Genomic DNA, 441317 nt, shown 5'->3' on the forward strand with positions numbered 1-441317 from the left:
CCGCCGGACTCACCCCGAACGACGGCCTCGGTTCGATCCTCGCGGGGCTCGACGCCCTGCCGAACGGCGCGGAGATCAAGCAGGCCTTCACCGACGGCATCGCCGCGGGCCCCGAGCTCGCGATGGTCGACTCGGACAAGGGCATCACGAACCTGCACGTCCCGAGCGACGTCATCGTGGACGCCTCGATGCCCGCGATGATCCGCACCTCCGGCCACATGTGGGGTCCGGACGGCGACGAGCACGACACCCTCGCCGTGATCCCGGACTCGAGCTACGCCGGCATCTACCAGACCGTGATCGACGACTGCCGCGTCAACGGTGCCTTCGACCCGGCGACGATGGGCTCCGTGCCCAACGTCGGGCTCATGGCGCTGAAGGCCGAGGAGTACGGCTCGCACGACAAGACCTTCGAGGTCCCCGGCGCGGGCGTCGTCCGTGTGACGAACGCCGCCGGCGACGTCGTCATCGAGCACGACGTCGAGCCCGGTGACATCTGGCGCGCCTGCCAGACCAAGGACGTCGCCATCCGCGACTGGGTCAAGCTCGCCGTCACCCGTGCCCGCGCCTCGGAGACCCCGGCCGTGTTCTGGCTCGACGAGGCCCGCGCGCACGACGCGAACCTGATCGGTCTGGTCCGCCAGTACCTGGGCGAGCTCGACACCGAGGGCCTGCAGATCGAGATCCTCTCGCCGGAAAGCGCCATGCGTTTCTCGCTCGAGCGCATCCGCCGCGGCGAGGACACCATCTCCGTCACGGGCAACGTCCTGCGCGACTACCTGACGGACCTGTTCCCGATCATGGAGCTCGGCACCTCGGCGAAGATGCTCTCCGTCGTCCCGCTGCTCGGTGGCGGCGGCCTGTTCGAGACCGGTGCCGGCGGCTCCGCCCCGAAGCACGTCCAGCAGCTCGTGCAGCAGAACTACCTGCGCTGGGACAGCCTCGGCGAGTTCCTCGCCCTGGCGGTCAGCCTCGAGCACCTCGCCGGTGTGACGGGCAACGAGCGGGCGAAGATCCTCGGTGAGACGCTCGACCGTGCCACCGGGACCTTCCTCGAGCAGGACAAGTCCCCGGGCCGCAAGCTCGGCTCGATCGACAACCGCGGCAGCCACTTCTACCTGGCCAAGTACTGGGCGGAAGAGCTCGCAGCGCAGACGACGGACACCGAGCTCGCAGCGTCGTTCGCCGAGATCGCGGGCAAGCTCGACGCGCAGGAGCAGCAGATCGTCGAGGAGCTGAACGGCGTGCAGGGCCACCCGGCCGACATCGGCGGCTACTACCGCCCGGACGACGCCAAGACGAGCGCGGTCATGCGCCCGTCCGCCACGTTGAACGCGACGCTCGCCGCGCTCTAGACGCACGCACCTGACGGACGGGAGGCCCGGTGCCAGCTGGCACCGGGCCTCCCGTCCGTCCGTGGTCGCGACCAGGGCCGCGCATCGTGAGCAGAAATGGTCGGGTCCGCATCACGAACCCGACCATTTCTGCTCACGAAGTCACGCGGGGCGGGCCCGCCGCCAGCAGCACCACGAAGACCAGAGCGACCGCCACGACCCCGATGACGACCGCGACTGCGGGGCGACGCACCACGAAGAACAGCAGACGGTCCCAGAAGCCCGAGCGCGCGTCGGGTGAGCGGCGCCACGGGCCCTCGAGCATGCCTCGGCGGGCGACCGCGACCTCGAACGGCACCGTGGCGTAGGGCACGACGGCACTCGCCCAGCCGAGCACGAGTGCCCCGAGGGTCCAGCGCTGGTTGACCGCGACGACGGTCGTCACGACGAGGTAGGCCAGGAACACGAAGCCGTGCACTCCGCCGCCGATCCGGACGCCCCAGTCGCCGGCGTCCAGGCCGTACTTGAGCCCCATCCCGGCGATGAGCATGGTCCAGGTCACGAGTTCGGCGACCGCGGCGGCACGGAACAGGGAGCGGGGAGTCATGCCCACATCGTCGCGGACGTGTCCCGGGAAACCCCCGACACTCCGGTGGTCGTATCGATTCGACGCCCGGGGCGGCTAGCGTTGGAGCCATGTCAGTGCCGACCGAGAACCGTCCCCTGAACATCGTCGTCTGGAACGAGAACGTGCACGAGACCCGCGGTGACGCGACGGTCATCGGGCACTACCCCGACGGCATGCACACCGTGATCGCGGCAGCGCTCCGCGAGCACCACCCCGACGCCACCGTGAGCACCGCCACGCTGCAGGAGCCCGACCACGGCATCACCGCCGAGCGCCTGGCCACGACCGACGTCCTGTTCTGGTGGGGCCACGCCGCCCACGACGAGGTCAGCGACACCGTGGTCGACCTGGTCGTCGACGCCGTGCACGCCGGCATGGGCCTGGTGGTGCTGCACTCCGGGCACTACTCGAAGCCGTTCAAGCGCCTGATGGGCACCACCTGCTCGCTGAAGTGGCGCAACGACGGTGAGCGCGAACTCGTCTGGACGATCGCGCCGGAGCACCCGATCGCCGCCGGGGTGCCGCACCCGATCGTGATCGACCGGCAGGAGATGTACGGCGAGTTCTTCGACATCCCGCGCCCCGACGAAGAGGTCTTCCTGTCGACCTTCGCCGGCGGCGAGGTCTTCCGGTCCGGGGTCGCCTACCGCCGCGGTCTGGGGAAGGTCTTCTACTTCTCCCCCGGCGACCAGGAGTACCCCGTCTACCACCACCCGGACATCCAGCGCGTGCTGTCGAACGCGGCGGCGTGGGCCGCTCCGGTGTCCGAGCGACGCGAGTTGACGGCCGACCAGCACCCGCGGGACTGGTTCCTGACGGAGGGTGCGGGTAGACAGGGCGCATGACCCAGCTGGACCCCGCCGCGCACCGGACCGCCGTCGTCGAGGCACTCGGTGTCCTCGGCAGTGGCCCGGAGGAGCGGTTCGACCGCATCACCCGCATGACCCAAGAGGCGTTCGGGGTCCCGCTGACGTTCCTGAACCTGGTGCACGGCAACGTCGTGACGGCGCAGTCGACGCAGGGCTGGCGGCAGGGCGGGAGCGCCCCGGCGGAGCAGGTCTTCTGCTCGACGACGGTGCTCACGAACGAGCCGATGGTGGTGCCGGACGCGCTGCTGGACCCCCGGTTCCGCGACCTGGCAGCGGTCACCGAGCAGGGCATCCGGTTCTACGCCGGAGCACCGTTGTCGATGCTCGACGGCACCCGTGTCGGCACGCTCTGCATCATGGACGCGACCCCGCGCGAGTTGTCGGCGGCCGACCTCGACCTGCTGCGTGACCTCGCACGGTGGGCGGAGCGCGAACTCGGTCACGCGATCGACCGCGATCGGGTGACCCGCGTGCTCGAGGGCCTGGTCCCCGGACCCGTCGAGGTCCCCGGACACGACCTCGACACCCTGGTGCTCCGGACCGAGGACGGCGGCGGGGACGTCGCCGACTGGCGACTCGCCAGCGACGGTGCGCTGCACGTCACCATGGGCAGCGTCGCGGCGGCCGGACGCGCGTCCGGCCTGCTGGCCTCCGCGGTCCGCGGTGCCGTCGTCGCACGCACCGAGACCGCCATGCAGGACGCGATCGGCGGACTGGAGGCCCAGATCACCGCCGACCTGTCCGCTGCGGACGCCGTTGGCTCGCTCTTCCACCTGCGGCTCGACCCGACGTCGGGGCACGTCGTCTTCGGGGACGCCGGCCACGGCCTCGCGGTGCTCGTCCGCGCCGACGGCACCAGCCGGGCGCTGCACTCGCTCGACCTGCCGCTCGGCCTGCAGCCGGAGTCCGTGCCGCGGTCCCCCGCCACGCTCGACCTGGCGGCGGGCGACCGGCTGGTGGTGTGCACCGAGGGCGTCCTGGCGCTCGAGGGGATCGGCCACCTCGACGACCTGGCCGCCCTGGTCGCTGCCGAGCCGACCGGTGCCGCGGTCGTCGAACGGGTCCGCGCCCTGGTGCCGGCCGGTGCAGCCCACGACGTGACGCTGGTCGTGCTCGGGCGGCGCTGAACACCGTCCGCTGACGACGTCGCTGCCGCAGTCGTGCGCCGCGGTCAGGAGCGGAAGCGGTCCTGCCGTGATCGCGGTGCGCCGGTGAGCGCGACGACGAGCAGCGTGGCCAGCAGTCCGAAGCCCGCGAGCTCGATGCCGAGGCCGGCGAGCTGCCAGTAGGCACTGCCGACCACCTGCGGCTGCGTGATCGACTCGGGCCACCACGCGTCGATCAGCGGGAACGATGCGGGGAACGGGTCGAGGCCGAACACCACGAGCCCGCCGAGCAGCAGGACGACACCGAGCAGCGCCATCACCCCGCGGGAGCGCCCGAGCATGTGCACGACGAGCGCGGCTGCCATCCCGGCGAGGCCGACGACGGCGATCAGGAACGCGAGCACGACGATGGTCTGCGGCGCGAGGGCCACCCAGTCGAGCACCGCGATCGGCAGCAGCAGCCACCGTCCGGTCCGCGCCCACCGCGCGGGGTTCCGCCATCCGTCCATGGCGGCCAACCGTAGGGCACCCGCCCGAACGCGGGCCGTGCGCAGCCCCGGAGCGGGACTACGATCGGGAGGTGATGGCGCAGGACGGACGCACTCGGCAGCAGCGGGCGCTCGAGACCCGCGCGGCGATCATCGGGGCCGCGGCCGCCGAGTTCGACGAGCGCGGGTACCTCGGCACGTCGATGGACGGCGTCGCCGAGCGGATCGGGCTGACCAAGGGCGCGCTGTACTTCCACTTCGCGTCGAAGGCCGACCTCGCCGGTGCCGTGATCGCGCAGCAGCACGAGGTCTCGCGGCGCTACGGCGAGGCCGCGGTCGCCCGGAGCCGGACGCCGCTCGAAGCCCTCATGTGGATGTCGCAGGGACTGGCGACCCAGATGGTCACCGAGGTCGTCGTGAGCGCCGGCATCCGTCTGTCGACCGAGGTCGCGACGCACGACGTCCCCCGTCAGGACCCGTACACCGACTGGATGGCGCTCATCGCACAGACCGTCCGCCAGGCGATCGACGCCGGCGAGGTCGAACCGCGGTGGGACCCGGACATGGTCGGACGTGTGGTCATCCCCGCGTACACGGGCGTGCAGACGGTGTCGGACGTGCTCGCTGACCGCACCGACCTGTACGAACGCCTGCGGGAACTCTGGACGGTGCTGCTCGCCGCGCTCGTCACCGAACGCCTCCGGCCAGAGATCCCGCGACTCGTCGCCATCATCGCGCCGGAATGACGCGGGTCCCCCCAGGGAAACACCCACGTCACCGTCCCTGCGAGCATACCCAGCGGTCGGTTTCCGCACCCGCCCCCGTTCGCGGGCATGTGTCCACCGGCCCACTAGCCTGAGCCGGTGCCCACACCACCGGCAGAGGTCGACGTCGACGTCCCGCTCGTCCGGGCCCTGCTGCGCGCCCAGCACCCCGACCTGGCGGACCTCCGGCTCGTGGTCGTCGCGAACGGCTGGGACAACGTCATCGTGCGGCTCGGCGACGAGTACGCCGTGCGGCTGCCGCGTCGGGAGCTCGCAGCACGCCTGGTCGAGCACGAGCAGCGGTGGCTGCCGGAGATCGCCGCCCGCGTCGCACCCGTCGTCCCGGTGCCGGCCCCGGTACGCGTGGGCCGTCCGGCGCTCGGGTACCCCTGGTCGTGGAGCATCGTCCCGTGGCTCCCGGGAGCACCCGTCGGTGAGCGTTCTGCCGGTGTCCGGGTCGCCGAGGCCCTCGCGGGGTTCGTGCGACTGCTGCACGTGCCGGCTCCGGCGGATGCTCCGGCGAACCCGTTCCGTGCGGTGCCGCTGGCGACGCGCAGCGACGCCGTCCTGACGCGACTCGCCACGCAGGACGTGCCCCGGGCCGTGGAGCTGGCAGCGGTCTGGCGGACCGCGGCGGCGCTGCCGACGCACACCGGGCCTCCCGTCTGGGTGCACGGCGACCTGCACCCGTTCAACCTGCTCGTGGACCGCACGCCGGACGGCGACGAACGCCTGTCGGCGGTCGTCGACTTCGGCGACGTGACCTCGGGGGACCCCGCCGTCGACCTCGCCACCGCCTGGCTGACGCTCGACCGGGAGGCCCGCCACGCGTTCCGGACGCTGGTCGCCGCTCCGGACGGCACCTGGGGACGCGCGCGCGGGTGGGCGATCGCGCTCGCCTCCGCGCTCGCGACGTCCGACGAACGCGCCTTCCGGAGCGTCGCGCGGCGCAGCATCGACGCGGTGCTGGACGGCTGAGACCCCGCGGGGCTATCGTGACCGCACCATCCGTGCACAGCCGATCGGAGGGGCCCTCATGACCCTCGAGTTCCGCGTCCAGCACGACGTCGCCACCGACGCCTCTCCCGCCCCCACCCGATCCGAGCGAACCGGCCTCCGCGGGTTCCTCGACCGCCTCGCCGAGCGCCGCGCCGCCGCACGCGTCCGACGGGTCGAAGCCCGGCTGCAGGAACTCGGCGAGCTCGAGCAACTGCTGTCCGACGCGCGTGGCGTCGTCGAACGCGGCTGGATCCAGCACGCCTGGTTCGCGTACCTCGACGAGCACGGCCGGATGCGGAAGGCCACGAGTGCCGCCGCGATGGACGTGCAGGGGCGACCGCTCGTCGCCGCCTGCCTGGTCGGCGCGGTCGTCTCGGCCGCTGGCGGGCCGCACGCCGTGCACTCGCCGCGGGTCCAGCACTCCCTCGACCTGGTCTGGCACGCGCTCGCCGTGGACGAGGGCGCGCCGGTGCTCTGGTGTCCTGCGCCCGACGTCCGCATGGGCCGCGTGCGTGACCTGACGAGCTGGAACGACGCCCCCGCGCGCACCTCGGCCGAGGTGGCCGGGCTGCTGCTCACCGCGGAGCGGGTGGCCGTGCAGGAATCGGCACGCCTGCAGGACGTCGTGGTGGCACGATCGAGGGCATGAGCAGCACCGACGCCGTCCCCGAGGTCCACCCCGCGACGACCACCGGCCTCGCGTCCAGCGGGAACTCGGCCCTGTCGGACGAGGGCGCGTCGTCGGACACCGATCCCCTGGCCTCGGCCGCTGCGGTGAAGCGGACGCTGCACCGGTACCTGCAGAAGCACCGCGCCGCGCTCCTCGGCAAGCTCGACGGCCTGGCCGAACGGCAGGCCCGCTGGCCGGTGACCCCGACCGGCACGAACGTGCTCGGGCTGGTGAAGCACGTCGCCGGTGTGCAGGCCGGGTACTTCGGCGAGGTGTTCGGTCGGCCGCTTCCGGACCCGCCCGCCTGGCTCGAGTCGGAGGACGGCGAGGACATGTACGCGACGCTCGACGAGACCCTGGACGACGTCGTGGCCTTCCACCACCGCAGTGCAGCGCACGCCGACGCCACCATCGAAGCGCTCGACCTCGACGCCCGCGGCACCGTCCCCTGGTGGCCGGAGGAGCTCCGCGAGGTCACGCTCCACCGCATCCTGGTGCACATGGCGTACGAGACGGCCCGGCACGCGGGGCACGCCGACATCGTGCGCGAGATGCTCGACGGACTGGCGGGCGACGGGGACGGCAACCTGGCCGACAAGAGCCCGGAAGAGTGGGTTCTCTGGCGCGAGCAGCTCGTCGACATCGCCGAGCGGTCCGGCCTGCGGGGCTTGGCCATGTAGCCGATGGCCCCTCACGATCGTTACCGTTCTCTCAGGCTCGACGGTCGAACTGGTCGCTGACCAGGGGTTCTCGTCCGGTCGTCCGCACAGGAAACGATCGCTTCCGCTGCACCTCGTCGTGCGACCGGTCCGTGCTCTGCGTAGCTTTGGCGCAGCTTGTGCCCCGACCCGTGGGCAGTTCGGCCGACCGGAAGGGGAGCGCCCACCCGTGTTCCAGTACGTCGTGGAGCGATGGAGCCAGATCTGGTTCTCGTCGTGGCAACACTTCTCACTGGTGGTCCAGTGCACGGTGCTCGCCACGGTCATCGCCGTGGTGCTCGCCACACTCGTCTACCGCAGTCCCCGCCTGACCTCCGTCGCGAACGGGGTGTCCGCCATCGGCCTCACCCTGCCGTCCTTCGCGGTCATCGGCCTGCTCATCGTCCCGCTCGGCTTCGGCGTGCTGCCGTCCGTCGTGACGGTCGTCTTCTTCGCCGCGCTCCCGATCCTGCGCAACGCGGTCGTCGGCCTCGCCGAGATCCCGCCGAGCGTGGTCGAGTCCGCGCGCGGCATCGGCATGAGCCGGTTCCGGACCCTCGTGCAGGTCGAACTGCCGATGGCCTGGCCGATCATCCTGAGCGGCGTCCGCGTGTCCGCCCAGATGGTGATGGGCATCGCGGCCATTGCCGCGTACGCCCTCGGCCCCGGGCTCGGCGGCTTCATCTTCTCCGGACTCTCGCGCCTCGGCGGCGCGAACGCCCTGTACTCCGTGGTCGTCGGGGTGGTCGGCGTCGTCCTGCTCGCCCTCGTCCTCGACCTGCTCCTCCTCGGCCTCGGCCGCCTGACCATCTCGAGAGGTATCCGTGTCCAGCACTGACTCCGCCACCACCACCGCGCCCGACGGGGACGTCACCGGCCGCAGCATCCTGCTCGACGAGGTCACCAAGCGGTACCCCGGGCAGTCGAAGCCCGCCGTCGACGGCATCACCCTCGAGATCCCGGCCGGCAAGATCGTCATGCTCGTCGGCCCGTCCGGCTGCGGCAAGACGACGACCCTCAAGATGATCAACCGCCTGATCGAGCCCACCGAGGGCCGCATCGTCGTCGGTGACGACGACGTGACCGGCATCGACGCCGACGAGCTCCGCCGCCGGATGGGCTACGTGATCCAGGCCGGCGGGCTCTTCCCGCACATGACCGTCGCGGCGAACATCGCGATCGTGCCGAAGATGCTCGGCTGGTCGAAGGAGAAGATCGCGGCGCGTGTCGACGAGCTGCTCGACCTCGTCTCGCTCGACCCCGCCACCTACCGCGACCGCTACCCCCGCGAACTCTCCGGCGGGCAGCAGCAGCGCGTCGGCGTGGCCCGGGCGCTCGCCGCGGACCCGCCCGTCCTGCTGATGGACGAGCCGTTCGGTGCGGTCGACCCGATCACCCGGCAGCGCCTGCAGGACGAGCTCCTGCGGATCCAGGAAGAGCTGCACAAGACGATCGTCATCGTCAGCCACGACTTCGACGAGGCCGTGAAGCTCGGTGACTGGATCGTCATCTTCACCGAGGGCGCCCACATCGTGCAGTACGACACCCCGGAGCGGATCCTGGCGGAGCCGGCGAACGAGTTCGTCGAGAACTTCATCGGCTCGGGCGCCGGGCTGAAGCAGCTCACCCTGAACCGCGTCCGCGACGTCGAGGTCGTCTCCGCGGTGACCTGCTCCCCCGGCGAAGAGGCGAAGGCCGTCCTGCAGCGCATGCAGGAGGCCGGGGGTCACGGGCACGCCGTCGTGGTCGACCGTCGGCAGCGGCCGATCGGCTGGCCGTCCCGCCGACAGCTCGAGCGCCTGGACCGGATCCCGGACGGCATCGAGGCGGACCTGCCCATCGTGGGCGAGGCCTCGACGCTCAACGACGCCCTCGACACCATGCTCGTCTCGAGCGCCGGGGCCGCACTGGTCACCGGTCGTGGCGAGGCGTTCCGCGGTGTCATCACGGTCGAGGTCGTCATGGAGGCCATCACCCGGTCGCGTGCGGCAGCCGCCGACGACCGCGCGTACACGCCGGTCGGCACGAACACCAACCAGATCGAGACGCTGCCGTCCTCGCCGGCCGCGCCCGTGATCGCGCCCTCCGGGGAAGACCTGTGAGTGCTGTCGCCGCCGGACCCGCCACCGGCGCCAGCACGTCCTGGAAGGGCCTGCTGTTCCAGCCGATCGCGATCCTCGTCGTGCTCGCCGGGTTCGCGATCTGGCTCGCCACGGCGGACCTGACCCCGACCGAGCGCACGACGCTCAACCCGTCGGACATCCTGGCGCTCACCGGGCAGCACCTGGTGCTCACGCTGCAGTCGACGGTGCTCGTGCTCGTGATCGGCATCCCGCTCGGCATCGTCCTCACGCGCGGACCGCTGCGTCGGGCGAGCCCGTACGTGCTCGCCGTCGCGAACTTCGGGCAGGCGGCCCCCGCCGTCGGCCTGATCGTGCTGCTCGCCGCGTGGCTCGGCCTGAACAGCTGGTCCGCCGTGGTCGCGCTCGTGCTCTACGCGATCCTGCCGGTCCTCCGGAACACCATGATCGGCGTGCAGAGCGTCGACTCGCGCCTCGTCGAGGCCGGCCGTGGCATGGGCATGAGCGCGTTCAGCGTCCTGATGCGCGTCGAGCTGCCCCTCGCGGTGCCGGTCATGCTGTCCGGCATCCGGACGGCGCTCGTGCTGCTCGTCGGCACCGCGAGCCTGGCCACCTTCGTCGGTGCCGGTGGCCTCGGTCTCCTCATCACCACGGGCGTGACGCTGTTCCTGCCGAAGGTGCTCGTCGCCGGTGCGCTGCTCGTGGCGCTCCTCGCCCTCTCCATCGACTGGCTCGGCCGTGTGGTCGAGACCGTCGCACGTCCGAAGGGACTCCGATGAACCGCCGTACCCGCCGCCTCCGCCGCGGGGCCGCTGTCGCCCTCGCCGGCACCACCGCGCTCGTCCTGGCCGGCTGCGGCCTGCAGCCCGCGACGTCCTTCGTCCCCGAGGCCGGTCCCGGCACCATCGAGCGCATCGACGACCTGCCGGACGGTGCCCACATCACCGTGACGTCGAAGAACTTCACCGAGCAGCTCGTGCTCGGCAAGATCGCCGTGCTCGCCGCGAAGGCCGCCGGGTTCGACGTCACCGACGAGACCAACGTTCCGGGCAGCGTCGCCGTCCGCGAGTTGATGACCTCGCACGGTGCGGACTTCACGTACGAGTACACCGGCACCGCCTGGCTGACCTTCATGGGCCACGCCGAGGGGATCCCGGACAAGACCGAGCAGTGGGAAGCGGTCAAGAAGGAGGACGCCGGCAACGGGCTCACGTGGCTGAACCCGGCGCCGATGAACAACACCTACGCGTTCGCGGTCCGGGACGAAGCGGTCAAGGAGCTCGGGGACATCAAGACCCTCTCCGACATCGCGAAGCTGCCCGTGGACGAGCGCACCTTCTGCGTGGAGTCGGAGTTCAACTCGCGTGCCGACGGGTTCAAGCCGATGCTCGAGAAGTACGGCTTGGAGCTCGGCGGCTCGGGGGAGAACGGGATCCCGAGCGACAACGTCAGCATCCTCGACACCGGCACGGTCTACACGGCCACCGACCGCGGCAAGTGCAACTTCGGCGAGGTCTTCACCACCGACGGCCGCATCAAGTCGCTCGGCCTGACCGTGCTCGAGGACGACAAGGGCTTCTTCCCGGCGTACAACGTCGCGCCGGTGCTCGACTCGGCCACGCTCAAGGAGTACCCGCAGCTCGCCGACGTCTACGACCAGATCTCGCCGAAGCTCACCGACGCCGTGCTGCAGGAGCTGAACCGTCAGGTCGACGTCGAGGGGCGCGAGCCGGCCGACGTCGCGTTCGACTGGATGGTGAAGGAGGGCTTCATCACGAAGCCGTGACGGCTCTCGACGCATCCACGTCACGGACGGGAGGCACGGTGCCAGCTGGCACCCGGCCTCCCGTCCGTCTGTCGTTGCGTCTCAAGCCGCAGCGATGCGCGCAGCCGTGTCGCGGATCGACGCGACGACGCGGGCGCGGACCTCTTCCGGGTCGGAACCCTCGTGCCGCGCCGAACTCCGCAGCCCGGTCATGCACATGCCGAGCAGCATCTCGGCGGCCTGCGGGGTCGCGGCGTCCGGCCCCCAGGCCGGATCACGCTCGAGGATCGTGCGCACCGCACCCGTCATCGCCTCGGCCACGGTCGTCATCCGGCTGACCTGACGGCGCATGAGCTGCGGGAAGCGCACGATGACCTCCTTCCGGGCGAGCCGCTCGTGCTCGTCGCCGAACGACGAGCCGAACACCAGGAACGCCAGGTCGACCACAGCCTGCGCAGCCGGCTCCCCCGCGACGGTCTCGAGGTGCGCTGCCAGGGTCTCGGCGTCCAGGTCGAGCTCGGTGTGCCCGAGGACCGCGTCCTCCTTGCTCTCGAAGTAGTTGAAGAACGTGCGCGGTGACACCTCGGCGCGTGCGGCGATCTGTTCGATCGTGGTGTGGTCGATGTCCTGCTCGAGCGCGAGGGACCGAGCCGCCTCCGCGATGCGGTGGCGTGTCTCGATGCGCTTGCGGTCGCGCAGACCCATCTCGGTGGCGGGCGCGGTGTCGGGCATGGCCCGACTGTAACCGGAACGTCACATGATCTACAGCAAACGCAAACTTGCAGTCGTGCAGCGGACACTACGGTGGGGCCATGACCACTCCCGTGCTCGAGGCCCGTGACCTCGCCAGGACCTACGGCCGAGGCCCGACGCGGTTCGACGCCCTCAAGGGGGTGTCACTCCAGGTGCACCAGGGCGAGAGCCTGGCGATCGTCGGCAAGTCCGGATCGGGCAAGTCGACGCTCATGCACCTGCTCGCACTGCTCGACAAGCCGTCGACCGGGCAGGTCCTGCTCGACGGGACCGATGCGGCGACCCTCGGCGCGCGGCAGGTGAACCGCACGCGCAACAGCACCTTCGGGTTCGTGTTCCAGCAGTTCTTCCTGACCCCCAAGACCTCGGTCCTCGACAACGTCGTGCTCCCGCTCAAGATCGCGGGCGTCTCCGGAGCCGAACGGAAGCGCCGCGGCATGGCGGCGCTCGACTCCCTCGGTCTGGCCGACAAGGCGAAGAACGACGCCAACGACCTGTCCGGCGGGCAGAAGCAGCGCGTGGTCATCGCACGCGCGCTGGTCGGTGAGCCGAGCGTCATCTTCGCCGACGAGCCGACCGGCAACCTCGACACGAACACCGGGCAGGTGGTCGAGGACATGCTCTTCGGCCTGCAGCGCGAACGCGGGATCACGCTCGTCGTGGTCACCCACGACGAAGAACTCGCCGCCCGCTGCGACCGCAGCGTCAACGTCCGCGACGGACTCATCGTCGGTGGATCGGACGGCACACCCACCGCCGGTGCCGCCATCGACCAGCAGGCCACGCACGGAAGGCACTCCGCATGAACTTCCTCGACCTGCTCCGCACCGCGGTCTCGAACACCTTCCGGTCGAAGCTGCGCACGACCCTGACCGTCATCGCGATCTTCATCGGCGCCTTCACGATCACGCTGACCTCGGCGATCGGTACGGGGGTCAGCAACTACATCGACACCCAGGTCTCGTCGATCGGCGACACCGGTTCCCTGACCATCACGAAGGCCGTCGACACCGCATCGACCGACAGCGGGCCGGCGAAGTACGACCCCGACGAGTCCGGCCAGAGCGTCGACCGCGGTCCGGCGTCGTTCTCGTACCTGTCGCAGTCCGACGTCGACGACATCCGCGCGATCGACGGCATCAAGAGCATCCGTCCAGCGGTCGCCCTGGCGCCGAAGTACGCCGAGCACGGCGACGACGGCAAGTACGTCGTCTCCCTGACCGCCAACGCGGGGGAGCTCGACGCCGACCTGGCGAGCGGGAAGCAGCTCGACGACGACACCGACGCGAACCAGGTGATCCTGCCGACGAACTACCTGGAGAACCTCGGACTCGGCAGCGCGAAGGCCGCCGTCGGCAAGGAGCTCACCTTCGCGGTGGACGACTACCAGGGCAAGGAGCACACCCTCACCGCGACGGTGGTCGGTGTGCAGAACGAGTCGCTGTTCGGGGGCGGTGCCGGGGCGAACGCCGCGCTCACCGACGCGATGCAGGCCGCGCAGGAGATCGGCAAGCCGGACTCGATCGCGACCTCGTACGCCAGCGCCACCGCGACGCTCGACTCCGGGGCCTCCGCGACCACGGTCAAGAAGGCGCTGTCGGACGACGGGTTCCTCGGGCAGACCATCCAGGACCAGCTCGGCCAGTTCCAGACCGTCATCAGCGGCATCGTCGGGGTCTTGAACGCCTTCGCCGTCATCGCCCTGGTGGCTGCGGGCTTCGGCATCATCAACACGCTGCTGATGAGCGTGCAGGAACGCACCCGCGAGATCGGCCTGATGAAGGCGATGGGCATGGGCGGCGGCAAGGTCTACACGCTGTTCTCGCTCGAGGCGGTCTTCATCGGGTTCCTCGGCAGTGCCATCGGAGCCGGTGTCGCGATCCTGCTCGGGACGGGCATCTCGAACGTGCTCGCGGGCACGGTGCTCAAGGACCTGCCGGGCCTGCAGATCATGCAGTTCGCGCCGAGTTCGGTGGCGACGATCATCCTCGTCGTGATGTTCATCGCGTTCCTCGCCGGCACCCTCCCCGCGCGCCGCGCCGCACGGCAGAACCCGATCGAGGCGCTCCGGTACGAGTAGCGCCCGGCGTGCATAGTCTCTGACGGGTGGCGGCATTCGGGCGGGACCTCGGGGACGGGTACACGCTCACGCTGCGCGACCTGACCACGGTCGACCCGGTGCTCGAACTCGTGCGCGCGAACCTCGACCGGCTCCGGGCCGCCGAACCATGGGCGTGGGATCCGCAGGACCGCGAGACCATCGGACTGCACACCGAACGGCTGCTCGGCCAGTTCGCGATGGACCGCGCGCTCCCCTGCGTCATCCGTTCCGACGACCGCATCGTCGGGGTGGCGTCGCTGACCTTCGACCCGTACCTGGGCCAGGCGTCACTCGGCTACTGGGTGGACGCCGGACACGAGGGCCGCGGTGTCGCGGGGCGGGCCGCCGGCGTGCTGGTCGAGGTCGCGCGGGCACGCGGCACCGCACGGCTCGAGATCCGGACCGGCGTCGACAACGTCCGCAGCCGCGCGCTCGCCGAACGGCTCGGGTTCGCCCTCGAGGGCACTCTGCGGGGCGCGCTGCCGCTCGGGCCCGTCCGCGCCGACGTCGCCGTCTACGGCCTGCTGCTCTAGGCGAGACTCCCCGCCGCCCCCCCTGCGCGTGCGCGTGCGTCAGGAGCCCTGCGTCGCGCCCTGCCAGACCGCGAACACACCGCCGACGACCGCCACCACGAGCAGCAGGATCCAGACGGCGAGCGCGATGAGGTTCAGGAAGATCCCCCAGCCCGCGCGACCACGGGCGAGCGGTTCCCGGCTGCGCGACGCGACGCCCAGGCACAGCCCGACGATCGGCGCGACGAACGTCCAACCGGCGAGCAGCGAGCAGATCCCGAGGACGAGGCTCGCGGTGCCGAGACCGGTGCGGGGGGACTCCGTGTACGTGACCATGCACCCGACGCTACGGAACCACTCGTGGCGTGTCGTCCCTCCAGGGCGTGATCCGGGTCCACCTGCCGACGGATGGTCACCGGACGCCGGTATCGTCGGAGCATGGCCTTGTTCGGACGACGCAACCACGACGTGCGCGATCGACCCATCAGCCAGGTCGAACTGAAGCGGGCCGTCGACGAGGGGTTCCTCATCGCGAAGGCCGCGGTCACGATCGCGGTCGGCAACCGGATCATCACGAACGCGCTGCGCGACCAGGGGTACTTCGACCACGCGCTGATCGCCGAGGCCGCGCGCGAGGAGCTCCACCGCATGGCCGAGGAGCAGCGGGGCGACGCCGCGCGCATGCGGGAGATCCGGTCGACGTCGAGCAAGTCGAAGGGCCGTTCACGGCACCAGCACGACTACCGCCGGGGTGACGACCTCAAGCTGCGCACGCGCGAGGCGACGTACGAGCAACTCGCGACGATGCTCGACAAGCGCCGCGACGACCAGCACTTCGTCGACGGCATCGTGCTCGCCGCCCGCGCCCGAGCCTGGGACGACATCGGCACCACGGTGGTCGGGCGCCTCGGCTGGGCCCAGCGTCCGGCCGACGACTACGAGATCGGGCGCGACGACCGTCTGCAGCAGATGCTCGACGAGGACTTCGCGACGTTGCTGGCCGAGCACCCCGTGGGCTCGACCCCGGTCGACGCCGACGAACCCGACGACGCCGACGGCGACGAGGACGGCTCCGACCCTGCTGACCCCGACGTCGCTCGCCCCTGAAGCGGTACTTGAGATATCACCCGGGCGTCGCTAGGCTGATCGGGTAACGCCCCAGGACCATTCGGCACCGCCGGACTCCTGGGGCGAACCGTCTCGCGCACCACGAGCCCGTCCACGCGGCTCCGCTCGAACGGATCCGCGATGACATCGTCGCGATCGCGGGGTACGTCGACCACGATGCTGCGGCCTTCATCGCCGGAGCGCAACGGATCGACGCCGTCATCGCCCGGAAGCGGATCGCTGTCTCATCCGGAGCCTCGGTCATCTGACCGGGACCACGCGCAGACACGAGTCCCTAGGCTCGGACCATGGTTGATGCGGTGGTCGTCGGGGCCGGACCGAACGGACTCGCGGCGGCGGTGACGCTCGCCCGTGCGGGCTTGTCCGTCGAGGTGGTCGAACGGAACGACACGATCGGCGGTGGTGCCCGCACCGCCGATCTCACCCTGCCGGGGTTCCTCCACGACGTCTGCTCGGCGGTGCACCCGATGGCGCTGCAGTCCGAGTTCTTCCGGCTGTTCCGGATGGAGGAGCGCATCGAGCTCCGTCTGCCCGAGGTGCAGTACGGGCACCCGCTCGACGGGGGTCGCGCGGGCATCGCGTACCAGGACCTCGAGCGGACGGCCGCCGAGCTCGGTGTGGACGGCCCGGCCTTCCGGAACCTGATGGGCCCGCTCGCCCGCGCTGCCGACCAGGTCGCCGACTTCGCCACCGACGCCCTCCTGCACGTGCCGCGGCACCCGCTCACGGTGCTGCGGTTCGGCCTGCGCGCACTCGAGCAGGGCAGCAGCGCCTGGAACGCCCGCTTCCGGCAGGACGTCGCACCGGCGATGGTCTCCGGCGTCGCCGCGCACTCCATCCAGCACATGCCCTCGCTGTCGACGGCCGCCGCGGCGCTGTCGCTCGGCGCCTACGCGCACGCGCGCGGCTGGCCCGTGCCGATCGGCGGCAGCCAGGCGATCGTCGACGCGCTCGCCGACGACCTCGTCGCGCACGGCGGACGGATCGTCACCGGGCACGAGGTCCGGTCGCTCGGTGACCTCACCCCGGCGAAGGCGGTGCTCTTCGACACGAGTGTCCCCGGCATGCTGCGGATCGCCGGCGCGCAGATCCCCACGCCGAAGCGCGGTGCGCTCCGCCGGTTCCGGTTCGGCAACGCGGCCGCGAAGGTCGACTTCGCGCTGTCCGATCCGGTGCCGTGGACGAACGAGGCGCTGCGCCGGGCCGGCACGGTGCACATCGGCGGGACACGAGCCGAGATCGCGGCGGCGGAGGGCTCGGTCGCGCACGGCCAGCACGCCGAACGGCCGTACGTGCTCGGTTCCGAGCCGACCGTCGTCGACCCGACCCGGGCGCCGAAGGGCAAGCACGTCTTCTGGGCCTACGCGCACGTGCCGGCGGGGTCCGACGTCGACCAGACCGAGGCGATCACGCGCCAGGTCGAACGGTTCGCACCGGGGTTCCGCGACACGATCCTGCACACGTCGAGCCGGACGGCCGCGCACATGTCGGACCACAACCCGAACTACGTCGGCGGCGACATCGCCGCCGGTGCTGCGAGCTTCTGGCAGCTCGTGAAGCGCCCGGTGCTGTCCAGCGACCCGTGGCGGATGGGCGGCGGCATGTACCTGTGCTCCGAGTCGTCGGCTCCTGGCCCCGGTGTGCACGGCATGGCCGGTTGGCGTGCCGCGAAGAGCGCACTCCGGCACACCTTCGGGCTGCCCGACGACGTCGACCTCACCCCGGAAGGCTGATCACCATGGCGAAGAACGTCCGCATCCTCCACTGCGCTCCCGAGGACGTCTTCGACGTGCTCGGCGACGGCTGGCTCTACACGACCTGGGTGGTCGGCGCCTCGCGCATGCGGAAGCAGGAGGCCGGTTGGCCGCAGGTCGGCACGCACCTGCACCACTCCTTCGGTGCCTGGCCGCTCGTCATCGACGACGTCACGACCTCGTTGGTGTGGGACCCGCCGCACCGCATGGTGATCCAGCCGAAGGGGTGGCCGATCGGCGAGGCCCGCGTGGAGCTGACCGTGGAGCCGCACCGCAAGGGCTGCAAGGTGACGATCGTCGAGAACGCGGTTGCCGGTCCGGGCGCCTGGGTCCCCGACTTCCTCATGCAGCCGCTCATCTGGGTCCGGAACCACGAGACGCTGCGCCGCCTCGGGTGGGTGGCCGTCGGACGCGCGACGAACGCCTGAGACGTTCCCACAAAGGCGGACGGGAGGCGCGGTGCCAGCTGGCCCCGTGCCTCCCGTCCGCCCTGTGGGCGCGTCGACTACTCGGCGCGCGAGAACTCGCTGGCGCGCGCCACCTGGTCTTCCGTCAGGGCGACACCCGTGTACCGCTCGAACTGGCGGGCCGCCTGCAGCGCGATGACCTCGGCGCCGGTGATGACGTGCTTGCCGGCATCCCGTCCCGCACGGACCAGCGGGGTCTCCGACGGGAACGCGACCACGTCGAAGACCGTGTGGGCCGCCTCGATCCGGTCCTGTGCGAAGGCGAGCGCGTCCTGCTGGTCGTCTCGCATGCCGAGGGGCGTGACGTTGACCACCAGGTCGGACTCCCCCGCCTCGCGCTCCTCGGCGATCCACTCGTACCCGTACTGCGACGCGAGCGCCGTACCGGTCTGCTCGTTGCGGGCGACGACCGTCAGGCGGTCGAAGCCGGCGCCGCGGAACGCCGCGGTCACGGCCTTCGCCATGCCGCCGGAGCCGCGGAGCAGCACTCGGGACGCGGTGTCGACGTCGTGCGACCCGAGCAGCGCGGCGATCGCCTCGTAGTCGGTGTTCGACGCGGTGAGCACGCCGTCGTCGTTCACGACCGTGTTCACCGACTGGATGGCGGCGGCGGACTCCTCGACGTGGTCGACGAGCGGGATGATCGCCTCCTTGAAGGGCATCGACACCGAGCAGCCGCGGATGCCGAGGGCGCGGATGCCGGCCACGGCGCCGGGCAGGTCGGTCGTGGTGAACGCCTTGTACAGGAAGTTGAGCCCGAGCTCGTCGTACAGGAAGTTGTGGAACCGGGTGCCGATGTTGCTCGGCCGGGCCGCGAGCGACATGCAGACCTGCATGTCCTTGTTGAGGATGGGCATGGGGCCAGTCTCCCACCGTCGTGCCGATGGAGCGGTCCACGCGGACCGTTCGTCGTGCTCGGGGTACCGTCGGACGCGATGACTGAGATCCCGGAGACCATGCGCGCCGTCCGCTTCGACGAGTGGGGTGACCGCTCCGTGCTGCACGTCGCCGAGGTCCCCGTCCCCGAGGCCACTGCCGGTCGGGTGCTCGTGCGCGTCCGCGCCGCCGGCATCAACCCGGGCGAGTCGGCGATCCGCCAGGGGCTGCTCGACGGCGGGTCCTCCGACGCGCTGCCGTCCGGTCAGGGCACCGACTTCGCCGGCATCGTCGTGGCCGTCGGCGAGGGCGTCGACGGCGTCGACGAGGGCGAAGAGGTCCTCGGGTGGTCGTGGGACCGCGCGAGCCAAGCCGAGTACGTCTCGGTGCCGGCCGAACAGGTCGTGCAGAAGCCCCGGCTGCTCGACTGGACCGTCGCTGGCGGGCTCGACATCGTCGCCACGACCGCTGCCGCAGCCGTCCGTGCCGTCGACCCCCGACCCGGCGAGACCGTCGTCGTGTCCGGTGCCGCCGGTGGTGTCGGCGGGTTCGTCACGCAGCTGCTGACGAACGAGGGCATCGACGTGATCGCGATCGCGTCCGAGGCGAACCACGAGTGGCTCCGGTCGAAGCGTGCACGGCCCGTCGCGTACGGCGAGGGCCTGCAGGAGCGGATCACCGAGCTCGCCACCAACGGCATCGACGCCGTCATCGACACGTACGGTCCTGAGTACGTGCACCTGGGGATCGCCCTGGGCGTGCCGGTCGACCGCATCGAGACGATCATCGCGTTCGAGGCTGCCGCCGAGGTCGGTGCGAAGGCCTCCGGCAGTGCGGACACCGCCGACCCGGAGATCCTCGGCGCCCTCGCGATGCAGGTGGCGAACGGCGAGGTCGAGGTGCCGATCGCGGCGACCTTCCCGCTCGACCGGGTGCAGGACGCCTACGAGCAGCTGGAGCAGCGGCACACCCGCGGGAAGATCGTGCTGATCCCCTGACGGGTGTCGGGCCTTCGGGGTCGTTCGGGGGTTGTCCCCACCGTTCTCCGGGGTACTGCCCGGATGCCCTTGCTCGTCGCCGGTGCGTAGCGTCGACCCCATGAGCACACTCTCCCGTCCCCGCAACGGCCGCATCCTCGCCGGTGTCTGCGCCGGCCTCGCCGATCGCTTCGGCCTGTCCCGCACCCTCGTCCGCATCGGCTGGGTGATCCTGAGCCTGTTCCCCGGGCCGCTGTGGATCGCCTACGTCGTCCTGTGGTTCGTGGTGCCGGCCGAGGGCAACACCCGCCGCTGAGCCCGGTCCGTCCGGACGGGGCTGAGCCCGGTCCGTCCGGACGGGGCTGAGCCCGGTCCGTCCGGACGGGGCTGAGCCCGGTCCGTCCGGACGGGTTAGTGTGGCGGCGTGCCGGTCTCCGTCTTCGATCTGTTCAGCGTGGGTGTCGGTCCCTCGAGCTCGCACACCGTCGGGCCGATGCGGGCCGGCGCCGAGTTCGCGTCCCTGGTCGCCGGGCTGCCCGTCGCCTCCGTCGCCGTCGACCTGTACGGCTCACTGGCGTCGACGGGACAGGGCCACGGCACCCTCGGCGCCGTGGTCGCCGGCCTGATGGGGTCCCACCCCGAGACCGTCGACCCGGACGCGATGTCCGCGGCGCTCGACACCCTCGAACGCGACGGCCTGCTCCGGCTCGACGGTGGGGCGACCGTGCCGTTCCGGCTCGCCGACATCGTGCTGCACCCGCTCACCATGCTGCCCCGGCACCCGAACGCCATGCGGCTGCGAGCCCGTGACGGAGCCGGTGCCGACCTGGCCGACGAGACGTACTACTCGATCGGCGGCGGCTTCATCGCTCGCGACAGCGACGGCGACGGCGAGGACGGCGGTGCCGTGGACGACGGTGCCGTGGTCGCGGGGGCGGCGATCCCGGTCGACGACCGTGTCCCGTACCCGTTCTCGAGCGGCGCCGAGCTGCTGGCCGCCTGCGCTGCCTCCGGTCTGCCGATCAGCGGAGTGGCGCTCGCCAACGAGTCGGTCACCCGGACCGACGCCGACGTCCGCTCCGGGCTGCTCGACATCCACGCCGTCATGGACTCGTGCGTCGACCGCTCCGTCCGCCGTGACGGATGCCTGCCCGGCGGGCTCGACGTCCGGCGTCGTGCAGCCACCTGGCACGAGCAGCTCACCCGCGAGGACCCCGACCACGACCCGCTGTTCGCCATGGAGTGGGTGAACCTCGTCGCCATGGCGGTGAACGAGGAGAACGCCACCGGCGGCCGGGTCGTCACCGCACCCACCAACGGCGCCGCCGGCATCATCCCCGCGGTGCTGTACTACGCGCTCACCTACGTCCCCGTGATCACCGCTGCCGACCGGGACGACGCCGTCGTGCGGTTCCTGCTCACAGCCGGCGCCGTCGGGTCGATCTACAAGGAGCGCGCATCGATCTCCGGCGCCGAGGTCGGGTGCCAGGGCGAGGTCGGCTCGGCCGCGTCGATGGCTGCCGCCGGACTCGCCGAGGTACTCGGGGGCACCCCGGAACAGGTCGAGAACGCCGCGGAGATCGCGATGGAGCACAACCTCGGGCTCACTTGCGACCCGATCGGTGGCCTGGTGCAGATCCCGTGCATCGAGCGGAACGCGATCGCGGCGAACAAGGCGATCAACGCCGCACGGATGGCCCTGCGTGGCGACGGCGTGCACCACGTGTCGCTCGACCAGGTCGTCGAGACGATGCGGCAGACCGGGGCGGACATGTCGACGAAGTACAAGGAGACCGCGATGGGTGGGCTCGCGGTGAACGTCCCGCTTTGCTGAGCACTGCGGCTGCTCGGGCCGCCACCGCTCAGCCGTGCAGGAGCGTCAGCAGCCGGGCGGTCTCGGTGGAGATCGCCTCGCGCCCCGCCGACACGTACTTGCGGGGGTCGACCAGGTCGGGCCGCTCGTCGAGCACGGTGCGCAGGGCACGCGTGAACAGGCCGTTCAGGTGCGTCGAGATGTTGATCTTCGTCATGCCGGCCTGCACCGCGCCGCGCAGCTCGTCGTCGGACAGCCCCGACGAACCGTGCAGGACCAGCGGGACCGGCACCGCGGACCGCAGACGTTCCACCAGGTCGCGGTCGACCGAGGCTTCGCGGGTCTGCATCGCGTGCGAGGTCCCGACGGCGACGGCCAGGGCGTCCACCCCGGTGTCGGCCACGAACGCGGCGGCATCGGTGGGGTCGGTGCGGACACCCGGAGCGTGCACGCCGTCCTTGCCGCCCACCTCGCCGAGCTCGGCCTCGATGGCGACGCCGGCGGCGTGACACCGGACCGCGAGGTCACGGGTGGCGGCGACGTTCGCCGCGAAGTCCAGGTGCGAGCCGTCGTACATGACGGAGTCGACGCCCAGGTCGATGCCGGCGGCGACGAGGTCCGGGTCCTCGATGTGGTCGAGGTGGACCAGGACGTCGACGTCGGCGGCCCGGGCGATCGCCTGGGTCGCGGTCGTGATCGGTGCGAGACCGCCGTGGTACCGGACGCAGTTCTCGCTGATCTGCAGGATGACGGGCAGTCCGGCCCGCTCGGCCCCGGTGACGATGGCCTCGGCGTGCTCGAGCAGCACGACGTTGAACGCGCCCACGCCACGGTGTGCCGTGCGGGCGGTGTCGAGCAGGCCCGTCAGGGCGAGGTCGGTGATCATGCTGGGGTCCTCGTTCGGTCGGGGTGGGTCAGGAAGCGGTGGACGTCGGCGGGGTCGACCTCGCCCGCCACCGGGCGCAGGACGGCGGCGGCGCCGTGGGCGGCGGCGGACCGGAGTGCTCGGCGCAGGGTGTCGTCGGCGAAGGGGGCGCCGGTGCCCTGCTGGTGACCCGAGCGGACCAGGGCACCGACCAGACCGGCGGTCGCTGCGTCGCCCGCCCCGGTCGGGTTGCCCGAGACGCCGGGCACCGCTGGGACCTCGAGCACGTGGTCCGTGGTGTGGGCGGCGATGCCGTGCGCACCGCGGGAGACCACGACGACGCCCGCACCGCGTTCCAGCAGCCGGAGGGCGGCGGTGCGTTCGTCCGCGGCGCCCGTGGCCTCGAGCAGCTCTTCGCGGTTGGGCTTGCAGACGATGGCACCGGCGCTCGCCGCCGCCAGCAGTGCGGCACCGGAGCAGTCCACGACGCTCAGGACGCCGTGCTCGTGGGCCGTGGCGACCCAGCGCGCGACGACGTCGGGTGCGGCACCGCCGGGCAGCGAACCGGACACCACGAGGCCGGTGGCGTCGGCGCGGCCGAGCAGTCCGTCGACCGCTGCGGCGACGGCGTCCCACTCGGTGCCGGTGAGCACCGGGCCGGGCTCACCGAACATCGTCGGGTGGGCGACGTCGTCGACCACGGTGACGGTCGTGCGGGTCGTGCCGGACACCACGACGTCGGTGTGGCCGAGGCCGAGGTCGTCGAGCGCGTCCGACACCCAGCGGCCGGGCGTCTCCCCGAGGGGCAGGACGGCGTGCGTCGCGACACCCGTCGCCGCCAGGACCCGACCGACGTTCAGGCCCTTGCCACCCGGGTGCCGTGCGACGTCGAGGACCCGCTGGGTCTCGCCGATGCGCTGTTCGGCGACCCGGTACGTGACGTCGACGGCCGGGTTCGGGGTGACGACGACGATCACGAGACCACCGCCGTCCGCAGGGGGTTCCGCACCGCACCGGTGTCGGGGTCGAGCACGAGGAGATCGGCGGGTGCGCCGACCGTGAGCGGCGCCGGCCGACCGAGCAGCCGAGCCGCACGTGTGGCAGAGGCGGCGACGACCTCGGGCACCGCGACCCCGCTCGTCAGCAGCCCACGGACCGCGTCGGCGACGGTGATCGTGCTGCCCGCCAACGACGACCCGTCGGCGAGCATCGCGACACCGCCGCGGACCGAGACCGCGGACCCGGCGATGGTGTGGTCGCCGTCGGGGCAGCCCGTCGCCGACATCGCATCGGACACGAGCACCAGGCGGCCCGGTGCACTCCGCTGGACGAGCCCGATCGTGGTCGGGTCGAGGTGGTGTCCGTCGACGATGCACTCGAGCAGGACGCGGTCGTCGGTCAGGGCGACCCCGACCGGCCCCGGCGTGCGGTGGTGCAGCGGTGGCATGCCGTTGAACAGGTGCGTGACGAGCGTGGCACCGGCGTCGATCGCGCGGCGGGTCTGCTCGGCGGTGGCGTCGGTGTGCCCGATCGCCACGACGACCCCGGCGGCGACGAACCGCGCCACGGTGTCGAGGGCGCCGGGGAGCTCGGGGGCGAGTGTCACGACCCGCAGCGCGCCGTCGGCGGCCGCCAGGTACGCGTCGACCTCGAGCGGGTCCGGCGCGTGGAGCAGGTCCACCCGGTGGGCTCCGCGGCGGGCCGGGGACAACCACGGCCCTTCGAGGTGCAGGCCCGCCAGCGTGCCGTCCGAGGTGAGCGGTCGCAGGCGCGTGAGGGCTGCGACGGTGTCGTCGGGACGCCCGGTCGCGATCGAGGCGACGAGGGTCGTGGTCCCCCGTGACCGGTGGTGCGCGGCCGCCGCTCGGGCGTCCGCTGCGGAACACGTCGCGAAGTCGTGGCCGAGTGCGCCGTGGGCGTGCAGGTCGACGAAGCCCGGCACGACGGTGCCCTCGACGGTGACCGCGGAGTCCGCGCGCGGCGGTGTGCCGGCACCGACCGCGAGCACGGTGGCGTCGTCGCCGAGGACGAGCCACCCGTCGTGCAGGTCGTGGGCGGCGGTCACGATGCGTGGTGCGCGGACGAGCGTGGTCACAGCAGCACCCCGCTCTCGAGCAGCCGCCGTGCGAGCAGACCTGCGCCGATGGCTCCGGCGGCGTCGCCGTGGGCGGCCGGCAGGATCTCCGGGGCGCGGACCCCGACGAGCCGCTCGGCCACCGCCGTGCGGAGCGGCCCGAACAGCAGCGGGCCGGACTCGGCGAGTCCCCCGCCGACGATGACGGTGTGGCAGCCGGCGACCGCGGTCGTCCAGGCGAGGGCGTCCGCGAGCACGGCGACGCAGTCGTCCCAGACGGCGGTCGCCACGGGGTCGCCGTCGCGCACCCGGAGCATGGCTGCGTGCGCCGATGCCGACCCGGAGCGGCGTGCGACTCCCCCGGCCGATGCGATCTCCTCGACCCGGAGCCCCTCGTGTGGTCCGGACGGGATCAGCACCTGGCCGATCTCCCCCGCCCATCCGCCCCCGGACACGACCTGGCCGTCGACGACCAGCGCGCTGGCCAGGCCGGTGCCGACGGGTACGAACGCGACCGATCCGCGGGACAGCGCCGTGTCACCGGTGTGGGTCTCGGCGAGGGCGCCGGCGCGGACGTCGTGGCCGAAGGCGATCGGGACGTCGACACCGCGTCGGACGAGCTCGGCCCGCACGAGGTCGCGGACCGGCACGTCCCGCCACCCGAGGTTCACCGCGAGGACGACGGTGCCGGCGGCTTCGTCGACGACACCCGGCGTGACGAGCCCGACGGCGTCGAGCCGACCGCGGTCGAGTGCCCGCACTGCCAGGTCGGCGACGGCCACCGCCAGTCGGAGCCCCGACGGATCGTCGCGGGGCGTCGGGACCCGGGTCTCGTCCAGGACGAGTCCGTCGGCGTCGGTCAGCCGGGCCTTGGTGCCCGTGCCGCCGACGTCGACCCCGAGCACCGCGCCTGCGCCCGCCATCAGGTGAGGATGACCGACCGCGTCAGCGAACGGGGGTTGTCCGGGTCCAGCCCACGACCCTCGGCCAGGGCGACGGCGAACCGGTGCACGACGACGAGGCCGGCGATCGGGTCGAGGTCGTGCTGCACGAAGCGCGCACCGGTGGCGGCGACCTCGTCGGCCAGCCCCTGCGGTGCGGCACCGAGCGACCAGACGAGCCGGCCGGGCTGCGCGATGGCGATCGGCCCGTGCCGGTAGTCCATCGCCGGGTAGGACTCGGCCCAGAACTGCGCGGCCTCCCGCGTCTTGAGTGCGGCCTCGAACGTCAGGCCGACGGCGGCACCGCGGCCCACGAAGGAGACCTGCTCGGCGTCGAGCAGGTCGTCGATCGGCAGGGTCAGCGCGATCTCGGCCTGGGCGGCGAGGGCCTCGACGTCGTCGCCGATCGACGCGCGCAGCAGGGCGAGCGCCGTGGTGGCGAACCGCGTCTGCACGACGGAGCGCTCGTCGGCGAAGGGCAGTGCGACCACGTCGTCGGCGACGGCCGCGGCGGGACTGTCCGCGACGGCCGTGATCAGGACGGTGCGCTGCGACGGCAGGGCCTGCAGCAGGTCGACGATCTCGGTCGTGGTGCCCGAGCGGCTGATGGTGAGCACGCGGTCGTACTCGCGCGATGCGGGGTACTCGGAGCCGGCGAAGGCGTCGGTGACCCCGAGGCCGGCCTGCTCACGGGCGACGGCGTAGCTCATCGCGATGAACCAGCTCGTGCCGCAGCCGATCACGGCGACGCGTTCACCGGGTTGGGGGAGCGCATCCGAGAAGGTCGGCAGGAGTGCTGCGGCGGCGCGCCAGGTCTCCGGCTGGGAGGCCAGTTCGGCGCTCACGAAGGTGTCGGTCATGGGAGCCTTCCGGTCCGGTTCGATCCGGGTGATCGATGATCAGGAAGCGTAGCGAGCGATCGTGCGCGATGGAAGACCAAAGCGTCAATTCCGATCACCGAGCAATCGCGATGGCACCGTAGGATGGCCGTCATGACCCCCCAACAGCGGCTGAACGCCCTGCTCGAACTGGTGAGCGAACGCGGCAACGTGTCGATCGCCGAGATCGGCGAGCTGCTGGGGATCTCGGCCGCCACGGCCCGACGCGACCTCACGACGCTCGCCGACCAGCGGCTCGTCACGCGCACGCACGGCGGAGCAGCGGCGCTCGGGGCCGGCTACGAACTGCCCCTGCAGTACAAGATCGCGCGCCAGGCCGAGGCGAAGACCGCCATCGCCCGTGCCGCCGCGCGACTGGTGCAGCCGGGCGAGACCGTCGGGCTGAACGGTGGGACCACCACGACCGAGGTCGCGCGAGAACTCGGCAAGAGCGAGCGGTTCATCCGTGCCGACGGTGAGTTCGGGATCACCATCGTGACGAACGCGCTCAACGTCGGGTACGAGCTGTCCGTCCGCGCCAACGTCAAGATCGTGGTCACCGGCGGGGTGGCGCGGCGGCAGTCGTACGAGCTCGTCGGCCCGCTCGTCCGCGACACCCTCGACGAGTTCGCGCTCGATCTCGTGGTCCTCGGGGTGGACGGGCTCACCGGGCAGTACGGCGCCACGACCATGCACGAGGGCGAGGCCGAGGTCAGCCGGCACTTCGCCTCGGTCGGCCGACGGGTCATCGTGGTCGCCGACTCGACCAAGATCGAGCGGTCGACGTTCGCCAGGATCTGCCCGTTGGACCGCATCGACGTCCTGGTCACCGACCAGCCCGTCCCGCCGGCCTTCGCAGCCGACCTCGCCAGCGCCGGCGTGGAGCTCGTCGTCGCCGACTGAGCCGACGGACGAGCGCCCGGATCCGGGGCGCGACGTTTCGATCGTGTAAAACCCTCCCGTCGTGGACCCATGAGCGATCCGTGAGCGCCTATTGTGCATTCATGATCGATTCGGCATCATGGGCGTCACAATCACGCAAGGGAGCGAGATGAGCATGGGCGTTGACAACGGGATCCTCCGCGTCGCGGTGATCGGGATGGGCCAGCGGTCCGCCATCGCACGGCACGTCGCCGAAGCGGTCGCCGCGGACCCGGCACTGCAGGCGCAGGTCGTCGCCGTGGCGGACATCACCGCAGCGGGCCGCGAGCGCGGGCGGGTCGAGTACCCCCATGCGCTGGTGGTCGAGCACCACCGGGACCTCACCGACCAGGTCGACGCTGCGATCGTGACCACCCCGGACTGGACACACGCCGAGATCGCGATCGACCTGCTCCGCGCGGGCATCGCCGTCTACCTCGAGAAGCCCCTCGCCATCACGGTCGAGGACGCCGACGCGGTCCTCAACACCGCCGCCGAGACGGGTACCTCGCTCTACGTCGGCCACAACTTCCGCCACGCGGCCGTCGTCCGCCTGATGCGCGAGATCGTCGACCGCGGCGAGATCGGCGAGGTCAAGGCCGTCTGGTGCCGCCACTTCGTCGGCAACGGCGGGGACTACTACTTCAAGGACTGGCACGCCGACCGCGCGAACGTCAACTCCCTGCTCCTGCAGAAGGCCAGCCACGACCTGGACGTCATCCACGCACTCGGCGGCGGGGACACCAGTCGCGTCGTGGGCATGGGGTCGCTGTCGGTCTACGGCGACGTCACCGACCGACGGGACCGCAGCGGCGAGCTGATGGGGGACTGGTTCTCCCACGACAACTGGCCTCCGCTCGCCCAGACGGGGCTGAACCCGGTCGTCGACGTCGAGGACGTCTCGATGGTGATGATGACGCTCGACAACGGCGTGCAGGCCAGCTACGAGCAGTGCCACTTCACCCCGGACTACTGGCGGAACTACACGGTCATCGGCACCGAGGGTCGCCTCGAGAACATCGGCGACACCGGCGGTGGCGTCGTGAAGGTCTGGACGCACCGTCGTGGCTGGGACACCGCGGGGGACCGCGAGTACCCGATCGACGGCGTCGAGGACGGTCACGCCGATGCCGATCTGATCACCATGACCGAGTTCCTGCGGTCCGTCGCCCTCGGCGAACCGACGGAGCTGTCCCCGATCGCGGCGCGCGCCGCGGTCGCCGCCGGTGCCCTGGCGACCCGTTCGCTGCGCACCGGTTCCGTCCCCATCGACGTCCCGCCGCTGCCGGCCGAGACGATCGCGCACTTCAGCCGGCCCGCCACACCCTCCACACGACCCGCTCCGCACCCCACCCACCCCGCCCAGACCGTCGGTTCCTGACGGCCGTGCGAAAGGACCTCCCGATGACCGCACACATCCCCGCCCGAGGAACCGGCGTCCGCCGGATCCTCGTCGGCGCCGTCGCCGCCCTCGGCGCGGCCGCACTCCTCGCCGGGTGCTCCACGTCCTCCGGGGCGTCGAGCTCCGGCGGCGACTACACCGCCGCCGCGAAGGACACCAAGGCGAACCTGACGTACGCCGTCTGGGACGAGAACCAGGTCAAGGCGATCAAGGCCAACCTCAAGGGCTTCAACGAGGAGTACCCGGACATCAAGGTCAGCGTCGACGTCACGCCGTTCGCCAACTACTGGACGAAGCTGCAGACCCAGGGCTCGAGCAACACGCTGCCCGACCTGTTCTGGATGAACGGCCCCAACTTCCAGCTGTACGCGGCCAACGGCAAGCTCGCGCCAATCACCGGCGAGGTCAAGGCCGGCGACATCGACCCCGCGAAGTACTCGAGCGCGCTGAACGACCTGTACACGTACGACGACACCCAGTACGGCGTGCCGAAGGACTTCGACACCATCGGCGTCTGGGTCAACAAGGCCCTGTTCGAGAAGGCCGGCATGGACCTGCCGTCGAAGGACTGGACCTGGGACGACTTCCAGAAGACCGGCGCCGAGCTCAGCAAGAAGCTCAAGGCCGACGGCGCGTACGGCGCGGCCGGCGGCATGGACGGCCAGACGACCTACTACGACACGATCTTCCAGGCCGGGGGATCGGTCGTGAACGCGGACGGCACGAAGTCCGAGTACGCCTCGAAGGCCTCGGAAGCGGGTCTGCAGTTCTGGACGGACCTGATCGAATCGGGCGCTTCGCCGTCGATGAAGCAGCTCACCGACACCACCGCCGACCAGTGGTTCACGTCGGGCAAGCTCGCGATGTACCAGGGCGGCAGCTGGTTCCGCTCGGCCCTGACCGGCACCGCGATGGAGAAGGACATCGTCGTGTACCCCCTGCCGAAGGGCAAGGAACAGGCGACCGTCATCCACGGTGTCTCGAACGTCGTGTCCGAGGCGAGCAAGAACAAGGCCGCGGCGCAGGCGCTCCAGGTCTACCTCGCCGGCAAGACCGCCCAGCAGCAGCAGGGCGACATGGGCGCCGTCATCCCGGCCTACGAGGGCACGCAGTCCGCCTTCACGAAGACGATGCCGGACGCCGACCTGCAGGTGTTCCTCGACGCCGTCGACTACGCCAAGCCCCTGCCGGTGTCGAAGAACACCGCCGCGTGGAACACCCTCGAGACCAACCTCCTGCCGAACGCCTTCGACGGTTCGACCCCGGTCGACGACGTCGCGAAGCAGCTCGCGCAGAAGATGGACGCCGCCCTCGCCAAGGAACAGTGAGTCCCGAGCCGATGACGATCAACACCGAGCGGCCGCAGGCCGCCTCCACCCCCGCCCGGACGACGCGTTCGTCCGGGTGGGGCGCCCCCGGCCCGACGGCCGGCGGCAAGCGCGCACCCCGACGGACCGACGGCTGGTGGCCGTGGCTGTTCGTCCTGCCGCTGCTCATCGGCGTCGGCACGTTCTACATCTGGCCGATCATCCAGACGTTCTGGTACTCGTTCACCAGCTGGGGCGTGTTCGGCGGTGCGACGTTCAGCGGCGTCGCGAACTACGTGCGGCTCGCCGGTGACCCGCAGCTGTACCAGTCGCTGCTCAACACGGTCGTCTACACGGTCATCGTGCTGGCCGGCATCCCGATCGCGGTGTGGCTCGCCAGCCTGCTGAACACCCCGGGCCTGCGGTTCGCGCAGTTCTACCGTGTGCTCTTCTTCCTGCCCTACGTCGCCATGCCGGCCGCGATCGCCCTCGTCTGGCGCATCATGTTCAACGGCGACTACGGCATCGTGAACTGGTTCATCGGACTGTTCGGCATCGACGGTCCGTACTGGATCTCGACGCCAGGGTTCGCGCTCGTCGCGGTGAGCTTCGTCGGCCTGTGGTCGTCCCTCGGGTTCTCGATGATCATCCTCGGCGCGGGCCTCAAGGACATCCCACCTGAGCTGTACGAGGCCGCCGAGCTCGACGGCGCGAGCCGCTGGCGGCAGTTCCGCTCCGTCACGGTCCCGCTGCTCAGCCCGAGCATCTTCTTCGTGGTCATCGTCACGACAATCTCGAGCTTCCAGCTGTTCGACCTGCTCTACGCCATCCTCGGCAGCACCAACCCGGTGATCCCGAAGACGATGTCGCTCGTCTTCTACTTCTACAGCGCCGGGTTCATCGACAACGACAAGGGCTTCGCGGCCGCGATCGCCATGGTGATCTTCCTGCTCATCGGCATCGTCACGCTCGTGCAGTTCCGTGTCCAACGGAAGTGGGTGCAGGCATGACCGCAACCGTCACACCGCCACGGGCAGCACGTCGGCCCGGTCGTCGCGGCGGCAGCCACTGGTGGATCCACGTCGTCCTCGGCGTCGGCGGCTTCGCGATGGCGTTCCCGTTCGTGTGGCAGATCATCATGTCGCTGTCCACGAACGCCCAGGTGCAGTCCGTCACCCCGACGTTCTGGCCGGGGGAGCTGCAGTGGCAGAACTACGCGCAGGTGTTCGAGCGTCTGCCGTTCCTCAGCCAGCTCGGCACGTCCGTGTACGTCACGATCATCCGCACCCTCGCGCAGATCGTGCTCTGCACGCTCGCCGGCTACGCCTTCGCCCGCATGCGGTTCCGCGGCCGGGCGATCCTGCTCGCGATCGTGCTGTCGATCCTGCTCGTGCCGTCGCAGGTCTACCTGATCTCGCAGTACCAGATCGTGCAGGGGCTCGGATGGCTCGACACCCTGATGGGGATCGTCGCGCCGGGCCTGTTCAGCGCGTTCGGCACCTTCCTGATGCGGACGGCGTTCCTGAACATGCCGCCCGAGCTCGAAGAGGCTGCGCGCATGGACGGCGCGAACCCGTTCCAGACGTTCTGGCGGATCATGCTGCCGCTCGCCCGTCCCTCGATCAGCGTGCTCGCGATCACGACGGTGCTGTGGTCGTGGAACGAGCTGCTCTGGCCGCTCGTCGTCTCGACCCGTGCCGAGGACATGCCCCTCGCTGCAGGACTCGCGACGCTGTCGAGCGACCGGACGATCGACTACCCGGTGCTCATGGCCGCGAGCCTGATGGCCATGGCCCCGGTGCTCATCATGTTCATCGTCCTGCAGCGGCGGGTGATGGACGGGCTCGCCTCGTCCGGTCTGAAGTGACCGTCGACACCCCCGGCCAGGAGGCCCGTCCCGCGTCCGTCGCGGTCCTCGCCGCCGCCGTGGGGTCGCCGGACGACTCCGCCACGGTGGCGGCCGCACTGGCCGCCACCGTGGCCGACGCGGAGCCCGCGCAGCGGGACGCCCTGCTGGTCGCCGCGCTCCGCGCGGCCGTGCCCGGCAACGCCGCGGGGCTCGAAGCGCGGGGACTCCCGCGCAGCCTGGCGGAGGCGTCCGTCGCCGACGTCGGCCGGAAACTCGACCGGTACGGTCTGCGTGGCACGGGGGTGGACTGGCTCGTCGCGGTGGCGACCGGTCGCGTGGTGGCCGTGGGGCGCCTCCAGTACGAACTCGGCGACCACCTGCCGGACGGCCAGCCGGCCTGGGGCGTCCACGTCCCGGAGACCGGGCCGCTCGATCCGGACGCCTGCGACCGGTCGTTCTCCCGCGCGCCGGAGGTCCTGCGCGCCCTCGCGCCGGCGCTCGTCGCCGATCGGTGGCAGTGCCGCTCGTGGATCCTCGATCCCGGTCTGGCCACGGTGCTCGATCCCGACGCGAACCTGGTGCGCTTCGCGCGACGGTTCCGGCTCGCGCCGCCCGGCCCGCACGATGCCGCCGAGGGTGACGAGAGCGTGGCGAAGTTCGTGTTCGGCGTGCCGCTGGCCACCGCGCGGGCCTCGAACGCGTCCGGTCGCCTGCCCCGTGCGGTGCTCGACCGGTGGGCGGCGGGCGCGCACTGGACCGAACGGACCGGCACCGCACCCGTCGTCTGATCGCGCGCAGCAGTCAGCGCGTACCGTGCAGCGCATGACGAAGCCCGACCACGACCACCTCGACGACGGCGTGGACATGACGTTCGAGGAACGACGCCAGGACACCTTCCGGCGCATGTCCGGGTCCGACGCGCACGACGCCGACCCCCGGGTCGAGGTGTCCCGCGCCGAGGACGGCGACGTCCGCATCGACGTGGCCGACACCGCAGCCGTGCGCCCCGGCGGTCCGAAGCGCGCCTGAACCGTCACCCCGTCAGCCGGTGACGGTGGGGCACGGCATGATCGTTCCGTGCACCTCGTCCTCCGCCGCGTCGACGGCGGCGTCCTCGCGACGCCCCTGACCGACTCGGGGACCGCTGACGGTGAGCCGATGCGCGTGGAGGAGTCGGGCCTCCCGGCCTTCGTCGCGGCGCACGACGCACCGAGCGTGCGCTGGGTGTGGGACGACACCGCACGGTGGTACCCGGCCGTGCTCACTGCCGGCGGACGCGTGGGGCGCTGCGTCGACCTGCGGTTGTGCCGACGGATCCTGCGCGCAGCGCTGGCCGCGCGCGGTTCCGCACTCGCTGCAGCGCCGTCGGATGCGCTCGACGCTCCGGTGGCGGAGGCCCGGGTCGTCCGGCCGACGCAGGCCCAGCTCTTCGACGACGCGCTGTTCACCGCGTCGGTGCCGGACGACGACGTCGACCCGGTCGCCGAGTTCCGGGCCCAGCTCGCGGCGGTCGCGGGGTCGACGTCGCCCGGTGCCCTCCGCCTGCTGACGACGGCGGAGTCCGCCGGAGCTCTCGTCGCGGCGGAGATGCTGCACGCGGGGCTGCCGTGGCGTGCCGACGTGCACGAACGCTTGCTCGAGGAGACGCTCGGACCGCGCGTCCCGTACGGCGTGCGGCCGCGCCGGCTCGAGGAGATCGCCACCGTCGTCCGCGAGCGCCTCGACGACCCGACGCTCAACCCGGACTCACCGGCCGACGTCCTGCGGTCGTTGCGCCGTGCGGGGCTCATGGTGACGAGCACCCGCAAGTGGGAGCTGCAGGAGATCGAGCACCCCGTCATCGAACCGCTGCTCGAGTACAAGCGACTCGCGCGGCTCCTGACGGCGAACGGCTGGACGTGGCTCGACGAGTGGGTGCGCGACGGCCGGTTCCACCCGAAGTACGTGGTCGGCGGCGTCGTGACCGGGCGCTGGGCGGCCGACGGCGGGGGAGCGATGCAGCTGCCGAAGGGCATCCGCGGGGCGGTCATCGCCGACCCGGGCTGGAAGCTCGTCGTGGCCGACGCTGCGCAGCTGGAGCCGCGCGTGCTCGCCGCGATGGCCGGTGACCGAGCGATGGCCGCCGCGGGCGACGGACGCGACCTGTACGACGGCGTCGTGGCCTCGGGCGCAGTCGAGACCCGGCAGCAGGCGAAGGTGGCCATGCTGGGCGCGATGTACGGCGCCACCCAGGGCGAGGGTGGTCGGCTCGTCCCACGACTGGTGCGGGCGTTCCCGCGCGCGCTCGACCTGGTCGAACGCGCCGCACGCGCGGGGGAACGGGGCGAAGCCGTCACGACGTTGCTCGGTCGGACGTCGCCCGTTCCGGAGTCGTCGTGGTTCGAGGCCAGGAACCAGGCCTACACGGTCGAGGGGACCCCGGCGATGCAGCGTGCCGTCGAGTCCCGGGCGCGGAGCTGGGGGCGGTTCACCCGGAACTTCGTGGTGCAGGGGACCGCGGCCGAGTGGGCGCTCGCGTGGATGGGGTCGTTGCGCTCCCGGCTCACCGCGCGGTTCCCCGGGGCCGTGACGGACGGCCCGCACCTGGTGTTCTTCGTGCACGACGAGATCGTGGTGCACGCGCCGGAGGAGCACGCCGAGTGGGTGGCGACGCAGATCCGTGAAGCCGCGGTCGACGCCGGTCGGCTGTTGTTCCAGGACTTCCCGGTGACGTTCCCGCTGTCGGTCGCGGTGGTGGGGGCGTACTCCGAGGCGAAGGACTGACCGGTACCTGGTTGCATGGTGTCGTGACGACTCCGTTCCGAAGGTCAGACCACCGGGGTGCCGCCGTACTGCTCATGGTGCTGGTGGTGGTCTCCTGGGTGGCCACGATCGCGTTGCCGATCGTCGCCCTGTCGTTGATGCTCCACGTCGAGGCGCCGGCGGAGCGGGCCGTCCCGATCGTCATCGCGTGGTTCATGACCCCCTTCATGACCGCGGTCGGTGTGACCGTGGGGCTGGTCATCCTTCAGCGGTCTCGCCGGGCGAGCAGGCAGTAGTCGCGGCCTCGGCGGTTCCCGGGCGCTTCGGGCAGGCTGGAGGGATGGACACCGAACGCGGGGACGCCGCCGACCGCACCGTCGGCGAGGTCGACCTCACGCGCTGGCGCACCCGCGCTGGCCGGGCGACCGCGCAGGGGTGGACCACGCTCGGCCACCGGTACGGCGCGATGCCGCTCCTGCTGCTCACGCTGGCCGTCGGGATCGGCATCGCCGTCTTCGCGACCTGGCTCGCCTCCGAGGTCTACGACGCCGTCCGCGAAGCCGACAACGTCGCCGTGCTCGACCGTCCGGTGCTCGACTGGGCACTCACCCTCCGGTCGCCCGTGGGGGATCGCCTGGTCACGTGGTGGACCGACATCGCGGGCACGATCGGCATGCCCATCGTCGCCCTCGGGTTCCTGGTCGGCTTCACCATCCAGCGGCGGGCGTGGACCCCGTTGGTGCTGCTCGTCGCGGCGAGTGGCGGCTCGCTGCTCATGACGATCGCGGGCAAGGACCTCATCGGTCGAGCGCGTCCGCCGCTGTCCGACGCGGTACCGCCGTACGAGCACTCGCCGTCGTTCCCGTCCGGCCACACCCTCAACGCGACGGTGATCGTGGGCACGATCGTGTACCTGTTGCTCCTGCGTCAGTCGCGGGTCGTCACGCGGGTGTGGACGATCGTCGTCGGGACCCTGTTCGTGCTGTCGGTCGGGGCCTCGCGGGTGTTCCTCGGGCACCACTGGCTCACCGATGTCCTCGCGGCGTGGGCGCTGGGGCTCGCCTGGCTCGCCCTCGTGATCACGGCGCACCGGCTGTACCTGACGGCGCTCCGCCACGGCGCCGAGCCCACCCCGGACGGCGACATCGTCAAGAAGACTTGAACCGACGCGTTCCCGGTTCCAGTTACTGCTCCAAAACTTGAACGACTCCCCTCTGAGCGGCGTGAGACGACCGGCAGTGAAGCCTCGCGCACATCTCGTGAGCAGAAGACGTCGAGTCAGTCGAATGGACTCGACACCTTCTGCTCACCAAACGCCGAGACCCGACGGATGAGCGGGCCCGTCAGCCGCTACCGGTAGGTTGCCCGTCATGGAAGAACGGGTCTTCGGCGGCAGGTACCGCGTCACGGGCACGCTCGGACACGGTGGCATGGCGTCCGTGTACCGGGCGGTCGACGAGCAGCTCGGCCGCGAGGTCGCCGTCAAGGTGTTCCGCATCGGACCGGTCGACCACGGTGAACGCGCCCGCGCCGAGTCGGAGATCCAGACGCTCGCGACACTGCGCAGCCCGGCCCTCGTCACCCTGTACGACGCTGCCCTCGACGACGAGGACGGGGACTCGTACCTCGTCATGGAGCTCGTGCCCGGCAGCGACCTGGCCACTCGGCTGCGCGAAGGACCGCTCGACCCCACGACCGCCGCCCGCGTCGGCGCACAGGTGGCCGACGGATTGAGCGCCGTGCACGCCCAGGGCATCGTCCACCGCGACGTGAAGCCCGCCAACGTGCTGCTCGAGCGTGACGGCAGCCACGTCAAGCTCGCCGACTTCGGCATCGCCCTGCTCCGTGACGCTTCCCGCGTGACGGGGACGGGCACCGTGATGGGGACGGCCGCGTACCTCGCGCCGGAGCAGGTCCTGGCGCAGGAGATCACCGGCAAGGCCGATGTCTACGCGCTCGGGCTGGTGCTGCTCGAGTGCCTGACCGGCAAGACACCGTTCCCGGGCAGCGCCATCGAGTCCGCGACCGCGCGACTCACCCGCAGCCCGGAGATCGACCAGCACCTGCCGACGGCCTGGCGCACGCTCCTGCACGTGATGACCGCGCAGGACCCGTCCGAGCGCCCGAGTGCGGCCGAGGCAGCCGAACGACTCCGCGCCCTGGGCCGCGACGAGCCCGGGCCCGCCACGCAGCTCCTGCCCGGCGGTCCCGGCACGTTGACGGCAGCCGGTGCCGGCGCGGCAGCCGGAGCAGCCGCGGCCGGTGCCGCCGCCGCAGCCACGGCTCCGATGGCCGCGCACGCGGACGACGCGACCCGCGTGATGCCGGCGAGTGGTGCCTCCCGTCCGGGTGGACAGCCGGGCGCGGACGACGCGACCCGTGTCATGGACGCCCAGCAGCCGAACGCCGCGGACGACGTGTCGACCACCGTCCTCGGTGCTCAGCGCGGCACCGGCGGTCCGACCGGCGGTGGCGGCGTGCCACCCGCGGCCCCGCCCGTCCGTCCGGGCTCCGGTGACGACCCGGCGAAGCGCGAGAAGCGACGCAAGGGACCGATCATCACGGCGATCGTCGTGGTCGTCCTGGTGCTGGTCGGCATCGGGGTCGCAGTGTTCGCACTGAACGGCGACGACGACGGCACACCGGCTCCGACGGACACGAACTCGACCGCGCCGACGGAGCAGCAGCCCAGCGAGGAGCAGCAGCCGAGCGAGGAACAGCAGCCGAGTCAGGAGCAGCAGCAGCCGAGCGAGCCGGCCGAGCAGCAGCCCTCCGAGCCGGCCGAGCAGCCGTCCGAGCCCGCTGAACAGCCGAGCGAGCCCGCCGAGCCCAGCCAGGAGCCTTCCGTCGGTCCGGAGCCGAGCGCGCCGGTCTCGAACCCGGTGCAGGAGCCGCAGGACGGCGCCGACCCAGCCGACGGCGCAGCCGACACGACGACCGACACCTCAGCGGACGCCGGTCCGGGCAACTCGGAGAACGCGCCCGGGCAGAACAAGGGCTGACACGCCGAGCGTTTTCGTCCAGACGCTGGACCAAATACGCTGGACCCGTGCGAGAACTGCAACGGAGCGGTGGGCCGACGACGGCCGTCGCGGCGCGGAACGGTGTCGGCTTCGGATCATCGGAGGGGTGGCTGGTCGAACGACCCGCGGGTGACGGCGCCGTCGTGGCGCTCGTCCCCGGGGCCGGTGGCCGGGTGGTCGCACCCGGCGACGAACTGTCGTGGGTCTGGTTCCCCGAACGCACGCTCCCGCAGGGCGCCGCCGAGCCCACCGAGGCGGACCTGCCGCACTTCTGGGACGCCACGGCCTTCACCGTGGACGTCGTCTTCACCGACGGCACACGACTGAGCGAGCACGCGGCCGCGCACGGCGGACACGCCCGCGACCAGTACGGCGACGCGCTCACGCCCGAGGCGCAGGACGCGGCCCGCAAGCAGTGGCTCGACCAGTGGAACCGTCGCGCGGTGGACCTCACGCCGTTCGCGGGGCTGGTCGTCGACCGACTGGAGGCCCGGCTCGGCTCCGACACACAGCCGTCGGACGCCGACGGGGAGCGTCCAGCCCTGCGCGGCTGGCTCGACGACGTCCGCATCGCCCCGGCACGCCCGGCACCGTTCACGCCGCTCGACCACGTCCGCACGACCCGCGGCACGCAGGCATCGTCACGGTTCTCCCGCGGCAACAACGCGCCGCTCGTCGGCATCCCGCACGGCGGGGTCTTCGGCCTGCCGATGACCGACGCGTCGAGCAACCGCTGGCCCTACGCGTACCAGGAGCACTCGCGCACCGACGCCGACGGGCGGGTCCGACCGGCGATCCAGGCGTTCGCGACGAGTCACATCCCGTCGCCGTGGATGGGGGACCGCGGCGTGTTCCAGGTCATGCCGTCGCCGCTCGACACCCCCGACGTCGACCGAGCCGCCCGCGCGCTCGGCTTCGACCACGACGACGAGATCGACGGTCCGCACCGGTACCGGGTCGCCCTCGACCAGGGTGTGACGGCCGAGATGACCGCGGGGGAGTTCGCCCTCGGCTTCCGGTTCACCGGTACCCGCAGCATCGTGCTCGACCACCACGGGTGGGTCTCCGGCGTCTCCGTGACCGTGACCGACGGCACCGCCGTGGTCGAGGCCCTGCTCGACGACCGTCCCGGCACCCCGCCGCACCACGTGCACGTCCGGATCCCGCACGTGACCGCGGACCACACCAGCACCGGCGAGCACGAGCTGCGCGGCTGGCTGGCCGTCGACGGTGACAGAGCGGTCGACGTCCTGCTCGGCATCTCCACCGTCTCGATCGAGGACGCCCGCGCGAACCTCGACGCCGCCGGCTCCTTCGACGCCATGTGCACCCGCGCCGAGGCGCTCTGGACGGAGAAGCTCGCGACCCTGTCGTTCGACGGAGCCACCCCGGACCAGCTGGTGAGCCTGTACTCCGGCCTGTACCGGCTGTTCCTCTACCCGAACCGTGCCGGCGAGACCGCCCTGACCGGCACCCCGCACCACCGCTCCCCGTACGGAGCCGTCCTCGCCGACCCGATCCGCGACGAGCCCGGGCCGGAGGTCGTCGAGGGGCCGTTCACCACCACGAACGGGTTCTGGGACACCTACCGCACCGCCTGGCCGCTCCTCGGACTCCTCACCCCGGAGACCGCCGGCGAGCTCGCGCAGGGCTTCGTCGAGCACCACCACGACGGCGGGTGGACGCCGCGCTGGAGCGCCCCCGGCGCCGAGGACTGCATGACGGGCACCACGAGCGACACCGTCTTCGCCGACCTCGCGGCGAAGGGCGTCACCGGGTTCGACCTCGCCGAGGCGTACCGGAGCGCGGTCCGCAACGCGACCGTCCCGCCGCGCGACGAGCGCGTCGGACGCAAGGGGAGCCTCCCGGGCGCCTTCCGCGGCCACGTCGACACCGCGACGTCCGAGGGGATGTCCTGGACCCTCGACGCCGCCATCAACGACTGGGGACTCGCGGTGATGGCGGGCTTGCTCGCGTCGCGGGCGGGCACGCCCGCCGACCTGTCCCGGTACGAGGCCGAGGCGGAGTGGTTCGCCCGTCGATCGCTGCAGTACCGGCACGTGTTCGACTCCGAGCGGGGCTTCTTCATCGGCCGCGACCCCGACGGCTCGTGGCGGGTCGGCACCGAGTTCGACCCGCGCGACTGGGGCGACGACTACACCGAGACGAACGCGTGGGGCACGGCCTTCACCGCACCCCACGACGGTGCCGGCATCGTGGACCTGCACGGCGGACCGGCCCGGTTCGACGCCACGATCGACGCCTTCTTCGCGACGCCTGAGACCGGCGCGACCGTCCGATCCGGCGCGTACGGCTTCCCCATCCACGAGATGACCGAGGCCCGCGACGTCCGGATGGGCATGCTCGGCCTGTCCAACCAGCCGGCGCACCACATCCCGTTCTTCCCGATGTTCACCGGTCGGCACGACGACGCCCACCGCATCGTCCGGGAGTCGCTCGAGCGGCTGTTCGTCGGCTCCGACCTCGGCCAGGGCTACCCCGGCGACGAGGACAACGGCGAGATGAGCGCCTGGTACGTCTTCGCGACGATCGGCCTCTACCCGCTGGCGCCGTCCACGGGCACCTACGTGCTCGTGCCGCCGTCGGTCCGCAGGACGGTGCTGCAGCAGCCGGGAGGAACGCCCACCGTCATCGAGATCGCCGACGGTTCCGCAGGTGCCTACGTGGCGTCGGTGACGGTCGACGGCTCGCCCTGGACGTCCGTCAGCATCCCGCACCACGTGGTGGTGTCGGCGTCGCACATCGTCTTCACGCTGTCGTCCGAACCGCAGGGCTGGGCATCGGACACCCGGCCGGTGTCGGCCTCCGAGGTCCACGGCTACCGGGACGCCCCGGTCGACCTGCTGCCCGTCGGGACGTCGTCGGAGGGCTCGTCGGCACTGGTCGACGACACCGGGCGGACCGTCACGGCGCTCGCCGCGGGGGAGTCGGTGGCGTTCGACGTGGACTGCCCCGCCGCGTCGCTGTACACCGTGACGGTGGCGACCCCGGGTTCGTACTCGTGGCAGGTGTCCCTCGGCGAGACCGTCACGGCCGTCGACGGCGCCGAGTTCACCTGGCCCGGGCAGACCCGGGTGTTCCGGATCATCGGCGGCGGCTCGTCGTTCACGTTCACCGCCGGCACCGACCTGACGCTGACGCAGCTCGAGCTGATCGCGGCGGACGGTGCCTGACCTCGACCGCTGATCGGGTCTTCTGCGGCGGTTCAGAGGCGGCACTCAAGGTCGCCCGGCATGCTCGTCGGCATGTCGATCGCGAACTCGTGGGACCCGTCTGGTGGCCGTGCAATCCCGGAGGACCAGGTCCGCGAGGACGGGCTGGAGCTCGACGAGGACCCGGCGATGCTCGGGATCTCCTTCGACGTCGTGGGTGGCGCCTCCGCCGACCCAGCCGCGGTGTCCCCGGTCGACGTGAACGTACCGTCCTCGGGGACCCCGGCGTCCTCCGACTGAGGCGTACCTGGTCGAATCGGGCGTACCTGGTCGGAAGTTTCGACCAGGTACGCCCGAAACCGTCTTGCATCGCGCGCGCTCTGGGAAAGAACGTCAGCGCGCGGAAGAGTCTGGGACGCGGTACTTGAAGCCGACGTGCGATCCCGCGAAGCCGAGGCGCTCGTAGAACCGGTGCGCATCCGTCCGGGCGGCGTCCGAGGTGAGCTGCACGAGCGGGGTCCCGAGGTCCGGCGCTGCGACGTCTGTCACCCAGTGCATCAGCGCGCTGCCGATGCCGCCGGAGCGGAGCGCACTGCTCACGCGGACGGCCTCGACGAGCAGCCGCGTCGAACCCCGGCGAGCCATGCCCGGGATCCGGGTGAGCTGCAAGGTGCCGACGAGCCGACCGGACTCGTCCTCGGCGACGAGCAGCGCGTTCGCCGGGTCGTCGGTGATCGATCGCAGGGCCGCGGCGTACTGCGGGCGGTCCTCCGGGGCGGCGACGTCCCCGCGGGCGGCACTGATCGGGTCGTCGGACAACAGCGCCATCAGGGCGTCGAGGTCGCCGTCGGCCGCGTTCCGCACCACCACCGAACCGGCGCGGGCGGACAGGCGGACGGGCAGGGTGAGGTCGTGGAGCACGACTCCACCCTGCCCGATGGGCTCACGGAACGGTGTGCCCCGCGGCGGTGAAGATCCGGTACCACTCCTCGCGCGACAGCTCGACGTCCGAGCCGGCCGCCGAGTCGCGGACGCGCTGCGGGTTCGTCGTGCCGAGGACGACCTGGAAGTGCGCGGGGTGCCGGGTGATCCAGGCGACGGCGATGCCGGTCGGGGTGACCCCGTGCGCGGCGGCGATCTCCTCGAGGACGTCGTTGAGGTCGGCGTACTGCTCGCGGTCGCCGAGGAAGACGCCGTCGAAGAACCCCTTCTGGAACGGCGACCAGGCCTGCAGCGTGATGTCGTTGATCCGCGAGTAGTTGAGGATGTCGTTGTCGCGGGAGATCGACTGGTCGAGGCCACCCATGTTCGCCGTGAGGCCCTGCGAGATGACGTTGGCGTGCGTGATGCTCAGCTGCACCTGGTTGAACGCGAGGGGCTGCTGGACGTGCTTCCTGAGCAGGTCGACCTGACCGGGGGTGTGGTTCGAGACCCCGAAGTGGTGCACCTTGCCGGCGGCGTCCAGCTCGTCGAAGGCCTTCGCGACCTCCTCCGGCTCGACCAGGGCGTCGGGACGGTGCAGCAGCAGGACGTCGACGTAGTCGGTCTGCAGCGCGGTGAGCGATTCGTCCACCGACTCGAGGATGTGCTCGTACGAGAAGTCGAAGTACGCGCCGTTCGGGGTCGGACGGATGCCGACCTTGGTCTGCAGCACGATCTCGGCACGCTCCGACGGTGACAGCGTCACGGCGGCACCGAACCGCTCCTCGCAGCCGTGCCACTCGCCGTACACCGCGGCGTGGTCGAACATGTTCACGCCCGCGTCACGCGAGGCGCTGTAGAGCGCGCGGATGTCCTCGTCGCTCATGTCGTTGATCCGCATCAGGCCGACGACGACGTCGGATGCGGTGAGGTCCGTCTGTGGCAACTCCAGTGTCTTCACGCCCACGATCCTGCCAGCCGGTCCCCGGTGCAGGCAGGCCCTGCCAGTACCTCAGGCGCGTTCGGGCAGTAGGACGGCGAGCACTCCGGAGCCGTCCGTCCACGTACCGGTCAGCGTCTCGCCCTCGGGCAGGGCGGTGCCGACGACCCGAGCGATGACGATCGTGCCGTGGTCGGTCGCGATCGACGTCACCGCGCCCGTCGTGGTCGCGTGCACCGAGGTGACATCGGGGGAGTCGGGTTCGGAGCCGCTTCCGTGGGCCCAGGCGTCCTTCGGCCGCCGTCCGGCATCGTTCGCCAGTTCGAGCTCCGCTTCGTGCCCGCCGGTGACGATCGCCCGGCGCAGGACGTCGGCGTGGACCGGATCGCCCACGGCGTCATACACCCAGCGTCGCCCGAGCACGGAGTGGTCCATCTCGGTGACCAGGAACGCGTCGGCGCCGGGCAGCGGTGCATCCCGGTAGGTCAGTGGCGCCTGCAGGACCCGGCCGTCCTCGGTGCGGGCGAGCAGCACTTCGACGCCGACCTCGCCGGCGGGGTCGTCGAACCGGAACTGCCCGACGACCTGCAGCGGCGCTCCCGCGACGACGCCGCTCCACGCCTGGTCGGGCAGCCAAGCGGCGAGCGCCTCGGCCTTGGAGGGGCGGAGCGTTGCCTGCTCGATGACTGCCATGTCCCGACCGTACTGCTGCGCAGCACCCTGTCGTCGGCGCACCTCGAGGTCAGTGGACGGAGAACCCGCCGTCGACCGCGATGGACTGCCCCGTGACGTACGCCGAACCAGGGCCGGCGAGGAACACGGCAGCGGCGGCGAAGTCCGACGCGAGTCCGTTCCGGCCGACCAGCGTCCGCGCCGCGAGCGCTGACACCGCGGCCGGGTCGGACCCGAGCCGCTCGTTGAGCGGGGTGCGCACGAAACCGGGGACGAGGACGTTGGAGGTGACCCCCTGCGCGGACCAGGCCTCCGCTTGGGACCGGGCCAGTGCCTCCAGGCCTGCCTTGGAGACCCCGTACGCGCCACTCGCGGCGAACGGACGGTGCGCCTGCTGCGAGCTGATGCTGATGATCCGGCCGCGGCCACGCGCTGCCATGCCGGGCGCGAGCCGCTGGCCGAGCACGAAGGGTGCGTCGAGGTTCACGGCCATCGTGGCGTCCCAGGTGTCCTCGTCGAGGTCGGCCATCGGCGGCCGGAGGTTGATCCCCGCGGAGTTCACGAGGACGTCGACGTCGCCCGCCGCATCGGCGAGTGCGTGTGCTCCGGCGCGCGAGGACAGGTCGGCGACGATGCCGTCGGCCGATCCTCCAGCGGCGCGGACGTCGTCGACCGTCGCGTCGATGGTTGACCGTGTCCGAGCAGCGACGAGCACGTGCGCACCCGCGTCGGCGAGTGCGGTGGCGATGGCGCGTCCGATGCCGGAACTGCCTCCCGTCACGAGGGCGGTGCGTCCGTCGAGACCGAAGAGCTGCTGCAGCGACATCCGGCCAGGCTAGCGAGGCCCCGTACGCTGGGCCGGTGCGTGACGACCTGCTGCCGATGCTCGCCTGCCCCGTGTGTGCCGAGCCGCTCGGTCGGGTCGACGGCGGCCAGGTCGGCTGTGCGACCGGGCACCGGTTCGACGAGGCCAAGCAGGGCCACCTGACGCTCCTGCCGGCGAAGCGTCGGTCGCTCACCGCGGACACCCCGGAGATGGTCGACGCCCGGCTGCGGTTCCTGGGACGGGGCCACTACGCGCCCGTCGAGCGGGCGCTCGCCGACGCCGTCGCCGAGGCGACGGCCCCCGGCATCGTGCTCGACGTCGGGTCCGGTCCGGGGACCTACCTGGCGCATGCGCTGGACGCAGCGCACGTTCCGGACGGTGCGGACGTTCCGGACGGTGCGGACGGGCGGCTCGGGGTCGCGCTGGACCTGTCGGCCATCGCGATCCGACGGGCGGCCCGCGTCCACGAACGTGCCGGAGCCGTCGTCGGGGACGTGACCGAGCGCCTCCCGGTCGTCGACCACGCTGCCGCCGTCGTCCTCGACGTCTTCGCACCGCGCAACCAGACCGAGTACGCCCGCGTCCTGCACCCCGATGGCGTGCTGGTCGTCGTGACCCCGCGCACCGGCCACCTGGCAGAGCTGGCCGAGGCGACGATCTCCGTCGACCCGGAGAAGGAGCGGCGGCTGCTCGACTCGCTCACGCCGTCGTTCGTCCTGCGGTCCTCCGAGGACCTGACCTGGACGATGGACCTCTCCGCCGAGGACGTCCACGACGTCGTGCACATGGGGCCGAGCCACCACCACGTCGCACCGGACGCGGTGTTCGCCCCAGCGACGGTGACGGCCGCGGTCACCGTGTCGACGTGGACGCCGACGCGCTGACCGCGGCCCTCGGAACGCGCTAGCGGTCGGCCGTGGCGACGTCGAGCTGCCAGACCACGCCGAACCGGTCGCGGAGCTGCCCGGCGAGCGGCGCCCAGGCCGAGGGAGCGAGGGGCTGCCGGATCTCGGCGCCGTCGGACAGCACGGCCCAGTACCGCTCGATCTCGGCGGAGTCGTCGCCGTGCACGAACACGTAGAACGCGTTCGATCCCTGGTCGTAGGGCTGCCCGGGCCAGACGTCGAAGGCCATGACCCGGAACCCGGCGTCGGTGGAGACCTGGCCGAAGACGATGCGGTCGGCCCAGGCCTGGTCGTCCAGGGCGCCCATCTGGCCGTAGGTGGCGGCGGTGACCTCGCCGCCGAAGACCGATGCGTAGAAGTCGAGGGCCTCGCGGGCGTTGCCGTCGAAGTTGAGGTGGGGTGTCGTTTCGATGCTCATGGAACGAGGATGACCGGCAATGCGGTCAGATCATGTCCGCTTCTCCGACGAGAATGATCGACATGGCCGGACCCTCCTCGCGCATGCTCGCGCTGCTGTCGCTGTTGCAGGTGCACCGCGACTGGCCAGGCGACGAGCTCGCCGGACGCCTCGAGGTCAGCCCCCGCACGGTCCGCCGCGACGTCGACCGGCTCCGCGAGCTCGGGTACCGGGTCGAGGCGCTCCGTGGACCGGCCGGCGGGTACCGGCTCGCAGCGGGCTCGGACCTGCCGCCGCTGCTGTTCGACGACGACCAGGCCGTGGCGATCGCGCTCGCCCTGACCGTCGCCCCCGCCTCGGGCGCGGACATCGCCGAGTCGGCCGCCCGGGCGCTCGCGACGATCCGGCAGGTCATGCCAGCGCGGCTCCGGTCGCGCATCGACGCGGTGCAAGCGGTCACGACGTCCGGGCGGACCCGCACCGACCCGGGCGTGCTCGTCGCGGTGAGCGAGGCCGTGCACCTGCACGAGGTCCTGCGGTTCACGTACGCGGGCGACGACGACCTCCGCCCACCCCGCCGTGTCGAACCCCACGCCGTCGTCGCCCGGAACGGCCGCTGGTACCTGCTCGACTGGGACCTCGACCGCGACGACTGGCGCACCCACCGCATCGACCGGATCACCCCGCGGATGCGCACGCGGGTGCCGTTCACGCCCCGGCCGGTGCCCGGTGGTGACCCGCTGGCCTTCGTGTCGGCGCGGTTCAAGGGATCGGCGCAGGTCGACGTGTGGCCGTGCGTCGGTTCGGTCACCGTGACGACTGCCGACGCGCGGACGATCACGCCCTACCTGCCCGAGGGCGCCGTCGTCGAACCCCTGTCCGACGAGCGGAGTCGGGTCACGCTCGGCTCGTGGTCCTGGCCGGGGCTGGCCGGAGCGTTCGCGGGGTTCGCGGTCGACTTCGTCGTCGAGGGTCCCGAGGACCTCGCCTGCTCGGTCCGCGCGCTGTCCGCACGACTCAGCGCCTCGACCGCGGACTGAAGACGGACCCGTTCGGGCCTCAGACCGACGTGTCGACGAGCGCGCTGCCCGGGCCGAACACCATCACGATCGGTCCAAGCAGGACGACCACGGCGCAGCAGACGGCCAGCACCGCGCGCTTCCTCCCGCGCCCGCGCGACCACCCCACCAGTGCGAGGACGAGCGCCGCGATCGCGGCCAGCCACGGCACGAACGCCAGCGGCACGGCCCAGAACCAGAGCAGGAGCTGCCGCTGCTCACCGAAGAGCCACAGCGGCCCGAAGACGACCGCCCACAGCGCACCGATCGACACCACGGCCGTGGTGAGCAGGCTCCCGGCCACGGCGGACGCCCTCGTTCCGGGGCGGGTCGGGGGAGCAGGGATCACGATGCTCCGATCGTAGGACGGCGAGCGCGCGTTAGCGGGGCGCATGCGTCCGCCAGGGCGGCGTGAGGAAACCGTTAGGAGCGCCCAGGAGGCCCGGCGCAGGACCCAGCATCGGTTCAGGCGCCACACGTGGTGCCGTCCGCGTCGCCCGACGCGGACACCGCAGACCTTCTGGAGTCCCTCGTGTTCGACGTGTTCGTCGTCGCCGGTGTCCTCGCCGTGTTCGGCGTGGTGGCACTGATCGCCAAGGGGGTGGAACGGCTGTGATCGGCATCACCATCGCGGCCGCCGTCCTCGGCATCGCCGCTGTCGTGTACCTCGTCTGGGCGCTCGTGCGTCCGGAGCGGTTCTAGTGGGCGCCGTGGGCGCGTCGGGCGCCGCGGACGTCTGGGCGGGGATCGTCCAGGTCGCCACGCTCGTCCTGCTGCTCGTCGTCGCCTACCGGCCGCTCGGCGACTGGATGGCCCGGGTCTTCACGCCTGTCCGGCACAACCGGGTCGAGCGGGGGGTCTACCGGCTGATCGGGGTCGACCCGGACGCCGAGCAGTCGTGGCCCGTGTACCTGCGCGGCGTGCTGCTCTTCAGCGTCGTCGGGCTCCTGCTCGTCTACCTGCTGCAGCGCATCCAGGTCGTGCTGCCCGGCGACCTCGGGCTCCCTGCCGTCGGCCCGTCGCTCGCGTTCAACACCGCGGCGTCGTTCGTCGCGAACACGAACTGGCAGTCCTACTCGCCCGAGGTCACCGTCGGGTACAGCGTGCAGATGGCCGGCCTCGCGGTGCAGAACTTCCTGTCCGCAGCCGTCGGCCTCGCCGTCGCCGTGGCACTGGTGCGCGGGTTCGCCCGCCGCAAGTCCGGCACGCTCGGCAACGTGTGGGTCGACGTCGTCCGCGGCGTCGGTCGGCTGCTGCTGCCCGGTGCGTTCGTCTTCGCGATCGTGCTCGTCGCCGGCGGTGTCATCCAGTCGTGGGGGAGTGGCACCGACGTCACCACGCTGGTCGGTGGCACGCAGCACCTGCCGGACGGGTTCGTGGCGTCGCAGGAAGCGATCAAGGAACTCGGCACGAACGGCGGTGGCTACTTCAACGCCAACTCGGCGCACCCGTTCGAGAACCCGCAGGCGTGGACGAACCTGGTCGAGGTCTTCCTGATGCTCGTCATCCCGTTCTCGCTGCCGCGCACCTTCGGCCGGATGGTCGGCGACGACCGCCAGGGCTACGCGATCCTCGCCGTGATGGGCGCGATCTTCCTCGTGTCCCTGTCGGTGATGTCGATCGCCGAGCTCAGCGGTGGGGGGCTCGCCACACACGCAGCCGGTGCCGCGATGGAGGGTAAGGAGACCCGGTTCGGGATCCTCGGCACCACCCTGTTCGGCACGACGTCGACCGCGACCTCGACCGGTGCGGTGAACGGCATGTTCGACAGCTTCACGCCGATCGGCGGGATGATGGCGATGCTCAACATGATGCTCGGCGAGGTCACCCCCGGCGGTGTCGGTTCCGGCCTGTACGGCATGCTCGTGCTCGCCGTCATCACGGTGTTCATCGGCGGGCTGCTCGTCGGCCGGACGCCGGAGTACCTCGGCAAGAAGATCCGCGCCAAGGAGATGACCTTCGCGGCGCTGTACATCCTGGTGACGCCGACCCTCGTGCTCCTCGCGACCGGACTCTCGCTCGTGATCCCCGGTGTCCGGGAACAGGTGCTCGGCACGTCGATCTTCAACCCCGGCAACCACGGTCTGTCCGAGCTGCTCTACGCCTTCACCTCGGGTGCGAACAACAACGGCTCGGCCTTCGGCGGGCTCACCGCGAACACCACGTGGATGAACTCCGCGCTCGGCGTCGTGATGCTGCTCGGGCGCTTCGTGCCGATGGTGTTCGTCCTGGCGCTCGCCGGGTCCCTCGCCGCCCAGGACCGCGTACCCGAGACCGCCGGCACGCTGCCCACCCACCGCCCGCTGTTCATCGGGCTGCTCGGCGGCGTCGCCGTCATCGTCACCGCACTCACCTACTTCCCGGTGCTCGCACTGGGCCCGCTCGCAGAAGGACTGTCATGACCGTGACCACCGAGCCGGAACCGCGCACCGCAGTGGAGCCGGCCACCCGCTCGTCCGCATTCGGACCCCGTCAACTGGTGGCGGGCCTCCCGGGCGCGCTGCGCAAGCTCGATCCGCGACTGATGTGGCGGAACCCCGTGATGTTCATCGTCGAGGTCGGCGCCGCGCTGACGACGGTCGCCGCCGTCGTCGAGCCGTCCGCGTTCACCATCGCGATCGCGGTGTGGCTGTGGCTCACCGTCGTCTTCGCGAACCTGGCGGAGTCCGTCGCCGAGGGCCGTGGGAAAGCGCAGGCCGACACGCTGCGGAAGACCCGCTCGACCACGAGCGCCCGACGGGTGCTCGGCTACGACCAGGCCGACGCTGCAGCCGTCGCCAACGAGACCGAGGAGGTCGCGTCGGTCGACCTGGCGAAGGGTGACGTGGTGGTCGTCGTCGCCGGCGAGGTGATCCCCGGTGACGGTGACGTCATCGACGGCATCGCGTCCGTCGACGAGTCGGCCGTCACGGGTGAGTCCGCACCGGTCATCCGCGAGTCCGGCGGCGACCGCAGTGCCGTCACCGGCGGCACCCGGGTGCTGTCCGACCGGATCATCGTGCGCATCACCTCGACCCCTGGTGAGACCTTCATCGACCGGATGATCCGCCTCGTCGAGGGTGCGGCCCGGCAGAAGACGCCCAACGAGATCGCGCTGAACATCCTGCTCGCCTCGCTGTCGATCGTCTTCGTGATCGTCTGCCTGACGATGCAGCCCATCGCGGGACTCATCGGAGCGACGGTCAGCGTCCCCGTCCTGATCGCCCTGCTCGTCTGCCTCATCCCGACCACCATCGGGGCCCTGCTCTCCGCGATCGGCATCGCCGGCATGGACCGGCTCGTGCAGCACAACGTGCTCGCGATGTCGGGCCGCGCGGTCGAGGCCGCCGGCGACATCACCACCCTGCTGCTCGACAAGACCGGCACGATCACGTACGGCAACCGTCGGGCGTCCCGCGTGGTGCCGGTGCCGGGCGTGAGCGAGGCCTCGCTGATGGCGGCAGCAGCCCTGTCGAGCGCGGCGGACTCGACGCCCGAAGGCCGCTCGATCGTGTCGCTCGCTGCCGAGGCCGGGGTCACGCCGGCTCTGCCGGACGGCGCCGTCGAGGTGCCGTTCACGGCGCAGACGCGCATGTCCGGTCTGGACCTGCCGGACGGGTCGCAGATCCGGAAGGGTGCCGCTGCGGCCGTACTGGCCTGGGCCGACACCCCCGACGCCGGTTTGGTTGCCGCGATCGACTCCACCGTCGCGGAGATCTCCGACCAGGGCGGCACCCCACTGGTCGTCGGCCGCCGCTCCTCGGACGGCGCGGTCGCCCTGCTCGGCGTCGTGCACCTGAAGGACGTCGTCAAGGACGGCATGGCGTCACGGTTCGCCGAGCTCCGGTCGATGGGCATCCGCACGGTGATGATCACCGGTGACAACCCCCGAACCGCGGCTGCGATCGCGCACGAGGCCGGCGTCGACGACTTCCTGGCCGAGGCCACCCCGGAGGACAAGCTCGCCTACATCAAGCGCGAGCAGGAGGGCGGCAACCTCGTCGCGATGACCGGGGACGGCACCAACGACGCCCCGGCCCTGGCGCAGGCGGACGTCGGCGTCGCGATGAACACCGGCACGACGGCGGCGAAGGAGGCGGGCAACATGGTCGACCTCGACTCCGACCCGACCAAGCTCATCGACGTCGTCCGGATCGGCAAGCAGCTGCTCATCACCCGCGGGGCCCTCACCACCTTCTCCATCGCCAACGACGTCGCGAAGTACTTCGCGATCATCCCGGCGATGTTCCAGGCGGCGTTCCCCGGGCTCGCGGCGCTCAACATCATGGGCCTGCACAGCCCGTCGTCCGCGATCCTGTCCGCCGTCGTCTTCAACGCGCTCGTCATCGTGGCGCTCATCCCGCTGTCCCTGCGCGGCGTCAAGTACCGCGCGGCCGCAGCGTCGTCGATCCTCGGCCGCAACCTGCTCGTCTACGGGCTCGGCGGCGTGGTCGTCCCCTTCATCGGCATCAAACTGATCGACCTCGTGGTCGGTCTCATCCCGGGGTTCTAGTCATGGCATCTGCACGTTCCACCGTCCGTTCCGCTGGTGTGGCCATCCGCCTCACCCTGCTCGCCACCGTCGTGCTCGGCGTCGGCTACCCGCTCGCCGTCTGGGGCGTCGGCCAGGGGGTGTTCCACGAGCAGGCCAACGGCTCGGAGGTCACCGACTCGTCCGGCGCCGTCGTCGGGTCCTCCCTCATCGGGCAGTCGTTCTCCGGCAAGCAGGCTGATCGCTGGTTCCAGTCGCGGCCCTCCGCAGCTGGCGAGGACGGCTACGACGCCGGGGCCTCGTCCGGCTCGAACCTCGGGCCGAACAACCCGGACCTGCTGAAGGCCGTCGAGGAGCGGCGTGCGGCACTGGCAGAGGCCGACGGGGTCTCGGAGGCGGACGTCCCCGCCGACGCGGTCACCGCCTCGGGTTCGGGTCTCGACCCGGACATCAGCCCCGCGTACGCGTCGCAGCAGGTCGCGCGGGTGGCGGCGGCGCGGGGCGTGTCCGAGGACACGGTGCGGCAGTTGGTCGCATCGCACACCGAGTCGCGTCAGCTCGGGTTCCTCGGCGAGCCCGTCGTGAACGTGCTGGCCCTGAACCTCGCGCTGGCGAAGCTGTCCTGACATGCGGTCACCTCGCCGCCCAGCTCGGCCGTCCGCCGATGCCGTCGATCAGGTCGTCGTGCTCGTCGATCAATCGTCGAACAGCATCGGCGTGACGGTCGCACGGGCCGACGGTCTCGGCGAGGTGTGCGAGCAGTTCGAGGGAATGCACCGGTGTGCGCTTCGGCAGCCCCTCGAGCCGAGCGATCAGGTCGGCGGGGGAGCGGAAGGTCGGCGGCGGGATCCGGAAGCTGCGGCCCCAGAGCCGCGTGTGGTGGGCGCAGCAGTTCCGGACGTGCGTGAGGTGGTGCAGGCACGGACGGAGCGTCCCCGCCGGCAGGCGGAACGCGAGGGCCACCGCATCGTGCAATCGGGGTTCCAGGGCGCCCGTCAGCCGCGAGAGTTCACCGAAGCTGAGCTCCTCGGCCAGCATCCCGAAGGGAACCTGATCGAGCGCTCGCTCTCGCCAGACCTTCTGCGTCACCGGGTCGTTTGCTCGGTCGAGTACTCCTGCTGCGCGCCGCAGCAACGAGTCGTGGTCGAACGTGTCCCGGAACGCCATCGGGTCAAGGTGCCAGAGCTTGCCGAAACGGTGCCGTGCCGCGCGGTCGACCCGCCCGCGCAAGGCGATCTCGATCCGTTCGGTCAGTGCAAGCGCGATCGATCGGAACTCGCTGTCGAAGTCGTGCGCCCGCAGGACAGATGCATCGGAGGTATCGAATGCACGGACAGCCAGCACATGGCGGAACTGGTCGGCACGGTACTGCGACATGGGGATGCTGGCGTGCGCCATGGTGCGGCTCCTGGATCCCGAGAGGAACGAGTGATCTCGGGCAAGCCGGCAGCAACTACAGCGTGGGGAACGAACGTGAGCAAGAACAGAGTTGCCTCGCGCCGACGAGCGACGCGAGGCGGTGCAGTCCCACCCGATTTGAGGAAGCCTGGGCTTGAGCCTTGGTGGGAACGGTTACGAGGAGTATATCAGTCGACCGGCAGCCCTGCAACAGCCGACGCGAGAGGATGAGCACGTGAAGCGCGGCAAGCTACGGGTCCTGCTCGGTGCCGCACCGGGCGTCGGCAAGACGTTCACCATGCTCGAGGAGGGCCGCCGGCTGCTCGACGAGGGACGGGACGTCGTCGTCGCCGTGGTCGAGACGCACGAACGTGCTGCCACCGCCGCGCTCGTCGACGGCCTCGAGGTCGTCCCGCGCCGCACCGTGGACCACCGCGGCGTGGAGCTCGACGACCTGGACCTCGACGCGGTGCTCCGGCGAGCGCCCGAGGTCGCCCTCGTCGACGAACTCGCGCACACGAACGCTCCCGGCAGTGCGAACGAGAAGCGCTGGCAGGATGTCGAAGCGCTGCGGGCCGCCGGCATCGACGTCATCTCGACGGTCAACGTGCAGCACATGCAGTCCCTCGGCGACGTGGTCCGCGAGATCACGGGCACCGTGCAGCGCGAGACCGTCCCCGACGCCGTGGTGCGAGCGGCCGACCAGATCGAGGTCGTCGACCTGGCACCGGCTGCCCTGCGCGAGCGGCTCTCCGACGGACTCGTGTACCCGGCTGCCCGGATCGATGCGGCCCTGTCCAACTACTTCCGGCTCGGGAACCTGACGGCGTTGCGCGAGATCGCGCTGCTCTGGCTGGCGGACGAGGTCGACGACGCGCTCAAGGCCTACCGCGCCGAGCACGGCATCGAGCACCGGTGGGAGACCCGGGAGCGCGTGCTGGTCGCCCTGACCGGCGGCCCCGAGGGTGAGACCCTGCTGCGCCGCGGTGCCCGCATCGCCGCCCGCAGCGCCGGCGGCGAACTCGCGGCCGTGCACGTGACGACGAACGACGGCCTGCGCGAGCGGCACCCGGGGGCGCTCGGTGCCCAACGCACCCTGCTCGAACAGCTCGGTGGGACGTACCACCAGGTGGTCGGCGACGACGTGCCGTCGACCCTCGTGCGGTTCGCGCGGTCGATCGACGCGACCCAGATCGTCATCGGCGTCAGCCGTCGCAGTCGGCTCGCCGCGGCCCTGACCGGCCCGGGCATCGGCAACACGGTGATCCGGGAGTCGGGCGACATCGACGTGCACGTCGTCACGCACGAGCGCGCCGGTGGTGGCTTCGCCCTGCCCAAGCTCGGCGGCAGTCTGTCCCGCGGACGGGTCCTCGCCGCGTTCGTGCTCTCGGTCCTGGTCGGGCCCCTGCTCACCTGGGTCCTGTCGATCGGCAGCGACCCCGACGCCATCACCGTGGACGTCCTGGCGTACCAGTTGCTGGTGCTCGTCGTGGCGCTCGTCGGCGGGATGTGGCCGGCGGTGTTCACGGCGGTGCTGTCCGGACTGAGCCTCGACTTCTTCTTCGTCCAACCCCTGCACATGGTCACGGTGCAGCAGCCGTGGCACCTCTTCGCCCTGGTCATGTACGTCATCAGTGCCGTGCTCGTCAGCTTCGTGGTCGACCGGTCCGCCAGACGTTCGCGTGCTGCCCGTCGCGCCGCGGCGGAGTCAGGTCTGCTGATGGGGATCGCCGGCAGCGTCCTCCGCGGCGACGACGCCCTGCAGGCCCTGCTCGACCGCACCCGCGAGGCCTTCGGGTTCGCCGGCGTCCGGATCCGGCAGGGGAACGAGGAACCGGCCACGTCGGGGACGTTCGGCGAATCGCCGGACGCCTCCACGAGCCTCCCGTCCGGTGCCGTGCTCGAGTTCGCTGGCGCTCCGGACGACCCGACCCAGCGCCGGTTGCTGCGCGTCGTCGAGCAGCAGCTCGACGCCGCGGTCGAACACCGCTCGTTGACGCGCACCGCGCTGGACGCAGAGCGGATCGCGGCGGCGGACCGCGTCCGCAGCGCGATCCTCGCGGCCGTCGGCCACGACGTGCGGCGGCCGATCGCGGCCGCCTCGGCCGCCGTCCAGTCGTTGCGTGCGTTGGACGTCGACCTGTCCAGGGCCGACCGGGAGGCACTGCTCGCGACCGCCGACGAGAGCCTCGGTCAGCTAGCGGTGCTGTTGGCAGACCTGCTGGACGTCAGTCGTGTGCAGGCGGGTGTGCTCGCGGTCGCGTCCGGGCCGCTGGCCCTCGACACGGTGGTCGCACCGGCGCTCGACGAGCTCGAGCTCGGGCCCGACGACGTCGACCTCGACTTGCCGGCGGACCTGCCGCCGGTGCTCGCCGACCCCGTCCTGCTGCAGCGGGTCGTCGTGAACCTGCTCGCGAACGCCGTCCGCTACGCACCCGACGGCACCCGCGTGCGCGTCGCGGCGAGCGCCTTCGGAGGCGGGGTCGAGCTCCGGATCGCCGACCACGGTCCGGGTATCCCGTCGGACCGGGTCGACGAGGTCTTCCAGCCGTTCCAACGGCTCGGCGACACCGACAACGAGACGGGCCTCGGACTCGGTCTCGCACTCGCGCGGGGCTTCACCGAGGGCATGGGCGGCACGATCGAGGTCGATGACACCCCGGGTGGTGGGCTCACCGTCGTGGTGCGGCTGCCGATCGCTGGGCACGTGGGAGTGGAGCTCCGGTGAAGGTCCTGATCGCGGACGACGACGCGCAACTCGTCCGAGCGCTCTCCGTCACGCTCGCCGCCCGCGGGTACGAGGTCGTGACGGCGAAGGACGGCCGCGCGGCGATCGACGCCGTCATCACCGAACGGCCCGACCTGGTGCTGCTCGACCTGGGCATGCCCCGGCTCGACGGCATCGGGGTGCTCGAGGGCATCCGGGGGTGGTCGCAGGTGCCGGTGCTCGTGCTGTCCGGACGGACCGACTCGTCCGACAAGGTCGACGCACTCGACGCCGGCGCGGACGACTACGTGACGAAGCCGTTCCAGATGGACGAGCTGCTGGCGCGGTTGCGGGCCCTCGGACGACGCCGTGCCCCGGCCGGCGTCGACAGCGCGCCGACGATCCGGATCGGCGACCTCGTCGTGGACCTCGTCGCGAAGCAGGTCACCCCGGCCAGCGGTCCCGCGATCCGGCTGACCCCGACGGAGTGGCGCCTGCTCGAGGTGCTCGTCACGAACCCCGACCGGCTGATGACCCGCGAGATGCTCCTGACCGAGGTGTGGGGGCCCTCCCACGGCAACGACTCCGGGTACCTGCGGCTGTACATGGCGCAGCTGCGGCGGAAGCTCGAGCCCGACTCGGCGACCCCGCGGTACCTGGTCACCGAGTCCGGCATGGGCTACCGCTTCGCGCCGGGAGGGCAGTGACGACGGCAGTCGGACCGTTGTCGGGTGACTGGCGGGTCGCTGTCGTGCAGGTGTCGGGTCCGTGTCGTGGTGCGTCGTTCCGGGGATCCCTAGTGTTCAGGGCATGAACGAGATGCGGATCGGGGAGCTGCGGCGACTGCGCGGGTGGACCCAGGAACGACTGGCCGAGGCGAGCGGCCTCGCGGTGCGGACGGTGCAGCGGATGGAGAGCGGCAACGACGCGAGCCTGGAGTCACTGTCGTCGGTCGCCGCGGCACTCGAGGTGCCCGTGCGGGACCTGTTCGTCACCGACGAGCGGGAGTCCCTCGAGCCCGAGGTGCGCGGACTCGACGAGCGTGCGGAGCAGCAGCAGGTGCAGCGCGACTCGGCGACCCGGGGGTGGCAGTACCTGTACTCGGGCGTGGGCATCGTCGTGACGCTCGGCACCATCGCCCTCATCGGCGCAGGGATCTGGACCGGGTTCGCGATCTTCGTTGTCCCCGTCTACTGGGCAGGGGGCAAGTTGCTCTCGCAGTTCTTGATGGCGACCGTCGTCGAACCCTCACTCGACCGCCGGTACCCACTGTCGCGGTCGCGGCGGGTCACGCCCGGGAACTGAAGGCGGCGAGCTCGGCACGGGTGCGGGCCCCGTGCTTCCGGAGCAGGTTCGCCACGTGGTACTTCACGGTGTTCACGCTGATGCCCAGGCCCTCGGCGATCTCGCGGTTGCCGACGCCCGTCGCGAGCAGCCGCAGCACGTCGCGCTCCCGCGGGGTGAGGTCGTCGTCCGCGACCGAGTCCACCTCGGTCGGCGACGGGTCGAGGGGCAGCGAGATGTCGAGCACCGAGCCCCAGTCCGGCGTGCTCGACACCTGGACGCGGCCGTCGAGGGTGACGACCCGTTCTGCGATCGGCCGCATGGCGTCGTCGTGCACGTCGAGGGTGCCGGACCCGTCGTCACGGAGCTGCATGAGCAGGTTCCGGCCGTCGCAGTCCCACTGGATGCGGACCCGCTTGGCCGCACCACCGTCGACCAGGGCGAGCACGGCGGTCCGGACGATGGCGCGGGCCGCGTGGGCGACGTCGCCCGGCAGTGCGCGGCCGGTGGTCGGCGGCTCGACGAACTGCACGTCGAGGTCGCCGAACCGGACGAGCGGGCGCAGGTCGGCTCGAAGGCGCGAGAACGCCCCGGTGACCGGCTCGAGCAGGGTGCTGCGCTGGTGGTCGGTCTCGGTGCGCAGGTCGACGAGTGCTGCCGACGCGATCTCGACGGCCTCGGCCCGCGCGGCGGCGTCCGACACCCGAGGTGACCGGAGCACGGCGAGCACGGACTCGAGGGTGAGCGCCTGACGGTCCGCCTGCTCGGCGACGGTCCGGGCGTGCTCCGAGGCGGCGAGCCGACTGGCGGGCTCGCCACGGGCCTCCCGGTCGGGTGCGATGGCGTCCATGGGAGCCGAACCTACCTGTCCCACCCGTGCGGACGGGGCCACCCGATCGGGTGGGATGCCTGCCGACGCGGGTAGCGGTGCGGCGGGCCGCGCGACGGCATGCTCGTGGACATGGCAGAACCCACCGTCCCCGCAGCGTTCGACGTGATCGTGCGCGAGGTCACCGACCTCGCCGCGAACGTCGACGACGCGTCGGCCGAGCGCGCCCTCGACCTGATCGACCGCTCCCACCGTGTCTTCGTGCACGGTGCCGGCCGTTCCGGACTCGCGCTGCGCATGACCGCGATGCGGCTCATGCACCTCGGTCGCGACGTCCACGTCGTCGGAGAGGTCACCACGCCCGCGATCCGGCCCGGGGACGTGCTCCTCGTCGCGAGCGGTTCCGGCACGACCACCGGCATCGTGCAGGCCGCCCGCATCGCGCACGACGTCGGCGCGTCCGTCGTCGCCCTGTCGACCACCGACGACTCCCCGTTGTCCGAGGTCGCGGACGTCACCCTCGTGCTGCCGGCAGCGACGAAGACCGACCGCTCCGGCACGGCCTCGGCGCAGTACGCCGGCAGTCTCTTCGAGCAGGCCGTCGCCCTGGTCGGCGACGCCCTGTTCCACACGCTCTGGTCCCGCGGCGGGCAGTCCGCCGACGACCTCTGGCCCCGACACGCAAACCTCGAATGAAAGGCATCCACATGCAGCTCCAGTTCGCCATGGACACCCTGACCACCGAAGCCGCCCTCGAACTCGCCGCCGCGGCCGCGCCGCACGTCGACGTCCTCGAGCTCGGCACGCCCCTGATCAAGAGCGCCGGCCTGTCCGCCGTCACCGCGATCAAGGAAGCCCACCCGGACAAGATCGTCTTCGCCGACCTCAAGACGATGGACGCCGGCGAGCTCGAGGCCGACATCGCGTTCTCGGCGGGAGCCGACCTGGTCACCGTCCTCGGTGTCGCCGGTGACTCGACCATCGTCGGTGCCGTCAAGGCCGCGAAGAAGCACGGCAAGGGCATCGTCGTCGACCTGATCGGCGTCTCCGACAAGGCCGCCCGTGCCCGCGAGGTCGTCGCCCTCGGCGCCGAGTTCGTCGAGGTGCACGCCGGGCTCGACGAGCAGGCGGAAGAGGGCTTCACCTTCTCGACACTGCTCGACGCCGGCAAGGAGTCGGGTGTGCCGTTCTCGATCGCCGGCGGCGTGAACGCGTCCTCCGTCGCCTCGGTGCAGGAGGCCGGTGCCCGGATCGCCGTCGCCGGCAGCGCGATCTACAGCGCGTCGGACGTCGGCGCAGCAGCCGCCGAGATCCGCGCCGCGATCACGGCGTAGCGCCCGCGGCGCCCGCGCCGCGTGCGTCCGCGTGTGGCTGCGCCGCGATGGTGAGCAGAAATGGTCGAGTGCGCATCACGCACCCGACCATTTCTGCTCACCGAGGGACCTCCGCCGGTACCGTCGAGGCGTGACGATCGAGCTGCGCCGGGTGACCGCGGACGATTGGTGCGTCTGGCGACCCGTCCGGCTGCGGGCGCTCGCCGACTCCCCGCACGCGTTCGGCTCGACGCTGCAGGACTGGGCGGACGCCCCCGAGCACCGCTGGCGGACACGCCTGTCGATCCCCGGTGCGCTCGATCTGCTGGCGGTCGCCGCCGAGGGTGACGTCGTCGGGATGGCCAGCGGCGTCCCGGGTACCGACGCCGGTGCGCCAGCCGAACTCATCTCGATGTGGGTCGACCCCGCCGCCCGGGGCCGAGGCGTCGCACGTGCCCTGATCGAGGCGATCGCGGAGTGGGCAGCAGCCTCCGGTGGCGGGGTGCTCGAACTCTCCGTGATGCCCGACAACACCGTCGCCCGGCACACCTACGAACGCGCCGGGTTCACCGCACTCGACGACCCGGGCGATCCCCTGCCCGACGGTCGGAACGAGGTGCTGATGCGTCGTACGGTGGTCGCATGAACCGAGTACTGCGGTGGACCGCGTGGATCGTCGCCGTGCTGCTGGTGGTCGTGGTGGTGTTCCTCGTCTGGGCACACATCGTCATGCAGGGCACCCGGAGCGCTGCGCTGCAGGTCTGGCGCGACGACCGTGTGTCGGTCCAGGACGCCGGTGACTCCGTGGTGATGACGCCCACGGGGCAGGCCGACGGCAAGGGCATCGTGTTCATCCCGGGTGCGAAGGTCGATCCGTACGCGTACATGGCGACCTTCCGGCAGGTGGTCGCGAACGGCACGACGGTCGTCATCACGAAGCCGACGCTCAACCTCGCGTTCTTCGACACCCGGCCGCTCTCCACTTTCGAGGCGCACGCGCCGGACGTCGCGACCTGGGCGGTCGGCGGGCACTCGCTGGGCGGGGTCCGCGCCTGCCAGCTCGCGCAGGACGCGGACGGCCTGCTGCTGCTCGGCAGCTACTGCGCGAACGACATCAGCAGCTCGTACATCGACGTGCTGAGCGTCTCGGGCTCGCGTGACGGGCTCTCGACCCCCGACAAGGTCGACGCGGCCCGGCACCTGTTGCCGTCGACCGCGACGATGACCGAGGTCCAGGGTTCGAACCACGCCGACTTCGGCGCCTACGGGGACCAGCCGGGCGACCGCACGGCGACCATCAGCCGCGAGTCCGCCCGCGAACAGATCTCCTCGGCGATCGAGGAGTGGGCGCGCGACCTGCCGCCGGCCCCTGGCCTGCGCTGACGGCGCGGTCTGAACACGCGTGCTGGAGCGGTCCTAGACTCGACGAGAGCAACGTCCACGAACCCCGTTCCCTGAAGGGCTGCAGATGACGACGCCGACCCGGCGCACACCCGCGCGACTCGCGGACACGCGAGCGCTCCTGTTCGACCTGGACGGTGTCCTCACCCCCACCGCCGACGTGCACATGCGCGCCTGGAGCCGGCTCTTCACGCCGTACCTCGAAGCGCACGGGGTCGCGCCGTACACACAGGCCGACTACTTCGCGTACATCGACGGCAAGCCGCGGTACGACGGCGTGCGGTCGCTCCTCGAGTCGCGGGGCATCGACCTACCGCAGGGCACCCCGGACGACGGCCCGGACGACGACACCGTGTGCGGTCTCGGCAACCGGAAGAACGCCGAGTTCACCGCCGAGCTGGACGAACACGGCGTCGAGCCGTACCCCGGCTCGCTCCGGTTCCTCACCGCCGCGATCGACGCCGGCTTCCACGTCGCGGTCGTCTCGAGCTCCGCGAACGCCGTCTCGGTGCTGCGGACCGCCGGCATCCTCGACCGGTTCACCGTCGTGGTCGACGGGCTCGTCGCCCGCCAGGACGGCCTGGCCGGCAAGCCCGCCCCCGACACCTACCTGGACGCCGCCGGGCGCTTCGGACTGACCGCCGCCGAGTGCGTCGTGGTCGAGGACGCCACCAGTGGTGTCGAAGCCGGCCGGAACGGGGCCTTCGGGCTCGTCGTCGGAGTCGACCGCGGAGCGGGCGCCGACGCGCTGCGTGAACACGGCGCTGACGTCGTCGTGACGGACCTCGCCGACCTGGTCGCGGAGCTTCCGCACGCGACCACCAGCACGACGTAGCCAGCGCGCCGGAGGCGAGCCGCGCCTCCCGGTCGAACCGACGTCCCCACGCCACCCTCCCTTCCCACGGAGCACCATGAACCCCATCACCTCGGACCCGCTCGACCGCGTCCGGTACCCGATCGACGAGTGGGCCCTCGTCGAGACCGAGTACACCCCCGACCAGCAGGGCGTCGCCGAGACGAACTTCGCCGTCGGCAACGGGTACCTCGGCCTGCGCGGCAACCTCGACGAGGGGCGCGGCGGTGTGCAGTACGGCACGTACATCAACGGGTTCCACGAGACCTGGCCGATCCGGCACGCCGAAGACGCCTTCGGGTTCGCCAAGACCGGCCAGACGATCATCAACGCGCCCGACGCCAAGGTGATCCGGCTGTACGTCGACGACGAACCCCTGGTGCTGGCCGAGGCGGACATCCTCCACCACACGCGGCGCCTCGAGTTCCGCGGCGGCTACCTGTTCCGCGAGACCGAGTGGTCGACGCCGTCCGGCAAGCGCGTGCTGATCCGGTCCCGCCGTCTGGTGTCGTTCACCGATCGGCACCTCGCCGTGATCGACTACGAGGTCACCGTGCTCGACGCGGACGCCTCGATCCTGCTGTCCAGCCAGATCCTGAACCGCCAGGACGTGCAGGACGAGTACCACGCCGGGATGCGGGCGGCCGCGAACGCCTTCGACCCGCGCAAGGCCGAGGCCTTCACCGACCGGGTGCTCGAACCGAAGCTCAAGCGCAGCACCGGCGCCCGTTCCCTGCTCGGGTACCAGGCGTCGAGCTCCGGCATGACCATCTGCGTCGGTGTGGAGCACCACCTCGAGACCGAGAACAGCTGGGACGAGTCGTCGTCGATCGACGACGACCTGGCGAAGCACGTCTACCGCGTCCAGGCGCGTGCCGGGCAGCCGATCCGACTCGTCAAGCACGTCGTGTACCACACCTCCCGCGGTGTCCCGGTGCGCGAACTCGCCGACCGCTGCGACCGCACGCTCGACCGGGCGCACGCCGAGAACATCGACGAGACGTTCGAGAAGCAGCGCGTCTGGCTCGACGACTACTGGGCACGCAGCGACGTCGAGATCGCCGGGCAGCCGGAGATCCAGCAGGCCGTCCGGTGGAACCTGTTCATGCTCGCGCAGGCCACGGCCCGCACCGACGGGCACGGCATCGCCGCCAAGGGCGTCACCGGCTCCGGCTACGGCGGGCACTACTTCTGGGACATGGAGATCTACGTCCTGCCGTTCCTGTCGTACACGGCGCCGATCGTCGCCCGGAACGCGCTGCGGTTCCGCTACAACATGCTCGACGCCGCACGCTCGCGGGCACGCGAGCTGAACCAGCGGGGTGCCCTGTTCCCCTGGCGCACGATCAACGGCGAGGAGTCGAGCGCGTACTACGCCGCCGGCACCGCGCAGTACCACATCGACGCCGACATCGCCCATGCCCTGATGCAGTACGTGCGGGCGTCCGGTGACACCGAGTTCCTGAAGCGCGGGGCGATCGACGTGCTCGTCGAGACCGCTCGGCTGTGGGCCGACCTCGGCTTCTGGCGCTCCAACGGCGACAAGAAGTTCCACATCGACGGCGTCACCGGGCCCGACGAGTACACGACCGTCGTCGACGACAACCTCTACACGAACGTCATGGCGCGAGCGAACCTGTGGTTCGCGGTGAACGCGTGCCGCGAACTCGCGGCCGACGACGTCGAAGAGTACGACCGGATGGTGCGCCGCACCGGTCTGCGCCCCGACGAGCTCGTCGAGTGGGAGCACGCCGCCGAGTCGATGGAGATCCCCTTCGACCCGCACCGTGGCATCCACCCGCAGGACGCCCAGTTCCTCGACAAGGAACTCTGGGACCTCGAGAACACCCCCGAGTCCAAGCGTCCGCTGCTGCTCCACTACCACCCGCTGGTCATCTACCGGTTCCAGGTGCTCAAGCAGGCAGACGTCGTGCTCGCGCTGTTCCTGCAAGGGCACGAGTTCACCGCGGCCGAGAAGCGCCGCGACTTCGACTACTACGACGCGCTCACCACGGGCGACTCGACGCTGTCGGCGGTCGTGCAGTCGATCATGGCGGCCGAGGTCGGGTACCACGACCTCGCCGATCAGTACTTCCAGACGGCGCTCTACGTCGACCTGGCCGACCTGCACGGCAACACTTCGGACGGCGTGCACATCGCGTCGACCGGTGGCATCTGGGGTGCGCTCGTCAACGGGTTCGGCGGCATGCGCGACCACGGCGGCCGGATGACGTTCAACCCGCGACTGCCGCGGCACTGGGACTCGTTGACCTACCGTCTGACCGTGCGCGGGTCGCGGGTCCGGGTCGACCTCGGGCAGGACGCCATGACCTTCACGGTCGAGACGGGTTCGGGCTTCACCGCCTGGGTGCACAACCAGCAGTGGGACATCGAGGCCGGCGAGCCGACCGTCGTGCCGTTGCCGCACCAGGGGCCACGCATGTCCGGGCACGCACCGACCACGAGCGACATCCAGGGCACGCTCCGGGCTGACGGCTCCGTGATCACGGCGTCGATCCCGACGATCTCGCTCCAGCGCGACTTCGACGTGGACGAGACGACCGCGTAGGGCGTCAGACCGGGCTCGCTCGGGTCACAGGAGCTTCCGGAGCGTGTTCGTGTTGCGCGTCGTGGTCGAGCGCTTGAAGCGTGCTGCTCCGGCCCGCTTCGCGAACACGGTGTCCGTGCTCGACCCCTTCGGGCAGGACCAGTACACGACCCCGTCACCCCGGGCGACCTGCTCGACCGTGGTGTCGAGCACGAGGTCGGCGAGCAGCGCGTCGAGGGCGTCGTCGTCGGAGCCGAACACCACGTAGTCGTGCCGATCGTCGGCCCGGTCGAACGGGAACCGCTCGACGATGCCTTCGAGGTCGTCGTGCGGGACGAGCACGATCCACGCGTCGTAGCCGAAGCGGTCGCGGAGTGCCTGTTCGATCGTGCCCTTCAGGGTCGGCGCGTCGGCGTCCGTCCCGAACACCACGTTGCCGGATGCGAGCACCGTGCGGACGTCGTCGAAGCCGATTCCACGGAGCAGTTCCGCGAGCTCGGCGTTCTTGATCGTGATGCCGTTGACGTTCACTCCGCGCAGCAGCGCGATCCACTTCGCCATGCCGGAACCGTAGCGCGGTGGCGGCCGTCTCAGCCGATCAACTACACAAGAAGCATTGCGCAAGAGTTCTTGTGCATCTATCGTCAGAGCATGACCGTGCGCAGACTCGACGACGCCGCCCACATGCGTGCCCTCGCCCACCCGACCCGACTGCGGATCGTCGGGCTCCTGCGTTCCGGTGGACCGCAGACCGCGGCGATGCTCGGCGACGAGATCGACGAGGCACCCGGCACGATCAGCTACCACTGCAAGCGCCTGGCCGACGCGGACTTCATCGAGCCGGCGCCGGAGCTCGGTTCGGACCGGCGGGAGCGGTGGTGGCGTGCGACTGCGGACCGCACGTCGTGGGACCTCGCCGATGCGCTCGACGACCCGGAACGGATGCTCGCCACGACGGCACTCGACCACACCGTCGCCGATGCGTACGCGGCCGAGTACGGGCGGTTCATCGACCAGGCGCCGGTGCTCGGCCGTGAGTGGGTCGCGGCGTCGACCAGTTCCGACGAGGTGCTGCGGCTGACCGCCGAGGAACTCACCGGCCTCGGCGCCGAACTGCGTGCCGTCGTCGAGCGATGGACGGCCGTGAGTGACGCGCACACGCCGGGTGACGGGTCGGAGCGCGTCATCGCCGTCACGCAGAGCTACCGGATGGGGCGACCGTGAACGCCCGGGCACGGTTGCGGGCGCTGCTCGCGGTCCAGGTCGTCTCGCGGACCGGCAACGTCGTCACGACCGTGGCCGTGCCCTTCGCCGTCCTGGCCCGGGGCGGCTCGGCGACGGACGTCGGGATCGCCGCCTTCGCCGCGACGGTGCCGATCGTCCTCGGCGGCCCCTTCGGCGGGGCGCTCGTCGAGCGGGTCGGGTTCGTCCGTTCGAGTGTGGCGTCGGACCTCGTCAGCGGTGTGACCCTCCTGGCGATGCCGGTCCTCGCCTGGACGGTGGGTCTGCCGTTCTGGGCACTCCTGGCGCTCGTGTTCGTGAGCGGCCTGTTCGACCTGCCCGGGGAGTCCGCACGCCGGGTCCTGCTCCCGGGGCTCGCACGATCGGCCGGCGTCCCGCTGGAGCGCGCGGTCGGTCACTTCGAGGCGTCCCAGCGACTCTCGGTGCTCATCGGCGCGCCACTCGGCGGGGTGCTCGTCGCGGCTGCCGGACCGATGGCCGCCCTCGTCTGCACCGCGGTGGCGTTCGGCACCGCCGCCCTGCTCGCTGCGGCGCTGGTCCGGCCGGCGGACGGCGACGCGGCGGCAGCGACCGCTGATGCGGCTCCGACCAGCGGGTACTGGCGGGACATCGCCGAGGGCTTCCGGTTCTGCGTCCGCGACCCGTTCTTCCGGCTCGTGATCGCCCTCGTGCTGATCACGAACCTGCTCGACGCGGCCCGGTCGACGACGTTGCTCCCGCTCTACGCCGCCGACACACTCGGCGGGGCGCAGGCGCTGGGTTTCGTGACCGGGACCTTCGGCGGTGCGGCGTTCCTCGGGTCGGTGGCCTTCGGGTACGTCGCACACCGCGTCCCCCGTCGGATCACGTTCGTCGTGTGCTTCGTGCTCGCCGGTGGGCCCTCGCTCCTGGTGCCGGCGCTCGGCCTCGGGCTGCCGTGGATGCTCGCTGCCTCGGCGCTGTCGGGCCTCGCCGCCGGCGCACTCAACCCGATCCTCGGTGCGGTCGAGCTCGAGCGCATCCCGGTGCACATGCGGGCCCGGGTGTTCGGGCTGCTCGGAGCCGGGTCCTGGGCGGGCATCCCGCTCGGCGGACTGCTCGCCGGGTTCGCGGCCGAGGGTGTCGGTGTGCAGGCGACGTTCGGAGCGGTCGTCGTGCTCTACACCGTCGTGACGCTCGCGCCGCTGACGGGTGGCGCCTGGCGTCTCATGGAACGACCGGCTCCGGAGCGGGCGCCGGTCGAGCGCGTGACGACGTAGTCCGCATCCGGGGTGGCGCTCACGTCCACGTCCGCGCGACGCCCCAGCCGCTGCCCTCGGGCACGATGTCGACCACCAGCGTTTCCCCGTCGTCGGCCGTGGCCTGGAAACGCCAGCCGACCGTGCGCTCGGGGGCGTGGGTGATGGCGGTCGGCAGCTCGGCCCGCGTCACGGTCAGACGGGTCGGGGTGTCGCTCACCCGCCAACGGCGCCCGCCCCAGACCAGCCGGCTCGGTGCGCCCTCGGCCCACCACACCGTGGCGGCCGTCTCCGTGATCATCATCGGGTCTCCTCGTTCGAACGTGTGTTCGAATGCTAGGTCGCAATCGGACGGCGAGCAACTGCGGGTTGTGTTCAGAACGCGTTCTGAATACGCTGGATCCATGACCCTGACCGCCCCTCCTCGCTCGCGTCGTGCCGTCCAGTCGTCTGACCTCTCCCGCCATTCGAGAGAAGTGTTCGCTGCAGCTGAAGAAGAGCCGCTCGAAGTCACGCGGCGCGATGGAAAAGCGCTCGTGCTCACCACGAAGGAACGCTCGGACGACGACGACGCGGTCCTCGAGATCGCTGCGCAGTTGATCGCTGCGGTGACCGTCAACGAGGGGCTGCCGCTCCACGATCGACTCGCCATCCCCTACCCGTGGATCAAGCTCCTGAGTCGAGACGACCAGCAGCGATTTGCCCGCGAGATCGTCGACGTGGCTCGTGGATCGTTCTCGCTCAGGCAGCCGCGGGCCTTGCTCGTCGAGATGCAGGCGTGGCGCAGCAGTGCCGAGGCGATCGCGGCGGGCTGGAGCACCGGCGACCCCGAACTCCTCGAGCACCCGATCGTCCTCGACGCGCCGTGAAGCCGTGGTCAGTCGCGGCGCGCTCGGCGTCGTCCGGCACTCGGGTCGCGAATGGACACGTCGGCAGCTCGAACTGAAGCGGGGCGCGCGGATCTGGTTCACGGTGGACGAGGCGGATCGAGTCGTCTGCATCACAGACGTCCACACGCGCCATCCCAACCAGACGAAGTGACTGCGCCTGACCTCGGATGCCCTCGTGTAGACGGGGAGCATGACGAACGACGATCAGGGCCCCGACGCACAGCACCAGGCCCCCGCGGGGGTCTCCGACGCCACGGTGGAGGCACTCGGCACACTGTCGGCTGCGGTCGAGGTCATCGAGCACGCCCGCGGCCTGCTCTACGGCTTCCACCGCCTGACGGGCACCGCCGACCTGAACCTCGGCGAAGCCGTCGAGCAGCTCCGGAAGGCCGGCCACACCGAACTCGCCGACCGCATCGACACCGAGCTCGTGGGCCGCAACGTCATCGCCGGCCGCTGGACGTTCCAGGTCGTCGAGGACTACGACGACGGGTACTACGCGCTCGCGAAGGAGCTGGAGCGCACTGCGCGGGACGAGCTCGTGCAGGGGCGCCGCCACCTGTTCGAGGCGGGCATGAAGGAGGACCGGCGGTCCGGCGGTCGACGCCACCACGAGGCGACGCCGGGCGACCTGCCGGACTGAGCACGGGCCTCTCGGCCGGCCCGATCGCGAAAGCGACAGTTCTCCGCGGATGTTTCGCGGACAACAGTCGCTTTCGTGGACCACCCTCGGACGGCCCCACAGGAACTGTCGCTCTTGCAGACCAGCCCCGGCCCGGCCCGGCCCGGCCAGCCCCTGCCCGGCCCCCCGGCCTCAGCCGACGCCGAGCAGCGCCTCCAGCGGCCCTCGTGCGAAGTACAGCAGGAAGCCCGCGGCGACGACGTAGAGCAGCCACGACACCTCGCGGCCCCGGCCGGACAGCAGCTTGATGAGGACCCAGCTGATGAAGCCGACGCCGATGCCGTTCGCGATCGAGTAGGTGAGCGGCATGACGACGATCGTCAGGAACGCGGGCAGGGCCGACCCGAAGTCCGTCCACGAGATGTCCGCCACCTGCGCCACCATCAGGGCGCCGACGACGACGAGTCCGGCGGCGGCGACCTCGAGCGGGACGACCTGCGTGAGCGGGGTGAGGAACATCGACGCCAGGAACAGCAGGCCGGTGACGACCGACGCCATGCCGGTGCGTGCGCCCTCGCCGATGCCGGCGGCGGAGTCGATGAAGACGGTGTTCGACGACACCGAGGCGCCACCGCCGGCGATCGCGCCGACGCCCTCGACGACGAGCGCCGACTTCAGGCGGGGGAACGTGCCGTCGGGCTTCGCGACGCCGGCGGCCTTCGCCAGGCCGGTCATGGTGCCCATCGCGTCGAAGAAGTTCGTGAACACGAGGGTGAAGACGAGCATCGACGCGGCCAACGGCCCGATGCGGCTGAATGCACCGAACAGGTCAGCGTGGCCGACGAGCGACAGGTCGGGGAACGCGAAGAGCGCACTCGGCAGGCCGGGGGCGTTGAGGTTCCAGCCGGTCTTCGAGTCGACCGAGGTCGGCACCTGGAAGATCGCCTGCAGGATGATCGCGATGATCGTCGTCGCGACGATCCCGATGAGCAGCGCGCCCTTGACCTTGCGGGCCATGAGCGTGCCGATGATGACGAGGCCGATCAGGAACACGATGGTCGGCAGGGCGCCGACGGAGCCGTCCTCACCGAGCTGCAGGGGCGGCGACGCGAGCCCGGACGAGCGCACGAAGCCCGAGTCGACGAGGCCGATGAAGGCGATGAACAGGCCGATGCCGACGGTGATCGCTGCCTTCAGCTGCGCCGGGACGGCGGTGAAGATCATCGTCCGGATCCCCGTCAACGCCAGGACCACGATGATCACGCCGTTGATGACGACGAGTCCCATCGCCTCGGCCCAGGTGACCTGCTGCACGACGCTGACGGCCAGGAACGAGTTGATCCCGAGGCCCGCGGCGATGCCGAACGGCAGGTTCGCGATGACGCCCATGGCGATGGTCATCAGGCCGGCGACGAGGCCGGTCGCGGCGGCGACCTGCGCGTTCTCGAGCCAGCCGCCGGAGACGTCCTTGGCGGCCTGGTCGGCGCTGAACCCACCGAGGATCAGCGGGTTGAGGATGACGATGTACGCCATCGTCACGAACGAGACGAGTCCGCCTCGCACCTCGCGCGGGATCGTGGATCCGCGCTTCGTGATGGAGAAGTATCGATCGAGGCCGGTCGCGAAGCGGTTCCGGGGTGGGGTGTCGGTCTTCGTGGCGCTCACCGAGCAAGTTTAAAGCCTGCTGGGTTTCCGGCATGTCACAGGATCCTCACAGGGCGCGCAGGGTGCGCCGATGTCCGACCGGGAGGCCCGACCCGCGTGATCGGGGGACGTCACGCCGTGCGCCGGCTCGCGTTCTCCGGCCATGGCTGGTGTTGGATGGAGCGGTGACGTCACGCATGGACCGTGCCCGCGTCGAGGCCGCGGTGCGCGAACTCCTGCTCGGCATCGGCGAGGATCCCGACCGCCCCGAACTCGAACGCACACCCGCTCGGGTCGCCGACTCGTACGCCGAGTTCTTCGCCGGCATCGGCACGGACGCCGTTGCCATCGCCCGCGACGGCACGGTGCACGCCGAGGACGGTGAACGCGGCCGACTCGTCATCGTCCGCGACGTGAAGTTCCGGTCCGTCTGCGAGCACCACCTGCTGCCGTTCCTCGGGGTCGCGCACCTGGCGTACGCGCCGGGTGACCGTCTGATTGGGCTCGGAACGCTCTCGCGTGTGCTCGACGCCGTGGCCTCGCGTCCGCAGCTGCAGGAACGACTGGGCGAGCAGGTCGCTGCCACGATCGCCGAGGGGCTCGGTGCCGAGGGGGTCCTCGTGGTCCTCGACGCGCAGCACCAGTGCGTGACGACCCGTGGGGAGCGCCAGACCGGCTCGACGACCGTCACGGTCGCGGCGAACGGCTCGCTGGCCGACGCCGCGGGCCGGGCGGAGGCGATCGCGCTCATCGGTGCGGGGCGTGTGCCCGACCCCGAGGCGGACGCGTGACGACCGAGGGGGCCGCCACGGGCCTCCAGACAGGATCGACCGCACCCGGCTGGGTCGTGCCGGACCTGCGGCAGCCGGTCCGCACGATCGGACGCAGAACGTTCGACTTCGACCACCGCATCGCCGTGATGGCGATCGTGAACCGCACGCCCGACTCGTTCCACGACCGCGGTGCCACCTTCGAGCTCGACCGCGCCGTCGCCGCCGCCGTCCGGGCTGCCGAACAGGGCGCCGACTGGGTCGACATCGGCGGCGTGAAGTTCGCTCCGGGGCCGGAACTGCCCGCTGCGGACGAGGTCGACCGCGTCGTGCCCGTCGTCGAGCAGCTCGCCCAGGAGTCCGACGTCACCATCAGCGTCGACACGTTCCGCCCCGAGGTCGCCGCAGCGGCGATCGCAGCTGGCGCGAGCGTGGTCAACGACACCACCGGCCTGTCCGATCCCCGGATGGCGGCCGTCGTCGCGGACTCCGAGGCGACGATCGTCATCACGCACTCGCTCGCCGAACCCCGACGGCCCCTCGCAGCGCCGCCGCAGTACGACGACGTCACCGCGTCCGTCGTCGGGTTCCTGCGGGAGCGCGTCGACCGGGCGCTCGCCGCGGGGATCCCGGAGTCGCGGATCGTCGTCGACCCGGGCCACGACCTCAACAAGAACACCGTGCACACGCTCGAGGTCACCCGGCGCCTGCCCGAGGTCGTGGCGCTCGGCTACCCGGTGCTCGCGGCGGTGTCGAACAAGGACTTCGTGGGGGAGTCGCTCGGACGCCCGCGCGGCGAACGCCTGGCGGGGTCGCTCGCCGTCGCGACCGTGAGCGCGATGCTCGGGGCGCGGATCGTCCGGATGCACGACGTCGCCGAGAGCGTCGACGCGATGCGCATGGTCGAGGCGACGCTCGGTTGGCGCGCCCCAGTGGAAGCGCGGCACAACACGTGAACCTCCTGCCCCCGTCGATCGCGGACCTGTCCGACGACGACCTCATCGACCTGTACACAGCAGGTGCCTCGGCGCCGTGGCTGCGGGTGAACTTCGTGGCGACGCTCGACGGGTCCGCCTCGGCCGCCGGGGTCTCGGGGTCGCTCGGCGGCCCGGACGACCTGCGCGTGTTCGACCTGCTCCGCCGGGTCGCCGACGTCGTGCTCGTCGCAGCCGGCACCGTGCGTGACGAGGGCTACGGGCCGATGGTCCTGCACGACGCCGACGTGGCCTGGCGCCGGGCGCACGGCCTGCCCGACCACCCGGTGTTCGCGATCGTGTCGCGGTCACTGTCACTGGACGCCGGATCCCGGGTGTTCACCGAGGCCCCGGTCCGGCCAGTCGTCCTGACCTCCGCGGCTGCGGCGGCGTCGGACGTCGGGGTCGCGCTGTCGTCCGTCGCCGACGTCGTGCCCTGCAGCACCGACACCGACCCCGACTCGGTCGACGTGTCGCTCGTCCGCGACGCACTGGTGGCGCGGGGGTTCGGCACGATCCACTGCGAGGGCGGGCCGTCGTTCCTCGGGTCGCTCATCGCCGCGGACGCCGTCGACGAGCTGACCCTGACGATCGACCCGTCGCTCGAGGGCGGCACCGGGCCCCGGATCGCCCGCGGCAGTTCACCGGAGCTGCGACGGATGCGCCCCGCGCACGTGCTCCGCGGTGCGGGTGACGTGCTGCTGACCCGGTACGTCCGGGCGGAGCCGCCTGCCCGAGTCTCGGGGACGGTCGACCGCGTCGGCTAGGGTCGGGCGCGTGATCGACATCGTGGCGTCCGGGGTCCTCTTCGACATGGACGGGACGCTCGTCGACTCGACCGCGGTGGTCGAGGCCACCTGGACCCGGTTCGGTCACGACCGCGGCATCGACCCGGCCGAGATCCTCGCCTTCTCGCACGGCCGTCAGGCGATCAGCACGATCGAGCACTTCCTGCCCGAACTGGACCGTGACGAACAGCTCCGCATCGCCGCCGCACTGGTCGCCGAGGAGAGCGCGAGCAGCGAGGGCATCTTCGAGATCCCCGGTGCCGCCGCCTTCGTCGACCGGCTCCTCGACGCGGGGGTCCCGGTGGCGCTCGTGACGAGTGCGCCGCGCGACCTGGCCGCCGGCCGGATGGCGGCAGCGGGCCTGACCATGCCGACGGCGTTCGTGCCGTCCGAGGACGTCGAGCACGGCAAGCCCCACCCCGACGGGTACCTGCGCGGTGCCGCGCTGCTCGGTGTCGAGGCCACCGACTGCGTGGCGTTCGAGGACGCCCCCGCCGGCCTCGAGTCGGCCATCGCCTCCGGAGCGACCACGGTCGTCGTCGGCCCGCACGAGTCGGACGTCACGGCCGGGCTCTACCGGGTGTCGGGGTACGAGGGCATCACCGTCGAGCCCGAAGGGTCCGCTTTCCGCATCCGCGGCTGAGGACCCGCTGCGTCCTGCGGGCACGCCCAGCGCTCCCCGACGACCCTCGGGTGTGCGGCCGGAACAACCGGGCCGCACGTGCGGCCGGAACCACCGGGCCGCGGAAGGAGCGACCATGGCAACCCTGGACGGCAAGAAGGTCCTCGTCATCGCGACGAACTACGGCGTGGAGCAGGACGAGATCGTCGTGCCCGTCGACCAGCTCCGCGAGCGCGGCGCGACGGTGACCGTGGCGGCGCAGGACTCCGGTTCGATCGCGACCCTCGTCGGCGACAAGGACCCCGGCAAGTCCCTCGACCCCGACACCACCATCGCCGGTGTCAACGTGACCGGGTACGACGCGCTCGTGGTCCCCGGTGGCACGATCAACGCCGACACCCTGCGACAGGACAACTCGGCGGTCTCCCTGGTGACGGCCTTCGTCGAGGCGAACAAGCCCGTCGCGGCGATCTGCCACGGCCCGTGGACCCTCATCGAGGCCGGTGTGCTGCGCGGACGGACGATCACCTCGTTCCCGTCGCTGCAGACCGACGTCCGGAACGCCGGCGCCGAGTGGGTCGACCAGGAGGTTCAGGTCGACGGCGGCATCATCACCTCGCGGAACCCCGACGACCTGCCGGCCTTCGTCGACGCGATCGAGAGCGCGCTGACCGCGTGAGCGCAGTGCGCTGCCGCTGACGGCGCTGCCGCTGACGGCGCTGCCGCTGACGGCGCTGCCGCTGACGGCGCCGCCGTCAGCCCAGCGCGACGGGGCGGGTCGTCCGGAGCACCGCGGGTCCGAGGGCGAGCACGCCGTCGGACTCGGGGTCGCACCGCACTCCGCCCCGTCCACGCATCGCCCGGAACGCCCCCGGCGCCACCTCGTGGTCCATCCAGGCGCACGGGTTCGCCGACCGGTACCCGCGGAACAGCACCGCATCGCTGCCGGGACTCTGCAACGAGAACGGCTCGCCTCGGAGCGCCTCGACGTCGGCGCCTCGCAGGAACACGTTCCGCCGGGTCGCCACGGGGTCGACCGGCACGCCGAGTGATCGTCCGACCTCCTCGAGGCCCTCGAGTCCGAGGACCGTCACCGAGGCGTGCACGTGCGCCCGCGCCGCGAAGTAGCGGTCGCCGACGATGCCGAGTCCCGCACGCAGTTGGATGCGGTCGCGCAGCTCGTCGGGGTCGTCCGACCGGACCGGCAGGGCACCGTCGGCCGGCCTGCCCTCGTAGCGGTGGCGGCGCGACACGAGCAGCAGCGCGACCTCGACGTCGGTCCGGAACGGCAGGTCGACGGAGTCGGCGAGCTCGGCGAGCTCGTCGGAGCCGACCCGGTGGTCAGACCCGGCTACGTCGTCTCCGGAGGTCACCCGCCCAACGCTAGCCGGGCCTCCCGGTCGACGCCGTGCCCTCGTCGCCACTGCGCCGAGGTTCCACAACACGCCGTCCGTGTGGCGCCGAGGTTCCACGGGCGAGCACATCGAGCGCCGACATGCCGAGATCTCGGAACCTCGGAACCTCGGGCCGCCCGCCACCCGCACCACGCGACGTGCCGCGGCGTCCGATTTCCGCCAGTCGCGGTCGGTGGTGCGTGTCAGGCTGGGCCCGTGACCATCCCCGGAACCGACCAGCTGCATGCCGAGCGCTACCGCGTCGTCGCCTCGCGCGACGCACGCTTCGACGGCCAGTTCGTCACCGCCGTGCACTCCACGGGCATCTACTGCCGACCGAGCTGCCCGGCACGCACGCCCCGCGAGACCGGCGTCACCTTCTACCGCACGAGTGCAGCAGCGCACCTGGCCGGCTTCCGTGCCTGCAAGCGCTGCCTGCCCGAAGCGACCCCCGGCAGCCCCGAGTGGGACCTGCGCGAGGACGTCGCCGGCCGCGCCATGCGCCTCGTCCTCGACGGCGTCGTCGAGCGCGACGGCGTCCCGGGGCTCGCCGCACGGGTCGGCTACTCCGAACGCCAGCTCAACCGCATCATGACGGCCGAGCTCGGTGCCGGCCCGAAGGCGCTCAGCCGCGCACACCGCGCCCAGACGGCACGCACGCTGCTGACGTCGTCGGACCTGCCCATCGCGGACGTCGCCTTCGCGGCCGGGTTCGCGAGCGTCCGCCAGTTCAACGAGACCGTCCGCGAGGTCTTCGCCGTCACCCCGTCCGAACTGCGCGCCCGCCGGACGCTCCGGCCCGCGTCCGACGGCGCACTGCACGTGCACCTGCCCGCGCGGCCGCCGTTCGACGCGCAGGGGCTCCTCGACTGGCACGCGCTGCACGCCCTGCCGGGCCTGGAGCAGGTGGACACCGACGATTCCGGGCGGGTCACCTCCTACGGACGGCTGCTCGACCTGCCGGGAGGCCCGGGCTGGTTCAGCGCATCGGCCGCGGTCGCGGGGGCGGCCGGTTCCACGGCCGCCGGTCGCGGTACCGGGATCGACCTGCGGGTGCGCGTCACCGACCTGTCCGACCTGCCGACGCTCGTCGCCCGCGTCCGGTCGTACTTCGACCTCGATGCCGACCCGGTCGCCGTCGACGCGGTGCTCGGCTCCGTGCCCGAGCTGGCCGCGGCGGTGCGGCGGGTCCCCGGCTTGCGGCTGCCCGGTGCCGTCGACGCGCACGAGATCGTGTTCCGCACCCTCATCGGGCAACAGGTCTCCGTCGCCGCGGCCAGGACGGCCCAGACGCGGCTCGTGGCGGCGCTCGGTGCCGCCGTGCCGTCGGCGATCCTGCCGGAGGGCCTGCTGTTCCCGTCCGCCGAGGTCATCGCCGCCCGCGGCCACGAGGTGCTGCGCGGTCCGGCCACCCGCGTCGACACGATCCTGCGGGTCGCCGCGGCGCTCGCCGACGGGTCGCTCGTCATCGACGGCGGACAGTCCCTCGACGAACTGCGCGAGCGGCTGCTGGCGGTGAAGGGCATCGGGCCGTGGACCGCCGACTACGTGGCGCTCCGGGTCCGGCACCACCCCGACGTGTTCCTCCACAGCGACCTCGCGGTGCGCAACGGTGCACAGGAACTCGGACTGCCCGGTACGGCGCGCGAGCTCTCCCTATGGTCGGAGCAGGTGGCGCCCTGGCGGAGCTACCTGACGATGCACTGCTGGCGACCGATCATCGACCGCGCGATCGCGACGGCCGCCGGTGCGCGGGTGCACGGCACCGGCCGTGCGCGGCACGCAGACAACGACCCTCGGAAGGACGAACGATGACCGACGCAACCATCCAGACCCTGGACACCCCGGACGGGGCCTTCACCGTGCTCGAGGACGCCGAGGGCCGTGTCCTCGCCTCGGGCTGGACCGACTCCGTCGACCGGATCCTCGGGCGGCTCGCCGACCGGTACCGGCCCAGTCGCATCGTCGACGGCACGGTCGCCTCCGCTGATGCCGTGGACGCCTTCTACTCGGGCGAGGTCGAGCACGCCATGCAGGTGCCGGTGCGGCAGTTCGGCACCGACCTGTTCACCGAGGGGTGGCGGCAGCTCCGCCGCATCCCCGCCGGCGGCACCCTGACCTACACCGAGTTCGCGGGGGCGATGGGTCGCCCGGACGCCGTGCGGGCCGCCGCCAGCGTGTGCGCACGGAACGCTCCAGCCCTGTTCGTGCCGTGCCACCGGGTACTGCGGTCCGACGGCACACTCGGGGGCTTCGCGTGGGGGCTCGACGTCAAGCGATCGTTGCTCGAACGGGAGTCGGTCGGCACCACGGCGCTCGTCTGAGTTGTACAAAACGCTCTAGAATGTACAGGTGAGCGAAGTGTCGATCTCCGAAGCACGTGGCCGCCTGGCGTCGATCATCGATGACGCCCGGCACGAACCCGTCTACCTGACCCGGCGCAACAAGCGCGTCGCGGCGGTGGTGGACGCGGATGTCCTGGACCGCCTGCTCGAGGCGGCCGAGGACCTCGACGACCTGGTCGCGTACGACGCTGCCATCGCGGAGAACAAGCGCATCGGCGGCGAGAACGTGCAGTGGGACGATCTCAAGCGCGAACTCGGACTCGGATGACCTGGTCGGTCGAGGTCATCCCGTCCGCGCAACGTGTCATCCGCAAGCTCCCGCCCGACGGTCGTCGGCGGATCGAGGGACTCCTCGCGATCCTCGCCGACCACCCGCGGCCCCCGGCAGCTCGGAAGCTCGTGAACCGACCCGGTTGGCGGGTGCGATCAGGTGACTACCGTCTGATCTACGAGATCGACGACGGCCGACTCATCGTGATCGTCGTCGATGCCGGCCACCGCCGAGCGATCTACCGCGACCGCTGAGCGGAGCCGGACCCGGACCCGGATCGGTCGTCTCCCCCTGGTTGCGGGTGGTGACGTGGGAGCGCTCCGATGCCATGCTTCGAGGACCGACCCGCCCGGTCCCTCCCGAGGACCCGACGCAGCGCCGTCGAACCACCCTCGGAAGGCCCCCAATGGACCAGCACGTCGACCGCACGGTCGTCTCCGCCGACGGCACGGTGATCGCCGTGTCCGACGCGGGGACCGGTCCGGCGCTCGTCGTGGTCGGTGGCGCCTTCGACCACCACGGCACCCCCACCGTCGAGCACCTGACCGGCGGCCTGCAGGACCGCTACCGGGTCATCACGTACGACCGGCGGGGCCGCGGTGCGAGCGGCGACACCACCCCGTGGACGATCGAACGCGAGGTCGAGGACCTCGCGGCCGTCGTCGCGAGTGTGGACGGACCCGTCGCCGCGCTCGGCCTCTGCGTCGGCGCGGGGGTGGTCCTCCGGGGCCTCGCCGCCGGCGTCCCGCTCGGGGCCGCCGTGCTGTGGGAGCCGCCGTACCGAGCGACGGTCGACCCGCACGCCGACGACGTCGTCTTCGCCGACCTGCTCGACGAACACGTCGCCGCCGGCCGTCGCGCCCAAGCGGTCCGGGCGTTCCTCGCGCACGTCCTGGGGGTGCCGATGGGGCAGATCTCGGCGCTGCGGCTGAAGGGTGCGCTCTGGCGGTCACTCGTCGTCGACGCCCACGTGCTCAGCCGCGACGTGCGGGTGCTCAACGGCCTGGCGATCCCGGAGCGGGTGGCAGCAGCGGTCGGTGTCCCGGTGCTCGTCGCCGCGGGCAGCGACGGCCACGAGTGGATGCGGCAGGCGGCCCGAGCGGTCGTCGAGGCCGTGCCGGGCTCGGGCTACGTCGAGGTCCCCGGGCAGGGTCACGTGCCCGACCCGGCTGCGATCGGCGCCGTGCTCGACGGGTTCCTGGTCCGGGTCGTCTCACCGAGCAGCTGACTGCGAGAGGATGGCGTGGTGAACGCACCTCGTCTCGGTCTCCTGCTCGACGTCGACGGGCCCATCGCCAGCCCCGTCTCCCGCACCATCGCGATCCCGAGCATCATCGAGGACCTCGTCGCCCTCGCCGCCGAGGGCATCCCCGTCGTCTTCAACACCGGCCGGAGCGACGCCTTCATCCGGAGCGAGGTGGTCGGTCCGCTGCTCGCCGGTGGTCTCGCCGAGGGTGGCCGCGTGCACGCCGTCTGCGAGAAGGGCGCCGTCTGGTGCTCGATCGGCCCGCAGTACGAGGGCGGGATGAGCGAGCTCACCGTCGCCGACGACCTGGCGCTCCCGCGCGACTACGCCGACGAGATGCGCGAGCTCGTCCGCACCGAGTACGCCGACCTGGTGTTCTTCGACGAGACGAAGCGCGCCATGGTGTCGATCGAGCAGCGGGTGGAGGTGCCGAACGCCACGTACCTGGCCCGGCAGCCCGAGTTCGACGCGAAGGCGATGGCGGCCCTCGAGCGTCGCGGCCTGGGCGTGCGCCGTCTCGACGACGTCCGACCCGACGCCGACGGCGCCGTGCAGTGGCGGATCGACCCGACGATCATCTCGACCGACGTCGAGTCCGACCGCAGCGGCAAGGACATGGGCGCCGAGCGGTCGCTCGAGCTCCTGGCGCAGGACGGCGAGCTGCCGACGGCCTGGCGCACGATGGGCGACTCGCGCAGCGACTACGCGATGGCGGACTGGCTGCACGCGAACGGTCACGAGGTCGCGCACGTCGACGTCCGTCCCTCGGACGGCGTGCCGGCGACGCCGTACCCGGTGCTCACCGCACCCGACGGGGTGATCCACGACGAGGCCGGAGCGCGGTTCCTGGCGGACTGGCGCCGATCCGCCTGAGCCGAGCCGGGCCTCCCGGTCGACCCGCCCTGCCCACGGAACCTGGTTCCGGACACCGCACCGCGCCGTTCCCTGGTTCCGCGTCCGGAACCTGTTTCCCATGCGCCCAGCGGCTCCGCTGTTTGCGTGTCGGGGTGGTACACCAGTAATGTCACGGGGTCCGCCGCCCAGCCGATGACGGGATCCACCCCATGGCAACGAAGCTCCGCATCAAGTCGATCGAGGCCTCACTGGCCGACTCCGAGGAGCAGGGCCGGTCCCTGAAACGCTCCCTGAAGACGTTCGACATCGCCGCGATGGGCATCGCGGTCGCCGTCGGCGCCGGCATCTTCTCGGTCGGCGCGAACGCCGCCGCGAACTTCGCCGGGCCCGGCGTCATCATCTCGTTCCTGCTCGCCGCGGTCACGTGTGGCCTGGCGATCATGTGCTACGCCGAGTTCGCCTCGACGATCCCCGTCGCCGGCTCCGCCTACACGTTCACCTACGCCACGATGGGCGAGCTCCTCGCCTGGATCGTCGGCTGGGACCTCATCCTCGAGACCCTCACCGCCAGCGCCGTCATCGCGAAGTACTGGGGCATCTACCTCAGCACCGCATTCGACGTGTTCGGTGTGACCCTGCCGAGCACGATCCAGCTCGGCCCGATCCCGTTCACCTGGGGCCCGGTCCTGATCGTCGGTATCTTCACGGTGCTGCTCGCCTTCGGCACCCGCCTGTCGTCGCGGGTCTCGGCGGTCATCACGATCATCAAGGTCGCCATCGTGGTGTTCGTCATCGTCGCCGGCGCGTTCTTCGTCAAGGCCGCGAACTTCACCCCGTTCATCCCGCCGTCGGAGCCCGCCAAGGGCGCGGAGGGCAGCGTCTGGACCCAGTCGCTCGTGTCGTGGTTCACCGGTTCCGAGCCCGCGCAGTACGGCGTCTTCGGGCTGCTCGCCGCGGCGTCGCTCGTGTTCTTCGCGTTCATCGGGTTCGACGTCGTCGCGACCAGCGCGGAGGAGACCGAGAACCCGCAGAAGACGCTGCCCCGCGGCATCTTCATCGGCCTGGGCATCGTGACGCTGCTCTACGTCGGCGTCAGCATCGTCATCACCGGCATGGTCTCCTACCAGCGCCTCGCGCAGGAGGACGCACCGTCCCTGGCCTCGGCCTTCGACATCGTCGGGCTGCCGTGGGCTGCCGGCATCATCGCCATCGGTTCCCTGATCGGTCTGACGACCGTCGTCATGGTGCTGCTGCTCGGTCTGTCCCGCATCGTCTTCGCGATGAGCCGCGACGGTCTGCTGCCGCGCTGGTTCTCGAAGACGAACCCGAAGACGCAGACGCCGGTGCGCGTGCAGGTCGTCGCGGGGGTCGTCGTCGCGCTGCTCGCCGGGTTCACGGCGGTGGACAAGCTCGAGGGCATGATCAACATCGGCACGCTGTCGGCCTTCGTGCTGGTGTCGATCGGCATCATCGTGCTCCGCAAGTCGCGCCCGGACGCCCCGCGCTCGTTCCGGGTGCCGTGGTCGCCGGTGATCCCGATCCTGTCGGCGGTGCTGTGCTTCTGGCTGATGCTGAACCTCGAGGTCGAGACCTGGCTGCGGTTCGTCGTCTGGCTCGTGATCGGCTTCGCGATCTACTTCGGCTACAGCCGCCGCAACAGCCGGGTCGGCAAGGGCCAGCAGTAGCGGGCTCCGGCCTCCTACGCGCCGACGACCAACAGGACGCCGAAGCCCAGCATCACGACGGCGACCAGACCGTCGAACACCCGCCACGTCAGCGGCTTCGCGAACAGCGGTCGGAGCAGTCGCCCGCCGAACCCGAGCGCGCCGAACCACAGGCAGCTCGCCGCAACCGCGCCGACGGTCCACAGCCAGCGGTCGTCCGGGCCCTGCTGGTTCGCGACGGATCCGAGGAACACCAGCGTGTCCAGGTACACGTGCGGGTTCGCCCACGTGAAGACGAGCATGGTCGCCACTGCCGTGCGCATGGTCACCGCCTGGCCGGGAGGCACGGTGCGCGTCCGCCCCGCCACCACCGTCCCCGGGCGCTCGGGTCCACTGCCCGCGGCCGGCTCCGGCACGCCGTCGTCCGACGCCTGGTCGGCGACGCGAGTCGCGATGGTCACGTCGTCCGCCGCGTCGTCGGCCACGCGCATGGCGTCGCGCGACGGCCGCTGTGCCCGTCGCGCGGCGAGCACGCCGTAGGTCACGAGGAACGCGGCCCCGACGAACCGCACGACGACGAGCGCCACCGGGAACCGCTCGACCACGGCCCCGACGCCGAGCACCCCGGCGACGATGAGCACGGCGTCCGACACCGCGCACACGACGACCGCCGCCGTCACCACCCGCAGGCCCGAGCTGACCGCCAACCGGAGCAGGTAGGTGTTCTGCACACCGATCGCGACGATCAGGGCGAGTCCGGTGCCGAGGCCGGTGAGCAGGGGGAGAAGCGTGGTCACGTCAACGACGCTAGGTGCACCCCCGTCTGTAGACCAGCTCACGTTCCTACAGCGCCGTAAGCTGCACTGCATGGTCCGGTTCCAGCGCGAGCACCTCGAGACCCTGTTGGCCGCCGTCGACCACGGCACCCTCGACGCGGCCGCCCGAGCCCTGGCGATCACCCCGTCGGCGGTCTCGCAGCGCATCAAGTCGATGGAGCAGCAGATCGGCCGGGTCCTGCTGCAGCGGACGACCCCGGTCACCCCGACGGCCGACGGCGCCGTCGTGCTCCGGCATGCACGCCAGGTGCGGCTGGTCGACGACGAGACCGCCCGCGCACTCGGCGAGACCGATGCCGACGGATCGGGGTCCGCGGTGCCGTCGATCCCGCTCGCCGTCAACGCCGACTCGCTCGGCACGTGGTTCCTCGACGCTCTCGCACTCGTCCGTGTCGACACCGAGGTGGTCTTCGACCTGCACCGCGAGGACCAGGACCGCACCGCCGAGCTGCTGCGCGCCGGCACGGTGATGGGTGCCGTGACGGCCGAGGCGGACCCCGTGCAGGGCTGCTCGTCGGTACCGCTCGGCATCGACCGGTACCGGGCGGTGGCATCGCCGGCGTTCGTCGACCGCTACCTGTCCGACGCCGACACCGAGCGGCGGATGCTGAGTCGCCTGGACTTGGTGCCGCTCGTCGACTACGACCGTGACGACGACCTGCAGCAGGGCTACCTCCGCCGGGTGCTCGGTCACGCGCCCTCCGGTCCACGCCACTTCGTCCCGACCTCGGCCGACTTCGCACGGGCGGTCTCGCTCGGCTTCGGGTGGGGGATGCTGCCCGAGGCGCAGTGCCTCGATGCCCTGGCGCGGGGCGAGCTGCTCGAGCTCACCCCGACCCGCCGCGCCGACGTCGCCCTGTGGTGGCAGCGGTGGAACCTGGCATCACCCTTGCTCGAGCGGGTCACGGACGCGGTGCGATCGACCGCCGCCGAGCGCCTGCACCCCGTCACCCGGTGAGCAGGCACGTGCCGGTGCTCGTCGCTGCGACCGCGGTTCAGGTCTGGCAGCGCGGGCACCAGTAGGTGTCCCGCAGGGTGAGCTCCGAGTCACCGAGGTCCCCTCGCCGGATCCGGGTGCCGCACCGCAGGCACGGCTTGCCCGCGCGTCCGTAGACCCAGAACCGACGCCCCGGGCGGTCGATCCCCGTCGTCACCCGGTGGCTGCGGTCGCGGTTCGCCAGGATGAGCCGGCTCGCCAGGGAGATCATCCGGCCGGCGTCGTGCACCTCGGCCACCGGGCGGGTCGGCAGGACTCCGCGCAGGAAGCAGAGCTCGTTGCGGTAGACGTTGCCGAGGCCGGCGAGCACGCGCTGGTCGAGCAGCGCCAGTCCGACCGGCCGTGCAGGATCCCGCGTCAGGTTCTCGAGCGCCTGGTCGGCGTCCCAGTCGGGCCCGAGCAGGTCCGGGCCGAGGTGCCCGACGACCTCGGACTCCTGGTCGCGGGGGACCACCTCGAGCACCCCGAGCGTGAACCCGACGGTCGAGACGTCCTCGGTGTCGAGGATCGCGCGTGCCTGGTGCGCCGGGCGTCGCCAGCGCTCACCTGGCGCGTAGACGTCCCACCGCCCCTCCATCTTCAGGTGGGAGTGCACGGTCAGGTCCCCGATCCGGTGCAGCAGGTGCTTGCCACGGGGCACGACCTCGTCGACGGTGCGGCCGACCAGGTCGACGGTCGCGAACGCGGGCACCCGGAAGTCGCTCCGGGTCAAGACCTTGCCCGCGAGCGCCGTGTGCAGCCGGTGCGCTGCCCGGTAGACGGTGTCGCCCTCAGGCACGGAGCCGGAGTCCCTGCGGGGTGGCGGTGAACCCGGCGTCGCCCAGCGCTGTGCCGAGCGGGGTACCGAGCACGAACTCGCCGTCGACGCGCTCGACCGCGAGCTTCCGCAGTCCGGTGCGCACGATGCCCGCGATCGACGCCGCTGCGACGGCCAGCTCGGCGGGGTCGTCGGTGAAGGTCAGCACCGACTTGCCGCCGCGCTCGACGTACACCGCGAGCCGGCCGTCGACGGTGGTGACGAGTGCTCCGGCCTTGCGCCCGGGCCGGTGGCCGCGCGCGCCGGTGGTGGCCGGTGCCGGGGCCATCTGCGCAACCGCAGCGACAGCAGCGACGTCGGCGCCCGTGTCGCCCGCCTCGGCTGCCGCACGGTCGTCGGACGGCCAGGGCAGCGCCGCCCCGTACGGGTTCGCGGGGTCGGTCGCGGCCAGGGTCAGTGCCTCGCGCTTCCGGTCCGGGTCGACGCGTTCGTCGTCGTCGAGGTCGCGGGCGTAGGTGCGGAGCCGGTCGATCGTCGGGCCGGTGGCGAACTGTGCCGCTCCGAGCCCCTCGATGAAGTACCCGCGACGCGCCCGCCCGGACTCCTCGAACCGCGACAGCACCCGGTACACGCCCGCGAACCCGCCTCGTACGCCCTCGACCTGCACGGCACCGCGTGTGACGACCCCGTACCGCTCGAGCAGCTGTTCGGCGGTCGCGGCGGCCCGTACAGTCGAGTCGGACTCGGCCAGGGGGAGCAGGGACCAGCGGCCACCGACGGACGGCGGACCGGACTGCGTCGGCATCGTCGGACGTCGGCGCCCGCGGTACGCACGAGCCCGCGGGGCGCTGCTGCTCTTCGCCTTGCCGCCGAGCATCGAGCGCAGCGGAGCGAACGTGTCGTTCGTGATCTGCCCGGCCCAGACGAGGTCCCACAGTGCCGTCGTCAGGGCCGGGTCGTCGGTGCTGCCGACGGCCTGCCCGAGCTGGCGGAAGAAGTACGCGCCGCCGCCGGCCAGGGCACCGAGCACGTCGCGCTGCAGCTCGGTGGTCTCGTCGCCGGAGGGCTCGGCGAGCGTCGTCGACGCCGTCTCGGCGAGGTGCAGGCGCACCCACCCGTCGTTGCCGGGCAGGGTCCCGCCGCCGGACCACAGGACCTCGCCGGTGGCGGTGAGCTCGTCGAGCATGTTCGTGGAGTAGTCGGTCACCCGCGCGGGCAGCACCAGGGTCTCCCAGGCGCTGGCGGGCAGGGCGACGCCGGCGAGCTGGTCGATCACCTGCAGGACCCCGTCGACCCCGCGCAGGCCGCCGCGGGTGCCGGGGGTCTGCACGTGCTGCCAGGCGGGCAGGAAGCGCGCGAGCGTGTCCGGCGACACCGGCTCGACCTCGTGGCGGAGCGCGGCGAGGGACTTCGTGCGGATCCGGCGCAGGACCTCGGCGTCGCACCACTCGGCGCCCTGCCGATCCGGGCGGAACTCGCCTTCGACCACACGTCGGTCGGCGACCAGACGGCGCAGGGTGTCCTGCACGACGGCGACCCCGAGGCCGAGGCGGCCCGCGGCCTCCTGCGCCGAGAACGGCCCGTGCGACCGGGCGTAGCGGCCGACCAGGTCACCGAGCGGGTCGGCGACGGGTTCGACGAACGCGGTCGGCACGCCGATCGGCAGCGGGACCCCGAGGGCGTCACGCAGGCGCGAGGCGTCCTCGATGACGGCCCAGCGGGTGGACCCGGCGTGTGAGAACGACAGGACACGGCGGTCGCGCTCGAGCGCGGTGAGCACGGTCTGCACCTCGGTCGCAGCGGCGGAGCGGTCGTCCGACGCCGCCAGCCAGCTCCGGTCGACGGCTTCGTCGAGGTCGAGCGCGCCGACGAGCCGCAGCACGTCGACCAGCCCCTCGGCGTCGCGCGCCCGGCGGTCCGGCGACAGCCGCTGCAGGTCCTCTTCCACCGAGGCGATGACCGCCGGGTCGAGCAGCTCCCGCAGTTCGGCGCGGCCGAGCAGTTCGCCGAGCAGGGTCGAGTCGAGCGACAGTGCCGCGGCCCGGCGCTCGGCGAGCGGGGAATCGCCCTCGTACATGAACGCGGCGACGTACCCGAACAGGATCGAACGGGCGAACGGGGACGGCGTCTCGGTCTCGGTCTCGACCAGGCGGATGCGGCGGCCGGCGATCTCGTCGGCGATGCCGAGCAGGGCGGGCACGTCGTAGACGTCCTGCAGCACTTCGCGCACGGTCTCGAGCACGATCGGGAACGACGGGTACTTCCGGGCCACCTCGAGCAGCTGCGAGGCGCGTTGCCGCTGCTGCCACAGGGGCGAACGCTGCCCGGGGTTCCGACGGGGCAGCAGCAGGGCGCGCGCCGCACACTCGCGGAACCGCGCGGCGAACAGCGCCGAGCCACCGACCTCGTCCGTGCTGAGTGCCTCGAGGTCGTCGCGCTCGAACACGAACAGGTCGGCGCCCGGCGGTTCGGCGTCGGTCTCGGGGATGCGCACCACGATGCCGTCGTCGGCGGCCATCGCGTCGCCGTCGATGCCGTGGCGTTCACGCAGCCGTGCCGCGACCGCCAGGGCCCACGGCGCGTGCACCTGCATGCCGTACGGCGAGTGCAGGATGAGCCGCCAGTCGCCGAGTTCGTCGCGGAAGCGCTCGACCACGAGCGTGGTGTCGTTGGGCACGTGCCCGGTGGCCGCGCGCTGGTCGCGCAGGAAGGTCAGCAGGTTCGTGACGGCACGCTCGTCGAGGCCGCCGGCGGCGACCCGGGCGCGGGCGTCGTCGTCCGAGGAGCCCTCGACCTCGCGCACGAACGCCCCCGTCGCGCGACCGAGTTCGGCGGGGCGGCCGATGCCGTCGCCCTTCCAGAACGGCACCCGACCGGGCTGTCCGAAGGCTGGGCTCACGATGACCCGGTCGTGGGTGATCTCCTCGATCCGCCAGCTCGTGGCTCCGAGGGCGAAGACGTCCCCGACGCGGGATTCGTAGACCATCTCCTCGTCGAGCTCGCCGACCCGGGACGCCTTCTCGCCGACCATGAACACGCCGAACATCCCGCGGTCCGGGATCGTCCCGCCGCTCGTCACCGCGAGCCGCTGGGCGCCGGGGCGTCCGGTCAGGGTGCCGTGCACGCGGTCCCACACCAGCCGCGGGCGGAGTTCGGCGAACTCGTCGCTCGGGTACCGCCCGGTCACCAGGTCGAGCGTGGCGTCGAACGCCGAGCGGGGAAGTCCGCTGAACGGAGCGCTGCGCCGGACCAGGTCGAACCACTGCTCGACGTCGACCGTGTCGATCGCTCCCGCGGCGACGGTGTGCTGCGCCAGCACGTCGAGGGGGTTCGCCGGCACCGAGATCGACTCGATCTGCCCGGAGACCATCCGCTCCACCGTGACCGCACTGTTGACGAGGTCCGCGCGGTGCTTCGGGAACAACACCCCGCGGGAGATCTCGCCCACCTGGTGCCCGGCGCGCCCGACGCGCTGCAGGCCGCTCGCGACCGAGGGTGGTGCCTCGACCTGCACGACGAGGTCGACCTCGCCCATGTCGATCCCGAGCTCGAGCGAACTCGTCGCGACGACGCACCGCAGCCGACCGGACTTCAGGTCGTCCTCGATGATGGCGCGCTGGTCCTTCGACACCGAGCCGTGGTGGGCGCGGGCGAGCACGGGCACTGCAGTGTCGGAGCCGCCGCCACCGGTCTGCCCGGACGCGCCGATCATCTGCGCCGGCGGCCGCTTCGTGCCCTGGGGTGCGACCGCGTGCGCCGAGGTCCGGGCGGGCGACTGTGGGCGAACCCGCGCCACCGGCAGTCCGTCGTCGGCTGGCGAGACACCCGCCGGCACCAGCGCATCGCCCTCCGCGGCCGAAGCCGGAGCCGCCGCAGCGAGGACGCGCTCTTCGTGGATCTCGTTCAGCCGCGCGGTGAGTCGCTCGGCCAGTCGCCGCGAGTTCGCGAACACGATCGTCGACCGGTGCTCCTCGATGAGGTCGACCACACGCTCTTCGACGTGCGGCCAGATCGAGCCGTTCGCGGGAGCGTCGGACGCGTCCGCACCGACCGGCGGAGCACCGAGCTCGGCCATGTCGTCGACCGGCACGACCACGCGCAGGTCGAAGGTCTTCTGCGCCGGCGGGGCGATGATCGTCACCGGCGCACGGCCGCCGAGGAACCGAGCGACCTCTTCCGGCGGCCGGACCGTGGCGGACAACCCGATGCGCTGCACCGGCTTGTCGAGCAGGTCGTCGAGCCGCTCGAGCGAGACGGCCAGGTGCGCCCCGCGCTTGGTCGAGGCGACCGCGTGCACCTCGTCCACGATGACGGTGTCGACGTTCACCAGGGTCTCGCGCGCCTGCGAGGTGAGCATGAGGTACAGGGACTCGGGCGTGGTGATGAGGATGTCGGGCGGCTGGCGGAGCAGCTTCTGCCGGTCCGACGACGGGGTGTCGCCACTGCGCACCCCGACGGTGACCTCGGGTGGTTCGGTGCCGAGCCGCCGGGCCGTCTGCGTGATGCCGACGAGCGGGCTGCGCAGGTTCCGCTCGACGTCGACGCCGAGGGCCTTGAGCGGCGAGACGTACAGGACCCGCGTGCGCTGCTTGGCCGGGGGCCGGTCGGTCGCGCTGATGAGCCGGTCGATCGACCACAGGAACGAGGCCAGGGTCTTGCCGGATCCGGTCGGCGCGATGACGAGAGCGTGCTGCCCCGTCGAGATGGCGTCCCAGGCGCCCGCCTGCGCCGGTGTCGGGGCGTCGAACGCACCTCGGAACCACTCCGCGGTCGCGGGGGAGAAGCGCTCGAAGACGTCCGTCATGGTCCGCCCATCCTGCCCGCCACCACCGACAGCAGGCCGAGCGGTGAGTACCCCTTGACAAGACGATCGTTAGCGATCTATCGTAAACACATCGCGATACGACGAAGACGAAACCAGTCAGACCGACCGCGAGCCGACTCAGCAACAAGGAAGGACGCACCATGCGCCCCATGCACAACGACAACGACAGCAACCACCACCCGCGCGGCCCCCGTTTCGGCGGCGCGCGGCAGCACCACGGCGCCGGCTTCCCCGGCCGCGACCGCGGTGACCACGAGCACGGCGGCCGAGGCGGCCGTGGCTTCGGCCCGGGCTTCGGGCCGGGCATGGGCTTCGGCCCCGGCTTCGGTGGCTTCGGCGGACCCGGCTTCGGTCGCGAACGCCGCCGCCGCGGTGACGTCCGCCTCGCGATCCTCGGCCTGCTGGCCGAGGGGCCGCAGAACGGCTACGCCGTGATCAAGACCATCGCCGAGCGCACCGGCGGCGCCTGGAAGCCGAGTCCCGGCTCGGTCTACCCGACGCTCCAGCAGCTCGTCGACGAAGACCTCGTGGTCTCGTCGGGCGACGGCCGCAAGACGCTCTTCGAGCTCACCGACGCGGGCAAGGCCGAGGCCGAGGCGAAGGCCGACGAGATCGCAGCGGCACTCGACGCGGCCCCCGGGATCCCGGACGCGCAGCGCGAGTTCTTCGAGGCGCTCCGGAAGACCATGGGCGTCCTGCAGATGTACCGGACGACCGCGACGGAGGACCAGGCCAAGGCCGCCACCGCCAAGGTCGACCAGCTCCGCAAGGACCTGCTGCAGATCCTCGCCGACTGACGTCGGAACCCACGAACGGGAGGCACGGTGCCAGCTGGCACCGTGCCTCCCGTCCGTCGTCGCCGGGGCTGACCCCCGCGCATCGTGAGCAGAAAAGGTCGAGTCCGCACGTCGGACCCGACCATTTCTGCTCACCAAGCGCGTCCCGCGCCCTCACCAAGCGCGCCCCGCGCCTACGCCCCGATGAACGCCGCGACGTCCGACAGCTCCGCTGCCGACACCGCGTGCGGCAGCCCCTCGTAGGCCCGGTCCGTCACGGTGGTGTTCGCCGCCGCCCACGCCTGCGTCCGCGCGGTGGCCTCCGCCGGGATCACCGGGTCGAGGTCGCCGTGCCCGAGAAACACCCGCGGCCGGACGGCGGCGACGGCCTCGTCGCGCGAGTCCGTCACCCCCGGCACGACGAACCCGGACAGCGACACCGCGAACGCGAACGCCGCGGGCCGTGCGCGCAGCAGCTGCAGCGCCATCGACCCGCCCTGCGAGAACCCGAGGAGTCCGATCCGCGGGTGGTCGGCGGCGACGGAGTCGACCCACGCGAGCACCTCGGCGACGGCGGCGTCGACGGGCTCGAGTGCGGGGGAGCCCGGCGTCCCGAGCGGGTACCAGCTGAACCCCTGGCCCCAAGCCATCGGCGCCCGCAGTGACGCCATCGTCCAGGCCGCCGGCAGCGCGGGGGCGAGTCCGAGCAGGTCGCGTTCGTTCGACCCCACCCCGTGCATGGTCACGAGCAGCGGTGTCCCTGCGCGTTCTTCCGCGGGACGGGTCCACTGCACCAGGTCTGCATCGATCATGTGGACAACGCTAACCATCCCCAAGTCCCGCGCCTTCCGCCGAACTCGACGCCGTCCCTGGTAGACACGGTGCATGGCCTCGTTGCAAACCCCCGACCCCGACTCCGGCTGGCTGTCCGACGAGGAACTCGCCAACGCGCGTCGTCGACTCCCCATCTGCTACGTCGAGGCGATCCCCGTCCGCACCGACGGCCTCGGCGTCGTGACCGAGGTCGGAGTGCTGCTGCGCGTGGCCCCGAGCGGCTCGATCGTCCGCACCCTGGTGTCCGGTCGCGTGATGTTCGGCGAGTCCATCCGCACGGCGCTCTTCCGTCACCTCGAGAAGGACCTCGGCCCGATGGCGTTCCCGCAGCTGCCGTCGAGCCCGACGCCGTTCACCGTGGCCGAGTACTTCCCGCTGCCCGGCGCCTCGGTGTACACCGACGAACGGCAGCACGCGATCTCGCTGGCCTACGTCGTCCCGGTCACCGGCACGTGCGAGCCCCGGCAGGACGCCCTCGAGCTCACCTGGATGACCCCGATGGAAGCCGCGTCCGACGGCGTCGCCGACGACATGGAGGGTGGCCGCGGCGCCCTGCTGCGCGCGGGCCTCGCGTCGGTCGGCGCGCTCATGTAGCGACCGGCTCGGTTCCCGAACACGACGGAGCACCCGCACACGACGAAGCCCCCGGATCCGATCGGATCCGGGGGCTTCGCAGCGCGGTAGTGAACCGGCTTGTTACTTCGTGTCGCGGTCGCTCTTGAGGCTGTCGGCGACGCCGGAAGCGGCGTCCTTGACGTTCGTACCCGCCTGCTTGGTGTCGGCCTTGACCTGATCGGTCTTGCCCTCAGCCTTGAGGTGGTCGTTGTCCGTCGCGTTCCCGACGGCCTCCTTGACCTTGCCTGCCGCCTTCTCAGCGGCGTTCTTGATGTCTTCGATCCCAGCCATAGGCACTCCTTCCAACAGCGGACGTTTCCCCGTCAGCCGCTTGCGCGGCATCCGGTGAAGGAGAACCTACGCCTTGGGGGCGTCCGCTTCGCAGGCGCCCCCAAGGTTGTCCCCCGCTGGTCAGCGCGGGCCGGGTCGACAGGTCAGTGGCGGTCGGCAGCACCGGCCGGACGGGAGGCACGGCGCGACGAGCCACGACGGCCCCCGCCCGACTCCTGGCCGGCTCCACGGCCCGCGGCGTAGCCACCGTCCGAGGACCAGACGGCAGAGGACCCACCGCGCACGGTGTCGCTGCCGGCGCGACGGCTGCCGCCGGTGCGGCGACCACCCGTCGAGCCCGCGCCCGCTGCGGCGGAGCGCCCGGTGCCCTCGGAACGTGCGCCGCGAGCCGGACGGCCCTGACGGCCCCCGGCCGAACCGGCGGACTCGGAAGCCGAGCCGGAGCGCGCGGGCTGACCCGAGCCTCCCGGACGGCCGCCGCGACCACGACGACCACGGTCACCGGCGGAATCGGCGGAGCGCTGCTTCGGCTGACGCTGCTGCTGCGCGGGCTGGTCCTCGGCGACGTGGCGGATCGGGGCGATCTCGCCGACGAGCGTGGTGACCGCCGGGGAGGTCGCGGTGACCTGCTGCGGGGTGACCTTGATCGCGGCGGCACGCATCATCTGCGCGACGTCGCGACGCTCGGCGGGCATCGTCACCGTGACGACGTCACCGGACGAACCGGCACGGGCGGTACGGCCCGAGCGGTGCAGGTACGCCTTGTGCTCGGTGGGCGGGTCGACGTGCACGACGAGCTCGACGTTGTCGACGTGCACACCACGGGCGGCGACGTCGGTGGCGACGAGGACGAGGGCCTCGCCGGACGAGAACTTCGCCAGGTTCCGCTCACGGGCGCCCTGCGACAGGTTGCCCTGCAGGTCGACGGCCGGGATCCCCTGGCTGCTGAGCTGCTTGGCGAGGCGCTTGGCGTGGTGCTTGGTGCGCATGAAGAGGATGCGGCGACCGTTGCCCGAGGCGAGGGTGCTCACGAGGTGCTTCTTCGCGTCGGCGTCGGCGACCTCGAACAGGTGGTGGGTCATCGCCTCGACGGGGCTGTTCGCCTCGTCGACGGAGTGCATCACCGGGTTGTGCAGGAACTTCTTGACGAGCTTGTCCACGCCGTTGTCGAGCGTGGCGGAGAACAGCAGACGCTGTCCCTGCTCGGGCGTCGCCTGCATGATCTTGGTCACGCCGGGCAGGAAGCCCATGTCGGCCATGTGGTCGGCCTCGTCGAGGACGGTCACCTCGATGTCACCGAGGTTGACGTGGCCCTGCTGCATGAGGTCGGCGAGACGGCCCGGGCAGGCCACGACGACGTCCACGCCGCCGCGCAGGGCGTCGACCTGACGGCCCTGTCCGACGCCACCGAAGATGGTCGTGGTGTTGAGGCCCATGGCCTTGGCGAGCGGGGCGAGGGCGACGTCGATCTGGGTCGCGAGCTCACGGGTGGGGGCGAGCACCAGGGCGCGGGGGCGGCCGGCGCGGCGCTTGCGGCCGCTGGCGGCGAGACGGGCGACGAGCGGGATCGCGAAGGCGATCGTCTTGCCGGAGCCGGTGCGGCCACGGCCGAGGACGTCCTTGCCCTGCAGGGAGTCGGGGAGCGTGTCCTCCTGGATCGGGAACGCGGTCTCCTTGCCCTGGTCGGCGAGGACGGCGACCATCGGCGCGGGGACGCCCAGGTCGGAGAAACGGAGGTCATTGGTGGTCATGGTGACCTTTCGAGCCGGATGAGACCGGCTGTGGGCGCGCTCTGAGGCAGCGCGCGGGCGGGATGCGCGCCAACAGAGGTGGCTGGCGCAGTCGCCGCAGCAGAGAAGCCTGGGCACCTTCGGGAGGTGCTCGATCATCGACCAGAGGATCAGTGGAACGTGGTCGGGAGTTCGGGGCGTCCGTACGACGCACGAGACGATCGGCGTCTCGAGTACCACCAGCATAGCGTGTGGACCCCGCAGAACCCAGGACCGGTCCGTTCGCCCTGCGCATGCGAGGATTCCCGGGTGCGTACGCGAACCGTCCTGATCACCACCGCGATGGCCCTGGTGGCCGTCCTCGGCACGGCCGGCTGCGCCGAGGCTGCTCCGACCAGCGCGGCGGCGAGCTACCGCAACCTGCCGACCTCGGGGCGCCCGGACTACCAGCTCGGCGGCTCCTACACGCCGCCGTCCGGCGTGACGATCGTCGAGCGGGACAGCACCGCCAAGCCCGCGAAGGGCAAGTACGACATCTGCTACGTCAACGGGTTCCAGACGCAGCCCGAGTCCGCCCGCACGTGGACGGGGTCGTACCCGTCGGCGATCCTGCGCGACCGGGCCGGCAAGCCGGTGTCCGACCCGGGTTGGCCGGACGAGATGCTCCTCGACACCCGGACGGCGGCGAAGCGCGCGCTCATCACGAAGGTGCTCGCGAAGTCCATCGCCCGCTGCGGCGACCGCGGGTTCGACGCGGTCGAGTTCGACAACCTCGACTCGTGGACCCGGAGCGGGAAGCGGCTCACGCGCGCCGGCAACCTCGCGCTGGCGAAGTCGCTCGTCGACACCGGGCACCGCCACGGCCTGGCCGTCGGGCAGAAGAACACGCCGCAGCTCGGGGCCTCCGGCCGGAAGCAGACCGGGTTCGACTTCGTCGTCGCCGAGGAGTGCGTGCAGTACCGGGAGTGCTCGGCGTACACGAAGGCCTACGGCAAGCGGGTCATCGACATCGAGTACGCGGACACCCTCGAGCGCTCGTGGGGCTCGGTCTGCAAGCTGAAGAGCCGCCCGGCGATGACGATCCTGCGCGACCGCGACCTGGTCACGCCGACCGACGACGCCTACGTCTTCGAGCACTGCTGAGCGCGGGTTCCTTCCCAGAACGCCCGCGATGGAACGTCGAATCGGGCGTACCGCGCCGGAACTTCCGACCAGGTACGCCCGAAAGCACCAGGTACGCCCCAGAGCCCCGGTGCCTACGCGGGCCAGGCGTCCTTGAGCGCGGTGGCCGCCTGGTCGGCCGACAGTCCCGCCGCGCGGGCAGCGGCTGCGAGCGCACGTGCCGCATCAGCCACGGCGTCGGGCACCTCGGCCGGCCGCACCACCCGGGTGCCGGCACCACGCGCGGTGTGCACGAGCCCGGCCTCCTCGAGCAGCTGGTAGGCCTTCGCGACCGTGCCGGCCGCCAGCCCGAGCTCGTCGGCCAGCCCCCGCACGCTCGGCAGCCGTTCGCCGTCGACGAGGTACCCCGCGCCGATCTGTGCCGCGATCTGCGAGCGGACCTGCTCGAAGGGCGGTACGCGTCCGCCGGCGTCGAGTGCGACCAGTCCTGCCATGCGTTCCACCCTAGAAGTCGTACTGCTCGCCGACCGGGATCGGCACCGGCACGGTGTTGCCGGGAGGCGCGAGCGGGCACGCCCACGCCGGGTCGTACGCGCACGACGGGTTGTACGCGAAGTTGAAGTCCAGCACGAGCGAGTCGGCGTCGTCGCCGCCCAGGTCCGAGCCCTTGATCGTGTCGAGCAGGTAGCGTCCGCCGCCGTACGTGCCGCGGGCCTTGCCGGCGCTGGAGTCCTTCACGGGGACGAACAGCCCGCCCGCGTAGCCGCCGTGCGACCAGACGTCGAGCGTGCCGACGCCCGGGACCGTCACGACGCCGAGGCGGTCGAAGTGCACGGTGCCGTCGGTGCCGGTCTCGTAGTCGAACTCGGCGGGCTCGGCGGGTTCGATGCGCACCTGGAACCGCCAGGCGGGGTCGTAGTCCGGCACGGGCAGCGACTCGAAGTCGCGGGCGTCCTCGTCCAGGAGCGGCGACGCGGGGTGCTCCGCGAACATCGCGTCGCGGGTCTCCCGCCACAGCGCGTGCGCCGTCTGGGGATCGGGCGTCGCGCGGACACGGCGGTACAGGTCGAACGTCATGCGCCGCCAGTCCACGGTCGCCAGCGTGCTGCGCACACGGTCGTCGGTCGTCGGCTCCTGGGGGCGCGTCTGGCTCACGTGGTCGAGGCTACGCCCGCTCCGCGGTGGACGGGAGGCCCGACTCGCCTCGCTCAGGCAGCATCCGTCCGCCAGGTGGGCGCGAGCGCACGCATCCGGTACGCCCGCCACTGCCAGATGACCCACATCCCCGGCCACAGCAGTGCGCCGAGGGGCCACGGCCGCATCCGGTAGGTCAGGCGGTCGATGAGCAGCGTCCGGTCGCCAGGAGCCGGCACGACCGCCATCCGGTGGCGCATCGTCATGCGGCCGAACAGCCCGCTCGTACCGCCGCCGTTGTCACGCTGCACGGGGACGCCGTCGATCTCGTACAGGTCGAGGTCGACGTGCGTGTCGCCGCTCGGCACGAGGCCGAACGCACTCGCGGTGATCGGGTGCGGGTGCCCCGGTTCCCACCGCTCCGGGAACCCCTCGGGGCTGCGCGAGCGGTACACCAGGAACGGCTTCGTCACCGCGACCATCACGGACGGGGACAGCAGGGCGTCGCGCACGGCGTCGACCGGCGCATCGAGGACGATCCGGATACCGACGTGCATGCCCAGGACCCTACGCTCGGGGCCGGCGACCACTCTCGGCAAATGTGAAATACGAGTATGTGAGTGTGTACAGCATGCGATCCACTCACCCCCGCCTCCCCCTGCTCGCCACCCCCGCCGTCCTCCTCGTCCTCGCCGGGTGCGCGGCCGGAACGCCTCCCGAGGCCGACGCGCACGACACCGGCACGTCGTGGTCGTACGAGGGAGCAGGCGCCCCGCAGCACTGGGGTGGTCTCACCGACGAGTACGGCACGTGCGGCACCGGCGACCAGCAGTCCCCGATCGACCTCCCGGCCGCCCGCGGTGGCGCCGACCTCGACCTCGTGGGCTCGGGCGCCGTCCGGGGTCTGACGGCGGACAACGGGCACACCGTGCAGTTCACCGCCGGCGACGGTGCCTCGACGACCATCGCCGGCGCGGACCTCGGCCTGGTGCAGATGCACTTCCACGCGGGCTCGGAGCACACCGTCGACGGCGATCCGGCCGACGCGGAGTTCCACTTCGTGCACGCCGACGACCGCGGGGCCCTGACCGTCGTCGGGGTCCTCGCCGAGCGGGGCGCGCACAACCCCGCCTACGAGAGCTACCTCGCCGGGGCGACGGCGGGTGCCGGCCGGGAGAGCACGGTGGACGTCGAGGCGATGCTGCCCGCGTCGCGCTCCTTCGCGACCTACGAGGGGTCGCTCACCACGCCGCCGTGCACCGAGGGGGTGCGGTGGATCGTGCTCGAGGACCCGATCGAGCTCGGCGCCGACCAGCTCGCCGACCTCGAGGCAGCGCACGTCGAGAACGCGCGTCCGATCCAGCCGCTCGGCGACCGGACGGTCCGTCACACGCTCTGACGGTCAGGCGTGCCGGGCGGACCGGCGGCGCGACCCCTCGGCGCGGTCGTGCCGCCGGAGCCGCTCGGCCAGGGACAGCCGGACCGCCGGCCACTCCGAGGCGATGATCGAGAACACCACGGTGTCGCGGAGCGTGCCGTCGCGACCGATCGAGTGGTTCCGCAGCACGCCGTCCTGCTTCGCGCCCAGACCGGCGATCGCGGCGCGGGACTGGTGGTTGTGCCAGTGCGTGCGGAACTCCACCGCGATGCACTGCCAGGCCTCGAACGCGTGGGACAGCATCAGCAGCTTCGCCTCGGTGTTGATGCCCGAACGCTGCGCCGACTTCGCCAGGAACGTGCTGCCGATCTCGACGTGCCGGTTGCCCGCGTCGATGTTCATGAAGGTCGTCGAGCCCACCACACGGCCGGTCGGACGGTCACGCACCGCGAAGGGCACCATGCGGCCGGCCTCGTGCTCGGCGAGGCGCCGGTCGATCTCGTCCTCGACCTGGGCCGCCGCGGGGACCGAGGTGTACCAGGTGCGCCACAGATCGCCGTCCGTCACCGCTGCCCGCAGGTCTTCCGCGTGCTCCTGCGCGAGGGGCTCGAGCGTCACACGGTCGCCGGTCAGGGTGGGCGCGGGGGCGATCTCCATGGAAGTGCATCCTACGGTCGTCGACCATGGTGGAGCCTGTCGGGACGGCCACCCTGTGGAGAGGGACAGCATCGCCCGGACGGCTATCGTGACGGACGTGGCAGAACGCACCCAGGAGCAGTACCAGGTCCGGTTCGCGTGGGGCACCGGTGGTGCGGCACGCATCGCCCACGGCGCACACCTCGTCGTCTGGGTGGACGTCCTGCCGAGCTCGCCGGATGCGGCGGCGCAGCGCCGCGCGTTGCGGAACGCGACCGCCCAGCTGCCGGACGGTCCGGAGGTCGTGCTCGGCCACCTCGGCAACGCGAGTGCGATCGCGGAACGGGTGACGGGCCTCCAGGCCGATCGTGGCGACCGGTGCGTCGTCGCGGTCGTCGCCGCCGGGCTGCACCATCCCGGAGCGCTGGACGACGCGGCCGAGGCCGCGGGCGAGACCGTCGACGTGCCCGACGCACCCGACTTCGCCGTCGAGGACCTGCTCGCCGCCGGCGCCGTCGTCGACGCGCTCGCCGCGGTCGGGATCGACCACACCTCACCGGAGGCCGCCGCGGCCTGCGCGGCGTACACCGGGCTCCGGCGTGCGGTGAAGCACCTGGTCACGGCCTCCGAGAGCGCGGCCGTCCTCGGTCGCGAGCCGGTGCACGCGGCGCTCGCCGTCGGACCGGAACTGGTCGTCCTGCGGGAATCGCGGGGCCGGGCGTAGCGTTCGAGCGGACAGGGACCGGAGCGCCGTCCAGGCCGTCCGGCACCAGCGAGCGAAGGAGCAACGCATGAAGGCAGTCGTCGGCGACACGGTGATCGCGGAGGCCCCGGAAGAGGACCTCATCAAGATCGAGGGCAACTGGTACTTCCCGCCGTCGAGCGTGAAGTCCGAGCTGTTCACCGAGAGCCCCACCCAGTACCACTGCCCGTGGAAGGGCGACACCCAGTACTTCACGGTGAACGTGGACGGACAGGCGCTGCAGGACCGCGCGTGGTCCTACCCGACGCCGATCCCGTCGTCGTTCGACCGCGTCGGCAAGGACTACTCGGGCTACGTCGCGTTCTGGAAGGACGTCACGGTCGTCGAGTGACGACCAGCGTCCCGGCGCTCACTGCGTCACCGTGAGCACGATCAGCGCGACGTTGAGCGCCACGATGACCGCCGCGATCACCCACGCCACCACGCGGGTGGTCGCGGCGTTCACGTCCGTGCCCATGATGCTGCGGCGCGACGTGTAGACGACCAGCGGGACGATCGCGAAGGCGATCCCGAAGCTCAGCACGACCTGGCTCACCACCAGCAGCATCGTCGCGTCGGCACCGATCGCGAGCAGCACGATCGCCGGCACCAGGGTGATCACACGCCGCGCCACGAGCGGGATCCGGACGTGCAGCAGCCCCTTCATGATCTCGGCGCCGGCCATGCAGCCGACCGAGGTCGATGCCAGCCCCGACGCCAGCAGCCCCACCGCGAACAGCACCCCGACGACGGGCCCGACGTGGTCGGCGATCGCCCGCTGGGCACCGGGGATCGAGTCGGTGCCGGCGACGCCGGGCAGGGTCGCCGCGGCCAGGACGAGCATGCAGATGTTCACGCCGCCGGCGACCACCAGCGCGAGGCCGACGTCCCACCGGGTGGCGACGAGCACGCGGCGACGCTCGGGGCCGGCGGGGACGTCGCCGTGCCGGTCGCGGGCGAGCGCCGAGTGCAGGTAGACCGCGTGCGGCATGACCGTCGCGCCGAGCATCGACGCCGCGAGCATCACCGACTCGGAGCCCTCGAACCGCGGCACCAGGCCGCTGACGAGCTCGGCGGGGGAGACCTGCGCGAAGAGCAGTCCGGCGCAGAAGCCGACGGTGAGGATCGCAAGCATCGCCGTGACGACGGCTTCGAAGGTGCGGGTCCCGCGGCGGCTGTGCAGGGTCAGCAGGAGCATCGAGACCACGCCCGTGATGAGCCCACCGGCGACGAGCGGCAGGCCGAAGAGCAGGTGCAGGGCGAGTGCGCCGCCGATCACCTCGGCGATGTCGGTCGCGGCCGCGACGATCTCGGCCTGCCCCCAGAACAGCAGCCTCGGGGTGCGACGCATGCGCAGGCCGAGGTGCTCCGGCAGGGACTTGCCCGTGACGACGCCGAGCTTGGCGGACAGGTACTGCACGACGACCGCGCTCGCGTTCGCGGCGACCAGGACCCAGAGGAGCAGGTAGCCGTACTTCGCCCCGGCGGTGAGGTTGGCCGCCACGTTGCCGGGGTCGACGTAGGCGATGGCCGCGACGAACGCCGGGCCGAGCAGGGTGAGGCCGGCGGCGCGGCGCCTCGGGGTACCCGTGGGTTCCTCGGTGGTCCTGGCTGCGGCGGTGTCGGTCACGGCACCAGCATGCCAGAGAATTCGGTGCGCCGAATCTTTTTCTTCGCGCTGCCTTGACGGCTGGTCGGAGGGTGGTCAGACCGCCGCGCGCCGAGCGCGGTGCGCACGGACCTTGGCGCGGTTCCCGCAGCGCTGCATCGAGCACCAGCGGCGTGTCCCGCCCCGCGAGGAGTCGTAGAAGACCAGCGCGCAGTCGTCCGCCGAGCAGCGGCTCAGACGCGTCGGACGGCCGTCGGCCTCGACGTCGTCGAAGCCGACCTCGGTGAACAGCGCGACGGCGTCGCGCGCGACGCTGGACAGTGCCTGGGCCAGGCGGACGCGGTTCGCTCCGGCACGTCGTCGGCCACCCGGGAGGCTCGGGGGCACGTCCGGCAGGGCGGCGAACAGGTTGACGGTGTCGATGTCGTCGGGCGCGGGGCGCGTGCGGCCGGTCCCGGCACGCAGGCCCGCCGCGACGGCGGTGCGCTCGGCCGCGGTGGTCGCCGGGCCGGGGGCCGCGGCGACGGCGAGTCGGGCGATCGCCGCGCGGAGCGCGCGTGCGTCCTGCAGCTCGCGCGCGCTCGCCCCGACGTCGATCGGTTCGGTGTGGTCGCTGAGCCACTCGTCCAGGTCCGCCGGGCTCGCGAGCAGCTCACCGAGCTGCGATCGGGGACGCCGGCCGTCCGGGTCGTCGGCGAACCCACCGGTGTGCGCGAAGTCCAGGGCGATCCGACCGGCGTCGAAGAACCAGGTGGATCCGGCGTCCGTGCGGATGTGCTGCCCCGTGTGCATCCGTCCAGGCTAACGGGTTACCGGCGCGCCTCCGCGCGCGGACGGACTCATGCGGTAGTCGAGGCCACCGTCGACGGGGTGTCAGCGTCGCTCCGGCGCCGCCAGACGATGGCGTTGCGGGGATCGAACCGGCGGGAGCACCGGGCACAGGCGAGCTGGCGGGTGGGCGTCCGGTAGCGGAAGTGCTCGTGTCCGGCGGGGCAGGTCCCGATCCACGGTGCGAGCTCGCTGGCGATCGGGCCGTCGTGCAGCCGCGAACCCGTGTACCCGATGGCGGACGCGGTCCGCTTCCACTTCGGGCCGTGGCCCGCACGTGCTCCGGCGAGGGCGTGCGCGACCTCGTGCAGCAGGACCTGCTCGACGTCGTCGTCCGAGAACCGTGTCGCCAGGTGCCGGCTGACGGTGATGCGCTTCCGGGCGAAGTCGCACTGTCCTGCGCGGGTCTTCGCGTGGTCGAACCCGAAGGCCCACGAGCCCGCGCCGAGGTGTTCGGTGATGAGCGCCTCGGCTCGGGAACGGACCGTCTCGAGTGCGGTCACTGGTCGGCGCGGGGGTCGGCCTGGCCCTTCTTGGCTGCCCGGGCGGCGATCCGTCCCCAGATGTCGTCGGCCTCGGTGCGCGCGGCGTCCGGCGCCCCGAGCACCCGGCGGCGGATCGGCGGCACCTGCTTGACCGGCTCGGCGACGCGCATGGTCGGTTCGTCGTCCTCGGCGCGGCGGGCGGCGACCTCGCGGGCCGTCCGCGGCTTGTCGGCGGGTTCGGCGGGGTGCGTGATCGAGGCACGCATCGCCGCCTCGACCGCGGTGCGCAGGGCGTCGGTGCGCTCGGACGGGGCACCGGCCTGGCGGAACGCCTGGTAGGCGCGGGACAGTGCGGCGCGGGCCTCTTCGAAGCGGTCGTTCTCGAACAGCGACCACCCCTCGATCTCGGCGGCGGCACCCTCGAGCTCCGGCCACTCCTCGGTCGCAGCGGTGTCGCGGGCCAGAGCGGCCTCGGTTGCGGCACGCTCGTGGCGACCCAGGTCGTGCAGGATGTGCGCGCGCCGGATCCGGGCGGCGACCTTGTCCTGGCGCTCGCCCGTGAACATCGCGAGGCGGAAGACCTCCTCCGCGACGACGAGTGACTCGTCGAGGCGGCCGAGCAGGCGGAGGAGTTCGGCGCGTTCCGCGAGCGCCTCGGTGCTGCGGCTCTGACCGAGGTCGCGCAGACGCTGGTGCACGGCGTCGACGTCGACCGCCGGTCGCAGGCTGATGGGCGCGAAGGTGCTGCCCGGGCTGACCCCGGCCGTCACGGGAGCCGCGTGGCGCGGTTCACGGGACGGGTCGGACGGGTCGGGCTGCTGACGGTCGTCGGGCGGGAGGGACATCGGTTCGAGGGTAGCCGCGCTCTGCCGGGAGCGGCCGGTGCGACGCGCTCAGGCTTCGCGCCGGTGGACGCAGAACGGCCCGCCGTGCCGGAGCACGACGGGCCGTTCCGGACGGGCTCAGCGGATCAGGACATCCCGCTCGCCGCGACCGCAGCGACGCCGACCGCCACGACGAAGACGATGAGCGCGACGACGGCGAGGACGATCGCGAAGACGCCCCAACCGCGGCCACGCTTGGTGACGGCAGCGATGATGCCCTGCACGATCGCCCACAGGCCGAGGGCCGTGCCCAGGTAGAACATGAGGGATCCGGTGATGACGTTCGACGAGGTCATCAGCTCGGTGATCTGCGCGTCGCTCGGCGTCGCTCCGCTGTTCTGCATCGAGTCGCGGAAGGCGTCGGAAGCGCCGAACGACTGCCCGAACAGGTACCCGCCGATGGCTCCCACGACCAGGGCGGCGAGGCCGACCACGAACGCGATCACGCCGACGGTCTTCTTCTTGGCCTTCGGTTCCTCGTAGCTCTGCCACGCGGGCGAACCGGAGCTCGCGGGCGCCGCGGCGTACGGCTGCTGGCCGTACTGCTGCTGCTGGCCGTACTGGTCCTGCTGCTGCCCGTACTGCTGCTGCTGCTGCCCGTACTGGTTCTGCTGCTCGCCGTACTGCGGGGCGGACTGCCCGTACTGCGGCGTCGGGTCGCTCCGCTCGCCGTACCGCGGTGCGTCGGCGGCGGGCTGCTGCTGCGGGGCTCCGCCCCAGCTCGGCGCCTGGCCGTCGCCCGTCCGGTCCTGGTTGCTCCGGTCGTCGTTCGTCATCAGGGGATCCCATCGCTCGGTCGCGCACCTGCGCGGTCGTTCAGACCATCCTGACAGCCGCACCCGCCGAGTGCCCGGGAACGGCCTGGCGCGCCGCCCCGTCGTCACCGCAGGGTCAGGCGCCGAACACGCTCCGGTTCGGCTCCGGTGACGCCACGGCCGTCGCGTCGGTGACGATCGGCGCCCCGGCGACGAACGCCCGCAACTCGGCCCCGTGCACGACCTTCGCCGGCATTGGGTCCGACGAGTACCGCCGCGGCATCTCGGCGATCGGCAGGTCGGTCGGCGAGCCGAGCAGCACGATGTTCCCGAACCGACGCCCCTTGAGCATGCCGGTGTCCGCCACCGCTGCGACCGACGGCAGCACGGCCTGCAGCGTCGACGCCTGCCCCCGTGCGAACGCGAGACCCGCGCCGTCGGCCACGTTCACGGCGACGATGCCGGTCGGCGACAGGAACGCGGCGACCTCGCGGTAGAACTCGATGCTCGTCACGTGCGCCGGGATCTGCGAGCCGCCGAAGACGTCCACCACCGCCAGGTCCACCGTGCCGCGCAGCCCGGAGGGGAGCTTGCCGAGCACCTCGCGCGCGTCGCCGTACCGCACCCGGATCGACGCGCCGCGGGGGAACGGCAGGACCTCGCGGACGTGGTCCACCAGGTCGCGCTCGAGCTCGATGACCTGCTGGCGGGAGCCCGGCCGGGTCACCGCGACGTACCGGGGGAGCGTCAGGGCACCGGCGCCGAGGTGCAGCGCCGTGACCGGGCCGGACGGCAGCAGGTCGATGGCGTGCCCGATCCGCCGGATGTACTCGAACGCCAGGTGGGTCGGGTCCTCGAGGTCGACGTGCGACTGCGGCGTGCCGTCCACCACGAGCGTGAACGACCCGGGGCGGTGCCGGTCCGGCTCGACCACCGAGTAGCCCGCACCGATCCGGAACCCGTCGAACGCATCAGCCATGCGGTCAATCGAACACCACCCGACCGGCTCCGCGATCACCACCCGGGCCCCCACCCCTGGTTGGTGTGCCCGCGGACGCACCGGAACGAGGCTGGATCCATCGGTCGGGGACGTCCCGCCGGGTCACCTCGAAAGGCACACCATGTCGGTCCAGCTCCTCGTCAACGTCCTGATCGGCGTCGCCCTCGTCGGCTTCCTCGGGTACCGCCAGGCCACCTGGCAGTACCTCGACCCGGCGCGCATCTGGCGCACGCCGATGATCATGGCGATCGTCGGTGTGGTGGTCCTGGCGCAGTCGGGGGCGACGATCACCACGACCGACGTCGTGTTCCTCGGCATCGAGGCCCTGATCACGATCGGTGTGGGCCTGACGATGGGCACCATCACCCGGTTCCGCACGGTCGCCACCCCGGACAGCAAGGGTCGGACGATCCAGTCCCGCACAGGGTGGCTCGGTGCGTCGCTCTGGATCGTGCTCATCGCCGTGCGCGTCGGCCTCGATGTGCTCGGCGGCCACCTCGGTGCGCACCTGCTCACCTCGACCGGCGCGATCCTGCTCGTGCTCGCCCTGAACCGCGCCGCCCGCGCCGTCGTCATCGACCAGCGCATCCCGCGCGGAGACCGCGGAGACCGCGGCGACCGGACCGCCAGTGGCCGCACCACCCGCGGCATGATGGTCCGGTGACCCTGCTGAGCGGACAGGACCCGACCGACCTCCCCGGGGGTCGGTCCCGTTCGGCAACCGCCTGGGGGCTCAACGCCCTCGGCATCGTGATCGTCGGGTTCTGGTTCGTGAAGAACGGACTCGAGCTGCAGCCGCCCGCGTGGGTGTGGGTGCTCGGTGCGGTGGCGCTCGCCGCGTGGGCGCTCCGTGAGTTCGGCCGGACGCCGCAGCTGCTCGTCGTCGCGGGCGTGGTGATGATCGTCGCCGGTTCCCTGACCGTGGTGGCGACCGACTCGCTCATGATCGTCCCGGTGATCGTCGGGATCGTCCTGCTCGGCGCGAACCTCCGGGTGCCGGTCTGGCTCGCGGCGGTGGCGGCGGTGGGGGCGATGGTGGTCATCGCCGTCTGCGCGACGATCGAGCACGCCTCGGTCCAGTTCGTCCTCGGCACGAGCGGCGGGCTGCTGCTCGGCGTGCTCATCGGGTTCAGCCGCCGGCAGTTCCGGGTCGCGGCGCAACGTGCGCGGCAGGCCGAGCGGGACCAGCAGCGGGCACAGCTCCTCGCCGATCGGTCCCGGGCCTCGCGGGACATCCACGACGTCCTCGCGCACTCGCTCGGCGGTCTCGTGCTGCAGCTCGACGCGGTCGAGGCCCTGCTCGAGGCCGGCCGGGTCGACGACGCGACGAAGCGTGCCGGCGAGGCCAGGACCCTGGCGGCGGACGGCCTCGCCGAGGCGCGCCGAGCCGTGCACGCCCTCCGCGACGACGCGGACGCCGAGCCCGACGCCACCCCGGACCGGGCCGCGACCCCGGACCGGGCCGCCACCCCGGACGGGGCCGCCGTCCCCGACCCGACCACGACCGCGGACCGCGCCACCACACCGGACCGCGCCACCACACCGGACCGCGCCACCACACCGGACCGGACCACGGCCCCGGACCAGGCCACGCGGACCACCGGAGCCGACGTGCCGGACGCGAGCCGCGCCTCCCGGCCGTCCACCGACCACGTGCCGGACCACACCGACCAGACCGACCGCACCGACCACGTGCCGGACCGCACCGACCTGACCGCCCTGGTCGCCGCTCACCGCTCGTTCGGCGGCACCATCGTGGTGCAGGGCGACGCGACCCTGGCCGCACTCGACGAGGCGCACCGCGCCGCCGTCGTCCAGGTCGTCCGCGAGGCCCTCAGCAACGCCCGTAGGCACGCCCCCGGCCGCCCCGTGTCACTGTCCGTCGTCCGCGACGGCGACGCCGTGGACATCGTCGTGGCCAACCCGCTCACCGGCGGCGGCCAGGGGCTGCTCGGGATGCGCGAGCGCGTCGAGGAGCTCGGCAGCGGTGCGACGGTCGAAGCGGAGCGGTCCGACGACGAGTTCGTCGTCGCGCTGCACCTGCCGGTGGACCGGGTGGCCGAGCACGAGGTGGACGCCTCGTGACCATCCGTGTCCTCGTCGTCGACGACCAGGCGATCGTCCGCGACGGCCTGGTGACGGTGCTGTCGCTCGTGCCGGACCTGCAGGTGACGGGTGAGGCCGCCGACGGTGCCGAGGCGATCGCAGCGGTGGACCGTGACGCTCCCGACGTCGTGCTGATGGACCTCCGCATGCCGGGCACCGACGGGCCGACGGCGACCGCGCGCATCGTGGCCGACCACCCGCAGGTGGCGGTGCTCGTGCTGACGACCTACGCGGACGACGAGTCGATCGTGACCGCGCTCCGGGCCGGTGCGCGCGGGTACCTGACGAAGGACGCCGGACGGACCGAGATCGCGACGGCGATCCGGGCGGTCGCGTCGGGGCAGTCGACGTTCGACGCGACGGTGGGGGCGCGGCTGGTGGCGCAGCTCGCCGGCGGCGGGGCGACGGGGCCCACACCCGCTGTGCCGGCGCTGCGTGACCGGTTCCCGGACCTGACCCCGCGCGAGGCCGACGTGCTCGAGCGCATCGCGGCCGGCCGGACGAACCCGCAGATCGCGGCGGAGTTGTTCCTGACGGTGCCGACGGTGAAGTCGTACGTGAACCAGGTGTTCGCGAAGCTCGGGGTCGCCACCCGCGCCGAGGCGGTCGCGCGCGTCCTGCGCTGACCGGTCCTGGCCGGTACGTGAATGCGTACACATGGACGGCCAGCGGACGCCAAGACTCGTTCCGTACTGTTCATCCGGTCGTCACGCGGGACCGCGTCGATGCGTGCAGTGCCCCACACCTCGCGCGTCCGCCCTCCCGACGTGACCACGACGTGCCGTCGAGCGCCCCCAGCGCTCGAGCGCGCGCGCCGTCGGCACGCGTCCGCGTGCCCCTTCCGGTCACCCGCGCGCGCTGGCCGTGATCACATCGCACCCGTCATGTAAAATACGGGATGCAACACTCCGCCGAGCCGCAGGAGACCCGACATGACCGCCGACACGATGAGCGTGCCCACCGCACGCCTGGCCGCACCGACGACCCGCGCCACCCCGCCCACGACCGCGAGCCGGACGACGCGGGTGCCCCGCGCCTCCCGTCCGGCCCACGCCGACCACGAGACGGCGCCCACCTGGATGCGTGTCGTCGGCGCGGTCCTGCTCCTCGGCGGCCTCGGCCTGGCCGCGGCGGTGACCGCCTGGCCCGGCGACGCGCCGGAGACCGCGCTCATCGTGCCGGCGCTGGTCGCCGTCGTGGCGGGCGTGCTGCTGCTGCTCGCACGAGCCGGGTTCGCCGTCACCGACACGCACGTCACGCTGCACTTCCGGCCGCTGCCGCCACGGCGCATCGCACGTCGGCGCATCGCCGACGTCCGACTCGTCGAGGCGGACGCCCGCACCTACGGCGGCGTCGGCCTGCGGATCGGTCGCGGTGTGCGCGCCCTGATCCTCACCCCCGGACTCGGGATCGAGCTCACCGACGACCGTGGTCGCGTCACCTTCGTGCGCACCCGTCGACCCGAGGACGCCTTCCGTGCGCTGGCCGGACTGCAGGGCCAGCCGGGAGGCGCGGGGCGCGTCGAACGCGAGCGCCTCGGCTGAGCGCACGGCCGGGTCCACTGCGCGGGCCGGGTGCGCAGGCCCGTTGCGGGCCGTCGCGGGCCGTTGCGGCCGGGCGCGGGCCGGGAATTCTGCGGGTGTGCAGCGGCTTATACACGCCACTGCCGAATCTGGTCAAGCCAGGACTGGACAGCACGACTCGGCGCGAACTATGATGGCAGTTCGCGCTCCCTGGCATCCGTGTCGTCATATTGCGGTCGACGCAGAGTTCTGAGTTGGACAAGCTCAACTCGCCCTGGTGCAGCCGGACCCGTATATGGCGGCGGGTCCCGCTCACGGAGATCATCCCACACGTGCACCGACGTTCCGCGTCAGGCACGCGTCGGCGTGGTCGCAGGGCAAGAACTCGCGGGGATCGCCGAGCGATCATCTACTCACCTACATGCTGCTCGTCAGTATCGGCCCGACGGGGCCTACGGAGGTCACACCCTTGGCTGCTGCGCCCAACGCATCCACCAACCCCAAGAACGGTCGCAACCACTCGCGACTCTCGTTCGCCAAGATCACGGACACCCTCACGGTTCCTGATCTGCTCGCACTCCAGACGGAGAGCTTCGACTGGCTCGTCGGCAACGACGTCTGGAAGGCCCGTCTCGCAGAGGGACAGGAGCAGGGTCGCACCGACCTCGCCCTGCACTCCGGGTTGGAGGAGATCTTCGAGGAGATCTCCCCGATCGAGGACCTCGGCGAGACCATGCAGCTCTCGTTCACGGCGCCCGAGCTCGAGGACCCCAAGTACTCGATCGACGACTGCAAGGAGCGCGGCAAGACCTACGCCGCTCCGCTGTACGTCAACGCCGAGTTCATGAACCACATGACGGGTGAGATCAAGACGCAGACGGTCTTCATGGGCGACTTCCCGCTCATGACCGAACGCGGCACGTTCATCATCAACGGCACCGAGCGCGTCGTCGTGTCGCAGCTCGTCCGTTCGCCCGGCGTGTACTTCGAGCGCCAGCAGGAGAAGACGTCCGACAAGGACATCTACTCCGCTCGCGTCATCCCCTCGCGTGGTGCGTGGCTCGAGTTCGAGATCGACAAGCGCGACCAGGTGGGCGTGCGCATCGACCGCAAGCGCAAGCAGTCCGTCACGGTCTTCCTCAAGGCGCTGGGTCTGACCAGCGAGGAGATCATGGAGGAGTTCCAGGGCTTCGCCTCGATCGAGTCGACCCTCGAGAAGGACGCCATCCTCACGAAGGAAGAGGCGCTCAAGGACATCTACCGCAAGCTGCGCCCGGGCGAGCAGGTCGCTGCCGAGGCCGCGCGTGCGCTGCTCGACAACTTCTACTTCAACTCGAAGCGCTACGACCTGGCGAAGGTGGGCCGCTACAAGGTCAACCGCAAGCTCGGGATCGACGCCCCGCTGTCCGACTCGGTGCTGACCGTCAAGGACATCGTCGCGACGATCAAGTACCTCGTGTCCCTGCACGCCGAGAAGGCCACGCTGAACGGCGTGCGTGACGGCGAGCCGGTGCAGCTGCGCCTCGACGTGGACGACATCGACCACTTCGGCAACCGTCGCATCCGCGCCGTCGGCGAGCTCATCCAGAACCAGGTCCGCACGGGTCTGTCCCGCATGGAGCGCGTCGTCCGCGAGCGCATGACCACGCAGGACATCGAGGCGATCACGCCCCAGACGCTCATCAACGTGCGTCCGGTCGTCGCCGCGATCAAGGAGTTCTTCGGAACGTCCCAGCTGTCGCAGTTCATGGACCAGAACAACCCGCTCGCGGGCCTGACGCACAAGCGTCGTCTCTCGGCCCTCGGCCCGGGTGGTCTGTCCCGTGAGCGTGCCGGCGTCGAGGTCCGTGACGTCCACCCGTCGCACTACGGCCGCATGTGCCCGATCGAGACCCCGGAAGGCCCGAACATCGGCCTGATCGGCTCGCTCGCGTCGTTCGGTCGGATCAACTCGTTCGGCTTCATCGAGACCCCGTACCGTCGCGTCGTCAACGGCGAGGTCACGAAGACCATCGACTACCTGACCGCCTCGGAAGAGGACGAGTTCGTCGTCGCGCAGGCCAACGCCCCGCTGACCGACTCGTTCCACTTCGCCGACGACAAGGTCCTCGTCCGCAAGAAGGGTGGCGAGGTCGAACTCGTCGCCAAGGGCGAGGTCGACTACATGGACGTCTCGCCGCGCCAGATGGTGTCGGTCGCGACCTCGCTCATCCCGTTCCTCGAGCACGACGACGCGAACCGCGCCCTCATGGGTGCGAACATGCAGCGTCAGGCCGTCCCGCTGCTCCGTTCCGAGTCGCCGCTCGTCGGCACCGGCATGGAGGGCTACACCGCGATCGACGCCGGTGACGTCGTCACCGCCGACAAGGCCGGTGTCGTCTCCGAGGTCTCGGCCGACGCCGTGACCCTGCAGCTCGACGAGGGTGGCACGCAGACCTTCTACCTGCGCAAGTTCGACCGCTCCAACCAGGGCACGAGCTACAACCACCGCGTGGTCGTCTCGGCCGGCGAGCGTGTGGAGCAGGGCGAGGTCATCGCCGACGGTCCCGCGACGGAGAACGGCGAGCTCGCGCTCGGCAAGAACCTCCTCGTCGCGTTCATGCCGTGGGAGGGCTACAACTACGAGGACGCGATGATCCTGTCGCAGAACCTCATCAAGGACGACACGCTCTCCTCGATCCACATCGAGGAGTACGAGGTCGACGCCCGCGACACGAAGCTCGGCAAGGAGGAGATCACCCGTGACCTCCCCAACGTCAGCCCGGACCTGCTGGCCGACCTCGACGAGCGCGGCATCATCCGCATCGGTGCCGAGGTCCGCCCCGGCGACATCCTGGTCGGCAAGGTCACGCCGAAGGGCGAGACCGAGCTCTCCGCTGAAGAGCGCCTCCTCCGCGCCATCTTCAACGAGAAGTCGCGCGAAGTGCGCGACACCTCGCTGAAGGTGCCCCACGGTGAAGAGGGCACGATCATCGGCGTCAAGGTGTTCGACTCGCAGGACGGCGACGACGAACTCGGCTCTGGTGTCAACCAGCGCGTGGTCGTCTACATCGCCCAGAAGCGCAAGATCACCGCGGGTGACAAGCTCGCCGGTCGTCACGGCAACAAGGGCGTCATCTCGACCATCCTCCCGGTCGAGGACATGCCCTTCCTCGCCGACGGCACCCCGGTCGACATCGTCCTGAACCCGCTCGGCGTCCCCGGCCGCATGAACTTCGGCCAGGTCCTCGAGATCCACCTCGGTTGGCTCGCCAAGCAGGGCTGGAACGTCGAGGGCATCCAGGAGTGGGCATCGGCCCTCCCCGAGGCAGCGCACAGCGCCGCTCCGGGCACGAAGGTCGCCACCCCGGTGTTCGACGGTGCGTACGAGCGCGAGATCGAGGGCCTCCTCGACTCGACCCTCCCGAACCGCGACGGCGAGCGCCTGATCGGCTCGTCCGGCAAGGCGCAGCTCTTCGACGGTCGCTCCGGCGAGCCGTTCCCCGAGCCCGTCTCGGTCGGCTACATGTACATCCTCAAGCTGCACCACCTGGTCGACGACAAGATCCACGCTCGTTCGACGGGTCCGTACTCGATGATCACGCAGCAGCCGCTGGGTGGTAAGGCGCAGTTCGGTGGCCAGCGATTCGGTGAGATGGAGGTGTGGGCGCTCGAGGCGTACGGCGCCGCCTACGCCCTCCAGGAGCTCCTGACGATCAAGTCCGACGACATCCTCGGCCGCGTGAAGGTCTACGAGGCGATCGTCAAGGGCGAGAACATCCAGGAACCCGGCATCCCCGAGTCCTTCAAGGTCCTCATGAAGGAGATGCAGTCGCTCTGCCTGAACGTCGAGGTCCTCTCGGCCGACGGCCAGGCGGTCAGCCTGCGCGACAACGATGACGAGGTCTTCCGCGCTGCGGAGGAGCTGGGCATCAACATCTCCTCGCGGTTCGAGTCGTCGTCCGTCGACGACATCTGATCCCGCCCGTACATCGAAGCCTGAATCAAGCAAGAGAGAAGAACATTGCTCGAAGCAACTTCCTTTGACGCCATTCGGATCGGCCTCGCGACCGCCGAGGACATCCGTCAGTGGTCGTACGGCGAGGTCAAGAAGCCGGAGACCATCAACTACCGCACCCTGAAGCCCGAGAAGGACGGTCTGTTCGGCGAGCAGATCTTCGGTCCTTCCCGCGACTGGGAGTGCGCCTGCGGCAAGTACAAGCGTGTCCGGTTCAAGGGCATCGTCTGCGAGCGCTGCGGCGTCGAGGTCACCAAGTCCTCGGTCCGTCGTGAGCGCATGGGCCACATCGAGCTCGCTGCCCCCGTCACGCACATCTGGTACTTCAAGGGCGTCCCGTCGCGCCTCGGGTACCTGCTCGACATGGCGCCGAAGGACCTCGAGAAGGTCATCTACTTCGCGGCGTACATGATCATCGACATCGATGAAGAGGGCCGTCACGCGGACATGCCCGGTCTCGAGAACGAGATGCGTCTCGAGATCAAGACCCTCGAGGGCCAGCGCGACTCGATCATCGCCGACCGCCTCAAGAAGCTCGAGGACGACCTCGCAGCCCTTGAGGAAGAGGGTGCGAAGGCCGACGTCAAGCGGCGCACCAAGGACACCGCCGAGAAGGAGATGTCCCAGGTCCGCAAGTCGTTCGACGAGGACATCACCCGTCTCGAGCGTGTGTGGGAGGACTTCCGCAACCTCAAGGTGGGCGACCTCAAGCCCGAGGACGCCGTCTTCCACGAGCTCCAGGACCGGTTCGGGATCTACTTCGACGCCTACATGGGCGCCGAGGCGATCAAGCTCCGGCTCGAGGCGTTCGACCTGGCCGCCGAGGCCGAGGCGCTGCGCTTGCAGATCGCCGAGGGCAAGGGCCAGAAGAAGATCCGCGCGATCAAGCGTCTGCGCGTCGTCAGCTCCTTCCTCGCCACCGGCAACTCGCCGGCAGCGATGGTGCTCGGCGTCGTTCCGGTCATCCCGCCGGAGCTGCGCCCGATGGTGCAGCTCGACGGTGGCCGTTTCGCCACGTCGGACCTCAACGACCTCTACCGTCGTGTGATCAACCGCAACAACCGTCTCCGCCGCCTGCTCGACCTCGGTGCCCCCGAGATCATCGTGAACAACGAGAAGCGCATGCTGCAGGAAGCCGTTGACGCGCTGTTCGACAACGGTCGTCGTGGACGTCCGGTCACGGGTACCGGCAACCGCGCCCTGAAGTCCCTGAGCGACATGCTCAAGGGCAAGCAGGGTCGTTTCCGCCAGAACCTGCTCGGCAAGCGCGTCGACTACTCGGGCCGTTCGGTCATCATCGTCGGCCCGCAGCTGAAGCTGCACCAGTGTGGTCTGCCCAAGCAGATGGCGCTCGAGCTCTTCAAGCCGTTCGTGATCAAGCGCCTGATCGACCTGTCGCACGCGCAGAACATCAAGTCGGCCAAGCGCATGGTCGAGCGTTCGCGTCCGCAGGTGTGGGACGTGCTCGAGGAGATCATCCGCGAGCGCCCCGTGCTGCTGAACCGTGCGCCGACGCTGCACCGTCTGGGCATCCAGGCGTTCGAACCGCAGCTCGTCGAGGGCAAGGCCATCCAACTCCACCCGCTCGTGTGTGCTGCGTTCAACGCGGACTTCGACGGTGACCAGATGGCCGTGCACCTGCCGCTGTCGGTGGAGGCCCAGGCCGAGGCCCGCATCCTGATGCTCGCCTCGAACAACATCCTGAAGCCGTCCGACGGCCGTCCGGTGACCCTGCCCGCACAGGACATGATCATCGGTCTGCACCACCTGACGACCGTCCGCGAGGGCGCCGTCGGTGAGGGCCGTGCGTTCTCCTCGGTCGCCGAGGCGATCCTGGCCAACGACCAGCACACGCTGCACCTCAACGCCATGGCGAAGATCCGCATGACGGGTGTCCACTTCGCCGAGGGTGAAGCTCCCGAGGGCTACGAGCAGGGCGACACCGTCCTCCTCGAGACGACCCTGGGCCGTGCGCTCTTCAACGAGACCCTCCCGGCGAACTACCCGTTCGTCCAGAAGGTCACCGACAAGGGCGTGCTGTCCGCGATCGTCAACGACCTCGCCGAGCGGTACTCCAAGACCGAGACGGCCGCTGCGCTGGACCGGATCAAGGACGCCGGCTTCTACTGGGGCACGCGCTCCGGTGTGACCGTGGCCCTGTCGGACGTCGTGACGCCTCCTCGCAAGAAGGAGATCATCGCGGGCTACGAGATCCAGGCCGCCAAGGTGCAGGGCGAGTTCGACAAGGGTCTGATCACCGACTCCGAGCGTCGCGCCGACCTGATCAAGATCTGGACCGAGGCCACCAACGAGATCGCGCAGGAGATGCGGGACAACTTCCCCGTCGACAACACGATCAACCGCATGGTGTCGTCGGGTGCTCGTGGTAACTGGCTGCAGGTCCGCAACATCGCGGGTATGCGTGGTCTGGTGAACAACCCGAAGGGCGAGATCATCGCCCGCCCGATCATCAACTCGTACCGCGAGGGCCTGACCGTGGCGGAGTACTTCATCGCCACCCACGGTGCTCGTAAGGGTCTTGCCGACACCGCGCTCCGTACCGCGGACTCCGGGTACCTCACCCGTCGTCTCGTGGACGTCTCGCAGGACGTCATCATCCGCGAGGACGACTGCGGTACGACGCGTGGCCTCGAGCTGCCGATCGCGACCGTGGACGCGGACGGCAAGCTGGTCCGCGACCCGCGCGTCGAGAACACCGTGTACTCGCGCACCCTGGCCACTGAGGCCGTGGACGCCAAGGGCACGGTCGTCGCTGAGGCTCGTGAGGACGTCGGTGACGTGCTCCTCGAGAAGCTGCTGGCAGCCGGTGTCGAGAGCATCAAGGTGCGCTCGGTCCTGACCTGCGAGTCGGCCGTCGGTGTCTGCGCGAAGTGCTACGGCCGTTCGCTCGCCACCGGCAACCTGGTCGACATCGGTGAGGCAGTCGGCATCATCGCCGCGCAGTCCATCGGTGAGCCCGGTACCCAGCTGACGATGCGTACCTTCCACACGGGTGGTTCGGCCTCGGCCGACGACATCACCCAGGGTCTGCCGCGTGTCACGGAGCTCTTCGAGGCCCGTACGCCCAAGGGCGCGTCCCCGATCGCCGAGGCCCCCGGCCGCGTCGTCGTCGAGGACACGGACAAGGGTCGTCGGATCATCCTCACGCCGGACAACGGTGACGAGCCGTTCATCTACCCGGTGCTCAAGCGTGCGACGCTCCTCATCGAGGACAACCAGCACGTCGAGCTCGGCGAGCAGTTCATCGCCGGCACCGTCGACCCGAAGGAAGTCCTCCGGGTCAAGGGTGTCCGAGAGGTCCAGAAGCACCTGGTCAACGGTGTGCAGGACGTCTACGGCTCGCAGGGTGTGCCGATCCACGACAAGCACATCGAGGTCATCGTCCGTCAGATGCTCCGCAAGGTCACCGTCGTCGACCACGGCGACACCGACCTGCTGCCGGGCGAGCTCGTCGACCGGTCGCGCTACAACATGCTGAACCGTGCGGCGCTGCAGGAGGGTCGCAAGACCGCCTCGGCTCGCCAGGAGGTCATGGGCATCACGAAGGCGTCCCTCGCGACCGAGTCGTGGCTGTCCGCCGCTTCCTTCCAGGAGACCACCCGCGTGCTCACGCAGGCGGCCATGGAGGGCAAGCAGGACCACCTCGTCGGCCTCAAGGAGAACGTCATCATCGGTAAGCTCATCCCCGCCGGGACGGGCCTCAGCCGGTACCGCGACGTGGACGTGAACGCGACGGAAGAAGCGAAGGCAGAGCGGTACCCCAACCGCATCTTCGCGGACGACTCGTCGTTCTCGGACGCCGACCTGAGCTTCGTCGACTTCGACAGCTTCTCGTCGGACGACTTCACGCCGGGCACGTACAACTGAGTCTGATGTGATCCCACGAAGGCCCCGTCTCCGCAAGGAGGCGGGGCCTTCGTCGTGTCGTCACCACGTGGCGGACAGGAGGCCCGGTGCCAGGCCGCCACGGGCCTCCCGGCCTGCGACCGGGTGCGTCTAGAGCGCGCGGTCCGCGCCGTTGTCGCGTCCCGATCCGCGACCGGTCTCGTCCACGAGCGAGAACAGGCTGAGGACGTTGCCGTCGGGGTCGCGGACGTCGAACCAGTTCACGGCTCCGTCGACGCACTCGACCGGTCCGATGTCGATGCCGAGCGAGCCGATGCGCGCGTGCTGGGCTCCGACGTCGTCGACGCCGAACCGGACGCTCACGGGGTTCTCCTCGGCGGAGTCGTCCTCGTAGAGCTGGATCCAGATCCCGCCGACCTCGTACTCGGCGACACCGTCCTCGGGTTCGAGGTCCGGTTCGGTGCGCTCGAAGACGGCGCCGTACCAGAGGCAGGACGCCTCGATGTCGGTGACGGGCAGCCCCACGGTCACGCTCGTGATGTCCATGACTCATCATGGTCCCGGTCGGGCCTGCTCGTCGAGGGGCTTTCGGTGGCGTCTCGCCGCGCGGCGGAACTGGCAGGCTGGAGGGATGGCGACCCTGCGCGAACGGATCACGGCCCCGGCACACCTCTCGTTCCCCACGCCGATCGGCGGGCTGACGTTCCGCGCGGGCGCGCACGACGACGTCGGGGCGATGCACGCCGTCGCGGTCGCGTCGGCCGCGGTCGACGACCCGCTCGCTCGTCCCTCCACAGCCGACCTCGAACGGTCGTTGTCCACCGAGGGGCTGGACGTCACCAGGGACACCGTGGTGGGCGTCGATGCTGGAGGGCATGTGCAGGCCTACGGCATCGTCATCGACGTCCCCTCCCGCGTCACCGCTGCGCGCGCCGTGCTCGACGGGGCGGTCCACCCCGACCTGCGCGGGCAGGGGATCGGACGGCGGGTGCTTGCATGGCAGGTGGGCCGCGCCCGGCAGCGCGTGGCGACGCTCGACGTCGACCTGCCGGCGACGCTCGACGTCGGTGGGCGGCAGGGGTCCTCGGCGCTGCGGCTGGCGGCGCACCACGACTTCGCGCCGGTGCGTACGTGGCTCGACATGCAGGTCGTGTTCGACGACCGCGGGCCGGGCGCCGACGCAGTACCCGTCCTGGGGGACGGGCTCGTCCTGCGGCCCGTCACGGCGGACGACATCGAACCGCTCCGGACGGCCAAGAACGACGCCTTCCGCGACCACTGGGGTTCCCAGCCGATGGTCGCGTCGGACTGGCGGGGGTTCCTCACCTCGGACAAGAGCCGGCTGGACCTGTCGCGGGTCGTCGTCGGTGCCGACGGCTCGGTCGTGGCGTTCACGATCGTCGAGGTGGAGCCCGACGGGTTCGCTGCCCGGGGCCGTTCGTACGGGTACGTGCACTGGGTCGGCGTCGTCCGTGCAGCTCGGGGGACGGGGCTCGCCCCGATCGTCCTCGACGCCACGCTGGAGGCGATCCGCGCCGACGGGTTGTCCGCGGCGGTGCTGCACGTCGACGCCGAGAACCCGAGCGGAGCCGGGCGCATCTACGAGCGACTCGGGTTCGTCGCCGGCGAGGTCCACGTCACCGCGTCGACGTCGCTCTGACCGTCGCGTCGGGGGTCCTGGACCCCAGTTCTGGGTGCATCCGGACCCCCTCCGCCCCCTCCTTCTGGGACTGCGGCCGACGACTGTCGCAGAAGTAGCGTGGTCGAGCGCCACATCCCTGGTGGTGCGCAACCCGACCACGTCTCGCCGCGCGCGAGTCCAAGGAGGCACAGGACTCATGGCGACCCTGTCCGAGATCCTCATCCTGAACGGCGCCCTGCCGATCGAGCACCTCGACTCGATGACGGGCGACGAGGACCTGGACGAGCGCGCCATCCGCGGCCTGGTCGACCAGGGCGTCGTGAGCGAGGCGCAGTTCATCACCGCCCGCGCGGCGTCGAACAACTCCCGCACCGTCCCGTTGACCGACTACCCGGTCGACGGCACCGCGGTCTCGATCCTCCCCGCTGCGCTCTGCCGGCGCCACGGCGTCCTCGGCGTCGGGTTCGAGGGCGAGCTGCTCATCCTCGCGATGGTCAACCCGACCAACGTGCTCGCGATCGACGACGCCCGCGCTGCGTCCGGCCGACCGATCAAGCCGCTCCAGGTGGACGAGCGCGACCTGCTCACCGCGCTCGACCGCTACCTGCGTGCCGACGACGAGCTCAACGACCTGACCTCGTCGCTCGAAGAAGAAGCCTCGATCAGCTCCTCGGCTCAGGTGGACCTGGCCGACGGTGCCCTCGACGACGTCCCGATCGTCCGCTTCGTGAACCTGCTCGTGTCGCAGGCGATCCAGGACCACGCCTCGGACATCCACATCGAGCCCGGTGAGCACGAGGTCCGGATCCGCTACCGCATCGACGGTGTGCTGCACGAGATGGCCCCGGCGCCGAAGAACATCCAGAACGGCGTCATCAGCCGCCTGAAGATCATGAGCGACATCGACATCGCCGAGCGTCGCAAGCCGCAGGACGGCCGCATGTCGGTCCGCCACGGTGGCCGCCAGATCGACCTCCGCGTGGCGACGCTGCCCACCGTGTGGGGCGAGAAGGTCGTCATGCGGATCCTCGACAACACGAACACGTCGCTGACCCTCAAGGACCTCAACCTCCTCGAGCAGAACTTCCAGGCGTACCAGCGGTCGTACTCGAAGCCGTACGGCATGATCCTGGTCACCGGGCCCACCGGCTCCGGCAAGTCCACGACGCTGTACACGACCCTGAACGCGGTCGCGAAGCCCGAGATCAACGTCATCACGGTCGAGGACCCGGTCGAGTACCGGATGGCCGGCATCAACCAGGTGCAGGTCAACCCGAAGGCCGGGCTGACCTTCGCCTCGGCGCTGCGCTCGATCCTGCGCTCCGACCCCGACGTCGTCCTGCTCGGTGAGATCCGCGACCACGAGACCGCCCAGATCGCCATCGAGGCGTCTCTCACCGGACACCTCGTGCTCTCCACCCTGCACACGAACGACGCCCCCTCCGCCGTGACCCGCCTGACCGAGATGGACATCGAGCCCTTCCTGGTCGGCTCCGCGTTGGACTCCGTCGTGGCCCAGCGTCTGGCGCGACGGCTGTGCGACCGGTGCAAGGCCCCCGCCGTGTACGAGGCCGAACAGCTCCGCACCCTCGGGTTCCTGCGCCCCGGCGACGAGGTCCCGGCGTTCTTCGCCCCCATCGGCTGCGCGGTCTGCTCGAACACCGGGTACCGCGGCCGCATCGCCCTGCACGAGGTCATGACCGTCACCGAGGAGATCGAACGCCTCGCCGTCTCGCGAGCCTCGAGCGCCGAGATCAGCCGCGTCGCCCAGGCGCAGGGGATGCTGACGCTCCGCCAGGACGGCTTCGAGAAGGTCAAGCTCGGTCTCACGAGCGTCGACGAGATCCTGCGCGTGGTCGCGTAGTCACGAGAGAGCGCAGCAGATGACCGACTCCGTGTACGACATCACGCACCCCGGCGACGAACCCGTCGCCGGCTGGCACCCGGGCAACCCCGGCACCGAAGTGGGCTCCCGCCGTGCAGCACGCCTGGCTGCCGCCGCAGCGTCGGCCCCTCCGGAGCAGGTCTACGACCTCGGGGACGACACCGCCGGATGGCCGGCACCGTCCGGGTCGCCCGTCGCCGTGCCCGTCGCGCAGCCGCTCGCCGCTCCGGCGACGCCGCCCGCCGGGGTGCCGTCGTCGATCGCGACCTACGGCTACGCCGAGGCTCCGACGCAGCAGCTCCCCACGGCGCCTGCGGCCCCGGCACCGGCCGCCACGATCGGCGGCGACATCGAGTTCTCGCGCCACGCACGCGAGGTCGCCGACCCCGACCTGATCACCGCACTCGCCCAGGTCGTGTACCAGGGCGCGTCCGATCTGCACGTCACCGCCGACGCCCCGCCCACCGTCCGCGTCGACGGCTCGCTCCGTCCCGCTGTCCCCGGAGGCGCGTGGTCGCGCGGCAAGGTCATCGCTGCACTCAAGACCATGCTGTCGGCCGAACAGGCCGGTCAGTTCGACCAAGAGCAGGAACTCGACTTCGCCTACTCGCTGTCGCCGGAGTACCGCTTCCGCGTGAACTTCTACCAGCAGCGCGGCAACTGGGGCGCAGCCTTCCGCATCATCCCCACCAAGATCAAGACGCTCAAGCAGCTCGGCATCCCCGAGCACGTCGGCGACTTCGCCGGCCTGCCTCGCGGACTCGTCCTGGTCACCGGCCCGACCGGCTCCGGCAAGTCCACGACCCTCGCCGCCCTGATCGACCTGGTGAACGAGAGCCGGGCCGACCACATCGTGACGGTCGAGGACCCGATCGAGTTCATGCACGAGCACAAGAAGGCGATCATCAACCAGCGCGAGGTCGGTGCCGACACGCACTCCTTCGCCGCCGCGCTGAAGCACGTGCTGCGTCAGGACCCCGACGTCATCCTGATCGGGGAGCTCCGCGACCTCGAGACCATCTCGGTCGCGCTCACCGCGGCCGAGACCGGTCACCTGGTGTTCGCCACCCTGCACACGCAGAGCGCCCCCGGCACGATCGACCGTGTCATCGACGTCTTCCCGCCACACCAGCAGGGCCAGATCCGCACGCAGCTCGCGGCGACCCTGCAGGGCGTCGTCTGCCAGACCCTGGTGCCGAAGGCCAACGGTGTCGGCCGGGTCGTCGCCACCGAGATCATGACGATCACCCCCGCCATCGGCAACCTGATCCGCGAGGGCAAGACCTACCAGATCACGTCCGCCATGCAGGCCGGCCGTGACCTGGGCATGCACACCATGGACCAGGACCTCGCCGAACTGGTCAACGTCGGCACGATCTCGCGCAAGGCCGCGATGGACAAGGTGCACGACGAAGAGGGCTTCGACCGGCTGGTGCAGCGCGTCGAGTCCCCGTCCGACTCCTCGGCAGCCGCGATCGCCGCCAGCGGGATCGACTTCGGCGACAAGTTCTCCGGAGGCTACTGATGTCCCTCGCATTCGACTACCGCGGGCGCGATGGTGCCGGCAAGCTCGTCAAGGGGCGCCTCGACGCCTCGTCCGAAGGAGCGGTCGTCCAGCGGCTCCGGGGCATGGGTGTCTCGCCGATCGCGATCACGGAGTCCAAGGCCGGCACCGGCCTGCAGACCGAGATCAAGATCCCCGGGTTCGAGAAGGGCGTCGGGCTCAAGGACCTCGCGATCATGTCGCGGCAGGCCTCGACGATGCTCACCTCGGGACTCTCGCTGCTGCGCGCGCTGTCGATCCTCGCCGACCAGACCGAGAACAAGAAGCTCAAGGACATCCTCGGCAAGGTCCGCGACGACGTCGAACGCGGTGTCTCGTTCTCCGACGCGGTGGCGAAGTTCCCGGTCGACTTCCCGCCGATCATGATCAACATGATCCGTGCGGGGGAGACCGGCGGGTTCCTCGACCAGGCCATGGACTCCATCGCCACGAACTTCGAGAAGGAGCACAAGCTCCGCTCGACCATCAAGTCGGCGATGACCTACCCCGTGGTCGTGCTGTGCATGTCGCTGGCCGCGGTCGTCATCATGCTCATCTTCATCGTGCCGATCTTCCAGAACATGTTCTCGTCGCTCGGTGGACAGCTCCCGATCCCGACCCAGATCCTCGTCTCGATGTCACACGCCATGCGTTGGCTGGCGCCGGTACTGGCCGTGATCGCGGTGGTCGGCTGGTTCTGGTACCGGGCCAACAAGAACACGGATCGGTTCCGGGCGTTCCGCGACCCGATCCTGCTGCGTCTCCCCGTGTTCGGCGCATTGGCGAAGAAGATCGTGATCGCGCGGTTCGCGCGCAATTTCTCGAACATGATCGGTTCCGGAGTTCCAATTCTGCAGGCCTTGCAGATCGTCGGAGAAGTGTCGAACAATTTCGTCGTGCAAAGCGCGCTCGTCCGCGTTGCCGAAGCCGTTCGGAAAGGTGAATCCATCGCAGCGCCGATGGCGGTGGAAAAAGTGTTCCCGAGCATGGTCTCGCAGATGATCGCCGTTGGTGAGGACGCCGGCTCGCTCGAGACGATGCTCGAGAAGATCGCTGTCTTCTACGACGCCGAGGTCGAATCCACCACCGAATCGTTGACGGCACTCATTGAGCCGCTGCTCATCGCGTTCCTCGGAGTCGTCGTCGGCGGGATGATCGTCGCGCTCTACCTGCCGATCTTCCAGATCACCTCGCTCGTCAAGTAACCACTCGGAGTCCATGCCCCTCGTGCGGGGGCATGGAAGCACGAAATGCCCCCGTTACTGGGGGCATTTTGGTACCCCCGGACCCCCCGTTCTCGGGATTACGCACGGAAACACCCCTGAATACTCTTGTGACCGGCGGCGGAGCACTCCCCGGCACAATCCCCATCGCATTCCCAGAAGAATGGAAACCACCATGTACTTCGCTCTCATGGGCAAGCTCGACGCTCGCCGCAAGGGTCTCCTCGAGGACAACGAAAAGGGCTTCACGCTCATCGAGCTCCTCGTCGTCGTCATCATCATCGGCATCCTCGCGGCCATCGCGATCCCGGTGTACCTCAACGTCCAGAACAACGCGAAGGACGCGACCGTCAAGTCGGACCTCGCGAACGCGAAGACTGCCGTCATCGCGTTCCAGACGGACAAGAACGGCGTTCTCCCGACCGCGACCGAGTTCGGCACTTCCGCGACGATGACCCCGTACGGCTACACCCAGAGTGATGGCACGACCTTCACCTACAAGCCGGCCGCGACGGGCTCGAGCTTCGCGATCTGCGCTGTCGGTGCGACGAAGACCAGCTTCAAGATCACTGACACGGCGGCTGCCGCGGCAGGCACTTGCTGACCTGACCACGTCGAAAAGGCGGCTCGTCGTGAGACGAGTCGCCTTTCGTGCAAGAGCCAACTGGAGGAGGTGACCATGTTCCGTCGAATGAACCGCGTCCTACAACGCGCGGAGTCCGGGGATGCCGAGGCCGGCTTCTCCATCATCGAGGTCATGGTCGCGATGATGGTGTTCGCCGTGATGTCGGTGGGGATCGCCTACGGCATCGCGAACACCCTGCAGCTCACCCAGACCAGCCGCGGACGTGAAACCGCCGTCGCACTCGCGTCACAGGACATCGACACGCTCCGCCAGACGGCAGCTGCTTCGACCGGCGGCATCTTCAAGGTCGTGAGCAAGGCCGGCGCTGACAACACGAAGACCATCGGCGGGGTGACCTACAAGATCGAGCGCGCCGTGACCTGGGTTCAGAGCGACGGAGCCAGCGGTGCCTGCGGCACGTCGAACGGCAAGCTCGCCTACAAGAGCGTCGTCGAGACCGTGAGCTGGCCGAACCCTCGTGGCGGCGGAGCAAGCTCGACGACTGTCACCTCCGCGATCGCCCCGAGCGACGCCGTCACCGACCCTGGGTACGGGACGATCATTATCTCGGCAGTGACGGCGTCGGGAAGCCCCTACCAGGGCGTCTCGATCACTGTCACGCCGCTCGCCGGGGGCGGCGGTTCGCCGCTCACCACCGCGGTGCAGTCGACGGACGCGCAGGGCTGTTCGTACGCGGTCAACGTGGCGCCGGGCGACTACACGGTGACGGCGACCACGACCGGAGGCATCGACACCAACCAGGCGCAGCCGTCCTCACAGACTCCGATCACGGTTTCTGCAGGCGCGAGCTCCCCGGTGCCGTTCGTCTACGACCGCGCGAGCCAGCTGACCCTCCAGTACGCGAAGACCTACAATGCCACCCTGCCGACGAACATGGTGACGGTGCTCTCGAGCTCGGTGGGGGGGCTCGACACCATCAAACCGTGGGACGTCGCGAGTACGTCCCTCGTGGTGACCTCGACGTCGAAGCCGTCAGTGCCGGTGTTTCCCTTCACCTCGGGCTACGCGGCATACGCCGGGCCCTACTCCAACAGTCCAAGCTCCACGGTGAGTTGTTTGAGCCCGAACCCCTCAGCGTGGTCGACACCGAACGCCGCCGGGGCCATCGGGGCCATCCCGCCCACGATCGAGGCGTCGCCGGGCGCTCCTGCGTCGGCGTCTGTCATGACCGGCGTCGCCACGGTGAGTGGAGTGAAGGGCCGGTTCATCACCGCGGTCTCCTCGGCGAGCCCGGCGGCGGGCGACCCCGGATGCTCAGCCGGGATGACGATGAAGTTCCCGGTCTCCTCGACAGACGCCGCCACGGTGGCGCTGCCGTTCGGGACCTGGACCATCTACTCGGGCACGAGCTTCGGATCCACGACGAAGAACGAGATCGCGTCGAACGCATCGAACGTGAGGCCGGTGACCAATGGCTCCATCAACCAGAAGACCGCACTGGTGGTCATCAGCTTCGACAACACGTTGACCCTCGACCCGCGAGGCCAGACGTCGTGATCCGCCTTCTCCGCCGTGTGCACCGTGATCAGGCCGGCATCAGCCTCTCCGAGCTGCTCGTCGCCGTGAGCGTCTCGATGGTCATCCTCGTCGCGGTGGGGGGTTTCTTCACCGCCACGTTGCGGGCGGGTGCGACCAACACCTCGTCCGACCAGAACGCGCGGTACGCATCGGTCGTGATGAACTCCGTCACTCGGTACGTCCACGCCGCCAGCCTGCTGCCCAAGTCCGACGGTAGCTACGCCGCAGCCGTCACCGAGGCGGCCCCGACGCGACTGACCTTCTACGCCTACATCAACCTCGACGGGAGCGGTACCGACAACCCGGTCCAGATCCGCTACTCCCTCAACGCGGCGAAGAAGGTCGTCCTCGACCAGTGGGACGGCACGGCGTCGAACGGCTTCTGGACCTTCCCGTCGACGGCGCAGGCGCCGACTCGTTCGATGGTGATCGGAGGCCCGGTGGCTTCTCCCACCGGTGGCGCTCCGATGTTCGAGTACCTCGGGGCGGACGGCAGCCCGCTGCCGGCGCAGAACGACGGCACCATCTCGACCACGCAACTCGGCAACGTCCGCGCCGTCCGGGTCAACCTGGAACTCGGGTCGACCGTGAGTGGGGCAGCAGGGAACACGACCATCCAGAACACGCTCTACCTCTTCAACGTCGTCTACGGGACCAGCAACGGAGGAACGCCATGACCCGGCTCCGGAGCGTGCTCGAGCGGGCGCGCGACGACGACCGAGGGATGATCCTCGGCAACGTCCTGATCTTCGGGACCGTAATGATGCTGCTTGTCGCAACGATGATCGCCGTGTCGACCTCCGGGGCGGTGAAGTCAGCGACGGACCGCAACTTCCAGAACGCGATGGCGGCCGCATACGCAGGACTGGCCGACTACCAGTCCAAGCTGTCCAATGACAACGGCTACGCGCTCTACGGAAACTCGAGCGCGCAGTTCAGCAAGGCGAGCGGTTCGAGCTTCAGCGGGCAGGCGGACAACATCGCCTTCACGAATGCCGGCTCCACCTGGGCCAAGGTGGTTGGTTCAACCGACCAGTGGTACCGGTACGAGGTGGACAACTCGAACTACTCCGCAAAGGGCGTCCTGAAGGTCCGTGTCACGGGGAAGTCGGGGGGTAGCGTCCGGTCGTTGGTCGCGAACCTCAAGGGTGACGGGTTCATCAACTACCTGTACTTCACCAACTACGAGTCGTCGAACCCGGCGATCACCGGAAGTACCTGCACGACCGTCTACCAGTGGCAGTCTGCAAGCAACAAGTGCGCGGCGGTCCAGTTCGCCGGTACCGATGTCCTCAACGGTCCGATCCGGACCAACGACGTCTTCACCGCGGCCTGCGCGACCGTGTTCAACGGGCCGGTCGAGCAGCACGACACCTCGGTCCGCCCTGCGAGTGGGACCTGCGCTGGCGCTTTCAACGGGGGTGCCGCGAGTGCGGTGCCCTACCTCGGGCTGCCTGCGCTGAACTCGAACCTCTCGCAGGAGACACGCGTCGACCTCCCGACCTCGGTACCTCGGCCGGGCTGCCTGTACACCGGCCCGACCCGGGTGTCGTTCCTGGGCAACGGCAAGATGACTGTCTGGTCGCCGTGGACGAAGGCAACGCAGGTGCAGGTGAACGGTTCGACCGGTGAGGTCAAGGCGGGTGCCGACATCGCGAAGGCCGCTGCGCTGTGCGGAGCCGTCGCTGACCTGCAGAGTTCGGCAGGCGCCACGATCCCGACGCTCCCGACGAACCTGATGTACGTCCAGGACATCCCTTCTGCCGCGAACGACGTGAACGCTTGGGCCGCCAACACCTTCCCTTCCCGGTACACGAACACCTACTGCACGACGACGGTGACCGTCCGGTCGAACGGGACAGCGACGACCACCAGCAACCAGGCCTTCAACAACGGTCAGGGTTTCCCGGCGTCGGGGGAGTGGGTCAACGGTGGGCAGTCTGGGTCCTACTACCAAACCGGATCGGCATCGGACACGTACAGCTGCTCAGCTGGCGATGTCTTCGTCAGCGGGGGCTTCAGCGGCGCCATGACGATCGCTGCATCGGGGACGGTCTGGGTCACCGACGACATCACCTACGCCAGCGCCACCAACGACGTCCTCGGACTCGTGGGCCAGAACGCGGTCGAGATCTACAACCCCGCGCGGTGCAGCTCGTACCCGACGACGTACCAGCCGCGGGTCGGCTACGTGACTGACACCACCCGTTGCAACCAGAGCGGCGTCGGCCTCCTGAACCGCAGCAGCGGCGCGGGCATAACGATCAGCGCTGCTATGGCGAGCAACGCCGGCACGTTCTGGAACCAGAACTACGACATCGGGCCCAAGCTCGGCGTGCTCAAGGTCGTCGGATCGATCGCGCAGAACTGGCGTGGTGCGGTCGCGACGACCGGCAGCACCGGGTTCTCGAAGAACTACGTGTACGACCAGCGGCTCCTCACGACGGCACCACCGAAGTTCCTGCAGCCCGTCTCGACGTCGTACGGCGTCACCACGCAGGTCGAGGTCCAGACGGCGTACAAGGTAGACGGATCGTGCGCGACCACCAGCAGCGGGGCATGCCGGTGACCGCGGTCCGTGAGCTCCTTCCGGTGACCCTGGCACTGGCAGGCGTCTTCGGTCTCGTCGTCGGGTCGTTCCTCAACGTCGTCGTGTACCGGGTACCCGCAGGATTCTCGGTGGTCGCACCGCCGAGTGCCTGCCCGCGTTGCGGTCACCAGATCCGGCGCCGCGACAACGTTCCGGTGCTCTCGTGGTTGGCCCTGCGCGGTCGGTGCCGGGACTGCGGCGCGCCCATCTCGGCGCGCTACCCGTCGGTCGAGCTGGCGACTGCCGCCCTGTTCGTGGGCGTGGCGTGGTCGTGGTCCTCGTCGGTAGCCGTGATGCCGCCCGGGGCGGCCGTGCTCGCTGAAGCCATCGACTTCGCAGCACTCCTCTTCCTGATGGCCGTCTCCGTGGCACTGGCACTGATCGATGTCGACACGCGCCGACTACCGAACGCCATCGTCTACCCGTCCGCAGGCGTCCTCGGGATCCTGCTCGTCACGGCTACCGTCCTCAGCGGTGATCTCGGTGCGTTCGTGCGAGCTGTGGCTGGTGCTGCTGTGCTCGGCGGCGCCTATCTCGTGCTCGCGCTCGCGGTCCCCGGGGGAATGGGGCTCGGGGACGTGAAACTCGCCGTGGTCCTCGGCTTCGTGCTCGCGTACCTCGGATGGGGACCCCTCGCAGTGGGTGCTTTCGGAGCCTTCGTCGTGGGCGGTACCGTCGCGATCGCACTGCTCGTGAGCGGGCGAACACGGTGGCGCGGCGGTCTGCCCTTCGGGCCGTCGATGCTCGCGGGCGCCTGGATCGGGATCTTCTTCGGCCAGGGCCTCTGGACCGCCTACCTCCGGCTGCTCGGGCTCGCCTGACTTCTCCGGCAACCAGACTCCAACCAAAGCGAAAGCAGCATCATGGGCAAGAGCATCGTCGGCATCGACATCGCGGGTACCGCGATCCGCGCGGTCGAGGTCGCGAACGCAGACCGCGCTCGGCCGACCGTGTTGCGTTTCGCCGAGGTCCCGACGCCGCCCGACGCCGTCAGTCGCGGTGAGGTGCTCGAACCGAACACCGTGGCTGCGGCGCTGCGCTCGCTGTGGACCACCGGCCGCTTCCGCTCTCGGGACGTCGTGCTGGGCATGGGGAACCAGCGTGTCCTGTCCCGCGACCTCATCGTCCCGGCAGCACCCCTGGAGCAGATTCGAGAGAGCCTGCCGTTCCAGGTGCAGGACATGCTCCCTGTGCCGGTCGGTGATGCGATCCTCGACTTCTATCCGACCTCAGAGGGCATGAGTGAGGACGGCCCGGTCGTGCACGGGCTCCTCATCGCGGCGATCAAGGACGCAGTCCTCGCCAACGTCCACGCGGCGCAGCTCGCCGGGCTGAACCCCGTCGGGGTCGACCTCATCCCGTTCGCGTTGACCCGGGTGCTCGTCGGCCGCCCTGGCCTGCCGGGCACCACAGTGCTGGTGCAGCTCGGCGCGGACACGACCACCGTCGTCCTGTCGACCGACGGCATTCCGCAGTTCGTCCGGATCATCCCCATCGGGGGCAACGACGTGACCCGCGCGCTCGCCGGCAACCTCGACATCGAGTTCGCGCAGGCGGAGGCCGTCAAACGTCACCTCGGGATCGGGCAGGGTGCGAGAACGCCTGATGACGGCCGGGCAGTGGCGATCATCAGCGATTCAGTACTCGAGCTGATCGCGAGCCTGCGGAACACCATCAACTACTACGTGAACACCCGACCCGGCGAGCGGGTCGAACGGATCGTCCTCGTCGGCGGCGGAGCCCGACTCGTCGGGTTCCGGAACGCGCTCGCTGAGCACACGCGGCTCCCGGTCGAGTTCCGGTCCGCATTCGCAGGAGCCGACGTCGCTCGGTCGATCCCGGCCGACGACATCGCAGTACACGAGGACGCGATCGCCGTCGCCTACGGGCTGGCAGTAGGGAGCCGGGCAGCATGACTGCAACCGAGATCAGACCGATCGTCGCCAGTTCGGACGCGACCGGCGAACAGCGTGGTCGAGGCCGTCGACCGAAGAAGGCTGCCTCGACGACGTCCATCGTCGGCCGTGAGCCGCGCGTCGACCTGCTCCCGGCCGAGGTGCACACGGGGCGCCGAGAGCGTGCGCTTGCCCGCCGGGCCTGGCTCGGAGTCGTGGTGGCGGCCGCCGTGGTGGTCGTCGGATCGGGGGTGGCGTACGTGCACCAGCTCGAGACCGCCGAAGCCCTCCGCAGTGCACAAGCGGAGACGACGTCGTTGCTCCAGCAGCAGCTGCGGTACTCGGACGTGCGACAGGCGGAGCGGGACGCAGCGCTCCTCGAGGCGGCGCAGGCAGTCGGCGGGTCGACGGAAGTCGACTGGAACGCGTCCCTCGCACAACTCGAAGCCGTCCTCCCTGCGGGGGTGTCGATCACAGCGATGTCCATCGACTCGGCAGATGTGACGAAGGCGTTCACACAATCGACAGTGCCGTTGGAGGGAACGCGGATCGCCACGATGCAACTGACCATCGAGAGCCCGAGCATCCCGTCCGTCCCCGACTGGACTGCCCGCTTGTCGACGATCAAGGGGTACGCGGATTCGACCATCACCTCGGTCTCGCTCGAGGCCGACACCGGTACGTACTCGGCGACGATCGAAGCGCACCTTGGCGACAAGGCTTACGACGACAAGTACACGAAGGACGATGCCAAGTGAACAAGAGCCGCCTCTCGCTGATCGTCGCTCTCGCCGCCGCGCTCGCCGTCCTCGCTGGCGGGTGGTTCCTCGGTGCGCAGCCGCAGATCGCACAGGCGTCCACCAACGCGTCGCAGCGAGCGGACATCGCAGCGACGAACTCGGGCAACCGCGCTGAACTGCGCCGCCTCGAGAAAGCGTCCGAGTCGCTCGACTCGACGAAGCGAGAGCTTGCAGCGCTGCGCGCGTCAGTTCCTGCAGCGCCCGAGACTGACTCCTTGTTGTCCCAGCTGAATCTCGCGGCCTCTTCGAGCGCCGTCACCGTGACCTCGGTCACCTTCGGCGAGCCGAAGGCCTACCTGCCGGAGGGCTCCGGATCAGCGGCGCCGAGCCCGTCAGCATCCCCGAGCGCTGCGAGCTCGAGTGCCACGCCGACGGCGGCAGCGACGCCGGCTGCGCCCACCCCGTACAGCGATGACCAGATCACCGCGTCGAACTTCGTGCTCATCCCCGTCACCGTTGCCGTCACGGGCTCATACGACCAAGCGCTGAGCTTCACGAAGGCCGTCCAGGGCGGCGAGCGGCTGTTCCTGGTGAACGGCATCGCTGCGACGAGTGCGGATGAGGGGGACTCGCCGATGGCGAGCCAAGCATGGTCGCTCTCCGGTTCGGTCTACGTGCTCTCGGACGCCGCAGCCGCGGCCTCCGCGAAGGGCTGATCCGACCCCCTCCCACTGGGGTGTGACGCGCCACGCCGACCCCTCTTCCGCGACACCCGTCGCTGTGCGTACGATGCTCACGACGCCGCGATCGCGGCTGCTCATCTCCCTCTCGAACGGTCGGCTCGAACCGGCCGTTCCCGTCGTGCCCGGAGTCGCGCGTGTTGGTCGGAATCGTGGAATTCCTTGGTTGGTTCGGCGCTGTAACCGTGCTGGCTGGTTACATTCTCTTCTCCACGGGGAAGCTCCCGAACGGGCCGGTCTACCAGCTCTTCAACCTCGTCGGCGGGCTGGCCGTCGCCGTCAACGTGGCCGCGCACCACGCGGTGCCGTCGACCATCGTCAACGGCATCTGGGCGATCGTGGCCGTGGTCGTCCTGGTGAAGATGGGACGCGCCCGTCGTGCGGCGAAGCGCGGCGAGCCGGCGGCCTCCGAGGCGACCGTCCTGCACGCCGAGCCGGCGTCCACCACCGGCGTCCTGCCGATCATCGGCCCGGCCCTGCGTGACCACGAGCCGGATGAGCCCTCCGGGGCGGACGCAGCCCCGGGCCTCCAGGCCGCACCGACCACCAGCACGACGCAGGTCGCTCCGATGACCGAGACCGTCCCGATCATCACCGCGACGATCGCACTGGCCCTGGTCGCCGCAGCCCAGGGGCACGTGGAGCGTGCGGACGGCGCGGACAGCGCAGGCGCCACCGAAGGTGCCGACCACGCGGAGCGGACCGAAGCCACCCGCTGACCGTCCCGTCGGCGATACGATCACCTCATGTCCCGGTGGTTGATCGCGACGATGACGTCCGTCCTCTTCATCGCGCTCGTCGTCGCCGTCGCGGGGTTCGAAGCGCTCCTCGCCGACGTCGAGGCGATCGCGCAGCCGGACGCGACCCCGTACCTCGGCCCGGCCATGGTGATCGGCGCCGCCGTGGTGGTGTTCCTCGCGACCGCGGTCGGCGCGCGAGAGGGCAACCCCGGTGTCACCGGCCTGGTCGCCGCCGCGACCGCCTACCTGGTGATGCTCGGCGTCGGCGCCGTCGGGTACGCGGCGATCCGCCGCGACGTGACCGAGCTCCTCGTCTTCCCGGCCGGCTACGCACTCGGGCCGTTCGTCGTCGGCTCCGTCGTGGTGGCGCTCCTGTCGGTGATCGGCGGGATCTCCATGGCCCGGCACCAGGCCCGGACGACGGGCTCGACATCCACGGCAGGGCAGCGGCAGGAGCCGACCGTCGCGGGTGACGACACCGTCGGGCGGTAGTCTGCCCGGGCACGACGCACACGCAACGGGGGAACGATGAGCGACCAGCACACGCCGGATCCGGACCAGCAGGACGGTTGGGGAGCCGTGCCGTCGGTGGCGTCGATCCGCGGGACGCAAGAGCCGCCAGCGGCCGCGCAGAACGCGCAGGCCGGGTCGACGGCGCAGGCCGGGACGACCGCGCACGGCGCGCAGTACGCCCCGACCGCGTCGCGTGCTCCGCGCCGGAAGCTCCGCCGCGGCCAGCTCATCGGGATCATCGCCGGCAGCACCGCCGTCGTGCTGTTGCTCGTCGCCGGTGTCGTCGGGTTCTCGGTCGGCTCGGCCACCCACTCGGCCGACCGCCCCGTGCGGGCGTTCCTCGACGACCTGACCGCGGGGAAGGTCACCGACGCCCTCGACGCAGCGGGCATCGACCGGACGAAGGCCGACGTGCTCCTGACCGACGCCGCGTACGCGAAGGCGACCGCGAAGGTCACCGGTTACCGGGTGGCCGCGACGCGCACGGACGGCGACACCGCCACCGTCCGCGCCTACCTGCGCCAGGCCGGCCGTGACGTCGCGGCGACCTTCACGCTCGACAAGACCGGCACCGACTGGGGCGTGTTCCCGGTGTGGGAGCTGCAGGCGCCGGAGCTCGGCAGCGTCGACGTCAGCGTCCGGGGTCCGGCCGGCGCCTCGGTGCAGGTCGCGGGCACGTCGACGAAGACCCCGAAGGACGGCACGGTCGGTCTCCGCGCCCTCCCCGGCACCTACGCGGTCACGTACGACGGCGGCAAGTGGACCAAGGCCACTGGAGGCAGCGCCGTCGTGGGCGGGTTCGGTGGCAGCACCTCGACGCCCGTGCAGATGACCGCGACGCTCACGAACGCGGGCGACCAGGCGGCGAAGCGGGCCGTGGACGCCTGGGTGGACGGCTGCATCGCCTCGAACGACGCAGCGCCGGCCGGGTGCAGCTTCTACGCGTACGGCGAGAACCCCGCGTACACCTACACGAACGAGAAGTGGACGCTCGAGTCGCGGCCGACCGTCGCCGTCGGCAGCTGGACCACGAACGGCTGGCTCGTCTCCACCACCACCTTCGGTCGGGCCACCTTCACGGCGGACATCGCCGGCGCGGGCGGCACCGGGACGGCCACGGCCGGACCTCTCAACGTCAACGCGAGCGGGTACATCACGGGGTTCTCGAGCTCGGGCGCGACGTTCCGGTCGGCGGTCGGCAACGGGTCCTCGGACACCGGCTCATGACGGTGTCCGGCGTGGTGCCGGCCCGGATTGATTTCGTCCCGTTACGCGGGTAGTCTCTTCTGGGTGTGCGCCCTCGGGCGCGCCCGAAAAGTCCGGCGAGCGAGATCGCCCAGTCGGACCACTCCGTCCCCCCGCAGGTTCCTCCGCCGTCAGGCGGTCATCAGCGTGGGACGAGGAAGCCGGCGGATCGCGCCGGCCAGAGAGCACGAGCGAAGAACCAGGAGAACAGTTGCCTACTATTCAGCAGCTGGTTCGCAAGGGTCGTACGCCGAAGGTCACCAAGACCAAGGCGCCCGCCCTGAAGGCGAACCCCCAGCAGCGTGGTGTGTGCACCCGCGTCTACACCACCACCCCGAAGAAGCCGAACTCCGCACTGCGCAAGGTCGCTCGTGTGAAGCTCTCGAACGGCACCGAGGTCACGGCGTACATCCCCGGTGAGGGCCACAACCTCCAGGAGCACTCGATGGTGCTCGTCCGTGGCGGTCGTGTGAAGGACCTCCCCGGTGTGCGGTACAAGATCATCCGTGGCGCCCTGGACACCCAGGCCGTGAAGAACCGTAAGCAGGCTCGTAGCCGCTACGGCGCGAAGAAGGGTTGAGTTAGATGCCTCGTAAGGGTCCCGCCCCCAAGCGTCCCGTCGTCGCCGACCCGGTCTACGGTGCGCCGATCGTCAGCCAGCTCGTCAACAAGATCCTGCTCGACGGCAAGAAGGGCCTCGCCGAGCGCATCGTCTACGGTGCACTCGAGGGCGTCACTGCCAAGAACCAGCAGGATGCTGTCGTCACGCTCAAGAAGGCGCTCGACAACGTCCGTCCGACCCTCGAGGTCCGCAGCCGCCGCGTCGGTGGCTCGACCTACCAGGTCCCGGTCGAGGTCAAGCCGCACCGCGCGAACACCCTCGCGCTCCGCTGGCTGACCTCGTACGCCAAGGCCCGTCGCGAGAAGACGATGACCGAGCGTCTCATGAACGAGATCCTCGACGCGTCGAACGGTCTCGGTGCCGCGGTCAAGCGCCGCGAGGACACGCACAAGATGGCCGAGTCGAACAAGGCCTTCGCCCACTACCGCTGGTAGTCCCGGCACCGTCCGGGCACCGGTGGTCAAGAACCCCGGCGCCCGGACGGCCGCCAACCTCTCCTACAACTCTTCCGGAGGAACCCTGTGGCACAGGACGTGCTCACCGACCTGAACAAGGTCCGCAACATCGGCATCATGGCGCACATCGATGCCGGCAAGACCACGACGACCGAGCGCATCCTGTTCTACACGGGCATCACGCACAAGATCGGTGAGGTCCACGACGGCGCTGCCACGATGGACTGGATGGCGCAGGAGCAGGAGCGCGGCATCACGATCACGTCGGCCGCGACGACCTGCTTCTGGGACAACAACCAGATCAACATCATCGACACCCCCGGTCACGTGGACTTCACGGTCGAGGTGGAGCGTTCGCTCCGCGTCCTCGACGGTGCGGTTGCCGTCTTCGACGGCAAGGAGGGCGTCGAGCCCCAGTCCGAGACCGTGTGGCGTCAGGCTGACAAGTACAACGTCCCGCGCATCTGCTTCGTCAACAAGATGGACAAGCTCGGCGCGGACTTCTACTACACCGTCGACACGATCATCAACCGCCTCGGTGCGGAGCCCCTCGTGCTCCAGCTGCCGATCGGTTCGGAGAGCTCGTTCGAAGGCGTCGTCGACCTCGTCCAGATGCGTGCACTCACCTGGCGCGGCGACGCCAAGGGTGACGTCGCGATGGGTGCGAAGTACGAGATCGAAGAGATCCCGGCCGACCTGCAGGACCGCGCCGCCGAGTACCGCGAGAAGCTCATCGAGCGCGTGGCCGAGGCGGACGACGTCCTCATGGAGCGTTACCTCGAGGGCGACACCGACTTCTCGGTCGACGAGATCAAGGCCGCGATCCGCGCCCTCACCGTGAGCAGCACGCTCTACCCGGTGCTGTGCGGTTCCGCGTTCAAGAACCGCGGTGTCCAGCCGATGCTCGACGCCGTCATCGACTACCTCCCGTCCCCGCTCGACGTGCCGCCGATGATCGGCCACGACGTCAAGGACGAGGAGAAGGAGATCATCCGCAAGCCCGACGCGTCGGAGCCGTTCTCGGCTCTCGCGTTCAAGGTCGCGGTGCACCCCTTCTTCGGTCGCCTCACCTACGTCCGCGTGTACTCCGGCTCGATCGAGTCCGGCGCACAGGTCATCAACTCGACCAAGGGCAAGAAGGAGCGCATCGGGAAGATCTTCCAGATGCACTCCAACAAGGAGAACCCGGTCGCCAACGTGACCGCTGGCCACATCTACGCGGTCATCGGCCTCAAGGACACCACCACCGGTGACACCCTGTGCGACCCGACCAACCAGGTCGTCCTCGAGTCGATGACGTTCCCGGAGCCGGTCATCGAGGTCGCGATCGAGCCGAACACGAAGGCTGACCAGGAGAAGCTCTCCACGGCCATCCAGAAGCTCGCCGAAGAGGACCCGACGTTCCGCGTCGAGCTCAACGCCGAGACCGGTCAGACGACGATCAAGGGCATGGGCGAGCTCCACCTCGACATCCTCGTCGACCGCATGAAGCGCGAGTTCCACGTCGAGGCGAGCGTCGGCAAGCCCCAGGTGGCCTACCGCGAGACGCTCACCAAGATCGTCGAGCGCTACGACTACACCCACAAGAAGCAGACCGGTGGTTCCGGCCAGTTCGCGAAGGTGCAGATCGCGCTCGAGCCGATGGAGGTCACGAGCGAGAAGGTCTACGAGTTCGTCAACGCGACCTCCGGTGGCCGTGTCCCGCGCGAGTACATCCCCTCGGTCGACGCCGGTATCCAGGACGCCATGCAGGTCGGCATCCTCGCGGGCTACCCGACCGTCGGCGTGAAGGCCATCCTCAAGGACGGCGCGGCGCACGACGTCGACTCGTCCGAGATGGCGTTCAAGATCGCCGGTTCCATCGCCTACAAGGAAGCGGCCCGCAAGGCCGGTCCCGCGATCCTCGAGCCGATCATGGCCGTCGAGGTCCGTACTCCCGAGGAGTACATGGGCGACGTCATCGGTGACCTGAACTCCCGTCGTGGCCAGATCGCCTCGATGGAGGACGCCTCGGGCGTCAAGGTGGTCCGCGCGAGCGTGCCGCTGTCCGAGATGTTCGGCTACGTCGGCGACCTGCGGTCGAAGACCTCTGGTCGTGCGGTCTACTCGATGACCTTCGAGACCTACAGCCAGGTCCCGGCCAAGGTCGCCGAGGAGATCATCGCGAAGAACGCGGGGGAGTAGCGCTCAGCGCTTCTCCACAGGCGGGGGTGCCCGGCGACGGGCCCTTCGCCACCAAGTAAAGTACAGACACACACCGCGCATCAACGGTCGCGAGCCCATCCAGGGCCGGCCGGGGATGACGCTTCCGAGTCCTGAGGAGGACCCACAGTGGCCAAGGCCAAGTTCGAGCGCACCAAGCCGCACGTCAACATCGGAACCATCGGTCACGTCGACCACGGCAAGACCACGCTCACGGCGGCGATCACCAAGGTTCTGCACGACCAGTACCCGGACCTCAACGAGGCCCGTGACTTCGCGCAGATCGACAACGCTCCCGAGGAGCGCCAGCGCGGCATCACGATCAACATCTCGCACGTCGAGTACCAGACCGAGAAGCGTCACTACGCGCACGTCGACGCCCCCGGTCACGCCGACTACGTGAAGAACATGATCACGGGTGCGGCGCAGATGGACGGCGCGATCCTCGTGGTCGCCGCCACCGACGGCCCGATGCCCCAGACGCGTGAGCACGTGCTGCTCGCCCGCCAGGTCGGCGTCCCCTACATCGTCGTCGCGCTGAACAAGTCCGACATGGTGGACGACGAGGAGATCCTGGAGCTCGTCGAGCTCGAGGTCCGCGAGCTCCTCGGCTCGCAGCAGTTCGACGAGGACGCCCCCGTCGTGCAGGTCTCGGCGCTCAAGGCGCTCGAGGGCGACGAGAAGTGGGTCAAGTCGGTCCAGGAGCTCATGGCCCAGGTCGACGAGCACGTGCCGGACCCGGTGCGCGCCACCGACCAGCCGTTCCTGATGCCGATCGAGGACGTCTTCACGATCACCGGTCGTGGCACGGTCGTCACCGGTCGCGTCGAGCGTGGAACGCTCAACCTGAACGCCGAGGTCGAGATCGTCGGCATCCGCGCGACGCAGAAGACCACGGTCACGGGCATCGAGATGTTCCGCAAGCTGCTCGACCAGGCGGTCGCCGGTGACAACACCGGTCTGCTCATCCGTGGCCTCAAGCGCGAGGACGTGGAGCGCGGCCAGGTCGTCGTGAAGCCGGGTTCGGTCACGCCGCACACCGAGTTCCAGGCGAACTCCTACATCCTGACCAAGGAAGAGGGCGGGCGTCACAACCCGTTCTACGCGAACTACCGTCCGCAGTTCTACTTCCGCACCACGGACGTCACCGGCGTCATCACGCTGCCCGAGGGCACCGAGATGGTCATGCCCGGTGACACCGTCGCCATGACCGTCGAGCTGATCCAGCCGATCGCCATGGAAGAGGGCCTCCGCTTCGCCATCCGTGAGGGTGGTCGTACGGTCGGCGCCGGTACGGTCGAGAAGATCCTCAAGTAACTCCGGTTACCTGCCTCAGCGGGGTCGAGCCTTCGGGCTCGGCCCCGCTGTGTCGTTGCCCCGGTCGTCGTGGCAGCGCTCGGAGCCACTGTCGGCCGCTCACGGCCCTGGCGGGCGGCGGACGGGAGGCCCGGGGTACGCCCGCTACGACGGCGTCCGTCCGCCCCGTACGGCGTCCCAGGCACCGGGGAGTTGGCTCGGCCGGGTGACTCGTCTGCGCCGTTCCACGACCTCCGGTCGTGGCTACCACCGTGTCCGGAGCGGCCGCGGCTTCTCGTACCGTGACCCCGACGGTGCGACCGTCACCGATGCCGCGGTGCGTCAGCGGCTCGAGGACCTCGTCATCCCGCCGGCCTGGGACGACGTCTGGATCTCGCCGTACGAGAACGGGCACGTCCTCGCGACCGGCATCGACGGAGCCGGACGCCGCCAGTACATGTACCACCCGTCGTGGCGCGAACGGATGGACCGGATCAAGTACGACCGGGCGCTCGCCCTCGCGGAGTCGCTGCCGGTCGCACGGCGCGGGGTCACGCAGGACCTCCGACGACCGGAACCCGATCGCCGCCGAGCGCTGGCCGCAGCGTTCCGGATGCTCGACCAGGGCTCGCTGCGGGTCGGATCGGAGCGGTACGCCAGCGAGCACGGCAGCCGCGGACTGTCGACCCTGCTGTGCGCGCACGCCCACGTCTCCGGTGACGACATCGAGCTCGACTTCCCCGGCAAGAGCGGGCAGGAGTGGTCGTCGTCGATCCACGACGCCGACCTCGCGACGGTGATCGCCGGCATGAAGCGCCGTGGGCCGAACGCCCGACTGCTGTCGTTCCGCGAACGCCGCGGTGACGAGTGGGAGCCGTTGTCCGCCGAGGACATCAACGCCTACGTCAAGGAGCGTGCTGGTGACGACTTCACGGCGAAGGACTTCCGCACCCTGCACGGCACGGTGGCCGCGGCCGTCGACCTTGCCCAGACCGGTCCGCTGTCGTCGCAGGCGAAGCGGAAGCGTGCGGTGTCCCATGCCGTGAAGGCCGCGAGCGACGAGCTCGGCAACACCCCGACGGTGTGCCGGCAGAGCTACATCGACCCGCGGCTGCTCGACGCCTACGAGCACGGCGAGACCATCGATCCGGCCCGGATCCACGCCGCCGAGTCCGAGGTCCGGGCACTGCTCTACCGACAATGACCCCGGGAGCGTCCGGATGACGTAGCGTTGGTCGACGTGCCGGACCACCCCACACGGCACGGAAGGACCCACAACAGTCGTGACTGACGAGTGCATCCACGGTTTCCCCACCGAGCTCTGCGACATCTGCGCGCCCCGGCAGCGTGAGGAGTCGGCGATCCCAGCCGCTCCGGCGCCACGGCGGACCCGCATCACCACCAACCTGCGCGTCGACCCGCCGGCCTCCGGCCCCGGGACGTCGCTGCGTTCACCGACGTCGCTCCGGTCGTCGTCGGCCGACCTGCCCGAGGCTCGGGTGTTCGCGTCGCTGCGTGCGCACCACGTGACCCACATCGACAACCTCGACGGCATCGTCGGGTCCGGCGCCATCCTGGCGGCCGACCAGGCGGAGCCCGCCGTCGACGTCAGCAGCCCCGAGACCCGGGCCGCACGCGCCGAGGCCGAAGCACCCGACGGCAGCACCATCGCGAGCCACGTGCCCTTCACCCTGTCGCCGGATGCCGTCCGGTGGGACGAACTCCGCACCGGCGCCGTCGGGGAGCGGTGGTCCGACGCCGCCCGACGCACGCGCGCGGTGGACTACGTCGTGCTCGTCGTCCCGGTCTCGGCGTTCGGTGACTCGGTGGTCGTCGCCGACCAGGACGCCGACGCCGACGACGTCCGGTTCGCCGTCGGCCCCGACGCCGGGACGAACCTGATCCGCCGCACCGACTTCTCCGACCCCGAGATGCTCGGACTCGAGCTCCTCGCGGGGCCGAGCGTGCCGTTCTCGTCCGTCGCGGTGATCGGTGTCCCGAACGACAAGGCCCGTCAGACGGTCCGTGCGGTGCTCGCCGACCACGGCGGCCACGCGCCGCGCGTGGCGGTCTTCCCGCCGTGGTTCGTCCCCCCGGTGACGGCCGAGTAACCGTCTCCACGAGCGCCCTCCGGACCATGTCCGGAGGGCGCTCCGCGTTGCGGCGGCGACCCGTGCCTCCAGGCCGTCCGATCCGCGTCGATCCGGGGAAGCGAGCCGGTGTCGACACGCCCGGCACATCGCGACACGCCCGGGTTGCACGTGGGCTCGGGACATGCGAGACTTGTCCGGTTCCGAATTCCCCGCGGGTGCGAGTCCGCAGGATCACTGCTCTGGCAGTGCACAACCCCCCTGTTCAGCAGGGCTGGGTTGGGCCGCAGGCAGCAGAACACGACTCCCCGAGGTCATGACGGACGCGACACTGTTGCGCCCGGAGTGCGAGGAAGTCGATTGCCCACGCTGGACGGCCAAGGTCGCCCGCGCGGTTGACAGGTGAACAGCGGTCATCCCCAGCGGATGCGGCCGGTTGGTTCAGGAAAACAGCACGGTCTGCAGCAATGCGGAGCCGAGCGGCGTCAGGCGGCCTGCGGGTGCGCGGCGCAGAGAGAGGACAAGAGACACATGGCGGGACAGAAGATCCGCATCCGGCTCAAGTCGTATGACCACGAGGTCATCGACACGTCGGCCCGGAAGATCGTCGACACGGTGACCCGTGCCGGTGCAACCGTGGTCGGCCCGGTGCCACTCCCCACCGAGAAGAACGTGATCGCAGTGATCCGTTCCCCTCACAAGTACAAGGACTCGCGCGAGCACTTCGAGAAGCGCACGCACAAGCGGGTCATCGACATCGTCGACCCGACGCCGAAGGCCGTTGACTCGCTCATGCGACTCGACCTGCCGGCAGACGTCAACATCGAGATCAAGCTGTAAGGGGGCTGACCAATGGCGAACTCAACCAAGACCGTCAAGGGCCTCCTCGGCAAGAAGCTCGGGATGACCCAGGTGTGGGACGAGAACAACAAGTTCATCCCCGTCACCGTGATCGAGGTCGGCCCGAACGTGGTCACCCAGATCCGCAACGCTGAGCGCGACGGCTACGAGGCGATCCAGATCGCCGCCGGTGCCATCGACCCGCGCAAGGTCAACAAGCCGGCCGCTGGCCACTTCGAGGCCGCTGGCGTGACCCCGCGTCGCACCCTCACCGAGATCCGGACCAACGACTCCGCTGAGTACACGCTCGGCCAGGAGCTCACCGTGGACGGCACGTTCACGGCGGGCCAGAAGGTCGACGTCGTCGGTACCTCCAAGGGCAAGGGCTTCGCCGGTGTCATGAAGCGCCACGGCTTCCACGGCGTCGGCGCCTCGCACGGTGCACACCGCAACCACCGCAAGCCCGGCTCGATCGGTGCTTCCTCGACCCCGTCGCGTGTCTTCAAGGGCATGCGCATGGCCGGTCGTATGGGTGGCGACCGCGTGACCGTCCTCAACCTCACGGTGCACGCCGTCGACGCCGAGAAGGGTCTGCTGCTCGTCAAGGGCGCCGTCCCCGGTGCTCGTGGCCGCTCCGTCTTCGTCCGCACCGCCGTGAAGGGTAAGTGATCATGGCCACCACGACCGCAACCACGATCGACGTCCTCGACGCATCGGGTGTCAAGTCCGGCACCGTCGAGCTGCCCGCAGCTCTCTTCGACGTCGAGACCAACGTCCCGCTGATCCACCAGGTCGTCACCGCGCAGCTCGCAGCCGCGCGTCAGGGCACCCACAAGACCAAGAACCGCGGCGAAGTCCGCGGTGCCGGTCGCAAGCCGTTCAAGCAGAAGGGCACCGGCCGCGCCCGTCAGGGTTCCGTCCGTGCTCCCGAGCACACCGGTGGTGGCGTCGTCCACGGACCGACCCCCCGCGACTACTCGCAGCGCACCCCCAAGAAGATGATCGCCGCAGCGCTGCTCGGCTCGCTCTCGGACCGCGCCCGCGGTGGCCGCATCTCGGCTGTCGACGGCTTCGTCGAGGCCGATGTGCCGTCGACCAAGGTCGCTCGCACGCTCCTCGAGAAGGTCGCGCCCGTCAAGCACGTGCTGATCGTGCTCGAGTCGAACGACGAGCTGACGCTCAAGTCGATCCGCAACCTGCCGAACGTCCACGCGCTCTCGTACGGCCAGCTGAACGCCTACGACGTCCTCAAGTCGGACGCCGTCGTCTTCAGCAAGAGCGCCCTCGACGCCTTCATCGCGTCGAAGACCGCGAAGGAGATCACCGCATGAGCGGCTTCAACAAGGACCCGCGCGACGTCATCATCTCGCCGGTCGTCTCGGAGAAGAGCTACGCGCTCATCGACCAGGGCAAGTACACGTTCATCGTGGACCCCCGCTCGAACAAGACCGAGATCAAGCTCGCCATCGAGAAGATCTTCGAAGTCAAGGTCGCGAGCATCAACACGCTGAACCGCCCGGGCAAGACCCGTCGCACCAAGTTCGGTCTCGGCAAGCGCAAGGACACCAAGCGCGCCATCGTGACGCTCAAGTCCGGTTCGATCGACATCTTCACGGCTGTCGGCTGAGGACCAGAGGGATAAATCATGGCTATTCGTAACTACAAGCCGACGACCCCCGGTCGTCGCGGCTCGTCGGTCGCCGACTTCGCTGAGATCACCCGTTCGACTCCGGAGAAGTCCCTGCTTCGTCCGCTGCCGAAGACCGGTGGTCGCAACAGCTCCGGCCGCATCACCACGCGTCACATCGGTGGTGGCCACAAGCGCCAGTACCGCGTGATCGACTTCCGTCGCTCCGACAAGGACGGCGTGGACGCCAAGGTCGCTCACATCGAGTACGACCCCAACCGCACTGCGCGCATCGCGCTCCTGCACTACGTGGACGGCACGAAGCGGTACATCATCGCGCCGAACAAGCTCAAGCAGGGCGACGTCATCGAGCAGGGCCCCGGCGCCGACATCAAGCCCGGCAACAACCTGCCGCTGCGCAACATCCCCGTGGGTACCGTCGTGCACGCGATCGAGCTCCGCCCCGGTGGCGGCGCGAAGATGGCCCGCTCGGCCGGCGCCTCGGTGCGTCTCGTCGCCAAGGACGGCCCCTACGCGCAGCTCCGTCTGCCGTCGGGCGAGGTCCGCAACGTCGACGCACGCTGCCGCGCCACGATCGGCGAGGTCGGCAACGCCGAGCAGTCGAACATCAACTGGGGCAAGGCCGGCCGCATGCGCTGGAAGGGCGTCCGCCCGACCGTGCGTGGTGTCGCGATGAACCCGGTCGACCACCCCCACGGTGGTGGCGAGGGCAAGACCTCCGGTGGTCGTCACCCGGTCAGCCCCTGGGGCCAGGCCGAGGGTCGCACGCGCAAGCCGAACAAGCCGAGCGACAAGCTCATCGTCCGTCGCCGTAACGCCGGCAAGAAGCGCAAGTAGGAGTTCAGAAGATGCCACGCAGTCTGAAGAAGGGCCCCTTCGTCGACGAGCACCTGCTCCGCAAGGTCGTCACGCAGAACGAGGCCAACACCAAGAACGTGATCCGTACCTGGTCGCGACGGTCGATGATCGTCCCGAACATGCTCGGTCACACCATCGCGGTGCACGACGGCCGCAAGCACATCCCGGTGTTCGTCACCGAGTCGATGGTCGGTCACAAGCTCGGCGAGTTCGCGCCGACCCGCACCTTCCGTGGTCACGTGAAGGACGACAAGAAGGGCCGTCGCCGCTAACGCGGGGACGCAGAGGAGGAACGAAATGGTGGAGTCGATCGCACGCGTGCGACACATCCGCGTCACGCCTCAGAAGGCCCGTCGCGTCATCGAGCTGATCCGCGGCAAGCAGGCCCACGAGGCGCTCGCCATCCTGAAGTTCGCCCCCCAGGGCGCTTCGGAGCCCGTGTACAAGCTGGTCGCCTCGGCGATCGCGAACGCCCGGGTGAAGGCTGACTCGACGAACAGCTTCCTCGACGAGCGCGACCTCTACGTGAGCCGCGTCTTCGTCGACGAGGGAACGACCCTGAAGCGGTTCCAGCCGCGCGCCCAGGGCCGGGCCTTCCGCATCAACAAGCGCACCAGCCACATCACGGTCGTCCTCGCGACGCCGGAAGAGGCCGAGGCTGCCGCGACGAGCAAGAAGGCGAGCAACTAATGGGCCAGAAGGTCAACCCGTACGGCTTCCGTCTCGGGATCACGACGGACCACGTCTCGCACTGGTTCACCGACAGCAAGAAGGCCGGTCAGCGCTACGCCGACTACGTGGCCGAGGACATCAAGGTGCGCGAGTACCTGAAGAAGACCCTCGACCGCGCCGGTGTCGCTCGCATCGAGCTCGAGCGCACCCGTGACCGTGTCCGCGTGGACATCCACACGGCGCGTCCGGGCATCGTCATCGGCCGCCGCGGCGCCGAGGCGGAGCGCGTTCGCGGTGAGCTCGAGAAGCTCACCAAGAAGCAGATCCAGCTGAACATCCTCGAGGTCAAGAACCCCGAGACCGAGGCCCAGCTCGTCGCGCAGGGCATCGCCGAGCAGCTCTCCGCTCGTGTCGCGTTCCGTCGCGCCATGCGCAAGGGCCTGCAGGGTGCACAGCGCGCCGGCGCCAAGGGTGTCCGCATCCAGGTGTCGGGCCGTCTCGGCGGCGCCGAGATGTCCCGTTCGGAGTTCTACCGCGAAGGCCGTGTGCCGCTGCACACCCTCCGCGCGAACATCGACTACGGCTTCTACGAGGCCCGGACCACGTTCGGCCGCATCGGCGTGAAGGTCTGGATCTACAAGGGCGACATCACGAACAAGGAGCTCGCTCGCGAGCAGGCGAACCAGCGTTCGTCGCGCCCCGAGCGTCGTGGCGGCCCGCGCGGTGAGCGTGGCGACCGTGGCGGCGACCGTCGTGGCGGCGACCGCGGTGACCGCCGCCCGCAGCAGGCCCCGCAGGACGCGCCGGCCGGCGCAGGAGTTGAGGCGTAACCATGCTTATTCCCCGTCGAGTCAAGCACCGTAAGCAGCACCACCCGAAGCGTTCGGGTCAGGCAACCGGTGGTACCAAGGTCAGCTTCGGCGACTACGGCATCCAGGCCCTCACCCCGGCGTACGTGACCAACCGTCAGATCGAGTCCGCTCGTATCGCCATGACGCGTCACATCAAGCGTGGCGGCAAGGTCTGGATCAACATCTACCCGGACCGCCCGCTCACGAAGAAGCCGGCTGAGACCCGCATGGGTTCCGGTAAGGGCTCGCCCGAGTGGTGGGTCGCCAACGTCAAGCCGGGTCGTGTGCTCTTCGAGCTCTCCGGCGTCACCGAGGACATCGCCCGTGAGGCGCTGACCCGTGCAATCCACAAGCTGCCCCTCAAGGCACGCATCATCAAGCGCGAGGAGGGCGACGCATAATGGCGATCGGTTCCAAGGAGCTCCGTCCGACGGAGCTCGACACGTTCGAGAACGAGCGTCTCGCTGACGAGCTGAAGAAGGCCAAGGAGGAACTCTTCAACCTCCGCTTCCAGTCGGCCACCGGCCAGCTGGAGAGCCACGGTCGTCTCCGTGCCGTCAAGCGCGACATCGCTCGCATCTACACCGTCCTCCGCGAGCGCGAGCTCGGCATCCGTGCCACTCCCGCGCCCGTCGAGACCGCCACCAAGGCCAAGAAGACGACGAAGAAGGCTGACAAGCCGGCTGAGTCGACCGAGGCCGAGACCGCCGAGGAGAAGTAATGGCGAACGAAGAGAAGACCTCCGCCGCCCTCACTCGCGGCTACCGCAAGACGCGTCGCGGCTACGTGACCAGCGACAAGATGGACAAGACCATCGTGGTCGAGGTCGAGGACCGCGTGAAGCACGCGCTCTACGGCAAGATCATCCGTCGCACGTCCAAGGTGAAGGCCCACGACGAACTCGGCACCGCTGGTGTCGGCGACCTCGTCGTGATCAGCGAGACCCGTCCCCTCAGCGCTTCCAAGCGCTGGCGCCTGGTCGAGATCCTCGAGAAGGCCAAGTAGGCCTCGGCCTGCTTCGGAATAGGAGACAGCAGTGATTCAGCAGGAATCCCGCCTGAAGATCGCCGACAACACGGGTGCCAAGGAGATCTTGACCATCCGCGTGCTCGGTGGTTCGGGTCGTCGCTACGCCGGTCTCGGTGACGTCATCGTCGCCACGGTGAAGGACGCCATCCCCGGCGGCAACGTGAAGAAGGGTGACGTCGTGAAGGCGGTCATCGTTCGCACCAAGAAGGAGACCCGTCGTCAGGACGGCTCCTACATCAAGTTCGACGAGAACGCGGCAGTGATCCTCAAGGCCGACGGCGACCCGCGCGGCACGCGCATCTTCGGTCCGGTCGGTCGCGAGCTCCGTGACAAGAAGTTCATGAAGATCATCTCGCTCGCGCCGGAGGTGCTGTAAGCCATGGCGAACATCAAGAAGGGTGACCTCGTCCAGGTCATCACGGGCGCGACGCAGGAGCGTGGCGGCGACCGTGGCAAGCAGGGCAAGGTCATCGAGGTCCTCAAGGACAAGCAGCGCGTCGTCGTCGAGGGCGTGAACTTCGTCACGAAGCACGTCCGCGTCGGCCAGACGCAGCGCGGCTCGAAGACGGGTGGCATCGAGAAGCACGAAGCCTCGATCCACGTGTCGAACGTCGCTCTCGTCGACCCGAAGACGAAGAAGCCGACCCGCGTCGGCTTCCGTACCGAAGAGGTGGAGAAGGGCGGGGTCAAGAAGACCGTCCGTGTCCGCTACGCCAAGAAGTCAGGTGAAACGCTCTGATGACTGACACGACTGCAACGACTGAGGCCCCCAAGGCCCAGCCGCGCCTCAAGCAGAAGTACAAGGACGAGATCAAGGCCACGCTCACCGAGCAGTTCGGCTACGCGAACGTCAACCAGGTCCCCGGCCTGGTCAAGGTCGTCGTGAACACCGGTGTCGGCGAGGCCGCTCGCGACTCGAAGATCATCGAGGGGGCCATCAAGGACCTCACGGCGATCACGGGTCAGAAGCCCCAGGTCAACATCGCTCGCAAGTCCATCGCACAGTTCAAGCTGCGCGAGGGTCAGGCGATCGGCGCGCACGTCACCCTCCGCGGTGACCGCGCCTGGGAGTTCCTCGACCGCCTGATCTCCCTCGCACTGCCCCGCATCCGCGACTTCCGCGGTCTCAGCGACAAGCAGTTCGACGGGAACGGCAACTACACGTTCGGTCTCTCGGAGCAGTCCGTGTTCCACGAGATCGACCAGGACCGCATCGACCGTGTCCGCGGCTTCGACATCACTGTCGTCACCACCGCGAAGACGGACGACGAGGGACGCGCGCTGCTCCGTCAGCTCGGCTTCCCGTTCCGCTCCAACGAGCAGACGGTCTAAACTACTTCGGGCGGTGCGGGCCGGAGGATTCACGTCCTCCGGCCCGCACGCACGAACACACCGATCCTGGGGAACCGCCCCGGGATCACTCGATCGCTCAGGTCGGCATTCGTGGAACGGGTGTCGAAACCAGGCGAGAAATGGACGAACATCATGACGATGACCGATCCGGTCGCAGACATGCTGACCAGATTGCGGAACGCGAACTCCGCGCACCACGACGCCGTCGCGCTCCCGAGCTCCAAGCTCAAGAAGAACATCGCCGACATCCTCAAGCGTGAGGGCTACATCAGCGAGTGGAAGGTGGAGGACGCCCGAGTCGGGCAGACCCTCACCATCGACCTGAAGTACGGCCCCGAGCGCGAGCGTTCGATCGCCGGCATCAAGCGCGTGTCGAAGCCGGGCCTCCGGGTCTACGCGAAGTCGACGGAGATCCCCCAGGTCCTCGGTGGCCTCGGCGTGGCGATCCTCTCGACCTCGTCCGGCCTGCTGACCGACCGCGAAGCCGAGCAGAAGGGCGTGGGTGGGGAAGTCCTCGCCTACGTGTGGTGATCGACAATGTCACGAATCGGACGTCTTCCCATCGACATCCCCGCCGGCGTGACCGTCTCCGTTGACGGTCAGAGCGTGGCGGTCAAGGGCCCGAAGGGCGAGCTCGCGCTCGTCATCGCGGAGCCCATCCAGGCCAAGGTCGAGGAGAACCAGGTTCTCGTCACCCGTCCGGACGACGAGCGCGAATCGCGTTCGCTCCACGGCCTGACCCGTACCCTCATCGCCAACAACATCATCGGCGTGACCCAGGGCTACACCAAGGGCCTCGAGGTCGTCGGTACCGGTTACCGCGTGCAGGCGAAGGGCTCGAACCTCGAGTTCGCGCTCGGGTACTCCCACTCGATCACGGTCGAGCCGCCCGCGGGCATCAGCTTCGCGGTCGAGGGCAACAACAAGGTCACGGTCGCCGGCATCGACAAGCAGGCAGTCGGCGAAGTGGCGGCGAACATCCGGAAGCTCCGGAAGCCCGAGCCGTACAAGGGCAAGGGTGTCCGTTACGCCGGCGAGAACGTGCGCCGCAAGGCCGGAAAGTCAGGTAAGTGATCATGGGACTCCTCAAGACACGAGGCAAGAGCAAGGCGGCCGCCAAGGCGCGTCGTCACAACCGTCTCCGCAAGAAGATCACCGGCACCGAGGCTCGTCCCCGTCTCGCCGTCACCCGCTCGTCGCGTCACGTGTTCGTGCAGGTCATCGACGACGCGAAGGGTCACACCCTCGCAAGCGCCTCGACGATGGAGGCAGACCTCCGCTCGTTCGACGGCGACAAGACCGCCAAGGCCCGTCGCGTCGGTGAGCTCCTCGCCGAGCGCGCGAAGTCGGCTGGCGTCGAGGCCGTGGTCTTCGACCGCGGTGGCAGCAAGTACGCCGGTCGCGTCGCCGCGATCGCCGATGGTGCCCGTGAAGGAGGGCTGAACCTGTGAGCGACAACGCGAACACCAACGAAGACGCCAAGACCGAGGCCGTCGAGGCCACGGACGCCGTCGAGACCACCGAGGCGAGCACGGAGGCCCCCGAGGCCACCGAGGCAGCCGCTGAGGGCACCGACACCGCCGCGAAGGGCAAGGAGGCGGAGGCACCTGCCGTCGCCGAGCGTCCCGTCGAGACCGCTGCCGGTTCCGCATCGAACAACCGCGACTCGGCTGACAACCGCGGCCGTCGTGGTGGCGGTCGTGACCGTCAGCAGGGCCGCGACCGCAACAACCGCGGTGGCGACAGCCAGTTCCTCGAGCGCGTGGTGACCATCAACCGCGTGTCGAAGGTCGTCAAGGGTGGTCGTCGCTTCAGCTTCACGGCGCTCGTCGTCGTGGGTGACGGCAACGGCCTCGTGGGCGTCGGCTACGGCAAGGCCAAGGAGGTCCCCACGGCGATCTCCAAGGGTGTCGAAGAGGCGAAGAAGAACTTCTTCCGCGTCCCCCGCGTCGGCAACACCATCCCGCACCCCGTGCAGGGTGAAGCCGCTGCTGGCGTCGTCCTCCTGCGTCCGGCCGGCCCGGGTACCGGTGTCATCGCCGGTGGTCCCGTCCGCGCCGTGCTCGAGTGCGCCGGCATCCACGACGTCCTGAGCAAGTCGCTCGGTTCGTCGAACACCATCAACATCGTGCACGCGACCGTCGAGGCTCTGAAGCAGCTCGAGGAGCCCCGCGCCGTCGCGAGCCGTCGTGGCCTCGACGTCGAGCGGGTCGTCCCGGCTCGTCTGCTCCAGGCCGAGGCCGCAGCACTGCGTGCCGCGACCGAGAAGGCAGGTGCGTGATGGCGACGCTGAAGATCACGCAGATCAAGTCCGTTATCAGCGAGAAGCAGTACCAGCGCGACACGCTCCGCAGCCTGGGTCTCAAGCGCATCGGCCGTACGGTCGAGCGTGAGGACAACGCCCAGAACCGCGGGTACATCGCAACGGTGGCGCACCTCGTGAAGGTCGAGGAGGTCGACGCATGAGCGACGAGAAGAACGAGCGCGTGCAGGTGCTGAAGCTGCACCACCTCCGCCCCGCAGAGGGCGCCAAGAAGGACCGCACCCGTGTGGGTCGCGGTGAGGGCTCGAAGGGCAAGACCGCTGGGCGTGGTACCAAGGGCACGAAGGCCCGTTACCAGGTCCGGGTCGGCTTCGAGGGTGGGCAGATGCCGCTGCACATGCGCACCCCGAAGCTCCGCGGGTTCAAGAACCCGTTCCGGGTCGAGTACCAGGTCGTGAACCTGGACAAGATCTCGGAGCTCTACCCCGATGGTGGCGACGTCACCGTTGCGGGCCTGGTCGCCAAGGGCGCCGTCCGCAAGAACGAGAAGGTCAAGGTTCTCGGTCAGGGTGACATCACCGTGAAGATCACGGTCACGGTCGACAAGGTCTCGGCGTCCGCCGCCGAGAAGATCGTGGCTGCTGGCGGCACCGTCTCCCAGTAACCCCCGTCGGCGGCCCGTGCGTTTGCGCACGGGCCGCCGTTACGGTTTCCTTGACAGTGGCCGGCATCCGCCAGCCTGGTCGGCCCTGCCGACCGACACCGGAACGGCCGCGATCGACGGCCCCGGTCCCAGAAGTTCGGAGTCCTCGTGTTCAGAGCGGTCGCGCGCATCATGCGCACCCCTGATCTTCGCAAGAAGATCGGCTTCACCCTCGCGATCATCGCGCTGTTCCGCCTCGGGTCGTACATCCCGGCACCGTTCGTCGACTACGCGGCCGTGCAGAGCTGTCTCGCCAGCGCCTCGTCGTCCGGCGGTCTCTACGACCTGATCAACCTGTTCTCCGGCGGCGCGCTGCTGAAGCTCTCGGTCTTCGCGCTCGGCATCATGCCGTACATCACGTCGTCGATCATCGTGCAGCTCCTGCGCGTGGTCATCCCGCACTTCGACTCCCTCTACAAGGAGGGCCAGTCCGGTCAGGCGAAGCTGACGCAGTACACGCGCTACCTCACGATCGCGCTGGGCGTGCTGCAGTCCACCACCCTGATCACGGTCGCCCGCTCGGGTGCCCTCTTCGGCACGAACGCGTCGTCCTCCTGCTCGTCGATCATCTCGAACGACAGCTGGTACGCGATCATGCTCATGGTCGTCACGCTGACCGCCGGTACCGGCCTCATCATGTGGATGGGCGAGCTCGTCACCGAGCGCGGCATCGGCAACGGCATGTCGCTCCTCATCTTCACGTCGATCGCGGCGCAGTTCCCGTCGGCGCTCTGGGCCATCGAGCAGTCGCAGTCGTTCGAGCTCTTCCTGTTCGTCATCCTGGTCGGACTGGTCATCATGATGGCCGTCGTGTTCGTCGAGCAGTCGCAGCGGCGGATCCCGGTCCAGTACGCCAAGCGCATGGTCGGCCGACGCACGTACGGCGGCAACAACACGTACATCCCGATCAAGGTGAACATGGCCGGCGTCGTGCCCGTCATCTTCGCGTCGTCGCTGCTGTACCTGCCGGCCCTGGTCGCGCAGTTCAACAAGCCCTCGGACGGCTCCGAGCCCGCGGCGTGGGTCACCTGGATCGAGAACAACCTCGTCTCCGGCGACAACCTGTTCTACATGGTGCTGTACTTCCTGCTCATCGTCGGGTTCACGTACTTCTACGTGGCGATCACCTTCAACCCCGAAGAGGTCGCCGACAACATGAAGAAGTACGGCGGGTTCATCCCCGGCATCCGTGCCGGTCGTCCGACCGCCGAGTACCTCGACTACGTCCTCACCCGGGTGACGCTGCCCGGCTCGCTCTACCTCGGTTTCATCGCGCTCATCCCGCTGGCAGCACTGGCGCTGTTCGGCGCGAACCAGAACTTCCCGTTCGGTGGCGCGAGCATCCTGATCATCGTGGGTGTTGGTCTCGAGACCGTGAAGCAGATCGACTCGCAGCTGCAGCAGCGTCACTACGAAGGGCTTCTCCGTTGAGCGCACGTCTCATCATCGTCGGACCCCCCGGAGCGGGGAAGGGCACCCAGGCCGGACGGATCGCCGAGTCCTTCGGGATCCCGGCGGTCTCGACGGGCGACATCTTCCGCAAGAACGTCGCAGAGGGCACGCCGCTCGGTGTGCAGGCCAAGGCGATCATGGACGCCGGCGACTACGTGCCGGACTCCTTGACGAACGAGCTCGTGAAGTCGCGCCTGAACGAGGCCGACGCAGCCGAGGGGTTCCTGCTCGACGGGTACCCCCGCACGGTCGGGCAGGTCGAGTACCTCGACGCGCTGCTCGCCGAGCAGGGCACCGGGATCGACGCGGTCGTGCAGCTCGTCGCCGACCAGGACGAGCTCGTCGGCCGGTTGCTCAAGCGTGCCGAGCAGCAGGGCCGCAGTGACGACAATGAGGAGACGATCCGTCGTCGCCAGCAGGTCTACACCGAGCAGACCGCTCCGATCGTCGGTGCCTACGGCGACCGCGGTCTCGTCCTCGACGTCGACGGCCTCGGCGCGATCGACGAGGTCGGCGACCGCATCCAGGCGGCGCTGTCGGCTCGCGGGCTCACCGCGGGCGTCTGACCCGGCGTGGTCCGCTTCCGCAAGCCCTCGATCTACAAGACGCCGGACGAGCTCCGCGCCATGGTGCGCCCCGGGCTGCTGACCGCCGAGGCGCTCGACGCCGTGCGTGCGGCGATCCGTCCCGGCATCACGACCGGTGAGCTCGACGCGATCGCCGAGCGGACGATCCGCGACGGCGGCGGGATCCCGAACTTCCAGCTCGTGCCGGGCTACCGGCACACGCTGTGCGTGTCCGTGAACGACGAGATCGTGCACGGCATCCCCGGTGACCGCGTGCTCGCTCCCGGTGACATCGTGTCGGTGGACGCCGGTGCCGAGGTCGACGGCTGGAACGGCGACAGCGCGTTCACCACGGTCGTCCCCGGTGGTGACGCCGAGGTGTCCGCAGCGCGCCAGACGCTCTGCGACACCACGGAGCGATCGCTCTGGCACGGCATCGCGGCGCTCGCCCACGCGAAGAACCTGCACGAGGTCGGTTCCGCGGTCGAGGACGCGATCGACGAGACCGGCGCCTGGGGCATCGTCGAGGACTACACGGGGCACGGCATCGGTCGCTCCATGCACGAGGACCCGCCGGTCTTCAACTACCGCGTCCGCGGTGCCGGTCCGGCGGTGAAGCCCGGCCTGGTGGTGGCCATCGAGCCGATGGTCACCGCGGGCACGATCGACAGCTCGACGGACGACGACGACTGGACCGTCCGCACGATGGACGGCAAGGACGCCGCGCACTGGGAACACAGTGTCGCGGTGCACGCCGACGGCGTGTGGGTCCTGACGGCCGCCGACGGCGGCGCTGCGGGCCTGGCCCCGCTGGGCGTGACGCCCGTCCCGATCCCGTAGGACGGGCCTCCAGGCTGCCTCGGTCGCGACGGCCAGGAGGCGCGGGTCGTCCCCGCCTCGTCGCCCGCCGCGCGCAGACGCGACTGCCCAGTGCCCGGAGGGCGCCGCGCCGTCAGCCCTGTCCGGCGGTCAGTTGCCGACGGAGCAGGTCTGCTCGGAGGCGCTCTGCCCGGTGATCGACGAGGGCAGCGGGGTCGACGTCGCCGTGCTCGTGGCGGACGAGCTCGGTGCGGACGACGTCCCCGACGATGCGCCGCTCGATGCGGGCGCCGACGCTGTGTCGGACGGCGTCGTGCCGGTCGACGGTGCGGTCGTCGCGGTGCCCCCGGCGGTCGGCGACTCCTCGGACGCGCGCCCGGTGCTCGAGTCGCTCAGCGAGGACTTCACGTCGTTCTGCAGCGCCACGTTGAGCGTGTGGGCGGTCTCCTGGTCGACGATCACCCGCGCGCTGTCGTCGGGGTCGTCGGCGACGGGGTACTGCACGAAGAGCATGTTGGCGGTGCTCATGCCGCGCAGTGCCGAAGCGAGGCCGACGAGGGTGCGGGTCTGGGCCAGGCCGTCGGACAGCGTCATGTTCGACAGGGCCGCGCCGGCGAGCTTGTAGAGCGTGATGGGGTTCGACAGGGTCCCGTCGGAGGTGACCTTGCGGAGCAGCGCCGACAGGAACACCTGCTGCGAGCTGATCCGGGCCAGGTCGCTGCCGTCGCCGACGCCGTGGCGGGTGCGCAGGAACGCGAGGGCGTCGGAGCCCTCGAGGTTGTGCGAGCCGGCCGTGAGGTGCAGCCCGGTGAAGGTGTCGTCGATGGGCTCCGCGACGCAGACGTCGACGCCGCCCAGGGCGTTCGACATCTCGATCACGCCGTCGAAGGTGATGAGCCCGGCGTAGGGGATGCTCAGGCCGGTGAGGTTCTCGACGGTGTCGACGACGCACGAGACGCCACCGTTGCCGAGCGCCGTGTTGAACATGGCGGAGGTCGAGGCCGGGTAGGTCGTCCCGCTCGCGGGGTTGGTGCAGGCCGGGATCGGGACCATCAGGTCGCGGGGGAAGCTGACCGCGGTGAGCTGCTGGTGGTCCTCGGAGATGTGGATGAGCATCGTGACGTCGTTGCGGGCGCCCTCGACGTCCTCGTCGGAGTCGAACTGTCCGACGCGGGTGTCGCTGCCGATGAGCAGGATGTTCGCCCCGCCCTTGATCGCCGTGATGTCGGCGGTCTTCGCGGTGCTCTGGTCGTCGGTGCTGAGCTGCACGGTCTGCGGTGCGGTCGCCAGCTGGGCGCCGGCGATGGCGGCGACGCTCGTCCCGCTCACGAGCACGACGGCCAGCGCCGAGGCCACGACGGTCACGAGCGTGGTCCAGCCGCGACGGCGGGCCTGCTTGCCGTGTGCGGCGAAGGGGCGTCGTGTGGCGTCGGGCACGTGGTCTCCGTTCGGTGGTCCGCGCAGGGTACGTGGGCGGCGGACGTGGCTGCGGAGCAACGCTACGGTCCGGGCACAAGCTCCGGCCCGGAGCACGCCGTCAAACCACTGTGGAACACTCAGGCGTGCCACCGGAAGCCCCAGGTGAGGGGGCGTGCCGCGCCTGCACTTGGCAATTGCGGGTTTACCACATAAGATCGATCTTTGGTGTGTCATGCCCTCTCGGGTGTGGCGACCGACCCGCAGACCGGTTCGGGGATCACACCTGTTCCACAACCAAGCGACAGTGAGGCTATGGCCAAGAAAGACGGCGTCATCGAGATCGAAGGCTCGGTGCTCGAAGCTCTGCCCAACGCGATGTTCCGCGTTGAGCTGACGAACGGACACAAGGTCCTCGCGCACATCTCCGGGAAGATGCGCCAGCACTACATCCGCATCCTCCCCGAGGACCGCGTGATCGTGGAGCTGAGCCCGTACGACCTGACCCGCGGCCGGATCGTCTACCGCTACAAGTGATCCGCGAGCTGGAAAGGAACGGCTCGGCAATCCTGCCGCGCACGAAGCCAGCGAGCACGAGGAAAGAACAATGAAGGTCAACCCCAGCGTCAAGCCCATGTGCGAGCACTGCCGAGTGATCCGCCGCAAGGGCCGCGTCATGGTGATCTGCAAGAGCAACCCGCGTCACAAGCAGCGCCAGGGCTAGTCCCGGGCGCGTGACCGGCGCCGACGCTGTCCCTCGGACAGCAGGCTGCTCGAGCACGACCCACAACTGAAGATCGACAACGCAGTACCAGAACCCGGTCGCACGACGACCGGGGGACACCTCGGGTCGGAGGCCCGGGCACCGGTACTGCTCCACACCTCCATCGACAACAGGAGCAGCCATCACATGGCACGTCTAGCAGGCGTCGACATCCCGCGCGAGAAGCGCGTGGAGATCGCACTCACGTACATCTACGGCGTCGGCCGTACCCGCGCGGTCCAGGCACTCGCCGAGACCGGTATCTCCGGTGACATCCGCGTCAAGGACCTGACCGACGACCAGCTCGTCGCCCTCCGTGACTTCATCGAGGGCAACTTCAAGGTGGAGGGTGACCTCCGCCGCGAGGTGGCAGCCGACATCCGTCGCAAGGTCGAGATCGGTAGCTACGAGGGTCTTCGCCACCGTCGTGGTCTCCCGGTGCGCGGTCAGCGCACCAAGACCAACGCGCGTACCCGCAAGGGACCGAAGCGCACCGTGGCAGGCAAGAAGAAGGCTCGATAGGAGACCCCGATGGCTACCCCCAAGACTGCCGCGCGCAAGCCGCGCCGCAAGGAGAAGAAGAACGTCGCAGTGGGCCAGGCCCACATCAAGAGCACGTTCAACAACACGATCGTCAGCATCACCGACCCGTCGGGTGCCGTCCTCAGCTGGGCGTCCTCGGGTGCCGTGGGCTTCAAGGGTTCGCGCAAGTCGACGCCGTTCGCGGCGCAGCTCGCCGCCGAGTCCGCTGCGCGTCAGGCGCAGGAGCACGGCGTCAAGAAGGTCGACGTCTTCGTGAAGGGTCCGGGTTCGGGCCGTGAGACCGCGATCCGTTCGCTCCAGGCCGCTGGCCTCGAGGTCGGTTCGATCAACGACGTCACTCCGCAGGCGCACAACGGTTGCCGCCCGCCGAAGCGTCGTCGCGTCTGACGCGAGGAGCAACCGGCCGCGCCCTGCTCGTCCCCTGACGGGGTCGGGCAGGGCCCGCGGCCATTCCTGGTCGTTCGATCGCGCACATCGGTGCGCGTGATCACAACTCAACAGACCCGTCGGGGCCCACGCGGCCCCGTCGTACCGCCAAGTGTCATATAGCGGACACTTCGCCGAAAGGAATCCCACAGTGCTCATTGCACAGCGCCCCACCCTGACCGAGGAGTCGATCTCCGAGCACCGCTCGCGCTTCGTCATCGAGCCGCTCGAGCCGGGCTTCGGTTACACCCTCGGCAACTCGCTGCGCCGCACGCTCCTCTCCTCGATCCCCGGCGCGGCTGTCACCAGCATCCGCATCGACGGTGTCCTCCACGAATTCAGCACCGTTCCCGGTGTGAAGGAAGACGTCACCGAGATCATCCTCAACATCAAGAGCCTCGTCGTCTCCAGCGAGCACGACGAGCCGATCACCGCGTACCTGCGCAAGCAGGGTGCCGGTCAGGTCACCGCAGCGGACATCTCCGCTCCGGCCGGCGTCGAGATCCACAACCCGGAACTCGTCATCGCGACCCTGAACGACACCGCGCGGTTCGAGCTCGAGCTCACGATCGAGCGCGGCCGCGGCTACGTCTCGGCCACGCAGAACCGTTCCGAGTTCTCCGAGGCCGGTCAGATCCCGATCGACTCGATCTACTCGCCGGTCCTCAAGGTCACCTACCGCGTCGAGGCGACGCGTGCCGGTGAGCGCACGGACTTCGACCGCCTGGTCGTCGACGTCGAGTCGAAGCCGGCGATCACGCCGCGCGACGCCATCGCGTCGGCCGGTCGCACGCTGGTCGAGCTGTTCGGGCTCGCTCGCGAGCTCAACACGGCCGCAGAGGGCATCGAGATCGGCCCCGCGCCGGTCGACGCTGTCCTGTCGAACGAGCTGCAGACCCCGATCGAGGACCTCGACCTGTCGGTCCGCAGCTACAACTGCCTGAAGCGCGAGGGCATCAACACGGTGTCCGAGCTCGTCGCCCTGTCGGAGACGCAGCTCATGAACATCCGCAACTTCGGTCAGAAGTCGGTGGACGAGGTCAAGGACAAGCTCACCGAGCTCGGCCTGTCCCTCAAGGACACCGTCCCCGGATTCGACGGCGCCCACTTCTACAGCGGGTACGACGAGGACGAGTCCAACAACTGATCTCGCGCTCACGCGCAAGCGCGCTGACACCGCGCGCACCACTTTCACCACTGGAGAACTGACATGCCGAAGCCCACCAAGGGCCCCCGCCTCGGTGGCGGTCCCGCTCACGAGCGCCTGCTCCTGAGCAACCTCGCCAACGCCCTCTTCACGCACGGTCGCATCACGACCACCGAGACGAAGGCCAAGCGCCTCCGTCCGGTCGCCGAGCGGCTCATCACGTTCGCGAAGCGCGGCGACCTGCACGCTCGTCGTCGGGTCATCGCGACCCTGCGCGACAAGTCCGTCGTGCACACGCTCTTCACGGAGATCGCCCCGCAGGTCGAGGACCGTCAGGGCGGTTACACCCGCATCACGAAGCTCGGCTTCCGCAAGGGCGACAACGCCCCGCTGGCGTCGATCGAGCTCGTCCTCGAGCCGGTGTCGGGCACGCCCGCCCCGGTGAAGCGCACCGCGGCTCCGGCCGCCGCCGCTCCGGTCGAGGAGCCGGCTGCCGACGAGACCACCGAGGAGGCCCCGGTCGAGGCGACCGAGACCACCGAGGAGTCCGCGCCGGTCGAGTCCGAGACCGAGACCGAGGCTGCCGCCGAGGTCGAGGCCGACGCCGCCGAGAAGAGCGACGACACCAAGTAGTACCCCGCGTCACCACGAAGCCCCCGCGACCCAGGTCGCGGGGGCTTCGTCGCGTTCGGGAGCGCTACCCCTGCTCCCCGACGTCCGGAGAACGCAGGACCGTCGCCTTCCCAGTGGGCGCCCCGTAGCGTGTCCGCCCGACAGGGAGAGTCACCACATGGAGTTCCAACACATCGCGGGCGTCGGTCGCCGCGCGTGGCGGTGGAGCCGCACGTCCGGCACACAGCCGCGACTGCTGCACGCAGCCAAGGCCGCCGGCGCCGCGGCACTGGCCTGGTTCATCGCCAGGCACGTGCCCGGGGTCGCGTCCGACTACCCGTACTACGCACCGCTCGGGGCGATCGTCGCGATGCAGACGACGGTCTACGCGGGGCTGCGCAACGGCATCCAGACGCTCGTCGGCATCCTGCTCGGCATCGCCGTCGCGGGCTTCACGATGATCGTGGGCGACCCGGGGATCCTCGCCGTGGCCCTGGCGGTCGGCATCGGCGTGCTCGTCGGCGGGTTCCGGGTGCTCGGCGAGGGCAGCACCTGGGTCTCGACGGCGGCGTTGTTCGTGCTGCTCGTCGGCGGGGCGAACGCCGAAGGCTACTCGTTCGGGTACCTGGTGCAGATGGGCGTCGGCGTCGTCGTCGGTCTGCTCGTGAACTTCCTGGTGTTCCCACCGCTGCACTTCTGGGACGCCGAACGTCGGATCGACGAGGTGAACGCCGTGTTGGCCGAGCACCTCGAGGGGCTCGCGCGCGTGCTGGAGACCGGCAAACGCGACGAGGACGCCTGGAACCGGCAGCAGGACAAGCTCGACCGTGCGATCGCCGACGTGCGCGCGCGGGTGTCCGTCGCGCACGAGAGCCGGAAGATCAACCCCCGCGGGGCGCTCCGCGGGTCACGGGCTCGGCTCCAGCAGGACGGGGCACGCTTCCGGGCGCTCGAACGGGTCGCCTGGTACACGACGGACCTCACCGAGCTCGTCGCCCGGTCGGGTCCGGTGTCGGCGAACATCGGGCGTCCGGATCCGGCGTTCACCGAGCCCCTCACGGAGGCGCTCCGTCAGCTCGCGTGCATGATCCGCGGGGAGTGCCCCGAGGACGAAGGCGACAAGGCGATCGAGCGACTCGAGCAGGCGCTCGACGCTTCGCGCGAGAACCCCTCGCACGTCGCGGTGACGGCGTCCGCGCTCGTGGCGCTCCGCGGCATCGTGGAGTCCGAGCGCCGTGCGACGGACAACCTCGACACCCGCACGGGGCCGTCGGCGTTCCACCGTCCGCGCGGCTGACGCGAGGACCCCGTGACACCGGCGCTCCGTAGACTCGCACCGTGACCGTCCCGCCCCGAATCAACGTCCTCGGACCGGTCACGGTGACGGGTGCGGACGGCCGGCAGTCGCCGGTGCCCGGTGCGCTCGCTCGGTCGTTCGTGACGGCGCTGGTGCTCGCGCGCGGCCACGCCCTGACCACCGAGTCCCTGATCGACGACCTCTGGCCGGACGTGCAGCCGCGGGGTGCCCGTGCGGCGCTGCAGACGCTCGTGTCCCGACTGCGCCGGAGCGTGGCGGACGGCCTCGTGGTGTCGACGAGCACCGGGTACGCGTTGGGCGGCGACCCCGAGGACGTCGACCTCGCCCGTGCCGAGCGTGCGGCGGGGGAGGCAGAGCCGGCAGCGGTCCGTGCGGCCCTCGACCTCTGGCGTGGTGACCCGGGCGCGGACGTCGACGGGGACCTGGGCGCGGCGCTCACGGACCGTGCGGCAGTGCTCCGGCGGACACTCCGGCGCGCGCTCGGCGGTGCACTGCTCGACGAGGGCGATGCCGACGAGGCCGCCGCACTCTGGGCGGCAGAGGCCGTCGCCAACCCCTACGACGAGGTCGCGGTCGCCGGTTCGATGCGTGCCCTCGCCGCGGCCGGCCGCACGAGCGAGGCCATCGCCGCCTTCGCGGCGCACCGTGACCGCCTCGCCGACGAACTCGGCGCTGACCCCTCGGCCGACCTGGTCCGCCTCAACGCCGAGTTGCTGCGCCGATCCGGCCCCGCCACGGGCAGTGTCCGCCGCGTCGGCCTGCGTGCTGCGCCGAACACCTTGGTCGGGAGGGAGGCCGACCTCGCCGCCGTCTCGGACCTGCTGTCCGCCGGACGGCTGGTCACGATCCTCGGTGCGGGTGGGCTGGGGAAGACCCGCCTCGCGCAGGCGGTCGCCGCCGGCCTGCCGCCGACACAGGGCGTCGTCGTGTTCGAGCTCGCGCCGCTCGCCACGGCCGACGACATCGTGCCGGCCCTCGGCGCGCTGCTCGGGATCGCCGAGTTCCGTTCCACCAGGTCGCTCCGGGACGCCGTCGCGGCCGACCTGCGCACCCGGGTCGTGCGGGCGCTCGCCGACGGGCCGACCGTGCTCGTCCTGGACAACTGCGAACACCTGGTTGCCGAGGTCGCCGCCTTCGCCGCGGACCTGCTCGCGACCGTGCCCGAGCTGCGGATCCTGACGACGTCACGCGCGCCGCTCGCCATCGCCGGCGAGGTCGTGGCTCCCCTCGCGCCCCTGCCCGTCGAGGCCGACGGGGCAGCCGTCCGGCTGTTCACCGAGCGGGCGCGGGCCGCACGACCCGGAGCCGTGCTGCCGGTGGACGCGGTGCGCCGGATCTGCACGCGGCTCGACGGGTCACCGCTGGCCATCGAGCTCGCGGCCGCACGCATCCGGGGGATGAGCGCCGACGAGATCGAGCGCCGGCTGGACGACCGGTTCGCGCTGCTGCGCGGCGGCGACCGGAGCGCCCCGGAGCGGCACCGCACCCTGCTCGCCGTGATCGAGTGGAGCTGGCGCCTGCTCGACGACGGGGCCCAGGACCTGTTGACCCGGCTGGCGCTCTTCCCGGACGGACTCGCGGTCGACGCCGTCGAGGCCGTCGCCGCCCCGGACCGCCGGGCCGACGCGCTCGACGACCTCGCCGAGCTCGTGGAGCAGTCGCTCGTGCAGCTCGTCGAGCACGAGGGTGAGCCCGTGCGGTACCGGCTGCTCGAGACCGTGCGGGAGTTCGGTGCCGCCCGGCTGGGGGACCGCGGCGCCACCGAGGCCGTCCGAGCGGCCATGATCGGCTGGGGCCGTGGGTTCGCGGCCGAGCGCAACCTCCTCACCATCACGGGTTCCGCCCAGCTCGAGCGGTTCCGCGAGGTCGCCCGCGAATCCGACAACCTCGTCACGCTGCTCCGCTGGAGCCTGGCGGCCGACGACACCGCGGCGGTCGCGCACCTGTTCGCGGCCCTCGGCGGCTACTGGTCGCTGCGCGGTGCCCACGGTGAGGTCGTCGCACTCGGCCCCGAGGTCGTCCCGGTCCTGCGCCGTACCGGACCGGCGACCGAGGACCGTGCCGCGACCGTGCTCGGACTCGTCGTCACCGGCGGGTCGTCCGCGTTCAGCGACAAGCGCACCGCAGCCCTCGCCGTGTCGACCCTGCGCCGCGTGATGCGCGACGGCACCACCGGGTTCGCGGTGCTCGACGCCCAGGCAGCGCTGCTCCTCACCCTGGGGCGACCGGCCGACGGGTACGCCCTGCTCGCCCGCTACCGCGACGACCCGGAGCCCGGGGTCGCCTGCCTGGCGAACATGCTCAGCGCGCCGCTCGCCGAGAACGACGGGGAGTCCGCCGTCGCCCTGCGGTACGCGACCCGCGCCGAGACGCTCTCGCGGTCGAGCGACGACGCCTGGACCACCGGGTCGATCGCCGTCACCATGACCCAGCTCCTGGCGCAGACCGGCCGGCACGCCGACGCACTGCGGTCCGCCGAGGTCGCCCGCGAGCAACTCGAACGGTTCGGGGCCGACGACGACCTGTACGAGATCGGCTGGACCGTCGGCCTCTGCGCCGCGAGCACCGGCGACGTCGTCCGTGCCCGGCAGGTCGCCGACGACCTGCAGCACCGTCCGGTCGAGGCCCGCGGCGGGTTCGACGAGGACCGGGTGCAGATCGGCGTGCTCGCGATGGCCATCGGTGCGGAGTGCTCGCGCTGGGAAGGAGCCCTCGACGACGCCGCGGCGGAGTACGCCCGCGCCTGGGACTCCGTGCTGCCCCTGCGGAAGCAGACGCCGCACTGGACGCTCATGGCGGGCTCGGCGCGGATCGCGGCGCGGGACGAGGCGGCGGTGCACCGGACCGACGGAGCCGCGCCGGGCCTCCCGGTCGACGACGTGGCGGTCGCGAGACGCCTGCGCGTCGGTGCGCTCGTGATGCTGCGCGTCCACCCGTGGTGGCTGGACCTGCCCGTGATCGGGACCGCCCTGCTCGGCCTGGCGCTCGCCGCCGCCCGTGACGGACAGCCGGAGCACGCCGCTCGCTGCTGGGGGCTGGCGACCCGACTCGGTTCGCGGCAGGACTTCGGCGTGCTCGCGCACCCACGGATGCGGTCGGTGCTGGCCGACGCCCTCGGCGACGCGGTGCTGGCGGACGCCGAGACGGCCTCGGCCGGATCGAACCGGACCGAGGCCGTCTCCGAGGCGCGGCTCCTGCTCGAGGAGCTGCGGTTCCGCGTGCGCTGATCGGCGCCCGTCAGGCCTTCCGCATGTACGCGCGGACCGTCAGCGGTGCGAACACCGCGACCACGACCGCTGCGCCGAGCAGGCTGATCCAGAGGTCGACGCCCACCGTGCCGTGGTTCACGAGCTCGCGGACCGCCGTGATGAGGTGCGAGATCGGGTTGACCTCGGAGAACCAGCGCAGCCAGTCCGGCAGGGTGTCCGCCGGCACGAACGCGTTCGACAGGAACGTCAGCGGGAACAGCACCATGTTGGAGATGCCGGAGACGCTCGACGCCGTCCGCGCGACGACGCCGAAGTAGGCGAAGATCCAGCTGATCGCCCACGCGACGACGATGACCAGCAACCCGGCCAGGACGACCGCACCGAAGCCGCCGGCCGGACGCAGACCCATGATGATGCCGACCGTGAAGGTGATCGTCGTGGCGATCGCGTACCGGACGGTGTCGGCGAGCAGCGCACCCGCGAGCGGGGCGATCCGGGCGATGGGCAGGGACTTGAAGCGGTCGAAGACGCCCTTGTCCATGTCCTCGCGCAGCTGCACGCCCGTGACGATCGACGACGTGATGTTCGTCTGCACCAGGATGCCGGGGATGATGATCGGCAGGTAGCTCGCGACGTCACCCGCGATCGCACCACCGAAGATGTACGTGAACATCACGGTGAAGATGATCGGCATCAGGGTGACGTCGAACAGCTGCTCCGGGGTGCGCCGGACCTTGATCAGCCCGCGGTACGCCATCGTGAGCGACTGCCGGACGGTGGCGCCGAGGCCGGTCGCACCGACGCCGGGGCGCGGGGTGATCCGGGGCGCAGCGGTGCCCGTGGTGGTGATGGTGGTCATGCGATGCTCCCTGCGAGTTCGCGGTCGGTGCTGTCGTTGTCGTCGTCGGTGCCGTCGTCGTCGGTGGTCGCCGGTGCGCCGGTGATCGTCAGGAAGACCTCGTCGAGGGTGGGCTTCTGCACGCTCATCTCGGCGAGGGTGATGCCGGCCTCGCGGAACGACACCAGCAGGTCCGTCACGCGGTCGGGGTCCGACATCGGTGCGGTGAGACGCGAGCCCTCGGGGCTGGCCACCGCGTCGACTCCGAGGGTGTTCCGGACGATCGTGCGCGCGGCGTCGAGCCGGAGCGCATCGGTCAGGCGGAGCTGCAGCGACGAACTGCCGATCGAGGCCTTCAGCTCGTCGCTCGTGCCCTCGGCGACGACCTTGCCGTGGTCGATGACCGCGATGCGGTCGGCGAGCTGGTCCGCCTCGTCCAGGTACTGCGTCGTCAGCAGCACCGTCGAACCCGTCGCCACGAGCTCGCGGATGGTGTCCCACATCTGCGCACGGGTCCGGGGGTCGAGCCCCGTGGTCGGCTCGTCGAGGAAGATCAGCGGCGGCTGCGCGATGAGGCTCGCAGCCAGGTCGAGCCGGCGACGCATGCCACCGGAGAAGCCCTTGAGCGGGCGTGACGCGGCCTCGGTCAGCCCGAAGCGTTCGAGCAGCTCGACGGCCTTCCGCTTCGCGTCCGCGCGGGACAACCCGAGCAGGCGCGCGAAGATCACCAGGTTCTCGGTCGCGCTGAGCGTCTCGTCGACGCTGGCGTACTGACCGGTCACCCCGATCAGGGTGCGGACCGTCTGCGCCTCGCGCCGGACGTCGTGCCCGAAGATCCGGGCCTCGCCGCCGTCCGCCTTGAGCAGGGTCGCGAGCATGGAGATGGTGGTGGTCTTGCCGGCGCCGTTGGGACCGAGCACGCCGTAGACCGTGCCGGCCTCCACACGGAGGTCGACACCGTCCACTGCGCGGTTCGTCCCGAAGGTCTTCACGAGGCCGGAGGCCTCCACCGCGAGCGGTGTCGTGGTCATCGAAATGTCCTTTCGTCGATGTCGAGGACGATGGTGCCGCGGGGCGCTCACGCGGCACTGACGTGGCGCTGACATGGCTACCGTGGGGACGTGAGCGAAACGGTGCGACTGCGGCTGGACATCGCGTACGACGGGGCCGCGTTCTCCGGGTGGGCCCGGCAGCCCGGGCTGCGGACCGTGCAGGGCGCGCTCGAGGCCGCCCTCGCCACCGTCTTCACCCGGTGGGGTGAACCGCCACTGCTCACCGTCGCCGGACGCACCGACGCCGGCGTGCACGCCACCGGCCAGGTCGCCCACCTCGACCTGTCCGCCGAGCAGTGGGACGCGCTCGGCGCCAAGCGCGGCACGGGGCGCTCGCCGCTGGACGGGCTCGTCAAACGCGTGAACGGCATCGCGGCACCCGAGGGCGACGTCGTCGTCACCCGGGCGTCGGTCGCACCCGACGGGTTCGACGCACGGTTCTCGCCGCTCTGGCGACGGTACGAGTACCGGATCGCGGACGCCGACGCCCCGCGCGATCCACGTCGGCGCGGGCACACGGTCTGGCACGGTGCGAGCCTCGACCCGGCAGCGATGGAGCGCGGTGCGCTGACGCTGTTGGGGCTGCACGACTTCGCGACGTTCTGCAAGCCGCGCGAGGGCGCGACGACCATCCGGACGTTGCAGGAGTTCCGCTGGGACCGCGAGCCGGACGGCGTGCTGGTGGCGCGCCTCCAGGCCGATGCGTTCTGCCACTCCATGGTGCGCGCGATGGTGGGGGCGACCATCGCCGTCGGCGAGGGACGGTTCGGGCCGGAACGACTCGAGGAGCTCCGCGTCGCCGAGACGCGGACGAGCGCGTTCAAGACCGCTCCGGCGAAGGGGCTGACGCTGACCGAGGTGGGGTACCCGGCCGACGCGGAGCTCGCGGGACGGGCGGAGCAGACGCGGGCGCGACGGGAGTGAACGCCCGGCCCTGATGTTGCCGAACGCAATCATTTACCTCGACGCAACCTGAGGGACTCCGCAGGTCGGTAGCGTGCGGGCATGCCCAACTCCCTCGGGCGCACTCTGCTGTGCGCCACGGCTGCCGCGACACTCCTCGCGGCCCCGCTCGTCACCGTCACCGCAGCGACCGCGAACCCCGAGGGGAGTGGCCTCGTCATCGAGGAGGCCTACCTGAAGGCGGGCAGCAACGGCGCCTTCTACAACCAGAAGTTCATCGAGATCGGCAACCCGACCGACGCCCCGGTGTCGCTCGACGGCTGGTCGCTGCAGTACCGCTCGGCGACGAGCTCCGGCGCCTTCTCGACGAGCGCGCTCGAGGGGACGGTGCCGGCCGAGGGCACGTTCCTGGTGTCGATGGCCGGCAACGGCGGCGCCACCCCGGTCGGAGCGGACCTGCCGACGGCGGACGACACCGCCTCGCTGAACCCCTCCGGAACCACGGGCACGCTCGTGCTGTCCGACGCCTCCACGCCGGTGGCGCTCGCCGCGGGTCCCGTGACGACCGGCACCGCGGGCGTCGTCGACCTGCTCGGCTACGGCGCCTCGAACACCTTCGAGGGCACCGTGCGCACCGTCGAGGGTGCGAACGCCGTGCCGAACGGCCTGGTCCGCCAGGGCACCACGGACACCGACGACAACGGCGCGGACTTCTCGGTGACGACGACCCTGACCCCGCGGAACGCCGCGGGTGAGACGGCTGCGCCGACCGACCCGACCGAGCCCACGGACCCGACCGACCCGACGGAGCCGACGGACCCCGGCGCCCCCGCCGAGGCCGTGACCATCGCCCAGCTGCAGGGCGCCACGGACACCTCGCCCTACGCCGGCAAGACCGTCACCACCGACGGTGTCGTCACCGCGGTGTACGCGTCCGGCGGCTTCAACGGCTACACGATCCAGACGCCGGGGACCGGCGGCGCGATCGACTTCGGCACCCACACCGCGTCCGACGCCGTCTTCGTCTTCTCGTCCGCGACAGCCGGGCTGGTGGCCGAGGGCGACCACGTGCGGGTCACCGGTGCGGTCTCCGAGTACTTCGGCCTGACCGAGCTGACGGTGTCGGGGGCATCCTCGCTCGAAAAGCTCAGCGACGCCGTCGCCGCCCCGCAGCCCGCCGCGGTCGCGTTCCCGTCGTCGGACGCGCAGCGCGAGTCGCTCGAGAGCATGCTCATCGCCCCGCAGGGCTCCTTCACGGTCGCCGACAACTACACGACGAACCAGTACGGCGAGGTCGTGCTCGCCAGCGGTGCCGGCCGCCTCGTCCAGCCGACCGAGGTCGGTCGTCCGGGCAGCGCCGAGGCGACGGCCGCCGCGGCGTCCAACGCCGCGCGCAAGGTCACGCTCGACGACGGTGCCAGCACCAACTTCCTGACGAAGGCCAACCAGGGCATCCCGGTGTCCTGGCTCACCCAGGGCCCGGTCACCGTCGGTGCGACCGCCACGTTCGAGGGTCCGGTCGTCCTCGACTACCGCAACAGCGGGTGGAAGTTCCAGCCGACCGCGCCGATCACCGGTGCGACCCCGGCGGCGGACCTGCCCGCGTCGTTCTCGAACGTGCGCCAGGCGAAGCCGCAGGACGTCGGCGGCGACCTCAAGCTCGCCGGGTTCAACGTGCTGAACTACTTCCCGACCACGGGTGACCAGCTCACCGGCTGCTCGTACTACACCGACCGTGCGGGCGACCCCGTCACGGTGAACTCCGGCTGCGACGCCCGCGGTGCTGCCGAGGAAGAGGACTTCCTGCGCCAGCAGGTCAAGATCGTCAAGGCGATCAACGGCCTCGGTGCCGACGTCGTCTCGCTCGAGGAGATCGAGAACTCGGCGCGCTTCGGCCAGGACCGCGACGCCGCGGTCGCCACGCTCGTCGACGCCCTGAACGCCGCCACCGGCGAGGACACATGGGCCTACGCGAAGTCGCCCGCGACCGTCCCGGCGAGCGAGGACGTCATCCGCCTCGCGCTCATCTACAAGCAGGACCGCGTCGAACCCGTCGGTGAGTCGACGATCCTGCTCGACGACGCCTTCACGAACGCCCGGCAGCCCGTCGCGGACGCGTTCCGCCCCGTCGGCGGCACCGCGGACGACGACTTCCTGGTGATCGCGAACCACTTCAAGTCGAAGGGCTCCGGCACCGGCGAGAACGCCGACCAGGGTGACGGCCAGGGCGCCTCGAACGCCGACCGGGTGCGGCAGGCGAAGGCCCTCGTGACCTTCTCCACCGACATGCAGGCGCAGTACGGCACCGACAAGGTGTTCATGCTCGGCGACTTCAACGCCTACAGCAAGGAGGACCCGGTGGTCGTCCTCGACGACGCCGGTTACACCGACCTCGGCCCGGCGCTCGACGCCACCGAGTACTCGTACGTGTTCTCCGGCCTGAGCGGGTCGCTCGACCACGTGTTCGCGTCCCCGGCCGCCACCGAGACGGTCACGGGGGTGGACATCTGGAACATCAACTCGGTCGAGTCGGTGGGTCTGGAGTACAGCCGCTACAACTACAACGCGTCGGACCTGTACACCGACGACGTGTTCCGCGCGAGCGACCACGACCCGATCCTGGTGGGCTTCGACCTCGATGCTGCGGGCACCGACCCGGGCACGGACCCGGGCACGGACCCCGGGACCGGCCCGACCCCGGTGCCGACCCCGACCCCGACGCCGGGTGACGGCGGCACGACCCCGACCCCGACGCCGACGCCCACGTCGAAGCCGACTCCCGCTCCGACCCCGTCGGCTCCGGGGGCGGTGCCGCCGGTGGCCCCGTCGGAGACCGGTCTGACGGACACGAACCGTGGGGGCGTCTCGGCGCCGTCGTCGGCTCGTGCGGGGGAGACCATCACGGTCACGGTGGGCACGCAGTACGCGGGTGACGTCGTGAACGTGTGGCTGTACTCGACGCCGACGCTGCTCGGCACCGTGACGGTCGGCGCTGACGGCACGGTGCGCGTCACGATCCCGTCGGACACTCCCGCTGGTGCACACCACCTCGCGGTGACGGCCGCGGACGGGAGCCTGATCGGGTGGACCCCGATCACGATCACCGCTGACGGGCAGCTCGCGTTCACGGGTGCCGAGGGCCTCGGTGCCGGAGCACTCATCGCGTTCCTGCTGCTCGCCGCGGGTGCCGGCGTCCTGATCGTCCGCCGTCGCCGCCGGGCGGCCGCGGAGTAGCCCCCACGCCCCACGGGGGTACTTCGTGAGCAGGAATGGTCGGGTTCGCCGTGCGCGACCCGACCATTCCTGCTCACCATGCGGGGTGGGCGCGACCCACGGACGGACGGGAGGCCCGTGGCGAGGCCGCCACGTGCCTCCCGTCCGGCAGTGGCTGCGTTTGACCGACGCGACCCGCGTCGGCTAGGCTCTCACCTTGGTCTGTGCGCCACGCGCGCCGGACAGTCAGATGAGCCCTCCATCCGGGCGTTCCGCCGGCTTCTGCCGTGGGGAACCCCGACCGGAGTGGGATTCACGGACTCCTCACCTCGACACGAAAGCAGCACTCCTGTGACTCGCACGTTCTCACCGAAGCCGGCAGACGTCCAGCACGACTGGATCGTCATCGACGCGACCGACGTCGTCCTCGGCCGTCTCGCCACCCACGCCGCGGCGCTCCTGCGCGGCAAGCACAAGGCCACCTTCGCCCAGCACATGGACATGGGTGACTACGTCATCATCGTGAACGCCGACAAGGTCGCCCTGACCGGTTCGAAGCTCGCGAAGAAGGTCTACTACCGCCACTCCGGGTACCCGGGCGGCCTGACGGCGACCTCCTACCCGGAGATGCTCGAGAAGCACCCCACCCGCGCCGTCGAGAAGGCGATCCGCGGCATGCTGCCGAAGAACACCCTCGGTCGCGAGCAGCTCAAGAAGCTGAAGGTCTACGCCGGCGCGGAGCACCCGCACTCCGCGCAGCAGCCCAAGGCGTACATCTTCGACCAGGTCGCACAGTAGTTCCGGCCACGACGACTTCAAGGACATAGAGAAACTCATGGCTCAGATCGCTGATTCCCTCGACCAGACCCCGGAGAGCTTCACCACGGAGAGCGCACCCGCCGCTGCCGAGGCTGCTCCCCGTCAGATCCTCAACGTCTCCGGCGGTGCCGTCGGGCGCCGCAAGGAGGCCATCGCGCGCGTTCGCCTCGTTCCGGGCTCCGGCACGTTCGTCGTGAACGGTCGCTCGCTCGAGGACTACTTCCCGAACAAGCTGCACCAGCAGCTCATCAACGACCCGTTCAAGGTCCTCGAGCTCCTCGGCTCGTACGACGTCGTCGCCCGCATCACCGGTGGCGGCCCCTCGGGTCAGGCCGGCGCACTCCGCCTCGCCATCGCCCGCACGCTGAACGAGATCGACCGCGAGAACAACCGCGCGACCCTCAAGAAGGCCGGCTTCCTCACCCGTGACGCCCGCGTCATCGAGCGCAAGAAGGCCGGTCTCAAGAAGGCCCGCAAGGCTTCGCAGTTCTCGAAGCGCTAGTCGTCACCGGCTGAAGATCGCAATGCCGCGTCTGTTCGGTACCGACGGGGTTCGTGGTCTCGCCAACGGCGAGCTGACGGCCGCGCTCGCACTGGGTCTTGCCCAGGCGAGCGCGGCCGTCCTCACACACGGACACCATGCCGACGCCCGCCGGGCGTCCGGTCGACCGCGCCCGCGCGCGGTCCTCGCGCGTGACCCGCGCGTCTCCGGCGAGTTCCTCGGTGCCGCCGTCGCGGCCGGGCTCGCTTCCGCCGGCGTCGACGTGCTCGACGCCGGGGTCATCCCCACCCCCGCTGCGGCGTTCCTCGTCGCGGACATCGACGCCGACTTCGGCGTGATGATCTCCGCGTCGCACAACCCTGCCCCGGACAACGGGATCAAGTTCTTCGCCACGGGTGGTCGCAAGCTGCCGGACGAGGTCGAGGACCGCATCGAAGCGGCCATGCACGACCACTCCGCGCCGACCCCCACCGGCATCGACGTCGGTCGGATCACCCGGTTCGCCGACGCCGAGGACCGCTACGTCGTCCACCTGCTCGGCACGTTGCCGCACCGGCTCGACGGCATCCACGTCGTGCTCGACTGCGCCAACGGTGCTGCCGCCGGCGTCTCGCCCGAGGTGTTCGTGAACGCCGGGGCCCGCGTGACGCTCATCGGCGCCGAGCCCGACGGCTGGAACATCAACGACGGCGTCGGCTCGACCCACATCGACAACCTGTCCCGCGCCGTCCTGGCTGCCGGCGCGGACATCGGCATCGCGCACGACGGCGACGCCGACCGCTGCCTGGCGGTGGACGCCGCGGGCAACGCCATCGATGGTGACCAGATCATGGCGATCCTGGCGCTGTCGTTGCAGGAGCGCGGCCGGCTGAAGGACGACACCCTCGTCGCGACGGTCATGTCCAACCTCGGGCTCAAGCGCGCCATGGCGGATGCGGGCATCACCGTGATCGAGGCCGGCGTCGGCGACCGCTACGTGCTCGAGAAGATGAACGAGGGCGACTACTCCATCGGTGGCGAGCAGTCCGGCCACATCATCTTCAACGAGTACGCCACCACGGGTGACGGCATCCTGACCGGGCTGCACCTGGTCGCCGAGATGGCGCGCACCGGGAAGTCGCTGCAGGAGCTCGCCTCGTGCATGACGGTGTTCCCGCAGGTGCTGCTCAACGTGCGCGGGGTCGACCGGCACGGTCTCGCCGACCAGGGTGTGCAGGACGCCATCGCCGCCGCCAGCGAGGCGCTCGGAGACAGCGGCCGTGTGCTGCTCCGTCCGTCGGGCACCGAGCCCGTCGTGCGCGTGATGGTCGAGGCCGCCTCGCAGGACGATGCCCAGCGCATCGCCGAGGAGCTCGCCGCCGTCGTGCAGGAGCGCCTGGCGCTCGACGCCGCGTAGGGCGGAGTGCCGACCGCACGCTGCACAACCAAAGTTCGTTCGAACCATGCAGATGCGCGGTTCGAACGCACTTTGGTTGTGCGGGCGGATCCGCACCGGCCGTGCAGGCAACGCTCCGACTAGATCTTGCGGAGCAGGACCGAGTTCACCTTGTGGTCGGCGGCCTTCTTGAGCACCAGGGTCGCGCGGGACCGGGTCGGTAGGACGTTCTCGAGCAGGTTCGGTTCGTTGATCGCCCGCCAGACCTCGGTCGCCGTCCGGACCGCGTCGTCGCGCGACAGCGAGGCGAACCGGTGGAAGAACGAGTCCGGGCTCGAGAACGCCTCTTCCTGCAGGGCCAGGAACCGGTCGACGTACCAGGCCTCGATGTCCTTGGTCTTGGCGTCGACGTAGATCGTGAAGTCGAACAGATCGGACAGCGCGAGCCGCCCGTGCACCGGCGGGGCGAGCACGTTCAGGCCCTCGACGATGAGGATGTCCGGCTGGCGGACGACGATCTCGGCGTCCGGCACGATGTCGTAGACCAGGTGCGAGTAGTACGGCGCCCGGACCTCGGTCGCGCCGCTCTTCACCTGGCTGACGAACCGCAGCAGGGAGCGACGGTCGTAGGACTCCGGGAAGCCCTTCCGGTCCATGATCCCGCGACGCTCGAGCTCGGCGTTCGGGTACAGGAAGCCGTCGGTGGTCACCAGCTCGACCCGCGGGGTGTCCGGCCAGCGCTTCGTCAGCTCGCGGAGCAGTCGGGCGACGGTCGACTTGCCGACGGCGACGGAGCCCGCGACGCCGATGACGAACGGCGTGCGACCGGCGCGGTCACCGAGGAACCGGCTCGTCTCGGCGTGCAGGTTCCGTGCACCGGCGGCGTAGAGCGTCAGCAGCCGTGACAGCGGCAGGTAGACCTCCTGCACCTCCTGCATGTCCAGCCGGTCGCCGAGCCCGCGCAGCTGCACGATCTCGGTCTCGGTGAGCGACAGGTGCTCCTTGGGTGCGAGCTGCGACCACTCGTGCCGCGGGATCTCCACGAACGGGGTCGGGTGCGCGACGGCGGTCTCCGGGATCGGCATGGGGACGAGCGTACAGACGGGAGGCCCGGTGCAGGTGAGCTGACCGGCTCACCTGCACCGGGCCTCCCGTCCAGTGCTCGGTGTGCGTCCGCAGGACGCGGTGCGTCAGGCGGGCAGGGCGGCCTCGATGGCCGCGATCACCTCGGGAGCGTCCGGCTTCGTGGTCGGACGGAAGCGCGAGACGGTGCCGTCGGGGGCGACGAGGAACTTCTCGAAGTTCCAGCTGACCCGTCCGGCCTTGCCGTCGGCGTCCGGGGTCTCCTTGAGCGCCTGGTAGAGCGGGTGCGCGCTCTTGCCGTTCACCTTGACCTTCTCGGACATCGGGAAGGTGACGCCCCACGTGGTGGAGCAGTACTCGTCGATGGCCTCGGACGAGCCGAGCTCCTGCAGGAACTGGTTGCTCGGGAACCCGAGGACCGTGAAGCCTCGCGGGCCGTACTGCTTCTGGAGGGCCTCGAGCTGCTCGTACTGCGGAGCGAGGCCACACCGCGACGCGACGTTCACGACCAGCACCGCCTTGTCCGCGAACGAGCCGAAGGTGGTGTCCTCGCCGTGCAGCGTGGTGATGGCGATGTCGTCGAAGCGTCCCATGGCCGAAACGTTATCCCCAGCCCTGCTGCTTCGCAGGGTCCGCGCTCAGGCAGACCGTAGGATCGCTTCCATGTGTGGAATCGTCGGCTACGTCGGCAGCAACAGCAGCCAGGACGTCCTCCTCGGTGGCCTCCGTCGCCTCGAGTACCGCGGCTACGACTCGGCGGGCATCGCCGTGGTCGATCCTGCGGGGGACCTCGTCTCCGCCAAGAAGGCGGGCAAGCTCCAGGCCCTCGTCGACGAGCTCGAGTCGTCGCCGATCCCGGACGGCACCACGGGCATCGGGCACACCCGCTGGGCGACCCACGGCGGCCCGACGGACGGCAACGCCCACCCGCACCTGGCCGACGGCGACAAGCTCGCCCTCATCCACAACGGCATCATCGAGAACTTCTCCGAGCTGCGCGCCGAGCTGCAGGCCGAAGGCATCGAGTTCCGCAGCGAGACCGACTCCGAGGTCGCCGCGCACCTGGTCGGTCGGGCGTTCCGCGAGACCGGTGACCTGACCGCCGCCATGCAGCAGGCCGTGCAGCGACTGGACGGGGCGTTCACGCTCCTCGTCGTGCACGCCGACCAGCCCGGCGTCGTCGTCGGCGCCCGTCGCAACTCCCCGCTCGTGGTGGGCCTGGGCGACGGCGAGAACTTCATGGGCTCGGACGTCGCCGCGTTCGTCGCCTACACGCAGCGCGCGCTCGCCATCGGGCAGGACGAGATCGCCACGATCCGCCCCGACCGCGTCGACGTCATCCACTTCGACGGCACCCCGGCCACCCCGAGCGAGTTCGAGGTGAACTGGGACGCCTCCGCGGCCGACAAGGGCGGCTGGTCCTCGTTCATGGCGAAGGAGATCAGCGAAGAGCCCGAGGCCGTCGCCAAGACGATCCTCGGCCGCGTGCACGACGGTGCCGTCACCCTGACCGACCTCGACCCGATCGCCGAGCGCCTGGCCGCGGTCGACCGCGTCATCGTGATCGCCTGCGGCACCGCTGCGTACGCCGGCATCCTCGGCAAGTACGCCATCGAGCAGTGGGCCCGCATCCCGGTCGAGGTCGAGCTCGCCCACGAGTTCCGCTACCGCGACCCGGTGCTGAACGACCGCACCCTCGTCGTCTCGATCAGCCAGTCCGGCGAGACCATGGACACGCTCATGGCCGTCAAGTACGCCCGCGAGCAGGGCGCGCAGGTTCTGTCGATCTGCAACACCCAGGGCGCGACGATCCCGCGCGAGTCCGACGCCGTGATCTACACGCACGCCGGGCCCGAGGTCGCCGTCGCGTCGACGAAGGCCTTCATCGCCCAGGGCGTCGCGCTGTACCTGCTGGGCCTGCACCTGGCCACCCTCCGCGGCACCATGACGGCGGAGCAGATCGCCGAGCAGGTCGCCGAGCTCGAGGGCCTGGCCCCGAAGCTGCAGCAGACCATCGAGGACGCCGCTGGCATCAAGGACCTGGCGCGCTGGATGGCGGACACCCGCAGCGTGCTGTTCCTCGGTCGCCACGTCGGCTACCCGATCGCGCTCGAGGGTGCACTCAAGCTCAAGGAGCTCGCGTACATCCACGCCGAGGGCTTCGCCGCCGGTGAGCTCAAGCACGGCCCGATCGCGCTCATCGAGCCCGGGCAGATCGTCTTCGTCATCGTGCCGTCGCCGCGTGACCCGCGGTCGCTGCACCCGAAGGTCGTGTCGAACATCCAGGAGATCCGCGCCCGTGGTGCTCGCGTGATCGCCATCGCGGAAGAGGGCGACGCCGCCGTGCTGCCCTTCGCCGACGAGGTGCTGCGCATCCCGCTCGCGACCCCGCTGTTCGAGCCGCTGCTCGCCGTGGCGCCGCTGCACATGTTCGGCATGGAGCTCGCCGCGGCCAAGGGCCTCGACGTCGACCAGCCGCGCAACCTCGCGAAGTCGGTCACCGTCGAGTAGTCGCACGATGATCATCGGCATCGGGGTCGACGTGGTGGACCTGGAGCGGTTCGAACGGGTGCTGTCGCGCACGCCGGCGATGCGTGCACGGTTGTTCACCCCGGCCGAGCAGGTCCGCGACGGCGAACAACGGCCGATCGCGTCGCTCGCTGCGCGGTTCGCGGCCAAGGAGGCCCTGATCAAGGCGTTCGGCTCCAGTGCCGGGCTCAGCTGGCAGGACCTCGAGGTCGTGTCGGACGACCAGCGCAACCCGTCGCTGACGCTGCACCAACAGGCGCGACAGGTGGCGGATGCGCGTGGCGTGACGAGCGTGCACCTGTCGCTCTCGCATGATGGAGGGATCGCGACCGCGTTCGTGGTCCTGGAGGGAACAACGAAGTGAGTGCGTTCACCGGCATCACGGTCGATCGTGAAGCGCTGATCGAGAACTACGCGACGATCGCCGAGCAGGTCGCACCGGCCGGTGTCATCGCGGTCGTCAAGGCCAACGCCTACGGCCACGGCGCGCTCGACGCCGCACGGGCCTTCGTCGACGCCGGTGCCGAGTGGCTCGGCGTCGCGGACATCGACGAGGCCGTCGCGCTCCGGCAGGGCGGCATCGACGAGGACGTCCGGATCCTCGCTTGGTTGCACGCCCCGGACGAGGACTTCCGCCGGGCAGCGCAGTACGGCATCACCCCGGCGGTGTCGAGCGTCGAGCAGTTGTCCGCCGCTGCCGACTCCGAAGTCGGCGCCGTGCACATCTGCGTCGACACCGGCCTGAGCCGCAACGGTGCGGTCGAGTCCGAGTGGACCGAACTCTTCGCGACCGCCGGGGCCCTCGCCCGCGGTGGCAACCGCACCCGTGTCGAGGGGCTGATGTCGCACCTGTCGAACGCGTCGCGCACGGACGACCTCGACCAGGACGCCGCACTGCAGCGCGCACTCGACGGCCTGGCCGCCAGCGGGATCGTGCCCGACCTGGTGCACCTCGCCGCGAGTGCCGCGAGCATCGCCGTGCCGGAGACGCGCCGCGACCTGTCCCGCGTCGGGCTTGCCCTGTACGGCCTGAGCCCGTTCACCGACCGCACGTCGGCCGACCTCGGCCTCCGCCCCGCGATGCGTGTGACCGCTGCCGTGCTCCGCACCGTCGACGTCTCCGCCGGCGAGGGCGTGTCCTACGGCTACACCTGGCGGGCGTCGACCGACACCCGCCTCGCTGTCATCGGCCTCGGGTACGCCGACGGCTTCGACCGCGACTTCGGCAACCGGGTCTCGGTCCGCATCGGCGACCGCACGTTCCCGGTGGTCGGCCGGGTCGCGATGAACGCCATGCACGTGGACATCGGCGACGCCGACGTCAGCATCGGCGACGAAGCCGTGCTCTGGGGTGACCCGGCGAACGGCGACCCCGCGGTCGAGGACTGGGCCGCCGCGATCGGCACCATCAACTACGAGGTGGTCGCCCGGGTCGGCCACAGCGTGCACCGGAGGACGACGTGAGCTCCGCACCCCTGCGCCAGGCACGGATCGACCTGGACGCCTACCGCGCGAACCTCGACCTGGTCCGCGAGTGGATGGACCCCGTCGCGGTCATGGCGATCATGAAGGCCGACGCCTACGGCCACGGTCTGGAGCCGATCGCGCTCGCCGCGGTGGACGCCGGCATCCGGTGGATCGGGGTGCTCACGGTCCCCGCGGCCCTGCGTCTGCGGTCGATCGGCGTCGGTGAGGACGTCCACCTCTTCACCTGGCAGCACGACCCCGCCCTGGACTTCCGCGACGCCATCGACTCCGCCGTCGACCTCGGTGTCTCGAACGTCCCGGAGCTGCAGCGCGTCATCGACGCCGTCGACCAGCGACCCGCGCGCGTGCACCTCGGCTTCGACTCCGGGCTGCACCGCGACGGAGCGACCCCGGCGGCCTGGCCAGTGCTCGTGTCGCTCGCGCTGGACGCCCAGCGCGCCGGCCGCATCGAGGTCGTCGCGGCGTACACGCACCTGGCGGAGTCCTCGGACCAGGACGACGCCGACGCCGTGGCGCTCTTCGACGCCGCCGTGGAGCAGGCCGACGACCTCGGGCTCGACCTCCCGATGGAGCACGTCGCCGCCTCGCTCGCCGGGTTGGAGCGCAAGGAGTTCCGCAAGGACATGGTCCGGATGGGCGCCAACCTGTTCGGCATCCCCGGGGCGGACGGTGTCTCGGCGGCCGACCTCGGGCTCGAACCCGTGATGACCCTGACGGCGTCGGTCGCGAAGACCAAGCGGGTGCCCGTCGACACCGGCGTCTCGTACGACTACACGTACCGCACCGCCTCGGAGACCACGCTCGCGCTCGTGCCCGTCGGGTACGCGGACGGCGTCCCCCGTCTGGCGCAGGGCCGCATCGAGGTCGCGATCGGCGGCAAGCGCTACCCGATCGCCGGCCGTGTGGCCATGGACCAGTTCCTGATCGACGTCGGCGACGACGACGTCCGCACCGGCGACACCGTGACCCTGTTCGGCACCGGCGAGCACGACGAGATGACCGTCCTCGACTGGGGCCGTTCGTTCGGCACCATCGGCGAGGAGATCGTCTGCCGCATCGGGCCCCGCGTGCCACGGTTCTACGAGGGCCACGACATCGAGGGACGCGTCGGGGAGTACCTGCGGGGCGACCAGTCGTGACCGGCACCCCTCGGGTCCTGCTGGACGCAGCCGTCGACGGCACCGATGCGATGGGCGAGCTCGGGGCGCGGTTGGCCGCGGTCCTGCGTGCCGGGGACCTGGTCGTGCTGACCGGGCCGCTCGGCGCCGGCAAGACGACGCTGACCCGTGGCCTCGGCGCTGCCCTCGGCGCGCGTGGCCAGGTGTCGAGCCCGACCTTCGTCCTCGCCCGGACGCACCCCACCACCGCCGGCCCGGACCTGGTGCACGTCGACGCGTACCGGCTGTCCGACCCCGTCGAGCTGGACGACCTCGACCTCGACTGGGATGCGTCGATCGTCGTGGTCGAGTGGGGCCGCGGCATGGTCGACGGCATCAGTGACAGCGTGCTCGACGTCGAGATCACCCGGGCCACCGGCGCCGTGGACGCAGCCGCCGACGACACGGACCCGGACGACGTCCCCGACGAGCCCCGTCGCGTCGTCGTCACCGCAACAGGCCCGCGCTGGGAAGGCGTGGCCTTCTGACCCTCCAGCCCGTCGACGCGGACGACGTCGAGGCGCTCCGTGCGTTCCTCGTCGGGGCGGACCTGACCTTGGCCGGGCTCGACGAGCCGACGGTGCGGCTCTGGATCGACCGCGACGACGACGGCAGGGTGGTCGGCAGCACCGGCTTCGAGGCGAGTGCCGACGGCGTGCACGTGCTGATCCGGAGCGTGGCCGTCGCTCCGCAGCACCGCGGATCCGGGGCCGGCACCCGTCTCGCGCGGTTCGCGATCGAACGGGCGACCGAGGTCGGTGCGGAGCGCGCGTGGCTGTTCTCGCGTCGCTCCGGTCCGTTCTGGCAGTCGCTCGGCTTCACATCCGCCGACCGGCAGGCCCTGGCCACCGCACTGCCGGACACCCACCAGGTCCGCCTGTTCCGTCGGACCGGGCAGTTGGAGCACGAGGTCGCGTGGTCCCGCGGGCTGCCGGTGCGCTGACCCCCGCCTACGATGGACGGGTGCTCCTCGCCATCGACACCTCCGCCGGAACGTCCGTGGCCGTCGTCGACCCGGCCACCGGCACGCCCCTCGCCACCCGCGACACCGAGGACAGCCGCCGGCACGCCGAGGTGATCGGCCCGTTCCTGGCCGAGGCGCTGGCCGAAGCGGGCATCACCGGCGCGGACGTCACCGGCGTCGTCGCCGGCATGGGCCCCGGCCCGTTCACCGGTCTGCGCGTCGGCATCGCCGCCGCCCGCACCTTCGCCGCCGCCGTCGGCGTGCCCGTTCTGCCGCTCGTCAGCCACGACGCGGTCGCGGCCGACGAGCGCGACGGCCGACGGGACGGACCGTTCGTCGTCCTGACGGACGCCCGACGACGCGAGGTCTACTGGAGCGCGTACGACCAGACCGGCACGCGCGTTGCGGGTCCGGGTCTCGCCAGGCCGGCCGATCTCGACGAGGCGATCCGTGCCTCCCGGCCCGAAGCGGTGGGCTGGGACCGCGTGACTGCCCTGTCCATCCCTGCCTGGAGGCTCGGATCACTCGCCGCGGACCGCCTGCGGTCCGGCGCGGGGTTCGACCAGGACACCCCCCTCTACCTGCGGGAACCCGACGTCACGGTGCCGGGTGCGCCGAAACGGGTGAAGCAGTGACGGTGCCGGACGGGCTCCGCCTGCGGCGGGCGCACCCGCAGGACCTCGACGACATCATGTGGCTCGAGCACGTCTCGTTCCCGACGGACGCCTGGTCGGCGTCGCAGATGTCGGGCGAGCTGTACTCGCCGCACGGGTACTACGTCGTCATCGAGACCGTCGACGACTCGGCCGCGCCGTCGGTCGTCGGGTACGCCGGACTGTCCTCGTTGGCGGGCAACCCGGTCGCCGACGTGCAGACCATCGCGGTCGCGGCCGAGCAGCGCGGCAAGGGACTCGGGCGGGTGCTCTTCACGGACCTGCTCGACGAGGCCCGTCGCCGCGGTGTGCGCGAGGTGTTCCTCGAGGTCCGCGCCGACAACCCCGTCGCGCAGTCGATGTACACGGCGTTCGGGTTCGAGCACATCGCGACCCGGCCCCGGTACTACCAGCCGGACGGCGTCGACGCGTGGGTGATGCGGGCGGAGCTGCCGGTCGCAGTAGACGCGGCGCCGGCGCCGACGCCGACGACGACGCCGACGCCGTCGACCGTCGGCCCGATCGGACAGGAGGCGCTCGATGAGCGTGGCTGAACCACTGGTGCTCGGCATCGAGACGAGCTGCGACGAGACGGGCGTGGGCATCGTGCGGGGGAGCACCCTGCTCGCGAACGTCATCGCGTCGAGCATGGACGAGCACGCCCGGTACGGCGGCGTCGTGCCCGAGGTCGCCGCGCGGGCCCACCTCGAGGCGATGACCCCGACGCTGCACGAGGCACTCGAGCGGGCCGGGGTCACCCTCGACGAACTCGACGCCGTCGCGGTCACCGCCGGGCCGGGGCTGGCGGGCGCGCTCATGGTCGGGGTCGGTGCCGCGAAGGCGCTCGCCGTCGCCACCGGCAAGCCCCTGTACGGCGTGAACCACCTGGTCGGGCACGTCGGCGCCGACGTCCTGCGCACGGACGGCAGCGACATCGAGCTGCCGACGATCGCGCTGCTGGTGTCCGGCGGGCACACCTCGCTGCTGCTCGTGAAGGACCTGGTCGGCGACGTCGAACTGCTCGGCGAGACCATCGACGACGCCGCGGGTGAAGCGTTCGACAAGGTCGCACGGCTGCTCGGCCTGCCGTACCCCGGCGGGCCGCAGATCGACCGCGCCGCGGCGGACGGCGACCCGAAGGCCATCCGGTTCCCCCGCGGCCTGACGTTGCCGAAGGACCTGGCCGCGCACCGGTACGACTTCTCGTTCTCCGGGCTGAAGACCGCCGTCGCCCGCTGGGTCGAGCGCCGCCGCGACGAAGGCCGCGAGGTGCCCGTGGCCGACGTCGCCGCGAGCTTCCGCGAAGCCGTCGTCGACGTCCTGCTGACCAAGGCCCTGAACGCGTGCCGCGACACCGGCGTGGACCGGCTCCTGCTCGGTGGCGGTGTGGTCGCGAACGCTCGGCTGCGGCAGGTCGCCGAGGAGCGGTGCGCCGCCGCGGGTGTGCAGCTGCGGATCCCGCCGTTCGACCTGTGCACGGACAACGGCGCCATGATCGCGGCCGTCGGCGCACGGCTGGTCGCCGAGGGGCACGCGCCGAGCGACCTCGGGATCGCGGCCGACTCGACGTTGCCGGTGACGACCGTCCAGGTCTGAACCGTCCGGGCTCCGACCGGTCGGCCCTCGGGTGCCTGTGGGAGGATTCACGTGGCGTCGGAGAGACCGGGCGCCGAGAGGGGTTGACGGTGTCCGATCAGAACGAGTGGCCGAAGCCGGGCGAGACGACGCCGGGCGGCACGACCGGCGGGCAGCCCGAGGGGACGCCCGCTCCGGATGCACCGCAGGCCCCCGACGCACCCCAGGCCCCGTCGGCTCCCGAGCAGCCGCAGCAGTCCAACCCGTACGGGCAGCAGCAGCCGTCGAACCCGTACGCGGCACCGCAGCAGCCGAACCCGTACGGTCAGCCGCAGCAGTCCAACCCGTACGGCCAGCCGCAGCCGTCGAACCCGTACGCGGCTCCGCAGCAGCCGCAGAACCCGTACTCGGCACCGCAGGCGGCGCAGGACCCGTACGGCGCCGCCCAGAACCCGTACGGCCAGCAGAACCCGTACGCGCAGCAGCAGGGCGGCCAGAACCCCTACGCGCAGCCGCAGCAGCAGCCGTACGCGCCCGCGGGTGCCTACGGTCCGACGGGGTACCAGCCCTACGCGCAGCGCCCGAAGACGAACACGCTGGCGATCCTGTCGATCGTGTTCGGACTCGCCGCGGTCCCGATGTGGTTCATCGCGATCCTGCTCGGCCCCGCCGGCGCGATCCTCGGCCACGTCGCGCTCGGCAAGATCAAGCAGAACGGTGAGGCCGGCCGAGGGCTCGCCCTGACCGGCATCATCGCCGGCTGGGTGATGACCGGCGTCTGGCTGATCTGGATCGCCTTCATCATCTTCCTCGGCGTGATCGGCCAGAGCTCGTACTCCGACTACGGCTACGACTCGGGGACCGGCGCGTTCCTCAGCTGAGCCGCTCGCACAGGATCGCGGTGTGCCGGCCCTCCAGCCGGGTGAGCACGAGGGTCACACGACCGGTCCCGCGCAGCCGCAGGCGCTTGCGGAACTGCGCCGGGTCGACGTCGACGCCGCGCTTCTTGATCTCGACGGTGCCGATGCCGTCGGCGGCGAGCCGCGCTGCCAGCCGCTTGACGTCGAGCGGCATGGTGTCGAGCACCCGGAAGCCCTGGGCGAAGGGCGTCGACGCGGCACGGTCCGAGGTGACGTACGCGATCCCGTCGGAGAGCATGTGGCCGTCCAGGGCGCGGGCGAGGTCGCCGATGAGCCGTGCGCGGATGACGGCGCCGTCCGGCTCGTACAGGTAGGCCCCGAGCGGCCCCACCTCGGCGTCCTCCGAGTCTGCCGGGCCGGTCATCTCGGCGATGCCGTGCGCACCGATCACCGTGGCGGCACGGCGGATCCCCGGCCGGGCGAGGGGTCCGAACCACAGCGCGAGCTCGACGACCTCGCGGTCGACGGACGTCCACTGCGCCTCGGCGGTGTCCGGGATCAGGTCGCGGTCGATCCCCGGCCCGAGCTTCACGCCGGTCGGCGTCGTCGTCGCGGTGGCGAACACGGTGTCCAACGAGGGTGACCAGTCGTCCGGGTCGGCCAGCCGGCGGGTGTCGGAGTGGCCGGAGGTCCGACGTGCGGGGTCCATCCAGATGCCGTCGACGCGGGAGACGTCGAACGAGGCCGCGTCGCCCAGTTCGACCCGGGCGTTCGGCCACACCGCGAGGTTGTGCGTGGCGACCGCCGCGGTGACCTCGTCACGGTCGACCGCCGTGACGTCGAGGTCGAGCGCCGCCATCGCCATCGCGTCGCCGCCGATCCCGCACCCGAGGTCGGCGACCCGGGTCAGTCCGGCTGCGGCGAAGCGTCCGGCGTGCTGCGCGGCGACCTGCAGGCGGGTGGCCTGCTCGAGTCCGGCCTCGGTGAAGAGCATGCGTCCGGCGAAGTCGCCGAACTTGCCACGGGCCTTCTGCCGGAGCTTGGCCTGGGTCAGGACCGCCGCGACGAGCTGCGGGTCGTGCCCCTCGGCACGGAGCCGCGACACCACCCGGACGATCTCGCCGCCGTCCGAGACGCCGGGGGTACGGTCGAGCAGGGCCATCCCGTCGGGAGTCAGCAGTGCGGCGAGTTCGGCGGCTTCCATGTCCCGATCCTCCCAGGTGCTGGATGTTCCCCTGATGTGCTGGCACTCGGATTGACCGAGTGCCAGTGTCCCCCTAGAGTTGGCGTTGGCACTCTCCTGTGCGTAGTGCCAACCCGGTTTTCATCTGTACCGAGTCCGTACCGAGAAAGAAGAGGTCACCGTGGCCGTCAGCATCAAGCCGCTCGAGGATCGCATCGTCATCCGCCAGGTCGAGGCGGAGCAGACCACTGCATCCGGTCTGGTCATCCCCGACACCGCGAAGGAGAAGCCCCAGGAGGGCGAGGTCGTCGCCGTGGGCCCCGGTCGCATCGACGACAACGGCAACCGCGTCCCGCTGGACGTCGCCGTGGGTGACAAGGTCATCTACTCCAAGTACGGCGGAACCGAGGTCAAGTACTCGGGCGAGGACCTGCTGGTCCTGTCGGCCCGCGACGTCCTCGCGGTCGTCGTCAACTGAGTCCAGTACTCCACGCGTACGCCCCGTTCGGCCTGTCGGCCGGCGGGGCGTTCGTGCGTCTGCGGGCTCCCGGCGGGTCCGTCGCGTGCACGGGCTCCGACCGGGAGGCCCGTGGCACGCCCGGCCCGTCGGTGGCCGTTCCTAGGATGGTTCCGTGAGTGAACCGAGTCCCGCGCGACCCGTCCGCAGCGAGGCATCCGTCGGCGTGGTGCAGGCGATCATCGCGTACGGGCTCTGGGGCCTCATGCCCCTGCTCTTCGCGGCGATGGCCCCGGCCGGCGCGTTCGAGATCGTCGCCTGGCGGATCGTCTTCGGGCTGGTGTTCTGCGCGGTCGCGATCGCCGTCACCCGCTCGTGGCTTCGGACCCGCACCCTGATGGCGCAGCGCCGGGTGATGGCCGTGATGGGGCTGGCCGCGGTCCTCATCCTGGTGAACTGGACCGTGTACGTCCTGGCGACCACGACCGGCCACACCGTCGAGGCCGCGCTCGGGTACTTCATCAACCCCCTCGTCACGATCGCGCTCGGTGTCGTCGTGCTCCGCGAACGCCTGCGGCCGGCGCAGTGGGCCGCGGTCGGCATCAGCGTCGTCGCGGTCGTCGTGATCGCCGTCGGCTACGGCCAGGTGCCGTGGATCTCGCTCGTGCTGGCGTGCTCGTTCGGCCTGTACGGCCTGGTGAAGAAGCGGGTCGGCGGCACGGTCGACGCGCTGAGTGGTCTGACGATCGAGACCGTGTGGCTGCTGCCGATCGCGGTCGTGGCGCTGGTCGTGCTCGGCGCGACGGGGCTCGGCGGCGGCGTGACGTTCACGAGCGAGGGCTGGGTGCACGTCCTCGTGACGGTGCTCACCGGTCCGGCGACGGCGGTCCCGCTCCTGCTCTTCGCGTCCTCGGCGCGTCGGGTGAGCCTGTCGACCCTCGGGTTGACGCAGTACCTCGCGCCCGTGATGCAGCTGCTCGTCGGTGTCGTGGTGCAGCACGAGGCGATGCCGCCCGCGCGCTGGTTCGGCTTCGGCATCGTGTGGTTGGCGCTCGTGGTGCTGACGGCGGACTCGTTCGCCGCCGCGCGGGCGTCCCGTCGCCGAGCGCTCGCACCTGCTCCGGCCGAGCCCGCCTGACGGACGCACCCCGGGCCTCCCGTCCGCCCGTCCCACACGCGAAAGCGACAGTTCCCTGCGGATGATCCGCAGGGAACTGTCGCTTTCGTGAGGTGGAGCCGGTGCCCTACTTCTTGACCGCGCCCTGGATGGCGCTCTGGTAGACGGGCTTGTTGTCGCCGTCGAACTTGTAGATGCCGATGTAGGCGCTCGACGGGTCGTTGTTGTCGTCGAACGGACCGATGCCGGACGGGCCGGTGTAGTGGATGTCCTTGCCGTCGTCGAGGAGCGCGACGCACTCCTTGAACGTGGCGCACTCGGTGCCGCCGTCCGCTCCGGAGACCGCGGCCATGTTGGCCTGGATCGTGCCCGAGTCGGTGCCCTTGCCCTTCACCGCGGCGAGGGCGGCGAGGACGGTGGCGTCGTAGGACTCCGCCGCGTACGAGTAGTCGGCGAGCGTCTTGTTCGACGAGTCCTTGTAGAAGGCGGACAGCTGCTTCTTGAAGTCGTCCTTCGGCGAGGCACCGGGGATGGTGCCCTGGGCGCCGGTCAGGGTGCCCTTGTCGAAGTCCTTCGAGTAGTCGGCCGTGTTGCCGTCGGACATGTAGATCTTCGCCGTGTTCCCCTGCGAAACGAGCTCCGGGATGATCGACTTCGTCTCGTCGAAGGCCAGGACGACGATCGCGTCCGGCTTGGCTGCGAGTGCGGCCGTCACCTCGGACGAGAACGTGGTCTGACCGGGCGGGAACTCCTGGCCCTCGCCCTTGCCGCCGTAGACGACCTGGCCACCAGAGGCCTCGACCGCGGACTGCACCGAGTTGCGGAGGCCCGTGCCGTAGGTGTCGTTGAAGACGAGGAACGCGACCTTGGCGTTGCCGTCACCGGTCACGAGCTGACCGAGTGCCGAACCCTGCACGGAGTCCGGCGGAGCGGTCCGGTAGTAGTACGACGAGTAGCCGGACAGGTCGCTCGCGGTGTTCGCGGGTGAGATCTCGACGATGCAGTTGCTGGTGAGCTGGTCGATGACGTTGAGCGTGACCGACGAGGACTCGGCGCCGATCGCGACCGGGACCTTCGCGTTCACGAGCTTCGTCGCCGCCGAGCTCGACACGGTCATGTCGTTGCTGTCGCCCGAGTCCGTCGCCGGGTCGATGGTGACGTCCTTGTCGAGGACGCCGCCCGCGGCGTTGATGTCCTTCACCGCGAGGCCGACACCGGACTCGGCCGGCGGGTTCAGGTACGCCAGCGAACCGGTGAGCGGCAGGATCGTGCCGATCTTCAGCGCATCGGTGCTGGGGGTGTCGGGGGCCTTGCAACTGGCGGCGGGGTCCTTCTTCGCACCGCTCGACGCCGAGCTGGACGGGGAGTCGCCGCTGCTGGTGGTGGAACACGCGGCGAGCAGGACGGCTACTGCGCCTGCCAACGCCAGTGCCGTGGTGGCACGGGTGGTTCTGATCATCCGTGGAGCCCTTTCTCTGCGCGGAGGCCGTGCCGCTTCGGGTCGAACGCGGCGCCTCCACTGGATGTCGAGAAACGTAGGGTCCCGGTGTTTCGCCCGTGTGACGGGGCGGTACGGAAAGTGTTTCGTTACCGAGCCGTGATCGTTTCTGTGCGGAGGATCAGGGATCGGCGAGCCGCGCAGCCCGCGCGTCAGCCGTCGAGTTCAGCCACGGAACGCAGCACGCAGAACTCGTTGCCCTCCGGATCGGCGAACACGACCCACCCACCGTCGTCGTGTCGGAGGTCCGCGAGTTCGGTCGCACCGATGCCCCGCAGCCGCTCGACCTCGGCATCGCGCGTGCGGTCGGTGGGACGCAGGTCGAAGTGGATCCGGTTCTTCACGGACTTCGCCTCGGGCACCTGGATGAACAGCACCTGGTGCGAGCCGTCGGGAGCGGTGATCATGCACTCCTCGTGCCCGGGGCCGTTCGGGTCGTCGGCGATGTCGACGTAGCCGAGGACCTGCTTCCACCACTCCGACAGAGCGAAGGCGTCACGGCAGTCGATCGTGGTGTGGGAGACGGCGCTGACCATGCCGTGACACTACTGCCGGCAGACGACGAACGCCCCGCTCCGGTGGGGAGCGGGGCGTTCGGGGTGCAGTCGGCTCAGCTGCGGTAGTTCGGCGCCTCGACGACCATCTGGACGTCGTGCGGGTGCGACTCCTTGAGCCCGGCAGCCGTGATGCGGACGAACTTGCCGCGGGCCTTGAGCTCCGGGATCGTGCGGCCGCCGACGTAGAACATCGACTGCCGGAGTCCACCGGTGAGCTGGTACACGACGTTGCCGACCGAGCCGCGGTAGGGCACCTGGCCCTCGATGCCCTCGGGGATCAGCTTGTCGTCGTTGGGGACGTCGGCCTGGAAGTAGCGGTCCTTCGAGTACGAGGTCTTCTTGCCGCGGGTCTGCAGTGCGCCCAGGGAGCCCATCCCGCGGTACGCCTTGAACTGCTTGCCGCCCACGAAGACCAGGTCGCCGGGGGACTCGTCCGTGCCGGCCAGCAGCGAACCGAGCATGACGGTGTCGGCACCGGCCACCAGGGCCTTCGCGATGTCGCCCGAGTACTGCAAGCCACCGTCGGCGATGATCGGCACGCCGGCCTCTCGCGCAGCGAGGGACGCCTCGTACACGGCGGTGACCTGCGGGACGCCGACGCCAGCGACGACGCGGGTGGTGCAGATCGAGCCGGGTCCGACGCCCACCTTGACGGCGTCGACACCGGCGTCGATGAGCGCCTGCGCACCGGCACGGGTCGCGACGTTGCCGCCGATGACGTCGATGTCCGCGAAGGACGGGTCGGCCTTGAGGCGGCGCACCATGTCGAGCACGCCTTCGCTCTCGCCGTTGGCGGTGTCGACCACGAGCACGTCGACCCCCGCGTCACGCAGGGCCTCGGCACGCTGCCAGGCGTCGCCGAAGAAGCCGATCGCGGCACCGACGCGCAGTCGGCCCTCGTCGTCCTTGGTGGCGTCCGGGTACTGCTCGCTCTTGTCGAAGTCCTTGACGGTGATGAGGCCGCGGAGCTTGCCCTCGGCGTCCACCAGCGGGAGCTTCTCGATCTTGTGCTGCGCGAAGATCGCGATGGCTTCTTCGGGGTCGATGCCCTCCATCGCGGTGATCAGCGGCGCCTTGGTCATGACGTCGCGCACGAAGGTGGTCGACTGCTCGAACGTCGCCACGAACCGCATGTCGCGGTTGGTGATGATGCCGACGAGGGTGCCGTCCGCTTCGACCACGGGCAGGCCGGAGACCCGGAACTGTCCGCAGATCGCGTCGACCTCGGCCACGGTGGCGTCCGGGGTGGTGGTCACCGGGTTGGTGATCATGCCCGACTCGGAGCGCTTGACCTTGTCGACGTAGGCGGCCTGGTCCTCGATGGAGAGGTTGCGGTGGAGGATCCCGATGCCACCCTGCCGCGCCATGGCGATGGCCATGCGGGCTTCGGTGACGGTGTCCATCGCTGCGGAGAGCAGCGGGACGTTGACGGAGATCCGCCTGGTGAGCCGGGACGCGGTGGACGCCTCGCTCGGGATGACGTCGGTGTGCCCCGGCAGGAGCATGACGTCGTCGTACGTGAGTCCGATGAATCCGAACGGATCCGGCTGGTCCATGGGTCCCCTTCGTGGGCGAGTGAAGTGGTCGAGACACCGAGAACGCAACGGCGGGTTCCGGATAGGACATGGTAACGCGCGTGGGCCGTCCCGCTATTCCGCGTTCCGCCTGGGAGAACGGATCGCGGCTCTCTTCCACACAGGTCACGGTTGCGCGACGACTCACAGCGGGAACGAGTTGGAAACACGGGTGTCACACAATCCCCATAGCGTCACTCGACATCCGAACGAGAGGCTCTTCCGTGGGATCCATCACTCCTCCGGGACGGGCGCAGCCGCGCCTGTTCCGCCTCCGCCAGGCCCGGCGACGACCGGTCCTGGCGGCCGTGCTCGTCGCCGCGTTCCTGGCGACCTTCCTGATCGACTGGGCGGTCACCCTGCCGGCCTTCAGTGCCACGTCGGCACCGGCGACCAGCCAGGCCTGCACCGTCAGCCCGACGAACGGGTGCATCCAGGGCACGATCACCGACTCCGAGCGGGAACCGGCCGACGACGTCGACGTCGACGTCGCCGGGCCCGGCGGCTTCGCCGAGACCGCCACCACGAACGCCGACGGCCGCTGGTCGGTCAGCGTCGACGAGGCCGGCGAGTACACCGTGAGCGTCGACCAGGACACCCTGCCGAAGGGCCAGTACCTGACGAACGCGGCAGACGCGGAGCGCAAGGTCCAGGCGACCCTGAACGCCAACGTCGGGCAGATCTTCCAGCTGTCCGACCAGAAGGGCGCCACCACCACGACGGACTCGTCGAGCGTCAGCCCGCAGCGGGCCTGGCAGCAGTTCGCCTCGGGGATCCGCCTCGGCCTGCTCATCGCGCTGGCGTCGATCGGCCTCTCGCTCATCTACGGCACGACGGGGCTGTCGAGCTTCTCGCACGGCGAGCAGGTCACCCTCGGCGGGCTGCTGGCCTACGTGTTCGCGAACCAGCTCGGCTGGAACATCTGGGTGACCGGCATCGTCGTCACGCTGCTGTGCGCGGCGACCGGGTACCTGCAGGACGCCGGGATCTGGCGGCCACTGCGGCGCAAGCGGATCAGCCTCACGCAGCTCATGATCGTGACGATCGGTCTGTCGATCGCCGCCCAGTACGCGTTCCAGTACTTCTTCGGCGCCGCGACCGTCCGGATCCAGCAGGGCAACCCCGAGACCGTCCGGTTCGCCGGCGTCACGCTCACGGTGCAGTCCTACGTGGCGATGGGCATCGCGCTGGTCGTCCTGATCGCCACCGGCCTGTTCCTGGCGAAGACCCGCTTCGGCCGGGCCACCCGCGCGGTGTCGGACAACCCGGCGCTCGCCGCGGCGTCCGGCATCGACGTCGACCGGGTCATCCGGTTCGTGTGGACGCTCGCCGCCGGTCTCGCCGGCCTGTCCGGCGTGATGCTCGGCCTGGTGCTGAACGGCGTGAACTGGCAGACCGGCCTGCAGCTGCTCCTGCTCATGTTCGCCTCGGTGACCCTCGGTGGTCTCGGGACGGCCTACGGCGCGCTGGTCGGATCGATGATCATCGGCGTCGTCGTCGAGCTCACGAACCTCGTGCTCCCCGGTGACTTCAAGTACGCCACCGCCCTCGTCATCCTCATCCTCATCCTGCTGTTCCGGCCGCAGGGCATCTTCGGCCGCGCCGAGCGGGTCGGCTAAGGGAGCACGCGCATGGACTACATCCTCAACCTGCTGTCCTCGCTCACCCAGGAGGCCCTCGCCCCGACCACGGCGGCGTTCGCCCTGGCGGCCATCGGACTGAACGTGCACTTCGGCCTGACCGGGCTCGTGAACATGGGCCAGGCGGCGTTCCTGCTGCTCGGCGCCTACGGCTTCGCGATCTCGATCACGAACGGGCTGCCGTTCGTGATGGCCGTGCTCATCGCCCTGCTCGTCGCCATCGTGTTCGCGATCATCCTCGGCGTCCCGACGTTGCGACTGCGCGGCGACTACCTGGCGATCGTGACGATCTCCGGCGCCGAGATCATCCGCATGGTCGGCCGCTCCAGCCTGCTGACCACGACGACGGGTGGCTCCAACGGCATCACCGGGTCGAGCTACCGCGACCCGTTCACCGCCCTGAGCCCGCTGCCGGACGGCACCACGACCATCCTCTGGTTCACCTACGCGAACAACGGCGTCAACGGCTGGTGGATCCGCATCGCCGCCTGGGCCCTCGTCGCGCTGTTCACCTTCGTGCTCTTCCTGCTCATGCGCAGCCCCTGGGGCCGTGTCCTGAAGGCGATCCGCGAGGACGAGGACGCCGTCCGCTCCCTCGGCAAGAACGTGTACTCGTACAAGATGCAGGCGCTCGTCTTCGGTGGTGCGCTCGGAGCGCTGGCGGGGATCATCTACGTCCTGCCGAGTTCGGTGCAACCGGACGCCATGGGCCGCTCGATGACGTTCTTCATCTGGACGGCGCTCATCCTCGGCGGTGCCGCGACGGTGTTCGGTCCGGTGCTCGGCGCAGTGCTGTTCTTCGTCGTCCGGCTCTTCATCCGCACCCTGGCCGGCGACTTCATCCCCGACTCGATCATGAACGCCCAGCAGGCCGAGCAGTTCTCGTACGTGCTCGTCGGCGTCGCGCTCATGCTCCTGATCGTGTTCCGACCACAGGGCCTGCTCGGCAACAAGAAGGAGCTGACGTTCAGTGTCTGAGACCTACGGCTACACGAAGGCCGACCCGATCCTCACGGTCGACGGCGTCACCCGGCACTTCGGCGGCATGACCGCCGTGGACGTCGACCACCTCGAGGTCCAGCGCGGCTCCATCACGGCCCTGATCGGCCCGAACGGCGCCGGCAAGACGACCTTCTTCAACCTGCTGACCGGCTTCGACAAGCCCAGCCCCGGCGCCAGGACGCAGTTCAACGGCGCCACGCTGCAGAAGACCAGCGCGACCCACATCGCCAACCGCGGCATGGTCCGCACCTTCCAGCTGACGAAGGCGTTGTCGCGGCTCACCGTGATGCAGAACATGCTGCTCGGCGCCCGCGACCAGCCAGGCGAGAACTTCTTCGCCGCGCTGATCAAGCCGGTGTGGGCGAAGCGCGAGCGGGAGATCACCGCGAAGGCCGAGGACCTCCTCGCCCGCTTCAAGCTCGACGACAAGGCGGACGACTACGCCGGTTCGCTGTCCGGCGGCCAGCGGAAGCTCCTCGAGATGGCCAGGGCGCTGATGTCCGACCCGACGATGATCATGCTCGACGAGCCGATGGCGGGCGTGAACCCCGCGCTGACGCAGTCGCTGCTCGGGCACATCCAGTCCCTGCGCGACGACGGCATGACCGTGCTGTTCGTCGAGCACGACATGCACATGGTCCGGCACATCTCGGACTGGGTGGTCGTGATGGCCGAGGGCAAGGTCGTCGCCGAGGGCCCGGCGGACACCGTGATGGACGACCAGGCGGTCATCGACGCGTACCTGGGTGCGCACCACGACACCGACCTGGGTGACGACTCGCTCCTCACCGAGGAGACCTTCGAGGAACTGGCGGAGGAAGTCGCGGAAGAAGACGCGGCGGACGCAGCAGCAGAGGAGAAGACCCGATGACGGACGCAGTCGACCCCACGAACGCGAGCAGCGCCTCCAGTCCGGAAGCGCCGAAGGCGAGCACCGCCACGCTGGAACGCGAGCCGGTGCTGAGCGCGAAGAACCTCGTCGCCGGCTACCTGCCGGGGGTGAACATCCTGAACGGCTGCGACCTGGACTGCTACCCCGGTGAGCTGATCGGGATCATCGGGCCGAACGGCGCGGGCAAGTCCACGCTGCTCAAGGCCCTGTTCGGTCTCGTGTCGATCCGCGAGGGGTCGGTCACGTTGCAGGGCGAGGACATCACGAACCTCAAGGCGAACAAGCTCGTGCAGGCCGGCGTCGGCTTCGTCCCGCAGACGAACAACGTGTTCCCGTCGCTGTCCATCGAGGAGAACCTGCAGATGGGGCTGTACCTGCGGCCCCGCAAGTTCGCCGAGCGCCTCGAGGTCATCTACGACCTGTTCCCGGTGCTCGCGCAGCGCCGCGGCCAGCGGGCGGGGTCCCTGTCCGGCGGTGAGCGGCAGTCGGTCGCCATGGCACGTGCGTTGATGATGGACCCGAAGGTGCTGCTGCTCGACGAGCCGAGTGCCGGGCTGTCCCCGGTGCGGCAGGACGAGACGTTCCTGCGGACCCGCCGGATCAACAAGGCCGGTGTGTCGATCGTCATGGTGGAGCAGAACGCGCGACGCTGTCTGCAGATCTGCGATCGTGGGTACGTGCTCGACCAGGGGAGGAACGCGTACTCGGGCACGGGGAAGGAACTCGCGGACGACCCGAAGGTCATCGAGCTGTACCTCGGGACGCTCGCCAAGGACGTCGACGCGGGGCGCTAGCGCACTGTGTCGACTGCGGGTACCGCTGTGGGGGTGGTATCCGCGACGGGTGGGGCCGTGCGTGGTCGCTTCGCGCCGCACGGCCCCGCTCCTGCATGCGGTCGTCTGTTGGCCCACCCCGGTGCGTGGCCGGCTCCGGTTCTGACGGGAGGCCCGCCCCGCGTCCGCCGGGTCGGTATCGTTCCGCAGGTGCAGAGACTGTCGGCGGGCGCGATGGACGCCCTGGTGTGGGTGGTCTTCATCGCGCTGTTCGTCGGTGCGGCGCTGCTCGTGAAGGTGGCGGCTGCGCTCCTGGTCGTGCTCGTGGTGCTCGCGCTCCTGCTCGGCTTCGTGCTGCGGGTGCTCCGCAAGCGACGCCGGGCCCCGCGCCGCCCCCGCTGACCGCACACCATGCGCGGCGCCCCTCGCACGGTGCGAGGCCGCCAGCCGCGGTCCGCACCGTCCGGTCCGTGCACGCCCCCGGACCTGCCCGGTAGGCTTGCCGGGTGAGCGAAGTCGAGATCGGTGCAGGCAAGCGCGGACGTCGGGCGTACGCGTTCGACGACATCGCGGTGGTCCCCTCCAGGCGCACGCGTGACCCGCGCGACGTCAGCGTGCAGTGGTCGATCGACGCGTTCACCTTCGCGTCGCCGATCCTCTCCGCGCCGATGGACTCCGTGTCCTCGCCGGCCACGGTCATCCAGATGGGCAAGCTCGGCATCCTGGGCGTCCTCGACCTCGAGGGGCTGTGGACCCGCTACGAGGACCCGACGCCCTACTACGACGAGATCAAGTCGCTCACCGACGGCAACGTCACGAAGCGCATGCAGGAGATCTACTCCGAGCCGATCAAGCCGGAGCTGATCACCGCGCGCCTGGCCGAGATCCGTGCCGCCGGGGTGCCGGTCGCCGGCTCGCTCAGCCCGCAGCGCACGCAGGAGTTCTCGAAGACGGTCGTCGACGCCGGTGTCGACCTGTTCGTCATCCGCGGTACGACGGTCTCGGCCGAGCACGTGTCGCAGAACGAAGAGCCCCTCAACCTCAAGAAGTTCATCTACGAGCTCGACGTCCCGGTGATCGTGGGCGGTGCCTCGACGTACACGTCGGCGCTGCACCTCATGCGCACCGGTGCCGCCGGTGTCCTCGTCGGCTTCGGCGGCGGTGCTGCGTCCACCACGCGTGCCGCGCTGGGCATCCACGCGCCGATGGCCACCGCGGTCGCCGACGTCGCGGGTGCGCGTCGTGACTACCTCGACGAGTCGGGTGGCCGCTACGTGCACGTCATCGCCGACGGCGGTCTCGACACCGCCGGCGACGTCGTCAAGGCGATCGCGGTCGGTGCGGACGCCGTCATGCTCGGTACCGCGCTCGCCCGTGCCACCGAGGCACCGGGCGGCGGCTTCCACTGGGGTGCCGAGGCGCACCACCCGGAGCTGCCCCGAGGCCGGCGGGTCGAGGTGGGCACGATCGCCCCGCTCGAGAACGTGCTGAACGGCCCGACCCCGACGTTCGACGGCCGCGCCAACCTCGTCGGTGCGCTGCGCCGCTCGATGGCGACGACCGGATACTCCGACGTCAAGGAGTTCCAGCGAGTAGAAGTGGTCGTGGCGCCGTACCACCAGTGATCCTGGTGGCACCCGCGCACCGACGCGGGTGACGCTTCGGCGCCGACCGTGACCCGGAGGCGACGATGGCGAAGTCCAGCACCACGAAGCAGACCAGTTCGGCCGGACGTCCTGGCGACGTCGTGCCGGGGGCGGGGTTCGACCCCGCGGCCAAGCTCGGCCCCGACGAACGCGCGGCGGCGATCGAGACCCTCAAGACGAAGGAACTCGACGTCCTGGTCGTGGGCGGCGGCATCGTCGGTGCGGGCAGTGCGCTCGACGCCGTCACCCGTGGCCTGACCGTCGGCATCGTCGAGGCCCGTGACTGGGGCTCCGGCACGTCGAGCCGTTCGTCGAAGCTCGTGCACGGTGGCATCCGCTACCTGGAGCAGTTGAACTTCGGGCTCGTGCGCGAGGCCCTCATCGAACGCGGCCTGCTGCTGCAGCGGATCGCCCCGCACCTGGTCAAGCCGGTGCGCTTCCTCTACCCGCTCAACCACCGCGTGTGGGAGCGGTTCTACATCGGCATCGGCATGGCGATGTACGACGCCTTCAGCTGGTCCGGCGGTCGTCCGCCCGGGGTCCCGCACCACCGGCACCTCAGCCGCACGCAGGTGCTCCGCTCGATGCCGTCGCTCAAGAAGGACGCCTTCGTCGGCGGCATGACCTACTACGACGCCCAGGTCGACGACGCCCGCTACGTGGCCTCGCTCGTCCGCACGGCGGCGTCCTACGGCGCGCACGCCGCGAGCCGGATCCGGATCGAGGGCTTCATCAAGGTGGGGGAGCGCGTGGTCGGCGCCCAGGCCCACGACATCCAGACCGGCGAGCGGTTCGAGATCCGCGCGAAGCAGGTCGTGAACGCCACGGGCGTCTGGACGGACGACACCCAGGCGATGATCGGCACCCGCGGGCAGTTCAAGGTGCGGGCGTCGAAGGGCGTGCACCTGGTCATCCCGCGCGACCGGTTCCAGTCGAACATGGGCATGATCCTGCGCACCGAGAAGAGCGTGCTGTTCGTGATCCCGTGGGGCCGGCACTGGCTGGTCGGCACGACCGACACCGACTGGTACCTCGACAAGGCGCACCCGGCGGCGACCGCAGCGGACATCGACTACATCCTCGAGCACGTCAACAAGGTGCTCCGCGTCCCGCTCACCCGCGAGGACGTCGAGGGCGTCTACGCCGGACTCCGTCCCCTGCTGGCGGGGGAGTCCGACCAGACCTCGAAGCTCAGCCGCGAGCACGTGGTTGCCCACACGGTGCCCGGGCTCGTGGTGGTCGCCGGCGGCAAGTGGACCACCTACCGGGTGATGGGCAAGGACGCCATCGACGAGGCCGTCGCCGCGATGGACGGCAAGATCCCGGCGTCGACGACCGAGGACATCCCACTGCTCGGGGCCGAGGGCTACCCGGCCGCGTGGAACCGTCGCGCACGGACCGCCCGCAGCTTCAACGTGCACAAGGTCCGCATCGAGCACCTGCTGAACCGCTACGGCACCCTGGCCACCGAGGTGCTGCAGCTCGTCGAGCAGGACCCTGCCCTGGCCGAGCCGCTGCCGGGAGCCGACGACTACATCGGCGCCGAGGTCGTGTACGCCGCCTCGCACGAGGGAGCCCTGCACCTGGAGGACGTCCTCGCCCGCCGCACCCGCATCTCGATCGAGGCCTGGGACCGTGGTGAGTCGGCGGCCCCGGTCGCCGCGAAGCTCATGGCCGACGTGCTCGGCTGGGACCAGGAGACCACCGAACACGAGGTGTCGAACTACCTGAAGCGTGTGGCCGCGGAACGCGAGTCGCAGCTGCAGCCCGACGACGAGAGCGCGGACCGAGTGCGGCTCGAGGCACCGGACATCGCGTTCGGCTTCGACGAGGACGACGTCGTCGTGGGCGGCGGCCGCAGCAGCGGCGCGGAGGGCGCGAAGGCGTCCGACGAGCAGGTGGTGGGGGAGAAGACGAGCGAGCCGGAGTAGCGACCCGCGTTGCGGACGCGGCCACCGGCCTCCGGACGGGAGGCCCGTGGTGCGTCCGTCAGGCGGCCAGCGTCTCCGACACGGCGCGGCCACGGCGTCGCTCGCCGACGACGAGCACGACCGGGATCGCGAGCAGCGCGACGAGGCTGGTGACGTAGAGGACACCGGCCCAGATGGTGTGGTCCTCGCCGCCGATGCCGTAGCCGTCGGCCACGTCCATCCCGAGCTGGAAACCGGAACCGAACACCTGGACGGCGCCGGCGGCCACGATCGCCAGTAGCCAGGCGGCGGCGACGTGCGCCGTCGTCCGCCGGACCAGCGTCACGATCAGGACCGTGACCGCCAACGCGATGCCGACCGCTGCGATGACGAGCACGGCCACGACGTCGGTCCGCACCTGGAAGCCCTGCGCGTCGAGGTGGCCGTAGATCGCACCGAGCGACTGCCCCGGCACCGCACTGAGCGGGTCGAGCACGAGCGCGTTGAGCGCCAGCAACCCCGCGTACAGTGCGACGACCAGCGTCCCGACGACCCCGACGACGATCCGAGTGTTCCCCATCCGCAGAACAGTAGCGACCGGAATGCGCGGGGCCGCGCGGTGGTTAGCATGGGCGTACTCGAAAAGGGAGCCATCATGGTCGACGTCCATCGCGTCAAACTCCCCGGAGTCGGCGTGCTGCACAGCTTCTACACCGACGACGGTGGCAAGTGCGGTGTCATCACGCACCGGTCGGGTCACTCCGACCTCATCTCGTTCGCCGACGTCTCCGACGGCGCGGACAAGTCCGAGAAGGTCTCGCTGCGCCTCAGCGAGGACGAGGCGCACACCCTCGCCGAACTCCTGGGCGGCACCCGGATCACCGAGGGCCTCGACAAGCTCGACGAGATCCCCGGGCTGTCCATCGACTGGTTCTCGGTCGACTACGACGACGCGATCGCCGGCAAGCCGCTCGGCGACCTGCACGACTCCGGCTTCATCGGCCTGACCGTCGTGGCCGTCGTCCGTGGCGACAGCGCCAACCCGGCACCCTCGCCGGACTTCGTCGTCTTCCCCGGTGACACCATCGTCGTCGCCGGTTCCCCCGAGAAGGTCGCCAAGGCCTTCTCCTTCTACCGCAGCGGAGAGCTTGCGGCCGCATCGGCCGAGGCCCCGCGGAAGAGCTAGCGCATGCACCTGGGCGGTGAACTGCTCACCATCGGTGTGCTGTTCGTCATCGCCTACGTGCTCGGGCGGCTCGGCAAGACCATCGGTCTGCCGGCGATCCCGATCTACATGATCGTCGGGCTCATCGCGAGCCCGCACACGCCGTGGATCGGCCTGAACGTCGAGTCGCACACGATCGAGCTCATCGCGACGTTCGGGCTCATCCTGCTGCTGTTCAACCTCGGGTTGGAGTTCGACCAAGAGGAGTTCTACGGCAACGCCGGCAAGCTCCTGGTGTCGGGCGGCACCTACGTCGTCATCAACATGGGCGTCGGGTTCGCGTTCGGGTTCTCGCTCGGCTGGGGCACCCGAGAAGCCCTGATCATCGCGGGCATGACGGCCACCTCGTCGAGCGCGATCGTCACGAAGCTCCTCATCGAGCTGCGACGACTCGCGAACGACGAGACCCCGATGATCCTGGGCGTCACGGTCATCGAGGACGTCTTCATCGCCATCTACCTGGCGATCGTGTCCGTCGTGCTGTCCGGCGACACCAACGCGTGGGCGGTCGTCGGCAAGCTCGCGCTCGCGTTCGGCTTCCTCATCGTGATGTTCACGCTCGCCCGGTTCGCCGGCAAGTGGGTCTCGAAGATCTTCGCGACGCGTGACGACGAACTGTTCACGGTGCTGTTCTTCGGGCTCGCCGTGATGTTCGGTGGCATCGGCGACCTGCTCGGCGTGACCGACGCCATCGGCGCGTTCGTCATCGGGCTGCTCTGCGGCGCCACCCGGTACCGCGACCGCATCGAACAGCTCGCCCTGCCGATGCGTGACGTCTTCGCCGCGTTCTTCTTCGTGAACTTCGGACTCGGCCTCGACCTGTCGACCTTCGGTGAGGTGCTCTGGCCGGTCCTCGGTGCGATCGGCATGACGGTCGTGCTCAACGCGGTCGCCGGGCAGATCGTCGCGCGCATGAACGGCTTCAACGTCCAACAGGGGATCAACACCGCCGTCATCCTGGTGAACCGTGGCGAGTTCGCGCTGATCCTCGCGACGCTCTCGGCTGCCGCCGGACTGGAGGCCCGGATCACCGCGTTCGCGGGCCTCTACGTCCTCGTCATGGCGATCCTCGGGCCGCTGCTCGCGGTGAACTCGGAGCGGATCGGCCGCCTCGTGGTGCGCCCCGCCCGCCTCGCCCGCCTGCGCGGACGACTCGGTGGCCGCCGAGCGGTCGCCGCGGCTGCCGCCGCCGAGGCGGCGGAGGCCGAGGAGGCCGAGGCAGCGTCCGCCGCCGCGGTCCGCCGTGCCGAGCGGGACCGCCAGTTCGCGGAGGAGTTCGCGCTCGTGGAGGCCGCTGGCAGGGACGAGCAGGAGAATGGGTCACCGGAGGCGACCGACGAACCCGTCACGTCGCCCGTCGAGATCCCCACCGAGCGCCCTGAGCGTCCGGTCCGACAGCGCGATCCGGAGTACTGATACAGATGTGGGCCGTTGCCCGACGACCGAGGTGGATCGCGCTGCTGTTGCTGGCGCTCGTGCTCGCGGCGGTGTTCGCCGGGCTGGGCAAGTGGCAGCTCGAGCGGAGCATCGCCAACGGCAAGCCGCTGCCGGAGACCACCGAGACCCGCAAGACGCTCGATGCGGTCACCGCCCCGGAAGAACCCGCGAGCGAGACCATCGCCGGCCAGAAGGTCACCGTCACCGGCACGTTCGTCGCCGGCGACACCACGATCCTGACCGGCCGCACCGGGGGTGGGACGTACCAGACCGTCGGGCACTTGGTGGACTCGGATGGTGGGGCGAGCCTCCCGGTCGTCATCGGGTGGTCCGACCAACGGTCGGCTGCGGTCGCCGGTGGTGACCGCCTGACGGACGGGCAGACGCTCACGGTGCAGGGCCGGTACTACCCCGCCGAGTCGCCCGACCAGGACACCTACAAGCAGGCGGAGTACTCCGCCGTGGCACCCGCGCGCTTCGTGAACACATGGAAGGCGTTCGACGACCGGATGTACCTCGGGTACGTCGTCGCCGACGGTGCCACCGCGCAGGCCGCCGACCTCGGCACCATCGCCGACCGGGCGCCGTCGCGCGAGGTCCAGTTCGACTGGCTGAACCTGTTCTACGCGATCGAGTGGGTCGTCTTCGCCGGCTTCGCGGTGTTCCTCTGGTACCGGTTCGTGAAGGACGCCTGGGAGCGCGAGGAAGAGGAGCGGCGTGAGGCTGCCCTCAGCGTCGACGGGGCCCTCGCGGACCGACGGTAGGCTGGTCGTCATGGCCTTGACCGTCCGAACCCGCGACATCCCGAAGATCCCGGGTGCGGTGAAGTGGTACCGCGTCTCCGCGTACATCACCGGTGTGCTGCTGCTGGCCCTCGTGATCGAGGTCATCATCAAGTACACGCCGCTCCAGCTCGAGATGCAGCTCGGCAACGGCCCGTTCTTCGTGCCGAACGGCACGGCCGGCGAAGCACCCGGCACGTTCAACCTGTCGATCGCGATCCTCATCGCGCACGGCTGGCTGTACGTCCTCTACCTCTTCACGGACTTCCGTCTGTGGAGCATCATGCGCTGGAAGCCCTCCCGCTTCCTGCTCATCGCCCTCGGTGGCATCATCCCGTTCATGTCCTTCGTGGTCGAACACCGCATGCAGCAGAAGGCCATGGACACCTACCACGAGCTGATCGCTGCCCAGCAGCGTGAGAAGGAGGCCGCTCGGTGAGCGAGACCGAACAGCGTCCCGTCCTCGTCGTCGACTTCGGGGCCCAGTACGCGCAGCTCATCGCGCGTCGGGTCCGTGAAGCGAACGTCTACAGCGAGATCGTCCCGCACTCCATCACGGCGGAGGAGATCCGCGCGAAGGACCCTGCAGCCATCGTGCTGTCCGGTGGTCCGTCGTCCGTGTACGAAGAAGGTGCACCGTCCCTCGACGGCGACATCCTCGACCTCGGCGTCCCCGTGCTCGGCATCTGCTACGGCTTCCAGGCCATGGCGACCGCCCTCGGTGGCGAGGTCGCGAACACCGGCCTGCGTGAGTACGGCGCGACGCCCGTCGACGTCAGCGGCACCGACAGCGTCCTGCTCGGCGGGCAGCCCGGGTCCCAGGTCACGTGGATGTCGCACGGCGACTCCGTGGCGAAGGCCCCCGAGGGCTTCGAGGTCCTCGCGTCGAGCGCGTCGACCCCCGTCGCGGCCTTCGCGTCCGACGAGCGCAAGCTCTACGGCGTGCAGTGGCACCCCGAGGTGAAGCACTCGGAGCACGGCCAGGCCGTCCTCGAGAACTTCCTGCACCGCGCCGCCGGTCTGCCCGGCGACTGGAACTCGAGCAACGTCATCGACGAGCAGGTCGCCCGGATCCAAGCCCAGGTCGGGTCGAACCGCGTGATCGCCGGCCTGTCCGGCGGTGTCGACTCCGCCGTCGCCGCAGCCATCGTGCACAAGGCCGTCGGTGACCAGCTCACCTGCGTCTTCGTCGACCACGGGCTCCTCCGCGCCGACGAGCGCAAGCAGGTCGAAGAGGACTACGTCGCCTCCACCGGTGTCCGGCTCATCACGATCGACGCCGAGCAGCAGTTCCTCGACGCCCTCGCCGGTGTGAGCGACCCCGAGCAGAAGCGCAAGATCATCGGGCGCGAGTTCATCCGCACGTTCGAGGCCGCGGCCGAGGCGCTCGTGCTCGAGGCGCGTGGGGACGGTGACGACGGCGAGGTCAAGTTCCTCGTGCAGGGCACCCTCTACCCCGACGTCGTCGAGTCCGGCGGCGGAGCGGGTACCGCGAACATCAAGTCGCACCACAACGTGGGCGGCCTGCCCGAGGACATGACCTTCGAGCTCGTCGAGCCGCTCCGTGCACTCTTCAAGGACGAGGTCCGTGCCGTCGGTCGCGAGCTCGGTCTGCCCGAGGTCATCGTCGGCCGCCAGCCGTTCCCCGGACCGGGGCTCGGCATCCGCATCGTGGGTTCGGTCGACAAGCAGCGGCTCGAGCTGCTCCGCGCCGCCGACAAGATCGCGCGCGAGGAACTCTCCGCAGCGGGTCTCGACGGGGAGATCTGGCAGTGCCCGGTCGTCCTGCTCGCCGACGTCCGCTCCGTGGGTGTCCAGGGTGACGGCCGCACGTACGGGCACCCGATCGTGCTCCGTCCGGTCTCGTCCGAGGACGCCATGACCGCGGACTGGACGCGCCTGCCGTACGACGTGCTCGCGAAGATCTCGAACCGCATCACGAACGAGGTGCCCGACGTCAACCGGGTCGTGCTCGACGTCACGTCGAAGCCGCCGGGGACGATCGAGTGGGAGTGACGCTCCCCTGAACGACCGGAGGCCCGGCACGCCCTGCGTGCCGGGCCTCCGCGCGTCCGGGGCGGGGCTGCCGGGGGAATGGGTGCTGCTGGGGTGGTCGAGTGGCGACAACACCCCGCGGGCCCGGTTCCGAGCGGTCACGAACTGTCGATTGGCCCCGGCCCGGGCGACACTTCGTGACCACTCGCCGGGCGACCGGCGGGGTGTTGCGACCACTGGCGCTGCCGCCGCTCCCGCCCACAGCACCCCGGGAACGACGAAGGGCCCCGGCAGCGCCGGGGCCCTTCGTGGACGCGGTGGTGCTAGTTGCGCGCGCTGCTCGCGACGATGGCGAGGATGCGCAGGATCTCGAGGTACAGCCACACGAGCGTCACGATGAGGCCGAACGCCGCGGTCCACGCGTAGATCTTCGGGGCGCCACGCTGGACACCGGTCTTGATCTGGTCGAAGTCGAGGATCAGCGAGTACGCCGCCATGACCACGACGAAGATGCCGATGAGGACGCCGAGCGGGATACCGAACAACGTCACACCCATGAGGCCGAAGGCGCTCTGGGTCACACCGGTCCACATCAGGACGAGGTTCACGAGCGAGAACGCCATGTACCCGACGATCGCGATGAGGAAGAAGCGGGTGGCCTTCGGGGTCGCACGGACCTTGCCCGACAGGAACAGGAGCAGCGTGACCGCGAACACCCCGAGGGTGCCGAACACGGCCTGGGCGACGATGCCGCCAGTCTGCGTGAAGTTGTACTCGAAGAAGTTCGAGATCCCGCCGACGAAGAGCCCCTCGAAGAACGCGTACGTCAGGATCAGACCCGGCGACGGCTTCTTCTTGAAGGTGTTCACGAGCGCCAGGACGAACCCGACGATCGCGCCGACGATCCACACGATCGGGGGCAGGTTCCAACCGGCCACCGCACCGACGAGCAGCACGCCGAAGGCGAGCAGCGTCTTGACGATGGTGTCCTCGTACGACATGCGGTCGGTGTCGACCGTCGATGCCGCCGGGCGGTCGTACATGTACTGCAGCTGCTCGGGGGTCATCCCGCCCTGTGCCTGCTGCGGGGTCTGTCCCCAGCCGGCCTGCTGCTGACCAGCGCCACGCCCGCCCCAGGTGTTGGGTCCCTGGGCGTTGAAGGCGGGGGACTGGTCGAAACCGGGCTTGAAGGCCATGGTGTCCTCTTCCTAGGAGATATGAGTCCTCTCAGCCTAGGTGCGCTCGGTCGCGGAAGGCTGAGGATTCGCGGCGAGCGGACGCGGGCCCGGAGGCCCTGACGATCGCAGCCTATGGGCACCCGCTGCGCGCGCGCCTCGAAGTCGTCGAGAGTCCGCCGTCCAACGCGCCGAGCCGGACGGCAGCGCCGGGTAGACCCAGGTGACGAGCGCGACCGAGATCGTCATGAGCAGGAACCACGCCACGATCTTCGTCGGGGCCACCGGGTGCCAGACGGCGAGCTGCGTGGGGTAGCTCCAGGCCCCGGCCCAGGTCGCGACGTTCTCGGCGAACCAGATGAACACGGCGACGAGTCCCATGGCGACGAGCACCGGCATGCGCATCGTCGATCGGTGGATCCGGACGTGCATGGTCGTGCGGGCGAAGAGCAGGACGACGAGTGCGAGCAGGACCCAGCGGGCGTCGGGCAGGAAGTGGTGCCCGAAGAAGTTCAGGTACACGCCGGCAGCGACGACGGCGAGCAGCCACTGCCGCGGGTACCGGTCGAACCGCAGGTCGAACAGGCGGTGCACACGGACCATGTACGACCCGACCGCGCCGTACATGAACCCGGAGAACAGCGGGACCCCGGCGATGACGAGCAGCCCGCCGGGTTCGTACGACCACGAGCCCATGTGCGTCTTGAAGACCTCCATGGCGGTGCCGACGACGTGGAAGAGCAGGACGACCCGGAGTTCCCGCACGGTCTCGAGCCCGAACACGAGCATGCCGAGCTGCAGCAGCACCGCCACGACGGTCAGCGCGTCGTTCCGGAACGCCGCCGGCACGGTCAGCGAGGCCACGGCCATCGAACCGAGCAGCAGCGCCCCGAACGCGCACGCCCACGCCTGCTTCGCGCCGAACACCAGGAACTCGGTGACGAACAGCCGGACGGGCCGGTGCGGCTGGTGCCCGGCGTCGAGCAGTCGGCGGGCGGCACGGTCGATCCTGGCCTCGACGGCGGTGGAGAGCGATCGGACGATCATGCAGCGATGGTCAGCGCCGATGCTGAGATGCACGGGCTCCGGCCGGGCGCGTGTGTCCCGCGACACAGGACGGTCCGCCGTCACCCTGGCCCAGTAGGGTCGCGCCATGACCCTCGTGATCGCCCACCGCGGTGCGTCCGGCTACCGCCCCGAGCACTCGCGGAGCGCGTACGAACTCGCCATCGAGCTCGGTGCCGACGCGATCGAGCCGGACCTGGTGCCCACGAAGGACGGCGTGCTCGTGCTCCGCCACGAGAACGAGGTGTCCGGCACCACCGACGTCGCGGACCACCCGGAGTTCCGGCACCTGCGCACGACGAAGACCGTCGACGGCCAGAGCCTGTCCGGCTGGTTCACCGAGGACTTCACCTGGGCCGAGCTGCAGACGCTCCGCACCCGGGAACGTCTGCCCGCCCTGCGGCCCGGGTCGGCCGAGCACGACGGCGAGGAGCCGATCCTGCGCCTCGAGGACCTGCTCGCGATCCTCGACGCCGCTCCTCGTCCGGTCGGGCTGGTCGCCGAGGTCAAGCACGCGGCGTTCTTCGACCGCGCGGGCTTCCCGATGGGCGAACTCGTCGACCGCACGCTCGGTGACGCCGGGTGGCGCCGTGACGAGCGGCTCACGGTCGAGAGCTTCGAGAAGGGCGTGCTCCGCGACCTGCGCGAGCGGCACACGGGTGGTCGGCTGGTGTACCTCCAGGAGGCCCGTGGCAGTGCCGCCGACGAGGTCGCGTCCCACGGATCGCTCGCCCCCACCTACGCCGCGGAGCGTTCCGAGGACGCGCTCGCGTCGTTCGCGACCGAGTTCCACGGCATCAGCGTCGACCTCGGCACGCTGATGGCCGGGGTGGACAGCGTCGCGCTCGAGGACCCGACGCCGGTCCGGAGCGCGATCGTCGACCGTGCGCACGCCGTGGGCCTCGCGGTGTACACGTGGACGCTCCGACCGGAGAACCGGTTCCTGCCCGGGCCGCTGCGCCGCGGTGGCGACGTCGCGGCCTTCGGCGACTGGGAGCGCTGGTACACCTCGGTGATCCGGACCGGCCTCGACGGGGTGTTCGCGGACCACACCGACCTGGCGGTCCTCGCCCGGTCGGCTGTCGGGGGTCCCGCTTAGACTGTCCCGAACATGACGATCGTGCTCGACCCCTTCGAATCGACGCCCGAGCCGGGCGCCGGTGCCCGTGCGTACGAAGACCCGTTCACCGCGGGTCTGAACCCCCAGCAGAAGGAAGCCGTCGAGTACCGCGGCGAGTCCCTGCTGATCGTGGCCGGTGCCGGATCCGGCAAGACGAGCGTCCTCACGCGCCGCATCGCGCTGCTGCTCGCCAACCGTGAAGCCTGGCCGTCGCAGATCCTCGCGATCACCTTCACGAACAAGGCCGCGGCCGAGATGCGTGAGCGCGTCCGGGCCCTGGTGGGTGGCGAGTCCGACGGCATGTGGATCTCGACGTTCCACTCGGCGTGCGTGCGCATCCTCCGGCGCGAGGCCGAGCGCTTCGGGTTCGCGCAGTCGTTCACGATCTACGACTCCGCCGACTCCAAGGCCCTGCTGAAGCGGATCATCAAGGACCTCGAGGCGGACACGCTCGGGCTCACGGTGGGCGCCGCGGCGTCGAAGATCTCGAAGCTCAAGAACGAGCTGCAGGACATCGACTCGTACGCGCGCAACATCAACGTGAACGACCCGCAGGAAGTCATGTTCACCGAGGTCTTCCGTCGGTACACGAACGACCTGCGCCGGGCGAACGCGTTCGACTTCGACGACCTCATCGGCCAGACCGTCTTCCTGTTCCGGGCGTTCCCCGAGGTCGCTGCGCTCTACCAGCGGCGCTTCCGCTTCATCCTGGTCGACGAGTACCAGGACACCAACCACGCGCAGTACTCCCTGATCCGCGAGCTCACGCGTCCGGTGCCGGTCGAGCAGGTCGACAAGCTCGAGGACTCCGGCCAGCACGTCGCCCGCATGCGCGAGCGCGACGGGTCGATCGCCGGAGCGTCCCTGACCGTGGTCGGCGACTCGGACCAGTCGATCTACGCGTTCCGCGGGGCCGACATCCGCAACATCGTCGAGTTCGAGCGCGACTTCCCGAACTCCAAGGTGATCCTGCTCGAGCAGAACTACCGCTCGACGCAGACCATCCTCGACGCCGCGAACGCCGTCATCGCGAACAACTTCGACCGTCAGGCGAAGAACCTGTTCACCGACGTCGGCGCGGGCGAGAAGATCGTCGGCTTCACCGGGTACACCGGTCACGACGAGGCCCAGTTCGTCGCCGACGAGATCCAGCGCCTGCGCGAGGACGGCATGGACTACCGCGACATGGCGGTGTTCTACCGGACGAACTCGCAGACCCGTGCGCTCGAGGAGATCTTCATCCGTGCCGCGATCCCGTACCGGGTGCTCGGCGGCACGAAGTTCTACGAGCGCGCCGAGATCAAGGACGCCATGGCGTACCTGATCACCGTGGCGAACCCCGCCGACCCGATGGCGCTCCGTCGTGTGCTCAACGTGCCGAAGCGCGGCATCGGCTCCGTCACCGAGACGACCCTGCAGCGCTACGCCGACGAGCACGAGACCACGATGCGCGATGCCCTGCGGCACGCGGGTGAGCTCGGCTTCGGGCCGAAGGTGCGGAACGCCATCACCGAGTTCGCGGCGCTGCTGGACTCCGTGTCCGAGAAGGCCCCGACGCAGCCGGTCGTCGACACCCTGACCCAGCTGCTCGACGGCTCCCACCTGCTCGAGAACCTGCGGAAGTCGCCCGACGCGCAGGACGCCGCCCGGGCCGACAACATCGACGAGCTCGTGGCGGTGACGCGCGAGTTCCAGAAGAACAACCCCGAGGGCACGCTGACGGACTTCCTGACCGAGGTCTCGTTGGTCGCAGCGGCGGACGAGCTCGACGACTCGTCCGGCACGGTGTCGCTCATGACGCTGCACACGGCCAAGGGGCTGGAGTACGAGGCCGTGTTCCTGACCGGCGTCGAGGAAGACCTGCTGCCGCACCGGATGTCCGCGAACGAGCCGGGCGGTCCCTCCGAGGAACGTCGGTTGTTCTACGTCGGCATCACCCGTGCGAAGAAGGTCCTGTTCCTGTCACTGGCGATGACCCGCGCCCAGTTCGGTGACGTCAACGTCGCCATGCCGTCGCGCTTCCTGCAGGAGATCCCCGAGGGGCTCATCGAGTGGAAGCAGTCGCCGGGCATGGCGAACAGCCGTGGTGGCACGCAGCCCCGGGCGCTCAACGCGAAGCGCGAGGGCGGCATCGGCGGCGGCGGTGGCGGTGGTTACCGCGGCGGTGGCGGCTGGGGCGGTGGCTCGTACGACCGCGCGGCCGCTGCGTCGAAGACCCGCCCGAAGACCGAGTGGGCGAACCGGGTGTCCGGCCAGGTGCGCGACAACGGCGACATGGAACTCGTCGCCGGCGACCGGATCAAGCACGTCGACTTCGGCGAGGGCACCGTCTCGGCGGTGACCGGCCAGGGCGCGAAGCGCATCGCCGAGATCGCGTTCGACTCCGCGGGCCGCAAGAAGCTGCTCATCAAGATCGCGCCGATCGAGAAGCTCTAGCCAGAGCTGGCTGAACGTCCGTACACCCCGCCGGTTCCCCGGCGGGGTGCGTTCGTCGTGGGTACGAGGACGTCGCGCCACGCCCGAGACCTGGGAGTCCACCCCTGTTCGGGTGACACCGAAAAGCAGGTGAGGTTAGCCTTACCTAACGTGACACCCATCGAACTGCTGACCACTGCCAACGCCGAGCGCTACCGGTCGACCGTCGGGTCGACGGTGGACCAGCTCGCCGACCGACTCGCCACCGTCGACCGCCCGACGACCGCGACCGCCCCGGACGCGCTGCACGACCGGGTGCGCGCGGTCGACCTGGACGCCGCTCCCGTCGGGACGGAACAGGCGCTCGCCGAACTCGACGACCTGTTCGTCCGCGAGGCCGTGTGGTTCCACGACCCCGGCTACCTCGCGCACCTGAACTGCCCGGTCGCACTGCCCGCGGTCGCCGCCGAGTCCGTCCTCGCCGCGGTGAACCCGTCGGTCGACACCTGGGACCAGTCCCGCATCGGCACGGACATCGAACGCCACGTGGTCGACTGGCTGGCCCGTCGTGCCGGGTTCGCTGCCGGCGACGGGGTGTTCACCTCGGGTGGCTCGCAGTCCAACCTGCAGGCGCTGCTGCTGGCACGCGAAGCCGTCGGAGTCGCCGGAACCGTGTTCACGACGGCGGAGACCCACTTCAGCATCGCGAAGTCGGCACGACTCCTCGGCCTCGAGGCCGTGGTCGACGTCGCCACCGACCACGCCGGTCGGATGCGGCCGGCAGCCCTCGCGGAGGCGATCGCCGTGACCCGGGCAGCGGGCCGTACCCCGATCGCGGTCGTCGCGACTGCCGGCACCACCGACCGCGGGGTCATCGACCCGATCGAGCCGATCGCCGACGTGTGCGACCTCGAGGACGTCTGGCTGCACGTCGACGCCGCGTACGGCTGCGGACTGCTCGTCTCCCCGACGCGTCGGCACCTGCTCGCCGGCATCGAGCGGGCGCGCAGCGTGACGACCGATCTGCACAAGTCCTTCTTCCAGCCGGTGTCCTCGAGCGCACTGCTCGTCCGTGACCCGGCCGACCTGCGCCGGACGGCCTGGTACGCCGACTACCTCAACCCCGAGGACGCCGCCGAGCCGAACCAGGTCGACAAGTCGCTGCAGACCACCCGCCGCTTCGACGCCCTGAAGCTCTGGGCCACCCTGCGCGCGACCGGGGCCGACGCGATCGGCACCGCGTTCGACGCCGTCATCGACCTCGCCGCCGCCACCCACCGGATCGTCGGGGAGCACCCCGACCTGGTGCTCGTCGCGCCGACGCAGCTCAGCACCGTGCTCTTCCGCTGGCAGCCCGCCGGGGTGAGCGACGAGCAATCCGACGCGCTCGTCGCCCCGATCCGTGCGGCGCTGCTCGCCGAGGGCCGGGTCCTCATCGCGAAGACCGTGATCGACGGCCGACCCTGCAACAAGCTGACGCTGCTCAACCCCGAGACCACCCCGGCGCAGATGCGCGCCTCGCTCGAGCACGTCGCCGCGACGGCAGCACGGGTCCGCGCGACCACCACCGCCCCGGAAGGAGCAACGCGATGACCACCGACCGCACCGTGCACGACCTGATCGGCATCGGCATCGGCCCGTTCAACCTCGGCCTCGCCTGCCTCACCGACCCGCTCGACGACCTCGACGCGGTGTTCCTCGACGCCGCCGACGGCTTCGCCTGGCACCACGGCATGATGCTCGACGACGCCACGATCCAGGTGCCCTTCATGGCGGACCTGGTGACGATGGCCGACCCGACCTCGCCGTTCTCGTTCCTCGCGTGGCTCAAGGAGACCGGCCGCCTGTACCCGTTCTACATCCGCGAGGACTTCCACCCTCTGCGCAGCGAGTACGACGCCTACTGCCGGTGGGCCGCCGACCGGCTCGACACGCTCCGGTGGGGCCGGTCCGTCACAGCGGTGGAGCACGACTCGGCGACGGACGTGTTCACGGTGCACGCCGAGACCGATCAGGGTCCCGAGACGTACCGCGCACGCCACGTCGTGGTCGGCATCGGTACGGAGCCGTCGGTCCCCGCCCCGCTGCGCGGGATCGCCGGACCGGTCATCCACTCCGCCGAGTTCCTGCCGAACCGCGACGCGCTCCGCGGTGCCGCCTCGATCGCGGTGGTCGGCAGCGGGCAGTCCGCTGCCGAGGTCTACCGCGAGCTGCTCGAGGACCTGCGCCAGGACGGCTACCGACTCGACTGGATCACCCGGTCGCCGCGGTTCTTCCCGATGGAGGACACGAAGCTCACGCTCGAGATGACGAGCCCGGAGTACACGGACCACTTCCACGGCCTGCCCGAGGATGCTCGCGACCGTCTCGGGCGCGAGCAGCGCGGGCTGTACAAGGGCATCAGTGCGGACCTGGTCGACGAGCTCTACGACCAGCTGTACCGCATCAGCGCTCGAGGCCCGATCCCGACGACCCTGCGCACCGAGACCAGCGTCGTCGACGCCGAGTGGCTCGCCGACCGGGGGACGTACCGGCTGACGCTCCGCCACGAGCAGCTCGGCGAGACCTACGAGCACGAGGTCGAGCGGCTCGTCCTGGCGACCGGGTACACGCCGCGCACGCCACGGTTCCTCGACCCCGTCGAGCACCTCGTCGCCCGCGACTCCCGTGGTCGCCTGGCCGTCGCGCGCGACCACCACGTCGACACGCTCGGCGGACGCATCTGGGTGCAGAACGCCGAGGAGCACACGCACGGCCTGACCGCGCCCGACCTCGGCATGGGTGCATGGCGGAACGCGTCGATCATCCGGTCCGTCACGGGTCGCCCCGTGTACGGCCTGGAGGCCCGGATCGCCTTCCAGGAGTTCGGCCTGCCCGCCACGGACCAGTCCACCGCTGCTCCCGCCGGTGCGCACCGCGCACCGGCCCGGCAGGCGACCGAGCGCACGGAGGTGCCCGCATGAGCGCGCACGTGACGGGCAGTGCACCGGCCGGTGCGCCCGAGGCGACGGTGTCTGCCGGAGCTGCTCCGGGCCTCCTGGCCGTCGAACCCGTGGACCCGGAACGCGACGCCGCCGTCGTCCAGTCGTGGCTCGCCCACCCGGCGTCGTCGTGGTGGGAGATGGGCGACCTCGACGTGGACGGCGTCCGGGACTACCTGACCGGCGTGCAGGCGGACCCGGCGCAGGCTGCGTGGCTCGGCCGACGCGACGGTGAGCCGTGCTTCCTGGTCGAGACCTACGACCCCGCCGCCGTCCTGCTCACCGACGTGTGGGCGGCGGAGCCCGGCGACGTCGGCATGCACCTGCTCGTCGCACCGGTGCCGGCCGCCGGCCGCGTGCACGGACTGACGAGCGCCGTGATGCGCGCCGTCGTCGAGCACTGCCGCGACGTCCTCGGCGCGCGGCGGGTCGTCGTCGAGCCGGACGTGCGGAACGCCGCGGTGCAGGCGAAGAACGCCGAGGTGGGGTTCCGCGCACTGCGCCAGGTGGACGTCGACGGCAAGCGGGCACTGTTGTCGGTGCTCGACACCGACCGGATCGGCGTGCCCGACGACGACGGGCCGGCCGCGCACCTGCGACCCGAGCACCTGGAACCCGCCGAACGACACCTGGTGGCGAAGGCCATCGCCGAGTTCACCCACGAGCGGCTGATCGAACCCGTGCCGGACGGGGAGGGCTGGCGGCTCGACGCGGGGGAGTCGACCTACCGGTTCCGGGCACGGCAGCACGTGCTCGAACACTGGTCGATCGACGAAGCCTCGCTGACGCGCACTCGCGCTGGCATGCCGGCGTCGCTCAGTGCGCAGGACCTCGTGCTCGAACTGTACGAGGTGCTCGGGATCCCCGACGAGCTGCTCGGTACCTACCTGGAGGAGATCGCCTCGACCCTGGCGAGCGCCGCCGCGAAGCACCGGCGGGGTGGGCCGTCGGCCGCGCAGCTCGCGCGTGGGCGGGCGGGCGGTTCCGTCGAGGCTGCCGTCGCCTCGTTCCAGGACGTCGAGGCGGCGATGACCGAGGGCCACCCGGCCTTCGTCGCCGCGAACGGGCGGATCGGGTTCGGGCTCGACGAGTACCGGGCCTTCGCACCCGAGGTCGGCGGCCGGTTCCGGTACCGGTGGCTCGCCGCCCGACGGGAGCACACGCACCTGGCGCTCGCCGCGGACCGGACCGAGCGCGACCACTGGGCGGCCGAGCTCGACCCGCAGACCATCGCCGGGTTCCGCGCCACGCTGGAACGTCGGGGCCTCGACCCCGACGACTACGTGTGGATCCCCGTGCACCCCTGGCAGTGGCAGCACCGGATCGCCGTGACGTTCGCACCCGACCTGGGGCAGCAGGACCTCGTCGACCTCGGCGAGGGGCCGGACGAGTACCAGCCGCAGCAGTCGATCCGTACCGCATTCGACCGCTCGGACCCGACGCGCTCGTACGTCAAGACGGCGCTCGCCGTGCAGAACATGGGGTTCCTGCGGGGGATGTCGCCCGCGTACATGCGGAACACTCCGGCGGTGAACGACTGGGTCGAGTCGATCGTCACCGCCGACCCGACACTCGCGTCGGTCGGGTTCTCGGTGCTCCGCGAGCACGCCGCCATCGGCTACACCGGCGACGCATACCACCAGGTCGACGTGTCGTCGCCGCAGCGCAAGATGCTCGCGGCCCTGTGGCGGGAGAGCCCGCTGCCGCGGGTGGCGGACGGCGAGCGACTGCTGACGATGGCGGCGCTGCTGCACCGGGACGCCTCGGGCGACGCCGTCGCCTCAGCGCTGATCGAGGCGTCGGGGCTGCCTGCCGACGAGTGGGTGCGGCGCTGGCTCGACGCCTACCTGTTGCCCGTCGTGCACTGTCTGACCGTGCACGACCTGGTGTTCATGCCGCACGGCGAGAACCTCGTGCTCGTCGTCCGCGACGGTGCCGTGGTCCGTGCCGTCATGAAGGACATCGGGGAAGAGGCAGCGGTGCTCGGGCGCCACGACGATCGTCCTGTGCCCGCCGACATTGACCGGATCGTGCACCCGGTGTCCGACGACGAAGCCGCGCTCGCCGTGTTCACCGACGTGTTCGACGGGGTGCTGCGGTTCGTCGCGGCGATCCTGGACGACGACGGGGTGCTGCCGGAAGGCCGGTTCTGGGAGGTCGTGGGGGAGTGCATCGACGCGCACGCCGCCGCGCACCCGGACCGCCGCCGGCCGTTGGACCTGCGGGTGCCGACGTTCGAGCACTCCTGCCTGAATCGGCTGCAGCTGCGGAACACCCTGTCGATGGTCGACCTGGCGGACCAGTCGTCGTCGCTCATCCGGGCGGGGGCGATGGCGAACCCGATCGGGCGGTAGGGCGGTTCCGCTCCGCGCTCGCTCTGCGTCGGCAGGTGCGTCGGCGTCACGTCGGCCGGTTCCGCTCCCACTCGCACAACCAAAGTGCGCTCGCGCCGCGGAATCCCGCGGTTCGAGTGCACTTTGGTTGTGCGGGGTGCGGGAGACTGGACGGGTGCAGACGGGCGGGGGCGGCGCGACGGGTGAGGTCACGGTCGACCTCGGGGACGTCCTCGACGCGGATCAGACCTGGCGCCGTGCATTCCGGCTAGTCAGGCGCATCCGAGGCGCCGGACTGTTGCTCGGCGGGGCGGTCCTCGTCGGGGGAGTCGTCGTCGCGGACCGGCCGAGAGACCGCGGTACGGCAGTGGTCCTGGTCGGCACGGTGCTGGTTGCCGCGGGGCTCATCGCCCTCGGGTACCTGGTCACGCGACGCCGGCTCCGGCTGGCCCGGGCTGCGCGGACGACGGCCGTCGATGCCGGTGTCGCTCGTGTCCTCACGCAGGCGCGGGCTGCTGGCGTCCCCGACCTCGACCCTGCCAGCGTTCGACGTGTGTTGGTCGAGACCGACAACGGACCGGGGCCCTGGTACGACCCGAAGCTCGGTCCGCACACATGGCCGGTGTGGCGCGTGCGGACCACCGACCCCACGGCGACGGTGTTCGTGGTGGCCAGGAAGTCCGACGACGCCCGGTCGCTGACGATCACCGTCGAGACCGCGAAGCCGTCGTGGTGGCAGCGGGACTGACCGGGAGCGGACTCGACTACGGCTGCAGGCGGGTGGCCGACCAGACGCCGTTGGCGAGCACGTACTGCAGGCGGCGGTGCATCCGGTCGCGGCTGCCGTGCCAGAACTCCACCACGTCGGGCTCCAGCCGCCACGCGACCCACCCAGCCGGCCGTGGGACGGCGTCGTCGGACTCGTCGAGCAGCACGTTGGCGTCGTCGATCAAGTCCTGCAGCGTCCGCGGTTCGAGCACGGCGGACTGGTCGGCGATGGCGGTGGCGGCGCGGGACTTCGGCGACCGGTCGGCGAACAGCGCGTCGGATTCGTCGTCGGACAGCTGCACGGCCCGGCCCTCGAACCGGAGCTGCTGCATGGTCTCGCGCCAGTAGACCTGGAGTGCCGCGTGCGGGTTGTCGGCGAGCTGACGACCCTTCGGGCTCAGCGTCGAGGTGCCGAACACGAGCCCGCGGTCGTCGAGCCGCTTCACGTCGACCGTGCGGGCGGACACTCGGCCGTCCACACCTGCCGTGGCGAGGGTCATCGACTTCGGCTCGGAGACGTCGCGTTCGTCCGCGGCATCCAGCCACTGCTGCGCGAGGTCGAGCGGCGACGCCGGGGGTGCGTCGAACTCGGGCAGGTGCAGGGAGTCGTCACCGGACAGGGAGGAGGACATGGGTCCACCCAACCGTGCTCAGTCCTGCCACGTCCAGGCTGCCGGGGGACGCCCGCCCCGGGGTCCCGCACTCGCTGGGAGGTCGACCCGGGCAAGCGCGGTGTTCGTACGGAGCGTCCGGTTGAGGTTGCCCGGGTCCGGTGTGGTCCCCGTCAGGGCGATCCGCAGCCGAGCGGCGTCCGCCGTGGTGAACGGATCGCCGAGCAGCGCTCGTGTGAACGGCAGGTCAGACCAGAGGAGGACCCGTGCGCGCTCGAGCGCCGAGTCGACGATCCGGTCGTGGTCGAACGGCAGTCCGAGCGGCAGCGCGCCGACCTCGTGCCACGTTGCGTCGGCGTGCGCTGCCGGGTCGATGACCGCGAGGAACGCGATGCTGATCGCGGAGCTCCGTGGATCGCGTTCGGGTCCGTCGAACGCGCCGACCTGCGCGAGGTTGCGCACCGCTGCCGGCCCGATGCCGGTCTTGGTCCGCAGGGCGCGCCGCGCACCGTCGGCGAGGATCTCAGTGCCGTCGAGGAGCACGCCGGGGAGCGCTTCCTTTCCGGCGTACGGTGCGTACGCCCGACGCGCGGTGGCGACCCGTAGACCGTCGGTCGTCACGAAGGACACCGGGACGACGTCGATCGCGATGAGCGGTTGGTCGCGGATCGCCGCTGCGGCATCGGTCACGCGGTGGCCGCCCGGCGGGTGGCGCGAGCCGAACGCTCGTCGCGGAGCGTCTGGCGGACGTCGGCGAAGGACTGGAGGCGCGTGAAACGGCCGTCGACCCACACCGGCTGGAGCAGGCTGCTCGCCTCGTCGTCGGCCGTGGCCTGGTCGGTCTGCCGGATCTCGCCGGTCTCGTCGCGGTGCAGGGCGATGCGGCCCTTCGCGCTCTTCTTGCCGCTGCCGGTCTTCGGGTCCTTCTGGATGTCGACGGGCTCGCCGTCGACGAGTGCCCACGTGGCCTTGACCGCGCTGCCGAGGTTGTCGCGGGTCATGTACTGGTACGTGTACGACCCGATGCCGAGCACGATGTTGTCGCTCGAGTACCCCTTGGCGGCCAGGCGCTCGTAGATGCGACGGGCACGGTCGAGCGTGATGCTGTCGCCGTAGATGACGCCGATGTGCTGGTCGAGGACCTTGAAGCCCTGCTCGTTCACGGTGTGCCCGAAGATCTCGTCGAGCAGTTCGACGACGCCCTTCTGCTCGTGGCTGCGGTCGGCGGCGAACAGTTCGGCCTGGTCGACACCGTGCACGGTGCCGGTGACGATGTCGACCGGGTCGCCCGAGTCGGGTCGGATCACGAGCTTGCCGTCACGACCGGTGATGCGGTCCTTGAGCTGCGGCAGGGTCTCGGTGATGACCTTGAACAGGTCGAAGCCGTCGCTGACCGCCGAGACGATGCCCGTCGGGTACACGTCGAGGATCTGCTCGAAGGTCGCCAGCTCGCCGTCGGCGCCGCGGACGCACATCACGCTGTGCTCGGTGGCGGGCACGCTCGCGGCCACCCAACCGTTGTCGCCCGGGTAGTAGCGGTCGATGAAGTCGAGCGACGGCATCGAGTCGGTGCCGAGGAACGACAGGAGGTGGCCCGCGCCACCCGCTGCGGCCGACTCGATGCTCGACTGCCCACGGAACGAGAAGTCGTGCGCGGCGAAGTCGATGCCGGCCGGGACCGCGCCGGTGCGGGCGGCCCAGTCCTCCATCAGGTCGCGGTACTCGAGCGCCTTCGTCGCGACCGTCGACGGGTGCCAGATCGACGCCGACAGGGCGGTCTCGATGTAGTTGGGCAGCCAGTAGAACTCGTCGATCGTGTTCTCGACGGTGAGGGTCGCGACACCGATCGGGGCGAGGGTGCCCTCGGGCAGCGCACGGATCTCGAGGGGCAGGGAGCCGAGGCGGTGCAGGGCCCGGACGTGGTCGGTGCCGATGTGGTTCGGGCCGAAGTAGCTCTGCAGTGCTTCGTCGAAGAGCCGGACGACCTCGTCTTCGTCCGCCGCGAAGAACGGTGCCCAGGCTTCGACGAGCGCGCGCTGGATGAACGCCTGCAGCCCGAAGACCACGGCGTGCGTCGACTCGGGCATGTGCGCGTTCGACCGGTTCGTCCAGTTGATCAGGATGCGGGTGGTGCCGGCCGGGTAGACCTGCCGGTGCGAGTGCTTGTAGCCGTCGACGGCCAGCAGCGGCGCGATCGGGCTCGCCGTGGTGATGCGCGGCTCGATCCCCGTGGTCGTTCCGGCGTTCGCGGTGGTCGTGGTGCTCGTGGTCTGCGTCATCGGATCTGCTCCGTCAGGTAGGGGGTGAGTGCGATCGTGCGCAGGCCGTCGATGGCGTTCTGCGCCGGGTACGAGTCGGTGGTGACGATCTCGCCGAAGTGGTCGGCGAGCTGTGCTGCCCGGCCGGAGAAGACGCCGTGCGAGACCCAGAGGCCGAGGCGTTCCTGGGGCAGGCCCGTCGAGCCCGCGAGCCCCATGAACGTGCCGCCGCCGTCGCAGATGTCGTCGACCACCAGGAACCGGCCGGTGTCGGGCAGGGGTTCGCAGGTGAAGCCGTCGAGCTTGCCGGTGTCGGGGTTGCGGTGCTTCTCGGCCCGGTAGAGCGGCAGCCCGCACGCCTCGGCGACCGCGGTTGCACGGGGGACCGCGCCCTTGTCCGGAGCGATGATGCCGGTGTACGGGGCGCCGCCGTCGTGCTCGGGTGCGCCGACCACGGCGTCACGGACGACCTGCTCGCTCGTGACGACGGTCAGGTTGTCGACCAGGCCGACGATGACCGGCGAGTGCGGGTCGAACGCGATGACCTGGTCGAGGTGGAAGCCGTTGAGGACGTCCGCGTAGACCTTCGCGCCGAACGGCAAGCCGCGGTCCTGCCGGGCACCGGGCAGGTAGGGGACGAGCGCGACGGACCTCGATCCGCGCTGCCGTACGGCGTCCGCCCACATGCCGAGCATGATCAGGTCGTCGCCGCTCGTGCCGCGCAGGGTCGCGATCTCGGTGAGTCTCCCCGGCTCGGCGGTGTCGTTCGCGACCTTGACGTGGGCTTCACCGGCGGGGAACCGCATGGTGGAGAACGTCGCTGTCGTCTGGTTGCCCTGGGCGTCCCAGGTGCTGAGTTCGACTGCCATGGCTCGACCGTACCACGGTATTTGTCAGGAGGACAAGAACGCGGCTTCGATTGCTGCCTGCGCTCCAGCCCGCCACGGCCGCGGCAGCCCTCCGGGACGTTCCACGACGAAGATCGCCGGGTGCGGGCGGTCGCCGAGGGCATGTCTGATCGCCGCAGCCGTCGCCCGGGGGTCTCGGGCCAGCACCACGGGGAGCGACCACCGACCCGAACGGAGCATGAGCGACCGCCCGGGCGAGACGGTGTCGGCGGTGATCGCGGCCCAGAGGCCGGCGGCCGTCCCGAGCGGCGTCGGCGTCACGGACCGGAGCGTGGCGAGCACCGGCGGCCGAGGAGGTGGGAGGAACTCCGTACCGGCGCGGGACGGGCCCGCCGGGTCGATGACGAACCGTACCGAGCCCGTGGCCTCGCGCTGGCGGAGCGTGTCGCTGGAGATGCACTGCGTCCCGGCACCGAAGTCGGTCGGACGGTCGGCCGGATCGCTGTAGGCCCAGTGCACCGCGGCACCGTGGTCGAGCTGCTCCCGTTCCGGTCGGCCGCGCGAGTCGACGACCACGTGCAGCTCTACCGGGACGCCGACCCGCTGGACCACGACCGCCGGGTGTCCACGGTGCATCGGGCTCAGTGCCGTTCGACGTGCGCGAGCGGCGGCTGCTGACGCACCCACGTGGCGTGCTCGACGGGGAGCTCGTCGATCCAGGCGGTGAGGACCGGCACCGGCACGTCGTGCGCGCGTGCGACCTCGAACACGATCTCGGAGAAGGCGAACGCGGCGTCACGGTCCGCCGTCGCGACCACGACCATGAGGTCCTCGGGCACGATGTCGACGCCGTGGCGGAACAGCCACACGCGGACCACGCCAGGCGTGAGCGGGGCTCGTTCGGCGAGCGCGTCGGAGAACCCCTGGGACGCGGACGGTGCCGGGCGGAGCGTGACCTCGGCTCCGTCGGGGAACGGACCGCCGGCGGCGATGACCGTCTGCTTCTCGTCGGGCTGCACGACCTGCGGGTAGGGCTGGTCGATGTCGAGCACGAGACCCCAGTCAGCGGGCAGGCCGGCGACCAGACGTGACATCGGCAGTGACAGCGGCGTCGCGGCGACCCCGGCCGGGATGCGGGCGACGGCCGCTGCGGGATCGGTGAAGGCCAGCGCGAGGGGGATGCCCTCGGGGCTGACGACGCCGAGTGGGATTCCCTGCTCGTCGTGTCGGAGCGCGACGACCTCGGCAGCTGCGAACGCGAACCGCGAGCGCACCATCAGGGCGCGTCGCTGTGCGGAGGTGAGGTTCGTGGTGGTGCTCATCAGGAGAAGATCCTCGCGAACAGGCTCGGTCGTGCCGCCGACGGGGGTGTGAACACGAGCGCGAACGTCGGGTGCAGCGGGTCGCCGGGATGGGGGATGTCGCGGATGATCGCGTACCCGTCGGAGAGTACCTCTGACTGGACGCCCTGCGGGAACACGAACCGGGCGAGCAGTTCGGTCCAGTCGTCGGCTCCGCGGATCTCGGTGCCCCACGTCGGGCGGACGACGCCGGACAGCGTCGCGTACGCGCCGAGGTCGGGACGCACGTCGTACCCGAGATCGCCGATCGTGCGGACGATCGGAGCGAGTCTGCCCCACCCCTGTTCGTACGGGCCGGTCGACGGCACGGTGTACGTTCCGCGGGCATCGGCCGGCAGGGGTTCCACGGTCTTCTCGATGCGGGACACCGTCGTCGGCACCACCCCGGGTTCGTGGCGGTCGATCGCTGCTCGGTCCGGGCTCAACGTCGTGCGGAAGCGGCGCGGTTCGTACTCGTTCCGCCAGCCGTCCTCGATGTTCGCGTCGGTCCGGCCGTCGACGGCGAACGATGCGACGTGGAACGAGTCCGGCAGGGCCACCGACTCGAGGACCGCGGGTGCGGAAGTCGTGTGGACGAGCGCCGCGCGCGGGACGACGACCTGTCGCCCGCGTTCGAACAGCGTGCCGTCGAGGTCCTCGACCTCGTGGCCATCGTCCGACAGGGCGTTGAGCAGTCGCAGGCTCGCGCCGTACTCCGGCCACAGTGGGTCGACGGTGTCGGTGATGGTCCACCGGCCGTCCGCGGCGCGCTCGGGCAGGGCGTTCCAGGACGGTGAACGGTCCAGGAGCTCGTGACCCGCCCGGGTGACGCCGCTGCGGGTCACCGCAGTCGGTCCTGGACGGACTGCGTCGCCTCGCTGATGTCCCACGGCGCCGTGACGATGCCCGCCGCGACGGCCGGCCCGCGCGAGCCGAGGTCGTGCAGCGCGTTCGCGTACTGGTTCGTCGTGAGGACCCCCGGCTGTGGGCTCCGCGTGGCCGGGTCCATCAGCACCTGGTTCATCCCGTCGGGGACGACGTTCCCCGCTTGGTCGACCGGGCTGAGCACGCCGGTGTTCACCAGGTCGCTCGTCGACTTGTCCGTGAAGAGCTGGTGCTGCCCGCCACCGCCGAACTGGGTGTTCGCCTGCGCGGTGCCCTCGGCGTGCGGCAGCGGTTGGTTCACCAGGTAGCTGTCGCCGGTGTTGCGGTAGTCGGGGTGCGTGGACGCTCCTGCCGGGACGCCGTCGTGACCGGCGTGGGACTGGACGCCCACCTGCACGGACTCGCTGTAGTTCGAGGCGCTGCCGCCGGCGTGCATGGTGCCGTCGGGGACGTAGAAGTTGCCGTGGCCCGGTCCGCTGATCTGGAGCGTCTGCCCGACGAGCGAGTCGGCGTCGCCGTTCGCCCAGCGGTCGACACCGAGGTAGCCGCTCTGGAAGCCGCCCTTGCCACCCTGCCAGTGCCGCGCGAGCTCGGCGAGGGAGGACCCGCCGCTGTCCCAGTACGCCTGCGTGGCCTTGTTCGCGATCTCCGGCATCGACCGGACCGAGGCGATGAAGCCGTCGCCCGGACGTCGGAGTGCACCGACCGCCGCGGAACCGCCGTGCACGGCGAGGGCGCGGAGCGACTCGACCGAGCGGAGGGCTGCACCGTGGCGCAGGTTGTTGACGAGGTGCAGACCCGGCGCGAACAGCTGTCGGCTCTCCGAGGCGACGTGTCGACCGGCCGAGCTGAACTTGGCAGCGAGTGAGGCGCCCTTCGCGAACTCCTCGCCGATCTTCGCCGCGGTGGTGATCCCCTTCATCCCCGGGATGCAGTCGAGCAGCGCGAAGGCGAGGTCCCACCCGTCGGCGGTGCCCTTCGACATCTTGTACAGGGTGTCGGCGAGCACGAGCAGGGCTGCGCCGAGCACGATCCAGGCGAGTGGCCCGCCGATGATCATGACGATGATCCCGCCCACGGCGACGACGACCTTCGCGATGGAGACGATGGTCTCCCACGCCTCGGACCCGAAGATCTTGTCCCACGTGGACTGCTTCCCCAGCCCCGCGTCAGCCGCTTCACCGATCTTCGTCGCGGTCCGCTGCTCCGCGTCCTGCCAGTCGCCCTTCGCATCGGCGACGAGTCGCTTCGCTGCGTCGATCCGGGACTGCGCCGCTGCGATGTCGCCCTGCGCGGACGACACGGACCCCTGCGCGACGGAGGCGTTGTCGGACGCCGCCCGCAACTGCGCCGGCGACGGCACGTCCACCCCGTCCGGCACCTCGGAGCCAGCCGGGTACTTGTCGGCGACGGTGCTCAAGCGAGACGACGCCGACTGGTAGTGCGACAGGGTCGACTGTGCGTCGGAGAGCCGGTCCTGCGCCGCGGCGAGGTCTCCGGAGGCGTCCTTCGCGTCCGCGAGCGCACCATCAGCCCGGTACTGGGTGTCATCGACCGTGTCCGCCCACCCCGACAACGCCGTCGCGGCGAGTTCGTACGAGTCGACGAGCTTGGTCAGGTCCGACGGGGTGTCCTCGATCGCGTCGACGAACACGTCGGCCGCTTCACCCTCCCAGTCGGTCAGCCACCCCGACCCCTTCACCGACTTCAGCCGGGTCGAGGCGTCATCCGCTGCGTCGGAGATGCGCTGGTACTCCCGCGACATCATCCGCAACGTCGACGGATCCCCCTTGACCGGATCATCACCCTGATCGACGACATCCCACCCCGACGGCCGCCCCATGACTACTCCGCCCTCGAGGCAGCGGGTCCGCCGCCGCCGTTCTCGTCGTTGACCTGCAGTGCCTGTGCGAGCTGCTCGTCGGTCTCGGTGTAGGTCTCGACGGACGCGCTGAGCATGTCCGCCAGCGCCTTCGTCGAGTCGCTGATCTTGTCGCGCTTGTCGCCCCATCGGTGGTCGAAGTCGTGCAGGGCGTCCTGCACGGTGCCCGAGCCGATCTCGTCGTCGGACGCGTCGACGCGCTTGTGCGCCTGTTCGAGCGTGCTGTGCACGGTCGACAGGTCGGTCTGGAGCTCCCCGAGCCCCATCAGGTCAACGAGCAGTCTCGAAGCCACGGAACAATCCCTCCCCGATCACGAACCGGCAGCCACCACCACCGGAACCGCGTCGACCCCGTGCCCCACGCGATCGCGGGACACGGGGTCGTCAGCGGTGTCAGCCCTTGAGGCCGGAAGCGAGCGACTCGTCCGTCTCGGACAGGGTCTGCGACGCCTTCGACAGGAACGTCGACAGGCCCTCGAGCCCCTGGACGGTCTGGGTCACGCCACGGTTGAACTCGTCGTAGGACTCGCCGAACGCGACGGACGACTTGTCGGTGACGTAGCCGTCGGAGATGAGCTGCTGGATCTTGCGCTGCAGGGCGGAGAGACGGTCTTCGATGTCCGCCTGACCCGCCTTGAGGTCGGAGGCTGCTGCCTCGAGGTCTGCGTACGAGACGTTGATGTTCGCCACGGTGTGACTCCCTTTCCCCGGAGTTTCGTCATGTCCCCCCAACGGGGCGTGTTGCAGGGGACATTACCATCGTCCTGCGACATGTAGTCAATGCTACGGGGGATGCCCATGACCTTCACGTTCACGATGGTCGACCGCGAGAGCGGTCAGACCGCCAACGTCTACGTCGACGGGGACGACACCCGTGCGGTCGGCGAGCTCGTCGCCGAGGCCGAACGCCTCATCGCGACGGACGTCGTGGCCTCCGGACGGACCCCGGCGTACTTCGTCGGGGAGCAACCGCTCGACCTGTCCGCGACGGTCGCGGAGTCCGGTGTGCGCGAGGGCGTGGTCGTGGCCCGCAGCCTCGAGCACGTGCCGCCGCAGCCGCTCCGTCCGCTGACCGACGCCGAGATCCGGATCGTCTCGGGCCTGCACGCCGGCACCATCGTGCGGGTGGGCACCGGCACGGTGACGATCGGTACGGCGACGAACGCGACGGTGCGCATCCCGGTGAGCACCACCGCCGAGGTCGAGGCCGAGGCCACCGGAGCCGAGACCGTACCGGAGGTCGCCCTGCTCGTGTCGGTCACGGCCGACGGCGCGAAGGTCCGTCCGGCGAACGGCTTCGCCGGGGCGGTGCTCGACGGTGCTGCCGTCACCGAGGAGACCGACTGGCCGGAGACCGCGCAGCTCGCGATCGGCGGGGTCCTGCTCGGCTTCGGTCGGGCGCCGGACCGTGGGGCCCACCTGTCCCTGGCCGACGACGGCATGTCGCTCGAGTACAACCGCCCGCCGCGCATCCTGCCGCCCGACGAGCACACCCGCTACCAGCTGCCGGCCCCGCCGACCGAGCCCCCGGCGCGGGCGCTGCCCATCCTGATGGCGCTGGCGCCGATGGGCATGGCCGTGATGTTCGTGTCGACCACCGGTCGCTGGATCTACCTGCTCATCGCCCTGCTGTCGCCGATCCTGATGATCATCACGGGCCTCCAGGGCCGCCGTCAGGGCAAGAAGACGTACCGCCAGCGGATCGTGGAGTACGAGGACACCAAGGCGCGCATCGAGGCGGACGCGACCGAGAGCCTCCAGTCCGAACGGGCGCGCTGGATCGCGAGCGCCCCCGACCCGGCTGCCGTCTACGAGACGGCGGTCACGCCGCTGCCGCGCCTGTGGGAGCGGCGCCGGACCGACCCCGACCACCTGCTCGTCCGCGTCGGCACGGCGACGCAGCGGTCCGAGGTGACCATCGAGGACCCGGAACAGCTGTCGCACAAGCGGACCGTCGCGTGGGACGCGACCGACGTGCCGGTCCGGATCCGCCTGGCGGAGCGCGGCGTGATCGGCATCGCCGGTCCGGACGACGACGCCCGCCGGCTGGCGAACTGGGTGGTCGCGCAGCTCGCGACGCTGCAGAGCCCGAAGGACGTCACCTTCACGCTGCTCACTGACACCACCCGGACCGCGCTGTGGGAGTGGATGTCCTGGTTGCCGCACGTCCGCCGCGACGGCGCCGACCAGCCGATGACGAGCATCGCCTCGAACGCGGCGACGACCGCGCGGGCCATCGCCGAGCTCGCGGCGGTCATCGACGCCCGGAAGGAGGCCGGCATCGGCAAGAAGACCCCGCCGGCAGACGAGATCGTCGTCGTGATGGACGGCGCCAGGCGCCTGCGAGCGATGCCGTCGCTCGTGCAGGTGCTCAAGGAGGGGCCGTCGGTCGGGGTGTTCAGCATCTGCCTCGACCTGGACGAGCGGCTCCTGCCCGAGGAGTGCGACGCCGTGGTCGTGGTCCGTGACGACCGGATCCGGGTCACGCAGCAGCGCAGCGAGCGGATCGACGATGCCCGACCCGACCTGGTCGACCAGGACTGGCTCGAGTGGGTCGCCCGGTCGCTGTCGCCGATCGTCGACGCCAGCCCGGACGTGCAGGACGGCGCCATCCCGTCGTCGGCGCGGCTGCTCGACGTCCTCCAGCTCGAACCGCCGACGTCCGAGGCCGTGCAGGCCCGGTGGCTGCTCGGCGGACGCAGCACGACCGCCGTCATCGGCGCCTCGATCGACGGGCCGTTCGCGATCGACCTGCGGAACGACGGTCCGCACGGACTCGTCGCCGGCACGACCGGTTCCGGCAAGTCCGAGTTGCTGCAGACGATCGTCGCGTCGCTCGCCGTCGCGAACCGGCCGGACGAGATGAACTTCGTGCTCGTCGACTACAAGGGCGGTGCGGCGTTCAAGGACTGCGTCGACCTGCCGCACACGGTCGGCATGGTCACCGACCTCGACACCCACCAGGTGGAGCGGGCGCTGGAGTCGCTCGGCGCGGAACTGCGCACCCGCGAGCACGCCCTGGCGGAGGTCGGCGCGAAGGACCTGGAGGACTACCAGGACCTGCAGGCGAAGCGCGCGGCGTCGGGCGACGCGATCCCGAGCCTGCCGCGGCTGCTCATCGTCATCGACGAGTTCGCCTCGCTCGCCCGCGAGCTCCCGGACTTCGTCAAGGGCCTGGTGAACATCGCCCAGCGCGGGCGCTCGCTCGGCATCCACCTCGTGCTCGCCACCCAGCGCCCCGGCGGTGTCGTGTCGCCCGAGATCCGCGCCAACACGAACCTGCGGATCGCGTTGCGCGTCACCGACCAGTCGGAGAGCCAGGACGTCATCGGCGCGAACGACGCCGCGCGGATCGCGAAGACGACGCCCGGTCGCGCGTACGTGCGGCTCGGCGCGGCCTCGCTCTTGCCCTTCCAGTCCGGTCGGGTGGGCGGGCGTCGGCCCGGCACGGACGACCAGGAGGCCCGGCCCGCCCTGGTCCGCGAACTCACCTTCGCCTCGTACAGCGAACCAGCCCCCCGCCCGGCAGCCGTCGAGGCCGCCGCCAGCGACGTGGAGGTCACCGACCTGAGCGTCCTCGTCGCGTCGATCGGCGACGCCACCCGCGCCCTCGGCACCCCCGAGCAGCGGAAGCCGTGGCTGCCGCCCCTCGGTGCGGTCGTCGGACTCGACGACGTCGAAGCCGCCGGTGCCGCAGGTGCCGCCGAGCTGCCGCCGCTCGCCGTGGCCTGGGGCATCGAGGACCACCCCGCCGACCAACAGCAGCGCCCCGCAGTGTTCGACCTCGACGCCGACGGCCACCTGTTCGTCATCGGGTCGCCGCGCTCCGGCCGCAGCCAGACGCTCCGCACCCTGGCCGGTGCGATGGCCCTGCGCCTCGGCGTCGGTGACGTGCACATGTACGGGATCGACTGCGGCAACGGCGCCCTGCTCGCGCTCGGGGCCCTGCCGCACTGCGGTGCCGTGGTGCAGCGGCACGAGCCTGACCGGGTCTCGCGGTTGCTCGGCATCCTGCTCCGCACCGTGCAGGAGCGCCAGGCGGCCTTCGCGAGCGGCGGGTACTCGTCCATCGCCGAGCAGCGGTCCGACGAGCACACCACCCCGCTGCCGCACGTCGTCGTGTTCCTGGACCAGTGGGAGAGCTTCATGGCGACCCTGGCCGACGCCGAGAACGGTGCGCTGCACGACGCCGTCCAGACGCTGCTGCGCGAGGGCGTCGGCGTCGGCGTGCACCTGATCGTCTCCGGCGACCGCACGCTGACCTCCGGCCGGATGTCGAGCCAGGTGGAGCGGAAGCTGCTGCTCGCCCTGGCCGACCGCGGCGACTACAACTACGAGGGCATCAACGGCAAGAAGCTGCCGGAGTCGATCCCGCCCGGTCGCGGCTTCCGGAACGCCACCGCGACGGAGACCCAGGTCGCCGTGCTGCCCGGCGGCCTCGGCGGACGCGACCAGGCGGCGGCGATCCGCGGCATCGGCGACGAGGTCCGCGCCCACGTCCCCGCGACCGTGCCGAAGCCGTTCCGGATCGACGTGCTGCCGCGGTCCATCACGTTCGAGGAGGCCGTGCGGTACCTGCCCTCGGCGGACGCCTCGGTCGGCCGGGTCGCGCTCGGCGTCGGCGGCGACGAGCTCCGGCTCTTCACCCACGACTTCGTGCAGGACACCCCGGTGTTCATCGTCGCCGGCAGCCCGCGCTCCGGCAAGAGCACCGCGCTCGTCGCGATGGCCCGGCACGTCCTGTCCGCGGGTGGGTCGGTCGTCGCGGTCACGCCGCGGGACTCCCCGCTCCGGGCACTCGAGGGCGCACCGCGCGCGACCGTGGTCACCGACGGCGGGATCGGGGCCGAGGGCCTCTCCGCCGCGATCGACACCGGCTCGGACGGCTTCACGCTCGTGCTCGTCGACGACGCCGAGGCGCTCAAGGAGACCCCGGCCGAACCGGTGTTCCGGGCGGTCATGGACTCCGACCGGGGCCGTTCGGTCGGGCTGGTCATCGCCGGCGACGTCGAGGGCGTCGCGAGCGGGTTCCGTGGCTGGCAAGTCGACGCGAAGAAGGCCCGTCGCGGGATGCTGCTCGCACCGCTCAGCACCGTCGACGGCGACCTGATCGGCACGAAGCTGTCGAAGAGCCTGGTGACGCAGGACCGGGTGCCGGGTCGGGCACTGCTCAACGACGCCGACCAGGCGCTGCGGCTGGTGCAGGTGCCCGCCGACTGACGGGGACGGCGCGACGTCGCGCGCCAGCGTCGCGCCGCCGCGCCGCTCGGCGTCAGCCGAGTGGGGCTTCGCCGACCAGCGCGGTCTGCGGCTCGGCGCGCAGCGTGTGGCCGCCGAACACGACCACGTCGCCCGGTTGCACCACGGTGCGCTGCGCCGGCGGCACCATCGTCGCCGGGAACCCCGGCCGCTGCAGCTCGACCCCGTTCGCCGACGCCGTGTCGAGCACCCAGAGCGAGCCCTCGGCACCGAAGCCGAACTCCAGGTGCGTGCGGCTGAGCAGCTTGTCCGGGTCCTCGAGCGCGATCATGTGCGCGTAGCCGCCGTCCGGGTGGGCGCTCGCCGGGTCACGGCCGATCAGCCCGCCACCGGACACGGTCACCCGCTGGTGGTCGTCGAGCACCAGGACGGCCGCCGCGGTCTGCCGGGCCGGAGCCGCGTCGCGGCGAGCCGTGCCACCGGCGGAGCCCAGGGGACGCCCGGGCAGCTGCGCGACGGTCGCCCGCACCCGGTCGGCGCTGGCGCGGGGAGCCGGCGGCGGCGTGACGACCGCGCGGGCGAGTTCGCCGCGCTGCGCCATCCGCGCGAGGTCGTCGACGGTGACCCGCTCGACGACGGGCTCGACGGGCTTCCGACGCTTCCGGAACGGCCAGATCCGCATCAGTCGACCCCGCCGCCGACCGTGGCCGAGTCGATGAGCTCGAAGGTGTCGGTCACGGTCTCGAACAGTTCGTACAGCGGCTCGGCCAGGTCGGTCGCGGGCGAGGACACGCTCACCAGCGCGACCTGGTCACCGGCCGGCACGAACGTCTGCATCAGCACGACGTCGAACGAGCCGCGGCCGTCCGGCGCCTGCACGGTCGAGACGCCCCAGACGCGCGGCACCCGACCGACGCGCGGGACCTCGTGCACGTCGACGTGCATGCCGTCGTCGTCACCGCCGAGCGCGGCGACGTGGTCGGTCAGGGCGGCGAGCGGGTCGCCGCCGGCCTCGGGAGCGGGCAGGACCGTGACGGTCAGGGCGCCGGAGACGATGCCGTCCTCGCTCGGCTCGGCGAAGGCCGCGCAGTACCGCGCACCGCTGTCCCACGCCGACCGCGCGAACCGACGGAGGGCGCGGACGATCTCGGTGCGGTGGTCCCAGAGCTCGCGCTGGTCCTCGATGCGCTCCTGCACGAGGGCGCTGATCCGGTCGTCGCGGCGCTCCGGCTCGACGGGCAGCTCGAACCAGGAGCGCGGGACCGTGATGGCGAAGTGGTCGACCGACATGCCCGCTACCGTACCGTGGCGTGTCGCCCGGCCGTCCGGCGCATCGCCCGCAGCAGCAGCGGACCCGGCAGCCGCAGCAGGGCCCCGGGCAGGACCGACCGCACCCCGCTGACCACGGCGACCGTCCGCTGGAACCGACGGTGCTCGCGCGGCCCCCACGCGAACCCGTACGCGGTCCGCAGCCGTTCCGGCAGCATCCCGACCGTGACGATCCGGACGAGCGGCATCGCGGCACGCACCCAGAGCGGCGCGAACCGCGGGTGGAGCAGGTCACGCACCACCCCGCGGGCGTCGTCGGTGACCTCGAGCCGCTCGAGGGCGTCGGCCCAGTACTCGTCGAAGGCCGCGACCGAGGTCGGCCAGCGCTCGGCGGGCACCCGCAGCGTCGTCGCGATCGGGGCGTACGCGGCGAGCACGGCCTCGGCGCGTTCCGCCGTGACGGGAGCGTCGAACAGGTCGTGCGCCCGACGAGCCGAGTCGAACAGGGTCGCGGCCACCCACAGCTGCCGGTCGACCTCGTCCGCGCCGGTCACGGGCGCGTGGGCCCGGTTCACGAAACCCGCGGCGATCGCGGCGTCATGCTCCGTGCCGGAGACGACGGCGTACACGAACATCAGGGTGTGGGCCAGCCGCTGCTGCGGTCGACGGGCGAAGTCCGAGTGCCGACGGACCCCCGCCGCGACGACCGGGTCGGCGATCTGCAGCAGGATGGCGCGGCCGCCCGCGGCCACGGGTGTGCTGTCACCGAGGAACCGACGCAGGCTGCGGTCGTGGACGCGACCGGACGACGGACGGGAGGTGGGCCCCACCAGCCGGTTCCGGCGCACCGCGCCAGCGGGGTGACGGCCGTGACTGGAGGGACGTGGCGGGCCCGGCACCGGGCCTCCAGGCCGTGGGGTGGTCACGGTCCACCCCGTCGGCGTCGCGCGCGCAGGACGGGGACGAGGTCAGCGGCGATCGCCGCGACGAGCGCAAGCGCGCCGGTCATGAGGGCGATCACCAGGTACGTGCCGTCCACCCGGACGTCGCCCGTCAGGGCGAGCAGGGTCGCGACGAGCCAGATCGCGGGGAGCGGCCAGAGGCGGCTCGGTGCTCCGGTGACGACGGCTCCGACCACCGCGACCGCGAGGAGCGGGACCCATCGACCCGCCGGCTCGGACTGCGCGGCGAGGTGTGCGGAGGCCGCGACGAGCAGCATCGCCGCGATGGCCACCAGGCGGGCGGCCGACGGCATGCTGCGGACGCTGGCTCGGACGCGACGGAACACGGCCCGATGCTACGGGCCGTGTTCCGCGGATCCCTGGGGTCGGAGCCCAGGGAAGTCGATCAGAGCGACTTGGTGCCGAGGTCGCCTCCGAGGTCCGGCCGGTCCTCGTCGGCGTCGTGCTCCCACAGGTCGGGCGACCCCTCGCGTGGGGAGCCGCCGGTCGGGCCGTCGTCGGTACCGTCACCGCGCTGGGGCTCGACGGTCTCGCCGGCGACCGCGTCGTTCGTCACGGTCTCGAGGGACTCCTCGGACTCGTCCACCTCGTACGGGCCGACGTGCTCGCGGTCGATGTCGTCGTCGCGGCGCTGCTGGGCCTCGAAGTCGTCGACGGGGCTGATGCCGGGATCGCTCATGGTGTCCTCCTGGGTGTGGGTGGTGCCGGGTGTCCGATGGTGTTCAGGCGCTGACGAAGTGGACGTCGCCGGAGCCGAGCGCGAGCTGCTCCGCCAGACCCTTCTCGTCGGTCGCGCCCCAGCGTTCGGCGATCTTGCCGTCACGGAACTTCGAGACCTGGATGCCGCGGACCTCGAAGGTGCGACCCGTCGGCGCGTGGCCCTGGAACGGACCGGTGTGGGTGCCGCGGATCGTGAACACCGCGGTGATGTAGTCGTCCGTGACGACGAGCGGGTCGGGCTCGAGCGTGAGGTCCGGGAACGCGGTGGTGAACTCGGTCCAGAAGTCGACGATCCCCGCGAGACCGGGCTGCTGGTCGGGCGCGGGGTCGTGGTCCACGACGTCCTCGGCCCACACCTCGGGGAAGCGGTCGAAGGCCCGCGCCTCCAGGATCTCGCCGAGTCGTTCCTGTGCCTGCTGGTTCTGTTCCGCGGTCATGCGCGCTCCTTCGTTCGGGCCATCCGGTGGTTCGGGCCATCCGGTGGTTCGGGCCTTCCGGTGTACGCCGGGTCGGTGAGAGCGGCGTCCAGGGTGCGCGAGTTCACCTCCGGGACACCTCCCCGTCACGACGGCCGTGCACACTGCCGGTGCTCGGGGGAGTGGAGCGCGGTCGCCGACGGGTGGTCGAGCGACCGCGCCTTCCCCTGCGTCCCGCGCCGCCCGTTGTCTCGACGTCCATGTCGCCGCGCTAGGCTGCGTGACGGCCGTTGTCTCGACATCGAGCGACCCTCGATGTGGAGTGCGCGACCGGGAAACCGATGCCGATCGCACGAACCGTGCGGGAAGAAGAACAGCGTGGATCTTTTCGAGTATCAGGCCAGGGACCTCTTCGAGTCCTACGGCGTCCCCGTCCTCCAGGGGATCATCGCCGACACCCCGGAAGAGGCGAGAGCGGCGGCCGAGAAGATCGGTGGCGTCGTGGTCGTCAAGGCCCAGGTGAAGGTCGGTGGGCGCGGCAAGGCCGGCGGCGTCAAGGTCGCGAAGACCCCCGACGAAGCGTTCGAGTACGCCCAGGCGATCCTCGGGCTCGACATCAAGGGCCACACCGTGCAGCGCGTCATGATCGCCCAGGGCGCCGACATCGCCGAGGAGTTCTACTTCTCCGTGCTGCTCGACCGGGCCAACCGCTCCTACCTGTCGCTCACCAGCGTCGAGGGCGGCATGGAGATCGAGCAGCTCGCGGTCGAGAAGCCCGAGGCGCTCGCCCGCGTCGAGGTCGACCCGCTCACCGGGATCGACGCGGCCGCCGGTCGCGCGATCGCCGAGCAGGCCGGGTTCCCGGCGGAGCTCGTCGACCAGGTGGCCGACGTCTTCTCGAAGCTCTACGACGTCTACAAGGGCGAGGACGCCACGCTCGTCGAGGTGAACCCCCTCGTCCGCACCGGCGACGGCCAGATCCTGGCGCTCGACGGCAAGGTCTCGCTCGACGAGAACGCCGACTTCCGCCACCCCGCGCACAAGGACCTCGAGGACTCCGCGAGCGAGGACCCGCTCGAGGCCAAGGCGAAGGCCCACGGCCTGAACTACGTCAAGCTCGACGGCCAGGTCGGTGTCATCGGCAACGGTGCGGGCCTCGTCATGTCGACGCTCGACGTCGTCGCCTACGCCGGTGAGCGCCACGGCGGCGTGAAGCCCGCGAACTTCCTCGACATCGGTGGCGGCGCCTCGGCCGAGGTCATGGCCAACGGCCTCGACGTCATCCTCGGCGACCCGCAGGTGAAGAGCGTCTTCGTGAACGTCTTCGGTGGCATCACCGCCTGCGACGCCGTCGCGAACGGCATCGTCGCCGCCCTCGGGATCCTCGGCGACGCGGCCACCAAGCCGCTCGTCGTGCGCTTGGACGGCAACAACGTGGAAGAGGGCCGACGGATCCTGGCGGAGGCAGCGCACCCGCTCGTCACCGTCGCCGCGACCATGGACGACGCGGCCGAGCAGGCCGCCGAACTCGCCGCTGCCGCGGCCTGAAGGGACTGACCATGTCGATCTTCCTCAACAAGGACTCCAAGGTCATCGTCCAGGGCATCACCGGCGGCGAGGGCACCAAGCACACCGCCCTCATGCTCAAGGCCGGCACCCAGGTCGTCGGTGGCGTCAACGCCCGCAAGGCCGGCACCACCGTCACCCACGGTGACGTGTCGCTGCCCGTCTTCGGCACCGTGCGCGAGGCCATCGACACCACCGGTGCCGACGTCTCCATCGTCTTCGTGCCGCCGGCGTTCGCCAAGGACGCCGTGCTCGAGGCCATCGACGCCGCGATCCCGCTCGTCGTCGTCATCACCGAGGGCATCCCCGTGCAGGACGCCGCCGAGTTCTGGGCGCACGCCAAGGCGCTCGGCGGGAAGACCCGCATCATCGGCCCGAACTGCCCCGGCATCATCACCCCGGGGGAGTCGCTCGTCGGCATCACCCCGGCGACGATCACCGGCAAGGGCCCGATCGGTCTCGTCTCGAAGTCGGGCACCCTGACCTACCAGATGATGTACGAGCTGCGGGACCTGGGCTTCTCGACCGCCATCGGCATCGGCGGCGACCCGGTCATCGGGACGACGCACATCGACGCGCTCGCCGCGTTCGAGGCCGACCCCGAGACCGAGGCCATCGTGATGATCGGTGAGATCGGTGGCGACGCCGAGGAGCGCGCAGCCGAGTTCATCAAGGCGCACGTCACGAAGCCGGTCGTCGGGTACGTCGCGGGCTTCACCGCCCCCGAGGGCAAGACGATGGGCCACGCCGGAGCGATCGTGTCCGGTTCCGCCGGCACCGCCGAGGCGAAGAAGCAGGCGCTCGAGGCCGCCGGCGTGAAGGTCGGCAAGACGCCGTCCGAGACCGCTGCGCTGCTGCGTGAGGTCGTCGCCGCCCGCTAGCGGCCATCGCCCGGCACACGGTCGGGACGAAGCCGGGAGGCTCGGTGCGGGTTCCGCGCCGAGCCTCCCGTCGTTCGGGGGTCGGCTCACGTATCCTCGCTGCGATGAACCGCCTGGGAACCGCTCTGCTCGCCGCGATCGAGGCGGTCGTGACGGTCGGCGTCGGCATCGGGATCGCACTGGTGCCGCTCACCCTGCTGTGGGGCTTCGAGTACGGCCTGCAGATCGACTGGGACGTGTTCTGGAAGGCCACCGGCAGTGTCTGGCTCGTCGGCCACGGCGTCGACGTCTCGTTCCTGCTCGGCTCCGCGCTGGCGAAGAGCTCCGGGGTCAGCGGTGCCGCCGATCCCATCCACGTGACGCTCGCGGCGCTCGGCTTCGCGGTCGTGACCGCCTGGCTCGGCGCCCGTGCGGGTCGACGCTTCGCGGAGACCGAGCACCGCACCACCGGCCTGCTGGTCGGGACGGCGGTCGTCGCGGCGCTCGGCCTGGGCGTCGCGCTGTCGTCGACCTCCGCCGCCACGCAGCCGACGATCTGGCAGGCCGTGGTCCTGCCCGCACTGTGGTTCGGGATCCCGGCGCTCATCAGCTCGGAGGTCTGCCGACGACGGCGCGACCTGCCGGCGGACCCCGCCACCCAGCGTGTGCTCGACCTGCTCGACCGCGTGCCCGTGCTCTGGCGTGCGATCGCTGGGTTCGGTCTCCGTGCCGGGACCGCCGCCACCGGAATCGTCGTCGCGTTCGCCGGGGTCGTCGTCGCGTTCCTGCTCTTCACCTCGTTCGCCGAGGTCATCACCCTGTACGAGCAGTCCCACGCCGGTGTGATCGGCGGCATCGCCCTCACCGTCGGGCAGCTCGCGTTCCTGCCGGACTTCGTCGGGTGGGCGACGTCGTGGCTGATCGGCCCCGGGTTCGCCATCGGCACCGGTTCGAGCGTGTCCCCGATCGCCACGACCCTCGGACCGATCCCCGGACTGCCGGTGTTCGGCGCACTGCCGACCTCGGGCCACACCTTCGGCCTGGTCTGGATCCTGGTGCCGGTGATCGCCGGCTTCGCGATCGGCGGCTCGATGCGCCCGCGACTCGTCCGTGCGCTGGGGAGCGCCGACTCCGCACTCCACCGAGCGCTCGCCGGTGTCGCGACGGGCATCGTCGCCGGTGTCCTGACCGGGCTGATCGCCTGGGTGTCGTCCGGATCGTTCGGCCCCGGACGACTGGCCGACGTCGGCCCGCACGCCCTGGTGGTGGGTGGGTTCGCCGCGCTCGAGATCGGCCTGCCGGCGGTCATCGCCCTCGCCGCGGGCAGCGACCTCGTCCGACTGCCGGACCGGGGCTGGACACGGGAGCGCTGGACCGAGGCGGACGACGACGACGCGGACCGCAGCGGAGCCGAGGCCGGGACGGGATCGCTCCTCGCCGCGCTCGACCAGGCCGGCGCGGGACGGACCACCGACGTGCACCGGTTCGTGGTCGAGGAGTCCCACGACGGGTCGACCGCTGCCCGCTCGCGCACCGCCGTGAACAGCCCGACGGAACCGATCGCCGACGAACCAGTCGCGCCGGCGCCCGTCGCAACGCCTCGGACGCCCCCGCGCGACCCGGACCACGACGTGGAACTGCCGGCCTGGGCGAAGACCGACACCGTCGCCTCGGAGCGTCTGACGGACGAGAGACCGACCGAGACCCGCTCGTCGGGACGTGCCGCGATGGGTGCCCTGCGCGATCGACTGCACGGTGCCGCCGACGGTGTGCGGGAGCGTGCCGGTGGACTCCGCGAGCGAGCCGGTGGACTCCGCGACCGCGTGACCGGTGCCGACGCCGTAGCGGAGCAGCAGCGCCCTGCGCCCGCTCCGGAACGGCCCGCCACGTCGACGCCCGTACCCGACCACACCGACGCGCAGCCGGCGTTCCCGTGGAGCACCGAGGAGTTCGTCGCCGGACGGGACGACGTCGACGACGAACCGGCCGCAGCCGAGGCCCCCGCAGCCGCTCCCACCCAGGCGGCCCGTCCGACGAACTGGGACGTCACCGACCAGATCCCCGACGAGGAGCTGCCCTGGTGGCGCCGCCCGAAGGACGATCGCTAGCGCCGACGTCACGTCGCGCGGGTCCCGGTAGGGTTGGTGCCGTGCTCGAACTGGTCGTCCTGATCTCCGGTACCGGGTCGAACCTCCGAGCCCTGCTCGAAGCGACCTTCGACGCCGAGTACCCCGCCCGTGTCGTCGCCATCGGTGCCGACCGCGATGCCGAGGGTCTCGGCCTGGGCGAGGAGTTCTCGATCCCGACCTTCACGGTGCCGTTCTCGCGCTACGAGACCCGTGCCGAGTGGGGGCAGGCACTCGCCGAGCAGATCCGCCCGTGGTCGCCCGACCTGCTCGTGCTCTCCGGCCTGATGCGCCTGCTGCCCCCGGCCGTGGTGTCCGAGTTCGCCCCGGGCATCATCAACACCCACCCGGCGTACCTGCCCGAGTTCCCCGGCGCCCACGGCGTGCGGGACGCCCTGGCAGCCGGCGTCACCGAGACCGGCGCGAGCGTCATCGCGGTCGACGACGGCGTGGACACCGGCCCGATCCTGGCCCAGGAGCGCGTTCCCGTGCTCCTGGGCGACTCCGAGTCGACGCTGCACGACCGCATCAAGCCGGTCGAGCGCCGCCTGCTCATCCAGACCATCCTCGACATCGCCAACGGCACCACCGACCTGAAGGGCACCCCGAGCGCATGAGCGTGCACGCAGCCGACCCCAGCCTCTACCGCGACCGTGACGTGGTGCCGGTCCGCCGCGCACTCATCTCGGTGAGCGACAAGTCCGGCCTGCTCGAGCTCGCCGGTGCCCTCGCCGAGTCGGGTGTCGAGATCGTGTCGACGGGGTCCACCGCCCAGACGATCCGTGACGCCGGGTACGCCGTCACCGACGTCGCGAGCGTCACCGGGTTCCCGGAGTCGCTCGACGGCCGGGTCAAGACGCTGCACCCCTCGGTGCACGCGGGCCTGCTCGCCGACCTGCGCCTCGAGTCGCACGAGCAGCAGCTCGCCGGCCTCGGGATCGCGGCGTTCGAGCTCGTCGTCGTGAACCTGTACCCGTTCGTCGAGACGGTGGCCTCGGGCGCCGACACCGCGACCGTGGTCGAGAACGTCGACATCGGCGGCCCCGCGATGGTCCGTGCGTCGGCGAAGAACCACCCGAACGTCGCGATCGTCGTCTCGCCGTCGTCCTACGCCGAGGTCGTCGAGGCCGTCCGCGCCGGCGGCACCTCGCTCGAGCTCCGCAAGCGTCTGGCGGCCCAGGCCTTCGCGCACACCGCGGCGTACGACACCGCGGTGGCGTCCTACTTCGCCAGCGACGTCGTCGCGGCCGCTGCGGCGCCGACGACCAGCGGCGACATCCAGACGCCCGGCGCGTTCGACGAGCACCTCGGCTTCACCGCCGACCTGTCGGCCACGCTCCGCTACGGCGAGAACGCGCACCAGGCAGCCGCGTTGTACACGAGCACCGACGGCGCCGGCATCGCGCAGGCGACGCAGCTGCACGGCAAGGAGATGTCGTACAATAACTACGTCGACGCCGACGCGGCCGTCCGTGCGGCGTTCGACTTCGACACCCCCGCGGTCGCGATCATCAAGCACGCCAACCCGTGCGGCATCGCGATCGCCCCGGCGGACGCCGCCGACCCGATCGCCTCGGCCCACGCCGCCGCGCACGCCTGCGACCCGCTGTCGGCGTTCGGTGGGGTCATCGCCGCGAACCGTCCGGTCACCGTGGCGATGGCCGAGACCGTGAAGGACATCTTCACCGAGGTCGTCGTCGCCCCGGGCTTCGACCCCGAGGCGCTCGAGATCCTGTCGCGCAAGAAGAACATCCGCCTGCTCACGCTGCCGGCCGACTTCGCCCTGGCACCGCGCGAGGTCAAGCAGATCTCCGGCGGCTTCCTGGTGCAGGACGCCGACCGCTTCACGGCGTTCGACCAGTCCACGTGGACCCTGGTCGCCGGCGCGCCCGCCGACGACCAGACCCTCGCCGACCTGGCCTTTGCGTGGAAGGCGAGCCGTTCGGTCAAGTCGAACGCCATCCTGCTGGCGAACCAGGGCGCGAGCGTCGGGGTCGGCATGGGCCAGGTCAACCGGGTGGACTCGTGCCACCTCGCGGTGAACCGTGCCGGTGACCGCGCGACCGGCAGCGTCGCGGCGTCGGATGCGTTCTTCCCGTTCGCCGACGGCCTGCAGGTGCTGCTCGACGCCGGTGTGCGCGCGGTGGCCCAGCCCGGTGGCAGCGTCCGCGACGACGAGGTCATCGCCGCGGCGACGGCCGCGGGCGTCACGATGTACTTCACGGGCGAGCGCCACTTCTTCCACTGAAGTGAACAAATCGCGGCACCCTATTGCGCGCTGAGAGTCACTGTGAATAGTCTGTAAGGCTCCGCGACAGGCAGCCGACGGTCCCCCGGGACCGGTGGCACCGCGGACACAACGGTGACGAAGACGACGACTGGAGTGACGATGGACAACATGACCGGAACCGTGGCGACGGCCGCCCGTGCAGGTCTCGTGTCCGTCGTGGGGACCACTCCCGCACGGCGATCCCTGATCGCACCGCGACCGCGCGTCGCGGCCGCCGTCTAGCCAGGCCGTTCCCACGGCCTCGCGGCGCCGCACGACCAGCGTCCGCGAACCACCCGCCTGAACCCGGGGGACGAGTATCTCCCGGTGCCCTCCGGCCCGACCGACGTCACGCGAGTGACGGCGGAGGCGCGACCACGCGCCCGGCCGATGATCACCACGCAACGCCACACCGAGCCTCCAGGTCGAGGCCGCGCACGCACCGCACGCAAGCAAGCAAGCAAGCAAGCAGCAGGCGGCCAGGGCGCAGCGCGACCCGGGGACCCGGCAGACGCATGAGGACGCAACGCATGTCCAAGTCGCCCACCACGGCGCGCCCGTCCACCTTCCGCGCGATCGCGCGGATCTACCCCTACGTGAAGCCCTACCAGGGGCGCCTCATCGGCGGCATGGCCGCAGCGATGGGAGCCTCCTTGGTGGCGCTCGCAATCCCCTACGTCCTGCAGTGGCTCGTCGACGGCCCGCTGTCATCGAAGGACGGCGCACAGATCTGGCCCGCCGGCCTCGGCGTGCTCGCCCTCGGTGTGCTCGAGGCGTTCTTCATCGCCTCGCGCCGCCGGATGGTGATGCGCCCCTCGACGCGGATCGAGGCCAGCATGCGGAACTCGCTGTACGCGAAGCTGCAGGACCTGCCCGTCGCGTTCCACGACCGGTGGGAGTCGGGGCAGCTGCTGTCCCGTTCCGTGTCGGACCTGTCGTTGATCCGCCGCTGGCTGGCCTTCGGTGTCGTCCTGCTCGTCGTGAACGTCGTGACGATCGTCGTCGGCTTCGTCGTGCTGTTCACCTTCGGGTGGCTGCTCGGGCTGATCTTCCTGATCGCGTCGATCCCGCTGTGGATCAACGGGCTGCTGTTCGAGCGTCGGTACTCCGTCGTCGCGCGCCGCAGCCAGGACCAGGTCGGTGACCTCGCGACGAGTGTCGAGCAGTCGGTGCACGGCATCCGCGTGCTCAAGGCGTTCGGTCGCGGCGGGTCGAAGCTCGAGGAGTTCAGCGAGCAGGCCGAAGCCCTGCGCGGCACGGAGATCAAGAAGGCGAAGGCCATCGCGAGCATCTGGCTGTGGCTGCTGCTCGTGCCGGACGTCGCGTTCGCGCTGTGCCTGCTCGCCGGCATCTGGCTGGCGTCGCAGGGCGAGATGACCGTCGGTCAGCTGTTCGCGTTCTTCGCGACGGCGACGGTGCTGCGGTTCCCGATCGAGTCGATCGGCTTCCTGCTCTCGATGACGTTCGACACCCGTACGGCGGTCGACCGCTTCTTCGAGGTCATGGACTCCGAGAACACCATCACGGACCCGCAGGACCCGAAGACGATCGCGGAGCCGCACGGTGCGCTGTCGTTCAACGGCGTGCACTTCCGGTACCAGGACTCCGCGCCGCAGTACCCGGACCTGATCAACGGCGTCGAGCTGCAGCTGCAGCCGGGCGAGACCATGGCGCTCGTCGGGCTCACGGGCTGCGGCAAGACGACGTTGCTCTCGCTGGTGCCGCGCCTGTACGACGTGACCGGCGGATCGGTGACGATCGACGGGGTCGACATCCGCGACCTCACCCGCGAAGAGCTGCGCCGGCACGTCGGCGTCGCCTTCGAGGACGCCACCCTGTTCTCCTCCACCGTGCGTGAGAACGTGCTGCTAGGTCGACCGGACGTGCAGGGTGCCGAGGCCGAGGCGCTCATGCGCGAGGCACTCGACATCGCGCAGGCGTCCTTCGTGGACGACCTGCCCGACGGCGTGGACACCCGGGTGGGCGAAGAGGGGCTGTCGCTGTCCGGTGGACAACGCCAGCGCCTGGCGCTCGCTCGCGCGATCGCCGCGCGGCCGTCGGTGCTGGTCCTCGACGACCCGCTGTCGGCGCTCGACGTCGACACCGAGGCACGGGTCGAGGCCGGCCTCCGCCGTGTCCTCGCCGAGACGACCTCGCTCATCGTGGCGCACCGTCCGTCGACGGTGACGTTGGCCGACCGGGTCGCTCTGATGGAGAACGGCGTCGTCACCGCCGTCGGGACCCACCACGACCTGATGGCCACCAACGAGCACTACCGCTACGTCATCTCGTCGCTCGACGACGACGACGCGACCGCACGACAGGAGGCGATGGCATGAGCCAGCAGACGGACCAGAACCTGCCGGGAGGCACGGCACCGGTCACCGACGACGCTGCGGACGCGCAGTCTGCCGCGCCCGTCACCGCCTCGATCACCACCCTGGGCGTGCGCGGCGAGGAGCGTGAGGACTTCACCAAGGCGGAGAGCAAGCGCCTGCGGCGTCGTTCCCTCGCCCTGCTCGGTTCCCTCGCGGCCCCGCTGAAGCTCCGCCTGGTGCTGCTCGGGATCGTCGTCGTGGTCTCCACGGCGGGCACCGTCGCGGGCCCGGCGCTCATCGCGTGGGGCATCGACAACGCCCTGCCCGCCGTGATGGACCAGAACGACTGGGTGCCGGCGTTCGGCGTCGTCGCGACGTACATCGTCGTGGCCGTCCTCGGCGCGGTGCTCACCGCCTGGTACACCGTGCTCGCCGCACGGATCAGCCAAGCGATCCTGTTCGACCTGCGCAAGCGGGTGTTCCTGCACACGCAGCGGCTGTCGCTCGAGTTCCACGAGACCTACACGTCCGGCCGGATCATCTCCCGCCAGACGAGTGACCTCGACTCGATCCGCGAGCTGCTCGACTCCGGCCTGAACCAGCTCATCCAGGGCGTGCTGTACATGGTGTTCACCGCCGTGGCCCTGGTTCTGCTCGACCCGACGTCCGGGCTCGTGCTCGCGGTGTCGCTCGTGCCGCTCTGGTTCCTGATCCGCTGGTTCCAGAAGAACTCGCAGACGCTGTTCCGCGCCACCCGCGTCACCTCGGCGCGCGTGATCGTGCACTTCGTCGAGACGATGACGGGCATCCGTGCCGTGCAGGCGTTCCGCAAGGAGTCCCGCAACAAGGACGAGTACGGCGGCTTCGTCGAGGACTACCGGCTGGCGAACACGAAGGTGTTCAACCTGTTCGGGACGTTCGACCCGGTGCTCGTGCTCATCGGCAACGCCACGCTCGCCGCGGTCGTCGTCGTCGGCGGCTTCCGGATCGTCGGCGGGACGCTCGAGGTCGGTGCGCTGCTCGCGGTCGCGCTGTACGCCAAGCGCTTCTTCGACCCGGCGCAGGAGCTCGCGATGTTCTACAACGGGTACCAGTCGGCCTCGGCGGCGATGGAGAAGATCTCCGGCGTCCTCGAGGAGCGGCCGAGCGTGCCGGACCCCGTGAAGCCGACCAAGCTGGCCGACGCCACGGGCAAGATGGACTTCGACGAGGTCGTGTTCGCCTACAACGCGGGCAAGGTCGTCCTGCCGGAGTTCGACCTGCACATCCCGTCCGGGCAGACCATCGCGCTCGTCGGATCCACCGGCGCCGGGAAGTCGACGCTCGCCAAGCTCATGGCGCGCTTCTACGACCCGTCGCACGGTTCCGTGCGGCTCGACGGCGTGGACCTGCGCGACCTCGACACGAAGGACATGCGCCGCGCGATCGTCATGGTCACGCAAGAGGCCTACTTGTTCTCCGGAACGGTCGCGGACAACATCGCGCTCGGCAAGCCGGGGGCCTCCCGCGCCGAGATCGAGGCGTCCGGCAAGGCGGTCGGCGCGCACGAGTTCATCATGGCGCTCCCCGACGGGTACGACACCGACGTGAACAAGCGCGGTGGTCGTGTCTCGGCGGGACAGCGGCAGCTGCTCTCGTTCGCGCGGGCGTTCATCGCGGACCCGAAGGTGCTCATCCTCGACGAGGCCACGGCGTCGCTCGACATCCCCTCGGAGCGGCTGGTGCAGGAAGGGCTCGAGACCCTGCTCGCCGACCGCACCGCGGTGATCATCGCGCACCGCCTGTCCACGGTCGCGATCGCCCACCGCGTGCTCGTGATGGAACACGGGAAGATCGTCGAGGACGGCACCCCCGCCGACCTCATCTCGGGTACCGGACGGTTCGCCCAGCTGCACGCGGCCTGGCGCGACTCGCTCGTGTAGGACGCAGCCGGGCTGCACCACGTGGTTGGCTTGCTCCATGAGCAACGACAGCGTGCAGCCCGGCGGCGTCGCCCTGCGCGACCCCTTCTACGGCGCACCCTTCACCGAGGCCGTCCGGCGGTTCTGGCGGAAGTACACCGTGTTCACCGGACGGGCCTCGCGTGCCGAGTTCTGGTGGTGGTGGATCACGTCGCTCGCGATCGGACTCGTGCTGCAGCTCGTCCCGCAGGCGTTCACGCCGGACACCGCGCTGTTCGAGAACCCCGTCGGGTCCTACCTGTTCGTCCTCTGGGGCCTCGCGACCCTGATCGGGTCGCTCGCCCTCGGCGCCCGGCGGCTGCACGACGCCGGCCTGTCCGGCTTCTGGCAGTTCCTGCACGTCGTGCCCGGCATCGGCTCGCTCGTCGTGTACGTGCTGTGCCTGATCCCGACGAGCCCGAAGGGCGAGCGCTTCGACCGCTGACCGCCGGCGGACGGACGGCCGACGTGCGCAGGCCGCACGTCAGAACGGGTCGTCCGCATCCGTGGACGGCGACCAGCGGGCACGACGCATGTCGAGCCTCCAGGCCGCCGTCCCCTGCACGAGCGGCGTGCCCTCCGCGCGGTAGTGCTGGAGCGCACGGGCCTCGTGGTGCAGCGGCGGGTGCCCACCCGCGCGCACCACGCGCCACCAAGGCAGGTCGGCGCCCTCGTGGGCCATCACCTTGCCGACCGCACGCGACGCGCGTGAGCCGAGCGCGGCGGCGACGTCGCCGTACGTCATGACGTGACCCGGCGGGATCATCCGGACCACCTCGGCCACCGCCGCCCCGAAGTCCTGCTCCGGCGCGGGGGCGTCGTCCTCGGGCACGTCGTTGATGAGTACGTCGTCGGAGACGTACTAGAGCGTCAGGACCGCGAAGTGGTCGCCGTACTGGGTCTCACGGACGACCTCGAAGCCCACGGCGCGGAAGAACGCCTCGGGGCTGTCGTCGCCACCGGGCTCGTACACGACCGTCAGGCGTTCCTGCCCGCGGCTGCGGGCCTCGTCCGCCAGGCCGTGCACGGCGAAGCGGCCGACGCCGCGACCCTGCGCCGTGCCGGCGACGTTGACCCGCCAGATGGCGCTGCGCAGCTCTTCCTGCGCGTTGTCCGCGTCGAACGAACCGATGATGAGGCCCAGGACCTCGTCGCCGTCCAGGACCACCCGGGTCCACGCGGAGCTCGGCTTGACGTCGGACTCGGCGACCCCGTAGGTGGTCGGCTGCACGAACTGTTCCTGACCCGGCTTGAGCGTCAGGGAGTTCGCCGCGGCAGCGGTCTTCGCGGAGAGTTCTTCGAGACGCAGGTCGGCCATGCGGCCAGGGTAACGGTGCGACCCGTGTGGGGGCCAGCGCGGACGGCAGACCGAGACCGCACCGTTGCCGCGGTATGGTCGCGGAATGGCAGAACATCGGCGTGGAGCGAACCTCCCGTCGATCGGCGGGTTCAACCGCACGGTCGTGCTCGATGCCGTCCGACGCTCGCCGGACGGCCTGAGCCGTGTCGAACTCGCCTCGCGAACCGGTCTCAGCGCGCAGACGGTGTCGAACGTCACCCGGTTCCTGATCGAGGCCGGCATGATCGTCGAGTCCGGCACCGTCGTCGCCGGTCGGGGCAAGCCGCGCACCATCCTGCGGCTCGAACCCGGCAGCCGCTACGCCGTCGGCGTGCACGTCGACCCGGCCGTCGTCACCTACGTGCTCCTCGACCTGGCCGGCACCGTCGTCGCCTCGTCCACCACCTCGACGCCGACCGCCGACGACCCGTCCGAGGTCGTCCGCACCATCGGCTCCGCCGTCGACGGCCTGATCGCCGACGCCGGCGTGGACGTCGACGGGGTGCTCGGTGTCGGGATCGCCAGCCCCGGCCCCATCGACGTCGACGCCGGCATCGTCGTCGACCCGCCGTTCCTGCCCCGGTGGCGGGACGTGCCCCTGCGCGACGCGCTCGCCGAGGCCACGGGCTACCCCGTCCTGCTCGAGAAGGACGTCACGGCCGCCGCGGTCGGCGAGATGTTCCTGGCGGGGGAGTCGTCGGCGCGGAACTTCGCGTTCGTGTACTTCGGCACCGGGTTCGGCGTCGGGCTCGTCGTCGACCACGAACCCGTGCGCGGGGTCGGGTCGAACGCCGGCGACGCCGGGCACATCATGGTCGACCAGCGATCGCTCGCCGGCACCCCCGACGGGTCCGGCACCCGGGGAGAGGTGGGTGCGGCCGTGGCGCCGGACCGGCTCGTGCGGATCGCACGGGAGCGGGGGGTGGCGTTGTCCGGCGGTGGCGACGCTGCGGGTGCGGTCTCGTCCGGTGGTGCGGCCGCGTCCGACGGGTCGGTCCCGTCCGACGGGTCGGTCGATGCGGTGAACCGTGCCTGGGACGAGCTCGCCGAGGCCATCGCTGCCGGCGACGAGGCCGCGATCACGCTCGCCGCCGAGGCCGGCACCGTCATGGGCGACGCCGCCGTCGTCATCGTGAACCTGCTCGACATCGACCGGGTCGTGTTCGGCGGACCGTTCTGGTCCCGCATCGCGAGTGCCGCACTGCCGGCCGCCCGCGCGGCGATCGTCGGGTCGCCGTTGCTCGTGCCGAAGCACGCGGTCGACGTGGTCGAGAGTGACCGCGGTGCCGACGTCGCCGCGGTGGGAGCCGCGTGCCTGGTGCTCGACGCCGCGTTGTCCCCGCGGGCGAGCGGGCTGCTCATCCGCCGCTGACGGCGGTCGGGGGTGGCTCGCACCGCCCGCTACGCTGCGAACCGACGGATCCGCCAGGTGGGCGGCGAACGACGGGGGACACATGACGGACAACGGCGCCGCGGGCACGATCGACCGACGCTGGGCGAAGGTCCGGCCACTGGTGTTCCGGACGATCATCGGCGCGGTCGTCGCAGCCGGGCTCGTCGGCATCGTGGCGGTGCTGGTCGGCGACTTCGGACGGGTCGCGGTACAGCTGCTCCTGACGATCGTCGTGGTGGTCGTCTTCGCCCTGCTGTCCTGGTACGACGCCGACGTCTCGTCACGCCGATCGGGCACGTTCGCGTTCGTCAGCATCGCCACGTCGATGTACCTGCTCGTCGCGGGGCTGTACAAGGTGTGGCTCGCCCCGACGGACTCCTCCGGCGAGGACGGCCTCTGGCTCGTCGGCGAGCGGTTCTGGCACTGGATCTGGCTCGTCGGGGTCGCCCGCGTGGCGCTCCTGCACGTGCACCTGCTGCTCGTCATCCACCGCCGCTACCCGACACCGGCACTCCAGGTCGTCGCGAAGGCCACCGTCGGGGTCATCGCCCTGCTCGCACTGCTGCTGTCGATCCCGCTGCTCGCGCCCGACGTGGACTACGCCCGCGGCTACTGGCGACTCGTCTGGGTGGTGGTCATCCTCGACCTGCTCGGAACGGTCGTCGTCCCGCTCAGCAACGCGCTCTTCCGCCCGCGGGGCGCCGTCCCGGCGGGGGCGGTCGGAGCGTGGCCGACGCCGGAAGCGCCGCCGGCAGCACCCCCGATGGCGCCCGCGGTACCGATCGCGACGTGGGCCGCCACTCCGGTGCCCGATGCCCCGACGGCTGCCACGGCTGCCACTGCTGCCACGGCCGCCGGCCCGGTCAGCGGGGACCGGTACCGGTACGAGCCGCGCCCGGAGGCGTCGCGTGCCCTGGCGTGGCCGCGGTACGTCGACGGCACGCCACTGCCGGCGCTGCCCGACGGGTCGCCCGACTTCTCCGGGGTCGCGCAGGGCTGAGGGATCTCGGGCACTGCGGGGTCGCGTCACTGAGGGATCCCGGCGCTCGGGCGCCGCGCGACACCTGTCGTTCACCGGGCGGCCACCGGTCGGATGCCCGGGTGCTGAACAGTCGTGCAGGTCTCCCCTCCCCTCCCGAGAAGGACCTGCATGCGCACTCCTGCCCTGCGCCCCCGCTCCGTGCGGATCGGTGCTGCCATCGTCTCCGCGCTGGCCCTCGGCGCCGGTGTCGTCACGGCCAGCCCGGCACTCGCCGCCGTCCGTGACGACGACCCGAGCGTCGGCGCCGCCGCCCCGAACGGCCTCGTCGTCAACGAGGTCGAGTCGAACGGCGACGACACCGACTGGGTCGAGCTCGCGAACACGTCGTCGGCGTCGATCGACCTGACCGGGTACGCGTTCCTCGACGACGACAGCACCCACGACGCCTACGTCCTGCCCGCCGGCTCGACGATCGCCCCCGGCGGGTACTTCGTCATCGACCAGCTCTCGGCGACCGCGCCCGGGTTCGACTTCGGACTCGGCGGCGCCGACACCGCGCGGGTGTACGACCCCGCCGGCGACCTGGTGCTCCGGTACTCGTGGACGAGCCACGCGGTCGTCACGTACGGCCGGTGCGCCGACGGGACCGGTGCGCTGGTCGACACCACCGCGTCGACGAAGGGGGCCGCCAACGACTGCTCCTCGCCCGTGCGCATCAACGAGGTCGAGTCGCAGGACGGCACCCCCGGCGACTGGGTGGAGCTGACCAACGTCGGCAGCACCACGGTCGACCTGGGCGGGTACGTCCTCAAGGACAGCGAGGACGACCACGCGTACACGATCCCTGCCGGCACGACGATCGTGGCCGGGGGCTTCACCGTCCTCGACGAGGCGGACTTCGGCTTCGGACTCGGCAAGGCCGACTCCGCCCGGGTCTTCGACCCGCGGGGTGCGCTGGTCGACTCGTACTCGTGGACGGCCCACGCTGCCGCCACGTACGGCCGCAACCCGGACGGCACCGGCGACTTCGCCGAGACCGCCGAGTCGACGAAGGGCACGGCGAACCGGTTCGCCGGAGTCGTCACCGCCGAGCCGTGGCCCGGCGGCCCGGACGAGACCGTGCTCGACGACGAGGACACCTTCACCGGTGACCTGAGCGGCATCGACTGGACCACGTCGAGCACGTCGAGCACGTCCGAGGACGGCCAGCTCTGGGCCGTGCAGAACGGCGACGGCCTGCTCTACCACCTGACCTCGGACGGCCAGGGCGGCTGGGCGCCGTCGAACGCCGCGGGCACGGATCTGCGGTACGCCGACGGCACGGGGACCCCGGACGCCGAGGGCGTCACCGTCACGAGCGACGACCCGGGCGCAGTGTACGTGTCGACCGAGCGGGACAACGACGTGTCGAAGACCAGCCGTCCGTCGGTCCTGCGGTACGCCACCACCGACGGGTCCGAGTCGACCCTGCGCGCCACCGACGAGTGGGACCTCGCAGCCGACTTCCCGGGGCTCGGTGCGAACGCCGGCCTCGAGGGCGTCACCTGGATCCCGGACTCGTGGCTCACCGAGCAGGGCTTCGCCGACGAGCACACCGGCGCGGCCTACGCACCGTCGACGTACGCCGGCCACGGCGAGGGGCTCTTCTTCGTCGGCGTTGAGGGCACCGCGAGCGTCTCCGCCTACGCCCTGATGGCGGACGGCTCGTTCCAGCGTGTGGCCACCATCGGATCGCCGTTCGCGGTCGTGGCCGACGTGCAGTTCGACCCGACCCTCGACGCGCTCTGGGTGGTGTGCGACGACGCCTGCGCCGGACGCACCGCGCTGTACGAGCTGACCGACGGTGCCTTCACCGCAGCGAAGGTGTTCGAGGCTCCGTCGAACGCGGACCGGACGCTCGCCAACGAGGGCTTCGCGATCTCCGGCGTCTGCGCCGACGGGGAGCGCGCAACGTTCTACGCCGACGACAACGACACGGACGGGTTCTCGCTCCGCACCGGGACGTACCCGTGCGAGGGCAGCGGCACCGATCCGGGCACGGACCCGGGCACCGACCCGACGCCCACGCCTGCTCCGGGTGACGGTGGATCGACGCCTGCGCCGACCCCCGGGACCGGTGGACCGACGCCGACCCCGTCGCCGACCGCTCCGGCCGCTCCGATCGCCCCGGTGGCTCCCTCGGAGACCGGTCTGACCGACACGAACCGTGGGGGCGTCTCGGCCCCGTCGTCCGCCCGCGCGGGGGAGACCATCACGGTCACGGTGGGCACGCGGTACGCCGGCGACCGGGTGAACGTGTGGCTGTACTCGACGCCGACGCTGCTCGGCACCGTGACGGTCGGCGCTGACGGCACGGTGCGCGTCACGATCCCGGCCGATGCTCCGGCTGGCGAGCACCGCATCGTCGTGACCGCGGAGGACGGCACGGTGCTGGGCTGGACCCCGATCACGATCACCGCTGACGGGCAGCTCGCGTTCACGGGTGCCGAGGGCCTCGGTGCCGGAGCACTCATCGCGTTCCTGCTGCTCGCCGCGGGTGCGGGTGTGCTGATCGTCCGCCGTCGCAAGGCGGCGGCCGCAGAGTAGCCCCCACGCCCCACGGGGGCAATTCGTGAGCAGGAATGGTCGGGTTCGCTCAGCGGACCCGACCATTCCTGCTCACCATGCGTGATCAGCAGTCCTCGCCGCCCCCGCAGTAGCGTCGCACCATGAGCATCGACGTCCTCCGGTACACCGCCTTCGCCGCCGAGCCCGGGGGTGGCAACCCCGCCGGACTGGTCCTCGACGCAGCGGCACTGACCGACGACGAGATGCTCGCCGTCGCCCGCGAGGTCGGCTACCCCGAGACCGCGTTCGTCGTCGGCGCCACGGCGACGGGCCCGCACGTCCGCTACTTCTCGCCCGCCGCCGAGGTGCCGTTCTGCGGGCACGCGACGGTCGCGCTCGCGGTGGCGCTCGCCGAACGGCAGGGGCTCGGCCGCCGAGTGTTCACGACGGCCGCCGGCGAGGTCGCCCTCGACGCCACCACCGGCCCGGACGGAGTGGTCCGGGTCGCGATGACGAGTGTCGAACCGGCGACGCGGGACATCGACTCGGCGCTCCTCGGGCGGTTGTTCGACCTGCTCGGGCTCACGGCCGACGACATCGCGCCGGGCTTCCCGGTGCTCGAGTCGTTCGCCGGCAACTGGCACCCGGTGCTCGTGCTGCACGACCGCGAGCTCTTCCACCAGTTCCGGTTCGCACCCGGCCCGCTCGCCGACCTCAAGCACGAGGCCGGCTGGCAGGGGACGGTCACGGTGCTGCTCCGGACCGGGGAGCGCGAGTACGAGGCGCGGAACCTGTTCCCCGCCGGCCGCATCACCGAGGACCCGGCGACGGGTTCGGCTGCGGCGTCGACCGGGGCGTACCTGCGCGAGGTCGGTGCCGTCGAGCCGGGGGACCGCGTCGTCATCCGGCAGGGGCGCCACGTCGGTCGTCCGAGCCTGCTGCTCGTCGACGTGCCGGAGTCCGGCGGGATCACCGTGACGGGGAGCGCGACCCCGATCGACTGACGGACGTTCCTTCCCAGATCGCGTGCGATGGGAAGCGGAATCGGGCGTACCTGGTCGAAAGTTCCGACCAGGTACGCCCGATTCGGCACGGTACGCCCGATTCGACCACCCGCCCCGACGCGCGCGGCGCGAAAAACTCCTTGACACGGATAAGTCCATACGCTGGACTAATCCTGCGCGCGGGCGATGGAGCCCGCGGATGTCACCCGTGCAAAGGAGCACCGATGAAACGCACCCGCATCATCGCCGGACTCGCAGCCGTGGCCGTCGCCGCGGTCGGCCTGGCAGGCTGCTCAGCCTCGGGGTCCGCCTCGAGCGACACGATCAAGATCGCGTACCAGAAGTTCGGAGCCTTCCAGCAGCTCGACGCCCAGATGAAGGTCGTCAAGAAGGAGTACGAGAAGGACAACCCGGGCAAGAAGGTCACGCTCGTCCCGATCCAGGCCCAGGGCAACGACTACTACACGAAGCTCGCGCTCATGAACAAGGCGCCCGCGACGGCTCCCGACGTCATGTACGAGGACACGTTCCTCGTCAAGGCCGACGCCGAGGCCGGCTACCTCCTGCCGCTCGACAAGTACACGGCGAAGTGGAAGGACTGGGACCAGTTCTTCGACAACGCCAAGCAGGCCGGCCAGGGTGACGACGGCAAGATCTACGGCGTCCCGATGGGCACCGACACCCGCGCGCTTTGGTACAACAAGGACATCTTCAAGTCCGTCGGCCTGCCCGTGCCGTGGCAGCCGAAGACCTGGGACGACGTGCTCGCCGCGGCGAAGACGATCAAGGACAAGAAGCCCGACCTCATCCCGTTCAACATCTACTCGGGCAAGGCGCAGGGCGAGGCGTCGACCATGCAGGGCTTCGAGATGCTCCTGTACGGGGCGGACGGCTCCGGCAACACGCTCTACAAGGACAAGAAGTGGGTCACGGGCTCGAAGCAGTTCGAGGACTCGCTGCAGTTCGTGAAGGACGTCTACCAGGGCGGCCTCGGCCCGACACCGCAGCAGGCGCTCGACACGAACGTCGGCACGACCATCGCGCAGACGTGGCTGCCGAAGGGCAAGCTCGCGATCGACCTCGACGGTTCGTGGCAGTCCGGCACGTGGCTCAAGTCCGGCACCGCGCCGTGGGCCGAGTGGAACGACGTGATGGGTCAGGCGCCGATGCCGACGCAGAACGGTCAGGACCCGGGCTACAACTCGATGTCCGGCGGCTGGACCCTGGCGGTCGGCGCGAAGTCGAAGAACCCGCAGGCGGCGTTCGACTTCATCACGAGCTTCCTCGACAAGGACGGCTCGCTGAAGTACGACACCGAGAACAGCCAGATCGCCGTCCGCAAGGACGTCGCGGACGACACCGCCTACACCGACGCCAACCCGACGTTCAAGTTCTTCTCCGGACTGGTTGAGAACACGAACTTCCGCCCGGCGACGAGTGACTACTCGCAGGTGTCGAACGCGATCCAGGTCGCGATGGAGTCGGTCATGACCGGACAGCAGACACCGAAGCAGGCGGCTGCCGTGTACGACAAGGCCGTCACGCAGGTGGTCGGCAAGGAGAACACCGTCTCGGCTGGTTGACGGACGTCACCCACTGACGGACGGGAGGCGCGGGGCGGCCCCGCACCGCGCCTCCCGGTCCGTCCTTCCCCACCTTCGGAACCCCTCCGCACCCGGAAGGCACCCATCGTGTCCAGCACCCCCCTCGCGCCGACGTTGTCGGCGCCCGGTGCGCCGAAGCGCACCGATCCACCCGTGCCGCGCAAGCGGCGACCACTGCGGAGCGTCGGCCGAGCGGTCCCGCTCCTGCCCGCCCTCGTCCTGCTCGTCATCTTCCTGCTCGGCCCCGTCATCTCGTCGTTCTACGGGTCGTTCACGAACTCGGCGCTCACCGGCGCCGGCGCTGCCGACCAGCAGTTCGTCGGCTTCCAGAACTACGTCGAACTGTTCCAGGACCCGGACTTCCCGAAGTCCGTCATCCTGACGGTCGTGTTCCTGCTCGCCTCGGCGGTCGTGGGACAGAACGTGCTGGGGCTCGGCCTCGCACTCCTGATGCGCTCGGCCAACAAGGCCGTCCGCGCGATCGTCGGCACCTTCGTCGTCGCCGCCTGGGTCCTGCCCGAGATCGTCGCCTCGTTCGCCGCGTACGCGTTCTTCAACGACGAGGGCACGCTCAACGAGTTCCTGAAGTCCATCGGCATCAGCGGACCGAACTGGCTCTACACGTTCCCGATGTTCGCCGTGATCCTGGCGAACATCTGGCGCGGTACGGCCTTCTCGATGCTCGTCTACTCCGCCGCCGTGCAGGAGGTCCCCGAGGAGATCACCGAGTCCGCCGAGGTCGACGGGGCCACCGGGTGGCAGCGCCTCGTCTACATCACGCTGCCGGTGATCCGACGGAGCATCTCGACGAACCTCATGCTGACGACGCTGCAGACGCTGTCGGTCTTCACCCTCATCTTCGTGATGACCGGGGGTGGGCCGGGCACGAACTCGTCGACCCTGCCGATCCTCGCCTACCAAGAGGCGTTCAAGTTCTCGCAGCTCGGCTTCGGGACCGCGATCGCGACCATCCTGCTCGTGGTGGGGGCGGTCTTCTCGATCATCTACATCCGAGCCCTCAAGCCGGAGGTGGACTGATGGCCATCACTGCCCCGTCCCTCGACCCGACCACCACCCGCTCGGTGACCGCTCCCGGTTCGCTGCACATGACGTCGCCCCGCGGCCGCACCATGCGGTGGGTGGCGAACACCGTGCTGCTCGTCATCGCGGTGTGCTTCGCGGTCCCGCTGCTCTGGCTCGTCCTCGCCTCGGTCGACACCCAGGCGTCGCTGTCCGTGAAGCTGCCGACGCAGTTCACGCTCGACAACTTCACCAAGGTGCTCACGCCCGAGCTGTCGTTCATCCCACTCGCGAACAGCCTGCTGCTCTCCGGCGGCACGGCAGTCGTCACCGTCGTCTTCGCACTGCTCGCCGCGTACCCGCTGTCCCGCTACAAGATGCGCGTCAACAAGCCGTTCCTGTACAGCATCCTGTTCGGGACCGGCCTGCCGATCACCGCCATGATGGTGCCGGTCTACGCGCTGTTCGTGTCGCTCAACCTGATCGACAACGTGTGGGGCTGCATCTTCTTCCTCGCCGCCACGTCGCTGCCGATGGCGATCTGGATGGCGAAGAACTTCATGGACTCCGTGCCGATCTCGCTCGAAGAAGCTGCGTGGACCGACGGGGCGTCGATGATGACCACCCTGACGCGCATCGTCGTCCCGCTCATGCGTCCGGGCATCGCCGTCGTGTTCATCTTCGTGTTCATCCAGGCGTGGGGGAACTTCTTCGTCCCGTTCGTCCTGCTGCTCTCGCCCGACAAGGTGCCCGCCGCGGTGAGCATCTTCAACTTCTTCGGGCAGAACGGGGCGGTCGCGTACGGACAGCTCGCCGCGTTCTCCATCGTCTACTCCGTGCCCGTCATCGCCCTCTACGTGATCGTGTCCCGAGGCCTCGGCGGCGGCAACGCCCTCGCCGGCGGCATCAAGGGCTGATCTGCTGGCCCCGGCCGGCTCTCTCGAAAGGAACCACATGCACCAGGACGAACCGCTCGTCGAGGCCCGGATCGCCCGCCTCGTCCGCGACCGTGTCGACCCCGCCGTCCACCGCCGCTCGGCGCCGGTGACGATCGAGGCGTGGGAGGTGCCGGACGAGCCGGTGCCGTTCGACTCCGCCGTCCAGCAGGCGTACACACCGTTCACCGTGGGCAGCGCCTGGGGTGGCCGGCCGTGGGGGACCACCTGGTTCCGGATCACCGGCACCGTCCCCGCCGACTTCGGCACGGCGCCGGGGACCACTGCGGAACTGCTCGTCGACCTCGGGTTCACGAAGCGGCACCCGGGGTTCCAGGCCGAGGGACTGGCGTACCGGCCCGACGGCTCCACGATCAAGGGCGTCGAGCCGCGGAACGACACCGTGCCGGTCGAGGTCGGCGCAGGGGAGTCGTTCGAGCTGTACGTCGAGGCCGGCGCGAACCCGGACATCGGCGGCGACTCGTTCCAGGGCGCGACGCCCCTCGGGTCGCGCTCCACCGCGGGTGACAAGCCGATCTACCGCGTGCGCGCCCTCGAACTCGTCGAGCGCGACGACGCCGTGTGGGAGCTGCAGCAGGACTTCTGGGTCCTGCGCGGCCTGATGGCGGAACTCCCCACGGACGGCACGCGCGGGGCCGACATCCTGCACGCCCTCGAGCTGGCAGCCGACGCCCTCGACCCCGACGACGTCGCTGGCACCGCAGCCGATGCTCGTCAGGTGCTCGCACCCGTGCTGGCCGTGCCCGCCAGTGCCGCCGCACACCGGGCGATCGCCGTCGGCCACGCGCACATCGACTCCGCCTGGCTCTGGCCGGTGCGCGAGACGATCCGCAAGTGCGCCCGCACCTTCTCGAACGTCCTCGACCTGATGGACCGCGACCCGGACTTCACCTTCGCGTGCTCATCCGCGCAGCAGTACGCGTGGATCCGCGACGGCTACCCGTCGATCTGGGCCCGCATCAAGCAGCGCGTCGCCGAGGGCCGGTGGATCCCGGTCGGTGGCATGTGGGTGGAGTCGGACACGAACCTGCCCGGTGGTGAAGCCCTCGCCCGACAGTTCGTCGCCGGCAAGCGGTTCTTCCTCGAGGAGTTCGGCATCGACACCCCCGAGGCCTGGCTGCCCGACTCGTTCGGCTACTCCGGGGCGCTGCCGCAGATCGTCCGCGCCGCCGGCTCGAAGTGGTTCGTCACCCAGAAGCCGTCGTGGAACGAGACGAACGTCATCCCGCACACCTCCTTCCACTGGGAGGGCATCGACGGCTCGCGCGTCCTGACGCACCTGCCGCCGGCCGACACCTACAACTCCGACGTCTCCGCCGCCGATCTGCACCGGGGCGAACGGAACAACAAGGAGCGTGGCGTCGCGAACACCTCGATGCTGCTCTACGGGTTCGGCGACGGCGGTGGTGGACCCACCCGCGAGATGGTCGCGGCCGCCCGACGCCAGCACGACCTGGACGGCTCGCCGCGCGTGCAGCTCGGTACCCCGGCCCAGGTCTTCGAGGAGCTCGAACGGGTGCTGCCGACCCCCGGTGTGTGGTCCGGCGAGATGTACCTCGAGTTCCACCGTGGCACCTACACGTCGCAGATCCGCACGAAGCAGGGCAACCGTCGCTCCGAGCACCTGCTCCGCGAAGCCGAGCTCTGGGCGTCGACCGCGGCCGTGCGCCTCGGGCTCGACTACCCCTACGAAGAGCTCGAGCGCGCCTGGCACACCGTCCTGCTGCAGCAGTTCCACGACATCCTGCCGGGGTCCTCGATCGCCTGGGTCTACGAGAACGCCGAGGAGAACTACGCGCAGATCGCCGAGGTGCTCGAAGGGCTGATCGGCAACGCGACGACCGCGCTCGCGAACGGGGGTGCTGCGGCGCTCGCCGGGGTCGGGGCCTCGTCGTCGGCCGCCGCCGGCGGCAGCAGCGCGCTGCTCGACGCGCCGTCCGGCGCCGACGCCGTCGGCGGGAGCGGCTCGTCCGGGAACGTCGTGCGCTTCAACGCCTCGCCGGTCGCGGCGGGAGACGCGGCCGCCCTGGGTGGTTCGCTCGGCTCGGAACCGCGACCCGTGCCTCCCGTCCGCTCCGGCGACCACTTCGTGTTCGACACCGGCGTCGTCACGGCGACCATCGACGGCGCCGGCCACGTCGTGTCACTCGTCGACCGCGTCAGCGGGCGCGACGCGATCGCACCGGGTGCGGCCGCTGCCGAGTACACCGTCTTCCGCGACACCCCGAACCAGTGGGAGGCGTGGGACATCGACCGCGCGTACCAGCGCAACGGCACCGTCCTGTCGGCGTCATCGGTCGCGATCGACGGCTCCTCGCTCGTGGTGGAACGGTCCTTCGGGTCGTCGACGCTCACGACCCGGTACTCGGCGGTCGCCGGGCTCGCAGAGCTGGTGATCGAGACCGAGGTCGACTGGCACGAGCACCAGAAGCTGCTGAAGCTCGCGTTCCCCGTCGACGTCCGTGCGTCGTCCGCCTCGAGCGAGATCCAGTTCGGGCACATCGACCGGCCGACCCACCAGAACACCTCGTGGGACCACGCCCGCTTCGAGACGTCGGCGCACCGCTGGGTCCACGTGGCGGAGCCCGGGTTCGGTGTCGCGGTGGCGAACGACTCCACGTACGGACACGACATCACGCGCTCCACGCGGGCCGACGGCGGCACCACGACGCTCGTGCGCGAGTCGCTGCTGCGCGGGCCGACGTTCCCGGACCCGAACGCCGACCAGGGGCACCACGTGTTCCGGACCGTGCTGCGGGTGGGGGCCTCGGTGCTCGACGCCGCCGACTCCGGCTACCGGTTGAACCTGCCGGTGCGCTCGGTCGCGGGGACGACCGGGGTTTCGCCGCTGGTCTCGGTGTCGTCGCCGCAGGTGCTGGTCGAGGCAGTGAAGCTCGCCGAGGACCGCTCCGGTGACGTGGTCGTGCGACTGTACGAGGCCTCCGGCGGTCGGGCGACCGACGTCGGGGTGTCGTTCGGGTTCGACGTCGCTTCGGTGGCGACGGTGGACCTGCTGGAACGCCCGCTGGGGGACTCGTGGGACTCGGGGGAGCCGGTCGTGCTCACGCTCCGGCCCTTCGAGATCGTGACCCTGCGGGTACGCCGGGCCTGAGGCAGCGGGGCCGGTCCCCCTCGGGGGAGAGACCGCGGCGCCGGACGGGACACGGGTGCGTTCCGTCCGGCGCCGCTCTGCGTGTGGTGCGTGGGGTGGGTGGGTACCTGGTCGAATCGGGCGTACCTGGTCGAAAGTTCCGACCAGGTACACCCGATTCCGCTTGGCATCGCGGCCGTTCTGGGAAGGAACGTCCTCCCTCCACAGGCGGGCAGGCCTGGAGGCCCGTCCACAGACCTCGACGTCAGCCCGCTGGGCGCATGGCGGGTCGGGCAACGTCTCCTCCATGAACGAACCGCTGCCCATCCTCCGAGCCTCGGCCACGCGTGAGGCCGGACTCGACGCCACCACCCTGCGCCGCCGGACCCGGCTCCAGGGTCCGGGCCGACTCGTCCGGGCAGGGCCGAACGCGTTCGTCGACGGGGCAGCGTGGGACGCGGCCGGGCCACGGCAGCGGTACGTCACCCGCGTGTACGCGCGGCTCGGCCGGCTCGGCCCGCGGGCGACGGCATCGCACGACTCAGCGGCCGCGGTGCACGGGCTGCCCGCGCTCGGCGGGTGGAGCGTCCCGGTGCACGCCACCGTGCCGGATTCGATGTACCGGGGCAGGACCCCCGATCTGGTCCTGCACACGAGACCGGTGTCCGGCGCCGAACGGGACCGGATCGGCGACCTCGCCGTGACCGCGGTCCCGCGGACGGTGATCGACATCGCGATGACCGGAGACCTGCGCACGGGGGTCGTCGTGGCAGACGCTGCGCTGCGCAACGGGACCGAGCGCGACGAGCTGTGGCGAGCGGTGCACCCGAGTGCTCGCGGGCGGGCCCGGGCCGCGCAGGTCCTCGACCTGGCCGACGGGCGTTCGGGGTCGCCGGCGGAGTCACTCGCGCGCGTGGTCTTCCGCGAGCTCGGGTTGCCCGCTCCCGTGCTGCAGCAGGAGTTCGTCGTCGATGGCCGCCGGTCCGCCGTCGACTTCTGGTTCCCCGCAGAAGGCGTCGTCGTCGAGATCGACGGACGCGCGAAGTACACGCAGGACCGGTACCTCGGCGGTCGCAGCCAGACCGAGGTGTTCCTGGACGAGAAACGTCGCCACGCCAGGCTGCTCACGGTGCCGGGCGTGCGGACGATCATCCGGCTCGAGTGGCGGGACCTGTTCGACCTCGATGCGCTGGCGCTCCGGTTCCGCGCCGCGGGGTTGCCGTGTGCGATCCGCCCGGTCCGGAGCGCCCGCCGCACCGCAGTCGGTGGGCGTCGGTGAGCCGGCTCAGCGCGGCGTGGTTAGCGTGGCGGCATGGCAGTGCAGGAGATCTGGCTCGTCCGCCACGGTGAATCGCTGGCGAACGTCGCCGCCGCCCGAGCAGAGGCCGCGGGCGAGGACGTCATCGACGTCGAGTACCGGGACGCCGACGTCCCGCTGAGCCCGCTCGGTGAGTCGCAGTCGCGGTCGCTCGGACAGGAACTCGCCGATCGTGGCATCGACGACGTCCCCGTGGCGCTGTGGGTCTCGCCGTACCTGCGTGCACAGCAGACCATCGAGATCGCGCTCGGGGCCGGCGGGCTGGCCGAGCCCGACAGGCGGGTGGACGAGCGGCTCCGCGACCGCGAGCTCGGTGTGCTCGACCTGCTCACCCTGCGGGGTGTCCGGAACCGGTACCCCGACGAGGAACGTCGCCGGCAGTGGCTCGGCAAGTACTACCACCGGCCAGCGGGCGGCGAGTCCTGGGCCGACGTGATGCTCCGGCTCCGATCGGCACTGGTCGACGTCGAACGGATCGAGGGCACCGAGCGGCTCGTCGTCGCGGCGCACGATGCCGTCGTGATGCTGGTCGTGGCGGTGTGCCTCGACCTCGACGAGCCGGCGCTCATGGAGTTCGCTCGGACGCACGCGGTCGCGAACGCCTCCCTCACCCGACTCCGGCGCGAGCGTGCGGGCGCACCGTGGGTGCTCGAGGAGTTCTCCTCCGTCGGGCACCTCGACGACGACGAGGTCACGGCACACACCGGCCGGAAGGACGACGAGCATGTCCGCTGAGACCGTCACCCCGAACTTCCTGCGGGACTGGCCGCTCCCCGAGCCCGGCGCCGGCAAGTACGGTCGCGGGCAGGTGCTCGTGGTCGGCGGCGCAGCGCGGACACCCGGAGCCGCGATGCTCTCGGCGCTCGCTGCACTCCGGGTGGGAGCGGGGCGGCTCACCCTCGCGGTGGGGCGGAGCATCGCGAACGAGGTCGCGGTCGCCGTGCCCGAGTCCGGTGTCGAACCGCTCGACGAGGACGCGGACGGTCACGTCGCCGTCGGCGCGATCGAGGGGATCGCGGATTCGGCTGCGAGTGCGGACGCGTTGCTGGTCGGCCCGGGACTCGACGAGCCGAACGGCACCCGTGACCTGGTGGCCGGACTCGCCGACGTCGTCGGACTCCAGACCACCGTCGTGCTCGATGCGTTCGCCCTCGGGGTGGCGGCCGACGTGCGGGACCGTCTGGAACCGCTCCGGGGTCGGCTGGTGATGACGCCCAACTCCGGCGAAGCCGAACGGCTCCTCGGTCGGGAGGGCAGCGACGACGACGTGGCCGACGCGATGGCGATCGCGCAGCGGTTCGGTGCGGTCGTTGCCCTGGGGGACGCCATCGCGACTCCCCAGGGGCGGAGCTGGATCAAGGGCACCGGCTCCGGAGGACTCGGCACCAGCGGCAGCGGCGACGTCCTGTCGGGTGCGGTCGCCGGCCTGCTCGCTCGTGGCGCGGAACCGGCACAGGCGGTGGCGTGGGCGTCCTACGTGCACGCGGCTGCCGGTGATCGGCTCGCGGTGCAGGTCGGGCCCCTCGGGTACCTGGCAAGCGAACTCGTGACCGAGATCCCGCGGGTGCTCGTCGAACTCGGCGCCTGAGCTCGCCCGTTCTCCCCCAGAGCGCGCGCGATACCTCATGGTTTCGGGCATACCTGCCAGGAACTTCTGACCAGGTACGCCCGAATCGACCAGGTACGCCGCCGCCCGCGCCGCGCCGCGCCGCGCCCCGCGCCGCTCAGCCCCGCAGCGCCTCCACGGCCTTCGCGATGCGCCGCGCTCGGGTCTCCGGCGCCTTCGCCTGCGACACCGGGTCGGCGAGCGCCCGCTGTCGCGAGTTCGACAGCGTGTCGAAGGCCGCACGGACCCCGGCCTCCTGCATCGCCTCCGCCAGGTCGTCGGGCAGGTCGATGACCCGGGGCTGCGTGTCGACGACGAGCGTGACCTCGACGGTGTCGCCGGCAGCGACGCCGGCGGACTCGCGGTGTGCTGCGGAGAGCGGCACCAGGAACTGCTCGTCCATGACCCCGACGGTGGACCGGTAGGTGTAGCCGCCGTTGATCGTGACCACCACCGGCGGGCGCTTCCCCGCACCCAACGCATCGATCACGGACGACGGGACCGGGAGCCCTGTCGCCGTCTTCCTCGCCAGCAGGACCGTCGTCGTGAACTGCATCCGTGCCTCCAGGCCGTGAACCGGAGCACGCACCGAGCGTGCCGCCAGGCGAGATCGTACAGCCGCACCCGCTGTTCCGCAGCCGTTCACCGGCGCAGCACGGGCCGGAAACCGGCCGCGTCCACGATCGTCCCGGGCCGAGAACCGCGGCCCCACACGCAGCACCCGAAGCACCCGAAGCACCCACCTGAAGCACCCGCAGCACCCACCCGAAAGGCACCTCCCGTGCAGCACAAGCGCACCATCGCCGGCATCGCCCTCGCCGCCGCAGCGATCGTCACCCTCGCCGGATGCTCGGCCACGAGCTCGGCCAGCACGACGAAGGACGACACGAACTGGAAGATCGCCACGAGCGCCGAGGCCTCCGGTGGCATGGACGCCCTCGTGAAGGCCGCGAAGGCCGAGGGACAGCTCAACGTCATCGCGCTGCCGCCGTCGTGGGCCAACTACGGCAAGATCATCGACGGCTTCACGAAGAAGTACGACATCACGGTCAACTCCGCGAACCCGAACGGCTCCAGCGCCGACGAGGTCGCCGCGGTGAAGTCGCAGAAGGGGCAGTCCACCGCTCCCGACGTGCTCGACCTCGGCAACGCCGTGCTGCAGGAGAACCTCGACCTGCTGACGGACTACAAGGTCGCGAACTGGAGCGACATCCCGGACACGCTCAAGGAGCAGGACGGCGCCTGGACCCGCGACTACACGGGCCTGATGTCGATCGGCTACGACTCGTCGAAGATCACGGACGCCCCGAAGGACCTGACGGACCTGCTCGGCTCCGAGTACAAGGGCAAGGTCTCGATCGCGGGCGACCCGACGCAGGCGAACCAGGCCGCATCGGCCGTGTACCTGGCCGCGCTCGAGAACGGCGGCTCGGCCGACGACATCACCAAGGGCGTCGACTACTTCGGCAAGCTCAAGCAGGCCGGCAACTTCCAGAACGTGCTGCCCACGCAGGCCACGGTCGCGTCGGGTGAGACCCCCGTGGTCATCCAGTGGTCGTACAACAACCTCGCCTGGGGCCCCGCCGCCGGTGCGAGTGGCAACAAGGACTGGAAGACCGTCGTGCCCGAGGGTCAGGCGCTCGGCTCGTACTACTCGCAGGCCATCAACAAGGACGCCCCGCACCCCGCCGCAGCGCGTCTGTGGCAGGAGTACATCGCCAGCCCCGAGGCGCAGAACCTGTACCTGCAGGCCGGTGCGTTCCCGTCGACCCTCGCCGCCCTCGAGGACTCCGGCAAGGTCGACCAGGACGCCCTCGACGCCGCCGGTGGTGCGCCGAAGGACTACGTCGAGCTGACCGACGCACAGGTGGCAGACGCCGCGAAGGTGCTGTCCGCCAAGTGGTCCTCGACCATGGGGTCCTGACCAGCATGACCACCGCATCGGCGGGCGCGCCCGCGCCAGCGGCGAGCGCACCGGCGACGAGCGCGACGAGCCCCGTGCTCCCGCCGTCCGCACGAGCGTCCGTCGATGCCACCCACGGCGCCGGACCCCGTGTCCGGCGCCGTGTCGGCCTGGCCTGGCTCGGCCTCACCCCGTTCGCCGCGTACGTCCTGCTCTTCCTCGCCGTCCCCGCGGTGATCGCGGTCGGCAGCGGGTTCTTCACCGACGACGGCGCGTTCACCCTCGCGAACCTCGCAGCGTTCGCCGAGCCCTCCGTCCTGCGGGCCTTCGGCGGCTCGTTCGGCCTCTCTGCGGTGTCCGCAGTGATCGGCGCCGTCATCGGAGCGCTCGTCTGCTGGGCGCTGTCGGCACTGCGGCCCGACGGGCTCGTCCGGTCGATGATCGACTCGGCCGCGAGCGTCCTCGCTCAGTTCGGCGGCGTCATGCTCGCGTTCGCGTTCATCGCCACGATCGGCGTGCAGGGCCTCGTCACGACGTGGCTGGTGTCCCTCGTCGGCGTGGACCGCAACGCGACCGGCGCCTTCCTCTACACGGTGCCCGGTCTCGTGATCCCCTACGTCTACTTCCAGGTGCCGCTGATGGTCCTCACGTTCATGCCCGCGCTCGAGGGCGTGAAGACGCAGTGGGGCGAGGCCGCCGCCACCCTCGGCGCCTCCCGCGCCACGTACTGGCGCCGGATCGCCCTGCCCGTGCTCGCACCGGCGTTCTGGGGCTCGTTGCTCCTGCTCTTCGCGAACGGCTTCTCGTCGTTCGCCACCGCCGCGGCACTCATCTCGCAGGGCGGCATCGTGCCGCTCACGATCCGCACGCAGCTCACCAGCGAAACGCTCATCGGTCTGCAGAACGTCGCCGGCGTGCTCGCCTTCGGCATGGTCGTCGTGATGGCGGTCGTGATGGGCGCGTACTCGTTGCTGCAGCGCCGGGCCGCAAGGTGGCAGCGATGAGCGCGGCAACGCCGGTGGGGCCGTCGCGTCCGACGTCGGTCGCGTCCGGTCGGACGGGAGGCCCGCCCCGCGTCGGCCGCTTCGGCACGGCCCCGTCACGGGGCACCGCCACGGCCGTGCTCACGGTCGTCGGGATCGTCTTCGCCGTCCCGCTGGCCGCGCTGGTGCAGTTCACCTTCCGCCAGGGCACCGACGACGGTCTGACCTTCGCGCACTGGGCGGCCATCGTCGACCCGGTCAACGCGTTCACCTACCAGCCGGTGTTCGACGGCCTCGGGGCATCGCTGCTCATCGCGGTCATCACGGTCGGCATCGTGCTGTTCGTCCTGCTGCCCGCCCAGATCATCACGGCGCTGCGCTACCCGAAGCTCCGCCGCGTGCTCGAGTTCGTCTGCATCGTCCCGATCACGGTCCCCGTCGTCGTGCTCGTCGTCGGCTTCATCCCCGTGTACCAGGTGGTCTCGCGGGTCTTCGGGTCCGGTGCCTGGACCCTCGCCTTCGCGATCGGCATCGTCACGCTGCCGTTCGCGTTCCGCCCGATCGCCGCCGCCATCACCGCGACGGACATGACGGTGCTGTCCGAGGCCGCCCGGTCGCTCGGCGCCTCGTGGTGGACGGTCACCTGGCGGGTGCTCCTGCCGAACCTCCGCCGGGGCATCACCGCCGCGTGCTTCCTCACCATCACGGTGGTCCTCGGCGAGTACACGCTCGCCGCGTTCCTGTCCCGCACCACCTTCCAGACCGCCCTCGTGCTCGTGCAGCAGACCGACCCGTACGTCGCCGCGATCTTCTCGGTCGCGGCCCTCGTGTTCGGCTTCGTCCTGCTCGTCGTCATCGGCCGCATCGGGACGGGCCGTCGTGCCGGCCGTACCCGCACCGTCCGCACCACCCGCGTCAAGGAGTCCGCATGACCGTCACCGCACCGGCAGCCCCGGCGTCCCTCGCCTCCACCGGCGCCGTCGTCGAGCTCGAAGCCGTCGAGAAGCACTACGGCACGCACCGGGCCCTGGCCGGACTCTCGCTCCGCGTCGAACCGGGCGAGTTCGTGTCCCTGCTCGGCCCGTCGGGCTGCGGCAAGACGACGGCGCTCCGAGCGCTCGCCGGCCTCGAGGCCATCGACGCCGGAGCCATCCGCATCGACGGCCAGGACGTCGCCGCCACCCCGGTGAACAAGCGCGACATCGGGATGGTGTTCCAGCAGTACTCGTTGTTCCCGCACATGACGGTGCGGCAGAACGTCGCATTCGGCCTCGAGATGCGCCGTGTCCCCGCCGCCGAGCGCAGGAGCCGCGTCGTCGAGGCACTCGACATGGTGCACCTGGGCGAGTTCGCCGAGCGCTACCCGCACCAGCTGTCGGGTGGCCAGCAGCAGCGCGTCGCCCTCGCCCGGGCCCTGGTCACGCGGCCCCGCGTCCTCCTGCTCGACGAGCCGCTGTCCGCCCTCGACGCCAAGGTGCGGGTCTCGCTCCGTGAGGAGATCCGCCGCATCCAGAGCGACCTCGGCATCACCACGGTGTTCGTCACCCACGACCAGGAAGAGGCGCTCGCCGTCTCCGACCGCATCGCCGTGATGAACGCCGGCGACATCGAGCAGATCGGCACGCCGGAGGAGCTCTACCGCTCCCCGTCGTCGGCGTTCACGGCGGACTTCGTCGGCCAGTCGAACCGGCTGCAGGGCGACCTGCGCGGCGGCGACGTGTTCGTGTACGGGTTCCGCGTGCCCGCGCTCGACGCCTCGGTCGCCGACGGGCCGGTGCTCGCCTACGTCCGACCGGAGGACGTCGCCTTCGCCCCGGAGGGCATCACCGGCACCGTCGTGTCGTCGAGCTTCCTCGGCTCGATCCGCCGCACCACGGTCCGGCTCGACGACGACACCGTCGTGATCGTGCAGCACGAGGTCGGCGACCGTCGCGCCGCCGGCGAGTCCGTCGCCGTCCGCCTGCTCGGCGCCCCCGTGGCGGTAGCCCCGCTCACCTGACCGCGACTGCTCGTTCGACGAAAGCGACAGTCCTCGCCGGGCCGGGCCCGTCCCCTCCGCGAAAGCGACAGTTCCCCGCGGAACGTCGGCGGCACACTGTCGCTTTCGCGGGGTGGGCGCGACCACGGGCGGACGGGAGGCGCGTGGCGGGGCCGCCCCGCGCCTCCAGGCCGGTGGGGTCAGCGCTGGAAGCGCGCCTCGCGCTCGTCGGCCAACGCCGCCGCGACACGGGCCCGCATGTTCGCGGGCATGTCGGGCAGGTCGTCGAGCCGGGCCCAGAACGCCTCGGTGTTCTCGCCGTCGGCGGGGTTCGGCGTGCCCGAGACGTACCGGCAGGCGAACACGAGGTCGAGGTACTGCGCCCGGTCGCCGTTCGGGTACGTCATCTCCGGCAGCACCTGCACCCACGCCAGCCGTTCGGCCACGGCGACGACGTCGGCCTCTTCCAGGACCTCGCGCTCGGCGGCGACGGCCGGTTCCTCGCCCGGGTCGACGATGCCGGTCACCGGGGTGAAGGCGCCGTTGTCCGCACGACGGACCACGAGCAGCTCCTGGTCGGCACCGGAACCCCGCGTGACCACGGCGGTGACGCCCGTCAGCCACAGCGGATCGGTGCCGATCCTCGAGCGGAGGGACAGGACGAAGTCGGGGGTGGGCATGTCCCCACGCTACCGATCCCGCCCTGTCGGAGACTGGTCATGACCAGTAGCATGGGCGTGTGGAGATCATCATCCTGCCCACGCCGGCTGAGGTCGGTCGCGTCGCCGCGGCCAAGATCGCGTCCGTCGTCGCCAAGAAGCCGTCCGCCGTCATCGGTCTCGCCACCGGATCCAGCCCGCAGGGCATCTACACCGACCTGCAGCGTCGGGTCGGTGCGGGCGAGATCTCGTTCGCCGAGGCTCGCGGGTTCGCCCTCGACGAGTACGTCGGCATCCCGCTCGAGCACCCGGAGTCGTACGCCAGCGTCATCGCGCGCGACGTCGTGGCGCCGCTCGGGTTCGACCCCTCGCGGGTGCGGGTGCCCGACGGTCGTGCCGACGACCTCGAGTTCGCGGCGAAGGAGTACGACGCCGCGATCCGTGCCGCCGGCGGGATCGACGTACAGATCCTGGGGATCGGCGCGAACGGGCACATCGGGTTCAACGAGCCGACGTCCTCGTTCGCCTCGCGCACCCGGATCAAGACCCTGGCACCCTCCACCCGTGACGCCAACGCGCGGTTCTTCGACTCGCCCGAGCAGGTCCCGACGCACTGCATGACGCAGGGGCTCGGCACCATCCTCGACGCCCAGCAGCTCGTCCTCGTCGCGCAGGGCTCCGCCAAGGCCGACGCGGTCGCCGCCGCGGTCGAGGGGCCGCTCAGCTCGTTCGTCCCCGGATCGGCGCTGCAGCTGCACGAGCACGCGACGATCGTCGTCGACGAGGAAGCCGCGGCCGGCCTGCAGCTCGCCGACTACTACCGCTACACGTACGCGAACAAGCCCGCGTGGCAGGTGTTCGAGTAGAACCGACGATCAGCCGTTTGCCCGCTGCCGGAACGCGGTGTGCAGGCGGCTGAGGCCGTCGTCCAGGGTCTCGGCCCAGCACCCGAAGTTCAGCCGCGCGAAGCCCTGACCCTGGCGTCCGAACGCCGGTCCGGAGGCGAGCGCCACCTTCGCCTCGTCGACCAGCAGCGCCGCGGGGTCGTCGCCCCACGGCAGGGCGCGCAGGTCCAGCCACGCCAGGTAGGACGCCTGCGGCTGCCGGTACTCCGCCCCGGGCAGGACGTCACCGATCCGCTCGGCCAGGGTGCGGCGGTTCGCGGCGAGTTCGGTGAGCAGGGATGCGAGCCACGGTCCGCCTTCGCTGAACGCGGCGACGCTCGCGGTGTACCCGAGGATCCCGGTGCGCTCGACGACCTCGGTCGGCAGGGCGTCGAACCAGGCACGGGCCCGCTCCGAGGCGCCGACGATCAACGCGCACTTCGTGCCCGCGAGGTTCCAGGCCTTGCTCGCGCTCGTCAACGAGACCCCGAGCGCGGCGGCCTCGGGGCAGGACTCCAGGAACGGCGTGAAGACCGCGTCGGCGTGCACGAGCGGCGCGTGGATCTCGTCCGAGACGACCACGGCGTCCCACTCGGCGGCGAGCTTCGCGAGTGCGACGAGCGACGAGCGGTCGTGCACCAGGCCGAGGGGGTTGTGCGGGTTGCAGAGCAGCACAGTGCGCGCGCCGTCGGCGAACGCCTGCGCGAGGCCGTCCAGGTCCATCCGCCAACCGGCCGTGGTGTCGAAGGGGTCCGCGGGGCCGTCGGGTGCGAGCAACGGGACCTCGGTCACGGTACCGCCGGCCTCGGACACGTACTCCCAGAACGGCGGGTACACGGGCGGCATGATGACGACCTGGTCGCCCGGCTCGATGATCCGGCGGAGCATCTCCACCGCAGCGACCGACACGTCGGTGGTGGTGCGGACGAGGTCGGGGTCGACGCGCCAGGCCCACCGGCTCTCGGCGAAGTCCGCGAACGCCTCGGGCAGCGCACGACCGTGGCCGACGTACCCGGTGTCACCGTTGGTGACCGCGGCGACGAGGGCGTCGCGCACCGGCTCCGCGAGCATCGAGTCCATCTCGGCGACGAACATCGGCAGGACGTCCGGCGGGTACGCGGTGTACTTCTCGCTCGTACGGCTGCGGTGCGCATCGAACACGGAGACCATGACGCTCATGCGCCCATCCTGACAGTGCCCGCCGCCGCCCGGCAGGATGAACCCGTGGAACACCGCTCGCGCACCGTGCTCCGGGCCGCCCGTGATGCGGTGCTCGTGGTGGCCGGCAGCGTCGCGATCGGCCTGGTGATCGTGATCGCCGGACTGGGATGGCTCGACGACATGCCCTACCGGGGGTCCTCGACCGAAGCGGCCTACATCGCGGTCGCGGTGGCGGCGGTGGCCGTCTGCGGGTTCGGGGCGCTCGTCGGCCTCGCCGCGATCAGGGCGTCGGTCAGCTCGTCGGACGGAGCCCGGCGAGCAGGATCTCGACGTAGCGCTCCGGATCGCTGACCCGGGTGCCGCCGGCGACGGCCGCCTCACGCAGCCCGCACAGCAGACGGCGGAGGTCGTCGGCGTCGACGTCGGACCGGACGATCCCCTCGGTGCGTCCGCGGACGAGCAGCGCGTCGACGGACACCACCAGGTCGCCGGCGAGGGCTGCGGTGTCCGCGCAGGAGAACCCGCCGTTGGTCAGCAGGTCACCGAGGGCTGCGTCGTCCACCATGCTCCGGAACGCGGCCGTGACGACCCCGCGCAGCGCATCGGCTGCGTTCGGCAGCACGACGGCGTCGCGGACCTGGTCGAGCATGTCCTCGAGCGCGTCGATCGCGAGCGCTTCGAGCAGGTGCTGCTGGCTCGGGAAGTGCCGGTAGGCCGTCCCGACCCCCACTCCGGCCTCGTGCGCGACGGCGTTGAGCAGGGCTGGTTCGCCCCGGTCGACGAAGGCGCGGGCGACGTCGAGCAGTGCCGTCCGGTTGCGCTGGGCGTCGGAGCGCAGCGCCTCGGGTCGGGCCATCGCGATCGTCATGTGGACACTCTATCCGGTTGTGCTAGCGTTCCGGATGAATCATCCGATTGGGTGCGCTGAACGAGCAGGAGACGACGATGGACAGCTTCGAGTGGGAACCGGCAGCGATGCCCGACCAGCACGGCAGGACCGTGGTGGTCACCGGCGCGACCGGTGGGCTCGGCCTCGTCGTCGCCACGACCCTCGCCTCCGCCGGCGCCCGCGTCGTCGCCGGGGTGCGCGACCTCGACAAGGCGGCTCGCGTCTTCCCCGTGGGTCTCGACCTGGAGGCGCGGCTCGTCGACACCGCGTCCGTCGGGTCCGTCACGGCGTTCGCCCGGCAGCTCGCCGAGGACGGCATCGTCGTGGATGCCCTCGTCAACAACGCCGGTGCGACGATCGGCACGTTCGGGCGCACCGACGAAGGGATCGAGCGCACCTGGGCGACGAACGTCGTCGGGCCGGCCGTGCTCGCCGAGGCGATGCTCCCGCTGCTCGGCGGGCCGTCGCCCCGCGTCGTGCTCGTCGGCTCGAACCTGTCGCAGCGCACCCGCCGCGTGCCTGGTCCGGGCGGGGTCGACGGTCCGGACGACTACTCGCAGTTCGGTGTGTACACCGACTCCAAGACCGCGGCCGCAGCGCTGAGCGTCGACCTCGGTGAACGACTCCGTGCTGCCGGTTCGGACATCCGGTCGGTGATCGCGCACCCCGGCATCGCGGCGACGGGGATGAACGACCAGGCGGAGACCCTGACACAGCGCCTCGGCGGCATGGTCGCACGCAGCTTGGCCCGGACTGCTGCGGACGGTGCTCGTTCGACCCTCTGGGCAGCCACCGCCCCGGACGTCACCGAGGGGGTGTTCGTCGGACCGGCGCTCCGTCGTGGTGACCGGCGGCTGCACGTCGTGCCGGTGAAGGGCCCGGCGGCGGACCCGGCGTTCCGCGCTCGAGTCCGGGCCTTCGTGGACCAGGTCGCGGTGCGCGACGGGTCCTGATCATCCGTTCACGTGGACAGCAGGTGCCGGAGTGCCGCTTCCGTGATGCGCGCCGGCATCGTGTGGCCGCCGTCGAACACCTCGGTCGTCGCGACACCCGGAGGGAACGCGTCGAGGACGCGCCGGACGCCGGCGAGGGGGAACAGTCCGTCGTCCCGTCTCGCCGCGACGAGGACCGGTTGATCAACGGCCGACGCGACCAGGGGGACGTCGCCAGCGGCGGTGAGTCCCGGGACGAACCAGGCCGGGTTGTGGCGGATCCGAGCGTCCTCGAACGAGGCCAGCGTCCCGAGTCCGCAGCTGACCACGCCCCGCGTGAGTCGGGCGTCCACGGCGAGTGCGAACAGCGCCACCTGTCCGCCGAGGGAGTGTCCGACGATGCCGAGTTCGGTGTCGGCAGTACTCGTCTCGATCATCCAGGACGTCACCGTGGCGATGTCACGCGAGTGCTTCGCCTGCAGGCTGCTGCCGTCCGCCACACGGAAGAGCGCGTCGAGGCGTTCGTCGGCCGCCGGGTCGTCAGTCCAGTCGCGTCGGCGTTCCTCGAAACCGATCAGATCGGGGATGACCACGCGGGCCCCACCGCGAGCGAGCACCACGCCGTAGGCGAGAGTCGGATCCCCCGCCCGCCCGGCGGCCTCGCTCTTCCCGGAGGTGAAGTCGCCCGCGTGCTGGTGGACGGCGATGACGTCCGTTCCCGTGCCGTGGTCCGGGGTCAGGAGGAAGCACGGGATGGTGTCGCCGTCGGCCGTGTCCAGCTCGACGCGTGCCCACCGCACCGACCCGTCGCGTCCGAGCGGCTCCAGGCGGACCGCCACCGGACGGAGCTCGTCAGGGGACGGCAGCCCGAGCAGGTCGCGGACGCGTCCTCGGGCCGGTTCGTCGGTCGTCGACACCATGCCCGGACGCTACCAGCGGCGGCGAACCCGCCTGTGGGCCCCGAACACGCCGACCGTGGTGAACAGCAGGAGAGGGCTCGGTGACGGATCGCGCGTCCCCCGTCCGAGGGGGCTAGCGTCGCCGACGTGAACCGTTCTCGCGTGCACCGTCGCCCGCTCGTCCGCCCGCTCCCGCTCGCCGCGGTGGCCACGATCGCCGCGCTGCTCGGGACGGGGGTCGTCGCCGCGCCGGCCGTCGCCTCGCCGTCAGGGCAGGCAGCGCTGACGGGGCGGACTGTCTCCGATCCCGCCCGGTACGTCGACCCGTTCATCGGCACGAGCGGCGACGGCAACACCTGGCCCGGCGCGACCGCACCGTTCGGCATGCTCCAGTGGAGCCCCTCCGGCACCGCGGGCGACCAGACCTCGACCCCGGTCGCGAACGGCTACTCGTACGACGTGAACCGGCTGCGCGGCTTCAGCCTGACGCACCTCAACGGTGCCGGCTGCGCGCCGGGGGCCGCCGGTGACGTGCCGATCATGCCGGTCACGACCCCGATCACGACGTCGCCGTCGGCCGACTCCACCGACGCGGTCTACGCCGCCGGCTACTCGCACGACGACGAGTCCGCGAGCCCCGGGCGCTACGGCGCCGAACTCGACAACGGTGTCCGCACCGACCTCGCCGTCACCACCCGGGCGGGCGTCGGCGAGTTCGCGTTCCCCGCCGGGAAGGCCGCGAACCTGCTCTTCCGCACCTCGAACTCGATCAACGGCAGCGAGGCCGCGACCACCCGCGTCGACGCCCGCACCCGCACAGTGAGCGGCAGCGTCCTCACCGGCGGCTTCTGCAGCCGCCGCGCGAACGGCGGCGGGGCCACCAACCCCGACCGGCGCAGCTACTACCGGCTGTTCTTCACGGCCACCTTCGACAAGGCGTTCACGAGCACCGGCACCTGGCAGGACGGCACGGTCCGACCGGGAGGCACGTCCTCCTCCGGTGGGGAGGGCTACCTGACCGGCGCCGACCGTGCCGGACGCGGCTCCGGCGCATGGGTCGGGTTCGACGCGCGTCGCGGTGCGACGGTGCACGCGAAGATCGGCATCTCGTACGTGAGCGCCGCAGGAGCGATCGCGAACCGCGACGGCGAGGTGACCCAGCGCTCGACCGTCGCGAGTGTGGCGGCCGGCACACGGGCCTCCTGGAACCGCGAACTGTCGCGTCTGCGCGTCGGAGGCGGCACCGCGGACCGCACAACCCAGCTGTACACGTCCGTGTACCACGCGCTCATGCAGCCGAACACGTTGAACGACCGCGACGGCCGCTACCTCGGGCCGGACCAGCGGGTGCACCGCATGGACCGAGGGCACCGGGCCGTCTACGGCACGTACTCCGGGTGGGACCAGTACCGGGCGCAGATCCAACTGCTCGCACTGCTGCGGCCGGACGTCGCCGGGGACATGGCGCAGTCGATGCTGCGGTTCGCCCAGCAGAACGGTGGGGTGTGGGACCGCTGGCTCCACCTCGGGGCGCCGACGCACGTGATGACGGGTGACCCCTCGGCCGCGACCCTCGCCACCTGGTACGCGATGGGGGTCCGGAACTTCGACGTGCGGGCCGCCTACGCCTCGCTGAAGCACCAGGCGACCGTCGAGAACGCCGACGCCGAGAGCGACATCGGGTGCCCGGGCCAGTGCCTGGCGCAACGCCCGGCGCTCGACGAGTACCTGCAGCGCCAGTACGCCGCGAACGACGACTGCTCGTGCTGGGGCGGCGCTGCCGAGACGCTCGAGGACTCGATCTCCGACAGTGCGCTCGGGTACTGGGCGGGTTCCCTCGGGCTGCGCTCGGACGCCCGGGTGTTCGCGGAGCGCGGGACCTACTGGAAGAACACCTTCAACGCGGCCGTCGGACACCAGGCCGCTCGCCAGGCCGACGGATCGTGGACGCCCGACTGGTCGCCCTCGACCGGCACCGGGTTCGCGCAGGGGACGAGTGCGCAGTACACCTGGCTCGTGCCGCAGGACGTACAGGGGCTGTCGACCGCACTCGGTGGCGACGACGCGGCGGTCGCGCGACTCGACGCGTTCTTCCACGACAGCACTGGTGCGTTCGCGGTGACCGGCGGCGACGCCACGAAGTTCGACCCGACCAACGAGCCCGACATCCACACGCCGTGGATGTACAACGCGCTCGGGAAGCCGTGGAAGACGCAGGAGACCGTGCGTCGGGTCGTCGACGACGCCTACACGACCGGGCCGAGCGGGCTGCCGGGCAACGACGACCTGGGCACGATGAGCGCCTGGTACGTCTTCGCGTCGATCGGGTTGTTCCCGCAGACGCCGGGGCGGGCGGAGATGCTCATCGGCAGCCCGACGTTCAGCACGGTCGACATCCGGCGGTCGAGCGGGGAGCGGATCGTCGTCCGGTCCTCCGGCACCGCGCCGTACGTGCACGGTGCGCGGTTGGACGGGCGGTCCCTCGAGAAGTCGTGGGTCCCGGCGTCCTTCGTCACCCGCGGCGGCACGCTGTCGCTCCGGGTCGGGGACACGGCGGACACGACGTGGGCGAGCGGTGCTCGGGGGCGCCCGATCGACCGGTGAACAGCGCTTGACACGTCGTACTCCAGTACTGATATGTTGACCCCGTCCGGAGGGCGGAAGGGGCAGCATGGGGGATCTGGTGGTCGACCTGTCGACGATGCAGGCGGTGTCACGAGGGGTCCTGCAGGCGGCTGGTGACTTCCGGTCGGAGCGTGCGCTGTCCGGGTCCGACAGCGGCACGTTCGGGTCGGCGACGGTCGAGTCGGCGTTCGTCCAGTCGGCCCGGGCCCTCGACGCGATGATCGGTTCGCTCGGTGACGACGCGGACACCCTGGGTGGGTACGTGACCACCGCTGCCGAAGCGGTCCTGCGTGCCGACGCCGACCTCGCCCGGCGGGTCCGGTGAGTGCCGACCCCACCGCCGGAGACCCGGACGGCATCCAACGCGTCGCCCGCCTGCACGACGAGCACGCGGATGCCGTCCGCGACGGAGCCCGTCACGTGCTCGTCGCGGCGGAGTCCGCGGCGGCCGGGTGGCAGGGCGCAGCGCAGCAGCAGCTCCTGACGGTCGCAGCGACGGTGCCGGCGAGTGCGCACCGCGTCGCCGCACGGTTGGACGCCGCGGCGACGGCGCTCGCCGACTACGCGCGCGAGGTCCAGCAGATCCAGGACGAAGCCGCTCGCCTGCAGACGGCGCTCCGGAACACGGCCGACGACATCGCGGTGAACGCGCGGGCGGTCCGCGCCGCGACCCGGACGGCGGCCGGACCCGATGCGGTCGAGGCGGACGAGGTCCTCCTGCAGCAGGTGCAGAACAGCGGCGTCTGGCTCGCGGGGCTCGAGGCGAGGTTGTCGGCGCAGTGGGACGAGCTCGTCGCCCGACGCGCTGCCGCGGACCGTGCGGCGGCGTCTGCGCTCGACGACCGAGCGGTGCTCGGCGGCCTGGTCTCGGCTGCGGCCGCCCGGGCGATGAGCGACGGGCAGTTCACCACCTGGCTCGGCACCCTCGACCGCGAGAGCATCGCGGCGCTGCGGGACGACCCGCGCATCGCCCGGCGTCTCGCAGGGCTCGACGCCACCGACGTCGCCGGGTGGTGGCAGGCGATGTCCGGCCCGGACGGAGCGCCGTCGGCAGCCCAGCGGGCGTTCGTCGTGGCGTTGCCCACGGTGATCGGGAACCTGAACGGCGTCGCGTACTGGGCACGGGTTCGGGCGAACACGACGGTGCTGGTCGACCGGCTCGCCCACGCGGAACGGCAGGTCGCGCACTGGCGGGAGCAGCTCGACGCCGCGAAGACCCCGGCCGGAGCTGCCGCCGCCCGAGCGGAGCTGTCCACGTGGTCGCGGCAGCGCGATGCCTACCGGAACATCCAGGACACCCTCGACACGACCCCGGTGTCGCTCGTGTCACTCGTCGACGACCGTCCACCACTCGCGCAGATCGTCGCTGGTGACCTCGACCGCGCCGCGCACGTCAGCGTCATCGTGCCGGGCATGAACACCGCGACGGACCAGCGCGGAACGGTGCAGAACTACAGCGCGATCGCACGGGGCATGCGCCGCGAGCAAGCTCGCGTGGGTGGTGTCCGACGCAGTGACATCGCCGTGGTGTCCTGGATCGGCTACCACCCGCCGATGGCCGACGACCCGTCGTTCGCGGCCGTGGTCGCGAACGGCCGGGCGCACGAGGGCGCTGACCGGCTCGTGGCCGACCTCGACGGGTTCCACGCGGCACGCGCCGCCGCCGGACGCGACGCCGACCTGACCGTGCTGGGGCACTCCTACGGCACGAACGTGGCGACGATCGCGTTGACGAGGACCCACGCCGACCACGTGGTGCTGCTCGGCTCGGCCGGGGTCACGGACGTCGCACCGAAGGCTTCGGCGCTGCACGTGCCGGCGGGCGAGGTCTTCGCCGGCCAGGGTGCCAAGGACGGCTGGGCCGTCACCGGCCAGAACCTGTCGGGTCGGCGGGATCCGACCGAGTCCTCGTGGGACGCACACGAGTTCAGCTCGGAGACGCAGCGGGGCAGCGACGGCACGCTGCACGGGGTCACGCAGCACGGCCCCTACGTCGGCGGGAACGGTGACGGCCGGTACTCGTACTTCGACGACGGCACCACGGCCCAGCACAACAGCGCGCGGGCCGCGATGGGACTCGGCAGCACGATCCCTGAACAGGGCGGGCCTTTCGACCGGATGCGACAGCAGACGACGGACGATTGGCTCATGTACGGCTGGCAGACAGGACTCACCGGTGACCCGAGGCTCTGAACGGTGGGGCGGAGCCGTCGTGGCATCGGTCGTCGTCACGATGCTGTTGGCCGGGTGCGCCGACGCCGCCCCGTACTCCCCGATGCAGAAGGACACGTCGATGAACGTCGAAGAATCCCACCAGGACGTCCTGGACGTCTTCGCTGCCGTCCGGTCGGTCGTCGGCGAGGACGGCTGGGGCGATGACGATCCCGCATGGTTCATCTGCGGTACCGGGAGCCACGAAGCGGCTCAGTACTCGTACTCGGCGACCCGTCGGCTGCCGCTGCCCGGTACGCCCGAGCAGGTCGCCCGGCGCGTCGTGACGGCGCTCGCCGCTGTCGGGTACGACGGCGCACGGGTGCAGCGCGACGCGACACTGACGCCGGAGCGGACGGTCATCGGCTACCCGAACGGCTACCTCGGCGGTACCGCGAGCGACGGGTTCGCCGTCATGTTCCAGGTGTACGAGTCCCACGCCGACGTGTCCATCTACGGGCACTGCGTGCCGGGGAAGGCTCCGAAGTTCGGTGAACCACTGAACCCACGCCCCACCGACCTGCCCTGACCGACGGACCGGCAGGCCCTACGATCGACCCGACAGAGGGGGACCACCATGACCGAACTCGCCGACTGGGAGACCGAGGGCGCCAAGGCCCGACCGACGACCCCGGACGATCGCAATCGAGTACCAGCACCGGCCGCCCTGCGCGCCACGACCTGGATCGGGGGGCTGCTGCTCATCGCGGCGGTGTTCGTGTTCGTGGGTGCGTCGTCCCTCGGCGTGCGCGAGGACGAGTCCGAGGTGCACTTCCTCACCCGATTCGTCATCGTGGTCGTCATCGGGGTCGCCGTCGCCGGGCTCGGTGCGGTCGCCCTGCTGCTCCGGCTGGTCGCGGGAGCACTCGTCCGGCGCTGACCGGTCTGGACGAAGTCGGTCGAGCCGATCAGCGCGTCAGCGCAGCTCGCGCCCGCCGCCCCACACCCGCTGCACCTCGAGCGCCGGGGACAGCGCCACGAGGTCGGCCGCGTACCCCGGCGCGAGCCGCCCCAGTCGGTCGCCGAGCCCCAGCGCCGCGGCCGGCACGCTCGTCAGGGCCGCGACGGCCTCGGGCAGCGTCCGTCCGGCGAGCGAGACCGCGTTCCGCAACGCCACGTCCTGCGTCAACGTCGACCCCGCGATGGTGTCGGTCCCGGCGACGTGCGCGACGCCGTCCGTCACGGTGACGTCGAGCGACCCCAGCCGGTACGAGCCGTCGGCTGCGCCCGCAGCACCCATGGCGTCGGTGATGAGCGCCACCCGGCCCGGAGCAGCGCGGAACAGGGTGTCCGCGACGACCGGGTGCACGTGCACGGCGTCCAGGATGAGCTCGAGTGTCACCCGGTCGTCGGCCACCGCGGCACCGATCGGCCCCGGGGCGCGGTGGTGCAGCCCCGGCATCGCGTTGAACGCGTGGGTCAGCAGCGTCGCACCGGCGTCGAACGCGGCACGGGCCTGGTCGTAGGTGCCGACGGTGTGGCCGACGGCGACGGTGACCCCGGCGGCGACGAACCGGCGGACGGCGTCGAGCGCGCCCGGCAGTTCCGGCGCGATGGTGACCTGGCGGATGACGCCCTCGCCGGCCTCGAGCAGTGCGTCGACCGCTGCGGGGGACGGGTCGATGAGGAACGACTCGTTGTGGGCGCCCTTGTTGTGCGGGGACAGGAACGGCCCCTCCAGGTGCACGCCGAGCACGAGTGGGTCGGTCGCCATCACGGCACGGATCCGTGCGAGCGAGTCCGCGAGGGCGGGGACCGGGTTCGCGACGAGCGACAGGACCGACCGGGTCGTGCCGTGGGCCCGGTGGACGGCCAGCGACTCGGCGAAGGAGTCGTCCTCGTACGACTCGGTCGCACCGCCGTGCCCGTGCAGGTCGATGAACCCGGGCGTCAGGACCGCGTCGCCCAGGTCGACGACCAGGTCCGCCGCGGGGGCTTCGGGGCCGGAGCCGACCGCGTGCACCACGTCACCGGCGAGCAGGACCCAGCCGTCCGCCGTGGACCCGGCCGCGTCGACGACGCGGGATGCGCGCACCAGGGTGCGCTGGGCCTCCCGACCGGCCTGGAGGCCCGTGGCGGTCATGCGGTCTCCCTGCGGAACGCGATCACGCCGCTCAGGGCGGCGATCACGATGAAGGCGAAGCCCACGACCGGGTGGCCGATGGAGATCCAGGTCGCGCCTGCGGCGATGACCAGGGCGACCTCGACGATCGTCTTGCCGACGATGTCGGTCTCGATCGGCGACGCCGGCGAGCGGAAGAAGTACCAGACGACGGCCGCGAACAGCGGGGCGCCGACCATGAACAGGTAGCCGGGCAGGGGGAGTTGCCACGACCAGTAGCCCCAGAACGCCAGGGAGAGCAGGCCGAACGTGCAGACCAGGACGCGGAGCACGCGCCAGACGTCGAACGGCCGTCGCTGCTTGCCGGCGGGTGCCGGGCCGGGGACTGCTTCCCCGTCGACGGGGGACTGCGGGGCGTTCGTCATGGTGCTGCCTACTTGAAGATGATGGTGCGGGCGCCGTCGAGCAGGACGCGGTCCTCGGCGATCCAGCGCACTGCCTGGGTGAGGGTGCGGGACTCTTCGTCCTGGCCGATGGAGACCAGCTCGGCGGGGTCCTTCGTGTGGTCCACGCGCACGACGTTCTGCTCGATGATCGGGCCCTCGTCGAGGTCGCTCGTGACGAAGTGGGCCGTCGCACCGATGAGCTTCACGCCGCGTGCGTGCGCCTGGCGGTAGGGGTTCGCGCCCTTGAAGCCGGGCAGGAACGAGTGGTGGATGTTGACCGCACGGCCCTCGAGCGCCGCGCAGAGCTCCGGCGACAGGATCTGCATGTAGCGGGCGAGCACGACGAGTTCGATGTCGTGCTCCTCGACCGCTTCGAGGACACGGCGCTCCATGGCCGCCTTGCTGTCCGCGTCGGTGACCGGACGGTGCTCGAACGGCACCGAGTAGAACGACGCGAGCTCGGACAGGTCCGGGTGGTTGGACAGCACGAGGGGGACCTCGATCGGCAGCTGCCCACCGCGCTGGCGGTAGAGCAGGTCGTTGAGGCAGTGCCCGGCCTTCGACACGAGGACGAGGCTGCGCAGCGGGCGACCGACGACGTCGAGCTGGACGCGGGCGTCGTACCGGGCGGCGACGGGGGCGAGGGCCGCCTCGAAGGTCGCACGGTCCACCGGCGCCATGACCTGCAGGCGCATGAAGAACGTGTTCGTGTCGACGCTCGAGAACTGCTGCGACTCGGTGATGTTGCCGTTGGCGGCGACGACCGCTCCGGAGACAGCGTGCACGATCCCGGGCTGGTCGTCACAGACGAGCGTCAGGGTCCAGTGCGTGGGGGTCGGGTCGGTCACCGGATCAGGGTACCGGGCGCGGCGAGCGCGGTGCTTCGTGCGCAGAAATGGTCGAGTGCCGTCACGCGACCCGACCATTTCTGCTCACGAAGCGGGCGTGGCGGCGGCGGCCGTGCGGAGGCGGCGGTCGGCCAGGGTCAGGACCGTCAGGAGCACCGCGACCCCGAGGATCACCGACGCCAGCACGTGCAGGTCCGGTGTGGTCGGGGCCTGGCCGAACACACCACCGATGAGCGACGAGGCCCCGATCGCCCCGATGTACACCGCCGTGCGGGACAGCCCGGCCGCGGTGCCGATGTACGCCGCGGGGACGAGCCGGTACAGCGCCGCCTGGTTCGACACCGACGCCAGGGCCTGCGGGACGCCGAACAGTGCCGGCGCCAGCGCGAGCAGCACGACCGGCGACCCGGTGTGCAGGAAGAGCAGGAGCGCCCCGCCGACGATCGGCACGACGGCCGCGACGATCAGGGGTCCGCGCACGGCGGTCTTCCGGGCGACGACGAACGACGCGATCCCGGCCACGATCGCGGCCGGCAGCTGGATGTACCCGGCGACGTCGCTCGAGTACCCGGCGACGTCCTGCACCCACTGCGAGAACCCGTAGGTCATCGTGTACGCGAGCAGGTAGGTCAGGAACAGTCGCACGTAGGTGCGGGACAGCGCGCCGTTCCGCGCGAGCATCCGGACGTCCACGAACGGCCGGACCGCGCGCAGCTCCCACAGCACGAGAGCGACGAGCAGCACGATCGCCACCGCGAGCAGCCACCACAGCCCGGCGGACAGGTCGAGCAGGAACACGAGCAGCGCCGAGACGGTGCCCGTCATGAGCAGCATGCCGAACGGGTCGAGCGCCTGCAGGACGGGCAGGGCCTCGTCGTCACGCGGACGGAGACGGTCGGACGGCAGCCACATCGACGCGACGACGATGCCGAACGCCGCCAGGGGCACGTTCACCAGGAAGATCGCGTGCCAGCCGAACGCGGCGATCAGCGCGCCGCCGAGCGGAGGCCCGGCCGCCGCGGACACGAGCGAGGTGATGGACAGCGCTCCGAGCACGAGCGGCGGGGTCGGCTTCCCGATCCGTGCCGAGTGCTGTCGGAGGGTGGTGAGGGCCGCCGGGTACGCCGACGAGGTGCCGATGCCGATGAGCACGCGGGCGAACACCGCGCCGCCGAAGCCGGTCAGGAACTCGGGCACGACCCCGGCGACACCGACGATCACGAGCCCGGTCAGGAACACCTTCTTCGGGCCGAAGCGGTCGGCGAGCTTGCCCATCGTCGGCTGTGCGATCGCACTCGCCAGGTACAGGGCGGCGACGAGCCAGATCGCCTGCGCCGCACCGATCCCCAGGTCGCGGGAGATCGGCGTGAGCGCGACGGACACCATCGTGGTGTTGATCGGGTTGAGCAGCGGCCCGACGAGCACCGGGATGAGGAGCTTCGGGCCGAAGCCACTGCCGGTGCTGCCCGGGGCGACGACGGGGGTGGGAGTGGTCGAGGTGGACGTGGGAGTGCTTCTTCCGGGGTCAGCGTTCGGTGAGCGGGGCGAGGATCGCGATCGCTCGGGCGACGGTGTCGCGGTCGGCGTCGGGCAGCGCGGCGAGCCGGTCGGTCAGGACGCGGGTGCGGGTGGTCCAGGCGTCCTCGCGGGCACGAGCGCCCTGGTCGGTCGCGCGGATGAGCGCACGGCGGCCGTCGGCGGGGTCTGGACGTCGTTCGACGAGGCCGAGGTCCTCGAGCGCCTGGACGGTCGCGCCCATCGACTGCGGCCGGACGCCCTCGGCGCGGGCGAGCTCGGCGACCGTGCTCTCGCCGTACCGCAGCAGGCGGCCGAGCGCGGCGGTCTGGGACGCCGTGACCTCGTCGGCCTTGCCGGTCAGCAGCGTGCGACGGATCCGACCGTAGAGCGTCAGCAGGTCGCCGGCGAGCGCGGTCGGATCGGGTGATTCCATACCGGCACGGTACTACTTCGACAGCACGACTTGCAAGGCAGCCTTGCGAGTTCCGGGCTCGCCCCTCCGGATCGGCTCAGCGCTCGAACACGATGCGGCGCTTCGTCACCACGAAGCCGGCCCGTTCGAACGCCCGGCGCATCGGGGTGTTCGCCGCGTCCGTCGTGCCGACCACCTTCGACTCCCCGGCCTCGGCGTGCACGCGCAGCCCCTCGGCGAGCAGCCCGTCGACCACACCGCGCCCACGGTGCTGCGGCAGCACGCCGATGAAGCTGATCGCCGCGTCGTACGCCGTCCGCGTCGCCAGGACGAACCCGACCACCAGGCCGTCGGCGTCGAGCGCGATCCGCCAGCCGTCGCGCGAGCCCGGCAGCGAGCGGTAGAACTCGAGGTCGTCGGCGGCGGCGCCCCGCGGGCCGAGTTCGTCCACCGACGCCACGGTGTGGGCGTCGAGGCTCCCCACCGCGACGCGGGCGAACAGGTCCACGAACTCGTCGTCGTCACCGGCGCGGAAGCGCAGCGAGGACGGCATCGGCAGCCCGCGGTCCGGCGTCCACGCCACACTCACCCGCTCCGTCGATCGTCCGAGCCCTGCCGCCCGGGCGGCCGCCGTGCGCCACGACACCGCGGCGACGGCGTCGGGGTCGTCGTGCCAGTCCACCGCGACGTCGACGATCCACTCCGGTCGCGCCCCGAACGCAGCGGTCGCCGCCGTGATCAGCCCGGCGGCGATCGCCACCCGCTCGTGCTCGGGAACGTCCGGAGCGACCAGCAGGTCGTCGAGGGTCGACGGCACCTCGGCGTCCGCGCCACCCCACCAGAGCGCCCGTGCCACCGGACGGCCGTCGCGCTCGGCCAGCCACGACCACCCCGGGCGGTAGTTGTGCGTGCCGGACTCGGCGCGGTACCGGTCCGGACCGATCCACGCGACCGGTTCCGACGTCGAGAACGCGAGCAGGGCCTCCCGGTCGTCCTCGGTGGTCGCGCGGAAGGTGACCGTCACCGCGGGTCGGTCATCGTCGTGATCAGGTGCTCCTGCACGTAGCCGAGCCAGTCGTAGACGTCGCGCAGGCCGACGCCCGCGTCGGCCTCGACCGAACGCTCCTCGTCGTCGGCGTCGACGATCCCGAGACGGTCGGCGATCGTCAGCCGCAGGTCGGTCAGGGTGCGGAGCCAGGCCTGCTCGTCCTCGGGGGCGAGGGCGCCGTCGCGGGTGCCCGTCAGCCACTCGTGCACGGTCGTCGCGTTCGTGGTCTTCTGCGCCAGCAGGTCGGACTGCGTGTACTTCCGGAACTCTGCGCTGGCATCGTCGTCGTCCGGGTAGGCGTCCGGGAACATCCGCTCGGTGACCGGGTCCGCCGACAGATCGCCGTCGAGCACCTGGCGCAGCTGCTCGGTCAGGGACGTGAGCAGCCCGCGCTCGCCGGAGGACATGCCGAGGTGGACGCCGTCGGCGCGGCGGACGAAGGGGATCACGCTTCGGGGGCCTTGTCGACGGTCGCCTGCAGGCCGTAGCCGTGCATCGACTGGACGTGGGCCTCCATCGCCTCGCGCGGCCCCGTCGCCACGATGGCCCGCCCCTCGGTGTCCACCTGGTGCATGAGCCGCTCCGCCTGCTCGCGTCCGAAGCCGAAGTGCCGCTGGAAGACGTAGGTGACGTAGGACATCAGGTTCACCGGGTCGTCCCACACGACGGTGACCCACGGGGTGTCCGCGCGGGCACTGGTGCGTTCGTCCGGGGTGGTCCGTTCGTCCACGTCGGGCGAGGTCAGCGTCATGCATCCAGGGTGACACAGGGCGGGCGGCTCGGTACGATCGTCACGTCGCGACTGGCGTTGGATGGGTCACCATCGGGGAGCGACACCTGACACGGTGCGCGGCCGTACGCCTGGGCTGCACCGACCGATCGTCCGTGCGCGACCCACCGGTCGTCGCCAACCCACGTAGGAGAACCGTGTCCATCACCGATCTGCCCGCCGTCGACGGCCCCGTCGACACCGACCGCGCAGCCTTCAACGCCCCGCTCACCGAGGTCGACCCTGAGATCGCCGCCGTCCTGCAGCAGGAGCTCGGCCGTCAGCGCGACACCCTCGAGATGATCGCGTCCGAGAACTTCGTGCCGCGTGCCGTGCTCGAGTCCCAGGGCTCCGTCCTCACCAACAAGTACGCCGAGGGCTACCCCGGCAAGCGCTACTACGGCGGCTGCGAGTACGTCGACGTCGCCGAGCAGCTCGCCATCGACCGTGCCAAGGCGCTCTTCGGTGCTGCCTACGCGAACGTCCAGCCGCACTCCGGTGCGACCGCGAACGCGGCCGTCCTGCACGCCATCGCCAGCGCCGGCGACACCATCCTCGGCCTCGAGCTCGCGCACGGCGGTCACCTGACCCACGGCATGAAGCTCAACTTCTCCGGCCGCATCTACAACGCCGTCGCGTACGGCGTCGACCCCGAGACGTTCGAGGTCGACTACGACGACATCCGCGCCAAGGCGATCGAGCACCAGCCGAAGGTCCTCATCGCCGGCTGGTCCGCGTACCCGCGCCAGCTCGACTTCGCGAAGTTCCGTGAGATCGCGGACGAGGTCGGCGCGAAGCTCTGGGTCGACATGGCGCACTTCGCCGGCCTCGTCGCCGCCGGTCTGCACCCGTCCCCGGTCCCGCACGCCCACGTCGTCTCGTCGACCGTGCACAAGACCCTCGGCGGCCCCCGCTCGGGCATCATCCTGTCCAACGACGAGACCCTGTTCAAGAAGCTGAACTCCGCGGTCTTCCCGGGCCAGCAGGGCGGCCCGCTCATGCACGTGATCGCCGCCAAGGCCACCGCGTTCCTGCTCGCCGGCACCCCCGAGTTCAAGGCCCGCCAGGAGCGCACCATCCGCGGTGCCCGCTTGCTCGCGGATCGGCTCACGCAGCCGGACGCCCGCGCGGCCGGCGTCGACGTCCTCACCGGCGGCACCGACGTGCACCTGGTGCTCGTCGACCTGCGCACCTCCGAGGTCGACGGCAAGCAGGCCGAAGACCTGCTGCACGAGGTCGGCATCACCGTGAACCGCAACTCCGTGCCGTTCGACCCGCGTCCGCCGATGGTCACCTCGGGTGTCCGCATCGGCACGTCGGCGCTCGCCACGCGTGGCTTCGGTGACGCCGAGTTCACCGAGGTCGCGGACATCATCGCGCTGACCCTCATGCCGAACCCGGACATCGCAGCGCTCTCGGCCCGGGTGAAGACCCTGACCGACGCGTTCCCCCTCTACGCGTGAGCGACGCCCTGAGCCCCCTGCCCGTCGAGCGATGGGCGGGGGAGGGCTCGGCGGTCCGCATCGACGGCACCGGCCTCGCTGCCCGGACCCTCGACGAACTGCGGGTCCGCATCGACCGCCTGCACGAGCACGGCAACCGTCCGGGGCTCGGCACGATCCTGGTCGGGGAGAACCCGGGTTCCCTGTCCTACGTCGCGGGCAAGCACCGCGACTCGGCGCAGATCGGGCTCGACTCGCACCGCATCGACCTGCCGGCGACGGCGTCCGCCGCAGACATCCGAGCGGCGATCCTGCAGATGAACGACGACCCCCGGGTCACCGCGTTCATCGTGCAGCTGCCGCTGCCGGAGGGCATCGACCCGACGCCGATGCTCGAGCTGATGGACCCGTCGAAGGACGCCGACGGCCTGCACCCGACGAACCTCGGTGAGCTCGTACTCGCCGTGCCCGGTGGTGCCGGCACCATCGACGCGCCCCTGCCCTGCACCCCGCGGGGCATCGTCGCGATGCTCGAGGCGTACGGCATCCCGATCCGGGGCGCGCACGTCACGATCATCGGGCAGGGCCTGACGGTCGGCCGGCCGCTCGGTCTGCTGCTCACCCGCCTCGAGGCCACTGCCACCCTGACCCACTCCCTGACGGCGGACGTCGCCGCGGAGTGCCGTCGCGCCGACATCGTCATCGCGGCGGCCGGGGTCGCCGGGCTCGTCAAGCCGGACTGGGTGCAGCCCGGTGCGGCCGTGATCGACGTGGGCATCACCCGCGTGGTGAACGAGGAGACGGGGAAGGCCAAGCTGCACGGGGACGTCGACCCCGCCGTCGCGTCCGTCGCTGGGTTCATGTCGCCGGTGCCCGGCGGCGTCGGCCCGATGACCCGCGCGATGCTCATGAAGAACGTGGTCGAGGCTGCGGAGCGCCACCTGAAGTAGGTGCGCGGCGGTCGGTGCCGCTGGCGCGCGTCCGTTCGTGCCGCGGTCCGTGCCGCGAAAGCGACAGATTCCCGCGAACAGTTCGCTGGAATCTGTCGCTTTGGCGGGGTGGTCGCGTCCACGGGCGGCCGGGAGGCGCGGCTCGCCCCCGCCCCGCGCGTTCGGGGGACGGGTGCGGAGCCGCCCCCAGTGCTACGGTCACCGCATGGGGGAGAACGTCCAGACCGCGCCCGTGATGGCGGCCACCGGCAGGAAGCTGCGTCCGCGTGCGTGGGGACTCGTACTCGTCGGGACCGTCGCACTGGTGCTGTCCCCGAACCTGGTGCTCTGGAGCACGTCGACGGGCTACGGCGGGGTCGACGCCGACGACAACTGGATCGACAACGGCGGCAAGGTCCTCGAGACCGCGCCCATCACGGTGCAGGTCGAAGCGCACGTCGCACCGGCCGCACTCGCACTGTTGCTGCTCGTGGTCGTCGTCGGGATCGTCCTGCCGCCGACGCTCGAACGGTACGGGCACCGCACTCTCGGCGACATCGTGCGGTACTCGGCGTACCTGGCGGTCCCGGTGTGCATCGTCGTCGGCGTGCTGGTCTACACGGTGTGGCAGGGCCACGTCGTGATGGACCAGCTCCAGCACGAGGTGCTGCACCCGCACGGGTTCCCGTGGGGCGGCGTCACCGTCACCACGGGTCACATGACCCACTGACGTCCGAGTCTCGCGCTGGATTGCGCCGAAGTTTCGCGGTCAGCGACACCTCACGGGCCGTGCGCCGCGTGACGTGTCGGTGAGCGCGAAACTCCGCCGGTCAGGCTCAGTCGCGGCGGGCGCCCTGCGCGGCGTGCACCGTGAAGACGTTCGGCTCGCGGTACCCGGCTGCGGCGAAGGCGGTGGTCACGGCCTCGGTGATCGCACCACGGGCCTCCCGGTCGACCAGCGCGATCGCCGCACCACCGAACCCACCGCCGGTCATCCGTGCACCGACCGCACCGTGCTCGACGGCGGTCGCGACGGCCAGGTCGAGTTCCGGAACGGAGATCTCGAAGTCGTCGCGCATCGACTCGTGCGACGCGACGAGCAGCGAACCGATCGCCCGCGGGCCCTGTTCGCGCAGCGTGCGGACGGTGTCGAGGACGCGCTGGTCCTCGGTCACCACGTGGCGCACGCGGCGGAAGGTCTCGTCGTCGAGCAACTCCTGCGCACGGGGCAGGTCGTCGACGCTCAGGTCACGCAGGGCCTCGACACCGAGCACCTGCGCACCCTTCTCGCACGAGGCCCGACGAGCCGCGTACCCACCGGTGGCGTGGGCGTGCTCGACCCGGGTGTCGATGACCAGGACCTCGAGCCCGTTCGCCTCGAGCGCCAGGTCGACCACGGCGGTGTCGAGCGTGCGGCAGTCCAGGAACACGACGGCGTCCTGCTCGCCGAGCAGTGACGCGGACTGATCCATGATCCCCGTGGGGGCACCGACGGCGTGGTTCTCGGAGTACTGGCCGACGCGCGCCAGGGTCTTGCGGTCGAGGCCGAGCTCCCACAGGTCGTTGAAGGCGAGCGCGACGCCGCACTCGATCGCGGCGCTGGACGACAGGCCGGCCCCGACGGGGACGTCGGACTCGATGAAGACGTCGAACCCGGTCTTGTCGGACAGGTCCGCGCTGGCCTGCTCGCGGAGCGCCCAGGCGATGCCGAGGACGTACGCCGACCAGCCGGTCATGTTCGACGGGTCGAGGTCGTCGAGCGACAGTTCGAGCACCGTGTCGGCGTCGAACGCGGACGAGACGCGCAGCAGACGGTCCGGCCGCGGGGCGATCGACGCGGTGGTGCGCCGGTCGATCGCGAACGGCAGGACGTACCCGTCGTTGTAGTCGGTGTGCTCACCGATCAGGTTGACCCGGCCGGGGGCGGAGTACCGCACCGCCGGCTCGTACCCGTAGACCTGCTGGAACGTCATGCTCGCTCGATTCCCTGTCGGATGAACTCGGCTGCCTTCTCGGGCACGAGGTCCCCGATCCAGGCACCCATGGCGGCTTCACTGCCGGCCAGGAACTTCAACTTGTCCGCCGCCCGACGTGGCGACGTGATCTGCAGCATGAGCCGCACGGTGTCCCGCCCGACGTGCACCGGCGCCTGGTGCCACGCGGCGATGTACGGGGTCGGGTCGCCGTAGAGTTCGTCGATACCCCGCGTCAAGCGCAGGTGCATGTGGGCCAGTTCGTCCTTCTCGGCTTCGGTCAGACCGGCGAAGTCGGGGACGTGGCGGTGCGGCAGCATGTGGATCTCGATGGGCCAGCGTGCGGCGAACGGCACGAACGCCGTGAAGTGCTCGCCCTGCAGCACGACCCGGTCCGAGGCCCGCTCGTTCGCCAGGTGCTGTTCGAACAGGTCCGGTCCGAAGCGCTCGATGGAGTCGAGCAGGCGCAGTGTGCGGGGCGTGACGTACGGGTACGAGTAGATCTGCCCGTGCGGGTGGTGCAGCGTGACGCCGATCGCTTCGCCGCGGTTCTCGAACGGGAACACCTGCTGGATGCCGGGCATGGCGGAGAGCGCGGCGGTGCGGTCCGCCCAGGCCTCGACCACGGTGCGGGCACGCGACTCGGAGATCGACGCGAAGGACCCCTCGGTCGCGGGCGAGAAGCACACGACCTCGCACCGGCCGACGCTGCGGAGCTGCCGGTTCAGGCCGACGTCGGACAAGGACTGGAGCGAGGACGGAGCGTCATCGGCCTCGAGCAGCGGACCGAACGACGGTGACCGGTTCTCGAACACGGCGACGTCGTAGGTGCTCGGGATCTCGGACGGGTTCTGCGGTGTCTGCGGCGCGAGCGGGTCCTGGTCGGCCGGCGGCAGGAACGCACGGTTCTGCCGGCTCGCGGCGATGGAGACCCACTCGCCGGTCAGGACGTCCTGGCGCATCCGCGCGGTCTCGGGCCGAGGGTCGAGCGCACGCTCGTCGATGGCACGCTCAGCGGGCAGGGTGCTGTCCGCATCGTCGAAGTAGAACAGGTCGCGGCCGTCCGCGAGCTTCGTCACGCGCTTGGTGATCACCGGAACAGCCTAGCGCCGATCCGAAGCGTTGCGAAAGACTTCGGAAGCAAGCGAAACTAGAGCCGTGACCGACGACGACCTCTCCTTCCTGGCCGGATCGCTGCCCGCGCCGCTGCGGCAGGACCGCATCGTCTCCATCGTCGAGGGCGCGCCCGGCATGGTCCGGACCGCCGCGCTGGCCGCGTCGCTCGGCACGAGTGAGGTGACGGTCCGGCAGGACCTCGCGGTCCTCGACCAGGAGGCCCGGATCCGCCGGGTGCACGGCGGAGCGGTCCGCCTCGGGGCCGGGTCCACCGAGCGCCCCTTCGAGGAGACCGCCGTCGAGCACCAGGTGGCCAAGGCCGCCATCGGCCGCGCGGCCGCAGCGCTCGTGCGGTCCGGCGAGTGCGTCGTGCTCGACGTCGGCACCACCCCGGCAGCGGTCGCCGAGGCGCTCGTCGCCCGCACGGAGCTGTCCGACCTCACCGTCGTCACGAACTCGCTGACGACCGCGCTGGCCCTCGAGCGCGCCGTGCCGCGGTTCACGGTGATCGTCACGGGCGGCACCCTCCGACCGCTCCAGCACTCGCTCGTCGCACCGTTCAACAACACCCTGTTGCCGGTGATCGCCGCTGACGTCGTGTTCCTCGGTGGCACCGGTGTCGACGTCGCGCACGGTCTGACCAACGTCAACCTGCCCGAGACCGAGGCGAAGCGGGTGCTCGCGGCCACGGCTCGGCGTACCGTCGTCGTCGCGGACGGGTCGAAGTTCGGCCGGGCCCACATCGGGGTCGTCCGCGCGCTCGAGGACATCGACGTCGTCGTCACCGCCGAGGCCGAAGCCGACGCGGTCGCCACGATCCGGGCGGCCGGCGTCGAGGTCGTCGTCGCGGACGGCGAGGACACAGCCGGAAGGAACCACACCCCATGACCGCAGCACCCACCGGTGGCCAGTACCGCCTGCACCACGCCGGACCGGACGGCGTCGTCGAGGCCGTCGTGACCGAGGTCGCCGCCGGCATCCGAGAACTCCGCGTCGCCGGCTTCGACCTGACCGAGCCGTTCCCCGTCACCGAGCAGCCGCCCGGCGCCAACGGCATCGTGCTCGTACCGTGGCCGAACCGCGTCGCCGGCGGGGTCTGGGAACTCGACGGCAAGCGGCAGCAGCTGGACGTCTCGGAGCCGAAGTACGGCAACGCGTCGCACGGCCTGCTCCGCTTCGCGCCGTACCGTGTGGTGTCGCAGACCGAGACGGGGATCGTGCAGGAAGCCACGATCCACCCGCAGCACGGCTGGCCGTTCACGCTCGAGACCCGAGTGCACCACGAGCTCGTCGACGACGGCATCCGGGTGACGCACGAGATCACGAACCGTTCCGGGGCCCGCGCACCCTTCGCGGTGGGGGCGCACCCGTACCTGCGCGCCGGTGACACCCCGGCCGACGACCTCGTCGTCACGCTCGACGCCGCCACCGCCTTCACCGTCGACGAGCAGAAGGTGCCGAACGGGTCCGTGTCGGTGGAGGGCACTTCGTTCGACCTGCGACGGGGACTGCGTGCCGGTGACGCGGATCTCGACACCGCGTACTCCGACATCACCCCGGATGCCGACGGGGTCCGTCACACGACGCTGCACGGCCCCGAGGGCGACGGCGTGCAGCTCTGGCAGGACGCGTCGTTCCCGTACGTGCAGGTGTTCACCTCTCGGGAGTACCCCCGCGGCGACGGGAAGAGTCTGGCCGTGGCGGTCGAGCCGATGACCGCTCCGGCCAACGCCCTGAACTCCGGCGAGGGCCTGCGGTGGCTCGAGCCCGACGAGACCTGGACGGGCACCTGGGGCATCCGCCGCGTCTGGTCCTGATCGTCGTCGTGCACTGAGAAGGCCCCGCCGGATGTCCGGCGGGGCCTTCTGTGTTCGTGGCGGGGAGCTGCTGGTCAGCCGCGGCGCATGCGGAGTGCCTCGACCGCGAGTGATTCGCTGGCGTAGCGCCCGACCTCGTGCGCCCAGGCCGGGTCGTCCCCGCGCAGGGCGATGAAGTCCTTGCGCTGTCGGCACACGTAGCCGAGCACCGCGGTGGCCGTCGCGACCTCGATGAAGTCCTTGCGGATGTGCCGGGTCGTGACCTGCGCGTTGCGACGGAGCGTGTCGAGCAGGAGCTCGTTGCTCATCGTCGTGTTGGTCGCTGCGGCGAGCTCGACGATGCGGCGCGCGTCCCCGGTGCTGCTGGTCTGCGTGGCTTCGATGGGCTCGGTCACGGTGTACCCCGTTCGTTCGTGGTGGTGCGGTGCTGCAGGATCCGGTGATCGGATCCGGGAACGACACTATCGGCGGCAGCCCAACAGTCGGCTGTGCGCAGGCTGTTGTGGGCAGGGGATCTGCCATGAGCCAGCTGGGGACGACTTGTACCCCGAACCCGAACCCGAGGTCAGGCGCAGCGTTCGTCGTCGGAGGCAGCGAGCGCGTCGAGGGAGTCCGAGACCCGGTCCGCCAGGTACTGGTAGCCGGCGTCGTTGAGGTGTCCGCCGTCGATCGCCGCGTAGCCCGGGCTGTTCGCCGCGGTGAACCACTGCCCGGCGAGCGCGTCGATGTACGGCACGCCCGCTGCCGCTGCCCCCGCGGAGACCGAGGCGGCGACCCCGACCGTCGACTTCGCCCACGGCAACGGCGCTGACGGCCCGAGCGCGACGATGACGGCGTCCGGCCAGGTCTGTTCGGCGTCGCGGAGGGTCTTCTCGACGCGGGCCTGCAGGACCGACGCGTCGACGAGCCAGTCGTTCTGGCTGCCCTGCACGATGACGAGCTCGGGATCGACGGTCGCGGCGTGCCGTTCGAGGCGGGGGCCGAACGTGTAGTGCGAGGACCCGGTGCGGCCGGTGTCGACGTAGCCCGTCCCCGGGTAGCCGTCGATCGTGGCCTTCCAGTCCCGGTCGGCCGCGAGGTCCTGCGCCCACCCGTCGATGCCGCTGGTCGAACCGCGGCCGGAGGTGTACGAGTCGCCGACGATCAACACGTGCGAGCCGGGGGCGATCGCGTCGGAGACCTCGGCGGAGGAGACGCTCGACGACAACGTGACGGGCTGGCAGGCACTCGACACGGTCGGCAGGATGACGAGCAGCCCGCTCACGCCGAGAGCCATAGCTCCGAGCGCGATGCCGGGGAGGAGTCGTCGTGCCATCCGCCACATCTTAGACAACGGACGCACGGACCAGGCTGATGGTGGGCCCCGTGGGGCTCGAACCCACGACCCTCGGATGAAAAGCCGGCGTTCAGGAGAGTGTGGGCCCCGTGGGGCTCGAACCCACGACCCTCGGATTAAAAGTCCGGTGCTCTACCAACTGAGCTAGAGGCCCTCACCCGCAAGGCTAGCGGGTGAGGGCCTCTGGGAAGAACCTGGTGTCGATGGTCAGCCGCGACGCCCGGTGAGCGTCCGCAGCAGCCACAGGACGACGGCCACGATGAGCAGCACGATGCCGACCCACAGCAGGAACTTGAGGCTCGCGGTGAAGCCACCGACGAACAGCAGGATGACCGCGATGACGGCCAGGATGATGAGCAACGGGTTCATGGGGGAGTCCTCTCCTTCACGTTCGGGAGGAGCGCCTCCCGACGAGACACCGTACCCGCGGCGCTGCCGTTGCGTTCTGGGCGAACGGAGGGCGGGCGTGTCACCGGCCGTGCCTACACTGACGCGGTGCCTCGCGATCACCACCGTCCTGTCCACTTCACCGATGCCGAGTTCGCTGCGATCCAGGGCGGCGAGGACCCCGCCGTCGTGAACCGTGTCGCGCACGAGACCGCGAACGCGCTGCTGCACCGGGTGCGTCAGGACCCGGACCCGGCGGTGGTGGAGCGGCTCGTCACCTACACGGACGTGCACGGCATCGACGCGATCGCCGAACTCTGGGCGCGGGTGGGTGCGCACACCCTGCCGGGCGCCCTGTGGCGGGTGTACCTCGTCCGCACGGTGATCCGGCAGAACCCGGAGGAGATCGCGTACTTCTTCCAGCGCGGCACCGAGCTCATCGGCACGATCGACCAGGCCGTCGCGGGGGCGGAGCAGCCGACCGGTCCTGCCGAGATCCTCACCCTGGCGGACCGCATCCTGCACGGGCTGTACACGGGCGACTTCGCCGTGGCGCTCGACCGTGGGGCGGCGTTCTGCCGGCTGACCGCGGCCGGTGCGACTGCGGTGGCGGACGAGTCCGACCTGACCTCGACCGGCCGCGCGAGCGAGCTGACGCGGCGGGCGCTCCGTCTCACGGAGCTGGCGGCCGACCTGACCGAGGCGGCGGCGCTCTGGCGTCGCGAGAGCCTGGACTAGCGAGCGAACGCGCCGGACCCGCACCGGGCCTCCCGGCTGGCTGCGCATGGTGAGCAGAAGATGTCGGGTCGCAACGATGCAAGCGACCATTTCTGCTCACGAAGCGAGACGGGACGAAGCAAGACGAGACGGAACGCCGCAGGGCAGAGAAAAACCGGGCCGCAGAAGCGCCTCTCGGCGCGAGGCCGCTCGAAGCGGCGAATTTTGGAGCCCGGGGCTTGCTGCGGCCCGGCGAGACCAACTCTACGACGCGTCGGCTGAGTCCGCTGGCCTGTTCACTCTCGGTGGACAGATCCGGACCCGGGCGTGCCCGGCAGACTGCCCGGACGCGGCGTCCCGACAACTTCTCGGCATCCGATCCAATCCACCACGGGCACCGCGCCGAATCATCAGCGTGACGGACTTGATGACCGTCACGAACGCGAGAGGCCCGGCGTGACCCGGACCGGTATCCGCCGGTCAATTCCCTGTGGGTCACGCTGGCCTCTCGTCTCGACCGCACGACGCGGCGGCTTCGTCCTACCCGGGGCGGGACCGCAGCACAGCACCAACCGCAGCACAGCACCACCAGCACCACCGCATCACGCAGCACCCCTGACAGAACGGCCACAACCGGTCGCCGACGCACCCGAGAGGAGCGAAACCTGCAATGCTTGCCCTCGTGGATAGCGACACCGAACGCTGGAGCTCGTCAGAGCCAGCCCAGGCATCGCCGGACGACCTCTTGGCGCGGGTTGCCTCCGGTGACCAAGCCGCCTTCGCGGACCTCTACGACGTCCTCTCCGGCCGGGTCCTCGGACTCGTGACGCGGCTCCTCCGGGACCGTGCCCAGTCCGAAGAGGTCACGCAAGAGGTGTTCCTCGAAGTCTGGCAACAGGCCACCCGGTTCGACCGGAAGCGCGGGACCGCCTCCAGCTGGGTCCTGACCATGGCGCACCGCCGAGCGGTGGACCGGGTCCGGGCATCGCAGGCCTCGCACGACCGGGACACGAAGATCGGTATCCGCGACCTCGAGTCCGGTTTCGACCAGGTCTCCGAGTCGGTCGAGATCCGCATCGAACACGAACGTGTCGGCAGGGCCCTGGCCAAGCTGACCGAGTTCCAGCGGCAGGCCGTGCAGCTCGCGTACTACGGAGGCTTCTCGCACAGCGAGATGGCCGAACAACTCGGTGTCCCCATCGGCACCGTCAAGACCCGTCTCCGTGACGGGATGATCCGACTCCGAGACGAGATGGGGGTGACCTCATGACCGAACGACACGACGACCCCGCCCTGCTGACGGGTTCCTACGCACTCGACGCGCTGTCCGACGATGAGCGCATGCTCCTCGACGACGTCCTCACGACGTCGCCCGAACTCCAGGCCGAGGCCGACTCGCTGCGCGAGACTGCGCTGCAGCTGGCCTTCGCCGCCGCTCCGATCGAGCCGCCGACGTCGCTCCGCGCGTCGCTGCTGGCCCAGATCGCGACGACCCCGCAGGCTGCACCACTGGCCGAGACGGCTCCTGCCGTCGACACGACCTCCGTCCAGGAGGCCCGTCCCGAGCCCGCCAGGCACGTCGCCTCGATCGCCGATGGCTCCACCACCGGTGGCCGGGCGACCTCCGAGGCCCGCCGCCGCTGGTTCCAGCGTCCGGCAGCCATGCTCACCAGTGCTGCTGCGGTCGCCGTGGTCTTCCTCGGTGTCGGCCTGGGGGTCGGCGTCGCGAACGGTCCGGCCGACGGACCGGGCACCGGCACCACGCAGGCATCGAGCGGCCTCGACCGCATCTACGCCGCGTCGGACTTCCAGCGCAGCACCACCAAGGTCGAGGGCGGCGGCACGGCCACGGTCGTGTGGTCGGGCGACCTCGGCAAGTCCGCGGTCATCCTCGACGGTGTCGCCCAGGCACCGAAGGGCAAGACGTACGAGCTCTGGTACATCGGCTCCGAGAACGAGGGCGGCACGATCAAGTCGGCTGGCTTGGTCGACGGTGTCGCCGACGGCGTGCACTCGGCCGTGCTGAAGGGCTCGATGTCCGACGGTGCGACGATCGGCATGACGGTCGAGCCGGCCGGTGGTTCGGAGCAGCCGACCACGACGCCGATCATGGCGGTCCCGACCACCTCGGCCTGACCCTCCCGGAAGGTGCTCACGCGATCGATGCGTGGGCACCTTTCGTCGTTCCACGAGGCGATCGACGCGTGGATTGTCGGAACATGCGCACGCACCGTGTGCGTGCGCATCGAGCGACGAACCACGAGACGATCGACGCGTGGATCGTCGGAACATGAGCACGCACGCACCCCGCACGGCCCCCGCGCCCAGCGCAACCACGAAGGCCCGGTGCGCGTCCGTGGCGGACGTGCACCGGGCCTCCCGGTCGTCCGTCAGCACGACGGACTGACAGCGATCAACCGAAGCGACCCGAGACGTAGTCCTCGGTGGCCTGGACGGACGGGTTCGAGAACATCGTGGCGGTGTCGTCGAACTCGATGAGCTTGCCCGGCGCACCGGTGCCGGCGATGTTGAAGAACGCCGTCTTGTCGCTGACGCGCGACGCCTGCTGCATGTTGTGCGTGACGATGACGATCGTGAACTCCTTCTTGAGCTCGCCGATCAGGTCCTCGATGGCCAGGGTGGAGATCGGGTCGAGCGCCGAGCAGGGCTCGTCCATCAGCAGCACGTCGGGCTGCACCGCGATGGCACGGGCGATGCAGAGACGCTGCTGCTGCCCACCGGACAGGCCCATGCCGGGCTTGTCGAGGCGGTCCTTGACCTCGTTCCACAGGTTCGCACCCTGCAGGGAGCGCTCGACGATGTCGTCGGCCTCGGACTTCGAGACGCGCTTGTTGTTGAGCTTCACGCCCGCGAGCACGTTGTCCTTGATGGACATCGTCGGGAACGGGTTCGGACGCTGGAAGACCATGCCGACCTGGCGACGCACGAGCACCGGGTCGACCCCGGGGCCGTACAGGTCGTCGCCGTCGATCTTGACCGAGCCCTCGACCCATGCGCCGGGGATGACCTCGTGCATGCGGTTCAGGGTGCGGAGGAAGGTGGACTTGCCGCAGCCGGACGGGCCGATGAAGGCGGTGACGGTGCGGGGCTCGATGGTGATGTCGACACCCTCGACCGCCTTGAACTTCGAGTAGTAGACGTTGAGGCCGTCGACCTCGATGCGCTTGGACACGTTGATCCTTCTGGTGGGTGGGGAATTGGGTTCGCTAGCGCGAGAGCTTGGGGGCGAAGAGTCGGGTGACGAACCGGGCGAGCAGGTTGAGCGCCATCACGATGAGGATGAGCACCAGCGCGGCGGTCCAGGCACGGTCGACGAACGGCTGCGGGTTGGCGCCCTGCTGCGAGTACTGCGTGTACGCGTACACCGGCAGGGTCATCATCGGGTCCTTGAACAGGTCGTAGTTCATGCTCGCGGTGAAGCCGGCGGTGACGAGCAGCGGAGCCGTCTCGCCGATGACGCGGGCGATGGAGAGCATGACGCCGGTGGTGATGCCGGCGAGCGACGTGGGCAGGACGACCTTGAGGATCGTGAGGTACTTCGGCACCCCGAGGGCGTAGGACGCTTCGCGGAGCTCCATCGGCACGATCTTCAGCACCTCTTCGGTGGAGCGCACGACGATCGGGATCATCAGCACCGACAGGGCGACGGAGCCGACCAAGCCGAAGCGGGCACCAGGGCCGAGGAACAGCGCGAACAGCGAGTACGCGAACAGACCGGCGACGATCGAGGGGATGCCCGTCATGACGTCGACGAAGAACGTGATGCCCTTCGCCAGTGCACCGCGGCCGTACTCGACCAGGTAGATCGAGGTGAGCAGCCCGATCGGCACCGAGATGAGCGCCGCGAACAGGGTGATCTCGAGCGTGCCGACCAACGCGTGGATCGCGCCGCCGCCCTCGGAGATCACGCCGCGCATCGAGTACGAGAAGAAGTTCGCGTCGAAGCGGGCCAGGCCGTCGGCGATCACGGTCCAGAGCAGCGACACCAGCGGCAGGACCGCGATGACGAAGGCGGTGATGACGAGCGACGTGACCAGTCGGTTGACGGCCTGACGACCGCCCTCGACGATGCGCGAGACGACCACGATCAGGACGTCGAACAGGACGGTGCCGAGGAACAGGGCGGCGACGACGTTGAAGTCCTTGACCGCACCGCCGGCGTTGAGCAGGGCGAACACGGCCACCAGGGCGACCCAGCTGCCGACCAGCAGCAGCCACGGCACCGAGCGGTGCAGCTTGCCGTTGGCGTAGACGTTGCCGGCGGTGCCGGTCTGACGGAGCGCGAGGGACATCGGGTGCGACCTCTCAGCTGACCCGCGTGCGGACGATGTACCGCGCGAGCATGTTGATGACCAGGGTGATGACGAACAGGATCAGGCCCGTCGCGATCAGGGCGTTCAGGGCGGTCCCCGATGCCTCGGCGAACTGCAGCGCGATGTTCGCGGCGATCGTCGAGGGGTTCTGCGAGGTCAGCATCTGGAAGGTGACGTTCGTCGAGACCGACAGCACCAGGGCGATCGCCATCGTCTCGCCCAGGGCACGTCCGAGCCCGAGCATGATCGCGGAGACGATGCCGGACTTCGCGAACGGCAGCACGGACAGGCGGATCATCTCCCAGCGCGTCGCACCGAGGGCCAGGGCGGCTTCCTCGTTGAGCGTGGGCGCCTGCAGGAAGATCTCGCGCATGACGGCCGTCATGATCGGGATCGCCATCACGGCGAGGACGATCGACGCGGTCAGGATGGTGCGGCCGGTGCCGGACACCTGGCCGGAGAAGAGCGGGAACCAGCCGAGGTACTCGTTCAGGAAGCCGTAGAACGGCTTCACGAACGGCGCCAGCACCACGATGCCCCAGAGGCCGTAGACGACCGACGGGACCGCGGCGAGCAGGTCGATGACGTAGCCGAGCACCGGCGCGAGGCGTCGCGGTGCGTAGTGCGAGATGAACAGGGCGATCCCGAGTGCGAGCGGGACCGCGATCACGAGCGCGATGAGCGCGGACCAGACGGTGCCGAAGACCAGGGGGCCGACGTAGTCCCAGAAGTTCGTGGCGTTGTTCGGCAGGTCGCCGACCTTGGCGGCGAACGCCGGGATGCTCTGCCAGACGAGGAACGCCGCGACGAGCACGAGCACGAAGAGGATGAGGCCGCCGGCGATCACCGAGGCAGCGGAGAACACCCGGTCACCGACGCGGACGACGGCCTTCGGCTTGGTCGGGGTGACGGTGGCCCCTGGCTGGGCCGGTGCGGTCGTCATGGGACTCCTGTCGGAGGAACGCCGGGGGAGGCGACGGGTTCGGGTGGTGGAGCGTGGAGCGTGGAACGGGGTGCTGGTCGGACGGGCGCTGGCGGTGGAGCCGGGCTGCTCGCGTCGCGACGAGCAAGGGCCCGGACGCCGGTCAGGTGGGTGGGACCGGCGTCCGGGCGCTTGAGGGTCTTACTTGATGGAGTCGACCGCGGCAGCGGCCTTGTCGGCCAGGTCGGACGACAGGGCGGCCGACTTGGCCTCCTTCGCCGCAGCGTCCTGGGCGTCGCCGGAGACGACGTAGTTCAGGAAGCCCTTGACCAGGTCGGCCTTGTCCGAGTCCTTGTACTCCTGGCACGCGATGGCGTAGGAGACGAGGACGAGCGGCCAGGCGCCGTCAGCGGTGTCCTTGCGGTCGATGTCGATCGCGAGGTCGTTGTCCTCGCGGCCGGTGGCGACCTTCGAGTCGGCGACGACCTGCGCGGCGCCGTCGGCCGAGATCTCGGTGGCCTTGTCGCCGACCATCAGCTTCGCCTTGTCGAGGTCACCCGCGCCGGAGTCGTCGATGTAGGTGATCGCGTTGGAGGCGCTGCCCATGGCGGAGGCGACACCGGAGGTGCCCTTCGCGCTGTCACCGACCGAGTACGGGAAGGTCTGGCTCGGCTCTTCGGTCCAGACGTCGCCGGCGTTCGCGGAGACGTACTCCGAGAAGTTCTGCGTGGTGCCCGAGTCGTCGGAGCGGTGCACGACCGTGATGTTCGCGTCCGGCAGGTCGACGCCGTCGTTCAGGTCGGCGATCTGCGAGTCGTTCCACTTGGTGATCTTGCCCGAGAAGATGCCCGCGATGGTCTTCGCGTCGAGGGTCAGGTCGCTGACGCCGTCGACCTTGTAGGCGATCGCGATCGGGGAGATGTAGACCGGGATGTCGATGGCCTTGGTGTCGGCCTTGCACAGGTCGAAGGAGCCCGAGAGCTCCTCGTCGTTCAGTGCTGCGTCGGAGCCGGCGAAGTCCGCGGCGCCCGAGATGAAGTTCTTGCGGCCGGCGCCCGAGCCGTCGGGCGAGTAGTTCACCGTGACGCCCTTGGCGACGTCCTGGAAACCGGCGGCCCAGGTGGCCTGCGCGGTCTGCTGGGCGGACGAGCCGGAGCCGGTCAGGGTGCCGGTGAGGCTCGAGGAGCCGGTGTTGCTCGAGGAGGACTCGGTGCTGCCCGCGTCCTCGTTCGCCGCGCACGAGGAGAGCACGACTGCGCCGGCGATCGCGATTGCTGCGATCGAACCGATTCGCTTGATGTTCACAGGGGTCCCTTCGGGGATGGGGTGCAGTGGGACCACTGCGGTCCCTGGGCCGGTGCCGACCCGGGAGCGACTGTAGGGACGCGAGGTGACGGGGATCACGCGCGTTGGTGAACGGAAGGTGAACGAGGGGTTGTGCCGACCGGGAGGCGCGGATCGCGTTCCGGGCGCGGCGGACGCCCGGCACGTGGCCGGGTGCAGGGCGTGCGGTCGCTACGCCGGGATCGTGTTGCGGTGCGTCTCGACGGCGACGAGGGTCTCGCCGGCGATGTGCATCACCGAGAAGTCGCCGACCGAGAGCATCGCGGCGCGGCGGAGGTCGAACCGGCCGGAGTCGTCGGCGGTCGCGGTGGCGATCCGGGCGATGATGTCCGGCAGCACCGGCCCGTGCGAGCACAGCACCGCGGTCTTGCCCTTGTCGAGCCGGCGGCGGACGATGCCCTTGACGTCGGCGGCGCCGCGGTCGTGGGCGTCCTGGCTGATGTCGGGGGTGCTCGAGACGCCGAGCTTCGTGGTGGCGGACAGCGGTTCGACGGTGGCGAGGCACCGGGCCGCCGTGCTGCTCACGATCTTCTTCGGGCCGAACGCGGCGACGGGCGACGCAGCGGCCTTGGCCTGGGAACGACCGACGGGCAGGAGCGGACGGGTGGCGTCCGGGCCGTTCCAATCGGAACCGGGCACGGTCTTCGCGTGTCGCAGCGCGATCAGGGCGAACGTGCGGTGGTGGCCCGCGGCGGCGCGCTCGGCGAACCGGTCGAGGATCGCCACGTCGCGCTCGTACGTCAGACGGTTGCGGGCGTCGTCGATCGTGACCCACTCGAGGGCCGCGACCTCGTGGTTCGGGGTGAAGTCACCCGCGCGGGCGTACTCCTTCGACGAGACGCGGGCGGCCCAGTAGTGCACGACCTTGTCGCGACCGTTCGGCAGCACGTACTCCGCAGTGCCGAGCGGGGCGCCGAGGTGCACGCGGTACCCGGTCTCCTCGTCGATCTCGCGCACGGCGGTCGTCGGGACGGCCTCGCCCGGGTCGACCTTGCCCTTGGGCAGGGAGACGTCCTTGTGGTGGTCGCGGTGGATGAGCAGCACGAGAGGCGTGCCGTCCTGTTCGCGCCAGACGACTGCGCCGGCGGCGAGGACGGGGCCCGAGGGACCGCCGCTCACCGAGTGGAGCGCTTCCGAGCCGAGATCTTCCGCATCGTCACATTCTGCACGTCTTCGAGCGGGCGACCGTCATCGTCGGTCGAGTGCCGCGTCCACTCACCGTCGGACTCGAGGTGCCACGAGCTCGCGGTGTCGGCCATCGCCAGGTCGAACATCGCGAGCACCTCGTCGATGTGGTCCGGAGCCGTCAGCCGGACGAGGGCCTCGACGCGGCGGTCGAGGTTGCGGTGCATCATGTCGGCGCTGCCGATGAACACCGCCGGGTCGCCGTCGTTGTGGAACGCGAACGCACGGGAGTGCTCGAGGTACCGCCCGACGATGCTCCGCACCCGGATGGTGTCGCTCACGCCCTCCATCCCCGGCTTGAGGGAGCAGATGCCGCGCACCCAGACGTCCACCGGCACGCCGGCCTGGCTGGCCAGGTACAGGGCGTCGATGATCTGCTCGTCGACCATCGAGTTGACCTTGATCCGGATGCCGGACGGCTTGCCGGCACGCGCGTTGTCGGACTCGGTCTGGATCCGCTTGAGCAGCCCCTTGCGCAGGTGCAACGGCGCGACCAGCAGCCGCTTGAACTTCTTCTCGATCGCGTAGCCGGACAGCTCGTTGAACAGGCGCGTCAGGTCCTTGCCCACGGTGTCGTCGGCGGTGAACAGGCCCATGTCCTCGTAGATGCGCGAGGTCTTCGGGTTGTAGTTGCCCGTGCCGATGTGGCTGTAGTGCTTGAGCGTGCCGCCCTCTTGCCGGATGACGAGCACGAGCTTCGAGTGCGTCTTCAGCCCGACCAGGCCGTAGACGACGTGCACGCCGGCCTTCTCGAGCTTGCGGGCCCACGTGATGTTGTTCTGCTCGTCGAAGCGCGCCTTGATCTCGACGAGCGCCAGGACCTGCTTGCCCGCGGCGGCCGCGTCGATCAGGGCCTCGACGATGGGGCTGTCACCCGAGGTGCGGTACAGCGTCTGCTTGATCGCGAGCACGTGCGGGTCGGCCGCGGCCTGCTCGAGGAACGCCTGCACGCTCGTCGCGAAGGACTCGTACGGGTGGTGCACGAGGACGTCGTTCGCCTTGATCGCACGGAACAGGTCGGGCTTCGTGTTCGGCTCACCGGGCTGGAACTGCACCGGGGTCGTCGGCACGTGCTTCGGGTAGTGCAGGTCCGGGCGGTTGATCTTCGAGAGCTCGAACAGGCCACCGAGGTCGAGCGGCGACGGCAGCCGGAAGACCTCCTGCTCGGTGATGTCGAGTTCGCGCACGAGCAGGTCGAGGGTCACCGGGTCCATGTCCTCGGTGATCTCGAGACGGATGGGCGGACCGAACCGGCGACGCAGCAGCTCGCGCTCGAGTGCCTGGATGAGGTTCTCGGCCTCGTCCTCCTCGATCTCGACGTCCTCGTTGCGGGTGACCCGGAACACGTGGTGCTCGAGCACCTCCATTCCCGGGAACAGGTCGTCGAGGTGGTTCGCGATGAGGTCTTCGAGGGGGATGAAGCGCATCCGGCCGGAGTTGTCGTCCGGCAGCTTGATGAAGCGGGAGAAGTTCTGCGGCACCTTGAGGCGCGCGAACTCCTGGCGCTGCGACTTCGGGTTGCGGACCCGGACCGCCAGGTTGAGCGAGAGCCCCGAGATGTAGGGGAACGGGTGCGCCGGGTCGACCGCCAGGGGCATGAGCACCGGGAAGATCTGCTCGTTGAAGTACTCGCGCATCCGGAGCCGGTCGGCCTCGTCCAGGTCGGACCAGTGCTCGACGTGGATGCCGGCGGCATCGAGGTCGGGCTTGAGCGACCCGATGAACGCCTGGGCGTGCCGGTCCTGCAGCTCGTGTGCCTTCTTCGCGATGTCGCGCAGGACGTCGCTCGGGGCGCGGCCGACGTTGGTGGGCACGGCGATGCCGGTGTCGATGCGGCGCTTCAGGCCCGCGACCCGGACCATGAAGAACTCGTCGAGGTTGGACGCGAAGATCGCCAGGAAGTTCGCCCGCTCGAGCAGGGGCTGCGTGCGGTCCTCGCCCAGCTCGAGCACGCGCTGGTTGAAGCGGAGCCAGCTCAGCTCGCGGTCGAAGTAGCGGTCCGACGGCAGCGACTCGTGCTCGATCTCGACGACCTCGTCGAAGTCGTCGAGGTCGGGTGCGACGGATTCGCCGTCGAGCTGCGGTTCGGTGTCCATGTCCACATCCTGCCACCCGGGCTCCGTGGCCGGAGGGCGTCCGGTGGACGCTGTGGAAACACGCGGTGAACGCGCTCAGCCGGACGTCGACGGTCGGCGCAGGAGCGGGACGTGGCCCCACCGCGTCACGACGCGCCACGAGCACTCGACCGGGCCGTACGTGAACCGGCGCAGCCAGAGCCGGCTCGCGATCGACTGCACCGTGATCGAGAGGACTCCGATCACGACGACCGGCCACGAATCGGCACTGTGCCGCAGGTCGAGGGCCGGTCCCGCGACCCAGGCGATCACGGCCGCGGCCACGAAGTTCGTCAGGGCCATCCGGCCGAGCGGCTCGAACACGGCTGCGAGCACGCGCTGCGCCGGAGTGTGCCAGAGCAGGGCGAACCCGGCCGTGTACGCGATCGCCATGACGACCCCGGCGATGCCGCCCGGTGTGGTGAAGCGCGGATCGCCGGGCGTGGTCGTCTGCCACAGCACTGCCGGGACCGCCGCGACGGCAGCGACGCCGAACACCACGCCGATCCACCTGGTGCCGCGCTCGGCGACCCACGGCAGCCCGAACGCGGCCGACCCGGCGCCGAGCAGCATGAGTCCGGGCAGGCTCAGCACACCGCCGCCGGTGGACACGTACGCGGCGACCGTCCCCACGGCCCCGAGCAGCAGCACGGGGAGCCGGGGCAGCAGCAGGACGAACGGCATCACCACGAGACCGACCACGCCGTACTCCGCCAGGATGTTCCCGGGGTAGATCAGCCAGAGCAGTGCACCGATGGCGAAGAGGGCGACCAACCGTCGGACGAGCACCGCCCAGACGGCCGCACCACGTCGGCGCGCGCCGTCCTGCACGAACCACAGGCCCATGCCGAACAGGAACGCGAACACCGGGACGAAGCGCGTCTGCAGGGTGAAGTCGAGCACGTCCCGCACGGGGTCGTCGTGCATCGGGTCGAGGGCTGCCCCGATCTCGGTGATGTCAGCGATGTTCACGGCGATGATGCCGGCGAGTGCGAACCCGCGGACGGCGTCGAGCAGGTGTGCGCGGTGGGGGAGCGGCGGCGAGGTGGTCATGCCTCCGATCCCAGCGGAGGGCGCACCGGTCTCGCGTCGTTCCGACGGATGATATTCCGTACATCACCAGAAGTACCGCGCTACGGCGAGGAGGAATGGTCACGATATACGAACGGTGACATCTGCGCCGGATTGTGGGTATGGTGGGTCCCGTCAGAGCCTCCGGGGGGATTCCACTGCGCGGGGGTGCAGCTACGAATGAAAGAGGTTCATCATGTCGCGTGTCCTTTCGACCGAGCAGGCCAAGACCGCCATCCGTCAGGTGCAGTCGATCATCAACGGTGGGTTCACCGACCAGATCTCGCAGCTCGACGCCCAGGGCCGGATCCTGTCCGACTCCAACGTCTGGGACGGCCCGCTCGCGGCGACGTTCCGTGGGTCGACCTGGCCGGAGACCAAGGCCGCCCTCGACAAGGCGAAGACCGAGCTGGAGCAGCTCCGCACGCAGCTCGACAAGATCTCGCAGGACATCTTCACCGCGGGTGGCGGCGCGTAAGCAGCCACTCGTTCCGCCCGGACCGTCGCGCTCGCGGCGGTCCGGGCGTTCGCGGTCGGTGGGGCCGCGTGACCAGCACGACCAGTACGACTTCGGGGGATGAACCATGGCTGACCTGCACGGCAACGATCCGGTCAAGTTCGACAACGGTACGGCCGACGCACTCAGCACGGCGCTGAACGGCGCGGCCGAGTCGATCGAGGGGCAGGCCGGCTCACGGCAGTCCTACGTCACCACCGCGGCACAGGAGTTCCGCGGGCACTTCTCCGAACTCTTCGCGCAGAACGCGTCGACGGCAGCGTCCGACGGTTCGACGATCGCCGCGAACCTCCGCACCGTCGCGGGGTGGGTCGACAAGATGACGGCCGCTGCCGAGCGGGAGAACGCTCGCCGTAAGGAAGCCCGCGACTGGGAAGCGGAGTACGGCGACCGGAACTTCTTCGAGTGGGTGCACGACAAGGTCGCCGGGGCTCCCGTGCCGCCCACCGTCCACCACGAGGACGCACCGACCTTCGACCAGGCGACCGGACCGAGCACTCCGCGCCAGACGCCGAACCCCGGCTCCGGTGGCGGGGGCGGCGGTGGGACGTCGTCCGCCAAGCCCGCCGACCTCCGCTCGTTCGCCACCGGGTCGTCGACACTGAACCAGTCGCTCGACGGCAAGCCGGCCGGTCTGCGCGGCAAGCTCACCGACTTCGCGTCGAAGTGCTCCTGGGGGCACATCGACGCGACGAGCCTGGTGAACGCCTTCGAGCAGTGGATCACCGCCAACGGCCAGGACGTCACGTGGGCGAACACCATCGCCGACGCGTTCGCTGCTGCCGGCGGTGAAGGCGCCGTCTCCACGGTCTCGGACGCCGCGCTCGCCGCAGCCCTGGCTGCCGCGGGGGTCTCGCAGTCCCGCACCGACCTGCAGTTCGATCCGCCGTCGGCCTACGGGGCCCAGCCGACGACCGGCTACTCGATGGACCCGGTCAACACCACGACGGGCAACTTCCTCGAACCGGAGCTCGACCTCGGGTTCACCGGTGCATCTGCAGCGCTGCAGGTCACCCGCATGTACAACTCCCTCGACCAGCACGTCGGGCTCTTCGGTCCGGGGTGGGCGTCGATCTTCGAGACCCGCCTGCTCCTCGACGACGAAGGCGCGTCGTTCGTCGGAGCCGACGGTCGCCAGGTGCGCTTCCCGCGCGACGGCGAGGGGTGGGCCCGCGGCGTCGGCGAGAACCGCTGGCTCGCGGCCGAGGGTGACCGGCTCGTCGTCCGCGACAACCAGGGCGGGCGCATCGACTTCTCGCCGTCCGGGCTGTGGCTCGGACAGCGCGGTGGGGCCGGCACCGCGGTCCGCGTCGAGCGGGACGGCGCCGACGTCGTCGTGCGCCTGGTGCACGAGCGCGGTCGCTCGATCGACATCGACCACGTCGACGGCCGGGTGGCGGTGCTCCGCGCCTCCGACGGCCGCCGGGTCGAGTACGGGTACGACGATCGCGGCCGACTCGTCTCGGCGACCGATGCCGTCGGCACCCGGACCTACGGCTGGAACGACGACGACCTGATCACGACGGTCACGAGCGCGGCCGGTGTCGTCGAGGTCGACAACACCTACGACGACCAGCGTCGCGTCGTCGAGCAGGCCAGCCCGCACGGCCGCACGGTGCGGTTCGCGTACCTGCCCGGTCGTGTCACGGTGGTGTCCGACCACGACGGCTCGCGGTCGAACTCCTACATCGCCGACGCCAAGGGGCGTCTCGTCGGGGTCATCGACTCCGACGACCGCCGCCAGTCGATGAGCTACGACCGGCACGGCAACCTCGTGTCGGCGACCGAGCGCGACGGCTCGGTGACCGTCCACGCCTACGACGACCGCGGCCGGAAGACCCGCACCGTCACGCCGTCCGGCGGTGACCTGACCTACGGGTACGACGAGCAGGACCGCGTCACGACCGTCGTCACCGAGGCCGGCGCCGTCGTCGCGTACGAGTACGTGGGCGACGACCGCGACCCGTCGGTGATCACCGACCCGGTCGGGGGCCGGACGGAGCTGACCTGGCAGGACGGCGCCCTCACCCGCGTCGTCGACCCGGCCGGCGTGGTCCTGACGCTTTCCCACGACGCGTTCGGCGAGCTCGCCGCGACCACGAACGCTGTCGGCGACACCGCGCGGATCGAGCGCGATCCGGCCGGTCGCCCGGTCGCCGCGGTCAGCCCCTCCGGCGCACGGAGCGAGTACCGCTACGACGCAGCGGGGCTCCTCGTCGAACGACGTGACGCCGACGGAGCCGTCTGGCGCTTCGAGTACGGCGCCGGCTCACGCATCGCAGCGGTCGTGGACCCGCTCGGAGCACGCACCACGTTCGACTACGCCCCGAACGGCGAGCTCGCGACGACCACCGACCCGCTGGGTCGGCGTGTCTCGCGGACGTTCGACGACCAGGGCAACCTGGCGGAGCTCGTGTTGCCGGGCGACGCGGTCTGGACGCTCGCGCACGACGCCTTGTCGCGCCTCCAGGCCATCACCGACCCCGCCGGCGCCACCTGGCGTCGTGAGTACGACGTCGTCGGCGAGCTGACGGCGACCGTCGACCCGACGGGCGTCCGCCAGGAGTTCTCGGACGACGTCGCGACCGGCGTCGCGACCCTGCGTGACGCCTTCGACACCGCGACCGTCCGGTTCGACGAGTACGGCCGACCGGTCGAGTCGACCTCCGACGAGACCGGTTCCGAACTCGTCACCTACGACGCTGCCGGCCGACCCGTCGAACTCGTCGACGGCGAAGGCGGTTTGACCCGACTCGAGCGCGACCTCGCCGGCCGTGTCGTCGCCTTGGTCGCCCCCTCGGGGGCGCGCTCGACCTACGAGTACGACGCCTGCGGTCGACCCACCGCGGCGACTGACGCCGCCGGGGCGCGGACGACGCTCGCCCACGACGCGGACTCCCGCGTCGTGGCCCGGACCCTGCCCACCGGCGAGGTCGAGGAGGTCACGTACGACGCCGTCGGACGTGTGGTCACGCAGACGACTCCGGGTTCCGGCACCGCGCGGTTCCGGTACGACGAAGCCGGGAGGCTCGTCTCCAGCCACGACGCACGCTTCGGCCGTCGTCGGTTCCGCTACGACCCCGCGGGGCAGCTGATCCAGGTCGTCAACGGTCTCGACGGGGGCACCTCGTTCGAGTACGACGACCGGGGAAGGCTGGTGACGATCACCGACCCTGCCGGCGGGACCACGCGACGCGAGTACGACGCCGCCGACCGTGTGGTCGCCGTCACCGACGCGCTCGGCCGCACCACCACCGCGGCCTACGACCCGGCCGGGCGCCAGATCCGCCAGACCGATCCCGACGGCCGCACGACGGAGTGGACCCACGACGCGGCTGGCCGACAGCGGGCCGTGCTCGTCGACGGTGCGGTGCAGTCGGAGATCTCCCGCGACGCCGTCCACCGCACGGTCGTCGTGGCGGACCACACCCGTGGTGCCGGTCGGACGATCGAGCACGAGCTCCAGCACGACCGCCGTGGCCTGCTCGTCCGCCGTGCCCGAGGCGACCAGTCCGTCGCGTGGGAGTACGACGCCGACGGCAACCGCACGGCTCGGGTCGACCCGAACGGCACCCGCACCACCTACCGTCGCGATGCCGTCGGCCGGGTCGTCGGGGTGGAACGGGACGGCGCCCCTGCCGGCACGTTCTCGTACGACGCCTCGGGCCGGATCGTCCAGGCAGCCACTGGTGAACTGGTGCAGTCGTGGTCGTACGAGGGTGGCGCACTCGTCGCGCACACCTCGACGACGCTCGACGGTGCCACCACCACGCGCATCGAGCGCGATGCCGACGCGCGGATCACCGCGATCGACGGACCGTCCGGAGCGGTGTCGTTCGAGTACGACGCCGCCGAGCAGCTCGTCCGCGCCGGGGACTCGACGTGGACCTACGACGACGGTGGGCGACTCGTCGCCGAGACCGTCGGCGGTGTCGAGACGCGCCACGAGTACGACGCCGCCGGACAGATCATCGCGACGATCACCGAGGCCGGCCGGACCGAGTACGTCCACGACGGTCTCGGCCGACGCATCCGGCGGACCACCGCCGACGGTTCGACCACCGAGTACGCGTGGTCCGACCTGGGGTACCTCGCTGCCGTCGTCGACCGCGACGCCGCGTACGCCGAGACCGGTCGGCTCGACGTCTGGGTCGATGCCCTGGGTGAACTCGCCGAGGTGGCCGGGGTCGCGGCGTGGTGGGACTCCGCCGCGGTCGTGCCGTCACTCATCAGCATCGCCGACACGTCGCTGCTCGACCTGCCGGGGGGTGTCACCGCGATCGGCGATGTCGTCACGCGGCCCGCGTGGCGCAGTGCTCGCGCCACCGATGCTGCGGATCCGTGGGCCGCGCTCGCTGCCGTCACCGACGTCGGACTGCCCGCGGGGGTGGCACTGACCGGTTCCGGCGGGGTGTCCATCGCCGGGCTGGAGTGGCTCGGCGCCCGTGTGTACGACCCGGCGGCGCGGGGCTTCCTGTCGGTCGACCCGCTCGCGCCGATCCTGGGTGCGGCGTGGTCGGGGAACCCCTACTCGTACGCCGGCAACGATCCGTTGCAGGCCGTCGACCCGCTCGGGCTCCGGCCGGCGACGGACAAAGACCTGCAGGCGTACCGGGATGCGAACCAGGGGGCGATCGCTGCTGTCGGGAGCTGGTGGGACGACAACTGGGAGTACGTGGTCGCGGGGGTTGCGATCGCTGGCGGCATCGCGCTCATGTGCACCGGGGTCGGCGGCCCTGCTGGAATCGCGCTCATGGCTGCGTCTGGGGCGTTGCTCAGCGGGGGCGTCTCGGTGGCGTCGCAGAAAGCACAGACCGGAAAAGTAGATTGGGGCAGAGTCGGAGTCGACACTGCTGTGGGCGGCGTGCTCGGTGCAGCCGGTGGCGGAGCAATGATGTTCGGCAAGGCTGCCATGGCAGGCGCACCTGCAGGCCAAGCGGCGCGAGCCGTCGCGGTCAACATGGGTGTCAACGGAGGGGTCGGTGCTGTGAGTGGTGGTGTGACCAACCTTCAGAAGAACGGCTGGCAGATCCGCAACGGGTGGGAGTTTGCGGGGGACGTCGTCGGCGGTGGTGTGTCCGGTGCTGCCGGAGGAATGGCTGGTCCGGCCGGGGGCACGATCGCTAAGGAAATCGGGTACTCAGCGTCCGGAGCGCTCGCTCAGGGGACGTCCCTGGTGCTGAGCGGCGCATCAACGGCGGCCGGGACGGCAGTTAGTCAGGTGATCAGCGGGGACGGAGTGGATCTCGGCACTGTGGCGCAGAACGGAGCCACGGGTATGGCGGGCACGTACGTCAGTGGGAGGATCCTCCCGGGTCAGCACGGAGTGGATACCCTTGCGCAGATGCCCTACTTCCACCCGCGAACCCCCTCCGGCGCGTTCAACTTCTTGCAGAAGAACACGAGCACCTTGTGGGGATCGGCCGTCGGCGGTTCGGTCGTGGGAGGTCTTTTCGGATGACGAGTCGATCAAGCCGTCGAATGCGACCTTGGTTCGTCGATGCCGTTGCAGCCCTCGCTTGCCTGGCAATCGCCTGGTGGCGCTTGCGGAGTGGTCCCGAGGACATCAACGTCCCCGCGGCGATCATTGTCGGTGCCGTTGCTCTCGGCTACGGGAGCGCCGTCGGATGCTGGTCGAAGCTGAACGATCGTCGCCCGGTGGTACTGGCCGCGCTGATGGTGGTTGTGATCTTGGTCTTCATCGGCCTCGTCGGCGCTGCTCGGCCGATTGCGGGTCTTCAATGGTTGTGGCTTCTCACCGCCTTTGCCGGTCTGATCAGTGGCGCAGCGGTCGGCGATCGCGTGAGCGTACGGCTCCGGGGAACTGCGCAACCGAGGATCCAGCGCTGACCAATCCTGTGTGAGCTGCTTGGTACAGACAAGCGGTGTCCGTTGCGGAGTCGACGGGGCAGTGGGTCAGCGCGCACATTCTCGTAGCCAAGAATGCAGTCGCTCAACTTCGACCGCCGTGAGCGTGTGCGCGACGGCCTCGACGTTCGGCGTGATGACGAGAGCGATTGCGTCGCCCGGCACGTTTTGTCGCGCCGCATCGATGGGTGCTCCCGTGTCCTGTTCTCCGCCGAAGAACAGGAATGCGGTCGGAGTCGAATCAGACTCGATCTGTTGCACCCGACGGTTGACAAGGCTCGAGAGCTCTTCGCCACGAAAGACGGCGACGACGCTCGCAATCTCCATTGTCACGATGAGCTGGAGGCGACGGGTCAAGCCGCGGGGTTCGGCGGAAGCTGTGATCCGAAGACCGCCGGAATCCCACGTCGACGGTGACGGCATCTGGATCGCTCCCGCCCTGGAGGCACGCTTTTCGAACATGCCGAAATGCTACTGACGTGTGCTGGTGGGCGGGCCGCCCGCGAGCAGGAAGGCCCTCGCAGACCCCGATGAAACCGGTCAGATCGACGTCCAACGGAGACGGCTCCATCACCCTCGGCGCCGACGGCCGTCCCCTTGAAGCCGACGACGGCGCGGGCGGACTGACCCGCCTCAGACCTGATCTCGCAGGCCATCCTGGGACGGTGGACTGCCTGCCGGCTGGCCAGATTGTCGGCACGACGGGCGTCGGAGTCACGGTTGACTGACACCGGCGCTGAACGGCGCGTGCGGCGGGACAGGGTCGCGGCATCGATCGTCCTCGCTGTCGTTGTCCTCGTGCCCCTGCTGGGCTTCTTCGTCGGGCCGATCACGTTGAAGGTGTACGACGCAGGACACCGGGTGCATGCAGTCTGTACCGTCACCTCTGCCCACAGCAGCGCCGGATCGTCCCACTCGCTGAAGGGGATCGGTTCGTCGACGGCGCAGATCGTGTTCGAGACTTCGGACTGCGGAACACTCGTTCTGCAGCGGGGCGTCACCCGCGACAACGAGGACGACCTCGCCGAGAGCATCGTCCCGGGCGAGCGCTATGAGTTCGACGTCGGCGCGGCCTCCTTCGCCATGCGGAGCTTCCTCAACACGATTCGACAAGCCGTCTACGTCAACAGCTTCGAGCTGGCCTGAGGGCGGCTGAGGCGCTCGTCAGTGCCCGAAGACCCGGACGAATTCGTTCCACTGCGTCGGCGCACGCTGCTCGAGCCATGCGCACAGTTCCGGGTAGGCCGCATCGATGGAGACGACGCTGATGACGCCGCGCTGCCCGTTCACCTTGATGTCGAGTCCACCGAACCGGTTGGTGGTGGGCCGGATGTGCTTGATCGCCGCCGGGTCGACGGTCCGCGGGGCGCGGAACATCGGGGTGACCACCAGCTGCGAGTCGTACGCCTCGACGCGACGGCGCTTCTGCCCGACGCCGAGGTAGACGAACAACAGCCCGAACAGCACCATGCCGACGCCGGCAATGAGCATCCCGATCGCGTCGGGGTCGTCGAGCATGCTGAGCGTGGCCAGGAAGAAGAACCCGCCGACGACGATGAACACGATCCCGATGATCCGGAGCAGCAGGTAGTTCCACCGGCGTGCGCGGACGGTGAAGAGCACGCCGTAGGCCTCGTCGCCGACGACGGTGGACGGTGGTCGCTTGCGATCGCTGCGGCGGACGAGCGCGCTGACGGCGGCCGGGATCGCGATCATCGCGAGCAGCGCGATGAGGACCGGCGAGAGGTTGAGTGTCACCGATCTGCCCCCGGTCGTGCGTGCGGACGTCGTCGTTCGATGGGCCCGAAGCCCTGGTCCCCCTGGATCATGCGTGCAGAGTATCAGCGCGGTTGTGGAAGGCGAACGCGCAACTCGCCGGATGCGATACGTTGTATTCCAGTCGGGGCGTGTGGCCCGAACGGGGGCGGCCAGGGCGGCCGATCGACGCGGACCCGACGCCATCGAGCAACTAGCATCGATGTGCTCGACGATTCTCTTGGGGGGAAGACCGTGATCAACCAGCGTGCCGGGAACACCGGAGCACGAAGCACCACTCGCCGGCTCGTGGGGGCGGTCGCCGTCACCGGCATCGCCGCTCTGGTGCTCGCCGGGTGCACGTCCGACGACAAGCCGGTGGCTGACCCGTCACGGATCTTGCAGACGGTCGACACGCGTCTGGCCGCGGACGGCTCGATCACGTCGATCTCCGACACCGCGATCTCCGTCGCGGGCAAGGACTCCTCGTCAGCGACGACCGACCACGACCCCGCGAAGGCGGCTGGTGACCTCCCGCTCCGCATCACGACGCAGTACTCGACGTCGAAGAAGACCGGTACCGACCTTGCCGACCTCGACGGGTACTCGGGTCGTATCGCGATCGACCTGACGATCGAGAACCTCACGGTCACGTCGAAGAACCTGACCTACGACGTCGCCGGGACCTCCCGCTCGACGCCGGCGCTCGTGGGTGCACCGTTCAGCGTCGCGGCCTCGACCGTCCTCACCGGCACCGCGGCCGACCGCATCGTCACCGATGCCGCTGACTCCGGTTCGTCCACGGACGGCGTCGTCAGCACGAACGAGGACGGGGACGCGGTCGTCCAGTGGGGTCGCCTGCTGGCACCGCCGACATCCGGCGCGAGCAGCACGCTGCACCTCGTCGCCGACGTCAAGGACTTCACGGCACCGACGTTCGACGTCGCCGCGCAGCCCGGGCTGTCCACGGACCTGTCCTCGACCGGCGTGGTGAACGCGGCGTTCGGGTCCGACAGTGACTCCGAACTCGCGCTCCAGCGCCGCACCATCGACCTCATCTCGCAGGTGAACGAGGTGCTCGCACGAGCGGGCGGCACGATCACCGAGGTCCGGTCCAACCTCGAGACCACGTCGAAGACCCTCGGCGTCAGCACGGCCGAGCGGCTCAAGGAGAGCAGCTCGTCCTTGGCGGGCACCATGCGGTCCCTGTCCGGCGAGCTCGGTTCCCTGAACGGCGACCTCGGCGCGACCGTGAAGGCGACACAGTCCACCGTGCTGCAGCAGCTCCAGCAGACCACGACGAGTCTCGACAGCCTGCTCGGCGACACCTCGGCGACGGCACCGGCCACGGTGCTCGACGGCAACGGGTGCGCGGCGACGCCGAAGACCTCGGCCGCGGGCGGCAGCGTCTACGGCAACCTGCTCCGCGTCTCGTCGCAGCTCGAGGGCTACGCCGACGCGAGCGAGGCGTGCAAGCAGCAGGTCAGTGCGCAGTTGGCGGGATCCGTCGGCCCGGCGTCACCGGACGCAGCGACGTGCGCCCCTCAGGAGGCCCGTGGATCGTTGACCTGCGCGCTCTGGGAATCGTCGCGTGCGGTGAGCACCTCGTTGATCGGTCTGGTCAGCACCGGGCAGCAGCTCGCCGACCAGCTCGACCCCAAGCTCGCGGACACGGCGATCGAGCAGTCGAACGCCCTGCGCGCCAAGCTCGGCGAGATCGACACCGCGGTCCAGGCCCTCGGAAGCGACGGCACCGGCGAGGTTGCTCGCACCCTGCAGGCTTTGCAGGACCTGCGTGACCAGACCGCCGACGACCTCGGCCCCGTGCGCGACGCCGTCACGACGGTGAACCGGCAGGCAATCGCAGCGAGCGGGCTCGTGGGCAACGCCGGCGATGGTCTGTTCAGCACCTCGATGCAGGCGCAGAACCGTGAGGTCGCCGACCAGCTCTGCGCCCTCGCGGCAACCGACCAGCTCGACGCGGAACAGGCGGATGCGCTGCGGGGCTACCTGACCGCGACCCCCTGCCCCGGCGCCGAAGAGGGCACGACGCTGAAGCCCGGTGGACGGTTCAGCACCCCGATGGATGAACGCCTCACGGACCAGGCGAAGCAGTGGGACGCGGTGATCGCGGCAACCGATCTCCGTTCCGCGACCGGCATCGGTGCCGCGATCACGACGCTGTCCGACGACGTCGATGCACTCGACGACGGCATCGAGGAGGTGCGTCGAGCGGTGCGCAATGACGGGGGTTCGGTCGACGGCGCAGCCCGCCAGCTCGAGGAACTCGTCGAGCAGGCAACGAAGTCGAGCGATGTGGTCGGCACCCAGCTGACCGCGATCAGCGCCCAGCAGACCGAGCTGCAGGACGCCGTCCGCAAGGCCTTCGCAGACGCGTCCACGCAGTCCGAGAAGGACGTCCAGGAGATCATCGACCAGCAGGTGCGGCAGGTCAGCGAGACGGCGAAGGGCAGTCGTGACGCCGTCATCTCGGCCTTCGACAAGTCGATCGCCGGCCTCCGGTCCACCTCGGGCGAGGTCACGAAGGACTCGAAGGGCACGATCGACGAGCAGAAGAGCACGCTCGAGCAAGAGGGTTCGGAGCTCTCCTCCGCGGTCGACCGGCAGACGGCGTCCAGCCTCGAGCGGATCGCGGCCAGCACGAGCGCCTCGACGCGTGACGTCCAGGGTGCCTCGACGCTGCTGACCGGCGACCTCAACCGGGTGATGCTCGACCTGGGCGACCGCAAGGTCAACGGCTCCGGCATCCTCGGCGCCATGGCCACGAGCGCGGCGAAGTCCGACTCCGCCGACTACCAGCTCGCCCTGGCGTCGCAGAACGCCGCGGGGTACGCGAACGTCCGGGCCGAGGACGTCGCCGGCATCCTGCTCCAGCAAGAGCAGTTCCGTGCATCGCTCGATGCGGCGACGACGCTGCCGGCGTTCCAGCTGAAGGTCCCGGCCAGCGCGACGTCGACCACGCTGTACACCTTCCGGATCGGGGCGGACCGATGAGCGACCAGACGACCGAAGCCACGGCGACCGAGAGCGCCGACGGAACGCGTCCGCGCAGCCGCCGTCCGCTGCTCTTCGTCGGCATCGCGGTGCTCCTGGTGGCCGCGGTGGTCGCCGCCGTCCTGACGTTCCGGGCGTTCGGCAGCAGCACCCCGGCCGAAGCGGTCTCGGCGACCGTGCCGGTGAAGATCACGGTGGCGCACGTCCCGGCGCAGACGACGATCGGCGTCATCGTCACCCTCGGCGACGGCGAGGGATCCGAGTGGAACGAAGCGGCGCAGGGTGCGCTGGTGGCGGAGCGTCGGCTCGCACTCGGTGGCACCGACGTCGCGCTCGTCACGAAGAACGACGGCGGAACCGCTGCCGGGGGCAAGGCCGCGGTCGAGTCCCTCGCGAAGAGCGGGGTCGCGGGCATCGTCGTCGCCTCGTCGGGCAGCCACGTGTCCGGCGCCCTCACTGCTGCTGCGGCGAAGGGCATGCCGGTCGTCCTGCCCTACGCTCCGGCGGAGAAGGACTCCTGGTCGACGGCGCCGGCCGCTGACTCGATCAGCAAGGCGATGACGACGGCACTCGGTGACGCCGACGCTCCACTGCTGGTCGACCTGGGCGGCGGTGCTCCGGCGGGCCTGCGGGTGGCGCACGTCCTGGACGGTGACGACACCGCGGACACCGCAGCGCTCGCCACGACCGTCGCCGAGCGCACCGGCGCAACGAGCAACGAGCAAGACGCGGACGCAGATGCCGACGCCGACGCGAAGACCCCGACGCCTGACTCCGACGCCGTCGTCGTCAGCGGCTCCGCAGAACGCCAGGGTGCCTTCGTCGCCGCGCTCCAGGCGGAGAACGTCACGGTGCCGGTCGTCCTCACGCCGGATGCGACGAGCCCGGCGTTCGGCACCGCACTCGTCGAGGCCGGCGGCAGCCTGAGCGGTTCCTTCCGGACCGTGGGCGTCGCCACCGACGACGCTCGAGCGCTCGCCTCCGACGCCGGGGGCCGCGCGATGTCCGCCTTCCTCGGTGGTGTCCGGGTGCTCGCCGGCGATCAGGACGCCGAGAACCTGACCGGTGACCAGCCGTTCTCGGCGGTCGCGGGCGCAGCGGACTCGCGTAGCCACGACGCCGTCCTCGCCCTGGTCCGCGCCGTCGGCAACGCGCGGAGCGTCGAGCCGGCGGACGTCACCGACGCCCTCGCTGCGCTCGACCTCGACGCCGATGCGGGCATCGCCGGTCCGGCGCTCGACTTCACGAAGCAGCAGGCACTCGGCGCACACGCGACGGTGCTCGCGGCGTCGGCACAGCAGCTCGGTCTCCGTCCGGCCAGCACCGCGTCCGGCGACGGCACCGGGAGCGGAACCGACGCTGCCCGGACCGCGTCGCTCGTCTGGTTCGACGACTCCAGCACGGACTGACCCACCCACGCACCGACCCGGAAGAGGAACGCGAGCATGCGCCTGTTGATCGAGCTCGACGACCGACGTGAAGCGGTCGAGGTCGACGGGTGGTCCGGCGCATCCTCGCTCGGGGAACTCGTGTCCGCGGCCGTCGGCCTCACACTCGAACCCGGCACCACGCTGGCGGTCGACGGGCACCGCACCAGCGTCGACACCCCGCTCCGTGACCTCGTGCTGCTCGAGGGCTCCCGTATCGGCCGCACCCCCGAGGACCGTCCGCTCGGCACCGACGGCTGGACCGTCACGCTCGCCGGCGGGCTCGAAGCCGGGCTCGTGGCGCCGGTCCCGCGCGGGCGGAAGCTCGTGGTCGGACGGGCGCCGCAGGCCGACGTCGTGCTCCCCACCGAGAGCGCGTCGTGGGAGCACTGCACCGTCGAGCGCGAGGACGACGGCGTCCGGGTGCGTGATGCGGGATCGACGAACGGCACCGTCATCGCCGGGGAGCGCATCGACGCCGAGGGCGTCCTGCTCAGCGGGACGACGAGCGTCATCGTGGGCGGGGCCGTGCTGCTCGTCCGGCCGGCGCTCGACGAGGTGCCCGTGCCGGCGGCCGGCTCGATGGCGAACCTGACCCCGGCGGCGACGGCGCCGTTCAACCGTCCACCGCGCGCCGGACGGACCTCCGACGCCGAGACGGTCGTGCCGCCCGGACGCAAGGACGTGCCACCGGCGTCGAAGTTCAGCTGGATCACCGTCGCCGCGCCCCTGGTGCTCGCCGGGGCGATGGTGCTCCTGCTCGGCGACGCACGGTTCGCGCTCTTCGCCCTGCTCTCCCCGGTCACCGCGATCGGCATGTGGTTCGAGCAGAAGCACCGCCGCGCGAAGAACCTGAAGGAGGAGGACACCCGCTTCGCCGAGGCCGTGCAGTCCTTCCGCGGTGAGATCTCCGAAGCCGCGGCCGTCGAGGCCGCCCGCCGCCAGGAGCTCGTGCCCGATCCGGCGACCGTGGTGCGGCGAGCCGAGCTGCCGACCACCCTGCTGTGGCAGCGCCGCTCGGATGACGAGGACTTCCTGAGCCTGCACGCCGGCACCGGGGACGCTCCTTGGCGGCCCGAGGTCGACCAGCGTGCAGCGTCCGCGAAGCTCGAGGACGAGGCGAAGGCCGCCATCGCCGACAGCCGTCTGACGGCCGCGCCGGTGGTTGCCGACCTGTCCGACGCCGGCGTCGTCGGGATCGTCGGCGACCGTCAGGGCGCCCTCGCCCTGGCGCGCAGCCTGCTCACGCAGGCCACCGTGCACTGCGGTCCAGCGGACCTGACGGTGGGCGTCTTCTGCGACGCGGGCCGCGCGGAGGACTGGGGGTGGGCCTCCTGGCTGCCGCACGCGCGTGTGGCGGGGAGCAGCACCGGCGCCCGCTGGATGTCGGCACAACGCGACCAGAGCGCGGCGATGCTCCGTGGCCTGCGGGAGTCGCTCGACGAGCTGCCGACGCCGAACCTGCTCGTCGTGGTCGACTCCGAGGTGCTCACCGAGGGACGGGATGCCCCGGCCCGCAACCTGCTCGGCCAGGGCCGCTCGGTGCCCGGGCAATCCCTGCGCCCAGGGGAACGACCACACCGGGTGAGCGGGATCGTCATCGCGACGAACGAGCAGCAGCTCCCCGCCGCCTGCACGTCGATCATCACGGTCGGTGCCGATGCCGCCGCCACGGTCTACCGACCAGAGGACCGGACCCGTGTCGAGGACGTCGTGCTCGCCGGCCTCAGCGTCGAGACCGCTGAGCGCAGCGCGCGCAGCGTGGCGCACTTCGACGATCCTGAACTGCTGGTGCCGGGGGCGTCCTTGCCCTCGCTCGTCCGCCTGCCCGAGCTGTTGTCGAGCGAGGGGATCCGCGCGGCGTGGGACGCCCGCACGGGCTTCTCGACCCCGATCGGCTCGTCCGAGAGCGGTGTGCTCGAGATCGACCTGGTGCGCGACGGTCCGCACGGCCTGGTCGGCGGCACGACGGGTTCCGGCAAGAGCGAGTTCCTCCGGTCCCTCGTGGCCGGGCTCGCCGCCCGGAACGACCCCACCCGACTCAACTTCCTGCTCGTCGACTTCAAGGGTGGTGCGGCCTTCGCGGCGTGTGAGCGCCTCCCGCACACCATCGGCACGATCAGCAACCTCGACGAACAGCTCGCCGACCGTGCGATCCGGGCACTCGAAGCCGAACTCGAACGACGTCAGCGGGTGTTCGCGGCAGCCGGAGCCGACATCGACAACCTCGATGCCTACCTGGCGACGAAGCCGGTCGAGCCGATGCCGCGGCTGCTGCTGGTCGTCGACGAGTTCGCGATGCTCGCGAAGGACTTCCCGGACGTCCTGACGTCGCTCGTCAGCATCGCGGCCGTCGGCCGAACGCTCGGCGTCCACATGATCCTGGCGACTCAGCGGCCGGCCGGTGTGGTGAGCGAGGACATCCTCGCGAACACGAACATGCGGGTCGCCCTGCGGGTGCAGAGCCGCGAGGACTCGACGAACGTCATCGGTGTCCCCGCCGCAGCCGGGATCGGTCGACAGCAGACCGGCCGCGCCTACGTGAAGCTCGGGCAGGACGACATCACCCCGGTGCAGACCGCTCTGGTCACCGGCCGGGCCCGTGACGAGCGTGCCGAGCAGCCGGTCTCGGTCCGTCCGACGGATGTGTTCGGTGTCCCCGCGCCGATGCCGGCACCGGCTCCGACCGCGTCGGACGTCACCGACCTCGACCAGCTGATCGAGGCGATCGGGCAGGCGAACGAGGCTGCCGGGTACCTCCCGCCGCGTCCGATCTGGCCCGAGGCGCTCGGCGACCGCGTCGAGCTCGCCGCCCTGACCGACGGGCGACCCACGACGGTGCCCGTCGCGCTCGCCGACGACCCGGACCACCAGCGCCAGATCACCACCGGATGGGACCTCGACGAGGGCAACCTCATGCTCATGGGCATCCCCGGCAGCGGGACGAGCACCGCCCTCGCGACGATCGCCTTGCAGCTCGCCGCCGCGTCGAGCCCCGACGAGCTCGACCTCCTCGTGCTCGACATGGGTCCGGGGGACCTCGCTCCGCTCGCACAGCTACCGCACACGACGGCCTACGTCGGCTCCGGTGCGGGTGCGGGGGAGCTGCAGACGCGGTTCCTGCGGCACCTCCGCGTCGAGCTCGAGCGTCGCCGTGCGGCACCCGGTGGCCGCCGTGCCGTGGTGCTCATCGACGGCCTCGCCGCCCTGCGCGACGAGTACCAGGACTTCGAGGGGCAGCAGCTGCTCGACGCGCTCTATCGGGTGTACGCCGAGGGTCCGGCGCTCGGCATCTCGTTCGCGGTCTCCACGACGCGCGCGAAGGCGGTGCCGTCGGCGATGGACGAGGTCACCACGCAGAAGTGGATGTTCCGCCTCGCGGATCCCTACGACTACGCGTCCATCGGGGTCCGCCCCAAGGACGTCCCGCCGCCGGTGCCCGGCCGCTTCATCGACTCGACCAGGCGGCTACAGTCGCACGTCGCGACGCCGGACGTCCCGCTCGCGCAGGCGGTCGCACGGATCGCGGAGATCCGGTCGGACGGTACGAAGAAGGCCAGTGCGGTCGGCCGGCTGCCCGACGCTGTGCTCGTGGACGAGCTCGGTGCCGGAGCGGTGTTCGCGGGTGAGCCCTGGCGGATCCCGATCGGCATCGCCGAGGACGACCTGCAGCCGGCGTCCGTCGAGGTCTACGACGGCGAACACGTGCTCGTCGCCGGCCCGGCGCGGTCCGGCAAGTCGAGCGTGCTCCTCGCCGTCGCCGAGCTCGCACGGACAGCCGAGGGTGTCCGTCCAGCGGTCTGGGCGATCTGCGACCGCCGGTCGCCGCTCGCCTCGGGTTCGTTCGACCGCATCGCCGTCGGCCCGGACGAGGTCCCGGCCCTGTTGGCCGGGCTGCGGCTCGAGCGTGGACCGGTGCTGCTGTTGATCGACGACGCGGAGCGGTTCGAGGACGGCGACCAGGCCATCGCGACGCTGCTCACGACCGAGCGCCCCGGACTGTGCGTCGTGGCGGCCGGCCGGTCCGCGGACCTCCGGTCGCTGTACAGCCACTGGACCCGAGCGGTCCGGAAGTCCCGGTGTGGCGTCCTGCTGCAGCCGGACGTCGACTACGACGGCGAGCTCCTCGGTGTCACGCTCCCGCGTCGTGCACCGGTCGCGCTGACCGTCGGCCGCGGCTACGCCGCTTCAGGCGGGACCGTCCGTCTCGTGCAGACCGCGTCTGCTGTCAGCTGACGGAGACGCCGAGACCGTCGACCTGGAGGCCCGTGGCTGCGTCCGCCACGGACGGCAGGATCGACCCGCAGTCACGACCAGAGCGCGCTCAGTCGCGCGTCGTGATCCCGAAGGGCGAGCTCTCGAGGTTCGTGAAGTTCCCCACCGTCGCCCGCACCGTGCACGACGGCGCGACCGACAGCGCCGTGACGACCAGCCCGTCGGACGACACCGCCAACGCCCCCGAGCAGCCGTCGGCGAACCGCACGCCGGACTCCCCGCCGGCCACGTCGACGAGCATCTGCGACGGGCGTCCCGTGGCGGGACTGCGGTAGAGCGGGTTGAGCTCGTCGGCACCGTTCGGCCACACCGGCACCAGGGTGACCGGCAGGGCCGTCTGACTGACCGTGCGGTCGGGCGTGCGGACCTCGACGCCCTGCAGCCGCTGGACCGGGTAGGCGGTCCCGCGCACCGAGTCGTCGCTCACGGCAGCAGTGGTCGCCTCGCCGACACTGTCGAGCCACGTCTGCAGCGCCGCGCCGTCCGTGACGGAAGCGAGCGGCACCGAGGCCTCGACCGTGACGTCGCCGCCGGCGGGAACCTCGACCCCGGACAGGGCCCAGGCGCACGCGGTGTCGACACCAGTCAGCGAGGGCTGGTTGCGCTTCGCCGAGATGCCCTCGCCGGACCAGGTGACCGCGGGGCAGGACGCCCCCGAGCGGGAGCCCGGCACGACTTCGAGGAACGGACCGGTGAGGGCCGACGCCTGCGCCGCGTACGTGACGCGCAGGTCGACGGTGCCCTTCGCGGGGTCGATGGTCGCGCGGCGGGTGGTGGCGAGGCCCGTGGGCAGTGGGCGGTCCTGCTGGTAGGCGTTGGCGGCCTGTGCGGTCGCGGTGCCGGCGCCCGGCGTCTTCCGCAGCGCACCGGGCAGCCACACGACGCCACCGACGACCAGTGCGGCCACGAGCACGACGCCGATGCCGCCGAACAGGAGCGCACGGTTCGTCAGCCACTCGGGACGGGCGAACCGACGCGCCGGTGGGGGCTCGGCAGCGGGGGCGGCCGGCAGCGGCTGTCGGGCCATCGGCCGGATGACGGTCTGCGATCCGGCCGGGCCCAGTTCCGGAGCCGGCCCTGCCAGGGCTTCGTCCTCTAGTACCCCGGTGTCATCCCGATCAGCATCGCGCTCGGGACGGACCCCGCGGAGCACGGTGGCGGGCCGCTCGACCTCGTCGAACGCGTCCGGGTCGCTCGTCGCGGCCAGCGCAGGGGCCGAGGCGAGGGACCGGGCGAGCCGCCGCAGGGTCGCCGCCGCGTCCGCTGCTGCCGGACGGCTGTTCGGGTCCTTCGTCAGCAGGGCGGACATCGCGGACCACAGCGCATCGGGCACGTCGAGCGGCGGTGGGTTCGAGGTGACGTGCCGGTACGCCACGGCGAAGTCCGTGCCGGGCCCGGCGAAGGGCGTGCGGCCGGACAGCAGCTCGTAGAGCATGACCCCGGCGCCGTAGACGTCCGCAGCGGGACCGGCGCGGCCGTGGCTGATCGACTCGGGCGCCATGTACTGCGGCGTGCCGAGGAGCCCGGTGGTGGTGCGCTCACGCTCGGCGACGACCGACGCGATGCCGAAGTCGGTGACCCGGACGTCGCCCGTCGCACCGGCGGCCCAGGGGGTCTGGAGCAGCACGTTGTCGGGCTTGACGTCGCGGTGGGTCACGTCGCGTTCGTGTGCCGCGGCGAGGGCATCGAGGGTCTCGGCGGTGATCGTCAGAGCGTCCCGCGGGGTCAGCGGACCGTTCGATGCGAGCAGATCGCGCGCGGACCCACCGGGCACCAGGTCCATGACGATCGCGAGCCGGTCGCCCTCGACGACCAGGTCCCGCACCCGCACGATCGAGGGGTGCTGCAGCGCGAGGAGCACCGAGCGCTCGCGGACGAAGCGTTCGACGATCTGCGGGTCGGCGGCGAGCTCAGCGCGGAGCAGCTTCGCAGCGACGTGCTCGCCGGTCGCGGTGTGTTCTGTCCGCCAGACCTCGCCGGTGGCACCGGTCCCGAGCAGCTCGACCAACCGGTACGACGCACCGAGTGGCTCACCCTGACCGTACTGCGCCACTGCGTCCCCGACTTCCCGATTCCCCCGCTGGCCGACCCCTCGCCGACCACGCAATGTTACCGGCCGGTCGGCGCCTCTGCCTGCTCCGGCGCGGCGTACTGCACGTCGATCGCGTGCTGCTCGAACCCGGATCGCCGGTACAGCGCCAGCGCGGGTTCGTTGTCCCCCTCGACGTACAGTGCAGCGGCGGTCAGCCCACGCCCGGTCAACCGAGCAGTCCCCGCACGCATGAGCACCCCGCCGAGCCGCTGCCCCTGCAGGTCGGGTCGGACGGCGACGGCGTAGAACTCGCCGATGCCGTCCTCGACCTTGAGCCAGCACGAGCCGGCGAGCTGCCCCGAGGCGTCGCGGAGCAGCAACAGGTCCTCGCCCGAGAACCAGGCGTCCGATTCGCGGGCGTGCAGGTCGTCGAGCGTCATCCGGCCCTGCTCGGGGTGGTGTGCGAAGGCCGCGGCGTTCAGGGCGAGCCAGTCGGCCTCGTCCTCGGTGCCGGGTCGGAACGCGGACAGGCTGTACCCGGCCGGCACGTCGGCAGAAGCCGCGTCCGGAGAGGGCCCGGCTCCGTCGACCGGCGCCCGGAGCTGCAGCAGTGTCCGAACCGCGCGCCAGCCGAACCGATCGGCCAGGGCCCGCGCTGCGGGGTGGTCCCCGTGCGCCCACGCGAGCACGGGAGCGGCCCCGCCGCCCAGCGCGAGCGCCTGCGTGACGAGGGCGGTGCCGGTGCCGCGACCACGGGCCTCCCGGTCGACCACGAGTTCCAGCTCGCCGTCACGGACCACGGCGACCCCGTCGTCGACGGCGAGGACGGTCGCGCGCCCGGCGCGGACGTCGACCAGGGTCTGGTCCGAGAACGGCGGTGCCTCACCGGGCACGACGAACCGTGCGAGGTCCGGCACTACTGGCCCATCAGGCGCTCGGCCTCGTCGTCGTAGACGTTGAAGCGGTACCCGACGTTGCGGACCGTGCCGATGAGCGACTCGAGGTCGCCGAGCTTGGCGCGGAGACGTCGGACGTGCACGTCGACCGTGCGGGTGCCACCGAAGTAGTCGTAGCCCCAGACCTCGCTGAGCAGCTGCTCGCGCGTGAAGACGCGGGACGGGTGTGTGGCGAAGAAGCGCAGGAGCTCGAACTCCTTGAACGTCAGGTCGAGCGGCCGGCCGCGGACCTTCGCCGAGTAGCTGGCTTCGTCGATGACGACACCCGACGCCTGGATCTTCGAGCTGGACTGCCCCTTGGCCGCACGGCCCGCGGACAGCCGGATGCGGGCGTCGATCTCGGCCGGGCCCGCGCTCTCGAGCACCACGTCGTCGACGTTCCACTCGCTGTTGACAGCGGTCAGGCCACCCTCGGTCACGACGAGCACGATGGGCGTCGTCGAGCCGGATGAGGCGAGGATCTTGCACAGGGCCTTCGCGCTGACCAGGTCGGTGCGGGCGTCCACGAACATCAGGTCGCTCTGCGGCGCGTTGACCAGCTGTGCGGCCTCGGCCGGCACGTGACGGATCCTGTGGCTCAGGAGACCGAGGCTCGGCAGGACGTCGCCGGGCGCGGTCGAGGTGAGTACCAGGAGCTGTGCCACAGGACCTCCGCAGGTGGATGACGTCGTGGACACATCCTAGTGATGCTCGGGAAGTCCTCATCCGGCCGGACGGTTTGCGCGGCAACCCGCAAGCGCGCGCCGGGCGCGGAGCCGCTGCGCCTGCGCGCCGGGCGTGACCCCTGTCATGATGGAACGCGTGACCCAGCCAGTGCAGCCCACCGACCAGCGGCGCCTCAAGCTGACGTCCGTCCTGCCGGTCTGGATCCTGGCCGTCGTCGGGGCGGTGCTCGTCCTGACGCTCGCCGAGCGCGACGCCTTCGCCTGGCTGCTGCTCGTGTTCGTCGCCTGCGTGATGGTGAGCTTCGTGCTCCAGCTCATCACCGCGACGAAGGACGGGCTGGTCGAACGGATCAGCATCGCATCGTCCGGTGCCTTCGTCGTGGTGCTCGTCACAGCGGTGGTGCTCCTGGCGCGTTGAGCCGAGCCGCGTAGACTCCGGGGCATGGATTCGCTGCTTGCGCTCGAGCTGTTCTACGTGGGCCTCCTCGGCCTGGCGTCGCTCGCGATCGCGTTCATCTCGGTCGTCGTCGTCGTGAAGCTGTTCAAGGGTCAGCGTTGATCGAGCTCCCCGAGGGCCTGGCGCCCGAACTGGTCCCGTTGTCGTGGCTCGTCGGCGTCTGGGAGGGCACCGGCGTCGTGGAGTACCCCGTCGGTGACGAAGAGGCACCACGCACCTACGAGTTCGGCCAGCGCGTGAGCTTCAGTCACGACGGCCTGCCGTACCTCAACTACTCGTCCACGACGTGGCTGCTCGACGACGACCACACCCCGCTCGCCGCCGAGATGGGCTACTGGCGGATCGACCGTCCGACCGAGCCCGGCGACCGCGGCCCCGCGATGCTCCTGGGTGAGGGACCGACGCCGTTCACCACCGTCGAGAGCGTCGAGGCGCTGCGCAACACCACCGACGGCTTCGACGTCGAGGCCGCGATCGTGCACCCGACGGGCGTCAACGAGCTCTACGTCGGCCGCGTCCTCAAGGGCCGGATCGACCTGGCCACCGACGCCGTGATGCGCTCGCCGAACGCGAAGGACTACTCCGCCGCGACCCGCCTGTACGGCCTGGTCGAGGGCAAGTTGTTCTGGGCGTGGGACATCGCCGCCCTCGGTCGCGAACTCACCTCGCACGCCTCGGGGCAGCTCGCGAAGGTCGACTGATGTCGGCGTTCGCGGTGCGCGACGGCTTCGTCGCGGCATCTGGTGCGCCCGGCGCGCCCGCAGCCCACTTCGGCAACCCCCTGGGCGAGCAACGGCTGCTGGCCCGTGGCCGCGCGGTCGTCGAGCTCGGTCTCGGCATGGTCACCGTCTCCGGCCCGGACCGCCTGTCGTGGCTCAACTCGATCACCTCGCAGCAGCTGACCGGCCTGCCGACCGACGTCAGCACCGAGACCCTCGTCCTCGACCAGTCCGGCCGGGTCGAGCACGCCGCCCGCGTGGTCGACGACGGTGCGGTCGCGTGGCTCCTCACCGAGCCCCAGGACGCCGCACCGCTCGCCGCCTGGCTCGACTCGATGCGCTTCATGCTCCGGGTCGAGGTCGCCGACCGTTCGGCCGACTTCGCGACCCTCGGCTGGTTCGGCGAGGCCGCCCCGTTCGCGTCGACCGTCCTGCCGGACCCGCCCGTCGTCGAGTGGGTCGACCCGTGGGCGGCCGTCACGCCCGGTGGGTGGAGCTACGCCGCCCAGGAGGCCCATCCTGGCTCCGACTGGACCCTCCGCATCGCCGTGGTCACGCCCGGCACCTCGGCCGCGATCGCTGCGTCGGACGAACCCGTCGCGGGGCTGCTCGCGTACGAGGCGCTGCGGATCGCCGCCTGGCGTCCGACGCTGTCCGATGCCGACGAGCGCACCATCCCGCACGAGCTCGACTGGCTCCGCTCCGCCGTGCACCTGACGAAGGGCTGCTACCGCGGGCAGGAGACCGTCGCGAAGGTGCACAACCTCGGGCACCCGCCGCGTCGGATCGTGCAGCTGCACCTCGACGGCTCCGACGCCGTACTGCCGGCCCCGGGCACGCCGGTCATGCTCGGCGACAAGCAGGTCGGGCGACTGTCGGCCTCGGCGGTCCACCACGAGCTCGGCCCGATCGGGCTGGCCGTGGTCAAGCGTTCCCTCGACCCCACCGCGACGCTGACGCTCATCGCCGACGACGTCGTGGTGACGGCGGCGCAGGAGACCATCGTCCCGCCGGAGGCCGGCGCCACGGCGAACGTCCCGCGGCTGCCCCGGCTCGGAGCCGTCAGGCGCTCGTAGGCTCCGTCCGCCGGTCGTCGGTCGCCTGGTGTGTGCGCAGGTTTCCGACAGTCCACGAGTTGATCGACTGGTGTTCCGTCGGGTGATGCGCACGCATCGTGTGCGTGTGCATCTTCCGACAGTGCACGCGGTGATCGACTCGTGGATCGTCGCCAATTCGCCGCCGCCGCCGTGGCGCAGTCCCGCCGCCGCGCCGCCGCCGAGCCCGTCAGGCGGGCTCGACCACGTCCCACGGCACGCTGAGCTCGCCGAGCCGCCACCTCGTCGGCCCGTGCAGCACCGGCCACCCGCGGTCGCGCATGCCCCGCACCGTGGCGATCCACCGCTGCCGGGGCCCGTACGTGCCGAGCGGCGCCGCGACCGCCCACGACAGGTCGAGGTCGCGCAGGAACTCGTGCACCCGCTCACCCGGCACGTTCCGGTGGATGAGCGCCTTCGGCAGCCGTTCGGCGACGATCGACGGCACGTCGAGTCCGGCGAGCCGCAGCGACACCGTGAACGACACCGGTGCGTGCTCGTCGAGCGTCACCCACGAGGCCACCCGCCCGACCTCGTTGCACGTCCCCTCGACCAGCGCGCCGCCGGGCTGCAGCCGGTCCTGCATGATCCGCCACGACCCCACCACGGCGGACTCGTCGTACTGCCGCAGCACGTTGAACGCCCGGATCACGGCCGGTCGGCGCTGCCCGGGCGTGGGTGTCTCGAAGCCGCCGAGCCGGAACGTCACACCGTCGCGGGTGCCCGCGTTCGCGAACGCCACGCGTGCCGGTTCGATCTCGATGCCGGTGACCTCGACGTCCGGACGCACCAGGGCGAGACGGTCGCGCAGCTCGAGCGTCGTCGTCGGCGAGGCCCCGTACCCGACGTCGGCGACCAGCGGGTCGTCGGCCTTGCGGAGCGCCGGCAGCGACGCGATCCACCGGTCGACACGGCGGAGCCGGTTGTACCCGGTCGTCCCGCGCGTCACGTTCCCGATGGGCATGACGTCAAGGGTACGGGCCTGCCGACGCTCGGTAGACTCGGGAGCATGACCTCCACGCTCGTCCTGCTCCGTCACGGAAACAGTGACTGGAACCAGAAGAACCTGTTCACCGGTTGGGTCGACGTCCGGCTCAGCGAGCTGGGCGAGAAGGAGGCGAAGCGCGCCGGCGACCTCATCGCCGAATCGGGCATCGTCCCCGACGTCCTGTACACCTCGCTCCTCACCCGCGCGATCCAGACGGCCGACATCGCGCTGCTCCAGGCCGACCTCGCCTGGCTGCCGGTCAAGCGCGACTGGCGCCTCAACGAACGCCACTACGGCGACCTGCAGGGCAAGGACAAGGCCCAGACGCTGGCCGAGTACGGCGAGCAGCAGTTCATGGAGTGGCGCCGGTCGTTCGACGTCCCGCCGCCCCCCATCGCCGACGGCGCCGAGTGGTCGCAGGCCGGTGACCGCCGCTACGCCGACCTCGGCGACCAGCTGCCGCGCACCGAGTCGCTCAAGCTCGTGATCGACCGGCTGCTGCCCTACTGGGAGTCGGACATCACGAAGGACCTGGGCGAGGGCAAGACCGTGCTGGTCACCGCGCACGGCAACTCGCTCCGCGCGCTCGTCAAGCACCTCGACGACATCTCCGACGACGACATCGCCGGCCTGAACATCCCGACGGGCATCCCGCTGGTGTACGAGCTCGACGACGACTTCCGTCCGACGAAGCCGGCGTACTACCTCGACCCCGAGGCCGCTGCCGCCGGCGCTGCCGCCGTGGCCGCCCAGGGCGCCAAGAAGTAGCACCGCACACACGAACGCCCCGTCCGGTCTCCGGGCGGGGCGTTCGTCGTTCTGCCTGGTGGGTTCGCGAAAGCGACAGGGTGCCGCGAACGTTCCGCCGACTCCTGTCGCTCTGCCGGGAGGAACGGATCACCGCGCCGACGACGTGTCGCTTCGGCGGGGCGGTCGGCTCCTCGAGCCTCGGCTGGTCAGACGAAGTGCGACGCGATCTCCTGCACGAGGGCACCGACGTCGTAGGGCTTCGTCGTGTCGACGCGGACCACCGGGACGCTCGGCAGCCCGAGCGGCTGCGCGTCGTCGCCGTGCTCGTCCCAGAAGGCCAGCACGTCGGCCAGGTCGCCGTGCACCTCGTGCCGCACCGGGACGGTGCCCGGGTCGTACCGGTCGTGCAGCCGGTCCTCGGCGGTGGCGCGGTCCGTGTCGCACCACACCTCGACGGCGCGCGGTGATCCGGCGGACGCGAGCCCGGCCTCCAGGAGGTCGCGGTCACGTGACGGGAGCCAGACGGCGTCGAGGACGACCCCGTTCTCGACCGCGCCGGCCATCGCCCACACGGTGTCCATCGCGATGCCACCGAGCGGACGCGACGCGATCATCGGCCCGACGATGTCGGCGAGGGGCTCCTTGATCCGGTCCTTCGACAGGAACGGGCAGCCGAGCACCTCGGCCAGTGCAGCGCCGATCGTGCTCTTGCCGGAACCGGGCATGCCGTTGACGATGATCGCGACCTGAGCCATGCGTCGATCCTCGCAGACCGCGCAGGTGTGCTCAGACCGCGGCGGTCGAACTCGAGGCGCCGGTCCAGTCGCCGGTCGCCAGGTACTCGACCTTCTTGGCGATCGACACCGCGTGGTCGGCGAAGCGCTCGTGGTAGCGGGAGGCCAGGGTGGCGTCGACGGTGTCGATCGGTCCGCCCTTCCACGCCTCGCCGAGCACGAAGTCGAACACGCTCGCGTGCAGTTCGTCGACGGCGTCGTCCTCGTCGCGGATCTCCGCGGCCAGGGCGATGTCCTCGGTCGCGAGCAGCCGCGTGAGCTTCTGCGACATCGCGACGTCGTGCTTGCCCATCTCCTTGAAGGTGCCGCGGAGTCCCTTCGGCACGACCTTCTCGGGGAAGCGCTGGCGGGCGAGCTGCGCGATGTGCTCGGCCATGTCGCCCATGCGCTCGAGCGAGGAGCTCACGCGCAAGGCGGTGACGACGACGCGCAGGTCGCGGGCGACCGGTGCCTGGCGGGCCAGGATGTCGATGGCGATCTCGTCGAGGCTGTTGGCGGCCTCGTCGATCTTCTGGTCGTCCGCGATCACCTCCTCGGCGAGGGCGACGTCGGAGTCGCTGAAGGCCTGGGTGGCCCGGGTGATGGCGGACTCGACGAGTCCTGCGATCTCGGTCAGTCGCTCCTGGACGTCCTGGAGTTCCTGCTGGAAGACTTCGCGCATGGGGGAGTACCTCTCTCTGCGTACCGGACGAGTGTCGTCAGCCCAGGTGAACGAACGGTGACGTGGGGCTGAACGCTTCGCGATCCGGCCTTCCGAGGCGGGTGAACGGTACCGGAACCCCGCATGACCATCCCTACACTGGCGGCATGGACAACGCGTGGCTCGTGCCACTGTCGATGCTCCTCGGCGGGGTCTTCGGCGCGGGCGTCGTGGTGCTGATCATCACCGCCGAGCGCACGGCTCGTGCAGCAGACGTGGCGGAACGCACCCTGCCGGACGGCGTCGCAGCGGTGATCGCGACGATGCACAACCCGGCGGTGGTCATCGACCCGTCGAACACGGTCGTGGCCGCATCGCCCCAGGCACTGACCGTCGGGCTCGTCGTGCGGCGCCGGCTCGTGCACCAGGAGCTCCTCGACCTGGTCGACCGGGTGCGCAAGAGCGGCGAGATGGGAGCGGAGGACCTCGAGCTCCCGCGCGGACGGCACGGGGAGCTCATCGGCTACCTCAGCTTCCGGGCCGCGCAGCTCGGCAACCGGTACGTGCTCATCACGGCCGACGACCTGACCGAGAGCCGGCGCATCGACGAGGTCCGCCGTGACTTCGTCGCCAACATCTCGCACGAGCTGAAGACCCCGATCGGCGCCATCGGCCTGCTGTCCGAGACCCTCGTGATCGCGGCCGACGACCCGGAGCACGTCAAGAAGTTCGCGGCGCAGCTCATCACCGAGTCCGAGCGGCTCGGCGCCCTGACGAAGGACATCATCGAGCTGTCCCGGCTGCAGTCGGTCGACGCGTTGGAGAACAGTGAGGAGACCGGTGTCGACAAGATCGTGCAGGCCGCGGTCGACGCGAACGAGGTCGTCGCGCGCGCCCGCTCGATCGAGATCATCCGGGCGAAGAAGTCGAAGCTCCGGGTGATGGGCGACCCGGGCCTGCTGCAGGTCGCCGTCTCGAACCTCATCGCCAACGCGGTGAAGTACTCGCCCGACGGCACCCGCGTCGGCGTGGGCGTCCGGTCCGCGAAGGGCTTCGTCGAGATCGCGATCACCGACCAGGGCGTCGGCATCCCCGAGGCCGACCTGGACCGCGTGTTCGAGCGGTTCTACCGTGTCGACCCGGCACGGTCACGGGCCACCGGCGGCACCGGCCTGGGGCTCGCCATCGTCAAGCACGTCGTCGGCAACCACGGCGGCGACGTCCGTGTCTGGTCGCAGCCCGGCAAGGGCTCGACCTTCACCATCCGCCTGCCCGAGGCGGACACCGAACTGACCACCGCACTCGAAGAGCAACTGGAAGAGCAGCCATCGTGACCAAGATCCTCATCGTCGACGACGAGCCGGCCCTGAGCGAGCCCCTGGAGTTCCTGCTGCAGCGTGAGGGGTACGAGACCTCCGTCGCGGCCGACGGCGTGACCGCGCTGTCGAAGTTCGACTCGGAGAACCCGGACCTGGTGCTCCTCGACCTCATGCTGCCGGGGCTCTCCGGCACCGAGGTCTGCCGTCAGATCCGGACCCGGTCGAACGCGCCGATCATCATGCTGACGGCGAAGGACTCCGAGGTCGACATCGTCGTCGGGCTCGAGCTCGGCGCGGACGACTACGTGACGAAGCCGTACTCGACGCGTGAGCTGCTGGCCCGCATCCGTGCGGTCCTGCGCCGCCGCACCGAGGACGACCCGGCGGACAGCGGGATCCTGCAGGTCGGGGGCATCCGGATGGACGTCGAGCGGCACACGGTGTCGGTGGACGGGTCGGAGACGGCGATGCCGCTCAAGGAGTTCGAGCTGCTCGAGTTGCTGCTCCGGAACGCCGGCCGGGTGCTCACCCGTGGGCAGCTCATCGACCGGGTGTGGGGCTCCGACTACTTCGGCGACACCAAGACGCTCGACGTGCACATCAAGCGCATCCGCTCGAAGATCGAGCGCGTGCCGTCCACCCCGGAGATCCTGGTGACGGTCCGCGGTCTCGGGTACCGCATCGAGGCCTGAGACGGACGGACAGGAGGCCCGGTGCGAGTCCCTGGGACTCGCACCGGGCCTCCTGTCTGACGCGGTGGCGCTTGCGCGGTGCGGCTACTCGCCGTCCGTCGGCGTGGCCGACGGGGTCTCGACCGGCAGCGTGATCTGGCCGGACGGCTCGGGGGTCGAGGTCGGCGCGAGGGTGGCGTACTCCTCTTGCGAGGTGGTCAGCACCGGCACGTTGGCCGAGACGCCCTCGGCGTCGGGGTACGAGAAGTACACCTTGACGAGCGAACCGGGCTTCGCGTCCGCGCTGTCGAAGTCGAGGGTGTCGTGCTGCGAGTCGTTCGCCAGGTCGACGTGCGAGTTCGCCGGCACCAGCACGGTCTCGGTGTCGCCACCGATCTCGACCGACACGGTGATGCCGTCGGTGTCGGAGTTGTTCACCAGCGTGCCGATGAACCGCGCGCCCTCGCCGTCGTCCGAGATGAGGATGGCGTTCCGCACGTCGACCTTGCCGGTCGAGACGTTGACGCCGTCGGTGATCTGCTTGATGTCGACGGTGTGCGCGGGCGACATGAACTCGCACCCGGTGGCGCCCAGCGCGATGGTTGCCGCAACGGCGACGGACACGAGTACCCGAGCTCGCAAGAGATTCCTCCGTAAGTCGATGAGGACCAGACGGTCCCGCTCCATCTTAGCGATCACCGGGAAGGCCCAGTGCTGAGGGTCCCCTTACCCGAACACCCCTTGTGGTAAACTGGAAGTCTGGGAACGGAGCCTGATACATGCAATTCGAGGTCGGCGAGACCGTCGTCTACCCCCACCACGGGGCGGCAACCATCTCTGAAGTCAAGACGCGCGTCATCAAGGGCGAGGAAAAGGTCTACCTGAAACTGCGGGTCACGCAGGGTGACCTGACGATCGAGGTACCGGCGGACAACGTCGACCTGGTCGGAGTCCGCGACGTGATCGGCAAGGAAGGGCTCGACAAGGTGTTCGAGGTCCTCCGGGCGCCGTTCACCGAAGAGCCCACCAACTGGTCGCGCCGGTACAAGGCGAACCTCGAGAAGCTCGCTTCCGGGGACGTCATCAAGGTCTCCGAGGTCGTCCGCGACCTCTGGCGACGCGATCAGGACCGCGGCTTGTCCGCGGGCGAGAAGCGGATGCTGGCCAAGGCGCGGCAGATCCTGATCTCCGAGTTGGCCCTGGCCGAGAAGACCGACGAGGACAAGGCATCGACCGTCCTCGACGAAGTCCTCGCGTCCTGAGCGCACTGCACACCACGACGACCGCACGGTTCCCCGAAGGGGTGGACCGGGCGGTCGTCGTCGTTGCAGCCGGGTCCGGAACCCGGCTCGGCATCGGCACCGCGAAGGCGTTCGTGCCCGTCGCGGGGCAGCTCATGCTCGCGCGGGCGCTCGAGCCGCTGTTCACGTTGTCGGCCCCGACGCTGGTCGTCGTGGTCGCGCCGTCGGCCCTGCTCAAGGAGTGCCGTCAGGTGGTCGCCTCGGTCGCGGGCGCTGCGGTCGCGTACACGGCGGTGGTTCCGGGAGGCACGGATCGCCACGGCTCGGTCCAGGCCGGCCTGGGCGTGCTGCCGGACTCCGTCACCGCGGTGCTGGTGCACGACGCGGCGCGGTGCCTCACGCCGGCCGCGCAGTTCGACCGCGTGTTCGACGCGGTCGAGGGTTCGGTCGCGACCGGCACCGGTGACGGCGTCGTCCCCGCGCTCCCCGTCACCGACACGGTCAAGCGGGTGTCCGGCGACGTGGTCGTCGAGACCGTCGACCGGTCCGCGCTCGTCGGGGTCCAGACGCCGCAGGGCTTCCCACTCGACGCACTCCGACGGGCGTACGCGGTGTCGACGCAGTCCGAGACCGACGACGCCGGCGTGTTCCAGGCGGCCGGTGGCACGGTACGCTTCGTGCCGGGTGACGCCGATGCCTTCAAGATCACGACGCCGTGGGACCTCGGACGAGCAGAGTCGATCGTCCGGTCGCGCGCCACGGCCCCGGGTGACCCCGGTGGCTCGGCGGTCCGGCTCGGGCTCGGGATCGACGTGCACGCGTTCGACGTCGAGTCGCCGTGCCGCGTCGGCCTGCTCGACTTCCCCGGCGAACCCGGCCTCTCCGGGCACAGCGACGGTGACGCCGTGGCGCACGCGGTGTGCGATGCCCTGCTCTCCGCGGGTGGCCTCGGTGACATCGGTGGGACGTTCGGCACCGCGGACCCCGCCTACGCCGGAGCCGCCGGGGACGTCTTCATCCGCGGTGCAGTCGGGCTGCTCGCCGACGCCGGCCTCGTACCCGTGTCGGTCACGGTGCAGGTCATCGGGAACCGGCCGCGCATCGGGGCCCGTCGTGCGGAGATGCAGGACGCCCTGTCCGCCGTCGTCGGTGCCCCCGTCGCGGTGTCCGGCACGACGACCGACGGCCTCGGGTTCACCGGCCGGGGCGAGGGGCTCGCCGCGATCGCCACGGCCGTCACCCGACCGGCCTGACGTCCTAGGCTTGGGATCGTGACCGTTCGCCTCTACGACTCCCGCGCCGCAGCCGTCGTCGACCTCGTCCCCCTGGTCGACGGACAGGTCAGCGTCTACGTCTGCGGTCCGACGGTGCAGTCGTCGCCGCACATCGGACACCTGCGCTCGGCCCTGGTCTACGACATCTGGCGCCGCTGGCTGACGTACCGCGGTCTGCGCGTCACTCTCGTGCGGAACGTCACCGACATCGACGACAAGGTGCTCGACCTGGCCGCCGGCACCGACGAAGCGTGGTTCGCCCGCGCCTACCGCGTCGAGCTCGAGTTCACCGCCGCGTACAACGCCCTCGGCATCCTGCCCCCGACCTACGAGCCGCGGGCAACAGCGAGCGTGCCGCAGATGCACGACATCATCACGAAGCTCATCGACCGCGGTCACGCCTACGTCGCCGCCGACGACTCGGGCGACGTCTACTTCGACACCGGCAGCTGGGAGTCCTACGGGGCGCTCACCCGGCAGCGTCGCGAGGACATGGTCGAGGCCGCCGACGCCGACCCCCGTGGCAAGCGCGACGCCCGCGACTTCGCGCTCTGGAAGGGTGCGAAGCCCGGCGAGCCGTCGACCGCGTCGTGGGACTCCCCGTGGGGCCCCGGTCGTCCGGGCTGGCACATCGAGTGCTCCGCCATGTCGCGGCGGTACCTCGGTCCGGCGTTCGACATCCACGGCGGCGGGCTCGACCTGCGGTTCCCGCACCACGAGAACGAGCTCGCGCAGTCCACCGCGGCGGGCGACCCGTTCGCGTCGTACTGGTTGCACAACGGGCTCGTCACGGTCGAGGGCCAGAAGATGTCGAAGTCGCTCGGCAACTCGATCTTCGCCGCCGACTTCCTCGCCAATGCCCGTCCGGCCGTGGTGCGGTACTTCCTCGGCGCTGCGCACTACCGCTCCTCGATCGACCACCACGACGGCTCCTTGGCCGAGGCCGAGGCCGCGTACGACCGCATCGACGGGTTCCTGCAGCGGGCCGAGGTGCGGCTCGAAGGCGTGCACCTCGCCGATGCCCCCGCCGTGCCGGACGCCTTCGCCGCCGCGATGGACGACGACCTCGCAGTGCCCCAGGCGCTGGCCGTCCTGCACGAGACCGTGCGCACCGGCAACGCTGCCCTGGACGCCGACGATGCGGAAACGCTCGGGGTCGCGTACCATCAGGTGGCCGCCATGGTAGAGGTCCTCGGCATCGACCCGCGAGCCGCCCACTGGTCGGGGGGCGGTCAGGACACCTCGGCAGGCCCGCTCGCCGCTCTCGTCGAACGCCTCGTGCAGGAGCGCGCGGACGCCAGGGCAGCACGGGACTTCGCTGCGGCCGACCGCGTGCGCGACGACCTCGCCGCCGCGGGCATCACGATCGAGGACACGCCGTCCGGAACACGCTGGAGCATCGCCTGAACACGGCAGTGCCGAACAGGAGCTACGCATGAAGAACGTCTCGGGAAGCAAGAAGGGTCGGCCCGGCGCCGTCCGCACCGGTCGCAAGGGCAACAAGCAGGTCGGCTCCGGTGGTCAGGGTGCCCAGGCGCTCGAGGGTCGCAAGCCGACCCCGAAGGCCGAGGACCGGCCGTACCACCCCGCCGGCAAGCGCAAGGCGGCGAAGGACCGCTTCGAGGCAGCCAAGGGCCGTCACGGTTCCTCGAGCACCCCGCAGGGCCGCACCGGTCGCCCGCCGGCCCGGAAGACCGATGACTCCGAGCTCGTGACCGGACGCAACTCCGTGCTCGAGGCGCTGCGCACGAAGACCCCGTCGACGACGCTCTACATCGCGTCACGCATCGAGGTCGACGACCGCGTCAAGGAGATCCTGACGCTCGCGAACCACCGCAGCGTGCCGATCATCGAGCTCATGCGCCCCGAGCTCGACCGCATCACGGGCCACGACAGCGTGCACCAGGGCGTCGCGCTCAAGGTTCCGGCGTACGAGTACGCCGTGTCCGAGGACATCGTCGAGCAGGCCTTCTCGCGCGACCAGGTCCCGCTGCTCGTCGCGCTCGACGGCATCACCGACCCGCGCAACCTCGGTGCGATCATCCGCTCGACGGCCGCGTTCGGCGGACACGGCGTCATCGTGCCGCAGCGTCGTTCGGTCGGCGTCACCGCGTCGGCGTGGAAGACCTCGGCCGGCGCCGCGGCCCGCACGCCCGTCGCGATGGCCCCGAACCTCACCCAGACGCTGAAGTCCCTCAAGTCGATGGGCCTGTTCGTCCTCGGTCTGGACGGCGACGGCGACGTGGAGCTCGACGGCCTCGCGCTCGCCGACCGCCCGATCGTGATCGTCGTCGGTTCCGAGGGCAAGGGCCTGTCGCGCCTGGTCACCGAGACCTGCGACGCGATCGTGTCGATCCCGATCTCGAGTGCGACCGAATCCCTCAACGCCGGCATCGCCGCGAGCGTCACCCTGTGGGAGGTCGCCCGGCGCCGTCGCGCCGAGTAAGCCCCGACGCTTCGTCCGCAGGAACGGTCGCCTCCCCTCGTGGGAGGCGGCCGTTCCTGCGTGCGGTGCCGACCGGGTCAGGCCGGACGGGTCAGGACACGTCGGATGATGCCCGCCGTGTGGTCACGAGTCGTCGCTGCGCGACGCCGCAGGCGACCGTCCGTGACCGGCCGACGTGCACCTGGCGGGGTGTCGGGCGACCGCTCGACGTCCAACGGCACCACCGGCGGTGCGGGCGTGACGGTCTGGAGGGCCGGCGCCGGTCTCCGGGACGCGCGCCGGGCCTCCAGGCGGTCGCGTTCACGGACCCCGAACGGTCACGACATGTCGGCCGGTGTCCTCCGGGTGGTCACGTGTCGTCGCTGCGCGACGCCGCAGGCGACGGTCTGTGACCAGTCGGCACCCACCCGGCGGAGTGTCGTGACCGACCGGGGACCGCGTCAGACGGTGGTGCGCCAGTCCTGGACGTCGGCGTCGTCGTCTGCGGGCTCGGCGTCGTCGACCACGGGGATCGGCAGCGTCATCGACGACGTCGGCGGGTTGATGAGCAGGCGCTCGTCGCGGCGGTGGCGCAGCACGTCGTTGATGTACGCCGTGGTGGCCTCGGGCAGCGAGACCGACCGCTCCTCTTCCTGCGACATGAACCAGCGGTGCTCGAGCAGTTCGTGGAAGACCTCCGCGGGTTCGAGGCGACCGCGCAGGTCACGGGGGATCGAGCGGACGACGGGCTCGAAGACCCGCGAGACCCACTCGTGCGCCACCATCTCCTCGTCGAGTTCGTCGCGGCCGTTGCGTGCCCGGTACGAGTCGAGGTCGTTGAGCAGGCGTCGGGCCTGGTTCTCGCCGGCGTCCAGGCCGGTCAGCCGCAGCAGGCGTCGCTGGTGGTGTCCGGCGTCGACGACCTTCGGCTGGATCCGCACCTGCGAACCGCCCTCGGTCGTGTGGATCGAGAGCTCCTCGATGTCGAAGCCGAGCTCGTTGAGCCGCTCGACGCGGTCGTTGATGCGCCAGCGTTCCTTGATGTCGAACTGCTCGGTGCCCGTGAGCTCGGTCCAGAGTGTCCGGTACTGCGCCACGATCCGGTTGGAGACGTCCACGGGGTCGGCGTTCTCGTCGAGCCGGCCGCCGGCCTCGAGGTCGAGGAGCTCGCCGGCGATGTTCACGCGCGCGACCTCGAGGTCGTTCTCGCGCTGCCCGTTCGACAGCCCGCCGGGGTAGAGCTTGCCGGTCTCGGCGTCGACCAGGTACGCGGCGAACGAGCCCGCGTCGCGACGGAACAGCGTGTTCGAGAGCGACACGTCGCCCCAGTAGAAGCCGATGACGTGCAGCCGCACGAGCAGCAGCGCGAGGGCGTCGACGAGACGGGTCGCGGTCTCCGGGCGCAGGGTCTGCGAGTACAGCGCGCGGTACGGCAGTGAGAAGCGCAGGTGCCGCGTCACGAGCACGGGGTGCAGCTGCTCGCCGTCCGCGTCGACCCGACCGGTGATGACGGCGACGGGGTCGACGCACGGCACGTCCATGCGCTGCAGCGTGCGGAGCATCTCGTACTCGGAGCGCGCGATCTCCTCGCCCGTCTCCTTCACGGCGGCGACGTACCCACTCAGGTGCACGAAGCGCACGAGGTGCCGTGAGATGCCCTTCGGCAGGGCCACGATGGTCTCGTCCGGCCAGTCCGCCAGCGGCAGGTCCCACGGCAGGTCGAGCAGGCCGGGGTCGACGGTGGCTGCGGTGATGGACATCGAGTCGGGCACGGTGGATCCTTCGGTGTCGTGGGGGACAGCCGAGAGCCCGCGACCCGCCCTTGTGAGGCGGCGCGGGCTCTCGGGGAGTGCGCTTCGGTTACGCGCTGACGACGGCCTTGTCGTCCAGGCGCTCGCCCGACTCGGTGTCGAAGGCGTGCACGTGGCCCGACTTCGGCGTCACCACGATGGTGTCACCGATCGACGGGTGCGAACGGCCGTCCACGCGGGCGACGATGTCGACGCGCGTGCCCTTGACGTCGGCGTGACCGTAGAGGTAGCCGTCGGCGCCGAGTTCCTCGACCACGTCGACCGTGACCGGCAGGCCCTCGCCCGACTGCGCCACGACGACGTCCTCGGGGCGGATGCCCACGGTGATCTGGGCGGAACGCGCGTTGGAGAGCGTGTCGCGGTCGATCGCGTGGTTGAGCGTGCCGAACTTGATGCCGCCCTCGACGACGTCAGCCGGCAGCAGGTTCATCGCCGGCGAGCCGATGAAGCCCGCGACGAAGACGTTGTTCGGCTTCTCGTACAGGTCGCGCGGCGTGCCGACCTGCTGCAGGATGCCGTCCTTGAGCACCGCGATGCGGTCACCCATGGTCAGTGCCTCGGTCTGGTCGTGCGTGACGTAGACCGTGGTGACGCCGAGACGGCGCTGGAGCGACGCGATCTGCGTACGGGTCTGGACGCGGAGCTTGGCGTCGAGGTTCGACAGCGGCTCGTCCATGAGGAACACCTGCGGCTGACGGACGATCGCACGGCCCATCGCGACGCGCTGACGCTGACCACCGGAGAGCGCCTTCGGCTTGCGGCCGAGGTAGTCCTCGAGGTCGAGGAGCTTCGCGGCTTCCTGCACGCGGGTGGCGCGCTCGTCCTTGCCGACACCGGCGATCTTGAGCGCGAAGCCCATGTTCTCGGCGACGGTCATGTGCGGGTACAGCGCGTAGTTCTGGAACACCATCGCGATGTCGCGGTCCTTCGGCGGGACGTCCGTGACGTCGCGGTCGCCGATGCGGATCTGACCGGAGTTGACCTCTTCGAGGCCGGCCAGCATGCGGAGCGAGGTGGACTTGCCACAACCCGAGGGGCCGACGAGGACGAGGAACTCGCCGTCGGCGACGTCCAGGTCGAGGGAGTCGACCGCGGGACGGTTGCCTCCGGGGTAGAGACGGGTTGCCTTGTCATAGGTGACGGACGCCATGAGCGTTCGGTCCTTTCTTCACCGGCAGGTACGTGCCGGACGATCCGAGTGAAGCGGTCAGCCCGCGAGGGCCCCGGATGGTCGTCGTCGACCATCGAGGTTCATACAACACGAGTTCTCGCGGGTGCGCCAGTGTTTTCCCCCTGGCCGGTCGGTTCCCAGAGCGTGGTTGGGTGGTTCCCAGAGCGGCCCACTACAATCGCCGGGTCCGTCCGCCGAGCGGGGGTAGGTCGTGCGGACGCCGATCAGGAGGACGACGCACCGATGACCAACCGCCCCGAGGGTGACGCCCGCGCCGCGCGGAACGAGCGCCGCGAAGCCGCCCGACAGCGAGCGCAGCGCCACAGGACACAGCAGAAGCGCCGCCAGCGCGGCACCCGGCTCGGACTCCAGATCGGACTCGGTGTCGTGCTGCTCGCAGCGGCCGCCGTCGTCACGCTCGTCCTGGTCGACTCCGTGAAGCCAGCAGGCCCCGGGCCCTCGACCATGTCGCAGGGCGGCATCACCCTCGGCGAGGGGCTCAAGCCCGTGACCGCGTCGCGCAGTGCGTCGCCGAGCGCCTCGGCGACCGCTGGTGCGGGCACGGTGCGCATCACGCTGTACGTCGACTACCTCTGCCCGACCTGCGGCGAGTTCGAACAGGCCAACGGCGACTACATCGAGAGCCTCGTCGACTCCGGCGCCGCCACCGTCGACATCCACCCGCTCGCGGTCCTGTCGAACCGGTCGCAGGGCACCAAGTACTCACTGCGCGCCGCGAACGCCGCGGCCTGCGTCGCCGAGCACTCGCCGGACCAGTTCTACGCGGTCAACAAGGCGCTCTACGCCGAGCAGCCGGAAGAAGGCACACCCGGGCTCACCGACGCGCAGCTCACCAAGGTCGTCACCGGGGTCTCCGGCCTGCAGGACCGCCGGGCCGTCACGAGCTGCATCGCCGACCAGGACTACAGCAAGTGGGTCGACGAGCAGACGACCGCGGTGTCCGGCGGCGACATCCCCGGGTCGACCCTGAGCGACTTCCCCGGCACGCCGCTGGTGCTCGTCAACGGGCAGCAGTACGAGCTCACGTCGCCGATCACGAACGACGACTTCCGCACCTTCGTGGTCACCGCGGCCGGTGCCACCGAGGCGACGCCAACCCCGACCCCCACGCCGAGCGCGACGCCGTCCCGCACGCGGAGCGCGACACCGACGCCCACGCCGACGAAGGGCTGATCGCTACAGCGACGAACCAGGGACGCTGAACGTGTCGCAGCTCGTCGCGCCCTGCTGGTAGCCGCGGACGAACCACTTCTGGCGCTGCTCACTCGAGCCGTGCGTGAACGAGTCCGGATCGACCCGGCCGCTCGAGCGCTCCTGGATGCTGTCGTCGCCCACGGCGCTCGCGGCGGACAGGGCATCGGCGATCTCGGACCGGCTGATCGGCTCGAAGAAGGTCTCGCCGTTCGCGTCCTCGGTGTTCGCCGCGTCGCCGACCCAGGCGCCGGCGTAGCAGTCGGCCTGCAGCTCGACGCGGACACTGCCGGACGACGCCCCGGTGCCCGATCGGTCCGTGCTCGCGAAGGCACCCTGCAGCTGCTGGATGTGGTGGCCCCACTCGTGCGCGACGACGTACATCTGCGCGAGCGGCCCGCCCGACGACCCGTACTTCGACTGCAGGTCGTCGTAGAACGCGGTGTCGAGGTAGATCGCGCGGTCCGGCGGGCAGTAGAAGGGCCCGGTTGCAGCGGACGCCTGACCGCACGACGTGTCGGTCGAGCCGTCGAACAGGAAGAAGTCCGGCGCCGTGTACGAGATCCCGAGCTTCCGGGCCTCGGCCGTCCAGTAGCCATCGAGTGACTCCGCGGCGCCCTCCATCCGGCACTCGACCTTGAGGTTGGCGTCACGCCCGGTGCGGCACTCCGGGGCGGCGTCGACCGGCTGGTCCTGCTGCTGGATCTGCGTCGTGCCGCTGCCGCCGCCGACGAACCCGCTGAGGTCGAAGCCCGTGAACTGCGCGATCAGGAAGACGACGATCGCCGTGACGCCGACGGCACCGCCGCCGACCGCGGCCGTCCGACCCCGGCGCTTCACCCTGCCGCCCTTGAGCTGCGAATCGTCGTTGAACGTCATGACCCCGAATGTACGGCCCACGGGACTCGCACGCCGCACGCATGCCCCGCGCGTACCGTCTGGGACGTCGGCGACCCCGACACGTGTCGTACAACCGGAAGGAACCGCAACCATGGCCACTCCCATCAGCACCGTGATGAGCCCCGCCCGCTACGTGCAGGGCAAGGACGCGATCACCCGCGTCGGCGAGTTCGTCGCCCCCATCGGCAAGCGCCCCCTGATCGTCGCCGACGACGTCGTGTGGGGCATCGTCGAGGCCGCGGTGACGACGAGCTTCCAGGCGGCCGACCTGCGGGTCGAGCGGGTCGGCTTCGGTCGCTTCGCGACGCCGAAGGCGGTCGACGACCTCGTCGAGCAGATCCGGTCGACCGACGCGGACGTCATCGTCGGGCTCGGCGGCGGTTCGGCGATCGACGCGGCCAAGGCCTCCGGGCACCTGGCCGGCATCCGCTGGGCGAGTGTCCCGACGGCGGCGAGCACCGACGCCCCGACCTCGGCGCTCGCGGTGATCTACTCCGAGGAGGGGGAGTTCATCGAGTACCGGTTCTTCCCGCACAACCCCGACCTCGTCCTCATCGACACGAAGCTCGTCGCGAACGCTCCCGTCCAGTTCCTGGTCGCGGGCATCGGCGACGCCCTGGCCACCTGGGTCGAGGCCCGTGCCGCCAAGCGTGCGAACGCCGACACCATGGCCGGCGGGCTGCAGACCGAGACCGGCGTCGCGCTCGCCGAGCTGTCCTGGAAGCTGCTGCACGAGAACGCCCTGCAGGCCATCGAGGCCGTGAAGGCCGGGGTCGTCACGCCCGCGCTCGAGAAGGTCGTCGAGGCGAACACCCTGCTGTCGGGCCTGGGGTTCGAGTCCGGCGGACTGGCGGCAGCGCACGCGATCCACAACGGACTGACCGCCGCTCCGCAGGCGCACGGCTTGGCGCACGGGCAGAAGGTCAACATCGGCACGATCGCGCAGCTCGTGCTCGAGGGTGCACCGGCCGAGGAGATCGAGGACTTCGTCGTCTTCACCACGAAGGTCGGCCTGCCGAACACCCTGACCGAGATCGGCCTGACCGTCGACGACACGACGGAGCTCCGCGCCGTGGCCGAGGCCGCGACCGTCGAGGGCGAGACCATCCACAACATGCCGTTCCCGGTCACGCCGGAGCTCGTGGTGGACGCGCTCATCGCCGTCGAGGGCATCGCGCGGAGCATCCGCGCCGAGCACGGACTGCCGGAGCCGGTCCTGTACCAGCACCACTGAGGGACGGCTGCGCTGACGGGTCGGGGTCAGGTGCGGACCAGCGGCTCCATCGTCGCCAGGTCCGCACCGATCCCGACGTCCACCAGCTCGATCCGTCCCGCGAGGGTCGCGGCCGGCCCCGTCAGCAACCCGGCCTTCACCCCGCCGAACGTGACCGTGACGTCGGCGTGCAGGACGTGGTCGTCCGCGATCCCACCGGTGTCGACGTCGATGCCGCTCGGCACGTCGACGGCGACGACGAACGGTGCGCGCTGGTCGCGGGCGAGTTCACGGATGGCGTCGACGACCTCGCGGGCGGGGGAGCGGAGGGCCGCAGGCCCCTGCACCCCGATCCCGAGGATCGCGTCGAGCGCCAGGTCGGCGTCGAGTGCCGCGTCCGTCACCGCAGCCTCCGGTCCGGCAGGATCATCGAGGAGGCGCGCCCCGGCGTCCAGCGCCGCTGCCAGGCCCGCCTCGTGCACGCGTGAGCCGACGCGCAAGACTGCCACGTGCCTCCCGGCCGCCGCCAGCCGCGCACCCGCGAACAGGGCGTCACCACCGTTGTCGCCGCTGCCCACCAGCAGTAGGACGGACCCCGGTCCGTCGCCCGGCCGGACGGCCGGATCGTCGAGCAGGTCGCCGACGATGCGGGCCAGCCCGTCGGCCGCTCGTTGCATGAGGGGCTCACCCGCATCGAGGTGCGGCCGCTCTGCCGCCCGGATCTGGTCACCGCCGTAGCCGTCCATGGCGACCACAGTGCCCCGGTACCCTGGAGGGGACATGTCACTCGTCCCCGAAGCGCCCCGTCCCCGCATCGTGATGTCGCCCGACGGCCTCCGGATCGCGACCTACGACTTCGGCGATCCCGACGCCCCTGCGGTCGTCGCGGTGCACGGGTTCGCCTCCGGTGCGGTGCTGAACTGGCACGCCTCCGGCTGGACCCGCGACCTCGTCCGCGCCGGGTACCGCGTGCTGGCGTTCGACCAGCGCGGGCACGGCGCGAGCGCGAAGCCGCGCGACCCCGGTGCGTACTCGATGGACCTGCTCGTGGCGGACGTCACCACCGTGATCGACACGTACCTGCTCGACGAGGTCGCGTTCCTCGGGTACTCGCTCGGTGCACGCGTCGGGTGGCACACCGCCGAACGGCTGCCGGACCGCATCACCCGCGCGGTGTTCGGCGGCATCCCCGACGCCGACCCGATGCGCCGCGTGCGGGTCGACCAGGCGAAGGCGTACCTGGCGGACGGCACCCCGATCGAGGACCGCGTGACCAACGGCTACCTGACCATGGCGGGGAACGTCGAGGGGAACGACCTCGCGGCGCTCGTGGCGATGGTCGAGGGGATGCGGAACAGCATCGAGCCGACGCCCGACAACGCCCCCGCGCAGCCGATCCTGATGGCCGCTGGCAGCGAGGACGGCATCCGCGACAGCGCCGTGCGGTTGGCGCAGGCGGCCCCGGACGCGTCGTTCTTCGAGATCCCGGGGCGCAACCACTTCAACGCACCGACGTCACGGGCGTTCCGCGAGGCGGCGCTGGCGTTCCTGCGTTCCTGACCGCGGCGCGTTGTCCGCCCCGCGCTGAGGGGTACTCGTAGGTCCTCGCTGTCGCCGGACACCGCGCGTACCGTCCCCGCCATGGACTACAGACTCCTCGGCAACAGCGGGACATCGGTGTCGACGCTGACCCTCGGCACCATGACGTTCGGCAGCGAAGCCGACGAACCCACCTCCCACACCATCATCGACACGTTCGTCGCGGCCGGCGGCACCCTGATCGACACGGCCGACGTCTACTCGGGCAACGAGTCCGAGCGGATCATCGGCCGCTGGCTGGCGGCGCACCCCACCGAGGCGCAGCAGGTCGTCCTCGCCACCAAGGGCCGCTTCCCGCAGGGTGACGGACCGAACGACGTCGGCCTGTCGCGCCGGCACCTTCGAGTCGCCCTCGACGCCTCGCTCGAGCGCCTGGGCGTCGAGCACATCGACCTGTACCAGATGCACGCCTGGGACGCCCTGACGCCGATCGAGGAGACGCTCCGGTTCCTCGACGACGCGGTCTCCGCCGGCAAGATCGGGTCCTACGGGTTCTCGAACTACCTCGGCTACCAGATCACGAAGGCCGTGTACGAGGCGAAGGCGCACGGTTGGGCGCCGCCGGTCACCCTGCAGCCGCAGTACAACCTGCTCGTCCGCGACATCGAGCACGAGATCGTGCCCGCCAGCCTCGACGCCGGGATCGGCCTGCTGCCCTGGTCGCCCCTGGCCGGAGGCTGGCTGTCCGGCAAGTACCAGCGCGACGAAGCCCCGACCGGCTCCACCCGCCTCGGCGAGAACCCGGCACGCGGCATGGAGGCCTGGGAAGCGCGGAACGGTGACGAGCGCACCTGGGCCGTCCTCGACGCGGTGTCCGCGGTCGCCGACGCGCACGGCGCCTCGCGGTCGCAGGTCGCCCTCGCCTGGCTGCTCGCCCGGCCGGCGGTGACGAGCGTGATCCTCGGCGCCCGGACCGTGTCCCAGCTCGAGGACAACCTCGGTGCGGCCGACCTCGTGCTGACCGACGCGGAGCTCACGCAGCTCACCGACGCCAGCGCACCGCGCATCGACGACTACCCGTACGGCACCGCCGGCGTCGCTCAGCGGGAGCGCAAGATCACCGGCGGACGCTGAAGATCCGTGCACGTTCGTGCGGATTCGCGCTGATGTGGGGTCCGGCTGTGGACGCACGGTTCGGTGAGGTGTCATCCTCTTCGCACGACCGGCTGGTTACCGCGTCCAGCGCCCGGAACACTCCCTGATCCGTGTTCCACACGCGCCGATGCCCCGGGTGAGTGATCACCCGGGGCATCGCTTCGTGCTCGGCAGTGCGTCGCGATCCCCGCCGCGCATCGTGTACGGCAGTATTCCAGCGTGCTGCTCTGTTTCGTCGACGAATCGTTCAAACCGGACCTCTACGGGTTCGCCGCCGTGATGGCGGATGCCTCGCAGACCCGTTGGCTCACGCAACGCATGCACGAGATCGTCGCCGCGCTCCAGGAGTACGGCGTCGAGCCGCAGACGGAGCTCCACGCCCATCCGATCTTCCACGGAAAGGGAGCATGGAGCGGGGTGCCTCCGCGCGTGCGCGTGAAGGTGTTCCTCGACGTCGTCGAAGCCGTTGTTGCCGCCGGCGCGACCGTGTTGCTCCGCGGCGCTCGGCCGGAGCAACTCCGCCGTTACCAGGACACGCGTGGGTTCCGCGATCGGCACACTCCGGAGCAGGTTGCGTTCCAGCACCTGCTGCAACGGGTGGACAGGAGGGCCGGCGACCTGGAGATGCACGCCCTGGTCATCGCGGACGAACGGTCGGATCGGGACCGTCATCGTGAGCGCTTCGCGGTGTACCAGGCCTACGGGACCCCGGGAACGTACATGCAAACCCGGCTTGAACGGCTTCTCGACACGGTGCACTTCGCGCCGAGCCACTAGTCCAGGATGCTGCAGGTCGCTGATCTCGTCGCGTTCGTCTGGGTGCGGTCCCAGACCGTCGACGAACGGGATCATCGTCAGGCGCGGGTCCTCTCTGCACTCGTCTCGGACATCGAGAGCTGCGCGTACAGCGCGGGGGTCTGGCCCTGACGAGTGCGGAGTGGGAGAAGCCCCGGACGCACGACAGCCCCGCTCGCGGCGGGGCTGAAGGCGGTGCGGGCGGCGAAGAGGTCGCGGCCTGCGAATCCAGTATATGGGGCCGGCAGCGGGACTTGAACCCGCAACCCCCGTATTACAAGTACGGTGCGCTACCAATTGCGCCATGCCGGCTGACGCCGCTCATCTTACCGGTGAGGGCGTCGGGGTCTCACTCGGCCGGCTTCTCCGCGAAGTTCAGCGAGATCGAGTTCATGCAGTACCGGTCGCCGGTGGGGGTGCCGAAGCCGTCGGGGAACACGTGGCCCAGGTGCGAACCGCAGTTCGCGCAACGGACCTCGGTGCGCACCATGCCCAGCGACTTGTCGTCGATCAGCTGCACGGCGTCGGGGTTCACCGACTCGTAGAACGACGGCCAGCCGCAGCCGGAGTCGAACTTCGTGCCGCTCTTGAACAGTTCTGCGTTGCAGGCCGCACAGGTGTAGACGCCGGCACGCTCCTCGTCGAGGAGTTCACCGGTCCACGGCCGTTCGGTCCCCGCCTGACGCAGGACGGCGTACTGGTCCGGGGAGAGGTCCTCGCGCCACTGGGCGTCGGACTTGTCGACGTTGTATGCCATTGTTTCCTCCTGCTTCCGGTCGGGTTCTTCCGGGCACTCCCGACCACTTCAGTAAACTCGCGACGATGTCCGAGCATTCCGTGCACCACGCCCGCTGGACCCGTCTGACGACGGACGAACTGTACGGCATCGTGGTGCTCCGGAACCGCGTCTTCGCACTCGAACAACGGGTGACGGCCGAGGACTTCGACGGCCGTGACCGCGAGCCCGAGACCGAGCACTGGTGGTTCGGTACGGACACCGAAGCGGTTGGGTACCTGCGCCTGATCCGACCGGCTGCGGACGAGGAGCACCCGGCGGACGCACCGCCGCCGTCCTGGGTGATCGGCCGGGTCGCGACGCACCCCGACCACCGTGGGCAGGGCATCGCTGGTCGGCTCGTCGCCGCCGTGCTCGCGGCCCACGGGCACGAACCCGTCGTCCTGCACGCCCAGGAGTACGTCGCTGCGCTCTACGAACGCCACGGCTTCGTCCGGTTCGGGACGCCCTACGACGAAGCCGGCATCCGGCACGTCGGCATGCACCGCCCGGGGCGCTGATGGACACCCTCGGCCGGTACGCCGCCTACGCCGACCGCATCGAGGCCGTGTCCCCGTCCTACGCCGCCTGGGCGCGGTCGCTCGACCCTGCGTTGGTCGCGCTCCTCGACGAGGTCGCCGAGCAGCAGCGGCAGCCGGAACTCTTCTTCGCGGTCGCGCGGCGGCTCGGCGCGGATCCGTCGGACCCCGGTGCGCTGCGCGCGATCGGTCGGGAGGCCCGCCCCGCCCTGGTCACGGCCCTCGCCTCCGCCACGGTGCAGGCCAACGACCCGCGGCGGCTCGGTCCCGTCGTCCCGCTGTTCGCGGCGCTCGCCGAGCGGGCCTCGCGGCCGCTCGGGTTGGTGGACGCAGGGGGCGCCGCCGGGCTCTGTTCGATCCCGGACCGGGTCACGCTCGACCACCGGACGTCGGAGTCCCGGGTGCCGGCGGATCGCGCCCCGGTGCTGTCGTCGCGCCCCGACTCCTCGGGGCGCGACGACCACGGCGGGGTGCGCACCGAGCTCGTCCGGATGCACACGGCGGTCGACGACCCGTCGATCCGGCTCGTCGTCGAGGCCTCGGGGACGGTGCCGGCTCCGGCCCGCGCGCCGATCCGCGTCGGTGCGCGGGTGCTGCTCGACCCGAACCCGATCGACCTCGCCGCACCGGGCGCGTTCGACCGTCTGGTCGAAGCGGTCCCACCAGAGGCCCTGGACCGGACCGCCCTGATGCGCGAGGCGGCGCGCGCGACGCTCGCCGTGCCTCCCGTGCGGATCCGGGGCACGCTGCCCGGCGACCTCGACCGTGCACTGGACGCCCTGCCGGACGACGTGGAGCCGGTCGTGCTGACCACCGGCACCCTGGTCTACGTGCCGGGTGCCGAGCGCCAGCGGTTCGTGGACCGCGTCCGCGAACGCGGCGTGCACTGGATCGCGCTCGAACGCACCGGGATCCTGCGCGGTGTGGCGGCGACGCTGCCCGACGACGTCGACGTGGCGGATCCGGACGCCTTCGCCACCGCCTCGATCGACGGCACCGCGGTCGCCGTCTCGGACCCGTTCGGCACGCGTGTGCGCTGGTTCCGCGACCTGAACCTGTGACCGGTGTTCGCGACAGTCCAGCGCCGTGCCAGGGTCCGGATGCTCTCCGCCCCTACGATGTGCGAGACCCGTTACCCGACCGTGATCGGAACCGCCGTGACCAGCTCCACCGACGAGCACCGTGCTGACGAGCACCGCGCTGACCAGCACCGCGCTGACCAGCTCAGTGAGCTCGCGCAGCGTGTGCTGTCGTTCGAGCACGACCGGGCACGGCACGACCGCACGAAGGAAGCGGAGATCCGGGTCGAGTTCGAGATGTCGGCGGCGCGCTACTACCAGGTGCTGAACCGCGTGATCGACTCGCCCGCGGCACTCGCGTACGACCCGCAGCTCGTCACCAGGCTGCAGCGGCTCCGGCACGCGCGCACCAGCGCCCGGGCGACGCGCAGCTTCGTCGCGCCCGGTGCTGCTCCCGAAGGACGTGAAGAGGAACGATGAGCACCAGATTCCCCCGTGACCGGTTCGACGACGTCGCCGACGGCCCTCGGGTCGGCGCACACCGCGGTGCCCAGCGCCGCGGCCGTGGCTGGATCGCGTTCGCCTGGGCGGCACTCGCCACCGGTGTGCTCGTCGGCATCGGCGTGCTCGTCCTCGCGCTCCTGAACGGCAGCTACTCGTTCAGCGGCTCGGACTCGCCCTCGGCGTCGACGAGCTCGTCGGCCACGTCGAAGCCGTCCGCGTCCGCCACCTCGAAGCCCTCGGCATCGTCGTCGGCCGGGTCGGGTGCCGACTCCGGAGCCGCTGCCGCGACGCCGGCACAGCAGGGCACGACCACCGTCGTCGTCCTGAACGGCACGACGACCACCGGTCTCGCCGCCCGCGCCAGCGCCACGCTGACCGGTGCCGGCTGGCAGGTCGCCTCGACCGGGGACGCCGGCACGACCGGGTCGACCTCGACCGTCGTGTACTACCAGCAGGCCGCACAGGCGGCGGTCGCGCAGGGCATCGCGAAGCAGCTCGGGGTCGCCGCCGTGCAGCAGTCGGCAGCGTTCCCGAACGCCGACGTGAGCGTCGTGCTCGGGGCCGACTACACCGGCTGATCCGCATTCCGCGGGCGCTCCCCACCCGCATTTGTGACGGTCGTGTTTCGGGCACGTTGATTTCTGACGGAATCGACGTGAAACAACGTCACACCTCTTGCCTGATCGGCGCGCTTCGAGCAGAGTCCCTTGCAGACGACGAACACGTCGTTCGCACAGCAGTACCAGGGAGCAAGAGATCATGGCCAACGGAACCGTGAAGTGGTTCAACGCTGAAAAGGGCTTCGGCTTCATCACCGTCGATGGAGGAGGCCAGGACGTGTTCGTGCACTACTCGGCCATCGACATGTCGGGTTACAAGGTCCTCGAGGAGGGCCAGGCAGTGGTGTTCGACGTCGGCACCGGGTCGAAGGGCCCGCAGGCGGAGGCAGTCCGACCGGCCTGAACGCACGACACTCATCGCGAACGCGCCGTCCCGTCAGGGGCGGCGCGTTCGTCGTGCGTGGCCCGCGCTGCATGACGTGCGTGGCGGGCGGTCCGCAGCAGTGGTCGGGGTGCGCTGTTGGCGGGGCGTGTCCTGGGAAGACGTGACGAGCCTCCCGATCGTGTTGCACTCGCACCGGGCGAGTGCCAGAATCGGCGTTGGCACTCGCTCGCGTTGAGTGCCAGCACGACCCCACGACGTCCGGGAGGGACGAGAACTCACATGGCTAAGATCATTGCTTTCGACGAGGAGGCCCGCCGTGGCCTCGAGCGCGGCCTGAACCAGCTGGCCGACGCCGTGAAGGTGACGCTCGGCCCGCGCGGCCGCAACGTCGTCCTCGAGAAGAAGTGGGGCGCCCCCACGATCACGAACGACGGTGTCTCCATCGCCAAGGAGATCGAGCTCGACGACCCGTACGAGAAGATCGGTGCGGAGCTCGTCAAGGAGGTCGCCAAGAAGACCGACGACGTCGCCGGTGACGGTACGACCACCGCGACCGTCCTCGCCCAGGCACTCGTCCGCGAGGGCCTGCGCAACGTCGCCGCCGGCGCCGACCCCGTGTCGCTCAAGCGCGGCATCGAGAAGGCCGTCTCCGCCGTCTCCGACCAGCTCCTCGCCAACGCGAAGGACATCGAGACCAAGGACCAGATCGCCGCGACCGCGTCGATCTCGGCTGCAGACCCGACCATCGGCGCGCTCATCGCCGAGGCCATCGACAAGGTCGGCAAGGAAGGTGTCGTCACCGTCGAGGAGTCGAACACCTTCGGCACCGAGCTCGAGCTGACCGAGGGCATGCGCTTCGACAAGGGCTACCTGTCGCAGTACTTCGTCACCGACCCCGAGCGTCAGGAAGCCGTCTTCGAGGACGCCTACATCCTGATCGTCAACTCGAAGATCTCGAACATCAAGGACCTCCTGCCGGTCGTCGACAAGGTGATCCAGGCGGGCAAGCAGCTCCTGATCATCGCCGAGGACGTCGACGGCGAGGCCCTGGCCACGCTCGTCGTGAACAAGATCCGCGGCATCTTCAAGTCCGTCGCCGTCAAGGCCCCGGGCTTCGGTGACCGCCGCAAGGCCATGCTGCAGGACATCGCGATCCTGACCGGTGGCCAGGTCATCTCCGAAGAGGTCGGCCTCAAGCTCGAGAACGCGACGCTCGACCTGCTCGGTCGTGCCCGCAAGGTCGTCATCACCAAGGACGAGACCACGATCGTCGAGGGTGCCGGCGACGCCGAGCAGATCGCCGGCCGTGTCCGTCAGATCCGCGCCGAGATCGACGCGACCGACTCCGACTACGACCGCGAGAAGCTCCAGGAGCGCCTCGCGAAGCTCGCCGGTGGCGTCGCCGTCATCAAGGCAGGTGCCGCGACCGAGGTCGAGCTCAAGGAGCGCAAGCACCGCATCGAGGACGCCGTCCGCAACGCGAAGGCTGCCGTCGAAGAGGGCATCGTCGCCGGTGGTGGCGTCGCCCTCATCCAGGCGGGCAAGGTCGCGCTCGACGCACTCACCCTCGAGGGTGACGAGGCGACCGGTGCGAACATCGTCCGCGTCGCCATCGACGCACCGCTCAAGCAGATCGCGCTGAACGCCGGTCTCGAGCCGGGTGTCGTGGCCGCCAAGGTCCGCGAGCTCGAAGCAGGTTGGGGCCTCAACGCCGCGACCGGCGAGTACGTCGACCTCATCGCCGCGGGCATCATCGACCCGGCCAAGGTCACGCGTTCGGCGCTGCAGAACGCTGCGTCGATCGCTGGTCTGTTCCTGACGACCGAGGTCGTCGTCGCCGACAAGCCCGAGCGTGCCGCGGCCGCTCCGGCCGGCGACCCGACGGGTGGCATGGACTTTTAAGCAGTCCTGTCCGAAGGGCCCCGTACGCTGCGCGTGCGGGGCCCTTCCGCGTGCGGGGGGGGGGGGGGGCGGGGTGGGTCGGGAGGTCACAACACCCCGCTCAGGTCCTCCGAGCGGTCACGAACCGTCGGTTGTGCCCGTCCCAGTCGACGCATCGTGACCGTTGGCCGGCGCAGGAGCGGGGAGTAGTGGCCGGCTCGTGTGTGCGGCTTGCGCGTGTCTGGGGTCTTCTCTCCCGCACAGGAGGCCCGGCTCACCTCGTTCTCCACAGGTCTCGAGCGCACATGGTCGGCTCCCGTGCCCCGCAACGACCATGACGGCATGCCAGCTGCCCGTCGCCTCCCTGCTCCGTTCGACCGATCCACCTTCCGTGTGGCCGATGCGGTGGGGCACGGCATCGATCCGGAACGACTCAGACGAGCCGACCTGGCAGCCCCGGTCCACGGTGTCCGTGCCCCGATCGGCTCGGTGGACTTCGTCGACGCCGTCGCCCTGGTCATGCGTCCCGATCAGTTCTTCAGCCACACGACCGCCGCCGCGATCTGGGGTGCGCCACTGCCGCTGTCGGTGCGCTCGGTCGGGCCGGTGCACGTCTCGACCACGAGGGACGGGAGCCGGATGCGTCGGCCCGGCGTGGTCGCACACCGCCTGGACCGGCCGAGGACGGTCGAACACCGCGGGTTCCTGGTCAGTGTCCCAGCGCAGATGTGGTTCGAGTGTGCCGGCGTGCTCGGACAAGACGCGCTGGTCGCGATCGGAGATCATCTCGTCGGATCAGCCGGGTTGGCGACGGCGGATGACCTCCGTGCGTCGATCCGCCCCGGCACACGCTTCGCGCTCGCTGCTCGGCGCGCGCAGGACCTCGTCCGCGCCGGGGCGGAGTCGCCGCAGGAGACCTGGCTCCGCCTGGCCGTGGTCGAAGCGGGGTTCCCTGAGCCGGAGCTGAACGTCGACGTGCACGACGGTGCGGGGCGGTTCCTCGGGCGCGTCGACATGGCGTGGTCGGAGTTCGGCATCGCGTTGGAGTACGACGGCGATCACCACCGGGAGCGCGACACCTTCCGACACGATCAACGACGGGACAACGGGTTCGTGGTGAACGACTGGCTCGTGATCCACGCGACGGCATCGGACGCACACCGACCCGCGGTGTTGTTCGAGCGACTCCGCCAGGCGTTCGAAGTCCGAGCGGTCGGAAGTCGTCGGCGGTCAGCGTGACCGCCGTGACCGCCACGCTGAAGATCTCTTCGCCGGGCGGTCACGACATGCCGTCGGTTGTGCGCCGACCGGTCACGAACTGTCGGTCAGCGGTGGCGCAGACGACGGCCCGTGACCACTCGGCTGCGTCGGACGGGGTGTTGCGACCGCACGGGCCGCGCCCGGGCCCGCGCGACCGCGTCAGGCGGCGTAGTCGCGGGGGAGCAAGGGCAGCCAGACGCGGAAGGTCGCGCCGCCGCCCTCGGTGTCGAAGACCTCGACCGAGCCGTGGTGCGCCGCGACGATGCCCGACACGATCGCGAGACCGAGGCCCGAACCACCGGTGTCCCGCGCACGCGAGGTGTCGGCACGCCAGAACCGCTGGAAGATCTTGTCGCGCAGCTGCGCCGGGATCCCCTCACCGTGGTCGATGACGTCGATGTGGGCCATGCCGCGGTCGTCGTCCACCCCGACGCCGATCTCGATCGGGTCGTCGTGCTCGGTGAACCGCATGGCGTTGCCCATCAGGTTCGTGACGATCTGGCGGATCTTGTTCTCCTCCGCCAGCACGATCGGGGGACGCTGGGGCATGACGACCGTCGGCAGCGGCGTCGTCTCGTCGGTGGGGGCGGCACCGGCTTCGATGTCCATCGCCCGGTTCCGCCGAGCACGCAGTCGCGCGATCGTCTGCCGCGAGAACGCGATGGGACCCGTGGTGTTCGCCGACGTGGGCGATGCCGGGGGGACCTCGCCCGTGTCGGACGAGGAGCCCGACGAGTCCGACGACCCTGACGAGAGCGAGGACGACGACGCGGGCGGTCGCACGGCCTGCGGCACGCTCTCGCCCGTCATGGCGTCCTCGACCAGGACCTGGATCTCGCGGTCCGGGTTGGACGCCATGGTGTCGAGCGCCGAGTCACGGGCGATCGCGACGAGGTCGACCGGGCCGAGCTCGAGCGGCTTGGACTCGTCGATGCGGGCGAGCTGGAGCAGGTCCTGCACGAGCAGGCCCATCCGCTTCGCCTCTTTCTCGATGCGTTCCATCGCCTGGGCGACGTCTTCTTCCTTGCGCAGGGCGCCCATCCGGTACAGCTCGGCGTACCCGCGCAGGGAAACCAGCGGGGTGCGGAGTTCGTGCGAGGCGTCGCCGACGAACCGGCGCATCTGGTCGATGGTGCGCTGGCGGTCCTCGAACGCGGTGTCGATGCGCTCGAGCATGACGTTCAGGGAACGGTTGAGGCGCCCGACCTCGGTGTTCGGGGTGTCGGCCTCGAGGCGCTGGTTGAAGTCTCCTGCGGCGAACCGTGCGGCGGTGTCCTCCACGTCACGCAGTGGGTCGAACGTGGCCGTGACGAGCAGCCGTGTGAGCATGGCACCGAGCAGGATCACCGAGATGCCGAAGCCCAGGAAGATGACGGTGAACCGGGCGATGGTCTGGTCGGTGTCGGCACTCGACACCGCGACGAGCACGAAGCCGGTCTCGGTGGAACCGCTCGTCTGGTTCTGCAGTGAGGCCGGGATGACCTGGGCACGCCACTCGTGGTTGTGCTGGCTGTCGTAGAGCGAGAAGCGCGCACCGTTCTGCGCCGCTGCGGAGAAGTCCAGTTCGCGGATGTCCGGGCGGCTCGATGCCTTCGTCTGGCAGATCTGGTCGCCGTCGGCGTCGTACGCGGCCACGTAGGCGCTCTGCGACAGCACGACCGACAGCTTGCAGTACTGCTCGCCGTCGCTGATGTTCTGGCCCTCGAGCTGCTCCGTGGTGCCCTTGACGTTGTTGTCGAGCTGCGCCATCAGGTACGTCGACAGGACGGTCATGGTGCCGAGCCCGGCGACGAGCAGGCCGAGCGCCACCAGGAGCACCGTGATCCCGGTGATCTTGGTGCGCAGGGAGATCCCGTCCCACCAGCGGCTCATTCGCGTGTGCATGCTGCCCCAACGATAGACAGCGGCCGCCCGGTGAAACCGGACGACCGCCGTGAAGAACGGAGGTGCTACGAGGCCTTGGACGCCTTGAGCATGTACCCGAAGCCGCGCTTGGTCTGGATGATCGGCTCGGCCGAGTACTGGTCGAGCTTGCGACGCAGGTACGAGATGTAGCTCTCCACGATGCCGGCGTCGCCGTTGAAGTCGTACTCCCAGACGTGGTCGAGGATCTGCGCCTTCGACAGCACGCGGTTCGGGTTGAGCATCAGGTAGCGGAGCAGCTTGAACTCGGTGGGGGAGAGCTCGATCTGCGCGTCGCCGATCGTGACCTCGTGCGTGTCCTGGTCCATGGTGAGCTCGCCAGCGCGGATGATCGCGTCTTCCTCGTCGTTCATGGTGCGACGGAGGATGGCCTTGATGCGGGCGACGATCTCGTCGAGGGAGAACGGCTTGGTGACGTAGTCGTCGCCGCCGACGGTGAGGCCGGTGATCTTGTCCTCGGTGTCGTCCTTCGCGGTGAGGAACAGGATCGGCGAGGTGTACCCGGACGACCGCAGGCGCTTGGTGACGCCGAAGCCGTTCATGTCGGGGAGCATCACGTCGAGGATGATCAGGTCGGGTTCTTCCTCGAGCACGGCCGAGATCGCCTGTGCGCCGTTGCCGACGGCACGCACGGCGAACCCGGCGAAGCGCAACGAGGTCGTCAGGAGGTCGCGGATGTTCGGCTCGTCGTCGACGATCAGGATCTTGGGGCCATCGCTCATGGTCCTATCTTCTGACCGTTCCCTAATGGTTTCCTGAGAGCGGTGCGTACGTCAGCCCACGGGCGCCTGGACCTGGTCGGCATCCAGGATCGTGTAGGAGTACCCCTGCTCGGCGAGGAACCGCTGCCGGTTCTGCGCGAAGTCCTGGTCGACGGTGTCCCGCGCCACGAGCGTGTAGAACGACGCGGGCAGGCCGTCCTTGTTCGGGCGGAGCAGTCGACCGAGGCGCTGCGCTTCTTCTTGCCGTGACCCGAACGACCCGGAGACCTGGATCGCGACGGTGGCGTCGGGCAGGTCGATGGAGAAGTTCGCGACCTTCGACACGACGAGCACGTCCACCTCGCCGGCTCGGAACGCGTCGTACAGCCGCTCGCGCTCGTCGACGGGCGTCGCACCCGTGATCTCGGCGGCGTCGAGGGACGAGGCCAGTGCGTCGAGCTGGTCGATGTACTGCCCGATCACCAGGATCTGCTCGCCCCGGTGCTTCTCGATGAGTTCGCGGACGACCGGGGTCTTCGCGGGTGAGGTGGCGGCGAGCCGGTAGCGTTCGTCGTCGCTGGAGGCCGCGTACTCCAGGCGTTCCTGGTGCGGCAGGTCGATGCGCACCTCGTAGCACTCGGCCGGGGAGATGTAGCCCTGGGCCTCGATCTCCTTCCACGGAGCGTCGTAGCGCTTCGGACCGATGAGCGAGAACACGTCGCCCTCCCGGCCGTCCTCGCGCACGAGCGTCGCGGTCAGGCCCAGGCGGCGGCGTGCCTGCAGGTCGGCGGTGAGCTTGAACACCGGCGCCGGCAACAGGTGCACCTCGTCGTACACGATGAGGCCCCAGTCGAGGGCGTCGAGCAGGGACAGGTGCGTGTACTCGCCCTTCCGTCGGGCGGTGAGGATCTGGTAGGTCGCGATTGTGACCGGCCGGATCTCCTTGACGCTGCCCGAGTACTCGCCGATGTCCTCGGCCTTCAGGGTCGTGCGCTTGAGGAGCTCGCTGCGCCACTGCCGTGCGGACACGGTGTTCGTCACGAGGATGAGCGTGGTCGCCTTGACGGTCGCCATCGCCCCGGCGCCGACCAGGGTCTTGCCGGCGCCACAGGGCAGCACCACGACACCGGACCCCTGCGCGAAGAAGGTGTCGACGGCCTGCTCCTGGTACGGGCGCATGTGCCACTCGGCCGTGTCGAGGTCGATCGGGTGCGGCTGCCCGGGGGTGTAGCCCGCCAGGTCCTCGGCCGGCCAGCCGAGCTTCACGAGTTCCTGCTTGATCTGGCCGCGTGCCCACGGCTGCAGCTCGACCTCCGAGGGGGTCCGCATGTCGCCGAGCAGTGGCTTGATCCGCTTCGACCGGATGACCTCGGCCAGTACGGACGGGTCCTCGGCGGTCAGGAGCAGGACGGGCAGGCGCTCCAGTTCTTCGGCGGGGGAGTTCGCGATGACCGGGGCGTCCTCGCGTTCCTCACGCCGGATGACGAGTCGGCCGTAGCGGGACACCGTGTCGCGGATGTCCACGGTGACGCTCTGCGGTACCGGGAACTTCGCGAAGCGCTCGAGGGTGGCGATCATCGCCTCGGCGTCGTGTCCGGCGGCCCGTGCGTTCCACAGGCCGAGGCGGGTGATGCGGTAGGTGTGCACGTGCTCGGGGGCGCGTTCGAGTTCGGCGAAGGCCGCGAGCTCGTGGCGTGCGTCCTCGGCGTCGGGGTGTGCGACCTCGAGGAGCACGGTGCGGTCGCTCTGCACGATCAGCGGTCCGTTCATGACCTGCCAGCCTAGCCGTCGTCACCTGCGTCCGGGTGACCGTGCACCTCAGGCGTCGCTCTCGACCGCCACGACGAGCGACAGCGGCAGCGTGCGCTCGACGTCGACGCTGGTGTCGCGTCCTCGGACGCGTCCGGCGGCGACCGAGGTCGGGATGATCGAGAACGGCCGTTCGGAGCCGTCCGGCATCCGCACCGTCAGCCGGATCGGTGTGCGACCGCGCACGGCCAGGTCGATCTGCCGCCCGAGCCACTCCTGCTCCGGTTCGGCGTCGCCGCGCTGGGTGGTCAGGCGGAGCCGTTCCACGAGTGCGTGCGCCGCCTGCTCCGGCGAGCGTCCGGTGGGGCTGCGCCGACCGGGAGGCCCGTGGTGCGTCTCAGGGCGGGCGCCGGTCGCGAGCACGGCCGGGTAGCGCTGGTCCTCGAGCGCGGTGTGCACGACGTGCGCCGGGTAGCGGGTGGTGAGCGTCGTCAGGTCGCTGCGCTCCCACGCCATCTGCCGGAGTTCGGCGTCCACACCGATCAGGTCGAGCTGGTCCGCGGTGCCGCGGACGACGGTGCCGACCCCGCCCTCGCCGCGGTCGACGACGATGCTGCCGTCGCGTCCGGCGACCTGGTCGACCAGGTAGGCGAGGGGCTGCGGGACGCCGGTCGACGACAGCCGGGTGAGCAGCGCCAGGACGTCGTCACGGGAGTGCCCGGCACGGAACGCCGTGCGCAGGGTGTCCTCGGAGATGCGGTAGCGGGCGGCCAGACCGGGGGCCTCGAGCACGGCGACCGTGCGCAGGGCGGCGTCGTCGACCGGGGCGAGGGGCCCGGGGGCGATCACCGTCAGGTCGTGCTGCAGGTACACCTGGCTGACGGTGCCGGGCAGGTCGTCCGCTGCAGGCCTGGCGTCACCGTCCAGCAGTGCTCGGCCGGTGCTCGTGACGATGCCGTCGACCGCGAGTCCGAGCGACGCGGCGGTGCCGGCCGCGTCGAGCAGCACGGCGTCGAGCCAGCGGGAGCCCGCCGGGTACGCCCAGCGGCCGAGTGCCACGAGGTCGCGCAGGTCGTCGTCGGCGAGTGTGAGGACCTCGTGCACCGCGGGGCCGAGGGTGTCCGCCCAGGCCGACACGAGGGTCGCCCAGCGGTCCGGCCAGTCGGCGACGAGCCAGTCCTGTCCGGCGTCGGTGACCGTCCACCGGCCGGAGCCCGGGTCGGCGAACCCGACCCGGTCGAGCAGTGCGAGGCGGCCGGGCACGACGTCGGCGTCGGTACCGATGCGCTCGGCCAGTGTCTTGGCGAGCGGCGTGCCGATGCCGCCCTTGACGAGTTCGCGGACGGTGCCGGCGTCCACCGCACGCAGCAGCTCGGCGAGCACGGTCATGCTCGAGAACGCCTGCTCCGCGCCGGTGGTGCGCGCGCGGTCCTGGCCGGCCACGTCGTCGGCGTGGGCGGCGCGGTCGGGGCGATCCGGGCCTCCCGTCGATCGCAGTGCCACGAGGTCGGGGTGGGCGGCCACGCGTGCGGCGACCGCGTCGTCGACGGCGCCGTCCTCGTCGGCCAGGCCGAGCGTGATCGCCGGACCGAGGCGGTCGGCGTCCCCGCCGTCGCGGAGCGCCAGGATCGTGGCGCGGGGCAGGTGCTCGACGGCGGCGTCGACCGCGTCGTCGGTGCGGAGCGCCTCGGCCAGGTCGAAGAAGTCGGTGATCCGTTGCGGACCGGTCTCGCCGAGGGCGGCCGGGGGCAGGCTCCGCGCAGCGACGAGTCGTTCGAGGGAGTCGTCCGGCAACGCCCGGAGTCGGGCGGCCAGGTCGGCGGTGGTCGTCATCGTCCGGTGCCAGCGTCCGGGGCGGACGTCAGCGAGCCGTCCGGTTGGCTCGTGCGCGGCGCGTCCAGGTGATGCCGAGGAGGGCGAAGACCAGGACCATGGCGATCGGGAAGCCGTAGAGCGGTATGGCCATGACCACCGGCCACGGCATCGTGCCCCGGGCGGCCGGAGCGGTGAGCCACATGATGATCATCGCGACGAAGCAGAGCAGGCCGAGGATGATGATCCCACCGATCATGAACGCCAGAGCGCGTTCGGTACGATTGAACGTCACCGGGGGTTCTGCGGAATCCTGCGGGTTCCCGGTTGATCGGGTCGGATTGGCCATCGACCCAGGATATCCGACGCACCACGGCCGTACCACGACCTCGAGGAGTCCACGCATGCCCACCGGCAAGGTCAAGTTCTACGACGACGACAAGGGCTTCGGCTTCATCACCGGAGACGACGGCGACCAGGTGTTCCTGCACGCGTCCTCGCTGCCCGACGGCGTCGTGACCGTGAAGGCGGGATCCCGGCTCGAGTACGGCGTCGTGCAGGGGAAGAAGGGGTCGCAGGCACTGTCCGTGCGGCTCCTCGACCCGCAGCCGTCGTTGTCCCGGATGACCCGTCGCTCCGCAGACGACATGGCCGTGATCGTCGAGGACCTGGTGAAGGAACTCGACCGGATCAGCGGAGACCTCCGCCACGGCCGCTACCCGAAGAACGGCGATCGACTCGCCGCCATCCTGCGGCACGTCGCAGACCAGTTGGAGGCGTGACGCCATGACAGACAGCGACGCAGTACCTGTGGACGCAGTACCCGTTGACTACACAGACCTGGCGCGGACCGCGCTGCTCGAGGTGACCCCCGAGTCGAGCATCGGCGCGCCCGTCGGCACCGTGGACGAGGGCGACGGCGTCGTCTCCGTCCTGTTCGCGAACCGCATGCCGGGTTACCCCGGCTGGCGCTGGACCGTCAGCGTCGCGAAGGTCGGCGACGAGGACCCCACCGTGCTCGAGGTCGAGCTGATGCCCGGCGACGGCTCGCTCGTCGCGCCGGAGTGGGTGCCGTGGTCCGAGCGACTGGCCGAGTACCGGGCGGCACAGGACCACGAGTCGGACGAGGAGTCCGACGACGAGGGCGACGACGACGAGTCGGACGACGAGGACGACGAGGACGACGACGACGAGTCGGACGACGAGGACGACGACGACGAGGACGCCGACTACGACGACTCGGACGACGACGAAGCCGACGACGAGTCGGATGACGACGAGGACGACGAGGACTCCGAGTTCGAAGCGGACGAGGACGACCTCGACGAACCGGACGACGACGACATCGATGGTGTGGACGTCGACGCGCTCGCCGACACCGCTGATGCGGACGACGAGGACGTCGACGACGCCCCGCAGCCCCCTCGCCGTCGTCGCGCGCAGCGCGTGCAGCCCGTCGACCCGGACGCCGACCTCGACGGCGCCCAGCTCGATGCCGGTGAGGTCGACCCGGACTTCCACCGCTCCTGACACGCACCCGAACAACGACGAAGCACCACGGGATCCCGTGGTGCTTCGTCGTTTCCGTGGTGTTCGTCGCCGGCGCTGGCCCGCGCGACGGACGGGTCAGCGCAGGGCGTCGACCGTGAAGTCGATCGCCTGCACGAGCTTCGCGACGTCGTCCGGGTCGATCGCGGTGAACGTCGCGACGCGCAGCTGGTTGCGCCCGAGCTTCCGGTACGGCTCGGTGTCGACGATGCCGTTCGCGCGCAGGGTCGCGGCGACGGCCTTGGCGTCGATCGAGTCGTCGAGGTCGATCGTGGCGACGACCTGCGAGCGGGCTGCGGGGTCGGTCACGAACGGCGTCGCGTAGTCGACCGACTCGGCCCAGTCGTACAGCGTCGACGACGAGGTCTTCGTGCGGGTGTCCGCCCAGGCCAGGCCGCCGGACTCGTTGATCCACCGGACCTGGTCGTCGAGCAGCAGCAGGGTCGAGATCGCCGGGGTGTTCAGCGTCTGGTTCAGGCGCGAGTTGTCGACGGCGTTCTTGAGCGACAGGAACTCGGGGATGTACCGACCGCTCGCCGCGATGCGCTCGACGCGCTCGATCGCGGCGGGGGAGAACAGCGCGAGCCACAGGCCGCCGTCGGAGGCGAAGTTCTTCTGCGGGGCGAAGTAGTAGACGTCGGTGGCGTCCACGTCGAACGCGGCCCCACCGGCGGCGCTCGTGGCGTCGACGACGGTCAGTGCTCCGGCGTCACCGGGGGCGCGGACGACCGGGGCCATGACACCGGTCGAGGTCTCGTTGTGCGGGTACGCGTAGACGTCGACGCCGTCGACGGGCTCGAGCGCGGCGAGCGATCCGCCGGGGGCCTCGACGACGTGCGGTGCCTCGAGCCACGGGGCGCCGGCGGCCTTGGCGAACTTCGACCCGAACTCGCCGAAGGACAGGTTCTCTGCGCGACGCTCGATGAGGCCGAACGCGGCGGCGTCCCAGAACGCGGTCGAGCCGCCGTTGCCGAGGACGACCTCGTAGCCCTCGGGGACCTGGAACAGGTCGGCGAGCCCGGAGCGGACGCTGCCGACCAGGTCCTTCACGGGCTTCTGGCGGTGGGACGTGCCGAGGATCGTGGCCCCGCGCGTCACGAGGGACTCGAGCTGCGCGCCGCGGATCTTGGACGGTCCGCAGCCGAAGCGGCCGTCGGTGGGGAGGAGTTCGGCGGGGATGACGATGTCTGCCATGCACCGATCCTACCGAGCGCGATCCCAGTGCTGGTGCGCCTGTACCGGCCGGACGGGGAGGCCTGGAGCGCTGTGGCCACGGCCCTCTTCTTGCCCCGTGCAAGTGTCGGTCGGAGTTCGTCGGTCCGAACAAGTAGGGTGGTGGCCGCTGGGCCCAGACATGAGAGGCGGACCGTGACCGATCTCGTCGACACCACGGAGATGTACCTTCGCACCATCCTCGACTTGGAGGAGGAGGCGATTGTTCCGCTGCGCGCTCGCATCTCGGAGCGCCTCGGCCACTCGGGCCCGACGGTCTCGCAGACCATCGCCCGCATGGAGCGCGACGGCCTGGTCGTCGTCTCCGGCGACCGCCACCTCGAGCTCACCGACGAAGGGCGCTCCCGGGCCACCCACGTCATGCGCAAGCACCGTCTGGCGGAGCGCCTGCTGGCCGACGTCATCGGACTCGACTGGGCGTTCGTCCACGACGAGGCCTGCCGGTGGGAACACGTCATGAGCGAGCAGGTCGAGGTCCGCCTGCTCGAGATGCTCGGCAACCCGACCGAGTCGCCCTACGGCAACCCGATCCCCGGCCTGGCCGAGATCGGTGGCCCCGCAGCCGCCGGGTTCCTCGACGGCGTGCAGAACATCGTCGCCGCGACCGAGGGCACCGACGCCGTCGCGACCGGTGTGATCCGTCGTCTGGGCGAGCCCGTGCAGTTCGAGCCCGAGCTCCTGCACCAGCTCCGCACGGCCGGCGTCATGCCCGGTCGTCTGGCGAGCGTGCAGCGCGCCGGGGCCTACGTCGCCGTCCGCGTCGAGGGTGAGGACTCGGGCATCGAGCTCCCCGTCGAGGTCGCGCAGCACGTGTACATCGAGCGGGACTGATTTCAGGGCCCTGACCAGGGCTTCTTTACCGTTTCGTTACAAACGGCCCGTTTCATCTCGACAAGGTAACGACGGCCCCGTACACTCGTCGAGTCCCCGCGCTGCGCCTGAGCCGGAGACCCGTGGCAGGACGTCTCGAACCCGTCTCCTGCCTCGATCGGAAACGATGACGAACGGATGGGGTTGCACGTCGCCGGACACCCACGGCAGCGTGATGACGAGACGCCGGAGACCACACCCTTGACGCAGACCGGTTCCGCCGCGGACGACCAGACGCCCGCCAACCCGACGAACACCGAGAACGCCACCGACGCACCGCTCACCCGGCGGTCCGTCCGCCAGGCCGACGCGCGCCCGACCCGCAAGGTAGTCCCGGTCCGCTCCGCCCCGCTCCCCGGTGGCCGTCGTGCCGCACAGGCCGCAGCCACCGCGACCGCTGCCAAGGCGAGCTCATCGTCGCGCAAGCGCAAGTTCCTCGCCCCCATCGTCCTGACGGTCGCCGCCGGCATGTTCGGCACCGTGGCGGTCGCGCCGGCCTTCGCCGCGCAGACCTCCACCGGCACCGAGGCGGCGAACGCGCAGCGCCAGGTCCGTGCGACGGAGAGCCAGGAGTTCTCGGTGTCCGACGCCGTCGCGCTGGCCGGCACGAGCCGTGACGGCTACGGCGCCACGTCGACCGCGACGCTCGACGCACGCGCAGCGGCCAAGCAGGCTGCAGCCGACCAGGCCGAAGCGACCGAGGCAGCCGCTGAGCAGGCCGAGCAGGCAGCATCGGCCACGCAGGCGGCGCGTGCCCAGACCGCCGAGCAGTACGCCTCGTACACCGGCCCGTCCGCCGCGGATTACGTGGCCAGCTCCAGCGCCGCAGACACCCCGTTCTCGCTGCCGGCCGTGGTCGCCACCGCCAAGCAGTACATCGGCACCCCGTACGTCTTCGGCGGCGCTGACCCGTCCGGCTTCGACTGCTCGGGCTACGTCATGTTCGTCTACGCCCAGTACGGCATCAACCTCGCGCACTCGGTGCCGCTGCAGGACCAGGCCGGCACCACGATCCCCGAGTCCGAGGCGCAGCCCGGCGACGTCGTCATCTTCAACAACGAGGCGCACGACGGCTTCTACATGGGCAACGGCATGATCATGGACGCCCCGAAGCCCGGTGGCTCCGTGTCGATCCGTCCGATCTGGACCAGCGACTACCACATCGTCCGCTTCGGCATCTGAGGCATCAGACCCGACCGCGGGGCATCGAACCCGTGAACATCGCCGAAACCGGCCCGTGCACCCTCGTGCCGGGCCGGTTTCTGACGTAGCCTGGCGCTGCACCGGTCCGCAAGGCCCCGAGCAGGGAGACCCCATGTCGTTGTTCCGCACGACCCGCACCATGGGTCGGCGCGCGCGCATCGACATACGGTCGACCACCGCCTGCGTGCACGAGCACGCCCCTGCATGACCAGAGCACTGCCCATCCGGGTGGTGCTCTTCGTGGTTCAGGGGACGTACGCGCGAGCGACGGTCACCTGCGAAGGACCCCGGTCCGACGCACCCGCAGCGCCTGGAAGCCGTCCAGGCACGTCGGAAGGGAACCAATGCGCACTCTCGTCCTCAACGCCGGTTACGAGCCCCTCGCGGTGATCTCGTTCCGACGAGCCCTCGTGCTGGTCATGAACCAGAAGGCCTCCGTCGTCGCAGCCGACCTCGAACACCCGGTCACCGGGTCGACCTCGAGCTTCGATCGGCCGTCCGTCATCATCCTCACCCGGTACGTGCGCATCCCGCACTCGAGACTCGTGCCGGTGTCGCGCCGCGGAGTCCTGCGCCGCGACGCCAACCGGTGCGCGTACTGCGACCGGCACGCGACGACCATCGACCACGTCCAGCCGAAGTCGCGCGGTGGGCAGGACTCGTGGGAGAACCTCGTGGCCTGCTGCCTGGCGTGCAACAACGAGAAGGGTGACCGCACCCCGCAGGAGATGGGGTGGCGGCTGCGTTTCCGTCCGAAGATCCCGCACGGCTCGTCGTGGGTCGTCCGCGGCATCGAGCGTCCGCAGGCCGAGTGGGACGAGTACCTCGTGGCCGCGTAGCGGCCTGCGCTGCAGGCGCTGAGCGAGCAGAAGGCGACGGGTCGCGGGTGGCGACCCGTCGTCTTGTGCTCACGCGATGACGGACTGGAGGCACGTGGCGGGCCCGCCACGTGCCTCCAGTCCGTCAGGTGGGTGCGTTCAGAGCGCGCGCTTGCGGCCCGGCAGGAGGAAGACCGCAACGATCCCGAAGGCGATGTAGACGAAGTTGAACAGCGACGCGAAGGTGACCAGTGCGTGCGATCCGCCGGTCACGACGGCGTGCGCATCGTTGAGCCCGCCTGCCGCCATCAGGGTGGTGGGGTCGGTGAGGGCGTGCAGGAGCATCGGGACGATCAGCCATCGGCTCACCCGGAGCGCGAGGAACATCATCGCGCCGAAGCCCATCGCGTAGCCGACCGTCGCGAACACGAGCAGCGGGTTGCCGCCGCCGAGCAGGTTCTGCAGGTGGATCAACCCGAAGACGACCGACGACAGCACGTAGACCGCACGCTCGCTGTACCCGTGGTGTTCGAGCAGCTCGACCGTGAGACCACGGGTGAGGAGTTCTTCGGCGAACCCGACGCAGAGGCCGAAGAACAGGATCGCGAGGACGAGCGTAGGGGTGAAGCGGGACCAATCGGTGCCGGCGAGCTTCATCACCGGCGGGACGACGGTGATGACGACCGCGATCCACATCCACCGCGGGGCGCGTGCGGTACGGCGGCGGAACAGGTGTGGCAGCCACCCGAGTGAGCGCGCGAACAGCAGCAGGAGCAATCCCATCAGGCCGATCGGCAGGATCGAGGCCAAGAGCACGCTCGCGGGGTCGCCGTACAGGTCGTCGAGGTCGATGAACGGCCGCACGAACAGGCCGATCAGCTGACTGATGCCGAGGTACACGAGCAGGTAGACGGCGGCGAGCAGGACGGAACGCCACCACCCGCCGCGTGCCCAGAAGCGTTGCCACGCGTTCGCGGTCGTCTGATCCGTCATGTGGTTTCCCCTGAGGTGTCTGTCGTGTGCAGTGCCTGGTGGGTGGCAGAGGGTCCCAGCCTGCCGTATCCCGGGTCCGCCTGCCGGGGTAGGGCACTCGATGCGTCAGCGTGTGCTGTATGGTCAGCGAATGCTGACCATAGCCCCGCGGCTCGACGTCATGCACCGGCTCGGCCGGGCGATGGCGGACAGGACGCGCTCCCGGATCCTGCTCGAGATGCTCGAAGCGCCGGTCTACCCGGGCCGGCTCGCGGCCGAGCTCGGGCTGACCCGGTCGAACGTCTCGAACCACCTCGCCTGCCTGCGCGGATGCGGCATCGTCGTCGCGGTGCCCGAGGGGCGCTCCACCCGGTACGAGATCGCCGACCCGCACCTCGGGGCCGCGATCCGCTCGCTCCTCGAGGTCGTGCTCGCCGTCGACGACGGCGAAGCGTGCACCGACGAGGACTGCGACGTCCCGCTCTGCTGCGGACCCGGCGCATGACCGACGCGACCGTCCGGGCGGTTCCTGATCGCCGACGGGTGCTGCAGCGACGGATCCGGTGGATCGTCGCCGCGACGATCACGTACAACGTCATCGAGGCGGTCATCGCGATCGCAGCCGGTTCGGTGGCGTCCTCGACCGCCCTGATCGGCTTCGGACTCGACTCCGTCGTCGAGGTCCTGTCCGCTGCTGCCGTCGCGTGGCAGTTCGCCGGGCCGGACCCCGAGGCGCGGGAGCGCGTCGCGCTCAAGGTCATCGCGGTGTCGTTCTTCGCCCTGGCGCTGTACGTCAGTGTCGACGCGGTGTTGACCCTGACCGGGGTGCGCGAGCCGGAGCACAGCACCGTCGGGATCGTGCTGGCGGCGGTCAGCCTGGCCGTGATGCCGTTCCTCAGCCTGCTCGAACGGCGGACCGGCAAGGAACTCGGTTCGGCGTCGGCGATCGCGGACTCCAAGCAGACCCTGGTGTGCAGCTACCTGTCCGCCGCGGTGCTGGTCGGGCTGCTCCTGAACACACTGTTCGGGTGGTCGTGGGCTGATCCGGTGGCTGGCCTGGTGGTCGTCGTGTTCGCGGTCCGCGAGGGGCTCGAGGCCTGGCGCGGCGACGCGTGCAAGCAGCCAGTCGCCGCCCTGACCGGCGAGCGCGCGGCCGACGCCTGCGACTGCTGCTGACGCGGGCTCGGGTGCGGTGACCGCCGCCCGGGTGTCGGTCCCGCTGAGTAGCGTCGCGGGCATGGGCGAGACACCGCAGATCGACGACGCGACCATCGAGGACCTCCGCGCGCGACTGCGGGCCACGCGCTGGCCGGACGCACCCGCCGACGCCGGATGGTCGCTCGGGGCGGACGTCGACGAGCTCCGGTCGCTCATCGAGTACTGGGCCGACGGCTTCGACTTCGACGCGCACCGGGCGGCGCTCGCCGCACTGCCCAGCCGACGGCTGACGATCGACGGCACCGGGATCCACGTGCTGCACGCCCGAGCGGGCACGCCCGACGGGTTGCCGCTCCTGCTCGCGCACGGCTGGCCGGACTCCGGGTGGCGGTACCGCAAGGTCCTGCCGATGCTCGTCGAGGCCGGCTTCGACGTGATCGTGCCGGACATGCCCGGGTACGGGTTCTCCGACGCCCCGCCGCAGCCCATCGACGCCCGCGCAGTCGCCGGCATGTGGGCCGAGCTGATGACGGAGCTGGGATACGAGCGGTTCGCCGTCGCCGGCGGGGACATCGGCACCCACGTCGCCCGCTACCTCGCGCTCGACCACGCCGACCGGGTGGTCGCCGTGCACCGCATCGACGGCGGGCTGGCCTGGCCCGGCATCGACCTCGACACGTTGTCGCCGGAGGAACGCGGGTTCGTCGCGGCGACCGCCCGGTGGCGCGACGCCGAGGGTGCCTACGCGATGATGCACCGCGCCAAGCCGCAGACCGTCGCGGTCGGCCTGAACGACTCACCCGCCGGGCTCGCAGCGTGGATCGTCGAGAAGCTGCGGTCGTGGAGCGACTGCGACGGTGACCTGTGGTCCGTCTACACGCCGGACGAGGTGCTCGCGCTCCTGACCGAGTACTGGGCCACCGGCACGATCGGCTCGGCGATGCGGATGTACCACGCAAACGCCGCGATCCCGGCCGACCAGCTCGCCCGCCGGGTCGAGGTACCTTCCGGGTTCTCGCTGTTCCCCGGCGACCTCGTGGAGCCGCCGCGCGCATGGCTCGAGCGGACGACGAACCTGGTGTCCTACCGGATGATGCCGCGCGGCGGGCACTTCGCGCCGTTCGAGCAACCGGCGCTGTACGTCGAGGAGCTCACGACCTTCCTGGAGCCGTTCCGCCGCTAGAGTGGACGGGCCAGCCTCTGTAGCTCAATGGAAGAGCAGTTCCGTCCTAAGGAAACGGTTGGGGGTTCGAGTCCCTCCAGGGGCACCGAAGCCGGGCGCCGCGGATCACCCCGCGGCCGGCGGGTCCTCCGGGATCGGGTGCTCGCCCTGCCAAATAGTGTCGACCCGCTCGAACTCGCGCGGTGCGCACTGCGTGTCGAGGACGTCGACGGCTTCGGTCGGCGTCGACCAGATGTACCACGGGCCGGCGCCGGGGCCCGTGCTCGACCACAAGCCGTCGGCATACCACGACGGCGCCACGTCGCCGATCGGGTGCCCTGCCTGCGCCATGCAGGCCGCGAGCCGGTCGAAGGCGGCGGTGTACTCGGCCAGGGTGATGGTCCCGTCGGCGATCGCAGCCTGCTGCTGGGGCGAGGGCTGCGCGATCCGTGCCGACCGGGCCCACGACGCCCACACGGCGTAGCGGGCACCGCCGCCACCGGAGACCGACACGGCGGCCGCTCCGGATCCGGTCAGCGGGGAGAGGCTCCATCGCGGCATGGAACCCGGCGTGCACGCGACGGCGTCGGCGACGGTCGTCCCGCCGACCTCGACCGTGAAGGTGCCGGGGTCGAGACACTCCCACGTGAGCGTCACCCGGTCGGCTCCCTCCGGCCGAGCGCCGAGGGAGAACGAGGCGTCGCCGTGGGTGACGGTGAACGCGGGGGAGCCGAGCATCGATGCGTGGTTGACCTCGACCGTCCCGTAGCGGGTCGTCGTCGCGAGCAGATCCTCGCGTGCGGCGTCTGCGGTGGCGCCGGGGAGCGCCGCAGCCGTGATCCCTCCGGTGAGTCCGGCGCCGACGGCGAAGGCCGTCACGACCGCGGCGACCGTGCCGCGAGTGGGTCGTCGTCGCCGCGGACGCGCGGGGTGGGCCGTTGCGTCGACGTCGGCGACGAGGGCGTCGCGCATCGCGGCGAGACGAGGGGAGATGTGGTCGTTCACAGTGTGCCTCCGAGGGGTTCCGCTGACGTCGAGTACTGCTGCTGGAGTCGTGCCTTCGCCCGGTGGAGCCGGGACTTCACGGTGCCCGGTGCGACCCCGAGGGCTGCGGCCGCTTCGCGTTCGCCGAGGCCTTCGAGCACGCAGAGAGTGAGGACCCGCTGGTCTGCGATCGGGAGCCCGCGCAATGCTGCGACCGCTTCGGCGTCGGTGAACGACTCTGCGGGGTCGGGAGCGGGGTCGTCGACCGGGAACCTCCCGAGGAAGAGCCGGTGACGGCGGGTGGCGCGGGTCAGGTTGTGCGCGGTGTTCGTCGCCGTGACGAGCAGCCAGGGCAGCATGGAGTCGTCGACGAAGCGGACGCGTTCGCGCTTCCGCCAGGCCTCGAGGAACGCGATGGCCACGACGTCGTCGGCGTCGGCCGGTGTGGGGACGAGGCCGACGGCGTGCCGGCGCAGGCGTGGGGCGTGGCGGTCGAAGACGCGTCCGACCGCTCGGCCGTCGCCGGCGATGCCCAGCGCCCAGTCCGCTCGGTCCCCCGTGATCTGGTTCATGCCCTGTATTGTCCGGGCGCAGCGGATCGGTTCCCGGTTCGCGGGACGAGTTCTCCACAACCGTCGCGCTGGACGGTAGTGTGCCCCGGTCTCCCCGTACGATTGACCCCGTGTCCAAGGTCCTGAGCAGTCTCCCCGTCGGCGAACGAGTCGGCATCGCGTTCTCAGGGGGTCTCGACACCTCCTGCGCCGTTGCCTGGATGCGCGAGAAGGGGGCGATCCCCTGCACGTACACGGCTGACATCGGTCAGTACGACGAGCCGGACATCGATGCCGTCCCGAGCCGCGCGCACGAGTACGGCGCCGAGATCGCCCGCCTGGTCGACGCGAAGAGCGCCCTGGTGGAGGAGGGCCTCGTCGCCCTGCAGACCGGCGCGTTCCACATCCGCTCCGGCGGCAAGACCTACTTCAACACGACGCCCCTCGGTCGTGCGGTGACGGGCACGATGCTCGTCCGTGCGATGAAGGAGGACGGCGTCGACATCTGGGGCGACGGCTCCACCTACAAGGGCAACGACATCGAGCGGTTCTACCGCTACGGCCTGATGGCGAACCCGCGTCTGCGCGTCTACAAGCCGTGGCTGGACTCCGAGTTCGTCGAGGAGCTCGGCGGTCGCAAGGAGATGAGCGAGTGGCTCGTCGCCCGCGGCTTCCCGTACCGCGACTCCACCGAGAAGGCGTACTCGACCGACGCCAACATCTGGGGTGCCACGCACGAGGCGAAGAGCCTCGAAGAGCTCTCCAGCGGCCTGGACATCGTCGAGCCGATCATGGGCGTCGCCGCTTGGCGTGACGACGTCGAGGTCGCCACCGAGGTCGTCAGCATCCGCTTCGAGGCCGGACGCCCCGTCGCGATCAACGGCGAGGAGTACACGGACGCCGTCGCACTCGTCTACGAGGCGAACGCGATCGGCGGTCGTCACGGCCTCGGCGCGTCCGACCAGATCGAGAACCGCATCATCGAGGCGAAGAGCCGCGGCATCTACGAGGCACCGGGCATGGCCCTGCTGCACATCGCCTACGAGCGGCTGCTCAACGCGATCCACAACGAGGACACGGTCGCGTCGTACCACAACGAGGGCCGTCGCCTCGGGCGCCTGATGTACGAGGGCCGCTGGCTCGACCCGCAGTCGCTCATGCTCCGCGAGTCCCTGCAGCGCTGGGTCGCCTCGGCCGTCACCGGCGAGGTCACGTTGCGCCTGCGTCGCGGCGACGACTACACGATCCTCGACACCACGGGTCCGGCGCTGTCGTACCACCCTGACAAGCTCTCGATGGAGCGGGTCGGCGACGCCGCCTTCGGTCCGGACGACCGCATCGGTCAGCTGACGATGCGCAACCTCGACATCGCGGACTCCCGCTCAAGGCTCGAGCAGTACGCGGCCGCCGGCCTCATCGGCGGTGCGACGGCCGAGCTCGTCGGTGAGCTCGAGGCGGGCGAGTCCGAGGAGATCCTCGGTGGCGCCGTCATCGCCTCGGATGCCGAGGATGCGCTCGGACGCCGGACGGACCTCGCCTCCGAGGGCGCAGCCTTCGACTCCGGCACCGACTGACCGGAGCGAGACCACGCGACCGGTCACGTGCCGTGAACGCGCGAACATCCTGACGGGAGGCGCGGTGCCAGCTGGCATCGCGCCTCCCGTCCGTCGTCCTCCCGCCGACTCAGGCCGTGGCACCTCCGAGCAGCAGCTCGAGCTGCTCGACGACCAGGTCGGGCCGCGTGATGAACGGGTGGTGCCCGGTCGGCACGTCGACGCTCCGCGTCGCCCGCGCCGCGTGCGCGCGCTGCAGCCCCACGGTGGTGCTGCGGTCCTCGGTGCAGACGAGGTATGTCGAGTCGACGTCCTGCCACCCTGCTGTCGTCGTCGGTGTCACGAACGCCCCCGCCGACTGGGCGGTCACCCGGTCCCAGGCGGCCTGCTGGGTGCTCGTGTCGGCGTCCTGCAGGAAGCGGCTACCGAATGACCCAGCGTCGTACCCGGCGACGGCGAGGACACCGTCACCGGCCGGGCCGATCGACACGGGATCGGGCTCGTCGGCCATGATGCCGGCCTGCGCGGAGCCGACGTCGGGCAGGTACGAGGACACGTACAGCAGGTGTGCGACGGCGTCGTGCCGTCCGGCCTCGGCGATGACGGTGCCGCCGTACGAGTGTCCGACGACGATCGCCCCGTCGCTGTCGTCGAGGGCGGCGCGCAGGGCGGCTGCGTCCTCGGCGAGCCCACCGTCGGGGTGTCCCGACGGCCCCTCGCCGCAGGACGGCAACGAGACCGCTCGACTGCGGATGCCGGTGCGGCCGCGGGTTCCGGTGCGACTGTGCAGCAGGTCGGCGGTGGGCTGCCACCACCAGGCACCGTCGCGGACCAGGGCGCCGTGGACGAACAGGATCTCCATGCCCCGACGCTACGGCGATCCGGGCGGCGGCGTGCGATCGGCCGAGAAGCGCACCGCGCTCGACGGCGTCGGACGCAACCCCTACCTTGGAGGAACTGGATCGGTCATCAGGGACCCGTCGTCACGATGCTCCTCACAGATGTGGGGTCTGGCACAGCGGGTCGATCCGGACGAATCCGAGATGCGCATCATCTCGACGAAGGGCTGGTCGTCATGACCGCCAGGATGCAGCACGATTGGCACCGCCACGGCCTCCGGTCGCCGGAGGACCTCGAAGCCCTCGTGGCCGAGCGCCTCGAAGGAACCGGTCACGCTTCCACCAGCACGGGTGACGCACGGCGCGAGCCGTCCTACGCCGACTTCCTCGGCGAGCAGATCTGATCCGTCCCGGTCCGCTGCTCTACGGCTTGTAGAGTCTGTGCATGCGGACAGGACGAACGACGGCAGCTTCCCTCGCGATCGTCGTCGGAGGGCTCCTGGCGCTCGTCGGGGTCCAGCCGGCCTCGGCGCACTCGGCCCTCACCAGCAGCACGCCCGCTGACGGCGCGGTCATCACCGAACCGCTCGACCGGGTCGACCTGACGTTCAGCGAGGCACCGCTCGCCGGTCTCGACGCCGGACTGCGGATCCAGGTTACCGACGCCGACGGCACCGACGTGTCGACGGGCGAGGTGACCGTCTCCGGGATGACGATGGGCAAGGCCGTCGACCTCGAGAACGGCGCGTACACGGTGCTCTGGCGGTACGTGTCGCCGGACGGGCACCCGATCGACGGCTCGTACGGGTTCGAGTACCGGGCCGCCATCACGACGCCGTCCGCGACGACGCCGGCGACGACGGAGCCCACGTCGGGCCCCGTCACGCCCACTCCGACGTCGACCGCGACGGCCACCGGGGCATCCGACGGTGCGCCCGACTCGGCGCCGGGCATCGCCCCGGGAGTCTGGGTCGCGCTCGGCGCCGGCACGGTGCTCGCCGCCGGTGCCGTCGTCGTGCTCCTCCTGCGCCGCACCCGACGCACTTCGTGAGCAGGAATGGTCGGGTGACCGAGCGACACGCGACCATTCCTGCTCACCATGCGCCGCGCCTGCAACCCGGCCACGCGCCGGACGGGAGGCCCGCCATCCGGCCGCCACGGGCCTCCCGTCCGACGCTGGCCACGTTCACCCCCGCTTCGTGAGCAGAAGAGGTCGGGTCCTGGAACGGGACCCGACCTCTTCTGCTCACCATGCGAGCGCGCCGCGCGCCGCGCGCCGCGCTACGCGGCGGCGGGCGCCTCCTCGAGCGCGGCGTCCGCCCGCTCCTCGCTGCCGGCGGCCAGGCCGCGCGCGATCTTCCCGCGCGACGCCAGCCACAGCACCACCGCGGCGGCGAACACGATGACCTCGGTGACGGTCAGCGCCCAGATGATCCCGGCGAGTCCGAACCACAGGTTGCCGACGATGACGATCGGGATGAACAGCACGCCCTGCGCCAGCGACAGCACCATCGCGGGCAGCACCATGCCGGTCGCCTGGAACAGCGAGGTGAGCAACCCCGTGAACCCGTTCACGATGGCGGCGACGAGCTGCGCCGTCAGGATCGTCAGGCCGATCGCGAGGACCGAGTGGTCGCCGGAGAAGATCGTGAACACCTGCTCGCGGAAGGTGAAGACCGCGCCGGAGAACACGAGGACGATCGCGCCGACCGTGAAGGCGGCTCCGCGCAGGGCGGCCCGGAGACGTGCGGCGTCGCCCTTGCCGAACGCGTAGGCGAGCAGGGGCAGTACGCCGATCGTCACGCCCATCACCAGGAACTCCGGCACCTGCGCGATGCGGACCGCGACGCCCATGGCGGCGAGCGGGTCGTCGCCGTAGGCGGCGGCGAGGTTGTTGAGCACGAGCGTCGTGACGATCAGGAAGGCGGACTGCAGCAGTTCGCCGACGCCGATGCCGAAGACGGGCTTCAGGATGTCGGCACGGAGCGTGAACCACTTCGGCGCGAAGCTGACGTTCTCGCTGTTCCGCTGCAGCCAGGTCACCCAGTAGGCGATCGACACGACGTTCGCGAGTCCGACCGCCAGCGCTGCACCGCCGACCCCCCAGTGCAGCACGAGGATGAAGAGCACGTCGAACACCAGGTTCCCGATGGTCGACAGGACCAGGCCGATCATCGCCTGGCGTGCAGCACCCTCGGAGCGGACGATCTGCTCGAGGGCGAACGACGAGGCGAGCACCGGGACGAACGCGAGCATCACGGCGACGTACTCGCTCGTGGCGGGGACAGCTGCTGCGTCGGCACCGAGGACGGCGACCAGGGGGCGGAGGAACACGAGCCCGACGACGGCGAGGACCGCACCGGTGACGACGGCTCCCCACAGCGCGAACGAGGCGACGTGCTTGATGTCCTGCGCCTTGGCGGGGTCGTGCTCCGAGGCGCCGAGCAGGCGGGACATCAGGGCACTGCCGCCGACGCCGAACACGCCGCCGACGGCCATGACGATGCCGAGCAGCGGGGTGCCGAAGGTGATCGCGGCGAGCAGCGACGTGTCGTGCTGCGAGCCGATGAAGCCGGCGTTGATGACGTTGTACAGGGCGCTGACGACCATCGCAGCGGCCATCGGCACACACAGGTGCACGAGGGCCCGGGCGATCGGGGCGGCGGAGAGGTACCAGCGGTTGGTGGCCGCGGCGGTGTTCTCGGGGGTGGTGGTGGTCATGACTGCCTCCTCGTGGGCAGGGCTGAGGGCGCGACGGGATGCCGTCGCGTGCGGGGGTGGGGCCGTGAGGCCCGTGGCGCGTCGAGCGCGCCGGTGACGTCGGTGCCGGGGCGGTGCTACCGCGTCGGCGGTGCGAGCTCCGCGGTCACCTTCTGCAGCAGGTGCCGCAGGGTGGCGCGTTCGTCCGAGTCGAGTGGTGCGAGCAGGGTGTCGTCGAGGGCGACCATCGCGTCGGTGAAGCCGGCGATGAGGTCGATGCCCGCCGGGGTGGCGTGCACCGTCTTCGTCCGACCGTTCGTGGCGTCGGGTCGTCGTTCGACGAGGCCGCGCCGCTCGAGGCCCTGCAGGAGGCTCGAGACGCTGGCCGCGCTGGTCCGGGTGATCTCGGCGATGTCGCGTTGGATCGCTCCGGGGTTCTGCTGCAGGTACCCGAGCACGAAGCTCTGCTCGCGGGTGAGGTCCCGATCACGGACCCACTCGTCAGCCGCCTTGCGCTGTGCCCATCCGATCCACCGCATGAGTTCGAGCGGGGTGGTGAGATCCGGTGCCTGCATGATCAGAACTCTAACTGTTTGATCTCTAACTGTCAACGAGGGTCCGACCCGTGGTTCGGCCCCGGAACGGGGGTATGGCCTCGGGGTGTGGCGCTGGTAGCTTGCACAGGAAGACGGCCTCACCAGCCGTCGTCCTCGGTCCGGTGCCGGACCGTTCGGGTCTCCCGTCGAACCGCCGGGGGACGGATCAGCAGCGGCGGACCTCCGCCCGGGAAAGGGACCCATGACTCGCACTGCGCTCCGAGCGCGACGCCGCCGGCGTCCATGAACTCCGACGCGCGCCGGCGGGTACCGGCGTGCGTCTCCACGGGGCCGCGGCGTTCGGGTCGCCTCGGGCCCTCCGGTGCGGTGGCGGTTCGGACCACCACCGCACCGGACATCCGCACCACCACGAGTCAGTGAGGACCACCGTGCACGATCACGACACCCACCCGCTCGACCGTCGAGTCGGCCCGCCGCACGTCGAGCGGTTCCGGCTGACGCAGAGCGCCGAGACGCTCGGCGTCGTCTGCACCTGCGCGATCGGCGTCGACCACGACAACACGATCCGGCCGGTGCACGCAGAACCCGTCCGCTGAACGCTGTGCACACCGGCGGGTGCAGCGGGATACTGGGGTGGTGCGTGAACTCCAAGCCGCCATCGCCGCGGACCTCAACGTCCAGCCGACCATCGAGCCGGAGCAGGAGATCGCCCGCCGTGTCGGGTTCCTCCGTGACTACCTGCTCACGACCGGCGCGAAGGGGTTCCTGCTCGCGATCAGCGGCGGCCAGGACTCCACGCTCGCCGGGCGTCTGACCCAGCTCGCGGTCGAGTCCCTCCGCGCCGAGGGCCACCCCGCCGAGTTCACGACCGTCCGCATGCCGTACCGCGTGCAGGCCGACGAGGACGACGCCCAGCTCGCCCTGCAGTTCATCGCAGCCGACCCGGGCATCACCGTCAACATCGAGCACGGCGTCGACGGCGTCATGCTCGACACCGCTGCCTCGGGCGTCGAGCTGAGCGACTTCGTGAAGGGCAACGTCAAGGCCCGGATGCGCATGGTCGCCCAGTACGCCGTCGCCGGCCAGCGCGGGCTGCTCGTCGTCGGGACCGACCACGCGGCCGAGGCGGTCACCGGCTTCTTCACGAAGTACGGCGACGGCGGCGTCGACCTGACGCCGCTCACCGGCCTGTCGAAGAGCCAGGGGCGGCAGCTGCTCGAGCACCTCGGTGCGCCCGCCCGCCTGTACGAGAAGGCCCCCACCGCGGACCTGCTCGACGAGACGCCCGGCCAGACCGACGAAGCGAACCTCGGGTTGTCCTACGCCGAGATCGACGCCTACCTGCAGGGGCACGACGTGCCGCTCGAGGTCGCCGAGGCGATCGAGTCGCGGTACCGCGCGACCGAGCACAAGCGCCAGGTGCCGGCGACGCCGTTCGACGACTGGTGGCGTGCGGGCGCGTAGGCGCTGACGCGACCATCGACCGGAGGCGCGCTGCAGGTGATCCTGCACCGCGCCTCCTGTCCGTCCGCGCGGTCTCCTAGGATGGGAGCCGACGGAACAACAGATGCGGAATCCAGGCTGGCGCCTGGTCCGGAGGGGGAGTCATGGAAGTCCTGTTCGCGCTCGGAGCCATCCCGCTGATCATCGTGGGGATCATCGTCCTCGCCGTGATCGCGCTGATCTACGCGAAGGTCGTGTACCGCAACGCCGGCGCCGACGAAGCGCTCATCATCACCGGCAAGCGCTCGCGCAAGGTCAAGAACGACGACGGCACCGAGACCGTCGAGTCCGGCATCAAGGTCGTGCTCGGCGCCGGCGTCCTCGTCCGACCGTTCTTCGAGAAGGTCGCGAAGCTCTCGCTCAGTTCCCGGGCGATCGACATCAACGTCAACGCGCAGGACTCCCGCGGCGTGACGATCGACGTCGAAGCGGTCGCGCTCGTCAAGGTCGGCGAGACCGACGCCTCGATCCGGGCGGCCGCGCAGCGGTTCCTCGGGCAGGAGAAGAAGATCGACGACTTCGCGCGCGAGGTCCTGTCGGGATCGCTCCGTGCGTCGATCGGCGCGACCGACGTGTCCACGATCATCCGCAACCGCGACCAGCTCACCGTCGCGGTGCTCGACGTGGCGAAGGAGGCCCTGCACAGCCAGGGGCTCGACGTCGACTCCTTCGAGATCAAGGGCATCTCGGACCGCAACGAGTACATCAGCGACCTCGGTCGTGCCGAGCGCGCCCGCGTCCGGCTCGAGGCGGAGAACGCCGAGGCGCAGGCCGACCGCGAAGCGCGAGAAGCCCGTGCCACCGCCGACCAGGCCATCGCCGAAGCCGAGAACACCTTGGCGATCCGACGTGCCGCACTGCAGCTCGACGCCGACCGGGCATCGGCCGAGGCCGCAGCCGCCGGTCCGCTCGCCCAGGCCCGTGCGGCGCAGGGCGTCGTCGAGCAGGAGCAGATCACCGCGCAGAAGCGTGCCGAGCTGCGCCGTGCCGAGCTCGAGTCCGAGGTCTCCGCCGTCGCCGAGGCGCAGGCGCGCAAGACCCGCGTCGAGGCCGAGGCGGCCGCCGGCGCCCAGGTCGAGACGGCCCGCGCCCAGGCCGAGGCCCGTCGGATCTCCGCCGAAGCGATCGCCGCCGAGGCGAAGGCCGAGTCCGAGGCGCGCAAGCTCGCCGCCGACGCCTCCCGTGCCGAAGGTGAGGCAGCGGCCGACGCGATCCGCGCCAAGGGTCAGGCCGAGGCGGACGCCACGAAGGCCCAGGCCGACGCACTCGCACAGCACTCCGAGGCCGTCCTGCGCGTCAAGGCCATCGAGACCCTGCCGAGCATCGCCCGCGAGCTCGCGGCGCCGATGGGCAACATCGACAAGCTGACCGTGGTGTCCTCCGACGGTGCCGGCGCCCTGTCGAAGAGCATCGTGAGCCAGTTCAGCGAGGTCGACGCCCTGCTCGGGACGACCGCCGGGTTCACCCTGAGCGACATCGTCAAGAGCTCGACGACGGGGCAGGCCGCCGCACGGGCCGTCGTCCGCGAGCAGTCCACCGGTGTCGTGGAGCCGACCGAGTAGTCCTCAGCGGTCCCCGGGGCGGGCGTGGCGAGGATCAGTCCTCGTCGCGCCCGTTCTCGTCGCGGCGCTCGCGCTGCTGGCCGCCGGCGTCCTCGCGCTGGTCGGCGAGCCGCTGCTGCCACACGACGCTGCGGGCCGCGCCCTCGAGGATGTCGTCGACGCTCCGTCCGGTCTGCGCCGCGAGCGCACCGCTGAGTCCGGCGGTGAGGGTCCCGCCGGCGGATGCCAGACGTTCGATCACCTGCTCCTGGCGTGGGGTCAGGGGCTCGTCGATCATCTCGTCGATGGTGTCGCGGATGTTCTGTTCGCTCGCGTCCAGTGCCGCCTCGTCACCGGAGTGCAGCGCTGCTGCCTCTCCGACGACGACGAGACCGAGGCGCGCGGCGTCGTCTTCGGGACGCGGAGTGCGGTGCTCATCAGTCATGCGGGGGACCGTACGCTCCGTGGCGCCGCGCTTGCTGGACAGACGGGGTACCCGACGCCTGTCGTCCGTCGTCAGTGCGGTGTCGTGTCCCACCGGCGGAGCAACCACTCCGCAGCGGCCAGGCCCTCGCGCCGTTGGAAGTCGCGGATGGTCGGCATGTTCGGCGGTGCCGGCGGCAGCGCGTGCTCGAAGAACAGACCGGCGAGACCGGCGAGCACGGCGTCGACCGTGGCGGTAGGCACGGCGGCGAACACCGGGTGGGTGGCGAGGTGGTGCTCGACGTCGCTGTCCTCGCCGCGGACGAGTGTGTCGATCAGGTAGGTCAGCGGGTCGAGCCAGTGCGCGCCGGTGCTCGCCCACGGCCAGTCCACGACCCAGACGACCCCGGAACCGTCGACGAGCAGGTTGTCGGCACGGCAGTCGGCGTGCACGAGGTGCTCGCCGTCGACGAGTGCCGCTGCTCGGTCGGCGGTGCGGGCGATCGCGGGTCCGGCGGTGAGGACGTGTGCCGGCACGACCTCGGCCACCCGGTCGGCCAGGGTCGGGTCGCCGAGCATCCGGTCCCAGGCGCCGAACTCGTGGCGCAGGTCGTCGGCGATCCGGGGGAGCGTGCCGAGGTCGCCGGCTGCCGGCGGCAGGGTGTCCAGCGCATCGAGCACCGCCGCGGTGTCGCTGCCGTCGAGTGCTGCCCCGGGGTGCTTGCCCTCGATGTCGTCGAGGACCAGGACGACCCACTCGTCGCCGTCCACGGTGGCGTCGAAGGCGTCCAGCAGGGGTGGTGCCTGCACCGTCGACGGCAGCTGCGCCACCACGCGGGCTTCCCGGCGGTGCAGGGCGAAGGCATCGGCGTTCCGCGATCGCGAGACCGTCTTGACGAACGCCCGTCGCCCCGTCGCCGTGACCACGCGGTCGGCACTGCCCGGCGACCACCCGGCCGTCTGGGACTCAGTGGACGTCACCGCTCCGCCGAGGATCTGTTCCACCCGGTCGCGCAGGATCGCCGGCACGTCCGTCCACGCAGTTCGCCCCATGGCCGACGACGCTACCTGAGAAGCCGTTCACGAACGTGCACGGACAGCAAGTTTGCGTTGGCAGCAAACGTGCTGATGATGTAAAGTTGCAGCGTCTGCAAGGTTGACCCGCCGTTCGACGGCCCGCCACACACGCTCCGGCGTCCCTTGCCCGCACGACGACCACCACGCACCCCTGAAGGACCCCCATGTCTACTGCCACCGCACCCGTCGAGGTGTCGCGCGGACGACACGACTCCCCGGCCAGCACGCCGGGCAAGCCGATCATGTCGCACCGTCAGATCCTGCTCGTCATCTACGGCCTCATGGCCGGCATGTTCCTGTCGTCGCTCGACCAGACGATCGTCGGCACCGCGATCCGCACCATCGGCGACGACCTGCACGGCCTCGACCAGCAGGCGTGGGTCACGACCGCGTACCTGATCGCGTCGACCATCACGACGCCGATCTACGGCAAGCTCTCCGACGTCTTCGGGCGCCGCCCGCTCTACATCTTCGGCATCGCGGTCTTCATCCTCGGCTCGCTGCTCTCGACGATGTCGACCTCGATGATCATGCTCGCCGCGTTCCGTGCCTTCCAGGGCATCGGTGCCGGTGCGCTGATGTCGCTGCCGCTCGCGATCATGGGTGACATCCTCGCCCCGCGTGAGCGCGCCAAGTACCAGGGCTACTTCCTCGCGGTCTTCGGCATCTCGTCCGTCATCGGCCCGCTCATCGGTGGCCTGTTCGCCGGCGCGAGCACGATCCTCGGCGTCACCGGCTGGCGCTGGGTCTTCCTGATCAACGTGCCGATCGGCGTCGCGGCGCTCCTGATGGTCATCGCCTTCCTGCACCTGCCGAAGTTCGGTGACGCCAAGGCGAAGCCGCGCATCGACTGGTGGGGTGCCACCTCGGTGATCGCGACGCTCGTCCCGCTCCTGCTCGTGGCCGAACAGGGCCGCACCTGGGGGTGGGGTTCGGCCGGCGCCATCGCCTGCTACGTGATCGGTGCGCTCGGGCTCGTCGCCTTCCTGGTGATCGAGACCCTGATGAAGGACGACGCGATCATCCCGCTCAAGCTCTTCCGCTCGGGCACCTTCTCGATGGCCACGATCCTCGGGTTCCTGGTCGGCTTCGCGATGTTCGGCGCCATGCTGACCATCCCGCTGTACCTGCAGATCGTCACGGGGCTCACCCCGACGGAGTCCGGCTTCGCGACCCTGCCGATGATCGGTGGTCTGATGATCGCCTCGATCGCCTCGGGGCAGATCGTCGCCCGCACCGGTCGCTACCGGATCTTCCCGGTGATCGGCACGGCCCTGGTCTCGGTCGGCTACGTCGTCCTGACGTTCATGACGATCGACAAGCCGCTCTGGTTCCTGATGATCGGCATGTTCCTGATCGGCCTCGGCCTCGGGCAGCTCATGCAGAGCATCACCCTCGCCTCGCAGAACTCCGTGCAGCCGCGGGACATGGGTGTGGCGACGTCGTCCGCCACGTTCTTCCGCCAGATCGGTGGAACGCTCGGTACGGCGGTGCTGCTCAGCATCCTGTTCTCGATCATGCCGGCGAACATCCTGCACGCCACCGCGGACCAGAAGAACCTGTCCGGTGCGCTCGACGCCGCTCTGAACCCGACCGTCGCCACGGCGAAGGCGAACGCGGGCGTCATGGAGCAGATCTGGAACCCGATCGTCACCCCGGTGAAGTCGCAGGTGCAGTCCGGCCTCGACCAGGCCACCGCGCAGGTCACCGCTGCGACGACCGGCGCTCCGGAGGCCGTGCAGCAGCAGGCCCTCACCGCCGCAGCCGACAAGGCGCACGCCAGCGTGCAGGACGGCAAGCTCGTGGTCGACTGGTCCGACGCCTCGCAGCGCTCGTACTGGGTCGGTGAGCTCGCCCCCGAACTGTCGAAGCAGATCGACAAGGGAGCCGGCGACGGCAGCAGCTCGAGCAGCGAGACGAGCGACACGTCCTACCTCAACGGTGCGACCCCGGCGCTGACCAAGCCGTTTATGACCGGCTTCAACGCGTCGGCCGTGACCGTCTACTGGGTCGGCTTCGCCGTGATCCTGCTGGCGTTCATCCTCAGCTGGTTCTTCAAGGCGCCGCCGCTCCGCAAGAGCTCGGCCCTGCAGGAGCAGGCCGACCAGGCCGGCACCGCCGACGACCTCGAGGTGCAGGCCGTCAAGGCCGCCGACACGATGGGGTCGCCCACGGCACCCGTCACCGGTTCGATCCCCGTGCAGCGGGACCGCGCGTAGGACCGGCCACCGGGGCCTCTCGTCACCAGACGGGAGGCGCCGACCCGCACCAGGAGCAGCAGTGAGCACGATCGAATCGCACCCGGCAGGCGACAGCGGCCTGCGGGAACGCAAGAAGCAGCAGACCCGGCACGCGATCCACCAGGCCGCGCTGGCCCTGGTCTCCGACCGGGGCCTGGCCGGCGTGACGGTCGAGGAGATCTGCGCCGACGCTGGCGTCTCGCCCCGCACCTTCTTCAACTACTTCCCGTCGAAGGGCGACGCTGCACTCGGGCTCCCCGAGAGCTCGGTGCCCGAGGCGGCACGGCAGGCGTTCCTGACCGCGGAGGGCCCGCTCGTGTCGGACCTCTGCGACCTCGTCGCCCGCACGGTGACACTGCCGGCGGACCGCCGTCGCATGAAGGAACTCGTGCAGGCGCGACCGGAGATGGTGCCCGCGATGCTGCAGTGGATGGCGCGTGCCCGGCTCGCCGTGTTCACGGTCGCTGCCGAGCGCACCGACGTGGACTCCGCACGGACCGCGGTGACGCTCGTCATGGCGGCGCTCATCGAGTCGGCACACCGCTTCGCCGACGGCTCGCGCGACGAGCTGGCGGACCGCCTCCGCGGCGTGGTGGCCGAGATGGGCCGGCTCGCCTCCGCCTGAGACGCGACCACGGACGGGAGGCGCGGCGCGGGTCCGACCCGCACCGCGCCTCCCGTCCGTGGTCCGGTCGCAAGCCCCGCAGAAGCGACAGATGCGCGCGCTCCACTGTCGACAGTGCCGCGAGAGCGACAGATCTCCGCGAACAGTTGGCGGGGATCTGTCGCTTTCGCGGATCGGCCACGCCGCCGCAATCCACGCCGACGCGACGCGCAGCCATCCGACGACTCGGCCCCGTTCGAGACCAGAACGTGACGAAGAGTTCTCTTGACGCACGAGACATCCGATGTTTTGATTGCCTCGTTCGGTCGACGGAGACCGGACGGCAGGAGACACGAATGAGCCGCATCACCGGTCTGCACGTGCGCGACATCCGCTTCCCGACCTCTCGGGAGCACGACGGATCCGACGCCATGAACCCCGCGCCCGACTACTCCGCCGCGTACGTCGAGATCACGACCGACGCCCTGGACGGACACGTCGGCACCGGCTTCGTCTTCACGATCGGCCGCGGCAACGAGGTGCAGGAAGCCGCGATCGCCGCCCTGCGCGGGCACGTCGTCGGTGCCGACGCCGAAGCGGTCCTCGCCGACATGGGCGGCACCTGGCGCGCGATGGTCCACGACTCGCAGCTGCGCTGGCTCGGCCCGGAGAAGGGCGTCATGCACATGGCGATCGGCGCCGTGGTGAACGCGCTCTGGGACCTCCGAGCGAAGCGCGCGGGACAGCCGCTGTGGGCGCTGCTGGCGGACCTGAGCCCCGAGGAACTCGTCGACCTGGTGGACTTCCGGTACCTCACCGACGCGATCACCCCGGACGAGGCGCTCGAGCTGTTCCGGGCCGCCGAACCGCACCGCGCGACCCGTCGGGCCCGGCTCGAAGCGCAGGGCTACCAGGCGTACACGACCACCCCGGGCTGGCTCGGCTACGACGACGAGAAGCTCGCCCGGCTCTGCCGCGAGGCCGTCGACGAGGGCTTCGAGCAGATCAAGCTCAAGGTCGGCGGCGACCTCGACGAGGACGTCCGCCGGATGGGCATCGCCCGCGCCACGGTCGGCCCCGACATCCGCATCGCGGTCGACGCCAACCAGCGGTGGGACGTCGACGAGGCCGTCACCTGGATCGAACGGCTGAGCCCGTTCGACCTCGCCTGGGTCGAGGAACCCACGAGCCCCGACGACGTCCTCGGGCACGCCGAGATCGCCCGGCGCATCGCCCCGATCCCGGTCGCGACCGGCGAGCACATGGCCAACCGGGTGATCGCGAAGCAGCTCATCCAGGCCGGGTCGATGTCGGTGCTGCAGATCGACGCCACCCGGGTCGCGGGGGTCAACGAGAACCTCGCGATCCTGCTGCTCGCCGCGAAGCACGGCGTCCGGGTGTGCCCGCACGCCGGCGGGGTCGGCCTGTGCGAGGCGGTGCAGCACCTGTCGATGTTCGACGCCGTCGCGCTGACCGGCGACCTCGACACCCGCTGCATCGAGTTCGTCGACCACCTGCACGAGCACTTCGTGACCCCGGTGGACGTCCACGACGGCCGCTACTGGCCGCCGACCGCTCCGGGAGCCGGCACCGAGATGCTCGCCGACTCCCTCGACGCCTACGCGTTCCCGGACGGCCCGGCCTGGGCCGTGGTCGACACCGAGACGGTCCCCGACGCGGTCCGCGTCGCCTGATCCCACCCCACACACCCCATCACCACGACGAAGTGGAGACTCCGATGCAACGACGACGCATCATCACCGGGCTCGCGGCAGCAGCTGCCGCGGCCCTCGTGCTCACCGGCTGTTCCTCCGGCAGCAGTGCCGGTGGAAGCCAGTCGAAGGACGCCCTGACCTGGTCCATGTGGATCGCCGGGAAGGAGGACAAGGCCGCCTGGCAGAAGGTCGCCGACACCGTGAAGACCGAGGACGACATCACCCTGACGATCCAGGGCGCGCCGTTCGAGAACTACTTCACGAAGCTCAGCACGCAGTTGAGCGCGGGCGGCGCCCAGTGCGTCGTGAGCATGCAGTCGCTCCGCACCGCGAACTACACGTCGTCGCTGCTGCCGCTCGACGACCTCGCGAAGCAGGACGGCACCGACCTGTCCGCGTTCGACAGCACCGCGCTCGACGGCATGAAGGTCGACGGGAAGCTCTACGGCCTGCCCTACGACACCGGGCCCATCATGATGTTCTACAACAAGGACGTCTTCACGAAGGCGGGCGTGGCCGAGCCGAAGCCGGGGTGGACCGTCGACGACTTCGAGGCGGCGGGCGCCGCGCTCAAGGCGAAGGGCGTCACCATGTTCGGTTCGACGGTGGGCGACCTCAACCTCGAGTCGATGGTCTACGGCTACAACGGTGGCCGGGTGATCACGTCCGACGGCGAGCTCGACGCGTCGAACGCGAAGTTCGCGGACGGCCTCGACTGGCTCTCGACACTGGTGGAGAAGGGCTACGCGACGCAGGCGTCGTCGGACGCGTCGACGCCGGGCAACGACTTCGCCGCCGGCAAGGTCGCGATGTACACCGACGGTCCGTGGTCGCTCATCAGCCAGAAGGCCAAGGTGAAGTTCGACCTCGGGGTCACGACGCTCCCCGCGGGGACGTCCGGTCCGTCGACCTTCGCCGCTGGCTCCGGCTTCGGTGTCTCGAAGCAGTGCAAGTACCCGGAGCAGGCGTTCAAGGCCGTCCAGACGATGACCAGTGAGAAGGTCCTGACGTCGCTCGCCGAAGCGGGACGAGCCTTCCCCGGCCGCACCGCTGCCCAGTCGGCGTGGTACTCGAGCGCCGGCATCGACGGCGCCGAGGCCGCGCTCAAGGCGGGACTCGCGAAGTCCTCGCCGCTCCTCGGGAACAAGCAGAGCGACCAGCTCTCCCAGCTGTTCACGCAGTACGCGCTGCAGGCGGTGAACGGGCAGACCTCCGGCAAGGAGACGATGTCCTCCATCGCCGGCCAGCTCGGCACGCAGTGACCAGCTGAACCAGTGATCGGACGGGAGGCCCGTTGCGGCCCCGCCACGGGCCTCCCGTCCGATCCATCCCCTGTTCAGGACCGCGCGAACGACGAGGAGGTCGTCGCATGACCACCATCCAGGACCCACCGGCCGAAGCGGCCGTCCCCGCGGTCGCGACCGCGGTCGCGGTCGGAGCCGCCACCCCGCGGCGGAAGGACGGCGAGGACACGAGCGCACTCGGGCGCCGCTCCTGGTGGGGTGCCGCGTTCGCGGCACCGCACTCGATCGGACTCGTCGTCTTCACGGCGTTCCCGATCGTCGCCTCACTCGTCGTCAGCTTCATGAACTGGCCCATGCTCGGCGAGCGCAGCTGGGCCGGCATCGAGAACTACGCCCGGCTCTTCGCCGACCCGGTCTTCCGCACCGTCGCCCTCAACACGGCGCTGTTCGTGGTGCTCTACGTGCCCCTCAACCTCGTCGTGTCGCTCGGGCTCGCCGCCTGGCTGACGCCGCGGATCGCCGGCCGGCACGTCTTCCGCGTCCTGTTCTTCATCCCGACCATCACGCCGATCGTCGCGAACGTCGTGGTGTGGCGGATGCTGTACCAGCCCGGGGGAGCGATCGACGCGTCACTGCAGTCCACCGTGGGCGTGCACGCGCCGAACTTCCTCGCCGACGAGCACTGGGCGATGCTCGCCATCGTCGCGATGAGCGTCTGGCAGGGCTTCGGCTACAACATGCTGATCTTCTCGGCGGCGCTCGACGCCGTGCCGGAGAACCAGATCGAGGCCTCGCAGCTCGACGGCGCGAACGCCTGGCAGACCTTCTGGGCCATCAAGTTCCCGCTCATCTCGCCGTCCGTGTTCTTCGCGACGATGATGACGCTGATCACCTCGTTCCAGGTGTTCGTGCAGCCGTTCGTCCTCACCAAGGGCGGGCCGGGCACCGCGACGGAGACCCTCGTGCAGTACATCTACAACACCGGCTTCCAGAACCAGCAGCTCGGTCTGGCCTCGGCCGGCGCCTGGGTGCTGTTCGTCATCATCCTCGGGATCACGGCCGTCCAGTTCCTCGGGCAGAAGCGGTGGGTGCACTATGAGTGAAGCGGTCCGCGGGCGCGTCGGTGCCACCACGTCGAACCGGACGGTCAACCCCCGTGCCGTCGCCAGGACGAAGTCCGCGCCACGGCCGGGGCGGGTCCGGCACGCGATCGGGTACGCCCTGCTCTGCCTCGTCACGCTCCTGTTCGTCTCGCCGCTCATCTACATGGTCGCGACGAGCCTCAAGCCCGCCGACCAGGTGTTCACCACCCCGCCGACGCTCTGGGGTCGCTCGCTCGAGTGGGACAACTACGTGCAGGCGTTCACCTACCTGCCGTTCGCCCGCTTCATCCTCAACGGCGTGTTCGTCGCGGCGGTCGGGACGGCGATCAACGTCGCCGTGGCCGTGCTCTCCGGGTACGCGTTCTCACGGTTGCGCTGGCGCGGCCGGAACACGGTGTTCCTGCTGTTCCTCGTCACGCTGATGATCCCGCAGGACGTCCTCGTCATCCCGATGTACGTGATGATGCAGGGCTTCGGCTGGGTCGACACGTTCCGGGCACTCATCATCCCGTGGGCGTTCACGGCCCTCGGCGCGTTCCTGGTCCGGCAGTTCTTCCTGACCGTGCCGCAGGAACTCGACGACGCCGCCCGGGTCGACGGGGCTGGCGCGATCCGGACCTTCTTCTCGGTGATGATGCCGCTCGCCCGACCGACCATGGCCGTCCTCGCGGTGTTCTCGTTCATCTCGTACTGGAACTCGTTCCTCTGGCCCCTCGTCATCGTCAACGACGTCGAGGCCCGGGGCACCATCCCACTCGGCCTGCAGCAGTTCTTCGGCCAGCAGGGCTCCGAGTGGAACCTCGTGATGGCGGCGTCGGTGATCTCGATGCTGCCCACCGTGATCCTGCTCGTCCTGCTGCAGAAGCACCTCGTCAAGGGCATCGTCACCAGCGGCCTCGGCGGCCGGTGACACCCCTCCCCCCTCTGAAAGGAACACTGGCCTCATGACCATCACCGCACCTGCAGAGCCGCAGACCGCGACCGACGCGAGCGGCCTGCCCGCCTGGTTCACCCACGACCGGTTCGGCATGTTCATCCACTGGGGGCTGTACGCCCTGCCGGCACGGCACGAGTGGGTGAAGAACCGCGAACGGATCACCGACGCCGACTACCAGAAGTACTTCGACCACTTCGACCCCGACCTGTTCGACGCCGCCGACTGGGCCCGCCGTGCTCGCGAAGCCGGCATGAAGTACGTCGTGCTCACCACGAAGCACCACGAGGGCTTCTGCCTCTGGGACAGCAAGCTCACCGACTACAAGTCCACGAACACTCCGTTCGGCCGCGACATCGTGCGCGAGTTCGTCGACGCCGTCCGGGCCGAGGGGCTGCGGGTCGGCTTCTACCACTCGCTCATCGACTGGCACCACCCGGACTTCACCGTCGACGGCGTGCACCCGAGGCGCGACGACTCGCCCGAGGAGATCGAGGCGTTCAACCGGGGCCGCGACATGTCGCGCTACCGGGAGTACCTGCACGGGCAGGTCGAGGAGCTGCTCACCGACTACGGGCAGGTCGACTACCTGTTCTACGACTTCTCGTACCGCGACAACGACCACGAGGACATCTGGGGCGGCAAGGGTCGCGACGACTGGGGATCCTCGGAGCTGCTCGAACTGACCAGACGGCTCCAGCCCGGCATCATCGTTAACGACCGGCTCGACCTGCCGGGCGACATCGTCACCCCGGAGCAGTACCAGCCGGACAAGCCGATGGAGGTCGACGGCGCCCAGGTGCCGTGGGAGGCCTGCCAGACGCTCAACGGATCGTGGGGCTACGACCGCGACAACGTGAACCTCAAGCCCGTCGACCTGCTCGTCCGCATGCTCGTCGACGGCGTCTCGAACAACGGGAACATGCTGCTCAACATCGGCCCCACCGGCCGTGGCGAGTTCGACGGGGTCTCGCGCCAGACCCTCGACGGCATCGGGACGTGGATGCACCAGCATGCCCGGTCCGTCTACGGCGCCGGACCGTCGTCGTTCGTCGCGCCGCGCAACACCGTGTACACGCAGAACGGCAACCGCCTGTACCTGCACCTGTTCGCGTGGCCGTTCGAGCACGTGCACCTGCCCGACCTGGCCGGACGCGTCGCCTACGCCCAGCTGCTCAACGACGCGTCGGAGCTGCACTTCCGCGAGATCCCGCCCGGGACCCGCGCGCAGAACACCGGGCTCGGCGGGCAGCCGGCGGGGACGCTGACGCTCACGCTGCCGATCGTGCGACCCGACGTCGCCGTGCCGGTGGTCGAGCTGTTCCTGCGCGACTGATGCAGCGCATCCTGTCGAGGACCCGACTGCGCAGCGGGACGGAGGCGGAGTACGAGCGCGTGCACGCCGCCGTCCCGCCCGCGCTCGTCGACCGACTCCGGGCAGCCGGGGTGTCGAACTGGAGCATCTGGCGCGACGGCCAGGACCTGGTCCACCTCATCGAGGTGTCCGACTACCGGGCGATGCGACGCTCACTGGCGGACGACCCGGTCAACGCCGAGTGGCAGGAGACCATCAACCCGCTGCTCGAAGCCGACGACGACTACTCGGGGAACGACGACGGGATCCCGCTCGTCTGGACCCTGGAAGGACAGGGATGACCGATCTCGACCGCGGTCCGTTCTGGTTCGGCGGCGCCGGCATCGGCAACCTGCTGCGGCCGGTGTCCGACGACGACGCCCGTGCCACGGTCGACGCCGCGTGGGACGCCGGCGTGCGCGGGTTCGACACCGCGCCGCACTACGGCCTGGGGCTGTCGGAGCGGCGGCTCGGGGCGGCGCTCGCCGACCGTCCGCGCGACTCGTTCCTGGTGTCGACGAAGGTCGGGCGGCTGCTCGTCCCCGGGCGTGGTGACGGGGACGACCTGGCCTCCGGCGGGTTCGCGGTGCCGAACGACACCGTGCGGCAGTGGGACCCGTCGCCGTCGGGTGTTCGGCGGTCGTTGGACGAGTCGCTCGGACGGCTCGGGCTCGACCACGTCGACGTCGCGTACCTGCACGACCCCGACGTCTACTCGCTCGAGGACGGCCTGACGCAGGCGCTGCCGACGCTCGCCGAGCTGCGGGACGAAGGCGTGGTCCGGGCCGTCGGCGTCGGGTCGAACTCGGTCGAGGCCCTCGACGCCGCGGTGTCCACCGGGCTGTGCGACGTGGTCATGCTCGCGGGCCGGTACACGCTCCTGGAGCAGCCGGCTGCGGAGCTCGTCGCACGGTGCGCCTCGCTCGGTGTCGCGGTCGTCGCGGTCGGGGTCTACAACTCGGGACTGCTCGGGCAGGACCGGCCGGACGCCACCGCGACGTACGACTACGCCACGGCACCGGCGGCACTCGTCGCGCGGGCGAACGCGATCGCCGACGTCTGCGAGCGGCACGGGGTCACGCTGCCCGAGGCGGCGCTGGCGTTCCCGCGGCGTGCGGCTGCTGTCGCCGCGATCGCCCTCGGCGTGCAGTGCGCCGAGCAGGTGCGCTCGAACGTCGAGCGGGCGGCGGCCGTGGTGCCGGAGGCTCTGTGGGACGACCTCCGCGCGGCCGGCCTGCTCACCGCCTGAGCCCCGCACAACCAAAGTCACCCCGAACCGCACGGATGCGCGGTTCGGGGTGACTTTGGTTGTGCAGCGAGTCGTGCCCGCCGAGACCTGCCTAGCGGGTCTTGGCGCTGCGACCCGAGAAGCGGATGTAGATGATCAGCACGATGATGGCGCCGATGATCGAACCGATGATGCCGGCCGGCTGGAAGAAGCCGTCCATCAGGTCGTGGCGGAAGATCAGGAACCCGAGGAACCCGCCCACGAACGAGCCGATGATGCCCAGCAGGATGGTCATGGGGATCGAGATGTGCTGCTTGCCAGGGACGACGAGCCGGGCGATGGCGCCGGCGATCAGGCCGACGACGATAAGACCGATGATGGTGCCAAGGACGCCCATGGTGTTTCCTCCGTGTTCTGCGGCCGGTCCGAGCGCGACGGATGTCGTGCTCAGGGCCGACGACCGACACAACACCCACCCGGCTGCACGCGTTCTCGGTTTCAGTCGAGGGAACGCCGCAGCCAGCGCTCGACACCCTCGACGTGCGACACCACGAGTGCCTGCACGAGCTGCGGATCCCGGCGTCGGATGGCGTCCACGATGGCGGCGTGCTCGTCGAGGGTGCGCTGCACGGACCCGTTCTGCGTCAGGCCGCGCCACACCCGCACCCGCACGGTCTTGCTCGACAGCGCGTCGAGCAGCCCGGACAGGTACTGGTTGCCGCCGATGCCCGCGATGGTCGAGTGGAACAGCAGGTCGTGCGCGACGAGGTCCTCGACGCCGGTGTCCTCACCGACGGACTGCATCAGCGTGGCGAGCTCGTCGATCTGCTGCTCCGAGGCCCGCGCGGTCGCCAGGACGGCGGACGCGGGCTCGAGGATGCGGCGGACCTCGAGCAGGTCGACGAGGGACCGGTCGTGGTGCATGTCGACGACGAACGACACGGCCTCGAGCAGGACACCGGGTTCGAGCGACGTCACGTAGGTTCCGTCGCCGCGGCGGACGTCGAGCACGCGGATGAGTTCGAGGGCCTTCACCGCCTCGCGCAGGCTGTTCCGCGACAGGCCGAGCGACTCGCTCAGTTCCTTCTCGGGCGGGAGGCGCTGCCCGGGTTGGAGCTCACCGCTCACGATCATCTGCTGGATGCGTGCGATCGCATCGTCGGTCAGCGACGCCACGTCACCACCTCCTGATCCCGGCCCGCTCGCGGACGCGAGCCGACAGGTCGACGATAGCCGGGCCTCCCGGTCGTCACGGCCGGACCATCAGGCGGGCCGCAGCCGGAGGGCCTGCATCCCGCCGTCGACGGCCAGGTCGACGCCCGTCGTGGACCGGGCGAGCGGGCTCGTCAGGTAGGCGACCGCCTCGGCGACCTCCTCCGCCTGGACGAGCCGACCGTGCGGCTGCCGGGCCTCGAGGGCAGCGCGTTCGGCGGCCGGGTCGCCCGCCGTGGACAGCAACCGCGCGACCCACGGGGTGTCAGCCGTACCGGGGTTGACGGCGTTGACGCGGACGCCCTCGCGGATGTGATCGGCGGCCATCGCGCGGGTCAGGGCGGCGATCGCACCCTTGGTCGCCGAGTAGAGCGCCCGCTGGGGCAGCCCTGCGGTGGCGGCGATCGAGCAGGTGTTCACGATGCTCGCGTTGCCCGACGCCCGCAGGTGGGGGAGCGCAGCGCGCGACAGCCGGACGGCGCCGAGGACGTTGACCTCGTACACGCGGCGCCACTCGTCGTCGTCGTTGTCCTCGACCGTGCCCTGGGCGCCGATGCCGGCGTTGTTGACCAGGACGTCGAGGCCGCCGAGCTGCTCGACGGCGGTGGCGACGGCGGCGCGGACCGAGGCGTCGTCGCTGACGTCGCACGTGACCGAGAGGAACCCCTCGGCGGTCGACGGCTGGAGGTCGAGCACGGCGACCGTGGCACCGCGGTCCTGCAGGGCGGCGGCGATCGCCGCGCCGATGCCGGACGCGCCCCCGGTGACGATGGCCCGGACGCCGTCGTGGCTGGCAGCGCTGCGAGCGCCGCCGGCGCTGCCGGTTGCGTCCGCCATCAGGCTGCTCCGACCGTCTGGCGCTGCGAGCCGAGCCCGTCGGCGGTGAGCTCGACGACGTCGCCGGGCTGCAGGTAGGGCGCGTGTCCGGCCAGCGCGACGCCGGCCGGGGTCCCCGTGCTGATGACGTCGCCGGGGTACAGCACCATGAACTGCGACAGGTACCGGACGATCTCCACAGGACGGAAGATCATGTCGGCGGTGGTGCCGTCCTGCCGGACCTCGCCATTGACGGTCAGCCGGAGCGCGAGTGCCGCGGGGTCGAGGCCGGCGGCGGTGAGCGACCCGGGCGTCACGAGCCACGGTCCGAGCGGGTTGAAGGTCTCGCAGGACTTCCCCTTGTCCCACTGCCCGCCGCGCTCGAGTTGGAACTCGCGCTCGGACACGTCGTTCGCGATCGCGTAGCCGGCGATGGAGGCCTCGGCGTCCGCATCGGTCTCGCAGTACCGAGCCGTGCGGCCGATGACGATCGCGAGCTCGATCTCCCAGTCGGTCTTCGTGCTGTTCCGGGGGATCAGGACCTCGTCGTCGGGGCCGATCACCGTCATCGGGTCCTTCATGAACACGATCGGTTCGGTGGGGATGTCGGCGCCGGTCTCGGCGGCGTGGTCGCGGTAGTTCAGGCCGATGCAGACGACCTTGCCGGGGCGGGCGATCGGTGCCCCGCGCCGCATGCCGTCGGCCCGGTCCCGGCCGATGATCGTCAGGTCGCCGGCGCTGCGGGCGTGGTCGACGCGGCCGACCGGGTCCGAGGCCAGGAAGGACCCGCTGATGTCACTGGTGATCGAGCGGAGGTCGAAGACCTCGCCGTCGGTGTCGATGGCCACGGGGATCTCGCTCCCCGCCGGGCCGAGTCGTGCGAACTGCATCGTTCCTCGCTCTCCGGCTGCGCCAGTGCAGCCAGAAACATCCTATGTCTGCGTGCTCCTCGGGACAAGGTAGATGCGCTCCGCGGTTCCGCCGAAGACGGCGTCGTGCTCGGTCGTCGACAGGTCGGCGAGTGCGTCCGTCGTCCGCTGCACGACCGCCGCGTACTCGGTCGCCAGGGTCGACACCGGCCAGTCCGAGCCGAACAACGACCGCTCGGGGCCGAACTGTTCCACGACCTCGCGGACGTACCGGTCGACCGGGCGGTCGCGCCAGTCCGGTCCGGCCTCGGTGAGCAGGCCGGAGACCTTGCACGTGACGTTCGGGCGTGCAGCGAAGTCGGCCATCCGTCCGGGCCAGGCCGGGTCACCCGTGTCGATCGATGGTTTGCCGGCGTGGTCCAGCACGAACGATGCGTCGGGGACGGCGTCGACCAGGGCCAGCGCAGCGGCGTGCTCCCGCGCTCGGACGAGGACGTCGAACACCAGGCCGGCACCGGCGAGGGCTCGCACTCCGCGGGCGACGTCCGGGCGGCCGAGCCAGTCCGCGTCCGGTTCGTCCTGCGCCAGGTGCCGGATGCCGACCAGGCGATCGCCGCCCGGGAGCGCACGGACGGCGGCGATCCGGTCTGCCACGTCCGGCGCGGTCAGGTCCACCCAGCCGATGACGCCCGCGACGGGGGCGGGCTGCTCGAGGAGCCAGGCGGTCTCACCCGGATCGTGCACGGCCTGCACCACGATGGTCCGTGTCACGCCGGTGTCCTGCGTCGCTGCGCGGAGGTCGTCCACGTCGAACCGGCGGCGGATCGGGGCGACGGAGTTGTCCATCCAGGGGTACGGCCGGTCGGCGGGGTCCCAGAGGTGGTGGTGAGCGTCGATGATCACGCCCTCATGATGCCCGATTCATCCGATGTCCGCCCGGTGCCCCGGCCGGCGACTTTTCGCGCTGAGCGACACGTCACGTGCGCCTGTCGGCGTGACGTGTCGCTGGGCGCGAAAGTCCGCGGCTCAGACGGCGCCGGAGGCCTCGAGCTCGGCGCGCAGCTCGGCGTCGGACGGCTCGACGAAGTGCTTGCCGTTCGGCAGCACCACGACGGGGATGTTCTTCCGCCCGCTGATCGCCTCGGCACGGTCGGCCGCCGACAGGTCCTGCTCGACATCGACGTACTCGTAGTCGACGCCGAGGGTGTCGAGCAGCGCCTTGGACCGGCGGCAGTCGCGGCACCAGTCCGCACCGAACATCGTCACCCTGTCGAACACTTCGGTCGTGGATGCATCGCTCATGCCCAGAGAGTACGTCGGCGGGGCCCCGCGCATTCCCTACGATTGGGGCATGCCGCCAGGACCCGACCCCGAGACGCGATCCTGGGCGTCGGCGGCCGTCCGACGCTTCGCCGCGGTCACGAACCTGCTCGTCGCAGCCCGTCGGTTCCGCATCGTCGGTGGCGACCCCCGCGACGCGTCGGCGCTGCACGGCCTGCTTACCGGCCTCGGTGCACGCCCGGCCGCGGACCACGAGCCGATCGACCAGCTCTGGTGCCTTGGTTCCCCCGAGGACTCAACCCCCGTCATCGAACGCGAGGCGGACCGCCCCCGCGGCGCTACGCTCATCGTGATCGACGCCGGCCGGCACCTGCCCGCGGTCGACGAGGACGCCTTCGGCCCCGTCGTCACCGCGCGCCCCGGCGTGCTCGGCGTCCCGATGCTCTCCGACGACGTCTTCCTCGTCTCCACCGGCCGCGACCCCGAGGACGACCCGGCCGCCGACGACCGCCTGCGCTGGGCACGACGCTCCATGCCCGTCTCGCGCGCGGTCGCCGCGGAACTCCGCGACGGTGGACTGCTCCGCGGCACCCGCATCGGCGTCGCGATGTTCCTCGAGCCGAAGACGGCGGTGCTGAGCCTGCTCCTCCGCGACGCCGGTGCCGAGGTCGTCGTCTACGCGCACGCCGACGAGACCGACGACGCCGTGGCCGCGTCCCTCCGAGCAGCGGGCCTGACGGTGCACGCGAGCAGCACCGCGACGCTGGCGGAGCAGAAGGCACTCGCCCTCGCGATGCTCGACACCCGGCCGCACATCGTGCTCGACGACGGCTCCCACGTCATCCGGCTCGCCCACCAGGAACGACCGGACCTGCTGCCGACGATGCTCGGTGCGGCGGAGGAGACCACGAGCGGCCTCCGGCCCCTGCGCGTGATGGCATCGCGGGGCCAGCTCGGCATCCCCGTGGTCGCCGTCAACGACGCCCGCACCAAGACGTTCTTCGACAACCGGTACGGCACCGGGCAGTCGACGGTGTTCGCGGTGCTTGACCTGGTCGACGGGCTCCCGTCCGGCATGCACCGAGTGCGGTCGGGAGGCGCGGCGGTCGTCGCCGGGTTCGGGCACGTCGGCGAGGGGGTCGCCCTGGTGCTCACCGCCCTCGGTTTCCGGGTGACGGTCGCCGAGACGGATCCGGTGCGCGCCCTGCAGGCGCTGTTCGCCGGCCACGCCGTCGCGCCGCTCGCCGAGGCCGTGCAGGACGCCGACCTCGTGGTGAGTGCCACCGGGGTCGCCGACACGATCGACCTGCGGGTGCTGCGCTCGTGCGCTGACGGTGCGGTCGTCGCCGTCGCGGGCGGGGTCGACCACGAGGTCGCGCTCACCGAGGTCCGCGCCGCCGGAGCCGAACTGCGGCCAGTGGGTCCGAAGGCCGAGCGCCTCGTGTTCCCGGGCGCCGAGAGCGGACCGATCGTGCTCGACCGCGGCGGATGCATCAACATCACCGCGGCCGAGGGCAACCCGATCGAGATCATGGACCTGTCCTTCGCCGCGCAGCTCGGGGCCGTCCGCATGCTGCTGGAGCGCGGCGACGAACTGGAGCGCGCCGTCGTACCCATCGACCCCGCGGTCGACGACGCGACCGCCCGCACGGCGCTCGCCGCGTTCGGAGCGCGCCCCGTTCCTCCCGTCCACCTCGCCGAACACCCGGCGGACCGCGAGCCGGACGTCCGGACGCGTCGTTTCGGAGACCCGGCATGAGCGCCGCGCACCCGAGCGACGTGCACCCGATCGCCGCGCACCCGCGTGCCGACCACCCCGTCGTCGTGCACTCGGCGCGCGTCGTCGTGCCGATGACCGCGCCCCCGATCGCCGACGGCGCCGTCGCTGTGCAGGACGGCCGCATCCTGCACGTCGGCGACCGGTCCTGGGTCGTCGACCAGCTCGCCGGCTCGGGTGCGACGTTCACCGAACGACAGTGGCGCGGAGCCCTCCTGCCGGGCCTCGTCAACGCGCACTCGCACCTGCAATACACCGGCATGGCCAGTGTCGGTCGAGGCCAGTACGACGGTTTCGAGGACTGGGCGTCCGCGTTCAACCAGGACTACGCCGAACCGCACGACTGGCGGGCCGAAGCAGCCGCTGGCGCCGCAGCCTCGATCCGCGCGGGCGTGACGAGCATCGCGGACATCGTCACCGACATCGAGGCCTCCACCGCGCTCGAGGACGCCGGGCTCGGCGGCATCGCCTACTGGGAGGTGATGGACTGGGAGAACGATGCCTGGCAGTCGCACGGCCGCGACCAGGTGCTCGACGAACTCGCCCGGATCCCGACCACCCCCGGCGCTGGCCTCTCGCCGCATGCGCCGTACTCGCTCGAGGTCGCGCCCCTCCTCGAACTCCCCGACATCGTCCGGCAGCGTGGTCTCCGCCTGCACCTGCACCTCGGCGAGGCCGCCTTCGAAGGTGAGCGCATCGCCCTCGGACCGGTCCCCGGACTCGACGGCGTCGACGGCGTCGGCCACGGCAACGACTGGCACCTGGCGAACGTGCCCTCGTTCCGGGCGCTCCGGGCACTCGGGTTCGGGGCGAGCGCCACCGCGTTCGTCGACCGGCTCGGGGTGCTCGGCCCGGACTGCCACATCGCGCACGGCGTCTACATGACCGCTGTCGACCGGGCGCTCCTGCGCGCTCGCGGCACCGCAGTCGCACTGTGCCCGCGGTCGAACGCCGTCATCGGCCTCGACCCGCCTCCCGTCGCCGACTACCTGCGCGAGGGCAGCCCGATCGCCATCGGCACCGACTCGCTGTCGTCGGCACCGTCCCTCGACCTGATGGCGGACGTCACGGCGTTGCACCGGATCGCCCGCGCCCAGGGCTACGGCCACCGCGACCTGCACGAGCGGCTCCTGTCGGCGGCGACCCTCGGTGGTGCGCACGCCATGGGGCTCGCCGTCGGCCCGGACCGCATCGGCCACCTCGCCGTGGGCGCCCGCGCCGACCTGGCCGTCTTCGACGTCGACGCCCGGACCGTGCCCGACGCACTCGCCGAGCTCGTCGAGGACGGTGCCGGGCGTGCGTCCGCCACCGTCATCCGCGGGGTCGTCCGCGCCGTCGACGGAGCACTGACCGGCGTGCCCACGTCGTCGCCCGACCGCCCCGCTCGCCCTGTCATCCCTGTGGAGGAATCATGACCGACACCGCACCCCGCCCCGGCATGGCCGCCCGTCGCACCGTCGACGGCGAACTGATCGAGTGGCTCGACGTGCCGAAGCGTGCCATCGCCCTCGGTATGGAGCCGCACCCCGAGGGCGGTTGGTACGTCCGCACCTGGACCTCGCCGGCCACGGTGACGACGCCCGCGGGGGACCGCCCCGCCGCGACCCTGATCCACTTCCTGCTGCCCCCGGGCGAGGCCTCGGCCTGGCACCGGGTGACGAGCGACGAGATCTGGATGTGGCACGGTCCGGACACCGTCGAGCTCGAACTCGGCGGCTCCGGCGATGCTCCCGAGCCCGGTGCGCGGATCACCCTCGGGCCCGACGCCGGTCGCGACCGGGTGAACGACGCACAGGCGTTCGTGCGTGGTGGCGTGTGGCAGCGGACGATCCCGAACGACGGCGAGGTGCTGCTGAGCTGCCTGGTTTCGCCGGGCTTCTCGTTCGAGGACTTCACGATGGCCGACTGACGTACCGGCAAGCCGATCATCCTCGTGCACGACGCGGGCGACGACGCGACGGTCCGCGCGATCCACCGGCGCTTCCGGCGGCACAGCTTCGCACCAGGGGGTTCTCGTGTCAGCGCGCCGCTGCTCGTCGAGGATCCGGTCCCTCGTGACTCGGCGTCGTCCTACTTCGTCCAGGCGGCCGACCTGGTCGCGTACGCGGGGTTCCGGCGGTTCCAGTCGCCTGGCCCGAAGAGCGGCAGCGTCTGCGACGAGACGATGTGGGACGAGCTGCGGCCCGTCTGGCGCACCGAGGTGACGAACGCTCGGCGCGACGCCATCGTCGTCTGGCCGTGATCGCGTTCGGGAGCGTTCCGAGAACAGAAAGGGGGCGCCCCGTGCTGGGACGCCCCTTGATCTCAGACCTCAGCCGAGCATGCGCTCGGTTCAGCCCGCGTCGCCAGATTACCAGCCAGACGTCGACCCGTCGACTGGTGTGTGACACGAGACCGGGTCACGAGGAGCGCCCGGAGTCGCGTTGGTATCCCACCGCGAAGTACACTTCGACCTGCCCCCACCCCCCTCCCACGAAGGCCCGACCGTGACCCGATCCCTCCGCCTCACCCTCGCCGTCGCAACAGCCGCGGTCGCCGCCCTCGCCCTGACGTCGTGCGCCGCCGGCAGCGGCAGCAACGAAGACGGCACCGTCACGGACGGCAAGCTGACGGTCGCCACCGGTGAGCCGGCGTACTCGCCGTGGATCGAGGACAACAAGCCGGAGTCCGGCAAGGGCTTCGAGTCCGCCGTCGCGTACGCGGTCGCGAAGGAGATGGGCTACGCCAAGTCCGACGTCGTGTGGAAGCGCAGCACCTTCGACAGCGCGATCGCACCGGGCCCGAAGGACTGGGACCTCAACGTCCAGCAGTTCTCGATCGACGCCAAGCGCAAGAAGGCCGTCGACATGTCGAGCGCGTACTACACGACCACGCAGGCCGTGGTGACGACCAGCACCTCGAAGGCCGTCGACGACACGAGCATCGCCGCGCTCAAGAAGGACGCGATCGGCGTCGCCACCGGGTCCACGTCGATCGCCAGCGTGAAGAGCGTGCTGGGGATCACCCCGCAGGTCTTCAACTCGAACGACGACGCCGTCCTCGCACTGAAGTCGGGCCAGATCGACGCGATCGTCACCGATCTGCCGACGGCGTTCTACATGGCCGCAGCGCAGCTCGACGACGGCACGGTGTCGGCGCAGTTCCCGTCCGACGGCAAGGGCGACCAGTTCGGCTTCGTCCTGCCGAAGGGCTCGGAGCTCACGAGCAAGGTCGACAAGGCGCTCAAGTCGCTGACGGACGACGGCACGCTCGAGGACCTGCAGACCAAGTGGCTCTCCTCGGAGACCAACACCCCGGTCCTGAAGTAACCGCATGACCGTGCCAGCAGGCGCCGGTACCCCGGTCGCCGCAGCCGCGCCGAGCCAGGTCGAGGCCGAGCGGCGGCTCTACCGCCGGCAGCGCGGACGCCGGTCGATCGTGGTGTCGGTGGTGTCGACGCTCGTGGTGATCGCGATCGCCTACTTCGGCGTCGTGAACACCCCCGGCTGGGCAGCGGTCCAGCAGTCGTTCTTCGACCCGCAGACCGCGATCGACACGTTCCCGGACATCCTGCTGGGCCTCTGGCTGAACGTCCGGATCCTGTTCTTCAGCGCCATCGGCGTCGCCGTGTTCGGCACCCTGCTCGCAGTGGTGCGGGGGCTGCGGAACCCGGTCTTCTTCCCGCTGCGGATGCTCGCGACCGGGTACACGGACCTGTTCCGCGGCCTGCCGCTCATCATCGTGCTGTACCTGGTCGGCTACGGGATCCCGGGCCTCGGGGTGTTCCCGCGGTTGCCCGCCGAGGTCTGGGGCACGATCGCGATCGTCCTGACGTACTCGTCGTACATCGCCGAGGTCCTGCGTGCCGGCATGGAGGCAGTGCACCCCTCGCAACGTCTGGCCGCGCGGTCGCTCGGGCTCTCGCACGCCAAGACGCTGCGGCTCGTGGTGCTGCCGCAGGCGATCCGCAAGGTCACGCCGGCACTGATGAACGACTTCGTCTCGATGCAGAAGGACGTCGGCCTGGTGTCGATCCTCGGCGCGGTCGACGCGGTCCGGTCGGCGCAGATCGCGCAGGCGGAGACCTACAACTTCACGCCGTACTTCGTCGCGGGGCTGCTGTTCGTGGTGATCAGCCTGCCGCTGATCCGCGTCACGGACGCGATCGCGCGCCGCCAGCAGCGGCGCGAGCAGATCGGAGGGACCGTATGAGCGAGGTCGGCCAGGAGGCCCGTGGTGCGTCGGGTGCGGACGCTGCGGTCCTCGAGCTGCGCGGGTTGCGCAAGGCCTTCGGCGAGCAGGAGGTCCTGCGCGGCATCGACCTGACGCTGCACCGCCACGAGGTCATCTGCGTCATCGGGGCGTCCGGCTCGGGCAAGTCGACCCTGCTCAAGACGGTGAACCTGCTCGAGGGCATCGACGACGGCGAGATCCTGCTGCAGGGCACCGACATCGCCGATCCCCGCGTCGCGGTCGACGGCGTCCGGGCGCGGATCGGCGTGGTCTTCCAGCAGTTCAACCTGTTCCCGCACATGCGCGTGCTCGACAACGTGACGCTCGCCTCGCGGCAGGTGCACGGCGTCGGCCGGGCCGAGGCCGAGGCGACCGCGCGTCGGCTGCTCGAACGGATCGGGCTCGCGGAGTTCGCCGACGCCTACCCGGACCGGCTCTCCGGCGGCCAGCAGCAGCGTGTGGCCATCGTCCGGGCGATCGCGTCCGACCCCGAGCTCCTGCTGCTCGACGAGGTCACGAGCGCCCTCGACCCCCAGCTCGTCGGCGAGGTGCTCGACCTGGTCACCGAGCTGAAGCGGCAGGGGTCGACGATCCTGATGACCACGCACGAGATGCACTTCGCGCGGAACGTGGCCGACCGGATCGTGTTCCTGCACCGGGGAGAGGTCGTCGAGCAGGGCGTTCCCGCCCAGGTCCTCGACGCCCCGCAGCACCCGGCGCTGGTCGAGTTCCTCTCCCGCGTCCACGCCTAGGACCAGACCGGGCGACTACGCGACGGGAGCCGGGACGGCGGGCGTGGGCCGGGCCTCTCCCCACCGTCACGGCCGGCTCGCCGCTGGCGCGTCGACCCGGAACCGGCGGCGTGGGCCCAGGTCGTCATCGGCGACCACCTCGGGGACGTGGGATCCGCGACCTGCCGGCAGGAACACGGCGACGAGTGCCGAAGCCGCGACGACGGCCGCTCCGACCAACACGGCGGGCTGTGCCGCGTCGACGTAACCGGTGGGCGTGAGCTGGCCGCCGGCACCGGTGAACACGGCGGTGAGCACCGCGATGCCGAGTGCGACGCCGATCTCGCGCAGGGTGGAGTTCGCGCCGGAGGCCTTCGCGTGGTCGTCCTGCGGCATCCGCGCGAGCACGGCGGTCGAGATCGGCCCGAACACGGCGCCCATGCCGATGCCGGCGAGCAGGAAGCCGGGCAGGAGGCCGGTGAAGGTGACGTCGGCGGACATCGTGGCGGCGATCCAGAACAGTCCGGCGGACAGGAACGCCATGCCGCCGGCGATGAGCACCCGGGTGCCGACCCGTGGTGCGATGATCCCGGCGAGCGGCGCGACGACCATCGGTGCGAGCGTCCACGGCATCGTCCAGACGCCGGCCTCGAGCGGTGACCGGCCCTGCACCACCTGCAGGAACTGGATCAGGATGAAGACCGACCCGAACGCGCCGAACGAGAAGGTCATGGCGACGAGGTTGGCGAGGGTGAAGCTGCGGTCGCGGAAGAACCGGAGCGGCAGGAGCGGTGCGGCCGTCGTGGCCTGGCGGACGACGAACGCGACGAGCAGTGCGCCGCCACCGATGAGGCCGACCAGCACCTCGGTGCTCGTCCAGCCCGCGTCGTTGCCGCGGACGATGCCGAACACGACGCCGAGCACCCCGAGACCCGCGAACACGACGCCGAGGACGTCGGTCCGGACCCGGGCGCCACGGGTGTTCGGCAGGGCGAACAGGGCGAGCGGGATCGCGATCACGCCGACGGGGACGTTGAGCCAGAAGATCGCCTCCCAGCTCCAGCTCTCGACGACGGCTCCGCCGATGAGCGGGCCGAGCGCGACGCCGAGGCCGGAGATGCCGCCCCAGACGCCGATGCCCACGGTCCGCAGGCGGTCCGGGACGCTGCCGACGAGCAGCGTCAGCGACAGGGGCATGATCGCCGCGGCGCCGGCCCCCTCCACCGCGCGCCAGACGATGAGGGCGGTCGGGTCGGTGCTCATCGCGGCGAAGGCCGACGAGAGGGTGAAGACGCCGATGCCGGCGATGAACAGGTGGCGGCGGCCGATGCGGTCGCCGAGGCCGACGGCCAGCAGCATCAGGGCGGCGAAGGCGAGCGTGTAGGCGTTGGTGATCCACTGCAGCTCCTCGACCGAGGCGCCGAGGTCGGCGTGCACGGCGGGGAGTGCGCTGGTGACGACGAGGTTGTCGAGCGTCGCCATGAACATCGGGAGGGACGCGGCGGCGATCGCGAGCCACACGGGGATGCGTCGGGACATGGTGTCTCCAGTCGTTGGTAATCCGATGATTACTTGTCTCGACGGACTGTAGTAATCGACTGATAACATGTCAACCATGAGCACGGAGACAGCCGTCCGGATGCCGGCAGCGCAGCGTCGCGCGATGATCCTCGAAGCCGCACGCGGGGTGTTCGGCCGCCAGGGGTACCACGGCACCACCACCGACCAGATCGCCTCGGCGGCGGGCATCAGCCAGCCGTACGTCGTCCGGATGTTCGGGTCGAAGGAAGCGCTGTTCCTCGAGGTCTTCCGCGACACCCTCGGCATCCTGCTCGACGCCTGGCGCGAGACCCTGACGACCCTCGGCCCGGACGACGTGCCGGCGCACGTCATCGGTGAGCAGTTCGTCGACCTCGCTGCCGAGCAGGGCCTGCACACCGTGCTGCTGCAGGGGTTCGTCTCCGGTGCCGAGCCCGCGATCGGTGCGGCCGCACGCGACGGCTTCCTCGAGATCTACCGGTTCCTGCGGGACGAGGCGGGGATCCCGGACGACCAGGTGCAGGGCTTCCTGGGCAGCGGGATGATCTTCGCGATCATGCTCGCGATCGACATGCCGGCGCGGTTCGACGAGGACCGCGACGCGGCGGACCTGCTCCGCGCGACGTTCGGCGCGAAGTGCGGGCAGGTGCTCGACCTGGTGCGGCCGAGCGCGGCAGACCCGGGCGCAGCGCACCCGGGCGCAGGGCACCCGGGCGCAGCGCACCCGGGCGCAGCGCACCCGGGCGCAGCCCGCCCACGCGCCTAGAGCGTCAGCAGCACCTTCCCAACGACCTCGCCGTCGCGGACCTTCCGGTGCGCCTCTTCGACCTCGGCGAGCGGAAGGACAGTGTCGATGACCGGGCGGACGCTGCCGTCGGCGACGAAGGGCCAGACGTGCTCCCGGACGGCGGCGACGATCGCGGCCTTCTCGGCGAGCGGCCGGGCGCGCAGGGTCGTCCCGCTGATCGACGCCCGCTTCCGCATCAGCGCACCGAGGTCGAGCTCGGCGGTGCTGCCGCTGCCCGAGGCGATGACGGCGATGTGCCCGTTGGGTGCGAGGGCCTGCAGGTTCCGCGCCAGGTACGACGGTCCGACGACGTCGAGCACCACGTCGACCCCGACGCCGTCCGTGAACGCGAGGACGCGCTCGACGAAGTCCTCGGTGCGGTGGTCGACCACCAGATCGGCACCCAGGTCACGCGACGCCTGGACCTTGCGGTCGCCACCGCTCGTCGCGATCACCGTGGCACCGAGGGCTTTCGCCCACAGGACGGCGTGCGAGCCCATGCCGCCGGTGCCACCGTGCACGAGCAGCGTCTGCCCGGGGCGGAGTCCGGCGAGCATGCCGATGTTCGAGTACACGGTGCAGGCGGCTTCGGGCAGGCCGGCAGCCTCGACCAGGTCGACCGCGTCGGGGACCGGCAGCACCTGCGTCGCCGGTGCCACGACGAGCGAGGCGTAGCCGCCGCCGGACAGCAGGGCGCACACGCGGTCGCCGACGGCCACCGAGGTCACGCCGTCGCCGAGTGCCCGGACGGTGCCGGAGACCTCGAGCCCGAGGATCTCCGAGGCTCCGGGCGGCGGCGGGTAGTTCCCCGCGCGCTGCTGCAGGTCGGCGTTGTTCACCCCGGCGGCGGCGACCTCGATGAGCACCTCGCCCGCGGCGGGCACCGGGTCGGGCAGGTCGGTCACGGACATGGTGGTGTCGTCGAACGTGATGGCGCGCATGCCCTCGACGGTACGCCGGGCAGCCGGTCATCCTGTGAGTGCCCCATGTACGCTCGATGACGGATCTGCACCTCATCCGGGGGAGTGCGGACCGATCGAGGGGGACTCTCCACCATGCCGAAGAACAAGCTCATCGCGCTCGCCACCGCCGGCCTCGCGCTCACCCTGCTCGCCGGTTGCTCGACCGGGCCGTCGAAGGCCGACCAGTGCACCCAGTTCGAGAAGACGGTCAAGTCCGCCGCCGAGGGCGTGCAGTCCGAAGCCGCGAACCTCCAGTCCGACCCGGACGCCGCCGTCACGAAGCTCAAGGAGCTCGACGAGAAGATCTCCGACGGCGTCGACGACCTGTCCGACGACGCCCTGCAGGACAAGGGCGAGGCCTTCGAGGACGCCTACGGCGACCTCGTCGACCAGATCGAGGACATCGCGAAGGACCCGCAGTCGGCCGACGTCTCGGCGCTCACGAAGTCCAGCACCAAGGTGCAGGACGCCGGCAACGCCTTCCAGAAGGAGTGCAACTCCTGATGCGCCGCACCCTCACCGCGGTGACCACGGCGCTCGTCGCCGCGGCGCTGCTGGCGGGCTGCTCCGGCGGCTCGTCCAGCGACGGCGGCTCGTCCGACGACGGCGCCTCGACGGAGACGTCGAAGACGTCCGCCCCGTCGAAGACGTCGGCCGCCGCCGCGCAGACCAAGACCGAGGCGTGCGCCCTGGTCGAGAACGAGCTCAAGTCGTTCATCGCCGAGCAGACGTCGTCCTCGGCGCCGGCGGACCCCGCCGCGCGGGCGAAGCTGGTCGGCGAGTTCACCGACCGTCTCGACGCGGCGCTGCCGAAGGTCACCAACGACGACGTCCACGACGCCTTCGAGGACTTCACCGAGGACGCGAAGGAGTACGCCTCGGCGCTCACCTCCAGCGGCTCGAGCGACTCCGCCGAGGCGAAGGACGCCCAGACCGACGTGCAGTCCTCGCTGAACGAGGTCTCGGCGGTCTGCCCGAGCAACTAGTCGCCGCACCCGGCCCCGACACCGCGACGCCCCGCAGCTCCGACCGGAACTGCGGGGCGTCGCCATGCGCCGTGGAGCGGCAGGACGACGCCGCCTCAGACGGCCGCCGGCTGCGACGCGTCCAGACGGGCGACGTCCTCCGGCCGCAGCTTCACGGTCGGTGCGGTCAGCGAGTTGAGGATCGACTGCGGCCGCGAGGCCCCGGGGATCGGGATGACCACGTCGCTCTTCTGCAGCTCCCACGCGAGCGCGATGACCTGCGGGGTGACGCCACGGTCGCGTGCGATGTACGCGAAGTCCTCGTAGGCGGTGCCGAGGTCGGCGGCGTTCGCGATGCCACCGAGCGGGCTCCACGGCAGGAACGCGATCCCGAGCTCGTCGCAGAGCTCGAGTTCCGGCTCGCTCGACCGGAACTTCGGCGAGAACTGGTTCTGCACCGAGGCGAGTCGTCCGTCGAGGACCTCGTTCGCCGTCCGGATCTGGTCGGGGTCCGCGTTCGAGATGCCGGCCATCCGGATGACGCCCTCGTCGAGCAGCTCGCCGAGCGCGCCGACCGACTCGGCGTACGGGACCGCGGGGTCCGGACGGTGGAACTGGTACAGGCCGATCGCCTCGACGCCGAGGCGCTTCGCCGATGCCTTCGCCGCCTGCTTCAGGTACTCCGGGTGGCCGTTCTGCGCCCAGGCGCCAGCCTCCGGTCGCAGGTGGCCGCCCTTCGTGGCGATGAGGATCGACTCGGTGTCGCCGTGGAACTCGCGGACCGCCCGGGCGATGAGCTCCTCGTTGTGCCCCACCTCGTCATGGGCGGCCAGGTGGTACGCGTCGGCGGTGTCGATGAGCGTGACACCGTTCTCGAGCGCGGCGTGGATGGTCGCGATGGACTGTCGTTCGTCGGGGCGCCCCTCGATCGACATGGGCATCCCGCCCAGACCGATGGCGCTGACCGACACGTCTCCGATGACTCGTTGCTTCATGGCCCCAGCATGCGCCGGGGGTGCGCAGTCGCGCACAGGGTGCGTCGCGCAGTGGTGGTGACCACCCGCCGACCGGGAGGCCCGTGGCGGCCCCGCCCCGCGCCTCCCGTCCGCCGTCCGGTCCCGTCCACCGCGCCCGCTCCGTTCAGCGCCGCGCCCAGCTCGGCGCGTGCTCCGGAAGCGGCCCGAACGCGATGCCCCGGGCGTAGAGACCCCGCGACGGCGGCACGTACCGGGCGAGCAGCACGGGCAGCAGTGGTGGCCCGTCCTGCAGCTGTCCGGCGAACGCCCGCTCGAACACGACGCGGTGCAGTACGGCCTGCGCCGACTGGACGATGACTGCCGGCGGCCTCCGGCGGCGTTGCACCGCGGCCAGCGCACCGTCCAGCCCCGCACCACGGAGCCCACGCTGCAACGACGGAACCAGGATCGCCGCCGTCGCCACGGCGTCCTGCACCGCCAGGTTGATCCCCACCCCACCCGCGGGCGACATCGCGTGCGCCGCGTCGCCGATGCACAGCAGCCCCGGCCGCCACCACCTTCGCAACCGGTCCATCCGGACGTCGAGCACGTGCACGTCGTCCATCGACCCGATCGCGTCGACCCGGTCGGCGAAGTCCGGACGGAGCCGCGCCACCCGCTCCCGGAAGGCGTCGATCCCCCCGGCCCGAAGCGAGGCGTCCGAGCCCTTCGGGGCGAAGTACGCGACCTGGTGGTAGTCGGGCCGCGGGAAGCTCAGCAGCACGTCGTTGCCCGAGAACGCGGGGGTCAGGGCGCTCGCCGCGTCGCCCGACCGACGGGGGAGCCGGAACCACCAGGTGTCGAACGGCACCGGGAACGCCCGTGGCACGAACCCTGCTGCCCGGCGCAGGACCGAGTTCCGTCCGTCGCACGCGATCACGACGTCGGCGCGGAGCTCCTCGGGTTCGCCGCTGCCGTCGCGCGAGCGGAGGTGGACCCCGGTGACCACCCCGTTCTCCTCGATGAGCCCGGTTGCCGCGCGGCCCATCGCGATCTCGAACGACGGTTCCTGCCGGGCAGCGGTCACGAGCAGGTCGAGCAGGTCCCACTGCGGCACCATCGCCACGTGGTCGTACGGGGGATCGAGCCGTGAGAAGTCGCCGAGCAGCAGCCGTGACCCGTCGGGCATGGGCAGGGAGAAGTCGTCGAGCCGTGACTGCGGCAGGGCCCGGAAGCGCTCGCCGAGGCCGAGCTCGTCGAGCAGCCGGATAGTCGAGGCGTGCACGGTGTCGCCCCGGAAGTCCCGGTTGAAGTCGTCGTGCTGCTCGATGACGCGCACGTCGATGCCGGCCCGGGCGAGCAGCAGCCCGAGGACGACCCCGGCGGGGCCACCACCGACCACCACGACCGTCGTCCGCGACACCGTCACCATGCCGTGGACGCTACGCCCCGTCGGACCCGCGCACTGTGCGCACGCACAACGCGACAGGACACGAGGTGATCACCTCGTGTCCTGTCGGGGAAGTGGTGCGCGACGGCGCTAGGCGCTCGCGGACACCGAGGACGACGCGGTCTCGTCGTCGGCGGCGTTCGCGAAGACGACCCCGCCCCACGTGATCACGGCGATCGCGAGCACGAAGCCGACCGCGGCGATCCACCACGACGACTTCCGGCGGATCCACGCGCCGATCGCCAGCACGATCGTGGCGACGCCGATCACGAACGCGCCGCCGACGGCGATGGCCGTGCCGCCGATGTACCCGCCGGGTGAGCACCCGGCGGAGGCATCGCAGGTCGCGGTCGCCGAGATGACCGCGATGATGCCGACGACGGCGGTGACGATCGTCATCACGGCGCCGAAGGCCAGCAGCAGCACGGTCGAGATCCGGTCGGCGAGCTTCGCCGGCGGGAACAACGTGGTGCCGCTGCGCTCCCAGGCCGCGCGCTGCGGGTCCTGGGGGCCGGGCGAGGACTGCGGCGGACCGCCGGGGACGTTGGACCAGGTCATGGGAGCAGTCCTACCGCGCTTCCACGCCGAACGCCTGTGCGAGTCGCTGGATCTTCTGCGCCCGACCCAGGCGGGGCAGGTCGGAACCGTCGCGGATGACCTTGCCGCGGGCCTCGAAGTCGTCGAGGAAGTCCTGCGCCCAGGCGACGTCGGTCGGCGTGGGGGAGATGACCTCGTTGATGACGGGCAGCTGCTCGGTGTCCAGGCAGAGCTTGCCGGTCAGGCCGAGTGACACCGCGACCTGGGACTGCTCGCGCAGGATCGGGTGCGACGACCCCACCGTCGGGCCGTCGATCGGGCCGGGCAGGTCGCCGACGCGCGAGGCGACGACGAGCTTCGACCGCGGGTACGCCATCGCCAGGGTGTCGGCGCTCGTGCCGGTGTCGCGGCGGTAGTCGCCGGAGCCGAACGCGAGCCGGAACGCGCCCTGGGCCCGCGCGATCGAGACGGACTCCTCGATGCCGAGCGCCGACTCGACCAGGGCGATCACCGGGGTCTGGCCGCCGAGCCGGTGCCACGTGTCGGTGACCTGGGCAGGGGACTCGGTCTTCGCGAGCATCACGCCCTGCAGTCCGGGCCGGCCGCGGAGCTCCTCGACGTCGTCGGCCCAGAAGTCGGTCGTGACGTCGTTGATCCGGACCCAGGCCTCGCCGCCTCCGGCCAGCCACGCGGCGACGCCCTGCCGTGCCGAGGGCTTGGCGGCGGGGTCGACGGCGTCCTCGATGTCCAGGATGATCTGGTCGGCGCGGGACCGCTGGGACTTCTCGAACCGGTCGGTCGCGGTGCCGGAGACGAGCAGCCACGAGCGGGAGATCTCGGCGGGGACCGATCGACGCCGGTTCGGCGTGGGGGCGGACGGGGTGGTGCGGTCGTCGATGGCCATGCCCCGTTGGTACCACATCGGACGCGTCGGGCGCGGACCGGAGTGCTTCACCGTGTACCGGAAACCCCGAAACCTCGGTTCATTGCCAGAGAGGGCGCTCGTTCCCGCCTACAGTGTCGGATGTGTGGCGAGCGGACAGGGTGACCGACGGTGAGGACGACGTGAACGACGACGTCCCCGTCGAGGGTGCCCACGAGCGCCCGGATGACGAGCGAGACGACCGCGGTCAGCGCGACCACCGCGACGAGCGAGACGACCGAGACGAGCAGCAGGACGTGGACGAGGACCGGACCGACGACGAACCGGACCGCACGCTCCGCCCGGAACTGCAGCTGACCAGCCCGCAGGCGATCAGCCTCGGCGATCCCCGGCTGCAGGCGGGCAACGCGGCCGAACCGACGTGGGACGGCTGGCGCGGCCAGCTCACCGGCGTCGGCGGCACGAGCCCGCTCACCCACTTCAGCGACCACCCCCGCGCGCGCATCGAACTGTCGACGACGCACCCGGGCGGCCTCGCCCAGTTCATCACCGGCAAGACCACCCTGCTGTCCAGCCTGATCCGCGACGAGGTGGCGCTCCGTGCCGCCCGCGTCGCCGCCGGCCAGGTCGAGGCGAAGGGCACCGAGCTCGCCACCGTGCGCGGGATCGACGCCGTGAAGCTCGGCATCGGCATGGCCGACTGGAAGCACGGCGACGAGCAGTTCCGCGGCCCGGTGCTCCTGCGCCCGCTGGCGATCCGCCGCCACGGCCGTGACTTCGAGGTCCGGCTCCTCGGCGAACCGGTGCTCAACCCGGGTCTCGCCGACGCCCTGCACGAGCAGTTCGGCGTCATCCTCGACGCGCAGTCCTTCGTGGCGCTCGCGCAGCAGGACGGCTCGTTCACCCCGAACCCCGTCATCGACCGCCTGCGTGGCCTGACCGCGCACATCCCCGGCTTCTCCGTGCACGCCCGGCTCGTGGTCTCCACGTTCGCCGAGGTCGCGACCGGTCTGGTCGAGGACACCGGCGACCTGTCCCACCCCGTGCTCGACGCCCTGGCCGGCAACCCGAGCGCCAAGTGGCAGGTCGAGCAGTCGTACCACCCGGTCGAGCAGACCCCGTCGGACGAACGCAGCCCGGAGACCGACACGCTGCTGCTCGACGCCGACGACGAGCAGGAGAACGTGATCGCGCAGATCGCGGCCGGCAACTCCATCGTCGTCAAGACCCTGCCCGGCACCGGTGGCACCCAGACGATCGTGAACGCCCTGGGCGGTCTGGTCGCCGCGAACAAGCGCGTCCTCGTGGTGAGCCCGCGCCGTGCGACCCTGCGGGGCATCGCGGCGCGCTTCGGCGAGGTCCAGCTGCCCGGCGTCGCGGTCACACCGTCGACCCTGCGCCGTGACGTCGTCCGTGCCATCGCCCGGAACGAGAAGGCGGCCCGTCCGAACCTGCGCGAGGTCGACGACGCCCTGGTCCGGCTCCGCAAGGTCCTGAAGGACTACCGCGGTTCGCTCACCCGCAAGGACGCCGACTTCGGCGTCTCGGTGCTCGACTGCCTGGTCGAGCTCTCGCGCCTGTCGCTCCTGCCGGTCCCGCCGTCGACGACCGCGCGGCTGTCGAAGCAGTCCGTGGCGTCGATGGTCGAGGGGCGTTCGCGCGTCGCCGAGACGATGGTCAGCGCGGCCAACCTCGGTGAGTTCCGCTACGGCCCCGACGACTCGCCCTGGTACGGCGCGAAGTTCTCCACCAGCGACGGCGCCCAGCGCGCCCACCGCATCGCGAAGGACCTCGACTCCGACGGGCTGCCGACGCTGCTCCGCCGCGCGCACGACCTCGTGAGCTCGACGCACATGCGCCAGTTCACGACGATCAACGAGCTCGGCATCTACCTGCGCCTGCTCACCGAGATCCGTGACACCCTCGACCGCTTCCTGCCGGTGGTCTTCGACCGTTCGGTGTCCGAGCTCGTCGCCGCCACCGCCCCTCGTGGCGAGGGCGCTCCGATGTCGTCGACGAACCGCCGTCGCCTGAAGAAGCTCGCTCGCGAGTACGTCCGCCCCGGCGTGCACGTCTCCGACCTGCACGAGGCCCTGACCCGGGTGCAGCAGCAGCGCGTGCTGTGGCAGCGCTACGTCGCCGCCGGCGTGAACCCCGAGGTGCCCACGGGCATCGCGGACGTGCAGGTGCTGTTCTCGAACGTCGCCGAGGACCTCGCGCGTCTCGACGAGCCGCTCGGCCGGTCCGAGCGCGACCGTCAGCTCGCGAACACCCCGGTCGACCAGCTCGTCCCCACCATCGCCGAGCTCGCGGCCGAGTCCGACGTCCTGCACAACCTGCAGGAGCGCACCGAGCTCATGCAGACCCTGCGCGACCTGCAGCTCGAGCCGCTCATCACCGACCTGGCGAACCGGCACGTGCCGGACCTGCAGGTGCCGGCCGAGCTCGAACTGGCCTGGTGGCAGTCCGCGCTCGAGACCATGCTCGAGTCCGACCGGGCGCTGCTCGGCGCGAACACCGACATGCTCGACCGGGTGGAGGCCGACTTCCGCCTCGTCGACGACGCCCACGCGGCCGGGGTCTCCCAGGGCCTGGCGTGGCAGCTCGCCGAGAACTGGAAGGTCGGACTCGTCGACTGGCCGGAAGAGGCCACGGCGCTGAAGACCCAGCTGCGCGAGGGTGCGATCACCTCGCGGCTGCTCCAGGACTCCGCACCGCACCTGTCCCGGTCGATCGCACCCGTGTGGCTCGCGAGCCCGTACGAGGTGTCGCAGATCGCCGACACGATGCCGTTCGACACCGTGATCCTGGTCGACGCCGGCGCCGTGACCATCGCCGAGACCGTCGGAGCCGTCCGTCGTGCGCGCCAGACCGTCGTCTTCGGTGACCCGGTCACGCAGACGCCGTCGCCGTTCCGCATCGCCGTCGACCCCGAGCACCGTGCGCTGCAGGTCGACGAGGGCACCCTCGACGCCTTCCACGCCGACTCCGCCCTGGCGAAGCTCTCCACGCTGCTGCCGACCCTGTCGCTCTCGCGGTCGTACCGCGCCGGCGGCGAGGACCTGGCCGAGCTCGTGAACCGTCGCTTCTACGGCGGCAAGATCGAGTCGCTGCCGTGGGCCGGCTCGTTCCTCGGGCACGGCTCGATCGCGCTCGACTACGTCAGCGACGGCAAGGCCGTGCCGGACCCCGAGTCCGGTGCCGTCGAGAGCGTCGACGCCGAGGTGGACCGCGTCGTCCGCCTCGTCATCGACCACGCCCGCACCCGCCCGTCCGAGTCGCTCATGGTCATCACCGCCTCGGCGAAGCACGCCGTGCGCGTCGAGCAGGCCGTGCTGACCGCGGCGCAGGGCCACAAGGACCTGACCGAGTTCGTCATCGGCGACCGCGCCGAGCCGTTCATCGTGGCGACGCTCGAGCAGTCGGTCGCGCAGAGCCGCGACCGCGTCGTGTTCTCCATCGGCTACGGCCGCACCCCGCACGGCCGCGTCCTGCGCGACTTCGGTCCGCTCGGCAAGCCCGGCGGCGAGCGGTTGCTCGCGGTCGCGATGACCCGTGCGCGCCGCTCGATGGTGATCGTGACGTGCTTCCAGCCCTCCGACATCGAAGCCGAGCGCATGGGCCACGGCACCGTCGCCCTCGCCGAGATCCTGGCCGAGGTGCGTGCGCGCACCACCGCCGAGTACGTGCCGGACGACTCCGACCCGCTGCTCGTCGACCTGGCCCGCCGACTCGAGATGCGCGGCATCCCGGTCGCGCTCGGGCACCGCGGCAAGCTCGGCCTGGTGGCCGCGCACGGCGGGGTCTGCGTCACGATCGAGACCGACGCGTCGCTGGTCAAGGGGTCGCTGCGCGAGTCACTCCGCCTCCGCCCCGAGGTCCTGCGCCGACTCGGATGGCACTACGTCCGCGTGCACGCGTTCCAGCTGTTCTCCGACCCGGACCGCGTCGCGAACACCGTCGCCGCTGTGCTCGGTGTCGACCGTGGCGCCACGCAGGAGATCTCGATCCCCCCGATCCCCGCCCGCCGATGACCGACCGGCCGAGTCGGCGGGCCTCCCGGCCCGCCGGTCCGGTGACGCCGGAGACGGACCAGCTGGTGGGCACGTGGACGCGAGCCGACGACGCGTCGTCAGCCGCGCCTCCCGTCCGGTCAGCGTCTCCGGAACGCGACACGGACGACCTGTCGGGAGGCCCGGTGCGGCGCCGCAGACGCGTCACCACCCAGCCGGTGCCGGGTTCAGACCCCACCCCCGCGCCGGAGCCGGCGCGGCACGGATCCGGCGAGAACGATGTCCGTCTCCGGGCGGACGTCCCGCCCCACTGGTAGCAGGTAGCCTGGCCTGCGATGACTGACACCGTGCGGCAGCGCCCCGACTGGCAGACCTGGCCGAACCTGATCTCGCTGTTCCGGCTGCTGCTGATCCCGGTCTTCGTGTGGCTCGTCGTCGCCGGACACCCGGGCTGGGCGTTGGTCGCACTCGTCGTCATCGGCGTGAGCGACTGGGCGGACGGCTTCATCGCGCGCAAGTTCGACCAGGGCTCGAAGCTCGGCAAGGCGATCGACCCCGTCGCCGACCGACTCGCCATCATCGCGATCGTGCTGTCGCTCGTGCTGACCGGCCTGCTGCCGTGGTGGGTCGTCGCCGTCGTCGTGCTCGTCGACCTGGTGCTCGTGGTGCTGTCGAGCGTGCTGTTCCACGGCAACCCGGACCTCGACGTCACGTGGACCGGCAAGATCCGCTCCGCGCTGCTCTTCGTGGGCCTGCCGGTGCTGCTGTTCTCGGCCGTGCACGCCGTCGACGAGAACGCGCCGTGGGTGCGGGTCGTCGCACTGGTCTTCGTCTACCTCGGCACCGTGGGCCACGTCCTCGCCGGCATCCAGTACGCGACGGCGATGTTCGCCAAGCGCCGCCGCGTCCCCGTCGCCTGACGTTCCCCCCCCCGAACGAGACCAGGTTCCGGACACAGCACCGCGGATCGCTGTGGTGTCGTGTCCGGAACCTGGTTCCGGTGCGCTGCTAGAGCTTCGTCGAGCCGCCGATGCCGGGTCCCTCGGGAGCGGTGTTCGGGGCGATGTGCGCGCCGGTTCCCGTGCTCGTGGAGACGCCGTTCTGGGAGCGGAGCAGGTCGCGGATCTCGAGCAGCACCTCGACGTCCGTCGGGGGCACGTCCTGCGGGGTCTGCTCCTCGTCGTTCTTGACGCGCTCGAACGCCACCTTCTTCAGGTGGTTCACGGGCACGACGAGGGCGAAGTACACGACCGCGGCGACGATCACGAAGTTGATGACCGCGCCGATGATCGCGCCGAACAGGATCTTCGCGCTTCCGCCGGACACCGTCGGGATGGACCAGACGAGCGCCTTGTCGAGGCTCGACGCGTTGAAGACCGCGCCGATCAGGGGGTTGATGAGGCTGGTGACGATCGCGGTGACGATCGCGGTGAACGCAGCACCGATGACGACTGCGACGGCCAGGTCGATGACGTTGCCGCGGAGCAGGAACTCCTTGAAGCCCTTCACGGGACTCCTTCCGGTCGAGGACAGCCGCCGGACGGCGACCCCATCAACCTATCGGCGAGGAGCGCTCGTGGTCAGGAGGCGCTGGGCTTCGGCGTGCTCGGCTTCGACTCGGTCTTGGCTGGGGTGGACTTCGTCTCCGACTTGGCCGGCGTGCTCGACGAGCCCTCGGACTTCGGCGCCGGGCGCGAGTCGGTGCGGTAGAAGCCGCCGCCGTTGAACGTCACGCCGACCGGGGAGAACACCTTGCGCAGGACACCGCCGCACACCGGGCACTCGGTCAGGGTGGCGTCGGAGAACGACTGCTTGATGTCGAACGCGTTGTCGCACTCGGTGCAACGGTACGAGTAAGTGGGCACGTCAGCTCCGGAACGTGATGATGCGCGACGGCGTGATGATGCCGTCGACGGGTTCGTCGTGGGGTTCGCGCGGGACCTCGTCGAGGTACTCCGCGTCGAAGATCACAGCATAGACGGGCGGGCGCTTCGCCATGGACCCGAGGGTCTTGTCGTAGTAGCCGCGGCCCCAGCCCATCCGGACGCCGTCGTGTCCGACCGCCGCCGCGGGGGCCAGGATCGCGTCGACGTCGTTGATGGCGATCGGGGACAGGACCTCGCCGACGACCTCGGGCATGCCGAAGATCCCCTCGGTCTCGCTCTCACCGTCGCCGACCGCCCAGTCGAGCAGGCCGTCCTCGCGCGTGACCGGCAGGAGCACCCGGATGTCGTGCGCGAACGCCCAGTTCAGGAACGGCCGGACGTTCGGCTCGTCCGACGCCGACAGGTAGAGCGCCAGCGAGGTGACCTGGCGCTCCTCGGCGAAGCGCTGCAGGGTCGCGGTGAGCGCCGCACTGTCCGCGTCGCGTTCCGTCGTGGTCCGGGTGCGCCGCCGCTGCCGGAGTTCGGCTCGCAGGGCGCGCTTCTCGTTCCCGAGATCAGCGATCATGCGCAGGAGTCTACCGAGCGCATCCGTTGCGGCTTCCCGCCGGGAAACGCGCTGATGCCGTGTCCCCAGTAGCGATGACATGCCCCGGAAACCCGGATCGGATACGGTCTGGGGCATGGGCTTCCAGATTTCCAAGGCGGTGATCCCAGCGGCAGGGCTGGGCACTCGCTTCCTCCCCGCGACCAAGGCGATGCCGAAGGAGATGCTCCCCGTCGTCGACAAGCCAGCCATCCAGTACGTGGTGGAAGAGGCTGTCGACGCAGGACTCACCGACGTCCTGATGATCACGGGCCGCAACAAGAACGCACTCGAGAACCACTTCGACCACGTGTCGGAGCTCGAGGAGACCCTGAAGAAGAAGGGTGACCACGAGAAGCTGCAGAAGGTCAACCAGTCGACGGACCTCGCCGACATGCACTACGTGCGTCAGGGCGACCCGCTCGGCCTCGGCCACGCGGTGCTCCGCGCGAAGATGCACGTCGGCCGCGAGCCGTTCGCCGTGCTCCTCGGCGACGACATCATCGACGCCCGCGACCCGCTGCTCAAGCGCATGATCGAGGTCCAGGGCGAGAAGAACGCCACGATCGTGGCGCTGCTCGAGGTCCCCGAGTCGCAGACCCACCTGTACGGCATCGCCACGGTCGAGCCGACCGACACCGACGACGTCGTCAAGATCACCGGGCTCGTCGAGAAGCCCCCGCAGGGCGAGGCGCCCTCGAACCTGGCCATCATCGGCCGCTACGTCATCCGCCCCGAGGTCTTCGACGTCCTCGAGAAGCAGGAGCCCGGCAAGGGCGGCGAGATCCAGCTCACCGACGCGCTCATGAAAATGGCGAGCGCCGAGGAGTGGACCGGCGGCGTGTACGGCGTCGTGTTCCGTGGACGCCGGTACGACACCGGTGACAAACTCGACTACATCAAGGCGATCGTGCAGCTCGCCTCGGACCGCGAAGACCTCGGCCCCGACCTCAAGTCGTGGCTGAAGGAGTTCAACGCGGGCGAATGAGTCGGCCATCCCGCCCGGGACCGTGCACACGGACCCGGGCGGGACACCCCGTCCCGCACAGCGGCGGGATCCCGGAGGAACCAAGCGATGACGACGATCCCGACCCTGTCCCACGGGCGGGTCACCATCCGGCCCCTCCGGCTCCGTGACACGCGCGACCTCGACCTCGCGCTCGCGTCGAACCGTTCGTGGCTCCGCACCTGGGAGGCCACGAACCCCTCAGGACACGTCTCCACCGACGTCCGCGGCAGCATCCGCGCGCTCCAGGCCAACGCCCGCGCGGGACTCGGACTGCCGTTCGCGATGGAACTCGACGGCCGGTTCGTCGGGCAGCTGAACGTCTCCGGCATCACCTACGGATCCCTGGCCAGCGCCTCGATCGGCTACTGGGTCGTCGAGGACGCCGCCGGACACAACGTGACCCCGATCTCGGTCGCCCTGGCCGTCGACCACTGCTTCCGCGCGGTCGGCGTGCACCGCATCGAGATCTGCATCCGGCCCGAGAACGCCCCGTCGCTGCGCGTCGTCGAGAAGCTGGGCTTCCGGTACGAAGGGCTGCGCCGCCGGTACATCCACATCAACGGAGACTGGCGCGACCACTTCTGCTTCGCGCTCGTCGCCGAAGAGGTCCGCGAGGGCGTCCTCGAGCGCTGGGTCCGCGGGCAGGTGCCACCCGGCCTCGGGGCCGTGCCGCTCGCGGCCCGCGACGAAGCGGCGCTGCCGATCACCACCACGCCGCGTCTCTGACGGGAGGCCCGTGGCACGTCCCACGGATTCCGCCGCGACACGCGCAACACACGTTCCGCAATCACGCGACGGGGATACCCCCGCCCCTACCGTGTCCCCATGGCAGGAATCGGCTCGTGGGGTGGCGGCATCGTCCTGCTCGTCGCGGCCGTCCTCTGGCTCGTCTACCTGATGCCGTCGTGGGCTGCCCGACGCCAGTACCTGGCCACCGAACGCAACGCGATCCGACTGCAGCAGACCCTGCGGATCCTGGCGCAGACCGCTGAACTGCCCGACGAGGTCCGTGTCGAGATGAACGCGAAGTCCCTGGCCGAGGCGCAGCGCGTCGCCCGGTCCGAAGAGGCCAAGCGCACCGCCATCGTCCGCGCCCACGAGGCCGCGCGCCAGCGCGAGATCACTCGTCGGCTCGCCGAGCAGGCCCCCGTCCTCGAGCGTGCGTCGTCGGTGCCCGCACTGACCGCGATGCGCATGCGACGCTCCCGGCTCGGAGCCACCCTGTTCGGCACGCTCGGCGTCATCGTCGCGCTCGTCGTCTTCGTCGCAGCACCCGCCCTGTGGCTCGTCGGTGTCGCGGGGCTCCTCGCCGCGGGTGGGTCCGCAGCGGTCCTCGCCCAGCTGCACCAGGTGGCGACGGCACGGAAGACCCGTGTCGCGGCGGCCGAGGCGGGCGCGACCCGTGCCTCCCGGCCCGCGAGCACGTGGACGGACCCGGCGCCGCCGCTGACGACCGAACAGTCCGCAGAACCCGCGCAGGACCGCAGCTGGACCCCGAACCGGGTGCCGAAGCCGCTGTACGTGGAGCGACCGACAGCGCCCGCTGCGTCGCCGGAGTCGTCCGCCGAGCTCGCCGCGCGACTCAAGGAGCGCGTCGCCGAGGCCAAGGCCGAGGCGGACGCCGAAGCCGCAGCCATCCGTGCGGGCGAGGCCGACCCGTCGCTCGCCCGGGTGTCACGCATGCGGCCCGAGCTCGAGGACGCTGCCGCGTCGCTGTCCGCCCACGATCAGGGGCGTCTCGCCGAGCGGCTGGGGCTGCGTGCTCCCGCAGTACCGGAGCTCGTCGCGGAGACGCCGGACGAGCCGACCACGCCGACGGGTCCGCCGAGCAAGTGGGCCGGCATGGGTGTCCTGGACGACGACGCGTACCAGCAGGCCGACCTCGACGCGATCATGCGTCGGCGCCGCGCGGTCTGAGTCGCGGCTCGCCCGACCGGCTGTCCACGATTTCGGATCGGCCGAACGGTGGTGCTAGTGTGGTCGAGCACTTGGGGCTATGGCGCAGTTGGTAGCGCGTCTCGTTCGCAATGAGAAGGTCAGGGGTTCGAATCCCCTTAGCTCCACCAAGGCAATGCAGAACGGCCCGGAACCGACAGGTTCCGGGCCGTTCTGCGTTCGGTGAGTTCCACAGGGTCGCGTGACTGTGTCGTCGTGCACAGTTCGCGAACAGGGGTGGTGTGTTGCTGAGCGCATCGTTCTAGACTCCCGGTGCGCCAAGGGGGCGCGGGGAACGGGGGAACACGTTGCGCTTCAGGACTGCCATCGCATCGATCGGGACGGTGCTCGCCGTCACTGCCGGGCTGCTCGTGGTCGCCCCGGTGGCACCGGCATCGGCCGCAGCGCCGACCACCGGCCGGTTCACGCCCGTGGCACCCGCGCGAGCCTGGTCCGGCACCGCGACGAGCAAGCTGACGACCGTCACGCTCGGCGGCCGCAACGGCATCCCGTCGAACGCGACTGCGGTCGTGCTGACCGCGACCGTGACCTCCCCGAGCGCGGCGGCGTACGTGAGCGTCGCCCCGTTCGGCAGCACCGCCAGCCCCGCCATCCAGAACTTCGCCAGGGCGCAACCGATCTCCGGCACCACCACGGTCGGACTCACCAGCGGCAAGGCCCAGGTGAAGGTCTCGGCCGGCAAGGCGACCGTCGCCCTCGACGTCGCCGGTTGGTACGGCACCAGCGCCACCGGATCGACGTACACGCCGCTCGCGCCGACGAACGTGCTGAACGGCACCGTCACCACCGGCGCCAAGCGCATCGTCGTCGCGGGCAAGGCGGGCGTGCCGTCGAACGCCACCGCCGTCGTGCTGCAGGCCGACGTGTCCCGTCCCGCGACGAGCGGCCGACTGCGCCTCACCCCGTACGGCAACAACGCGGGCGTCGTCTCGCTCATGTACTCCAAGGGCACCACCGTCGCGAACACGACGACGGTCCGGCTGTCCGGCGGTGCCGTCCAGGCCAAGGTCTCCTCCGGGTCCGCGCGCGTGCTCGCCGACGTCGTCGGGTACTACGCACCGAACGCCGACGGATCCGTGTTCGTGTCGGCGCACCCGGTCCGCGCCGCGACCGTCGCCGCGGGCACCACCGCGACGAAGGTCACCGTCGCCGGCACCGCAGGCGTCCCGCGCAACGCAACCGCGGCCGTCATCAACGCCAAGGTCGGTGGCGGCAGCGTCGGGGGATCGCTCCGCGTCGTCGGCGCCGGGCTCGCCTCGAGCGTGCCGACGCAGATCTACGCCAAGGGGCAGACGATCGGCAACGCGCTCATCGCGCCGCTCGCGTCCGGCGGGCAGGTGCAGGCGAAGGTGTCGGCGGGCAGGGCGACCGTGTACGTCGACGTCGTGGGGTACTTCCTCAACGGCAACAGCGGGTCGGGGACGGGCGTGGACGTCTCGTACCCGCAGTGCGGCAAGAGCGTGCCGACCGACCAGTCCTTCGGCATCGTCGGGGTGAACTCGAGCCTCGGCAACACCACGAACCCGTGCCTGCAGCAGCAGCTGTCCTGGGCGGCGTCGTCAGCCGGCGGCACCGCGCAGCCGAAGACGCAGGTCTACGCGCTGTTCGCCAACCCCGGGGCGGCGGCAGCATCGGTCTGGCCGACGTCCAACGCCGCGCCGAACGGGCAGTCCGTGACGAACCCGTACGGCACGTGCACGGCACAGTCCGGCGCGAAGCCGACCTGGAAGACGACGTCGGCGTGCTCGTACATGTACGGCTACGCCAGGGCCTACGAAGCAGCGAACACCCGGGGCGTCGCCAACCCGGGGCAGTACCGCTGGTGGCTCGACGTCGAGACCGGCCTGTCCCATCTGAGCGACACCGGTCAGAACCGGGTGGCGCTCGAGGGCATGGTCGCGGCGCTGAAGAGCAGCGGTGTCACGCAGATCGGCGTGTACTCGACCTCGTACCAGTTCCGCACGATCATGGGCACCGTCCCGACCGCGAGCCCGCTCCGGCCGCTGCCGAGCTGGATCGCGATCGGCGACGGCCGTCTCGACCAGGCGCAGGCAGCATGCTCCGGTGCGCGGCTGCTCGGTGGCCCGATCGCGATGACGCAGTACAAGACGCCGTTCGGCTCGACGGAGATCGATCGCAACTGGTCCTGCTCCTGACGAGGCCGCACGCGGTTCGCGACGATCCACGAGTCGTTCGTCGGGTGTTCTGTCGGAAAACGCGTGCCAGCGCCCGCGGAGACCGCGCGCCGGCGGCGACCGCGTCAGCTCGCGAAGCTGTCCGTCAGGACGCCCGCCTGCGCGAATGACGTGTGGATCGCGTTCGCGGCCTGCTCGAACGCGCGGTTGCCGCGCGAGATCCCGATCGCCCCGCCCTTGATCGCGGACTTGCCGGAGCCGCGCAGCAGTCGAGCGACGGTGCGGCCGTCCGCGGTGACCATGATCTGCACGTCGAGCCGAGTGTGGAAGGTGCGGTCGTTCGCGAGACCGCCGATGAGCAGCGTCAGGCCCATGCTGCCGCGGGTGGCCCGGAGCGCTCCCTGTTCGGCGTCGTCCACCGTGTAGCCCTCGCGGCTGAGGGCGAGTCGGACCTGACCGCGAGCGGTCTCGGGGTCGGTGGCGACGAAGAAGTCGTGGCTCTCGGGCATGGTCTGCTGATCCTCTCGAACGCGTCCGTGCGGACGCGGAGGACGCTCGCCCCCCGGAGACGATCATGCCGTGTCGGAACGTCAGGTGCGTCGCTTACGCTGGCTGTGTCATGACTGCCTCGATGAACCGCCGCGCACTCCTGTCCCTCGCCGGTGTCGCCGGGATCGGGCTCGCGGTCGCCGCGTGCTCGTCCGGCAGCGACGATGCCGGCAAGAAGAGTGGCAGCAGCGGCAAGGACGACAACGCCGAGGGCGGCACGAGCACGACCACCCCCAAGCCCGCCGCGAAGTCCCTGACCCCGGCGCAGGTCCCGCTCGTCGGCGGCGTCACGGTCACCGTCGCGGGCACCGGTCTCGCCGCGGTCAAGGGCGTCACCGTCGGCGGGGTCGCCGCCCGCGACGTCACGGCGACGGCGTCGAAGGTCACCTTCACGGCTCCACACCAGGCGATGTACACCGCCGGTGACGCCGCCGTCGCGCTCTTCACCGAGTCGATCGAGCCGACCCCGTCCGCCAACCAGTCGTCCGACGGCAACGGCAGCGCCGCGAACGACGGGCAGACCGGCGCGACGCAGGACTCGGCCACTGCGACGCCGACCCCCACGGCAGCGCCGGTGCCCGATGCGTCCACCGCGGTGGCGACGTCGACGGTGGCATACGCAGCGCTGACCGACGTCGACCGGCAGCTCGAGTACGCGATGGCGCACTGGAAGGACTACAACCTGTCCGAGTACGGCACCATGAACCCGATCGGTGGCGACTGCGCGAACTACGTCAGCCAGACGCTCATCGCCCGCGGTTGGGAGCAGCGCTCCGACTGGTACAACCGGGCCGCCGGTGCCGAGCACAGCGCCACGTGGACGTACTGCCCGACGATGGACCCGTGGCTCGAGACGAACGCTGCGGAGTTCGGGCTCACCCGGCGCTCCTCGGACGAGCGTGACAAGGTCAAGGTCGGTGACATCGTGTTCTACGACTGGAACGCGAACGGTTCGCCGGACCACACCACCATCGTGTCCGAGGTCTTCACCGAGTCCGACGGCACCATCCGCATCAAGTCGGCGAGCCACAACCAGGACGGCCCGTACCGCGACCTCGACGAGATGATCACGGTGCAGCACCCGGGCGGAAGCGCCTGGTTCCACACCTTCGACGCGTAGCCCGACGGGCCCGCGCCGCGCTCAGGAGCACCGCGAGCAGCTCAGGAACACCCCGAGCACCTCAGGGGTACCCGAGGAACCAGAGCAGCACGATCGCGACGGGCTGCAGGCACACCCCGACCACGAGCCACGTCACCGCTCGCCGCCGCGTCCGCACGAACACGTCCGACGCGAGCAACGGCGCCATCGGCATGAGCAGCCGCGGCAACGACTGCTGCGGCAGGAAGACCGCGACCAGGTACAGCCCGTACGACGCCGTGAACGCGAGCACGTCCGGTCCGAGGGCCCGGGTGCTCCTGCGAGAGAAGAACCACACCGCGCCGACGAGCACCGCGACGACGAGCACGATGCCGAGCGGTCCGAGCCACGTCGAGGCCATCGTGAACCACGGCGTCAGCGGGGCGAAGTGCTGTCGCCCGACGAACCCCACCCACCACGACAATTCGGTGTCCAGGTAGGCGTTCGGCCGCCCGGTCACCGCCGAGGCGATCACCGGCCAGGCCAGGCCCGCCGCCGCGACGACGAGCCCGGACGCCACGATCGTGATGCGGTCACGCCACGGGAACACCTCGGCAGGTCGAGCAGACCGGCGGGACCCGACCCACCGGACGACCAGGTGCACGGCCAGTGCCACGGCCAACGCGAGGACCCCGGGTTTCGTGAACGCCGCGACCACCCCGAGCGGCGCGATCAGCCAGTACCGCCGTCGGACCAGCGCCAGCAGCGCTCCGAACAGCAGCACGAGCAGCAGGCTCTCGGCGTAGGCGACCTGCAGCAGGAACCCGGTCGGCGCGAACGCGAACAGTGCCGTGGCCCAGCGAGCCCGGTGCGAGCAGCCCACCGCGAGCACGAGCCGGTACAGCAGCACGCAGGCACCGGCACCCGCGATCGTCGCGACGAGCACGCCCGCGACCCAGAACGACGCCCCCGTCAGGGCCATGACGGCGCGCACGATGGCCGGGAACACCGGCAGGAACGCCCAGGCGTTCGGCGCGACGTGACCCGCATCGTCGAGGGGGAGCGTGGCCGGGTACCCGTGCTCCGCGATCGTCCGGTAGAACGAGGCGTCCCACGATCCGGAGAACGTGAAGAACGACGGGTCCTGCCGGTACGACGCGAACGGCCAGTCGTTCGCGGTCGCCAGCACGTACATGGTGGCGAGCAGCAGCGTGCTCACCAGGCGCGAGGCCGCCCAGATGAGCAGGGGCGCGGTCCACGCACTGCGGGCTCCGGTCAGCAGGCTTCGCACCCCCGACCGGGAGGCCCGGCTCGTCTCCGCCACGCTCGTCACCCGCCCGATCCTCGCAGACCAGGGCCCGTGCCCGCGTCAGCGGGCGGCCACGCGTTGGGCTGCGCGCCGACCTGCCCTCATGGTGAGCAGCGGTGGTCGGGTCCGTCTGCCGGACCCGACCATTGCTGCTCACGAAGTGTGGGCCTCCCGGCTAGCGACCGGTGACCGCGCGACGGATCTGCTCGATCGGGACCTTCGGGGAGCGGTCGGCGTTGAGCAGGCCGTTCGTCTCCTGCATGGTGTCGGTCAGCTGCGTGTAGCAGGAGCCGGCCAGGAACGAGCTCGCCCGGATCGCGTCGTACAGTGCCGTGATGCGGGTGACCCAGTCGTCGCCGTCGGTGGCCGAGGTGTAGCCCCAGCCGTCCTCGCGCTGTGCACCCGGCTGGTAGTTCACGCCACCGAACTCGGTGAGCATCACCGGCTGGCCGAGGTCCTGCGCGCCACCCACGAGCACCCAGCGGTCCGACGGGCCGAAGTGGGTGAACAGCGCCGTGCGTGCTGCGTCGTCGGCGTAGGTGCGGGCGAGTGCGTCGCCGGCACCCTCGTAGTCGTGGATCGTGACGATGTCGGAGTTGGTGTGCTCCCACCCGTCGTTCGAGATCACCGGACGCGTCGGGTCGATCGCCCGCGTGACGTCGGCCAGGGACCGGGCGTAGGCCTGCTGCGCCGGGTCGGTGGCGATGTGCTGCACGCCCCAGCTCTCGTTCGCCGGCACCCACGTGACGATCGACGGGTGCGAGGCATCACGCTCGACGGCGTCCATCCACTCGCGCATCAGGCGCTGGACGGCTCGCGGTGAGAAGGCGTAGGCGCCGGGGGCCTCGCCCCAGACCAGGATGCCGAGCCGGTCCGCCCAGTACAGGAACCGGGGGTCCTCGATCTTCTGGTGGTTGCGGGCCGCGTTGAAGCCGAGTTCCTTGATGAGCTCGACCTCGCGGCGCAGTGCTCCGCGCGACGGCGCGGCGATGTGCGAGTCCGGCCAGTAGCCCTGGTTCAGGACACTGCGGACGTCGTAGCTGCGGCCGTTCAGCAGGAAGGTGCCGCCGTCGACGCCGACGGTGCGGAGCCCGAAGTAGGACGCGACGGAGTCGATCGGCGTCGTGCCGGTACGGGGGAGGAGCGAGACCGTGGCGTCGACCAGGCGCGGGGCGTCCGGGGTCCAGTGCAGTTCGTCCTCGGCCTGCCCGTTCGTCTGGCGCGCGATCGGCACGACCACGTCGAACTCGTCCGAGGTGTCGCCGAGCGTGGCCTCGACGGTGGCGAGGTGCTCGTCACGCTCGTCCCACCGGGCGACGACGCGCAGGCGCTCGCCGCCGGTGCGGCCGCCAGCGATCCGGACCGTCAGGCGGACGGTGGCGTGGTCGACGTTCGTCCAGCGCAGGTACCCGATCGAGGCGGTCGGCACGGCCTCGAGCCAGACTGTCTGCCAGATGCCCGTGGTGCGGCGGTACCAGATGGCGTGCGGGTCCTCGTGCCAGTCCTGCTTGCCGCGGGGCTGGGTCAGGTCGTGCGGGTCGTCCTCGGCGCGGACGACCAGGGTGTGGACGGCGTCGGGGTCGGTGGCGAGGGCGTCGGTCACGTCGAAGGAGAACGGCGTGTGGCCGCCCTCGTGCTCGCCGACGAACTGGCCGTCGATCCAGACGCGGGCGCGGTAGTCGACGGCGCCGAAGTGCAGGACGAGTCGGGGTGAGGCGGTGCCGTGACCGGCGGCCTCGAGGTCGGCGCGGGTGATCGCACGGGAGTACCAGACCACCGGGTGGAAGCCGGGCTCGTCGATGCCCGAGGCGACGGACTCGGGCGGGAACGGCACGACGATGTCGCGGGCGTCGGGGAACCCGGTGCGCCAGGCGGTGTCGTCGCCGTCGTTCCGGAAGGACCACCTGCCGTCGAGGTCAGCCCACGCGGTGCGGAGCATCTGCGGCCGGGGGTAGGTGCCGTCCTGCCGCGAGGCGAGGGGGAGTGCGGGAGCGGATGCGGTGTCAGGTGCGGCCACGGTGCCGTCGAGCGTGCTCATGCGTCCATGCTCCCGCGCCGGTACATCGTTGTAAAGAGCGTCGCAACGATTGCCATCCGGAGAACCCGGCGGGTGCTCGGGGCGACGTCAGGCGATCGCGGCGTCGCGCGTCAGGACCATCACGTCCATGCGTCCCTGCTGCACGACGTCGCCGCGCTGGTTCCGCAGTGAGACCGTCCGCTCGACGATGCCGGTCGTGCCGGAGCTCGTCAGGCGCGTCGACAGGATCTCGACCTCGCAGGTCACGGTGTCCCCGATGAACACCGGCGCGGTGAACCGCCACTGGTCGATCCCGAGCAGTGCCACGGCCGACCCCTCGAACACCCCGGTCCGTGCGATCAGCCCCAGGCAGAGCGAGGTGCCGAGCAGCCCGTGCACGACCCGCTGGCCGTACCGGGTCTTGCCGGCGAACTCGACGTCGGTGTGCACCTGGTTGTTGTCGTTCGTCCACGAGGCGAAGGACACGACGTCCGCCTCGGTGATCGTGCGACCCGGGGTCGTGAAGGTCTGTCCGGCGGCGAGGTCCTCGAGGTAGTGGGGCACGTCCGCGATTCTCGCAGAGGAGCGCGACGAGCCTCACGCCCGGCCGCGCTCACAGTCGGGCGAGCACCTTCCGCGAACGTCGCAGCCCCCGCTCGAGCACCGCGTGCTCGGCCGTCGCCAGCGCCCCGTACCCGAAGGTGTCGGCCCCGTCCCGGGCCGCGGACCCGGAGAGCCGCCGGTAGGCATCTGCTGCGTGGGCCGCGTCGAGGGCGTCACCGAGCGTCTCCTGCACCCGCCGCAGCCGACCGAGCCGCCGCTTCCCGAGGTCGGCGACGTCACCGGCTGCCTGCAGTGCGTACCGCAGGCGTCGTGCCGCCTTCCGGATCTCGTGCAGGACGTCGAGACCCGCCGCCCCACCGTCGACCAGTCGTCGGACCCGAGTGCGCTCGCGGTCGATGCGCTGCGCCACGAAGGCAGCGGCGTCGTCGTCGGCGTGCGGTCCGGCGGGCGCGCGGAGCAGCAGCTGGTCGACCGCGTCGAGGGTGCGGAACCAGTCGTCCGAGCGCAGCGCCTGGCGGAGTTCCGCTGCGGCCGCACTGCGGAGTGCCGCCGCCTGCTCGCCGATCCGGTCCAGCGTCGGCGCGTCGACGAAGCCGTCGGGGGCCCGTGCCGCCGACCGGAACAGCCCGCCGTGCAGGACCTCGGCATCGCGGACGACACCGGCGACCCGTCCGGCTTCGGCGAGGGCGGCGCGCAGTGGCTCGGTTGCCTCGCGGTCGAGGGCTCCGCGGTACGCCGCGAGCACGCTCCGCAGCCGACGGACCACCTTCCGGAAGTCGTGCACCGACTCGTGGTCGTCGGCGCGGACTCGGGGGTCGACCGCGACGAGGTCGGCGCGCAGGGACTCGAGGACCCGCAGCACGAACGCCGCAGCGGTGCCCGAACGTGGTCGCTTCGCCCGGTTGCCGCGCCGCTCCGGTGCGAGCACGGGAGCGGGCGCAACCACGACCGCCGAGGTCGACGGCGGCTCGGTGGCCGCGTCGTCCAGTGCTCGCTCCGCGGCCCGTGCAGTGGTGCCGTCCCGCCCGTCGTCCGACAGCGCCCACCACCGTGCGGACCGCAGCACGGAGGTGTCCGGGTCGCCTTCGTCCACCCGGACGTCGGCGATCTCGGCTCGGACCCGACCGTCCTTGCCGCGCAGGGTCACGAGCGTCGTCGTGGTGTCCCGGAGGCGGACCGTCGCCACCGCCCGCCCGCGCAGGAACACCTCGACCCCGTCACGCGGGGGCTGCTCGCCGCCGGGTCGATCGAGGTCCGCACCGACCGGTTCCGGGCCATCGCCGTGGTCGAGGCTCCAGGACCCGTCCTGGGCGCGGGTGAGCGTCACCCCTTCGGCCGCGAGCACGCGCTCGTCGGAGTCCCACACGGTCTCGCGGAGCGACACGGGCTCGTGCCGTTCGACGGCGGATGCGAGAGGCTCGAGTGCCGGCAACCGGCGGTCGTCGGGGATCCGCCAGCTCCGGCGGGGATCGGTGCGGGCGGTGTCGGGGGCGGGGTGCTGGCTCGGCATGTCCGCAAGTGTCGTCCGCCAGCACCCGTGCGGTCCGAGCGCAGGCGCGTTCTGTGGACGGGCGGCCCAGAACCGCGAGCTGTGCAGGGATGAGTGACGGACTCGGCACCTCGCCAGCACTCGGCGCGTACGGTCCGCTGCATGAGCGACGGAGCCCGCCACCCCAGCGACACCGCACCCGACACCCGCGACACCGCACCCACGAGCGCCACCGCACCCCCGAGCAGTACTGCCCCGACCGACACCGCCCCGAGCGACCACGACCTCGAGTCCTGGATCGCCGACCGCCGGTGGTACGCCTCGAAGGGGTCCGTGCCGCGCCTCCGCACCCTCTCCACCGCCGACGGCACCCGGCTCGTCCTCGACGAAGCCCCCGCAGCACCAGCGGCTCCGGTCCTCTACCAGTCACCGGTGACCAGCGGCCCCGACGGCACCATCGCCGACGCCACCGCCGACCACGCGTGGATCACGGCGCTCGCCGCACGCATCGACGCGGACCCGCAGAGCCTCCGCCCCATCGGCACCGTCACGGCCGCCCGCGTCCTGACCGGCGAGCAGTCCAACACCTCGGTCATCTGCGACACCGAGTCCGGTGCCCGCGTCATCATCAAGGTGTTCCGCGTCCTGCACCACGGCGACAACCCCGACGTCACGACGCAGCTCGCGTTGTCCGCAGCTGGCAGCGCACGCGTCCCCCAGGTCTACGGCGCACTGCGGGGCAGCTGGCCCGACGTCGGGCAGGGCAGCGGCACGGCGACCGGTCACCTCGCGTTCGCGCAGGAGTTCCTGCCGGGCCTCGAGGACGCCTGGCGCGTGGCCCTCGAGGAAGCGCACGCCGGCACGCCCTTCGGCGATCGGGCCGAGCAGCTCGGGGCGGCGCTCGCCGAAGTCCACCGCACCCTCGCCGAGGCACTACCGTCCGAGCCCGCCGACGAGGCGCGACGACGGACCGCCGTCGCGACGATGCACGAGCGGCTCGACACCGCCGCGCGCGAGGCCCCGGCGGTCGCCGAGCACGCAGACGCGATCCGAGCGGTGTACGCGGCGGCGACGGCGACGCCCTGGCCGGACCTGCAGCGCATCCACGGCGACCTGCACCTCGGGCAGGTGCTCGCTGCCCCCGAGCCGCGCGGGTGGGTCTTCCTCGACTTCGAGGGGGAGCCGCTCCGTCCCCTGGCCGAACGCTCGTTGCCGGACGTCACGCTCCGTGACGTGGCCGGCATGCTCCGGTCGTTCGACTACGTCGCCGGAGCCCTGGCGCACGACGCGGAACCGGTCGACGCAGCGGGCTGGGCGGACGAGGCACGCGTGCGGTTCCTCGACGGGTACCAGCGGGGGACCGGCACCGACCTCGGCGCACACCGGGAGCTCCTGGATGCGTTCGAGCTCGACAAGGCCGTCTACGAGGTCGTCTACGAGACCCGGAACCGACCCGACTGGGTCGGCATCCCGCTCACGGCCGTCACGCGCCTGGTCGGCCGCAGCGGGTCCTGACCGCGCACCCGGAGGCGGACGGGAGGCCCGTGGCGATCCCGCCACGGGCCTCCCGTCGAACGCCGTGACGGACAGTGCCCGTCGTGCGTCAGCTGCCAGCCGCCAGCCGTCAGTTGACGGGGCCGGTGTACTTCTCGCCCGGTCCGGCGCCCGGTGCGTCCGGGATCGCCGACGCCTCGCGGAACGCGAGCTGCACCGAGCGCAGCCCGTCGCGCAGCGGACGGGCGTGGTGGTCGCCGATCTCGGTCGCCGCAGCGGTGACCAGTCCGGCCAGTGCGGTGATGAGCTTGCGCGCTTCGTCGAGGTCGGTCTGCTCCTGGGGGTCGTCGGCCAGGCCGACCTTCACGGCGGCGGCACTGAGCAGGTGCACGGCCACGGTGTTGATGAGTTCGACGGCCGGCACCTCCGAGATGTCCCTGGCGGCGTCGATGCCGCTGCCGTCGTCGTCGATCGGGGTGTCGGTCACGGTGCTCCTCTGCTAGACTCGCTCGCGGCAGATGCTGTCCGTGTGCCATCAGGTTCTCCTGAAGCGCTCGGACGGTGTCACGAAAGAGGAGTCTCTCCCACCCGCGGCCGCGTTCCACCAGGCTACCGGGTCACCACCGCTCCGCGAGTGCACAGCAACTGGGTGCACGCGTCGGTCGGGTCCACGGATCCGACGCAGGGCGGCTGCCGAACGGATTCCGATCCGTGCGTCAGATCTCCTCTCTCGTGCTGTCGTCCAGGGCAAATGTCCCGGACGACCACCACCTGATTGAAGGAGCTCCGCATCACCGATCCCCGTACCAACGACCGAATCCGCGTTCCCGAAGTCCGACTCGTCGGCCCGCAGGGTGAGCAGGTCGGCGTTGTCCCGATCGCCATGGCACTGCGCCTCGCGCAGGAAGCCGAACTGGATCTGGTCGAGGTCGCGCCGAACTCGAAGCCGCCCGTGGCCAAGATCATGGACTACGGCAAGTTCAAGTACGAAGCCGCTCAGAAGGCCAAGGAAGCCCGTCGCAACCAGGTGAACACGGACCTGAAAGAGGTCCGTTTCCGCCTGAAGATCGACGTGCACGACTACGAGACGAAGCGCAAGCGCGCCGAGGGGTTCCTCCTCGGTGGCGACAAGGTGAAGGCGATGATCCTCTTCCGTGGCCGCGAGCAGTCGCGTCCGGAGCAGGGTGTCCGTCTCCTCCACAAGTTCGCGGAGGAGATCGCCGAGTTCGGCGTCGTCGAGTCCCGTCCCACCCAGGACGGCCGCAACATGACGATGATCATCGCCCCCCTGAAGAACAAGTCCGACGTCAAGGGCGAGCAGAACGCGAAGCGCGCTGCACAGAAGGCCGAGCGTCGTGCCACCGAGCACGCTGCGAAGGACCACTCGGACGCCGAGACGGAGACCGAGGCCCCGGCCGAGGCTCCCGCGCAGGACACGGCACCGGCCAAGAGCGACGCTCCCGCCGAGTAGGTCACCCAGACCGACCCCGCAACGACGCGGCTCCCATCCATCCCACGGAAAGGCACCACCATGCCCAAGCAGAAGACCCACTCCGGGTCGAAGAAGCGCTTCAAGATCACCGGTACCGGCAAGGTCATGAAGCAGCAGGCCGGTATGCGTCACAACCTCGAGGTCAAGAGCTCCAAGCGCAAGGCCCGCCTGAACGAGGACCAGGTCCTCTCCAAGGCAGACGCGAAGAACGTCAAGAAGCTCCTCGGCCACTGAGCCCCCGGATCGTAAAGGAATAGTGCAATGGCACGAGTAAAGAGAGCGGTCAACGCCGCCAAGAAGCGCCGCGTCATCCTCGAGCGCGCCGAGGGTTACCGCGGCCAGCGTTCGCGTCTGTACCGCAAGGCCAAGGAGCAGGTCACCCACTCCCTGGTCTACGCGTACCGCGACCGTCACGCGAAGAAGGGCGAGTTCCGTCGCCTGTGGATCCAGCGCATCAACGCTGCGTCCCGTGCGAACGGCCTGACCTACAACCGTCTGATCCAGGGTCTGGGTCTCGCCGGTGTCGAGGTCGACCGTCGCATCCTCGCCGACCTCGCGGTGAACAACCCCGAGACCTTCACCGCGCTCGTCGAGACCGCGAAGAAGGCCCTCCCGGCCGACACCTCGGCCCCGAAGGCTGCGTAGTCAGTTCTTCTGCTCGCGAAACCCCCGCCGCACGGCGGGGGTTTCGTCGTTCCTAGACTTGGGTCGTGAGCGAACTCCTCGAGAACCCCCGTGCCGGACGCGTGAAGGCCGTCGCGGCCCTGTCGAAGAAGGACGTCCGTGCCGAAACGGGCCTCTTCCTGCTGGAGGGGCCGCAGGCGGTGCGTGAAGCACTCGAGTACGCCCCGGAGCTGCTGCGCGAGCTCTACGTGACGCCGACGGCCGCAGCCCGCTACGGCCTCGACGACGCGCCGGTCGACACCTGGTTCGTGACGGAGCAGGTCCTCGACGCGATGGCCGACACCGTGACGCCGCAGGGCGTCGTCGCCGTCTGCCAGCAGTTCCCGACGTCGGTCAAGGACGTCTTCCCGGACCGTCGCGTCGGTGATGCTGCTGCTGCCGTCGACCTGGAGGCCCGTGGGGACGCCGACGAGCCGGCCGCGTTGCCGGGGCTGGTCGCCATCCTCGAAGAGGTACGGGACCCGGGGAACGCCGGCACGATCATCCGCGCCGCCGACTCCGCCGGCGCCGACGCGGTGGTCCTCACCGGGCGGTCGGTGGACCCGTACAACCCGAAGGTCGTCCGGTCGACCACGGGCTCGCTCTTCCACGTGCCGGTGTCGGTCGGCGTGACCCTGGCCGACACGATCGCGCGGGCGAAGGCACTCGGGTACACCGTGCTCGCGGCCGACGTCTCGGGTGACGACCTGCCGGTGGTCCGGGCCGAGGGCATGCTCGACGGTCCGACCGCGTGGGTGTTCGGCAACGAGGCCCGTGGGCTCACGACCGAGGACCTCGCGCTCGTCGACCGTGCGGTGAAGGTGCCGATCTACGGCCAGGCGGAGTCGATGAACTTGGCGACGGCGGCCTCGGTCTGCCTGTACGAGTCGGCGTTCGCACTCCGGAGCTGACCCCCCTCCACAGTTCGGTCGTCGGCATCGGCCATCCACAGTCCGACCGGTGCAGGCGGGTGGTATCCCGTCGGCCGGTAGGCTTGGGTCTCGTGTCAGAACCTCTCGAGATCAGCGAATCGGCCGTCGCCGACGCCGTGGACGCAGCACTCGCCGCCGTCCGCGCCACGACGACGGTCGCCGAACTGAAGCAGGCCAGGGCCGAGCACACCGGTGAGCAGTCGCCGCTGGCTCGGATGAACGCGTCGATGCGCAGCGTCCCGCCGGAGCAGAAGGCCGCGGCCGGCAAGCTCGTCGGTCAGGCCCGCGGGCGGCTGAACGCGGCGATCGCGGAGCAGGAGTCGGTCCTCGCCGTGGCCGAAGAGCGCGCGCGGCTCGAAGCCGAGCGCGTCGACGTCACCGCGTTGCCGACCCACCGCCCGACCGGCTCGCGCCACCCGCTCTCGCTGCTCAACGAAGCCGTCGCGGACATCTTCGTCGGCATGGGGTGGGAAGTGGCAGAGGGCCCCGAGCTCGAGCACGAGTGGTTCAACTTCGACGCCCTGAACTTCGACCAGGACCACCCGGCCCGGGCCATGGCGGACACGATCTTCGTCGAGCCGGTCGACCGGCACCTGGTCATGCGCACCCACACGTCGCCCGTGCAGGTGCGGTCCCTGCTGTCCCGCGACCTCCCGCTCTACGTCATCGCTCCGGGCCGCGTGTACCGCGCCGACGAGCTCGACGCCACGCACCTGCCGGTCTTCACCCAGGTCGAGGGCATCGCGATCGACAAGGGCCTGACGATGGCACACCTGCGTGGCACGCTCGAGCACTTCGCCCGCCAGGTCTTCGGTGCCGAGGCGCAGATCCGCCTGCGCCCGAACTACTTCCCGTTCACCGAGCCCAGCGCCGAGATGGACGTCTGGCAGCCGAACGCCAAGGGTGGCGCCCGGTGGGTCGAGTGGGGTGGCTGCGGCATGGTCAACCCGAACGTCCTGCGTGCCGCCGGCATCGACCCGGACGAGTACCAGGGCTTCGCCTTCGGCATGGGCATCGAGCGGACGCTGCAGTTCCGCAACGGCCTGAACGACATGCGTGACTTCCTCGAGGGCGACATCCGCTTCTCGCAGCAGTTCGGAACGGTGGTCTGATGCGCGTCCCACTCCGCTGGCTCGGCGAGTCCGTCGACCTCCCCGAGGACGTCACCCTCGAGCACGTCCACGCGGCGCTCGTGTCGGTCGGCTTCGAGGAAGAGGACGTCCACACCTTCGACCTGACCGGCCCCGTCGTGGTCGGCCGGGTGCTCGAGCGCGTCCCGGAACCGCAGAAGAACGGCAAGACGATCAACTGGTGCCAGGTGGACGTCGGCGAGCCCGAACCCCGCGGCATCGTCTGCGGTGCGCACAACTTCGACGTGGGCGACCTCGTCGTCGTGACGCTGCCCGGCGCCGTGCTGCCCGGACCGTTCCCGATCGCGGCCCGCAAGACCTACGGCCACGTCTCCGACGGCATGATCGCCTCGGCACGCGAGCTCGGCCTCGGCGACGAGCACGAGGGCATCCTCCGCTTCGCAGACCTCGACATGGAGCCCGACGTCGGCCAGGACGCCATCGCGCTCCTCGGCCTCGACGACGCGGCGGTCGAGATCAACGTCACGCCGGACCGCGGGTACGTGCTGAGCATGCGCGGTGTCGCACGTGAGTACGCCCACGCCACCGGCGCGAGCTTCCACGACCCCGTCGACCGCGTCGCACCCCGCACGGCCGAGGGCTTCTCGGTCACGATCGACGACCAGGCCCCGATCCGCGGTCGCGTCGGCGCGAGCACCTTCGTCACCCGCGTCGTCCGAGGCATCGACCCCACCGCGAAGACACCGGCTTGGATGGTGTCGCGTCTCGCCCTGGCAGGCGTCCGTTCGATCTCGCTGCCCGTCGACATCACGAACTACGTCATGTTCGAGCTCGGCCAGCCGCTGCACGGCTACGACCTGTCGACCGTCCGCGGTGGCCTGGGCGTCCGTCGTGCCGCTGTTGGCGAGACGCTCGAGACCCTCGACGGCGCCGTGCGGAAGCTCGACCCCGAGGACCTCGTCATCACCGACCACGACGGCCCCGTCGGGCTCGCCGGAGTGATGGGCGGTGCCCGGACGGAGATCTCGGCGAGCACGACCGACGTCCTGATCGAGGCAGCTGGCTTCGACCAGGTCTCGATCGCGCGGACCGCTCGCCGCCACAAGCTGCCGAGCGAGGCCTCCCGTCGGTTCGAGCGCGGCGTCGACCCGCTCGTGGCCGAGGCTGCTGCGAACCGTGCCGTCGACCTCCTCGTCGAGCTGGCCGGCGGCACGGCCGATGCTCTCGGTTCCACGCTCGTCGACACCGAGCCCCGTGCAACGGTCGCCATGCGGACCTCGCGTCCGGCCGAGCTCATCGGCGTGGACTACAGCGACGCCGAGGTCGTGGACACCCTCCGTGCGATCGGCGCGACGGTGCAGGTCGACGGTGCGCAGCTCGCCGTCACCCCGCCGACCTGGCGTCCGGACCTGACCGACGACACCACGTTGGTCGAAGAGGTCGCGCGGATCGTCGGGTACGACCGCATCCCGAGCGTGCTCCCCGTGGCCCCGCCCGGACGCGGACTCACCCCGCACCAGCAGGCGCGCCGTCGGGTCTCCGCGGCCCTCGCCGCCGCGGGTCTGGTCGAAGCGGTGACGGCGCCGTTCGTCTCCGCCGCGACGCAGGACGCCTACCCGGGGATCGACCCGGAGGGCGGCCCGAGCGTCGTCCTCGCCAACGCCCTCGACAGCGAGCAGAACCTGCTCCGCCGCAGTGGTGTGCCCGCCCTCGTCGACGCCGCTCGCCGGAACGTCTCGCGCGGCCTGCTCGACGTCGCGCTCTACGAGACCTCGCGGGTGTTCCTGCCGGTGACGGGCGTGACGCTCGGCACCGACGAGGTCCCGGCCGGTGCCGCGCTGCCCGACCGCGCGACGCTCGAGGCGCTCGACGCGTCCCTGCCCGCACAGCCGTTCCACGTGTCCGCCCTGCTCACCGGCAACCGCGTCGGCAAGCAGGCGGGCGTCGCGGCGGAGCCGTACGGCATCGCCGACGCGATCGACGCAGCCCGCCAGGTGGCGTGGGCCGTCGGCGTGGAACTGCGCGTCGCGCAGACCACCCACCCGTCCCTGCACCCGGGCCGCGCGGCGTCGCTGCTCGTTGGCGACACCGTCGTGGGCGTCGCCGGCGAACTCCTGCCGGAACTGTCCGCCGCTGCGGTGCTGCCCCGCGTGGTGGCCGTGGTCGAGCTCGACCTCGACGCCATGGTGGCCGCGGCCCCCGACCTCGTCGCGGTCGCGCCGATCGTGTCGTACCCGGCAGCGACGCAGGACCTGTCCCTGGTCGTCGACGCCGAGGTGCCGGCCGGTGACGTGTTGGATGCGGTCCGCTCTGGTGCCGGAGACCTGTTGGAGTATGCTCGGCTCGTGGATGACTACCGGGGCTCCGGCGTGGACGAGGGACAGAAGTCCCTGACGTTCGCCCTGCGCTTCCGTGCCACGGACCGCACGCTGACCGCTGCCGAGGCCACCGAGGCCCGTGACGGCGCAGTCCGACGTGCCGGCGAGCGATTCGGGGCGACCCTGCGCGACTGACCCACGACGGGATCAGCACCGCCCGGGGTCGCCGCCTCCGACTCTCTCGACGACCAGTCCGACCAAAGGTGGAATCCCATGTCCGTATCCGTCGCCGTGGCGGGAGCCTCCGGCTACGCGGGTGGTGAGCTCCTGCGCGTGCTCTCCGCCCATCCCGAGTTCGACGTCAGGACGGTGACGGCGTTCTCGAACGCCGGACAGCCGTTGATCGCGACCCAGCCGCACCTCCGGTCGCTGTCGCACCTGACCCTCGAGAAGACGACGGCCGAGACGCTCCGCGGGCACGACGTCGTGTTCCTGGCGCTGCCGCACGGTCAGTCGGGGGCGATCACCGAGGAGCTCGGCGACGACGCCCTCGTGGTGGACTGCGGCGCGGACCACCGTCTGACGGATCCCGCGGCCTGGGAGCAGTTCTACGGCGGCGACTACCACGGCGCCTGGACCTACGGCCTGCCGGAGCTCCTGCTCGCCGCCCCGACCCCGGGGTCGGCCGACGAGTGGCGCGAGGTCGAGGACATCGCGTCGCAGGGCAAGCAGCGTTCGGCCCTGGTCGGCACCAAGCGGATCGCGGTCCCCGGGTGCAACGTCACCGCGGTGACGCTCGGCATCCAGCCGGGCATCCAGGCCGGGCTCGTCGAGTCGGACGACATCGTCGCTGTGCTGAGCGTCGGCCCGAGCGGTGCCGGCAAGAAGCTCGCCAACACCTACCTGGCGTCCGAGATCATGGGCTCCGCCAGCGCCTACGCGGTGGGCGGCACGCACCGGCACGTCCCGGAGATCCAGCAGAACCTGGTCGTCGCGGGTGCTGCCGACGTGACGATCTCGTTCACGCCCGTGCTCGTCCCGATGTCGCGGGGCATCCTCGCGACGACGACGGCCAAGCTCACCCCGGGTGTCAGCGCCCGCGACGTGCGGCTCGCCTGGGAGCAGGCCTACGCCGACGAGCCGTTCGTGCACCTGTTGCCCGAGGGCGAGTTCCCCCGGGTCGCGGACACCATCGGTGCGAACACCGCACTCGTCGGCATCGCGGTGGACGAGGCCGCAGGCCGCGTCGTCGCCGTCACGGCTCTCGACAACCTCGCGAAGGGCACGGCGGGTGCCGCCGTCCAGTCGACCAACATCGCCCTGGGTCTGCCGGAAACCCTGGGCCTCAGCGTGGACGGAGTCGCACCGTGACCGACCTCACCGACGTGAGCGAGCCCACCCAGGGCGAACCGGGCCTCCAGGGCGTCACCGCGGCAGCGGGTTTCCGCGCTGCCGGCGTGACCGCCGGCCTGAAGACCAGCGGCAAGCCGGACGTGGCCCTCGTCGTCAACGACGGCCCCGACGCGGCCGTGGCCGCGGTCTTCACCAGCAACCGCGCGCAGGCGCACCCGGTGATCTGGTCCCGCCAGGTCGTCGGTGACGGCGTCGCGCGCGCCGTCGTCCTGAACTCCGGCGGCGCCAACTGCTTCACGGGCCCCTTCGGCTTCCAGACCACGCACCTGACCGCCGAAGCCGTCGGCGACGCCCTCGGCATCGGTGCGGGCGACGTCGTCGTCTGCTCCACCGGCCTCATCGGGGTGGGCGACCAGACGTTCCGCGACAACGTGCTCCGGGGCGTCGACCTCGCGGGCGCTGCGCTCACCGCTGATGGCGGCCCGGACGCGGCCACGGCCATCATGACGACCGACACCAGGGCGAAGCAGTCCGTGGTGACCGAGGACGGCTGGACCGTCGGCGGCATGGCGAAGGGTGCGGGCATGCTCGCACCCGGACTCGCGACCATGCTCGTCGTGATCACGACCGACGCCGTGCAGACCCCGGACCAGCTCGACCAGGCGCTCCGCGCGGCCACCCGCATCACCTTCGACCGCGTCGACTCGGACGGCTGCATGTCGACGAACGACACCGTCGTGCTGCTGTCGTCGGGTGCGAGCGGGGTGACGCCCGAGGTCGGCGACTTCCAGGAAGCCCTGACCGCGGTCTGCGCCGACCTGGCCCGCCAGCTGCAGCAGGACGCCGAAGGCGCCAGCCACGACATCGCGATCGAGGTCGTGCACGCCGCGACCGAGGACGACGCCGTCACCGTCGGCCGGAGTGTCGCGCGCAACAACCTGTTCAAGGCGGCCGTCTTCGGCAACGACCCGAACTGGGGCCGGGTCCTCGCGGCCATCGGCACCACGGACGCCGACTTCGACCCGTACGCGGTCGACGTCAGCATGAACGGTGTCCGGGTCTGCCACGCCGGCGCCCCGGACCAGCCGAGCGACACCGTCGACCTGACGCCGCGGGACACCCACGTGCGCATCGACCTCGGCGTCGGGACGCACTCGGCGACGATCCTGACCAACGACCTCACGCACGACTACGTGCACGAGAACAGCGCGTACTCCAGCTGATGGCGAACGACACCGAAGGGGCCGGGACGCCCCTCACGAAGGAAGAAGAGCACGAGTTCGCCGCCGTCAAGGCCGCGACCCTGATCGAGTCCCTGCCGTGGCTCAAGCGGTTCTCCGGCAAGGTCGTCGTCGTCAAGTTCGGCGGCAACGCGATGGTGAACGAGGACCTCAAGCGTGCGTTCGCCGAGGACATGGTCTACCTCCGCTACGCCGGGTTGCACCCCGTCGTCGTGCACGGCGGGGGTCCGCAGATCTCGGCCGCGCTCAAGGAACAGGGCATCGAGTCCGAGTTCCGTGGCGGCTACCGCGTCACCACGACCGAGGCGATCTCGGTCGTCCGCGACGTCCTGGCTGGCGAGGTCAACCGCGAGATCGTCGACCTGATGAACGAGCACGGCGAGGGCCTGGCCGTCGGCGTGTTCGGTGACGGCGGGTCCCTGTTCACCGGCGAGCAGAAGGGCGTGGTCGTCGACGGGCAGGAGTACGACCTCGGGCACGTCGGCGACATCACCCACGTCGACCCGTCAGGGGTGCTCGCCGCGATCGAGGCCGGCCGGATCCCGGTGGTCTCGAGCATCGCGATCGACGACGCCCACCCGGACCAGGCGCTCAACGTGAACGCCGATGCGGCCGCGGGTGCCCTGGCGATCGCGCTGCGTGCGTCGAAGCTCATCATGCTCACCGACGTCCCCGGCCTGTACCGCAACTGGCCGGACCGCGACTCGCTCGTCGACCTCATCGCGGTCGAGGAGCTCCGCGCGCTCCTGCCGTCGCTCGAGTCGGGCATGATCCCGAAGATGACCGCGTGCCTCGACGCCGTGGTCGGCGGGGTCGGCGGGGCGACGATCATCGACGGCCGGATCCCGCACTCGATCCTGCTCGAGGTCTTCACCCTGCGCGGTGCGGGCACCGAGGTGATCCCGGACCCGAGCCGACGCACCGAGAACCAGATGACCCACGCCGAGATCGGCCGACGCGTCGCAGCACCGTCGACGAGCACCAGCACCGGCCAACACGTGGCCAGCACGACCGAGAAGGGGCAGCAGCCGTGAGCAGCGAGACGCAGACCGAGACCTGGAACGACCGGTTCGGGGCGTCGCTGATGCGATCCCTGACCCCGCCGAAGATCATGCTCGAGCGCGGACAGGGCTGCCGTGTCTGGGACGTGGAGGGCAACGAGTACCTCGACTTCCTGGCGGGCATCGCCGTGAACTCGCTCGGCCACGCGCACCCCGTCCTGGTCGAGGCGATCGCCGACCAGGCCGCGAAGCTCGTGCACGTGTCGAACTACTTCGCGACGCCGCCCCAGCTCGAGCTGGCGGAGCGCCTCAAGCGCATCACCGGTGCGGGCGACGCCGGGCGGGTGTACTTCGGCAACTCCGGTGCCGAGGCGAACGAGGCCGCGTTCAAGCTCGCGCGCCTGAACAAGGGCGCCGACGGGCAGAAGACCCGCATCCTCGCGCTGAAGCAGGGCTTCCACGGCCGGACGATGGGTGCGCTCGCGCTCACCGGCAAGCCCGCGCTGCAGCAGGACTTCCTGCCGATGATCCCGGGCGTCGAGCACATCGACTCCACCGTCGCTGCGCTCGAGGAGTCCATCGACGACACGGTCGCGGCGATCGTCATCGAGCCGATCAAGGGCGAGGCCGGCGTCGTCGACCTGCCCGAGGGCTTCCTGCTCGCCGCGCGCCGGCTGACCGAGGAGCACGGTGCGCTGCTGATCCTCGACGAGATCCAGACCGGTGTCGGCCGGACGGGCAACTGGTTCACCTACCAGGGCCACGGCTTCACCCCCGACGCCGTCACGGTGGCCAAGGGCATCGCCGGCGGCTTCCCGATCGGTGCGCTCGTGACCTTCGGGTGGGCGTCCGACCTGTTCTCGGCCGGCCAGCACGGTTCGACCTTCGGCGGCAACCCGCTCGGCACCCGCGTGGCGAACGCGGTGCTCGAGGAGATCGAACGCGCGGACCTCGTCGCTGCCGCCGTGGTCAAGGGCGAGCGGATCCGGACCGGCATCGCCGGCATCGGCTCACCGCTCGTCGAAGAGGTCCGCGGCACCGGTCTGCTCATCGGCGTCGGGCTCACCGGCCCGATCGCGGCCGCGGTCAACGCCGCCGCCCTCGAGCGTGGCCTCATCATCAACGCCCCGAACGAGTCGAGCCTGCGCCTCGCGCCGCCGCTCATCGTGTCCGACGCCGAGATCGACGAGTTCGTGTCGATCCTCGCCCAGAGCCTCGCGGCCGTCGCTGCCGCCCAGGAGACCTCCGCATGACCCGCCACTTCCTCCGGGACGACGACCTCAGCCAGGCCGAGCAGTCCGCGATCCTCGACATCGCCGACCAGATGAAGGCCGACCGTTGGGGTGCGAAGCCCCTCGCCGGCCCGCAGAGCGTCGCGGTCATCTTCGACAAGTCGTCGACCCGCACCCGGGTGTCGTTCCACGTCGGCATCTCCGACCTGGGCGGCAGCCCGCTCATCATCTCGACGGCGAACAGCCAGCTCGGCGGCAAGGAGACCCCGTCGGACACCGCCCGCGTGCTCGAGCGCATGGTGTCGGCGATCGTCTGGCGCACCTACGGGCAGGCCGGTCTCGAGGAGATGGCCGCCGGCACGACCGTCCCCGTCGTCAACGCACTGTCCGACGACTTCCACCCCTGCCAGCTGCTCGCCGACCTGCTCACCATCCGCGAGCACCGCGGCACGCTGGCGGGCCAGACCGTGGCGTTCATCGGCGACGGCGCGAGCAACATGGCGCAGTCGTACCTGCTCGCCGGCGCGACCGCGGGCATGCACGTCCGCGTCGCGGCTCCCGCTGAGTTCTCGCCGTCCCCGCAGGTCGTCACCGACGCCGAGCACCGTTCGGCCGAGACCGGCGGTTCCGTCCTCGTCGTCACCGACCCGGTAGCAGCGGTCGCCGGTGCCGACGTCGTGGTCACCGACACCTGGGTGTCGATGGGAAAGGAGTCCGAGAAGCAGTCGCGCCTCGACACCTTCTCCGGGTACCGCGTGGACGATGCCCTGATGGCGCACGCCGCCGACGACGCGGTGTTCATGCACTGCCTGCCCGCCGACCGTGGCTACGAGGTGACCGCCGACGTCATCGACGGGCCGCGCAGCATCATCTGGGACGAGGCGGAGAACCGTCTGCACGCCCAGAAGGCGCTGCTGGCCTGGCTCCTCGCCGCGAACGTCGCGACGACGGCAACGGCGAACGCCGTGGCGACCGCGTAGGCGCACCGCATGGCTGACCGCGTCGTCCTCGCCTACTCCGGCGGCCTCGACACCTCCGTCGGGATCGGCTGGCTGCGTGACGCCACCGGCAAAGAGGTGGTCGCACTCGCGGTCGACGTCGGCCAGGGCGGCGAGGACCTCGACGCGATCCGACAGCGCGCGCTCGACTGCGGGGCCGTGGAGTCGATCGTGGTCGACGCCAAGGACGAGTACGCCGACGAGTACATCGTGCCGGCCCTCAAGGCCAACGCGCTGTACCAGAAGCGCTACCCGCTGGTGTCGGCGCTGAGCCGCCCGCTCATCGCGAAGCACCTCGCGCTGACGGCGAAGCAGCTCGGCGCCGACAGCGTCGCGCACGGCTGCACCGGCAAGGGCAACGACCAGGTCCGGTTCGAGGCAGCGGTCGCGGCGATCGCCCCGGACCTGCGGAGCGTGGCACCGGTGCGTGACCTCGCCCTGACCCGGGACAAGGCGATCGCGTACGCCGAGCAGCACGCCCTGCCGATCCAGCAGTCGCAGCGGTCGCCGTACTCGATCGACCAGAACGTGTGGGGCCGTGCGGTCGAGACGGGTTTCCTCGAGGACCCGTGGAACGCCCCGACCGAGGACCTCTACGCCTACACGCAGGACCCCGCCGTCCCGCGCGACCCGGACGAGGTGACCATCACGTTCGAGCGCGGCGTCCCGGTGGCGCTCGACGGGCAGCGCTTCAGCGTGCTGCGGATCGTGCAGGAGCTGAACGCCGTGGCCGGCAAGCACGGCGTCGGTCGGATCGACGTCGTCGAGGACCGCCTCGTCGGCATCAAGTCGCGCGAGGTGTACGAGGCCCCTGCGGCGATCGCGCTCATCACGGCGCACGAGGAGCTCGAGCGCCTCACCCTCGAGCGCGACGTGAACCGCTACAAGCGCGGTGTCGAGTCGGAGTGGGCCGACCTGGTCTACGACGGCCTGTGGTTCGGCGGGCTGAAGCGCAGCCTCGACGCCTTCGTCGACCACACCCAGCAGCACGTCTCCGGCGACGTCCGCCTCCAGCTGCACGGTGGTCGAGCGACGGTGACCGGCCGTCGCTCGGAGCAGAGCCTCTACGACTTCGACCTCGCCACGTACGACACCGGCGACACGTTCGACCAGTCCCTCTCGAAGGGCTTCATCGAACTCTGGTCGCTCCCCAGCAAGATCTCCGCCCGCCGCGACGCGGCGAACTGACACCCGCCGCCACCCGGCCCGACGACAACGACGCAGGACGACATGACCGACGAGAAGACCGACGCCACCAACACCGGAGCCCTCTGGGGCGCCCGCTTCGCCGACGGCCCGAGTGCGGCCCTGGCAGCGCTCTCGAAGTCGACGCACTTCGACTGGCAGCTCGCCCCGTACGACATCGCCGGCTCCCGCGCGCACGCCCGGGCCCTGCACACGGCCGGGTACCTGACGGCGGACGAGCTCGAGCGCATGCTCGCCGGACTCGACCGGCTCGAGGCCGCGCACGCCGACGGCACGCTGCAGCCCGACGAGTCCGACGAGGACGTCCACGGCGCCCTCGAGCGCCTCCTCATCGCCGACCTCGGTCCGGAACTCGGCGGCAAGCTCCGCGCCGGCCGCAGCCGCAACGACCAGATCGCGACGCTCGGCCGCATGCACATGCTCGACCACGGGCGCCGGATCGGTCGGCTCGTGATCGACCTGGTCGACGCGATCACCCAGCAGGCGAACGAGCACCCGTCGGCGATCATGCCGGGTCGCACGCACCTGCAGCACGCGCAGCCCGTCCTCCTCGCGCACCACCTGCTGGCGCACGCGTGGCCGTTGGTCCGCGACCTCGAGCGCCTCCGCGACTGGGCGGGCCGCGCGAGCGTGAGCCCGTACGGCGCCGGTGCCCTCGCCGGCAGTTCGCTCGGCCTCGACCCCGCCGCGATCGCCGCGGAGCTCGGGTTCGACCGCCCGGCCGACAACTCGATCGACGCCACGGCCGCTCGCGACGTCGTCGCCGAGTTCGCGTTCGTCCTCGCGCAGATCGGCATCGACGTCTCGCGTCTGTCGGAAGAGGTCATCCTCTGGAACACGAAGGAGTTCGGCTTCGTCCGGCTCCACGACGCCTTCTCGACCGGCTCGAGCATCATGCCGCAGAAGAAGAACCCCGACATCGCCGAGCTCGCGCGCGGCAAGTCCGGTCGTCTGATCGGCAACCTGACGGGCCTGCTCGCGACCTTGAAGGGACTGCCGCTCGCCTACAACCGCGACCTGCAGGAGGACAAGGAGCCCGTCTTCGACTCGGTCGCCACGCTCGAGGTCCTGCTGCCGGCCTTCACCGGCATGATCGCGACGCTCACGTTCGACACGGACCGGATGGCCGAGCTCGCGCCGCAGGGCTTCTCGCTCGCGACCGACGTGGCCGAGTGGCTGGTCCGCCAGGGTGTCCCGTTCCGCGATGCGCACGAAGTGTCCGGTGCGCTGGTCCGGTACTGCGAACAGCGCGGCATCGAGCTCGACGACCCGACCGACGACGAGTACCGGTCGGTCTCCGAGCACCTGACCCCCGGGGTCCGTGCCGTGCTCACGATCGAGGGCAGTGTCGCGTCCCGATCGGGTGTCGGCGGAACCGCTCCGGACCGTGTGGCCGAGCAGCTGGCGTCCGTCACGCGTCGCGTCCACGACCTGGCCGAGGGCGCACCCTTCACGCGATGACCGAGGGGCTGCTCGCGTTGCTCGCCGAGCCGGCGCCGCGCATCGCCCCGGCGCTGCTCGGCGCGACGATCGCGGGCCGTGGCGTGACCCTGCGCATCACCGAGGTCGAGGCTTACTTCGGCCCCACCGACCCCGGCTCGCACGGGCACCGCGGTCCGACCGAGCGCAACCGCCACCTGTTCGGGTCGCCGGGCACCCTGTACGCGTACCGCTCGTACGGCATCCACACCTGCGTCAACGTCGTGAGTGCACCGGCCGGCACCTCCTCCGGTTCCCTGCTCCGCGGTGCGCAGGTGATCGAGGGCGTCGACACCGCACGCGGACGACGTGGCCCGTCGGTTGCCGACGTCGCGTTGGCGCGTGGCCCCGGCAACCTCGGTGGCGCCCTCGGCGCGGTGCTCGGACAGGACGACGGCACCTCGCTGCTCGACGGGTCCGGTCCGTTCGTGCTCACGTTGGCACCCGGCCTGGAGGCGCGGCTCGCCTCCGCCTCTCCGGCTCGCGTGGTCGAGGAACTCCTGACCGAGACCGCACCCGGCCCCGGCGGGACGGGTCCGGTCCCGCGCATCTCGCGCGGACCGCGCACCGGCGTCGGCGGCATCGCCGGCGGTGCGCAGTACCCCTGGCGCTTCTGGTTGACGGGCGACCCGACGGTCTCGACGTACCGACGGCACAAGGGTGCCCTCGACTGATCCCCACCGGCACGGCCGGCCCGCCGCTGGCGCGTCGCGCCGGAACCGGCGGCGTGGGCCCAGACGCACCACGGGCCTCCCGGTCGACGGCGCGCTGTCGGTGGTGCGCCGCCGCTACGATGGCGGGGTGTCCAGTGATACCGCTCAAGACGTCCTGACGCGCCAGCAGAACGACCCCACCTTCGCCTCGGTGTGGGACGAACTGCGCTGGCGCGGTCTGGTGCAGGTCTCGACCGACGAGACCGCACTCCAAGAGGCCCTCGACGGTGATCCGATCACGTACTACTGCGGCTTCGACCCCACGGCACCGTCGCTGCACTGCGGCAACCTGCTGCAGCTCCTGACCATGCGTCGGTTGCAGCTCGCCGGGCACAAGCCGCTGGCGCTCGTCGGGGGATCGACGGGGCTCATCGGCGACCCGCGTCCGACGGCGGAGCGCACGTTGAACACCCGCGAGACCGTCGCCGAGTGGGTGGCGCGTCTGCAGGGGCAGGTGTCGCGGTTCCTCAGTCCGAATGGTGACAACGGCGTCCGGCTGGTGAACAACCTCGACTGGACGTCACCGATGTCCGCCATCGACTTCCTGCGCGACGTCGGCAAGTACTTCCGGGTGAACTCGATGCTCAAGAAGGACGCCGTCGCCGCGCGGCTGAACTCCGACGCTGGGATCAGCTACACCGAGTTCAGCTACCAGATCCTGCAGGGCCTCGACTACCGCGAGCTCTTCCGGCAGTACGGCTGCACGCTGCAGACGGGTGGTTCGGACCAGTGGGGCAACCTGACCTCGGGGACGGAGCTCATCCGTCGTGCCGAGGGCGCGACGGTGCACGCGCTCGGGACACCCTTGATCACGAACTCGGACGGCACGAAGTTCGGCAAGAGCGAGGGCAACGCCATCTGGCTCGACGCCGAGATGACGTCGCCGTACGCGCTGTACCAGTTCTGGCTGAACACGGCGGATGCCGACGTGATCGCCCGGTTGCGGGAGTTCACGTTCCTGTCCCGTGCCGAGATCGAGCGACTCGAGCAGGCGGTCGCCGACGAACCGTTCCGACGCGAAGCGCAGCGGACCCTCGCGTTCGAGGTCACCTCGCTCGTGCACGGGGTCGACGCCACCCAGGCCGCGATCGACGCCGCGGCTGCGCTGTTCGGCAACGGGGACCTCGGTGCCCTCGACCCGGACACCCTGCGGTCGGCGATCGCGGAGCTGCCGGGGTCGGTCACCATCGAGGCCGGCGCCGACGTGGCCCGGGCCCTCGTCGAGACCGAGCTCGTGAAGTCCCTCGGCGAAGCCCGGCGGGCGATCGACCAGGGCGGCGTGTACGTGAACAACGTCCGAGCCGAGGACGCCACCGCACCGCTGTCGGACCTCGCCCTGCCCGGGGGAGTCCTCGTGCTCCGCCGCGGCAAGAAGACCCTCGCCGGTGTGACGCTGGCCTGACCGCGCCGGTACCCGGGCGACGCGTGTTGCACAACGCGACACGCCCGGGATCAGGCCTGGCTTGGCACACTCGCCCAGGCCTGCGTAAAGTTCCTACTCGTCACCCCAAAGGTGCGGCGGAGCGGCTGGAGCGAAAGCCCAGAGCACGTCGGCCCTCAAGCGGGACCATCCTCCACTGAAGATCAGATCTGGCCTTGTGCTCGATCGCTTCGACGCCTAGGATGACAAGCCCACCGGTTCTCTCCCCTCGGGGATGAGCCACAGGACCTCCGGGTCCGACGACACACCGGTGGCAAGCCAAGTACACAAGCCTCGTGGCTGGAGCTCGAACCTGAGCCGAAGAGCGAGTGCGTCTGGTCCTTGAGAACTCAACAGCGTGCACATTGTCAATGCCAATTTATTGATTGACCTCGTGCCTGGGCAGCTTTGGTTGTTCAGGTCATGATGCAATTCCTTTTGGATTGAAGATTGTCAGTAGACAGTCAACAGTCAGAATCAACTCGGTCTGATGCCCTTTGGGGTGTTGGGTCTGTATTTTTTTACGGAGAGTTTGATCCTGGCTCAGGACGAACGCTGGCGGCGTGCTTAACACATGCAAGTCGAACGATGATGC

433 protein-coding genes, 4 tRNA genes, 1 rRNA gene and 1 riboswitch (1 of these 439 only partly in view) are annotated in these 441317 nt (G+C 70.7%); of the genes, 293 read left to right on the forward strand and 145 right to left on the reverse strand.

Features of this window, described 5'->3' with window-relative positions; translation table 11 throughout:
• On the forward strand, positions 1-1355 hold the 3' portion of the coding sequence (locus EDF53_RS07670; protein WP_123293008.1) for an NADP-dependent isocitrate dehydrogenase. 856 nt of this gene lie to the left of the window's left edge; only the last 1355 of its 2211 coding nucleotides appear in the window; its start codon lies off the left edge, out of view; the stop codon is at positions 1353-1355.
• A gap of 133 nt (positions 1356-1488) precedes the next feature.
• On the opposite strand, the gene EDF53_RS07675 is transcribed toward EDF53_RS07670, so the two are convergent.
• Positions 1489-1941 (reverse strand): DUF3817 domain-containing protein, encoded by a 453-nt coding sequence (locus EDF53_RS07675; protein WP_123293009.1) that lies wholly within the window; start codon positions 1939-1941, stop codon positions 1489-1491.
• Between the two features lie 89 nt (positions 1942-2030).
• Between EDF53_RS07675 and EDF53_RS07680 the strand changes: the two genes are divergently transcribed.
• Complete coding sequence (locus EDF53_RS07680; protein ID WP_260215242.1) at positions 2031-2807, forward strand: ThuA domain-containing protein; 777 nt, start codon at positions 2031-2033, stop codon at positions 2805-2807.
• The gene (locus tag EDF53_RS07685) at positions 2804-3958 is read left to right on the forward strand and encodes a PP2C family protein-serine/threonine phosphatase (protein ID WP_123293010.1); all 1155 of its coding nucleotides are present in this window, start codon (positions 2804-2806) and stop codon (positions 3956-3958) included. Before EDF53_RS07680 ends, EDF53_RS07685 begins: the two co-directional genes overlap by 4 nt.
• A 44-nt stretch (positions 3959-4002) precedes the next feature.
• Here EDF53_RS07685 and EDF53_RS07690 read toward each other — a convergent pair whose 3' ends face one another.
• On the reverse strand, positions 4003-4446 hold the full coding sequence (locus tag EDF53_RS07690) for a hypothetical protein (protein ID WP_123293011.1): 444 nt from the start codon (positions 4444-4446) through the stop codon (positions 4003-4005).
• A 74-nt stretch (positions 4447-4520) separates the two neighbouring features.
• On the opposite strand from EDF53_RS07690, the gene EDF53_RS07695 reads away from it, so the two are divergent.
• From EDF53_RS07695 to EDF53_RS07730, 8 genes are all read left to right on the forward strand, one after another.
• Entirely contained in the window at positions 4521-5171 is a 651-nt protein-coding gene (locus tag EDF53_RS07695) for a ScbR family autoregulator-binding transcription factor (RefSeq protein ID WP_123293012.1), read from the forward strand.
• A 117-nt stretch (positions 5172-5288) separates the two neighbouring features.
• Positions 5289-6167 carry an aminoglycoside phosphotransferase family protein gene (locus EDF53_RS07700; protein ID WP_123293013.1) on the forward strand — a complete coding sequence of 293 codons (879 nt, stop codon included), beginning with the start codon at positions 5289-5291 and terminating at the stop codon, positions 6165-6167.
• A gap of 58 nt (positions 6168-6225) precedes the next feature.
• On the forward strand, positions 6226-6837 hold the full coding sequence (locus EDF53_RS07705) for a hypothetical protein (protein WP_123293014.1): 612 nt from the start codon (positions 6226-6228) through the stop codon (positions 6835-6837).
• A complete protein-coding gene (locus EDF53_RS07710; protein ID WP_123293015.1) occupies positions 6834-7538 on the forward strand; it encodes a DinB family protein in 705 nt (234 codons plus the stop codon). Before EDF53_RS07705 ends, EDF53_RS07710 begins: the two co-directional genes overlap by 4 nt.
• A gap of 208 nt (positions 7539-7746) precedes the next feature.
• Entirely contained in the window at positions 7747-8394 is a 648-nt protein-coding gene (locus EDF53_RS07715) for an ABC transporter permease (protein ID WP_111083581.1), read from the forward strand.
• Positions 8381-9658: an ABC transporter ATP-binding protein gene (locus EDF53_RS07720; protein WP_123293016.1), complete on the forward strand. Its 1278-nt coding sequence runs from the start codon at positions 8381-8383 to the stop codon at positions 9656-9658. Before EDF53_RS07715 ends, EDF53_RS07720 begins: the two co-directional genes overlap by 14 nt.
• Positions 9655-10416 (forward strand): ABC transporter permease, encoded by a 762-nt coding sequence (locus EDF53_RS07725; RefSeq protein ID WP_111083579.1) that lies wholly within the window; start codon positions 9655-9657, stop codon positions 10414-10416. Before EDF53_RS07720 ends, EDF53_RS07725 begins: the two co-directional genes overlap by 4 nt.
• Positions 10413-11423, forward strand: coding sequence for a glycine betaine ABC transporter substrate-binding protein (locus EDF53_RS07730; RefSeq protein ID WP_123293017.1), 1011 nt, complete (start codon positions 10413-10415; stop codon positions 11421-11423). Before EDF53_RS07725 ends, EDF53_RS07730 begins: the two co-directional genes overlap by 4 nt.
• Positions 11424-11504: 81 nt before the next feature.
• Here EDF53_RS07730 and EDF53_RS07735 read toward each other — a convergent pair whose 3' ends face one another.
• Complete coding sequence (locus EDF53_RS07735) at positions 11505-12134, reverse strand: TetR/AcrR family transcriptional regulator (RefSeq protein WP_123293018.1); 630 nt, start codon at positions 12132-12134, stop codon at positions 11505-11507.
• Positions 12135-12214: 80 nt separating this feature from the next.
• Here EDF53_RS07735 and EDF53_RS07740 point away from each other — a divergent pair, with 80 nt between their 5' ends.
• From EDF53_RS07740 to EDF53_RS07750, 3 genes are read left to right on the forward strand one after another with little or no spacing between them, the layout of a single operon-like run.
• Positions 12215-12961 (forward strand): ABC transporter ATP-binding protein, encoded by a 747-nt coding sequence (locus EDF53_RS07740; protein ID WP_123293019.1) that lies wholly within the window; start codon positions 12215-12217, stop codon positions 12959-12961.
• Positions 12958-14235, forward strand: coding sequence for an ABC transporter permease (locus tag EDF53_RS07745; protein WP_123293020.1), 1278 nt, complete (start codon positions 12958-12960; stop codon positions 14233-14235). Before EDF53_RS07740 ends, EDF53_RS07745 begins: the two co-directional genes overlap by 4 nt.
• 26 nt (positions 14236-14261) lie before the next feature.
• Entirely contained in the window at positions 14262-14789 is a 528-nt protein-coding gene (locus EDF53_RS07750; RefSeq protein ID WP_123293021.1) for a GNAT family N-acetyltransferase, read from the forward strand.
• A gap of 39 nt (positions 14790-14828) precedes the next feature.
• On the opposite strand, the gene EDF53_RS07755 is transcribed toward EDF53_RS07750, so the two are convergent.
• Complete coding sequence (locus EDF53_RS07755) at positions 14829-15104, reverse strand: hypothetical protein (RefSeq protein WP_123293022.1); 276 nt, start codon at positions 15102-15104, stop codon at positions 14829-14831.
• 102 nt (positions 15105-15206) lie between these two features.
• Here EDF53_RS07755 and EDF53_RS07760 point away from each other — a divergent pair, with 102 nt between their 5' ends.
• The 3 genes from EDF53_RS07760 to EDF53_RS07770 all read left to right on the forward strand — a co-directional run bounded on the left by EDF53_RS07760 (position 15207) and on the right by EDF53_RS07770 (position 18078).
• Positions 15207-15875 carry a hypothetical protein gene (locus EDF53_RS07760; RefSeq protein WP_111083572.1) on the forward strand — a complete coding sequence of 223 codons (669 nt, stop codon included), beginning with the start codon at positions 15207-15209 and terminating at the stop codon, positions 15873-15875.
• A 308-nt stretch (positions 15876-16183) separates the two neighbouring features.
• Positions 16184-17629 (forward strand): NAD(P)/FAD-dependent oxidoreductase, encoded by a 1446-nt coding sequence (locus EDF53_RS07765; RefSeq protein ID WP_123293023.1) that lies wholly within the window; start codon positions 16184-16186, stop codon positions 17627-17629.
• A gap of 5 nt (positions 17630-17634) precedes the next feature.
• Positions 17635-18078, forward strand: a complete 444-nt coding sequence (locus EDF53_RS07770) for an SRPBCC family protein (RefSeq protein ID WP_123293024.1) — start codon at positions 17635-17637, stop codon at positions 18076-18078.
• Between the two features lie 77 nt (positions 18079-18155).
• On the opposite strand, the gene EDF53_RS07775 is transcribed toward EDF53_RS07770, so the two are convergent.
• Positions 18156-18974 (reverse strand): shikimate 5-dehydrogenase, encoded by an 819-nt coding sequence (locus EDF53_RS07775; RefSeq protein WP_123293025.1) that lies wholly within the window; start codon positions 18972-18974, stop codon positions 18156-18158.
• Positions 18975-19052: 78 nt separating this feature from the next.
• Here EDF53_RS07775 and EDF53_RS07780 point away from each other — a divergent pair, with 78 nt between their 5' ends.
• The 3 genes from EDF53_RS07780 to EDF53_RS07790 all read left to right on the forward strand — a co-directional run bounded on the left by EDF53_RS07780 (position 19053) and on the right by EDF53_RS07790 (position 21804).
• Entirely contained in the window at positions 19053-19991 is a 939-nt protein-coding gene (locus EDF53_RS07780) for an NADP-dependent oxidoreductase (RefSeq protein WP_235035886.1), read from the forward strand.
• Between the two features lie 100 nt (positions 19992-20091).
• On the forward strand, positions 20092-20286 hold the full coding sequence (locus EDF53_RS07785) for a PspC domain-containing protein (RefSeq protein ID WP_111083567.1): 195 nt from the start codon (positions 20092-20094) through the stop codon (positions 20284-20286).
• Positions 20287-20394: 108 nt separating this feature from the next.
• Positions 20395-21804, forward strand: coding sequence for an L-serine ammonia-lyase (locus tag EDF53_RS07790; RefSeq protein ID WP_123293026.1), 1410 nt, complete (start codon positions 20395-20397; stop codon positions 21802-21804).
• 28 nt (positions 21805-21832) lie between these two features.
• Here the strand turns inward: EDF53_RS07790 and EDF53_RS07795 are convergent, their stop codons facing one another.
• The 5 genes from EDF53_RS07795 to EDF53_RS07815 are packed head-to-tail and all read right to left on the reverse strand — an operon-like array spanning position 21833 to position 26523.
• Positions 21833-22669, reverse strand: a complete 837-nt coding sequence (locus EDF53_RS07795) for a class II fructose-bisphosphate aldolase (RefSeq protein WP_185020983.1) — start codon at positions 22667-22669, stop codon at positions 21833-21835.
• Entirely contained in the window at positions 22666-23625 is a 960-nt protein-coding gene (locus EDF53_RS07800) for a 1-phosphofructokinase family hexose kinase (protein WP_123293027.1), read from the reverse strand. The genes EDF53_RS07795 and EDF53_RS07800 overlap by 4 nt, the downstream gene beginning before the upstream one ends.
• On the reverse strand, positions 23622-24743 hold the full coding sequence (gene nagA, locus EDF53_RS07805; protein WP_123293028.1) for an N-acetylglucosamine-6-phosphate deacetylase: 1122 nt from the start codon (positions 24741-24743) through the stop codon (positions 23622-23624). Before nagA (EDF53_RS07805) ends, EDF53_RS07800 begins: the two co-directional genes overlap by 4 nt.
• Positions 24740-25645, reverse strand: coding sequence for an ROK family protein (locus EDF53_RS07810; protein WP_123293029.1), 906 nt, complete (start codon positions 25643-25645; stop codon positions 24740-24742). The genes nagA (EDF53_RS07805) and EDF53_RS07810 overlap by 4 nt, the downstream gene beginning before the upstream one ends.
• A complete protein-coding gene (locus EDF53_RS07815; RefSeq protein ID WP_123293030.1) occupies positions 25645-26523 on the reverse strand; it encodes an SIS domain-containing protein in 879 nt (292 codons plus the stop codon). The genes EDF53_RS07810 and EDF53_RS07815 overlap by 1 nt, the downstream gene beginning before the upstream one ends.
• A gap of 132 nt (positions 26524-26655) precedes the next feature.
• Here EDF53_RS07815 and EDF53_RS07820 point away from each other — a divergent pair, with 132 nt between their 5' ends.
• The 13 genes from EDF53_RS07820 (at position 26656) to EDF53_RS07880 (ending at position 41258) form a co-directional block, all read left to right on the forward strand.
• Positions 26656-27444, forward strand: coding sequence for a DeoR/GlpR family DNA-binding transcription regulator (locus EDF53_RS07820; RefSeq protein ID WP_165901013.1), 789 nt, complete (start codon positions 26656-26658; stop codon positions 27442-27444).
• A 148-nt stretch (positions 27445-27592) separates the two neighbouring features.
• Positions 27593-28843, forward strand: coding sequence for a Gfo/Idh/MocA family protein (locus EDF53_RS07825; protein WP_123293031.1), 1251 nt, complete (start codon positions 27593-27595; stop codon positions 28841-28843).
• Positions 28844-28866: 23 nt separating this feature from the next.
• Positions 28867-30192 (forward strand): sugar ABC transporter substrate-binding protein, encoded by a 1326-nt coding sequence (locus EDF53_RS07830; protein WP_123293032.1) that lies wholly within the window; start codon positions 28867-28869, stop codon positions 30190-30192.
• 11 nt (positions 30193-30203) lie between these two features.
• Positions 30204-31181 (forward strand): carbohydrate ABC transporter permease, encoded by a 978-nt coding sequence (locus EDF53_RS07835; protein ID WP_123293033.1) that lies wholly within the window; start codon positions 30204-30206, stop codon positions 31179-31181.
• Complete coding sequence (locus EDF53_RS07840; protein ID WP_165901014.1) at positions 31178-32038, forward strand: carbohydrate ABC transporter permease; 861 nt, start codon at positions 31178-31180, stop codon at positions 32036-32038. The genes EDF53_RS07835 and EDF53_RS07840 overlap by 4 nt, the downstream gene beginning before the upstream one ends.
• Positions 32035-32808, forward strand: a complete 774-nt coding sequence (locus EDF53_RS07845; RefSeq protein WP_123293034.1) for a hypothetical protein — start codon at positions 32035-32037, stop codon at positions 32806-32808. The genes EDF53_RS07840 and EDF53_RS07845 overlap by 4 nt, the downstream gene beginning before the upstream one ends.
• Before the next feature lie 34 nt (positions 32809-32842).
• Positions 32843-33049, forward strand: coding sequence for a hypothetical protein (locus EDF53_RS07850; protein ID WP_111083557.1), 207 nt, complete (start codon positions 32843-32845; stop codon positions 33047-33049).
• 48 nt (positions 33050-33097) lie between these two features.
• Positions 33098-34783 carry a bifunctional 3'-5' exonuclease/DNA polymerase gene (locus EDF53_RS07855; RefSeq protein WP_123293035.1) on the forward strand — a complete coding sequence of 562 codons (1686 nt, stop codon included), beginning with the start codon at positions 33098-33100 and terminating at the stop codon, positions 34781-34783.
• A 23-nt stretch (positions 34784-34806) separates the two neighbouring features.
• Positions 34807-35058, forward strand: coding sequence for a hypothetical protein (locus EDF53_RS07860; protein WP_148058301.1), 252 nt, complete (start codon positions 34807-34809; stop codon positions 35056-35058).
• A gap of 44 nt (positions 35059-35102) precedes the next feature.
• Positions 35103-35924, forward strand: coding sequence for a phosphatase PAP2 family protein (locus EDF53_RS07865; protein ID WP_123293037.1), 822 nt, complete (start codon positions 35103-35105; stop codon positions 35922-35924).
• Positions 35925-36132: 208 nt separating this feature from the next.
• A complete protein-coding gene (locus EDF53_RS07870) occupies positions 36133-37764 on the forward strand; it encodes a serine/threonine-protein kinase (protein ID WP_123293038.1) in 1632 nt (543 codons plus the stop codon).
• A gap of 47 nt (positions 37765-37811) precedes the next feature.
• The gene (locus EDF53_RS07875) at positions 37812-40979 is read left to right on the forward strand and encodes a GH92 family glycosyl hydrolase (protein ID WP_260215243.1); all 3168 of its coding nucleotides are present in this window, start codon (positions 37812-37814) and stop codon (positions 40977-40979) included.
• A gap of 60 nt (positions 40980-41039) precedes the next feature.
• Complete coding sequence (locus EDF53_RS07880; RefSeq protein WP_123293039.1) at positions 41040-41258, forward strand: hypothetical protein; 219 nt, start codon at positions 41040-41042, stop codon at positions 41256-41258.
• A gap of 93 nt (positions 41259-41351) precedes the next feature.
• Here EDF53_RS07880 and EDF53_RS07885 read toward each other — a convergent pair whose 3' ends face one another.
• Genes EDF53_RS07885 through EDF53_RS07900 form a run of 4 tightly spaced genes read right to left on the reverse strand, consistent with a single transcriptional unit; the run spans position 41352 to position 44317 of the window.
• Positions 41352-41879, reverse strand: a complete 528-nt coding sequence (locus tag EDF53_RS07885; protein WP_123293040.1) for a GNAT family N-acetyltransferase — start codon at positions 41877-41879, stop codon at positions 41352-41354.
• Between the two features lie 22 nt (positions 41880-41901).
• On the reverse strand, positions 41902-42840 hold the full coding sequence (locus tag EDF53_RS07890; protein ID WP_123293041.1) for an aldo/keto reductase family oxidoreductase: 939 nt from the start codon (positions 42838-42840) through the stop codon (positions 41902-41904).
• A 51-nt stretch (positions 42841-42891) separates the two neighbouring features.
• Positions 42892-43512, reverse strand: a complete 621-nt coding sequence (locus EDF53_RS07895; protein ID WP_123293042.1) for a CG0192-related protein — start codon at positions 43510-43512, stop codon at positions 42892-42894.
• A 49-nt stretch (positions 43513-43561) separates the two neighbouring features.
• Complete coding sequence (locus EDF53_RS07900; protein WP_123293043.1) at positions 43562-44317, reverse strand: SDR family NAD(P)-dependent oxidoreductase; 756 nt, start codon at positions 44315-44317, stop codon at positions 43562-43564.
• Positions 44318-44352: 35 nt separating this feature from the next.
• Here EDF53_RS07900 and EDF53_RS07905 point away from each other — a divergent pair, with 35 nt between their 5' ends.
• Positions 44353-45201, forward strand: coding sequence for a putative RNA methyltransferase (locus tag EDF53_RS07905; protein ID WP_123293044.1), 849 nt, complete (start codon positions 44353-44355; stop codon positions 45199-45201).
• Positions 45202-45220: 19 nt separating this feature from the next.
• Here the strand turns inward: EDF53_RS07905 and EDF53_RS07910 are convergent, their stop codons facing one another.
• On the reverse strand, positions 45221-45640 hold the full coding sequence (locus EDF53_RS07910) for a VOC family protein (RefSeq protein ID WP_123293045.1): 420 nt from the start codon (positions 45638-45640) through the stop codon (positions 45221-45223).
• A gap of 62 nt (positions 45641-45702) precedes the next feature.
• Between EDF53_RS07910 and EDF53_RS07915 the strand changes: the two genes are divergently transcribed.
• A complete protein-coding gene (locus EDF53_RS07915; RefSeq protein WP_123293399.1) occupies positions 45703-46659 on the forward strand; it encodes a YafY family protein in 957 nt (318 codons plus the stop codon).
• A gap of 19 nt (positions 46660-46678) precedes the next feature.
• Here EDF53_RS07915 and EDF53_RS07920 read toward each other — a convergent pair whose 3' ends face one another.
• Entirely contained in the window at positions 46679-46981 is a 303-nt protein-coding gene (locus tag EDF53_RS07920) for a hypothetical protein (protein ID WP_123293046.1), read from the reverse strand.
• A 174-nt stretch (positions 46982-47155) separates the two neighbouring features.
• Between EDF53_RS07920 and EDF53_RS19300 the strand changes: the two genes are divergently transcribed.
• Genes EDF53_RS19300 through kdpC form a run of 5 tightly spaced genes read left to right on the forward strand, consistent with a single transcriptional unit; the run spans position 47156 to position 51774 of the window.
• A complete protein-coding gene (locus tag EDF53_RS19300) occupies positions 47156-47293 on the forward strand; it encodes a hypothetical protein (protein ID WP_173168974.1) in 138 nt (45 codons plus the stop codon).
• Positions 47290-47379, forward strand: coding sequence for a potassium-transporting ATPase subunit F (locus tag EDF53_RS07925; RefSeq protein WP_017887940.1), 90 nt, complete (start codon positions 47290-47292; stop codon positions 47377-47379). Before EDF53_RS19300 ends, EDF53_RS07925 begins: the two co-directional genes overlap by 4 nt.
• Positions 47380-47387: 8 nt before the next feature.
• Positions 47388-49079 (forward strand): potassium-transporting ATPase subunit KdpA, encoded by a 1692-nt coding sequence (kdpA, locus tag EDF53_RS07930; protein ID WP_123293400.1) that lies wholly within the window; start codon positions 47388-47390, stop codon positions 49077-49079.
• Complete coding sequence (gene kdpB, locus EDF53_RS07935; RefSeq protein WP_123293047.1) at positions 49076-51169, forward strand: potassium-transporting ATPase subunit KdpB; 2094 nt, start codon at positions 49076-49078, stop codon at positions 51167-51169. The genes kdpA and kdpB overlap by 4 nt, the downstream gene beginning before the upstream one ends.
• Positions 51170-51171: 2 nt before the next feature.
• Positions 51172-51774: a potassium-transporting ATPase subunit KdpC gene (gene kdpC, locus EDF53_RS07940; protein ID WP_123293048.1), complete on the forward strand. Its 603-nt coding sequence runs from the start codon at positions 51172-51174 to the stop codon at positions 51772-51774.
• A 7-nt stretch (positions 51775-51781) separates the two neighbouring features.
• Here the strand turns inward: kdpC and EDF53_RS07945 are convergent, their stop codons facing one another.
• A complete protein-coding gene (locus tag EDF53_RS07945) occupies positions 51782-52546 on the reverse strand; it encodes an Abi family protein (protein WP_123293049.1) in 765 nt (254 codons plus the stop codon).
• A gap of 235 nt (positions 52547-52781) precedes the next feature.
• On the opposite strand from EDF53_RS07945, the gene EDF53_RS07950 reads away from it, so the two are divergent.
• The 3 genes from EDF53_RS07950 to EDF53_RS07960 all read left to right on the forward strand — a co-directional run bounded on the left by EDF53_RS07950 (position 52782) and on the right by EDF53_RS07960 (position 56558).
• Positions 52782-55274, forward strand: a complete 2493-nt coding sequence (locus EDF53_RS07950; protein WP_123293050.1) for an ATP-binding protein — start codon at positions 52782-52784, stop codon at positions 55272-55274.
• A complete protein-coding gene (locus EDF53_RS07955; protein ID WP_111083540.1) occupies positions 55271-55960 on the forward strand; it encodes a response regulator in 690 nt (229 codons plus the stop codon). The genes EDF53_RS07950 and EDF53_RS07955 overlap by 4 nt, the downstream gene beginning before the upstream one ends.
• A 103-nt stretch (positions 55961-56063) precedes the next feature.
• Positions 56064-56558 (forward strand): helix-turn-helix domain-containing protein, encoded by a 495-nt coding sequence (locus tag EDF53_RS07960; RefSeq protein WP_123293051.1) that lies wholly within the window; start codon positions 56064-56066, stop codon positions 56556-56558.
• On the opposite strand, the gene EDF53_RS07965 is transcribed toward EDF53_RS07960, so the two are convergent.
• Positions 56542-57387: a LuxR C-terminal-related transcriptional regulator gene (locus tag EDF53_RS07965; protein WP_111083538.1), complete on the reverse strand. Its 846-nt coding sequence runs from the start codon at positions 57385-57387 to the stop codon at positions 56542-56544. The genes EDF53_RS07960 and EDF53_RS07965 overlap by 17 nt on opposite strands.
• Before the next feature lie 111 nt (positions 57388-57498).
• On the opposite strand from EDF53_RS07965, the gene hxlB reads away from it, so the two are divergent.
• From hxlB to EDF53_RS07995, 6 genes are all read left to right on the forward strand, one after another.
• Positions 57499-58062: a 6-phospho-3-hexuloisomerase gene (gene hxlB, locus EDF53_RS07970; RefSeq protein ID WP_123293401.1), complete on the forward strand. Its 564-nt coding sequence runs from the start codon at positions 57499-57501 to the stop codon at positions 58060-58062.
• Positions 58063-58073: 11 nt separating this feature from the next.
• Positions 58074-58700 (forward strand): 3-hexulose-6-phosphate synthase, encoded by a 627-nt coding sequence (gene hxlA / locus EDF53_RS07975; protein ID WP_111083537.1) that lies wholly within the window; start codon positions 58074-58076, stop codon positions 58698-58700.
• 130 nt (positions 58701-58830) lie between these two features.
• A complete protein-coding gene (locus tag EDF53_RS07980) occupies positions 58831-59325 on the forward strand; it encodes a GNAT family N-acetyltransferase (RefSeq protein WP_123293052.1) in 495 nt (164 codons plus the stop codon).
• A complete protein-coding gene (locus tag EDF53_RS07985; RefSeq protein WP_123293053.1) occupies positions 59322-60062 on the forward strand; it encodes an alpha/beta hydrolase in 741 nt (246 codons plus the stop codon). The genes EDF53_RS07980 and EDF53_RS07985 overlap by 4 nt, the downstream gene beginning before the upstream one ends.
• Before the next feature lie 85 nt (positions 60063-60147).
• Positions 60148-60915, forward strand: a complete 768-nt coding sequence (locus tag EDF53_RS07990; RefSeq protein WP_123293054.1) for an HAD family phosphatase — start codon at positions 60148-60150, stop codon at positions 60913-60915.
• Positions 60916-60991: 76 nt separating this feature from the next.
• Positions 60992-63502 (forward strand): glycoside hydrolase family 65 protein, encoded by a 2511-nt coding sequence (locus tag EDF53_RS07995; protein ID WP_123293055.1) that lies wholly within the window; start codon positions 60992-60994, stop codon positions 63500-63502.
• Positions 63503-63526: 24 nt separating this feature from the next.
• On the opposite strand, the gene EDF53_RS08000 is transcribed toward EDF53_RS07995, so the two are convergent.
• On the reverse strand, positions 63527-64042 hold the full coding sequence (locus EDF53_RS08000; RefSeq protein ID WP_123293056.1) for a DUF1697 domain-containing protein: 516 nt from the start codon (positions 64040-64042) through the stop codon (positions 63527-63529).
• Between the two features lie 90 nt (positions 64043-64132).
• Between EDF53_RS08000 and EDF53_RS08005 the strand changes: the two genes are divergently transcribed.
• Together EDF53_RS08005 and EDF53_RS08010 are read left to right on the forward strand one after the other, a co-directional pair.
• Positions 64133-64705: a transcriptional regulator gene (locus tag EDF53_RS08005; RefSeq protein ID WP_123293057.1), complete on the forward strand. Its 573-nt coding sequence runs from the start codon at positions 64133-64135 to the stop codon at positions 64703-64705.
• Entirely contained in the window at positions 64702-65961 is a 1260-nt protein-coding gene (locus EDF53_RS08010; RefSeq protein WP_123293058.1) for an MFS transporter, read from the forward strand. The genes EDF53_RS08005 and EDF53_RS08010 overlap by 4 nt, the downstream gene beginning before the upstream one ends.
• Before the next feature lie 19 nt (positions 65962-65980).
• Here the strand turns inward: EDF53_RS08010 and EDF53_RS08015 are convergent, their stop codons facing one another.
• The gene (locus tag EDF53_RS08015) at positions 65981-66241 is read right to left on the reverse strand and encodes a hypothetical protein (protein ID WP_148058302.1); all 261 of its coding nucleotides are present in this window, start codon (positions 66239-66241) and stop codon (positions 65981-65983) included.
• Positions 66242-66344: 103 nt separating this feature from the next.
• Here EDF53_RS08015 and EDF53_RS08020 point away from each other — a divergent pair, with 103 nt between their 5' ends.
• Together EDF53_RS08020 and EDF53_RS08025 are read left to right on the forward strand one after the other, a co-directional pair.
• Positions 66345-66809 (forward strand): prevent-host-death protein, encoded by a 465-nt coding sequence (locus EDF53_RS08020; protein WP_131845912.1) that lies wholly within the window; start codon positions 66345-66347, stop codon positions 66807-66809.
• A 211-nt stretch (positions 66810-67020) separates the two neighbouring features.
• Positions 67021-67473, forward strand: a complete 453-nt coding sequence (locus EDF53_RS08025) for a hypothetical protein (RefSeq protein WP_123293061.1) — start codon at positions 67021-67023, stop codon at positions 67471-67473.
• A gap of 171 nt (positions 67474-67644) precedes the next feature.
• On the opposite strand, the gene EDF53_RS08030 is transcribed toward EDF53_RS08025, so the two are convergent.
• Complete coding sequence (locus EDF53_RS08030; RefSeq protein WP_123293062.1) at positions 67645-69117, reverse strand: NCS2 family permease; 1473 nt, start codon at positions 69115-69117, stop codon at positions 67645-67647.
• A gap of 176 nt (positions 69118-69293) precedes the next feature.
• Here EDF53_RS08030 and folE point away from each other — a divergent pair, with 176 nt between their 5' ends.
• From folE to EDF53_RS08055, 5 genes are all read left to right on the forward strand, one after another.
• Complete coding sequence (gene folE / locus EDF53_RS08035) at positions 69294-69887, forward strand: GTP cyclohydrolase I (RefSeq protein ID WP_123293064.1); 594 nt, start codon at positions 69294-69296, stop codon at positions 69885-69887.
• Positions 69884-70822, forward strand: a complete 939-nt coding sequence (folP, locus tag EDF53_RS08040) for a dihydropteroate synthase (RefSeq protein WP_123293065.1) — start codon at positions 69884-69886, stop codon at positions 70820-70822. Before folE ends, folP begins: the two co-directional genes overlap by 4 nt.
• On the forward strand, positions 70819-71607 hold the full coding sequence (locus EDF53_RS08045; RefSeq protein ID WP_123293067.1) for a pyrimidine reductase family protein: 789 nt from the start codon (positions 70819-70821) through the stop codon (positions 71605-71607). Before folP ends, EDF53_RS08045 begins: the two co-directional genes overlap by 4 nt.
• A 10-nt stretch (positions 71608-71617) precedes the next feature.
• The gene (locus EDF53_RS08050; RefSeq protein WP_123293069.1) at positions 71618-72271 is read left to right on the forward strand and encodes an HAD-IA family hydrolase; all 654 of its coding nucleotides are present in this window, start codon (positions 71618-71620) and stop codon (positions 72269-72271) included.
• A 115-nt stretch (positions 72272-72386) separates the two neighbouring features.
• Positions 72387-72929, forward strand: a complete 543-nt coding sequence (locus EDF53_RS08055; protein ID WP_111083520.1) for a type 1 glutamine amidotransferase domain-containing protein — start codon at positions 72387-72389, stop codon at positions 72927-72929.
• A gap of 76 nt (positions 72930-73005) precedes the next feature.
• Here the strand turns inward: EDF53_RS08055 and EDF53_RS08065 are convergent, their stop codons facing one another.
• Complete coding sequence (locus EDF53_RS08065) at positions 73006-73542, reverse strand: molybdenum cofactor biosysynthesis protein (protein ID WP_123293402.1); 537 nt, start codon at positions 73540-73542, stop codon at positions 73006-73008.
• 324 nt (positions 73543-73866) lie between these two features.
• Between EDF53_RS08065 and EDF53_RS08070 the strand changes: the two genes are divergently transcribed.
• The 7 genes from EDF53_RS08070 (at position 73867) to EDF53_RS08100 (ending at position 80046) form a co-directional block, all read left to right on the forward strand.
• A complete protein-coding gene (locus EDF53_RS08070) occupies positions 73867-75459 on the forward strand; it encodes a DNA-3-methyladenine glycosylase 2 family protein (protein ID WP_395873435.1) in 1593 nt (530 codons plus the stop codon).
• On the forward strand, positions 75456-75968 hold the full coding sequence (locus EDF53_RS08075) for a methylated-DNA--[protein]-cysteine S-methyltransferase (protein ID WP_123293071.1): 513 nt from the start codon (positions 75456-75458) through the stop codon (positions 75966-75968). The genes EDF53_RS08070 and EDF53_RS08075 overlap by 4 nt, the downstream gene beginning before the upstream one ends.
• A gap of 28 nt (positions 75969-75996) precedes the next feature.
• Entirely contained in the window at positions 75997-76257 is a 261-nt protein-coding gene (locus tag EDF53_RS08080; RefSeq protein WP_123293073.1) for a type II toxin-antitoxin system Phd/YefM family antitoxin, read from the forward strand.
• Positions 76254-76514 carry a type II toxin-antitoxin system RelE/ParE family toxin gene (locus EDF53_RS08085; protein ID WP_123293075.1) on the forward strand — a complete coding sequence of 87 codons (261 nt, stop codon included), beginning with the start codon at positions 76254-76256 and terminating at the stop codon, positions 76512-76514. The genes EDF53_RS08080 and EDF53_RS08085 overlap by 4 nt, the downstream gene beginning before the upstream one ends.
• A gap of 152 nt (positions 76515-76666) precedes the next feature.
• Entirely contained in the window at positions 76667-77488 is an 822-nt protein-coding gene (locus EDF53_RS08090) for an alpha/beta fold hydrolase (RefSeq protein ID WP_165918691.1), read from the forward strand.
• An 18-nt stretch (positions 77489-77506) separates the two neighbouring features.
• Positions 77507-78379, forward strand: a complete 873-nt coding sequence (locus tag EDF53_RS08095; RefSeq protein WP_131845918.1) for a hypothetical protein — start codon at positions 77507-77509, stop codon at positions 78377-78379.
• 191 nt (positions 78380-78570) lie between these two features.
• Complete coding sequence (locus EDF53_RS08100; RefSeq protein WP_123293079.1) at positions 78571-80046, forward strand: amino acid permease; 1476 nt, start codon at positions 78571-78573, stop codon at positions 80044-80046.
• Positions 80047-80060: 14 nt separating this feature from the next.
• On the opposite strand, the gene EDF53_RS08105 is transcribed toward EDF53_RS08100, so the two are convergent.
• On the reverse strand, positions 80061-80822 hold the full coding sequence (locus EDF53_RS08105) for a LysE/ArgO family amino acid transporter (protein WP_221181202.1): 762 nt from the start codon (positions 80820-80822) through the stop codon (positions 80061-80063).
• Between the two features lie 70 nt (positions 80823-80892).
• On the opposite strand from EDF53_RS08105, the gene EDF53_RS08110 reads away from it, so the two are divergent.
• Complete coding sequence (locus EDF53_RS08110) at positions 80893-81819, forward strand: LysR family transcriptional regulator ArgP (protein WP_123293082.1); 927 nt, start codon at positions 80893-80895, stop codon at positions 81817-81819.
• A gap of 37 nt (positions 81820-81856) precedes the next feature.
• Here the strand turns inward: EDF53_RS08110 and EDF53_RS08115 are convergent, their stop codons facing one another.
• The gene (locus EDF53_RS08115; RefSeq protein WP_123293083.1) at positions 81857-82636 is read right to left on the reverse strand and encodes an Fpg/Nei family DNA glycosylase; all 780 of its coding nucleotides are present in this window, start codon (positions 82634-82636) and stop codon (positions 81857-81859) included.
• Entirely contained in the window at positions 82629-87419 is a 4791-nt protein-coding gene (locus tag EDF53_RS08120; RefSeq protein ID WP_123293085.1) for a DEAD/DEAH box helicase, read from the reverse strand. Before EDF53_RS08120 ends, EDF53_RS08115 begins: the two co-directional genes overlap by 8 nt.
• A 161-nt stretch (positions 87420-87580) precedes the next feature.
• Between EDF53_RS08120 and EDF53_RS08125 the strand changes: the two genes are divergently transcribed.
• Entirely contained in the window at positions 87581-88237 is a 657-nt protein-coding gene (locus tag EDF53_RS08125) for a PadR family transcriptional regulator (RefSeq protein WP_111083510.1), read from the forward strand.
• A 173-nt stretch (positions 88238-88410) separates the two neighbouring features.
• Here EDF53_RS08125 and EDF53_RS08130 read toward each other — a convergent pair whose 3' ends face one another.
• Positions 88411-89028: an alpha/beta hydrolase gene (locus EDF53_RS08130; protein WP_123293086.1), complete on the reverse strand. Its 618-nt coding sequence runs from the start codon at positions 89026-89028 to the stop codon at positions 88411-88413.
• Between the two features lie 73 nt (positions 89029-89101).
• Here EDF53_RS08130 and EDF53_RS08135 point away from each other — a divergent pair, with 73 nt between their 5' ends.
• Positions 89102-89644, forward strand: a complete 543-nt coding sequence (locus tag EDF53_RS08135; protein WP_111083509.1) for an NUDIX hydrolase family protein — start codon at positions 89102-89104, stop codon at positions 89642-89644.
• A gap of 102 nt (positions 89645-89746) precedes the next feature.
• On the opposite strand, the gene EDF53_RS08140 is transcribed toward EDF53_RS08135, so the two are convergent.
• Together EDF53_RS08140 and EDF53_RS08145 are read right to left on the reverse strand one after the other, a co-directional pair.
• Positions 89747-89956 (reverse strand): CsbD family protein, encoded by a 210-nt coding sequence (locus EDF53_RS08140; protein ID WP_111083508.1) that lies wholly within the window; start codon positions 89954-89956, stop codon positions 89747-89749.
• Between the two features lie 143 nt (positions 89957-90099).
• Positions 90100-91707, reverse strand: a complete 1608-nt coding sequence (locus tag EDF53_RS08145) for a DEAD/DEAH box helicase (protein WP_123293088.1) — start codon at positions 91705-91707, stop codon at positions 90100-90102.
• Positions 91708-91995: 288 nt separating this feature from the next.
• Between EDF53_RS08145 and EDF53_RS08150 the strand changes: the two genes are divergently transcribed.
• Positions 91996-92829 (forward strand): endo alpha-1,4 polygalactosaminidase, encoded by an 834-nt coding sequence (locus tag EDF53_RS08150; RefSeq protein ID WP_123293090.1) that lies wholly within the window; start codon positions 91996-91998, stop codon positions 92827-92829.
• Between the two features lie 113 nt (positions 92830-92942).
• Here the strand turns inward: EDF53_RS08150 and EDF53_RS08155 are convergent, their stop codons facing one another.
• The 3 genes from EDF53_RS08155 to EDF53_RS08165 form a co-directional block, all read right to left on the reverse strand.
• Positions 92943-93302 carry a GntR family transcriptional regulator gene (locus EDF53_RS08155; RefSeq protein WP_165901018.1) on the reverse strand — a complete coding sequence of 120 codons (360 nt, stop codon included), beginning with the start codon at positions 93300-93302 and terminating at the stop codon, positions 92943-92945.
• Positions 93303-93312: 10 nt separating this feature from the next.
• On the reverse strand, positions 93313-93885 hold the full coding sequence (locus tag EDF53_RS08160; protein ID WP_123293403.1) for a DUF1684 domain-containing protein: 573 nt from the start codon (positions 93883-93885) through the stop codon (positions 93313-93315).
• Positions 93886-94016: 131 nt separating this feature from the next.
• The gene (locus tag EDF53_RS08165; RefSeq protein WP_123293092.1) at positions 94017-94499 is read right to left on the reverse strand and encodes a hypothetical protein; all 483 of its coding nucleotides are present in this window, start codon (positions 94497-94499) and stop codon (positions 94017-94019) included.
• A gap of 74 nt (positions 94500-94573) precedes the next feature.
• Between EDF53_RS08165 and EDF53_RS08170 the strand changes: the two genes are divergently transcribed.
• Positions 94574-95341 (forward strand): carbonic anhydrase, encoded by a 768-nt coding sequence (locus EDF53_RS08170; RefSeq protein WP_148058303.1) that lies wholly within the window; start codon positions 94574-94576, stop codon positions 95339-95341.
• A 3-nt stretch (positions 95342-95344) separates the two neighbouring features.
• On the opposite strand, the gene EDF53_RS08175 is transcribed toward EDF53_RS08170, so the two are convergent.
• Complete coding sequence (locus tag EDF53_RS08175; protein WP_123293095.1) at positions 95345-95977, reverse strand: GNAT family N-acetyltransferase; 633 nt, start codon at positions 95975-95977, stop codon at positions 95345-95347.
• Positions 95978-96074: 97 nt separating this feature from the next.
• Between EDF53_RS08175 and EDF53_RS08180 the strand changes: the two genes are divergently transcribed.
• Positions 96075-96680, forward strand: coding sequence for a hypothetical protein (locus EDF53_RS08180; RefSeq protein WP_216834250.1), 606 nt, complete (start codon positions 96075-96077; stop codon positions 96678-96680).
• Positions 96681-96747: 67 nt separating this feature from the next.
• Positions 96748-97050 carry a DUF427 domain-containing protein gene (locus EDF53_RS08185; protein WP_111083501.1) on the forward strand — a complete coding sequence of 101 codons (303 nt, stop codon included), beginning with the start codon at positions 96748-96750 and terminating at the stop codon, positions 97048-97050.
• Between the two features lie 18 nt (positions 97051-97068).
• On the opposite strand, the gene EDF53_RS08190 is transcribed toward EDF53_RS08185, so the two are convergent.
• The 6 genes from EDF53_RS08190 to EDF53_RS08215 form a co-directional block, all read right to left on the reverse strand.
• A complete protein-coding gene (locus EDF53_RS08190; RefSeq protein WP_123293097.1) occupies positions 97069-98328 on the reverse strand; it encodes an Nramp family divalent metal transporter in 1260 nt (419 codons plus the stop codon).
• 75 nt (positions 98329-98403) lie between these two features.
• Positions 98404-99099, reverse strand: coding sequence for a CGNR zinc finger domain-containing protein (locus EDF53_RS08195; protein WP_111083499.1), 696 nt, complete (start codon positions 99097-99099; stop codon positions 98404-98406).
• A 47-nt stretch (positions 99100-99146) separates the two neighbouring features.
• Complete coding sequence (locus EDF53_RS08200) at positions 99147-99638, reverse strand: SprT-like domain-containing protein (protein WP_123293099.1); 492 nt, start codon at positions 99636-99638, stop codon at positions 99147-99149.
• Entirely contained in the window at positions 99635-100465 is an 831-nt protein-coding gene (locus tag EDF53_RS08205; RefSeq protein ID WP_111083497.1) for a hypothetical protein, read from the reverse strand. The genes EDF53_RS08200 and EDF53_RS08205 overlap by 4 nt, the downstream gene beginning before the upstream one ends.
• Before the next feature lie 125 nt (positions 100466-100590).
• Positions 100591-101280: a hypothetical protein gene (locus tag EDF53_RS19305; protein ID WP_185020984.1), complete on the reverse strand. Its 690-nt coding sequence runs from the start codon at positions 101278-101280 to the stop codon at positions 100591-100593.
• 115 nt (positions 101281-101395) lie between these two features.
• The gene (locus EDF53_RS08215) at positions 101396-102238 is read right to left on the reverse strand and encodes a spermidine synthase (protein ID WP_123293101.1); all 843 of its coding nucleotides are present in this window, start codon (positions 102236-102238) and stop codon (positions 101396-101398) included.
• A gap of 142 nt (positions 102239-102380) precedes the next feature.
• On the opposite strand from EDF53_RS08215, the gene EDF53_RS08220 reads away from it, so the two are divergent.
• The 6 genes from EDF53_RS08220 to rpoC all read left to right on the forward strand — a co-directional run bounded on the left by EDF53_RS08220 (position 102381) and on the right by rpoC (position 113773).
• A complete protein-coding gene (locus EDF53_RS08220) occupies positions 102381-102923 on the forward strand; it encodes a hypothetical protein (RefSeq protein ID WP_123293102.1) in 543 nt (180 codons plus the stop codon).
• Positions 102920-104344 carry a sensor histidine kinase gene (locus tag EDF53_RS08225; RefSeq protein WP_123293104.1) on the forward strand — a complete coding sequence of 475 codons (1425 nt, stop codon included), beginning with the start codon at positions 102920-102922 and terminating at the stop codon, positions 104342-104344. The genes EDF53_RS08220 and EDF53_RS08225 overlap by 4 nt, the downstream gene beginning before the upstream one ends.
• Positions 104341-104991: a response regulator transcription factor gene (locus EDF53_RS08230; protein WP_123293106.1), complete on the forward strand. Its 651-nt coding sequence runs from the start codon at positions 104341-104343 to the stop codon at positions 104989-104991. Before EDF53_RS08225 ends, EDF53_RS08230 begins: the two co-directional genes overlap by 4 nt.
• Before the next feature lie 306 nt (positions 104992-105297).
• Positions 105298-105909 (forward strand): hypothetical protein, encoded by a 612-nt coding sequence (locus EDF53_RS08235; RefSeq protein ID WP_123293107.1) that lies wholly within the window; start codon positions 105298-105300, stop codon positions 105907-105909.
• Between the two features lie 448 nt (positions 105910-106357).
• Complete coding sequence (gene rpoB, locus EDF53_RS08240) at positions 106358-109846, forward strand: DNA-directed RNA polymerase subunit beta (protein ID WP_123293108.1); 3489 nt, start codon at positions 106358-106360, stop codon at positions 109844-109846.
• Between the two features lie 45 nt (positions 109847-109891).
• A complete protein-coding gene (gene rpoC, locus EDF53_RS08245) occupies positions 109892-113773 on the forward strand; it encodes a DNA-directed RNA polymerase subunit beta' (RefSeq protein ID WP_111083489.1) in 3882 nt (1293 codons plus the stop codon).
• Between the two features lie 129 nt (positions 113774-113902).
• Here the strand turns inward: rpoC and EDF53_RS08250 are convergent, their stop codons facing one another.
• Complete coding sequence (locus tag EDF53_RS08250; protein ID WP_123671416.1) at positions 113903-114298, reverse strand: VOC family protein; 396 nt, start codon at positions 114296-114298, stop codon at positions 113903-113905.
• 85 nt (positions 114299-114383) lie between these two features.
• On the opposite strand from EDF53_RS08250, the gene EDF53_RS08255 reads away from it, so the two are divergent.
• The 44 genes from EDF53_RS08255 to map all read left to right on the forward strand — a co-directional run bounded on the left by EDF53_RS08255 (position 114384) and on the right by map (position 150412).
• Positions 114384-115412: a GNAT family N-acetyltransferase gene (locus tag EDF53_RS08255; protein WP_185020985.1), complete on the forward strand. Its 1029-nt coding sequence runs from the start codon at positions 114384-114386 to the stop codon at positions 115410-115412.
• 178 nt (positions 115413-115590) lie between these two features.
• Positions 115591-117258, forward strand: coding sequence for a GspE/PulE family protein (locus EDF53_RS08260; protein ID WP_123293113.1), 1668 nt, complete (start codon positions 115591-115593; stop codon positions 117256-117258).
• 19 nt (positions 117259-117277) lie between these two features.
• On the forward strand, positions 117278-118804 hold the full coding sequence (locus EDF53_RS08265) for a type IV pilus twitching motility protein PilT (RefSeq protein WP_123293115.1): 1527 nt from the start codon (positions 117278-117280) through the stop codon (positions 118802-118804).
• A complete protein-coding gene (locus EDF53_RS08270; RefSeq protein ID WP_123293117.1) occupies positions 118804-120027 on the forward strand; it encodes a type II secretion system F family protein in 1224 nt (407 codons plus the stop codon). Before EDF53_RS08265 ends, EDF53_RS08270 begins: the two co-directional genes overlap by 1 nt.
• 193 nt (positions 120028-120220) lie before the next feature.
• On the forward strand, positions 120221-120649 hold the full coding sequence (locus EDF53_RS19765; protein WP_311316835.1) for a type II secretion system protein: 429 nt from the start codon (positions 120221-120223) through the stop codon (positions 120647-120649).
• A 75-nt stretch (positions 120650-120724) separates the two neighbouring features.
• Positions 120725-122188 (forward strand): prepilin-type N-terminal cleavage/methylation domain-containing protein, encoded by a 1464-nt coding sequence (locus tag EDF53_RS08280; protein WP_148058304.1) that lies wholly within the window; start codon positions 120725-120727, stop codon positions 122186-122188.
• Entirely contained in the window at positions 122185-122886 is a 702-nt protein-coding gene (locus EDF53_RS08285) for a PilW family protein (RefSeq protein WP_123293121.1), read from the forward strand. Before EDF53_RS08280 ends, EDF53_RS08285 begins: the two co-directional genes overlap by 4 nt.
• Positions 122883-124778, forward strand: coding sequence for a hypothetical protein (locus EDF53_RS19310; RefSeq protein WP_228504465.1), 1896 nt, complete (start codon positions 122883-122885; stop codon positions 124776-124778). Before EDF53_RS08285 ends, EDF53_RS19310 begins: the two co-directional genes overlap by 4 nt.
• Positions 124769-125620, forward strand: coding sequence for an A24 family peptidase (locus EDF53_RS08300; RefSeq protein WP_123293405.1), 852 nt, complete (start codon positions 124769-124771; stop codon positions 125618-125620). The genes EDF53_RS19310 and EDF53_RS08300 overlap by 10 nt, the downstream gene beginning before the upstream one ends.
• Before the next feature lie 42 nt (positions 125621-125662).
• Positions 125663-126715: a type IV pilus assembly protein PilM gene (gene pilM / locus EDF53_RS08305; RefSeq protein WP_123293125.1), complete on the forward strand. Its 1053-nt coding sequence runs from the start codon at positions 125663-125665 to the stop codon at positions 126713-126715.
• Positions 126712-127452 (forward strand): hypothetical protein, encoded by a 741-nt coding sequence (locus tag EDF53_RS08310; RefSeq protein ID WP_123293127.1) that lies wholly within the window; start codon positions 126712-126714, stop codon positions 127450-127452. The genes pilM and EDF53_RS08310 overlap by 4 nt, the downstream gene beginning before the upstream one ends.
• Positions 127449-128150 carry a hypothetical protein gene (locus tag EDF53_RS08315; protein ID WP_123293128.1) on the forward strand — a complete coding sequence of 234 codons (702 nt, stop codon included), beginning with the start codon at positions 127449-127451 and terminating at the stop codon, positions 128148-128150. The genes EDF53_RS08310 and EDF53_RS08315 overlap by 4 nt, the downstream gene beginning before the upstream one ends.
• A gap of 176 nt (positions 128151-128326) precedes the next feature.
• Entirely contained in the window at positions 128327-128893 is a 567-nt protein-coding gene (locus tag EDF53_RS08320; RefSeq protein ID WP_148058305.1) for a hypothetical protein, read from the forward strand.
• Between the two features lie 27 nt (positions 128894-128920).
• Positions 128921-129406, forward strand: coding sequence for a DUF6121 family protein (locus EDF53_RS08325; RefSeq protein WP_123293132.1), 486 nt, complete (start codon positions 128921-128923; stop codon positions 129404-129406).
• A gap of 36 nt (positions 129407-129442) precedes the next feature.
• Entirely contained in the window at positions 129443-130654 is a 1212-nt protein-coding gene (locus EDF53_RS08330; protein WP_123293134.1) for a hypothetical protein, read from the forward strand.
• 229 nt (positions 130655-130883) lie between these two features.
• On the forward strand, positions 130884-131252 hold the full coding sequence (rpsL, locus tag EDF53_RS08335; RefSeq protein ID WP_017885540.1) for a 30S ribosomal protein S12: 369 nt from the start codon (positions 130884-130886) through the stop codon (positions 131250-131252).
• Positions 131253-131257: 5 nt separating this feature from the next.
• Positions 131258-131728 (forward strand): 30S ribosomal protein S7, encoded by a 471-nt coding sequence (rpsG, locus tag EDF53_RS08340; RefSeq protein ID WP_055950927.1) that lies wholly within the window; start codon positions 131258-131260, stop codon positions 131726-131728.
• An 87-nt stretch (positions 131729-131815) separates the two neighbouring features.
• Positions 131816-133933: an elongation factor G gene (fusA, locus tag EDF53_RS08345; RefSeq protein WP_111083473.1), complete on the forward strand. Its 2118-nt coding sequence runs from the start codon at positions 131816-131818 to the stop codon at positions 133931-133933.
• A 147-nt stretch (positions 133934-134080) separates the two neighbouring features.
• Positions 134081-135268 (forward strand): elongation factor Tu, encoded by a 1188-nt coding sequence (tuf, locus tag EDF53_RS08350; RefSeq protein WP_123293136.1) that lies wholly within the window; start codon positions 134081-134083, stop codon positions 135266-135268.
• Between the two features lie 205 nt (positions 135269-135473).
• Positions 135474-136451: a DNA topoisomerase IB gene (locus EDF53_RS08355; RefSeq protein WP_123293138.1), complete on the forward strand. Its 978-nt coding sequence runs from the start codon at positions 135474-135476 to the stop codon at positions 136449-136451.
• 79 nt (positions 136452-136530) lie between these two features.
• A complete protein-coding gene (locus EDF53_RS08360) occupies positions 136531-137358 on the forward strand; it encodes a DarT ssDNA thymidine ADP-ribosyltransferase family protein (RefSeq protein ID WP_123293140.1) in 828 nt (275 codons plus the stop codon).
• 510 nt (positions 137359-137868) lie between these two features.
• On the forward strand, positions 137869-138177 hold the full coding sequence (rpsJ, locus tag EDF53_RS08365) for a 30S ribosomal protein S10 (RefSeq protein WP_017885534.1): 309 nt from the start codon (positions 137869-137871) through the stop codon (positions 138175-138177).
• Positions 138178-138189: 12 nt separating this feature from the next.
• The gene (gene rplC / locus EDF53_RS08370) at positions 138190-138846 is read left to right on the forward strand and encodes a 50S ribosomal protein L3 (RefSeq protein WP_027466731.1); all 657 of its coding nucleotides are present in this window, start codon (positions 138190-138192) and stop codon (positions 138844-138846) included.
• Between the two features lie 2 nt (positions 138847-138848).
• Positions 138849-139508: a 50S ribosomal protein L4 gene (gene rplD, locus EDF53_RS08375; protein WP_111083469.1), complete on the forward strand. Its 660-nt coding sequence runs from the start codon at positions 138849-138851 to the stop codon at positions 139506-139508.
• Positions 139505-139804: a 50S ribosomal protein L23 gene (gene rplW / locus EDF53_RS08380; protein WP_111083468.1), complete on the forward strand. Its 300-nt coding sequence runs from the start codon at positions 139505-139507 to the stop codon at positions 139802-139804. The genes rplD and rplW overlap by 4 nt, the downstream gene beginning before the upstream one ends.
• 18 nt (positions 139805-139822) lie before the next feature.
• The gene (gene rplB, locus EDF53_RS08385) at positions 139823-140662 is read left to right on the forward strand and encodes a 50S ribosomal protein L2 (protein ID WP_111083467.1); all 840 of its coding nucleotides are present in this window, start codon (positions 139823-139825) and stop codon (positions 140660-140662) included.
• A gap of 11 nt (positions 140663-140673) precedes the next feature.
• Complete coding sequence (gene rpsS, locus EDF53_RS08390) at positions 140674-140955, forward strand: 30S ribosomal protein S19 (RefSeq protein WP_017885529.1); 282 nt, start codon at positions 140674-140676, stop codon at positions 140953-140955.
• Between the two features lie 25 nt (positions 140956-140980).
• Complete coding sequence (gene rplV / locus EDF53_RS08395) at positions 140981-141373, forward strand: 50S ribosomal protein L22 (RefSeq protein WP_111083466.1); 393 nt, start codon at positions 140981-140983, stop codon at positions 141371-141373.
• A complete protein-coding gene (gene rpsC, locus EDF53_RS08400; protein ID WP_017885527.1) occupies positions 141373-142185 on the forward strand; it encodes a 30S ribosomal protein S3 in 813 nt (270 codons plus the stop codon). The genes rplV and rpsC overlap by 1 nt, the downstream gene beginning before the upstream one ends.
• Before the next feature lie 2 nt (positions 142186-142187).
• Positions 142188-142607 carry a 50S ribosomal protein L16 gene (rplP, locus tag EDF53_RS08405; RefSeq protein WP_111083465.1) on the forward strand — a complete coding sequence of 140 codons (420 nt, stop codon included), beginning with the start codon at positions 142188-142190 and terminating at the stop codon, positions 142605-142607.
• Entirely contained in the window at positions 142607-142927 is a 321-nt protein-coding gene (rpmC, locus tag EDF53_RS08410; RefSeq protein ID WP_111083464.1) for a 50S ribosomal protein L29, read from the forward strand. Before rplP ends, rpmC begins: the two co-directional genes overlap by 1 nt.
• Positions 142927-143211: a 30S ribosomal protein S17 gene (rpsQ, locus tag EDF53_RS08415; protein ID WP_111083463.1), complete on the forward strand. Its 285-nt coding sequence runs from the start codon at positions 142927-142929 to the stop codon at positions 143209-143211. Before rpmC ends, rpsQ begins: the two co-directional genes overlap by 1 nt.
• A gap of 31 nt (positions 143212-143242) precedes the next feature.
• Complete coding sequence (gene rplN / locus EDF53_RS08420; protein ID WP_111083462.1) at positions 143243-143611, forward strand: 50S ribosomal protein L14; 369 nt, start codon at positions 143243-143245, stop codon at positions 143609-143611.
• Between the two features lie 3 nt (positions 143612-143614).
• On the forward strand, positions 143615-143974 hold the full coding sequence (rplX, locus tag EDF53_RS08425; protein ID WP_111083461.1) for a 50S ribosomal protein L24: 360 nt from the start codon (positions 143615-143617) through the stop codon (positions 143972-143974).
• Positions 143974-144567 (forward strand): 50S ribosomal protein L5, encoded by a 594-nt coding sequence (gene rplE, locus EDF53_RS08430; RefSeq protein ID WP_111083460.1) that lies wholly within the window; start codon positions 143974-143976, stop codon positions 144565-144567. Before rplX ends, rplE begins: the two co-directional genes overlap by 1 nt.
• Before the next feature lie 153 nt (positions 144568-144720).
• Complete coding sequence (gene rpsH / locus EDF53_RS08435; protein WP_017885519.1) at positions 144721-145119, forward strand: 30S ribosomal protein S8; 399 nt, start codon at positions 144721-144723, stop codon at positions 145117-145119.
• 6 nt (positions 145120-145125) lie between these two features.
• A complete protein-coding gene (gene rplF / locus EDF53_RS08440; protein ID WP_111083459.1) occupies positions 145126-145662 on the forward strand; it encodes a 50S ribosomal protein L6 in 537 nt (178 codons plus the stop codon).
• Positions 145663-145664: 2 nt separating this feature from the next.
• Positions 145665-146039 carry a 50S ribosomal protein L18 gene (rplR, locus tag EDF53_RS08445; RefSeq protein WP_031259041.1) on the forward strand — a complete coding sequence of 125 codons (375 nt, stop codon included), beginning with the start codon at positions 145665-145667 and terminating at the stop codon, positions 146037-146039.
• Positions 146036-146869 (forward strand): 30S ribosomal protein S5, encoded by an 834-nt coding sequence (gene rpsE / locus EDF53_RS08450; protein WP_123293142.1) that lies wholly within the window; start codon positions 146036-146038, stop codon positions 146867-146869. The genes rplR and rpsE overlap by 4 nt, the downstream gene beginning before the upstream one ends.
• A complete protein-coding gene (gene rpmD / locus EDF53_RS08455; RefSeq protein ID WP_173168934.1) occupies positions 146869-147054 on the forward strand; it encodes a 50S ribosomal protein L30 in 186 nt (61 codons plus the stop codon). The genes rpsE and rpmD overlap by 1 nt, the downstream gene beginning before the upstream one ends.
• Positions 147051-147515, forward strand: coding sequence for a 50S ribosomal protein L15 (gene rplO / locus EDF53_RS08460; protein ID WP_027466723.1), 465 nt, complete (start codon positions 147051-147053; stop codon positions 147513-147515). Before rpmD ends, rplO begins: the two co-directional genes overlap by 4 nt.
• A gap of 147 nt (positions 147516-147662) precedes the next feature.
• A complete protein-coding gene (gene secY / locus EDF53_RS08465) occupies positions 147663-148985 on the forward strand; it encodes a preprotein translocase subunit SecY (protein ID WP_111083457.1) in 1323 nt (440 codons plus the stop codon).
• On the forward strand, positions 148982-149572 hold the full coding sequence (locus EDF53_RS08470) for an adenylate kinase (protein WP_123293144.1): 591 nt from the start codon (positions 148982-148984) through the stop codon (positions 149570-149572). Before secY ends, EDF53_RS08470 begins: the two co-directional genes overlap by 4 nt.
• Before the next feature lie 60 nt (positions 149573-149632).
• Positions 149633-150412: a type I methionyl aminopeptidase gene (gene map, locus EDF53_RS08475; RefSeq protein ID WP_243692395.1), complete on the forward strand. Its 780-nt coding sequence runs from the start codon at positions 149633-149635 to the stop codon at positions 150410-150412.
• Positions 150413-150541: 129 nt separating this feature from the next.
• Here the strand turns inward: map and EDF53_RS08480 are convergent, their stop codons facing one another.
• Positions 150542-151828, reverse strand: coding sequence for an LCP family protein (locus EDF53_RS08480; protein WP_165901022.1), 1287 nt, complete (start codon positions 151826-151828; stop codon positions 150542-150544).
• A gap of 294 nt (positions 151829-152122) precedes the next feature.
• Between EDF53_RS08480 and infA the strand changes: the two genes are divergently transcribed.
• From infA to EDF53_RS08520, 8 genes are all read left to right on the forward strand, one after another.
• Positions 152123-152344: a translation initiation factor IF-1 gene (gene infA, locus EDF53_RS08485; RefSeq protein ID WP_017885509.1), complete on the forward strand. Its 222-nt coding sequence runs from the start codon at positions 152123-152125 to the stop codon at positions 152342-152344.
• A gap of 70 nt (positions 152345-152414) precedes the next feature.
• Positions 152415-152531 carry a 50S ribosomal protein L36 gene (gene rpmJ, locus EDF53_RS08490; protein ID WP_071276701.1) on the forward strand — a complete coding sequence of 39 codons (117 nt, stop codon included), beginning with the start codon at positions 152415-152417 and terminating at the stop codon, positions 152529-152531.
• 186 nt (positions 152532-152717) lie between these two features.
• Positions 152718-153092 (forward strand): 30S ribosomal protein S13, encoded by a 375-nt coding sequence (rpsM, locus tag EDF53_RS08495; RefSeq protein ID WP_058728274.1) that lies wholly within the window; start codon positions 152718-152720, stop codon positions 153090-153092.
• 9 nt (positions 153093-153101) lie between these two features.
• Positions 153102-153500 carry a 30S ribosomal protein S11 gene (gene rpsK, locus EDF53_RS08500; protein WP_017885507.1) on the forward strand — a complete coding sequence of 133 codons (399 nt, stop codon included), beginning with the start codon at positions 153102-153104 and terminating at the stop codon, positions 153498-153500.
• A gap of 190 nt (positions 153501-153690) precedes the next feature.
• Positions 153691-154686: a DNA-directed RNA polymerase subunit alpha gene (locus EDF53_RS08505; protein WP_071259847.1), complete on the forward strand. Its 996-nt coding sequence runs from the start codon at positions 153691-153693 to the stop codon at positions 154684-154686.
• A gap of 63 nt (positions 154687-154749) precedes the next feature.
• A complete protein-coding gene (gene rplQ, locus EDF53_RS08510; RefSeq protein WP_123293149.1) occupies positions 154750-155319 on the forward strand; it encodes a 50S ribosomal protein L17 in 570 nt (189 codons plus the stop codon).
• Between the two features lie 157 nt (positions 155320-155476).
• On the forward strand, positions 155477-156595 hold the full coding sequence (locus tag EDF53_RS08515) for an aromatic acid exporter family protein (protein ID WP_123293150.1): 1119 nt from the start codon (positions 155477-155479) through the stop codon (positions 156593-156595).
• Positions 156596-156636: 41 nt separating this feature from the next.
• Positions 156637-159843 carry a BTAD domain-containing putative transcriptional regulator gene (locus EDF53_RS08520; protein ID WP_123293151.1) on the forward strand — a complete coding sequence of 1069 codons (3207 nt, stop codon included), beginning with the start codon at positions 156637-156639 and terminating at the stop codon, positions 159841-159843.
• Between the two features lie 10 nt (positions 159844-159853).
• On the opposite strand, the gene EDF53_RS08525 is transcribed toward EDF53_RS08520, so the two are convergent.
• A complete protein-coding gene (locus EDF53_RS08525) occupies positions 159854-160684 on the reverse strand; it encodes an ABC transporter permease (RefSeq protein ID WP_123293152.1) in 831 nt (276 codons plus the stop codon).
• Positions 160681-161694, reverse strand: a complete 1014-nt coding sequence (locus tag EDF53_RS08530) for an ATP-binding cassette domain-containing protein (RefSeq protein ID WP_123293153.1) — start codon at positions 161692-161694, stop codon at positions 160681-160683. The genes EDF53_RS08525 and EDF53_RS08530 overlap by 4 nt, the downstream gene beginning before the upstream one ends.
• Positions 161695-161784: 90 nt before the next feature.
• Here EDF53_RS08530 and truA point away from each other — a divergent pair, with 90 nt between their 5' ends.
• The 5 genes from truA (at position 161785) to glmM (ending at position 168548) form a co-directional block, all read left to right on the forward strand.
• Positions 161785-162639, forward strand: a complete 855-nt coding sequence (truA, locus tag EDF53_RS08535; protein WP_260215245.1) for a tRNA pseudouridine(38-40) synthase TruA — start codon at positions 161785-161787, stop codon at positions 162637-162639.
• Between the two features lie 81 nt (positions 162640-162720).
• The gene (locus EDF53_RS08540; protein WP_185020986.1) at positions 162721-165852 is read left to right on the forward strand and encodes an ExeM/NucH family extracellular endonuclease; all 3132 of its coding nucleotides are present in this window, start codon (positions 162721-162723) and stop codon (positions 165850-165852) included.
• A gap of 330 nt (positions 165853-166182) precedes the next feature.
• Positions 166183-166629 (forward strand): 50S ribosomal protein L13, encoded by a 447-nt coding sequence (gene rplM / locus EDF53_RS08545; RefSeq protein WP_071259898.1) that lies wholly within the window; start codon positions 166183-166185, stop codon positions 166627-166629.
• Positions 166630-166666: 37 nt separating this feature from the next.
• The gene (gene rpsI, locus EDF53_RS08550) at positions 166667-167152 is read left to right on the forward strand and encodes a 30S ribosomal protein S9 (protein WP_111083442.1); all 486 of its coding nucleotides are present in this window, start codon (positions 166667-166669) and stop codon (positions 167150-167152) included.
• A 22-nt stretch (positions 167153-167174) separates the two neighbouring features.
• Positions 167175-168548, forward strand: a complete 1374-nt coding sequence (gene glmM / locus EDF53_RS08555; RefSeq protein WP_123293154.1) for a phosphoglucosamine mutase — start codon at positions 167175-167177, stop codon at positions 168546-168548.
• Between the two features lie 119 nt (positions 168549-168667).
• Here glmM and coaA read toward each other — a convergent pair whose 3' ends face one another.
• Both coaA and EDF53_RS08565 read right to left on the reverse strand, forming a co-directional pair.
• Complete coding sequence (gene coaA / locus EDF53_RS08560; RefSeq protein WP_123293155.1) at positions 168668-169612, reverse strand: type I pantothenate kinase; 945 nt, start codon at positions 169610-169612, stop codon at positions 168668-168670.
• A 105-nt stretch (positions 169613-169717) separates the two neighbouring features.
• On the reverse strand, positions 169718-170203 hold the full coding sequence (locus EDF53_RS08565) for a glutathione peroxidase (protein WP_111083439.1): 486 nt from the start codon (positions 170201-170203) through the stop codon (positions 169718-169720).
• Between the two features lie 70 nt (positions 170204-170273).
• On the opposite strand from EDF53_RS08565, the gene glmS reads away from it, so the two are divergent.
• The 10 genes from glmS (at position 170274) to EDF53_RS08615 (ending at position 178857) form a co-directional block, all read left to right on the forward strand.
• The gene (gene glmS, locus EDF53_RS08570) at positions 170274-172121 is read left to right on the forward strand and encodes a glutamine--fructose-6-phosphate transaminase (isomerizing) (RefSeq protein ID WP_123293156.1); all 1848 of its coding nucleotides are present in this window, start codon (positions 170274-170276) and stop codon (positions 172119-172121) included.
• Between the two features lie 7 nt (positions 172122-172128).
• Positions 172129-172503, forward strand: coding sequence for a holo-ACP synthase (locus EDF53_RS08575; protein WP_123293157.1), 375 nt, complete (start codon positions 172129-172131; stop codon positions 172501-172503).
• Positions 172500-173603, forward strand: a complete 1104-nt coding sequence (alr, locus tag EDF53_RS08580) for an alanine racemase (RefSeq protein ID WP_123293158.1) — start codon at positions 172500-172502, stop codon at positions 173601-173603. Before EDF53_RS08575 ends, alr (EDF53_RS08580) begins: the two co-directional genes overlap by 4 nt.
• Complete coding sequence (alr, locus tag EDF53_RS08585; RefSeq protein WP_185020987.1) at positions 173600-174766, forward strand: alanine racemase; 1167 nt, start codon at positions 173600-173602, stop codon at positions 174764-174766. Before alr (EDF53_RS08580) ends, alr (EDF53_RS08585) begins: the two co-directional genes overlap by 4 nt.
• Positions 174763-175272, forward strand: a complete 510-nt coding sequence (gene tsaE / locus EDF53_RS08590) for a tRNA (adenosine(37)-N6)-threonylcarbamoyltransferase complex ATPase subunit type 1 TsaE (RefSeq protein ID WP_260215246.1) — start codon at positions 174763-174765, stop codon at positions 175270-175272. Before alr (EDF53_RS08585) ends, tsaE begins: the two co-directional genes overlap by 4 nt.
• 68 nt (positions 175273-175340) lie before the next feature.
• Positions 175341-175727, forward strand: coding sequence for a GNAT family N-acetyltransferase (locus tag EDF53_RS08595; RefSeq protein ID WP_260215247.1), 387 nt, complete (start codon positions 175341-175343; stop codon positions 175725-175727).
• Positions 175728-175747: 20 nt separating this feature from the next.
• Positions 175748-176383 carry a tRNA (adenosine(37)-N6)-threonylcarbamoyltransferase complex dimerization subunit type 1 TsaB gene (tsaB, locus tag EDF53_RS08600; RefSeq protein WP_111083432.1) on the forward strand — a complete coding sequence of 212 codons (636 nt, stop codon included), beginning with the start codon at positions 175748-175750 and terminating at the stop codon, positions 176381-176383.
• On the forward strand, positions 176380-176955 hold the full coding sequence (rimI, locus tag EDF53_RS08605; RefSeq protein WP_185020988.1) for a ribosomal protein S18-alanine N-acetyltransferase: 576 nt from the start codon (positions 176380-176382) through the stop codon (positions 176953-176955). Before tsaB ends, rimI begins: the two co-directional genes overlap by 4 nt.
• Positions 176942-177997: a tRNA (adenosine(37)-N6)-threonylcarbamoyltransferase complex transferase subunit TsaD gene (tsaD, locus tag EDF53_RS08610; protein ID WP_123293164.1), complete on the forward strand. Its 1056-nt coding sequence runs from the start codon at positions 176942-176944 to the stop codon at positions 177995-177997. Before rimI ends, tsaD begins: the two co-directional genes overlap by 14 nt.
• Positions 177998-178086: 89 nt before the next feature.
• Complete coding sequence (locus tag EDF53_RS08615) at positions 178087-178857, forward strand: DUF4190 domain-containing protein (RefSeq protein WP_148058306.1); 771 nt, start codon at positions 178087-178089, stop codon at positions 178855-178857.
• Here EDF53_RS08615 and EDF53_RS08620 read toward each other — a convergent pair.
• Positions 178850-180040 (reverse strand): class I SAM-dependent methyltransferase, encoded by a 1191-nt coding sequence (locus EDF53_RS08620; protein WP_123293167.1) that lies wholly within the window; start codon positions 180038-180040, stop codon positions 178850-178852. The genes EDF53_RS08615 and EDF53_RS08620 overlap by 8 nt on opposite strands.
• A 160-nt stretch (positions 180041-180200) precedes the next feature.
• On the opposite strand from EDF53_RS08620, the gene groES reads away from it, so the two are divergent.
• On the forward strand, positions 180201-180497 hold the full coding sequence (groES, locus tag EDF53_RS08625) for a co-chaperone GroES (protein WP_110893972.1): 297 nt from the start codon (positions 180201-180203) through the stop codon (positions 180495-180497).
• Between the two features lie 154 nt (positions 180498-180651).
• The gene (gene rarD / locus EDF53_RS08630; protein ID WP_181437351.1) at positions 180652-181614 is read left to right on the forward strand and encodes an EamA family transporter RarD; all 963 of its coding nucleotides are present in this window, start codon (positions 180652-180654) and stop codon (positions 181612-181614) included.
• Positions 181615-181720: 106 nt separating this feature from the next.
• Here rarD and EDF53_RS08635 read toward each other — a convergent pair whose 3' ends face one another.
• From EDF53_RS08635 to guaB, 3 genes are all read right to left on the reverse strand, one after another.
• On the reverse strand, positions 181721-183052 hold the full coding sequence (locus tag EDF53_RS08635; RefSeq protein WP_123293169.1) for an ABC transporter substrate-binding protein: 1332 nt from the start codon (positions 183050-183052) through the stop codon (positions 181721-181723).
• A gap of 191 nt (positions 183053-183243) precedes the next feature.
• Entirely contained in the window at positions 183244-183627 is a 384-nt protein-coding gene (locus EDF53_RS08640; protein ID WP_123293171.1) for a VOC family protein, read from the reverse strand.
• A gap of 74 nt (positions 183628-183701) precedes the next feature.
• Entirely contained in the window at positions 183702-185204 is a 1503-nt protein-coding gene (gene guaB / locus EDF53_RS08645) for an IMP dehydrogenase (protein WP_123293173.1), read from the reverse strand.
• Positions 185205-185446: 242 nt separating this feature from the next.
• On the opposite strand from guaB, the gene EDF53_RS08650 reads away from it, so the two are divergent.
• From EDF53_RS08650 to EDF53_RS08675, 7 genes are all read left to right on the forward strand, one after another.
• Positions 185447-186841, forward strand: coding sequence for a branched-chain amino acid ABC transporter permease (locus tag EDF53_RS08650; protein ID WP_235035783.1), 1395 nt, complete (start codon positions 185447-185449; stop codon positions 186839-186841).
• Between the two features lie 12 nt (positions 186842-186853).
• Positions 186854-187840 (forward strand): branched-chain amino acid ABC transporter permease, encoded by a 987-nt coding sequence (locus tag EDF53_RS08655; RefSeq protein WP_123293176.1) that lies wholly within the window; start codon positions 186854-186856, stop codon positions 187838-187840.
• A complete protein-coding gene (locus EDF53_RS08660) occupies positions 187833-188735 on the forward strand; it encodes an ABC transporter ATP-binding protein (RefSeq protein WP_123293178.1) in 903 nt (300 codons plus the stop codon). Before EDF53_RS08655 ends, EDF53_RS08660 begins: the two co-directional genes overlap by 8 nt.
• Positions 188732-189550, forward strand: coding sequence for an ABC transporter ATP-binding protein (locus EDF53_RS08665; RefSeq protein ID WP_123293180.1), 819 nt, complete (start codon positions 188732-188734; stop codon positions 189548-189550). Before EDF53_RS08660 ends, EDF53_RS08665 begins: the two co-directional genes overlap by 4 nt.
• A gap of 189 nt (positions 189551-189739) precedes the next feature.
• Positions 189740-189931: a hypothetical protein gene (locus EDF53_RS18955; RefSeq protein ID WP_131845972.1), complete on the forward strand. Its 192-nt coding sequence runs from the start codon at positions 189740-189742 to the stop codon at positions 189929-189931.
• A 104-nt stretch (positions 189932-190035) separates the two neighbouring features.
• Complete coding sequence (locus tag EDF53_RS08670; RefSeq protein WP_123293181.1) at positions 190036-191154, forward strand: GuaB3 family IMP dehydrogenase-related protein; 1119 nt, start codon at positions 190036-190038, stop codon at positions 191152-191154.
• A 65-nt stretch (positions 191155-191219) separates the two neighbouring features.
• A complete protein-coding gene (locus EDF53_RS08675) occupies positions 191220-193106 on the forward strand; it encodes a glycerol-3-phosphate dehydrogenase/oxidase (RefSeq protein WP_123293182.1) in 1887 nt (628 codons plus the stop codon).
• Between the two features lie 58 nt (positions 193107-193164).
• On the opposite strand, the gene EDF53_RS08680 is transcribed toward EDF53_RS08675, so the two are convergent.
• Complete coding sequence (locus EDF53_RS08680) at positions 193165-193665, reverse strand: hypothetical protein (RefSeq protein WP_123293183.1); 501 nt, start codon at positions 193663-193665, stop codon at positions 193165-193167.
• Between the two features lie 75 nt (positions 193666-193740).
• Here EDF53_RS08680 and EDF53_RS08685 point away from each other — a divergent pair, with 75 nt between their 5' ends.
• Genes EDF53_RS08685 through guaA form a run of 5 tightly spaced genes read left to right on the forward strand, consistent with a single transcriptional unit; the run spans position 193741 to position 198545 of the window.
• The gene (locus tag EDF53_RS08685) at positions 193741-194271 is read left to right on the forward strand and encodes a cation:proton antiporter regulatory subunit (protein ID WP_071260110.1); all 531 of its coding nucleotides are present in this window, start codon (positions 193741-193743) and stop codon (positions 194269-194271) included.
• A gap of 3 nt (positions 194272-194274) precedes the next feature.
• A complete protein-coding gene (locus EDF53_RS08690; RefSeq protein WP_111083418.1) occupies positions 194275-195726 on the forward strand; it encodes a cation:proton antiporter in 1452 nt (483 codons plus the stop codon).
• A 5-nt stretch (positions 195727-195731) separates the two neighbouring features.
• Entirely contained in the window at positions 195732-196511 is a 780-nt protein-coding gene (locus EDF53_RS08695; RefSeq protein WP_123293184.1) for an SURF1 family cytochrome oxidase biogenesis protein, read from the forward strand.
• A 10-nt stretch (positions 196512-196521) separates the two neighbouring features.
• The gene (locus EDF53_RS08700) at positions 196522-196968 is read left to right on the forward strand and encodes a DUF3817 domain-containing protein (protein ID WP_111083416.1); all 447 of its coding nucleotides are present in this window, start codon (positions 196522-196524) and stop codon (positions 196966-196968) included.
• Positions 196965-198545: a glutamine-hydrolyzing GMP synthase gene (gene guaA / locus EDF53_RS08705; protein WP_123293186.1), complete on the forward strand. Its 1581-nt coding sequence runs from the start codon at positions 196965-196967 to the stop codon at positions 198543-198545. The genes EDF53_RS08700 and guaA overlap by 4 nt, the downstream gene beginning before the upstream one ends.
• A 302-nt stretch (positions 198546-198847) precedes the next feature.
• Here the strand turns inward: guaA and EDF53_RS08710 are convergent, their stop codons facing one another.
• Together EDF53_RS08710 and EDF53_RS08715 are read right to left on the reverse strand one after the other, a co-directional pair.
• Positions 198848-199720, reverse strand: coding sequence for a Bax inhibitor-1/YccA family protein (locus tag EDF53_RS08710; RefSeq protein ID WP_111083414.1), 873 nt, complete (start codon positions 199718-199720; stop codon positions 198848-198850).
• A 36-nt stretch (positions 199721-199756) separates the two neighbouring features.
• Entirely contained in the window at positions 199757-200746 is a 990-nt protein-coding gene (locus tag EDF53_RS08715) for a DUF817 domain-containing protein (RefSeq protein WP_123293188.1), read from the reverse strand.
• 106 nt (positions 200747-200852) lie between these two features.
• On the opposite strand from EDF53_RS08715, the gene EDF53_RS08720 reads away from it, so the two are divergent.
• From EDF53_RS08720 to EDF53_RS08745, 6 genes are all read left to right on the forward strand, one after another.
• Positions 200853-201863 carry a glycerophosphodiester phosphodiesterase family protein gene (locus EDF53_RS08720; protein WP_123293190.1) on the forward strand — a complete coding sequence of 337 codons (1011 nt, stop codon included), beginning with the start codon at positions 200853-200855 and terminating at the stop codon, positions 201861-201863.
• A 12-nt stretch (positions 201864-201875) separates the two neighbouring features.
• A complete protein-coding gene (locus tag EDF53_RS08725; protein ID WP_123293192.1) occupies positions 201876-204320 on the forward strand; it encodes an ATP-dependent helicase in 2445 nt (814 codons plus the stop codon).
• Positions 204321-204470: 150 nt separating this feature from the next.
• Positions 204471-205892 (forward strand): pyridoxal-dependent decarboxylase, encoded by a 1422-nt coding sequence (locus EDF53_RS08730; RefSeq protein WP_123293193.1) that lies wholly within the window; start codon positions 204471-204473, stop codon positions 205890-205892.
• Positions 205889-207262 (forward strand): lysine N(6)-hydroxylase/L-ornithine N(5)-oxygenase family protein, encoded by a 1374-nt coding sequence (locus EDF53_RS08735; protein WP_123293195.1) that lies wholly within the window; start codon positions 205889-205891, stop codon positions 207260-207262. The genes EDF53_RS08730 and EDF53_RS08735 overlap by 4 nt, the downstream gene beginning before the upstream one ends.
• Positions 207259-209634 (forward strand): GNAT family N-acetyltransferase, encoded by a 2376-nt coding sequence (locus EDF53_RS08740; RefSeq protein WP_123293197.1) that lies wholly within the window; start codon positions 207259-207261, stop codon positions 209632-209634. The genes EDF53_RS08735 and EDF53_RS08740 overlap by 4 nt, the downstream gene beginning before the upstream one ends.
• A gap of 154 nt (positions 209635-209788) precedes the next feature.
• Positions 209789-210361, forward strand: coding sequence for a hypothetical protein (locus EDF53_RS08745; RefSeq protein ID WP_123293199.1), 573 nt, complete (start codon positions 209789-209791; stop codon positions 210359-210361).
• Positions 210362-210377: 16 nt separating this feature from the next.
• On the opposite strand, the gene EDF53_RS08750 is transcribed toward EDF53_RS08745, so the two are convergent.
• From EDF53_RS08750 to EDF53_RS08795, 10 genes are all read right to left on the reverse strand, one after another.
• Positions 210378-211013 carry a pyridoxal 5'-phosphate synthase gene (locus EDF53_RS08750; protein WP_123293201.1) on the reverse strand — a complete coding sequence of 212 codons (636 nt, stop codon included), beginning with the start codon at positions 211011-211013 and terminating at the stop codon, positions 210378-210380.
• An 18-nt stretch (positions 211014-211031) separates the two neighbouring features.
• On the reverse strand, positions 211032-211682 hold the full coding sequence (locus EDF53_RS08755) for an NUDIX domain-containing protein (RefSeq protein ID WP_123293203.1): 651 nt from the start codon (positions 211680-211682) through the stop codon (positions 211032-211034).
• The gene (locus EDF53_RS08760; RefSeq protein ID WP_123293205.1) at positions 211679-213271 is read right to left on the reverse strand and encodes a nicotinate phosphoribosyltransferase; all 1593 of its coding nucleotides are present in this window, start codon (positions 213269-213271) and stop codon (positions 211679-211681) included. Before EDF53_RS08760 ends, EDF53_RS08755 begins: the two co-directional genes overlap by 4 nt.
• Positions 213268-214119, reverse strand: coding sequence for a phosphoribosyltransferase family protein (locus EDF53_RS08765; RefSeq protein ID WP_123293206.1), 852 nt, complete (start codon positions 214117-214119; stop codon positions 213268-213270). The genes EDF53_RS08760 and EDF53_RS08765 overlap by 4 nt, the downstream gene beginning before the upstream one ends.
• Positions 214120-214143: 24 nt before the next feature.
• The gene (locus EDF53_RS08770) at positions 214144-214734 is read right to left on the reverse strand and encodes a hypothetical protein (protein ID WP_123293208.1); all 591 of its coding nucleotides are present in this window, start codon (positions 214732-214734) and stop codon (positions 214144-214146) included.
• Between the two features lie 5 nt (positions 214735-214739).
• Complete coding sequence (locus EDF53_RS08775; RefSeq protein ID WP_123293210.1) at positions 214740-215420, reverse strand: hypothetical protein; 681 nt, start codon at positions 215418-215420, stop codon at positions 214740-214742.
• Positions 215420-216283, reverse strand: coding sequence for a hypothetical protein (locus EDF53_RS08780; protein WP_123293212.1), 864 nt, complete (start codon positions 216281-216283; stop codon positions 215420-215422). The genes EDF53_RS08775 and EDF53_RS08780 overlap by 1 nt, the downstream gene beginning before the upstream one ends.
• Complete coding sequence (locus EDF53_RS08785; protein ID WP_395873380.1) at positions 216280-218166, reverse strand: WXG100 family type VII secretion target; 1887 nt, start codon at positions 218164-218166, stop codon at positions 216280-216282. Before EDF53_RS08785 ends, EDF53_RS08780 begins: the two co-directional genes overlap by 4 nt.
• Before the next feature lie 2 nt (positions 218167-218168).
• The gene (locus EDF53_RS08790; protein WP_123936922.1) at positions 218169-218498 is read right to left on the reverse strand and encodes a DUF6507 family protein; all 330 of its coding nucleotides are present in this window, start codon (positions 218496-218498) and stop codon (positions 218169-218171) included.
• A 100-nt stretch (positions 218499-218598) separates the two neighbouring features.
• The gene (locus EDF53_RS08795; protein WP_071404660.1) at positions 218599-218895 is read right to left on the reverse strand and encodes a WXG100 family type VII secretion target; all 297 of its coding nucleotides are present in this window, start codon (positions 218893-218895) and stop codon (positions 218599-218601) included.
• 102 nt (positions 218896-218997) lie between these two features.
• Between EDF53_RS08795 and EDF53_RS08800 the strand changes: the two genes are divergently transcribed.
• On the forward strand, positions 218998-223425 hold the full coding sequence (locus tag EDF53_RS08800) for an FtsK/SpoIIIE domain-containing protein (RefSeq protein ID WP_221181203.1): 4428 nt from the start codon (positions 218998-219000) through the stop codon (positions 223423-223425).
• Positions 223426-223477: 52 nt separating this feature from the next.
• Here EDF53_RS08800 and EDF53_RS08805 read toward each other — a convergent pair whose 3' ends face one another.
• The 6 genes from EDF53_RS08805 to EDF53_RS08830 all read right to left on the reverse strand — a co-directional run bounded on the left by EDF53_RS08805 (position 223478) and on the right by EDF53_RS08830 (position 226792).
• Entirely contained in the window at positions 223478-224086 is a 609-nt protein-coding gene (locus tag EDF53_RS08805; RefSeq protein WP_123293218.1) for an FHA domain-containing protein, read from the reverse strand.
• Positions 224086-224694, reverse strand: coding sequence for a hypothetical protein (locus EDF53_RS08810; RefSeq protein WP_111085350.1), 609 nt, complete (start codon positions 224692-224694; stop codon positions 224086-224088). Before EDF53_RS08810 ends, EDF53_RS08805 begins: the two co-directional genes overlap by 1 nt.
• 5 nt (positions 224695-224699) lie before the next feature.
• Positions 224700-225503 carry an oxygenase MpaB family protein gene (locus EDF53_RS08815; RefSeq protein WP_185020989.1) on the reverse strand — a complete coding sequence of 268 codons (804 nt, stop codon included), beginning with the start codon at positions 225501-225503 and terminating at the stop codon, positions 224700-224702.
• A gap of 92 nt (positions 225504-225595) precedes the next feature.
• Positions 225596-225961, reverse strand: a complete 366-nt coding sequence (locus EDF53_RS08820; protein WP_123293221.1) for a hypothetical protein — start codon at positions 225959-225961, stop codon at positions 225596-225598.
• 59 nt (positions 225962-226020) lie between these two features.
• Positions 226021-226314, reverse strand: coding sequence for a hypothetical protein (locus tag EDF53_RS08825; protein ID WP_123293222.1), 294 nt, complete (start codon positions 226312-226314; stop codon positions 226021-226023).
• Positions 226315-226357: 43 nt separating this feature from the next.
• A complete protein-coding gene (locus EDF53_RS08830; RefSeq protein ID WP_123293224.1) occupies positions 226358-226792 on the reverse strand; it encodes an ester cyclase in 435 nt (144 codons plus the stop codon).
• A gap of 357 nt (positions 226793-227149) precedes the next feature.
• Here EDF53_RS08830 and sucC point away from each other — a divergent pair, with 357 nt between their 5' ends.
• The 8 genes from sucC (at position 227150) to EDF53_RS08870 (ending at position 238295) form a co-directional block, all read left to right on the forward strand.
• Positions 227150-228319, forward strand: coding sequence for an ADP-forming succinate--CoA ligase subunit beta (sucC, locus tag EDF53_RS08835; RefSeq protein WP_123293226.1), 1170 nt, complete (start codon positions 227150-227152; stop codon positions 228317-228319).
• An 11-nt stretch (positions 228320-228330) separates the two neighbouring features.
• Positions 228331-229218 (forward strand): succinate--CoA ligase subunit alpha, encoded by an 888-nt coding sequence (gene sucD, locus EDF53_RS08840; RefSeq protein ID WP_111085344.1) that lies wholly within the window; start codon positions 228331-228333, stop codon positions 229216-229218.
• A 104-nt stretch (positions 229219-229322) separates the two neighbouring features.
• Positions 229323-231305, forward strand: a complete 1983-nt coding sequence (locus tag EDF53_RS08845) for a DUF6350 family protein (RefSeq protein ID WP_123293228.1) — start codon at positions 229323-229325, stop codon at positions 231303-231305.
• 41 nt (positions 231306-231346) lie between these two features.
• Complete coding sequence (gene purN, locus EDF53_RS08850) at positions 231347-231940, forward strand: phosphoribosylglycinamide formyltransferase (protein WP_123293230.1); 594 nt, start codon at positions 231347-231349, stop codon at positions 231938-231940.
• Positions 231937-233571 (forward strand): bifunctional phosphoribosylaminoimidazolecarboxamide formyltransferase/IMP cyclohydrolase, encoded by a 1635-nt coding sequence (gene purH / locus EDF53_RS08855; protein WP_123293231.1) that lies wholly within the window; start codon positions 231937-231939, stop codon positions 233569-233571. Before purN ends, purH begins: the two co-directional genes overlap by 4 nt.
• Positions 233572-234122: 551 nt before the next feature.
• Entirely contained in the window at positions 234123-235931 is a 1809-nt protein-coding gene (locus EDF53_RS08860) for an ABC transporter ATP-binding protein (protein ID WP_123293232.1), read from the forward strand.
• Positions 235932-236023: 92 nt separating this feature from the next.
• On the forward strand, positions 236024-237832 hold the full coding sequence (locus EDF53_RS08865; RefSeq protein WP_123293409.1) for an ABC transporter ATP-binding protein: 1809 nt from the start codon (positions 236024-236026) through the stop codon (positions 237830-237832).
• Between the two features lie 37 nt (positions 237833-237869).
• A complete protein-coding gene (locus EDF53_RS08870; RefSeq protein WP_123293233.1) occupies positions 237870-238295 on the forward strand; it encodes a DUF805 domain-containing protein in 426 nt (141 codons plus the stop codon).
• Positions 238296-238334: 39 nt separating this feature from the next.
• Here the strand turns inward: EDF53_RS08870 and EDF53_RS08875 are convergent, their stop codons facing one another.
• Positions 238335-238682, reverse strand: coding sequence for an MGMT family protein (locus EDF53_RS08875; RefSeq protein ID WP_235035781.1), 348 nt, complete (start codon positions 238680-238682; stop codon positions 238335-238337).
• A gap of 30 nt (positions 238683-238712) precedes the next feature.
• Complete coding sequence (locus EDF53_RS08880) at positions 238713-239168, reverse strand: GNAT family N-acetyltransferase (RefSeq protein WP_111085338.1); 456 nt, start codon at positions 239166-239168, stop codon at positions 238713-238715.
• Positions 239169-239253: 85 nt separating this feature from the next.
• Here EDF53_RS08880 and EDF53_RS08885 point away from each other — a divergent pair, with 85 nt between their 5' ends.
• From EDF53_RS08885 to EDF53_RS08935, 11 genes are all read left to right on the forward strand, one after another.
• Positions 239254-240561 carry an ROK family transcriptional regulator gene (locus tag EDF53_RS08885; RefSeq protein WP_123293234.1) on the forward strand — a complete coding sequence of 436 codons (1308 nt, stop codon included), beginning with the start codon at positions 239254-239256 and terminating at the stop codon, positions 240559-240561.
• 82 nt (positions 240562-240643) lie between these two features.
• Entirely contained in the window at positions 240644-241582 is a 939-nt protein-coding gene (locus EDF53_RS08890; RefSeq protein ID WP_123293235.1) for a hypothetical protein, read from the forward strand.
• A 150-nt stretch (positions 241583-241732) separates the two neighbouring features.
• Positions 241733-244150 carry a lamin tail domain-containing protein gene (locus EDF53_RS08895; RefSeq protein WP_123293236.1) on the forward strand — a complete coding sequence of 806 codons (2418 nt, stop codon included), beginning with the start codon at positions 241733-241735 and terminating at the stop codon, positions 244148-244150.
• A 122-nt stretch (positions 244151-244272) separates the two neighbouring features.
• Positions 244273-245115, forward strand: coding sequence for a PhzF family phenazine biosynthesis protein (locus EDF53_RS08900; protein ID WP_123293237.1), 843 nt, complete (start codon positions 244273-244275; stop codon positions 245113-245115).
• A 224-nt stretch (positions 245116-245339) separates the two neighbouring features.
• Positions 245340-246698: an extracellular solute-binding protein gene (locus tag EDF53_RS08905; protein WP_123293238.1), complete on the forward strand. Its 1359-nt coding sequence runs from the start codon at positions 245340-245342 to the stop codon at positions 246696-246698.
• Between the two features lie 108 nt (positions 246699-246806).
• Positions 246807-247757, forward strand: coding sequence for a carbohydrate ABC transporter permease (locus EDF53_RS08910; RefSeq protein ID WP_123293239.1), 951 nt, complete (start codon positions 246807-246809; stop codon positions 247755-247757).
• Complete coding sequence (locus tag EDF53_RS08915; protein ID WP_333925055.1) at positions 247757-248656, forward strand: carbohydrate ABC transporter permease; 900 nt, start codon at positions 247757-247759, stop codon at positions 248654-248656. Before EDF53_RS08910 ends, EDF53_RS08915 begins: the two co-directional genes overlap by 1 nt.
• 37 nt (positions 248657-248693) lie before the next feature.
• Complete coding sequence (locus EDF53_RS08920) at positions 248694-251807, forward strand: glycoside hydrolase family 38 C-terminal domain-containing protein (RefSeq protein ID WP_123293240.1); 3114 nt, start codon at positions 248694-248696, stop codon at positions 251805-251807.
• A gap of 286 nt (positions 251808-252093) precedes the next feature.
• Complete coding sequence (locus EDF53_RS08925) at positions 252094-253065, forward strand: hypothetical protein (protein WP_123293241.1); 972 nt, start codon at positions 252094-252096, stop codon at positions 253063-253065.
• Between the two features lie 33 nt (positions 253066-253098).
• Positions 253099-253839 (forward strand): histidine phosphatase family protein, encoded by a 741-nt coding sequence (locus EDF53_RS08930; RefSeq protein ID WP_123293242.1) that lies wholly within the window; start codon positions 253099-253101, stop codon positions 253837-253839.
• A complete protein-coding gene (locus tag EDF53_RS08935) occupies positions 253829-254692 on the forward strand; it encodes an NAD(P)H-hydrate dehydratase (protein ID WP_123293243.1) in 864 nt (287 codons plus the stop codon). Before EDF53_RS08930 ends, EDF53_RS08935 begins: the two co-directional genes overlap by 11 nt.
• A 136-nt stretch (positions 254693-254828) precedes the next feature.
• Here EDF53_RS08935 and EDF53_RS08940 read toward each other — a convergent pair whose 3' ends face one another.
• Positions 254829-255266, reverse strand: a complete 438-nt coding sequence (locus EDF53_RS08940; protein ID WP_123293244.1) for a YdeI/OmpD-associated family protein — start codon at positions 255264-255266, stop codon at positions 254829-254831.
• 225 nt (positions 255267-255491) lie between these two features.
• Between EDF53_RS08940 and EDF53_RS08945 the strand changes: the two genes are divergently transcribed.
• The 4 genes from EDF53_RS08945 to EDF53_RS08960 are packed head-to-tail and all read left to right on the forward strand — an operon-like array spanning position 255492 to position 259595.
• The gene (locus tag EDF53_RS08945; protein ID WP_123293245.1) at positions 255492-256634 is read left to right on the forward strand and encodes an ABC transporter substrate-binding protein; all 1143 of its coding nucleotides are present in this window, start codon (positions 255492-255494) and stop codon (positions 256632-256634) included.
• A gap of 5 nt (positions 256635-256639) precedes the next feature.
• Positions 256640-257617, forward strand: a complete 978-nt coding sequence (locus tag EDF53_RS08950; protein ID WP_123293412.1) for an ABC transporter permease subunit — start codon at positions 256640-256642, stop codon at positions 257615-257617.
• Positions 257614-258528 carry an ABC transporter permease subunit gene (locus EDF53_RS08955; RefSeq protein ID WP_123293246.1) on the forward strand — a complete coding sequence of 305 codons (915 nt, stop codon included), beginning with the start codon at positions 257614-257616 and terminating at the stop codon, positions 258526-258528. The genes EDF53_RS08950 and EDF53_RS08955 overlap by 4 nt, the downstream gene beginning before the upstream one ends.
• Positions 258525-259595 (forward strand): ABC transporter ATP-binding protein, encoded by a 1071-nt coding sequence (locus tag EDF53_RS08960; RefSeq protein WP_123293247.1) that lies wholly within the window; start codon positions 258525-258527, stop codon positions 259593-259595. Before EDF53_RS08955 ends, EDF53_RS08960 begins: the two co-directional genes overlap by 4 nt.
• A gap of 179 nt (positions 259596-259774) precedes the next feature.
• Here the strand turns inward: EDF53_RS08960 and EDF53_RS08965 are convergent, their stop codons facing one another.
• Entirely contained in the window at positions 259775-260254 is a 480-nt protein-coding gene (locus tag EDF53_RS08965) for an NUDIX domain-containing protein (RefSeq protein WP_123293248.1), read from the reverse strand.
• A 59-nt stretch (positions 260255-260313) separates the two neighbouring features.
• Between EDF53_RS08965 and nagB the strand changes: the two genes are divergently transcribed.
• Positions 260314-261099, forward strand: a complete 786-nt coding sequence (gene nagB, locus EDF53_RS08970; protein WP_123293249.1) for a glucosamine-6-phosphate deaminase — start codon at positions 260314-260316, stop codon at positions 261097-261099.
• Positions 261100-261108: 9 nt separating this feature from the next.
• On the opposite strand, the gene EDF53_RS08975 is transcribed toward nagB, so the two are convergent.
• Entirely contained in the window at positions 261109-262296 is a 1188-nt protein-coding gene (locus tag EDF53_RS08975) for a MalY/PatB family protein (protein ID WP_123293250.1), read from the reverse strand.
• A 45-nt stretch (positions 262297-262341) separates the two neighbouring features.
• Here EDF53_RS08975 and EDF53_RS08980 point away from each other — a divergent pair, with 45 nt between their 5' ends.
• On the forward strand, positions 262342-262629 hold the full coding sequence (locus EDF53_RS08980) for a hypothetical protein (protein ID WP_123293251.1): 288 nt from the start codon (positions 262342-262344) through the stop codon (positions 262627-262629).
• Here the strand turns inward: EDF53_RS08980 and EDF53_RS08985 are convergent.
• Positions 262571-263146, reverse strand: a complete 576-nt coding sequence (locus EDF53_RS08985; RefSeq protein WP_123293252.1) for a TetR/AcrR family transcriptional regulator — start codon at positions 263144-263146, stop codon at positions 262571-262573. The genes EDF53_RS08980 and EDF53_RS08985 overlap by 59 nt on opposite strands.
• 77 nt (positions 263147-263223) lie before the next feature.
• On the opposite strand from EDF53_RS08985, the gene EDF53_RS08990 reads away from it, so the two are divergent.
• Positions 263224-264120, forward strand: a complete 897-nt coding sequence (locus EDF53_RS08990; protein WP_148058308.1) for an SDR family NAD(P)-dependent oxidoreductase — start codon at positions 263224-263226, stop codon at positions 264118-264120.
• A gap of 8 nt (positions 264121-264128) precedes the next feature.
• On the opposite strand, the gene EDF53_RS08995 is transcribed toward EDF53_RS08990, so the two are convergent.
• Positions 264129-265019, reverse strand: a complete 891-nt coding sequence (locus EDF53_RS08995; protein WP_123293254.1) for a S9 family peptidase — start codon at positions 265017-265019, stop codon at positions 264129-264131.
• Between the two features lie 126 nt (positions 265020-265145).
• Here EDF53_RS08995 and EDF53_RS09000 point away from each other — a divergent pair, with 126 nt between their 5' ends.
• The 5 genes from EDF53_RS09000 (at position 265146) to EDF53_RS09020 (ending at position 270714) form a co-directional block, all read left to right on the forward strand.
• The gene (locus EDF53_RS09000; protein ID WP_260215265.1) at positions 265146-267602 is read left to right on the forward strand and encodes a GH92 family glycosyl hydrolase; all 2457 of its coding nucleotides are present in this window, start codon (positions 265146-265148) and stop codon (positions 267600-267602) included.
• Positions 267603-267669: 67 nt separating this feature from the next.
• Entirely contained in the window at positions 267670-267948 is a 279-nt protein-coding gene (locus EDF53_RS09005; RefSeq protein WP_148058309.1) for a hypothetical protein, read from the forward strand.
• Entirely contained in the window at positions 267945-269816 is a 1872-nt protein-coding gene (locus EDF53_RS09010) for an alpha/beta hydrolase (RefSeq protein WP_123293257.1), read from the forward strand. Before EDF53_RS09005 ends, EDF53_RS09010 begins: the two co-directional genes overlap by 4 nt.
• Complete coding sequence (locus EDF53_RS09015; RefSeq protein ID WP_260215268.1) at positions 269800-270363, forward strand: hypothetical protein; 564 nt, start codon at positions 269800-269802, stop codon at positions 270361-270363. The genes EDF53_RS09010 and EDF53_RS09015 overlap by 17 nt, the downstream gene beginning before the upstream one ends.
• A 48-nt stretch (positions 270364-270411) precedes the next feature.
• Entirely contained in the window at positions 270412-270714 is a 303-nt protein-coding gene (locus tag EDF53_RS09020; RefSeq protein ID WP_123293258.1) for a hypothetical protein, read from the forward strand.
• A gap of 36 nt (positions 270715-270750) precedes the next feature.
• On the opposite strand, the gene nagA (EDF53_RS09025) is transcribed toward EDF53_RS09020, so the two are convergent.
• The 8 genes from nagA (EDF53_RS09025) to clpS all read right to left on the reverse strand — a co-directional run bounded on the left by nagA (EDF53_RS09025) (position 270751) and on the right by clpS (position 276919).
• The gene (gene nagA, locus EDF53_RS09025) at positions 270751-271917 is read right to left on the reverse strand and encodes an N-acetylglucosamine-6-phosphate deacetylase (protein WP_123293259.1); all 1167 of its coding nucleotides are present in this window, start codon (positions 271915-271917) and stop codon (positions 270751-270753) included.
• Complete coding sequence (locus EDF53_RS09030; RefSeq protein WP_123293260.1) at positions 271914-272321, reverse strand: YrdB family protein; 408 nt, start codon at positions 272319-272321, stop codon at positions 271914-271916. Before EDF53_RS09030 ends, nagA (EDF53_RS09025) begins: the two co-directional genes overlap by 4 nt.
• An 8-nt stretch (positions 272322-272329) precedes the next feature.
• Positions 272330-273235 (reverse strand): formyltetrahydrofolate deformylase, encoded by a 906-nt coding sequence (gene purU / locus EDF53_RS09035; RefSeq protein ID WP_260096799.1) that lies wholly within the window; start codon positions 273233-273235, stop codon positions 272330-272332.
• Positions 273236-273274: 39 nt separating this feature from the next.
• Positions 273275-274615: an MFS transporter gene (locus EDF53_RS09040; protein WP_221181204.1), complete on the reverse strand. Its 1341-nt coding sequence runs from the start codon at positions 274613-274615 to the stop codon at positions 273275-273277.
• Between the two features lie 100 nt (positions 274616-274715).
• On the reverse strand, positions 274716-275141 hold the full coding sequence (locus EDF53_RS09045; protein WP_123293262.1) for a MarR family winged helix-turn-helix transcriptional regulator: 426 nt from the start codon (positions 275139-275141) through the stop codon (positions 274716-274718).
• Positions 275142-275217: 76 nt separating this feature from the next.
• Positions 275218-276144 carry an N-acetyltransferase gene (locus EDF53_RS09050; RefSeq protein WP_123293263.1) on the reverse strand — a complete coding sequence of 309 codons (927 nt, stop codon included), beginning with the start codon at positions 276142-276144 and terminating at the stop codon, positions 275218-275220.
• On the reverse strand, positions 276141-276617 hold the full coding sequence (locus EDF53_RS09055) for a DUF2017 family protein (protein ID WP_123293264.1): 477 nt from the start codon (positions 276615-276617) through the stop codon (positions 276141-276143). Before EDF53_RS09055 ends, EDF53_RS09050 begins: the two co-directional genes overlap by 4 nt.
• The gene (gene clpS, locus EDF53_RS09060; RefSeq protein ID WP_185020990.1) at positions 276614-276919 is read right to left on the reverse strand and encodes an ATP-dependent Clp protease adapter ClpS; all 306 of its coding nucleotides are present in this window, start codon (positions 276917-276919) and stop codon (positions 276614-276616) included. The genes EDF53_RS09055 and clpS overlap by 4 nt, the downstream gene beginning before the upstream one ends.
• A 37-nt stretch (positions 276920-276956) precedes the next feature.
• A riboswitch (ZMP/ZTP riboswitch) is annotated at positions 276957-277042 on the forward strand.
• 53 nt (positions 277043-277095) lie between these two features.
• On the opposite strand from clpS, the gene glyA reads away from it, so the two are divergent.
• The 3 genes from glyA (at position 277096) to EDF53_RS09075 (ending at position 280038) form a co-directional block, all read left to right on the forward strand.
• On the forward strand, positions 277096-278400 hold the full coding sequence (gene glyA / locus EDF53_RS09065) for a serine hydroxymethyltransferase (RefSeq protein WP_395873395.1): 1305 nt from the start codon (positions 277096-277098) through the stop codon (positions 278398-278400).
• Positions 278401-278417: 17 nt separating this feature from the next.
• Positions 278418-279329 (forward strand): tetrahydrofolate dehydrogenase/cyclohydrolase catalytic domain-containing protein, encoded by a 912-nt coding sequence (locus tag EDF53_RS09070; protein ID WP_123293417.1) that lies wholly within the window; start codon positions 278418-278420, stop codon positions 279327-279329.
• Positions 279330-279534: 205 nt separating this feature from the next.
• Positions 279535-280038 (forward strand): hypothetical protein, encoded by a 504-nt coding sequence (locus tag EDF53_RS09075; protein ID WP_123293265.1) that lies wholly within the window; start codon positions 279535-279537, stop codon positions 280036-280038.
• Positions 280039-280144: 106 nt separating this feature from the next.
• Here the strand turns inward: EDF53_RS09075 and galK are convergent, their stop codons facing one another.
• Positions 280145-281281, reverse strand: a complete 1137-nt coding sequence (galK, locus tag EDF53_RS09080) for a galactokinase (RefSeq protein ID WP_123293266.1) — start codon at positions 281279-281281, stop codon at positions 280145-280147.
• On the reverse strand, positions 281278-282375 hold the full coding sequence (gene galT / locus EDF53_RS09085; protein ID WP_123293267.1) for a galactose-1-phosphate uridylyltransferase: 1098 nt from the start codon (positions 282373-282375) through the stop codon (positions 281278-281280). Before galT ends, galK begins: the two co-directional genes overlap by 4 nt.
• Before the next feature lie 64 nt (positions 282376-282439).
• On the opposite strand from galT, the gene EDF53_RS09090 reads away from it, so the two are divergent.
• Together EDF53_RS09090 and EDF53_RS09095 are read left to right on the forward strand one after the other, a co-directional pair.
• A complete protein-coding gene (locus tag EDF53_RS09090) occupies positions 282440-283285 on the forward strand; it encodes a DeoR/GlpR family DNA-binding transcription regulator (protein ID WP_173168871.1) in 846 nt (281 codons plus the stop codon).
• Entirely contained in the window at positions 283282-284214 is a 933-nt protein-coding gene (locus EDF53_RS09095; protein ID WP_123293268.1) for an aldose 1-epimerase family protein, read from the forward strand. Before EDF53_RS09090 ends, EDF53_RS09095 begins: the two co-directional genes overlap by 4 nt.
• A gap of 74 nt (positions 284215-284288) precedes the next feature.
• On the opposite strand, the gene EDF53_RS09100 is transcribed toward EDF53_RS09095, so the two are convergent.
• From EDF53_RS09100 to EDF53_RS18960, 4 genes are all read right to left on the reverse strand, one after another.
• Positions 284289-284609 carry a hypothetical protein gene (locus tag EDF53_RS09100; protein ID WP_123293269.1) on the reverse strand — a complete coding sequence of 107 codons (321 nt, stop codon included), beginning with the start codon at positions 284607-284609 and terminating at the stop codon, positions 284289-284291.
• Positions 284610-284779: 170 nt separating this feature from the next.
• Positions 284780-285529 (reverse strand): SGNH/GDSL hydrolase family protein, encoded by a 750-nt coding sequence (locus tag EDF53_RS09105; RefSeq protein ID WP_185020991.1) that lies wholly within the window; start codon positions 285527-285529, stop codon positions 284780-284782.
• 102 nt (positions 285530-285631) lie between these two features.
• Positions 285632-285704 (reverse strand) — tRNA-Lys (locus EDF53_RS09110).
• Between the two features lie 53 nt (positions 285705-285757).
• Entirely contained in the window at positions 285758-285919 is a 162-nt protein-coding gene (locus EDF53_RS18960; protein WP_146249745.1) for a DUF2207 domain-containing protein, read from the reverse strand.
• A 126-nt stretch (positions 285920-286045) separates the two neighbouring features.
• On the opposite strand from EDF53_RS18960, the gene EDF53_RS09115 reads away from it, so the two are divergent.
• From EDF53_RS09115 to EDF53_RS09125, 3 genes are all read left to right on the forward strand, one after another.
• Positions 286046-286675: a DNA-directed RNA polymerase subunit beta gene (locus tag EDF53_RS09115; RefSeq protein ID WP_123293271.1), complete on the forward strand. Its 630-nt coding sequence runs from the start codon at positions 286046-286048 to the stop codon at positions 286673-286675.
• A gap of 649 nt (positions 286676-287324) precedes the next feature.
• Positions 287325-287924, forward strand: a complete 600-nt coding sequence (gene sigK, locus EDF53_RS09120) for an ECF RNA polymerase sigma factor SigK (RefSeq protein ID WP_123293272.1) — start codon at positions 287325-287327, stop codon at positions 287922-287924.
• The gene (locus tag EDF53_RS09125) at positions 287921-288790 is read left to right on the forward strand and encodes an anti-sigma factor domain-containing protein (RefSeq protein WP_123293273.1); all 870 of its coding nucleotides are present in this window, start codon (positions 287921-287923) and stop codon (positions 288788-288790) included. The genes sigK and EDF53_RS09125 overlap by 4 nt, the downstream gene beginning before the upstream one ends.
• A gap of 277 nt (positions 288791-289067) precedes the next feature.
• On the opposite strand, the gene pstB is transcribed toward EDF53_RS09125, so the two are convergent.
• The 7 genes from pstB to EDF53_RS09160 all read right to left on the reverse strand — a co-directional run bounded on the left by pstB (position 289068) and on the right by EDF53_RS09160 (position 297606).
• Positions 289068-289847, reverse strand: coding sequence for a phosphate ABC transporter ATP-binding protein PstB (gene pstB, locus EDF53_RS09130; RefSeq protein ID WP_123293274.1), 780 nt, complete (start codon positions 289845-289847; stop codon positions 289068-289070).
• A gap of 34 nt (positions 289848-289881) precedes the next feature.
• The gene (gene pstA, locus EDF53_RS09135; RefSeq protein ID WP_111085282.1) at positions 289882-290967 is read right to left on the reverse strand and encodes a phosphate ABC transporter permease PstA; all 1086 of its coding nucleotides are present in this window, start codon (positions 290965-290967) and stop codon (positions 289882-289884) included.
• 13 nt (positions 290968-290980) lie between these two features.
• On the reverse strand, positions 290981-291931 hold the full coding sequence (gene pstC, locus EDF53_RS09140) for a phosphate ABC transporter permease subunit PstC (RefSeq protein WP_111085280.1): 951 nt from the start codon (positions 291929-291931) through the stop codon (positions 290981-290983).
• 180 nt (positions 291932-292111) lie between these two features.
• A complete protein-coding gene (gene pstS, locus EDF53_RS09145; RefSeq protein ID WP_123293275.1) occupies positions 292112-293215 on the reverse strand; it encodes a phosphate ABC transporter substrate-binding protein PstS in 1104 nt (367 codons plus the stop codon).
• 210 nt (positions 293216-293425) lie between these two features.
• Positions 293426-294373, reverse strand: coding sequence for an NUDIX domain-containing protein (locus EDF53_RS09150; protein WP_123293276.1), 948 nt, complete (start codon positions 294371-294373; stop codon positions 293426-293428).
• Entirely contained in the window at positions 294370-296535 is a 2166-nt protein-coding gene (locus EDF53_RS09155) for an RNA degradosome polyphosphate kinase (protein WP_123293277.1), read from the reverse strand. Before EDF53_RS09155 ends, EDF53_RS09150 begins: the two co-directional genes overlap by 4 nt.
• Before the next feature lie 75 nt (positions 296536-296610).
• A complete protein-coding gene (locus EDF53_RS09160; protein ID WP_123293278.1) occupies positions 296611-297606 on the reverse strand; it encodes a DUF418 domain-containing protein in 996 nt (331 codons plus the stop codon).
• 214 nt (positions 297607-297820) lie between these two features.
• Here EDF53_RS09160 and EDF53_RS09165 point away from each other — a divergent pair, with 214 nt between their 5' ends.
• From EDF53_RS09165 to EDF53_RS18965, 3 genes are all read left to right on the forward strand, one after another.
• Positions 297821-298102: a hypothetical protein gene (locus tag EDF53_RS09165; protein ID WP_027466625.1), complete on the forward strand. Its 282-nt coding sequence runs from the start codon at positions 297821-297823 to the stop codon at positions 298100-298102.
• A gap of 106 nt (positions 298103-298208) precedes the next feature.
• Complete coding sequence (locus EDF53_RS09170; RefSeq protein WP_123293279.1) at positions 298209-303602, forward strand: DUF6531 domain-containing protein; 5394 nt, start codon at positions 298209-298211, stop codon at positions 303600-303602.
• 20 nt (positions 303603-303622) lie between these two features.
• Entirely contained in the window at positions 303623-303991 is a 369-nt protein-coding gene (locus EDF53_RS18965) for a hypothetical protein (RefSeq protein WP_133937242.1), read from the forward strand.
• 66 nt (positions 303992-304057) lie between these two features.
• Here EDF53_RS18965 and EDF53_RS09180 read toward each other — a convergent pair whose 3' ends face one another.
• Positions 304058-304471 (reverse strand): hypothetical protein, encoded by a 414-nt coding sequence (locus tag EDF53_RS09180; protein ID WP_123293281.1) that lies wholly within the window; start codon positions 304469-304471, stop codon positions 304058-304060.
• 258 nt (positions 304472-304729) lie between these two features.
• Between EDF53_RS09180 and EDF53_RS09185 the strand changes: the two genes are divergently transcribed.
• Positions 304730-305155: a hypothetical protein gene (locus tag EDF53_RS09185; RefSeq protein WP_131877505.1), complete on the forward strand. Its 426-nt coding sequence runs from the start codon at positions 304730-304732 to the stop codon at positions 305153-305155.
• 18 nt (positions 305156-305173) lie between these two features.
• Here EDF53_RS09185 and EDF53_RS09190 read toward each other — a convergent pair whose 3' ends face one another.
• Positions 305174-305767, reverse strand: a complete 594-nt coding sequence (locus EDF53_RS09190) for a hypothetical protein (RefSeq protein WP_123293283.1) — start codon at positions 305765-305767, stop codon at positions 305174-305176.
• A gap of 252 nt (positions 305768-306019) precedes the next feature.
• Here EDF53_RS09190 and EDF53_RS09195 point away from each other — a divergent pair, with 252 nt between their 5' ends.
• From EDF53_RS09195 to EDF53_RS09205, 3 genes are read left to right on the forward strand one after another with little or no spacing between them, the layout of a single operon-like run.
• Positions 306020-308779 carry a hypothetical protein gene (locus EDF53_RS09195; protein ID WP_123293284.1) on the forward strand — a complete coding sequence of 920 codons (2760 nt, stop codon included), beginning with the start codon at positions 306020-306022 and terminating at the stop codon, positions 308777-308779.
• Positions 308776-310188 carry a hypothetical protein gene (locus EDF53_RS09200; RefSeq protein WP_123293285.1) on the forward strand — a complete coding sequence of 471 codons (1413 nt, stop codon included), beginning with the start codon at positions 308776-308778 and terminating at the stop codon, positions 310186-310188. Before EDF53_RS09195 ends, EDF53_RS09200 begins: the two co-directional genes overlap by 4 nt.
• A 36-nt stretch (positions 310189-310224) precedes the next feature.
• A complete protein-coding gene (locus EDF53_RS09205) occupies positions 310225-314442 on the forward strand; it encodes an FtsK/SpoIIIE domain-containing protein (RefSeq protein ID WP_123293286.1) in 4218 nt (1405 codons plus the stop codon).
• 88 nt (positions 314443-314530) lie between these two features.
• Here EDF53_RS09205 and EDF53_RS09210 read toward each other — a convergent pair whose 3' ends face one another.
• From EDF53_RS09210 to EDF53_RS09220, 3 genes are read right to left on the reverse strand one after another with little or no spacing between them, the layout of a single operon-like run.
• Positions 314531-316534: a serine/threonine-protein kinase gene (locus EDF53_RS09210; protein ID WP_123293287.1), complete on the reverse strand. Its 2004-nt coding sequence runs from the start codon at positions 316532-316534 to the stop codon at positions 314531-314533.
• 56 nt (positions 316535-316590) lie between these two features.
• Positions 316591-317430 (reverse strand): mycothiol synthase, encoded by an 840-nt coding sequence (gene mshD, locus EDF53_RS09215; RefSeq protein WP_123293288.1) that lies wholly within the window; start codon positions 317428-317430, stop codon positions 316591-316593.
• Positions 317430-318113: a winged helix-turn-helix domain-containing protein gene (locus EDF53_RS09220; RefSeq protein ID WP_123293289.1), complete on the reverse strand. Its 684-nt coding sequence runs from the start codon at positions 318111-318113 to the stop codon at positions 317430-317432. Before EDF53_RS09220 ends, mshD begins: the two co-directional genes overlap by 1 nt.
• 157 nt (positions 318114-318270) lie before the next feature.
• Here EDF53_RS09220 and EDF53_RS09225 point away from each other — a divergent pair, with 157 nt between their 5' ends.
• The 3 genes from EDF53_RS09225 (at position 318271) to EDF53_RS09235 (ending at position 320386) form a co-directional block, all read left to right on the forward strand.
• The gene (locus tag EDF53_RS09225) at positions 318271-318552 is read left to right on the forward strand and encodes a hypothetical protein (RefSeq protein WP_123936868.1); all 282 of its coding nucleotides are present in this window, start codon (positions 318271-318273) and stop codon (positions 318550-318552) included.
• Positions 318553-318689: 137 nt separating this feature from the next.
• A complete protein-coding gene (locus EDF53_RS09230; protein WP_123293291.1) occupies positions 318690-319292 on the forward strand; it encodes an FABP family protein in 603 nt (200 codons plus the stop codon).
• A complete protein-coding gene (locus tag EDF53_RS09235) occupies positions 319292-320386 on the forward strand; it encodes a folate-binding protein YgfZ (protein ID WP_123293292.1) in 1095 nt (364 codons plus the stop codon). Before EDF53_RS09230 ends, EDF53_RS09235 begins: the two co-directional genes overlap by 1 nt.
• 208 nt (positions 320387-320594) lie before the next feature.
• Here the strand turns inward: EDF53_RS09235 and EDF53_RS09240 are convergent, their stop codons facing one another.
• Positions 320595-321368 (reverse strand): class I SAM-dependent methyltransferase, encoded by a 774-nt coding sequence (locus tag EDF53_RS09240; protein WP_123293293.1) that lies wholly within the window; start codon positions 321366-321368, stop codon positions 320595-320597.
• 45 nt (positions 321369-321413) lie between these two features.
• Between EDF53_RS09240 and EDF53_RS09245 the strand changes: the two genes are divergently transcribed.
• Positions 321414-322160, forward strand: coding sequence for a phosphoglyceromutase (locus EDF53_RS09245; protein WP_123293294.1), 747 nt, complete (start codon positions 321414-321416; stop codon positions 322158-322160).
• A gap of 188 nt (positions 322161-322348) precedes the next feature.
• On the opposite strand, the gene EDF53_RS09250 is transcribed toward EDF53_RS09245, so the two are convergent.
• Complete coding sequence (locus EDF53_RS09250) at positions 322349-322897, reverse strand: AAA family ATPase (protein WP_123293295.1); 549 nt, start codon at positions 322895-322897, stop codon at positions 322349-322351.
• 31 nt (positions 322898-322928) lie between these two features.
• Positions 322929-323597 carry a phosphate signaling complex protein PhoU gene (phoU, locus tag EDF53_RS09255; protein ID WP_123293296.1) on the reverse strand — a complete coding sequence of 223 codons (669 nt, stop codon included), beginning with the start codon at positions 323595-323597 and terminating at the stop codon, positions 322929-322931.
• A gap of 146 nt (positions 323598-323743) precedes the next feature.
• Here phoU and EDF53_RS09260 point away from each other — a divergent pair, with 146 nt between their 5' ends.
• Positions 323744-324910: a cell wall metabolism sensor histidine kinase WalK gene (locus EDF53_RS09260; protein ID WP_111085243.1), complete on the forward strand. Its 1167-nt coding sequence runs from the start codon at positions 323744-323746 to the stop codon at positions 324908-324910.
• Positions 324907-325587, forward strand: a complete 681-nt coding sequence (locus EDF53_RS09265) for a response regulator transcription factor (RefSeq protein WP_111085241.1) — start codon at positions 324907-324909, stop codon at positions 325585-325587. Before EDF53_RS09260 ends, EDF53_RS09265 begins: the two co-directional genes overlap by 4 nt.
• A gap of 84 nt (positions 325588-325671) precedes the next feature.
• Here EDF53_RS09265 and EDF53_RS09270 read toward each other — a convergent pair whose 3' ends face one another.
• Positions 325672-326190, reverse strand: a complete 519-nt coding sequence (locus tag EDF53_RS09270) for a DNA modification methylase (protein WP_123293297.1) — start codon at positions 326188-326190, stop codon at positions 325672-325674.
• A 155-nt stretch (positions 326191-326345) separates the two neighbouring features.
• Between EDF53_RS09270 and EDF53_RS09275 the strand changes: the two genes are divergently transcribed.
• Genes EDF53_RS09275 through rlmB form a run of 4 tightly spaced genes read left to right on the forward strand, consistent with a single transcriptional unit; the run spans position 326346 to position 330527 of the window.
• Positions 326346-326828 carry a CarD family transcriptional regulator gene (locus EDF53_RS09275; RefSeq protein WP_017888066.1) on the forward strand — a complete coding sequence of 161 codons (483 nt, stop codon included), beginning with the start codon at positions 326346-326348 and terminating at the stop codon, positions 326826-326828.
• Between the two features lie 41 nt (positions 326829-326869).
• Positions 326870-328060: a 2-C-methyl-D-erythritol 4-phosphate cytidylyltransferase gene (ispD, locus tag EDF53_RS09280; RefSeq protein WP_123293298.1), complete on the forward strand. Its 1191-nt coding sequence runs from the start codon at positions 326870-326872 to the stop codon at positions 328058-328060.
• Between the two features lie 18 nt (positions 328061-328078).
• Positions 328079-329488, forward strand: a complete 1410-nt coding sequence (cysS, locus tag EDF53_RS09285) for a cysteine--tRNA ligase (RefSeq protein ID WP_123293299.1) — start codon at positions 328079-328081, stop codon at positions 329486-329488.
• A 28-nt stretch (positions 329489-329516) separates the two neighbouring features.
• Positions 329517-330527 carry a 23S rRNA (guanosine(2251)-2'-O)-methyltransferase RlmB gene (gene rlmB / locus EDF53_RS09290; RefSeq protein ID WP_111085235.1) on the forward strand — a complete coding sequence of 337 codons (1011 nt, stop codon included), beginning with the start codon at positions 329517-329519 and terminating at the stop codon, positions 330525-330527.
• 440 nt (positions 330528-330967) lie between these two features.
• On the opposite strand, the gene EDF53_RS09295 is transcribed toward rlmB, so the two are convergent.
• Positions 330968-332278, reverse strand: a complete 1311-nt coding sequence (locus tag EDF53_RS09295) for a DUF4032 domain-containing protein (protein WP_123293300.1) — start codon at positions 332276-332278, stop codon at positions 330968-330970.
• A gap of 88 nt (positions 332279-332366) precedes the next feature.
• Positions 332367-333467, reverse strand: coding sequence for an ABC transporter ATP-binding protein (locus tag EDF53_RS09300; RefSeq protein WP_123293301.1), 1101 nt, complete (start codon positions 333465-333467; stop codon positions 332367-332369).
• Positions 333468-333731: 264 nt separating this feature from the next.
• On the opposite strand from EDF53_RS09300, the gene EDF53_RS09305 reads away from it, so the two are divergent.
• Positions 333732-334682 (forward strand): thioredoxin domain-containing protein, encoded by a 951-nt coding sequence (locus EDF53_RS09305; RefSeq protein ID WP_123293302.1) that lies wholly within the window; start codon positions 333732-333734, stop codon positions 334680-334682.
• 3 nt (positions 334683-334685) lie between these two features.
• Here the strand turns inward: EDF53_RS09305 and EDF53_RS09310 are convergent, their stop codons facing one another.
• Positions 334686-335579 (reverse strand): neutral zinc metallopeptidase, encoded by an 894-nt coding sequence (locus EDF53_RS09310; protein ID WP_123293303.1) that lies wholly within the window; start codon positions 335577-335579, stop codon positions 334686-334688.
• A gap of 112 nt (positions 335580-335691) precedes the next feature.
• On the opposite strand from EDF53_RS09310, the gene EDF53_RS09315 reads away from it, so the two are divergent.
• Positions 335692-336834, forward strand: coding sequence for a glycerol dehydrogenase (locus EDF53_RS09315; protein WP_111085230.1), 1143 nt, complete (start codon positions 335692-335694; stop codon positions 336832-336834).
• 26 nt (positions 336835-336860) lie between these two features.
• Here the strand turns inward: EDF53_RS09315 and EDF53_RS09320 are convergent, their stop codons facing one another.
• Positions 336861-337559, reverse strand: coding sequence for an NAD(P)H-hydrate epimerase (locus EDF53_RS09320; protein ID WP_123293419.1), 699 nt, complete (start codon positions 337557-337559; stop codon positions 336861-336863).
• Positions 337560-337593: 34 nt separating this feature from the next.
• Here EDF53_RS09320 and EDF53_RS09325 point away from each other — a divergent pair, with 34 nt between their 5' ends.
• The 3 genes from EDF53_RS09325 to EDF53_RS09335 all read left to right on the forward strand — a co-directional run bounded on the left by EDF53_RS09325 (position 337594) and on the right by EDF53_RS09335 (position 340284).
• The gene (locus tag EDF53_RS09325) at positions 337594-338373 is read left to right on the forward strand and encodes an alpha/beta fold hydrolase (protein ID WP_111085229.1); all 780 of its coding nucleotides are present in this window, start codon (positions 337594-337596) and stop codon (positions 338371-338373) included.
• Between the two features lie 81 nt (positions 338374-338454).
• On the forward strand, positions 338455-339486 hold the full coding sequence (locus EDF53_RS09330) for an aldo/keto reductase (RefSeq protein WP_123293304.1): 1032 nt from the start codon (positions 338455-338457) through the stop codon (positions 339484-339486).
• A 240-nt stretch (positions 339487-339726) separates the two neighbouring features.
• A complete protein-coding gene (locus tag EDF53_RS09335; protein ID WP_185020992.1) occupies positions 339727-340284 on the forward strand; it encodes a hypothetical protein in 558 nt (185 codons plus the stop codon).
• Positions 340285-340538: 254 nt separating this feature from the next.
• Here EDF53_RS09335 and EDF53_RS09340 read toward each other — a convergent pair.
• Together EDF53_RS09340 and msrB are read right to left on the reverse strand one after the other, a co-directional pair.
• Positions 340539-340614 (reverse strand) — tRNA-Thr (locus EDF53_RS09340).
• Positions 340615-340651: 37 nt separating this feature from the next.
• Positions 340652-341059, reverse strand: a complete 408-nt coding sequence (msrB, locus tag EDF53_RS09345) for a peptide-methionine (R)-S-oxide reductase MsrB (protein ID WP_123293306.1) — start codon at positions 341057-341059, stop codon at positions 340652-340654.
• A gap of 65 nt (positions 341060-341124) precedes the next feature.
• On the opposite strand from msrB, the gene EDF53_RS09350 reads away from it, so the two are divergent.
• From EDF53_RS09350 to EDF53_RS09380, 7 genes are all read left to right on the forward strand, one after another.
• The gene (locus EDF53_RS09350) at positions 341125-341598 is read left to right on the forward strand and encodes a GNAT family N-acetyltransferase (protein ID WP_165901127.1); all 474 of its coding nucleotides are present in this window, start codon (positions 341125-341127) and stop codon (positions 341596-341598) included.
• Positions 341598-342677 (forward strand): DUF2332 family protein, encoded by a 1080-nt coding sequence (locus tag EDF53_RS09355; RefSeq protein ID WP_123293307.1) that lies wholly within the window; start codon positions 341598-341600, stop codon positions 342675-342677. Before EDF53_RS09350 ends, EDF53_RS09355 begins: the two co-directional genes overlap by 1 nt.
• A 96-nt stretch (positions 342678-342773) precedes the next feature.
• A complete protein-coding gene (locus EDF53_RS09360) occupies positions 342774-343115 on the forward strand; it encodes a DUF3263 domain-containing protein (protein ID WP_243692318.1) in 342 nt (113 codons plus the stop codon).
• The gene (locus EDF53_RS09365) at positions 343112-343717 is read left to right on the forward strand and encodes a LytR C-terminal domain-containing protein (RefSeq protein WP_123293309.1); all 606 of its coding nucleotides are present in this window, start codon (positions 343112-343114) and stop codon (positions 343715-343717) included. The genes EDF53_RS09360 and EDF53_RS09365 overlap by 4 nt, the downstream gene beginning before the upstream one ends.
• A 181-nt stretch (positions 343718-343898) precedes the next feature.
• Positions 343899-344102: a cold-shock protein gene (locus EDF53_RS09370; protein WP_111085222.1), complete on the forward strand. Its 204-nt coding sequence runs from the start codon at positions 343899-343901 to the stop codon at positions 344100-344102.
• A 261-nt stretch (positions 344103-344363) separates the two neighbouring features.
• A complete protein-coding gene (gene groL, locus EDF53_RS09375; RefSeq protein WP_111085221.1) occupies positions 344364-345986 on the forward strand; it encodes a chaperonin GroEL in 1623 nt (540 codons plus the stop codon).
• 321 nt (positions 345987-346307) lie between these two features.
• The gene (locus tag EDF53_RS09380; protein WP_148058311.1) at positions 346308-347204 is read left to right on the forward strand and encodes a hypothetical protein; all 897 of its coding nucleotides are present in this window, start codon (positions 346308-346310) and stop codon (positions 347202-347204) included.
• Between the two features lie 180 nt (positions 347205-347384).
• Here the strand turns inward: EDF53_RS09380 and EDF53_RS09385 are convergent, their stop codons facing one another.
• The 5 genes from EDF53_RS09385 to EDF53_RS09405 form a co-directional block, all read right to left on the reverse strand.
• Positions 347385-349109, reverse strand: a complete 1725-nt coding sequence (locus EDF53_RS09385) for a cell wall metabolism sensor histidine kinase WalK (protein ID WP_123293311.1) — start codon at positions 349107-349109, stop codon at positions 347385-347387.
• 65 nt (positions 349110-349174) lie between these two features.
• The gene (locus EDF53_RS09390) at positions 349175-349870 is read right to left on the reverse strand and encodes a response regulator transcription factor (RefSeq protein ID WP_017888045.1); all 696 of its coding nucleotides are present in this window, start codon (positions 349868-349870) and stop codon (positions 349175-349177) included.
• Positions 349871-349921: 51 nt separating this feature from the next.
• Entirely contained in the window at positions 349922-351619 is a 1698-nt protein-coding gene (locus EDF53_RS09395; protein ID WP_123293312.1) for a DNA repair helicase XPB, read from the reverse strand.
• Positions 351620-351667: 48 nt separating this feature from the next.
• The gene (locus EDF53_RS09400; RefSeq protein WP_123293313.1) at positions 351668-353431 is read right to left on the reverse strand and encodes a helicase-associated domain-containing protein; all 1764 of its coding nucleotides are present in this window, start codon (positions 353429-353431) and stop codon (positions 351668-351670) included.
• Between the two features lie 28 nt (positions 353432-353459).
• Entirely contained in the window at positions 353460-353759 is a 300-nt protein-coding gene (locus tag EDF53_RS09405) for a hypothetical protein (protein WP_146249737.1), read from the reverse strand.
• Between the two features lie 55 nt (positions 353760-353814).
• Here EDF53_RS09405 and EDF53_RS09410 point away from each other — a divergent pair, with 55 nt between their 5' ends.
• Both EDF53_RS09410 and EDF53_RS09415 read left to right on the forward strand, forming a co-directional pair.
• Positions 353815-354192 carry a cold-shock protein gene (locus EDF53_RS09410; RefSeq protein ID WP_111085215.1) on the forward strand — a complete coding sequence of 126 codons (378 nt, stop codon included), beginning with the start codon at positions 353815-353817 and terminating at the stop codon, positions 354190-354192.
• Positions 354193-354196: 4 nt separating this feature from the next.
• Positions 354197-354940: a DUF3027 domain-containing protein gene (locus tag EDF53_RS09415; protein ID WP_123293315.1), complete on the forward strand. Its 744-nt coding sequence runs from the start codon at positions 354197-354199 to the stop codon at positions 354938-354940.
• Positions 354941-355036: 96 nt separating this feature from the next.
• On the opposite strand, the gene serC is transcribed toward EDF53_RS09415, so the two are convergent.
• On the reverse strand, positions 355037-356152 hold the full coding sequence (serC, locus tag EDF53_RS09420) for a phosphoserine transaminase (protein ID WP_123293316.1): 1116 nt from the start codon (positions 356150-356152) through the stop codon (positions 355037-355039).
• Positions 356153-356326: 174 nt separating this feature from the next.
• Between serC and EDF53_RS09425 the strand changes: the two genes are divergently transcribed.
• The 3 genes from EDF53_RS09425 (at position 356327) to EDF53_RS09435 (ending at position 359103) form a co-directional block, all read left to right on the forward strand.
• Positions 356327-357022 carry a metal-dependent transcriptional regulator gene (locus EDF53_RS09425; RefSeq protein ID WP_111085212.1) on the forward strand — a complete coding sequence of 232 codons (696 nt, stop codon included), beginning with the start codon at positions 356327-356329 and terminating at the stop codon, positions 357020-357022.
• A 177-nt stretch (positions 357023-357199) separates the two neighbouring features.
• Positions 357200-358243, forward strand: a complete 1044-nt coding sequence (locus tag EDF53_RS19770) for a C40 family peptidase (RefSeq protein ID WP_123293317.1) — start codon at positions 357200-357202, stop codon at positions 358241-358243.
• A gap of 365 nt (positions 358244-358608) precedes the next feature.
• On the forward strand, positions 358609-359103 hold the full coding sequence (locus EDF53_RS09435; RefSeq protein WP_111085210.1) for an HNH endonuclease: 495 nt from the start codon (positions 358609-358611) through the stop codon (positions 359101-359103).
• A 138-nt stretch (positions 359104-359241) separates the two neighbouring features.
• On the opposite strand, the gene EDF53_RS09440 is transcribed toward EDF53_RS09435, so the two are convergent.
• Positions 359242-360075, reverse strand: coding sequence for a CPBP family intramembrane glutamic endopeptidase (locus EDF53_RS09440; protein ID WP_123293318.1), 834 nt, complete (start codon positions 360073-360075; stop codon positions 359242-359244).
• 130 nt (positions 360076-360205) lie between these two features.
• Here EDF53_RS09440 and EDF53_RS09445 point away from each other — a divergent pair, with 130 nt between their 5' ends.
• The 4 genes from EDF53_RS09445 (at position 360206) to EDF53_RS09460 (ending at position 362480) form a co-directional block, all read left to right on the forward strand.
• On the forward strand, positions 360206-360559 hold the full coding sequence (locus tag EDF53_RS09445) for a helix-turn-helix transcriptional regulator (protein WP_123293319.1): 354 nt from the start codon (positions 360206-360208) through the stop codon (positions 360557-360559).
• A complete protein-coding gene (locus tag EDF53_RS09450) occupies positions 360556-361230 on the forward strand; it encodes a cation diffusion facilitator family transporter (RefSeq protein WP_123293320.1) in 675 nt (224 codons plus the stop codon). Before EDF53_RS09445 ends, EDF53_RS09450 begins: the two co-directional genes overlap by 4 nt.
• A 61-nt stretch (positions 361231-361291) precedes the next feature.
• Positions 361292-362395 (forward strand): epoxide hydrolase family protein, encoded by a 1104-nt coding sequence (locus EDF53_RS09455; protein WP_123293321.1) that lies wholly within the window; start codon positions 361292-361294, stop codon positions 362393-362395.
• 13 nt (positions 362396-362408) lie between these two features.
• Positions 362409-362480: transfer RNA gene (locus EDF53_RS09460), tRNA-Arg, on the forward strand.
• 20 nt (positions 362481-362500) lie between these two features.
• Here EDF53_RS09460 and EDF53_RS09465 read toward each other — a convergent pair.
• Entirely contained in the window at positions 362501-363379 is an 879-nt protein-coding gene (locus EDF53_RS09465; RefSeq protein WP_123293322.1) for a hypothetical protein, read from the reverse strand.
• A complete protein-coding gene (locus EDF53_RS09470; protein ID WP_123293323.1) occupies positions 363376-363930 on the reverse strand; it encodes an RNA polymerase sigma factor in 555 nt (184 codons plus the stop codon). The genes EDF53_RS09465 and EDF53_RS09470 overlap by 4 nt, the downstream gene beginning before the upstream one ends.
• A 110-nt stretch (positions 363931-364040) precedes the next feature.
• Between EDF53_RS09470 and argG the strand changes: the two genes are divergently transcribed.
• Positions 364041-365483: an argininosuccinate synthase gene (gene argG, locus EDF53_RS09475; protein WP_123293324.1), complete on the forward strand. Its 1443-nt coding sequence runs from the start codon at positions 364041-364043 to the stop codon at positions 365481-365483.
• A 109-nt stretch (positions 365484-365592) separates the two neighbouring features.
• On the opposite strand, the gene EDF53_RS09480 is transcribed toward argG, so the two are convergent.
• Positions 365593-366324 (reverse strand): alpha/beta hydrolase, encoded by a 732-nt coding sequence (locus EDF53_RS09480; RefSeq protein ID WP_123293325.1) that lies wholly within the window; start codon positions 366322-366324, stop codon positions 365593-365595.
• A 213-nt stretch (positions 366325-366537) separates the two neighbouring features.
• Between EDF53_RS09480 and EDF53_RS19315 the strand changes: the two genes are divergently transcribed.
• Positions 366538-366705: a hypothetical protein gene (locus EDF53_RS19315; protein ID WP_159570266.1), complete on the forward strand. Its 168-nt coding sequence runs from the start codon at positions 366538-366540 to the stop codon at positions 366703-366705.
• 41 nt (positions 366706-366746) lie between these two features.
• Positions 366747-367352: a copper resistance protein CopC gene (locus EDF53_RS09485; protein WP_123293326.1), complete on the forward strand. Its 606-nt coding sequence runs from the start codon at positions 366747-366749 to the stop codon at positions 367350-367352.
• 230 nt (positions 367353-367582) lie between these two features.
• Here EDF53_RS09485 and EDF53_RS09490 read toward each other — a convergent pair whose 3' ends face one another.
• Both EDF53_RS09490 and EDF53_RS09495 read right to left on the reverse strand, forming a co-directional pair.
• The gene (locus EDF53_RS09490) at positions 367583-369022 is read right to left on the reverse strand and encodes an MATE family efflux transporter (protein WP_123293327.1); all 1440 of its coding nucleotides are present in this window, start codon (positions 369020-369022) and stop codon (positions 367583-367585) included.
• A 116-nt stretch (positions 369023-369138) separates the two neighbouring features.
• On the reverse strand, positions 369139-369576 hold the full coding sequence (locus EDF53_RS09495; RefSeq protein ID WP_123293328.1) for a MarR family winged helix-turn-helix transcriptional regulator: 438 nt from the start codon (positions 369574-369576) through the stop codon (positions 369139-369141).
• Positions 369577-369986: 410 nt separating this feature from the next.
• Here EDF53_RS09495 and EDF53_RS19320 point away from each other — a divergent pair, with 410 nt between their 5' ends.
• From EDF53_RS19320 to EDF53_RS09505, 3 genes are all read left to right on the forward strand, one after another.
• On the forward strand, positions 369987-370154 hold the full coding sequence (locus EDF53_RS19320) for a hypothetical protein (RefSeq protein ID WP_159570252.1): 168 nt from the start codon (positions 369987-369989) through the stop codon (positions 370152-370154).
• A gap of 40 nt (positions 370155-370194) precedes the next feature.
• Entirely contained in the window at positions 370195-371022 is an 828-nt protein-coding gene (gene nadE, locus EDF53_RS09500) for an ammonia-dependent NAD(+) synthetase (protein WP_123293421.1), read from the forward strand.
• A gap of 143 nt (positions 371023-371165) precedes the next feature.
• On the forward strand, positions 371166-372623 hold the full coding sequence (locus EDF53_RS09505) for a flotillin family protein (RefSeq protein WP_123293329.1): 1458 nt from the start codon (positions 371166-371168) through the stop codon (positions 372621-372623).
• Between the two features lie 34 nt (positions 372624-372657).
• Here EDF53_RS09505 and EDF53_RS09510 read toward each other — a convergent pair whose 3' ends face one another.
• On the reverse strand, positions 372658-373047 hold the full coding sequence (locus tag EDF53_RS09510) for a hypothetical protein (protein ID WP_123293330.1): 390 nt from the start codon (positions 373045-373047) through the stop codon (positions 372658-372660).
• A gap of 71 nt (positions 373048-373118) precedes the next feature.
• On the reverse strand, positions 373119-374078 hold the full coding sequence (locus tag EDF53_RS09515) for a phosphotransferase (RefSeq protein WP_123293331.1): 960 nt from the start codon (positions 374076-374078) through the stop codon (positions 373119-373121).
• A gap of 188 nt (positions 374079-374266) precedes the next feature.
• Here EDF53_RS09515 and EDF53_RS09520 point away from each other — a divergent pair, with 188 nt between their 5' ends.
• The 9 genes from EDF53_RS09520 (at position 374267) to EDF53_RS09560 (ending at position 384545) form a co-directional block, all read left to right on the forward strand.
• Complete coding sequence (locus EDF53_RS09520) at positions 374267-376321, forward strand: MDR family MFS transporter (RefSeq protein WP_123293332.1); 2055 nt, start codon at positions 374267-374269, stop codon at positions 376319-376321.
• A 61-nt stretch (positions 376322-376382) separates the two neighbouring features.
• On the forward strand, positions 376383-376967 hold the full coding sequence (locus EDF53_RS09525; RefSeq protein WP_123293333.1) for a TetR/AcrR family transcriptional regulator: 585 nt from the start codon (positions 376383-376385) through the stop codon (positions 376965-376967).
• 335 nt (positions 376968-377302) lie between these two features.
• A complete protein-coding gene (locus EDF53_RS09530) occupies positions 377303-378640 on the forward strand; it encodes an enolase C-terminal domain-like protein (RefSeq protein ID WP_123293334.1) in 1338 nt (445 codons plus the stop codon).
• 44 nt (positions 378641-378684) lie between these two features.
• On the forward strand, positions 378685-379923 hold the full coding sequence (locus EDF53_RS09535; RefSeq protein ID WP_260215308.1) for a sugar ABC transporter substrate-binding protein: 1239 nt from the start codon (positions 378685-378687) through the stop codon (positions 379921-379923).
• A gap of 107 nt (positions 379924-380030) precedes the next feature.
• On the forward strand, positions 380031-381008 hold the full coding sequence (locus tag EDF53_RS09540; protein ID WP_123293336.1) for a carbohydrate ABC transporter permease: 978 nt from the start codon (positions 380031-380033) through the stop codon (positions 381006-381008).
• On the forward strand, positions 381001-381918 hold the full coding sequence (locus EDF53_RS09545; protein WP_123293337.1) for a carbohydrate ABC transporter permease: 918 nt from the start codon (positions 381001-381003) through the stop codon (positions 381916-381918). Before EDF53_RS09540 ends, EDF53_RS09545 begins: the two co-directional genes overlap by 8 nt.
• 34 nt (positions 381919-381952) lie before the next feature.
• A complete protein-coding gene (locus EDF53_RS09550; RefSeq protein WP_123293338.1) occupies positions 381953-383278 on the forward strand; it encodes an alpha-L-fucosidase in 1326 nt (441 codons plus the stop codon).
• Positions 383278-383598, forward strand: a complete 321-nt coding sequence (locus EDF53_RS09555; protein WP_123293339.1) for an L-rhamnose mutarotase — start codon at positions 383278-383280, stop codon at positions 383596-383598. The genes EDF53_RS09550 and EDF53_RS09555 overlap by 1 nt, the downstream gene beginning before the upstream one ends.
• Positions 383595-384545, forward strand: a complete 951-nt coding sequence (locus EDF53_RS09560; RefSeq protein WP_123293340.1) for an aldo/keto reductase — start codon at positions 383595-383597, stop codon at positions 384543-384545. Before EDF53_RS09555 ends, EDF53_RS09560 begins: the two co-directional genes overlap by 4 nt.
• 91 nt (positions 384546-384636) lie before the next feature.
• Here the strand turns inward: EDF53_RS09560 and EDF53_RS09565 are convergent, their stop codons facing one another.
• The 6 genes from EDF53_RS09565 to EDF53_RS09590 all read right to left on the reverse strand — a co-directional run bounded on the left by EDF53_RS09565 (position 384637) and on the right by EDF53_RS09590 (position 388723).
• Positions 384637-384921: a GlsB/YeaQ/YmgE family stress response membrane protein gene (locus EDF53_RS09565; RefSeq protein WP_123293341.1), complete on the reverse strand. Its 285-nt coding sequence runs from the start codon at positions 384919-384921 to the stop codon at positions 384637-384639.
• Between the two features lie 101 nt (positions 384922-385022).
• Complete coding sequence (locus EDF53_RS09570; protein ID WP_111086323.1) at positions 385023-385700, reverse strand: FadR/GntR family transcriptional regulator; 678 nt, start codon at positions 385698-385700, stop codon at positions 385023-385025.
• Positions 385701-385787: 87 nt separating this feature from the next.
• The gene (locus EDF53_RS09575) at positions 385788-386573 is read right to left on the reverse strand and encodes an SDR family NAD(P)-dependent oxidoreductase (protein ID WP_123293342.1); all 786 of its coding nucleotides are present in this window, start codon (positions 386571-386573) and stop codon (positions 385788-385790) included.
• Positions 386573-387442 (reverse strand): fumarylacetoacetate hydrolase family protein, encoded by an 870-nt coding sequence (locus tag EDF53_RS09580; RefSeq protein WP_123293343.1) that lies wholly within the window; start codon positions 387440-387442, stop codon positions 386573-386575. Before EDF53_RS09580 ends, EDF53_RS09575 begins: the two co-directional genes overlap by 1 nt.
• A 42-nt stretch (positions 387443-387484) precedes the next feature.
• A complete protein-coding gene (locus EDF53_RS09585) occupies positions 387485-388324 on the reverse strand; it encodes an amidohydrolase (RefSeq protein WP_123293344.1) in 840 nt (279 codons plus the stop codon).
• A 123-nt stretch (positions 388325-388447) separates the two neighbouring features.
• On the reverse strand, positions 388448-388723 hold the full coding sequence (locus tag EDF53_RS09590) for a glutaredoxin family protein (RefSeq protein WP_123293345.1): 276 nt from the start codon (positions 388721-388723) through the stop codon (positions 388448-388450).
• Between the two features lie 49 nt (positions 388724-388772).
• On the opposite strand from EDF53_RS09590, the gene EDF53_RS09595 reads away from it, so the two are divergent.
• The 7 genes from EDF53_RS09595 (at position 388773) to EDF53_RS09625 (ending at position 395443) form a co-directional block, all read left to right on the forward strand.
• Positions 388773-390461 (forward strand): adenosylhomocysteinase, encoded by a 1689-nt coding sequence (locus tag EDF53_RS09595; protein WP_185020993.1) that lies wholly within the window; start codon positions 388773-388775, stop codon positions 390459-390461.
• A complete protein-coding gene (locus EDF53_RS09600) occupies positions 390458-391894 on the forward strand; it encodes an amidohydrolase family protein (RefSeq protein WP_260215315.1) in 1437 nt (478 codons plus the stop codon). The genes EDF53_RS09595 and EDF53_RS09600 overlap by 4 nt, the downstream gene beginning before the upstream one ends.
• Complete coding sequence (locus EDF53_RS09605; RefSeq protein ID WP_260215317.1) at positions 391891-392388, forward strand: cupin domain-containing protein; 498 nt, start codon at positions 391891-391893, stop codon at positions 392386-392388. Before EDF53_RS09600 ends, EDF53_RS09605 begins: the two co-directional genes overlap by 4 nt.
• A gap of 24 nt (positions 392389-392412) precedes the next feature.
• A complete protein-coding gene (locus EDF53_RS09610; RefSeq protein WP_185020994.1) occupies positions 392413-392721 on the forward strand; it encodes a DUF3800 domain-containing protein in 309 nt (102 codons plus the stop codon).
• Positions 392722-392965: 244 nt separating this feature from the next.
• Positions 392966-393787: an ABC transporter substrate-binding protein gene (locus EDF53_RS09615; RefSeq protein WP_123293348.1), complete on the forward strand. Its 822-nt coding sequence runs from the start codon at positions 392966-392968 to the stop codon at positions 393785-393787.
• A gap of 4 nt (positions 393788-393791) precedes the next feature.
• Positions 393792-394670: an amino acid ABC transporter permease gene (locus EDF53_RS09620; protein ID WP_123293349.1), complete on the forward strand. Its 879-nt coding sequence runs from the start codon at positions 393792-393794 to the stop codon at positions 394668-394670.
• Positions 394667-395443, forward strand: a complete 777-nt coding sequence (locus EDF53_RS09625; protein ID WP_123293350.1) for an amino acid ABC transporter ATP-binding protein — start codon at positions 394667-394669, stop codon at positions 395441-395443. Before EDF53_RS09620 ends, EDF53_RS09625 begins: the two co-directional genes overlap by 4 nt.
• Positions 395444-395509: 66 nt before the next feature.
• On the opposite strand, the gene EDF53_RS09630 is transcribed toward EDF53_RS09625, so the two are convergent.
• Positions 395510-396961 carry a DHA2 family efflux MFS transporter permease subunit gene (locus tag EDF53_RS09630; RefSeq protein WP_123293351.1) on the reverse strand — a complete coding sequence of 484 codons (1452 nt, stop codon included), beginning with the start codon at positions 396959-396961 and terminating at the stop codon, positions 395510-395512.
• Positions 396962-397037: 76 nt separating this feature from the next.
• Here EDF53_RS09630 and EDF53_RS09635 point away from each other — a divergent pair, with 76 nt between their 5' ends.
• The gene (locus EDF53_RS09635) at positions 397038-397727 is read left to right on the forward strand and encodes a TetR/AcrR family transcriptional regulator (RefSeq protein WP_173170849.1); all 690 of its coding nucleotides are present in this window, start codon (positions 397038-397040) and stop codon (positions 397725-397727) included.
• Here the strand turns inward: EDF53_RS09635 and EDF53_RS09640 are convergent.
• The gene (locus tag EDF53_RS09640) at positions 397724-398689 is read right to left on the reverse strand and encodes an NAD(P)H-quinone oxidoreductase (RefSeq protein WP_123293353.1); all 966 of its coding nucleotides are present in this window, start codon (positions 398687-398689) and stop codon (positions 397724-397726) included. The genes EDF53_RS09635 and EDF53_RS09640 overlap by 4 nt on opposite strands.
• 114 nt (positions 398690-398803) lie before the next feature.
• Between EDF53_RS09640 and EDF53_RS09645 the strand changes: the two genes are divergently transcribed.
• Complete coding sequence (locus EDF53_RS09645; protein ID WP_123293354.1) at positions 398804-399214, forward strand: hypothetical protein; 411 nt, start codon at positions 398804-398806, stop codon at positions 399212-399214.
• The gene (locus EDF53_RS09650; RefSeq protein WP_123293355.1) at positions 399214-399696 is read left to right on the forward strand and encodes a hypothetical protein; all 483 of its coding nucleotides are present in this window, start codon (positions 399214-399216) and stop codon (positions 399694-399696) included. Before EDF53_RS09645 ends, EDF53_RS09650 begins: the two co-directional genes overlap by 1 nt.
• A 95-nt stretch (positions 399697-399791) precedes the next feature.
• Here the strand turns inward: EDF53_RS09650 and EDF53_RS09655 are convergent, their stop codons facing one another.
• The 4 genes from EDF53_RS09655 to EDF53_RS09670 all read right to left on the reverse strand — a co-directional run bounded on the left by EDF53_RS09655 (position 399792) and on the right by EDF53_RS09670 (position 403522).
• The gene (locus EDF53_RS09655; protein ID WP_123293356.1) at positions 399792-400670 is read right to left on the reverse strand and encodes an aldo/keto reductase; all 879 of its coding nucleotides are present in this window, start codon (positions 400668-400670) and stop codon (positions 399792-399794) included.
• Positions 400671-400815: 145 nt separating this feature from the next.
• Positions 400816-402063 carry an FAD-dependent oxidoreductase gene (locus tag EDF53_RS09660; RefSeq protein WP_123293357.1) on the reverse strand — a complete coding sequence of 416 codons (1248 nt, stop codon included), beginning with the start codon at positions 402061-402063 and terminating at the stop codon, positions 400816-400818.
• Positions 402064-402171: 108 nt separating this feature from the next.
• Positions 402172-402639, reverse strand: a complete 468-nt coding sequence (locus tag EDF53_RS09665) for a DUF6264 family protein (RefSeq protein WP_111086304.1) — start codon at positions 402637-402639, stop codon at positions 402172-402174.
• 10 nt (positions 402640-402649) lie between these two features.
• Positions 402650-403522, reverse strand: a complete 873-nt coding sequence (locus tag EDF53_RS09670; protein WP_123293358.1) for a CoA ester lyase — start codon at positions 403520-403522, stop codon at positions 402650-402652.
• Positions 403523-403662: 140 nt separating this feature from the next.
• Between EDF53_RS09670 and EDF53_RS09675 the strand changes: the two genes are divergently transcribed.
• Together EDF53_RS09675 and EDF53_RS09680 are read left to right on the forward strand one after the other, a co-directional pair.
• Positions 403663-407535, forward strand: coding sequence for an ATP-binding protein (locus tag EDF53_RS09675; protein WP_123293359.1), 3873 nt, complete (start codon positions 403663-403665; stop codon positions 407533-407535).
• A 314-nt stretch (positions 407536-407849) separates the two neighbouring features.
• On the forward strand, positions 407850-408434 hold the full coding sequence (locus EDF53_RS09680) for a CDP-alcohol phosphatidyltransferase family protein (RefSeq protein WP_123293360.1): 585 nt from the start codon (positions 407850-407852) through the stop codon (positions 408432-408434).
• A gap of 88 nt (positions 408435-408522) precedes the next feature.
• Here EDF53_RS09680 and mscL read toward each other — a convergent pair whose 3' ends face one another.
• From mscL to EDF53_RS09695, 3 genes are all read right to left on the reverse strand, one after another.
• On the reverse strand, positions 408523-409023 hold the full coding sequence (gene mscL, locus EDF53_RS09685; protein WP_123293361.1) for a large conductance mechanosensitive channel protein MscL: 501 nt from the start codon (positions 409021-409023) through the stop codon (positions 408523-408525).
• 71 nt (positions 409024-409094) lie between these two features.
• Positions 409095-409379, reverse strand: coding sequence for an FmdB family zinc ribbon protein (locus tag EDF53_RS09690; protein ID WP_123293362.1), 285 nt, complete (start codon positions 409377-409379; stop codon positions 409095-409097).
• A gap of 1 nt (position 409380) precedes the next feature.
• Positions 409381-409965, reverse strand: a complete 585-nt coding sequence (locus tag EDF53_RS09695; protein WP_123293363.1) for a 5-formyltetrahydrofolate cyclo-ligase — start codon at positions 409963-409965, stop codon at positions 409381-409383.
• A 115-nt stretch (positions 409966-410080) separates the two neighbouring features.
• Here EDF53_RS09695 and galU point away from each other — a divergent pair, with 115 nt between their 5' ends.
• The 5 genes from galU to EDF53_RS09720 all read left to right on the forward strand — a co-directional run bounded on the left by galU (position 410081) and on the right by EDF53_RS09720 (position 415104).
• Entirely contained in the window at positions 410081-410971 is an 891-nt protein-coding gene (gene galU, locus EDF53_RS09700; RefSeq protein ID WP_111086297.1) for a UTP--glucose-1-phosphate uridylyltransferase GalU, read from the forward strand.
• Positions 410972-411058: 87 nt separating this feature from the next.
• The gene (locus tag EDF53_RS09705; RefSeq protein WP_111086296.1) at positions 411059-411718 is read left to right on the forward strand and encodes a GNAT family N-acetyltransferase; all 660 of its coding nucleotides are present in this window, start codon (positions 411059-411061) and stop codon (positions 411716-411718) included.
• A gap of 99 nt (positions 411719-411817) precedes the next feature.
• Positions 411818-412909: a hypothetical protein gene (locus EDF53_RS09710; RefSeq protein ID WP_123293364.1), complete on the forward strand. Its 1092-nt coding sequence runs from the start codon at positions 411818-411820 to the stop codon at positions 412907-412909.
• 73 nt (positions 412910-412982) lie between these two features.
• Positions 412983-413058, forward strand: a tRNA-Ala gene (locus tag EDF53_RS09715).
• 213 nt (positions 413059-413271) lie between these two features.
• Complete coding sequence (locus tag EDF53_RS09720; RefSeq protein WP_123293365.1) at positions 413272-415104, forward strand: hypothetical protein; 1833 nt, start codon at positions 413272-413274, stop codon at positions 415102-415104.
• A 104-nt stretch (positions 415105-415208) separates the two neighbouring features.
• Here the strand turns inward: EDF53_RS09720 and EDF53_RS09725 are convergent, their stop codons facing one another.
• Positions 415209-415592 carry a hypothetical protein gene (locus EDF53_RS09725; RefSeq protein ID WP_123293366.1) on the reverse strand — a complete coding sequence of 128 codons (384 nt, stop codon included), beginning with the start codon at positions 415590-415592 and terminating at the stop codon, positions 415209-415211.
• A 110-nt stretch (positions 415593-415702) separates the two neighbouring features.
• Here EDF53_RS09725 and EDF53_RS19325 point away from each other — a divergent pair, with 110 nt between their 5' ends.
• Positions 415703-416752, forward strand: coding sequence for an amidase domain-containing protein (locus EDF53_RS19325; RefSeq protein ID WP_260215325.1), 1050 nt, complete (start codon positions 415703-415705; stop codon positions 416750-416752).
• 61 nt (positions 416753-416813) lie between these two features.
• On the opposite strand, the gene EDF53_RS09735 is transcribed toward EDF53_RS19325, so the two are convergent.
• The 4 genes from EDF53_RS09735 to EDF53_RS09750 all read right to left on the reverse strand — a co-directional run bounded on the left by EDF53_RS09735 (position 416814) and on the right by EDF53_RS09750 (position 422110).
• Entirely contained in the window at positions 416814-418043 is a 1230-nt protein-coding gene (locus EDF53_RS09735; protein ID WP_185020995.1) for a hypothetical protein, read from the reverse strand.
• Between the two features lie 151 nt (positions 418044-418194).
• Positions 418195-420057, reverse strand: a complete 1863-nt coding sequence (locus EDF53_RS09740) for a glycoside hydrolase family 2 protein (protein ID WP_123293368.1) — start codon at positions 420055-420057, stop codon at positions 418195-418197.
• Between the two features lie 87 nt (positions 420058-420144).
• Positions 420145-420600 (reverse strand): MaoC/PaaZ C-terminal domain-containing protein, encoded by a 456-nt coding sequence (locus tag EDF53_RS09745; RefSeq protein ID WP_123293369.1) that lies wholly within the window; start codon positions 420598-420600, stop codon positions 420145-420147.
• A 49-nt stretch (positions 420601-420649) separates the two neighbouring features.
• Entirely contained in the window at positions 420650-422110 is a 1461-nt protein-coding gene (locus EDF53_RS09750) for a CHAD domain-containing protein (protein WP_123293370.1), read from the reverse strand.
• A 141-nt stretch (positions 422111-422251) separates the two neighbouring features.
• Between EDF53_RS09750 and EDF53_RS09755 the strand changes: the two genes are divergently transcribed.
• Positions 422252-423604, forward strand: coding sequence for a phosphotransferase (locus tag EDF53_RS09755; protein WP_123293371.1), 1353 nt, complete (start codon positions 422252-422254; stop codon positions 423602-423604).
• A 109-nt stretch (positions 423605-423713) separates the two neighbouring features.
• On the opposite strand, the gene EDF53_RS09760 is transcribed toward EDF53_RS09755, so the two are convergent.
• Positions 423714-424070 (reverse strand): DUF1844 domain-containing protein, encoded by a 357-nt coding sequence (locus tag EDF53_RS09760; protein ID WP_173170823.1) that lies wholly within the window; start codon positions 424068-424070, stop codon positions 423714-423716.
• Positions 424071-424358: 288 nt separating this feature from the next.
• Between EDF53_RS09760 and infC the strand changes: the two genes are divergently transcribed.
• The 16 genes from infC to EDF53_RS09840 all read left to right on the forward strand — a co-directional run.
• Positions 424359-425054: a translation initiation factor IF-3 gene (infC, locus tag EDF53_RS09765; RefSeq protein WP_123293372.1), complete on the forward strand. Its 696-nt coding sequence runs from the start codon at positions 424359-424361 to the stop codon at positions 425052-425054.
• 60 nt (positions 425055-425114) lie between these two features.
• Positions 425115-425309, forward strand: a complete 195-nt coding sequence (gene rpmI / locus EDF53_RS09770) for a 50S ribosomal protein L35 (RefSeq protein WP_111086286.1) — start codon at positions 425115-425117, stop codon at positions 425307-425309.
• Positions 425310-425336: 27 nt separating this feature from the next.
• Entirely contained in the window at positions 425337-425720 is a 384-nt protein-coding gene (rplT, locus tag EDF53_RS09775) for a 50S ribosomal protein L20 (RefSeq protein WP_111086285.1), read from the forward strand.
• Between the two features lie 65 nt (positions 425721-425785).
• Entirely contained in the window at positions 425786-426649 is an 864-nt protein-coding gene (locus EDF53_RS09780; protein ID WP_123293373.1) for an RNA methyltransferase, read from the forward strand.
• A gap of 92 nt (positions 426650-426741) precedes the next feature.
• Complete coding sequence (pheS, locus tag EDF53_RS09785) at positions 426742-427782, forward strand: phenylalanine--tRNA ligase subunit alpha (RefSeq protein WP_111086283.1); 1041 nt, start codon at positions 426742-426744, stop codon at positions 427780-427782.
• The gene (gene pheT, locus EDF53_RS09790) at positions 427782-430274 is read left to right on the forward strand and encodes a phenylalanine--tRNA ligase subunit beta (RefSeq protein WP_123293374.1); all 2493 of its coding nucleotides are present in this window, start codon (positions 427782-427784) and stop codon (positions 430272-430274) included. The genes pheS and pheT overlap by 1 nt, the downstream gene beginning before the upstream one ends.
• 78 nt (positions 430275-430352) lie before the next feature.
• The gene (locus EDF53_RS09795) at positions 430353-431450 is read left to right on the forward strand and encodes an N-acetyl-gamma-glutamyl-phosphate reductase (RefSeq protein ID WP_123293375.1); all 1098 of its coding nucleotides are present in this window, start codon (positions 430353-430355) and stop codon (positions 431448-431450) included.
• Positions 431447-432655 carry a bifunctional glutamate N-acetyltransferase/amino-acid acetyltransferase ArgJ gene (gene argJ / locus EDF53_RS09800; protein WP_243649977.1) on the forward strand — a complete coding sequence of 403 codons (1209 nt, stop codon included), beginning with the start codon at positions 431447-431449 and terminating at the stop codon, positions 432653-432655. The genes EDF53_RS09795 and argJ overlap by 4 nt, the downstream gene beginning before the upstream one ends.
• Positions 432655-433707, forward strand: a complete 1053-nt coding sequence (argB, locus tag EDF53_RS09805; protein WP_123293376.1) for an acetylglutamate kinase — start codon at positions 432655-432657, stop codon at positions 433705-433707. The genes argJ and argB overlap by 1 nt, the downstream gene beginning before the upstream one ends.
• 50 nt (positions 433708-433757) lie before the next feature.
• On the forward strand, positions 433758-434927 hold the full coding sequence (locus EDF53_RS09810; RefSeq protein WP_243649980.1) for an acetylornithine transaminase: 1170 nt from the start codon (positions 433758-433760) through the stop codon (positions 434925-434927).
• The gene (argF, locus tag EDF53_RS09815; protein WP_123293378.1) at positions 434924-435886 is read left to right on the forward strand and encodes an ornithine carbamoyltransferase; all 963 of its coding nucleotides are present in this window, start codon (positions 434924-434926) and stop codon (positions 435884-435886) included. The genes EDF53_RS09810 and argF overlap by 4 nt, the downstream gene beginning before the upstream one ends.
• Positions 435887-435895: 9 nt before the next feature.
• Complete coding sequence (locus tag EDF53_RS09820) at positions 435896-437092, forward strand: argininosuccinate synthase (RefSeq protein WP_123293379.1); 1197 nt, start codon at positions 435896-435898, stop codon at positions 437090-437092.
• Between the two features lie 42 nt (positions 437093-437134).
• Positions 437135-438571, forward strand: coding sequence for an argininosuccinate lyase (gene argH / locus EDF53_RS09825; RefSeq protein ID WP_123293380.1), 1437 nt, complete (start codon positions 437135-437137; stop codon positions 438569-438571).
• Positions 438568-439263: a DNA-3-methyladenine glycosylase gene (locus tag EDF53_RS09830; RefSeq protein ID WP_123293381.1), complete on the forward strand. Its 696-nt coding sequence runs from the start codon at positions 438568-438570 to the stop codon at positions 439261-439263. The genes argH and EDF53_RS09830 overlap by 4 nt, the downstream gene beginning before the upstream one ends.
• Positions 439264-439390: 127 nt before the next feature.
• Positions 439391-440704 (forward strand): tyrosine--tRNA ligase, encoded by a 1314-nt coding sequence (tyrS, locus tag EDF53_RS09835; protein WP_123293382.1) that lies wholly within the window; start codon positions 439391-439393, stop codon positions 440702-440704.
• Positions 440705-441242: 538 nt separating this feature from the next.
• Positions 441243-441317: ribosomal RNA gene (locus tag EDF53_RS09840) — 16S ribosomal RNA — on the forward strand; the annotation flags it as partial.

Source organism: Curtobacterium sp. PhB78, assembly GCF_003751685.1.
Taxonomy (GTDB): domain Bacteria; phylum Actinomycetota; class Actinomycetes; order Actinomycetales; family Microbacteriaceae; genus Curtobacterium.

Coding starts and splice junctions, on each gene's coding strand:
- EDF53_RS07675 (WP_123293009.1), bottom strand. CDS start 1,941: ATGACTCCCCGCTCCCTGTTCCGTGCCGCCGCGGTCGCCGAACTCGTG.
- EDF53_RS07680 (WP_260215242.1), top strand. CDS start 2,031: ATGTCAGTGCCGACCGAGAACCGTCCCCTGAACATCGTCGTCTGGAAC.
- EDF53_RS07685 (WP_123293010.1), top strand. CDS start 2,804: ATGACCCAGCTGGACCCCGCCGCGCACCGGACCGCCGTCGTCGAGGCA.
- EDF53_RS07690 (WP_123293011.1), bottom strand. CDS start 4,446: ATGGACGGATGGCGGAACCCCGCGCGGTGGGCGCGGACCGGACGGTGG.
- EDF53_RS07695 (WP_123293012.1), top strand. CDS start 4,521: ATGGCGCAGGACGGACGCACTCGGCAGCAGCGGGCGCTCGAGACCCGC.
- EDF53_RS07705 (WP_123293014.1), top strand. CDS start 6,226: ATGACCCTCGAGTTCCGCGTCCAGCACGACGTCGCCACCGACGCCTCT.
- EDF53_RS07710 (WP_123293015.1), top strand. CDS start 6,834: ATGAGCAGCACCGACGCCGTCCCCGAGGTCCACCCCGCGACGACCACC.
- EDF53_RS07730 (WP_123293017.1), top strand. CDS start 10,413: ATGAACCGCCGTACCCGCCGCCTCCGCCGCGGGGCCGCTGTCGCCCTC.
- EDF53_RS07735 (WP_123293018.1), bottom strand. CDS start 12,134: ATGCCCGACACCGCGCCCGCCACCGAGATGGGTCTGCGCGACCGCAAG.
- EDF53_RS07740 (WP_123293019.1), top strand. CDS start 12,215: ATGACCACTCCCGTGCTCGAGGCCCGTGACCTCGCCAGGACCTACGGC.
- EDF53_RS07745 (WP_123293020.1), top strand. CDS start 12,958: ATGAACTTCCTCGACCTGCTCCGCACCGCGGTCTCGAACACCTTCCGG.
- EDF53_RS07755 (WP_123293022.1), bottom strand. CDS start 15,104: ATGGTCACGTACACGGAGTCCCCCCGCACCGGTCTCGGCACCGCGAGC.
- EDF53_RS07760 (WP_111083572.1), top strand. CDS start 15,207: ATGGCCTTGTTCGGACGACGCAACCACGACGTGCGCGATCGACCCATC.
- EDF53_RS07765 (WP_123293023.1), top strand. CDS start 16,184: ATGGTTGATGCGGTGGTCGTCGGGGCCGGACCGAACGGACTCGCGGCG.
- EDF53_RS07770 (WP_123293024.1), top strand. CDS start 17,635: ATGGCGAAGAACGTCCGCATCCTCCACTGCGCTCCCGAGGACGTCTTC.
- EDF53_RS07775 (WP_123293025.1), bottom strand. CDS start 18,974: ATGCCCATCCTCAACAAGGACATGCAGGTCTGCATGTCGCTCGCGGCC.
- EDF53_RS07780 (WP_235035886.1), top strand. CDS start 19,053: ATGACTGAGATCCCGGAGACCATGCGCGCCGTCCGCTTCGACGAGTGG.
- EDF53_RS07785 (WP_111083567.1), top strand. CDS start 20,092: ATGAGCACACTCTCCCGTCCCCGCAACGGCCGCATCCTCGCCGGTGTC.
- EDF53_RS07795 (WP_185020983.1), bottom strand. CDS start 22,669: ATGATCACCGACCTCGCCCTGACGGGCCTGCTCGACACCGCCCGCACG.
- EDF53_RS07810 (WP_123293029.1), bottom strand. CDS start 25,645: ATGGCGGGCGCAGGCGCGGTGCTCGGGGTCGACGTCGGCGGCACGGGC.
- EDF53_RS07815 (WP_123293030.1), bottom strand. CDS start 26,523: ATGACCGACACCTTCGTGAGCGCCGAACTGGCCTCCCAGCCGGAGACC.
- EDF53_RS07820 (WP_165901013.1), top strand. CDS start 26,656: ATGACCCCCCAACAGCGGCTGAACGCCCTGCTCGAACTGGTGAGCGAA.
- EDF53_RS07825 (WP_123293031.1), top strand. CDS start 27,593: ATGAGCATGGGCGTTGACAACGGGATCCTCCGCGTCGCGGTGATCGGG.
- EDF53_RS07830 (WP_123293032.1), top strand. CDS start 28,867: ATGACCGCACACATCCCCGCCCGAGGAACCGGCGTCCGCCGGATCCTC.
- EDF53_RS07835 (WP_123293033.1), top strand. CDS start 30,204: ATGACGATCAACACCGAGCGGCCGCAGGCCGCCTCCACCCCCGCCCGG.
- EDF53_RS07840 (WP_165901014.1), top strand. CDS start 31,178: ATGACCGCAACCGTCACACCGCCACGGGCAGCACGTCGGCCCGGTCGT.
- EDF53_RS07850 (WP_111083557.1), top strand. CDS start 32,843: ATGACGAAGCCCGACCACGACCACCTCGACGACGGCGTGGACATGACG.
- EDF53_RS07865 (WP_123293037.1), top strand. CDS start 35,103: ATGGACACCGAACGCGGGGACGCCGCCGACCGCACCGTCGGCGAGGTC.
- EDF53_RS07870 (WP_123293038.1), top strand. CDS start 36,133: ATGGAAGAACGGGTCTTCGGCGGCAGGTACCGCGTCACGGGCACGCTC.
- EDF53_RS07880 (WP_123293039.1), top strand. CDS start 41,040: ATGCTCGTCGGCATGTCGATCGCGAACTCGTGGGACCCGTCTGGTGGC.
- EDF53_RS07895 (WP_123293042.1), bottom strand. CDS start 43,512: ATGGCAGTCATCGAGCAGGCAACGCTCCGCCCCTCCAAGGCCGAGGCG.
- EDF53_RS07900 (WP_123293043.1), bottom strand. CDS start 44,317: ATGTCGCTGCAGCAGCTCTTCGGTCTCGACGGACGCACCGCCCTCGTG.
- EDF53_RS07910 (WP_123293045.1), bottom strand. CDS start 45,640: ATGAGCATCGAAACGACACCCCACCTCAACTTCGACGGCAACGCCCGC.
- EDF53_RS07915 (WP_123293399.1), top strand. CDS start 45,703: ATGGCCGGACCCTCCTCGCGCATGCTCGCGCTGCTGTCGCTGTTGCAG.
- kdpB (WP_123293047.1), top strand. CDS start 49,076: ATGACCGTGACCACCGAGCCGGAACCGCGCACCGCAGTGGAGCCGGCC.
- kdpC (WP_123293048.1), top strand. CDS start 51,172: ATGGCATCTGCACGTTCCACCGTCCGTTCCGCTGGTGTGGCCATCCGC.
- EDF53_RS07945 (WP_123293049.1), bottom strand. CDS start 52,546: ATGGCGCACGCCAGCATCCCCATGTCGCAGTACCGTGCCGACCAGTTC.
- EDF53_RS07960 (WP_123293051.1), top strand. CDS start 56,064: ATGAACGAGATGCGGATCGGGGAGCTGCGGCGACTGCGCGGGTGGACC.
- EDF53_RS07965 (WP_111083538.1), bottom strand. CDS start 57,387: ATGGACGCCATCGCACCCGACCGGGAGGCCCGTGGCGAGCCCGCCAGT.
- hxlB (WP_123293401.1), top strand. CDS start 57,499: ATGGCAGAACCCACCGTCCCCGCAGCGTTCGACGTGATCGTGCGCGAG.
- hxlA (WP_111083537.1), top strand. CDS start 58,074: ATGCAGCTCCAGTTCGCCATGGACACCCTGACCACCGAAGCCGCCCTC.
- EDF53_RS07985 (WP_123293053.1), top strand. CDS start 59,322: ATGAACCGAGTACTGCGGTGGACCGCGTGGATCGTCGCCGTGCTGCTG.
- EDF53_RS07990 (WP_123293054.1), top strand. CDS start 60,148: ATGACGACGCCGACCCGGCGCACACCCGCGCGACTCGCGGACACGCGA.
- EDF53_RS07995 (WP_123293055.1), top strand. CDS start 60,992: ATGAACCCCATCACCTCGGACCCGCTCGACCGCGTCCGGTACCCGATC.
- EDF53_RS08000 (WP_123293056.1), bottom strand. CDS start 64,042: ATGGCGAAGTGGATCGCGCTGCTGCGCGGAGTGAACGTCAACGGCATC.
- EDF53_RS08005 (WP_123293057.1), top strand. CDS start 64,133: ATGACCGTGCGCAGACTCGACGACGCCGCCCACATGCGTGCCCTCGCC.
- EDF53_RS08015 (WP_148058302.1), bottom strand. CDS start 66,241: ATGATCACGGAGACGGCCGCCACGGTGTGGTGGGCCGAGGGCGCACCG.
- EDF53_RS08020 (WP_131845912.1), top strand. CDS start 66,345: ATGACCCTGACCGCCCCTCCTCGCTCGCGTCGTGCCGTCCAGTCGTCT.
- EDF53_RS08025 (WP_123293061.1), top strand. CDS start 67,021: ATGACGAACGACGATCAGGGCCCCGACGCACAGCACCAGGCCCCCGCG.
- folE (WP_123293064.1), top strand. CDS start 69,294: ATGGACCGTGCCCGCGTCGAGGCCGCGGTGCGCGAACTCCTGCTCGGC.
- EDF53_RS08055 (WP_111083520.1), top strand. CDS start 72,387: ATGGCAACCCTGGACGGCAAGAAGGTCCTCGTCATCGCGACGAACTAC.
- EDF53_RS08075 (WP_123293071.1), top strand. CDS start 75,456: ATGACCGACGCAACCATCCAGACCCTGGACACCCCGGACGGGGCCTTC.
- EDF53_RS08085 (WP_123293075.1), top strand. CDS start 76,254: ATGACCTGGTCGGTCGAGGTCATCCCGTCCGCGCAACGTGTCATCCGC.
- EDF53_RS08090 (WP_165918691.1), top strand. CDS start 76,667: ATGGACCAGCACGTCGACCGCACGGTCGTCTCCGCCGACGGCACGGTG.
- EDF53_RS08100 (WP_123293079.1), top strand. CDS start 78,571: ATGGCAACGAAGCTCCGCATCAAGTCGATCGAGGCCTCACTGGCCGAC.
- EDF53_RS08110 (WP_123293082.1), top strand. CDS start 80,893: ATGGTCCGGTTCCAGCGCGAGCACCTCGAGACCCTGTTGGCCGCCGTC.
- EDF53_RS08120 (WP_123293085.1), bottom strand. CDS start 87,419: ATGACGGACGTCTTCGAGCGCTTCTCCCCCGCGACCGCGGAGTGGTTC.
- EDF53_RS08125 (WP_111083510.1), top strand. CDS start 87,581: ATGCGCCCCATGCACAACGACAACGACAGCAACCACCACCCGCGCGGC.
- EDF53_RS08130 (WP_123293086.1), bottom strand. CDS start 89,028: ATGATCGATGCAGACCTGGTGCAGTGGACCCGTCCCGCGGAAGAACGC.
- EDF53_RS08135 (WP_111083509.1), top strand. CDS start 89,102: ATGGCCTCGTTGCAAACCCCCGACCCCGACTCCGGCTGGCTGTCCGAC.
- EDF53_RS08140 (WP_111083508.1), bottom strand. CDS start 89,956: ATGGCTGGGATCGAAGACATCAAGAACGCCGCTGAGAAGGCGGCAGGC.
- EDF53_RS08145 (WP_123293088.1), bottom strand. CDS start 91,707: ATGACCACCAATGACCTCCGTTTCTCCGACCTGGGCGTCCCCGCGCCG.
- EDF53_RS08155 (WP_165901018.1), bottom strand. CDS start 93,302: ATGGCAGGACTGGTCGCACTCGACGCCGGCGGACGCGTACCGCCCTTC.
- EDF53_RS08160 (WP_123293403.1), bottom strand. CDS start 93,885: ATGACGTTCGACCTGTACCGCCGTGTCCGCGCGACGCCCGATCCCCAG.
- EDF53_RS08165 (WP_123293092.1), bottom strand. CDS start 94,499: ATGCACGTCGGTATCCGGATCGTCCTCGATGCGCCGGTCGACGCCGTG.
- EDF53_RS08170 (WP_148058303.1), top strand. CDS start 94,574: ATGCGATCCACTCACCCCCGCCTCCCCCTGCTCGCCACCCCCGCCGTC.
- EDF53_RS08175 (WP_123293095.1), bottom strand. CDS start 95,977: ATGGAGATCGCCCCCGCGCCCACCCTGACCGGCGACCGTGTGACGCTC.
- EDF53_RS08185 (WP_111083501.1), top strand. CDS start 96,748: ATGAAGGCAGTCGTCGGCGACACGGTGATCGCGGAGGCCCCGGAAGAG.
- EDF53_RS08195 (WP_111083499.1), bottom strand. CDS start 99,099: ATGCACACGGGGCAGCACATCCGCACGGACGCCGGATCCACCTGGTTC.
- EDF53_RS08205 (WP_111083497.1), bottom strand. CDS start 100,465: ATGTCCCTCCCGCCCGACGACCGTCAGCAGCCCGACCCGTCCGACCCG.
- EDF53_RS19305 (WP_185020984.1), bottom strand. CDS start 101,280: ATGACGAACGACGACCGGAGCAACCAGGACCGGACGGGCGACGGCCAG.
- EDF53_RS08215 (WP_123293101.1), bottom strand. CDS start 102,238: ATGGCTGATGCGTTCGACGGGTTCCGGATCGGTGCGGGCTACTCGGTG.
- EDF53_RS08220 (WP_123293102.1), top strand. CDS start 102,381: ATGTCGGTCCAGCTCCTCGTCAACGTCCTGATCGGCGTCGCCCTCGTC.
- EDF53_RS08235 (WP_123293107.1), top strand. CDS start 105,298: ATGACCGCCGACACGATGAGCGTGCCCACCGCACGCCTGGCCGCACCG.
- EDF53_RS08250 (WP_123671416.1), bottom strand. CDS start 114,298: ATGGACATCACGAGCGTGACCGTGGGGCTGCCCGTCACCGACATCGAG.
- EDF53_RS08255 (WP_185020985.1), top strand. CDS start 114,384: ATGGCGACCCTGCGCGAACGGATCACGGCCCCGGCACACCTCTCGTTC.
- EDF53_RS08260 (WP_123293113.1), top strand. CDS start 115,591: ATGGCGACCCTGTCCGAGATCCTCATCCTGAACGGCGCCCTGCCGATC.
- EDF53_RS08265 (WP_123293115.1), top strand. CDS start 117,278: ATGACCGACTCCGTGTACGACATCACGCACCCCGGCGACGAACCCGTC.
- EDF53_RS08270 (WP_123293117.1), top strand. CDS start 118,804: ATGTCCCTCGCATTCGACTACCGCGGGCGCGATGGTGCCGGCAAGCTC.
- EDF53_RS19765 (WP_311316835.1), top strand. CDS start 120,221: ATGTACTTCGCTCTCATGGGCAAGCTCGACGCTCGCCGCAAGGGTCTC.
- EDF53_RS08280 (WP_148058304.1), top strand. CDS start 120,725: ATGTTCCGTCGAATGAACCGCGTCCTACAACGCGCGGAGTCCGGGGAT.
- EDF53_RS19310 (WP_228504465.1), top strand. CDS start 122,883: ATGACCCGGCTCCGGAGCGTGCTCGAGCGGGCGCGCGACGACGACCGA.
- EDF53_RS08300 (WP_123293405.1), top strand. CDS start 124,769: ATGCCGGTGACCGCGGTCCGTGAGCTCCTTCCGGTGACCCTGGCACTG.
- pilM (WP_123293125.1), top strand. CDS start 125,663: ATGGGCAAGAGCATCGTCGGCATCGACATCGCGGGTACCGCGATCCGC.
- EDF53_RS08310 (WP_123293127.1), top strand. CDS start 126,712: ATGACTGCAACCGAGATCAGACCGATCGTCGCCAGTTCGGACGCGACC.
- EDF53_RS08325 (WP_123293132.1), top strand. CDS start 128,921: ATGTCCCGGTGGTTGATCGCGACGATGACGTCCGTCCTCTTCATCGCG.
- EDF53_RS08330 (WP_123293134.1), top strand. CDS start 129,443: ATGAGCGACCAGCACACGCCGGATCCGGACCAGCAGGACGGTTGGGGA.
- rpsG (WP_055950927.1), top strand. CDS start 131,258: ATGCCTCGTAAGGGTCCCGCCCCCAAGCGTCCCGTCGTCGCCGACCCG.
- rpsJ (WP_017885534.1), top strand. CDS start 137,869: ATGGCGGGACAGAAGATCCGCATCCGGCTCAAGTCGTATGACCACGAG.
- rplC (WP_027466731.1), top strand. CDS start 138,190: ATGGCGAACTCAACCAAGACCGTCAAGGGCCTCCTCGGCAAGAAGCTC.
- rplD (WP_111083469.1), top strand. CDS start 138,849: ATGGCCACCACGACCGCAACCACGATCGACGTCCTCGACGCATCGGGT.
- rplW (WP_111083468.1), top strand. CDS start 139,505: ATGAGCGGCTTCAACAAGGACCCGCGCGACGTCATCATCTCGCCGGTC.
- rplB (WP_111083467.1), top strand. CDS start 139,823: ATGGCTATTCGTAACTACAAGCCGACGACCCCCGGTCGTCGCGGCTCG.
- rpsS (WP_017885529.1), top strand. CDS start 140,674: ATGCCACGCAGTCTGAAGAAGGGCCCCTTCGTCGACGAGCACCTGCTC.
- rplV (WP_111083466.1), top strand. CDS start 140,981: ATGGTGGAGTCGATCGCACGCGTGCGACACATCCGCGTCACGCCTCAG.
- rpsC (WP_017885527.1), top strand. CDS start 141,373: ATGGGCCAGAAGGTCAACCCGTACGGCTTCCGTCTCGGGATCACGACG.
- rplP (WP_111083465.1), top strand. CDS start 142,188: ATGCTTATTCCCCGTCGAGTCAAGCACCGTAAGCAGCACCACCCGAAG.
- rpmC (WP_111083464.1), top strand. CDS start 142,607: ATGGCGATCGGTTCCAAGGAGCTCCGTCCGACGGAGCTCGACACGTTC.
- rpsQ (WP_111083463.1), top strand. CDS start 142,927: ATGGCGAACGAAGAGAAGACCTCCGCCGCCCTCACTCGCGGCTACCGC.
- rplX (WP_111083461.1), top strand. CDS start 143,615: ATGGCGAACATCAAGAAGGGTGACCTCGTCCAGGTCATCACGGGCGCG.
- rplE (WP_111083460.1), top strand. CDS start 143,974: ATGACTGACACGACTGCAACGACTGAGGCCCCCAAGGCCCAGCCGCGC.
- rpsH (WP_017885519.1), top strand. CDS start 144,721: ATGACGATGACCGATCCGGTCGCAGACATGCTGACCAGATTGCGGAAC.
- rplF (WP_111083459.1), top strand. CDS start 145,126: ATGTCACGAATCGGACGTCTTCCCATCGACATCCCCGCCGGCGTGACC.
- rplR (WP_031259041.1), top strand. CDS start 145,665: ATGGGACTCCTCAAGACACGAGGCAAGAGCAAGGCGGCCGCCAAGGCG.
- rpmD (WP_173168934.1), top strand. CDS start 146,869: ATGGCGACGCTGAAGATCACGCAGATCAAGTCCGTTATCAGCGAGAAG.
- rplO (WP_027466723.1), top strand. CDS start 147,051: ATGAGCGACGAGAAGAACGAGCGCGTGCAGGTGCTGAAGCTGCACCAC.
- map (WP_243692395.1), top strand. CDS start 149,633: ATGGTGCGCCCCGGGCTGCTGACCGCCGAGGCGCTCGACGCCGTGCGT.
- infA (WP_017885509.1), top strand. CDS start 152,123: ATGGCCAAGAAAGACGGCGTCATCGAGATCGAAGGCTCGGTGCTCGAA.
- rpmJ (WP_071276701.1), top strand. CDS start 152,415: ATGAAGGTCAACCCCAGCGTCAAGCCCATGTGCGAGCACTGCCGAGTG.
- rpsM (WP_058728274.1), top strand. CDS start 152,718: ATGGCACGTCTAGCAGGCGTCGACATCCCGCGCGAGAAGCGCGTGGAG.
- rpsK (WP_017885507.1), top strand. CDS start 153,102: ATGGCTACCCCCAAGACTGCCGCGCGCAAGCCGCGCCGCAAGGAGAAG.
- rplQ (WP_123293149.1), top strand. CDS start 154,750: ATGCCGAAGCCCACCAAGGGCCCCCGCCTCGGTGGCGGTCCCGCTCAC.
- EDF53_RS08515 (WP_123293150.1), top strand. CDS start 155,477: ATGGAGTTCCAACACATCGCGGGCGTCGGTCGCCGCGCGTGGCGGTGG.
- EDF53_RS08525 (WP_123293152.1), bottom strand. CDS start 160,684: ATGACCACCATCACCACCACGGGCACCGCTGCGCCCCGGATCACCCCG.
- EDF53_RS08530 (WP_123293153.1), bottom strand. CDS start 161,694: ATGACCACGACACCGCTCGCGGTGGAGGCCTCCGGCCTCGTGAAGACC.
- EDF53_RS08540 (WP_185020986.1), top strand. CDS start 162,721: ATGCCCAACTCCCTCGGGCGCACTCTGCTGTGCGCCACGGCTGCCGCG.
- rpsI (WP_111083442.1), top strand. CDS start 166,667: ATGGCTCAGATCGCTGATTCCCTCGACCAGACCCCGGAGAGCTTCACC.
- glmM (WP_123293154.1), top strand. CDS start 167,175: ATGCCGCGTCTGTTCGGTACCGACGGGGTTCGTGGTCTCGCCAACGGC.
- coaA (WP_123293155.1), bottom strand. CDS start 169,612: ATGCCGATCCCGGAGACCGCCGTCGCGCACCCGACCCCGTTCGTGGAG.
- EDF53_RS08565 (WP_111083439.1), bottom strand. CDS start 170,203: ATGGGACGCTTCGACGACATCGCCATCACCACGCTGCACGGCGAGGAC.
- glmS (WP_123293156.1), top strand. CDS start 170,274: ATGTGTGGAATCGTCGGCTACGTCGGCAGCAACAGCAGCCAGGACGTC.
- EDF53_RS08575 (WP_123293157.1), top strand. CDS start 172,129: ATGATCATCGGCATCGGGGTCGACGTGGTGGACCTGGAGCGGTTCGAA.
- tsaD (WP_123293164.1), top strand. CDS start 176,942: ATGAGCGTGGCTGAACCACTGGTGCTCGGCATCGAGACGAGCTGCGAC.
- EDF53_RS08620 (WP_123293167.1), bottom strand. CDS start 180,040: ATGGAAGCCGCCGAACTCGCCGCACTGCTGACTCCCGACGGGATGGCC.
- EDF53_RS08635 (WP_123293169.1), bottom strand. CDS start 183,052: ATGATCAGAACCACCCGTGCCACCACGGCACTGGCGTTGGCAGGCGCA.
- EDF53_RS08640 (WP_123293171.1), bottom strand. CDS start 183,627: ATGGTCAGCGCCGTCTCCCACACCACGATCGACTGCCGTGACGCCTTC.
- guaB (WP_123293173.1), bottom strand. CDS start 185,204: ATGGACCAGCCGGATCCGTTCGGATTCATCGGACTCACGTACGACGAC.
- EDF53_RS08655 (WP_123293176.1), top strand. CDS start 186,854: ATGGACTACATCCTCAACCTGCTGTCCTCGCTCACCCAGGAGGCCCTC.
- EDF53_RS08665 (WP_123293180.1), top strand. CDS start 188,732: ATGACGGACGCAGTCGACCCCACGAACGCGAGCAGCGCCTCCAGTCCG.
- EDF53_RS08675 (WP_123293182.1), top strand. CDS start 191,220: ATGGCGAAGTCCAGCACCACGAAGCAGACCAGTTCGGCCGGACGTCCT.
- EDF53_RS08680 (WP_123293183.1), bottom strand. CDS start 193,665: ATGGGGAACACTCGGATCGTCGTCGGGGTCGTCGGGACGCTGGTCGTC.
- EDF53_RS08685 (WP_071260110.1), top strand. CDS start 193,741: ATGGTCGACGTCCATCGCGTCAAACTCCCCGGAGTCGGCGTGCTGCAC.
- EDF53_RS08690 (WP_111083418.1), top strand. CDS start 194,275: ATGCACCTGGGCGGTGAACTGCTCACCATCGGTGTGCTGTTCGTCATC.
- EDF53_RS08695 (WP_123293184.1), top strand. CDS start 195,732: ATGTGGGCCGTTGCCCGACGACCGAGGTGGATCGCGCTGCTGTTGCTG.
- EDF53_RS08700 (WP_111083416.1), top strand. CDS start 196,522: ATGGCCTTGACCGTCCGAACCCGCGACATCCCGAAGATCCCGGGTGCG.
- EDF53_RS08710 (WP_111083414.1), bottom strand. CDS start 199,720: ATGGCCTTCAAGCCCGGTTTCGACCAGTCCCCCGCCTTCAACGCCCAG.
- EDF53_RS08715 (WP_123293188.1), bottom strand. CDS start 200,746: ATGATCGTCCGATCGCTCTCCACCGCCGTCGAGGCCAGGATCGACCGT.
- EDF53_RS08720 (WP_123293190.1), top strand. CDS start 200,853: ATGACCCTCGTGATCGCCCACCGCGGTGCGTCCGGCTACCGCCCCGAG.
- EDF53_RS08725 (WP_123293192.1), top strand. CDS start 201,876: ATGACGATCGTGCTCGACCCCTTCGAATCGACGCCCGAGCCGGGCGCC.
- EDF53_RS08735 (WP_123293195.1), top strand. CDS start 205,889: ATGACCACCGACCGCACCGTGCACGACCTGATCGGCATCGGCATCGGC.
- EDF53_RS08740 (WP_123293197.1), top strand. CDS start 207,259: ATGAGCGCGCACGTGACGGGCAGTGCACCGGCCGGTGCGCCCGAGGCG.
- EDF53_RS08750 (WP_123293201.1), bottom strand. CDS start 211,013: ATGTCCTCCTCCCTGTCCGGTGACGACTCCCTGCACCTGCCCGAGTTC.
- EDF53_RS08760 (WP_123293205.1), bottom strand. CDS start 213,271: ATGACGCAGACCACGAGCACCACGACCACCGCGAACGCCGGAACGACC.
- EDF53_RS08765 (WP_123293206.1), bottom strand. CDS start 214,119: ATGGCAGTCGAACTCAGCACCTGGGACGCCCAGGGCAACCAGACGACA.
- EDF53_RS08770 (WP_123293208.1), bottom strand. CDS start 214,734: ATGCACCGTGGACACCCGGCGGTCGTGGTCCAGCGGGTCGGCGTCCCG.
- EDF53_RS08775 (WP_123293210.1), bottom strand. CDS start 215,420: ATGAGCACCACCACGAACCTCACCTCCGCACAGCGACGCGCCCTGATG.
- EDF53_RS08785 (WP_395873380.1), bottom strand. CDS start 218,166: ATGGGGCGGCCGTCGGGGTGGGATGTCGTCGATCAGGGTGATGATCCG.
- EDF53_RS08800 (WP_221181203.1), top strand. CDS start 218,998: ATGCCCATGACCTTCACGTTCACGATGGTCGACCGCGAGAGCGGTCAG.
- EDF53_RS08805 (WP_123293218.1), bottom strand. CDS start 224,086: ATGCGGATCTGGCCGTTCCGGAAGCGTCGGAAGCCCGTCGAGCCCGTC.
- EDF53_RS08810 (WP_111085350.1), bottom strand. CDS start 224,694: ATGTCGGTCGACCACTTCGCCATCACGGTCCCGCGCTCCTGGTTCGAG.
- EDF53_RS08825 (WP_123293222.1), bottom strand. CDS start 226,314: ATGAGCGATCCCGGCATCAGCCCCGTCGACGACTTCGAGGCCCAGCAG.
- EDF53_RS08830 (WP_123293224.1), bottom strand. CDS start 226,792: ATGACCGCGGAACAGAACCAGCAGGCACAGGAACGACTCGGCGAGATC.
- sucD (WP_111085344.1), top strand. CDS start 228,331: ATGTCGATCTTCCTCAACAAGGACTCCAAGGTCATCGTCCAGGGCATC.
- EDF53_RS08845 (WP_123293228.1), top strand. CDS start 229,323: ATGAACCGCCTGGGAACCGCTCTGCTCGCCGCGATCGAGGCGGTCGTG.
- purH (WP_123293231.1), top strand. CDS start 231,937: ATGAGCGTGCACGCAGCCGACCCCAGCCTCTACCGCGACCGTGACGTG.
- EDF53_RS08860 (WP_123293232.1), top strand. CDS start 234,123: ATGTCCAAGTCGCCCACCACGGCGCGCCCGTCCACCTTCCGCGCGATC.
- EDF53_RS08870 (WP_123293233.1), top strand. CDS start 237,870: ATGAGCAACGACAGCGTGCAGCCCGGCGGCGTCGCCCTGCGCGACCCC.
- EDF53_RS08880 (WP_111085338.1), bottom strand. CDS start 239,168: ATGGCCGACCTGCGTCTCGAAGAACTCTCCGCGAAGACCGCTGCCGCG.
- EDF53_RS08885 (WP_123293234.1), top strand. CDS start 239,254: ATGGCAGAACATCGGCGTGGAGCGAACCTCCCGTCGATCGGCGGGTTC.
- EDF53_RS08890 (WP_123293235.1), top strand. CDS start 240,644: ATGACGGACAACGGCGCCGCGGGCACGATCGACCGACGCTGGGCGAAG.
- EDF53_RS08895 (WP_123293236.1), top strand. CDS start 241,733: ATGCGCACTCCTGCCCTGCGCCCCCGCTCCGTGCGGATCGGTGCTGCC.
- EDF53_RS08900 (WP_123293237.1), top strand. CDS start 244,273: ATGAGCATCGACGTCCTCCGGTACACCGCCTTCGCCGCCGAGCCCGGG.
- EDF53_RS08905 (WP_123293238.1), top strand. CDS start 245,340: ATGAAACGCACCCGCATCATCGCCGGACTCGCAGCCGTGGCCGTCGCC.
- EDF53_RS08915 (WP_333925055.1), top strand. CDS start 247,757: ATGGCCATCACTGCCCCGTCCCTCGACCCGACCACCACCCGCTCGGTG.
- EDF53_RS08920 (WP_123293240.1), top strand. CDS start 248,694: ATGCACCAGGACGAACCGCTCGTCGAGGCCCGGATCGCCCGCCTCGTC.
- EDF53_RS08925 (WP_123293241.1), top strand. CDS start 252,094: ATGAACGAACCGCTGCCCATCCTCCGAGCCTCGGCCACGCGTGAGGCC.
- EDF53_RS08930 (WP_123293242.1), top strand. CDS start 253,099: ATGGCAGTGCAGGAGATCTGGCTCGTCCGCCACGGTGAATCGCTGGCG.
- EDF53_RS08935 (WP_123293243.1), top strand. CDS start 253,829: ATGTCCGCTGAGACCGTCACCCCGAACTTCCTGCGGGACTGGCCGCTC.
- EDF53_RS08940 (WP_123293244.1), bottom strand. CDS start 255,266: ATGCAGTTCACGACGACGGTCCTGCTGGCGAGGAAGACGGCGACAGGG.
- EDF53_RS08950 (WP_123293412.1), top strand. CDS start 256,640: ATGACCACCGCATCGGCGGGCGCGCCCGCGCCAGCGGCGAGCGCACCG.
- EDF53_RS08955 (WP_123293246.1), top strand. CDS start 257,614: ATGAGCGCGGCAACGCCGGTGGGGCCGTCGCGTCCGACGTCGGTCGCG.
- EDF53_RS08960 (WP_123293247.1), top strand. CDS start 258,525: ATGACCGTCACCGCACCGGCAGCCCCGGCGTCCCTCGCCTCCACCGGC.
- EDF53_RS08965 (WP_123293248.1), bottom strand. CDS start 260,254: ATGCCCACCCCCGACTTCGTCCTGTCCCTCCGCTCGAGGATCGGCACC.
- EDF53_RS08975 (WP_123293250.1), bottom strand. CDS start 262,296: ATGAGCGTCATGGTCTCCGTGTTCGATGCGCACCGCAGCCGTACGAGC.
- EDF53_RS08985 (WP_123293252.1), bottom strand. CDS start 263,146: ATGACGATCGCGATGGCCCGACCCGAGGCGCTGCGCTCCGACGCCCAG.
- EDF53_RS08990 (WP_148058308.1), top strand. CDS start 263,224: ATGGACAGCTTCGAGTGGGAACCGGCAGCGATGCCCGACCAGCACGGC.
- EDF53_RS08995 (WP_123293254.1), bottom strand. CDS start 265,019: ATGGTGTCGACGACCGACGAACCGGCCCGAGGACGCGTCCGCGACCTG.
- EDF53_RS09005 (WP_148058309.1), top strand. CDS start 267,670: ATGGGGGATCTGGTGGTCGACCTGTCGACGATGCAGGCGGTGTCACGA.
- EDF53_RS09020 (WP_123293258.1), top strand. CDS start 270,412: ATGACCGAACTCGCCGACTGGGAGACCGAGGGCGCCAAGGCCCGACCG.
- nagA (WP_123293259.1), bottom strand. CDS start 271,917: ATGACCGCCACGGGCCTCCAGGCCGGTCGGGAGGCCCAGCGCACCCTG.
- EDF53_RS09030 (WP_123293260.1), bottom strand. CDS start 272,321: ATGACGAACGCCCCGCAGTCCCCCGTCGACGGGGAAGCAGTCCCCGGC.
- EDF53_RS09045 (WP_123293262.1), bottom strand. CDS start 275,141: ATGGAATCACCCGATCCGACCGCGCTCGCCGGCGACCTGCTGACGCTC.
- clpS (WP_185020990.1), bottom strand. CDS start 276,919: ATGACGCTGACCTCGCCCGACGTGGACGAACGGACCACCCCGGACGAA.
- EDF53_RS09075 (WP_123293265.1), top strand. CDS start 279,535: ATGGGGGAGAACGTCCAGACCGCGCCCGTGATGGCGGCCACCGGCAGG.
- galK (WP_123293266.1), bottom strand. CDS start 281,281: ATGACGTTCCAGCAGGTCTACGGGTACGAGCCGGCGGTGCGGTACTCC.
- EDF53_RS09095 (WP_123293268.1), top strand. CDS start 283,282: ATGACCGCAGCACCCACCGGTGGCCAGTACCGCCTGCACCACGCCGGA.
- EDF53_RS09105 (WP_185020991.1), bottom strand. CDS start 285,529: ATGGCACGACGACTCCTCCCCGGCATCGCGCTCGGAGCTATGGCTCTC.
- EDF53_RS18960 (WP_146249745.1), bottom strand. CDS start 285,919: ATGAACCCGTTGCTCATCATCCTGGCCGTCATCGCGGTCATCCTGCTG.
- sigK (WP_123293272.1), top strand. CDS start 287,325: ATGCTTGCCCTCGTGGATAGCGACACCGAACGCTGGAGCTCGTCAGAG.
- EDF53_RS09125 (WP_123293273.1), top strand. CDS start 287,921: ATGACCGAACGACACGACGACCCCGCCCTGCTGACGGGTTCCTACGCA.
- pstA (WP_111085282.1), bottom strand. CDS start 290,967: ATGTCCCTCGCGCTCCGTCAGACCGGCACCGCCGGCAACGTCTACGCC.
- pstC (WP_111085280.1), bottom strand. CDS start 291,931: ATGACGACCGCACCGGCCCAGCCAGGGGCCACCGTCACCCCGACCAAG.
- EDF53_RS09155 (WP_123293277.1), bottom strand. CDS start 296,535: ATGGACACCGAACCGCAGCTCGACGGCGAATCCGTCGCACCCGACCTC.
- EDF53_RS09160 (WP_123293278.1), bottom strand. CDS start 297,606: ATGACCACCTCGCCGCCGCTCCCCCACCGCGCACACCTGCTCGACGCC.
- EDF53_RS09165 (WP_027466625.1), top strand. CDS start 297,821: ATGTCGCGTGTCCTTTCGACCGAGCAGGCCAAGACCGCCATCCGTCAG.
- EDF53_RS09170 (WP_123293279.1), top strand. CDS start 298,209: ATGGCTGACCTGCACGGCAACGATCCGGTCAAGTTCGACAACGGTACG.
- EDF53_RS18965 (WP_133937242.1), top strand. CDS start 303,623: ATGCGACCTTGGTTCGTCGATGCCGTTGCAGCCCTCGCTTGCCTGGCA.
- EDF53_RS09180 (WP_123293281.1), bottom strand. CDS start 304,471: ATGTTCGAAAAGCGTGCCTCCAGGGCGGGAGCGATCCAGATGCCGTCA.
- EDF53_RS09200 (WP_123293285.1), top strand. CDS start 308,776: ATGAGCGACCAGACGACCGAAGCCACGGCGACCGAGAGCGCCGACGGA.
- EDF53_RS09205 (WP_123293286.1), top strand. CDS start 310,225: ATGCGCCTGTTGATCGAGCTCGACGACCGACGTGAAGCGGTCGAGGTC.
- EDF53_RS09235 (WP_123293292.1), top strand. CDS start 319,292: ATGTCGGCGTTCGCGGTGCGCGACGGCTTCGTCGCGGCATCTGGTGCG.
- EDF53_RS09240 (WP_123293293.1), bottom strand. CDS start 321,368: ATGCCCATCGGGAACGTGACGCGCGGGACGACCGGGTACAACCGGCTC.
- EDF53_RS09245 (WP_123293294.1), top strand. CDS start 321,414: ATGACCTCCACGCTCGTCCTGCTCCGTCACGGAAACAGTGACTGGAAC.
- EDF53_RS09250 (WP_123293295.1), bottom strand. CDS start 322,897: ATGGCTCAGGTCGCGATCATCGTCAACGGCATGCCCGGTTCCGGCAAG.
- phoU (WP_123293296.1), bottom strand. CDS start 323,597: ATGCGCGAAGTCTTCCAGCAGGAACTCCAGGACGTCCAGGAGCGACTG.
- EDF53_RS09260 (WP_111085243.1), top strand. CDS start 323,744: ATGGACAACGCGTGGCTCGTGCCACTGTCGATGCTCCTCGGCGGGGTC.
- EDF53_RS09275 (WP_017888066.1), top strand. CDS start 326,346: ATGCAATTCGAGGTCGGCGAGACCGTCGTCTACCCCCACCACGGGGCG.
- rlmB (WP_111085235.1), top strand. CDS start 329,517: ATGAAGAACGTCTCGGGAAGCAAGAAGGGTCGGCCCGGCGCCGTCCGC.
- EDF53_RS09300 (WP_123293301.1), bottom strand. CDS start 333,467: ATGGCGTCCGTCACCTATGACAAGGCAACCCGTCTCTACCCCGGAGGC.
- EDF53_RS09305 (WP_123293302.1), top strand. CDS start 333,732: ATGACCAACCGCCCCGAGGGTGACGCCCGCGCCGCGCGGAACGAGCGC.
- EDF53_RS09310 (WP_123293303.1), bottom strand. CDS start 335,579: ATGACGTTCAACGACGATTCGCAGCTCAAGGGCGGCAGGGTGAAGCGC.
- EDF53_RS09315 (WP_111085230.1), top strand. CDS start 335,692: ATGGCCACTCCCATCAGCACCGTGATGAGCCCCGCCCGCTACGTGCAG.
- EDF53_RS09320 (WP_123293419.1), bottom strand. CDS start 337,559: ATGGACGGCTACGGCGGTGACCAGATCCGGGCGGCAGAGCGGCCGCAC.
- EDF53_RS09325 (WP_111085229.1), top strand. CDS start 337,594: ATGTCACTCGTCCCCGAAGCGCCCCGTCCCCGCATCGTGATGTCGCCC.
- EDF53_RS09330 (WP_123293304.1), top strand. CDS start 338,455: ATGGACTACAGACTCCTCGGCAACAGCGGGACATCGGTGTCGACGCTG.
- msrB (WP_123293306.1), bottom strand. CDS start 341,059: ATGGCATACAACGTCGACAAGTCCGACGCCCAGTGGCGCGAGGACCTC.
- EDF53_RS09350 (WP_165901127.1), top strand. CDS start 341,125: ATGTCCGAGCATTCCGTGCACCACGCCCGCTGGACCCGTCTGACGACG.
- EDF53_RS09355 (WP_123293307.1), top strand. CDS start 341,598: ATGGACACCCTCGGCCGGTACGCCGCCTACGCCGACCGCATCGAGGCC.
- EDF53_RS09365 (WP_123293309.1), top strand. CDS start 343,112: ATGAGCACCAGATTCCCCCGTGACCGGTTCGACGACGTCGCCGACGGC.
- EDF53_RS09370 (WP_111085222.1), top strand. CDS start 343,899: ATGGCCAACGGAACCGTGAAGTGGTTCAACGCTGAAAAGGGCTTCGGC.
- groL (WP_111085221.1), top strand. CDS start 344,364: ATGGCTAAGATCATTGCTTTCGACGAGGAGGCCCGCCGTGGCCTCGAG.
- EDF53_RS09380 (WP_148058311.1), top strand. CDS start 346,308: ATGCCAGCTGCCCGTCGCCTCCCTGCTCCGTTCGACCGATCCACCTTC.
- EDF53_RS09385 (WP_123293311.1), bottom strand. CDS start 349,109: ATGCACACGCGAATGAGCCGCTGGTGGGACGGGATCTCCCTGCGCACC.
- EDF53_RS09390 (WP_017888045.1), bottom strand. CDS start 349,870: ATGAGCGATGGCCCCAAGATCCTGATCGTCGACGACGAGCCGAACATC.
- EDF53_RS09395 (WP_123293312.1), bottom strand. CDS start 351,619: ATGAACGGACCGCTGATCGTGCAGAGCGACCGCACCGTGCTCCTCGAG.
- EDF53_RS09400 (WP_123293313.1), bottom strand. CDS start 353,431: ATGACGACCACCGCCGACCTGGCCGCCCGACTCCGGGCGTTGCCGGAC.
- EDF53_RS09405 (WP_146249737.1), bottom strand. CDS start 353,759: ATGGCCAATCCGACCCGATCAACCGGGAACCCGCAGGATTCCGCAGAA.
- EDF53_RS09410 (WP_111085215.1), top strand. CDS start 353,815: ATGCCCACCGGCAAGGTCAAGTTCTACGACGACGACAAGGGCTTCGGC.
- EDF53_RS09415 (WP_123293315.1), top strand. CDS start 354,197: ATGACAGACAGCGACGCAGTACCTGTGGACGCAGTACCCGTTGACTAC.
- serC (WP_123293316.1), bottom strand. CDS start 356,152: ATGGCAGACATCGTCATCCCCGCCGAACTCCTCCCCACCGACGGCCGC.
- EDF53_RS19770 (WP_123293317.1), top strand. CDS start 357,200: ATGGGGTTGCACGTCGCCGGACACCCACGGCAGCGTGATGACGAGACG.
- EDF53_RS09435 (WP_111085210.1), top strand. CDS start 358,609: ATGCGCACTCTCGTCCTCAACGCCGGTTACGAGCCCCTCGCGGTGATC.
- EDF53_RS09440 (WP_123293318.1), bottom strand. CDS start 360,075: ATGACGGATCAGACGACCGCGAACGCGTGGCAACGCTTCTGGGCACGC.
- EDF53_RS09445 (WP_123293319.1), top strand. CDS start 360,206: ATGCTGACCATAGCCCCGCGGCTCGACGTCATGCACCGGCTCGGCCGG.
- EDF53_RS09450 (WP_123293320.1), top strand. CDS start 360,556: ATGACCGACGCGACCGTCCGGGCGGTTCCTGATCGCCGACGGGTGCTG.
- EDF53_RS09455 (WP_123293321.1), top strand. CDS start 361,292: ATGGGCGAGACACCGCAGATCGACGACGCGACCATCGAGGACCTCCGC.
- EDF53_RS09470 (WP_123293323.1), bottom strand. CDS start 363,930: ATGAACCAGATCACGGGGGACCGAGCGGACTGGGCGCTGGGCATCGCC.
- EDF53_RS09480 (WP_123293325.1), bottom strand. CDS start 366,324: ATGGAGATCCTGTTCGTCCACGGCGCCCTGGTCCGCGACGGTGCCTGG.
- EDF53_RS19315 (WP_159570266.1), top strand. CDS start 366,538: ATGACCGCCAGGATGCAGCACGATTGGCACCGCCACGGCCTCCGGTCG.
- EDF53_RS09485 (WP_123293326.1), top strand. CDS start 366,747: ATGCGGACAGGACGAACGACGGCAGCTTCCCTCGCGATCGTCGTCGGA.
- EDF53_RS09490 (WP_123293327.1), bottom strand. CDS start 369,022: ATGACCACCACCACCCCCGAGAACACCGCCGCGGCCACCAACCGCTGG.
- EDF53_RS09495 (WP_123293328.1), bottom strand. CDS start 369,576: ATGCAGGCACCGGATCTCACCACCCCGCTCGAACTCATGCGGTGGATC.
- EDF53_RS09505 (WP_123293329.1), top strand. CDS start 371,166: ATGGAAGTCCTGTTCGCGCTCGGAGCCATCCCGCTGATCATCGTGGGG.
- EDF53_RS09510 (WP_123293330.1), bottom strand. CDS start 373,047: ATGACTGATGAGCACCGCACTCCGCGTCCCGAAGACGACGCCGCGCGC.
- EDF53_RS09515 (WP_123293331.1), bottom strand. CDS start 374,078: ATGGGGCGAACTGCGTGGACGGACGTGCCGGCGATCCTGCGCGACCGG.
- EDF53_RS09520 (WP_123293332.1), top strand. CDS start 374,267: ATGTCTACTGCCACCGCACCCGTCGAGGTGTCGCGCGGACGACACGAC.
- EDF53_RS09530 (WP_123293334.1), top strand. CDS start 377,303: ATGAGCCGCATCACCGGTCTGCACGTGCGCGACATCCGCTTCCCGACC.
- EDF53_RS09535 (WP_260215308.1), top strand. CDS start 378,685: ATGCAACGACGACGCATCATCACCGGGCTCGCGGCAGCAGCTGCCGCG.
- EDF53_RS09540 (WP_123293336.1), top strand. CDS start 380,031: ATGACCACCATCCAGGACCCACCGGCCGAAGCGGCCGTCCCCGCGGTC.
- EDF53_RS09545 (WP_123293337.1), top strand. CDS start 381,001: ATGAGTGAAGCGGTCCGCGGGCGCGTCGGTGCCACCACGTCGAACCGG.
- EDF53_RS09550 (WP_123293338.1), top strand. CDS start 381,953: ATGACCATCACCGCACCTGCAGAGCCGCAGACCGCGACCGACGCGAGC.
- EDF53_RS09555 (WP_123293339.1), top strand. CDS start 383,278: ATGCAGCGCATCCTGTCGAGGACCCGACTGCGCAGCGGGACGGAGGCG.
- EDF53_RS09560 (WP_123293340.1), top strand. CDS start 383,595: ATGACCGATCTCGACCGCGGTCCGTTCTGGTTCGGCGGCGCCGGCATC.
- EDF53_RS09565 (WP_123293341.1), bottom strand. CDS start 384,921: ATGGGCGTCCTTGGCACCATCATCGGTCTTATCGTCGTCGGCCTGATC.
- EDF53_RS09575 (WP_123293342.1), bottom strand. CDS start 386,573: ATGGCGGACGCAACCGGCAGCGCCGGCGGCGCTCGCAGCGCTGCCAGC.
- EDF53_RS09580 (WP_123293343.1), bottom strand. CDS start 387,442: ATGCAGTTCGCACGACTCGGCCCGGCGGGGAGCGAGATCCCCGTGGCC.
- EDF53_RS09590 (WP_123293345.1), bottom strand. CDS start 388,723: ATGAGCGATGCATCCACGACCGAAGTGTTCGACAGGGTGACGATGTTC.
- EDF53_RS09595 (WP_185020993.1), top strand. CDS start 388,773: ATGCCGCCAGGACCCGACCCCGAGACGCGATCCTGGGCGTCGGCGGCC.
- EDF53_RS09600 (WP_260215315.1), top strand. CDS start 390,458: ATGAGCGCCGCGCACCCGAGCGACGTGCACCCGATCGCCGCGCACCCG.
- EDF53_RS09605 (WP_260215317.1), top strand. CDS start 391,891: ATGACCGACACCGCACCCCGCCCCGGCATGGCCGCCCGTCGCACCGTC.
- EDF53_RS09620 (WP_123293349.1), top strand. CDS start 393,792: ATGACCGTGCCAGCAGGCGCCGGTACCCCGGTCGCCGCAGCCGCGCCG.
- EDF53_RS09625 (WP_123293350.1), top strand. CDS start 394,667: ATGAGCGAGGTCGGCCAGGAGGCCCGTGGTGCGTCGGGTGCGGACGCT.
- EDF53_RS09630 (WP_123293351.1), bottom strand. CDS start 396,961: ATGTCCCGACGCATCCCCGTGTGGCTCGCGATCGCCGCCGCGTCCCTC.
- EDF53_RS09635 (WP_173170849.1), top strand. CDS start 397,038: ATGAGCACGGAGACAGCCGTCCGGATGCCGGCAGCGCAGCGTCGCGCG.
- EDF53_RS09640 (WP_123293353.1), bottom strand. CDS start 398,689: ATGCGCGCCATCACGTTCGACGACACCACCATGTCCGTGACCGACCTG.
- EDF53_RS09645 (WP_123293354.1), top strand. CDS start 398,804: ATGCCGAAGAACAAGCTCATCGCGCTCGCCACCGCCGGCCTCGCGCTC.
- EDF53_RS09650 (WP_123293355.1), top strand. CDS start 399,214: ATGCGCCGCACCCTCACCGCGGTGACCACGGCGCTCGTCGCCGCGGCG.
- EDF53_RS09655 (WP_123293356.1), bottom strand. CDS start 400,670: ATGAAGCAACGAGTCATCGGAGACGTGTCGGTCAGCGCCATCGGTCTG.
- EDF53_RS09660 (WP_123293357.1), bottom strand. CDS start 402,063: ATGGTGACGGTGTCGCGGACGACGGTCGTGGTGGTCGGTGGTGGCCCC.
- EDF53_RS09665 (WP_111086304.1), bottom strand. CDS start 402,639: ATGACCTGGTCCAACGTCCCCGGCGGTCCGCCGCAGTCCTCGCCCGGC.
- EDF53_RS09670 (WP_123293358.1), bottom strand. CDS start 403,522: ATGGCCATCGACGACCGCACCACCCCGTCCGCCCCCACGCCGAACCGG.
- EDF53_RS09680 (WP_123293360.1), top strand. CDS start 407,850: ATGACTGACACCGTGCGGCAGCGCCCCGACTGGCAGACCTGGCCGAAC.
- EDF53_RS09695 (WP_123293363.1), bottom strand. CDS start 409,965: ATGATCGCTGATCTCGGGAACGAGAAGCGCGCCCTGCGAGCCGAACTC.
- galU (WP_111086297.1), top strand. CDS start 410,081: ATGGGCTTCCAGATTTCCAAGGCGGTGATCCCAGCGGCAGGGCTGGGC.
- EDF53_RS09705 (WP_111086296.1), top strand. CDS start 411,059: ATGACGACGATCCCGACCCTGTCCCACGGGCGGGTCACCATCCGGCCC.
- EDF53_RS09710 (WP_123293364.1), top strand. CDS start 411,818: ATGGCAGGAATCGGCTCGTGGGGTGGCGGCATCGTCCTGCTCGTCGCG.
- EDF53_RS09725 (WP_123293366.1), bottom strand. CDS start 415,592: ATGCCCGAGAGCCACGACTTCTTCGTCGCCACCGACCCCGAGACCGCT.
- EDF53_RS19325 (WP_260215325.1), top strand. CDS start 415,703: ATGACTGCCTCGATGAACCGCCGCGCACTCCTGTCCCTCGCCGGTGTC.
- EDF53_RS09740 (WP_123293368.1), bottom strand. CDS start 420,057: ATGAGCACGCTCGACGGCACCGTGGCCGCACCTGACACCGCATCCGCT.
- EDF53_RS09750 (WP_123293370.1), bottom strand. CDS start 422,110: ATGCCGAGCCAGCACCCCGCCCCCGACACCGCCCGCACCGATCCCCGC.
- EDF53_RS09755 (WP_123293371.1), top strand. CDS start 422,252: ATGAGCGACGGAGCCCGCCACCCCAGCGACACCGCACCCGACACCCGC.
- rpmI (WP_111086286.1), top strand. CDS start 425,115: ATGCCCAAGCAGAAGACCCACTCCGGGTCGAAGAAGCGCTTCAAGATC.
- rplT (WP_111086285.1), top strand. CDS start 425,337: ATGGCACGAGTAAAGAGAGCGGTCAACGCCGCCAAGAAGCGCCGCGTC.
- pheT (WP_123293374.1), top strand. CDS start 427,782: ATGCGCGTCCCACTCCGCTGGCTCGGCGAGTCCGTCGACCTCCCCGAG.
- EDF53_RS09795 (WP_123293375.1), top strand. CDS start 430,353: ATGTCCGTATCCGTCGCCGTGGCGGGAGCCTCCGGCTACGCGGGTGGT.
- argB (WP_123293376.1), top strand. CDS start 432,655: ATGGCGAACGACACCGAAGGGGCCGGGACGCCCCTCACGAAGGAAGAA.
- EDF53_RS09810 (WP_243649980.1), top strand. CDS start 433,758: ATGCGATCCCTGACCCCGCCGAAGATCATGCTCGAGCGCGGACAGGGC.
- argF (WP_123293378.1), top strand. CDS start 434,924: ATGACCCGCCACTTCCTCCGGGACGACGACCTCAGCCAGGCCGAGCAG.
- EDF53_RS09820 (WP_123293379.1), top strand. CDS start 435,896: ATGGCTGACCGCGTCGTCCTCGCCTACTCCGGCGGCCTCGACACCTCC.
- argH (WP_123293380.1), top strand. CDS start 437,135: ATGACCGACGAGAAGACCGACGCCACCAACACCGGAGCCCTCTGGGGC.
- EDF53_RS09830 (WP_123293381.1), top strand. CDS start 438,568: ATGACCGAGGGGCTGCTCGCGTTGCTCGCCGAGCCGGCGCCGCGCATC.